This is a genomic window from Pantoea sp. PGP6 (assembly GCF_053474785.1).
Map to the genome: position 1 here is coordinate 1490274 of NZ_JBQBMA010000001.1, position 461373 is coordinate 1951646.

Genomic DNA, 461373 nt, shown 5'->3' on the forward strand with positions numbered 1-461373 from the left:
CGGTACGGCGGCTGGGTGATGATGCTGTGGCACCGGCAGCTCACGCGGCTGACCGCGCGGCGTATCGAGCAGCGCCAGCGGAATCTGACCAAATTCGGTGGCGATAAAAGGACGCTGATCCAGCGCATCACGCTGCCAGTCCGCCAGGCGCTGATGATCTTCCGGCTGCCAGCGATCCTGCTTGTTGCCGATAATAATGTCAGCCGCCGCCAGCTGATCGCGGAAATTTTCATTGGCGACGACCCGCGGATCGGCAAGCTGGCGCGCATCCAGCAGGGTGAGGGTGGCGTTGAGTTGTAGCCAGGCGTGGTAGGTCGGCGAACTTAACAGCTGCAGCAACTGGCGCGGATGGCCCAGCCCGGTCGGCTCAATCAGCAGCCGATCGGGCTTGTTCTGCAACAGCCGGTTCAGCCCGATCTGCATCGGCAGGCCATTGACGCAGCACATGCAGCCGCCGGGGATCTCTTTCAGGATGGCACCGCGATCGGCCAGCAGCGCGCCATCGACCCCAATCTCACCAAATTCATTCACCAGCACCGCCCACTGTTCGTTAGCGGGCTTTGCGGCCAGCAGATGGCATAACAGCGTAGTTTTGCCGCTGCCCAGAAATCCGGTTATCAGATTTACCCGCGTCATCAATCAGGCTCCTGTCAGTATTTGCCGTGGAAGATGTTACTTTATAACAGTCAGCGCCACGGCAACGTTCAGGAAGTGCGGTTAGTCGGCACGGCCCATATAACGGCGTTCAGCGACATGAATGCGGATGCGGTCGCCGTTACTGAGGTACTCAGGTACCTGAACCACCAGGCCGGTACTCATGCCTGCCGGTTTGGTGCGGGCGCTGGCCGAGGCACCTTTGATGCCAGGCGACGTATCGACAATTTCCATGTCGACGGTCTGTGGCAGCTCCAGCGCCAGCACCTGTCCTTCCATCGTCAGCACCTGAATGCCCGGAATGCCGCCTTCAGGAATGAACAGCAGTTCCTCTTCGATCTGCTCTTTTTTGAAGCTGTAAGGGGTGTAATCTTCGTCATCCATAAAGACATACTCGTCACCGTCTATATAAGAAAAGGTGACGCTGCGGCGGCTGAGCGAAATCGCATCAATAATCTCATCGCCCTTGAAGCGTTCTTCGACCTTCATACCGGTGCGTACATCGGTGAAGCGCATCTTATACAGGGTGGCGGCACCGCGTGCGCTTGGGCTCTGGACATCAATATCTTTAACCAGCAGCAGTTTTCCGTTGTGGGTAACGGCCATTCCTTTTTTGATTTCATTCGCTTTTGGCATTGCTGTTCTCGCTATCTCTGAAGTGAAGTGCGCGCCACGTTACTCGCGCCGGTGAAAACTGGCAATATGGCGAGAATGAAATTTTAGCCCGGGCGGCGGCAGACGTGGTAATTGTGGCGGCGGACTGCTATTGTCGCCGCGACTTTCTCTGCTGGAGCGCAGCATGCAATGCCGTAGCCACTGCGGTGCCTGTTGTACGGCGCCCTCCATCTCTTCGCCGATTCCCGGCATGCCCAACGGCAAACCCGCCAACACGCCCTGCGTTCAGCTCGACGACGCCTTACGCTGCAAACTGTTTGGCTCTGACCTGCGTCCCGCGGTCTGTGCCGGCCTGCAGCCGTCGCACAGCATGTGCGGCGATTCGCGCCAGCAGGCGATGATCTATCTGTTGCAGCTGGAAGCGGACACCGCGCCCTGACGCGCTGACGTTGCTGAAATGCTGACTAAGTTTATCCCAGGCTTACAGCAACCGCGTCAGCTGGCAGGCAGCAAAATCTTAAAATGTCGATGAAATGTGCGTAACATCAAAAATCTGCTACGCCGTTTGCGCATTTTCTTGCCTGCTGAAAGGTGCTGTACCACAATCCTTGAAACGTTTCAGCGGTGACCACGCCACCTGTTTTGCGACAGATGGCGTAATAATTTCCCCACTGGCTGAAACGATTCAATCTCAGCAAGCGAGGAGAATTATGTTCCAGCTCGAATTGCAGGCCATCCATACCGGAGCCAGCGCCCAGAACAAAGAAGAGGCCATTCGCCAGGTTGCCGCAGCGCTGACCGCTGCCGGTAATGTGTCCGAAGGCTACGTCAACGGTATGCTGGCGCGTGAGCAGCAAACCTCCACCTTTCTTGGCAACGGCATCGCGATTCCGCACGGCACCACCGATACCCGCGATCTGGTGCTGAAAACCGGCGTCCAGGTGTTCCAGTTTCCACAGGGCATCAGCTGGGGTGACGATCAGACTGCCTATGTGGCGATCGGGATTGCCGCCAAATCGGATGAGCATCTGGCGCTGCTGCGTCAGTTAACCCACGTTCTGAGCGATGACAGCATCGCTGAACAGCTCAAAACCGCCTCTGCTGAAGATCTCCGTGCGTTGCTGATGGGCGAGAAACAGGCCGCCGAATTCAGCTTCGACACCTCATTAATTACCCTGAATGTCGCCGCCAGCGACCTGATCACCTTACAGGCGATGAACGCCGGTCGGCTGCAGTCAGCGGGCGTGGTTGATGCCAGCTACGTCGCTGACGTGGTCTCTAACGCGCCGCTGAGTCTCGGGCAGGGGATCTGGCTGAGCGACAGCAGCCTCGGCAACCTGCGCAGCGGCGTCGCCGTTAGCCGGGCGGCCCATCCGTTTGACCATCAGGGCGAATCCGCTGCGCTGTTAATCAGCGTCGCCGCCGTCGATGAACGTCCGCTGGAGGTGCTGGGTTACCTCAGCGCCCTGTTGCAGCAAGGCAAAGCAGACCGTCTGCTGAAAGCCGATGCCGCAGGCGTCTATGCGCTGCTCACCAGTGAAGTTGACGAGCAGGCCGAGGTGCTGACCGCCGAGTTCACCATCCGTAACGAACACGGTCTGCATGCCCGTCCGGGCACCGCGCTGGTCAGCGTGATCAAGCAGTTCAACAGCGACATTACCGTCACCAACCTCGATGGCAGCGGCAAACCCGCTAACGGCCGCAGCCTGATGAAAGTGGTGGCGCTCGGCGTGAAGAAAGGCCATCGCCTGCGCTTTACCGCCAGCGGTGAAGATGCACAACAGGCGCTGAATGCCATAGAAGAAGCAATCACCAGCGGACTTGGCGAGGGGGCAGCATGAGCAGACGTGTCGCTACTATCACGCTGAATCCGGCGTATGACCTGGTGGGCTATACCCCTGAAATTGAACGCGGCGAAGTCAATCTGGTGAAAACCACCGGTCTGCACGCGGCGGGCAAAGGTATTAACGTTGCGAAAGTGCTGAAGGATCTGGGCATCGACGTCACCGTCGGCGGCTTCCTCGGCAAAGAGAACCAGGATGGCTTTCAACAGCTGTTCAGCGAGCTGGGCATTGCTAACCGTTTTCAGGTGGTGCCGGGCCGTACCCGAATCAACGTCAAACTGACTGAGCAGACCGGCGATGTCACTGACCTGAACTTCTCTGGTTTTCAGGTCAACGGTCAGGACTGGGATCGCTTTACCAGCGACTCACTCACCTGGCTGGGCCAGTTCGATATGGTCTGCGTCAGCGGCAGCCTGCCGGAAGGCGTCGATCCTGACGCCTTTACCCGCTGGATGACCGAGCTGCGTACCCATTGTCCGTGCATTATTTTTGACAGCAGCCGCGACGCGCTGGTGGCCGGGCTGAAAGCCGCGCCCTGGCTGGTTAAACCCAACCGTCGTGAACTGGAAATCTGGGCCGGTCGCAAACTGCCGACCCTGCAGGATGTGATTGATGCTGCGCACCAGCTGCGTGAGCAGGGCATCGCCCACGTGGTGATCTCGCTGGGTGCTGAAGGTGCGCTGTGGGTCAACGCCTCAGGTGAATGGATTGCCAAACCGCCGGTGTGCGAAGTGGTCAGCACCGTGGGTGCCGGCGACTCGATGGTCGGCGGGCTGATTTATGGCCTGTTAATGCGTGAATCCAGTGAACACACGCTGCGTCTTGCCACGGCAGTGGCGGCAATGGCCGTCAGCCAGAGCAACGTTGGCGTTTCCGATCGTACCCAGTTGGCCGCAATGATGGCGCGCGTCGACTTACAACCCGTTAACTGACAGCAGGAGAGCGATAATGAAAACGCTGCTGATAAAAGATCCTTCATTGGGACTGGCTTCCGCTTATATGGCGCAACAGCGCCTGGCTGCCGCCGCTGCGGCGGCTGGCCTGACGCTGACTGATCATCCCGCCGAGGCCGAGCAGGTCATCGTGCTGGGGAAAAACGTACCGGACGACGCGGCGCTGAATGGCAAACCGCTGTGGCAGGGCGATGTTCAGCTGGCGATCCGTGAGCCAGAAACCTTCCTCAACCGCGCCAAAGCCGAGGCTAAACCGTGGCAGGCCGCCGTGCCGGTTGCGGCACCAGCAGGTGCGCCTGCGGCAGCTCAGGCTGGCGCGCAGAAACGTGTGGTTGCGGTTACCGCCTGTCCGACCGGCGTGGCGCATACCTTTATGGCCGCAGAGGCGATTCAGGCTGAAGCGACCCGTCGCGGCTGGTGGGTAAAAGTTGAAACCCGCGGTTCTGTCGGTGCCGGTAACGCCATCACCCCTGAAGAAGTGGCAGCTGCCGATCTGGTGATCGTGGCGGCTGATATCGAAGTCGACCTGGCGAAATTCGCCGGTAAGCCGATGTACCGCACCTCAACCGGCCTGGCGCTGAAGAAAACCGCTCAGGAGCTGGATAAAGCGGTTGCTGAAGCGAAACCGTATAAAGCAGCGGGTGGACAGAGCAGCGACAACCAGAATGAGAAGAAAGAGGGCGCAGGCGCTTATCGTCACCTGCTGACCGGTGTTTCTTACATGCTGCCGATGGTGGTAGCGGGCGGTCTGAGTATCGCGCTCTCCTTTGCCTTTGGTATCACCGCATTTAAAGAGCAGGGCACGCTGGCTGCCGCGCTGATGCAAATCGGGGGTGGCAGCGCCTTTGCGCTGATGGTGCCGGTACTGGCGGGCTTTATCGCCTTCTCGATTGCTGACCGTCCGGGTCTGACCCCAGGCCTGATTGGCGGCATGATCGCCACCAGCATTAACGCCGGTTTCCTCGGCGGGATCATCGCTGGTTTCATCGCCGGTTACGCTGCGAAGCTGATCAGCGGCAAAGTGAAACTGCCGCAGAGTATGGAAGCGCTGAAGCCGATACTGATCATTCCGCTGTTTGCCAGTTTGATCACCGGCCTGCTGATGATTTATGTAGTGGGTAAACCGGTTGCCGGCATCATGAACGGCCTGACGCACTGGCTGGCGAACATGGGTACCGCTAATGCGGTGCTGCTGGGCGCGATTCTGGGCGGCATGATGTGTACCGATATGGGCGGCCCGGTCAATAAGGTGGCTTACGCATTCGGTGTCGGTTTGCTGAGTTCACAGACTTATGCGCCGATGGCGGCGATTATGGCGGCCGGTATGGTGCCACCGCTGGCGATGGGTCTGGCGACGCTGGTTGCCCGTCGTAAATTCAACAAAGGTCAGCAGGAAGGGGGCAAAGCGGCGCTGGTACTGGGCCTGTGCTTCATCTCTGAAGGTGCGATTCCGTTCGCGGCCCGTGACCCGATGCGCGTTCTGCCTTGCTGCATCATCGGCGGCGCGACCACCGGCGCTATCTCAATGGCGGTGGGGGCCAAACTGATGGCACCACACGGTGGACTGTTTGTCCTGCTGATCCCGGGTGCGATTACGCCGGTGGTCGGTTATCTGGTGGCGATTGTGGTCGGTACGGCGATTGCCGGTCTGAGCTATGCGGTACTGAAACGTCCGGAAGAGCAGCTGGCGAAAGCCTGATTTGCTGACGTTAAATAAACAGGGAGCCATCTGGCTCCCTGTTTGCTTTTTCAGACGGTGAATAATGTTAAAGCGATGGATGAATACGCCTGGAGTAAAGCGTTGCGCCGCCGGGATAAAACGCCGGGAGCGTTTTTTGAACAACGTAAAGCGTTGGCCCGGAAACTTGCCTGGTTCAGGCAGTATAGCGTCGCATAGCAATAAGCAAAAAAGGGGCGCCTGCGCGACTGATGTTCGGCAGTTAAGGTTAAATTTGCAAAGGCTGTCGCGGTCAAACGTGGCAGCTTTTTTTCTACGCGAGCGTGCCGGAGTGCGGGCCTGAGCGCCTCTGCTGCTGCCGGGCAGTCCTCGCGCCGCTGCGCGGTACCTTCGGCTTTGACGTCGTGCCGACGAACCGTTCGGGGATCGGCCTTCCCTGGCCGGCCCCAAACTCTCCACGCTTCCCGGCGTGGAGTTCTGGCCCGGCGTCACGCCTCAGCGCTGCGGATAGCCCTTTCAGCAGCAGGGCGCTCAGGCCTCTACTCTCGTGCCCTTTTAAGCAGGCTGGGTTCGGGCAGGGGCAGACAATCCGCAGCGCTGAACAGAATGAGTCTGCCAGGAGAGCCCGCAGGACGCGGGTGAAAGGCGGGGCGGCACAGGATGTGCCATCCCCGGCGGTCCGTCAGGCAGAGGAATGAAGTGAATGGACCGCGCAGAGGCGCGAGGACCGCCAGCCCCTGCCTGCACCAGACTGCGTTATCACCGGTCCCTTAACCGATCGGCATTAAGCCAGCAGGCTCCCTTTTTTATCCCTGCTGTTCTGACTTCAGCCAGGCAATCTCATCTTTCCAGATATCCGGGTTGATGGTTTCGAGAATCAACGGAATCCCGTCAAAACGCGCATCCTTCATCATCCAGCTAAATACGGTTTTGCCGATGTTGCCTTCACCAAGGCTGTGATGGCGGTCGACACGGCTGCCAAAGGTGCTTTTCGCATCGTTGAGGTGCATGCCGCGCAGATAGCGAAAGCCGACAATGCGCTCAAATTCAGCAAAGGTGGCGACGCAGTCCGCTTCGGTACGCAGATCATAGCCGCCGGCAAAGGCGTGGCAGGTATCCAGACAGACGCCGACGCGGCTCTTATCCTCAACCTGGTCGATAATTTCCGCCAGATGCTCAAAGCGGAAACCGAGGTTGCTACCCTGACCAGCGGTATTTTCAATCACCGCTGTGACGTTACGGCTCTGGTCGAGGGCGATATTGATCGATTCGGCGATGCGTTTCAGGCAGGCCTGCTCATCGATCTGATGCAGGTGGCTGCCCGGATGGAAGTTCAGCAGCGTCAGGCCGAGCTGATCGGCGCGTTGCAGCTCATCAATAAAGGCGGCACGGGATTTTTCCAGCGCCTCGGCCACCGGGTGGCCGAGGTTGATCAGAAAACTGTCGTGCGGCAGGATCTGCTGCGAGCTGAAGTGATATTTCTCGCAGGCGGCGCGAAAGGCATCAATCACCTCAGTGGAAAGCGGGGCGGCTTTCCACTGCCGTTGATTTTTAGTAAACAAGGCGAAGGCGGTGGCGTCTATTTCATGGGCGCGAATGACTGCCTGATCCACACCACCTGCCGCACTGACGTGTGCGCCGATATATTTCATGCCGTTCTCCTGAAGGGGCTATGCACTGACGAGCAGGCATGATACCCGATGCGGTTAGCCCATGAAATGTTGCACCAGCAGATTGATGGCACCGCCACCGACGATCAGCCAGACAGCGATCATGGCACCCAGCAGCAGCGGTTTCACGCCCGCTTCACGTAACGCGCTGAAACGGGTAGTTAATCCCAGCGCAGCCATCGCCATCGCCAGCAGCAAGCCAGCCAGTTGATTCAGCATCGCTACCAGGCCAGCGGGGAGCAGGTGCAGCGAGTTAAACAGCGCGACGGCAATGAACAGCAGCGCGAACCACGGGAAGGTCACCGGACGCGATGCGGTCGCCGCCGGGCTCTGGCGGCGCAGCACGCCACTGAGACACAGCAGGAACGGGGCCAGCATCATCACCCGCAGCATTTTGGCAATCACCGCGCTGTTCTCGGCATCCGGGCCGATACTGTGTCCGGCCGCGACCACCTGAGCCACTTCATGAATGGTCGATCCGGTAAATACGCCGAACTGAGCCTGATCAACACCAGGCAGCAGGGTATGCACCAGCGGCCACAGCAGCGGATAGCTAAAAATCGCCAGGGTACCAAACAGCACTACCGTCGCGATGGCGACCGCGACTTTTGACGGTGCCGCTTTGACCACCGGTTCGGTCGCCAGTACCGCCGCCGCGCCACAGATGCTGCTACCGGCACCAATCAGCCAGACGGTATCGCGATCCAGCTTCAGCAGGCGCATCCCCAGCAGGCAGCTAATAAAGAAGGTGCTGCTCAGGGTCAGCGCATCAATCAGGATACCGCTGACGCCGACGTCAGCAATCTGTTGCAGCGTAATGCGGAAGCCGAACAGAATTACCCCCAGCCGCAGCAGTTTCTGCTTGGCCAGCACCACCCCGGTGTCACAGCGTGCGGCCAGCGGCGCGTAGACGCTGTTGCCGATGATGATGCCCAGCACAATTGCCAGCGTCAGCGATCCCAGCCCCCACGAGGCAATCGCCGGCTGGCCAGCCAGCCAGCTGGCCGCAGCGGCAATCAGCGCGGTCAGTAGCAAACCAGGCAGCCAGCGCGGAATCGGATTGTGGGTTTTAGTCATGCTCAGATCAGCCATAGTGGTCCCTCCCTCTGATTGAGACCCGATCATGGCGCTGACTGGCTTAAAAGTGAAATTGATAATATATTTATAATTGACCAGAATAAACGATAAGGCGGCAATCATGCTATTTTCGCGTCTGCGCCGATGGGCGACGCTGATCAAACGGGACGTGGTGGTGCTGTGGTTTGCCTTTCACGATCCGCGTACCCCGTGGTGGAACAAACTGGCGATGCTGGGACTGGTTGCCTATGGCATCAGCCCGATCGATCTTATTCCGGATGTGATCCCGTTTGTCGGATTACTGGATGATGCGGTGATTATTCCCTCCGGGGTAATGATTCTGCTGCGCCTGCTGCCGAGTGAGGTGCGTATCAGCAGTAGCCAGCGGGCGCAAACCCAGCGTTCGCGCGGCAAAAAGATTGCTGGCGGGATTGCGCTGATTGCGCTGATCTGGCTGGCGGTGGTGATCTATCTCATCAGGCAATAAATGACTTAAGGAGTGCCGATGCACATTACGCTGCGGCAGATAGAAGTGTTCACGGAAGTGTTAAAAAGCGGCTCGACCACCCAGGCATCGCAACTGCTGGCGCTATCGCAGTCGGCGGTCAGCGCCGCGCTGGCCGATCTGGAAAACCAGCTCGGGGTACAGCTGTTTGATCGGGTAGGCAAGCGGCTGGTGCTGAATGAGCATGGGCGATTGCTCTATCCGCGTGCGGTGGGTCTGCTGGAGCAGGCGGGTGAAATTGAGCAGCTGTTCAAAGAGGACAACGGGGCGATTCGCATCTTTGCCAGCAGCACCATCGGCAACTATCTGCTGCCCGGCATGATGGCGGCCTACCGGCGTGATTTTCCCGGTTTGCCGCTGGAGCTGAGCGTTGGCAACAGTCAGGATGTGATCAATGCGGTATCCGATTTCCGGGTTGATGTCGGGCTGATTGAAGGGCCCTGCCACATGACCGAACTGGTGAGCGAACCGTGGCTGGAGGATGAGCTGGTGGTGTTTGCCGCACCGGATGCGGCGATTCTGCAACAGCCGGTGACGCTGGAAACGCTGGCGGCAGCGCCGTGGATCCTGCGTGAACGCGGATCCGGCACCCGTGAAATTGTGGATTATCTGCTGCTGTCGCATCTGCCGACCTTTCAGCTGGGCATGGAGCTGGGCAACTCCGAGGCGATCAAACATGCGGTGCGCCACGGAATGGGCATCAGCTGCCTGTCACGACGGGTGATTAGCGATCTGCTGGACGCCGGCACGCTGGTCGAACTGGCGCTGCCGCTGCCGCGTCTGACCCGCACTCTGTACCGCATTCACCACCGGCAAAAACATATCTCGAAGGCACTGACGCGTTTTTTATCCTATTGTCGCGAGTGATTACTAATAATTCTGGCGCGATCATGAACGTAACTTATAACAGCGCGGCATTCGCTATACAGCGCAGGCTTAGCTGCTACAATCGCGCCTCATTTTTACCCAGCGTAGCGTTTACACATGCATAATGACTCAAATACAACACAACAACCTGCGTTACGACGTGCGTTAAAAGCGCGTCATCTGACGATGATCGCCATTGGCGGTTCAATCGGTACCGGCCTGTTTGTCGCATCCGGCGCGACCATTGCTCAGGCAGGTCCTGGCGGCGCGCTGCTCTCCTATATCCTGATCGGACTGATGGTCTATTTTCTGATGACCAGCCTCGGTGAACTGGCGGCATTTATGCCGGTATCAGGTTCGTTCGCCACCTACGGCGCAAAGTACGTTGAAGAGGGCTTTGGTTTCGCGCTCGGCTGGAACTACTGGTACAACTGGGCGGTGACCATTGCGGTTGACCTGGTCGCCTCGCAACTGGTGATGAATTACTGGTTCCCCGACACGCCTGGCTGGATCTGGAGTGCGCTGTTCCTCTGCCTGATGTTCCTGATGAACTACATCTCGGTGAAGGGCTTTGGCGAGGCGGAATACTGGTTCTCGCTGATCAAAGTAGCGACCGTGATCATCTTTATCGTGGTGGGCGTGCTGATGATCACCGGCATCATGCGCGGTGCAGAGCACGCAGGCTGGCAGAACTGGCAGGTCGGTGACGCACCGTTTGCCGGCGGCTTTGCGGCGATGATTGGCGTGGCAATGATTGTCGGATTCTCCTTCCAGGGCACCGAGCTGATCGGTATCGCGGCGGGCGAATCTGAAGATCCGGCCAAAAACATCCCGCGGGCGGTGCGGCAGATTTTCTGGCGTATCCTGCTGTTCTATGTGTTCGCCATCCTGATTATCAGCCTGATCCTGCCGTATACCGATCCGCAGCTGCTGCACAATGATATCAACGATATCAGCGTCAGCCCGTTCACTCTGGTGTTCCGTAATGCCGGTCTGCTGTCGGCGGCGGCGGTGATGAATGCGGTGATCCTGACGGCGGTGCTGTCAGCCGGTAACTCCGGCATGTATGCCTCCACCCGCATGCTCTACAACCTGGCGAGCGAAGGCAAAGCGCCGCGGATTTTTGCCCGGCTGTCAAAAGGCGGCGTGCCGCGCAATGCACTGTGGGCCACCACCGTGGTGGCGGGGCTGTGCTTCCTGACCTCAAAATTTGGCAACCAGGAAGTGTATCTCTGGCTGCTGAACACCTCGGGCATGACCGGCTTTATCGCCTGGCTCGGTATCGCCATCAGCCATTACCGCTTCCGTCGCGGCTATGTGGCGCAAGGGCATGACGTGAACGCGCTGCCTTACCGTTCCGGCTTCTTCCCGCTGGGTCCGATCTTCGCCTTTGTGCTCTGCCTGATCATTACCCTCGGTCAGAACTACCAGGCGTTCCTCAATGACCGCATCGACTGGTACGGCGTGGCGGCGACCTACATCGGTATTCCGCTGTTCCTGATTATCTGGTTCGGTTACAAGCTGACGCGCGGCAGCCGTTTTGTGAAGTACAGCGAAATGGAATTCCCGATCCATAAAGATTAATGCTGCGCTGAAGCGTGGTGCCTTCCGTCGTTTTGGATGACCGCAGTAAAACGTAAAGCGACGGGAGCATACGCCTGTAGCAAAGCAGCGCGGGCCAGGGACAAAAACGCAACGCGTTGGCCCGGCTACCGGCGCACCTCAGGGATGAGGTGCGTAATCGCGCGCGCTGAGCCTGCCACGGATGGCGCTTTGGCGTCTTTGCGAAAGGCGTATTTTCCCTGAGTCAGTATCCTGCCTGTTAGCGCGCTTTTTTCTGCTTTTTTCACGCCTCGCTTATGCTCACGAATTGATAATTATTATCACCTGCACTATTGTGGCTGCGTTTTCTGACCGGATAGTCACAACAGGGTTAAACATGACGACAGAATCTTCGCTGCTGACAGGCACTGAATCGCCTGAACACAGCGTGCAAAACTATCATCAGGTACTGCGGCGTCGCATGATGTGGATTGGCGTGCTGCTGCTGGCGATTCTCGCCTCTCTGATCCTCGACTTCACCCTCGGTCCGGCGGGCCTGTCACTGCAAACGCTGTGGAACACCCTGCTTAGCCCGGAGAGCGTCGATGCCGGAACCCGGGTTATCGTCTGGGACATTCGTCTGCCGTATGCGCTGATGGCGATCGTGGTCGGCCTGTCACTCGGCCTGGCAGGGGCAGAAATGCAGACCATCCTGAATAACCCGCTTGCCAGCCCGTTTACCCTTGGCGTCTCGTCTGCGGCAGCCTTTGGTGCCGCGCTGGCAATCATTCTCGGCATCGGTATTCCCGGCGTCCCGGATCAGTGGCTGATTTCCGCCAACGCCTTCGTGTTTGCGCTGTTTGCCGCCCTGATGCTGGATGCGGTGACCCGCTGGACGCAGGTGTCGTCAGCCGGTGTGGTGCTGTTCGGTATCGCGCTGGTATTCACCTTTAATGCGCTGGTCTCGATGATGCAGTTTATCGCCAGCGAAGATACGCTGCAGGGTCTGGTGTTCTGGACCATGGGCAGCCTGGCGCGTGCCTCGTGGGAGAAACTGGGCGTGCTGACCGTGGCGCTGGCCATCCTGCTGCCGTTTTCGCTGCTGAGCAGCTGGAAGCTGACGGCGCTGCGCTTAGGCGAAGACCGCGCGGTGAGCTTTGGCATTGACGTGCGCCGCCTGCGGCTGGCGACCTTATTGCGCATCAGTATTCTCTCTGCGCTGGCGGTGGCCTTTGTCGGCCCGATCGGCTTTATTGGCCTGGTGGCACCGCATATCGCCCGTATGATGTTCGGTGAGGATCACCGCTTTTATCTGCCGGCCAGTGCGCTGGTGGGGGCGCTGGTGTTGTCGCTGGCGTCAGTCGCCTCGAAGAACCTGATCCCCGGCGTGATCATTCCGGTCGGCATTGTCACTTCGCTGATTGGCGTGCCGTTCTTCCTGAGTATTATTTTGCGTCATCGGGGGACAGTCTGATGCAACAGGGTCTGACCTTACGCGGTTTTAGCGCCGGTTATCCTAAACACAAGGTGATTGAAAACCTGAATATCGCGCCGCTGCCGCGCGGTGAGATTACCGTGCTGCTCGGGCCAAACGGCTGCGGCAAATCGACCCTGCTGCGGGCGCTGGCCGGCCTGAATAAAGGCCGTGGCGAAATGTGGCTCAACGGCGAAAACCTGATGACCCAGCCGTTTGCACAGCGGGCAAAGCATGTGGTCTATCTGCCGCAGTCGCTGCCGGCCGGGGTGCATCTGCACGTGCTGGAGTCGATTATTGTGGCGCAACGCGCCTCCGGTGGCCTGCACAGCGCTAACAGCGAAGCGGAAGTGATGCATCTGCTGCAACAGCTGGGGATTGCCCATCTGGCGATGCGCTACCTCGATCAGCTGTCGGGCGGGCAGAAGCAGCTGGTCGGGCTGGCGCAGTCACTGATCCGTCGCCCCTCGCTACTGCTGCTGGATGAACCGCTTAGCGCGCTCGATCTGAATTACCAGTTCCACGTGATGGATCTGGTGCGGCGCGAAACCGCACTGCGCAACATGGTCACGGTAGTGGTAGTGCACGACATCAATATCGCGTTGCGCCACGCTCAGCATGCATTAATGCTGAAACAGGGCAGCCTGGTCGCCGAAGGTCAGCCGGATCGGGTGATTACACCGGCCACGCTGGCTCAGGTGTATGGCGTTGAAGGACGGATTGAGCACTGTAGTCGCGGAATGCCGCAGGTGATGATCGACGGACTGGTGCACGACGCGCTGGTGTAATCAGGTGCGAGAGGGCGGTCAGCAGCAAGGGAGAAGCACCTCATCCTCCCGGCGCGGGAAGATGAGGTGAAGATTAGCGAGCCAGCAGATGCTGCGCGTGGAAGCGCAGGTGATCTTCAACAAAACTGGCGATAAAGAAGTAGCTGTGATCGTAACCCGGCTGAATACGCAGGGTCAGCGGGAAGCCCGTCTCCTGCGCCACCGACTCCAGCCGCTCCGGCTGCAGCTGATCGGCTAAGAACTGATCGCTGTCGCCCTGATCGATCAGCATCGGCAGCCGATGCGAGACCTGCGCCATCAGCTGACAGCTGTCATATTCACGCCAGGCGGCGCGATCGTCGCCCAGATAAGCCTGAAACGCTTTCTGTCCCCACGGCACATCCATCGGATTCACAATCGGCGCAAAGGCGGATGCCGAGGCAAAGCGGCCGCCCAGACGCAGCGCCAGCATCAGCGCGCCATGTCCACCCATCGAATGACCCATAATCGACTGACGCTCGCTGACCTTGAAGTTATCAGCGATCAGCGTCGGCAGCTCACTGCTCAGATAATCGAACATGCGAAAATGGCTGGCCCACGGTTGCTGTGTGGCGTTGAGATAAAAGCCCGCGCCCTGACCGAGATCGTAGCCCTCATCATTTGCCACCCGATCGCCGCGTGGGCTGGTATCCGGCATGATCAGCACCAGCCCCAGTTCGGCGGCAACCCGCTGCGCCCCGGCTTTGGTGGTGAAGTTCTCATCATTGCAGGTCAGCCCTGCCAGAAACCAGACCACCGGCGGTGGCGCATCGCCGTGCGGGGTCGGCAGATAGATGCTGAACGTCATCGGGCAGTTCAGCACCGCCGACTGATGACGCCAGCGCTGCTGCCAGCCGCCAAAAATGCGATGTTCTTCCAGAAGCTCCAGAGTGGATGCCATAACGCCTCCTGATTACTTGTTAAAGTGCACTACCGAGCGGATCGATTTTCCTTCGTGCATCAAATCAAAGGCGTCGTTAATCTGTTCCAGCGGCATGGTGTGGGTGATGAAATCGTTCAGCGCAAACTTGCCGTCGAGATAATCCTGCACGATGCCGGGCAGCTGTGAACGGCCTTTAACGCCGCCAAACGCCGAACCGCGCCAGACGCGACCGGTCACCAGCTGGAAAGGACGGGTCGAGATCTCTTCGCCCGCGCCGGCCACGCCGATAATCACGGATTCGCCCCAGCCCTTGTGGCAACACTCCAGCGCGGAGCGCATCACGTTGACGTTACCGATACATTCAAACGAATAATCGACGCCGCCATCGGTCAGCTCGACGATCACTTCCTGAATCGGCTTATCGTAATCTTTCGGGTTAATCAGATCGGTGGCACCCAGCTTGCGCGCCAGATCGAACTTACTGGTGTTGATGTCGATGGCAATGATGCGACCGGCTTTCGCCATTTTGGCACCGATGACCGCAGACAGGCCAATGCCGCCGAGACCGAAGATCGCCACGGTATCGCCTTCCTTCACTTTGGCGGTATTCATCACCGCGCCCATGCCGGTGGTAACGCCACAGCCCAGCAGGCAGACTTCTTCCAGCGGCGCTTCTTTGCTGATTTTCGCCAGTGAAATTTCCGGGATCACCGTGTATTCAGAGAACGTGGAGGTGCCCATATAGTGGAAAATCGGCTTACCGTCTTTATAGAAGCGGGTGGTGCCGTCGGGCATCAGACCTTTGCCCTGGGTAGTACGAATCGCCTGGCAGAGGTTGGTTTTGCCAGACAGGCAATATTTACATTTGCCACACTCCGGCGTGTAGAGCGGAATCACATGGTCGCCGACTTCGACGCTGGTGACGCCTTCGCCGACGGCTTCAACGATGCCACCACCTTCATGGCCGAGGATCGCCGGGAAAACGCCCTCAGGATCGGTGCCGGACAGGGTATAGGCATCGGTATGGCAAACGCCGGTCGCCACGATACGTACCAGCACTTCACCTTTCTGCGGCGGCATTAAATCCACTTCTTCAATTTTCAGCGGTTCGCCAGCAGCCCAGGCAACAGCGGCACGGGTTTTGATCATATTCATGCAATCCCTCTTCCAGTCAGATTGTGACGCGCAGGGGCGTCCGGTTGGTGGTGATGATTCAGAGCCTGGCCCGCCAGGCTATTTTATTTGCCAGTCTGAACCCGGGCAGTGCTCACAATCCTCACGTACTCCGTGTACGCTCCGGTTGTTCCGCGCTGTCCGTGTTCAGACTGCCTGCAACAATTACGCCTGGCTCACCAGGCTATTTTATTTGCCAGTCTGAACCTGGGCAGTGCTCACAATCCTCACGTACTCCGTGTAGGCTCCGGTTGTTCCGCGCTGTCCGTGTTCAGGCTGCCTGCAACAATTACGCCTGGCTCACCAGGCTCTTAAACATAGCGCGGAACGCTTATTCCGCCGCCGCTAAGGGGTGGATCAGTTCGTCGTTGAGCGGACGATCGTCAAATTGTTCAATGATCAGGTACTTCAGAGCTTCAACGTTCGGGGTGAACGCGTCGCGTCGCCACATCAGCCAGGTTGCCGTATCGCGGTAGCCCGGCGGCAGCGTGTGCGCCTGCACCCGTGAGCGGTCCGGCATCTGCTTCAGCACCGAGGCCGGGATCATCGCTACCCCCGCGCCGCCCGCCACGCAGGCCAGCATGGCGTGATAGGACTGAATCTCCATCACATTATCGGGCGCGGTCTGGCTGTCGCGATACCAGGTTTCCAGCTTCACCCGATAGGAGCAGCTGTTGCGAAAGGCAAACAGCGTGTCACCCTGCACGTCGCGTGCGCTGTTAATCGGCGCGTGATCGAGACCGGTAATCAACACCATCTCCTCGCGAAAGGCGATACAACCGTTGAGATCGTCATGCGAAACCGGACCGTCAACCAGCGCTGCCGCTAAGGTGCCTTCACGCACCCGATCGATAATCTCGCCAGAAGTGCCGGTGATCAGCGACAGCGCCACTTTCGGAAACCGCTGGTGATAGGCTGCCAGCAGGCCGGGCAGCCGCGTGGCGGCAGTGCTCTCCATGGAGCCGAGCGCGAAGTTACCGGCCGGTTCGCCGGTGCGGGTCATGCTCATCGCTTCGTCGCTCAGCGCCAGGATACGTTGCGCATAATTGAGGAAATTATGACCCATTGGCGACAGGCGAATGCGTTGCTTCTCACGAATAAACAGATCAACGCCTAACTCTTCTTCCAGTTGACGCAGCCGCGTGGTCAGATTAGAGGGCACGCGATGCAGCTGTTCTGCCGCGCGCGCCAGCGAACCGCTTTCGGCGACGGAACAGAACATACGTAGCTGAACTAAATCCATATCTTCTCTTCCCGTAAACAACTTGGTTAATATTATTCACTTTCCGTGAGTTTAAACATCCTGCATGCTGTAAGCAAGTCAGAAAAGATCCCAGGCCATCACGACAGGAGTTCAGCAATGGCGGTACGCGTCGCGCTTAGCGCATTTTTAACCTTATTTGTGGCGATGGGCATCGGGCGATTCGCCTTTACGCCACAGGTACCGCTGATGATTCAGGAGCACCAGCTGACGCTGACCAGTGCCAGCCTGGTGGCGGCGTTAAACTACCTCGGTTACCTGTGTGGTTCCTTCGATGCGATGCGCGCACACCGCCGGGTAGAACTGCGGTTACTGGCTGGCGTCTGGGGAGCGGTGATCCTGACGCTGCTCTCGGCCTGCGTCAGCGGTCCCTGGCTGCATGGGGCGATTCGCTTCCTGATTGGCTGGGCCAGCGGCTGGGCGATGGTGCTGGTGGCCGCCTGGAGCAATGAGCAGCTGCACCGGCATGGCCGGGCCGGCTTATCGGCGGCGGTGTTTGCCGGTCCCGGCTGCGGTATTTTTGTCAGCGGGCTACTGGCAGTGGTACTACACAGCTTCCAGGTATCAGCGTCGCTGGCATGGGCCGCTTACGGCGTGCTGGCGCTGCTGCTGATTGCGCTGATTAGCCGTAATCTGCCGCGTCGGGGCGAATTGCATCGTCCGGATCAGGCACCTGAACCGCTGGTGCTGAACCGCAATCTGAAACGGCTGGTGCTGAGCTACAGCCTGGCGGGCTTCGGCTACATTTTGCCTGCCACCTTTCTGTCGCAGATGGCGGCGGCACGCTTTCCTGATGGGGCATTCGCGCAGTTCGTCTGGCCGATATTCGGCGGAGCGGCGATGGTCGGGATTGTGATTGGCATTATGACGCGGCGCTGGGGCAGCAGCCATGCACGGCTGGCGCTGGTGCTGTGGGCGCAGGCGCTGGGCGTACTGGCGGCAGCGCTGTTGCCGGGCTTCAGTGGCTTGTTGATCGGCGCGCTGCTGGTCGGTGGTGGCTTTCTCAGCGTGGTGCAGCTGTCGCTGCTCTATGCGCGTGAACTGGCGCCGCAGCATTTGCGTTACATGGCCGGTTTACTGACCACCGGTTATGCGGTCGGGCAGCTGGTCGGCCCGCTGCTGTCGTTTCTGTCCACTGCGCTGCTGCACCGGCTGGAACCGGCGTTGTGGGTAGCCGGAGCCAGTCTGGTATGGGCCGGCCTGCTGGTCTGGCGACGTGCAGCCTGATGCGGGTTGATCACCAATCTGATTGATTGCTGGATTCCCCGCAAAGAAAGTTTCACAATACGCGCTCAGTAACAGGGCCCGCTGGTATTAACCGGCGGGCGCAACACCAGCCGGAGAAGAGTACGATGAGCACCTTAAGTCAGGAAGCTGCCCTGGTCCATGAAGCGCTGTTAGCGCGTGGCCTGGAAACGCCGTTACGTGCACCGACGCGCGACCTCGATGACGAAACGCGTAAGAGCCTGATTGCAGGCCACATGACCGAAATTATGCAGCTGCTGAATCTCGATCTGCAGGATGACAGCCTGATCGAAACCCCGCACCGCATTGCCAAAATGTACGTTGATGAGGTGTTCTCCGGTCTCGACTACGCCAACTTCCCAAAAATCACCGTCATTGAAAACAAAATGAAGGTTGATGAGATGGTGACCGTGCGTGATATCACCCTGACCAGCACCTGTGAACATCACTTCGTGATCATCGACGGCAAAGCGACCGTCGCTTACATCCCGAAAGATACGGTGATTGGTCTGTCGAAGATTAACCGCATCGTGCAGTTCTTTGCCCAGCGCCCGCAGGTGCAGGAGCGTCTGACGCAGCAGGTACTGGTCGCGCTGCAAACGCTGCTGGGTACCAACAACGTCGCGGTATCGATTGACGCGGTGCACTACTGCGTAAAAGCGCGCGGCGTCAAAGATGCCACCAGCGCCACCACGACCACCTCGCTGGGTGGTCTGTTCAAGTCCAGTCAAAACACCCGCCAGGAATTTCTGCGCGCGGTACGCCATAGTTGAGTCAACGGCGGGCGCACTCAGCGGCCCGCATCGTCAATTCAGGGTGCCGCATGCAACGCTATCTTGCGCTGGATTTCATACGTGGATGTGCCATTCTCGGCATCCTGCTGCTTAATATTGTCGGTTTCGGTCTGCCGTCAGCCGCCTACCTGAATCCTGCCTGGCAGGGCAGCGTCACGCTGTCCGACGCCTGGACATGGGCGGTTTCTGACGCGCTGGCACAACTCAAATTCCTGACCCTGTTTGCGCTGCTGTTTGGTGCGGGCCTGCAAATGCAGCTGCCGCGCGGCAGTCGCTGGCTGACGGCACGCCTGACGCTGCTGGTGTTTATCGGTTTCCTGCACGGCGTGTTGCTGTGGGAAGGCGATATCCTGCTGGATTACGGCATCATCGGCCTGGTGGTGTGGCGAGTGTTGCGGGATGTGCCTTCGACCCGCAGCCTGATGAACACCGGTATTCTGCTCTATCTGGTGGGCTGTGGCGTATTGCTGGTGTTCGGATCGATTTCCGATCATCAGGCGACCCGATCCTGGCTGCCGGGCGCGGCCGATCTGCAATATGAACAATACTGGAAACTGACCGGCGGCTGGGAAGCGGTGAGTAACCGGCTCGACCATCTCTCGTCAGGTCTGATGGCGCTGGCAGCGCAGTACGGCTGGCAGCTGGCCGGCCTGATGATGATTGGCGGCGCACTGCTACGCAGCGGCTGGCTGACGGGCGAATTTTCAGCGCAGCATTACCGTCAGGCGGCAGCGCTGCTGCTGACAATGGGGCTATCGATTGCGGTGGCCGGGGTCGCGGCGCAATGGCTGTTACATTGGGAGTTTCGCTGGACCGGCTTTTATCTGCAAACCCCGCGCGATTTGGCCAGCCCGCTGATCAGCCTGGGCTATGCCGCGCTTTGTCTCGGTTACTGGTCGCGGATTAGTCGCTGGCGTATTAGCTATGCGATTCAGTGCGTTGGCCGCATGGCGTTAACCAATTACCTGCTACAGACCCTGATCTGTACCACGCTGTTCTATCGCTTTGGGCTGTTCATGCACTTCACTCGCCTGCAGCTGGTGATGATGGTACCCGCGGTATGGCTGATTAACATTCTGTTTTCACTCATCTGGTTACATTACTTCGCCCAGGGTCCGCTGGAGTGGCTATGGCGGCGCCTGACGCTGCTGGCCGCCGGTAAACCAGCGGTTACTGACAACGCCAGATAATGACCGCCATCACAAAGGTTGCAGAATTGTATGTAACCGTTTTCATTGATGTGACGCAATTCACGCTGCCTGCCTCCCGCCCCTGACAAAATAGCGCCGGTGTTCAACCCGGCGTGATGCCTTATTCTTCCTCTGTGGAACTGCTGCATGATAACGATTCGTGATGTTGCCCGTCAGGCTGGCGTGTCGGTGGCGACCGTCTCGCGCGTACTCAATAACAGTAGCGCCGTCACCTCTGATACCCGTGACGCCGTGTTACAGGCCGTTGATGCACTGGGATATCGTCCAAACGCCAATGCCCAGGCGCTGGCCACCCAGGTCAGCGATACCATCGGCGTGGTGGTGATGGATGTCTCCGATCCCTTCTTCGGCGCGCTGGTCAAAGCGGTCGATACCGTGGCGCAGCGCGTGCACAAGCATGTGTTAATCAGCAACTCCTGGCATCAGGAAGAAAAAGAGCGCCACGCGATTGAGGTGCTGATCCGCCAGCGTTGCAGTGCGCTGGTGGTGCACGCGAAAACGCTTTCAGACCAGGAGCTGGCTGAGTTTATGCAACATGTACCGGGCATGGTGGTAATCAACCGTATAGTACCGGGTTTTGAACATCGCAGCGTCAGCCTCGACAACGTTACCGGCGCGCTGATGGCTTCAAGAACCCTGTTACAACAGGGACATAGCCGGATCGGCTACCTCTGTTCCAGCCACCCGATTGAAGATGTCGCCCAGCGCCGCGAAGGCTGGCTGCAGGCGATGGCGGAGCAGGGCATGCGGCCTCAGGAGAGCTGGATCGCCAGCGCCGAGCCAGATATGCAGGGCGGTGAAGCCGCCATGGTCGAACTGCTGGGACGTAACCTCAATCTGAGCGCGGTGTTTGCCTATAACGACGGCATGGCAGCGGGCGCACTCACTGCGTTGAAAGACAACGGCATTCAGGTTCCACAGCATTTTTCTGTCATTGGCTTTGATGACATCCCGATTTCACGTTACACCGATCCACAACTGACCACAGTTCGCTATCCCATTGTTTCTATGGCAAAACTGGCGACAGAGCTGGCGTTGCAGGGCGCGGCAGGGCTGCTGGATGACACCGCAACGCACATCTTTATGCCGACGCTGGTGCGCCGTCATTCAGTGGCGCAACGGCAAAATGTGGAGTCCGTCACTAATTCAGGCGATTCAGCCATGTAACCGTTTTCAATCTGTGATTACATTCACAGTTAATTAACATTGCCCTCACTATGATGGCAACGTCTTACCGGACTGAAACATTATGTAACGCCCGCTTAACCGCATCAGGCACCGTCTCAGTCGCTGGATGAAATGGTTCACAACATATTTATATTCACGGAAGCGTTTGCGTACAGGGAAGTCAGATTCTGGACGGCGGTCCAGCGGCTTAGCGTAACGTTGTGTCTATTCCGCGTCGCCGATCAGTTTTACCGATTGTTCTCCCGCCTCTGAAGCGCGGCAGAGCTAAAAAGACCCTGCATAAAAAAACCGGAGATACCATGAATAAGAAGGTTTTCACGCTCACAGCACTGGTTGCCAGCATGATGTTTGGTGCAACCGCTCACGCAGCTGACACCCGTATCGGCGTGACCATTTATAAATATGATGACAACTTCATGTCGATGGTACGCAAAGACATCGAGAAAGAAGCGAAAACCATCGGTGGCGTTCAGCTGCTGATGAATGACTCGCAGAATGACCAGTCTAAACAGAACGACCAGATCGACGTGCTGATGGCGAAAGGCGTGAAAGCGCTGGCGATTAACCTGGTTGACCCGGCTGCAGCAGCGGTAGTGGTAGACAAAGCGCGCGCAAATGATGTGCCGGTCGTGTTCTTCAACAAAGAGCCGAACGCCAAAGTACTGGCCGGTTATGACAAAGCCTATTATGTCGGTACCGATTCTAAAGAGTCCGGCATCATCCAGGGTCAGCTGATTGAGAAGCACTGGAAAGCGACCCCGGCCTGGGATCTGAACAAAGATGGTCAGATTCAGTTCGTGCTGCTGAAAGGCGAGCCGGGCCACCCGGACGCTGAAGCGCGTACCAAATATGTTATCGATACCCTGAACAAAGATGGCCTGAAAACTCAGCAGTTAGCGATGGACACAGCGATGTGGGATACCGCGCAGGCGAAAGACAAGATGGATGCCTGGCTGTCAGGCCCGAACGCCAAAAAAATCGAAGTGGTCATTGCCAACAACGATGCGATGGCGATGGGTGCGGTTGAAGCGCTGAAAGCGCACAACATGAGCTCCATCCCGGTGTTCGGCGTCGATGCACTGCCAGAAGCGCTGGCGCTGGTGAAATCGGGCGCACTGGCCGGTACCGTGCTGAACGATGCGGAAAACCAGGCGAAAGCGACGCTGGATATGGCGAAAAACCTGGCTGACGGCAAAGCCGCCACCGAAGGTACTAACTTCAAGATGGTCGACAAAATCGTCCGAGTACCTTACGTACCGGTTGATAAAGAAAACCTCTCACAGTTCCAGAAATAATATCGATTACGGGCGCGGCGAGTGTCGCGCCTTTTTTACGTCACCACCGTTTTTTAGCCAGGTAAATTATGGCCAGTGATAATACGACCGCGCAGCGAGAATATCTGCTGGAAATGACCAATGTCAGTAAATCATTTCCCGGCGTTAAAGCGTTAGATAATGTGAATTTAAAAGTGCGGCCTCACTCTGTTCATGCATTAATGGGCGAGAACGGCGCCGGTAAATCCACTTTATTAAAATGTCTGTTTGGTATTTATAAGAAAGATACCGGCAGTATTTTGTTTCAGGGTAAAGAGATCGATTATAAAAGCTCCAAAGAGGCGCTGGAAAATGGCGTGTCGATGGTGCATCAGGAATTAAACCTGGTATTGCAGCGTACCGTGATGGACAACATGTGGCTGGGGCGTTATCCCCGTAAAGGCTTCTTTGTCGATCAGGATAAAATGTATAACGACACCAAGGCGATCTTTGACGAGCTGGATATCGATATCGATCCCCGCGACAAAGTGGCGCATCTTTCCGTGTCGCAAATGCAGATGATTGAAATTGCCAAAGCGTTCTCTTATGACGCGAAAATTGTGATTATGGATGAGCCAACCTCCTCGTTAACCGAGAAAGAGGTTAATCATCTGTTCACTATTATTCGTAAACTGAAAGATCGCGGCTGCGGCATTGTGTATATCTCGCACAAGATGGAAGAGATTTTCCAGCTGTGTGACGAAATTACCATTCTGCGTGACGGACAGTGGATCACTACTCAGCCGCTGGACGGGCTGGATATGGACAAGATCATCTCGATGATGGTCGGCCGTTCACTGAACCAGCGTTTTCCGGACCGCACCAACGTGCCGGGTGAAACCATTCTTGAGGTGCGTAACCTGACGTCATTGCGTCAGCCATCGATTCGCGACATCTCGTTTGATCTGCGTAAAGGGGAGATTCTCGGCATTGCCGGGCTGGTGGGTGCCAAACGTACCGATATCGTCGAAACGCTGTTTGGCATTCGCGAAAAATCGGGCGGCACCATTAAACTGCACGGTAAACCGATTAATAATCACAGCGCCAACGAAGCCATTAACCACGGTTTTGCGCTGGTAACGGAAGAACGTCGTTCGACCGGGATTTATGCTTTTCTGGATATTGGTTTTAACTCGCTTATTTCCAATATTAAAAAATATAAAAACAGTATGGGGCTGCTGGATAATAAACGCATGAAGAGTGATACCCAATGGGTTATCGATTCAATGCGGGTAAAAACGCCAGGCCATCATACGCAGATTGGTTCGCTTTCGGGTGGTAACCAGCAAAAAGTGATTATTGGTCGCTGGTTATTGACCCAGCCTGAAATCCTGATGCTTGATGAACCGACACGCGGGATTGACGTCGGGGCAAAATTCGAAATTTACCAGCTGATTGCTGAGCTGGCGAAAAGAGAAAAGGGCATCATTATTATCTCTTCCGAAATGCCGGAGCTGTTAGGCATTACCGACCGTATTCTGGTGATGAGTAATGGTCTGGTAGCCGGCATTGTTGATACCAAAACCACCACGCAGAACGAAATATTGCGTTTAGCGTCATTACACCTTTAATGAAGCAAGGGCTGTTAACATGAAAGCGACTACAAAAAAGAATGCGCTAACCTGGTTAAAAGAGGGCGGCATTTATGTCGTTCTGCTGGTATTGCTGGCTATTATTATTTTTCAGGACCCCTCATTTTTAAGTTTAATGAACCTGAGTAACATTCTGACCCAATCTTCGGTGCGCATTATTATTGCACTGGGTGTGGCGGGGCTGATTGTTACCCAGGGTACTGACCTGTCGGCCGGTCGTCAGGTCGGTCTGGCAGCGGTGGTCGCGGCCACGCTGCTGCAAGCGATGGACAACGCTAACAAGGTGTTCCCGACGCTGGATACGGTGCCAATTCCACTGGTGATCCTCACCGTCTGCATCATCGGCGGCGTGATTGGTCTGGTGAACGGCGTGATCATTGCTTACCTCAAGGTGACGCCATTTATCACCACTCTGGGCACCATGATCATCGTCTACGGCATCAACTCGCTCTATTACGATTTCGTTGGCGCATCACCGATTGCCGGTTTTGATACCGGTTTCTCGAAATTCGCTCAGGGCTTTTTACGCTTCGGTGACTTCAAGCTCTCTTTCATCACCTTCTACGCGGTGATTGCGATTGTGTTTGTCTGGGTGCTGTGGAACAAAACCCGCTTCGGTAAAAACATTTTTGCTATCGGTGGTAACCCGGAAGCGGCGAAAGTGTCCGGCGTTAACGTGCCACTGAACCTGATCATGATCTATGCGCTGTCTGGTGTGTTCTACGCCTTCGGCGGGATGCTGGAAGCGGGTCGTATCGGCTCGGCAACCAACAACCTCGGCTTTATGTATGAGCTGGATGCGATTGCTGCCTGTGTGGTCGGCGGCGTCTCCTTCGCCGGCGGTGTCGGTAGCGTGGCGGGCGTGGTGACCGGTGTACTGATCTTCACCGTAATCAACTACGGCCTGACCTATATCGGCGTCAACCCTTACTGGCAGTACATCATCAAAGGCGGCATCATCATCTTCGCCGTGGCGCTCGACTCGCTGAAATACTCGCGCAAAAAATAATGCGCAGGCGATGACGTCAGAAAAAACAAAGCGACCTTCGGGTCGCTTTTTTTATGGGAAAAAGTGCTGGCGTTGTTGCGTCTTTGCGGCAGGCGTATGCTGCCTGAAGCCTGCTCAGCGGTGAGACCGGGACTGCTCAGGGAACCAGGGCAAATCTGAAATTGGTTCAGGTCTGTCAGCCGTCTGAAGCGACTTTCTGAGCGCCTGAAACTGCTCCCTGAGCCAGACACGTGACTACCAGACCACAGCATTGGAGTAACAAGTGTCAGCACAGCATAAACAAGCCCGCAGTGCGTGAGCTATTTACGCAGCTTCTGCTCCAGCTCCAGCAGCTGTTCCGGCGTGACCGCCGGATAACTTTGTGCATCCTCCGGCACTTCACGTACCGCCGGAATCGGCACCAGCGGCCCAAGGAAGCGTGGCTCTCGCTTCAGCAGGAACAGGTCAGCCAGCGCGCCCAGCCGCGCACCGACCTCACGGAAACGCACGCTGAGCATGTTTTTCGGCGAAGGCACGGCATAGCACTGCGCCTGAATGCCGAGCTGCAGGGCAATAAACAGCGCCCGCTCACAGTGGAAGCGTTGGGTGATGATAATGAAGTCGTTGGTATCGAACACTTTGCGGGTGCGAACAATCGAATCCAGCGTCCGGAAACCGGCATAGTCCAGCACAATATCCGCCGGATCGACGCCTGCCTTGATTAAATCGCGACGCATGGTCATCGGTTCGTTGTAGCTTTGCAGCGCATTGTCACCGCTCAGCAGCAGGTAGTTCACTTTGCCGCTGTTATAGGCGTTGAGCGCGCCCTGCATCCGATAGAGGTAATACTGATTGATCACCCCGGTACGATAATATTTAGCGGTGCCCAGCACCACACCCACCTGGCGGTGCGGCAGCGAAGAGACATTCTCGTAGATAAAGGGCGCAGTTTTCCAACTGATCCAGCGATCAAGGCCAAGCGCCGTCGCCACCATCAGCAGGATGATGAAAAGCAGTCCAATGAAAACGCGTTTCAGCATGCGCCTGGAGACTCGATGTCAGAAATTTGAGATGGCACAAGGCTACTTGAGCCGCCGCAGCGAAGCAAGTTAGTGCCGGTTGGCTGGTCTCTTTTTGAGCATTGCCGGACCAGAATCGGTCCGGCAGCGCACAATTAGATCGAGGTACGACGATAATGACGGTATTGCGGCAGCCAGAAGTTGTTGGCAATCGCCTGCGACAGCACATCTTCGGAGGTGACGACGGCGACACCCGCCAGCTGCGCCGCTTTGCCGACTTCCATGGCGATGATTTTCGACACGCCCTGGATATCTTTGATTTCCGGCAGTACCGGACCTTCACCATCATTCACCAGCGGCGAGCAGTCGGCCAGCGCCCGGCTGGCGGTCATCAGCATGGTGTCGGTGACGCGGCTGGCGCCTGACGCGATAACACCCAGACCAATTCCCGGGAAGATGTAGGAGTTGTTGCACTGGGCGATCGGGTAGGTTTTACCGTTCCAGCTGACCGGCGAGAACGGACTGCCGGTAGCCACCAGCGCTGCACCGTCGGTCCAGGCAATGATATCGGCTGGCGTGGCTTCAACGCGTGACGTCGGGTTCGACAGCGGCATCACAATCGGGCGTTTGCAGTGTTTGTGCATCTCGCGGATGATCTCTTCGGTGAACAGCCCTGGCTGACCCGATACTCCAATCAGAATATCCGGATGGGCGTTGCGCACCACGTCGAGCAGCGAAATCGCGTCACTGGTGACATCCCAGTGCTGAAGGTTTTCGCTCTTCTGTACCAGTCTGCTCTGGAAATCGAGCAGGTTAGGCAGCTTGTCGGTCAGCAGACCAAAGCGATCCACCATCATCACCCGGCTGCGCGCTTCTTCATCGCTCAGGCCTTCCGATTTCATCTGGGCAATAATCTGTTCGGCGATGCCACAGCCGGCGGAACCGGCACCGAGGAATACCACCTTCTGTTCGCACAGGCGGCTACCGGCTGCGCGGCTGGCGGCGATCAGCGTACCCACGGTAACCGCGGCGGTACCCTGAATGTCGTCGTTAAAGCAGCAGACTTCATCGCGGTAGCGGTTTAGCAACGGCATGGCGTTCTTCTGGGCGAAGTCTTCGAACTGCAACAGCACTTTCGGCCAGCGACGTTTAACCGCCTGAATAAAGTCATTAACGAAAGCGTCGTACTCTTCGCCGGTAATACGCGGATGACGCCAGCCCATGTAGAGCGGATCGTTCAGCAGCTGCTGATTATTGGTACCGACATCCAGCACCACCGGCAGGGTATAAGCCGGACTGATACCGCCACAGGCGGTGTAGAGCGACAGCTTACCGATCGGGATGCCCATGCCGCCGATGCCCTGGTCACCCAGACCCAGGATGCGCTCGCCATCGGTGACGACAATGACCTTCACGTTCTGTTTGGTGGCGTTCTGCAGCATATCTTCGATGCGGTCGCGGTTCGGGTAAGAGATAAACACCCCGCGTGCCCGGCGATAGATTTCAGAGAAGTGTTCACAGGCGGCGCCGACGGTTGGGGTGTAAATGATCGGCATCATCTCTTCGAGATGGTTGTCCAGCAGGCGATAAAACAGCGTTTCGTTGGTGTCCTGGATGTTACGCAGGTAGACGTGCTTATCGTTATTGTTTTTGAAGTCCTGGAACTGACGCCAGGCACGCTGCGCCTGTTCTTCAATCGACTCTACCGCTTCCGGCAGCAGACCATTGAGATTAAATTCGTTACGTTCTTCGATGCTAAAGGCACTGCCTTTGTTGAGGAGGGGGAATTCCAGCAAAATCGGGCCAGCGTAAGGGATGTAGAGCGGACGTTTACTTTCGTAGTCGAGTTCCATGCAGTGATGCTCCGGTTGCAGTGTTGTCTGGCGTCACGCCGGAAAGGTAGCGCCAGTTTACTTACCCGTTATAGCTCAGGCTGCAGGAGCAGTGCAGCGGCAGGTCTCCGCTGCGAATCATTCACGTACTTGCTGCCATCCTGCAACCCGAATTATTCAGAGTAATTTGTCATGACGTGAATTCTGGCGCCAGATCCTATGAAATTTCCCGCAGAAGTACAGCATTTGTTCATAAAAGGTCACAAAACTGTGGCCTTTCTGACAGTGGGTTATGCTTTGTGCAATCTCACCGACAGCAGCTCACTGCAACCAAAAGTCTGTAAGGTTGCCTGCGTGGCGGCAAACTGGCTCAGCGTGGCATTTTCTACTTCTGCCAGCACCGCTCTTTTTATCTGACCACTGTGCCCGCCCTGCATATTCAGCAGCACCAGCGCGGCCTGAAGCGGCGGAAAGCTGGGGTTAAACGCGGCATTCTCAGCATAGCGACCGGTCACAATAGTGCCGGACTCGGTTTCCAGCGCTACGCCGCTGTGTGACTGGCTGTACGGCGCGTGGCTGGCATTGGCGGCGGCCACGGCGGCCTGCACCAGCGCATCTCCCTCAGCGCTGTAACCGTGGTCGACCGCATCCATCAGCAGGGTTGTGATGTCGAGATCGCGCGGGCCAAAGGAGTCTGGCAGATAATCGGCCAGGGTACTGATGGCGCGCTGCGGCAGCGAAATACGAATCCCGGTACCGCTGTTGAGTTCATTCATAAACTGACGGCAATGGCCGCACGGGGTGTAGTTAACCGTGATGGTTTCCAGCCGGCGTTCGCCGCGCAGCCAGGCGTGGGTAATCGCGCTCTGCTCAGCGTGCACCGTCTGTTGCAGTGGGGTGCCGACAAATTCCATGTTGGCGCCGAAGTACCAGTTACCACTGGTGCCGCGGGCGATCGCCCCGACGTTAAAGTGCGACACCGTGGCCACCGCACAGGCTGCTGCCAGCGGCAGCAGCGCCAGCGCCAGCGCATCGGCGTCCATCTGAGTCTGTTGCTGCAGCGATGCGATCTGGTCGGCGCGCAGCACTGCCTGAAAGTCAGGCGCGTCCAGCAGCGGAGCCAGCGCGGTTTGCAGAGTTGACGGCAACGCCTCGAAGGCGGAGAGGAAACGTGAATGCATGAGAGCCTCATTAAATTCAGCAGGACGATATGCCAGTCACAGGTTTATATGTGATCCCCGTCGCTCTGACAATGCAACCTGAGTTGCATGTTTCAACTTTGCGAGATCTATCGCAAAGTTTTAGCCAAACCAGTGCAGCAGTAGCGGAAAAATAAACGGTGCCAGCAAAGAAGTAATGATGCCGCAAATCACCAGCGCCAGTGAACTGAACGCCCCTTCCTGATAATCGACTTCAGCCGCCCGGGCGGTTCCGAGGGCATGGGAGGCGTTACCGATGGCCAGACCGCGCGCCGCTTTCGATTTGACGCCCAGCAGGTTCAGCAGCATATGCCCAAACACCGCCCCCAGCACGCCGGCGATCAGTACACAGATGGCGCTGATCGCCGGGATGCCGTGCAGCGATCCGGAGACCGCCATTGCGATGGGCGTGGTGACTGATTTGGGAATAATGGTGGCGGCAATTTCCGGCGTGGCGCCCAGCCACAGGGCGATAGCGGTGCCCGATATCATGGCGGTCAGGCTCCCGATAAAGCAGACCCCAATGATCGACTTCCAGCGGGCGCGAATCTGATGCATCTGCTCGTACAGCGGCAGCGCCAGGGCGACCACCGCCGGTTGCAGCAGCTGGTTAAGAATCTGACTGCCGGCAAAGTAGCGCGAGTAGGGCAACTGCAGCAGCAGCAGGATCGGGATGATAATCGCCATCGCCACCAGCAGTGGATTGAGCAGCGAGATTTTCAGGGTCAGCGCCAGCTTGCGCGCCAGAAAGAACGCCGCCAGGGTCAGCGGCAGAGACCACCAGATATCACTCATCGTTTGGCTCCCGGAGCGGACGACGGCTGTGCAACTGGTGGGCGCTGACGCCGACCACCGCCAGCACCACAAAGGTACTGACGACGCAGGAGATGACGATCGGACCAAACTGGGCGCTGAGAATATCGGTATGGCTCATGACGCCAACGCTAATTGGCACAAACAGCAGCGCCATATAGCGGATGATCAGATGGCAGCCCGGTTTCACCCAGTTGACCGGCAGGATTTGCGACGCCAGCAGGGCAAACAGAATCAGCATCCCGAGAATACTGCCAGGAATAGTGATCGGCAGCAGCGAGGCGATGCCGTTGCCACTGTATAAGCAGAGATAAATGATGATAAAGGCACGAAGGTAGCGCCCGCAGACAGACAGCACGGTGAGCATGACAGGCTCCTGTTTTCACTGTTGTTCATCATACGCATTAACCGCTTAGCGTGCTAGCGATCACATAAAAGCCCGACAGACCGATGCCCGGATCAGCAGGTTTAGCGGGACATCAGCAAAGCAGGGGGAAGCGGCGCGGGGGAAAACGTGACGGCTGAAATCGCAGAGATAAAGCAGAATCTCCCCTTACACCGGCAACCTGGCGTAAGGGGAGTGAAGCGTGAGGGATTATTTAACCGGCATGCCCGGTACCGCACCGCTGTCTACCGACAGTACAAACAGATCTTTACCGCCCGGTCCCGCCGACAGCACCATCCCTTCGGAGATGCCAAAGCGCATTTTACGCGGCGCCAGGTTAGCAACGATGATGGTCATCTTGCCGACCAGCACGGACGGATCGGGATAGGCCGCACGAATGCCGGAGAAGATCTGACGCTTCTCGCCACCCAGGTCGAGTTGCAGACGCAACAGCTTGTCTGAGCCATCGACCAGCTCCGCCTGCTCAATCAGCGCTACCCGCATATCGACTTTGGCGAAATCGTCGATGGTGATGGTGTCACCAACCGGCGCATCCGCCAGCGGACCGCTAACCGCCGGGGCGCTGGCCGCTGCGGCATCCTCTTTCGACGCCTCAATCAGGCCTTCGACCTTCGCCATTTCAATCCGGCTGTAGAGCGCTTTAAACGGCGCAACCTGATGATCCAGCAGCGGCTGTGGAATCGCATCCCAGCTCAGTTCGCAGTTAAGGAAGCCTTCTGCGCGCGCGCTCAGCGACGGTAGCACCGGCTTCAGCCAGGTCATCAGCACGCGGAACAGGTTAATCCCCATTGAGCAGATTGCCTGCAGATCGGCGTCACGGCCTTCCTGCTTCGCGACTACCCACGGTGCCTGCTCATCAACGTAGCGGTTTGCCAGGTCGGCCAGCGCCATAATTTCACGGATTGCGCGGCTGTATTCGCGGCTCGCCCAGGCTTCACCGATCTTCTCTGACGCATCAACAAAGGTCTGATAGAGCGCCGGATCGGCCAGTTCAGCCGCCAGCTTGCCGTCAAAGCGTTTGGTGATAAAGCCGGCGTTACGTGATGCCAGGTTAACCACTTTATTGACGATGTCAGCGTTGACGCGCTGAACGAAATCTTCCAGGTTCAGGTCGATGTCGTCGATGCGCGAAGAGAGTTTTGCCGCGTAATAGTAACGCAGGCTGTCAGCGTCCAGATGCTGCAGCCAGGTGCTGGCTTTAATAAAGGTGCCGCGTGATTTCGACATCTTGGCACCATTGACCGTCACATAACCGTGGACAAACAGGTTGTTCGGTTTGCGGAAGTCGCTGCCTTCCAGCATCGCCGGCCAGAACAGGCTGTGGAAGTAGACGATATCTTTACCGATAAAGTGATACAGCTCGGTGGTGGAATCTTTACGCCAGAATTCGTCGAAGTCGATATCGCCACGCTTGTCGCACAGGTTCTTGAACGAGCCCATGTAGCCAATAGGCGCATCCAGCCAGACGTAAAAATATTTGCCTGGCGCATCCGGGATTTCAAAACCGAAATAGGGCGCGTCACGTGAGATATCCCACTGCTGCAGGCCTGATTCGAACCACTCCTGCATCTTGTTAGCGACCTGATCCTGCAACGCACCGGAACGGGTCCAGGCCTGCAGCATGGCGCTGAACGATGGCAGATCAAAGAAGAAGTGTTCCGAGTCGCGCAGCACTGGCGTCGCACCGGAGACCACCGACTTCGGATCAATCAGTTCGGTCGGGCTGTACGTCGCGCCGCAGACTTCACAGTTATCACCGTACTGATCGGCAGACTTACATTTCGGGCAGGTGCCTTTAACAAAACGGTCCGGCAGGAACATCCCTTTTTCCGGATCGTAGAGCTGAGAAATGGTGCGGTTCTTAATAAAACCGTTCTCTTTCAGGCGACCGTAAATCAGCGCCGACAGCTGGCGGTTCTCATCACCGTGGGTCGAGTGATAGTTGTCATAGCTGACGTTGAAACCGGCAAAATCGGCTTCATGCTCTTGTTTCATTTCAGCAATCATCTGCTCTGGCGCAATGCCCAGCTGCTGTGCTTTCAGCATAATCGGCGTGCCGTGCGCGTCATCAGCGCAGATGAAGTAAACCTGATTGCCACGCATTCGCTGGTAACGCACCCAAATGTCTGCCTGGATATGCTCGAGCATATGGCCGAGATGGATTGATCCGTTCGCGTAAGGCAGCGCGCAGGTTACCAGAATTTTTTTAGCGACTTGAGTCATAGTTTGCGTAGCTTTCTGTTGATTGAAAAAACGGGCTTAGATGGTAACCGAAGGCTCCGCTGGCGTAAACACAAGGGATTCGCCACCGGCAGTCGCCGCGAAACAGTGGCCATCTGATATCATTGAAAATACATCGCTGAAGCACAGCGTAAGAACAGCATAAAAAAGGAGTGGGGGATGACAGTACAATCCCGGGAACCGCATACGCCTGAAGCCCTGCGCGCCATCGTGGTCGGCGTACTGAGAGGCTTTGAGCATCCGACGCTGCAACAGAATCTCACTGCGCTGAAAGCGTTGCATCACGTGGCACAGCTGGACGGTAAGCTGCATATCGAACTGATCATGCCGTTCGCCTGGGCCAGCGCCTTTGAAGAACTGAAAGCGCAGACCAGCGCCGAGCTGCTGCGCCTGACCGGCACGCGCGCGATTGACTGGCGTTTAAGCCATGATATCGCCACCCTGAAGCGGGTGAAAAACCAGCCTGGCGTTAACGGCGTGAAAAATATTATCGCCGTCAGCTCCGGTAAAGGCGGCGTGGGCAAATCCAGTACCGCCGTCAATATGGCGCTGGCGCTGGCCGCAGAGGGCGCGCGCGTCGGCATCCTCGACGCCGATATCTATGGCCCGTCGGTGCCCAACATGCTGGGCACCGAACATGAACGTCCTACCTCGCCCGATGGGACCCATATGGCACCGATTATGGCGCACGGGCTGGCCACTAACTCGATTGGCTATCTGGTGACTGACGATAACGCCATGGTGTGGCGCGGGCCGATGGCCAGTAAAGCGCTGATGCAATTGCTGAACGAGACGATGTGGCCGGAGCTGGATTATCTGGTGCTGGATATGCCGCCGGGCACCGGCGATATCCAGCTGACGCTGGCGCAGAATGTTCCGGTGACCGGCGCGCTGGTGGTCACCACGCCGCAGGATATTGCGCTGATCGACGCCCGTAAAGGCATCGTGATGTTTGAAAAAGTCAGCGTGCCGGTGCTGGGCGTAGTCGAGAACATGAGCCTGCACATCTGCAGCCAGTGCGGCTTCCACGAACCGATTTTCGGCACTGGCGGGGCGCAAAAGCTGGTGGCTGATTACCACACGCAGCTGCTGGCCCAGCTGCCGTTGCACATTAACCTGCGTGAAGATCTGGATGCGGGCCAGCCGACGGTAATCCGCCGGCCGGACAGTGAATTCACCGCGCTCTACCGCCAGCTTGCCGGACGGGTCGCCGCCCAGCTTTACTGGCAGGGCGAGGTCATTCCTGGCGACATCGCCTTCCGCGCACTTTAAGCCCGACCCGACCCGCTGGTGTATTCAGACGCCAGCGGGTAGTGCATCAGCACATAGCCTCCCTGTTCCCCTTCGCCCTGCGCAATCATCTTCCAGCCATGCTTCAGATAAAATGCCTGCGCCGCTTTGTTCATCGTCAGACATTTCAGCGCGCCGGTCGAGGTGAAGCGCGCCTGAACCGCTTCCAGCAAGGCACTGCCTGCACCGCGGCCCTGCCAGTCGGGGTCGACATACAGGCTATGCAGGAAATTATCATTCTCCAGCAGGCCGGCAAATCCGACGCGCTGCCCGTCACAGTCGGCTACCAGTACGGTTTCACCGAGGATAACGCCATCAAAATCTTCCAGCTGCCAGTCGCTGCCATCCAGCCAGCGCCAGTTATGCCGCCGCGCCGCCAGAAACAGCGTACGCAAAAAAGGCCGATCGGCTTCAGTAAACGGACGAATCTCCACAAGTCAGCTCCTTTTATCTCTGGTCTTACAAAGCTAGCAGCGATTGGCCGAAAAGATTTGAAAAGTATAAAGCGGGTTAATTGTCCCGACATTCCCTGTACACTGCCTCGCGGGCCAGAGAGCATCCCGCTTTCCGCGTTTGATAGCTTTCGTTTATTTGATTGATAACGACTGCATATTAGATGTTGGCCCGAAAATTCTGTAACTTACATCACATAATTCAACGGAGGCCATCAGATGTCTATTATCAATACCAAAATCAAGCCGTTCAAAAACGCAGCATTCAAAAACGGCGAGTTCATCGACGTAACCGAGAAAGACGTTGAAGGTAAATGGAGTGTGTTCTTCTTCTACCCGGCTGACTTCACTTTCGTTTGCCCGACCGAACTGGGCGACGTGGCCGATCACTACGAAGAGTTCCAGAAACTGGGCGTAGATATTTACTCCGTTTCAACTGACACCCACTTTACCCACAAAGCCTGGCACGGTTCTTCAGACACCATCGCCAAGATCCAGTACGCAATGATCGGCGACCCGACTGGCGCGCTGACCCGTAACTTCGAAATCATGCGTGAAGCGGAAGGCCTGGCTGACCGTGGTACTTTCATCGTTGACCCGGAAGGTATCATCCAGGCGATCGAAATCACTGCTGAAGGTATCGGCCGTGACGCCTCTGACCTGCTGCGTAAAGTGAAAGCGGCACAGTACGTTGCTTCTCACCCAGGCGAAGTGTGCCCGGCGAAATGGAAAGAAGGTGATGCAACACTGGCTCCATCTCTGGACCTGGTTGGCAAAATCTAATCCCGCTTCGGCCTTTCGATCTTTCTCTCATCGGGTGCCACGGCACCCGATTTTTTGACCAGGATATCACTATGCTCGACACAAATTTGAAGACGCAACTCAAGGCCTACCTTGAGAAATTAACCAAACCTGTTGAGTTGATTGCCACTCTGGACGAGGGTGCCAAATCAACCGAGATCCGTGAGCTGTTGGTCGACATCGCAGGCTTGTCTGATAAAGTCAGCTTCCGCGAAGAGAACGATCGTCAGGTCCGCAAGCCGTCGTTTTTAATCACTAACCCCGGCTCGAACAGCGGTCCGCGTTTTGCCGGTTCGCCACTGGGTCACGAATTTACCTCACTGGTGCTGGCGCTGTTGCAGACCGGTGGGCATCCGTCAAAAGAAGCGCAGAGCCTGCTGGATCAGGTTGCCGCGCTGGATGGCGATTTCCATTTCGAAACCTACTATTCGCTGTCATGCCATAACTGCCCTGACGTGGTACAGGCGCTGAACCTGATGGCGGTGCTGAATCCACGCATCAGCCACACCGCGATTGACGGTGGCCTGTTCCAGAATGAAATTCAGGAACGCAACGTGATGGGCGTGCCGGCGGTTTACCTCAACGGTAAAGAGTTTGGTCAGGGCCGCATGAGCCTGGCGGAAATCGTCAGCAAAGTTGACACTAACGCCGATAAACGTGCCGCAGAAGAGCTGAACAAGCGTGACGCATACGACGTGCTGATTATTGGTAGCGGCCCGGCGGGCGCAGCAGCAGCCATCTATTCTGCCCGTAAAGGCATTCGCACCGGTCTGATGGGCGAGCGTTTTGGCGGTCAGGTGCTGGACACCGTTGATATCGAAAACTATATTTCTGTGCCGAAAACCGAAGGGGCAAAACTGGCGGGCTCACTGCGCGCTCACGTCGATGATTACAATGTCGATGTGATTGAGAGCCAGAGCGCGATCAAGCTGATCCCGGCGGCTGCTGTGGGTGGCCTGCATGCGGTTGAAACTGCCTCCGGCGCGGTACTGAAGTCACGCAGCATCATCCTGGCAACTGGCGCACGCTGGCGTAACATGGGTGTGCCGGGCGAAGAAGAGTACCGCACCAAAGGCGTCACCTACTGCCCACACTGTGATGGCCCGCTGTTTAAAGGCAAGCGCACCGCAGTGATCGGCGGCGGTAACTCCGGCGTTGAAGCGGCGATTGACCTGGCCGGTATCGTTGAACATGTGACGCTGCTGGAGTTTGCCGGTGAAATGCGCGCTGATCAGGTGCTGCAGGATAAACTGCGCAGCCTGAAAAACGTGGATGTCATCCTGAATGCCCAGACCACCGAAGTGAAAGGTGACGGCAGCAAGGTAACCGGTCTGCAGTATATCGACCGTACCAGCCAGACTACTCACGAACTGGCGCTGTCCGGCATTTTCGTTCAGATCGGTCTGCTGCCTAACACTCCATGGCTGGAGGGCGCGGTTGAGCGCAACAAAATGGGCGAAATCATCATTGATGCCAAGTGCGAAACCAGCCTGAAAGGCGTGTTCGCGGCGGGTGACTGCACCACGGTTCCGTACAAGCAGATCATCATCGCCAGCGGCGAGGGTGCGAAAGCCTCACTGAGCGCCTTTGATTACCTGATTCGTACCAAAGCGGCTGAATAAGTTTTGCGATAGCCACGCAACAGCCCCTCGACTGATGTTGAGGGGCTTTTTTTTTAATATCCCGCCAGTGTCATCAGCATCATCCACAGCGGCGTCGTCACCGCAGCAAACAGCGTCGAAAACAGCATGCTGGCGGCAGCCGGGCCGGTAATCACATTAAACTTCTGCGACATCAGGTAGACGTTGACCCCGACCGCCATCGATCCCAGCAGCACCACCACTTTACTCTCCAGCGGCGGCAGGCCGGTCAGCCAGGCAATGGCCCACACCGTCATCGGTTGCAGCACCAACTTGAGCAGGCAGAGGGTATAACTCTCTTTCAGTCCTTCCCGCACCCGGTAATGGGCGAGGCTCATGCCAAGGGTAACCAGCGACAGCGGGGCGGCGATCGATCCCAGCATCCGCAGCGGTTCAGCAGCCAGCAGCGGCAGCGGACGCTGCAAAAAACTCCAGGCGGTACCGCTGAGAATGCCAATAATCAGCGGGTTCTTCAGCACGCCGATCGCGGTGCGCCCCAGCCCCTGCAGCGAAAAGCTGCCCTGTTTCGCCCACTCAACCGAGACCGTCAGCAGGGTCCAGAGGATCAGGCTGTTAAACACCAGTACCAGCGCCACCGAGGGCAGGGACGCGGGCCCCAGCAGTACCGTCGCCACCGGAATGCCGAGCATCACGTTGTTGGAAAAGATGCCGCCCAGCGCGAAGACCGAGCCAGCAACGCCATCCAGCTTAAACAGCCTTTTGGCCACTATCCGGCCGACGATAAACACCAGCAGGCAGCTGCCAAAGAAGGCCAGCAGCAGCCGCGCATCAACCGGCGGGCTTTGATAAAAATGGCTCATCACGCCAAACAGCATGCAGGGCAGCGCGACGTTGAACACGAAGCGGTTCATCCCTTCGCTGATGCTGGCAGGCCATTTACCCAGTCGCGTCAGGCCGTAGCCCAGCAGGATCAGAATAAACAGCGGTGCGGACAGATAGATTTGATGGCTTAAGCTTTCAAACAACAGTGGCATAGAGAGAGTCTGGTCAGACGATGATTAATTACCAGACTAACAAATTGCTAACTAACTGTTAACTTTAACGGTGTCTGAACCGCTCGCCGTCAGGACAGTTATCCCAGCCAGCGGCGGGCCTGTTGATCGCTGATATCCCGGTAATAGACACGATGAATTATTTTGCCGCAGCGCAGACAGCGGGCGGAAATATAGGTGGAAAGATAATGTCTGCCATTTGGTGCGATAGCACCGTGACGTTCGATAGTGATGTCCTGCCATCGATGGCGGTGAGGAATAAGCGCTGACAATCGCATCATACATCCTGAATAGTATGAAGTTCCGCTCCTGGAGTGGTTTAACTCCATGAAATGAGGTGTTTTTTTCGGCGATGCTGTAAGCAGGCTAATTATTATGGCTGGCTACCGTTTAAGGGCGGAAACCGATGCCGCGATCGGCAGCACCTTATCTCTGGCTTAAATAGCTACCTCGAAAGGGGTAGTTTTATGGCCCGCAGCATTAAGCCTGTTTTTGCTGCGGCGAGAATTGATCAGGATCATGTGAAGTGTCACCAGCGCGAGGATGGCTGACGCAGCTCTGGCTTGCTTTCGCGACGCCACCTCCTTATGCTGCAGGCTGTAACACGACTCGGGGTGCCGCTTTCCGTCAGGAAAGGGCTGAGAAAAACCCGCTGACCTGAACTGGATAATGCCAGCGTAGGGAAGTCTGATGCCTGACCGCATTCGCCTTCTTATTCGCCGGTTGGGAGCTATGATGACAGATCAATCTCAACACCTTTCTGCTGCGCAATTCGCGCCCATTCTGCACCGTTTCCGCCGTCAGTCACCGCTGGTGCACTGCATGACTAACGACGTGGTACAAAACTTCACCGCCAATGTGCTGCTGTCGCTCAACGCTTCACCGGCGATGGTGATTGATGCGGAGGAAGCCGCGCAGTTCAGCGGCTTTGCCGATGCCTTACTGATTAACGTCGGGACGCTGACCGCTGAGCGCCAGCAGGCGATGCAGGCGGCGGTCACGGCCGCCAGGCAGGCGGGAACGCCCTGGACACTGGACCCGGTGGCGGTCGGAGCGCTGACGCTGCGCACCACCTTCTGCCAGCGGCTGCTGAGCCAGCAGCCAGCGGTGATCCGCGGTAACGCGTCAGAGATCCTGGCGCTGGCGCAACAGGCCAGCGGCGGACGCGGAGTGGATAGCCTGCATCAGGCGGATGCAGCGCTGGAGGCCGCCCGGCAGCTGGCTCGCGACTATCAGACGCTGGTGATTGTGACCGGCGAAGTAGATTACGCCACCGACGGTCAGCGCACCTTTGCCATTCGCGGCGGCAGCCCGTTAATGACGCGGGTGGTCGGCACCGGCTGTGCGCTGTCGGCGGTGGTGGCTGGCTTCAGCAGTCTGAGCGGCGATCGGCTGCTCAACGTCGCCAGTGCCTGTCAGGTGATGGCGCGGGCCGGTGAACAGGCGGCGGCAAGCTCAGCCGGCCCCGGCAGTTTTGCCACGGCGTTTCTTGATGCGCTCTGGACGCTGGAGGTGGACCATGAAACGCATTAATGCACTGACCATCGCCGGGACCGATCCCAGCGGCGGGGCAGGGATCCAGGCCGATCTGAAAACCTTTTCCGCGCTGGGCGCGTATGGCACCAGCGTGATCACCGCGCTGGTGGCGCAAAATACCCGTGGCGTCCAGTCGGTTTACCGGATCGATGCTGACTTTGTGGCCGCCCAGCTTGATTCGGTGCTGGACGATGTGCGTATCGACAGCGCGAAAATTGGCATGTTGTCAGAAACCGCCATCGTCGGGCAGGTTGCGGCCCGGCTGAGACGTAGCGCAATTCCTTTCGTGGTGCTGGATACGGTGATGGTGGCGAAAAGCGGCGATCCGCTGTTATCCGCCGATGCGATTGCCAGCGTCCGCGAACTGCTGTTACCACAGGTGTCGCTGATTACGCCGAATCTGCCGGAAGCAGCAGCGTTGCTGGGGTGCGCGGTGGCGGAGAGCGAAGCGCAGATGCGGGCGCAGGGCGAGGCGTTGCTGGCGGCGGGATGTCAGGCGGTATTGATCAAGGGCGGTCACCTGACGGCTGATAACAGCCCGGACTGGCTGATCACCCCTTCGGGCCAGCAGCGGTTCAGCACGCCGCGGGTTAATACCCGTCATACTCACGGCACCGGCTGCACGCTGTCAGCGGCGCTGGCGGCTTTGCGTCCGCGTCACGCCGACTGGGCTGATACGATCACCGAAGCGAAAGCCTGGCTGCAGCAGGCGTTGTTACAGGCGGATTCACTGGAGGTCGGTACGGGAATCGGGCCGGTGCACCATTTTCATCAGTGGTGGTAGCGGTGGATGTGCCATCCCGCGCTGAGGCGGCGGGACGGCACCGTTGCCGGGTCAGGGTGCTTCAAACCATGCGCTGTTGCGCTCGGCAATAGGGGTAATTGAGAAAATCATCTCCTGCAAATGACGGCGCATCGCGGCTTCGGCGGCGTCTGCGTCGTGATGTTTCAACGCTGCAAAAATCTCCTCATGCTGCTGAATCAGGCTTTCCGGCGGTGAAACCTCACTCAGGGTCAGAAAACGAACCCGGTCCATCGCCGCTTTAATGTTCTCGACGGTTTCCCACGCCAGCTTGCAATCAATACTTTCGGCAATCAGCCGGTGAAACTCATCATCCAGGCTGAGAAACGCCTGGCTGTCATGCCGCTCAGCCGCCATGCGTTGCAGCTGCAGGTTGTGTTCCAGCATCATCAGCGCCGGGTCGCCAATCTCCAGCGCCGCACGGCGCACCACTGAGACTTCCACCGCTTCACGGATGAAGCGGCCGTCCGCCACCCGTTTGGCGGAAATTTTACGCACAAAGGTGCCGCGTTGCGGCAATACCTGTACCAGTCCGGCTTCGGCCAGCTTGATGAACGCTTCGCGCACCGGCTGGCGTGAGACGTTAAAACGCGCAGAGACCTCTTTTTCCGACAGCAGCGAACCCGGCTGAATCACACAGGTCACGATATCTTTGCGCAAAAACCGGTAAATCTGCTGATTCACCGGTTCGCTGGTTGTAATGGTATAGGCGATCGACATGCAGCAATATCCATATTACGGCTGGCTGGTGCCAGCCCGAAGGGAAAGGGTCAGTCTAATCAGCACGCTGCGTCTGCGCCAGTGCTTTGTCATCATCGCATCAGGCGCGGGTCATGTACTGCTGCACCGTCGCACGCGCACCCTGGGTAGTCAGCTGCTGATAACAGGCGGTCAGCCGGGCGACCAGATCGGCGTTGTCTGCCAGATCGTCGCCGAAGATCTGGCGCAGGCCGAGCAGCGCACGCACGCGCGCTTCACCTTCTTCGCTGCTGGCCACGCATTCTGCCAGCGTCGTCTTCAGCGGATCGCGAACCTCAATCGGCTGACCCTGTTCGTCGGTCCCCCCGACATAGCGCATCCAGCCAGCCACGCCGAGCAGCAGCAGTTCACAGCGGCTGTTATTACTCAGATGCCAGCGCAGACTGTCCAGCAGGCGCTGCGGTAATTTTTGCGATCCGTCAGTGGCGATTTGCCAGGTACGATGTTTGATGGCGCGGTTTTCATAGCGGGCGATCAGCGAATCGGCATAGGCTTCAAGGTCCACGCCCTGAGTGCGCAAAGTGGGTGCCTGCTCATCGACCATCAGTGAACGGGCAGCGGCGCGGAAGTGCGGATCGGCCATGCAATCGCTGATGTGCTGATAGCCGGCAAGGTAGCCAAGGTAGGCGAGAAACGAGTGGCTGCCATTCAGCATGCGCAGTTTCATCTCTTCATACGGCAATACGTCGCTGACCAGTTCTGCTCCCGCCTTTTCCCACGCCGGACGACCGCTGACAAAATTATCTTCGATGACCCACTGAAAGAACGGTTCCGCTTCAACCGCTACCGGGTCACGGGAGCCGAGCCGCCCGGCCAGCGCGTCAAACGCCGCCTCCGTCATCGCCGGCACAATCCGGTCAACCATGGTTGAGGGAAAGGTCACCTGCTGCTGAATATAGTCCGCCAGCGCCGCATCCTGCCGTTGTGCCAGCTGCACAATCACGTTGCGGGTGACGTGGCCGTTCTCCGGCATGTTATCGCACGACATCACGCTGAAGGGCGGCAGGCCGAGCTGCCGACGGCGATTAATGGCGGCCAGAATCAGGCCTGGCAACGAACGCGGCGTCTGCGGATTGTCGAGGTCATGCACGATATCGGGATGATCCGGGTTCAGATTGCCGCTGGCTGGCTGATGGCAATAGCCTTTCTCGGTCACGGTCATCGAAACAATTGCCACCTCGGGCTGACACATGGCGTTGATCACCGCCTCAATGCCGTCGCCTTTGCCGTGCAGCGCCGCAGTAATCACGCCGATCACCCGGGTCTGCAGCGAATCATTCGCCATTTCGGTCAGGGTATAGAGCAACTGCTGTTCACGCAGCGCCTGAATCAGTTCGCCGCTGTTGAGGTTAACTTCGCAGTAACCCCAGTCACTGCCGTGTTCGGCGGCCAGCTTATCGCTGCACAGCGCCTGATGCGCGCGGTGAAAGGCACCAAAGCCGATATGTACCATACGGGTTTTAAGCTGGGCCCGGTCATAGGCAGGGCGCTGGATCTCAGCGGGCAGGCGATCGATCTGTAACATAGTCCGTCCTTATGGCAAACGGGGCGCGAGGCGCCCCGAAATCAGTGATCATGTTGCGTGATGAGGATTACACCGAAACTGGCTTATCCTGGGTCTTCGGGCTGCGGATCACAAACAGCACCAGGAAGGCACCCAGCGCAGCGACAGCGCCGGCCAGCACAAAGGCGCTGTCAAACTTACCGGTATGCTGGACGATAAAGCCGGTCACAATCGGTCCGATGATGCCGGAAAGGCTGCCGACCAGGTGGATAAAGCCGCTGATGCTGCCGACACGACTCTTGTGCACCACATCCTGAATAATCGCCCAGTAGATCGCGCCGGTAATGTAGAGGAAGAAGATCGATACCGACATCATCATCACCGCAGGAACCACCTCTTTTATCGTACCTGCCAGCGCCACACAAATTGCCGCCGCCAGCAGTGAGACCACCAGCACAATTTTACGTGACAACAACAGTTTGCCGGTGATGTTGAAGATTTTATCGGAGATCCAGCCGCCCAGCGCCAGGCCGACGAAACCCACAATCCACGGGATCATGGTGGTAATGCTCATCGACTTAATATCCAGACCATGGGCCTGCACCAGATAGGCCGGGAACCAGCTCAGGAAGAAGAACAGGATGTAGTTGTAGCAGAAGAAGGCAAAGGCGGTCACCAGGATGATTGGCTGACGCAGGTAGTAGCCAAACGGATGGGCAGTTTCTGAAAGATCGGCCTCATCGTTAGGGTTAGCCGCTTTCAGGCGTTCAATTAATAGACGTTCCTCTTCGCTGACCCGTTTGCTTTTCGCCGGGTTGTCCGCGGCAAAGAACAGCCAAAAGGTCATCCACACCAGACCGATGCAGCAGACGATGATGAAGGCCGGACGCCAGCCGTACGCCAGCGCCAGATAACCGATGATCGGACCGGCAACCGCGCCACCCAGTGGCGAACCGGCGCTGAGTAAGCCCATCGCGGTGGCTGCCTGTTTTTTGGGAAACCAGCCGTTGATCGCTTTATTCGCCGAGGCGCAGATCGGACCTTCAGCCATGCCGAACAGCACGCGCAGGATCAGCAGCGACCAGAAACCGGTCGCCAGCGCAGTCATGCCGCAGAAGATAGACCAGGCGCCTACCGCGACGGCCAGCACGATTTTCGGGCCAAACCGGTCAGTGGCGAGACCGCCGACGAAGTTAAACAGCGCGTAACCGAAGAAGAAGCTGCCAAAGATCATGCCGAACTGCTCAGCATTGATCGCCAGATCTTTTTCCACCAGCGGCACCGTCAGTGACAGGGCAACACGATCGAGGTAATTGATCATGTAAACCAGGAACAACAGCAAAACGAGGGTCCAGCGCAGATTCTTGAACATAAAAACTCCGTGATCTGTTTTCTCTTTGTAATAAGCCGGCGGGTACGCACCGGCTGAGGACACCTGGTGTTCAGTGGGCATTAACCCATTTGAAGGATCACTTTGCAGCAGGTGCGCGGATCTTTTTCGAACAGCGTCATGGCGCGTTCAATCTCCTGCAACGGGAAATAGTGGGTGACCAGCTTCTCTGGCTGGATTAACCCTTTTTCCATCCAGTCAATCACCTGCGGAAAGCGGTGGCTGTTGAGACGTGAGGTAAACAGCGACAACTCTTTACTGGTGAGACTTTGCTGGGTAATGCTGCAGGGTTCGCCGGAAAAGCCCAGCAGACCGATGCGCGCCGCCGGAGAGGCGAGGGCGGCCGCTTCTGCCAGAATGGTGGGATGGCAGGCCGCGTCGATAATCAGCGTCGGCTGAATGCCTTCCAGCTGCGCCGCCAGCGGGATCTCGCTGTTGTTAAACAGCCGATCGGCACCGTTCTGCTGCGCCAGCTCCAGCCGTTCCGGCAGACGATCCACCACCATCACCTCTCTGACGTTGTAAACGCCCTTCAGTACCTGGATGGCGGTCAGTCCCATCGGACCGGCCCCGTAAATCAGCGCCACATCCTGCGGTTGCGGCTGCAGGAAAGCGGTGATGTTAGCCGCGATGGTGAACGGCTCGACCAGGCTGGCCAGCCGGTCGGGGATCGCATCCGGCAGATGATAAGCGTTGCTGGCCGGCGCCAGCGCATATTCGCTAAAGCCGCCGTCGCGATGCACGCCAATCACCTGCAGTGAGGTACAGACGTTGGGGCGACCCACCGAGCAGGGGTAGCAGTGACCGCAGCTGACCACCGGATCGACCGCCACGCGCTCGCCCAGCCGGGCCGGATCGACGCCTTCACCCAGCGCATCAATCACGCCGAAAAACTCATGACCAATCACCCGCGGATATTTAGCGAACGGGTTGTGGCCGTGCCAGATATGCACATCAGAACCGCAGATGCTGGCATAGGCCACTTTGACCCGGACTTCACCGGCCGTCGGTTGCGGCAGAGGACGTTCAGCCAGCACCAGCTCGCCCGGTTGTTCAATCACCACACTTTTCATCAGGCTCTCCTTACCAGTTCCACAGCGTACCGTCTTCCAGACGGGCCACCGGCAGATAGGCGGGTTCATAGGGATATTTCGCAGCCAGCTTCTCGTTGAACTCAATGCCCAGACCCGGTTTATCGCCAGGATGCATGTAGCCCTGATCGAAGGTCCAGTTCGCCTCGAACAGCTCCATCATCTGCTCAGAGAAGCCCATGTACTCCTGCACACCGAAGTTCGGTACCCAGAGATCGAAGTGCAGCGCCGCTGCCATGCAGATTGGCGAGAGATCGGAAGGACCGTGTGAACCGGTGCGCACCTGGTAAAGTGAGGCGAAATCTGCGATGCGGCGCATGCCGGTAATGCCGCCCGCATGGGTGATGGTGGTGCGGATATAGTCAATCAGCTGCTCTTCAATCAGCTGTTTACAGTCCCAGATGCTGTTAAATACTTCACCGACCGCAATTGGCGTCACGGTGTGCTGACGGATCAGGCGGAAGCACTCCTGGTTCTCAGCCGGCGTCGGATCTTCCATCCAGAACAGGCGATAATCTTCCACGCTCTTACCGAAACGCGCCGCTTCAATCGGCGTCAGGCGATGGTGCATGTCGTGCAGCAGATGTTCATCGAAGCCAAATTTGTCGCGGATCGCTGCGAACAGTTTTGGCGTGAAATCGAGGTATATCTCGGTGGACCAGAGCTGCTCTTCCGGCCAGTTGCCTTTGGTCGCCGGCTCGTAGGCCAGACCTTTGCCTTTGGCCATGCCGTAGGTGGTTTTCATGCCTGGCACGCCGCACTGGGCGCGAATCGCCTTGAATCCCAGCTCTTTGTGCTTCGCGTAGTCGTCCATCACTTCATCAATCGAATGACCGGTGGTGTGGCAATAGACCATAACGCCGGTGCGCGATGCGCCGCCCAGCAGCTGGTAAACCGGCATGTTGGCGGCTTTGCCTTTGATATCCCACAGCGCCATATCCACCGCCGAAATGGCTGACATGGTGACCGGACCGCGACGCCAGTAAGCGCCTTTATAGAAGTACTGCCAGATATCTTCGATTTGATGCGCATCGCGGCCAATCAGCTGCGGGCAAACGTGATCTTTCAGGTAGGAGGCGACCGGTAATTCGCGGCCATTCAGCGTGGCATCACCAATCCCGGTCAGGCCCTGATCGGTGGTGATTTTGACGGTGACAAAGTTTCTGCCTGCGCAGGTAACAAATACTTCAGCGTTAACAATTTTCATCCTGGTAGCCTTCAGTCAGCATTCAATGATGAAAAAATACGCGCTTTAATACTACCATACAAGTTGGCCGGGCAGAGTTGTGAAGGCAATCACAAAGCATTTACATTTGCCCAAAAAAAGGGGCTTTCGCCCCCTTGTCTGCGTATCAGGCCAGCAGAGGACACTGCGGCGGCAGGCGACAGCTCAGCGCGCCCGCCAGCACTTCAATCACGAACTCGCGCCCGGACAGCGGTTCGCCATCAAGGTTAAAGGTCATTTCATGCGGCGAACGGATGGTCAGCGACTCCAGCTGGGTCGTGACGATACCCGGATTGTCATCATCACCGGTCAGCGAATGCAGCAGGGTAGGCAGCAACTCCTGCGCGGTAACGATGCTGACATCCAGCCGGCCATCATTGATCAGCGCCGACGGACAGAGGCGCTGTCCGCCGCCCGCCTGACGGCCATTGCCGATACCGATCACCAGCGCATCGCCCTGCCACTGAAAGTCAGGTCCGCTGATTTCACAGGTATCGGGCTTCAGGGTATCCATCCGCATCAGACCGTGAATAAAGTAGGAAACGCCACCGAGGGCGGACTTGAGCTTTTCCGGCGTTTCAGTGGTGATACGGGTGCCAAAACCGCCGGTCGCCATATTAATGAAGTAGTGAGTCTGATTAACCCGTGCCAGATCGATGGTGCTGGCTTTGCCCTGGATCGCCAGCCGCAGCGCCGGTTCCATCTCTTCGGGAATGCCGACGCTGGTGGCGAAATCATTGGCGGTGCCGAGCGGCAGAATGCCCAGTACCGGACGATGGTCTGCCTCAGACGCCGCCAGCGCGGTGGCGATTTCATTGATGGTGCCGTCACCGCCGCCGGCGACTACGGTCTCTGCCTGCAGCGCAATCGCCTCTTTGACGTAGCGGTCGCCGTCCCCTTTTTCAAAGGTCACGCGCACTGCGATATCAAAGCCTTCTTCACGCAGCGAGCCGATCGCGGCACGCAGATCGTCATTGCCTGCGCCTTTTCCATTCAGGATCAGCAGCGTAAGCGATTTTTTATCCATTATCTGTTCCTTGAAGATCACCAGAGTGAGAGGGGGTTATAACACAGCTGACAGCTGAAAATTATTGGCGAAAGTGAGAAAAAAGAAAACCCGCACGGGGGAGCCGGGCGGGTGAATGAGGTGGTTCCAGTAATAACCTGCTGATTATTGTTACTCGTTAGCAGCAGGCGGGACTATAAGGCAGTGGCGCGCAGGGGTCTGTGATCCTGTTCTAACTTCGTCAAAATGTTTCAGATGGTAAACGATTTGCATGCGGATCGCGGGTGTCCTGACCGTGATCGAAGTTGCGCAGCAGCAGGCCGAAACGCAAATCAACCTCCTCCGGCACCCGCAGCCAGACGCGGTGGCCGTCGCCCGGCGCAACGTCAATTGCCTCGCCGCGGCCGTTTTGCAGCGCATCGAGCTGGCACAACAGATTCCCGGCGGGCGTCATGATCTCCAGCGTATCGTGCAGCATAAACTTGTTTTTCACCGCCACTTCCGCCCAGGCATCCCGTCGTTCACCGGTGAATTCACCGACAAACTGCTGACGATCGGAGACCGAAAAGCCCTGCTGATAGTTCTGGTAGCTGTCGTGGGTATGGCGACGCAAAAAGCCTTCGGTATAGCCACGATGCGCCAGCCCTTCCAGCGTCTCCAGCAGTGAGGGATCGAAAGGTTTACCGGCGGCGGCATCGTCAATCGCCCGGCGATAGACCTGAGCGGTGCGGGCGCAGTAATAGTAGGACTTGGTGCGGCCTTCAATCTTCAGCGAATGAACGCCCATCTGACTGAGACGCTCGACGTGCGCCACCGCGCGCAGGTCTTTGGAGTTCATGATATAGGTGCCGTGCTCATCCTCGAAGGCGCTCATCACTTCGCCCGGTTTCATCTTTTCTTCCAGCAGAAAGACTTTATCCGTCGGCTGACCTACGCCGAGGGTTGGCGTCACATCCTGCACCGGGATCGGCTGGTGAATACCGACGATGTTACCCACTTCATCCTGCTGGCCTTCAGCCACCTTATACTCCCAGCGGCAGGCGTTGGTGCAGGTACCCTGATTGGGATCGCGCTTATTCATGTAGCCGGAGAGCTGGCAGCGACCGGAATAGGCCATGCAGAGCGCGCCGTGGACAAACACCTCCAGTTCCATCTCCGGCACCTGCTGACGGATTTCGGCAATCTCCTCCAGCGACAGTTCACGAGAGAGAATCACCCGGCTCAGCCCCATCTGCTGCCAGAATTTTACCGTCGCCCAGTTAACCGCATTGGCCTGCACCGACAGATGAATCGGCATCTGTGGAAAGGCCTCCCGCACCAGCATGATCAGACCCGGATCGGACATGATCAGTGCATCGGGCTGCATCGCCACCACCGGGGTTAAATCACGAATAAAGGTTTTCAGCTTGGCGTTATGCGGGGCAATGTTGACCACCACATAAAACTTTTTGCCCAGCGCATGCGCTTCATCGATCCCTTTGGCGAGATTTTCATGGGTGAATTCGTTGTTGCGCACCCGCAGGCTGTAGCGCGGCTGGCCAGCGTAGACCGCATCGGCACCGTAGGCGAAGGCGTAACGCATGTTTTTCAGCGTGCCGGCAGGGGAAAGCAGTTCGGGTTTCATCGGGTTCTCACTGATGTCAGGTCAGTATGCCGCCTCAGGCGACAGCGGCAGGGCCGGTTGATGGCCCTGCTAAAGGTGCGGAATTGTAGGCAGGGAGAAAACGGAAGTAAATTGATCGGGATCAAACTAGATCAAATGACAGACGTCAGCTTCCCAGCGATAACCCATTCCGTAGACGGCGCGGATAAAGGGTTGTTCACTGTCGAGGCTCTCCAGCTTGCGGCGCAGGTTTTTAATGTGGCTGTCGATGGTCCGATCGGTCACTACCCGATAGTCGTCATACAGGTGGTTGAGCAGCTGCTCGCGCGAAAAGACTTTGCCCGGCTCCAGCGACAGGGTTTTCAGCAGGCGAAATTCCGCCGGCGTCAGATCCAGCGGCCGGTCGCGCCAGCTGGCCACGAAACGGCCCTCATCAACCGTCAGCAGAGAGCTGTCCGGCACCGCTTCCGTGGCGCGTTTAACCCGTCGCAGAATAGTTTTCACCCGCGCCACCACTTCGCGCGGGCTGAACGGCTTGCAGATATAGTCATCTGCACCGATCTCCAGCCCGAGCAGCCGATCAATCTCTTCAGTACGGGCGGTAACCATGATGATCGGCAGTTCAGAATGACGGCGGATCTCGCGGCACAGCGTCAGCCCGTCGGTGCCGGGCAGCATTAAATCCAGCAGCATCAGATCGGGCGGCGACTGGCGAACGTAGTCCAGTACCGCATTGCCATCGGCAATATGGTGAGTGCGATAGTTAGAGGCGTGCAGATAATCGATCATTAACTGCGCCAGTTTGGGTTCGTCTTCGACCACCAGAATCAGCGGGTCGTGGTTTTCCTGGCTCATAAGCGCTTACACAGAGGGAACGTAGCGCAAGTGTAGCGCGATTTTCAGTCCACCTAAATCAGAGTGCTCTGCAGCGATGCGCCCGCCGTGTGCGTCAACGATGTTTTTACAGATCGCCAGCCCCAGTCCCGACCCGCCGCTGGCACGGTTACGTGACCCTTCGGTGCGGAAGAAGCGTTCGAAAATCTGGCTCTGATGTTCACCGTCAACGCCAGGCGCGCTGTCTTCCAGATCGATGCGCCAGTAAGGGGCTTCATACCAGAGTTTAACCTCGACCCGGCCACCGCTGTCGGTATAGCGCAGGCTGTTTTCCAGCAGATTGGTGAACAGTTGCATCAGCCGGTCAGGGTCGCCAAAGAACGGCGCTTCATCCGGTAAGTTGAGTTTCAGGCTTAAGCCGTAGGCGCGATAGCGTTCAGCAAAGCTGCCGGCGGTCACCTCCAGCAACTGCACCAGATCGGTTGCCTGCTTGCGGTAGGCGAGGGCGCCCTCATCAGAGAGTGACAGCTGATGCAGATCGTCCACCAGCTTGGTCAGCACCACCACTTCGCTCTGCAGCGAGGCGATCGCTTCCGGCGTCAGTTTACGCACGCCATCCTGCATCGCCTCCAGCTCGCCGCGCAGAATAGCCAGCGGGGTGCGCAGCTCGTGCGAGATGTCCGCCATAAACGCGCGGCGCATGCTTTCATTCTTTTCCAGCGAACTGGCCAGCCGGTTGAAGTCACCGGCCAGCTGGCCGAGTTCATCCTGACTGCCCACCTCAACCCGGGTCGCAAAATTACCGGCCGCCAGGTGATGGGTGCCGTCAACCAGCCGTTTGACCGGTGCCAGCAGGCCGCGTGCCATCAGCCAGGTGACCAGCGCGGCCAGCAGCGTCGACAGCGCGACGATATACCAGCTGGTACGCCGCTGCTGTTGATCAAAGTTGATGTCGGTGCTGCGCGTCAGCCGCTCCGGCGGCGATCCGATCACCCAGCCAACTACTTTGCCGGTGCTGGTAGTGATATTACGCCGCGACCCCTCGGGCGGAACCGGTGAGCGCGGGCCGACCATCACTTTATATTGCTGATCGAGGATCCAGAACTGGGTGCGCCAGCCGTGCGGCGGTAGCTGATTATTGCTGTCGGGATTCTGCTCCAGCGATCGCAGAATATTGAATACCAGCCGATCGTTGTGGCGCAGGAAATCCCAGTTGCCGTGCTGCTGATACTGATCGGCCAGCGCGTCACTCAGCAGGCTTAACCGCTGCTCGTTGCCGCGTTTAATATAGTCAACAAAGCCGTGCTCGAAGCTCAGACGGACGCCCCAGTGCATGGTGATCAATACCAGCATGCAGGTCGAGAAGATCGCCATAAACAGTTTGGCGCCAATGCCAAGGCGCAGGTTAACCCTCATGACTTTCTCCGGCGTCGTAAGTCGACGTTTTTACTTACCTGCTGCGGAACACGCCAGAACACCAGCGCGGGCAGGATAATGATCAGCGACATGCACAGGTAGGCATAAATAAACATCTGGTGTTCCGCACTGCTGTCGCTGGCGGCATCCTGGGCAAACGCACCCAGCAGTAAGCCCGCCAGCGTCACGCCGATACTCATCGACAGCTGCATAATCATCGACAGCAGGCTATTGCCGCTGGAGGCGAGTTCATCGGGCAACTCTTTCAGCGTCAGGGTATTCATTGAGGAGAAGCGAATGGCGTTGACCATCCCCTGCAGAAACAGCACCAGCGGCAGCAGCCAGACCCAGCCCATGATCGCCACCAGCGGGAACAGCAGCACTACCAGCGCCAGTGCAATGGTCGAAACCACCAGCACGTTGCGATAGCCAAACAGGTTAACGATGCGCACCACAATGCGCTTCATCCCCATGTTGCCGAGCACCATCGGGATCATCATCAGCCCGGCGTGAAACGGACTGTAGCCCATGCCGACCTGCAGGAAAATCGGCGTCATAAACGGCAGCATGCCGCTGCCGATGCGGCCGGTAAAGCTGCCGAGCAGGCCAATCGAATAGATGCGGTTATCAAACAGCTTCAGGCTGAACAGCGCATTGTCATTGCTGCGCGCATGCATCAGATAGAACAGCAGCGAGAACATGCCGATCAGGATCATCGCCCCGAGCAGCAACGGTGAACCGCCACTGCTGCGCTGACCATCCAGCGCCAGGGTTAAGGTCGCCATGCCAGCCGCCAGCAGGATAAAGCCGGTGAAGTCGAATCGTCGGGTCTGCATCGCGTAGTCAGGCATCAGCATCAGGGTCGCGACGGCACCGGCAATGCCGACCGGAATATTGATCAGGAAAATCCAGTGCCAGCTGGCGTACTCCACCAGCACGCCGCCCAGCGCCGGACCCAGCAGCGGCCCGATCTGCCCCGGCAGCGTGACAAAGGTCATCGCCGACATGTACTGCTCGCGCGGCACGATTTTCATCACCGTCAGGCGACCGACCGGCACCATCATCGCGCCGCCAATGCCCTGCACCACCCGCGACAGCACCAGCTGGTCGAGGGTGGTAGAGAGCGCGCACAGCAGCGATCCGAGGCTGAACAACACAATCGCGCTAAAGAAGATGTTACGCACGCCGAAGCGATCTGCCAGCCAGCCGCTGACCGGCAGCATGACCGCCACCGTCAGCACGTAATAGACAATCACCGAGTGCATATGCAGCGGACTGACGCCTAAATCGTGCGCCATCGCCGGTATGGCGGTGTTGACAATGGTGGTATCCAGCGTCTGCATAAAGAAGCCGATAGCGACTATCCATAATTGCCAGCGGACGTTTGCGCTCTGTGTACTCATCATTCAGTCCCGAAATCGCGTCGCTTCGTTCTTCACCTCGCGCGACGCTGCGGCGTCGCACACCCCGTTATTGCTGTTGCGCCAGCGCCAGCGGACGCTTTTTACGCCGTAGTTTATCCATCATCAGGTAGACCACCGGCGTGGTGTAGAGCGTCAGCAACTGGCTCATCACCAGACCGCCGGCGATGGTAATGCCGAGCGGCTGTCGCAGTTCCGCGCCGTCACCGCTGGTCAGCACCAGCGGCAGCGCGCCAAACAGCGCCGCCAGCGTGGTCATCAGAATCGGCCGGAAGCGCAGCAGGCAGGCCTGAAAAATCGCCTCGCGCGCGCTGAGCTGGCCGTTGCGTTGTGCCTCAAGGGCAAAATCTACCATCATGATAGCGTTCTTTTTCACGATGCCGATCAGCAGCAGAATTCCGATCAGCGCAATCAGGCTGAACGGCGTATCGAACAATTCCAGCGCCAGCAGTGCGCCAACCCCGGCCGACGGCAGCGTCGACAGAATGGTGAGCGGATGGACATAGCTCTCATACAGCATCCCCAGCACGATATAGACCGCGCCAATGGCCGCCAGCATCAGCCACAGCTGGCTGCTCTGCGACTGCTGGAATACCTGCGCTGTACCGGCAAAACTGCCGCGTACGCTGGAAGGCACCCCGAGCGAGGTCATGGTGCGCTCAATTGCCTCGGATGCCTGCGACAGCGACACGCCTTCCGGCAGGTTAAACGAGATGGTCGAGGCGGCAGAAAGCCCTTCATGATTGACCGACAGCGGGGCGTTGGCGGGCTGCCAGTGCGCAAACCACGACAGTGGAATTGCTTTGCCTTCGCTGTTGATAACAAACATCTGCGACAGGGCGCTGATATCCTGGGTATAGCGTGGATCGACCTCCATCACCACCTTGTACTGGTTAAGCGGCTGATAAATAGTAGAGATCTGGCGCTGACCAAAGGCGTTATTCAGCAAGGCATTCGCTTCAGCGACGTTAATACCGAGTCGCGCCATACTTTCACGATCGTAGGTCAGGGCCATTTCGCTGCCTTTATCCTGCTGATCGGAGTTGACGTCCGCCAGCTGCGGCAGGGCGGCGAACGCCTGACGGATTTTCGGCTCCCAGCTGCGCAGGTCGTCGAGATTGTCCGACAGCAGCGAGTACTGATAACCGGCATTCGATTCACGGCCGCCGACCCGCAGATCCTGCACCGCATTCAGGTAGAGGTTAGCACCCGGCTCTTTTGCCAGTTTAACCCGCAGCCGGGCGATGACCGCCTGCGCGTTCTCTTTGCGCTCTGACAGCGGTTTCAGCGAGATAAACATCGAGCCGCTGTTGGTGCGCATCCCACCGGTAAAGCCGACCACGCTCTCTACCGCCGGATCGGCACCGACGATCTCCATAAAATCCTGCAGCTTACTGCGCATCGCCTGGAACGAAATGCTCTGGTCGGCCGAGATAAAACCGGAGAGCCGGCCGGTGTCCTGCTCCGGCATAAAGGTTTTCGGGATGCTGATAAACAGCCAGACGGTGAGGGCGATGGTGGCGAAAAACAGCAGCAGCACCCAGCGGGCATGGTTCAGCACCACATTGAGCGAGCGGCCATAGCCCTGCTGAATCGCCAGCAGCAGCCGGCCCGATCCATGCCGACGGGGCTGGCTGCCGGGTGCCGACGGTTTCAGCAGATATGCACACATCATCGGCGTCAGGGTTACTGAGATAAACAGCGAGATCACAATCGCCACCGACAGGGTGATGGCAAACTCGGAGAAGAAGCGGCCAATCAGCCCGCCGATCATCAGCAGCGGCAGGAAGACCGCGATCAGTGACAGACTCATCGACAGTACGGTAAAGCCGACTTCACGTACCCCTTTCAGCGCTGCGGGCAACGGCTTCATGCCCGCCTCGACGTGGCGGGCGATGTTCTCCAGCACCACAATCGCATCATCGACCACAAAGCCGGTGGCGATGGTCAGCGCCATCAGCGACAGGTTGTTGAGACTAAAGCCGCACAGGTACATCGCGGCGAAGGTGCCAATCAGTGAAACTGGCACCGCCACCGCCGGGATCAGCGTGGCGCGACCCGAGCGCAGGAAAACAAACACCACCAGAATCACCAGCGCCACGGCGATCACCAGCGATTGCTCCACTTCATGCAGCGAGGCACGAATGGTGGGGGAGCGATCCTGAGCGATCTGCAGGTCGATGGCGGCCGGGATCACCTCATGCAGCAGCGGCATTTCGGCGCGGATACGGTCCACCGTATCGATGACGTTAGCTTCAGGCGTTTTGCGGATCAGCAGCAGCACCGCCGGTTTACCGCGTGACATCCCGGCATTACGCACGTCCTGAACCGAGTCTTCGACTGTCGCCACGTCCGACAGCCTGACCGCCGCGCCGTTGTTGTAATGCACTATCAGCGGCTGATACTCACTGGCGGTCTGTAGCGCATCATTGGTACGCAACTGCCAGCGCTGCTGCGAATCATCCAGTGCACCCTGCGGCCGTCGCTGATTGGCGTTGGAAATGGCGGTGCGCACCGCATCCAGCGACACGCCCTGATTAAACAGCGCCTGTGGATTCAGTGCCACGCGGACCGCAGGCAGCGAGCTGCCGCCTACGGTGACGTCGCCGACGCCCTCAATCTGTGACAGTTTCTGCGCCAGCTGCGTCGAGGCGTAGTCATACAGCTGACCCGGATTGTAGCTGTCCGAGGTCAGCGTCATGATCATAATCGGCGCATCTGAAGGGTTCACTTTGCGATACGTCGGGCGCGACGGCATCCCGGTAGGCAGCAGGCTTTGCGCCGCGTTAATCGCGGCCTGAACATCGCGCGCGGCTCCGTTGATGTCACGATCAAAATCAAACACCAGAATGATGCGGGTGCTGCCGAGTGAATTGGTTGAGGTCATTTCACTGACGCCGGCGATGCGGCCCAGCGAGCGCTCGAGTGGCGTGGCGACCGACGACGCCATGATCTCCGGCGCGGCACCCGGCAGCGAGGCCGAAATCACGATCACCGGAAAATCGACCTGCGGCAGCGGTGCCACCGGCAGCAGGCGAAAACCGAGGATGCCAGCCAGCGCAATTGCCAGCGTCAGCAGGGTTGTGGCGACCGGCCGATGAATAAACAGGGCAAAAAACTTCACTCTGCGGCCTCCGTGCGGCCGAGGCGACGGCGGGTGGCGTGCGCCAGCTGATCAAACAGCAGGTAGATCACCGGCGTGGTGAACAGCGTCAGCACCTGACTGACAATCAGACCGCCGACCATCGCAATCCCCAGCGGGTGACGCAGTTCCGCGCCGACCCCGGTGCTGAGCATCAGCGGTAACGCGCCGAGCAGCGCCGCCAGCGTGGTCATCAGAATCGGCCGGAAACGCAACAGGCAGGCCTGATAGATAGCATCGTAAGGCTGCATCCCCTGTTCACGCTCAGCCGCCAGCGCGAAGTCGATCATCATGATGGCGTTCTTTTTCACGATACCGATCAGCAGAATGATGCCGATGATCGCCACAATATCCAGTTCGTTGCCGCTGAGCATCAGCGCCAGCAGCGCCCCGACGCCCGCGGTTGGCAGCGTCGACAGTATGGTGATTGGATGGATAAAGCTCTCATACAGCACCCCGAGCACGATATACATCGCTACAATCGCCGCCACAATCAGCCAGACGGTGCTGCTCAGCGCCGCTTCAAACGCCAGCGTGCTGCCCTGGAACTGGGTCATCATTTCGGCGGGCATACCGAGCTGCGCTTCTGCCTGCGATACCGCTTTGACCGCATCTTCCAGCGAATAGCCGTCAGCCACGTTGAACGAGAAGGTCGCCGACGGGAACTGATCGAGATGGTTGATACTGAGCGGTGTATGACGCTGTTCAATACGGGCAAAGGTGCTCAGCGGCACATTGCCGCCGTCGCTGCTGGCCAGACGAATGCTCTCCAGGCTTTGCAGGCCAGGCGTGGCGCGGTTGTCCTGCTCCAGCACCACACGATACTGATTAGCCTGGGTATAAATGGTAGAGATCAGGCGCTGACCAAAGGCGTTATACAGCGCGTTATCCACGTCCGCCATACTGATACCCAGCCGGCTGGCGCTGGCACGATCGACATTGATATAGGCTTCCAGTCCCTGATCCTGCCAGTCGCTGCTGACATCCCGCAGTTGCGGCAGGGTATTCAGCTCGGCCAGCAGCGCCGGCACCCAGGTGGTGAGTGAAGCCAGCGAACCCGACTGCAGCGTAAACTGATAGGGCGTGCGGCTCGCCTGGGTATCAATGGTGAGATCCTGTACCGCCTGCAGCCACAGCTGCACGCCCGGAATCTGGCTCACCTGCTGTTGCAGCCGTTGCTGAATCACCGGGATCCGATCTTCACGCTGGTCGAGCGGCTTGAGGTTGATTTGCAGCCGGGCACTGTTCAGCGCGGCATTAGTGCCGTCCACCCCGACAAATGAGGTCATGCTCTGCACCGCTGGATCTTTCATGATGATTGAAGCCACATCGCGGGTACGCTCGGCCATGCTGGCGTAGGAGACGGACTGCGGCGCCTGCAGCGTGCCCTGAATAATGCTGTTGTCCTGCTGCGGGAAAAAGCCTTTCGGGATCATCATCCACAGCAGGACGGTCAGCACCAGGGTACCGAGCGCGACCGATAAGGTCAGCCACCGATGATTAAGCACCCGGCGTAACCCGCGACCGTAGACGGCAATGATGCGCTCAAACATCGCTTCGCTGGCGCGTGAGAAACGGTTCTGCTTACGCAGCGACCCGGCGCTCAGCATCCGGGCGCACATCATCGGCGTCAGGGTCAGCGAGACCACTGCCGAGATCAGAATCGCCACCGCCAGCGTCACCGCAAACTCGCGGAACAGGCGGCCAATGACATCGCCCATAAACAGCAGCGGGATCAGCACTGCAATCAGTGAGAAGGTCAGCGAGATGATGGTAAAACCGATTTCGCCTGCGCCTTTCAGCGCCGCGGTTAACGGTTTTTCCCCTTTTTCGATGTAGCGGGAGATGTTCTCAATCACCACAATCGCGTCATCGACCACAAACCCGGTGGCAATGGTCAGCGCCATTAAGGTCAGGTTGTTGATCGAAAAGCCGAGAAAATACATCGCCGCAAAGGTGCCGATCAGCGACAGCGGCACCGCAACCGCCGGGATCAGCGTGGCGGGCACATTGCGCAGGAACAGGTAGATGATCATCACCACCAGCGCCATCGCCAGTATCAGCTCATACTGGGTATCGCTGACCGAGGCGCGGATATTGGTGGTGCGGTCGGTCAGCAGTTTGACCTCGACCGATTTTGGCAACGCCGCCGTCAGCGCGGGCAGCATGGCGCGGATATTGTCAGCGGTAGCAATGATGTTGGCACCCGGCTGACGCTGCACGTTGAGCACAATCGCGGCGTCGCGGTTGGCCCAGGCACCCAGCCAGCTGTTCTCTGCGCCTTGCTCAATGGTGGCGACGTCACCCAACCGCACTGGCGCACCGTTGTTGTAGCTGATGATCAGCTGACGGTAATCTTCCGCCGATTTCATCTGGTCGTTGGCCGACAGGGTAATCGAGCGCGTCGGCCCATCCAGGCTGCCTTTAGCCGAATTGACGTTGGCGTCGCTGATGGCGGTACGCACCGTCTCGCTGGTCAGGCCAAGCGCCGCCAGCGCCTGGGCATTCATTTTGACCCGCACCGCCGGACGCTGACCGCCGGACAAGGTCACCAGCCCGACGCCGCTGACCTGAGAAATTTTCTGCGCCACCCGGGTTTCCACCATGTCCTGAACCTGGGTCAGCGGCATGCTGCGGGTGGTAACGGCCAGCGTCATGATCGGCGGATCGGCCGGGTTCACTTTGCTGTAGACCGGCGGATTGGGCAGATCGTTGGGCAGCAGGTTGGTGGCGGAGTTAATCGCCGCCTGCACTTCCTGTTCCGCCACGTCGAGCGGCAGGCTGAGCTGGAACTGCAGCGTCACCACCGATGCGCCGCCCGAACTCTGCGACGCCATCTGCTTCAGGCCCGACATCTGGCCGAACTGACGCTCCAGCGGCGCGGTAATGGATGAGGTGACCACGTCCGGACTGGCACCCGGATAGAGGGTAACCACCTGAATGGTCGGATAATCAACTTCCGGCAGCGCCGAAACCGGCAGGAAGCGATAGCCCAGCACGCCTGCCAGCAGAATGGCAATCATCAACAGCGTGGTGGCTACCGGACGCAGAATAAACTGGCGCGACGGTCCACCGCTGTGATCGGGAGGCATTACCTGCATTACTCACGCTCTCCCTTCGACGGCAGCGCCGCACGGCTACTGCGCGGTGCGGTACTTTGCGCCGCGACAATCTCAACTTTCGCGCCTTCGGTCAGGCGATCCAGACCATCGGTCACCACCCGTTCGCCCGCTTCCAGCCCGGCGCTGATCACCACTTTCTGGCTATCCTGCAGGCCGGCAATCACGCTTTTCTTGCTGACTTTATTATCGCTGTTGACCACCCAGACGAAGTGGCCTTCATTGCCCATCTGCAGCGCGGCGGCCGGAATAACAATCGCATCCTGCAGGGTATTGACCTTCAGCCGGACGTTAACGAACTGATTGGGGAACAGCGCACCGTCCTGATTATCGAAGCGCGCTTTGATCTTAATGGTGCCGGTGGTGACATCAATCTGGTTATCGAGGCTCAGCAGTTTACCGCTGGCAATCAGCGCCTGATTGCTGCGATCCCAGGCTTCGACCGGCAGCGGCTCACCGCTTTTCTGCGCCTTCAGAATCTGGCTGATGTTGTTTTCGGCGAGGGTGAACACCACGTCAATCGGCTGGGTCTGGGTGATCACCACAATGCCGGTGGTGTCGCCGCTGGTAACGTAGTTGCCGACGTCCACCTGCTTCAGACCGACCCGGCCGTCGATCGGCGCAGTAATCCGGCTGTAGGTCAGATTAAGCTGGGCGCTGGCGACGCTGCCCTGGTCCGCTTTCAGGGTGCCGAGGGTTTCGCTGACCAGCGAGCGCTGCGTATCCAGCTCCTGCTGTGACACCAGCGAACTTTTCGCCAGCTTTTCGAAACGCGCCAGGTCGCGGCGGGCGTTCGCCAGCGTGGCCTGATCTTTTGCCAGCTGACCCTCGGCCTGAGTTAACGCCACCTGATACGGACGCGGATCGACTTCTGCCAGCAAATCGCCGGCCTTAACCTGCTGGCCTTCGGTAAAGTGTATCGCCACCAGATCGCCGTTAACCCGGCTGCGCACCGTCGCGGTATTGGCGGCGGTGACGGTGCCTAATCCGCTCAGGTACTGCGGGACGCTCTGGCTGGTGGCGCTGGCGGCCTGAACCGGGGCGAGAGGACGACGGGCGCCGTCAGCGCCGCCTTTGCCGCGCGGCGTGCGTGCGCTACTCTGCTGGTCGGTCTGCGGCTCAGCAGCGTGCTGCCACCAGTAATATCCGCCGACGGCCGCGGCAATCACCACCAGCACAATCAGGCTCTTTTTCATAACAGGATGTCGGGTGCTCATTATTTTGCTTGCTCTCCAGCAGTGATGTAGTCCCAGGCGCAGGCATCAAACGGGTAGCCTGCAAACGTCAGATTGTAGTCGCCTCTGACGGGCAAAAGTTGAAGGAAATAAGGATATCTGTCAGGGCCGGGTAAGTATGCCTTTTCTGGCATTAATCACACCACAATCGTCATAAAGAAACCGTTTCGCTTTGCTATGCTCAGTGACAGACCGTTTCGATACACCACTAAGGAGCAGATGATGAGTCAGAATGAAACCCGACAGTTAGGCGACAGCGGCATTTCGGTGCCGGTACTGACGTTTGGCGGCAACGTGTTTGGCTGGACCGTGGATCGGCCTGGTTCGTTTTCGCTGCTGGACGCGCTGGTGGAAAAAGGGCTGTGGTTTATTGATACCGCCGATGTTTATTCACGCTGGGCACCGGGAAATAAAGGCGGTGAATCAGAAACCATTATCGGCGAATGGCTGAAGAAAAGCGGCAAACGCGACAGTATCGTTCTGGCCACCAAGGTCGGGATGGAGCTTTCGCCGGAGAAAACCGGACTGAAACCGCAGTATATCCGCCAGGCGGTGGAAGACTCACTGCGTCGGCTGCAAACCGATTATATCGATCTCTATCAGGCGCACCGTGACGATCAGGACACGCCGCTGGCCGAGACGCTGAGCGCCTTTGATGGCCTGATTAAAGAGGGCAAAGTGCGGGCAATTGGTGCCTCCAACTACAGTGCGGCTCGCCTGCAGCAGGCACTGGAAATCAGCGAAGCGGAAGGGCTGGCGCGATATGAAACCCTGCAGCCAGAATACAATCTCTACGATCGCCAGCCCTACGAATCAGAGCTGGAGCCGGTGGTCAGCCACCACGGGTTAGGGGTGATTAACTACTACTCACTGGCCAGCGGTTTCCTGAGTGGTAAATACCGCCAGCCGGCCGATGCCAGCAAAAGTCAGCGCGGGCAGGGCGTGGTGGAAAAATATCTCAACCCGCGCGGCCTGAAGATCCTGGCAGCGCTGGATGCAATCGCTGAAGCGCATCAGGTTTCACCGACGCAGGTGGCGCTGGCGTGGCAGATTGCCCGTCCCAGCATCACCGCGCCGATTGTCAGTGCCACCTCGCTGGCCCAGCTCGACGATCTGGTCGGGGCAACCCGGCTGACGCTGACGCCGGAACAGATTGAACAGCTGGCCGACGCCAGCCGCTAACAGAACGGGGCCGCTGCGCCCCGTTTCGCCCCCATCCATTCACGCTTCGCCTCCTCTGCTGCAAGAGTAACCACTCTGAGATCCAGCTCACATTTGCGCGAATAAACTGGTTAGTTGACTAATCGTGCGCACGTATTTACAAAAATTGAACTTTTCTCAGCACTATTCTCTGCGGGTCATTCCCCCGTAACTCACATAAGAATAAGCATGATGAAAAATAAACAAGCAGAGCAGCGTTTTCCGCTGCGCCGTGTGGCAACCGGCACCCTGATCCTGGCGATGTTAACCGGTCATGCGATGGCCGCTGACGCGCTGAGCGCTGATTCAGAGTGGATGTTTGGTGACTGGGGTGGTTACCGAACGCAGTTGCAGAACGACGGCATTAAATTTGACGTAAATTACACCATGGAAAGCGCGGCCAACTTAGGCGGCGGGGCCGATACCAACACCACCATGCGTTACAGCGATCAGTGGAGCTTCGGCACCAATTTCGATCTGGAAAAACTGCTGGACTGGCAGGATGCGGAATTCCAGATGACTATCACCAACCGTGACGGACAAAACCTGTCCGAACAGGTGGCGGACAAGCGCACCGGCATGCTCTCTTCAGTGCAGGAAGTGTATGGTCGTGGCCAGACCTGGCGTCTGACCCAGTTCTGGTTGCGCAAAGGGCTGTTTAACGATGTGGTCGACCTGAAAGCTGGCCGGGTGACGGTTGGTGAGGACTTTGATAACTTCGACGGCAACCTGTTCCAGAACCTGGCGCTGGGCAGCGGTCAGGCGGGTAACTGGCGTGGTGACCGCTGGTTTAACTGGCCGGTATCCCAGTGGGGCGGCCGGATCAAACTGAATATCACCCCGGAAGTTTTCTTCCAGGTGGGATTCTATAACCAGAACCGGGCTAACTACGATCGCGGCGACGGCTTCCGTCTGGATACCAGCAATTCTGAAGGCAATCTGGTGCCGGTCGAACTGGGCTGGAAACCGACGCTGGGCGCGCAAAAGCTGCCGGGTAACTACCGCATCGGCTATTACTACTCTTCAGCCAATGGCGATGTCTATGGCAGCTGGCGCAACGGCGCGTATCAGGATCAGGATCACGCCTATGGCGGCTACCTGCTGTTGCAGCAACAGCTAACGGCACAGGATGGCGATGTGAATCGCGGTCTGGGCGTGCGGGTTCAGGCGGTGATGAACGATCACAAAACCTCAAAAACCGACAACTATCAGTCGATCGCCTTTACCTGGAAAGGGCCGTTTGATGCGCGTCCTGATGATGAAATTGGCGTAGGCGCGGCGCGTATTCATGTCAATAGCGACTACACCCGCTCGCTGCGTCAGCAGAATCAGGCCAACGGCGAGAGCAGTTTTGACAGCCCGACCTATCTGCCGATTCAGGACGGCTCGGAGTATAACTACGAGGTCTATTACAACGCCAAAGTGACCAACTGGATGTCGCTGCGCCCGAATCTGCAATATGTGGTGGCGCCTGGCGCGGTCAGCGAAGTGAAAGATGCGTTTATCGGCGGCATCAGCGCCAATATCGCGTTCTGATCCGCAGTCAAAACAGTAACGGCGCCGTTGGGCGCCGTTTTTTTTGCTGCGCGATCACGCTTAGCGGAACATCACTTCTGCCCAGCGGGCTAAGCCTGCGGTCACCGAGGCGAAATCATCGCCGCCGGCAATCGGCGTGTCAGGCAGCGCCTGTTGCAATGCCGCACGCAGCAGCGGCGAGCGGGCACTGCCGCCGGTCAGGTAGACCACGTCAGGTTTGATCTGGCTGGTGGCCAGCGCCAGCTGGACCTGCTCAAGGATTTTCTCCAGCGGCTGATTGATCGCCTCCTGCAGCAGGTTGACGCTGAGATCGGCCTGCAGCGATCCGGCAATAAAGTCGAGCGACGCCGCATGTTCCGCGCGATCTGACAGCGCGATTTTGCTCTCTTCGGCAGCCCGCACCAGACGATAACCCAGCTTCTGCTGCCACACTTTCAGCAGGCGCGCGACCACCTCACTCTGCTCTGCGTCACGGACTAAATCGCGCAGTAACTTACCGCAGGCGGCGCTGTAAAATTCGCTTTGTGCCGGAACATCGTTGATCGCAACCGCATTCCACCACGGCAGGGCGGGCAGGGCGATGCCCTTCTGGGTATTACCGCCGAGACCGAGCAGCGGCATCAGCGTTTTGAATGCCAGCATAATATCGAGATCGTTACCGCCGACGCGGCAGCCACTGTGGCCCAGCAGGCTTTCGCGGCGATCGGCTTTGTCGCGCCACGTCGGTCCCATTAGTAACATCGAACAGTCGGTGGTCCCGCCGCCGATATCAACCACCAGCACCCGGCTCTCCTGTTGGAGGGTGGCTTCAAAATCCAGACCGGCCGCTACCGGCTCAAACTGAAACTCCACGTCGCGGAAGCCGGCCCGCTGCGCGGCACGCAGTAAAATACCCTGCGCCTGCTGGTTGGCCTCTTCACTGCCTAAGCCCTGGAAGTTAATCGGACGACCAATCACCGCCTGATCGATCGGTTGATCAAGCTGACTTTCGCCCTGCTGACGAATGTGCAGCATCATGGCGCAGACCAGGTCTTCAAACAGGGCGATCTGCTGAGGTTTCAGGCCGCTGGCACCGAGAAAGGATTTGGGGGATTTTACGAACCAGACATCTTCCGGATCGACCATGTACTGTTGCAGCGCGGTCAGACCAAACTGCACGCTGTTGGGCTGTACGTCGATATCTTCTTCGCGGTTAAAACGCAGGGCGCGCTGCAGCAGAGCGGTGGTTTCACTGTCGGGCGTCGCCACCTGATGATGACGATAGAGCCATTCACTGACCGACTCACGGGTAGGCGCACAGATCATCGACGGCAGCAGGCGCTGGCCGTTTTCCAGCGTTAACAGACGCGGCGCGCCATTTTCACTGACGGCTATGGAACAGTTAGCCGTGCCGTAATCGAATCCTATGAACATTTTTGCCCCCATGCCGGAAAAAAGGGGGCGACTTTAGCGCAGCTTTAGCAGGGTAGCAAGCGCTCAACGGTGGATTTAACGGATGGCAAAAAAGCGCGCTTCGGCCAGTACGCTCAGCGGCTGACGTTCGGCGACCGCGCTGCCCCAGACGCCATCCACATCCAGGCTGGCGAGGGTAGTCAGCACCGCCGGAACCGAAACCGGACCGGCCAGCAGGGCAATGTTGCGCTGCGACGCCTGGCCCTGGATGATAGTCAGCAACATCTCATCCATCAGGTTGTTATGCACATTGGAGACCAGTTCAGGTGCCAGCACCAGACAGTCGACCCACTCATCGCTGAGCTGATTGAAGGCGTCGAGGTTACGGCCAAAGTGCTGCAGCACGATGCGGCAGCCACTCTGACGCAGCTGCAGCAGTGCGCTGTGCAGCCGATCGCCCTGAGTTAACACGCTGGCAGCCGGGAAGGCGAAGCCACAGCGGCTGTCACTCAGGCCGGCCGCCACAAAACGGCGACACAGTTGCTGGACAAAATCGGCATCGAGCAACGCCTGGGCGCTAAGCGGCAGAACCACCGCAATGCCTTTTTCATTCAGTCCCTGCACATCGTGCTGGAAGAAGGCCTCAAGGATTTTATTATCCAGCTGACGCCGCAGTCCTTCATCCGGCAGATTATTGCGCAGCAGCGTTTCATCAATCAGCAGGCCATCCGGGGTTAACAGCTGCACTTCCAGCAGCCAGAGAAAGGCTGACTGTGGCGTATTCGGCGGGGCGACAGCCCAGGCCGGCAGCTCTATCTGCAGCGAATCGATCATTGCGGCGTCGAGGCCCTGATGATTGCCCGCCAGCGGCAACCGGTGCTGCTCATAAACCACATAGCGGCCACGTCCGCTGCGTTTGGCGTTATAACAGGCAATATCGGCCTGAGACAGCACATCGCTGCTCTGGCAGTTGTCCGGCGAAATCTGGGTGACGCCGACGCTGGCCCCGACCTGATAGAGGCGGCCCAGCCACTGGAAGCGGTAATCATTGACCGTGGTGACAATGCGCTGAATCACTTCGCACGCCTGCTCAACCTGGCAGTCGGGCATCAGCAACGCAAACTCATCGCCGCCCAGCCGTGCCAGGAAATCACTGCTGCGCAGATGATGCAGCATCAGGTCTGACAGTTCCCGCAGCAGCGCATCGCCCGCCGCATGACCGGCGCTATCGTTGACCGCTTTAAATTTATCGAGATCGATAAACACCAGCACGTGGTGATGCTGATGTTCTGCTGCATCATACAGCAGCCGTTTTAGCTGATGCTCGAAGCTGGCGCGGTTCGGCAGGCGGGTCAGGGTATCGTGTAGCGCGCTGTAGCTCAGGCGCTTCATCAGTTGGCGCGATTCGCTGACATCCTGAATGACCATGACCGCACCCTGTTCCAGTCCGGCCTCAGAGCGCAGCGGGGTAATGCTGTAATGGATGTCGATATGCCCGTCATCCGGGGTATGCAGCACCAGATCCTGATCCAGATCCGGGGTGATTTTCTCACGCGGTAGCTGACACAGCAGCAGAGTGTCTATCTCTGGTCCGTTGCGGCCCTGCGTGATCTGCAGCAGCTCGCTGAGGGGTTTGCCAGCCGCCTGTTGCTGCGACCAGCCACTCATCTTTTCGGCCACCGGATTCATAAAGGCGACGCGCATCGCTTCATCGGTGCTGATCACCGCCTCACCGATTGAGTCGAGGGTGATCGCCATCCGCTCTTTCTCCTGGAACAGCGCCTCGTTGAGGTTGCGTAATGGCGTGATGTCCTGGCAAATCCCCAGCATCCGCTCAATCCGTCCCTCTTTACTCAGGATGCGGTTGGCCTGAGTACGCACCCAGCGCTGGCCGTCGTCGTTAACAATCCGGTATTCCATATGGAAGGCGCTGCGCAGTTCAATCGCCTGCTGCACCGTCAGCGCCGCATGTTCCCGATCGCCAGCATGCAGCAGGTGGATCCACAAATCGTAGCTGGGTGACTCGTGCGGTGCCAGGCCAAACAGCGCATACATCCGCTTGTCCCAGAGCATTTCGCCGGTCAGCAGGTTCCATTCCCATACGCCAATGCCGCCCGCCTCATTGGCCAGCGTGATGCGCTCCATCAGCCGGCGGTTGACCTGCTCGCTCTGTTTCAGCTCGGAGATATCGATGATCTGGGCAATCAGGTAGAGCGGCAGATGGGCGGGATCGCGCACCAGCGACACCGTCAGCCGGGTCCAGACAATCTCGCCATCTTTGCGGAAGTAACGTTTTTCCAGCGTGTAGGTATAGATCTCACCGCTGAGCAGCTTACTGAGCTGCTGCAAATCGTTGCTGAGGTCGTCAGGATGGGTAATCTGCTGAAAGGTCAGCCGCCGCAGTTCCTCTTCCGGATAGCCCAGCGTCTGGCAGAGCGAATGGTTCACCTGCAGCCAGCCGCCCTGAGGGGAGACCAGCGCCATGCCAATCGCCGAATATTCCATCGCGTGACGAAAGCGGGTTTCGCTCTCGCTGATGTGATTCTTCTCACGGCGAAACGCATCCATCACCAGCGACATGATGTGGCTGGGGATCAGCACCAGCAGGAACGGCAGCCAGCTGGAGACCGGTCCCAGCGCACTGTTATTGTTCACCACGCTGACCAGGCCCAAGGCCAGCAGCATCGACATAAAGCTGGCGTTCAGGAAAAACAGCACAAACGCCTGCAGCTTAGGCAGGCGGACGGCGCACCAGAACAGAATCACCACAATAAAGGTGAACGGCCACGGCAGATAGCGCAGGGCCAGATAGCTGGCCACCAGCGTCACCGCCAGCGTCAGGAAGAATTCAGTCAGACGCAGTTCGCGAAGCTGGGTACGGCGCACCGGCCACGGCAGCAACAGCAGCATCGGACCCAGCACCAGCATGCCGATAATCTCGGAGATCACCCAGGTATAAAAGAAGGGAAACGAGGCGTGACCACTGACCTGCAGCACCCACAGCGCCATCAGCCCGCCGATCACCGGCGTAACGATCCCCACTGACAGCACCAGTCGCGCCCAGTCATGCAGTGAACTGAGTGGTGCTCGGCGATCGAGTAACGCCCGCAGCAGTATTCCGCCCAGACCCGCCTGCAGCAGGTTAAGCAAGGCAAATTTGATGTTGGAGAGAGCCGGACCGATGATGATTGCATTGGCCCAGGCGGTGCCGAGCACGCAGGCCGCCAGGTAGAGCGGGAGCTGGCGTGACGGGCAGCGGAAAACCACCACCGTCATGGCGGCAGTCGGAAACCATAGGGGCGAAATTTTACCGCTGACCACGATCAGTTCAAGGCAGAACAGCGTCAGGACAAACATCGAGCAGCCGAGTAAAAGCGCAGAGATCCAGCGCTTGTTCGGTCGATTGTGCAGGTAGGGGATCTCTATGGTCATGCAGACGTCCGGCAGGGTGCAGGGGTTCCGCAACGGCGAAATATGCACCAGTCATTCTCTTTCAGCATGCTAGCACATTCAGTCAAGAAAAAAGGGGGGAAATCAAAGTTGCCCGTTATTCGGCGAATTGACGGGCAGAGAAAGTTAGCCTTTGATTACTGGCGGAAAAGGTCAGCGCGGGTGTAAGGCTTTTCCAGACCGGCCAGGCTGGCGGAAAAACGTTCGAGGAACTGCTGGGTGGTGGCTACCCGGCCATGACTTAACAGGACAAATGGCACTAACAGCGCGGCGCCAACCTGCGGCCAGCTGAACCCTTTGAGCGCGGTACGACGCTGCGAAATCAGGAAGGCGGTGCTCAGGGTGAAGCCGAGCAGCAGGCCGGTCGCCACTTCGCTTTTGGAATGGGCGTGGATCACCAGGCGCGAGAAGCCCACCATCAGCGGGATCATATAGCCGACGGCAATGGCAGCACCGCGCCACAGGGCGGACCAGCGGCCCGAAATCAGCCACAGCATCACCGGCCACAAGGTGGCGGACATCGCGCTATGGCCGCTGAAGCCGGTAAAATTAAAGCGTGCGCTGCCAATACCAAAGCCGAGGAACATAATTTTTGACAGGCTGACCAGCAGTCCGGCGAGGCCAAAGGCGACCACCCAATAGAGCACCGTCCGGCGGTTATCACTCTTCCACGGCAAAATCAGCGCAATAAGCACCGCTGTCGGAATCAACAGCATGCTGTCGCCAAAATAGGTCAAAGTCTTCCAGAGCATACAACTCCTGATGGGATCGATCGTACCCGGCAGACACGCGTTGAGCGCGCCGCACAGGCGGTTTTATTTATATTACAGTGTGTGCTTAGTTTATCGGTGAAATGAGTGACGTCCAAAGGAGAAAGTCTGAAAAGTCACCCGCGCCATTTCTCTGGCATCAAAACGCCGAAATCCCTATACTTAGCGCGAACACACCCTCTCCATTTCGGCCCGTCATCTGGACGCGTAATGCGTGACCAGTGGCAGGCTCCAGTTATCAGGTCTTAAAAAAGTATGACTGACAAGTCTCATCAGTGCGTGATTGTAGGCATTGCCGGCGCTTCCGCATCCGGTAAAAGTTTAATTGCCAGCACGCTCTATCGTGAAATCCGTGATCAGGTAGGTGACGAGCATATCGGGGTTATCCCGGAAGATGCTTATTACAAAGATCAAAGTCACCTCACCATGGAAGAGAGGGTTAAAACCAATTATGACCATCCAAGCGCGATGGATCATGATTTGCTGTTACAGCATTTGCAGGCGGTTAAAGCCGGCCAGGATATTGAGTTACCGGTCTACAGTTACGTTGAACATACCCGCACCGCAGAAACCCTGCACCTGAAGCCGAAAAAGGTGATTATCCTTGAAGGCATTCTGCTGTTAACCGATGCGCGTCTGCGTCAGGAACTGAATTTCTCGATTTTCGTTGATACCCCGCTCGACATCTGCCTGATGCGCCGCATGAAGCGTGACGTGAATGAGCGTGGCCGTTCGATGGATTCGGTGATGAGCCAGTACCAGAAAACCGTGCGTCCGATGTTCCTGCAGTTCATCGAGCCATCAAAACAGTACGCCGATATCATTGTGCCGCGCGGCGGGAAAAACCGCATTGCTATTGATATTCTTAAAGCCAAAATCAATCAGTTTTTTGAATAATTCACGTCTGTCTGGATGTGATGCGCACAGGCGGCACGCAGTATGGCGCCTGTTCGCTACACTTACGTCATGGAGTTAGCGCAATGAGATTATGCGACCGCGATATTGAAGCCTGGCTGGATAATGGCAAGCTGGCCATTGAGCCACGCCCGCCCGTCGAGCGGATTAATGGTGCCACGGTCGATGTGCGGCTGGGCAATCAGTTCCGTACGTTCAGCGGCCACACTGCGGCTTATATCGATCTCAGTGGTCCGAAACATGAAGTGAGCGCGGCGCTGGACCGGGTCATGAGCGATGAAATCGTGCTGCCGGACGGCGAAGCCTTTTTCCTGCATCCCGGTGAACTGGCGCTGGCGGTCACGCTGGAGTCGGTCACACTGCCGGACGATCTGGTTGGCTGGCTGGATGGACGCTCTTCGCTGGCGCGACTCGGTCTGATGGTGCATGTCACCGCGCACCGTATCGATCCCGGCTGGCAGGGGCGCATCGTGCTGGAGTTCTATAACTCAGGTAAACTGCCGCTGGCGCTGCGTCCTGGCATGTTAATCGGTGCGCTGAGCTTCGAACCGCTTTCCGGGCCGGCGGCACGTCCCTATAACCGACGTGAAGATGCAAAATACCGTGGTCAGCAGGGCGCTGACGCGAGCCGTATCGACAAAGACTGATTTACTGAGGATGTAATGAAGAGAGTGATAACCACGCTGGCCATCCTGTTAGTGGTGGTCGTAGCGGGAATGACCGCACTGGTGCTGCTGGTAAATCCCAACGACTTTCGTGCCTACATGGTACAACAGGTTGAACAACGCAGTGGTTATCAGCTTCAGGTCAGCGGCGATCTGCGCTGGCACGTCTGGCCGCAGCTCAGCATTCTGGCCGGCCGCATGAGCCTGACCGCGCCCGGTGCCAGCCAGCCGCTGGTGACAGCGGACAATATGCGACTGGATGTCGATCTCTGGCCACTGCTGTCACATCAGCTGAGCGTGACCCAGGTGATGCTGAAAAATGCGGTGGTGCGGGTTACGCCCGACAGCGCCGCGCAACCGGCGAAAAACGCCCCGCAGGGACCGCGTAACGCCGAGCCTTCTGCGCCGTCCACCGGCTGGTCTTTTGATATCGCCCAGCTGCGGGTAGCCGACAGTTTGCTGATCTGGCAACAGCCGGGCGGCGACGAATATAACTTCCGCGACTTCAATCTCAATCTGGAACAGGATGCGCGTAAGCAAGCCACGCTGACCCTGAGTTCCAGCCTGACGCGCAATCAGCGCAACGCCACCGTTAACCTGAAAGGCCAGCTGGATGCGGCGCAGTATCCGCACCGCCTCAGCGGTCAGATAGAGCAGCTCGATTACACCCTCTCCGGTGCGGATATGCCGGCGCAGGGGATCAAAGGTACGCTGAGTGTCCAGGCTGACTGGAACGCCGATAACCAGCAGTTCGCATTGCGCAATCTGCAGCTAACCGCCAACGACAGCACCCTGACCGGTCAGGCCGATGGTCGCCTGGCAATGCCGCAGCGGCTGGCGCTCGACCTCAAAGCCAGTAACCTGAATCTGGATAATTTACTGACCGATACGTCGGTGGCTGACGCGCCGGGCGCACAGCGGGCGACGGTAGCCCGTTCGCCGGTGATTGCGCAGCCGCGCGAGACAAGTAACGCAGATTCACCCCTTAACAGCCTTGACCTGGCGCTCAAAGTGCAGGCCGATAAGGCGCTGTGGCGCGGATTACCACTGACCGGGCTGGCCATTGATGCCACCAATCAACGCGGCCTGATGACGCTTAACACCCTGAAAGGCAGTCTGGGGCAGGGGAGTTTCTCGATTCCGGGCAGCATTGATATCCGTCAGCCAGTGACCCACATCAGCCTGCAGCCCGCGCTGAGTCAGATTGACATTCAGCCGCTGCTTAAAGCCTTTGAACTGCCGGAAAGCCTGCAGGGAACGGTGAGCCTGAACGGCAACCTGGCGGGTGACACGCTGAGCGTGGCCGAGGCGAAGCGCAGCTGGCAGGGCAGGGCGGCGATCAGCGCCAGCCATCTCAAACTGGCACAGCTCAATCTGCAGCAGATGGTGCGCCGCGCGGTGGCGCGGGCCAGTAATCGCGTCAGCAGCGACGACCAGCCGGATCAGGGCATCGATCAGATCAGCGGTCAGCTGGCGCTGAACCGCGGCGAACTCAGCTTCAGCCAGCTGAGCGGCAACGGTCAGCATCTGGCGCTGCAGGGAGAGGGCAAAGTGAACATGGTGCAGCAGCAGCTCGACGTGACGCTGGGGCTGAAGATCAGCGGCTGGAAAGGCGATGAAGAGCTGGTGGCCGCGCTCGCCGATCAACCAATCCCGCTGCGGATGTACGGCAGCTGGAACGATCTGCAATATTCATTGCCGGTGGATGAGGTATTGCGCGACCGGCTGCAGAACGAGGCGAAGTCGCGGTTAGACAAATGGATCGAGCGTCAGCCGGAAAGCGACAATAAACAGAATATGCAGAAGCTGCTGCGCCCGTAACCGGCGCAGCGCCTCAGACCTGATAGTCCATCGCTGGCTGTTGCAGAATTTCGACTTTCTGCACCCGGTGATTTTCTACCTGCAGCGTCCGCAACAGATAGTCGCCCAGCTGCACCTCTTCCCCTTCCTGCGGAATATGTTGCAGCCGGTCCATCAGTAAGCCAGCCAGCGTATGGTAATCCCGCTGTGCTTCCAGCGGTAATTTCACATACAGCGCCAGGTCATCCAGCGGCATATGGCCGTTGGCGATCCAGTGGTTTTCGCCCTGAACCTGAATATCGTAGCGCGCGTCGGTTTCGCCCGCCTCATTCGGCAGATTACCGGCAATGGTCTCCATCACGTCGCTCAGGGTGACCACCCCCTCAACCGATCCAAACTCATCCACCACAAAGGCAAAATGGGTATGCGCCTGGCGAAACTGCTCCAGCGCCTGCAACAGCGTCAGGCGTTCAGGAAACACCAGCGGCTGGCGAATCAGCGCCCGCAAATCGAGGGAGTTGTTATGCAGCGACTGATGCAGCAGATCGATAACGTGAACCACGCCGAGCGGTTCGCTGGAGTGGTCGGTAACCAGAATCCGGGTATGCTGATTACGGTCAAGGCGCGCCATGATCTCAGCCGGATCGTCGCTCAGGTCGATATGCTCAACGTCGTGGCGCGAAGTCATAATGCTGTTAACGTGGCGCTGTCCCAGTCCCAGCACCCGGGCAATCATCACCCGTTCCTGGCGGTTGAACAGCATTGTGGCGTCACTGTCGGCAATCAGTGAGGAGGTTTTGACATCCAGCTCTGCCGGTTCCGCCTCGCCGCGCAGCAGTCGCAGTACCGCTTCGGCAGTGCGCTGACGTAACGGCCGGCCAGCCGAGAGCACCCGACGACGGTTAAACTGCGCCAGTTGATTCAGCGCCTCAATCAGCACCGAGAAGCCGATGGCGGCATAGAGGTAGCCTTTCGGAATCGCAAAGCCAAAGCCTTCCGCCACCAGGCTGAAGCCGATCATCAGTAAAAAGCTTAAGCAGAGGATGACAATGGTCGGGTGACTGTTGACAAAGCGGGTCAGGGGTTTGCTGGCCAGCAGCATCAGCAGGATGGCGATGGTCACCGCAATCATCATCACCGGTAAATCATTCACCATTCCGACTGCCGTAATCACCGCATCGAGCGAGAAAATGGCGTCCAGAACCACGATTTGCGCTATCACTGGCCAGAATTTAGCGCCGCCTTTTTGTTGACCGGCGTCATCATCATGGCCTTCTAGGCGCGAATTTAACTCCGTTGTGGCTTTAAACAGCAGGAAAATCCCGCCTGACAGCAGTAACAGATCGCGCGCGCTAAACGCGTGACCGGCCAGCGTCACCCACGGTTGGGTCAGCGTAACCAGCCAGGAGAGCGAGGCCAGCAGCAGTAAACGGCAGACCAGCGCCAGCAGCAGGCCAATCACCCTGGCACGGTCGCGCAACGTCGCAGGCAGCTTCTCAACCAGAATGGCGATGAACACCAGGTTATCGATGCCCAAAACCAGTTCAAGAACGATTAGCGTGACTAATCCTGCCCACAGCGACGGATCTGCAATAACCTCCAGCATGCGTTATTCACCTGAATGTCTTTAATTGAATTTTGTCTGATGATAGTGGAGTGTGACGCCCGGTACAAATGCCGGAACCGGCGGTGAGCAACCGCTGGCAGCAATTTAGCCGCAATAATTTTGTCTCTGCGTTGAAGATGATCTGATTAAATCCACACTGAGTTAGCAGCACAGATGACGGGTAATATTTTCAAATGCAGGGATATCCCGCTGTATTGCTTATGCGATTTATCCTAATGGCGACATGGCATTAATCTGAATTATGAAGAAAGGATTGCACTGCTGCTGTGGCGTCAATACTAATGGCTGGTAGTCTTTTTCCTAAAATAGTCCAGGGATGGCGGGGCCTACTTGTAAACAAGCCAGTAATAACTAGTATAGCAACGAGTTTGCAAAAGTCTGCGCCCATGTCGTAATTCGCGTGACCCATCGACGTCAAATGTTGTGAATTGTGATCTCGTCCGATAACTGATGCATTAAGCGTCAATACGACGCCCCGTGCAGAGCAATATGAATGATGACAGCGGTATTGGCAGCGACAGCCAAGGGCGGTAGCGTGCCTGAATCGCGTTTATCGTTTATTAAATGAGCGCCGTTAAGGTCGATTAAAGTCAGAGTAATCTGTTGGAATTAATCACAATAATGCTGGTTTTATGGTTAAGATCGTTGGCGTAAAGGCCGCAGGAGCTCCCCTCAGAAACGGCTCAGCCCTGAGAATTTATACCGCTCAATAAATATACAGGTGAGAGACGTGGCGGGTTTAAGGAAATAAAATAAAGAGTTAAATATGCGCGATACAGAATTTACGTTTAAAAGTCTTATCACCAAATTAATGCTGGCTTGCTCAGACTTAATTTGTTTCAACGCAGCGTTCTTTGTGGCGATGATGCTAATTAATATGCAGTCTGATTCGCCACTGGCAGATATTTCTGAAAAAGAAATGAATTTAAAAATTGCCACCCATATCTGCCTGTCAGTAATTTGTATTGGCTGGTTCTGGGTAAGGCTGCGCCACTATACATACCGCAAACCTTTCTGGTTCGAATTAAAAGAAATTTTTCGTACCATTCTTATATTCTCGGTTATTGATCTGTCGATTACCGCATTGTCGCAGTGGCAGATGTCGCGTTTTGTCTGGTTACTGACCTGGGTACTGGCGCTTATTTTCATCCCGACCTGCCGCGCGCTTTCTAAGCGGGTGCTTAACCATTACGGGATGTGGAAAAAGCAAACCATTATTATCGGCAGCAGCAAAAATGCCCACGAAGCCTGGCAGGCTCTGCAGAGCGAAGAGGTGATGGGTTTTGACGTTATCGCCTTCTACGACGTGGATGGCACCTGTCCGCAGAGCATTCTCGACGGCGTACCGGTGTTGCGTGATGAGCAGGAGCTGTGGAGCCTGACCAACAGCGAAACCCAGTTTATCGTGGCGGTAGAGTTCGAGCAGAGCCAGTACCGTGATAAATGGCTGAAATCGCTGGCGATGCACAATTGTCGTTCGGTATCGGTCATCCCGACATTACGCGGCGTGCCGTTGTATGGCACCGATATGGCGTATATCTTCAGTCACGAAGTGATGATTTTACGCGTACAGAACAATCTGGCGAAACGCACCTCGCGTTTCCTGAAGCGCGCCTTTGATATCGTCGGTGCCCTGTCGATTATTCTGATGCTGATGCCGGCGCTGCTGGTGCTGGGTTTCCTGGTCGGCCGTGACGGTGGACCACCGATTTATGGACACGAGCGTGTTGGTATGAATGGCCGTAAATTCAAATGCCTGAAGTTCCGCTCGATGGTGATTAATTCTAAAGAAGTGCTGGAAGAAGTGCTGCGTACCGACCCGGTGGCGCGCGCGGAGTGGGACAAAGATTTCAAACTGAAAAATGATCCGCGCATCACCAAAGTGGGCCATTTTATCCGTAAAACCAGTCTTGATGAGTTGCCGCAGCTGTGGAACGTGGTGCGCGGCGACATGAGCCTGGTCGGTCCCCGTCCGGTTATTGAAGATGAACTCTGTCGTTATGCCGGTGATGTTGATTATTACCTGATGGCAAAGCCAGGCATGACGGGATTGTGGCAGGTCAGCGGTCGTAATGATGTTGACTACGAAACCCGCGTCTATTTCGACTCGTGGTACGTGAAAAACTGGTCACTGTGGAATGACATCGCCATTCTGTTTAAAACAGTCGGTGTGGTGTTGAAGCGAGACGGTGCGTATTGATTGTGAGGCGATAAGAGCGCGTTAACCGCGCGCTCTCGTGGTTCGGTGCCGTTGTCAGGCGTGTCGTTGTTAGCGGCCATCGTCAGGGAGAAAGTAGATTGTCATTACCGTTGCGTAATCCTCTGCTACTGTTATTCCGCCCTGATGGATGGTTACTACTTATAACAATTGGAGCAAAGGATAATGAACGACAGGTTCAGTGCTTAATTAAGTTAGTTTTACTTTTTGTTGGACGCTTACACAGCGGCGTATTCGCCTCTATCAATCAATAACTGATAGCGAAGATCTAAATGATTACAATCAAAATGAAATTGATACCCTTGCTGGTATCTGCCACTTTTCTTAGCGGGTGTACGATCGAACCAGGTCAGCGCCTTTCCACATCGGGAAAAGATGTCATCGAGCAGCAGGACAGCAACTTTGACATCGATAAGTACGTCAACGTCTTTCCGTTAACCCCAACGCTGGTAGAGAAAATGCGTCCTAAGCCTCTGGTGGCTCAGGCGAACCCTTCTCTGCAGAACGAAATTCAGAACTATGAATACCGTATCGGCATCGGCGACGTGCTGACCGTGACCGTCTGGGATCACCCTGAGTTAACCACGCCGGCCGGTCAGTACCGTAGCGCCAGCGACACCGGTAACTGGGTACATTCCGATGGTACGATTTTCTACCCATACATTGGTAAAGTCCGCGTAGCTGGCCGTACCGTAGGTGAAGTGCGTAACGAAATCGCCCGTCGCCTGGCGCAGTACATCGAAAGCCCGCAGGTGGATGTCAGCATCGCCTCGTTCAAATCGCAGAAGACCTACGTGACCGGTTCGGTGACCACTTCAGGTCAGCAGCCGATTACCAACGTACCGTTGACGATTCTGGATGCCATCAACGCCGCAGGCGGTCTGGCAGCGGATGCAGACTGGCGCAACGTGGTGCTGACGCACAACGGTCGCGAACAGCGCGTCTCACTGCAGGCTCTGATGCAGAACGGCGATCTGAGCCAGAACCATCTGCTCTATCCAGGCGATATCCTTTACGTTCCGCGTAATGACGATCTGAAAGTGTTTGTGATGGGCGAAGTGAAGCAGCAGGCGACCCTGAAAATGGATCGCAGCGGCATGACGCTGGCTGAAGCGCTGGGCAATGCGGCCGGGATGGATCAAACCACCTCTGACGCCACCGGCGTGTTCGTTATCCGTCCACTGCGCGGCACCGATCGCAACAAGATTGCCAACATCTATCAGTTGAATACCAAAGATGCGGCATCAATGGTCATGGGTACTGAATTCCAACTGGAACCGTACGACATCGTCTATGTCACCTCCACGCCGCTTACGCGCTGGAACCGTGTGATCTCGCAATTACTGCCAACCATTGCGGGTATCAACGATGTGAGCGAGAGCGCACTGCGTATCCGCAACTGGTCAAACTAAGGTTTCACCATGATTACGTCCGTGTTAGTCGTTTGCGTCGGCAACATCTGCCGCTCTCCAACCGGAGAGCGCTTGTTTAAACGCGCGCTTCCCAATATCCGGGTCAGTTCTGCCGGTCTGGGTGCCCTGGTAGGGCGTCCGGCCGATCAGACCGCCAGCGACGTAGCGGCCGCACATGGCCTGTCGCTGGAAGGACATCAGGCACAACAGCTGACGGCAGAAATGTGCCGCAACGTTGACCTGATTCTGGTGATGGAGAAGCGTCAGATTGAACAGGTGAACCGCATTGACCCGGCCGCGCGTGGCAAAACCATGCTGCTTGGGCACTGGCTCAATCAGAAAGAAATTGCGGATCCGTACAGAAAAAGCCGTGAGGCCTTTGAAGAGGTTTACGGGTTACTGGAAAACGCTACCCAGAAATGGGTCAACGTATTAAGCCGATAGTTGGGATTATCCATGAATATAAAAAACAAGGTTAGAACCGCGCCGGGAGAGGATTCGAATGGATGGGATCTGGCGCATCTTGTGGGACAGCTTATTGATCATCGCTGGATCATTGTTGCCGTTACCGCTTTCTTTATGCTGGCGGGCACGCTCTACACACTGTTTGCGACACCGATTTATAGCGCCGATGCCTTAGTCCAGGTTGAGCAGAAGAATGCCAGCACCGTTCTGAACGAACTGGACAGCATTCTGCCACCGACACCTGCTTCAGATACTGAAATCGAGATTCTTGAATCGCGCATGGTGATCGGCAAAACCGTTGACGATCTGGGTCTGGATACCGTGGTTGAGCAGAACTACTTCCCGGTAATCGGTAAAGGTCTGTCACGCCTGATGGGCAACAAGCCGTCAAACATCGCGATTTCGCGGCTGGAAATCCCACGCACTATCGACAAGCGTAACGTTGAACTGGAAGTAACCGGTCCGGACAGCTACACCGTGTCGAAAGATGGCGATGAGCTGTTCAAAGGTAAAGTGGGTCAGCTGGAGTCGCACGGCGACATCACCATGCTGGTGAGCGAGATTCACGCCGATGAAGGCACCAGCTTCACCGTGACCAAGCTGAACAACCTGCAGGCGATCCGTTCGGTCCTGTCTAACCTGACCGTTGCTGACAAAGGTAAAGACACTGGCGTGCTGGGCCTGGAATATCTGGGTGAAGATCCAGAGCAGATCAGCAAAGTGCTGAACCAGATCGTCAACAACTATCTGTTGCAGAACGTTGAGCGCAAGTCTGAGCAGGCAGAGAAGAGCCTGGAGTTCTTACGCACCCAGTTGCCGCAGGTTCGCGCCAAACTGGATGAAGCGGAAGACAAGCTGAACACCTTCCGTCGTCAGAACGAATCGGTTGACCTGTCACTGGAAGCGAAATCAGCACTCGACTCTTCGGTCAGCGTGCAGAGCCAGCTGAACGAACTGACGTTCCGTGAAGCCGAAGTGTCTCAGCTGTTTACCAAAGATCACCCGACTTACCGCGCGCTGCTGGAAAAACGCAAAACGCTGGAAGGTGAGCAGGCACAGCTGAACAAGAAAATCTCTGGTATGCCACAGACTCAGCAGGAAATCCTGCGTCTGACCCGTGACGTGCAGTCCGGTCAGGAGATCTACATGCAGCTGCTGAACCGTCAGCAAGAGCTGGGCATTAGCAAAGCCAGCACCGTAGGTGATGTTCGCATCATCGATGGCGCCGAAACCGCTAACTCGCCGGTAGCACCGAAGAAACTGCTGATTATCGCCGCCAGCCTGCTGTTAGGTCTGTTCGTGTCGGTCGGCCTGGTACTGCTGAAAGCGCTGCTGCATCACGGCATTGAAAACCCGGATCAGCTGGAAGAGCTGGGCATGAATGTCTACGCCAGCGTTCCTCTGTCAGAGTGGCAGCGTAAGAAAGACACCGAAGCCCTGGCGCGTCGCGGTAACAAGGTGAAAACCGATCCGCACGAAACGCTGCTGGCGCTGGGTAACCCGACTGACCTCTCCATCGAAGCGATTCGTAGCCTGCGTACCAGCCTGCACTTCGCGATGATGGAAGCCAAAAACAACATCCTGATGATCACCGGTGCCAGCCCGGGTATTGGTAAAACCTTTATCTGTGCCAACCTGGCGACTCTGGTGTCGAAAGCGGGTCAGCGCGTGCTGTTTATCGATGGCGACATGCGTCGTGGTTATACCCACGAACTGCTGGGCGCGGAAAACAAATCGGGTCTCTCCAACGTGCTGTCCGGTAAAACTGAGTTCAGCCCGGCGCTGATTCAGCAGGGCGTTTACGGTTTCGACTTCCTGCCTCGTGGCCAGGTTCCGCCGAACCCGTCTGAACTGCTGATGCATCGTCGTATGGGTGAGCTGCTGGATTGGGCGAGCAAGAACTACGACCTGGTGTTAATCGATACGCCACCGATTCTGGCGGTTACCGATGCGTCAATTATCGGTAAGCTGGCCGGCACCTCGCTGATGGTGGCGCGTTTCGAAACCAACACCACCAAAGAAGTGGATGTCAGCTTCAAACGCTTTGCCCAGAACGGTATTGAGATTAAAGGTGTGATCCTCAACGCCGTGGTGCGTAAAGCAGCCAATGCGTATGGCTATGGTTATGACTATTACGATTACGAATACGGTAAACCAACCAAAAGCTAATCACTGAGTTGCAGGGGCGGTCTGACCGCCCCTTTTTATCGCACCTTTGAATGACGACACGCATCAATTTACACAGGTGATTCTGTATATAACCAACAAAAGCGATGAAGGTATAAATCGCATGGCGAGCGTCACTCAACAGAATTCATCACCAGCATGGCATCAGCCTGTCGCACGCCCTGAAGGGCCGGCGCGCCGGGCACGCTGAGACGTCAGCCGGGAAGGCAATCAGCGTCGCCGACTGTTGGCATGAGAACTTGTGGAATTAAGGAATCACACCATGGCTCCATATTGGTATGTATCAGGGTTTTTACTGGTGATTTCGCTGGTTGAACTCCTGCTGAAAAAAGACGAACGAACCAACCATCTTCTGACGTATCTGCTCTGCATCGCGACCGTAACGCTGATTGTGTTCGGCGGCATACGCGGTCTCGGCACCGGGATGGATGACTACCAATACCGCAACTTCTTTGAAGATTTTATCCGGCGTATTCAGGTCAACGGCTTCTTCAATACCGTGGCGTTCTTCCGCTACGAGCCGCTGATTTTTGCTATCGCCACCCTGACCAGCCTGATTTCCCATAACGCCAGCACCTTCCTGTTCGTTTTTTCGATCCTGGCGGTGGGCACCAACGCGATCTTCTTTAAAAAGATGTCGCCGTATCCGGTGATGGCGCTGGCGCTCTACTCGGCGCATATCTTCATTAACAAAGATATGAACCAGATTCGCTTTGGTCTCAGCTCGGCCCTGTTCCTTGGGGTGATCTGGGCGCTCTACCTGAAGCGCTACTGGCTGGCGACCGGCTTCTTTGTGCTGTCATTCCTCAGTCACAACACCGCCGTGATGGTGGTGACGCTGATCCCGTTCCTGTTCATGCGTGAACGCCGCTGGTGGCCGATTGTGATTATCGTGCTGAGTATTCCGGCCTCCAAAGTCGGGGGAATGGGCTTCGTCTCGATCATCGCCGGTCACCTCGGGGCACTCGGGGAGAGGGCAGCCAACTACAACAACGACAACTCGTCCGCGGCCACCACCGGTAGCGTTTTCTCGGTCTCCAACCTGAAAAACGTCGCGCTGGTGTTCATCTTTGTTTATTTCATGCTGAGCAACCAGCTCAAGCGCGATAACTACGATGCCTGGCGGATGAACTACCTGTTGATCATCACCTTTGCCATCGGCGGCGGCATCAGGATCTTCTTCTACAACTACTCCTCCGGCGCACGTCTGTCGAACTACCTGCTGCAGGTGGAGCCGATTATTCTGACGCTGTTGATCTACCAGTCGAAACGGGTCTGGAAGCCGGCGATGTTTGCCATGTTTGTCTTCTTCCAGATGTACTACCTCTACTACAACACCATCTCCCTGAAACAGGCTGTGGTGGGGTACGAGGTGGCACGCGAATTTAAACTGGTTCACTGATGAAACGGGGGCTGACGATGAAACGCTGTCTGCCGCTGTTGCTGATCGCTTCGCCGCTGCTGGTACAGGCGGCGAGCGCGCCGGCCGCGATAGTTATCGCGGCCTATGGCGATTCCACCACCGCCGGTGTGACCTCGTCAGGCGGCCGCAATATCATCAGCAAAGAGAACGAAATCAGCTATCTGCAGCAGATGTTGCAGCAGAAATATGGTCCGGCGGTGCGCATCGAGAATCACGGCTCGCCCGGTGCCCAGCTCACTGAGCTGATCAGGTCGCCGGTCAGCTGGGAGCAGCGCATGGCGCAGTCCGATGCGCGTATCATCCTGATCAATTACGCCATTAACGATGCGCGCATCTACTCGGCGAAAAACCGGCCGGCCGGGGCAGAAAGTCCTGAGGATTTTAATCGTACCCTGACCAGCCTGATTAAAACCGCCCGAGCGCATCATAAGCAGGTGGTGCTGCAACAGCCGAATCCGCTGTGTGGACGGGCCGAGCGCTGGAACGTCTGGCCTTACGTCTGGCAGCTGAACCAGGTGGCGCAGCAGCAGCAGGTGCCGATTGTTCGTCAGTATCAGCTGATTAAGCAGCAGGATGACTGGCGCAGCGAAATGTCTGCCGACTGTATTCACCCGACCAAAACACTTTATAAAAAGAAAGCTGAACAAACTTTTGAGCTGCTAAGCCAGCAATTTGACAGCGTGTTTAAAACCACCAGCTAACTTAATGATTTTATGGACTTCAGGAGCAGGGCGGAATGTACGTACTGATGATGGTGCTTTCACTGGGACTGGCGCTGCTGGTATTGCGCGCATTCTCTTTCCATCGTGGCATTTACAACGAAAGCGGGATTAAAAGCATCTCCGGATTGCGTGCGCTGCTGGCCAGCATCGTGGCTTTTTCGCACTTCGCGCATTATGTCTACGCACGCGATCATGACTGGATATTTGATAAAGACTATTTTTCCCTGATTTCGCAGGGCAACTTTTTTGTCAACAGCGGCAAGTTTGGCGTGGCGCTGTTTTTTATGATCTCCGCCTTTTTGTTTTACCGCTGGCTGGATAACGACGGTCTGACGCCCGGCGAGCTGACCCACAAACTGATGAAATCGCGCCTGCGCCGCATCGTGCCGATGTTCTGGTTTTCGGGACTGGTAGTGATGACGATTGGCTGGTTACAGGGCGACCTGGTGCCGGACCTGACGTCGCTGAAGCAGGCGATGCTGTGGCTGCTGTTTGTCGGCAATTACCACATCGGGTCGTTTATGACCGCCAATGTTAACTCTGGCGTCGAATGGACGCTGCGGCTGGAATGGCTGCTCTATCTGTCGATTCCGCTGAATTACCTGCTTAATCGCGTGACCGGCGGCCGCTACAAAACGCTGCTGATCCTCGGGTCGATTGGGGTGATTTTTGTGATTGCGGTGGCGCTGCGGCTGTGGGGCACCGCCTATACCGATCCCCGTCCGGTGCTCGGGTTCGCGATGGGCTATCTGGCCTGGCAGTACCGCGACCGCTGGGTAGCGGGCCGCAACTCAGCTCGGGCTGCGGGGCTGGCGATTGTGCTCGCCGTGGTGGCGCTGTTCTTTACCAGCAGCGAGTTCTTCTACCTGATCTTTCTCTGCTGCCTGGCGCTGGTGTTTTTTATCGTCAGCAGCGGCAATGCGCTTTTTGGCCTGCTGGAAAATAAGACCCTGATGTCGGTTGGCGAAGTGAGTTATAGCCTCTATCTGATGCACGGCGTGGTGCTCTATTTCATTAAGCAGCTGCCGCTGCCTTCGCTGCAGCACGATTTTGTTCTTTATACCGCGCTTTCCACGCTGTTTTTTGTGGTGTCGTTTTACGTGGCGAAGCTGACTTATCTGTATGTGGAAAAACCGTTCATCGGCAGCAGCAATAAGAAAAAAGTGGCGATCGAAACCTCGCCGACAAATTAGGACATCACCGGTTACCCTGCTACGTCCAAACGTTATATCTTTGAAATTGTAACTGTTTTTAATGAGGTGCTGGCAATGAAGGACATTCGCTTCTCCATCGTAATTCCTGCTTATAATGCGTCAGAATCGATTGTGACGACGCTGGATTGCGTTAAAGCGCAGACGTATCGCAATTTTGAAGTGATCATCGTTGATGATAAGTCCGCCGATGCGGCCGCTCTGGCTGAAGTGGTGCGCGGCGAGCGCTATCAGGACCTGAACATTAACCTGGTGCTCTCCGAGGTTAAACTCAACGGCGCAGGCGCGCGCAACAAAGGTATTGAGCTGGCAACCGGCGATTACGTCAGTTTCCTCGACGCCGATGATGAGTGGCACGCCGATAAGCTGCGTCAGGTGAGCGAAAAAATTGCTCAGCTGGAGGCCCAGGGCAAGCAGAATGTGGTGATTTTCAGCCAGGTGAACATCTATCAGGATGGCGCTTTTCTGAAAGTGATGCCGATGCAGCCACCGGGTAAAAATGAAACCGTGGCAGAGTACCTGTTCGGTTGCTACGGCTTTATCCAGACCAGTACCATCGTGCTGAAGCGCGAAGATGCGGCAAAAATTCAGTTCGATACCCGCTATATCCGCCATCAGGATTACGACTTCTGCATTCGTGCCGATCGCATGGGCTATGAGTTCGTGATGATCGCTGCGCCGCTGGCCAACTACCATCTGGTGACGAAGTTCGGCTCGAAACACAAAGGCGAGTCGGTGAATTACTCGATGTTCTGGCTCGACGCAATGAAGCCGCACCTGACCCCGCGTGACATCCACACCTACAAAGCTTTTAAGCTGCCGCTGCGCTACAAGATGGACGGCAAGGGATTGATGGCGAGCCTGACCTTTGCCCGCTACTTCTTCCTCACCAACCAGGACAATCGCGCTTACTTTATGAACCGGGTCAAAGACAAGGTCCGGGCGCGTTTTGGCGGTGAAAAAGCGCTCTCCTGATGCGCAGCCAGCTTCTCTTTGCTCCTGATGCCAGGAGCAGCTCTCTCTCTATTTTGCTTATTATTCTGGGTTAAAGATGAATAATCACGTTGGAACCGTCGGCATTGTCATGCCTATGTATAACGCACGTCAGACGGTATTACGCGCCGTGCAATCGGTTATCAATCAAAGTTATGCCGACTGGCACCTTTACCTGATCAACGATAAGTCGACCGACGATTCACTCGCCTGGGTGCGGGAACAGTGTCAGGACCCGCGCATTACCATTCTGGACAACGCCGTCAACATGGGCGCCGCCGAAACCCGTAATGTCGGGCTGCGGGCCGCCAGCGAAGAGATCATCGCGTTTCTCGACAGTGACGACGAATGGCACGCTGACAAGCTGGCGCAGCAGGTGGCGGCAATCGCCGCGGGTGACAACTTTGTCATCACCGAATATCACTACAAAACCCGCAACGCTGACCACGATATCACCTACAGCAAGCCCTATCTGCAGCAGGAGAACTTCGTTAAGAAGCAGTATCGCGTCTGCTTCTCGTCGGTCTGTTTCCGTCGTCCGCCAGAGGGCATCTTCTTCCAGCGTAAGGGCCACGAAGACTTCCTTTTCCTGTATGAGCTGTTCACCCGCTATCAGCAGGCACGCGTGATTCAGACCATTCTGGTCAATTATTACGAATTAGGTGATTCCCTTTCCCGCAATAAGAACAAAGCGGCGAAATGGCACCTCGAATTATTAAGAATTATCTATAAAAACAATCCTTTAAAAATCTATTACTATTACGGCTGGTATATGGTGAATGGCGTGCTGTTTACCCTGAAGCATCGTTAAGCCAATCGGCAGGATTGTCTTTATTATTTGAGGTGGATAGCGTTTCATGAAAAAAATCGTCCTGGTGATCAAAGATGCCTACTCGTATGCGGGCACCGAGAACATCTGTAACTTCATGTCAGAATGTCTTGGCGAAACGCACGACGTCACCATTTACTCGCTGGAAGGCAGCGGAAAAACCTTCTATCCGTTTGAGCACGTCAAACAGATCGTCAGCTTTGAAGGGCAGAGCAACCCGATTAAGAGCGCGGTGGCCCGCATTCATGAAGAGGGTTTCGACACCGTTTTCCTGATCAGCATGGGTCGCCTCAGCGTGATGTTCGCCTTCTGGAACCTGCTGGCGATGAAGAAAAAGCGTGGCAAAGCCTACGCCTGCGAACATATCGCCATTAACTCCTTCAGCAAACCGATCAAGTTCCTCAAGTTTCTGCTGCTGCGCTACTACGACCGCGTGATTGTTCTGACCGATAAAGATCATCAGGTGTTCAACCGCTGGCGCATTCCCAGCAAGCAAATCCCGAATCCGGTGGTCTACAAAGGTTATCAACGCCAGACGCGTCATCGTCAGGCGCTGGCCGTGGGACGTCTGGATAACCAGAAGGGCTTCGATTTGCTGCTGGATATCTGGCGCGACTTTGCCCGTTCCCATCCTGACTGGACGCTGGTGATTGCTGGTGACGGCGAACTGCGTCAGCAGTTGCACGATCAGGCTGCGGTGCTGGGCATTACCGACAGCGTGAACTTTGTCGGCAAGGTCAGCAACATTAACGATTACTACCGCGACAGCGACATGGCGCTGATGACCTCACGCTATGAAGGCCTGCCGCTGGTGCTGCTGGAAGCCAAATCCTGGTCTTTGCCGGTGGTGGCGTATGACTGCCCGACCGGACCGCAGGAGATCATCAATCACGGTGAAGATGGCTTCCTGGTGCCGATGAATGACAAAAGCACCTTTCTGGCGCGGATGGAACAACTCGCCAGCGATGACGCCCTGTTCTATGCCATGAGCGAAAAAACAAAACAGACCGCGCTGAAATTCGACGGTAATCAAATCAAGCAAAGCTGGCTGGCGTTGGTGTAATTCGGTGCTGGAAAAGCGCCCTTGCGACGTGCCTCAGGGACACCGCCATGGCCGATTATCCGGCCTTATTGACTACGGGAATTGATGCATGAAAAGAAGAGAAGTTTTACAGACCGCCGCCTCCGCTCTGGTGGGGGCTCTCTCCGTGAGCACCTTTTCCAGCTACGCTGCTAAAAGTAACGGTATCGCCCTGAAGCCGGTCGATGCCACTGATGTACCGAAAGGTGATGTGCCGATCCTGACGCCGGAAAACGTTTACGCCATGCCGCCGCAGTTCTGGCAGGGCTTTGAAGGCAAACTGTGGATCGGTAAAGCTGGCACCGACGCCAGCAAACCGGGCAACCAGATCCCGGTCTACCTGCGCGATGCCAGCGGCAACGTGTCGCAGATCGCCCAGCCGGTGGCGCTGAATAAAGGCAATTTTTCGCAGTTTATTAAAGACAATGCGGCACTGATCGCCGATCCGTCGCACTCGATGGCGGTTGAAGACAACAACGGCCAGATGCTGTTTAACATCACCGACGTCAGCCGTCCTGGCGCGGCTGATTTCAGCCAGCGTCTGGCGCAGCCGGCCGGTTACCAGCTGATTGGTGAAATCCCGTCAGTGGAAGAGTTACGTAAAACCCGTCCGCTGTTCGAAGGGGCCAAAGTGAAGCTGAAAAGCTGGCACGACGGCTTCGAAGTCGGCGGCGGCGAGTTTGTCGGCAGCTTCCAGCCAGCGCAGGATGATGGCGGCGTTAACTTTGCCGGCCAGGGTTTTCACTGGCGTCGGGTGGTTGAGGATTTCAACCGCTTAACCCTGTTTGATTTCGGTGCGATTGCCGACGGCAAAACTGATACCGCGCCGGCGATCATGGCGATGTTTACCTGGTCGCAGCAGGCTAACCAGCAAATCTGCGTCCAGTTCCCGGCCGGGACCTTTTTTGTCTCAGTCTGCGACTTTGGCGATAAATATCTCAACTTCTTCCGCGTGTCAGGCGCGATGGTCAACTTCGGCTATTTCCCGGCCACTACCGTGGTCTCTGACGGTAAGTCAGAGTTCATCTTCTCGATGAATGCGCGCCGGGTTGAGCTTTCCAACCTGATTTTCAACGGTAACAGTGACAAGAACCCGAACAAACAGGGCTTCTTCCACAATACCTGTCCTGGCGGTCAGTACTTCCGTGGCGCCTGCCTGCGTTTCAATTTTGTCGGCGGCACCGCCATCAGCCTGCAGGACACGCTGGATTGTAAAATCGACCAGTGGTACGCCTCGCGCTGCAGCGGCGACGTGATCAAATCCGGCTGGTCAGGGCAGAAGCAGGGCAAGTGGGACCACAGTACCGCGATTGAGTTATCTAACTTCAATGCCCAGCACTGCCGTGGCGGTAAAGTACTGAACCTGCCGCGCTGCGGTCAGTCGATTATTCACAACGGCTGGATTGAGCACTGCGACAACCCGGGCGACATCTCGAACGGTCAGTGGATCGTCGATGCGCTGAGCCTTGAGGATTGTAAGAATCCGCTGATCGCACACAACACCCGACTCAATATGCGTCAGACCAGCCTGCAGTCAGGCAGCTGGATTGACAACTCCAGCCAGGGCGATCGTCTGCTCAGCATCTGGGAGATGGGCTCAACCCGCGTTGAGTCGTACGGCGTCGCGCTGGATGGCAGCCTGAAGTACAACTACATCACCTCGCGCTGGCGGTTAGAGAACAACACCAATCAGGAAACCTGGTTCGATCTCGGCAGCCTCTACTCACCGACGGTGGGTGATTCGTGGGAGATTGAAATTTTTGGTCAGGCGCAGTTCAGCAACGGCAGTGGCGATCAGCCGCTGATGAACCTGATCAGCGACAAAACCACCGGTGGCCGCGCGGTGATCCACGTTCAGCGCAAGAAAGGGCGCTCGGAAGCGAGCTGGTCTGCCGAAGGCAGTTCGCCGGTGGTCGACGTGCGCTATGTGGCTGAGCATGACACCGACGTACGGATCTTTATCAAACTGGCGGGCTGGACCCCGGCGGCCGCGGTGCTGGTGAAAACTACCGGTAAAGACCGTTTTGTCACCGGACGCTGCGCGCGGGTGAATGCCCGGATGCAGCCAGGTAATCCGCCAGCCGGCGATGCCACCAAACGGGCACCGCAGCGTTTCAGCCTGCACAACGGCAAAGCCGGCGTCGGTGCCAACGAGCAGGGCGACCTGCTGATGGCGTCGCGGCCGCTGTCGGCCGATCAGGTTGATACCAGCAAGCCGGAAGGTTTTGTCTCGGTGGTGATCAACGGTAAACAGGTTGCGCTGCCTTACTTCGCCATCAAGTCGTAACAGATTCAGTTATCACCGATGCATGACGGCCGCCATAAAGGAGGCGGCCGGTCTTAACAGGAGCAGGACCCTTTGGGTGCGTTATCCCGTATTGCAGTTATTTAAACAGAGTTCATTTTGCCCGTTGCGGATCTGGGCGGCTTGCAGAATTAAAAAAATTCATTCGGAGTTGTTATGAAAATTTTATTGGTGGGTAACCATACGTGTGGGAATCGTGGGGATGGCGCGATTCTTCGTGGACTGATTGATTCAATGAAGTCTGCTCGCAGTGATTTAGACATTGATGTGATTAGCCGTTATCCAACCAGCTCCGGTTATTTGCTCCAGCAGGATATTCAGCAGGATTCGCTGTTTCTGCACAATAGCAAGTCAGCCAAAGGTTTGGTCGGTTCGTTTAAGCGTAAAGTGGCGAACCGTTTGATGCCCGACATTATGATGGCGCATCTGGGCAAGGGCGGCCTGTATAAGTCGTTCGCCGTGCCGCCACATCTGAAAGCGTTTACCGAAAGCCTGGCGAAGTATGATGCGATTATTCAGGTTGGCGGGTCGTTCTTCGTCGATTTGTACGGTGTGACCCAGTTTGATCACGCGCTGTGTGCGCTGATGGCGAAAAAACCGATCTACCTGATTGGTCACTCCGTCGGCCCGTTCCAGAACCCACGCGTTAATGCGCTGGCCAACTTCGTGTTCGATCGCGTCGACAGCCTGGTGCTGCGTGAGTCAGTCAGCCTTGATCTGATGAAGCGCGATGGCGTCACCAGCTCTAAAGTGGCCGCCGGGGTGGATACCGCCTTCCTGGTACGGGCGCGTGAAGTGGAAAACCCAAGCCATAACCTGCTGCACTGGCAGGGCATTATCAGCGGTCGCAAAACCATCGCCATCACCGTGCGTGAACTGGCACCGTTTGATAAACGTCTGGGCGTCACCCAGAAAGAGTACGAAGCCGCCTTTGGCCGGGTGATCAACGCGATGATCGCCGACGGCTATCAGGTGGTCGCCTTCTCGACCTGTACCGGCATCGACAGCTACGCTAAGGATGACCGTATGGTGGCGCTGACGCTGCGTGACCATGTGGCACAACCTGAGCATTATCATGTCATCATGGACGAGTTTAACGATCTGGAGCTGGGCATCCTGCTGAGTCATTGTCATCTGACTATCGGTACCCGCCTGCACTCCGCGATTATTTCCATGAACTTTGGCACCCCGGCCGTGGCGATTAACTACGAGCACAAGTCGATGGGTGTGATGAACCAGTTAGGTCTGCCGCAGATGGCAACCGATGTGAAAAGCCTGATGGATGGCTCGCTGATCGACAAGGTCCAGACGGTCCTTGCCGATTACGACAACATCAAGCAAAAGGTCGACACGGCCGTTGCGAATGAAAGGGAAATTGGCAACCGGATCACTGCAGAGATTCTCAAAGTATTAGGGTAATGTGATGAAACTGACTTTTTTCACCATGCGTTTCCCGGTTGCCTCTGAGACATTCGTACTAAATCAGGTGACCCATTTTATTGATGCTGGTTACGAGGTGGAGATTATTTCGGTGTTTCCCGGTGATTTAGTCAACCGGCATGCCGCCTTTGATGAGTATGGCCTGGCGGCAAAGACGCACTATCTGCTGCCGGAAGAGAAGGTCTCGATTGTCGATAAGCTGAACCAGCGTCTGCGGCTGGTGCTGCCGAAGGTCACTAAGCCGTCGCTGCTTCGTTCGCTTAACGTGCGCCGCTATGGCGCACAGTCGAGCAAGCTGCTGCTGCCGTCGATCGTCGCCAACGCCACCCAGACCTTTACCGCGGACGTGTTCCTGGTGCACTTCGGCTATGCCGGCGCGCTGGCGAACAAGCTGCGTGAGCTGGGTGTGCTGAAGGGCAAGCAGGCGACCGTGTTTCATGGGGCGGACATTTCCCGTCGTCACATCCTGGAAGAGCACAAGCTCGATTACGTTAATCTGTTCCGCCAGAGTGAGCTGATGTTACCGATCAGCCATTTGTGGCAGAACAAACTGATCGAGATGGGCTGTCCGCCGGAAAAAATTCACGTTACGCGCATGGGGATTGAGCCGGAGAAGTTTAACTTCCAGCCACGCCAGGCGTTTCACTCACCGCTGCGTATCGTCTCGGTGGCTCGTCTGACCGAGAAGAAAGGGCTGGATGTGGCGGTGAAAGCCAGTGCGATCCTGAAACAGCGGGGCGGTCAGTTCCAGTACACCATTATTGGTAACGGCGATCAGGATGAGATGATGCGTGATTTCATCGCCCGCGAGGGGATGGAAGATTGCGTCAGCATGCCGGGCTTCAAGCCGCAGGACGAAATCCGCCGCGCCTTAAGTGAAGCGGATATCTTCCTGCTGCCGTCCAAAACTGCGGCCGATGGCGATATGGAAGGCATCCCGGTGGCGCTGATGGAAGCGATGGCGGTTGGTCTGCCGGTGGTCTCGACTTTCCACAGCGGTATCCCGGAGCTGATTGAGAACAACGTTTCCGGCTGGCTGGTGGAAGAAGACGATCCTGAGGCGCTGGCCGAAACGCTGCTGAAGCTGTCGCAGGGTGAAGTTGACGTCGCCCCGGTGGTCGCGGCGGCGCGCCATAAAGTTGAAACTGAATTCAATCAGCATATCGCCTACGGCGAACTGGCACAGATTCTGGAGCGACTGGCGTGAGTGGATTTAAGTCACAGGCGATCTGGCTGTTCGGCAGCACCTGCTTTTCTGCGGTGCTGCAGGTGGCACAGCTCAGTTTTCTCGCCCGCAAACTGGAAACCCACGAGCTGGGGCTGTTAGCGATTATCAACGCCATTCTGGCGGTGGCCGGCGTGTTGCAGGATATGGGGATGAGCAGCTATCTGGTGCATCGCCAGAACATCACCCGCCGCGAGCAGAGCACCATCTACTGGGTCAACGTCTCGCTGAGTTTGTGTACCGGTCTGATCATGCTGCTGATCGCCTTCCCGGTCGCCTGGTTCTATCATCTGCCTGAACTGGTCGGACTGATTATGCTGACCAGCCTCAACTTCCTGGTGCTGGGACATCTGTCGCAGTATCAGGCGCACTACATCAAAACCAAGCGGATGGTCTCGCTGGCGAAGATTGAGATGGGCACCAAGCTGTTTGCCTTTCTCTGCGTGGTGGCGATGCTGGAGTTCACCTCACTGACGGTGGCCGCGGCGATTCTGGGTCTGTTTATCAACGCCTTTACCCGCATCCTGTGCATGATTGCGCTGGGTGAGAAGTCCTGGCGTCCGACCTGGGAGTTCGATAAAGCGACCTTCTTTGGTGCCATTCGTTACGGCAGCTACCAGCTGGGCTCGCAGACCATTAATCAGCTGCGTACCCAGGCCGATGCGTTAGTGGTCGGTAAGGTAATGGGCGCTGAAATGCTGGGGGTCTACTCGCTGGCGAAAGAGCTGGTGCTGCAACCGCTGAAACTGGTCACGCCGGTGATTAACCGCCTGGCGCTGCCGCGTTTCGCCGAGAAACAGCACGATGCCGAACAGCTGAAGAAACTGTTCCTCAAAGGCACGCTGGGGATCATGCTGTTCAGCAGCGCGATGTACCTGGTGATTGGCATCTTCTCACCGGTGATTGTCCGGGTGCTGTATGGACCGGCGCATGAGCAGGTCTATCACCTGATTCCGCTGATGCTGCTGTTTGGCATGCTGCGGCCGATGGGTGGCCTGACCGGGGCGATTTCGCAGGCTAACGGGCGCACCAACGTCGAGTTCTACTGGAACATCGTGGCAAGCCTGGTGGTACTGGCGGTGCTGGCGACCACCTTTATCTGGCCGAACGTGCTCTACGTGGCGCTGACGCTCTCCATCTCGCAGATTCTGATCTCGGCGCTGGCGCATCCGTTTTTTATCAAGCCGGTGATTGGCATTCGGTTTATGCCGTATGCCCGCCAGTGGGTCGCAGTTTCAGCGGTGTTTGTCGGCGTAATGATGCTGGTCAATCACTTCAATCTGTTCGTGATGCCTGAGTGGTTTGAAGGCTGGCTGTAAGCCAGCAGCAGTGACAGTAACGGGCGACCTCAGGGTCGCCCGTTTTCATTTATCGCTGGTCTCAGCCGGTTGCGCAACGACAGCCGAAACAGCCGACGCCGATCACGTTTACTGGTTGTCTTTATTCAGTTTCTGCTATCGCTGGCAATGGGCAAAATGCCGAATTTCCATGGTGTGACAGAGAGTTAGTGTCCGATTTTCAGATAAAGATTATACTTGCTGTTCTGGCCGATCCTGCATAATCGACCCACATCTTCATTTTATTAAACGGAATAAATATGACCAAGCTTAAAGCAGTAATCCCGGTTGCGGGTCTCGGTATGCATATGCTCCCTGCGACTAAAGCCATTCCGAAAGAGATGCTGCCTGTCGTCGACAAACCGATGATTCAGTACATCATTGACGAGTGTGTAGCTGCAGGCATTAAAGAGATCGTGCTGGTCACCCATGCCTCTAAAAATGCGGTGGAAAACCACTTCGACACCACCTACGAGCTGGAAGCGCTGCTTGAAGCGCGCGTGAAGCGCCAGCTGCTGAGCGAAGTGCAGTCTATCTGCCCGCCAGGCGTGACCATCATGAACGTGCGTCAGGCACAGCCGCTGGGCCTTGGCCACTCTATTCTGTGTGCCCGCCCGATGATTGGCGACAATCCATTTGTGGTAGTGCTGCCAGACGTGCTGCTGGATGATTCCACCGCTGACCACATGCGTTATAACCTTGCGGCGATGGTGGCCCGTTTTGAAGAGACCGGCCACAGCCAGGTGCTGGCGCAGCACATGCCAACCTCCGATCTCTCTGAGTACTCGGTGATCACCACTGAAGAGCCGATTGATCACCCAGGCGACATCAGCAGCATCACTAATTTTGTTGAGAAGCCAGAGCATCCTGCTGAGCTGAACTCTGACCTGGCCGCCGTGGGCCGCTATGTGCTTTCTGCTGATATCTGGGCAGAACTGGAGCGCACTGAGCCAGGCGCGTGGGGCCGTATCCAGCTGACCGATGCGATCGCCAGCCTGAGCAAGCACAAAACGGTAGATGTCTCGCTGCTGACCGGCCACAGCTTCGACTGCGGTCGTAAACTGGGTTACATGCAGGCGTTTGTCTCTTACGGACTGCGCAGCAACGCTCAGGGCCGTGATTTCCGCGAAGCGATTCAGAAGATTCTCGCCAAACAACACTAACAGATTCGCCGCGCACCCCGCGGCAGAGAGAAAGGAGTTCACATGGCTATTTTAGTAACGGGTGGAGCGGGTTACATCGGCTCCCACACGGTGCTGGCGCTGTTGCAGCGCGGTGATGACGTTGTGGTACTGGATAACCTGTGCAATGCCTCGCGGGAAGCCATTAACCGCGTCGAGAAGCTGGCGGGTAAGAAAGCGACCTTCGTTGAAGGTGATATCCGCGATCGCGCCTGTCTGCGTGACCTGTTCGCCTCAAACAGCATTTCTGCCGTGATCCACTTCGCTGCGTTGAAAGCGGTAGGTGAATCAACCCGCATGCCGCTCGAGTATTACGAGAACAACGTCGCGGGTACCGTGGTGCTGCTTGAAGAGATGCGCGAAGCGGGCGTCTGGAACTTTATCTTCAGTTCTTCCGCGACCGTATACGGTGCAGATGCGCCGGTACCGTACGTTGAGACCACGCCGATTGGCGGCACCACCAGTCCTTATGGCACCTCCAAGCTGATGATCGAGCTGGTGATGCGTGACTTCGCCAAAGCCGAACCGAAGTTCAAGGCGATCGCCTTACGTTACTTCAACCCGGTCGGCGCGCATGAGTCGGGTGAAATCGGTGAAGATCCTGCCGGTATCCCGAACAACCTGCTGCCGTACATTGCTCAGGTCGCGATTGGCCGTCTGGAGAAGCTGGGTGTGTTTGGCGGTGATTACGATACGCCAGATGGTACCTGCCTGCGTGACTACATCCACGTGGTCGACCTGGCGGAAGGGCACCTGAAAGCGCTGGACCATCTGAGCAAGGTCGAAGGTTATACCGCTTTCAACCTCGGCGGCGGTAAAGGCTTCTCGGTGCTGGAGATGATCAAAGCGTTTGAGAAGGCGTCAGGCAAAGCGATTCCTTTCGAGATCAAACCGCGTCGCGATGGCGACCTGCCGGCCTTCTGGGCCGACGCCTCGCTGGCCAACCGTGAACTCGACTGGCGCGTGACGCGCGGCATCGACGAGATGATGCGTGATACCTGGAACTGGCAGAGCAAGAACCCGAATGGGTTTAAGTAAGTGAAAAAATAATTAAAAAGCCTGTCCACGGACAGGCTTTTTTGCGTTATGAATCCTCAGAACCTGCAGGCTTTGAACTCTTTTAAGGAAATGATAATATCAAACGTTTATCATAATTTATTGTCTAGGAAAGAGGGTGCTGACAGAAAGTTCCTGGTGCCCATATAGGGTCAGAAAACAACTCTAAAACGTGGTTTGGTGTTTAGTCTACTGGTAGCTGTTGAGCCAGGGGCGGTAGCGTGGAACGCGCACTTAATCGCACATAAATTAATCATTTTTGAAAGTTGAAAACAGAGCGTAATGTATGAAGTTTAGTTTAGGTTATCTCATTGATTTAGTGACAGTTATCACTGAGAAAGAGCTTAAGGTTAGATACAAAAGTAGTTTTTTAGGTTATTTGTGGTCGATAGCGAACCCTCTACTTTTTGCGATGATTTACTACTTCATCTTTAAGCTCATAATGCGAGTGCAAATACCTAATTACACAATATTTATAATTACAGGATTATTCCCATGGCAATGGTTTGCTAGTACGACTTCTAATTCCCTTTTTTCATTCATTGCTAACGCCCAGATAATAAAGAAAACAGTTTTCCCTCGCTCAGTGATTCCTTTTAGCAATGTCATGATGGAGTGCCTGCACTTCTTGTGTACGATTCCGGTAATTATTGTTTTTCTTTTGATTTACGATATGACTCCTCACTGGAACTGGATTTATGGCATACCTCTGATAGGAATAGCACAATTAATATTCTCTTATGGTATCGCTCTATTCCTTTCCACACTTAACCTCTTTTTCCGGGATTTGGAAAGGTTCATTACCCTCGGAATCATGTTGCTTTTTTATTGCACCCCCATCCTCTATGCAGGGGATATGATACCTGAAAATTATCAATGGTTAATTAAATATAACCCTTTGGCTGATATGGTCTTAAGCTGGCGGGAGCTATTTATGAATGGTTATGTTGATTATGACAAAATTCTATCATTATATGGAATGGGCATAATTACACTTCTCATTGGTTCCTGGGTGTTTAATAAACTTAAATTTCGGTTTGCAGAGATCTTATAATGGAAGTAGCAATAGAATTCAATTCGGTAACAAAGCGCTATCCTTTATACCATCACATTGGTTCAGGGATTAAGGAACTGATTTTTAATCCTAAGCGCGCTTTAACTCTCCTGTCTGGCAGGAGTTATCTGGCAATTGAAGATATAAGTTTTACTGTTCGGAAGGGTGAGTCAGTAGCACTGATTGGTCGCAATGGCGCTGGCAAAAGTACTTCTCTGGGATTGGTTGCTGGCGTAATTAAACCCACAACGGGAACGGTTATCACTAGAGGAAGAGTCGCATCCATGCTGGAATTAGGCGGAGGTTTTCATCCAGAACTGACTGGCAGGGAAAATATTCGTCTTAATGCAACTCTTCTTGGTTTACGACGCAAACAGTTAAATGAGCGTATAGACAAAATTATTGAGTTCTCTGAATTAGGCGAGTTCATTGATGAACCTATACGGGTATATTCCAGTGGTATGCTTGCGAAGCTAGGTTTTTCAGTTATAACTCAAGTCGATCCGGACATTCTTATCATTGATGAAGTGTTAGCTGTAGGAGATTACGCCTTTCAAAAGAAATGCATTGAAACTATAAATGAGTTCAAGGCTAAAGGCGTCACAATTTTATTTGTAAGTCATAACCTGAGTGACATCGGAAAAATTTGTGACCGTGTAATCTGGATAGAAAACCACCGATTAAAAGCGAGTGGTAAAGCCGAAAACATACTGGAACAGTATCGTTCTTCAATGTAAGGAAGCATCGAATGAATATATATAAAGAAAAAGTAAAACTGTATACCAGCCACCATAAACCAAGCGCATTTTTATCATCACCAATAATTAAACCTCTTCATGTAGGTAAGGCTAATAGTTACAACGATATTTGCTGTGAAGGTGATGACACAGGTGATAATATTTCTTTTAAAAATCCCTTTTATTGCGAACTGACTGCGCAATATTGGGTGTGGAAAAATGATATTTCATCTCAATATGTTGGCTTCATGCATTACAGACGTCATCTGAATTTCTCCAGCAAGCAGGATTATCCAGAAGATGTTTGGGGTGTGGTGAATGATGAGATCATTTGTGAGGCCTATGAAACAAAATTTGGTTTGAATGAAGAATCTGTCATTCAAGCAATTGCCGATAACGATATTTTACTGCCAAAAAAATGGAGTGTTAAGCAAGCTGGTAGTAAGAACAACTACGAACACTATAAGGTCTCACAGTATCTCCATATTGAAGACTATCAAGCTGCTATAGATAGTCTTTTATATCTTTATCCAGAATATGCAGCTGCAGTAAAAACATTTAATAGTGCTCATGATGGTTATTATACAAATATGTTTGTCATGAAGTCTGAGCTTTTTGCGGAGTATTCAGAATGGTTGTTCAGTATATTTGACGATCTTGAAATTAATTTTTCTATGAAAAACTATAACGCGCAAGAAAAGAGGGTTATAGGTCATATTTCGGAACGTCTTTTCAATATATTTTTAATCCATAAAGAAAAGATTTCTGGCTTAAAGAAAAAAGAATTACAAAGAACATTTGTAAAAACTGAAACCTTTAACGGTACACTTAAGCCTGCATTTGCTGAAAATAATGTTCCGATCGTAATTTGTTTTGATGATAACTATTCACTAAGTGGTGGCGCGCTTATAAACTCTATTGTAAAAAATAGTTATCCAAACGACAATTATGACATTGTAGTGCTGGAAAACGGAGTGTCTGCCAGAAATAAGGCGCGTTTTTATTCTTTAATTAAGGGTAAAAGTAATTTTTCATTGCGATTTTTTGATGTAAATGCCTTTAGCGAAATGAAAAGTGTTTACACTCGGGCACATTTTAGCGCAGCTACTTATGCAAGGTTATTTATACCCTCTATTTTTGCAGACTTCGGGAAAGTATTATTCATCGATGCTGATACGATAGTAGAGAGTGATGTTGCTGAACTGGTTCATATTGAGCTTGGGGAAAATTTAATCGCAGCAGTCAGAGACATTGTAATGGAAGGCTTTGTCAAATTTGGTGCTATTGCACATATTGATGAACCTAAAGACCTGACTGCTAATGAGTATCTTGAAAAAGTTCTGGAGATGAAGGATACGCATAAATATTTTCAGGCTGGAATTATTCTCTTTAATATAACGCAAATGAAAAAAGAGAATACCTATGCCAAACTTATGGACGCCATGAAATCGCGCAGATATTGGTTCCTGGATCAGGATATTATGAATAAGGTTTTCTATGATCGTGTTCATTATCTTCCAGGTGAATGGAACGTATATCATGGAAATGGAAACACAGATGATTTCTTCCCAAATTTGAAATTCGAAACTTATATGGGTTTTCTGCAATCAAGAAAACAGCCAAAAATGATACATTTTGCGGGAGAGAATAAACCGTGGGATGCACCTCATGTGGACTTTTTTGATAATTTCATGTCCTACATAAATGCGACTCCATGGCAAAAAGAAGTTTATGATCGCTTGAATAAAAGCAATATGTCGATGCAGACCGCGATTTCTGATCACGAGGTATTATTTCAGACTAAAATTAAAAGAAAATTGATGCCATATTTTAATAAGTATGCTCCAGTCGGCAGTAAACGCAGACAATTAATTGCTCGTAATTATTACAGAGTTCGTCGTGTAATTTTAGGTTAAAACATGAAAAAGAATATTCTTATTGTTGGTGCAGGTTTTTCAGGTGCTGTTATCGGCCGTGAATTAGCTGAAGATGGCCATAAAGTCCGTATCATTGATTCACGAAATCATATAGCGGGAAACTGTTATAGTGAAAGAGATGCAAACACAGATGTGATGGTACACACTTATGGGCCACATATTTTTCATACTGATAATGAAAAAGTATGGAACTATATAAACTCATACGGTGAGATGATGCCTTATATAAATCGCGTCAAAGCCACTGTAAATGGGAGTGTTTATTCGCTACCGATCAATCTGCATACAATAAATCAATTTTTTGGCAAAACGTGCAATCCAGCTGAAGCTAAAGAATTGATTGATTCAAAAGGCGATAAAAGTATTGTTGATCCTCAAACTTTTGAAGAACAAGCATTACGTTTTGTCGGTAAGGAATTATACGAAGCCTTTTTCAAAGGTTATACAATAAAACAATGGGGAATGGAACCAAAGGAATTACCAGCATCTATTTTGAAACGATTGCCTGTAAGATTTAACTATGATGATAATTATTTTAATCATAAGTTTCAGGGGATGCCGAAAAATGGTTATACAGCAATTGTTGAGTCCATTTTAGAACACAAAAATATCAGCGTAGAACTAAATACCACTTTTGAAAAGAACGATAAAGAAAAATATGATCATGTCTTCTACAGTGGTCCTTTAGACGGATATTTCAATTTCTCTTTAGGTCGCTTAGGTTATAGAACTTTGGATTTCAAAAGATTTGAAGCTGAAGGAGATTATCAAGGCTGTGCAGTTATGAATTACGGTGAGGTTGAAGTTCCCTATACTCGCATCACCGAGCATAAATACTTTGCTCCCTGGGAGAGTCATGACAAATCTGTATGTTATGAAGAATTCAGCCGGGCATGCACTGATAAAGACATACCTTATTATCCTATTCGCCAGATGGGAGAAATGGAACTCCTGAATAAATATCTGGATGAAGCAGAAAAAGAAACTAATATTACTTTTATTGGTCGCTTAGGGACTTATCGCTACCTGGATATGGATGTCACAATTAAAGAGGCTTTAGAGGTGGTAGATAAGTACCGTGAAGCTCTTGTAAATAATAATACAATGCCTGTTTTTTCGGTTAATCCTAGATGAAAATTGCTGCTTTAATTGTCACCTACAATCGTCTTGAAAAGCTTAAAAAGTGTTGGGCTGCAATTGAACCACTCTTTTTTCACGAAATAGTAATTGTGGATAACGCATCAACTGACGGCACGTCTGATTGGTTACTCGATATACAAGATCCACGTTTAAAAATAATTTCTAGCGATATCAATGATGGTGGCGCAGGTGGCTTTTTTAGAGGCTCACAATGGATCGTAGATAACAGCACCCCTGATTGGGTGCTGTTCTTCGACGACGATGCTTATCCAGATTTGACGCTGCTCGAAAAATTCATTTCAAGTGATAAACAAAATGCGCATGCTATCGCGACCAATGTTTTGGATATGAAAGGTTCGCGTTGTAAAATGAATGTTCCCTGGTTGAACATTCCTAATAGCGCTGGAGAATTAATAAATTACCGGAAAAATCCTTTTCTTTTTGAAGCTAACGAATCAGAGATAACAGAAATTTCCACGTTCTCTTTTGTTGGGGTTTTTATTGATTTCAATACTCTTAAGACGACATATAAAAGTATTAACAAAGAGCTTTTCGTTTATTTTGATGATGTCTTTTATTCGTGGGGATTGAAGCTTAAAGGATATAAGATTTTATACAATCCATATTTGATTTTTCATCATGATGTCGTTGAGTCTACAACGGCCATGATGCCATGGAAAATATACTACTTATCGAGGAATTTAATATTATCCCGTTATCTTTTTTCAGAACGAAAGCCGTTTAGTATTTTCTCCATCTCGTTACGATTAGTTAAGTATTATTTGATGGCTTTTAAATCCGAAAGCAAATTAAAATATTTAACCAACTTAACTAAAGGTGTTGTTGATGGAGTAAGTTTTAAATTCAAGGGTTTTAAAAATGGCAGGCGTTAATGAAAAAGCTTTGTTTTTATATTAATTCTGACTGGTACTTTAATCTACATTGGAAAGAACGTGCTTTAGCGGCAAAAGAGAGCGGATACGAAGTTCATGTAGTATGTAACTTTGAAGATTTTAAAATTTTAGATGATTTTGAAACTTTGGGGATTAAAACGCATAACTCCAGAATGTCTGAGCAATCATTAAATCCGTTAGTGGTAATCAGAGATCTGCTTAGCTCTCTTAATATAATCAGAAAAATAAAGCCGGATATTTTGCATTGTATTACTATCAAGCCATGCCTTATCGGTGGTTTTTATGCAAAGCTTTTTCGTAAAAAACTTGTTCTAAGTTTTGTAGGGCTGGGGCGTGTTTTCTCGTCGAACTCAAAAAAATACGAATTTATTAAAAAAATCGTTTCAGCACTCTACCGTTGGATAAGTGCAAAGCCAGATGTTTTTTTTATATTTGAACATGAGTTAGATAGGATAAAAATTACCGAAATTACAGGCATTGATGCGCAAAAAACGACGGTGATTGACGGTGCGGGTATTAACACTGAAGAGTTCAGATATTCTGTTGATCCTTCTAACTCTCTCCCTGTAGTTCTTTTTGCAAGTCGGCTTATCTGGAGCAAGGGATTGTCCGATCTGATAGAAGCCAAAAATAAGCTGGAAGAGAAAGGCATATCTTTTGAACTGCAGGTCGCTGGTATTAGTGTAAAAAATGATCCTGATTCTATACCGGAAAGTGTTATAAAAAAATGGTCTGATGCAAATGCTATAAACTGGCTCGGTCAGCGTGATGATGTGAGAAAACTAATCGAGGGTGCTAACATTGTTGCATTACCTTCTGTATATGCCGAAGGTGTGCCTAGAATTTTAATTGAAGCTGCAGCTATCGGACGCCCTTGTATAGCATATGATACTGGTGGGTGCAGCAGCATCATTATTAATAACGTTACGGGTTTTATTGTCAAAAAAGATTTAAATGACCTTGTTTGTAAACTAGAAATGCTAATAAATAATAAGCAACTGAGGTCAGATTTCGGTATTAACGCTCGAGAAAGAGTAAAGTCGCGTTTTTGCTCAACTTATGTGATTGAAAAAACACTAGGTATATACAATGAACTTGAGTGATAAAGTGGAGAAATTGATGCCTGCAAAATTAGTTGTAGAAGTTCCTGTCTCCTGGACAAAAAACCCAGTCGATGGACATAAACATAAATCCTTTATTGCCAATTTAATCATTGCCCTTACAGAAAGAAAAATACCTTTGTATTTTAGAGAAGTCCCCTTTGGGGCAGATGAAGCGCCACGGAAGCCTGAAAAAGGTTCTTTGGTTTTTTCTTATCATTCCTGGGGTGTTGAAAAAAATGTCGTAAGAATGAAAGAGGCGGCTGTAACACCTTTATTTTCAATGGATTTATCAGGTTACTCTGGATGGTCAGATATTTCGCTAAATTTTAATAAATATAAATTATTGATAGACAATTTAGATGAAAAAAATGTCGAAGCTATTTTGGAAGAATGGAAATTAAAGTTCATTGAAAAAAATGAATCTAAATATCCTCAGTCAGATGAGGCGCTACCTGAAGTTGCAAAAGATTTTGTGTTTTACCCTATGCAAGTTCAAAATGATCCGGTTTCAAATCACAGTGATTACGATGGTATAAAATTACTCGTCGATGCCGCTGAATTAGCCAAAGAGAATGAGGTTTATTTACTTGTTAAGCGTCATCCTTTTTGTCAGTCTTTTGCTATCGAAGAAACTATTACTTTACTAACACAAAACAACCCTTGGGTAATCCGAACAAATAGCAATATTCATAGTTTGATAAGGGAATCAAAATCCGTCATTACAATAAATTCTGGTGTTGGAGTTGAAGCTTTAATAGATGGGGCCTCAGTTTTTTGTGCCGGTAAATGTGAATGGCAGCAATGCTGTAACATGATTTCCGATAAGAATGATCTTAAAAAAGCTTTTGTAGATCATCCGGAAAAAATGAATGAATTTCAAAAGAAAATGCTGGCTTATCTCTTGACAGATTATTGGGTTAATCCCGCGTTACCCGCTGATTTTGATAGGGCTATCGATAACGCCTTCGCTAATTTTGATGCTGATTATGGTGATTCAGACACTGAGGTTAATCCTACAGATGTGCTGATGCCGATCATTCTTGACCTCCAGGGGCGTCTTGAATTCGAGCAGCGTAAATCAAAGCAATCAACTCTTGATGCCTATGCAGCAATTGATATGTTTGAAAATTTAAAGAAAGAAAATGAAATTATAGCTTCGGAACTTCAACGTTATATAGAACGTGTAAGGTCATGTGAAGAAGAGATAGAGCAACTACGTCATAAAATATAGCCCTTTTTTATATTTAATGGTGTCGGTGTCTTATGGTTTTGTCTGTTAGTGCTTGATTCTTATAAGCCCATGTAACTCATTAACCACATCATGTATCATTAAAAAGCTCATTTTTTGAATGATTATTAGTCTCAAATCAGACGGGAGTAAAAAATGTCCAAGCAACAGATCGGCGTTGTAGGTATGGCAGTGATGGGCCGCAACTTGGCTCTTAACATTGAGAGCCGCGGTTACACTGTTTCTATCTTTAACCGTTCACGCGAAAAGACGGATGAAGTCATCGCGGAGAACCAGGGCAAGAAGCTTGCTCCTTTTTACACCGTTGAAGAGTTTGTCGAATCGCTGGAAAAACCACGTCGTATCCTGCTGATGGTTCAGGCAGGTGAAGCGACCGACAAAACTATCGCCTCACTGACGCCACATCTTGATAAAGGCGACATTCTGATCGATGGCGGTAACACCTTCTATAAAGACACCATTCGTCGTAACAAAGAGCTGTCAGACCAGGGCTTTAACTTCATCGGTACCGGCGTATCCGGCGGTGAAGAGGGCGCACTGAAAGGCCCATCTATCATGCCTGGCGGCCAGAAAGAAGCCTATGAGCTGGTTGCTCCAATTCTGGATAAGATTGCGGCGCGTGCAGAAGATGGCGAAGCCTGTGTGGCTTACATCGGTCCGGACGGCGCGGGTCACTATGTGAAAATGGTGCACAACGGCATCGAATACGGTGACATGCAGCTGATTGCAGAAGCTTACGCGTTGCTTAAAGGTGCACTGGGTCTGAACAACGAAGAGCTGGCGGAAACCTTCACCGAGTGGAACAACGGCGAGCTGAGCAGCTACCTGATCGATATCACCAAAGATATCTTCACTAAGAAAGATGAAGAAGGTAACTATCTGGTTGATGTGATTCTGGATGAAGCAGCGAACAAAGGTACCGGTAAATGGACCAGCCAGAGTTCACTGGATCTGGGCGAGCCACTGTCACTGATCACTGAATCAGTGTTTGCTCGCTACCTCTCTTCGCTGAAAACCCAGCGTGTTGCGGCTTCCAAAGTTCTGAGCGGCCCACAGGCTCAAGCCTTCACCGGTGATAAAGCTGAGTTTATCGAAAAAGTGCGTCGCGCACTCTACCTCGGTAAAATCGTCTCTTATGCGCAGGGCTTCTCACAATTGCGTGCGGCTTCAGAAGAGAACAACTGGGATCTGCACTACGGTGAAATCGCCAAGATCTTCCGTGCTGGCTGCATCATCCGTGCCCAGTTCCTGCAGAAAATTACCGATGCCTACGCTGAAGATGCAAGCATCGCTAACCTGCTGCTGGCACCGTACTTCAAAGATATCGCCGATCAGTATCAGCAGGCGCTGCGTGATGTTGTTTCTTACGCGATTCAGAACGGTATCCCAACGCCAACCTTCTCTGCGGCAATTGCTTACTACGACAGCTACCGTTCAGAAGTGCTGCCTGCCAACCTGATTCAGGCGCAGCGTGACTACTTTGGTGCGCATACCTACAAGCGCATTGATAAAGACGGTGTGTTCCACACTGAGTGGTTAGACTAATTTAAAAATAATTAAGGCCTCTTCGGAGGCCTTTTTTTTAAGGTATACTTCTAAAGTAAGATATTTACTCAGGAGCGATGAGGCTAGTAAATCTCCCCATGCTAATTGCTACTAATAGCATTATCTGAACTCTTTTTGAGTTTCTTATATATTGGTAATTCAAATTGGTTGTATACGAAATGTGAGAAAGTGACTAACAGCACGGCAAAAATCAATGTTTGCATTATCAAACCACTCTTCCTGAAAAAGCTAGCATGATCAAGCAGTAACATTAAAGGAGTGTGTAGCAAATATATTGAAAAGCTTATATTACCAAAATAGACCATCATTTTATTGGCTGCCAGATGATTCCAGAAGCTAGAATAATTTATCAATGTAAAAAATATGTAGCAGAAAGAAACTATTACCAGTCCATCATAAGCATGGATAGGATCTTTTGTATAAATAAAGTATCCCGCTATAGCCACAGCTATGGTCTGCAAAAACGTTTTCTTTAAACCTGCATCTTGTTTAGAAGATGTGTAATCAGATAAATTTGAGATTAAAATTCCAAGGGAAATGCCTGCAATGCATTTGAGCATGCCGGAAGAAAAGATATATAGGTGGACATCTGTTGCAGCTTCAAGATTATGGTGCTTTGCATAAACAAGAATATAGCATATGGCGGCTACAGATATCAGTGTGAGGTTGCTTCTAAGTTTTATCAATAATGGGAATGCCAAAATAGATGTGTATAATTCTACAGATATTGACCAGCTTGGATCATTCCAGTTCCATGATGAGGCAAAACCTAGTCCATGTATCAAAAGTATATTGTATATTGCCGTTAAACCTGGATCTTCGAAAGGAAAGCCATTGAATAATTTACTGTAAATTAAAAAGGTTATGACGAAAGTAAGAAAGTGCAAAGGATAGAGTCGTTCAAGGCGATGCAAGGCGTATTTAAAATATTCTCTGTTTGAGCCCAGTAGTTTATCTTTATAGATGTAAGACAATACTATGCCAGATAATATAAAAAAACCGTCTACAGAGATGTAGGAATGCGAAAAGTTGACATTTCCCCATCCCATTCTGCTACCAATCCAGTGTCCTGCTACAACTGTCCAGCATAGTAACCCCCTGCAACCATCCAGCTCCAATAGCCTTTGCTTCATATATCCTCAAATTTACTGCGTAAAAGGTAAAGAAATTGTAAGGCTTTTGTAATTTAATTCGTTGCGCTAAGCAAGCAATAAGAGCTTTTTTTATGAAAAAGCCCTTAGTTGTCAGCAAGTACCAGAGGGAAGTGGGGCTTAAATAATCATTTCATCCCACCAGTAAATCCCCGCTCCGAATCTCACTCTCGCCCGCCAGTCTCACCACCAGCATGCCTGCCGTTGCAAACCGTACCCAGTGTCTCGCATACAGAATGCCACCGTGCTCAGCCATTAATGGCGTGATCTGATCGGTGACCGGATCAACAATTTCTGCCACCACTTCGCCAGCGCGAATCCGCGCGCCCAGTGGCTTGCGGTGCAGGATCAAACCGGAAACCGGCGAATGAATGTATTCACAGGCCGCCAATGGCGTCGGTGGATTCTTCAGGGCAGGCGAAGGCGTAGCTGAACCTTCACTGTAGCGCTCTTTAATCATGCTCTGCTCATCGGCTGCTTCGACCACCTCAGGCGCGCTCAGACCGATACCGTTTTCGCCAATTGCCACCACATCTTCGCCACCGGTGGTCACCGATACCAGTTCATCGCCGCCAATTACCGGGGCCGCCACTTCCACCGACACCGCTGGTTCGCTGTAACCGATATAGCCGCCTTCCTGCAACGCCGAAATAATCGCATCAGCATCTTTCTCTGCCTGCTCCGGAGAGACATCGCGCACACCCCGCAGTTCGAGAGTGACCGGCAGCAAGCCGCGCGGCATCGGGAAATCTTTGCCATAACGTTCGGCCAGCGTCAGCCAGGGCTCACAGCAGGCTTCATCAAACGGTTCGCCGCCTGAAATCTGCGCCAGCAGTTGTACTTCACTGCCTAACCAGCGCGCCAGCGGCTCGATATCAGGCCAGGCGTGCGGCGTGGTGTAAAGGTGCGGCACCGCTTCCCAGTCACAGTGCAGATCAATCATCAGATCCGCCTGGCTGGCCATACGCATCAGGGTAAAACGCTGCGCATCCAGCTCGGTTTTTGGCACCGTATCGCGGTAGTGACGATCGATCGCCTCACGGATCAGCGTTTTATTCTGCGCTTCGCTCTGGGTCAGACTGTCGGCCAGCCCGGTTGCCAGCGTCTCGCCCAGCGAGGGGAAGCGGCGATTAAAATCCTGTCCCGATAAGGTATGAAAACGACCAAGATGAGTGCCGTGCCAGTGCTGGCCCAGTGCCAGCGGATTGGCGACCGGCACCAGTGTGAAAGCGGCTCTCAGCTGGCCGGCTGACTCCAGCGCCTGCAGCCGCTGCTTTAAAAACCACGCCACCGCCATACCCGGCAACTCGTCGCCATGCAGCGCAGCCTGGATATAAACCTGACGCGCGTGGTTTTCAGCAAAATGGAAACTGATGATTTCACGTTGGGTGCCTAAAGAGGCGCTTAACAGAGGATGATGTTGTTGATGCATACCGTGTTAATGTCCTGTAGTCGGCGAAGGACGACAGCGCGCCGTCCCGAAAAGGTTAGAGTATAGTGCCGGATCGCAGTCAATGACGGAAAAGCCGGCTCGCGCCGTTACTGCTGAATAGAGATATCGGTGGCGAAATAGCGCTTCTGGATCTGGTCGAAGGTGCCATTCTTCTTGATCTCGCTAAAGGCATTATCCAGCGCGGTTTTCAGCTCCGCGTCACCTTTGCGCAGGCCAATAGCGGTACCGGGACCGATAATCGGATCCTGAACAATCGGGCCTGCCAGCTCGAAATCTTTCCCCTGCGGATGTTTGAGGAAGCCAATTGCCGCCTGCGCCGCATCGGTAAACACCGCATCCAGACGACCGGCAACTAAATCACTCTCGACCTGTGCCTGATCGCCATACGGCACCACGTTCACGCCATGCGGTTGCCATTTCGCCAGGGCATAACGCTCCTGCACCGTTCCCTGTTCAACACCCACCGTTTTGCCTTTCAGGGATTCCGCCGTCGGCAGCACGCCAGCACCTTTACGGGCAATCAGCTGGGTGTGGGTGTCGTACAGTGGCACGGTGAAATCGATCTGCTTCAGACGTTCTTCCGTAATGCCCATGTCCGACAGGATGGCATCGAACTTACGCGCCTTCAGCGCCGGGATCATGCCGTCAAACTGGCTCTCAACCCAGACGCACTTCGCCTGCATCTGGGCACAAAGCGCATTGCCCAGATCGATATCGAAACCGACCAGTTTACCCTGCGGGGTTTTGGATTCAAACGGAGGATAGGTGGGATCAACGGCGAAGCGTACCTGGTCGATTTTTGCCTGCGCACCAAAGGTACTGCCAGCCATTACAGCCAGCATCAGCGTCTGACGCAGGCGGTTAGAAAAGCGGTTCATTGCCATATTAAGGTCTTCTTTTGTCGTGATGAGGGTTAACGCAGAGTAACGTTGACCCGCATTGATGGCAATTACTGGATTATTTTCACGACGTTAGCACGGCACAGCGCCCGATAATCTTCGGTATTAAGGATCACCGAGCGATCCAGCAGACCGGCGTTAAAAGCGATCTCCGGATAGCGTTCAAACAGCAGCGGATCAACCACCAGGGCTAAAGCGGGGTGAAAGCTAAATGGCGGGATAGCGCCAAACACACAGCCGGTCAGGGCATCGGTTTCTGCCGGACTGGCTAGCGAGGCGCGACGTCCACCCACTGCGGCAGCCACTTTGCTGAGGTCCGCCTGACGATCGGCGGGCAGCACCGCCAGGACATGTTGCTTAACACCATTGCCTTTGACGTGGCAGACCAGCGCTTTGGCACCCTGACCGACCTCGGTACCGCGGATCGCCGCCACCGCTTCGCACTTACCGGTAGCCTGATGTTCCATCAGTCGATAGCGTGCCTGGTGCTGGTCGAGCAGGGCGATCAGTTTTTCATGGGTTGTCATGGTGCTCTCCTGGCGCAGTGCGTTGCTGGATCAGGATTTGCAGCAGATGCGGCTGGCCGATGTGGTAATAGCCCTGTCCTGAGACCGAACGGTTTAAAGGCGCGATTCAGCGTAGTTAAGGTGGTGTTGCCTTTATCCTGCTCAATATCGGACAGCGTCCGTCGGCTAATTCCTGCCAGCAGCGCGTAGCGTTGTTGAGAAAACCCCAACACTTTTTTACGAAGCAGCTTGGGTAGCTCGCCCTGCGTCAGCTCTTCCTGAATAAACTGCTGTCGCAGCGTGAGCATAATGGCTTCTCGTTCCAGGGGCGACAGTGTTTTATTCATCGTTGCCAGCTCTCAATGCGCTGATCGAGATAGTCAAATCCCATCCCTGGCAGAGTTGTTTTTGAGAAGGATGCTGCTCAAAATCGTCGACTCAGCCGGATTTTGAGCAGCTTATTGCACATTTTACTGATGACGGGCGCGCAGGTTATTGATTACCGCGCTGAAGTCTAAGTCCTGGTCCTGCAACAGCACCATCAGGTGATAGATCAGATCGGAGGCTTCATTGGTCAGCTCATGGCGATCGTTAACCGTGGCCGCCAGGGCGGTTTCAACGCCTTCCTCTCCTACTTTCTGCGCGATGCGCTTGGTGCCGCTGGCGTAGAGCCGGGCGGTGTAGGAGCTTTCAGGATCGGCGCTCTTACGTGACGCCAGCAGCTGCTCCAGCTGATAGAGGAAGGTCCACTCCGCAGCGGCCGGGGAGAAGCAGCTGGAGGTGCCGAGATGGCAGGTCGGACCGATGGGATTCGCCAGCACCAGCAGCGTATCGTTATCGCAGTCTGGCGTGATGCTGACTACCTGCAGAAAGTTGCCGGAGGTCTCGCCTTTGGTCCATAACCGGTTTTTGGTACGCGAGAAAAAGGTCACGTTGCCTTCGGCCAGGGTTTTTTCCAGCGCCGGCTGGTTCATATAACCGTGCATCAGCACTTCGCCTGAGACGTTATGCTGCACAATCACCGGCATCATGCCCTGAGTTTTGTCCCAGTCGAGCTGGGCCAGTTGTTGTTCGGTTAACACGCGCGAATCTCCACTCCGTTGTCGATCAGGAAGCTTTTCAGCTCACCAATATTGATAATCTGCTTATGGAACACCGAGGCCGCCAGCGCGCCATCGACGTTGGCATCGGTAAATGCCTCGAGAAAATGCGGCATGGTGCCTGCGCCGCCAGAGGCGATCAGCGGTACATGACAGACTTCACGCACTTTTTTCAGCTGCACCAGGTCATATCCGTTACGCACGCCATCCTGGTTCATCATGTTTAGTACGATTTCGCCAGCACCCAGCTTCTGCACTTCCTGCACCCAATCCAGCGTTTCCCACTGCGTCACCCGGGTACGGGCTTCGTCGCCGGTGTACTGATTGACCTGATACTTGCCGCTGGCTTCATCGAACCAGGTATCAATGCCGACCACAATGCACTGTACGCCGAAGCGGTCAGCCAGCCGGGTAATCAGCGAGGGATCGGCCAGCGCCGGTGAGTTAACCGAAATCTTGTCGGCACCGAACTCCAGAATGCGCGCGGCGTCTTCCGGGGTTTTGATACCGCCAGCCACGCAGAACGGAATATCGATCACTTCAGCGACCCGCGATACCCAGCTTTTATCAACCACCCGGCCATCGGATGAGGCGGTGATATCATAAAACACCAGCTCATCGGCACCTTCGGCGGCATAACGCTGCGCCAGTGGCACGATGTCGCCAATGATCTCGTGATTGCGAAACTGCACGCCTTTCACCACCTGGCCGTCACGTACATCAAGACAGGGAATTATCCGTTTTGCCAGCATGAAATAGCCTCCGAAACTGTGAATTTACCTTCCAGCAGCGCACGTCCGACGATCACGCCCTGGACGCCACTGCCGCGCAGGGCCGCGATATCGTTAAGTTCACCAATGCCGCCCGAGGACTGGAAGGCAATCTGCGGGAAGCGAGCGGTCACTTCCTGGTAAAGTGCAACGTTTGAGCCGCTCAGGGTGCCGTCGCGGGAAATATCAGTGCACAGCACATGTTTCAGGCCGACTGGCTGAAAATCGGCGATCACCTGCTCCAGCGTGACGCCCGCCGCTTCCTGCCAGCCGCTGATCGCCACTTCTTTGCGGTTATCAGCATCAATGCGCACGTCCAGCGCCAGCACAATCGCCTCTGCGCCAAACTCGGCAAACCAGCGTTTTACCTCGTCAGGCTGTTTTACCGCGGTCGAACCGACCACCACACGGCTGGCTCCGGCGTCCAGCAGCGCCTTCACATCGTCACGATGACGAATGCCGCCGCCGACCTGCACAATCACGTCGACGCCGTCGAGCAGGGTTTTCAGCAGCGCAATCTGCCGCTTTGCCGGATCTTTCGCGCCGGTTAAGTCCACCAGATGCAGCACCGTGGCACCTTCCTGCGTATACTGCTGCAAACGCGGCAACGGATCGCTGCCGTAATCGCGCTGCTGGCCATAATCGCCCTGATGCAGACGGACCACTTTGCCGTCGATTAAATCTAACGCGGGGATAATCATCACATCTCCAGGAAGTTTTTCAGCAACTGCGCGCCCGCTTTGCCCGAGCGTTCCGGGTGGAACTGTACGCCGAAGAAGTTATCTTTCTGCACCGCCGCGGTGAAGGCTTCACCGTAGTGACACTGGGCGATAGTGCAGGCGTTAACCGGCATGGCGTAGCTGTGCACGAAGTAGAAGTAGCAGCCTTCATCAATGCCGCGGAACAGGTGATTGCCCGCCTGCGCGGTAATCTGGTTCCAGCCCATGTGCGGCAATGGCAGACCGTGCGTGTCCATCAGCGAGACCGGCTGGTCGATAATACCCAGCGTCGGCACGCCGCCGTTTTCATCACTGCCGCGTCCCAGCAGCTGCATGCCGAGACAGATACCCAGCACCGGCTGGGTACAGGCCTTGACCAGATCGATCAGGTCACGCTCTTCCAGCTGATTCATCGCCGCCTGCGCCGTACCGACGCCCGGCAGAAACAGTTTGTCGGCGCGCAGTACCACATCGGGATCGCGGCTGACTTCCGGGGTATACCCCAGACGTTCAATCGCCCATTTTACCGACGAGAGGTTGGCGCAACCGGTATCCATGATCACCACGTTCATCACAGCACTCCTTTCGAGCTCGGCAGCGTATTACCTTCAACGCGGATTGCCTGGCGCAAGGTGCGGCCAAAGGCTTTAAACAGGCTTTCGACGCGGTGATGATCGTTCTTACCCTTGGTTTTAAGATGCAGGGTGCTCATCATGGCGTAGGAGAGGGAACTGAAGAAGTGCTCAACCATTTCGGTGCTCAGGTCACCAACGCGCTGATAGTTGAATTCCGCTTTAAATTCGATGTGCGGGCGGCCGGAGATATCCAGCGCACAGCGTGCCAGACATTCATCCATCGGCAGCACAAAGCCAAACCGGCCAATGCCGCGCTTGTCGCCTAGCGCTTTGAGCAATGCTTCACCCAGCGCCAGCCCGGTATCTTCCACCGTGTGGTGATCGTCGATATAGAGATCGCCTTTCACTTCGATATGCATGCGGAAACCGCCGTGCACCGCAATCTGGTCCAGCATGTGGTCAAAGAAGCCGACGCCGGTGTTGATTTTGCTGCCGCCTTCGCGATCCAGCCACAGCTCGACCCGCACCTGGGTCTCTTTGGTATTACGCTGCACCAGCGCATGGCGATCGCGCTGGGTCAGACGCTGCTGAATGGTCTGCCAGTTTTCCCCTTCGGCACCGTAACGGATCGGCTGAATGCCCATGTTCTCTGCCAGTTGCACATCGGTCAGGCGATCGCCAATCACGTAGCTGTTGGCGGTATCCAGCGCGCCTTCGGCCAGCCAGGCTTCCACCATTTTGGTTTTCGGCTTGCGGCAGTCACAGTTTTCCTCCGGCAGGTGCGGGCAAATCAGCACCTGATCAAACGCGATACCCTGCGAGGTCAGCACCTGCATCATCAGGTTGTGCGGGCCGTCAAAGTCCGCCTGTGGGAAGCTTGAGCTGCCCAGTCCATCCTGATTGGTGATCATCACCAGACGGTAACCGGCGGCCTGCAACGCCAGCAGTGCCGGGATCACGTCCGGCTCAAAGGCCAGTTTGTCCATGCGATCCACCTGATAATCTTCAGGCGGCTCAGAGATAAGGGTGCCGTCGCGGTCAATAAAAAGGGTCTTCTGGCTCATGCTTGCTCCACAGATAAGGCTTGCAGCGCGGCGATCACACGTCCGCACTCTTCACGCGTGCCGATGGAGATGCGCAGGCATCCCGACAGGCCCGGATTTTTGTTCTGGTCACGCAGGATAATGCCCTGATTCCATAAGGTTTTAAACACTTCTGGTGAATCGGTAAACCGCGCCAGCACGTAGTTGGTTTCACTGGCGAAAACCTGCTCGACGCAGGCCAGCTTCGCCAGTTCCGCCAGTAACCAGCTGCGATTGTCGTTGAGCTGTGCCACATGTTCACGCATCAGGGCGATGCCTTGCTCGCTCAGCGCCTGACCGGCCACATCCGCCACCGGCGTCGCCAGCGGATAGGGGGCAATCACCTTCATCAGCAGGTCGATTACCGGCTGATTCGCCAGAGCAAAGCCACAGCGCAGGCCAGCCAGCGCAAAGGCTTTCGACAGGGTGCGCAGGATCACCAGGTTGGGATAATCTTTCAGCCAGCCGGTCAGCGTCGCCTGCGGACAGAACTCAATATAGGCTTCGTCTGCCACCACCAGCGCTTTGCCAGCGGTCATCGCCAGCAGCTGACGGATATCATCCTGATTGATCAGGTTGCCGGTCGGGTTATTCGGGCTGCAGAGGTAAACCACCTTAACGCCTTCCAGCTGGTCCGCAATGGCAGGCAGGTTAAGCTGCCAGTCGGCCAGCGCAGGCACCGTGCGGTACTCAATGCCGATGGTTTCCGCGCTGACGCTGTACATGCCGTAAGTCGGCGGGCAGAACAGAATCGCGTCCTGGCCCGGCTCACAAAACGCCCGCATGATCAGTTCAATCGCCTCGTCGGCGCCGCGGCTGACCAGCACCTGCTCCGGTTTCAGGCCGGCATAGGCCGCGTAACGCTCAATCACTATTTTGGGCTGGCATTCCGGGTAGCGGTTCAGCGTCTGCTGCGACAGCTCAAACGGCACCGGCAGCGGAAACTCGTTGGCATTGAGCCAGACATCACCATTACCACCCAGCCGGCGTGCCGACTGATAAGGCGTCAGCGCGCGAACGTTGGCGCGCGCCAGTTGCTCGATATTCTGGCTCATGCTTGCTCCTTCAGTGCGGCAACGCGCAGGGTGACAGCGTTTTTGTGGGCATCCAGCTGCTCGGCGGCAGCCAGCGTTTCAATGGTGGCGGCCAGGTTAAGGAAGCCCTGCGGCGTCAGCTCCTGTACCGTCATGCGTTTCTGGAAATCAGCCAGACCCAGGCTGGAACAGGTCGAGGTATAACCGTAGGTCGGCAGCACGTGATTGGTGCCCGACGCATAATCACCCGCCGATTCCGGCGACCAGTCGCCGAGGAATACTGAACCGGCACTGGTAATTGACTCCACCAGCTCGCGCGGCTGGCGGGTCTGCAGGATCAGGTGCTCCGGGCCATACTGATTTGAAATCTCTACACACTGCTGCAGGTCGCGCGCCACGATCAGACGACTGCTCTCCAGCGCCTGACGCGCGGTAGCGGCACGTGGCAACTGCGCCAGTTGCTGCTCAACCGCGTCAGCGACCGCGTCGGCCAGCGTCCGCGAAGGCGTCAGCAGGATAACCTGCGAATCCGGACCGTGCTCGGCCTGGGACAGCAGATCCGAGGCGACGAAGGCGGGCGTGGCACCCGCATCGGCAATCACCAGCACCTCTGATGGACCGGCCGGCATATCAATTGCCGCCCCGTCCAGCCGCTGACTGACCTGGCGCTTCGCTTCCGTCACCCAGGCATTGCCCGGACCAAAAATTTTATCTACCCGCGGTACCGTTTCGGTGCCAAAGGCGAGGGCGGCAATCGCCTGCGCGCCGCCGACCTGAAACACCTCTTCAACGCCACACAATTGGGCAGCATAAAGGATCTCATCAGCAATCGGCGGCGGTGAGCAGAGCACCACGCGCCCGCATCCGGCAATGCGCGCTGGCGTTGCCAGCATCAGCACGGTAGAGAACAGCGGCGCAGAGCCGCCAGGAATGTAGAGCCCGACCGATTGAACCGGGCGGGTAATCTGCTGGCAGCGCACACCCGGCTGGGTTTCAACATCGACCGGCGGCAGGATCTGCGCATTATGGAAGGTTTCGATGTTGGCTACCGCCACCGCCATCGCCTGTTTCAGCGTATCGCTGAGCCGGGCACTGGCGTCGCTGATCTGCTGCGGCGTAACGCGCAGATTATCAACCTGCGCCTTATCGAAGCGGGCGCTGAAGGTGCGCAGGGCCTGATCGCCGTTCGCCTTTACCTGCTCCAGCACGTCACGTACCGTCTGGGTCACATTCTCTGAGGCGGCAATAGCCGGACGTAACAACAGCGCCTGCTGCTGTTCTGCACTGCATTGCTGCCAGTCAATCGGGGTAGAAAAGGCCATGGCTTACTCCATCATCTTCTCAATTGGCAGCACCAGAATCGAACTGGCACCCAGCGCTTTCAGTTTTTCCATCGTTTCCCAGAACAGGGTTTCGCTGCTCACCATGTGCATTGCCACGCGGCTGACATCACCGGCCAGCGGCAGCACGGTCGGGCGCTCGGCACCGGGCAGCAGGCTGATGACCTCTTCCAGCCGCTCGCTTGGCGCGTGCAGCATGATGTACTTCGATTCACGCGCTTTAATCACGCCCTGAATACGGGTCATCATCTTGTCGATCAGTTCCTGTTTGGCGGCAGGCATCTCGCCGTCGCGCTGAATCAGCACCGCTTTTGAGCGGTAAATGACTTCGACTTCGCGCAGACCGTTGGCTTCCAGCGTGGCACCGGTCGAGACCAGATCGCAGATCGCATCTGCCAGACCGGCGCGGGTTGCCACTTCAACGGAACCGTTCAGCATACAGGTTTTGAAACTGACGCCTTTTTTATCGAGGTACTGCTTTAACAGGTGCGGATAAGAGGTGGCGATGCGGGCATTATCGAGGCATTGCGGACCGGTATATTCATCATCAACCGCCATCGCCAGCGACAGACGGCAACCGCCGAAGTCGAGGCGACGCAGCGTGAAGTAGCGCGGGTCTTCACCCTGGGCACGGCGAGACAGTAGCTCTTCTTCCAGCACGTTCTCGCCAATAATCCCCAGATCGACCACGCCATCCATCACCAGGCCAGGAATATCGTCATCACGCACCCGCAGGATATCGATCGGCATGTTTTCCGCAAACGCAATCAGGCGCTGTTGCTGAAGGTTGATTTTAACGCCGCAGCGCGCCAGCAGTTCGCGTGAATCATCACTTAAACGGCCGGATTTTTGCATAGCTATGCGTAAACGGGTGTTATCTAACATGGTTCCTGTCCTCTTTAAGCCTATTCCGGTAGGCGTATATTGTTGCAGTCAGTCTGGTCACGGACAGCGCGCAACAACCGGAACGTACACGCAGTACGTAAGGATGGTGAGCACCGCCCAGGGCCAGAGTGGCAAATAAAATAGCCTGATGGGATAGGCTATTATTCCTGTCCTGGTTGGTGGATATGCTTCAGCCCATAAAAAAACCCCCGGAAGACGATCTTCCGGGGGTTCTCTTGCGTTCGCACCACTGGAAGATCTTAAAAGTCTTCCAGCACACATCGCCTGAAAGACTAGTCAGGATGATGGTGGTGGTGATGGTTGAACTGAACGCGTGTCATAAAAAATTCCGTAGATGAATGAGTATTCATTTGTGAGGTTTAACCTAGCGAAGATGGCCGCGATTGGCAACCCTTTTTTAACCAGGTGGTTCGGAAAGCACTGAAACAGGTTGTTCTGATTTGCAATCCGGGGGCAAACTACGTTGAAGTCAGGGTTGATGTTTTACGCCAGGAGTCAAAATGAAGAAGGTCGCAATTGTGGGGCTGGGTTGGTTGGGCATGCCGCTGGCCACGGCGTTAACCGCACGAGGCTGGCAGGTAACCGGCAGCAAAACCACGCCGGATGGGGTGGATGCGGCACGCCGCTGCGGCATCGAAGCCTTTCAACTGGAGCTGACGCCGGAACTTATCTGTGATGCCGCCGATGTCGAGCCGCTGTTCAACGTCGATGCGCTGGTGGTGACGTTACCCGCCAGCCGCACGGCGGAAGGGGGCGAAGCCTATCTGCAGGCGGTCCAGAACGTGGTGGACAGCGCGCTGGTCTATAACGTTCCGCGCATCATCTTTACCAGCTCGACCTCGGTGTACGGCAGCGGATCGGGCATCAAACGCGAAACCACTCCGCTGACGCCCGAAACCGTGGCCGGCAAAACGCTGGTTAAACTGGAAAACTGGCTGCACGATCTGCCGGGCACCAGCGTCGATATCGTCCGCCTTGCCGGGCTGGTGGGACCGAAGCGCCATCCGGGCCGGTTTCTGGCCGGTAAGCAGGATGTGGCGAATGGGTCACAGGGCGTTAACCTGGTACATCTGGATGACGTGGTTGAGGCGATTACGCTGTTGCTGCAGACGCCAAAAGGGGGACGGGTCTATAACCTGTGCGCCGCAAAACATCCGTCGCGCGATACCTTTTACCCGGCGGTCTCCCGTCAGCTGGGGCTGCAACCGCCACACTTCGCGCCGGAAACCGCTAACGAAAGCGGCAAACTGATTGATGGCTCGCGCATCTGCACCGAGCTGGGCTTTGAATATCGCTACGACGATCCGGTTAAAATGCCGCTGGAGTAAAGCGGAAGCTGCTGTTCCGGGCGCACGTCACCGGAACAGCCATCAAGCCAGACCACGCCTGCCATCTCATAGTTACAACATACTTAAAGCCTGCGAAAGCACGCCAGAGCCTGCCCCGATCCCGCTTTTCAGCTAAGCACGCCGGGCAGGGGCCTGGCGCTACATCAAACCCCTAAACGATCGCGAATGGCGTACCACACCGCGCCCATGGCGGTCAGTGGCACCTTGAAACGTCGTCCGCCGGGAAATGGCAGGTGAGGCAGGCGGGCGAAGGCATCAAAGCGTTCGGCATCACCGCGCAGCACTTCGCTGATCAGCTTGCCGGACAGATGGGTGCTGGTCACGCCGTGGCCGCTGTCGCCCTGCATGAAATAGACATTATTCTCCAGCCGGCCAAACTGCGGCATACGTGACAGCGTTAACAGAAAATTACCGCTCCAGCTGAAATCCAGCTTTACGTTCTGCAACTGAGGAAAGGTGCGGCGTAGCTTTGGCCGGATTAGCGCCTCAATATCGCCCGGCTCGCGCGCGCCGTAAACCACGCCACCGCCATACAGCAGCCGGTTATCGGCGGTCAGACGAAAATAGTCGAGCAGATAATTACAATCTTCCACGCAATGATTATTCGGCAGCAGCGACAGCGCCTGATCGGGTGACAGCGGCTCGGTGGCCACAATCTGCGATCCGCACGGCATGCTTTTACCGCTCAGACGGGGCTCAACTTCACTGGCCAGATAGGCATTACCGGCGAAAATCACAAATTTTGCAGTGACTTCACCGTGCGCGGTTTTTACCCGATTTGGCGAGCCGTAGGCCACTTTCACTGCGGCGGACTGTTCATAGATACGTCCGCCGTGCCGCCGAATCGCTTCCGCTTCACCCAGTGCCAGGTTGAGCGGATGCAGATGGCCGCCGCGCCGATCCAGCAACCCACCGACGTAGCGCTCGGTCGCCACTTCACGACGAATCCCGCGCTCATCCAGCAACTCCAGATCATGATTGCCATACTGCTGCCATAACGCTTTCTGTTTACGCAGGTGCGCCATCTGGCGGGCATTAAGTGCCGCAAAAATGCCGCCGGGCCGGTAGTCGCAGGCAATGGCGTAACGATCTATACGATCGCGGATGATCTCTGCTCCCTCAAACATCATGCTGCCCAGCATCCGTGCGCTCTCTTTACCGTAACGCTGTTCGATCACGTCCACATCGCGGCTGTAGGAATTGACCACCTGACCGCCGTTGCGCCCGCTGGCACCAAAGCCGATGCGCGCTGCTTCCAGCACCACCACCTCGTAACCCGCTTCGGTCAGATGAAGCGCCGCCGACAGGCCGGTGAAGCCGCCGCCAATAATGCAGACATCACACTGAATGCTCTCCTGCAACGTCGGCCACGGCGCGTGCGGATTGGCGGTCGCGGCGTAATAACTCTCCACGTAATTCATAACTACCTCCTTGATGCGCTCAGAAATTGGCAGGCGTATGGGCACTGACAATGCGGCAGGGTTCGTCAGACGTATTGGTAAAACTGTGCGGCAGGCCGGTATCAATCACGTAACTTTCACCGGCGTACAGGTGAAAGCTCTGGCCGTTAATCACTAAGGTGATTTCGCCCGCCAGCAGCGTGCCGGTCTCCTCACCGGGATGACGCAGTTTTTCGCCGGTGCTGGCGCCAGGCTGATAGGTTTCCAGCAGCATGCCCAGCGAGCGCTGCGGATTGCCATTTTCGACCAGCTTCAGCGAGACGCCCTGACTGCCGATTTCCAGCAGATCGTCCGGACGGACAATCACTTTAGGCGTGGCGTCGGCTTTCGGTTCTGAGAAAAATTCCGACAGGGAAAGCCCATATACCTTTAATAGCTTCTGTAAGGTACTGACGGCCGGACTGACTTTATCCTGCTCAATAGTGCTGATGGCGCTGTGGGTCAGGCCCGCCAGTTCAGCCACGCGGCGCTGTGACAAACCCAGCGCCTGACGGATCTGCGACAGCCGGCGTCCGGGTGCCAGCGTGGCATCATTCATGATCTTTTTCCTTATGAAAGCGAACTGCGGCCTGGATAAAACCGTCAAACAGCTGACGCGAGCCGGTTGTGCGATCCGCCTGCCATTCCGGGTGCCACTGCACCGCCAGCGCGAAGGGATGATGGCGCAGGCTGACCGCTTCAATCAGCCCGTCCGGCGCGCGTGCTTCAACCCGCAGCTGCGGGCCCGGTTCGCGTATGCCCTGATGATGCAACGAGTTAACCTGCAGCGGCTGCGTGCTGTCGAGCAGGGAACTGAGCAGCCCATTCGCTTCAATAGTCACCGGATGCGCCGGGGCGTACTGCTGATCCAGCGGCTGGGTCTCATCTTCATGATGGCGCTGGAACTGTTTTTGCTGGCTGAGATCGCGCCACAGCGCACCGCCGTTAGCCACCACCAGTTCCTGCATTCCACGGCAGATCCCCAGCATCGGCATCTTTCGGCTGGTGGCCCAGGTAATCAGCTGGAAGGCGAGACGATCGCGACCCGGATCGGCGTGCGGTTCTTCACCGGCTTCACCGTAATGCCAGGGTTCGATATTGCTCGGACTGCCGGTCAGCAGCAGGCCATCCAGCACCGTCATAGCGTTTTCTAATAGGTGGGGAGCGTTCATCAGGCTGTGGGGCAGGGCAAGCGGAACGCCGCCCGCGAGGATCACCGCGTCGGGGTATTTGTTGTGCACCGTTTGCGTCAGATGGCCACCGATGTGGCTCTGGCACATCACTACGCCAATCAAGGGTTTGTCAAAAATAATGCCCATCTCACGTCCTCGCATCGCTGTTCGAAATATCTACCGAAAGGGCACGTCTGGCGGTTAAGTGTGCAATATTTTGTCAATCTAGCAATCTGCTGTTTGTTCTTCAAACAGATTTGTTACATTTGCACACTTTTTATGTTGGCGCTATGTTAGAGGAGTGGCTGTTATTTTGAGCATTGCGCAAACCGAATAGGGGCGGGTGAGATCATGACTAACCTGGTAGAAGTGGAAGACTTCACGCTTCACAGTGAAGAGAAACGAACCAGCGCGTTCCAGCTTGAGGTGAAAGCCTGGCTGGAGCGCCATCCTGAAACGCAGTATGTCGACATTCTGTTAAACGATTTAAACGGTGTCTTTCGCGGTAAGCGCATTCCCGTCTCAGCGCTGCCAAAGCTGGAAAAGGGCTGTTACTTCCCCGCCTCAGTGTTCGCCATGGATATCCTCGGCAACACGGTGGAAGAAGCCGGACTCGGCCAGTCTTTGGGCGAACCTGACAACCTCTGTCTGCCCGTCGCGGGCACCTTAGTTCCCTCCGCTTCCGATCCTCAGCACATCGCGCAACTGCTGCTCACCATGTGCAACCAAGATGGCACTCCCTTTGACGTTGAACCCCGAAATGTCCTTAACCGGCTGTGGCAACAGTTGCGTAACCGAGGCCTGTTTCCGGTGGTAGCGGTAGAGCTGGAGTTCTATCTGGTGGATAAAAAGCGCGATGCCGAGGGCTTCATCCAGCCGCCGTGCGCGCCGGGCAGCGATGAACGCAATATGCAGAGCCAGGTCTATTCGGTCGATAATCTCGATCATTTCGCCGATGTGCTGCGTGATATTGACGATCTGGCGCGTCAGCAGGGTATTCCGGCCGATGGCGCGCTGGCTGAAGCGTCGCCGGGTCAGTTCGAAATCAACCTGCATCATACTGGCGACGTACTGCGCGCCTGCGATCACGCGGTGCAGCTGAAACGGCTGATCCGTCAGGTGGCTGAAAATCACGCTATGACCGCCACCTTTATGGCCAAGCCGTATGAGGAGTATGCGGGCAGCGGCATGCATGTCCACATCAGTATGCTGGATGCCGCCGATCACAACGCTTTCGCCTGTGATGACGGCAGTGACTCGCCGCTGATGAAGCGCGCGCTGGCCGGAATGATCGACCTGATGCCCGCCTCGATGGCGCTGCTGGCACCAAACGTTAACGCCTATCGCCGCTTTGTGCCGGAGGCTTACGTACCGTTGCAGGCGTCGTGGGGCCATAACAATCGCACCGTGGCGCTGCGGGTGCCGTGCGGCGATATCGATAATCATCGCATCGAATACCGGGTAGCGGGGGCGGATGCCAATCCTTATCTGGTGGTGTCGGCGATACTTGCCGGGATGCTGCACGGTCTGGATACCCAGCTGCCGTTGCCACAGCCGGTGACCGGCAACGGCCATCACGCCGAGGGTCTGGCGCTGCCGATTCGGCAGAGTGACGCTCTGTATGAGTTCAACAACAGCTATCCGCTGCAAAAATTACTCGGCGAACGCTTTGCCAGCGTCTGGTATAGCTGCAAGAATTATGAACTGATGCAGTTCGAACGGCTGATAACCGCCACGGAGATTGACTGGATGCTGAAAAACGCCTGATAACCTTTTTTTTGCATCCGGTGCCCCGGTGGCTTGTATTTCGGCCCTGGGATGAGGCAGAATACGCGGCCTGCAAAATCAGACCATAACCGACGCTTACCGCGCCGGTTATTTTTTTTGCATCCTGTTTTAACAAATAGTTTTTCGCTGACTTAACCGAGGCCGGGCACGCACCCGGATAGATAAACACTGAAAACACGCGTTAGCGTGAGATTGAGGATACAAAGATGGGGATGTTTTCCACACTGCCAGCTCAGGCTGGTGCGCGTTTTCGTGATGACTACGGCGCCGCGTTGATCACCAACCTTACTCCCTGTCGCTTAATGCGCAGTTGTCCTGTGACCCAACCCAGTCAGGTTGTCGCGCAGGAGGGACTGAAGCATGTCGCTTAACACCTCCGCTGCACCACAGCGTGCACAGCTGAAAAAAACGCTAACGTTACTTCCGGTCGTCATGATGGGCTTAGCCTACATGCAGCCTATGACCCTGTTCGATACCTTTGGCATCGTTTCCGGGCTGACCGACGGTCACGTCGCGACGGCTTACGCTTTCGCGCTGATTGCGATTCTGTTTACTGCCGTGAGCTACGGTAAGCTGGTACGCCGCTTCCCCTCTGCGGGCTCCGCTTATACCTACGCTCAGAAGGCGATCAGTCCGCACGTCGGCTTTATGGTCGGCTGGTCATCGCTGCTGGACTACCTGTTCATGCCGATGATCAACATCCTGCTGGCGAAAAACTATTTCGAATCGCTGGTGCCCGGCATCCCTTCGTGGATTTTCGTGGTGCTGCTGGTCGGCTTTATGACGCTCTCCAACCTCAAGGGCATCAAAACTGTCGCCAACTTTAACAGCGTGATCGTGGTGCTGCAGGTGATTGTCATGGTCGGGATTACGGCGATGGTAATTTATGGCGTGGCGAACGGCGTTGGTGCCGGCACGCTGGCCAGCAGCAAACCGTTCTGGTCTGAGAACGCGCACGTGGTGCCGATGATCACCGGAGCGACGATACTCTGTTTCTCGTTCCTCGGCTTTGATGGCATCAGCTCACTGTCAGAAGAGACCAAAGATGCAGAACGTACCATTCCGCGTGCGATTTTCCTGACCGCGCTGATTGGCGGCGTGATCTTCATCATCGCCTCCTACTTCCTGCAGCTTTACTTCCCGGACATCACGCGCTTCCAGGACCCGGACTCCTCTCAGCCTGAAATCATGCTGTTTGTTGCCGGTAAAGCGCTGCAGGTCGGCATCCTGATCTTCTCGGTGGTCACGGTGCTGGCATCCGGTATGGCGGCGCATGCCGGCGTCTCACGTCTGATGTATGTGATGGGCCGTGATGGCGTGTTCCCGGAGCGTTTCTTCGGTTACGTTCATCCGAAATGGCGTACCCCGTCGCTCAACGTGCTGCTGGTGGGTGCGATTGCGCTGATGGCGATTAACTTCGACCTGGTGACCGCAACGGCGCTGATTAACTTCGGTGCGCTGGTGGCCTTCACCTTCGTTAACCTGTCGGTGATTGCCCAGTTCTGGATCCGTGAAAAGCGTAACCGTACGCTGAAAGATCACTTCCAGTATCTGGTTCTGCCGCTGATGGGTGCGTTGACGGTCGGTGCGTTGTGGGTGAACCTGGAAGAGAGTTCAATGGTGCTGGGCCTGATCTGGGCGACCATTGGCATTATCTATCTGGCGTTCGTGACCCGCAGCTTCCGTAATCCGGTGCCGCAGTTCAGCGAAGAGATTTAATCGCGCTAAACCTCGCCGCCTTCCCGCGCTAAAAACGGGAGGGCGGCGAAAGTCTTAACTGGCGAGCACCAGCTCCCAGTGTCCGGCGTTCAATGCCATCCGTCCCGCCTCACTCAACTGACTGTCGGTCACCACCAGATCAAACTTCTCCAGCGGCAGGGCCAGAAAGGTCGCAATCTTGTTGTATTTCGAACTGTCGCTCAGCAGCACCCGCTTACTGCTCACCTCGCTGACCGTCTGCTTCACCGTCACCTTATCCTCATCTGGCGTAAACAGCCCGCGCGGCCCCCAGCAGGAGGCGGAAATAAAGGCGATGTCGATCGCCAGATGACGCAGGCTGCGCGCTGCCGACTCGCCGACGCAGGAACGGTTCTCACGGCAGACCGTACCGCCGGTGTGGATCACCCGGCAGTGACTGGCTTCCATCAGCAGGTTAGCCACCATAAAATCATTGGTCACCACCAGTAAATCGTCCCGATCCACCACTTCCCGCGCCAGCGCCAGCGTTGTGGTGCCGGCATCCAGATAGATGCAGCTATTGCGCGGGATGTGCTGAGCGGCATAGCGACCAATCGCCCGCTTCTCATCGTTGTACAAGGCACTTTTGGTCAGATGTGACGGTTCGGCCGCCAGCCGATCCGCCGAACGTACTCCCCCTGACACCGACAGCACCGCGCCTTGCTCCTCCAGCTTTTGCACATCACGCCGGATAGTCATGTGCGACACGCCCAGCCGCTCGGTCAGTTCAGCAATGCTCACCACGCCACGATCGGCCACCAGCGCCAGAATCTGTTGATGACGTTCAACCGGAATCATATTCGCTCCCTGAGATTTATCATTTTTTCACATTGTAGAGCATCTGCCGGTCGGGAAGAATAGAAAATAACAGCCTGCGCCCGCTGTTAAGCCGGGTGATAATGCCCGCAAAGTGGGGTATGTCAGGGATTATGGTGGATGTTAAGAATTGTTCCTGATCACATCACAGATGTTTTTTTGTGAGTTACCACACGTTTTTGCTGGGGTAAAGCTGGCAGGATTAACAGTAACAAACAAATAATCACTTAATTTAACAGTGGAGGCCGACAGTGCCAGTCGAAAATATCTGTGTTATCGGGTTAGGTTCCATGGGCATGGGCGCCGCGCAATCCTGTATCCGCGCCGGTCTTAACACCTGGGGCGTCGATCTGAATCCCGCCGCGCTGGAGACCCTGCGCCAGGCGGGCGCTCGTGACGCGCAATCCTCCGCCGCCCGGTTTGCTGACCAGCTCGACGCGGTGCTGCTGCTGGTGGTGAATGCGCAGCAGGTGAACGCCATTCTGTTCGGTGACGATGGCCTGGCCGCGAAGCTACGGCCCGGCACGGCGGTGATGGTGTCATCGACCCTCTCAGCGCAGGATGCGCAGCAGATTGAACAGCGGCTGGCACAACATCAGTTGCTGATGCTCGACGCGCCGGTCTCCGGTGGGGCAGCAAAAGCCGCCAGCGGTGAGATGACGGTAATGGCCTCCGGCAGCGAAGAGGCTTTTACGCAGCTGCAACCGGTGCTGGATGCTGTGGCGGCCAAAGTCTATCGGGTGGGCAGCGACATCGGCCTCGGCTCGACGGTCAAAATCATTCATCAGCTGCTGGCCGGGGTACACATCGCAGTCGGGGCAGAAGCGATGGCGCTGGCAGCACGGGCGGGCATTCCGCTGGAGACCATGTATCAGGTGGTTACCCATGCCGCCGGTAACTCGTGGATGTTCGAAAACCGCATGCGGCACGTGGTGGACGGTGACTACAGTCCGAAGTCGGCGGTCGATATCTTCGTCAAAGATCTCAACCTGGTGGCTGATACCGCCAAATCGCTGCACTTCCCGCTGCCGCTGGCCTCGACCGCGCTCAATATGTTTACCGAAGCCAGCAACGCCGGTTATGGCCGTGAAGATGACAGCGCGGTGATTAAAATCTTCAGCGGCATCAGCCTGCCACAGGGTAAGGAGAATACCTGATGCGTCTTGGAGTGATAGCCGACGATTTTACCGGTGCGACCGACATCGCCAGTTTTCTGGCGCAAAACGGCCTGACCACCATTCAGTTCAACGGCGTACCGGCCAGCGATCGGGTCGTCGGGGCGCAGGCGATAGTGATCAGCCTGAAGAGCCGATCCTGCCCGGCAGAGCAGGCGGTAGCGCAGTCGCTGGCGGCGCTGGCGTGGCTGCAACAGCAGGGCTGTGAGCGCTTCTACTTTAAATACTGCTCCACCTTCGACAGCACCGCGCAGGGCAATATCGGCCCGGTGACCGATGCATTGCTGACCGCACTGGGCGAAAGCCTGACGGTGATCTGTCCGGCGCTGCCGGTGAACGGGCGCACGGTGTATCAGGGGCATCTGTTTGTCGGCGATCGGCTGCTGTCGGACTCCGGCATGCGCCACCACCCGGTCACGCCAATGCACGACAGCAACCTGCTGCGTCTGATGGCGGCGCAGGCCACCGGTCAGGCCGGGCTGATCGCTGCCGCGCAGGTCGATCAAGGCGCGGAGGCAGTGCGTCAGGCGCTGGGCCAGCTGGGGGAGCAGGGCATTAACTATGTAGTTATCGACACGCTGAATGAACAACATTTGCTGACCCAGGGCGAGGCGCTACGCGATCTGCGGCTGGTGACCGGCGGTTCCGGGCTGGCAATCGGGCTGGCGCGCCAGTGGGCGATGGCCGGAGCGGATGCAGCGGCGGCGGAGCAGGCAGGACGACCGCAGGGCGATCGTGCGGTGGTGCTTTCCGGCTCCTGCTCGCAGATGACCCAACGCCAGGTCAGTGTCTATCGCCAGCTGGCACCCGCTCAGGAAGTGCAGGTCGAACGCTGTCTGCAGGATGCTGACGGCTACGCCCTGCAGCTGTGTGACTGGGTAGCAGCCAACAGTCATCAGGCACTGGCGCCGCTGCTGTTTGCTACCGCTGACGCGCAGCAGTTGCAGCTGATTCAGCAACAATATGGTGCCCGGCGCAGCAGTGAGGCGGTCGAGCAGCTATTTGCCGCCGTGACCCGTGAGCTGCAGCGGCGCGGCTGGCAGCGCTTTATCGTGGCGGGCGGCGAAACCTCCGGCGTGGTGGCCCAGAGCCTGGGGGTTACGGCGTTTCATATCGGCCCGACCATCTCGCCTGGCGTGCCGTGGGTGCGTGATATTCAGCAGCCGCTGTCGCTGGCGCTGAAGTCCGGTAACTTTGGCGATGAAGACTTTTTCCGCCGCGCGCAAACGGAGTTTTCCCATGTCTGAATCTTTCTCTTTAGCCGAGCAGCAGGCGCGTGACGAAATGGTCCGGCTCGGCGCCTCCTTCTTTCAGCGCGGCTACGCCACCGGCTCGGCCGGCAATCTGTCCGTGCGGCTGGAAGATGGCAATCTGCTGGCAACCCCCACCGGCTCCTGCCTCGGTGAGTTACAGGGTGACCGCCTCGCTAAAGTCACGCCTGACGGTGAGTGGCTCTCTGGCGATAAACCGTCCAAAGAGATCGCGTTTCACCGCGCGCTCTACCTGAACAATCCCGACTGCAAAGCGGTGGTGCATCTGCACAGTCACTACCTGACGGCGCTCTCCTGTTTACAGGGACTGGACCCGGAAAACTGCATCCGTCCGTTCACGCCGTATGTGGTGATGCGGGTCGGAGATGTACCGGTTGTGCCGTACTACAAGCCGGGCGATCAGCGGCTGGCGGAAGATCTGGCGCAGCTGGCACCGCGCTACCGCGCCTTTTTGCTGGCCAACCATGGGCCGGTGGTAGTGGGGAAATCATTGCGTGAAGCGGCAGATAACACCGAGGAGCTGGAAGAGACGGCCCGGCTGATCTTTACCCTTGGCGACCGCGCCATCCGTTATCTCAATGACGCCGAAGTGGCCGAGTTAAGGAGCCGATAATGCCTGAGTTTGCTGCTAACCTGTCGACCCAGTTTACCGAACTGCCGTTTGCTGAACGCTTCGCTGCCGCAGCGGCGGCCGGTTTTGAGGCGGTGGAGTTTCTGTTTCCCTATGACTATCCCGCAGAACAGCTGAAGCAGTGGCTGGATGAGAATCAGCTCCAGCTGGTGCTGTTCAATACCGCGCCTGGCAACGTTGCCGCGGGTGAGTGGGGCGTTTCCGCCATTCCCGGCCGTGAAGCGGAAGCCAGAGCGGATATCGATCGCGCTCTGCAGTATGCGCTGGCGCTCAACTGCCCGCAGGTGCATATCATGGCGGCCACGGTGCCGCCGGGAGCCGATCGCCAGCGCTATGTTGAGACCTTTATCAGCGCGATGCGTTATGCCGCTGAACGCTTTGCACCGCACGGCATCAACCTGCTGATTGAGGCACTGATCCCGACTACTAAGCCGAACTATCTCTATTCCAGTCAGTATCAGACGCTGGAAATGGTGGAGCAGATCGATCGGCCCAATGTGTTTACCCAGCTCGACCTGTTCCACGCGCAGTTAGTGGATGGCAACCTCAGCCATCTGATTCGCCACTACGCCGGGCGCTATCGTCACGTACAGATCGCCTCAGCACCGGATCGCCATGAGCCGGATGAGGGGGAAATTAACTACCCGTGGCTGTTTACCCTGCTGGATGAGGTCGGCTATCAGGGCTGGGTCGGCTGCGAATACTTCCCGCGAACCAGCACCACCGCTGGCCTCGGCTGGTTTGCCCGCTGGCGTACGCGCCGTTAATCACCTGCACGGCCACTCACACCGATTGTCAGACAAACGGTGTGAGTCCTGCTGCAGCTTAATCACACCAGTGTTCAATCAATAAAAATATAACTTACTGAAAATTATAATTAATCAGAGGTCTGCCGATGTCCACTACGCTGCTGTTATCCATCGCGCTGGTCAGCGTGATTCTGCTGTTGCTGTTGGTAATCAAAGCCAAAGTCCATCCCTTTATTGCGTTACTGATTGCCAGCCTGTTTGTCGCCATCACTACCGGTATCCCGGCTGAAAACATTATGAAAGTGATCCTGGGCGGGATGGGCAGCCTGCTCGGCAGCATTGCCGCAATAATTGTACTGGGGGCGATACTCGGCGCGATTATTGAAGCATCTGGCGGCGCTGATCGGCTGGCAAACCGCTTCGCGCAGCTGTGCGGACCACAGCGCATGGTCGCGGCGTTAACCACCGTAGCCTTTATTCTGGGATTGCCGGTGTTTTTTGACGTCGGGTTTATTATCGTGGTCCCGCTGATTTATGGTTTTACCAAAGTGATGCGCGTATCGCCGCTGAAGTTTGGTTTGCCAATGGCAGGCATGATGCTGATGGTGCATGTTACGGTGCCCACTCATCCAGGACCGGCGGCCGCCGCCGGTTTGCTGAATGCCGATCCTGGCTGGTTAATGATGACCGGGATAGCATTGTCGATACCGACAGGCATTGCCGGTTATTTCGTGGCTAAGGCGCTAAATCTTAAAAAATACCATCTTTCTGTTCAGGTACTGGAGCAGCTGCAGCTTACTGAACCCACCGCCCAGACGACATCTGCCAGCGGTAAAGATGCGCCGGGCGCCTTGCTGATTTCGGGCTTAATCTTATTGCCGATTCTGCTGATCATGCTGGGTACGTTATTGCCGCCGCATCTTACCCCCGATAGCCTGCCACTGAAGATTCTGACGTTAGTGGCATCGCCAGCTGTGGCATTGCTGATTACCCTGGCGCTTGCAGGATGGCTGCTGGGTCTGCGTCGTGGCTGGACCAAAGAGAAGCTGGAGACGCTGTCAAATAACGCGATATCCACCGCTGCCGGGGTGATTTTAGTCTCAGGCGCCGGGGGAGCATTCGGCAAGGTACTGGTGGAATCAGGCGTAGGCAAAGCGCTGGCCAGTTCATTGCAGACGATTCATCTGCCGTTGATCCCGGCTGCGTTTATTCTTTCACTGGCGCTGCGCGCTTCACAGGGGTCGGCAACGGTGGCGATTGTCACAACCTGTGGGTTGTTAAGTACTGCCGTGACGGGGCTTGGCGAGCTGCAACTGGTGCTGGTCGCCCTGTCAGCCTGTTTTGGTGCGCTGGGCTTGTCACACGTTAATGATTCCGGCTTCTGGGTGGTCACCCGTTATCTTGGTTTGTCGGTGGCTGATGGGTTACGCAGCTGGACAATACTGACCACAATGATGGGACTGTGTGGTTTTGCGCTGACCTGGCTGGTATGGGTAATGATGTAATGCGGCAACGTGCCGGGACCGCGAACAGTTGCGGTCCCGACCTAAGTCGGCAGCAGAAACTGCCGGGCAGTTTCGGGGCTAAGAAACCAGTTCCTGCGCATAGAGATAGAGCGCTTTTAACTGTCCCAGCTTCTCCGGATCGGCTTCATGCAGACTCGCCAGTGACTCCAGCTCCTGCAAAAACGCCTGCACCCGCTCAGCATTGAGCACCTCGCGCCGATGCTGCAACCAGCGCTGCTGTTCCGCATCATCCAGCGTGCCGGGGAAGTTACGCGCCCGATAACGGAACAGCAGTTTCGCCACGCGCGCGCTGTCGAAAGTTAAATCCAGCGCCGGCAGGTTAGCGGGTGCAGTCTGGCGAATAATGTTCATACCCGCGCGATCGGCATCGCTGAAAAAGCCATCGTACAGCTGGGTGTCAACATCGTCCGACGGGGTAAACGGTTCAGCGTCAGCAAACAGCGTCACCAGCTTCTCACGCACTTCTGGTTGCTGACGCAGCAGCGCCAGATTCGCCAGGCAGTGCTGACGATCGATACCCAGCCGGGCGGCATCCTCCGGACGCAGCGTATTAGCCGGTGCCAGCACCGGACATTTGTTGATATGAACCAGCTTAACCGGCACTGCTGGCAGATCGCCGAGATCGTTTTTCGGCGTATAGAGCCGCTCGCGCAGGGTATCGGCATCCAGCTGCAGCAGCGGTGAGATATCACCGGCCAGATCGACCACAATCAGCGCATTGCGGTTATCCGGGTGCCAGGCCAGCGGAACTACCCAGCTGGTGTTGCCGCGTGCCGCGCCGAACATGCCGGAGACGTGAACCAGCGGCTTCATCTGCGGGATATCAATCAGGTTCATCAGCTTGTTTTTGTTACGGTGGGTAAACAAAAACTCAAACAGCTTAGGCTGCTTCTCTTTCACCAGCCGGGCCATCGCCAGCGTGGCATAGACATCAGACATCGCGTCATGGGCATTTTCATGCGCCACACCGTTGGCTTTGGTCAGATGTTCCAGCCGGAAGCTGGGAAAGCCTTCTTCATTTTCCGGCCAGTTGATCCCTTCCGGGCGCAATGCATAGCAGGCCCGCATCACGTCGAGCAGATCCCAGCGCGAGTTGCCGTTCTGCCAGCTCCAGCCATAGGGATCGTAGAAGTTGCGGTAGAAGATATTGCGCGTCACTTCATCATCAAAGCGCACGTTGTTGTAGCCGACCACGCAGGTTTGTTCGGTGGTAAACAGGGCGTGAATGCGTTCAGCGAACTCCGCTTCTGTCACGCCGCGCGCCATCGCCACCTGTGGCGTGATGCCGGTAATCATCACGGCTTCCGGCTGCGGCAGATAGTCATCCGGCGGACGGCAGTAAAACACCTGTGGCTCACCAATCGGATTAAAATCGCTGTCGGTACGCAGACCGGCGAACTGTGCCGGCCGATCGCGTGAAGGGCTGGTGCCGAAGGTCTCGTAATCGTGGAAGAGGAAGGTGGCCTGGACGCGATCGTTATTCAAATTTCATATCCGCTTAATTTCATTCACTAAACTGATGAACAGCAAGTTGTCACTCTTCCCGTTCGCTTGATGCCTTTCTTCATCTGCGCCTGACTGCTGATGCGCATGTGCCGGTGCAGAGCAAAATCACCCAGGCAGCATCAGGCTTCATACCCTACATGGTAAACCATAATCCGACCGGTCTGAAGTTTCGGATGGTAGCGGGGCAGGCTGTACGGTTCTGACAAAGCGGGAATGAGGCTCAAAACCGCGGCTGGTGGAGCGGCAGCGCCTGAGCGGTTAGCGCAGTTGCTGCACCACCCGGGGATAGGCATAACAACTGCCTGAGAAGTGTCAGGGGACAAAAATGAACCTGTTTTACCGGTCAGCCTATAGCACGATCGTTCCATGTGTCTCGATAGATAAAATTACCTTCGGTATATTTCCAGGTTATCGCTTCATAGCGTAATTCCAGCGTTTCCAGATGCGTGCTGCTCATGCCGTTGGGTGCAAGATAGGGCGATACCGTGGTGACCTTCACGTTTTCCAGGATGATATTAAAATATTCAGTCTCAATTCCTGCATCAATTATCCGGTACATCCTGATTATCGCCTTCTTCATGATTCGGCCTTCGCAGACAGCTCTGTATAGAAGTGGAGTTGTTTGATCAAACTCTTTCACTATCGTAACAGGCTGGTGAATGCGTGTGCCTGTAAGTTTTCCCCAGTTAGGATCGACCGGAATAGTAACGCCGTGGGAGAATGATTTGAGTTCAATAGAGCCTGAACGCAGTGGCATCTGACAACTACCGACGATTGGAGAACCCTTTTCATCGTTAAGCCATAAATGTGCGGGAGCAGACATGTTATTTTATCCTTAAAGGTAATCAGGCTTTCGTTAAATGGAATATTACCATTTAACAATCAGGGGGAAGTAAATTATTACCAGTACTACAAAAACTGGTATAGGCCACAAAGGCCCATCAGGAAATAATTTTAGATAAAATAATGCAAATGCAAGAACGAGAATGACCGGTGCATAGACAAAAAATAAAGATTTAAATATTCTTTTAAAAAACCTCGTCATTAAATTTTTCATAATTTTATTACCGAATCATATTAGTAATAATTCGGGAAACTTCGTCATCAGATGCCCACGCACTAAGAAGCGCATCAGATCTTTCGAATAGAGGTTCAATCAAGAAAAACATCATTTCCAGTTCATTGGCATACAATGCTGAATAATATTCAGGTAAGGCATAACGCAGGCGGTTTGCGCTATCAGCTGCTTTCTGAACAACTCCATACATCCCAGCTATGGCAATGGCAACGCCAGCTCTTCGGCCAGCCAGTACACTCATATCGAGGCTGAGCTTCATGCCAGCAGCTACTGCAGCAGACACGGCCAAAATAAATCCGTATTTTGTAAATTGACTTACTGCAATGTGAATATTTACTGCCATCAGAGATTCTTTTATCTTTCCTAATTGACTACTGGTTTTATGCCTGAATATTTCTTCAAAATATATTTTGAGCATATCAAATATAATATCGCCATGCTCCACTAGCTTATAAATACCTCCGATGAATCTTAGGTCTTCATTTTTTTGTTTCTGACAAACATCCTGATATTCCTCAGTAAAGCACGATGTGTAAAACAGTGCACGCTTTGCGCCTGCGCCTATTATATCAATTTGATCAGATACAGCTTTTCCAACGCCGGTAAATGTGCGGTCAAGTTTTAACGCGAGGATATTATTTGACTTCAAGTAACTGATAACGTTTTTGTTATAGTACATAACCGTTTCCTTATGGTTAGTCTGTGTCCTGCCACCTTTAAACTTTAGGGAAATAATCATTTAGTAATGTGTAGTACAAAGCGCGCTTGCACCTTTTCCAATAAATTCCCTCTGAGCAGAGAGCGCGTTATTCACATCGGTTAAGGCGTGATCAAGTTTCAGCGCCAGTATCCTGTTGGTTTGCAGAAAATCGATAATCTCATCAGCGTAATACATAACCTTATCCCTCAGGTCGATGTTCCTTTTTTAACCGTACAAAAGGTATGGGTAGATGGTTGTTAAGTAAACAGCTTTCACCGCGCGCCGTGATCCATCGAACAGCCAGCCGGTGTCTTAGCCGCCGCAGTTCATACTTTTTTTCAATTTATTCAAACCTTCACAACGGTTTTGCCGTAAAACGTGCGGCTGTTTCCGTTTCGTTTCATATATGAATTTTTCTCCCGTGCAGGTAAGGATGAAGTGTTGAAAAGGCGTCTGTTGATTACCGTTACCGCTACTGTTTTTTGGGCTTCGCTGGCACAGGCTGACGACATGCCATTTCCCGTGACGCCACCGGCGATTGATGCGGCGTCCTGGGTGTTAATGGATGCCACCACCGGCCAGGTCCTGACCGCCGGTAATCCGGATGAGCGCCGCAATCCTGCCAGTCTGACCAAGCTGATGACCGGTTACGTCGTCGATCGCGCTATCGATCAAAAGAAAATCAGCCGCGATGATATGGTCACCGTCGGCAAAGATGCCTGGGCAGCCGGTAATCCGGTATTTAAAGGCTCATCGCTGATGTTCCTTAAGCCGGGCGACAAGCTGAGCGTACGTGATTTAAGCCGGGGAGTAATCATCGATTCCGGTAATGACGCCTGCGTGGCGCTGGCAGATTATGTGGCGGGCAGCGAAGACAATTTCGTCAAAATGATGAATCACTATGTCGATAAGCTGGGCCTGCAAAATACGCACTTCGAAACGGTGCATGGGCTGGACGCGCCGGGCCAGTTCTCCAGCGCGCTGGATATGGCAAAACTGTCGCGGGCGATTATCGACGGCGAGCCTGACTTCTATGCCATGTACAGTGAAAAAACCCTGACCTGGAACGGCATCACCCAGAACAACCGTAACGGCTTACTGTGGGATAACGCCCTGCATGTGGACGGGCTGAAAACCGGGCACACCGAAACCGCGGGCTTTAATATCATCGCCTCTAACGTGGTGGGCAAACATCGTCTGATCGCCGTGGTGATGGGTGGCAAGAGTCCAAAAGGGCGGGAAGAGCAGGCGCGCAAGCTGCTGGTATGGGGTCAGAATACCTTTGATACCGTGCAGCTGTTCCATGCCGGTAAGAAAATTGGCAGCGAGAATGTCTGGTACGGCAATCCGCATCAGGTCGAAGTGGGTACCGCGAATGATGTCTACCTGTCGCTGCCGCGCAGTGAAGTGCAGAACGTCAAGGCGAAATACATTATTAACCGCAGCGAGCTGGAAGCGCCGCTGAAAGCCAATGAAGTGATTGGTGAAATTCAGGTGATGGATAAGGATCAGCAGATTGCCCACTATCCGCTGGTGGCGCTGAGCGCAGTTGAACCTGCTGGCGTCATTACCCGCATTACCGATTATCTCAAGCAGAAGTTCTGATCGGCATTGCTGGCCGCGTAATCGGGGGCAGCCTTCAGGCTGCCCCCTGACTGCTTAACGCAACGCTTCCTTCATCTTCTTCACTTCACTGGCCTCAACCGGCGCGGCGGCATTGCCCCAGCTGTTGCGAATGTAGGTGAGCACCGCCGCAATATTGTCATCACTCAGGGTGCCGGCAAAGGCGGGCATCGCCGGTGCCGTTGGGCGCGCATTGGTATCCACGCCGCGACTGCCCGCCAGCACCACATGCATCAGTGATGTCGCATTCGGCTGATTGATCAGCGGATTATCCGCCAGCTGCGGGAAGATATTCTTCTCACCACGGCCACCCGGACTGTGGCAGGCCGAGCATTTGGCTTCATAGATCGTCGCCCCAAGCTTCATCCTGTCATCATTAGCATCCAGCGGTTTTGGCTTCTCGTCGGCTTTTTTCTCGCCATCCTTGAGATAAACCGCCACTGCGTTGAGATCGTCCTCGCGCCAGTGCTGGGTCGAATGACGCACCGCATCGGCCATCGGGCCGGAAGCGATGGCATAGCGGTTCACGCCGGTCCGCAGGTAGCTGACGATATCCTGCTGGGTCCATTTACCGAGTCCGGTATGATCGCTGGCGTCCAGATTCGGCGCATACCAGTCCTCGACCTCGCTGCCGCCAAGGAAGCGGCCATTTTTGTCGCCGCCCAGCAGATTTTTCGGTGAGTGGCAGGTGCCGCAGTGGCCGAGTCCCTCAACCAGATAGGCCCCGCGATTCCATTCCGCCGATTTGTCCGGATTCGGTTTGAATTCGCCCTTATCAAAGTTAATCCAGTTCCACACCATCAGGCTGGTACGGATATTGAACGGAAAGGGCAGCTGATTGGTTTCTACCGGATGATGGATCGGTTGCAGCGTCTGCATCCAGGCCCACAGGTCCTGCAGATCCTTTTCCGACATTTTGGTGTAGGCGGTAAACGGCATCGCGCCATACAGACGCTTACCGTCATGGCCGACACCGGTATTCATGGCGCGGCGGAAATCATCATAACTCCAGTCGCCAATCCCGGTTTCACGGTCAGGAGTGATATTCGCGCCGAGCAGCGTCCCAAACGGCGTCTGTAACTTAACGCCACCGGCGAAAGGCTGTTTCTCATCGGTGGTGTGACAGGCGGTACAGTCGCCCAGCGTGGCGATATAACTGCCGCGGGCGATCTGATCATATTCCGGTTGCGCCTGACTGCTGAAGCTGCAGGCCAGTAACCACGCGGCGGCGGAGAGAAGCGGTAACGTTTTCATGCGCTAATCATCTCCCCCGGACGTTTCAGGTAGTAGCGACGGATATCGTGCGCCGCTTTAAAGGCCAGAGCGCCCACCGTGCCGGTCGGGTTATAGCCGGGATTCTGCGGGAAGGCGGAAGCGCCCACCACAAACAGATTCGGCACATCCCACACCTGCAGATGTTTATTCACCGAGCTGGTCCGTGGATCGGCACCCATGATGAAGCCGCCTACCACGTGAGAGGACTGATAGGGCACGCTGCTCCAGTGGCCGGTCATCGGTTTAACGATCATCTCGCGCGGGTTCATCACCTTAGCGATCTCAGCCACCTTGTTAGTGCAGTACTGCGCCATCTTCAGGTCGTTCTGCGCGAAGTCGAAGGTGATTCGTAACAGCGGGCGGCCATGCGGATCTTTGTAGTTAGGATCCAGCGACAGATAGTTGGTGCGGGTGGTATAGCTGCTGGCTTCACAGCCGATCGACATGGTGCTGAGATAGTTATCTTTCAGCGTCTGTTTCCATTTCGATCCCCACTTTGGCGTGTCAGGTGGCAACGGACGATAACCAATCGGAGCCGCGCCAATCGGGGTGACGCGGATACTGCCGCCGCCAAAAAAGCCGAGGCCGCTGTGGTCAAAGTTATCGTTATTGAATTCGTCGATTCCCATGCCGACCGCGCCAGCGCCGATAAACGGATTGAAGTTTTTGTTATCGAAAAACAGCGTGACGTTGTTGGCGGTCTGGTAGGCGTAGTTGCGTCCGGTGGTGCCGGTGTTGGTCACCGGATCGTAGGCCTCGCCAATGCCCGACAGCAGCATCAGGCGCACATTCTCGAAGGTAAAGGCGGCGACGATCACCAGATCGGCCGGCTGTTCCCACTCATCACCCGACGAGTCGATGTAGGTGACGCCGGTGGCTTTTTTGCCGGTAGAGTCAGTCAGCACCTGCAACACTTCACTGTTGGTATAGGCGGTGAAGTTAGGCTTGCGCATCAGCGCCGGCAGTACGGTGGTGATGGCGCTGGCTTTGGAGTAGTTGGCACATCCGTAGTTAGTGCAGAAACCGCAGAAGGTGCAGGGACCCATGGTGACGCCATACGGATTGGTATAGGCTTCAGAGACCAGCGAAGAGGGCACCGGGAACGGCTGATAGCCAAGGTTTTTTGCCGCATCGGCAAACAGGGTCGGACCATAAGGCTGACGCAGCGGCGGTGTCGGATAGTCGCCGGAGCGCGCGCCCTCAAAGGGATTCCCGCCCGGCCGTTTTTCACCGTTGAGGTTGCCGGCGCGGCCCGAGGTGCCGGCCACACGTTCAAACTGCATATAGTGCGGCTCCATCTCCTCCCAGCTGGTGCCCCAGTCCTGCAGCACCAGCTCATCAGGTATGGCACTGGCACCGTAACGCTCGGTCAGATGGCTTTTCAGGCGGAATTCTTCCGGCTGGAAGCGAAAGGTGATGCCAGCCCAGTGGTTGCCTGCGCCGCCAGTGCCGTTGCCGGGGTGAAATGATCCCCAGGTCCGCATCGGTAGCGCGGTCTGCGACGGATTATTACGCATGGTGCAGGTGTTCTGGCGGGTGCGCAGCATCAGCTCTTCGCGCATCACATAACGCAGCTCATCGGTTACGGTGCCGATATTAAAGTCGCGAGCGGTATCGCGCCACGGACCCCGTTCAATGCCCACCACGTCGAGGCCTTCATCGGCCAGCTCATTGGCAATAATCGATCCGGCCCAGCCGAGTCCAATCACCACTACATCGGTTTTGGGAAGTTTTTTCATGGTTAATCCTTTGCCTTCCATTGCGCAATACTGATCGGCTCGAAGTGCAGATTTTCGTTATGCCGTTCGATGTAATCGCGATAGTCATAGCGCGCACCCGGAAAACCGAGCATCTTCCACGACACCATCTCACGGTTGCCGCCATACACCGGATCGGCAAAGAAGCCTTCCATGGTGTTATTCAGCACTTCGAGAAAGAAGGACTGCGCATCGAAATCGCTGAAGTGCACCTTACCGGCTTCCATCGCCTGCAGCAGTTCGTCCTGCTGTTGCGGCGTCAGGTCAGTGAAGTTTTTATTTGAGGTCTGCTGAACGTAGCGGTTAAGTGCGGCGATGCCCTGGCGGTAGCGCTGACGCGGCACCAGCGGCGACTGATCGCCCTGCTCGGTGGTGCCTTGCTGAAAGGGGCCCTGCATATAAAGGCGCTCAAAAGTACCGTAGGAGCCGTGCAGTTGACGATCGATAAAGACGGCGCAGCCCGCCTCTTTGCCGCCCACGCTAAGATCATCGGCCGGGATCAGCCGGTCAACTATCGCCTCGATGGTTTTGGCTTCGGCATCGGTAAAAAACAGCCAGCCTTGTTGTGGGTAAGTTTCTGGAGGATTATCGGAGAATGGCGTCCAGCCTGGACTGCCTTTCAGCGAAACGGCATCGGCGACCTGGCTGACAGTCGCTGCTACGCCCAGCGTCGACCATGTCAGAACCTGCCGCCGCGTAACGCCCGGCAGGGTTTTTGCTCTTTTTCGCATCGTGCTTCCTTCTCAAGTGTTACTAACAAAAGCTAAAGGTTAAAAATTGTTGGCAATTTGTTTTTTGAGTTCGGGGCCGTATGTAAAGGCGATGTTGATAATTGTAAGGGAACGTCAAAACTGTTTTGAAATGTAGATGGCGCACTAAGCCTTAGCAACATCAGGGGTTAAGATAGCGCACGAAATGATCCCTCAACCGGAAAACCAATTTGCGATCTGATAAGCCCATATCAAAACTTGAGTTTTGGTTCTACCGCCATTACCGCACCGTTCACGGCGTGCGCATCGCTATCGCCTTTTTGCTCTGTTTTATTTTTGTCCGGGCGACGGATATTCCGGAAGGTACCTGGCCGCTGATTACGCTGGTGGTGGTGATGGGGCCGATCTCAACCTGGGGGAATGTGTTTCCGCGCGCGCTGCAGCGTATCTGCGGCACGGTGGCGGGGTCGATCTCAGGACTGATTGCCCTGAAGCTGGAGCTGATCTCCATGCCGATGATGCTGGCCTGGTGTGGCGTAGCGATGTTTATCAGCGGCTACCTGACGCTGGGTAAACATCCCTATATGGCGCTGCTGATCGGCATCACCCTCAGCGTGGTGGTCGGCGCGCCCACCGGCGATTTCACCATGGCGCTGTGGCGCGGCGGCGATGTGATTCTTGGCTCGCTGATGGCGCTGCTGTTTACCGCCATCTGGGCGCAGCGCGCCTACATTCACTGGCGGATCCAGCTCTCGGACACGCTGGCGGAGATGGCGAAAATCTACCACGCCGGTTTCTCGCCCAACCTGGTGGATAAACCGCGCCTGAACAAGCCGCTGGGCAAATTGCTGACCAGCGTGATCAAAATGCGGGCGCTGCTGGAACCGTCAAGCAAAGAGACGCGCATCCCGAAATCGGTGCTTGAAGCCATTCAGACCATAAACCGTAATATGGTGTACACCATCGAGATGCAGATTGATGCCTGGTGGGCCTCGCGTCAGAGCCATCTGATTCTGCTTAACGCCCCGGCATTACGCCGAACCCAGCAGATGACCGAAAGCACGCTGCGTGCGCTGTCGGTGATGGCGATTGAAGGCGAAACCGACGAGGTGCTGGCTAACAGCCATGAGCTGACCGAAATCAGCGGCGAGCTGCGGCGGCTGATTGCCGAGGCGGGCAGTGAAGGACTGGAGGAGACGCCGATTTACGGTTACGTCTGGTTAAGCCTTGAGCTGGCAAAACAGCTGGAGCGGATGACCGATTTGATGCGAATGGCGCTGCGCAAATAATCACCTCAGACAATGACTTAATGTGAAACCGGGTTTCTTTGCGCTAAGATAAGGGCCAGTCCGAAATTAGCTGTGAAAATTGCGTATAAGGCTGGCTAGCCGCTAAGCTGATCGTTTTGTCTCTCTCCCTGCGTCAGCAGGCTCAAAGAAAGGTGCCATCATGGAAAATGCCAAGCAATCATTTCAGGACGTCCTGGAGTTCGTGCGTATGTTCCGCCGCAAAAACAAACTGCAGCGTGAAATTGTCGATAACGAGAAGAAAATTCGTGACAACCAGAAGCGCGTCCTGCTGTTAGACAACCTGAGCGAGTACATCAAACCCGGCATGAGCGTCGAGGCGATTCAGGAAATTATCGCCAGCATGCGTGTGGATTATGAAGACCGCGTTGATGAATACATCATCAAAAACGCCGATCTGTCGAAAGAGCGTCGTGAGCTATCGAAAAAGATCAAAGCCATGGGCGTCGGCGAACACCCGAAAGCCTGAGGCTGATAACAGAGCGTGAACGCTCCGCTCGGTTAACAGAGACCCGCTCCCCGTCAGGAGGGCGGGTTTTTTTATCGCCGGGATCGACGCTGCAGCATCATTTGCCTGGCGGCAGGAAAGAATTATTTTTCGGTCAGCTGGCGGGCAATCGCCTGAAGCTGCTGCGCCAGCGCGGTGAGATCGCGGTGTGAATCGGCGGGTGGTGCGGTGGTTTCTCTGATCACCAGCGTGGTTTCCAGCGCTTCATCACTGACTGATTCGCCCTGTAACCGCGCCAGCAGCCGCTCAACGCTGAGTACGCCCAGCTGCTGTAAATCCTGCCGCACCGTGGTCAGCGGCGGCTGATACCACGCGCTCTCGGCGGTATCGTCATAGCCAATCACCGAAATCTGCCCCGGAATCGCCACGCCGTGCTGATGCAGCGCCCGCATCGCGCCCAGCGCCATCTGATCGTTCGCTACCAGCAGCGCCTGAGGTAAGGCATTCGGTAACTGTGCCAGTAGCGCCTGATAACCTGATTGCGCACTCCAGTCGCCGCGCAGGGAACAATGCGGCGTCAATTGATGATCGGCCAGCGCCTGATGCCAGGCGGCTTCACGCTGACGCGCCGACACGGACCGCTCCGGACCGTTCAGCAAGCCGATCTGCCGGTGTCCCAGCGCCACCAGGTGCTCTACCGCCGCCCGCGCGCCGTGATGATTCGGATACTGACACTGCGCCACGGCCGCCTGCGGCTCGACGTCCAGAAACAGCACCGGTTTCGCAGCGCACAGCGCCTGGATCTGCTGCGCTTCCTCCGCCTGCAGCGGCAGATTGATCAGCAATCCATCCACCCGCTGCGCCAGCAATTCATTGATGGTCGCCGCCGCGTCATTGCCGCTCTGCATAGCGATCACCAGATGATAGCCCGCTGCCGCTGCGCGCCGCTGAATCGCCGAAGCAATCTGTGCCGGGGCCATCAGCGCCAGATCGCTGGTGGCGAGACCCAGGGTGCGGGTCGCTTTACCCGCCAGCTGTTGCGCGACCCGGTTCGGCACGTAATTGAGCTGCTGCATCGCCGCTTCGACCCGTTGCCGGGTGCGGACCGAGACCTGTTCAGAACGATTAAGCACCCGTGAAACGGTTTGGTAAGAGACGCCAGCCAGTTGAGCGACATCATCAAGGGTCACAGAGCGGGAAGTCATTGATCTCTCCAGTAGATGAAGCGGCGATTGTAGCAAATTTTCCGGCTGCAGCGCTGCTGCTGCGCGCTACACTGCTCAGCAATAAGGAGAAAAATATGCAGCTTACTGACCATGATATTGATGACATCAACCTGATCGCCAACTGGCTGGCGCTTGATCAGCTGACAGATCCGCAGCACCCCGACGCCGATCTGCTGATTCTGGCGGGCCATGCGGTGCTGCCAAATATTGAGGGCGCGGTGGCGCTGGCGAAAACCTCCGGTCTGCCGCTGCTGATCAGTGGCGGCGTCGGCCACGCCACGCCGCTGTTAGCGCAGGCGATGGCGGCAGATCCGCGCTTTCACCCGCTTGATACTCAGGGAAAGAGCGAGGCGCAGATGCTGGCGGCTATCGCGCATCGGCTGGCCGATCTGCCGCAACAGCAGCTGCTGCTGGAAGGGGAATCGCGCAACTGCGGCGAAAATGCGGCATTCAGCCAGCGGTTACTGGATAGCCGTGGCCTACAGCCGCAGCAGGTCATTCTGATTCAGGACCCGTTACTGCAGCGGCGTACTGACGCCACCTTCCGCTGGCAGTGGCGCGATCGGCCGGCGGCTCCCCGCTTTATCAACTGGCCGGTTTTCATTCCGCAACTGAGGCTGGAGGCGGGCCAGCCGCGCATCACCGGCGCCGCGCCGCAGGGTATGTGGTCGCTGGAGCGCTTTATCTCCCTGCTGATGGGAGAGGTGCAGCGGCTGCGAAACGATGAGCAGGGCTACGGACCGCGCGGGAAAGGATTCTTCGCGGAAGTGATACTGCCTGATCAGATTGATGCGGCGTGGCAGCGCCTGATGCGCCTTTCCGGGGTGCAGCAGCGGATTCAGGGCCGCTGAAAAGTGGCGGGCCGGCGTGATGCGGCCCGCTGGCGCTTAACGGTTCTGCAGATAAACCTGCAGATTGACATACACCGCATTCAATAAAGGCGCGCTCAGGCCATAGTGACTGGCGCGCAGCAGCAGATCGCCGATGATCTGGTCGGCTTCAATATCGAATCCCTGGCATAAATCGCGGTACATGGAGGAGGTCATCGGTGTGGCTGGATTGTTCAGCAGCTCGAAGATTTTGGCGGTCACCGCCGGGCGCGGTTGATAACCTGCAGCACTGATTACCGTCAGGATCTCGCTAAAAACAGCCTGTAACAGCGCTTCACCGCCGTGGGATCGCAGCACCTGCTGAGTATCGCCGCGAGCCAGACAGCACACCGCGCCGAGCGTGCTGAGCAGCAGCCATTTCTCCCACAGCTCATCCATGATGTTGTCGCTGAAGCGGGTATCAACCTGACTGTCGCGCAGTGCAGCATCGACCCGCTGCAGGCGCGCATCGTTATTACCGTCGAGCGCGCCGTAATAGAGCTGATGCAGCGGCGTCATCTGGATCACTTCGCCGTTATCGCCCAGCGTAGCGTTGATTTTACACAACCCGCCGATCACCGCTTCGCGGCCAAAGCGCTGTTGCAGCGTTTCAATGTGCCGCATGCCGTTAAGGATCGGCATAATCAGCGTCTGCGGGCCGACGGCGGGTGCAATATCTTGCATAACCTGCTCGAGGGCAAAGCTTTTTACCGTCAGGATAATCAGGTCATAGTGACCGTGCAGAGAAGCCGCCTGCACCAGCTGCGGCTGCAGCGTTTCGGTGCCGCTCGGGGTCTGCAACACCAGTCCCTTTTGCTGCAACTGGCGGTAACGCCGTTCGCGCACCAGAAAGGTCACGTCCTGGCCGGCCTGGGCCAGTCGCGCGCCAAAATATCCACCGGTCGCGCCGGCACCTGCTATCAGAATGCGCATAGAATTTCCCTTTAAGTGAAAACCGTTACCTTAAAACGTCATCGCCGGGCTTGCCAGCCGGTCCGTGCGGTGAGGCACCCTGACTGATAGCCGTCAGCACGCTGGTGAGTAAGCCTGGAAAGCGATGTTCAAGATCTTCATGGCGCAGCGAAATCAGATTTTCCCGCCCCAGCGGCCGTTGCCAGATCACGCCACTGTCACGCAGAACCCGCCAGTGATGGGTCATGGTCGATTTCGCCACCTCACCACGCAACAGGCCGCAAGGCTGTTCACCTTCACGCGCCAGCGCATCAACAATAGCCAGCCGCAGCGGATTGCCCAGCGCAAACAACACATTTTCTAACCGTAACTGTTCAGTATCAGGGTGATTACTCAGCATAACGTTCCTGTCAGGGGAATGATCCGGTTAATTATAGCTCAATCTGTTCGTATGGAGTCGTACCATTAGTCTAAGCTTGCTGACATGGGTGCCTGAAAAGTGTGCACCTCTTTCCGTCAAACTGACTAAGGATACATCATGCCCCGATCCCTTCCGATCGAACGTTACCGCAACATCGGCATCTCCGCGCACATCGATGCCGGTAAAACCACTACCACCGAGCGCATTCTGTTTTATACCGGAATGAGCCACAAGCTGGGGGAAGTGCACGATGGCGCTGCAACAACCGACTGGATGGCGCAGGAGCAGGAGCGCGGCATAACCATCACCTCTGCCGCGGTCAGTTGCTTCTGGCCGGGCATGGATAAGCGCTTTGAGCCGCACCGCATCAATATTATCGACACCCCGGGCCACGTTGATTTCACCATCGAGGTCGAGCGCTCAATGCGGGTGCTGGACGGCGCGGTAATGGTGTATGACGCAGTGGGCGGCGTACAGCCGCAGTCTGAGACGGTGTGGCGGCAGGCAAATAAATATCATGTGCCGCGGCTGGCGTTCGTCAACAAAATGGATCGGCAGGGCGCCGATTTTTTCCGCGTGGTCACCATGATGCAGTCACGGCTGAAAGCCAATCCGGTGCCGATTGTGATTCCCATCGGTCGCGAAGAGCATTTCGTCGGGGTGATCGATCTGATCCGCATGCAGGCCATCTACTGGGATGAAGAGAGCCAGGGGATGACCTTCAGCTATGGTGAAATTCCGTCTGATCAGCTGGCCGAAGCGCAGAGCTGGCGTGAAAAAATGGTCGCGGCGGCGGCGGAAGCCAATGAAACCCTGACCGAAGCCTGGCTGGAGCAGGGCGATCTCAGCGAGCAGCAGGTGATTGCCGGTTTACGCCAGCGCACGCTACTCAACCAGATCCAGCCGATGCTGTGCGGCAGTGCGTTTAAAAATAAAGGGGTACAGCGGATGCTGGATGCGGTGATCGAACTGATGCCGTCACCGGCCGATGTGCCAGCGATCAGCGGCGTGGATGAGGCCGGAAACCACGCCGAACGGCACGCTGATGATGACGAACCGTTCTCGGCGCTGGCGTTTAAGCTGATGAGCGATCCCTTTGTCGGGCAGCTGACCTTTGTACGGGTCTACTCGGGCGTGTTGCGCAAGGGCGACAGCGTCTTTAACGCGGTCAAAGGCAAGAAGGAGCGCATTGGCCGTATCGTGCAGATGCACGCCAACGCCCGCCATGAGATCGACGAGATACGCGCCGGGGATATTGCCGCCTGCGTCGGGCTGAAAGAGGCGACGACCGGCGAAACCCTGTGCGATCCGCACGCCATTATTACTCTGGAGCGGATGGAGTTTCCTGAACCGGTGATTTCGCTGTCGATAGAACCGAAGACCAAAGCGGACCAGGAGAAGATGGGGCTGGCGTTACAGCGGCTGGCGGCAGAAGATCCGTCGTTCCGGCTGCACACCGACGAGGAGTCAGGCCAGTCGATTATCTCCGGTATGGGCGAACTGCATCTGGAGATTATCGTCGATCGTCTGAAACGTGAATTTGGCGTAGAGGCCAATATCGGGCGGCCGCAGGTTACCTACCGTGAGACGCTGCGCAAGGCGGTGCAGGATGTTGAAGGCAAGTTTGTGCGCCAGTCGGGCGGCAAAGGGCAGTACGGCCATGTGGTGCTGAGCCTGCAACCGGGTGCGGCGGGCAGCGGGTTTGTCTTTGAGGATGCCACCAAAGGCGGGGTGGTGCCGCGCGAATATATCCCGTCAGTAGAGAAAGGGGTCCGCGAAGCGCTGAACAGCGGCGTGCTGGCGGGCTATCCGATTGTCGATATCAAAGCGACCCTGACGTTTGGCTCCTATCATGAGGTCGATTCCTCGGAGATGGCGTTCCGCATGGCAGCGATTCTCGGTTTCCGTGCGGCGGCAAAACTGGCCGATCCGGCGATTCTGGAGCCGGTAATGAAAGTGGAAGTGGAGACGCCGGAAGAGTACGCCGGCGGGATTATGGGCGATCTGTCGTCACGGCGCGGCGCGGTGCAGGGCATGGATGAGCATTTTGGCGGCCGGATTATTCGCGCCGAAGTGCCGTTGTCGGAGATGTTCGGCTACTCCACCAGCCTGCGTTCGCTGACCCAGGGGCGCGCCACCTACAGCATGGAGTTCAGCCACTACGCGCAGGCACCGCGCAACGTGGCCGATGAGATCATTGCCGCCCGTAAATAGGGCGATGCGGCAGGGAAGCCGCCTTTCTTTCAGCTCAAAGCCGGGCCACCCCATGCGCCGCCGCCTGCTGTTCAAAGCGGATTATCGTCTGATAATCCTGGCGCTGCAGCGGGCTGAATCCGCTAATCAGGCTGGCCGCACAGACTTCACGCCACGCCGGACTCGTCACCAGTTCGCCCAGCACCGACTGCAGCGTCTGGCGCTGCTGCGCCGAGGTGGAGGCCGAAGTGATGAGTGGCAACCCAGGCGCAGGCGGTGTTTCGTCGATAATGTGCAATCCCTGTAGTTCCTCTGGCGCGTACCGGGCGATCAGGGCCCAGCTGACACAATCAATGGCGGCAATATCCGCCTGATGCTGGCGCACCGCCGCCAGTGACTGACGATGCCCGCCACTCAGCACCAGTCGTGAAAACAGTACGCCCGACAGGGCCGCCACCAGGCGCAGCGCGTTATAGCCGGAGTGTGAATCGAGGCCGTTGGCCACCGCCCGACGCGCGTGAAAATCGCTCAGTGTCGCGCCCTTATCCCGCGCCACCAGCCAGCTACGATAATCGGGTCCGCTGCAGCCTGGCGCGCTGTAGTGAAACGCGCCGACCAGCTGCACCGCAGGCAGTCGCGTCACCAGCGGATAGCCGCAGGTCTGACTCAGCAGCAGCCGATCATCCTGCCAGTGGGTAAGCAGATCGTCGGGCCAGACTGGCTGCGCCGCCGTGCCGTGCTGCGCCAGTAACGTTACTATCGCCTGGCTGAGCGCCTCAGTGGCAGGGCGATCAATATCGTACATCGGTAATGCCAGCAGGTCAGTCATGGCGAGCCTCTTCAGAACGCCCCGGATGGGCATTGACCCCGACCGGCCGCGCCCAGAACTGACGCAGCCAGACCCGGTAGCCCGCCACGCGGAAACCGTGATTGCGCTGGTAATAGCGCTCACGGTCGCGCAGATAAAGGCGACGCAGACCATACCAGGGCACGCCGGGCAGATCGTGATGCACTGAATGGTAGTTCAGATTCAGGAACAGGATCCGCCAGGGCAGCGCCGCCTCATTATTAACCGAACGCGCCAGCGGATCGTCAGCCGCGCGATGTTCATAAAAGGAGCGCACTTTGGTCAGCGCCAGCGCCGGATAGCTGACCGCCAGCAGATACCACAGCGGGGAGAAGCCGCACTGCGCCATGCCGTAAAACAGCAGCGCCAGCAGGCTCCAGTGCAGCAGCCACATGCCGATGGCGGCCCGCTCACCGTGACGAAACGCCTGCCACATCGCCCTGAAAGTGCCGCAGATATCCAGCAACGGAGCCAGCAGCAGACGGCCAAAAAAGGTATTACGCAGGTGGATCAGCTGCTGCTGCCACGGCGACAGCTGCGCCCAGCGTGCGGCGGACAGGTAGTAACTTTCCGGATCGTCATCCGGTTCGGTCAGGGTGTGATTGCGGTGATGGGCGAGATGAGAATCGCGGTAGAGGCCAAACGGAAACCACACCGCCAGCGGCAGGATGCCGAACAGCTGATTGATCCGCGGCCAGCGCGTCGGATGGCCGTGGATCAGCTCATGCTGCAGCGACATATACCAGGCGGTGAAGCCAGTCAGCAGCAGGGTAGCGGGCAGCCGTCCGAGGATCTGCCAGCCGAGCAGCGTACCGAACCAGCCGCCATAGACCGCGACGATCAGCAGCCAGGTGGGCAGTTCAGTGCGCCATAACCAGCTGCGCGAGAGCTGTTGCAGCAGGGCGCGCTGCTGCGGATGAAGGTAAGCGGCACGGCTTTTTTGCATGATCGACCTGGCAGAAGAGGAACAGAGAGCCACAGTGAAATAAACGCTGCGCAAAGACAAAGACGTTATTTTTCTTAGCTATGTCGAAAATCCTGAATATGGCGCTGAAAGATATTGACTATCAGTGGCGACGACGACGGCGTAACCTTTGCCTATCGAAAACCGCCTTAGCATGTGTGGGCCACTTTTGCCCGCCAGGAGAAGTAACAGATGAAAAAGATTGGCTTTTTATCCTTCGGTCACTGGACGCCCTCTTCACAGTCAGCCACCCGTTCGGCGCAGGATGTGTTACTGCAGTCGATTGACCTGGCGGTTGCAGCCGAAGAGCTGGGCGCAGACGGAGCTTACTTTCGCGTGCACCATTTTGCCCGCCAGCTGAGTTCGCCGTTCCCGCTGCTGGCGGCGGTCGGTGCCCGTACCAAAAATATTGAAATCGGTACCGGCGTGATCGACATGCGCTATGAAAACCCGCTCTATATGGTGGAAGATGCCGGTTCAGCCGACCTGATTTCCAACGGCCGTTTGCAGCTCGGCCTGAGCCGTGGCTCGCCTGAGCAGGTGGTGGATGGCTGGCGCTATTTTGGCTTTGAGCCAAAAGCGGGCGAGACCGACGCTGATATGGGGCGTCGTCATACCGAAGAGTTTCTGGAAGTGCTGCGCGGTGAAGGCTTTGCCAAACCGAATCCGCAGCCGATGTTCCCGAATCCGCCGGGCCTGCTGCGCCTTGAACCGCTGTCTGAAGGGCTGCGTGACCGCATCTGGTGGGGCTCCGGCTCCAACGCCACTGCAGAGTGGGCAGCAAAAATGGGCATGAACCTGCAAAGTTCGACCCTGAAAGATGATGAAACCGGCGAACCGTTCCACATCCAGCAGGCGAAGCAGATCCGTGCCTACCGTGAAGCGTGGAAAGCCGCCGGCCATCAGCGAGAGCCACGGGTTTCGGTCAGCCGCAGCATTTTTGCGCTGGTCAATGACATGGACCGCGCCTACTTCGGCCGCAGCGGTAGCGACCAGGATTCGGTGGGATTCCTCGACGAAAAAACCCGCGCCATCTTTGGCCGCAGCTATGCCGCTGAACCGGAGCAGTTAATTAAGCAACTGGCGCAGGATGAAGCGATTGCTGAAGCCGATACGCTGCTGCTGACCGTGCCGAACCAGCTTGGGGTGGCGTATAACGCGCATGTGATTGAGGCGATACTGAAGTATGTCGCGCCGGAACTCGGCTGGCGTTAATACCGTTCCCGACCCAGCGCCTTAGTGATAAGGCGCTGTTCATCTCATTCTGTTGTGATCCCTGCCGCTCTCCGCATCCTCTTTTATCCCTGATCTGATTTCAACACCGCAGGTGCTGGCCCGGCATTTCAGCCTGAATCAGCAGGCGATAGCGCCACTTTTGCCAATCATGATCGCCGTCACGCTGCTGATTATTATTTGGCAGACGCGATCCCTGGCGGCAAGGGTAATGGTATTTTTAACCGCTTCGCCTGAACTGACCGGCGCGGTTCTTTTTAATCGTTAAAACCTTTTTCAGCTAAGCATATTCAAAGGGTCAGGCTATCAAAGATATAGGATGAGACAGGTGTGCCTTTTTCAAAAGCCACTATAGAGTAGCGCTGAGAATACATAAAAGAGGTGTGACCATGAGCAATTCTGTTGATGAAGATGCAAAAGATGCAAAGCCTATTGTCGAAGCCGATCGCGAAGCAGCGGCAGGTAAATGTCCTTTTCATGCAGGAAAGGCCAATCAGACATCAGGCGGCGGCACGTCCAACCGTGACTGGTGGCCTAACCAGCTGCGTGTGGACCTGCTGAACCAGCACTCATCCCGCTCTAACCCATTGGGCGAGTCGTTCGACTACCGTAAAGAATTTGCCAAATTAGACTACGCTGCGCTAAAAGCCGATCTCAAAGCCTTGCTCACTGAGTCACAAGCCTGGTGGCCTGCCGACTGGGGCAGCTACATCGGTCTCTTCATCCGCATGGCCTGGCACAGCGCCGGTACCTATCGCGCAGTAGACGGTCGCGGTGGTTCAGGCCGCGGCCAGCAGCGCTTCGCTCCGTTAAACTCGTGGCCCGATAACGTCAGCCTGGATAAAGCGCGCCGTCTGCTGTGGCCGGTGAAGCAGAAGTACGGTCAGAAAATTTCCTGGGCCGACCTGTATATCCTGGCGGGTAACGTGGCGCTGGAAAATTCCGGCTTCCGCACCTTTGGTTTTGGTGCCGGACGTGAAGATGTCTGGGAACCGGATATGGACGTCAACTGGGGCGATGAAAGCACCTGGCTGGAACACCGTCATCCGGAATCGCTGGCACAGTCACCGCTCGGCGCGACCGAAATGGGGCTGATCTACGTTAACCCTGAAGGCCCGGAACACAGCGGCGATCCGGCGTCAGCCGCTCCGGCCATTCGTGCGACCTTCGGCAATATGGGAATGAACGATGAAGAGATCGTTGCCCTGATCGCTGGTGGCCATACGCTGGGCAAAACCCACGGTGCCGGTTCGGCCGAGCACGTTGGCGTTGATCCGGAAACCGCACCGATTGAAGCACAGGGTCTGGGCTGGGCAAGCAGCCACGGCACCGGCGTGGGTGCCGATGCGATTACCTCGGGTCTGGAAGTGATCTGGTCGCAGACGCCGACCCAGTGGAGCAACTACTTCTTCGAGAACCTGTTCAAATATGAGTGGGTGCAGACCCGCAGCCCGGCCGGTGCCATCCAGTTTGAAGCGATCGACGCGCCAGAGATCATTCCTGATGCGTTTGACCAGACGAAGAAACGTAAGCCGACCATGCTGGTCACCGATCTGACCCTGCGTTTCGATCCGGAATTCGAGAAAATATCGCGTCGTTTTTACAACGATCCGCAGGCCTTCAATGAAGCTTTTGCCCGCGCCTGGTACAAGTTGACGCACCGTGATATGGGGCCAAAAGCGCGTTATATCGGTCCGGAAGTGCCGAAAGAAGATCTGATCTGGCAGGACCCGCTGCCGACACCGGTTTATCATCCGACCGGCGCCGACATCGCGCAGCTGAAAGAGAAGATTGCGGCCGCTGGCCTGAGCGTCAGTGAACTGACCTCGGTTGCCTGGGCGTCAGCCTCAACCTTCCGTGGCGGTGACAAACGCGGCGGTGCCAACGGCGCGCGCCTGGCGCTGCTGCCGCAACGCGAGTGGGACGTTAACGCCAATGCGGCCCGGGTATTGCCGAAGCTGGAAGCGCTGCAGCGGGAATTCAATAAAGTCTCGCTGGCCGATGTCATTGTGCTGGCCGGGGTGGTTGGGGTTGAGCAGGCGGCGAAAGCGGCCGGCGTTGAGATTGAGGTGCCCTTTATCCCGGGCCGGGTCGATGCGCGTCAGGATCAGACCGATATCGAATCGTTTGAGTTGCTGAAACCTCGCGCTGACGGTTTCCGTAACTACGGTCGCGGATACGGTAAAACCACCACCGAGCATCTGCTGATTGATAAAGCACAGCAGCTAACGCTGACGGTGCCGGAATTAACGGTACTGATTGGCGGGATGCGCGCGCTGGGAACCAACTATGACGGCAGCCAGCACGGCGTCTTCAGCCGCAGCGTCGGTGAACTGAACACCGATTTCTTCATCAACCTGCTGGATATGCGCATTGAATGGAAAGCCATTGATGGCTCCAGCGAGCAGTTCGAAGGACGCGATCGCCTGACCGGTGAAGTCCGCTTTACCGCCACCCGCGCTGACCTGGTATTCGGCTCCAATGCGGTGTTACGCGCGTCGGCGGAAGTCTATGCCAGCAGCGATGCCAAAGAGAAGTTCGTCAAGGACTTCGTCGCTGCCTGGACCAAAGTGATGAACCTGGATCGGTTCGAGCTCTGATGGCTTACGATTAACCACTGAAAGGCAAAACCCGCTTAGTGATAAGCGGGTTTTTTTATATCAGCGATGACAGCGATGCCGTTGCAGCCGGCTGATCAGGGCGCGCTCAGGGTGAAGGGCGGCGCAACGCCAGCGGATCGTCATCCAGCACCAGCGTATCGCGCAGTTCCCAGCCTTTGAGTTTGCCGGGATTGAGTAATCCATCCGGGTCCAGACACTGTTTAACCGAGACCACCGCCGGTTTGATCTCTCCCTGTTTGCCTTCTTCAATCTGATAAACATGCGGATTATTGATCCGGACGCCGTTGGCGCGAAAAGCGTTCATGATCTCGTTCAGTCGCGCGTCACTGCTGTAGCGCACCAGTTGCAGGCCGCTGGCGGTCAGATTGCCGTCAGCGTCACGCAGAAACTCAATATGCGACATCACCTCATCACCCAGCAGAGCGGCCATGTCGATAATCTGCTGGCGATAACAGGCCGGGTTAAACGCGGTCTGTAAATAGGTCAGAGTACTGTCAACTTTTAGCGCGTGCAGGGTAGTGTGGTTCCAGCAATATTCCATCAGTGACGCATTCGCATCGCGAGCGGCGCTGGCAGACTGCCGCAGCGCACTCTTTCCGCGATATTTTTCCAGCAGGCCCGCCGCTAACCCGTCACTTTCCTGCCCAATCACGCTGATCACCGCATGCTGATCCGCCTGATAATGGCCGCTGAGATGGGTGAAGTAGCCGGGGATCGGCGCGGCGAATAACGCCAGCTGACGTTTCACCAGTCCTGGTGAGCGGGCGAAGGCATTAGCGTAATCCAGCGCGTCGGTAAAGTCGTCGAACACGTCCAGCCGCTCTATCCAGTCATGTACCGGTGCCAGCGCCAGTTCAACCTCCAGCACGATACCGTTACTGCCGTAAGCGTGATGCAGCAGCAGCGCCTGCGGTGCCGGAACCTGCAGAATGCGCGGTTCCGCTTCCACGGTCATCACTTTCACGCTGAGTACGTTTCCGGCGGCGGCCAGCGGGCCATAGTTGATTGAGCCGATGCCGCCAAAGCCGCCACCGTACAGCCCGCCCAGCGTGGCAAGGCGATAGGTCGAAGGCATGCAGCGCAGTTCCCAGCCGGTCGGACGGGTCAGGGCTTCAATCTCCGCCAGCCGCATCCCGGCCTGCGCGCGGACCACGCCAGGGGTGAGTTCACACAGCTGATTAAAGCCGGTCATATCGACCAGAATGCCGCCCGCCAGCGGCACCAGCTGACCATAGTTACCGGTTGCTCCGCCGCGCAGGATCAGCGGTAGCTGATGGCGGACGCAGGCTTTGACCAGCAGGCTCAGCTCCTCTTCACTGCGCGGTCTGACCACCGCATCGGCCTGTTTATCTTCCAGTTGCCGTTTCAGTAGCGGGCTGAACCAGTGAAAATCACGTGACAGGCGTTTAACTCTGGCGGCCTGCAAAGTCCAGTCGAGATCGGGAAGCGCCTGCTGTATCAGGGCAAGCGCGTGCTGACGGTGTTCGCTGTGCATAATTTTCCTGCCTGAAAATAGGGAGTTAATGAGACTGAACCGCTTCGCTTTCATGCCAGGCGGAGAGGGCGCGACGGGAAATCCACGACATCATGCCAAACAGCGCAATACCGGCGAGGGAGATCAGCAGCAGCGCCGCAAACATCAGCGGAATGTCCAGCTGATAGCCCGCTTGCAGAATCTGGTAGGCCAGCCCGGTATTATTCCCGCCGGTGCCCGCCACGAACTCGGCAACCACCGCTCCGATCAGCGACAGCCCGCTGGAAATTCGTAGCGCACCAAAAAAGTAGGGCAGCGCGGACGGAATGCGCAGACGAATCAGCACCTGCAGACGACTGGCGCGGCTCAGCCTGAAGTAGCTCAGCAGCCCCGGCGAAACGCTGCGCAATCCCTGGGTGGTGTTGGAAATAATCGGGAACACCGCCATCAGCGTTGAACAGACCACCAGCGACAGGGTGGTGTCTTTGACCCAGATAATAATCAGCGGCGCGATGGCGACGATCGGCGTCACCTGCAGAAAGACGATGTAGGGAAACAGGGCGGTTTCGACAAAGCGATTCTGCACCAGCACGAAAGCCACGGCGGCACCGATGATGATCGAGAGTAAAAACGAGATCAGGGTGATTTTCAGGGTGAACAGCAGCGCCATCATCAGCGAGCCGAAGTGGGTCCACAGGCTTTGCAGCATCACCAGCGGTGACGGCACCAGAAACTGCGGGATATTGAAATAGCTCACCCATCCCTGCCACAGCAGCACCACGACCACCGCCACAACGGTGGGATAAAACACTTTACGAAAGCCGGGATTAGCCATCCACGGAGAAGATTTTTGCGTCTGCATGGTATTACTCCATTCCCGATTGGCTGGCTTGCAGCAGGCTATCCTGCAGTTGCTTCGCATAACGTGAAAAGGCCGGACTGACGCGGAAATCTTCGCTGCGCGGGAACGGCTCATTGATGGCGATATCTTCCACCACCCGGCCCGGCCGGGCAGCCATCATGATCACCCGCTGCGACAGAAAAACCGCTTCGTGAATTGAGTGAGTCACGAACACCACCGTCAGGCCCTGTTCACGCCACAGCCGCAGCAGGTCGCTGTCGAGTTTATTGCGGGTGATTTCGTCGAGCGCGCCAAAGGGTTCATCCATCAGCAGCAGTTTCGGGCGCGTCACCAGCCCACGGGCAATCGAGACCCGCATCTGCATGCCACCGGAGAGTTCACGCGGCAGGACCCGGGCAAATTTACCCAGCCCGACCAGTTCCAGCGCCTCGGCAACGCGGGTATTGGCTTCGGCCCGCGGCACGCCCGCCAGATCCAGCGGCAGACGGACGTTGTTTTGCACCGTGCTCCAGGGCATCAGCGTCGCTTCCTGGAACACGAAGGAGAGCGGGACCTGGGCGCTTTCCCGGCTGTCACGACGCCACAACACCAGTTTGCCGTCGCTGGGCTCGGTCAGCCCGGCGACCATTTTCAGCAGGGTGCTTTTGCCACAGCCCGACGGACCGAGCAGGGTGACAAATTCGCCCTGATGAATGGTGAGATTGACCGGCAGCAGGGCGCGGGTGCCGTTGCTGTAAATCTTCTCTGCCGACAGCACTTCGATCGCCGGCTCTGCCTGCGGCGAGGCTGCGCGAACGTCGCGCATCACGGTGAGGTTGGGGACAGTATTCATGGCATAACCTTCGCGTCTTTAATCATATCGAGGGTATAGGTCTGGCCGAACGGCACTTTCTCCGCGTCGATCAGCTTGTTTTTAACCAGCATGTCCCAGCTCTTTTTCAGCCGCGATTCCGTGATGATGCCGATACCGCCGGTTTGTGCGTCGCCGCCCGTCACCAGCTGATATTTCTTCATCTGCGCGATACCAAAAGCGATCTGGTCGGCGGTCATCTGCGGGTTATCTCTGGCGATCAATGCATTGCCGGCGGTCGGGTCCTGCAGATAAGCTTTCCAGCCCTGCATGGAGGCTTTAACGAAGGCGGCTACCGCAGCCGGGCGTTGTTTAACCGTGTCGGCCATGCAGATAATCGAGTTGCCATACGGCGGGTAGCCCCAGTCGCTCAGCATGTAGACGTAAAACGGTTTGCCGCCTTTCTCAATCGAGAACGGTTCAGAGGTGACGTATCCCTGCTGCACCAGATTGCGGTCGGCGAGGAAAGGCTGGACGCTGAAGGTGTAGGGACGGATTTTCACCTTCTCCAGTCCGAGTTCGCTTTTTGCCCACGGCCAGAACGAGTTATAAGCCTCGGTGGCCAGCAGGAAAGTTTTGTCTTTCAGCTGCTGAGGCTGGTCGACTTTGTCATGGCTGATAAATACCGTCGGTGAATGCTGAAACACCGTAGCGACCGTGACGGCGTGCACCCCAGCCTCCCAGGTCTCCAGCGCCTGGCCGTTGTCACCCAGCGTACAGTCTGCGCGTCCGGCCGCCATCAGCTGCATCACGTTCACCTGTGGCCCGCCCATGTTGATGCTGACATCCAGCCCGGCTTTTTTGTACAGCCCGCTAGCCTGAGCCTGATAAAAGCCACCGTGCTCCGCCTGCGCGTACCAGTTAGTCAGGAAGGTAAACTTCTCTTCCGCCATGCCGGAAGCAGAGACCCCGGCCAGCATCAGAGCAAGCAGGGAGAAAGTCGATTTACGCCCAATTTTCATCGTAACTACTCCACTATTCAGAGGCCAAAGAAGACGGAGGAGTAAAGCCGGTTTGCACAAAACCGCTCCAGTGCTGTTTTCCCCAGGTGGGTTCGCTGCGCACCGGCCAGCTCATCTGGTGGATTTCGGTGATCGCCTGCGCCCAGCTTGCGGCCAGCGAATCAAGGATTGCGTGACCCTGTTCTGCGGTGGCACCGGTCGGATCGCCAATCACGCCGCTCGGTCCGAAATCGTAAGAGACCCAGGCGGCCGCCGGGCGACCGGAGGAGAGCGTCGGGCAGGGGAATTCCGGCGGATAACTGGCCACCGCCTGGTCGGGGTGGACGCATTCCGGTGCCAGCGCCAGCATCACCGCGGTTTCGCTGTGACCGGCATGCATCGCCATTTTCTGCTCCCGGGCGCTGAGGAACTGGTTTTCGACGTTCGGCACCCGAAACACGTCGTGCGGGATGATGATCATATCGCCGTGACGCAGACGCATTTCCCGTGCCGCCATTTGCAGCACCTGCGGCTGTCCGCCGTGACCGTTGATCATCAGCAGCTTGCGGAAGCCAGCGCGGTAAAGCGATTCAGCGATCTCCAGCACGGTTTGCAGCAGGGTGTCGCCGGTTAAGGTCAGCGTGCCGGGGAAATTCAGATGTTCATCCGATTTGCCGTAGGTGATCGGCGGAATGGCGTAAGCCGGGATGGTTTTTGGCAGTCTGGCCAGCGCATGGCCCGCCACGCCGGAGGCGATCACGCTGTCGACCGAACAGGGCAGATGCGGACCGTGCTGCTCAATCGCGCCGGTCGGCAGAACAATCACCGTGTTGGCTTTGTCGGGCAGAGCCGCGATGGCCGTCCAGCTCAGAAAAGGCAGAAAACGCGCTGCAGGAATATAACCGTTAATCATGCTGTGCCTCGTAGTCGGAGATTAGGGGGTTAGCGGTAACCAGGCGGTGGCTTCCACTTCAATCAGCACCTCGGCGCTCGGCAGCATTTCACTGACCTGCACCACGGTTGAAACCGGCGGTTGTCCGTCATAAAACAGCTTTCTGACCCGGCTGTAGCAGGGAAAGTGATCGAGATTGCGGAAGTACTGCACCAGCTTGATCACATCGCTCATCTGTCCGCCCGCCTGTTGCACGGTGTGGCGAATGCTTTCCAGCACATACCAGCTCTGTGCGAGGATCGGCCCCTGTCTGGCGTCGGTCGAGAACTCGCCGGTTTCGCCAACTAACTGACGGACTTCAACCGGGATATCCTTAAAGCCGCGCACGATAGTGCCGCTCTGCGGATTAACCGGAATGATGCCGGAGAGAAAGACAAAATCACCGGCCCGACGCCAGGCGGCATAGTGGGCGAGCGGTTTGCCCGCACCCTCTTCAAGACTCATGGGATATCTCCTGCTGCCAGATACGTTGATGGGTCAGCCTGCCGTGATGGATAACCTGGCGGGCTGCGCTGTTTAACGGCCAGCTGGCGCTGTCGCTGCCCGGGAACAGCACCAGCGTAGCGTCGCTGCCCGGTGACAGCGGCGGTGGGGCTGAGTGCGCGCCGGTCAGGGCGGCGGCATCACAAATCAGCCGCGAATGCTGGTCAAAAACGTTGCTCAGCTGCAAAGCGAACTGCGCGCAGCTCAGGGTATCCAGCGGGTCGTAACTGCCAGCCGGACAAAAGGCATCCTGAACGTTGTCACAGCCGATCAGCAGCGGAACGCCGGCCGTCTGCGCCTCTTTCAGCAGGGTAATGCCGCGCTGACGCGGCGTGCGTCCGGTTACCGCATCCTGCAACAGCAGGTTGGTCATCGGCAGGGCAATCAGCGTGACGGCGTGGGCAGCCAGTTGCCGCAGTACCTGCTGCGCCTGCAGTTCACTGCCGGACGCCAGCGCGCAGCCGTGGCTGCAACAGATGTGGCCGCTGAAGCTGTTTTCAGCCAGGTAGTGCGCCAGCCAGCTCAGGCCGTGGGCCACTGGCGAAAGCTCTTCATCAATATGCAAATCCAGATCCAGCTGCCAGCGGGCGGCGCTGCGCATCAGGTGGGTCATCGCCACCGGGTCCCAGTTTGAGGAGTGGATAAAGCCGCCCAGCAGGCAACCGGCGCCGCTCTGCGCCACCGCGCGGGCGATGCGGTCAGCGCTCCCGGCATCGGCGAACAGGCTCAGCGGCACCAGCGCCACCCGTTCCAGCGTGATGCCGGGAGGTACCATGCCAGCCAGTTCCGTCCAGGCCAGCGGAGGGCGATCGTCAAACCAGTCGATATGGCTGCGCAAACGGGTCACGCCGTTGGCGGCCGCCCAGCCGAAAGCCCGGCCGGCACGCTGTTGAAGGTCCGACGCCGTCCAGTGCTGGCGATCCTGATGCAGGGTTTCAATGGCGGCCAGCAGGCCCGGTTTTGACGGACGGCTGCGGGCGAGGGTGAAGGTTTTATCGAGGTGCGCATGCGGTTCAATCAGCCCCGGCAGCGCCAGTGCGCCATCCACCGGCCACAGGTCGCTCTGATCGGGCCGGGCTGGCGTCAGCGCAGCAATTTTGCCAGCCGCAAAGCGCAGATCGGCCAGCAGCGGCTCACCGGCTTCACGCGGCCAGTCCGCCGGCAGTAGCCAGGCGGGGAGGCGAACGCTGGCAAGGCCAGCAAGCGGTGCATCGGACCGGGAAACAGACATGATAAGACTCCGCGCTGAGATTAAAGGTCGAGCACCAGAACCGGCGTTCTGGATCGGGAGCAGCACAAGGTTATCTGCGTATTCTCCGCTTTCTCTTCGGCAGTCAGCACGCAGTCACGATGATCGGGAATACCGTCGATTACCTCAGTGATGCAGGAACCACATATTCCCTGTTCGCACGACAGCATAATATCGACCCGGGCGCTTAATAAGACTTCGGCAATAGTCTGCTGCGGGCTGACTAAATAGCGGGTGCCGGTAGAATTGAGCTGGATATAAAAGGCGCTGTCGCTGGCGCTATTATTTAGCGCTGCATTGCTGAATCGCTCAAAAATCAATTGATCCGGTTGCCAGCCATGCTGCTGCATAAGGTGCTGCAGACGCTGAATAAAGCCGTCCGGGCCGCAGGCTATTATCCGGGTCTGTGGATCGGGCTGCGATAAACACGGCGGCGTAGTCACACGCAGAGAATCGTTTGCGCTGCTGTGATGAAAATAAACCTGGTCTGCTAATCGCGGTGCGGTTAATCGCGGCACAAACGCCGCCTGTTCTGGCGACGAGATAAAATAATGCAGTTCATAGTCAAACCCTTGTCGGGCAAGCTGTTCCGCCATCGGCAACAGTGGGGTAATACCGATTCCACCGGCAAACAGCAGATAGCGTCCCGCTTCGGGTAGCGGGAAATGATTGCGCGGTGCTGAAATTTCCAGCGCATCGCCAGGCCGTAAATGGTGATGAATAAAATGCGATCCGCCGCTGGAGAGGTCTGCCCGTTTCACGCAGATCTCGTAATATTCACCGCCGTGGTTTTCGCTGCAAAGTGAATACTGACGCGGCCCGATTTGCGGAATGAAAACGTCAATGTGCGCGCCAGGTAAATAAGCCGGTAATAAACCACCGTGCCGGGCAATAAGCTGTAATGAAAGATTGCCGACACCATTAATATGGACAGCGCTGATCGTGACTGGAATAAGTCCGGACTCTTTCATCATTATTTACCGTCTGTGCTTAAAGAGAGCAGTGATAAAAAAGCAGGTCATCGTCGCTGCCGCCTGACCGGCGGTGCTATCACCCAGCGCTGCGCAACTGCAGCCAGCTGAGTGATGAAACGATTGTTCCCGTTGCCATGAAATCTACGTTATTGTGATAAAACTGTTGCGTCCAGCGCTTTGATTCGCACATCCCGTTGCATAAAAGAGAGCACTCCCTATGTTTGCATTCTCCCGATTTCTGCTCTATTTCACTGAAGTGGCCCGTCAGGGATCGTTTCGCAAGGCGTCTGAAAGCCTGCACGTGGCGGCGTCGTCGATCGATCGGCAAATCCTGCGGGTTGAGAAAGAGCTGGCGATGCCGCTGTTTGAGCGTCACCCCAGCGGCCTGCGGCTGACCGCAGCGGGCGAACTGCTGCTGCACGCCGCCAGTAACTGGAAAAAGGATTTTTCGCGGGTCTGCGAACAACTGGATGACCTGCGTGGACTGCGACGCGGCCATGTACGCATCGCCACCATCGACGCGATTAACCGGCAGTTTTTCTCGTCAATGCTCAGACAGGTGCATCTCGACTATCCGAACATATCTTTCACCCTGACCACCATGAACAACGTCGATATTCAGCAGGCGCTGATGTCGGGCGATGCCGATTTCGGGGTGATGCTGAACCCGCAATCGTCACGCGAACTGCAGGTGCGAGCCTTTGCCGAGATCGATCTGGGGATTGTGGTCCCGACCGGCCATCCGCTCAGCAGCAAAAGCGGGGTGCGGTTTAACCAGTGCAGTGAGTATCCGTTTATCCTGCCTTCTGCCCCGCTGATGCTGGCTGAACCGGTGCAGGCGCTGATCAACATCCATGGCGAGATGATCAACGAGGTGGCGGTCTCCAATAACATCCACATGATCCGCTCGCTGATCAAAGAGAAAATCGGCATCGGCATTCTCTGCTGGCTCGATATCATGGATGAGGTGGAAAGCGACGAACTGCAGTTTATTCCGCTGACCGATCCGCAACTCAAAACCTTCACCCTGTCACTGTGCGTCGCCCCGGCAAGGCAGCTGTCGCTGGCGGCGTCGATGATGCTCAAACAGCTGGAAATGCTGTTCAGCCAGATTCAGACGCCCGGACGCCAGCGGCCCTGACGCTGCACCAGTATGGTGCTGGTTGCTCCTTAATGAATCAAAGGTTGCAGCGCCGCCTCCGCCGATCGCCGCGCAGCCCTTAAGCCGCGCCGATCGGCTAACCTGGCATCCTTTTTGTATAACTCACTGTGAGTAGAAGCGGTCAGTGCAGGCAACTGCGCGGGACATTGCTCAGCCACCATTTCGCGGTTCATGTTGAACCGGCTGGGGGCTGAGTCGCCTTTGCTCAGCCTCCCTCCGGTGACGATTAGGAGAGGAGCAATGAAGTTACGATCCCGCATTCCCCTGTCTGGCTGCGTGCTGAGCACGCTGATTTCTGGCGCATTCATCCTGCCGGCCGATGCCGCAGAGAAGATTGCCTTACTCACCTCCTGGTACGCGCAGGCTGAGCAGGGCGGCTATTATCAGGCGCTGGCGACCGGCATCTATCAGCGCTACGGGCTGGACGTCAGCATTCAGTCCGGCGGACCGCAGATCAACGGCATGCAGTTGCTGTTATCGAAGCGCGCCGATGTGATCATCGGTTATGACCTGCAGTTACTTGAAGCGGTGCAGCGTGGCTTTCAGGCTAAAGCGATTGCCGCCCCGTTTCAGTATGATCCGCAGGGACTGCTGACCCACGCCTCCGTCACCTCCCTCGACGGCCTGAAAGACAAAACCATTCTGGTCTCCAGTTCCGGGCAAGCCACCTGGTGGCCGTGGCTAAAGGCACAGTATCAGCTCAGCGATGGGCAGGTGCGCCCCTATACCTTCAATATCCAGCCGTTTATCGCCGATCAGAATGTGGCACAGCAGGCTTATGTCAGCTCTGAGGTTTTCCAGGCGCAAAAGGCCGGGGTGAAATCGAATTTCTTCCTGTTTTCCGAGCACGGCTATCCGCCCTACGGCGGCATTCTGATTACCCGTCCGGACCAGATCAGCAGCCGCAGCGAAGCGATGGCGAAATTTGTACGTGCCTCAATGGAGGGCTGGGTCAGCTATCTCACTAATCCGACACCAGGCAACGCGCTGATTAAAAAAGAGAATCCAAAAATGACCGATGATTTGCTGGCCTGGGGCGTCACGCAGATCAAACAGCACCATCTGATTGATGGTGGCGATGCCGCGACAGCCGGCTGGGGCACCATGACGCAGGATCGCTGGCAAAAAACCCGCGATTTTATGGTCAAAGCCAGCCTGCTTAAAGCGGATACCGACTGGAAACAGGCTTACACCACTGAGTTTGTTCAGCAGATGCAGGTTAAACCGTGAGGAACGTTGCGATGTCATCTCAATCATTACTGATTAAAAACGCGCACGCCATTCTGACCGGCCTGCCGGGCGAGCGGGCACGTCATGCCGGACCAGATATTCGCATCCGCGAAGGCGTGATCGAAGCCATTGGGTCGCTGACCGCGTTGCCGGACGAGCGGCTGATTGATGCCCGCGACTGCGTGGTTTATCCCGCCTGGGTCAATACCCATCACCACCTGTTTCAGTCGTTGCTGAAAGGTGAGCCGCAGGGGCTGAACAAAAGCCTGACCGCCTGGTTAAGCGCCACGCCGTATCGTTTTCGCGCCACCTTTGACGAACAGACGTTCCGGCTGGCGGTTCGTATCGGCCTGATCGAGTTACTGCGATCCGGCTGCGCCACGGTCGCCGATCATAACTATCTCTACTGGCCAGATATGCCGTTTGATCCTTCCGACATTTTGTTCAGTGAAGGCGAGGCGCTGGGCATGCGGATTGTGCTGTGCCGGGGTGGTGCGACTCAGGGACGGACGATTGAGCAGGATTTACCGCAAGCGCTGCGCCCGGAGAATTTTGATCACTATATGGCCGACATAGAACGGCTGGTGGGACGCTACCACGATCCGCGGCCGACCTCGCTGCGTCGGGTGGTGATGGCTCCGACCACGCTGCTGCACTCAGCGCCGGGCGCGCAGCTGCGCGAAATGGCCAGGCTGGCGCGTCAGTTGGGTATCCGGTTGCACAGTCACCTGTCGGAAACGGTGGATTATCTGGATGCGGCGCGCGACCGCTTCAACATGACGCCGGTGCAGTTTTGTGCTGAACACGACTGGCTGGGTAATGACGTCTGGTTTGCCCATCTGGTGAAGCTGTTGCCGCAGGAGATCACGCTGCTGGGTGACAGCCGGACCGGTATTGCGCACTGCCCGCAAAGTAACGGACGACTGGGCAGCGGCATTGCCGATCTGCTGGCGCTGGAGCAGGCGGGCGTGCCGGTTTCCCTGGGCGTGGACGGCGCGGCATCGAACGAGGCAGCCGATATGCAGAGTGAAGCGCATGCGGCGTGGCTGTTGCAGCGCGCCAGAAAAGGCATGTTCGCCACGCCACGCTATGACGGTGGAACTTTTGAAGGCGGTGGCGATGCGGCAACCATTGAAGATGTGGTGCGCTGGGGCAGCGCCGGCGGGGCGCAGATCCTCGGTCTGCCGCAGAGCGGCACCGTGCAGGTCGGGATGCTGGCCGATATCGCCGTGTACCGGCTGGACGATCCGCGCTATTTCGGCCTGCATGACATGGCAATTGGGCCGGTGGCCTGCGGCGGTCGGGCTTCGTTAAAGGCGCTGATGATCAATGGCCGGGTGATTGTCGAAAACGATCACATTCCTGGTCTCGATCTGGATGCCATGCGCCATCAGGCAATGTCAGCCGTCCGGACGCTGCAACAGCGTGCCGCCGGTTAACCCTCTTCTGTATAGGAAAAATACCATGACACAATCAACCCGGACACAAGGTTATGCACTGCAGGAACTGGAGAAAGAAGCGGCAATGGGCGCAATGGGTGAAGAGACTTTTGCCCGCGAGGTGCGCTGCATCGACCTGTCAGATTTCGAACAGCGTAAACATGAGATTGCCGATGAACTGTGGCAGGCAGCGGTAGAGATCGGTTTCTTTCAGGTCAGCAATCACGGCATTGCCCTCGACGATATCCGCCAGGCATTCAGCATGACGGAGGATTTTTTCTCGCTGCCGGAAGCGGTCAAAGCCCGCTATCCGCTGGCGCGCAACGCCGGCTGGGAAAATAAGTCGCAGGTCCGTCCCTCGACCAAAACCCCGGACCAGAAAGAGTCCTATCAGATTACCCGTCCGTTAATGGATTCGCTGTGGCCGACAGAGCAGGAGCTGCCCGCCTTTAAGCAAACCATGCTGAGCTTTGAGTCGCAATGCTGGCAGCTGGGGATGAAGTTGCTCTCCTGCTTTGCGCTTAAGCTGGGTTTTCCTGAGCACTTCTTCGAGCAGGCGCACAATCCCGATCGGAATACCTACCAGAGCACGCTGCGAATGTTGCACTACTATGCCACCGAACAGTCGGAGCAGGGGATGTGGCGCGCCGGTGCGCATACCGATTTCGACTGCCTGACGCTGCTGTTCCAGCGCCCCGGCCAGGGCGGCCTGCAGGTCTGTCCCGGCAAAGATCGCGAAAGTCAGCAGTGGACCAGCATTGAACCACGTGAAGAGGTGATCACCTGCAATATTGGCGACATGCTGATGCGCTGGAGTGACGACCAGTTGCCGTCAAACTTCCATCGGGTAAGAAGCCCGCTACCGGGGGAATATCAGGGCGCGCGCTACAGCCTGGCTTTCTTCTGTCAGGCGAATAAAGACGTTGAGATCCTCGGCCCGCAGGCGAAGTATCCGGCGATCAGTGCTGAAGATTATCTGCAACAGCGTATCCAGGCGAACTTTGCCAAAGGCTAAGTGGCAGTAACAGCAAAAAGTCCGCTCAGGTTTCCCTGAGCGGGCTGCTTAAATATGGCTGCTCTGACTGGACTCGCCTTTGCCAGTAACTGGCGAATAAATAGGCTAAACCTGAGTTGCGATGCTGTCAAGACCACCAAAATGACCACCAATAGAAGCTGGTGAGCGGTCTCGTGTATTTTCTGTTCGTTACTATGACCATATCCACAAGGGCAGTCTGCTCTGCGCCAGAAGCGGGCACCAATTGTAGATGCAGAAAAAAGGCAGTGGGAAGTAACAGGAGGGCCAACCAGTTGGCAGCTTTGATTAACAATAGTATTAGCGTGTTGAAAGCTACCTTGAAAATTTTCTCCCCTGTCTCGAATCGTCAGCAGTATTGGCTCAACGGAATGCCCCAGATTAGTCGCCTAATACTAAACTCGCAGAGGTACCTCATGCGTAATTCTGTCGATGGATTATCCCATCAGCTCCCAGTTTTCGTGGGTGCAACTTCATCCTGAATAAACTAACGCCGGAAAAGTACTGGCTGATGGCTGAAAAACCGGATATCTCAAAAAGTGCCTGGAACTAAAGCGGGTGTGCTTACAATAAGACTGACCGCTATATGACAAAATTGTCAGGGTTTTAGATTGGTTAATTTTTTTGAATACAGGTTCAGCTCGTTAATAATGCACTCAGGTTCTTCACGCAGAGGCATATTGTCTATATCTAGAACCCCATCATTTTTTTCAGGACTATCAGTCTGCAGGCCAGCAAACAGCGGAGTGAGATCCTGCTGTGCTTCGCCTCGTTCAGCCACCAGCTCGAACGTTTTATTTTTTGCCTCATCGTTGGTCAGGGCACTGACCAGAACCTGGGCGATTTGCTCCCGGGATATCACACCATCCTCCGGTGTTCCCGCATGGCGACGATCTCCCTGAAGCATAACGATTCTGTGCTCATCATCATTGTTGTAATCAAACCAGCCGGGCCTGACGATGGTATAGGGATGACCACTTGCCCTTACCAGACGCTCGGCACGTCTTTTCCAGTCATGAACCTCAGTGCGTTGATTCCAGGTGCTGAGTCGTTCAGTCACGCCAATCGTGGTCATCAGGGCGATATCAACAGGTGCATCCTTGAATATTCGTAAAATATTGCGCACTCCGCCGTAATCTATGGCCCTGGCACCAATACGGCCCTGACCATCGGAACCGAGAGTGAAGATGATGGCATCAATATCTTTCGGCAATTCGGTGAGTGTTTCCGGCATTGAAACATCGCCGTAAAAAACATCTGTTCCCCGAGGAAGCGATTTCACTTTGCTCTTATTTCTAACCAGCGCTACAGGCTGATGACCCATTTCGATAGTGGTATTCACGACATGAAGACCAATACTTCCTGTCGCACCTGCAATGAGTATTTTCATGATAAACCTTCTGATAATTCAGACTTATTTTCGATACATTTAGAATATCAATTATCATTATTGTCAGTAATGGGGCTAAAATGATTGTGTCTATGAACCCCCTTCATGAGTGTGCGGTGAAGGGAATGCCCCCATAAGGAAATCGCCGATGCTCAAAGAAAACTTCAACGAACTGCAAATCTTTCTTGTGGTAGCGAGAGAGCGAAGTTTTACCAAAGCAGCGGGCAAATTGGGCGTTTCTCAGTCTGCACTCAGCCACGCGATGAAAGCACTAGAGGAAAGGCTCAATATCCGCCTTCTGACCCGCACGACCCGAAGCGTTGCCCCCACAGAAGCCGGTGAGAGAATTATCGCCTGCCTTGAACCCCGTATTGCCGATCTTGAGCAGGAGCTGGAATCGCTTGTTCAACTGAACGGCACTGCCTCCGGCAATATCCGTTTATCTGCCGGGGAGCATGCCGCGCGAAGTCTGGTATGGCCGAAGTTAAAACCTTTCCTCAGGGAATATCCGGAAATTAATCTCGAACTGGTGGTTGATAACGGCTTTGTCGATATTGTTGAGAGGCGTTTTGATGCCGGGATCCGCCTGGGCGAAAGCGTGGATAAGGACATGATTGCGGTAAGAATTGGACCGGACATGAGAATGGCCGTAGTGGGAGCACCATCTTATTTCGCTGCAAATCCTGTACCTGAAACGCCGCACGAGCTACAAAATCATCGGTGTATCAATATGCGCCTGCCGACTGCCGGGGGACTGTACCACTGGGAGTTTGAGAAGGAAGGGAAACCGTTACGGGTCAGGGTTGAGGGGCAGGTAACGTTTAATCTGCAGGCGGAAAGGATTGATGCGGCTTTATCTGGCTTTGGCATCGCCTGTATACCTGAGGACAGGGTGCTGGATTATATAAAGTCAGGAGAGCTTATTCAGGTTCTGCAGGACTGGTGTCCGTCTTTCCCCGGATATTATCTTTACTACCCGAGCCGTAAGCAGCATCCGCCCGCTTTTGCGCTGATGATCGATGCACTTCGCTACTCGGAATAACGGGTCCGCAATTCGCTGCGGACCCGCCCGGGTATTAACGGCCTACTCGAGCCTGATGCTCAGGAGAGTAACGTTCGCCGACGATTTTAATCGTTTCAAGCGCCTGGGTTATTTGATGCGAATCATCCTGCGAAAGAATGATGTCAACAGCCCCCAGGTTTTCCTCCAGCCGGTGCAGCTTAGTGGTGCCGGGGATAGGAACAATCCACGGTTTTTGTGCCAGCAGCCATGCCAGCGCGATTTGCGCAGACGTCACGCCTTTCTCTGCCGCCAGTTCACCCAGCAATGAGACAAGCTTTTCATTGGCTTCAATCGCCTGTTCGGCGAAACGCGGCACGGTGCTGCGGTAATCATCCTTGCCAAAAGTCGTTCCTGGCTTAATCGATCCCGTCAGGAAGCCCTTGCCTAATGGGCTGAAGGGTACAAAACCAATATCCAGTTCCTCCAGCAACGGCAAGATCTCCTGCTCAGGCTCGCGCCACCACATGGAATATTCGCTTTGCAGTGCAGTGACTGGTTGTACAGCATGTGCCCGACGAATGGTTTGCGCACCCGCTTCGGACAGACCGAAATGTTTGACTTTGCCTTCCGCGATCAGCTCTTTCACTGTACCCGCTACATCTTCAATGGGGACATCCGGGTCGACACGATGTTGATACAGCAGATCAATGACATCAGTCTTAAGACGGCGTAATGATCCTTCCACCGCTTCACGGATATGCTCCGGACGGCTGTTTAAAATCTGCTGCTTGTTGTCGTCGCCAAAAGTAAAACCAAACTTAGTGGCGATGACCACGCGGTCACGAAATGGTTTTAAGGCTTCACCGACCACCTCTTCATTAAGAAAGGGGCCATACACTTCGGCGGTATCGAAGAAGGTGACGCCACGTTCAACCGCAGCGCGGATGAGCTCGATAGCCTGTCGGGTATCGGTCGCCGGGCCGTAGCCGTGGCTTAAGCCCATGCAACCGAGCCCAAGTGCGGAGACTTCGAGTCGGGATTTACCCAGATAACGTTTTTGCATTGAATGAATACCTCTTTTATCGCGACTTAAACATCAAGTTTGCGGCCAGTCAGCCATTCCACCATCGCCGGGTCGCGGTGTGAGAAGAAGGCGCTGGTTGCGGTGTCGAGGGCGGCAATCTGAAGCATATCTTCAGGGCTGAGTTCAAAATCGAGAATATTGATGTTCTCTTTCATGCGTTCTTTGCGCACCGATTTCGCCAGTGAAATGATGCCTCGCTGGAAGATCCAACGCAGCACAACCTGGCCCACGCTTTTGCCGTACTTCTGACCAATTGCCGTTAACACGGGATGCTGGAACAGACCATTTTTACCCTCAGCAAACGGTGCCCAGGCTTCCGGCTGAATGCCATGGCTTTGATTCCATGGAACGGCATGCAGCTGCTGGTTGAAGGGGTTTACTTCAATCTGGTTTACCGCAGGGGCCACTTTGTTGAAGGCGATAAGGTCGGCCAGTCGGTCTGGATGGAAGTTGCTGACGCCAATGGCGCGAATTTTGCCTGCCTGTTGCAGTTCTTCCATAGCTCGCCATGCCCCATGGACATCACCGTAAGGCTGGTGAATCAGGTACAGGTCAATGTAATCAAGTTGCAGCCGATTCAGGGAGCGTTCGAACTGTGCTTTAGCACCTTCGTAGTTAGTATCCTGCAGCCATAGCTTGGTCGTTACAAAGAGTTCGTTACGTGCGATACCGGTCTGTTTCAGTGCGTTCCCGACCTGGGTTTCATTCTGGTAAGACGCGGCGGTATCGATCAGACGGTATCCCGTATCGATGGCATCAATAACGGCTCTTTCGCATTCAGCGGCATCAGACATCTGAAACACACCAAAGCCCAGCAGGGGCATTTCAACACCGTTGTTCAGTTTTACAGTTTGCATGACGTTATCCTTTAGCTGTTGTGTAGGAAAAGCATAACGCAAAGTGATTTATTCGATTAGATGGGGTAATTAGCTAGGGTTTATTAGGTGTGCTCATTAATTTAGAGAAGCTGACGGTAGGTTCTGTGCCAGAAACAAAGATTTGATTGTTTTCATTTCCATATGGTGGTTCAGGAAAAACTAAATAAAATGAGCATTTTGTTAGTCTATGATCGATCACATTTATAATTTTTCCTGAATAATACCTAATCTATCAGCTGGCCTTGTGCCATCAGTGGATATCCGATGCTAAAGAAATTTTGTTAGCAAATATGCCAAGGAAACTGAATAGGGAACATAAGGTATGCAATTTATAACAAACGGCCCTGACATCCCCGAGTCACTTCTACAGGCTCATGAAGAAGGTCGTGTGGTATTTTTCTGCGGAGCGGGTATTTCATATCCCGCGCAGCTACCGGGTTTCAAAGGGTTAGTCGAAGAGATTTACCGGCTGAACGGAACTGAACCTTCGGATATTGAGAAGGCTACATTAGAACGTGATCAATATGATGCCACACTCGATCTTCTTGAGCGACGTTTGCCCGGCCAGAGAATGGATGTTCGCCGCGCTCTTTTCAATGCGCTCAAACCAAAGATTCGCCTCAAGGGAGCCACTGATACTCAGGCTGCATTGCTGCGTTTATCACGAAGTCGAAAAGGTGCACTGCGTCTAGTTACTACTAACTTTGATCGCCTCTTTCACGTAGCGGCAAAACGTACGCGTCAGCCATTCCAGTCATATTCATCTCCGATGCTTCCTATTCCAAAGAGCAGTAAGTGGGATGGGGTAGTCTTTTTGCACGGTTTACTACCTGAAAAAACCGATGATACGGCACTAAACCGTCTGGTAGTTACCAGCGGGGATTTTGGACTGGCTTATCTTACCGAACGTTGGGCTGCCCGTTTCGTCAGTGAACTGTTTCGAAACTATGTTGTGTGCTTCGTGGGTTATAGTATTAATGACCCAGTATTGCGATACATGATGGATGCATTAGCAGCAGACCGTATGTTGGGGGAAATGACTCCCCAAGCTTGGGCACTGGGAGATAGTGAGCCAGGCAATGAACATAAAAAAGCCCTTGAGTGGGAAGCCAAGGGGGTGACACCTATTCTTTATAGTGTTCCTGCCGGTAGCCATGACCATTCCGCACTTCATAAAACTCTTCATGCTTGGGCAGATACATACCGGGATGGGATTGAGGGTAAAGAAGCTATTGTTGTCAAACATGCCCTAGCCAGGCCACAAGACACGACGAGGCAGGACAACTTTGTCGGACGGATGTTATGGGTATTGTCGGATAAATCGGGATTACCAGCTAAGCGTTTTGCTGATTTCAATCCAGTTCCCTCTCTGGACTGGTTGTTCGAGCCATTTGGCTCTGAGCGTTTCAAATATGAAGATCTGATCCGCTTTGGTGTACCTCCTCACGAGGTGGTAGATACAAAGCTTTGCTTTAGCATGCTGCGGCGACCTGCGCCTTACATCCTTGCGCCCTATATGTGCCTTGCATCTAATGGTCGTTCTGAGAGTCTGTGGGACGATGTGATGGGTCACATTAGCCGTTGGTTGCTACGTCATCTGAACGACCCAAGACTGGTGATCTGGATTGCGGAACGTGGAGGTCATCTACATGAACGTTGGGAGTGGATGATTGAGAACCAGTTAGAATTTCTTTGTAGACTGGAGCGTGAAAGCAAAACCTCTGAACTTGATGATATTCGAACAAATTCACCTAATGCTATTCCTGTGCCTCTTATGCGTACTTTATGGAATTTGCTGCTCACCAAGAGGGTGAAATCATACGGACTTAATGCTGATCTTTATCAGTGGATTAATCGCCTAAATTGGGAGGGAATGACGACGACAATGAGATTAAATCTTCGCGAATTGCTTGCTCCGAAGATCGCATTGAAGAAACCATTTCGCTGGGGTTATGACGAGGGCAGAATTGATAACCCAGATACTATCAGGCAATTAGTTGACTTTGAGCTTGTATTGACTGCAGATGATGTTAATTCTGCATTGGGTACACTCGACAGTGAAGTCTGGAAATCAGCCCTACCTTCTCTGCTGGACGATTTTCAACAGCTACTACGTGATGCGCTGGACCTGCTGCGCGAACTAGGGGAGGCTGATGAGAATAGTGACCGATCATACTGGGACCTTCCCTCTATTATTCCACACTGGCAGAACCGAGGATTCCACGACTGGACTTGTTTAATTGAACTTCTGCGAGATTCATGGCTTTCGGTCAGAGCTAATAGCAGTGCGCGTGCAACATTAATCGCGCTGAACTGGTTTGATTTGCCTTACCCTACCTTCAAACGCCTCGCTCTTTTTGCTGCAAGCAACGATGATTCCATTCCTTCAGAAAAGTGGGTTGAGTGGTTGTTGTCCGACAACGCGTGGTGGTTATGGTCAAGTGATACTGGAAGGGAGGTTTATAGGTTATTGGTATTACAGGGACGAAGTCTGAAAAGCCATGAACAGGAGCAACTTGAGTCTGTAATTCTGGAAGGGCCTCCACGTAGGATGTATCGTGAAGATATTGAGGAAGAGAGGTGGCAGTACCTTGTCGCTCATTCTATTTGGTTGCATCTGGCAAAACTTAATCTTTCTTGCCTTACCTTGGGAGAAATAGCATCAGCGCGTTTGGCAGAATTATCCAATGCCCATCCTGACTGGCAGTTACATGATAATGAACGCGACGAATTCTCTCACTGGATGAGTGGCACGGGTGATCCTGATTATGAGAACAGTCGACAAGTTGTCATTGCTCCTGGCAAGCGGCAGGAATTAGTGGAATGGCTCACCAAAGAAATCCCAGATGATCGCTTTTTTTACGAAGATACATGGCGTGATGTTTGCCGCACGCGATTGTTCCTCAGTGTGTCAGCGCTTTACGCACTGGCAAAAAAAGATATTTGGCCCGTGAAACGATGGAGTGAAGCTCTCCAAGTTTGGTCTGAAGAAGGGCTGGTATCACGCTCGTGGAGATATTGTGCACCTCTAGTTCAGGCTATACCCGCTCACGTACTTATGGAGATACTTCAAAGCGTCTCGCGTTGGATAGAAATGGTATCTAAGGCAGCAAACCACAACGAATATCTACTGCTATCTATCTCCCAAAAAGTGTTAGCACTTCCGCTTGGAAGAGGGGGCGATGCTCATTTTGTTACTAATGGAATCGAAAATTACAGTCCCGTTATGTCCGCAATTAATCATCCCGTCGGTCATATTGCGCAAGCCTTGATAAATTTGTGGTTCAAACGGAACCCAAATGATAACGACCAGCTTCCTGACGATCTCAAGCTTATTTTCACAAACCTGTGCGACCCAACCATAGAGCAATTTATCCATGCGCGGGTAGTGTTGGGGGCGCAATTAATAGCACTCTTCCGAGTTGATCGTTCTTGGACTGAACAGTTTCTTTTACCATTTTTTGACTGGGGCGATTCTATTGAGGCGAAAGCGCTATGGGAGGGCTTTCTGTGGTCGCCTCGCTTGTACCAGCCATTAATGACAGCCTTCAAATATCAGCTACTGGACAGCGCAAACCACTATGAGGAACTGGGTGAACATCGCCAGCAATACGCAAGCTTTCTCACTTATGCAGCTCTGGGGCCGACAGAGGATTACACCGTAGAGGAATTTCGTAGAGCGTTTGGTGCGCTACCGCATGATGGGCTTGAAAAGTGTGCCCAGGCGCTTTATCAGGCACTGGATGGTGCAGCCGATCAACGAGAAGATTACTGGAAGAACCGTGTTCAACCATTCTGGAGAAACATCTGGCCGAAATCACGTGAGTTGGCTACACCGAAAATTGCAGTATCTCTTACTCAATTGGTCATTGCTGCCAGAGATGAATTTCCTGCAGCTTTACAAGAGATTTTCGCTTGGTTACAACCCATTGAACACCCAAGCTACGTCTTAAACCGTCTGCATGAATCTGGATTATGTAAGCGATTTGCTGCCGAAGTAGTGGAACTGCTTAATGCCATAATTTCAACTACAAACCGGCAATGGTTGTCCAAGAATTTGAGTTTATGTCTGGATGAGATTATCAGTGCAGCACCAGATCTTGAGAAAAATGCTCAATATTTACGGTTGAGAGAGCACTCTAGGAGATTTAGTGTCTCATAGCGGCGTGCTATTTAAGCACAATAATCTTTTTGTAATATGCTTCTATAATAAGCGCTTGAGAAATCCGCTTAAAACTGTCACAGAGCTGTCAGGGATGATGGCGATTTCATTTACCTACTCCGAGGTAGTATGTATTTGTTCATGAAATCAGGTGAGCTTACATAGTCAGAGTCGTGACGATGATGTATTACAGATCGTCTAGAGGTTATTACTGACTAGTATTAAAAGCGAACTTCTGCTCCTCGATCAAAGCAGAGCATCACGTTTCCATTTTATTTTTTTGATAAAACTGATGTTTGTATCGAGCCTTCATTAATGAAGGCTCAATATTGGCTCTTCCTACTGCAGATCTTTTTTCTTCAAAAATTTACTAACCAAATCAGCAATCTGCACATTATTTAAATCAGAGAACGGGAAGTGGGTATTCCCTTTGATTCCCACTTCTGGCAGATGCGTTACCGTCACATCCCCGCCATGCTTATTCACCACGTCACGCCACTCACGAGCCATTGCCAGACGTACGCGCCAGCTGTCCTGCGCAGGCATGGTGACAGGCTTATCCGGTATATTATCGCCGTAAATAATCAGAATCGGGATTTTGGTCAGAGCCATAAACTGCTCCATCGGCACTGGCTCACCCTTCAGCGTGTCGAACGCGCTTGGCATAGGGGCTGGGAGTTCTTTTTCCGGGAAGACAAAGCTGCTGCCAGGCTCAAAGGCGACAATGGCTTTGACCTTGTCATTTTTCATCGCCGTGTACCAGCCTGGTCCGCCACCCTGAGAGTGGGTGAAGAGGATAGCGGGGCCGGATTTATCCACGACGGCGGACATCGCATCAGAGATAACATTGATATCAAACGGCCCGGTGTTCGGGGTCATCTGACGGAAATACTGGTTCAACGCTTCTTTGTCGTGAGAGAACTGAACGCCCTTAAAATACTCTGGCCACACGCCAACGCGGAACTGATTGAACCACATCTGTTCATCCGGTTTAGGCGTAACAGTACCTTCTACCGTCGTACGTCCGGCGCTGCCCCGACGCGGCTGATCGACAAGATAAGTTGAGAACCCGCGACGCAGGAAGATGTTCTGGAACCCTTCGCGACCATCCGGGGTACTTTCCCAGGTACGGGAGAACTGACCTGCGCCGTGCAGCATGACGATAGGGTATTTATGCGGATTCTCCGGGATTTGGTAGAACACAGACGCATGATCGCCATGGTAGGTTTGGCCAGCAGACTCCAGCGGCTTTTTCGCATCAAATGTTCCTGGGGCGGTGATGATGGTGCCACCAGCAGAAAAGCTTCCTTGTTCCTGAATGACCAGCGGCTCGGCATAGACCGACTGAGCCACCAGGCCACCCGCCATTACGCAGATGGCCAGCGTTTTTAAGATTGTCTTCAAGATTACATCCTCTGTTATGTTTGCCGTTCAATCATATCTGAGTTGTTAGCGTTAATTATTTAGCACCCCTGATTGCCCTTATTTGGCAGATTCATTAATGCGGACGATTAACTGCGTATTGTCTCTAACCAACTGGTGACCGTTTCAGTTGTTCTTCGCTCCTGGTCGCATTCAATAACAAGCGGTTTTTCCCGACGCGCAGTTTGGGCAAGACTGGCAAGGATGTCGTCGCTGTCTCCTTTACCGTAGCCACCGTGAGTAATGAAGGGGATGAGTAATTTGCCCGCAAGGTTGTGGCTGCTGAGAAATGCTTGCACTACAGGCGGCACGCTGGTCCCCCAGATCGGAAAGCCTAAATACACTGTCTCGTAGCGTGAGATATCTGCAACGCTATTTTTTAATGCGGGTTTGACTCCTCGCTCACGCTCATTTTTCACCTGTTCAACGGTCTGAAAATAGTCTTCCGGATAAGGTGTGGCCGGTTCAATTTCAAACAGATCGGTGTTCAGGCTACGGTGAATGACGCCCGCAATCACCCGTGTATTTCCGCTGCGGGAAAAGTACGCCACCAGAATACGGCTTGTGCCCTGCACGTTTGCGTTTCCGGTGGCAGCTGTCGCCAGGGAGACGTTCGCCAGTGTGAGCCCGGCAAGCGCGGTGATTAACATTCTGCGGTTAGGATCATGCTCCATACCCAACTCCTAATTGTTTGTGAGCGCCTGTTGCAGCGCCTTTTCAGCTCGCGTAGCCGCATCATTTTCGCCATGTTCACGCAGAACCTGTGCCAGTTGGCGCAGTTGCGCTGCCGTCAGGCCGACCCGCATGCTGGCTCGCGTATGCGATAATAGCTGGGCTTCAACGCCTGGTGTGGCCGCTAATGCGCCAACCGTTGCCAGCTCGCGGCTTTGCCAGTTGAGGTTATCGCGGGCGAAAATGTCGCCGAACAGATGCGTTTGCAGGAATTGATTAATGACCGGGGCAAAATCAAACAGAGGGCCCTGAACGGGAGCGCCTGAGATTTTAGTCTGATTTGCGGTACCGACACGGCGAAGCTCATCCCCGACAGGGATCGGAGCAACCGGTTCTTTACCCTCAACGTCTTCGATGCCACGTTGTTTACGTGCTTCGACGACCTTCATCAGTTCACTAAGCGCATTCAGGCTACGGGGGAAGCCCGTATAGGCATAAAGCTGGACGAGAATCTCTTTGGTTTCGTTTATGGTGAGTCCTGCATCAAGTCCCTGATTCAGGGCTGCATTCAGCTTATCCATCTGACTGCTGGCCATCGATGCCGCAATCAACGGGATGGCCTGCTGGCGAGCCGACAGCGTATCCGAAACGGTTTGTTCGTGGTTCATTTCTGAGGCTCCTTTATTGACGGGCGCAGCATTTGCCGTGAGACCAAAACCAAAGGTCAGCAGTACCGCTGCCGTTAATGCCTTAATGGGCGTGGTATTGTTCATCTGTCACTTTCTCCATCCAGTTAACGCTCTTACCATCCACAACCCCGGTTATCGCCAGATGCGTCATCGCGCTGCCGGGTGCCGCCCCGTGCCAGTGTTTGACGCCCGCAGGGCAAGAGACAACATCGCCCGCGCGGATAATCTGCACCGGCTGGCCTTCTTGTTGTGTGAGCCCAACACCCGAGGTCACAATAAGCCGCTGACCTGCCGGATGCGTATGCCAGGCAGAACGGGCTCCGGGTTCAAAGGTGACATAAGCCCCGGAAACACGGATGTCGTTATCAGGTTTGAAGAGAGGATCAACCCGGACGCGACCGGTAAAATTCTCCGCTGGCCCATACACCGCGTTCTGACTTCCTGCTGGGGCAATATGGACAGCGGGATTTTGCTCCGCTGCCCAGGATGAAAAGGTGAAGAAGGGCAGTAACAGCCCGAGGTAACGTAAATGTCCGATCATGCAAAGCGTCCTTATCAATGAAGAGGGGATTGCCTGCGATGATTTTATCGAGAGGGTGATGACGTCAGGCTGACGCCCCCCTGACAATTCTGTCAGTTAACCCGGGTCCCGGCTCAGCGCCGGATTGAGCATTGCCCGCCGCTTTATCCGCTTGTATTGCAAAGGTGAGGCCAAATGTATTGATGCCACCTTCACTACGCGCAAAGACATCCCCCCTGTGCATAATGGCGACAGCACGCACGATCGACAGGCCCAGCCCATGATGGGTATCACTTCTGGCCCGGGAGGTGTCAACGCGATAGAATCGCTCGAAAAGCCGGTGTAAGTGCTCTGGCGATATCGGATCGCCAGGGTTTGAAACTTCAACACAGGCCTGATGACCTTTTTCGCTTAACCGCACCGTTAACCTGCTGCTGGAGGGTGAATGTCTTGCGCTGTTTTCCAGTAAATTAGCCAGTGAGCGGTGGAACAGCCGCCGGTCGATATGCGCGGTGACATCCCCCTCCACATCCAGAAAAAGCTGTTTTTCCGCAAAAGAGGGTTCCACATACTCCGCTGTTTTCAGGGTTTCTTCCCGCAGGGAAACCTGCGTAAGCTGGGACGCATGTTCACCCGCGTGAGCATGAGACAGGAACAGCATGTCGTTTACGATTGACGTCATACGCTCAAGCTCCTCGAGATTGGAACCCAGTAACTCTTCCAGTTCTTCATGCGAACGCCGGCGTGAGAGACCCAGTTGCGTCTGACCAATCAGATTCGTCAGCGGGGTACGGAGTTCATGCGCAACATCGGCATTGAAGCTCTCGAGCTGCCTCCAGGCGACCTCTTGCCGTTCCAGCACGCCATTAAAAGATGATGCTAACTGCTGTAATTCGTCAGGTAATGCTTCGGTATTCAGGCGCTGACCATGGTCCCCGGGAGCGAGTTGCCGGGCCTGTTTACTGAGCGCCCTAACCGGACGAAGACCGATCCTTGATACGATGTAACCCAGTAAGGCGACAATCGCGACGCCCAGTGCGGTAATGATCAGCAATGTACGCGTGAACGCATCAAGTGTTCCCATGTATGGCGTGGAGTCGATGGCAACCACATAGCGCAGCTCAGGTCTTTCTCCGTTCGCGGGGATGGTTTTGACTAACAGGAACAGCGAGCATGCACCTTCTGATGCACCTGGCACTTTATTAAAGCCCTCCTGTAATGAAGACCACTGAACACCCACTGGTGGTGTTCCCCCGATGCTGAAGCGTGGGTTATCGCTTACTATCCAGTAGCGAACTCGCTCACCTTCAGAATTGGTTAACACGGTGAATTTATTGGCAAGCGTTGACCAGCCCTCAGCCGAGGTTCGTGCGGTGATCCACGGACTCATTAATGATTCCCGGAACAACAGTTCGTTGTGCATCTGCTTTTGCAAAGAGTCATGCAAAGAGCTTCTGAGCAGGATGCCGATAACGGAGACAATCAGCAGCGCGGATAAGGCAAACATCAGCGCCAGATGAACGGAGATGGAACGCTTAGGCATGCTTATCCCCTTCATTTATTCGGTCCGGACTTCGAGGACATATCCCATGCCACGAACGGTATGTAACAGTTTGATATCGAACGGAGCATCAACTTTGGCACGCAGGCGTTTAATGGCGACTTCAACCACATTGGCATCGCTATCAAAATTCATGTCCCATATCTGCTCTGCAATCATCATCTTTGACAGGATCTCCCCCTGATGCCGGGCCAGAAGGCTCAACAGGGAAAACTCTTTTGCGGTCAGCTCCAGCCTCGTTCCGGCGCGAAAAACGCGGCGAGACAGTAAGTCGAGGTGCAGATCGTGAATTTGCAGTTGGGTGATGTCCGCGCCATCCGTAGAGCGGCGACGCACCAGTGCCTGAATGCGCGCCACCAGCTCAATAAGCGAAAAGGGCTTTGGAAGATAATCATCCGCGCCAAGACGAAGCCCTTTGACGCGCTCGTCGACGGATCCTCGTGCAGAGAGCATCAGCACCGGCGTCTGTTTAGCTGCCCGCACACCCTCGAGAACCCGGTAGCCATCCATCCCTGGCAACATCACATCCAGGATTATCGCGTCGTAGTCGAACTCCAGCGCGTAATGAAGACCTTCAGCGCCATCTGCAGAGACGTCTACCGTAAATCCAGACTCGCCCAGCGCACGGCTGAGATAGGTTGACGTTTTTTCTTCATCTTCGACTAACAACAGGCGCATAACGGGACTTCCTCTTAACTTTTCAACGGAGCTTCAACATCTGAATAAACCTGCACGGCATCCGGCAGACGTTGACCCTGGATAGTGATGGCATCCAGTGAGCGGGTGAGCTCGGTCATTTCTGCGGCAGTCAGCGATATGCCGGTAGACGCTGTGTTTTGCAGCATATGGTCTTTATTGGTGGTGCCAGGGATGGGAACTATCCAAGGTTTACGGGCCAGTAGCCATGCCAGTGCAATCTGGCCCGGTGCGGCATTTTTTCTTATTGCCCAGGATTTCAGTAGTGCTACCAGCTGTAAGTTGTGTGGAAGGTTGTCAGGCGAGAAGCGCGTTTCTGTTGCCCGGAAATCACCGGTAGCGAACCGGGTCTTCTCATCAATCCAGCCCGTTAAAAACTGCACGCCGAGTGGACTCCATGGCACAAAGCCAATTCCCAGCTCTTCACATACCGGAAGCACCTGCTTTTCAGGGTCGCGCCAGAGCATGGAGTATTCACTTTGTACGGCGGTAACGGGTAATGCTGCATGGGCGCGTCTCAGTGTGTTGATGCCCATTTCAGACAGACCCCAGTGCAGGACTTTCCCTTGATCTATTAAATCTTTCACCACTCCGGCGACATCTTCGATCGGGATCTGCGGATCAACCCGGTGCTGATACAGTAAGTCGATACGATCGGTACGCAGGCGTTTGAGCATATTGTCGACGACCTGCCTGATATGCTCAGGCCTGCTGTTAAGGCCCGGCAGACGCTTACCCGTCTGTTGGTCAATGTTCCAGCCAAACTTGGTGGCGATAACGATTTTGTCCCTGAACGGGGCGATGCCTTCCCCGAGAATTTTTTCGACTTCAAACGGGCCGTAGGCTTCAGCTGCGTCGAAAAACGTCACCCCTTCATCAAATGCCCGGTGGATAACATTGATCATCTCGGGGCGCCAGGGAACGGAAGTGTCGTATTTACGACTCATGTTCTGCACGCCCAGACCGACGGCAGAAACCTCCAGCTTCCCGAGTTTACGCTTGCCCGGAGCAGCATTGCGTTGGCTGGTTTGTCTGGAGGAATCGACCTGAGAGGATTGGCTCGCCGCCGATACGTGGGGAATCAGCGAGGCGGCGGCAATACCCGCCCCGGCGACTAATAGCTTGCGTCGCTCTGGCATTGTTGGGTCATTCTGGCTTTTCATTGATTACTCCTTTTCTCAGAAAATTGAACATGAATCTCATTAAAGCGAGAACATTCTGCCTTCTGATTGCCAACATAAAGCTGACGGTTACCTGACAGCATTGTCAGAAATGATTACCTGCCACTTGGCGGCTTCCTGACAAAATTGTTATTTGCCTGTCACTATGCTGACAGCTCTCACTCCCTAATCTGAGTCTGCATATTTGATATCGCGAGCCTGCCTGGACAGGTCGCCACTCTTCGGGAGATACCATGAAATTCACACTTATAAGTGCAATGCTGATAACGGCAATGGCCGGAGTGACCTCAGTCAATGCGGCTGATTACAAAAAAAATCCGTTCACCCTCGTCTATGACGGTGCCATCACTGAGAACGTCAAAGGCAAGGTCAACATCCATCCAGTTAAATACGATCTGCATGGCATCCAGATTGCTGCGAATGTCTATACCCCTGCTAACTATGATCCTGCCAAAAAATATCCTACCGTGGTGGTCGCACATCCTAATGGTGGCGTAAAAGAGCAGGTCGCGGGTTTATATGCCCAGCGTCTCGCCGAGCAGGGCTACATCACGATTACCGCCGACGCGGCTTATCAGGGCGCTAGCGGTGGGATGCCTCGCAGCGTGGATAAACCCGCTAATCGCATCGAAGATATCCACGGCATGGCTGACTACATCAGCCAGTATCCGGGGGTTGATACTTCCCGCCTCGGTCTGCTTGGCATTTGCGGTGGTGGCGGTTATTCACTTGTTGCTGCCGAGACGGACAAACGGTTCAAATCGATCGCAACCATCAGCATGTTTAATTCAGGTCTTGTGCGCCGCAATGGTATGCAGGATTCACAGTTGGATACTATCCAGCAGCGTCTTCAGCAGGCTTCTGACGCACGTGCTCAGGAAGCCGCCGGAGGAGAGGTGCTTTACTCCGGCGATGCCAACCTGACTGATGAACAGATTGCTAAATTACCTTTTGCCTTGTATCGCCAGGGCTACGAGTATTACTGGAAAACCCACGCCCATCCGAACTCTACGTTTAAATACACTACAAGCAGCCTGTTAGACTTGATGAGCTTTGACGTAACGGACCATATCAATCTCATCAATAAACCACTGCTGATGATTGCCGGTACAAAAGCGGATACGCTCTATATGACTGAAGGTGCGTTCGCGAAAGCCACCGGTACGAAGGACAAAGAACTCTTCCTGATCGATGGTGCTACCCATATCGAGACGTATTGGGTGCCCAAATACGTTGACAAGGCTTTGCAAAAGTTAGACGTCTTCTTCGATAAGAATATTTAATCCGCATCTGTCGATACCCCGGCGGGTATCGACTTATCCAAAATTTATCGTTCAGATTAACGGAGTCGGGATGAAAGATAATTACGTCTGGTTAATAGCCACTATGAATGAAATTCATAAAATCATTCGGGCAGGGGATAGTTGTTTTTTACCTGAACAGTCAATGCCATCAAGGCGCTGGCTGCCGTAAACACCGCAATTATCCAGCCCATCGTCCATGGTGTGCCATCACTGAACAGAGCGAGAAGAAGTGAAGAGATGATGCCACTACCGTATTGTAACGCGCCCATTAGCGCCGACGCCGAGCCTGCAACATTAGGAACGGCGTCAAGTGCGCAAGCCGTGGATGTCGCAGCGATGATGCCATTCATAGAGAAGAACACGAACACAGCGCCGATAATCACGGTAATTCCACCGACACCCAGGCCGGTCGTGACCGCCAGCACTATTGCCGCAATAGTGGCGATGAATACGGCATTCCTGAGCAACGCTTCCAGTGGATAGTGGTGAACCAGGCGTCTGTTGACCATGCTCACTGCCATTAATCCCACAATGTTTACTGCAAACAGCCAACCGTAATGCTGCGGGTCAACACCGAAGTACGTGATGTATACAAACGGAGAACCGGTGATAAAGGCGTAGGCTGCAACGTAATAAAAAGTCAGGCACAGGGTAAACCGCATGTATCTGGCGTTGGTGAGCAAGGCATAGTAATTGTGAAAGGCTCTGGTTACGGAGGCTTGCGAGCGTTTCTCAACAGGTAATGTCTCCGGTAACCAGAATAAAGACATCAGCATTAATGTTCCGATAATCGCCAGCAGCCAGAAAATGGCATGCCACGAGGTGACTTTAATCATCTGCCCGCCGATCAGGGGCCCGGCAATCGGCGCGATGGCCATGATTATCATCAGGGTCGAAAGCATTTGTGCTGCACGAGTGCGGCTAAACAGGTCACGGATCATTGCTCGTGCCAACATCGGCCCGGTACAGGCACCTAACGCCTGAAAAACACGCCAGAAGATAATTTGCACGATATCTGTTGATAATGCGCAGCCCACCGAGCCGATGATGAATAGGCCTAAACCGATAAACAGCGGCAGACGACGCCCGTAACGATCGCTAATCGGTCCCCAAATCAGTTGCGCAATGCAAAAGCCGATAAGGAACCCTGTGATCGTCAGCTCAGCATCACCCTGCAAATCTTTCGCCATGACGGGCATAGCCGGAAGATAGATGTCGGTTGATAAAGAGGTAACAGCCATCAGGGCGCTGAGAATGAGTAGAAATGATAGACCTGTATTGTTAGCTGTAGCTGACTGTGTACGTGTCTGTTGATTAAGCATGGTGATCCGTTGGACATGAAGAGATAAGGGCATATTAACGGGTTTAAGCTCGCTGTTAATCACCGAGGGGAGGATAGGGACTATGAATAACATTCATTAATATTGGGAATTGCGAAGGCAGTGAAAAAATGATTTGAACAGGTGCTTATCTTAGGCCTTATGGGGAAGAATCGAGGTATCGTTTCAGGCACGATTTGTGATTGCAGACAAGGGCACGAATTATCAGATCATAAAACAGCATGCCTTCCTGTCTAATCTAAGAAAAATTTCGTCATAAAGCCGTAGGTTAGTCTTAGCGTAGGATAAGTTCGGTTTTCCAAGCGGACTGCCTTGCTCACCGCTGATTAACACACCGCGATTTTAGTGATGCCATTATCAGTGGTTAGAACAGTTGCCAATTTCCGCTTTTCGCTCATAACCGCCGGTCAAAAAAGCCAAAAGCAAAAAGCCCGCTCAGGTTTCCCTGAGCGGGCTTCTTAAAAATGGCTCCTCTGACTGGACTCGAACCAGTGACATACGGATTAACAGTCCGCCGTTCTACCGACTGAACTACAGAGGAATTGTTGGAACGGGGCGCATAGTAACGGCCCGTCCGGGCCATGTCAAAGCTCTTTTTCACAAAGTCGCCTGACTGCTGAAATAGTCGCCACTGCCGGTGGTGGTCGCGTCTGAAATGTCCGCTTTTCGCCGGTTTCCCGCCGCTAAGTAAAAAAGCTCGGGCCGGCAAAAGTGAGGTTTTTATGAGGTGTTTTGCCGCAGAGCAGTCCTTGTCAGGCGGCGTAATCAGTGGTTCTGGCGGATTGTTTTCCACCATCGTCACATTTATTTCATTCTGGCTTTGTAAACGGCATAAATGAAATTTAGATTTCATTTCAACCTTATGATGCGTGTATGGAGTTGAGATGAACAAAGTCAGAATCGGCATGATCGGCAGTGGGTATATTGGTCGCTGTCACGCCATTGCATATGCCCAGGCACCCACCGTTTTTGCGCTGAAAGGCGAGATCGTGCGGGAGATGCTGGCGGAAGTAAACCCGGACCTGGCCGCCCGCCAGGCCGCAACCTTTGGTTTCGCCCGTTCGACCGGCGACTGGCGCGAGCTGGTGCGCGATCCGGCTATCGATGTGGTCGACATTTGCGCCCCCAACTTCCTGCATAAAGAGATGGCGCTGGAGGCGATCCGCCACGGTAAGCACGTCTACTCCGAAAAGCCGCTGTCGCTGAGTGTGGCTGATGCCGAAGAGATGGTGGCCGCCGCCACGGCCGCCGGCGTCAAAACCCTGGTCGGCTTTAACTATATGAAAAACCCCACCAGCCAGCTGGCGAGAGAGATTATTGCCAATGGCGAGATTGGTGAGGTGGTGCATTTCTACGGCACCCATAACGAAGATTATCTGGCAAAACCGCAGACGCCGCTCGACTGGCACTGTCAGAAAGCGCTGGCCGGGCTCGGTGCGCTCGGCGATCTGGCGGCGCATATCGTCAACATGGCGCACTATCTGGTGGGGGTTATCGCCGAGGTCAGTGGCGACATGATGACGGTCATCACTTCACGCCCGGACCCGAAAGATCTCAGCCGTCAGCTGCCGGTGGAAAACGAAGATCAGGCCAGTGCGCTGCTGCGTTTCCACAACGGGGCGCATGGCGTAATTGAAACCTCCCGCATCGCCTGTGGTGCCAAGATGGGGCTGACCTATGTCGTCACCGGCACCAAAGGCACGCTGCGCTATACCCAGGAGCGCATGGCGGAACTGGAACTCTATATTCACGATGAACCGGCCGGACGGCAGGGCTTTAAAACGCTGCTGACCGGGCCAGCGCACCCCGATTATGCCAACTTTTGCGTGTCGGCCGGACATGGCATCGGCTTCAACGATCAGAAGACGGTTGAGATCCGCGATTTAATTAACGGCATTGCGGCAGGCGATCGTATGTGGCCCGATTTTGCGGAAGGATTACAGGTGCAGAAGGTGCTGGAGGCGATTGCGCTGTCTGCGCTGGAGCGTCGCTGGATGACGGTGTAGCGCTGGCGGTGGGGGACTAAGCGGGCAGGAAGCGGTGACTTCCTGCCCGGTAGAGATCAGGCGAGGCCGCTTTTTTCCCACCACAGCTTATCCAGCGCGTAGTAGCGGTCGCGCTGGCTTTCCGGCTGATTCAGGTCGCGTTTCCACGGCTTCGCCAGGATGAAGTGCAGATTCTTCACCTCGTCGTCACGCCAGATCGCGCTGTGCTGGAACGGTAAGGTTTTCAGCGCATTATAAACGTAAGAGAGCGGTTTCCAGCGGCCGGCGAACGCCTCGTTTAGCAGGTCCTGCTCTGAGAAGGGATACGCACTCAGGTCATCAATCGCCGCAATCCGCTGTTCCAGTGCCTCGTAAACCGCATTATCCGGCGTCAGCACCAGAAAACCGCCGTTCAGGTAATAGTCCAGGCTGGCAGGCGCGGCTTCACCCCGCGCCTGCCAGGTGTAATGGCACTGCTCGGGCTGCCAGTCCGCCGGATAAGTGGCAATCTGGTTCGGATTGCAGCGACAGGCGTGACACGCCGCCATCAGGTTATCCCCGAGATCGAGCGTGAACAGCTCATCCATATTCTGCAGCACCAGCATATCGGCATCGAGAAACACCACGCGCTGATAATCAGTCAGCTGCCAGGCACGCAGCTTGGTCCACACTTCGCCAAATTGCGCCGAAGCATAATGCTGATCCAGATCGGCGCGCGGGTAGATCGGCTCAACCGGCGCTATCACGCAGCCTTCGGCCTGCAAAGCCTGGCAATCTTCGGCGGAAATCGCTGAGGTGGTCATCACCACCAGCGGCCACTGGCTGTTGCTCTGCTTCAGCGAATGGTGCAGCGCTTTTACGCCCACCAGATAGTCGGGTTGAGTTAACAGCGTTACCCAGGCAAACATATTTTCCCTTATTAATTCAGTCAAAAAGTGGGGCGATGTAGTCATTGCCTAATCGGCCTTGCGGATCGAGCTGGCTGCGCAGGGCACGGAACGCATCCCACTGCGGGTAGATCTCACGCCAGCGATAGCGTTCTTCGTCGTAATATTTGCCCCAGTGCGGGCGTCCGCCCTCATCGGCCAGCAGTTTTTCTACTTCGGTCAAAAAATGCAGACCGTCGGGCGAGAGCGAGCCGTCATCCGCGTAGTACACCACGAAGCCGAAGAAGCAGGTTGGCTGGTCATACGCCGGACTCAGCCAGGCAGAGGAGGCACCGGTACAACGCAGGATGATCGGGTAGTGCATATGCGGACGGTTTGCCGCATACCACTGCTTGATCCGGCTGATGATGGCAGGCGTTTTCGCCAGCGGTACGCCGATTTCGACATTGATCTGCGGCACCGCGATGCCGCGGCAAAACAGCTGGTAGATGTCACCGGTAACATCGGTGAAATCGCGAAAACGGGTCACGGTGCGAAACTGCTTACCGCCTTTGCCCTGGATCTGGGTATCACGATGCATGTGCGCCAGCGTCTGATCGATGGTGTCGTTCAGACTGTCATCAGCCTGACCTTCATGCTCAACCACCTGACGATCCTGCTGTTCATAGCGCAGACGTTCGTCGTCACTCGCCTGGTGAGCGTTCCAGACGTGGACCCGATTATCGTCGACAAACCACCAGGCTTTGCTGAGCGGATATTCATCATTCCAGCGCAGCAGATCCTGCTCCAGCGTATCGGCAGAAACCGCATTTTTGTGGCAGGTGAAGATGCGAAACGGTTCGGTTCGCAGCGTCACGGCAGTCACGATACCCAGCGCGCCAAGTGAAACCTGCGCCGCCGGGAAGTCCGGTTCGCCGCGCGTAAACTCCCGCACGCTGCCATCGGTCAGCACCATGCGAATCGACAGCGCTTCATCAGCAATCGAACTTTGCTGCAGACCCTGACCGTGAGTACCGGTCGCCATGGCACCAGCCAGCGTCTGAATGGCAATCACCCCTGGCGACGATGCCAGCATCCGGTTCATCCCGGTCAGGGTGCGGTAAACCTGATCGAGCGGGGTCGCACCACCAAAGGTCACGCTATGTTCATCGCTGGCAGTCTGACCGCTGAATGCGCTGAGATCCAGCAGCAGATCCTGTTCGCTGACGTGCAGCATACGGCCAGGGGAGAGTTTGCTGCCAATCACCCGGATCTGGCCCTGTGACTGGCGCAGCAGTGCCTGAAGTTCTTCTTCACTGGCGGGACGCTGCACCTGGTGGCGGCTACCGATCTGTGCGTTTTGCGCCCAGTTCCATAGCACGTCATCTTTGGGATTAACGTCGGTGTGGCGAAGCGGATAAAGGTGGGCGTCTCTGCTCACAACAGCATTCCTTTTATGGCGATTTTATGACGGTATTCACTAAGCGTAGACTATGACTAAGCCAAGCCGGAACGACGCCAGATTATTTGCGGATATAACGTAACGTTGCGGTTACCGCCAGCTGACGATTACGGCGAATACTCTCTTCTTCACTGTTATCCGGGCTGAACAACGCATTAAAGGTGTAGCGGTTGGAGACGTGGTGCACGCAGATACTGCTGATCAGGCGGTGCACGTCTATCGTCTGCACCTCTTCGATAAACAGCCCCTGCTGCTGACCACGGGCCAGAATGTCATCCAGCACGTCCAGCGCGCTGCGATTAAGGGTTTTAATCTGGGTTGACTGGCTGATATAGCGGCCACGTAACAGGTTCTCGCTGCACACCAGTCGCATAAAGTCGGGGTGGGCGACATGGTAATCAAAGCTGGCTTCGACCAGGCGGGTCATGGCCAGTTCCGGTTCCATCGCCGCCAGGTTGAGGCCGGTTTCGTGCTGGCGGATCTGCTGATAAACCTGTTCCAGCACATCAATATAGAGCTGCTCTTTGCTGCCGAAGTGATACACCACCATCCGTTTAGTGGTCTGCGCATGTTCGGCAATTTGCTCCAGCCGTGCGCCCTGCATGCCAAACTCGGCAAAGGTTTTCAGTGCGCCCGCGATAATACGTTTCTTCAGCCCTTCAGGGTCATTTTTACGTTTGGTTAATTCCGACATAGTGCTCAACAGGGTGATTTTGACCGGAGAATGGTAGCACAGCGGCAGAAGGATGCGTTTAACCGACAGCGCGGCGCGGCAGGCAGCGCCGAAGATTGTGCGCGGCGATCAACGCCCGCAACCTGACACAGGCCGGGAATTTACAGGTATAATCGCTGAAATTTCGTAACAGGCTCAGAAACCAAAATGACCAAACTCACCTTACAAGAGCAGATGCTGAAAGCGGGATTAGTCAGCAGCAAGAAGATGGACAAAGTGCAGCGTACCGCTAAGAAATCACGGGTTCAGGCGCGTGAAGCCAGAGCGGCGGTCGAAGAAAATAAAAAAGCGCAGCTTGAGCGCGACAGGCAGTTGAATGAGCAGCAGAAACAAGCCGTTTTATCCAAAGAGTATAAAGCGCAGGTCAAGCAGCTGATTGAAATGAATAAGATTGATATTTCAAAAGGCAATATCGGCTTTAACTTCACCGATAACAACCTGATTAAAAAAATCAATGTCGATAAGCTGACCCAGGCGCAGCTGATCAGCGGCCGTCTTGCTATTGCCCGTCTGGCGGCAGAGAACGGCGGCGAGAATCAGTATGCGATTATCCCGGCCAGCGTGGCGGATAAAATTGCGCAGCGCGATGCCAGCAGCATCGTACTGAACAGCGCGCTGAGTCAGGAAGCGCAGGATGAGGACGATCCGTATGCAGACTTCAAAGTGCCGGATGACCTGATGTGGTAAGTCCGCGTTAAAGCGGATGTTGCGCAGTGCCAGCCGGGCCAGAGCTGGCGCTGCTGCGTCTCATCCGGGTCAGAACGGAGTGGCGTGCCGGGCGTGAATCGCTTCGCCACTGACCGGATGAACAAAATGCAGTTCGCTGGCGTGCAGCATCAGTCGCGGCGTCTTTTCACTGCCGGGTAACAGCAGCCCGCCATACAGGTCGCAGCCCAGAATCGGATGACCGCGCAGCTGGCAGTGAATCCGCAGTTGATGAGTGCGCCCGGTTTCCGGGGTCAGCACCACCCGCGTAACCGGCACCGTGCTGCCATCCTGCTGCGCGTAATCAACGCGCTCAACCACCTGATAATGTGAACGTGCCGGCTTGCCGTGGCGATCGCAAATCGTCATCCGCGGAAAGCGCGCCGGATCTTTGGCAATCGCCGCCTCAATCACTCCGTCGTCATCGGCCAGATGGCCACACAACAGCGCGCTATAGATTTTGCGCACGCTGCGCTGGCTGAACTGCTGGCAGAGCGCCGCATTGATCGCCTTGTTGCGGGCAATCACCATCAACCCGGAAGTACCGAAATCCAGTCGATGGACCAGCGTGCAGCCGGGGAAGCTTTTCACCAGCCGGTGATGCACCGAATCAAGATTCAGCGGATTTTTGCCGGACAGGCTCAGTAGCCCGCCGGGCTTATTGATCAGCAGCAGATGCTCATCCTGATAGAGGATCTCAATCGGGTCATGACACGGCGGCGCAACAAAACTATCGACTATCTCAGACATCGGACTACCGGCAGGTGAGGGGAGGCGGATAATAACCAATTTTGCCTGATGTGACGAATGGTGGATGGCGGGCGATCAGAACGCCAGCCGGTTATGCTCGCCGTCTAACCAGCCCGCTGTGGGGCTGCGTGTTGCCTGGCCGCCAGCTAATGCGGAACGGGCTAACCATGACATACTCTGTTGTCTCTCTTTTAAGGTAAAGCGTAATTCAGACTGAATTGAGTGGATAAGCAGGGATTTATGTAACGCAGCAACATGTGAACTGGCTTACATTTTTGACCTTCATCACACTTTATAGTGACCGCCTGATTAAACGACGCATCTCATTATCATGGCATCCATTAAAGACGTAGCAAAAAAAGCAGGAGTGTCTACGGCGACCGTATCGCGTGTGCTGAACCATCATCCCAGCGTGACGCCGGAAACACGCCAGGCAGTACGTGATGCAATGGATTACCTTTGCTATGTCCCCAGCAAAAGTGCGTTTCAGCTGAGTGGTAAATGTTCCGGGCTGATTGGCGTGGTGCTACCAAACCTGGTGAATCCTCACTTTTCTGAGTTACTGGCAACCTTTGAAGAGGAGGCAAGATACATCGGGAAATCGGTAATTATTAAGACCCATCAGAATCAGCCTCAACAGGATAAGCAGATTATTCACAGCCTAATCGGAATGGGGATCGACAGTCTGCTATGGGTGCCGACAGAGGCCGAAAGCGAACTTGCGGAATGGTTGACCGCAACCCGCATTCCGGTGGCAGTGGTAACGCAGGTTTCTCGTTTTTTTAATTCTGTCTCTATCAATCAAAGGAAAGGTGCAGAGGCTATTGCGGAGCATTTTATCCAGACCGGGCATACCACTTTTGGTTTTATTGCTCAGGAGGGCGTCGATAATCGAAAAGTCTCTGCCTGGAGTAAGAAAATCACCAGTCAGGGTTTAACACTCGCTAAAGAGAATCAATTCTGGATAGCGAAAGGCGAAGGTGAAAAAATATCCGGCCATATTCGGATACTGGACGATATTATCGGGATATTAGCTGACCGGAAAAAAGCATGCTCTTCTCTTTGGATCTATAACGATGTTGCTGCCAGTTATGTTATCGATGGCTTAAAGGAAAGAGGGGCGGCTGTCCCGCAGGATATTGCTATCGCCAGTTTTGACAATACCTTGCTGGCGCAGACCAAAAAAATAACCAGCGTGGCTCAACCGATTGGCGAGATTGCCCACCTGGCATTCCAGATGGTGAATAATACCCATAAGCAGGAGAGTATCGAAATGTATGAAATTGTCTCACGGTTAATTATACGTGAGAGCAGTATCGCGCTTAATATCACGGCTGTCTGATTTCTGCTTTTCCCACTTAATCCTTTTTAAACGAGTCGAAAATTTTTATTCAGTCATCCGCACAGGGGCTGGCGATAATGCTCTGTGTTTAATTTTTAGAGCTGTGCATTATTGAGGTGATTTTATGTCCGCAACGGTAATGGAAAAACAAAGCGCTTATGGAAAGCTGCGTCTGAAAGAGAAGATCGGTTACGGGATGGGGGATGCGGGATCCTGTATGATCTGGAGTGTACTGGCGCTCTATCTGACGTGGTTTTATACCGATGTATATGGATTAGCGCCTGGCGTCGTTGGAACACTATTTCTGGTCATCCGTATTTTTGACGCCTTCAGCGATCCGATCATGGGCGCAATCTGCGATCGTACGCAAAGTCGATGGGGTAAGTTCCGCCCGTGGTTGTTATGGATGGCGGTACCCTTTGGCCTGGGCGCCATCGTGATGTTTACCACACCTGACCTGAGCATGAACGGAAAAATTATTTATGCCTGGGTGACCTATCTGGTGATGTCACTGATCTATACCGCGATCAACATTCCCTATTGCTCAGTCGCGGGGGTGATCACCCTGAATCAAAAAGAGCGACTGGGCTGTTTATCATGGCGGTTCTTCCTGAATGGCCTGGCGACGCTGATTGTCTCTTCCTCCATTTTACCGTTAACCGACTGGTTGGGTAACGGTAACCGCGCTTCAGGCTTTCAGTTGACCATGGTGATCATGGGGTGCGCCGCGACGCTGATGTTCCTGTTCTGTTTTGCCAGTATTAAAGAGCGCGTTGTTTCAATTAAGTCTGATGATTCGTTAATGAAAGATTTGAAAGACATTGCTAAAAATGACCAATGGCTGCTGATGATTACGATTACCTTTCTTAATGTCTTCCCGGCTTTTATTCGGGGGGCTGTAACTATTTATTATGCCACCTATGTAATGCAGGCCTCCGTTGGATTTATTACCTTTTTTATGGCGCTTGGTGTCGCCTGTAATATGCTGGGAAGCGTAATAGCTAAGCCACTGACTGACCGGTTTGATAAAATTAAGCTCTTCCGCATGATTAATATTATCCTTGGTGTTCTCTCTTTCGCGCTGTGGTTTGTTGACCCAAAATCGCTGACGCCACTGCTTACGCTATTTGTGATCATTAATATTCTGCATTTAATTCAGTCCGGACCTATCCTGTGGGCAATGATGTCAGACGTCGATGACTACGGTGACTGGAAATTTGGCAAACGGCTCACCGGTATTTCGTTTGCCGGTAATCTGTTTATGCTGAAAATGGGACTGGCGGTCGCTGGAGCAATCGTCGCCTGGATTCTGTCCTATACCGGCTATGTCGCTAACAAACCGCAACAAAATGCGCAGACCCTTGAGGGCATTATTATCATGTTCTCACTACTGCCGATGGTGAGTTATTTCATCAGCGCATTTATGGTGCGCTACTTCAAACTGGATAACCTCTTCCTGGAAAAAATTAAAGTCGATCTCGCAAAACGCGAGCTTGAAAAAGGTTCGGTTCAATCGCAGGAGTTTAAAAATGTCCCTGTCCATTAATGTTAAGCAAGGTCAGCGGCTTGATTTATGGCTAAAGCAAACAAAGCCGGCCGGTCAGCCCCTATTTGCTATCCACATGGAAAATGCGGTGCTTTTCAAAATAGAAACAGCTCCGCCGTATTATCAATACTTTACCTGGACCGCATGGCAGCAGGGTATTGTCTCTCTGGAGTGGTTACCGGAGCACAGTGAAATTTCGTTGTGTTACAGCTGGCACCCTGACACGCTCCCTCAGCAGGGCATCAGCTTTATTGATATCGAAAATAACGACCTTTGCCTGCGAGATGACCGCGCAGTTGCAGAGCACTATCAGCAGGAAGACTTACGCCCGGCATTACATTTTTCTCCACGTACCGGCTGGATGAATGACCCTAATGGTCTGCATCGGAAAGGTGATGAGTGGCATCTGTTTTACCAATACCATCCGCATAGTACTCAATGGGGGCCGATGCACTGGAACCACGCGGTGAGTCAGGACCTTTACCACTGGCGTCACTATCCGGTTTTCCTTCAGCCAGAGCAGAATTTATCCGCGCTTGGGGCAACGGGCGGCGCATTTTCTGGCAGCGCTTTCATCGATGCCGAGGGGCAAACGCGTTTCTGGTATACCGAAAGGCTTCCGGCTTACGATCTCTATCGCGGTTATCGAGAAATCCAGAAAATGGCGGTCCCGCAGCCTGCTTACGACAAGCCTGCTTTGTTAAAAACAGTATTAACAGCGCTGCCAGCAGGCGTCGATTGTGATTTCCGCGATCCGAAAGTCTGGTATGAGGAAGCGGACGCGACCTTTTATATGATCCTGGGCGCGTCGGTGAACGGCGATCCAGCCATGCTGCTGTTTCACTCCGAAGACAGTGACAGCTGGCAATTCCATCATGTGCTCTACACCGCTCCCCCTTATTTTCGGGAAAATGGGGGCCGCTGCGTCGAATGCCCGGACTTTTTCTGCCTTGACGGCATCTGGGTATTGATTATCGGTATTGTGGGTTACACCGAGCCGACAACCGGACGACATAATCTGTTATTTGCACAAACGGGTGATTTTCGGCACGGTTATTTCACTCCCTCAGCGCAACCGCTGCAGATACTGGATTTCGGCACCGATTTCTATGCCCTGCAGACCTGGGGTGAAAGCGACAGTCGCACAGGGTTTGCCTGGTTATACAACTGGGCGACACAAAAGAGTGTTCATTCTGCCTATTCCGGCGAAATGTCTCTGCCGCGTCGTTTTCATCTTAATGCCCGGCAACAACTCTGTATGACACCGGTATTGCCGCCAGCATCGCTGATCATCAGTGAACAACGGCTGGATGCGTGGAGTCATTGGTCAGGCAGTATTGCCTGTAAGTCCTGCATAATTACCTTTACCCCAACCTCGCATTTTTGCCTGACCCTGACCGGTCAAACCGGGCAGCAGATTATTCTGGCGCACGATGGACACACTCTGCGTCTGCTGGAAAAAGATCGGGATGACGGCCGTTATCAGGCTCCGCTGGCCAAGGTGGGCGATGTGACATTATGTTTTGATGCCGGAATAGTGGAAGTTTTCGCTCAGCAGGGGAGTGTGTGTGGAACGCGACGTTATTATTCATGCAGCTCACTGACTGAAATAACGCTCTCTGGCGCACAGGCAAAAATAACCCGCTATCACTCCCCTTACGCACAGCCATAACTCAAATTACTGCCGATTTTTTCTTATTACTGTCACCGAAGGAATTAGTCATGACAAGCCAAAACTATTACGATGTTACCGAATGGAAGGAAGGTAACCCTTATCAGGATATTGGTGAGGTTATAAACAGTATTATTTCTGATATTAAAAAAAGACAAACCGAAACGGATCTCAATCAAGGCGGGAAGCCCGGCGCGGTTATCTATATTCCACCCGGCGATTATCCGCTTCTTACCCAGGTGTTAATTGATATTAGCTATCTGAAGATTATTGGTTCGGGGCATGGTTTCACCTCTTCAAGTATTCGATTTAATACCCCCGAAAGTGAGTGGGCGAACTGGCATGAAGTGTGGCCGGGGGGAAGCCGACTATGCGTTAATCTCTCTCCCGCAGCCGGTGCTGACCCCTCTGCCGGTGCTGCCTTTTATGTCGAACGTAGCGGTGAGCCACGCATAAGTTCGGTCGAGTTTGCTGATTTTTGTATTGATGGCTTACATTTTGTCGATGATGGATCAGGCAATGATGATCCCGAAAATAGTTATCTGAACGGTAAAACGGGTATCTATATCGCGAGCGCGCAAGACTCTTTCCGTATCAGCGGTATGGGTCTGGTCTATTTAGAGCATGGGGTGACAATTTTTAACGCTGATGCGCTGGCGATACACAATAATTTCATCGCTGAATGTGGGAACTGTATTGAGTTGCGCGGTTCGGGACAGGCATCAAAAATTACCGATAATCTGATAGGTGCGGGTTACAGAGGCTATTCCATTTATGCAGAAAATTTTGGCGGCCTGCTGATTACGGCCAATAATATTTTCCCGCGCGGCAAAAGCAGCGTACATTTTTCTGGGGTAGTTCGCTCTTCGATATCCAGCAACAGACTTCATTCATTTTATCCGGGAATGCTGGTTCTGGAAGGCAATAGTTCAGAAAACCTGATCACGGCTAACCATTTTTTCCGTGAGCGTGAACCCTGGGGACCGATGCAGGCTTATAATAATGGATTGGATGATTTGTATGGTCTGCTTTATATCAGCGGTAACAATAACTCCATTATTGCTAATCATATTTCGGAAACGATTAATTCTCAGCATATCATCCCGCAGGGCGCAACACCGGTGATAATCCGGCTGGTGTCGGGTGAGAGGAATTATATTTCTGATAACCATATTGTCGCGACCACTGAAGCTTCACCGGCGGAGAGTGCGGCCACCGGATCCTGTTTCTCAACTCAGGTGAGTGCACTGCTGGCAACAAAAGGGCTGGTCGCTCTGGAGGTTATCGCAGTACAGATCGAAAAAGCCTCTTTGCAAAATACCGTACTGGATTCAGGCAGTGAGAGTCAGGTTTTGCTGGATAAGAAAGTGAATGCGTTCAGGGCTACGCCCGTACCTGGCTTGCTAAGCTGAGAGCGCTTAACGGGCTCACGCAGACAGTTTATGAATGATTTTATGCTGAGCTGACTGGCGGCAACCGATGCGGCACCCGCTTTCTCTACACAGGTGGCGCATGTGAAAGGTGACCACCGCTACGGTTGATAGCGGTGGTCAGGCGAAACATAGGCACCGGCGGGGCAGTAATCATCTGTTGATCAGCAGCAGACGCGCATTTGTATGGCACGAGCCATGCCGGGAATCGACTGTGGGTGGTGATGTGACTCAATGACGCTGGCATGCCGATACCACACAGACAAACCGGGGTCGGTATATCTGAATCACTATCGGGACTGTTAAATTTTGAGTAACCTAATCCGCTGATCACGCTGTTTTATTGCAGGCTATTTTAAAGGAGTAAAAATGCCGCTACCTGAACGTATGAAACCCGCCAGCGTAAGCCGAAAAAAAATCGCACAGCTGGCCAGCCAGGCTCAGCAGATACTCGCCAAAATTGATGCCGGAACAGACCCGCAGGAGAGTGAATTAACGATGATGATCGCTGACTGGAACGCTCAGGTAACCCATCCTTATGGCTATTCAGACTTCAGAGATTTTTCTTCATCGATGGATGCCAGCGACTTTACCCGTATCGCGATTAACCCGATAAAATTTTACGCGGATTTCAGCTGGGATGAGCTGGTGCAAACAATCAATTTTATCTGTAACGCAGAAGGTAAGGATGCTGAACAGCATTTCGCCATTTCACTGTTGGAAAAGAATTTTGACGCTAATCCCTCCGATCTCATCTACTGGCCTGATGAATGGTTCCGCAACCCGGATATGATGGCTATCGACCTGAGTCCGGAACAGATCGGAGGCTATTTGATGGCCCGGTCAGGCCGGCATTTAGCGGATGCTCCTGAAATCGAATTGATCTATCCGCTGCCCGATAGCGAAACAGACTAAGACGCTGTACTCTCTTTTTTGGCGAGTAGTGAAAAGTCCCCCCTTTTGCTGAGTGAAGGTAAATCCGTTTTAGTTTGTAGGTCCGACACCGCGTCAGATCAACAGAATCATGTATTGCCCAACAGCCGCCTGCTTTTGGTCTGTCGCTTTGATCCCGAAAATACCTGAAGCACCTCCTTAGGAGCATGGCTTTTTCCTGACGAACGTTAGCTGCTTCACTTACGGCAGAGCTTACCAGCACAGTCTCCGGCTTCAGACTCAGGAACAACAGCGATGATCTCTTCGTCGAAAAAATGCTTCTGCATGGTGATGCACTCACATGACTGATGAAGACATTATTTACATTGGAATGTTTAAATCAATAGGGAGATGATTAGAGTAAAGAAAAATATTTTATGCCAGGTATTTATATGGAATTTTAGTCATATATCAGATTCATAAAAACAGATGGGGATATTAATGTTGCGATGTAAGTTAAAGAAATAAATATAACAAGCAACGATCTAATTTTAGCTTCTCATGATCTCTTTAAGGAATTCGATAAACTTTCATAAATTCTGATGCTTGCTATTAATATCCTGTGATTATACTCTTCTCCTCATTAAATATCGGCATTCGATAAAAATAAACATGTAAATAATCGTATCATTATATGATTTATTTTTTTTTGGAATATAAAAAGATAATTGGTGTGATGACATTTGGTTATTATGCCATAGGAATTATTCATTATGCCTCTGCAGAATTTTCCCGTATAAGTTTGAGTTATTCTTAAGTGGAGGCCTGTATAGCATGAAGTCTGTTACTGAAATTGAAGTAAAAGAAGTGGCGTTGCTTGAACAGCATTTACTTCACAAGAACGAAAAAAAAGAGGTTTTTTTATCTTCTTGTAATTTTTTGGGCGCCAAAGAATACAGCGCCAATGCCTTATTACACGATCATCATTATTATAGAGATCATACTAATACTCTGACTGATCTTATGAATTTATTAGAGTGTGCCAGGCAGGCTGAAACGTATATAGTACACAAGTATGAACAACAACCGCTCGATACACGATTTATTTTAACTGAGTGGTCATGTAACTTCACAGAGAATTTTATCCCCACCACGTGTTTGTTAAACTGTTCTGTTATTTTGAGAATAGATACAAATAATTCGCAGTTAGTAAAAGAAAGGCTTCTCTCTCAATCATATGATATCAAGATTTATCAGGAGCAGCTACATATAGCAAATGTTCACATGTCAGTTAAATATATGACAGGTAATGCTTATTTTGTTATGCGTGAAGAAAAAATAAAAGTTAACTCCATAAAATCAGTTGTGGATTTAGATAATGAACTACAAGTAAGCCCTGAAAGCGTATTTCGCAGAGAAAAAAAGAACGTCGTCATTTCAACGCCTGTTTTTAGTGAAAATAGAGTAGTTTCAAAACTTGCTGTAAATAGGTGTAACACAGCTTATTTTGATCATATACAGGATCATTACCCAGCAATGGTGTTGATGGAGGCAGGAAAACAAAACTGCCAGCTTTGGATAAATAAATTTCAAACGGGTTCATTTCCGGTTTTAATCGAAATGAAAAGTAAGTTTTTTATTTATGCAGAGCTTGATAAGGAGGTGAAAGTTATTTCATTTAAAAGATCCGTTATTTCAGATAAGAAAATAATATTTGATGTTAATTTGCAACAGGGAGAGTTGGATATTGCTGAAATGCAATATGTTTTCGAGGTATTTAATTAATGCATGGGTGATAATATGGATGCAGTAAAAGATAAGGTTGTCGTGCTTCTGGTCGAAAATTTTGGCTTGAATGAACAAAAGGTTAAGGAGAATGATAATCTTGAAAGCCTTGGTGTTGATTCCATCATAATAATTGAAATCCAGCTTGATTTGGAAAGAGAGTTTGGCATTAAAATTCCTGACGGTGATATTGTTCCTGATTTCACACCAAAAGATATTTCGGATTATATTAAAAATAAGGGGTGAAAATATGTTGGTTAATAACACCCGTATTGCTGTTACCGGTACTGGTTTAGTGTGCCCTGCTGGATTAAATGTTGCTACAAGTTGGGATTTTTTTCTCAGTGGTAAATCAGCAGCCAGGCGAAACGATAAATTAGAAGGGCTTGAAATTGACTATGCTTGCTGCATTCCTGATTTTGATCCCGATAAATTTCTTGGAAGGAGTCTGGCGGCTTTGTTGAATAAATCGAACTTTTGCTGAGTTGAAGGATCAGATCACGCATCCTCCCGACAACACAGACCATTCCGTGGCAAAGCAAAAGTTCAGAATCACCAACTGGTCCACCTACAACAAAGCTCTCATCAACCGTGGCTCCCTCACTTTCTGGCTGGATGATGAGGCGATTCAGGCCTGGTATGAGTCGGCAACGCCTTCATCACGAGGAAGGCCCCAGCGCTATTCTGATCTCGCCATCACCACCGTTCTGGTGATTAAACGCGTATTCCGGCTGACCCTGCGGGCTGCGCAGGGTTTTATTGATTCCATTTTTGCCCTGATGAACGTTCCGTTGCGCTGCCCGGATTACACCAGTGTCAGTAAGCGGGCAAAGTCGGTTAATGTCAGTTTCAAAACGTCCACCCGGGGTGAAATCGCACACCTGGTGATTGATTCCACCGGGCTGAAGGTCTTTGGTGAAGGCGAATGGAAAGTCAGAAAGCACGGCAAAGAGCGCCGTCGTATCTGGCGAAAGTTGCATCTTGCTGTTGACAGCAACACACATGAAGTTGTCTGTGCAGACCTGTCGCTGAATAACGTCACGGACTCAGAAGCCTTCCCGGGCCTTATCCGGCAGACTCACAGAAAAATCAGGGCAGCCGCGGCAGACGGGGCTTACGATACCCGGCTCTGTCACGATGAACTGCGCCGCAAAAAAATCAGCGCGCTTATTCCTCCCCGAAAAGGAGCAGGTTACTGGCCCGGTGAGTACGCAGACCGCAACCGTGCCGTTGCTAATCAGCGGCTGAGCGGAAGCAATGCACGGTGGAAATGGACAACGGAATATAACCGTCGCTCGATAGCGGAAACGGCAATGTACAGAATGAAGCAGTTGTTGGGAGATTCACTGACGCTGCGTGACTACGATGGTCAGGTAGCGGAAGCTATGGCCATGGTGCGTGCGTTGAACAGGATGACAAAGGCTGGGATGCCAGAAAGCGTGCGTATTGCCTGAAAATCCAGCCAGCTACAGGGTCGTTCGCAAGAAATCTTATTTATTCAACAAAGCCGATTTTAACGTCAAAGTCATCTCCTACGGCGGCCGAACCAGGGAGTTTATATTCGACAAGCATATGCCTTCGTTAGAAAAATATTTCGATAAAGAAAAGCCATATATTGATACTAACGCTTTCAGACCGGGCATAATGGAAATCACTAAAGACATCTTTCATTTAGGTTTTGATGACGTCTTATTTGTTGACGATATTAATAGAATGGCTGAAGTCGCCAAATACTACAGAACGGGTTTCATCGGAACGCCGGTAACGACTTTTCAGAAAGCACAAATGCAGAAAACCGGTGTGAAGTATATATCTGCATCAGTTTCTGAGATTACTCCCGATATGCTGATCCGGATCGATAATGAATTAGCATCCAACAATCACTGGTCATGAAATTAAATATTTAAGGTGCGGTTGGTAATGAAGAAAATTACACTTGGGCATTCTGCTTTGAACGTTACAGTCGAAGGTTATGGCTGCATGGGATTGTCCGAATTCTACGGCATGACGACGGAAGTTGATGCAGAGGCAATTCTTAACAGCGTAATTGAAAAAGGGATTAATTTTTTTGATACTGCGGATATTTATGGTTATGGCCATAATGAAAACCTTCTCGGAAAAGTTCTGAAGAAACACGCTGAAGATAAGATTGTTGTGGCGACAAAATGCGGGATAGTACGTGATGTCAACAACCCTCTTTATCGGGAAGTCAATAATAGCAAGAATTATATTTTGAGCTGTTTTGAGAAAAGCTCAGAAAGACTGGGTAGAAAGATAGATCTTTATTATTTGCACCGTGTGATTCAGGAACCAGATATACTTAAAAAGTCCATGAAGACAATGTTTCAGTTAAAGGTTGATGGAAAGATTGGTGCTATCGGTCTGTCAGAAGTTAGTGCCAATACCATCAAGCTTGCACATGAATTGTTGTTGAACTTGTCTGATGGTGAATTTGGTTTGAGTGCAATTCAGACCGAGTACTCATTGATGTCCCGTGATATAGAAAGTAATGGCGTACTGGATGTATGTAATCATAGGGGTATTTCTGTCGTTGCTTATAGTCCGATAAGTCGGGGGTTGCTTGGAGGGAAAATACAGGATCTCAGTAAACTCACAGAAAATGACTCCCGGCGTTACCTGCCGCGTTTTATGGGAAGTAATCTTAGAGAAAACAATGCTATCGTTGACGGTCTGGGGAATTTTTCCAGAAACAACGGAATTACTCCCGCTCAGCTTGCACTTGCGTGGATTATGAGCAATGACGCGAACATCATTCCAATACCGGGAACCCGGACGCCTCAATTTTTGGATGAAAATATTCAGGCCGCTGACATAACACTAACCCCAGAACAGATTTCAACGATCAGTGAAATATTATCATGCCATGAAATTGCAGGGACACGGTATCCTGAAGAGTTCATGAAAGCCTATGGTATGACTAAATAAACGGATAAGTTCATGACTGAATTAAACAAACTTCCAGTTAAAAGGTCGGGCTTACCCGTATTTAAACTTGGTATCATAGGGGCAGCTCTTTTTCTTTCAATCCTCACAGAGGCTCTTCCTGCTGGATTTCTTCATTCACTGGAGCTGACATTCAGTGTAAGCGCTTCCGAAGCGGGTCAGTGGGTAACGTTGTATGCCATCGGTTCGTTGTTGTCAGCCATCCCTTTAACATTGGCAACACAGCACTGGTCAAGGAAAAAACTATTATTAATTACATTGACAGGTTTCGCGGTCTCGAATGCTGTTACTGCTGCAGTTGATTCTTTTATGATTACGCTTGTAGCCCGCTTTTTAGCTGGTATCTTCGCCGGTCTCTTATGGGCACTGGCGGCAGGCTATGCTGGCAGAATGGTGGATCCGGCTTATCAGGGAAGAGCTATAACAATTGTTATGCTGGGCGTTCCACTGGCACTTTCTCTGGGGGTTCCGGCAGGAACTTTTTTGGGGGATATTTATGGCTGGCGTACTGTTTTCTATACAATGACAGTTCTGGCATGTTTACTTTTAATTATGGGTATGTTCACTTTGCCAGCTCAGCCAGGAATAAATCATGCTGAGCGCATTTCTATAGGTAAAGTACTATCTCTACCGGGGATTAAAACAATATTAATAGCGACTTTTATTTTTTCACTCGGTCATAATATGATGTATACGTATATTTCACCGTATTTGATTACGTCGCTTGATAGCAATTTTATCAGTACATTTTTATTGGTTTTTGGCGTGATGGCCGTCATCAGCATTATAATTACTGGTGTGTTCATCGACAGCCATCTTAAACTTCTTACTTTATGCGGATTATCTCTTTTCATCATATCGTCTTTGTTATTATCTATATTTTATGACAACGTCTATTTAATTTTGGTCGGGGCTTTTTTATGGGGATTGGGATTTGGCGGGGGAGCTACACTTTTTCAGACAGCCTCCGCACGTACTGCTGGTAATGCTGCTGATATAGCTCAGTCACTTATGGTTACCATCTGGAATATGGCAATTGCTGGTGGTGGTCTGGCAGGAGGTTTATTACTGGATCAATTTAGTATTCTATCACTTCCCTTAGTGTTAACAGTACTACTAATGTTTTGTTTTTTTATTGTTAAAGTCAGTAAGGCGCTGGGGTTTTCACGTATATCCTGCTAAAAGAGGAATAGATGAAATTGTTAATTGACTTACATATGCATACCCACGCAAGTGCCCATGCCTATAGTTCGGTGTTTGAATACATCATGGAAGCGAATCGTAAGAATATGTTGGCAATAGCTATAACTGATCACGGGCCCGCTCTTGATGACTCTCCTCACAAGTGGCATTTTCTTAATGTAACTGCTATCCCCGACCAAGTGGAAGGGCTCCGTATCTTAAAAGGGATTGAAGCCAACATTTATAAAGACGGTACTATAGACTGTGATGATCTAATGTCTGAAAAGCTCGATTTCGTTATGGCCGGATTTCACGATGCAGTTTATCCGCCAGACTTTGATATAACAAAAAATACAGACTGCCTTATAAAAGTAATAATTAACCCGTTGGTGAGCATTATCGCTCATCCGGGCAATCCCAAGTTCCCAATTGATTACCGGGCTATCGCTATTGAGGCTGCAAGTAATAATGTCGCGTTAGAAATAAATAGTGGCTCTGCTACCGCCCGTAAAGGCAGTTCAGTAAATTGTCTGAAGATTATTGAAGAGGTTTACTCTGCAGGGGGGTATATTGCTGTTGGTTCAGATGCACATTACTGCTCTCAGGTGGGTAATTTTGAACATGCGCTTAAATTGCTTGGAAAACAGGAGTTCCCAGAGGAGAGGATTATAAATTCATCTCTGATGTTGACATTGTATTTTCTTGGGATCAAGAGGGTATTGCACTGGTGATCATTATATCTTTAAATCCAGCGATCTAGTGTTATCTTTTTTTCAATTTCGGTTGCACTGTTGATAAATTCAGTTCGCAGAAAAATATCTATTTCTTTATTCCACGCAAGCCCTAGTGGCCATTCACTCTGATGCCCTGTCAAAGCCTGACAGCAATAATTTGATTTCAGAAAGGAGATTATACTGTGAGGAAGGATAGTGACCCCCATTCCTGAACCGACTAAAGCCAGTACACTATAGATGTTTGTTAAGTACTGAGCCGGTTTTTTATCAATATTGCGTCTTTTGAGATAGTCATTAATGATGTGATTCAACTCTGGGTTGCTGCTCTCACTGAGTAAGATAAGATTATGTGAATCTATCAAATCCTCGATGGATTGTTTTCTATTTTTTATTTCGGTATGAGTAACAACACATAAAAAATCCTTTCCAAGAGGAATGAATGATAAATTATCTCCTTCTGATTTTCGCATAAAACCCAGATCAATTCGGCCTTTCAATAACTCTTGTTCTTGTTGTACTGAGGACATTTCAAGAAGTTGTATATTAATATTAGGATACTGGCAGTTGAATGAGTTAACGATCCCCGGGACTATGTTGAGAAATGATGAAGTGTATCCAATGCGAAGATGTCCTGTTTTGCCTGTGCGGATTTTTTTTGCGACACACAAAAAATGATTTACCTGTGCATCAAGCACCAAAGCATTATCATAAAGCATTTTCCCTTCTTCGCTAAGCTTTGCGCCATGATTATCGCGCTCAAAAAGAGATAAATCTAATTCATGTTCAAGCAGGTTTATCTGCTTTGTTAGTGCAGGCTGAGTAATAAATAATTTATCAGCAGCTTGCCTGTAACTCTGACTTTGAGCCAACATAATGAAAGATTTTAGTAGCTTATTATCCAAATCAGGTTTCTCCTAACTGATATTCGTGGCTTTGCATGCTAACCGCTACTTCAAAGAATAACAAGCTATCAGCAACGGCGCTGTGGCTGAGCAGACTTCCGTATTGTTTTCGTCGGTATTGATTAAAATCCTAAAAATATCATCCCCCAATGACGCAGAGGCGATTTTTACCTGCTTTTTCATTGAACCTTAATTATCCGCTTATTTATCCTGATGCTCTATATCAGGATACAGGCGATTATAAATGTTTCGTTAAAAGCATTCAGTTAATCCGATCACTATCGCATCATTTTTTTACGGGTTGCCAGAAATTGCGCTTTGCGGGTTCAGGCTGCCCGACTACTATTGTATTCACAGAGACTTATCAGACCGGGTCTCGTTTACGTTTCTATAATTTATCTCGAATTATTGGGAGTTTCTTACCATTTATACGAAATATCAGGTGCCAGAGGCGCGAACCGCCTGGATTGCCTAAAAGGTAAAGGCCATGAGAATCGTAAACTTTGAAGGGTTTAACGGATGGTTTTGAGCTGCGGATTTTAGTGTCGTTCAGAGACATAGAGTGGTCACGCCATAATCGAACTGAAATGACCCCCAAATCAACCCACTAATCTTGCCTGGAGCTGAGGGGAAACTGAAAATGCATCGGGAAGACTTGTTGCATTCACTGATTGGATCAAAGCCACACAGGCCTGGCAACGGCCATGAAAAGCAAAAAGCCCGCTCAGGTTTTCCTGAGCGGGCTTCTCGAATTTGGCTCCTCTGACTGGACTCGAACCAGTGACATACGGATTAACAGTCCGCCGTTCTACCGACTGAACTACAGAGGAATCGGTTGATGGCGCGCAGTTTACTGATTTCTGCCGCAGGTGCAATGGCCTTTTTAACCCTTTGCGCGCGATTGCAGAAAGCGTAATCAGTTTGGCACTCAAGCCGTTCAATTTTGCCCGGCGCAGTCACGCTTAGCACTAAAATAGTTGACCACTCAAACTGTTACACCACGTCATCGTCCTTGCGCTTTAGTAAGGGCTGCTAGACTTACTGTCGTAAACAGTAACGATTCAGCCTAAGCCGAAGCTGATCGCTTATTCGGCTACGAAGGCGGCAATCGTTAACTTCTCAGGCAGCCTGGCTGCGCTGCTGGCGGATAGAGGCTTTCGCGCCAACGCCGTGGCGCCTGGCCCCATCTGGACACCGTTAATTCCGGCCACCATGCCACCCGAGCAGGTGGAAAGCTTTGGCGGTGAAGTGCCGTTGCAGCGTATGGGGCAGCCGGCGCAGCTGGCTTCATCCTGGGTGATGCTGGCCAGTGACGAAGCGAGCTATATCTCCGGCGCGACCATTGCGGTTACCGGTGGTGTCGCAGTGATCTGATTAAGGCTAAGGGGGAATGATGAAAGCGTATCCATTGAAGCTGACCACGCCAATCGCCAGCCATATTTTTGGCGGTCAGCGCATCAGGCAGCAACTGAGTAAGGCTGGACTGCCGGACTCACGGGTGGCCGAAACCTGGGAGATCAGCGATGTCGACGGCATGATCGCCTCAGTAACCAACGGCGAGCTGGCGGGCACCAGCCTGCGCGAGTTGATCACCCGTTATCCCGATGAAATCGTCGCACCCGGCTGGCGCGGTCCGCACTTCCCGCTGCTGAGCAAATTTATTGATGGCAGCGGAATGCTGCCGGTGCATCTGCACGCCAATGATGAAGCGGCACAGCGGCTGGAGCAGCAGCCGAATGGCAAAACCGAAGCCTGGCATATTCTGTCGGCGGCGCCGGATGCCACCTGTCTGTTAGGGGTGCGCGCGGGTGTGAATAATGATCGGCTCAAAGCGGCGCTGCTGGCAGAGGATTACGATGCGGTGATGCATCGGGTGGCGGTAAAAACCGGTGATACTTTTTACGTTCCCGGCGGGATGCTGCACAGCTTTGGTCCCGACACGCTGATCTATGAAATCGAACAGACCTCCGACATTCAGCAGCACGCCATGCCGTGGAAAATGGAAGACGGCTCGCGTCTGAGCCAGGCGGAGTGGGAGAAGAATATTGATGCGCTGTTACAGGAGCTGCGGCCGGAACTGCGCTGTGAACCTCAGCCCGGTCTGGCGTTGAATAGCGCGGATCTGACCCGACTGTTTTGCTGTGCCGGGCCCTATTTTGCGCTGGAACGCTGGCAGTTTAGCCAGCCACAACGCCTGAGTTTCAATCGCGCGCGCATTCTCTCTAACCTCGGTGAGCCGCTAACGGTAACGGCTAATGGCGTCACGGTGGAAATCGGGCGGGCGGAGTCAGTGTTGTTACCCGCCGCGTTAGATGAAGTGACCCTGCAGCCTGCGGGCGAGGTATTGATTGGCTACGTGCCGGATCTGGCTGCTGAAGTTGTGCAGCCGCTCCAGCAGGCCGGTTATAGCGATCGGGCAATTGCCGCGCTGGGTGATATTCCGCAGTTAACACAGCAGAGATAATGCTTCCCTGCAGCAGTCAGGGGCAGGGCGAGACCCGCGCGGGAATGATGCGCATTGCAGCGGGTTTTACCCCTTAACGTGCTCTTTTGTAACTTTTTGACGCTGTAAACAGCAACCCTGACGCCAGAACCGCCGCAGCCTGATGCGCTGCGGCCGTTTTTAAACCTGCAAACCAGGCAACGCGCGTATCTACTCCGACGGATCAGAACTGCCAGGAAACGCTGACGTTGATGTTGCGCGGCTCACCGTAAACGTAGCTGTTCATATAGCTGTAGTACTCGCGATCAAACAGATTATCGACGTTAGCCTGCAGCGCAACCTGCCGGTTAATCTGATAACGGGCAAACAGCGAGGCCAGCGGATAGCTGCCCTGGTAAACGCGCACGCTATCGCCGCTGGCGTTGGTGGAATCTTCGAACACCCGGTTCTGCCAGTTAAGGCCGCCGCCGAGCGTCAGATCGGGCAGCATTGGCAACTGGTAGCGGGTGAAGAATTTAAAGGACGTTTGCGGCTGATAGCTGTTGAAGCGGCCACTCTTGTCCCGTGCGACATAGCGGGTTGCGCCAAAGGTCAGCTGCAGATTATCGGTCAACGCTCCGTTCAGTTCGAACTCGGCACCTTTACTTACTGCGCCTTTCGCCGGCGCATAAGCCTGCTCGCTGCCGCTGAGATACACCCCGTCAAGCGCCTGACCCACGTTGTCCTGCTCAATGCGGAAGATCGCGACGGTTGCAGTCAGCCGGCCGTCGTACCACGCCGATTTCAGTCCGGTCTCGTAGCTTTTACCGGTGACCGGCGCCAGATATTTCCCGCGGGTATCGCGATAGGTTTGCGGCAGGAAGATCGCGGTATAGCTGCCATACGCGGACCAGGTATCGTTGATGTCGTACACCAGGCCAGCATAAGGCGTGGTGTTGTTTTTGGTCATATCTCCGCTGCTGCCCTCGGTGCTCCATTGGGTATAACGCGCGCCAATAATCAACGACAGCGGATCGGTCAGCGAGAAGCGTGCTGCACTATAAGCCGATTTCTGACGGATGGTGTCGTTCGCATTGAGATACCAGCCCTGCCATTCAGGTTCGGCAATATTGCCACTCCAGCTGTTGTTGAAGATGCCCATATCTTCAGCGGTGATTTCGCCTGCCCCGGCATTGCTGACCCCATCCTGACTCCAGGTCGCGTTATGCTGGCGGCTGTAGCTGATGCCCGCCATCAACAGGTGCTGACGGCCCAACAGCGCAAACGGACCGCTGGCGAAACCATCGAAGGAATCCACCTTACGCTTTCCGCGGTCCATGCTGCCGAAACCGGTGGTGCCTTCGCCGCTATCCTGATCGGCACTGCCCATTACGTAGAGCAGCTTATCGCTGAAGGTATTCTCGGCGTGGGTCCCGTTAAAGTGAACGTTCCAGCCGTTATCAAAGTTGTGATCGATATCGGCGAAAACTTTGCGGGCATTGGTGTTGTAACGCGCCCAGTTGGCCGCTGAATTCAGGCTGCGATCGTAGTGGGTGGTAGCGTTGTTGCTGTAAAACATCGGCAGACCGCCCCAGGTGGGATTGCCGGTGTTGTTATCTTCATAATCGTAACCCAGCGACAGGGTAGTTCGTTCGCTCAGGTCGGCATCGATAACGCCATAAACAAACTTTTTGGTTTTATGATAGCGGTCCAGCCAGCTGTCCTGATCGGTATAGCCGGTGACGACCCGGCCGCGCAGGCTGCCATCACTGTTTAGCGGGGCTGAGAGATCCGCCACATAACGCTGCTTATTCCAGCTGCCGTAGCTGGCATCCAGCGTACCGGTGAAGGTTTTACTGTCGGCATGTTTACGTACCATATTAATCGAGGCGGCAGGGCTGCCTGCTCCGCTCATCAGCCCGGTAGCGCCACGGACGATTTCGATGCGATCGTAAATCGCCGTATCAGAGGCCGCATCGCCGTAGTTCCACGCATCGTTGACCGAAGTGGGGATGCCGTCGTAGGTGAAATTACTCACCTTAAAGCCGCGCGAATAGTATTCAGAACGTTCACTGTCGATCAGATTAGTCGAGATACCGGTGGCATTGGTCAGAACATCGTTAACCGATTGCAGATCCTGATCTTTCATCCGCTGCTGGGTCACTACGCTGACCGATTGCGGGACGTCTCGCGGCGTTAACAGCAGTTTTGTACCAGCCCGGGTGGTCTGAACAGCATAGTCCTGCTCAGAGCTGCGGTTGTCATCGTCGGGGGCGGCCTTCACCACCAGATCCTGCTGTGACTCCTCAGCCGCCTGTGCCAGCCGGGGAGTGAACAGCGCCGGTACCGCCACTGCCAGCAACGAAACGCGAAAGGTTTTCCTGAAGCCTGATTCCATGCCGTTTAAAGACATAATAGTTTCCGTAAGCAATGATTATTATTTTTAAGCCGTTACGCTTTTTCAGTGAGCTTCGCGCGCCTTTACCCTGGTGAAATCAGCAGGGAATGATGATTTGCGAATGCCAATGATAATCATTTGCTTTATATTTTTTCGGAATGAATCAACACCAAGTGTAAGAAGATGTAAAGGTTTTGATAATCAAACAGATAAAAGCATTTTAATCCGGATAGTAACGGATGTTTACAGGTTTTCAGGGCTGTAAAAAGGGGCGACTGATGCTAAATAGCGGCAACAAAAGCCGAATCGGACATCAATCAAGCGGGAAATGCGGGCCGCAATCTGCCGGTTAAGTTGATTACCGGTTGTTAATGCGTATGATTCTCATTCTTCCGCGCGGCCACACTGGACCGGCGCGATTCATCCCTTGATGGAGTTCAGCATGAAATCGTTGTTTAGTCCGCGCAAAGCCGCTGTTGCCCTGGCTGTTGCCGCGGCCTTTAGCCTGACCGCCTGTCAGGCGCCGGCCAAAAAAGTTGACGCGCCTGCTGCTGAAGCAGCAAAACCGGTTGATACGGCGATAACGCAACGCGCGCTGGGAGAGGGTCTGTACGAGATGGCCTATTCGCCGGCGTCCAAAGCGCTGTTTGTTGCCAGTGCTCAGGCGTTTAAGGATGTGAATGGCGGCATGATCTATCGCCTCGATCCAGCCACGCTGGATACCAAAGGCGAAACCCATACCGACCTGAAAAATTTCGGTACCGCCATCGATCAGCAGGGCAGCGTGTTCTATACCACCAACTCGCTGGATGGCGCGCTCTCCAAAGTGGATGCGCAGAGCGGCAAAGTGCTGCAGCGGCTGGTATTCCCCGGCAAGATCAGCAAAGAGGGTTATCCTGCCGGTGCGCGTGAAGTGCTGTGGCACGGCAACGAGTTATACGTCGGCCGGGTCGCCGATCCTGGCTATATCTCGGTGGTGGATACCAAAACCTTTAAGCTGAAAACCGAGATTAAAAATGCCGGTAAATGGGTCACCGGCATCATCTATTCCCCGCTGACCGAACGTATTTATGCCGCCAACGGTTCCGGCGAAATCCTGGTCATCAATCCGCGCAGTCACAAAATCGAAAAACGCCTGACCGCGGGTGATGGCAAAGAGTACCTTTTCCTTAATATGGCGGAAGATCCGGCTACCGGCCGTCTGTTTGTCACTGACGATTCCAAAGCCAAAACCACGCTGGTGTTCGACGAACGGAGCGGGAAGGTGATCAAACGTATCGAAGGCGATGCGCTGGGCATTAAGTTCAACCCGCAGCGAAATGAACTCTACATCAGTCAGCGTGAATCGAAAAAAGTGCTGCAACTGGACGCCACCACCTACGCGGTGAAAAAGAGCTGGTCGTTTGATAAAAACCCTAACAGCCTGCTGATTGGACCGGATAACGCCACGCTGTACGTCACCCTGAAGGCCGAGTTTAATAAGGACTCGTCTACCAAAGGCACTGACGAAATCGTGCGGATTGCGCTGAAGTAATCACCACCGCGCCTGTCCGGCTATGCCGCGCAGGCGCTGATGAAGCAGCACGGCTGCGACACGCTGCCGCCATAAAAAGACAACAGCAAAAAGCCCGCTCAGGTTTCCCTGAGCGGGCTTTTCTAATTCTGGCTCCTCTGACTGGACTCGAACCAGTGACATACGGATTAACAGTCCGCCGTTCTACCGACTGAACTACAGAGGAATTGCTGGAACGGGGCGAATATTAGCGGCGCGGGTTCAGCTTGTCAAAGCTCTCTTTGATGAATTGCGTTCAGATGCTCGTAAAAGCAGCGGATCGGCGTTTTTTTAGGGTTTTAGGTGACTTTTCAAACTGCCAACAGGATCTCAATTTAAAGGCATTTCTCCACAGATGTTAGATGCGTGTCAAAGTTTTGTTATTTGGCGATGTTAAAACAATCATTTCAGTGCTTTTATGATAAAAATTTCAAAACGTGATTATATGGAATAAATAAACTGCTTATCATCACGGACGCAACCTTTCTGAAAAAGTAAAACGTCATTTTGAAATTAATTGTTTGTGAATCAAGTGATTGTGAAAAGGAGTGGTCGGTCACAAAAATAGCCAGAAGCGGAAGTCTTACCTCAAATTTACCGAAACAGACGCCAGCCCGGCTGGATGAATGTAAAAGATATTTTTCATTCGCAGTGTCAGCCACTGAGCAAGTTAACAAATAAGAAGGGTTCCTATGAACATTAAAAAAACGATTGTCGCCTCACTGTTAGCCTGCATGTTGCCTGCCGCCGTCATGGCAAAAGATCTCTCGGTTGGTGTCTCTATGGCACTGTTTGACGACAACTTTCTGACCATCCTGCGCACCTCAATGCAGAAAGAGATGCAGAAAGATGGCGTTAAAGGTCAGGTAGAAGATGCCAAAGGTGACGTTTCACAGCAGCTGCAACAGGTTCAGACCTTCATCGGTCAGGGCGTTGACGCCATCATCGTCAACCCGGTCGACACCAACGCGGTGAAGCCGATTATGGATCAGGCCAGTAAAGCCGGTATCCCGCTGATCTTCGTTAACCGTCGTCCACAGGCTGAGCTGACCGACAAAATGGCCTACGTCGGTTCCGATTCCGAACTGGCCGGACGTTTACAAATGGAAGCACTCGCCAAAGCGATGAACGGCAAAGGCAACGTCGCCATTCTGATGGGCGACCTGGCGAATGAATCGACCCGTGACCGCACCAAAGGGGTAGAAGAAGTCGCCGCAAAATTCCCCGGCATCAAAATCGTGCAGAAGCAGACCGCAAAATTCATGCGTAACGACGCGGTGGATGTGGTCAGCAACTGGATGACCGCTGGCAACGACATCAACGCCATCGCCTCGAACAACGATGAAATGGCAATCGGTGCCTTACAGGCGCTGGGCAAGAATCCGGACAAAATCCTGATTGCTGGCGTCGACGGCACGCCAGATGCGCTGCAGATGCTGAAGCAGGGCAAGATGATCGCCACCGTGTTCCAGGATGCGCAGGGCCAGGGTGAAGGCGCGGTTCAGGCTGCGGTGAAACTGGCGAAGGGCGAAAAAGTACAGAAAGTTATCAATATCCCTTACCAGTTGATTACCAAAGAAAATATGGACCAGTTTACCCAGCGTAATCTGAAATAATCGTTCCCGACCCAGCTGTACGGAGGTGATGTATGACCGCTTTTGCGCTTGAAGCCGAAGGCATCAGCAAGTTCTTCCCTGGGGTGAAGGCACTCGACAACGTCTCGTTGCGGGTGCGTCCGGGAACGGTACATGCCTTGATGGGCGAAAATGGCGCGGGCAAATCCACTTTAATGAAGTGCCTTATCGGGATGTATCGTCCCGATAAGGGCACCATCCGCATTAAAGGGGAGCCGGTGCAGTTTCAGGACACTATGGATGCCTTGCGTTCCGGTGTCTCGATGATCCACCAGGAACTGAATCTGGTGCCGTACATGACGGTGGCCGAGAATATCTGGCTGGGTCGTGAACCGATGAAGTTTGGCTTTGTCGATCACGCCCGCCTGAATCAGATGACGCAGACGCTGCTGAACCGACTGAACATCCGCCTGAAAGCCGATCGTATGGTCGGCGATCTGAGTATCGCATCGCAGCAGATGGTGGAAATTGCCAAAGCCGTTTCGTGGGATTCCGACATCGTCATTATGGATGAGCCCACCTCCGCGTTAACTGAAACGGAAGTTGCGCATCTGTTCACCATCATCCGTGACCTGCGTGAGCAGGGCAAAGCCATCATTTATATCAGTCACAAGATGGATGAGATTTTCGCCATCACCGACGAAGTGAGTATTTTCCGCGACGGCAGCTGGATTGGCAGCGACCAGACGGCGAAATACACCCGCCAGTCATTAATCACCCAGATGGTCGGGCGTGAACTGACCCAGCTGTTCCCGAAATTCAACAACGATATCGGCGAAGATGTGCTGACGGTTCGTAATCTGAGCTGTAAAGACCGCTTCACCGATATCAACTTCAGCGTTCGCCGTGGCGAGATCCTCGGCGTGGCCGGTCTGGTAGGCGCGGGCCGCAGCGAGGTGATGGAAAGCCTGTTCGGCATGGAAAGCTTCGATAGCGGTGAAATTTTAATTGATGGTGTGCCGGTCAATATCGACTCGCCGTCCACCGCGATTGAGAAGGGGATGGCGTTTCTCACCGAGGATCGCAAAAAGTCCGGGCTGTTTCTGGTGCTATCGGTGATGGAGAACATGAGCATCGTCAACATGCCGGAGTACAGCGGGAAAAGCGGTTTTGTCAGCCATGTGAAGATGGCGCAGGACTGCATGGATCAAATCCGGCGACTCAACATCAAAACCCCGACCATGGATCAGATCATCAACAACCTCAGCGGCGGCAATCAGCAAAAGGTATTGATTGCCCGCTGGCTGCTGGCGCAACCCAAGATCCTGATTCTGGATGAACCGACGCGCGGTATCGACGTCGGGGCAAAAGCGGAGATTTACCGCTTAATCAGTGAACTCGCCAACCGTGGCGTAGCCATCATTATGGTGTCGTCTGAATTGCCGGAAATTCTCGGCATGAGCGACCGGGTAATGGTGATGCACGGCGGGCGTATAACCGGCATCCTCGATAAAGAAGAAGCCGATCAGGAAACCATTCTGTCGTTGGCATCCGAGTGAGGCGCGAGACAACTATGAGCAATATGAAAGCCACTGCCACCCCGGCAGCTCCGCAGCACCCCTCCTTTTTCGCCAGTCTGCGTCACAAATTGCCGAAAGATACCGGCATTTTTGTGGTGATGGTGGGGATAGCGTTAATTTTTGAAATGTTCGGCTGGTACGTGCGTGACCAGTCTTTCCTGCTCAACACCAACCGTCTGATCCTGATTGTGTTGCAGGTGGCGATTATCGGGATTATCGCGGTAGGCGTGACCCAGGTGATCATTACCACCGGTATCGACCTTTCATCCGGGTCGGTTATCGCCCTGACGGCCGTCGTCGCCGCCAGCCTGGCGCAAACCTCGGACAGCCTGTCGCCGATGTATCCGTCGCTGGTGAATATGCCGGCGGTGATCCCGATCGCCGCCGGTATCGGGGTCGGCTTGCTGTGTGGTCTGGTGAATGGCGTGTTGATCACCCGCACCGGTATCCCGCCGTTTATTGCCACTCTCGGCATGATGGTGTCGGCGCGCGGTCTGGCACAGTATTACACTCAGGGTAACCCGATCAGCTTCCTCTCCGATGGCTTTACCTCTATCGGCCAAGGCGCGATGCCGGTGGTGATTTTCCTGGTGGTGGCGCTGCTGTTTCATATCGCCCTGAAGCATACCCGCTACGGTAAATATGTTTACGCCATCGGCGGTAACATGACCTCCGCCAAAGTCTCGGGTATCAAGGTTAATAAGTACCTGATCATCGTCTATACCATTGCCGGTGCGCTCTCTGGCCTGGCCGGTGTGGTGCTGGCGGCCCGTGTCAGCAGCGGACAGTCGAGCATGGGGATGTCCTATGAGCTGGATGCGATTGCCGCAGCCGTAATCGGTGGCAGCAGCCTGATGGGCGGCGTCGGCCGCATCACCGGTACGCTAATCGGTGCAGTGATCCTCGGCCTGATTAAAAGCGGATTCACCTTTGTCGGTGTCGATGCCTATATTCAGGACATCATCAAAGGGATCATCATTGTCGCTGCGGTCTCGATTGATATGCATCGCAACCGTAAAAAACGCTGATTTGCCACCGGTACTGCGCCGCCGGACCCTGGCGCATGCATTGCCCTCTCTGCTGCCTGGCAGAGAGGGCAATGTTCAGTCCGATCCCGCCGAATTCCCGGCGAATTCCCGCCAACGATAAGAAATCCCACTGATAACGCTTACACGCTGAGCCGCCACGCCAGCGCCTGAAGCCAGGCTGTGCGTGCCTTATCCGCTTACCGCTGCACTAAAACGGATCTGCAGGTCATCACTTTTATGCACGCCTGACTCGCAGCGTCTGCACTATCGCGGTGCGTGACTGGCCGTTTCGTCGCCGGACAGCCTATCGCCGCCGCTTATTAACTCTTATGAGGTAATCAGAAACGCTTATTTTCCGGCGCGTTAGGAAAATTCTGGTTGGGCTGATGGCTGCCCGGATGAAACCTGGCCTGCATCTTGCAATTTCCTTAGCAACAACGCGGTTGGCTCAGACCAATTTAGCTATTCGGGGTTAGTGACGGAGGCAAGATGAATTTAAGACGACTGAAGTACTTTGTTAAAATCGTCGATATCGGCAGTCTGACTCAGGCGGCAGAAGTGCTGCACATCGCCCAGCCTGCGCTGAGTCAGCAGGTTGCGACGCTGGAGAACGAACTGGATCAACAACTGTTGATTCGCACCAAGCGCGGCGTCACACCGACCGAAGCCGGTAAGATTCTTTACTCGCATGCACGGACCATCCTGCGCCAGTGTGAGCAGGCACAAACCGCGGTGATCAATGCTGGCCAGGTGTTAAGCGGTCAGGTTTCGATTGGGCTGGCACCGGGTACGGCGGCGTCATCGCTGACCATGCCGCTGTTGCAGACGGTACGCGATCAGTTCCCGGAAGTGCTGGTTTATCTGCATGAAAACAGCGGCAGTTCGCTGAATGAGAAAGTGATGAACGGTCAGCTGGATATGGCGGTGTTGTACGATCGTGCGCCGACCGCCGGAATTAACAGCATGGCGCTGATGAAAGAGGAGCTGTATCTGGTCGGTGCCACCGACTGTCCGGGTGCCAGTGTCGATCTGGCTGATGTGGCACAGATGAGCCTGTTCCTGCCGCGCGACTACAGTGCAGTGCGCAAACGTGTCGATGAGGCGTTTTCACTGCGTCGCCTGAGTGCACGTATCATCGGCGAAATCGAATCGATCTCTACGTTGACGGCGGCAATCTCCAGCGGTATGGGCGTCACGGTGTTGCCGGAATCCGCCGCACGTTCGCTGGTTGGCTCAACCAATGCCTGGATGGCGCGGATCAACAGTCCGTCACTCAGCCTGCCGCTGTCGCTGAATATCTCCGCCCGTTTACCGTTGTCGCCGTCGGCGCAGGCAGTAAAAAATATTCTGCTGTCGCTGCTGAATAAGCCGATGAGCGAAGAGCGTGAGTTGATGTTGGTGAGTTAATGGGGCAGGTTACGCTTGCTGCGGTCTGATATTGAGCGGGTTTCGCTTGCTGCGGACTGACATTGAGCGGGTTTCGCCCGCCAGGCGATGGGGAGTTTCAGGTTGCCTGAGCAGGCGGACGCGTCAAGGGGCGGACGCCCGCCCCTTAACAATCCCGGCGTCCGGCGGCCTGCGCGCCACGCTGCGCGCGGTGCCTTCGTCACTCCCTGCGGCCGACGGACCGGCCGGACGCGCCATCCCTGGCACGATCCGTCCTTTCGCCGACCTCCTGTCGGCTCTCCTGGCCTCCGGTTGTTCCTCAGCGCTGCGGACGCCTCTGCTAAAATCCCCGTCTGTAAATCCTCTTTCTTGTAGATGGACTGATTTTGGCTGGTGCCCAGGGGGTTATTTAGACCTGCTGCGGTCTGACATTGAGTGAGGTTACGCCCGCCGGGCGGTGGGGAGTTTCAGGTTGCCTGAGCAGGCGGACGCGTCAAGGGGCGGACGCCCGCCCCTTAACAATCCCGGCGTCCGGCGGCCTGCGCGCCACGCTGCGCGCGGTGCCTTCGTCACTCCCTGCGGCCGACGGACCGGCCGGACGCGCCATCCGTGGCACGATCCGTCCTTTCGCCGACCTCCTGTCGGCTCTCCTGGCCTCCGGTTGTTCCTCAGCGCTGCGGACGCCTCTGGTAAAATCCTCGTCTGTAATCTCTCTGACTTGTATATGGACTGGTTTTGCCTGGTGGCTGGTGGGTTAGTTAGACCTGCTGCGGTCTGACACTGAGCGGGTTTCGCCCGCCAGGCGATGGGGAGTTTCAGGTTGCCTGAGCAGGCGGACGCGTCAAGGGGCGGACGCCCGCCCCTTAACAATCCCGGCGTCCGGCGGCCTGCGCGCCACGCTGCGCGCGGTGCCTTCGTCATTCCCTGCGGCCGACGGACCGGCCGGACGCGCCATCCGTGGCACGATCCGTCCTTTCGCCGACCTCCTGTCGGCTCTCCTGGCCTCCGGTTGTTCCTCAGCGCTGCGGACGCCTCTGGTAAATCCCCGTCTGTAATCTCTCTGTCTTGTATATGGACTGGTTTTGCCTGGTGTCTGGTGGGTTAGTTAGACCTGCTGCGGTCTGACATTGAGTGAGGTTTCGCCCGCCAGGCGATGGGGAGTTTCAGGTTGCCTGAGCAGGCGGACGCGTCAAGGGGCGGCCGCCCGCCCCTTAACAATCCCGGCGTCCGGCGGCCTGCGCGCCACGCTGTGCGCGGTCCCTTCGTCATTCCCTGCGGCCGACGGACCGGCCGGACGCGCCATCCGTGGCGCGATCCGTCCTTTCGCCGACCTCCTGTCGGCTCTCCTGGCCTCCGGTTGTTCCTCAGCGCTGCGGACGCCTCTGGTAAATCCCCCGCCTGTAATCTCTCTGACTTGTATATGGACTGGTTTTGCCTGGTGTCTGGTGGCAGGGATTACATCTGGTGGCTGTATGGATACTTTCTTTTTCCTGACGGTTAACGCCTCTTAACGTGAAAGAAACATTGACACTTATAGTGTTCACTCATCACAGCAACGAAGCACCCATAAAGAAACATAAAAATCACAGCGAGGGGTTAGGGAGGCCATCTGAAGCGCTGAGCCGATGAGGGATTTCAGGACGAGCGACAGGGAGGTCGCGAAGAGTCGGGGTCGTGCCAGGGATGGCGCGTCCCGACGGTCCGTGAGAAATCCGGAAGAGGCGAAGGGACCGCGAAGCGGCGGTGAAGCAGGCCGGAGCCCGGGGTCAAGGGGGCGCGGCGACTGGCGCCCCCTTGTCGGTCGCCGGCAGCGGCGAAACTGAAACTGCCGCAGCCAGCCGGCGAACGAAACCTGCTCATAGCCCGTTCGCGCAGCGAACCCAGGGCCAGGCGGGCGAAACCCGCTCAGTGCATACCCGCTGCCTGCTGGCGAACGAAACCTGCTCATAGCCCCGTTCTCGCAGCGAACACCCAGCCCGCAGCCAGCCGGCGAACGAAACCTGCTCATAGCCCGTTCGCGCAGCGAACCCAGGGCCAGGCGGGCGAAACCCGCTCAGTGCATACCCGCTGCCTGCTGGCGAACGAAACCTGCTCATAGCCCCGTTCTCACAGCGAACACCCAGCCCGCTGCCAGCCGGCAAACGAAACCCTCTGCAGCCCCGTTCGCGCAGCGAACACGCCCCCCTCAATCCCACCCCTTTATTCCCTATTGTCATATAAGTAACTTTTTTAGTATTTCCTGTTATCAATAATAGTTCTTACCATCAACAAATCAGATTACGTAAAGGGAGGTAAATACCGTGAATTTCCAGCAACTTAAAATCATCCGCGAGGCGGCACGCTGTGAATTTAATTTAACGGAAGTCGCCAATACGCTATTTACGTCCCAGTCGGGTGTGAGCAGGCATATTCGTGACCTTGAAGATGAACTGGGCGTCGAAATTTTTATCCGGCGTGGCAAACGCCTGCTGGGCATGACGGAGCCAGGAAAAGCATTACTGACCATCGCCGAGCGCATTCTCGATGAGGCCGGCAAAGTGCGTCGGCTGGCCGATGTTTTTACCAATGAAACCAGCGGCATACTGACTATCGCTACCACCCACACCCAGGCGCGCTACAGCCTGCCGAAAATCATTAAGGCGTTCCGTCAGCTCTATCCCAACGTCCGGCTGGAACTGAATCAGGGTTCGCCGCAGGAAATTGTCAGCATGCTGCTGGCGGGTGAGGCGGATATCGGCATTGCCAGTGAAATGCTGGTCAATAACAGCAGCCTGGCGGCGTTCCCGTGGTTCAGCTGGCACCACGCTTTACTGGTGCCGAAAGAGCATGAGCTGGTGCAGAATCAGCCGGTATCGCTCAGTACCCTCAGCCGCTATCCGCTGATCACCTATCGTCAGGGGATCACCGGACGGTCACGCGTCGATCGGGCTTTCCAGTCGGCCGGACTGAAACCCGATATTGTGCTCAGCGCACAGGACTCCGACGTGGTGAAAACCTACGTTAAACTCGGTTTAGGCGTCGGGATACTGGCCGATCAGGCATGCGAAACCGAAGAGAACGATGACCTGGTCCGGGTCGAGGCGACGCACCTGTTCGATGCCAGCACCGTCTGGCTCGGCCTCAAGCGCGGGCAACTACAGCGTAACTATGTCTGGCAATTCCTTGAATTGTGCAACGCTAACCTGTCACTGGAAGAGATCAAACGTCAGGCACTCTCCTACGGTAATGAAGATGAACCGGTAATCGACTTCCAGATTTAACCCTGATGCGCATCCGCTGGGGTGCGCATTTCGCCGCACGGCATAAAATTTCTTTTCGCGGCGAAAAATTCCTTTCCGACACTTTCTCCTCTCTGACAACAACATCCTGCGCTGACCCGCCGCGATAAAGTGGAATCAGCCGTTCACAAGGGGATGTTATGTCGCGACTACAACTGAAAGATAGCGATCTACTGCGCCAGCAGGCGTTGTTCGCCGGACGCTGGCAGGGCGCACAGCAGGGCGTCACACTGCCGGTTACCGATCCTGCCACTGGCGAAACCATCGCCACTATTCCAGCGCTGGGAAAAACCGAGACTGAGCAGGCGATTGCGCATGCCGAATCGGTCCGCATTGCCTGGGGAAAGACGCCCAATGCCACGCGTGCGGCGCTGCTGGAAAAATGGCACCAGCTGATTATTGATCATGCCGACGATCTGGCGATTATCATGACCGCCGAGCAGGGCAAACCGCTGGCAGAAGCCAAAGGTGAGGTGCTGTACGGTGCCAGCTTTGTTAAATGGTTCGCTGAAGAGGCGCGCCGCATCTATGGCGACACCATTCCGGCCCCCAGCGATGACCGCCGTATTCTGGTGCTGAAACAGCCGGTCGGCGTGGCAGCCGCCATTACGCCGTGGAATTTCCCGATTGCGATGATCACCCGCAAAGTCGCCCCCGCGCTGGCCGCTGGCTGCCCGATCATAGTCAAACCGTCTGAACTGACGCCGCTCTCAGCGCTGGCGCTGGCGGTACTGGCGGAGCGTGCCGGCTTCCCGTCTGGCGTGCTGCAGGTGCTTACCGGTCTGCCGACCGAAATCGGTGAAGCGCTGACTGCCAGCCGCACGGTGCGCAAAATCTCCTTTACCGGCTCTACCCGGGTCGGACAACTGCTGATGCAGCAAAGCGCTGACAGCATCAAACGCCTGAGCCTTGAGCTGGGCGGCAATGCCCCGTTGATCGTATTTGACGATGCCGATATTGAGATAGCGGTGGCCGGGGTGATGGTCAGCAAGTTCCGCAATGCCGGCCAGACCTGCGTCTGCGCCAACCGGATTCTGGTGCAGCGCGACATCTATCCACGCTTTAGCGCCAGACTGCTGGAGGCGGTCGCCACCCTGAAAGTCGGTGATGGCTTTACGCCAGGCACCACCATTGGCCCGCTGATCAACAACCGGGCAGTAGAGAAAGTGAACGGACACATCGACGATGCTCTGAGTCAGGGTGCCACGCTGCTGACCGGCGGGATCAGCCGCAACAACGGTACCTTTGTTGAACCGACGGTGCTGGGTAACGTGACCAGTAGCATGCGTATCGCCCATGAAGAAACCTTCGGCCCGGTCGCGCCGCTGTTTATTTTTGATGATGAAGAGCAGGCAATTGCGATGGCTAATGACACGCCGTATGGGCTGGGAGCCTACTTCTTCACTGAAAATATCCGCCGGGCGTGGCGGGTGGCGGAAGCGCTGGAGTTCGGCATGGTCGGCTTCAATACCGGGGCAATTTCATTAGAAGTGGCACCGTTTGGCGGGGTGAAATTATCCGGCATTGGCCGGGAAGGTTCGCGATATGGAATTGATGAGTACCTGGAACAAAAAACATTTCATATCGGCAGCCTCTGAATAAGCAGTGAATAAAAACGCGTCAGCCTGCATTTCGGGCTGGCGTTTTTTTTGCTGAATGTTTTCTCACCGGCTGACTTATTTATCTGCGCTCTGATTTATCTGCACTCTGAAAAAGCTGGAAATTTATCAATGATGTGAACTGTGTCGATAAATTGAAGGCGAAATTCTGTCGTCGGGTGCAACGCTGACTCAGCGATACCCGTAATGGTGCAATTTCCGTGCGCGTTGCACCCGCAGAGTGCATAAATTTTGTGAAGTAAATCATCTGTTTAATTGTTCGGCAATTCCGCAAAAATTCCTCCGCCAATACGGCAGAAAATTTTTTTGCGCTGTTTTAAACGCATTTTTATTTTTTGCCCGGCTGGCATACTTTCTGCATTAGCTTATTAACGCGATAACTAAGTGACGTTTAAAACGCTAATAAGCCAGCGAATGACGGGTGTAACAAATAAGGATTCTTCCATGTTAAGTTTCGACCCTGAAAAAGTTTCCCTTCCGGTTGGTCATTATATTGGCGGCCAGCATCTTCAGAGCCAGGGCGCGCCCTTTGCGGTGAAGCGTCCCTCCGACGGCAAGGTATACGCCACGCTGCATGACGCCACGCCGCAGGATGTCGACCATGCCGTGACCGTGGCTCATCAGGCGCTGAAAACCAGCGGCTGGTCCGGCTGTGCGCCGCGTGAGCGCGGTCGGGTATTACGGCGCTGGGCCGATCTGATCGAGCAGGACCCGCTGCTGGCTCAGCTCGAAGCGCTCGGGTCGACCCGGCCAATCAGTGATGTGGTACTGCACGAAATTCCGTTCACCGCCGAAGCGATTCGCTTTTATGCCGAATGCGCCGACAAATACAGCGGCGACCTGTTTCCGACCCGCGACAGCAGTCTCGGTATGCTGGTGGCCGAACCCTATGGCGTGATTGGGGCCATCACCCCGTGGAATTTCCCGCTGTCGATGGCGTCATGGAAATGCGGACCGGCGCTGGCAGCCGGTAATGCCGTGGTGCTCAAACCTTCTGAACTGACCCCGTTTTCCACCGTGCGAATGGCCGAGCTGGCGATTCAGGCTGGCTTACCGGCCGGGATCCTCAACATCGTGCAGGGCAGTGGTGCGGTGACCGGCAGTGCGCTGGTGAAACATCCTCTGGTGCGCAAAGTCTCCTTCACCGGCTCCACCCTGACCGGCGCGCGCATCATGAGCGATGCGGCGCAGTTCGGCATGAAACCGGTCACGCTGGAACTTGGCGGTAAAAGTCCACAGCTGGTGTTTGATGATGCCGGTGACCCGGACATCCTGGCGCAGCGCATTCTGCGGGGTTTCACCGCCAACGGCGGCCAGGCCTGCGTGGCGGGCACCCGCTTAATCGTCCAGCGCGGCATTGCCGATGCACTGACTGAACGGCTGGCGCGGCTGTGCCGTGAAGTGACTCCTGGCGTCACCTGGCACGAAGGCAGTCGCTATGCGCCGCTGATCGATGAACGTCAGGGCAACAAGGTCTGTTCAGTGATTGAAGCCGCCAAAGCGCAGGGTGCCGAGGTGCTGGTGGGCGGTGAACGCTTCGCGGATACCGACGGCGGCTGGTTCTGGCAACCCACCTTGCTAAGCCACGTCAGCCGGGACAATCCGGCAGTGCAGCAGGAAATTTTTGGTCCGGTGCTGACCATCCAGCCGTTCGACGATGAAGAGCAGGGTCTGGCGCTGGCGGCACACGACACTTACGGCCTGTGCGCGGGGGTTCACACCCTCAGCCTGCCACGTGCGATGCGGGCGATGCGCGCCATCGACGCCGGCACCGTCTGGATCAACCGCTATGGCCGCTCCGGCGATTTCATTATTCCAACCGGTGGCTTCCTGGGATCGGGCATCGGGAAAGATTTAGGGCGTCAGGCATTTCAGGCCTGCCAGCGCCAGAAAAGCGTACTCATCGATTTCTAAGCGCAACTGACAATGACGAGGTTGTTACATGGCACTGTTTAAACCGAAATACATCACGTTCGACTGTTACGGCACGCTGATTCTGTTCGACATGGCCGGTGCCGCGCAGCGTCGCTTCAGCGACCGCATCGCCCCGCAGCAGATGCACGCGTTCACTACCGAATTCTCCAGCTATCGGCTGGATGAGGTCCTGGGCGCCTGGAAACCCTATTACGACGTGGTCAGCAACGCCCTGCAGCGCACCTGTAAAAAGTGGGGTGTCAGCTGGGACAAAGCCGACAGCGACTTTATTTATACCGACTGTGCCAGCTGGGGACCGCATCCCGACGTGCCGGCCGGGCTGGCAAAAGTAGCGGAGGCGTTTCCGCTGGTGCTGTTGACTAACTCGATGAACGACCTGATCCCACATCACGTGCCGCGTCTCGGTGCGCCGATCCATATGACCATCACCGCAGAAGAGGCGGGGGCTTACAAGCCGCAGATGAAAGGCTTCGAGTACATGCTGGAGAAGCTCGACTGTCGCCCGGATGAGATCCTCCATGTCTCTTCCAGTTTCCGCTACGACCTGATGACCGCGCACGATCTCGGCATCAAAAACAAAGTGTGGGTCAACCGCGGTCACGAACCGGCCAATCCGTACTACCAGTACACCGAAATTAAAGACATCGGCGGCCTGCCAGGCGTCGTTGGACTCTGAGGATAGCGCCATGAAACTGGAATCGTTCTGGCAAGCCACCGCGCCGGCCTTTAGCGGGGCCGCCAGCGACCCGCTGCCATTACAGGCGGATGTGGTGGTGATTGGCGGTGGTTTTACCGGCGTCTCGGCGGCGCTCAGCATGGCGCGCAGCGGCCTCAGCGTGGTGCTGCTGGAGAGTGGCGAGGTGATGAGTCAGGCCTCGTCGCGTAATGGCGGGCACTGCAATACCGGGGTGGCGCATAACTTTGCCGCGCTGGTGGCGAGTCAGGGGCTGGAACAGGCCAGTCGCTTCTATCGGGCTTTTGATGACGCGGTCAGCTACGTCGAACAGCTGGTGCGGGACGAACGGATCGACTGCGATTTTCGCCTGTGCGGCAAGCTCAAGCTGGCCAGCAAAGCGACCCACCTCGCCGGGCTGCGTGAAGCCGCCGAGCTGATGCGTCGCACGGTGGACCCGGAGATTGAGCTGCTCGACAAAGCGGCCGTCCGGCAGGAGATCGGCAGCGATGATTTTCACGGTGGCCTGCTGCAAAAACGCGGCGGACAGATGCACATGGGCAAGTTTGGCGTCGGACTGGCCAACGCCGCCGCCCGAAGCGGAGCAAAAATTTACCCGCATCATCCGGTGACCCGGCTGGAGCGACTCAGTGGTTATCAGCATCGGGTGCATACCGATCAGGGCGTGATTCTGGCCGACAAAGTACTGATGGCAACAGGCTGCTCCAACGTCGGGCCTTTTCCGTGGTTTCAGCGCCGCATCGTGCCGGTCGGCAGCTTTATCGTGGTGACCGAGACGCTGGATGAAGACTTGCTGCGCCAGGTGTTACCTCACGATCGCACCTACGTCACGTCACTCAACATCGGTAACTATTTTCGCAGCACCGCCGATCGTCGGTTGGTGTTCGGCGGTCGGGCGCGTTTTGCGGTCAGCAACCCGACCTCCGATTCGCGCAGCGGCGAGATCCTGCGTCGGGCCATGACGCAGATGTTTCCTCAGCTCAGCAATACGTCACTGGCCTACTGCTGGGGCGGCATGGTCGATATGACGGCCGATCGTTTGCCGCATGCCGGTGAGCAGGATGGCCTGTTCTATTCGCTGGGTTACAGCGGCCACGGCACCCAGATGTCGGTGTGGATGGGCCGGCTGATGGCCGATCTGCTGGCCGAAAAACAGACTGAAAATCCCTGGCAGCGCGCGTCATGGCCAGCGCTGCCCGGTTATCACGGCAAGCCATGGTTTTTGCCCCTCGCCGGGCTCTATTACAAAGCAAAGGATCGCCTGTCATAAATTCCCGCCGGGTTCAGGCCACCTCCGGCCACCGGAAGAGTCACTTCACGTTCGCTTGATGGTTTATTGAGGGTGTACAGATGAGCAAATTTGATAATAAAGAGCCTGACGCGGTCAATCCGGCACTGACGCGAATGATCACTGAAGGATCGCTGTCACGCCGTAGCCTGATGAAAATTCTCTCAGCCGGCGCAGTGATGAGCAGCGGCCTGATCGGTTTCTCCGGCGCGGCACTGGCCGATGATAAGCCGGTCAAAGGCGGCAAGCTGCGGGCGGCGATGTCGAACGCCTCCGCCACGGACACCCTTGATCCGGCAAAAAGTAACAACAGCGGCGACTACACCCGCCAGTACATGTTTTACAGCGGCCTGACCGAGCTGGATAAGAGCCTGATGGCGCAGCCGGCGCTGGCTGAATCGCTGGAGTCCAGTGACGGCATCAGCTGGCATATCAAACTGCGGCAGGGCGTTACCTTCCACGACGGCAAACCCTTTACCGCCAAAGATGTGGTCTACTCGCTCAGCCGCCATAAAGATCCGGCCGTCGCCTCCAACGCTTTCAAGCTGGCCGATCAGTTCAAAACCATCAGCGCAGTTGGCGATCATGAGGTGCTGCTGGAGCTGAATAGCGCCAACTTCGATGTGCCTTACATGCTGGCGACGCCGCCGTTTTTGATCGTGCAGGATGGCACCAAAGATTTCAGCAAGGGCATCGGTACCGGCCCGTTCATCTGCAAAGCCTTTATGCCGGGCGTGCGCTCGATTGGCAGCAAAAACCCCAACTACTACAAGCCCGGATTACCGCATCTGGATGAGGTTGAGCTGATTGGTGTTACCGACAATGCGGCGCGGGTCAATGCGCTGATGTCGGGCGATCTGCATATTGTCTCCACCCTGTCGGCAGCCGATTGCAAACGCATCAAGGCCACCGCTGACTTCGGCGTGCTGGAGAGTAAATCGGGCATGTACACCAACCTGATTGTGCGCACCGACGTCAAGCCGGGCAGCAACGAAGATTTCGTGCTGGCAATGAAATACCTGCAACCGCGTGAAATGCTGGTCAAAACCGTGCTGCAGGGCTACGGCGACGTCAGCAATGACACGCCGGTTCCGCCGTGGCATCCGCTCTACAACGCCGATCTCAAACCGCGGCCACTCGACGTCGAAAAGGCGAAATTCCACATCAAAAAAGCCGGCATGACCGGTTCGACGGTGGAGATCATTACCACCCCGAATATTGAAGGCGCCAACGAAGGCGGCCAGCTGATTCAGCAGGTGGCGCGAGGGGCGGGTATCAACTTCAAAGTGCGACGCGTGCCGTATGATGGTTACTGGTCTTCGCACTGGACCAAAGATCCGGTGGGATACGGCTCGATAAACCCGCGTCCGACGCTCGACATGCTGTTCTCACAGTTTTATCTCTCTAGCGCACCGAATAACGAATCAGGCTGGAAGAACGCACAGTTCGATCAGCTGGTGATTGCTGCACGTGGCGAGCGCGATCAGGCGAAGCGCAAGCAGATGTATGGCGATATGCAGGCGCTGATTTATGACCATTGCGGCACCATTATCCCGACCTTTATCAGCTCGACTGACGGTTACAACAAAAAGGTGAAAGGTGTGGAGGCCTGGCCGTCGGGCATGATGATGGGTTATCGCTTCCATGAGTTTGCCTGGCTGACCGCCTGATCCTGGCTTAGCGCCTATCCAGTCAGGCGATTTTATTTGTCAGTCTGAAGCTGGGCAGTGCTCACAATCCACACGTACTACGTGTACGTTCCGGTTGTTCCGCGCAGTCCGTGTCCGGACTGCCAGCAACAATTACGCCTGGTGGGCCAGGCTCGTCATAAGGAGTACGCCGATGAACCGATACATGATGCTGCTGATTGCCCGGCGCGTGGGGGCCGGCATCCTGACTTTACTTATCGTCTCGGCGGTGGTGTTTTTTATCACCAGCCTGCTGCCGGGCGATGCGGCGCAAATGATCCTTGGGCAGAACGCCACGCCAGAAACGGTCGCAGCGTTACGTCAGCAACTGGGCTTAGATCAGCCGCTGCTGATGCGCTACTTCAGCTGGCTGGCTGGGATGCTGCAGGGTGACTTCGGCACCTCGTTTGCCAGCCATCTGCCGGTCTCGCAGCTGGTGGCGCAGCGTATTCCGGCCACTTTTGAACTGGCGGCCATCACCACCCTGATCTGCGTGCCGCTGGCGTTGATTATCGGCATCATCGCGGCGATGAACCGTGGTTCACGGCTCGATCGGGTGCTGGTGATCGGCACCATGGCGACGGTCGCAGTGCCGGAGTTTCTGGTGGCGACGGTGGCGGTACTGATTTTTGCCGTCAAGCTGCACTGGGTGTCGGCGATGTCGTTCGGCAGCCCGGACAGCGATCTGCTGAGCTACCTCAAGGCCTACGCACTGCCGGTGCTGACCTTGTGCTGCGTGCTGGTGGCGCAGATGGCGCGTATGACGCGGGCGGCAATCATCAATCAGCTCGACAGTCCCTATCTGGAGATGGCGCTGCTGAAGGGCGTATCGCCACTGCGGGCGGTGCTCCGTCACGCACTGCCCAATGCGGTCGGGCCAATTGCCAACGCCATTTCACTCAGCCTCTCCTATCTGTTTGGCGGCGTAATCATTATCGAAACCATCTTCAGCTATCCCGGCCTCGCCAGTCAGCTGGTAGACGCGGTCAGCAACCGCGATCTGCCGGTGGTGCAGCTCTGCGTCATGCTGTTTGCTGCCTGTTATCTGGTGCTGCTGCTGGCGGCTGATGTTCTGACCATCGCATTTAACCCAAAATGGAGAAGCGCATGAATACACTCCTGCTTCCGGTGCGTTTTTTTCAGTCGCTCTCCTGGTCGGGACGACTGGGACTGCTGATGTCACTGTTCTGGCTGCTGATGGCGGCATTCGGTACTCAGCTGGCACCGCACAACATTGATGATATCGGCGGTGGACCGCTGATGGGCGGCCTGACGCCGGATAACCTGCTGGGCACCGACTACCTCGGGCGCGACATGCTGAGCCGCATTCTGTATGGCGCGAAGTTCTCCATCGGTCTGGCACTCAGCGCCGCGTTGCTGGCCAGCCTGATTGGTACGCTGCTGGCGCTGCTGGCGGCGGTAGCTGGCCGCTGGCTGGAGGAGCTGCTGGGACGGGTCAACGATGCGCTGCTGGTGCTGCCGGGCAAAGTGCTGTCGCTGATGATTGTCGCGGTGTTCGGTTCGTCGCTGCCGATGCTGATCCTGACTGCGGTCTTCACCTACTGGCCGGGCGCATTCCGCATCGCTTTCGCCATGGCCAGCACGCTGCGCAGCATGGATTACGTCCGCGCCTCGCGACTGCGCGGTGAAAGCCGCTGGTACATCGCCATTCATGACATTCTGCCTAACATGGTGCACCCGATGCTGACCGATTTTGGCCTGCGCTTCGTCTACATCGTGCTGCTGTTGAGCGGCCTGAGTTTTCTTGGCCTCGGTGTTCAGCCACCGTATGCCGACTGGGGCACGCTGGTGCGCGAAAATATCCAGGGACTGTTTGATGGCTCGCCCGCGGTACTGATGCCGGCGCTGGCGATTGCCAGCCTGACTATCGGGGCCAACCTGTTTATCGACAGCCTGCAGGCGATGCGTCCGATGACGCTGGCGAAGGAGGGAGCATGAACGTGACGCCACATACTGCAATGCCGGTGATTTCGGTGGATAAGCTGCGTGTTACCGCGCAGACCGATCGCGGCGAAGAGATCGATCTGGTCTCCGACATTCACTTTACCGTTCAGAAAGGCGAAGTGCTGGCGCTGATTGGCGAATCCGGCTCGGGAAAAACCACCATCGCCATGGCGCTGATGGGCTATGCCCGCAGCGGCTGCCGCATCGCCGAAGGCAATATTCACGTGGCGGGCACCGACGTCAACAGCCTGTCGCCGGGCCAGCTACGCGCCTTTCGCGGTAATAAAGTCTCGTATATTGCCCAGAGCGCCGCCGCATCCTTTAACCCCGGCATGAAGATTCTTGACCAGGTCATCGAGCCAGTGGTGATCCACGGCACCATGACCCGTAAAGCGGCCAAGGCCAAGGCGATTGGCCTGTTTCGCGAACTGGCGCTGCCCGACCCGGACACCATTGGCGACCGCTTTCCGCATCAGGTTTCCGGTGGGCAACTGCAACGCCTGATGACGGCGATGGCGCTGATTGGCGATCCGGACGTGGTGATCCTCGACGAACCGACCACCGCGCTGGATGTCACCACCCAGGTGGAGGTGCTTAAAGCGTTCCGCCGCGTGGTGGCTCAGCGTGGTGTCACCGCCATTTACGTCAGCCACGATCTGGCGGTGGTGGCGCAGATGGCCGATCGGATTCTGGTGCTGCTGCGCGGCCAGATGGCGGAGTACGGCACCACCGCCCATCTGATTGGCGCGCCGCAGGCAGAGTACACCCGGTTACTGATGGATGCGGCACGACAGAAAGAGCGGCCCAGCAACTGGTGCCCGGCGGCGGCTGATGTTCAGCCACTGCTGGAGGTGCGCGACCTGAATGCAGGTTACGGTCCGCGCGGCAGTGACGGCCACCCGAAAGTACGCATTCTGGAAGAGATCAACCTCAAGCTGTGGAAGGGGCAGGCAATCGGCATCATTGGCGAATCGGGGTCAGGTAAAACCACGCTGGCACACGCCATCGCCGGGCTGAACGCGCCGAGTCACGGCCATATTCTGTTCAACGGCCACTACATTGCCGGTGATATGCAAAAACGTCCTGACAACGAGCTGCGTCGCATTCAGTATGTGTTTCAGATGGCGGACACCGCACTCAATCCGGCGCACAGCGTCGAACGCATTTTGTCGCGGCCGCTGACCCTGTTTCACGGTCTGAGCGGTGCGGCCCGGCAACAGCGGCTCTGGCAGCTGCTGGATCTGGTCAAATTGCCGCGCAGCGTGTTGTGGCGTCGCCCATGGGCGCTGTCCGGTGGGCAGAAACAGCGGGTGAATCTGGCGCGCGCACTGGCAGCTGAGCCGGATTTGATCCTGTGTGATGAGGTGACCTCGGCACTGGATACCGTGGTGGCCGCAGCGGTGCTGGACTTAATCAGCGAGCTGCGCCGCGAACTGGGTCTCTCAGTGATCTTTATCAGCCATGATATGCATGCGGTACGCGCGGTGTGTGATGAAATCGTGGTGATGAAGAGCGGACGTATCGTCACGCAGCTGGCGCGCAACGATTACGATAAGCCGACCAGTGAGCTTTATTTTGAGCGCCTGAAGCGGGCCGTACCGGAACTGCGTCAGGGCTGGCTGGATGAGCATGAAGAGGTGCTGAAAGCGGAGTAGGCCCCGTTACGTCATTCGCCGCACAGCGGTAGAGACGCAGCGAAGCGCATCTGACAGAGGTCTCTGCCCATGGTGGCAGAGGCGCGGAGCAGGGCCGGCGGCCGGTTTACCGGATCGCGCCCGGCCTGATAACCAATAACAGAGGTAGCAATGCTATGCCTGCACCGATTCGTTATGTACAGGACAGTGCAAACTTTCCCGAGGCCGCCGATGTGGTGGTGATTGGCGCCGGTATCGCCGGGGCTGCCGCCACCTGGGAGCTGGCAAAACAGGGACTGAAGGTGGTGTTAATCGAAAAAGGACTGGTGGGGGCAGAGCAATCGAGCCGCAACTGGGGCTGGTGTCGCCAGCAAAACCGTGATGAGCGTGAATTGCCGCTGATTATCTATGCCCTGCAACGCTGGGGTGAACTCAACGCCGAAACCGGTGAAGAGCTGGGTTTTCGCCGCAGCGGTCTGGTTTACGCCACCCGGATTGAAGCGGATATCGCCGCATGGGAGAAGTGGGGGCAGATGGCGAAAAGCTACGGTGTCCGCAGCGACATCCTGACTGCCGAACAGGCGAAAGCGATGACGCCTGGCAGCACCACCGCCTGGCGTGGTGGTGTCTCATCCCCGACCGACGGCCATGCCGAACCGCGTCTTGCCGCACCTGGCCTGGTGATGGGAGCGCAGAAGCACGGCGCGCTGGTGTTCCAGCAATGTGCGGTGCGTGGGCTGGATATTGCCGCAGGCCGGGTCAGCGGCGTCTGGACCGAGCGCGGCCTGATTAAAACCAGCCGGGTAATCTGTGCCGCGGGTGCCTGGACTTCGATGTTCTGCCGTCGTCACGGTATCGATCTGCCGCTCGGCAACGTAATCGGCACCGCCTTCCGCACCCAGCCGATTGAGCAGGCGATTGCCATGCCGCTCTACACGCCGGGCTTCGCCTGTCGGCCACAGCTGGATGGCAGCTACACCGTGTCAGTCTCCGGGCGGGGACGGCTGGAGCCGGGGGCTCAGGGGCTGCGCTATGCCCGTCAGTTCTATCCGACCTTTAAAAGCCGGCGTAAAAATCTCACCCTCAACCTCGGCATTACCCCGTTCTTCCGTGGTCCGGAAGCGATGGGACGCTGGGAATTTGACCGCATGTCGCCCTTTGAGCGGATGCGAATTCTCGATCCGGCGGCGGATGCGCATATCGTCGAAGAGGGGCTGGCGGCGATGCGTCGGGAATATCCGGCGCTGGCTAATCTGCGACTGGCACAGTCGTGGGGCGGCATGATCGACAGCACCCCGGACGCGATTCCGGTGATTTCGACCGTGGCAAAACTGCCCGGGCTGGTGTTATCAGCCGGCTATAGCGCGCACGGCTTCGGCATCGGGCCGGGTGCCGGACGGCTGGCCGCCGATCTCGCCACTGACGCCACCCCGATCGTCGATCCCAGACCTTATCGCTACAGCCGTCTGGTTGACGGCAGCGGCTTAGAAACCCCCGGCATGATGTAAGGAGACCCGATGAGCATAACGCTACGTGCAATGACGCCAGATGACCTCGATAACTGCTACGCGATGACCCAGGCGCTGAAATGGCCGCATCGCCGCGAAGACTGGCAGCTGGCGTTGCAACTAGGTGAGGGCACGGTGATTGAGGAGCAGGGCAAACTGATTGCCAGCGCCGTGCTGTGGCGCTGGGGCGAACAGGCGGCCACCGTCGGTCTGGTGATCGTTGACAATCAGCAGCAGGGACGGGGGCTCGGCAAACAGCTGATGCTGGCGCAACTGGAAAAACTGCCCGGCTACAACGTGCGTCTGCACGCTACGGAAATGGGCAAAGGACTGTATGAAAAACTCGGTTTTGTCAGCTGCGGTGAGATCCGCCAGCATCAGACCCGCGCACTGTTAAGCGTACCGCAGGTCACCGTGCCTGCCGGACTGGAACTGCGCCGCGCCAGCGCAGCCGACAAATCGTCGCTGGTGGCGCTGGATTATCAGGCGCACGGGATGCACCGTCCGGCGCTGTTTGATCATCTGCTCAGCGACACGCAGACCGTACTGTTACAGGATGCCGATCGGCAGATCCACGGTTTCGCCAGCCTGCGCCGCTTTGGTCACGGCTGGGCGATTGGTCCGGTGATTGCCGATGATTTCCCGCTGGCGCAGACGCTGGTCGCCGCGCTGATGCAGGGCGTGCAGGGGGAGTTTCTGCGCATTGATACCGATGCCAGCCTGCCGCTGGCCGCCTGGCTCAGCACTCTGGGAGTGGAACAGGTTGACGCGCCGACCACCATGGTACGCGGCACGCCGTGGACGCCGCAGGGAATGCAGGCGTTTGGCCTGATGACGCAGGCGATGGCCTGATGCAGCTCGTCTATAAATCTGAGCCGGAACGTGGCCGGCTGTGGCAGCGCTGGCTGGCACAACATGCGCCAGACATTACGCTGCATATCTGGCCCGAAACCGGTGAACCGGATCAGGTTGATGCGCTGATCGCCTGGCAGCCACCCGACGATATAGCCGCCTGTTTCCCCAATCTGAAACTGCTGTTTTCAGTTGGCGCAGGGGCCGATCAGTTTGACCTGACCATCTTGCCACCCGATTTACCGGTCATCCGGATGATTGAACCGGGCCTGACGCAGGGCATGGTTGAATATGTCACCTTCTCGGTGCTGGGCCTGCATCGGGATATGCCGCGCTATTTCCAGCAGCAACGCCTGCAACAGTGGCAGGCGCACAGTGCGCTGCCAGCCGCGCAGCGGCGGGTTGGGGTAATGGGAATGGGCGAACTGGGCCAGGCGGCATTGCGACAGTTGGTGGCGCTGGGTTTTGACTGCGCCGGCTGGAGCCGGACCCCACGCCAGTATAGCGGTGTACGCTGCTGGCACGGCGACGACCAGCTGGCCGAATTTCTGGCACACAGCGATATCCTGGTCTGCCTGCTGCCGCTGACCGCCACGACTCACGGCCTCCTCAATAGCGCGCTGTTTAACCAGCTTCCGCACGGTGCCGCGCTGGTGCAGGCTGGCCGCGGTCCGCAGCTCAATCATGACGATCTGCTGCTGGCACTGGAGAGCGGTCAGCTTCGCGCGGCGGTGATTGATGTCACCGATCCGGAACCGTTACCGCCGTCGCACCCCTTCTGGCGTCATCCGGCGATCTGGCTGACGCCGCACATCGCCAGCCAGACTCAAAACGAAAGTGCCATTGTCGCCCTGCTGGATAACCTGCGGCGCTATCAGCGCGGGGAGCCGCTGCACGGGCTGATTGACCGCTCGCGAGGATATTAAAATGGACGCTTTAGTCGCACTGCGCCGTGATTTGCACGCTCATCCGGAGATCGGTTTTCAGGAGCAACGCACCAGCGATATCGTGGCCGCCTTTCTTGAGCAGCAGGGTATTGAGGTCTATCGCGGCATCGGTAAAACCGGCGTGGTCGGGGTGCTGAAAAAGGGCACCAGCTCCCGCATGATCGGGCTGCGCGCCGATATGGATGCGCTGCCGATGCAGGATCAGGGGGAGGCGGCGTGGAAAAGTCAGGTGGAGCAGGTCAGTCACGCCTGCGGTCACGATGGTCACACCGTGATGCTGCTGGGGGCCGCGGAGGTCCTGGCACGCGATATCGCCTTTGATGGCAGCGTCTGCTTTATTTTCCAGCCAGCCGAAGAAGGACTGGCCGGGGCGAAGGCGATGATCGACGACGGGCTGTTCAGTCGTTTTCCCTGTGACGCCGTCTATGCCATTCATAACTGGCCGCAACTGCCGCTGGGCACGGTGCAAACCCGGCCCGGGCCGATTATGGCGGCGGCCGATCGCTTTGATATCCGGGTGTTCGGCGGTGGCGGTCATGCAGCACAACCGCACCTGACACGCGATACCCTGCTGGCCACCAGTGAACTGGTGGTGCAGCTCAATACCCTGGTGGCGCGTGCGCTCGATCCCTGCGAAACCGGGTTGTTAACCGTCACCCGGATGCAGGGCGGCTTTTCGCACAATATGATCCCGGCCGAAGCCAGCCTTACCGGCACGGTTCGCACCTTCAACCCGGCGGCACAGGCGACGCTGGAAGCGCGGCTACGCCAGATGGCAGAACACATCACCGCCGCGCACGGCCTGCGTGCCGAGGTCAGCTATCACCGCTATTACCCGGCGACCATCAACAGTGCCGCCGAAGCGCAGTTCTGTCTGCAGGCGCTGAGTCAGGCGGGCATCCCGACTGACGTCGCACCGCAGCCGGCGCTCACTTCCGAAGATTTCGCTTTCATGCTGCAGGCGCGTCCCGGCGCGTATCTGTGGCTGGGATCGGCCCCCAGTAAGCCACTGCATCATGCTGCCTATGACTTTAATGATGCGCTGATTCCGCATGGCATTCAGGTATTTGTCGCGCTGATCCGTCAGGCGCTGGCAGAGAAATTTCCCTGCTGAATGCAGCAGGATTTTGACAGGAAATGCCGCTGCCTGCGGAATTACGGCAGCGTAAGAAACCAACGGGTTGCGATACTTGAGCCAACCGAACGTTACGTGGATGAGGGTTTAAAATGCAGAATGTCATGGCAGAGCAGCAAGCATACTCCGATAACAGCCTGTTACTGGATGCACGCGAGCAGAACGTGCCGCGTGGCGTGGTCACCGCACATCCGTTGGTGATCGAACGAGCCAAAGGCAGCGAAGTGTGGGATGTAGAAGGCAATCGCTATCTCGATTTTGTTGGCGGCATTGGCGTGCTGAATGTCGGTCATAATCATCCGGCGGTGGTCAACGCCGTCACCCGTCAGCTGGGCATGGTGTCCCACGCCTGTTTTCAGGTGGTCGCCTATCCGGGCTACATTACGCTGGCCCAGCGGCTGAACAAGCTGGTGGGCGGTGACGACGCGTACAAAAGCGTCTTTTTCACCAGCGGTGCCGAAGCGGTAGAAAATGCGGTGAAGATCGCCCGTGCGCATACCCAGCGCCCCGGCATCATTGCCTTTGATGGCGCCTTTCACGGCCGCACGCTGCTGGGTGTCACTCTGACCGGCATGTCTGCGCCTTATAAACAGAATTTTGGTCCGTTCCCTGGCGATATCTATCGCCTGCCGTTTCCTAATCCGCTGCATGGCATCAGTGAAGTGGACTGCCTGAAAGCGCTGGATCAGCTGTTTGCGGTACAGATCCTGCCGGAGCGGGTGGCGGCAATTATTATCGAGCCGGTGCAGGGCGACGGCGGCTTCCTGCCGGCCGGTCCGGCGTTTATGCAGGCGCTGCGGCGCATCACCGCTCAGCACGGCATTCTGTTGATTTGTGATGAAGTGCAGACCGGTTTTGGCCGTACCGGCAAGATGTTCGCCTTCCAGCATCTCGACATCAAACCCGATCTGGTTACTCTGGCGAAAAGTCTGGGCGGCGGCCTGCCGATTTCCGGCGTGGTCGGTAAAGCAGAGATTATGGATGCGCCGACTCCCGGCGGGCTGGGCGGCACCTATGGCGGCAATGCGCTGGCCTGTGCCGCGGCGCTGGCGGTACTGGACCTGTTCGAGCAGGACAACCTGCTGCAGCGATCCTGCCAGCTTGGCGAACAGCTCAATGCGCGTCTGCGGCAGCTGGCGGATAAATATGCCTGCATCGGTGACGTGCGTGGCGTCGGCTTTATGCAGGCGGTAGAGATTCTGGATTTTGAGACCGGACGGCCCGACGCGGCACTGACGCAGAAGATCCTGGATAGCGCCTGCCAGGAAGGTTTGCTGCTGATTAAGTGTGGGCTGCATCGTAATACTATTCGCTTTCTGGCGCCGCTGGTCACCACCGACTCGCAACTGGAAGAAGCGTTGCATATCTTCGATATTGCCCTGGCCCGTGCCACGGGACGGTTAGGGTAAGTCGAGCTTCCTCATTGATATTGTTAAAGTAATTTGAAAATCTCCCGCTGGTATAACCACTGCTTAGCGCTGGCGCGTTTACCGTAAAGCGTGTTATACCTTCGGGAGGTTCTGCACATTTGATTAAGAGCCTATCCCATTAGGCTATTTCATTTGTCAGTCTGAACCTGGGCAGTGCTCACAATCCTCCCGTACTACCTGGTACGCTCCGGTTGTTCCGCGCTGTTCGTGCCCAGACTGCCTGCAACAATTACGCCTACTGGGATAGGCTCTGACAATGAGGGGTGCTATGAACGGCTTAATGAAACTTGACCGCATCGACATCAATATCCTGGTGCAACTCCAGAAAGATGGCCGTATCAGCAACGTTAACCTCGCCGATGCGGTAGGCCTTTCCCCCAGCCCCTGTCTGCAACGGGTCAAGCGTCTGGAACAGGCGGGCTTTATCACTGGCTATGAAGCGCATATTAACCTGACGCGGATCACCGATTCGGTAACGGTATTTACCGAAGTGACTCTCTCCGGTCATCGTCGCGAAGACTTTATGAAATTCGAAAGTGCGATGCGCGACGTGGATGAACTGATGGAGTGCCATCTGATCACCGGCGGTTACGACTATTTGCTGCGCTTTATTACCCGCAGCATTGAACATTACCAGGAAGTGATTGAGAAGATGCTCGACGCACAGATCGGCATCGATAAGTACTTCAGCTATATCGTTATTAAGTCACCGATCATGAAAAGCAGCGTGCCGTTGCGATCGCTGATCGGTAAACAAAATTCGGTCGAGTTTGGTGTGTAGCGGGCGGTCTGTGATCGCTCATCCCCGCTTTCCCTCATCACCGGGGAAGGCGGGGCGGCTGCACTGTCAGTAACGATCCCGCCGCTGGTCATGACTGCGGCTTAACGGCATATTCTCCGCGTTCCTTATTCAGATTTGCCTTCGCCAACGTGCCTGTTATTTAACCCCGCATTTCCCGTTCTGATTTACCCCGCCAACGCGTCCGCATTTAAGTCCCGCATTTCCCGTTCTGATTTACCCCGCCAACGCGTCCGTCATTTTAGCCCTGTTTTCTGCGTCGACGCGCCACAGTGAAACTGATGGCCGGTCATGCCAGCAGCAGGAATCCGGCGCACAGCATAAAATTTCTTTCGCCGCTGAAATTCAGGCGCTACAACACCTTCTGATGCACGCTACGGTCTTAACCGTTTCGCAAACCCTTTTACACTGTTTTCAACCGATACAAGGAGTTGTCATGAGTTCATTAATCATTGCTGACCAGCACTGGCAACGTGATGCGTTCACCGTGTCCACCGCGCGCCAGCAGCTGGACCTTGACTGGATCCATCGCCAGCTGGCTGAAAAGTCCTACTGGGCGCAGGGTCAGCCGCGGGCCAAAACCGAGCGGGCGATTGCCGGATCATTGCCGTTTGGCCTCTATCACCAGCAGGCGCAGATCGGTTTCGCCCGGCTGATTACTGACTACACCCGTTTTGGCTGGCTGTGTGATGTGATGATCGATGAAAACTGGCGTGGGCACGGGCTGGGCAGCTGGCTGGCCACCTGCGTCCGTGAACATCCCGAACTGCAAACGGTGCACCGCTGGATGCTGTCAACCCGTGATGCCCATCAGGTCTACCAGCGACTTGGCTGGCGTGTGGTGCAAGATCCGCAGACGCTGATGGAATTTCCTCCCTCCTGACTCCGGAGTTACCCTGAGATGCGATACCGCGTTGGCGTGGATATTGGCGGATCCTTTACCGATTTCGCCGTGCTCGATCAGCAAACCAATCAGATTCATACCCTCAAAGTCCTGTCGCGCCCGGATCGGCCGGGCAGCGAAATCGTCAACGGGCTGACGCAGTTTCAGCAGCGTGATGGCATTGAACCGACAGAGATTGGCTATTTTACCCACGGCACCACGGTCGGAATCAACGCGGTGATCCAGCGCCGCGGCGTTCGGCTGGCGCTGTTTGCCACCGAAGGCTTCTGCGATGTGCTGGAGCTGGCGCGGCTGAAAATTCCGCATATCCACAACCTCTTCTCGCGGCGTCCCGCACCGCTGATTAGCCGCGATCGGGTGTTTGCTATCCGCGAACGCAGCGACTGTCACGGCAACGTGCTGCAACCGGTCGATCGTCAAAGCGTGCTGGATGCGATCGCGCAGGCGCGGGCGGCGGGCTGTCAGGGCATTGTGGTTTCGCTGCTGCACAGTTACCGCAACCGGCACAATGAAGCTGCCGTTAAAGCGATTATTGACGAAGTGGCACCCGAGCTGCTGACCTCCTGTTCGGCCGATATCTGGCCGATCATTCGTGAATACGAACGCACCATCACCGCCACCATCAACGCCTATGTCCAGCCGATGGTGATCAACTACCTCGAATCGTTTGAGCAGGCGCTGCAGCGTATCGGGGTGAAGCCCCCGCCGCGCATTACCAAATCGAATGGCGGCGTGATGGGCATTGAGCAGGCGAAACGCGAGTGCGTACAGATGGTACTCTCCGGGACCGCATCCGGAGTGATCGGGGCCAGTTATCTCGCCAGCGCCTGCGGTTTCGACAAAATTCTCAGCCTCGATATCGGGGGCACCAGTGCCGACGTGGCGGTGATTGTGGATGGCAAGGTGGCGCAGGGCAACGGCGAAATCATTGGTGATTTCCCGATCTTTATTCCGTCGGTTGCCGTGACCTCGGTCGGGCAGGGCGGCGGTTCACTGGCATGGATCGACGGCCAGGGCGTGCTGCAGATGGGACCGGACAGCGCCGGTTCGCTGCCGGGACCGGTCTGCTTCCAGCGCGGCGGGACGCAGCCTACCGCCACCGATGCCTTTGCCGCCTGCGGCATGATGGGCCACGGCGCGCTCGGCTATAACGCCGTGAGCGTAGATGTAGCCGCCGCCTGCGCGGCCTGGCAGCCACTGGCCGATGCGCTCAAGGTGACGGTGCATGAAACGGCAGAGACCGCCATCCAGCTGGCGATCTCCAGCATGTACAGCGATACCAGCGGTTTGCTGTCACGGTTTGGCCTCGACCCGCGCGAATTCTGGTTCCTCGCCTTTGGCGGCGCAGGGCCGATGATGGGCTGCTTCCTGGCACGCGAGCTGAACATGAAAGGGGTGATCGTGCCGCCCACGCCTGGTGTCCTTTCGGCGCTCGGTGGGCTGGTGGCCGACATCCGCAATGACTTTATCCGCACTCTTTACAGTGACCTGACGCCAGCGCTGGCCGACACCTTAGCCAGCGAAGCGCAGGCGTTACAGCAACGTGCCTGTGGCTGGCTGGTGCAGGAGCATGGCAGCGAGATGCCGTACCAGCTGCAATTCAGCGCGGATATGCGCTATCGCGGCCAGTCGTTTGAGATTGAAGTGCCGCTGGAGGCGACCTGGCTGACGACGGCTGACGTCACGGCGCTGCATCAGGCGTTTGATCGTCAGCATCAGCAGCTGTTCGGCCACTGTGACGCGGATGCGCCGGTGCAGCTGATCAATCTGCGGCTGGTGATCGCCTCGCCGGTGCCAAAACCAGAAATTAATCGCCTGCCAGCCGCCACCGAACCGGTCGCGGTGCTGAAGCAGGTGACGGCGTGGATTGATGGCGCGTGGCATCAGGTGGATGTGGTGCTGCGGTCGGAACTGCGCGCCGGGCATCGGCTGACCGGCCCGGTGATCGTCGCCCAGGATGATTGCACCACCTGCGTGCCGCCCGGCATGTGGGTCAAAGTCGACCCCTTTGGTAACCTGCTGATCACTGCGAGCGAGGCGTAATATGGCAATTGACGGACGTAACCTGCAAATCCTCGCCAACTACTGCGCGGCCGCCGCCGATGCGATGGCGTTTACCCTGATGCGCACCGCGCACTCGACTTTTGTCAAAGAGACTGAAGATTTCTCCTGCCAGATTGTCAGCCGCACTGGCCTGGCGTTCGCCTCACCGCGCAGCTTTGGCGCACCCTGGTACAGCGGCATCGACTATGCGCCGGTGCTGGCGCTGATTGAGGATTACGCCGAGGGCGACATCTGCATTACCAATGATGCCTACGCCGGTAACGTCGCCACCCATTCGCCCGATATCCATATCTGGAAGCCGGTGTTTCATCAGGGCGAAATTGTCTGCTTCGTGGTCGGCCACATTCATAACACCGATGTCGGAGGGGCAGTACCGGCTTCGCTGTCGCGTTCGCTGACCGATATCGTGCAGGAGGGGATCCGCATTCCGCCGCTGAAAATCGTCAGCAACGGCGAACTGAACGACGATGTTGCCCGCATCATGCGGCTCAACGTGCGGGCACCAGAGCAGAACTGGGGCGATTTCAAAGCGCAGCTGGCGTCGGTTAACGTGGGTGAGCGCAAAATTCACGACATTATTGCCCGTTTTGGCGTTGAGGATTTCCTGCAGGGCATTGAAGGGATTCTCGATTATGCCGAAGCACAGGCGCGCAGCATTATCGCCACCATTCCTGACGGCGACTATTTTTATGCCGACTACGCCGATGAAGATGGCGAAGGCGGCTATCCCTGTCGCATCGCCATTACGCTGCGGGTAGAGGGCGATCGGCTGGAGCTGGACTACACCGGCAGCGATCCCCAGCTGGCCTCCTCGCTGAACATGCCGACCGGCGGTCGTGAGCGGCATCCGCTGGCGCTGGTCGGCGTGACCTATGTGCTCTCTACACTCGATCGTTCGCTGCTGCTCAACGCCGGTACGCTGCGGCCGACCCGGGCGATACTGCCGCCGGGCACGGTGATGAACTGTGAGGCACCGGCGGCGGTGGGCATGCGCTCACTGACCTGCGCGCTGTCGCAGATTGCTACCGTCGGCGTCTTCTCGCTGGCAATGCCGGACCGTCTGCCGGCTAACTCGCCCGGCGGCAACTCGATCATGAATATCCGCACCCAGACTCAAAACCGCAGCGTGGTTGCCTCGCTCGGTCCGGTCGGCGGTGGCGCAGGCGGCACGCCGCGTCATGACGGACCAGACGGCTCGGGTGGCCTCTCCGCCTTCCTGAAAAATACCCCGATTGAGATTAATGAAGCGGAAGTACCGATTCGTTTTCACCGCTATGGACTGGCCCAGGACAGCGCCGGTGCAGGCCAGTATCGCGGCGGATTAGCCACCGAAATGGCATTCGAAGTTTTCTCGCCCAATACCACTATTACCGCACGTAACCGCAACCGGTCGGTATTTGCCTCCGCCGGCGTGGTCGGCGGGCAGAGCGGGGCGCTGTCGCACTTCCGCACTCTGCGTGACGGCAGAGTGATTAACCACGGCAATACCGATGTGATCAGCGCAGAGCCGGGCGACGTGGTGGAAGTGCGCGGGCCGGGCGCAGGCGGTTATGGTTTGCCGTCACAGCGCGACCCGCAAGCGGTGCTACAGGATGTGCGCTGCGGCTTTCTCAGCCTTAACGCGGCCCGGCAACAGTATGGCGTGGCGATAGTGGATGATCAGCTGGATCTGCAGGAGACAGCCCGGTTGCGCGCCGCGATGCCACAGCAAGCGAGCCAGCATTTTGAGCACGGCGCGGCGCGTCAGCGCTTTGAATCGCTCTGGACAGCGCAGCGGTATCACTTGCTTACGGTTTTTCTTGCCGCAGCGCCGGTCAGTTGGCGGCACTTCCTGAAAACCCAGGTATTCCGCGCGGTGGAAGAAATAGGCGAAACGGCGGATATGGCGCAAATATTCAGTGATTTGCGTCAGCGATACCCGGCAATGGCGAACAACTAACGGCAATGCGGCATCGTCTACTACGCTTTAAGTCTGCAAGGACAACCAAGGGAAACGCGACGATGAGCATGAAAACCAGTGATTTTTTTGTCCAGCGCCTGAAAGAATGGGGCGTCACCCGGATTTACGGCTACCCTGGCGACGGTATTAACGGCGTGCTGGGGGCGATTCAGCGCGCCAATGAGAAGGGTGATGGCATCGAATTTATTCAGGTGCGCCACGAGGAAATGGCCGCATTTATGGCGGCCGGTCACGCCAAGTTCACCGGTGAAATGGGTGTTTGCCTGTCAACCGGCGGGCCTGGCGCAACCCATCTGCTGACCGGTCTGTATGACGCCAAAATGGACCATGCGCCGGTGCTGGCGATTGCCGGTCAGGCGGAAGCCACGGCCCGGGGAGCCAGCTATCAGCAGGAGATGAATCTGGATCGCATCTTCTCGGACGTGGCGAATTTCGTCCAGGAAGCAGCCGCGCCGGCTCAGGTTCGTCACCTGATCGATCGCGGCGTGCGTATTGCGAAGGCCCAGAACGGCGTCGCGGTGGTGATCATCCCCAAAGATATCCAGGATGAAGAGTGGCAGGCGCCGCAGCATCTGCACGGCTTCACCCATTCGGGCAGCGGCTATCAGCGGCCAAAAGTGGTTCCGTATGAAGCGGATCTGCAACGGGCTGCCGACATACTGAACGCCGGTAAAAAAGTGGCGATTCTGATTGGTGCCGGCGCGCGCAACGCCGCGGTTGAGGTGGTGCAGGCCGCCAACGTGCTGGGTGCCGGCGTGGCGAAAGCGCTGCTGGGCAAAGATGTGCTGCCGGACGACGCGCCGTTTGTTACCGGATCGATTGGCCTGCTCGGCACCAAACCCTCGTCAGATTTAATGAAAAACTGCGATACCCTGTTGATGATTGGCAGCGGCTTCCCGTGGACCGAATTTTTGCCGGAAGAGGGCAAGGCGCGGGCGGTACAGATCGATATCGATCCGGCGATGCTCGGCCTGCGCTATCCCTGTGAAGTCAACCTGCATGGCGATGCCGCCGAAACCCTGCGTGCGCTGCTGCCGTTGCTGGAGCATAAGCAGGATCGAAGCTGGCAGGAAGATATTGCGGTTCAGGTACGTGACTGGTGGACGCTGATGGAAGAGCGGGCCCTGGCACCGGCGAATCCGGTCAATCCGCAGCGCGTCGTGTGGGAGATGTCACCACAGTTGCCGGACAATGCGATTGTCACCTCTGACTCCGGCTCGTGCGCCAACTGGTTTGCCCGCGATTATCGGGTCAAACAGGGACAGCGCGCCTCGCTCTCCGGCGGGCTGGCCTGTATGGGTGCCGCTGTCCCTTACGCCATCGCGGCTAAGTTTGCTCACCCGGAAAAACCGGTGGTGGCGCTGGTCGGTGATGGCGCAATGCAGATGAATAACATGGCGGAGCTGATCACCATTCAGAAATACTGGCAACAGTGGGCCGACCCGCGTCTGATCGTCTGCGTGTTCAACAATCAGGATCTTAATCAGGTGACCTGGGAACAGCGGGTGATGGAAGGCAATCCGCGCTTTGACGCTTCGCAGCAGCTGCCGGATGTAAAATACGCCGGGTTTGCTGAGTCGCTGGGATTAACTGGCATTTTTGTCGACAACCCTGACGATCTGGCTGCCGCCTGGCAGCGTGCGTTGAGCGCCGACCGCCCGGTGTTGCTGGAGGTGAAAACCGATCCGGAAGTCGCTCCGCTGCCGCCGCACATCACCTTTAAGCAGGCAAAAGCCTTTATGGCGTCGATGGCGAAAGGTGACCGTGGCGCGGCGCAAATCATCAGTGATACCGCCAGTCAGCTGTTGCATAAAAAGCATTAAGGGTTAAGCCGGGCCATGTTGCGCCGCTACCCTTACGCTTTTCTCCCCGGGCGCACTCGCGTCCGGGTATCCCCCCTTCTTCAGCATAACTAACGGGAGTCTTACCATGGCTACTGATACAAGCCCTGTCTGGTTTATTTCGGGATGCTCTACCGGTTTTGGTCGCGAACTGGCGCAGCAGACTATCGCGCGCGGTTTCCGGGTGGTGGTCACGGCACGTGACACCGCGAAAGTCGCCGATCTGGTTGAAGGGCATGACAATGCGCTGGCGGTGGCGCTGGATGTCACTCAGCAATCCAGCATCGATCAGGCGGTGCAGGCAGCGCTGAATGCGTTCGGCACCATTGATGTTCTGGTGAATAATGCCGGTTATGGCTACCAGAGTTCGGTGGAAGAGGGTGAGGAGCAGGAGATCCGCGCTCAGTTCGATGCCAACGTATTCGGTCTGTTTGCCCTGACCCGGGCAGTGCTGCCAGCGATGCGCAAGGCGCGCAGCGGGCACATCATTAACATCACCTCAGTGGCGGGCTTTATCGGCTTTGCCAGCTCCGGTTACTACTCGGCCAGCAAGCATGCGGTGGAAGGCTGGTCCGACTCGCTGGCACAGGAAGCGGGTCCGCTGGGTATTCACGTCACCTGCGTCGAGCCGGGTCCATTCCGCACCGACTGGGCCGGCCGCTCGCTGCATCAGACCCCAAGCACCTTGCCGGAATATGCTGATACCGCTGCCGCCCGGATGAAAGCTACCGCCGAATACAGCGGCACTCAGAAAGGCGATCCTGCCCGTGCCGCTCAGGCGATGATTGCGATTACCGAACATGATAATCCGCCACGTCATCTGGTAATGGGCGCATGGGGCTATGAGGCAGTCACCAGTAAGCTCAAAGAACGTCTGGCGCAGATTGAAGCGTGGAAACAGACGTCGGTGGACACCGATTTTCCTGAGTAGGTGACTGTACTGCGGATGGCGGGAAGTCGTCAGAATGTGGAATTGAATCCGAAGCCGGTAAAACAGAAAGGCCCGGATAACGGGCCTTTCACCGCGAAGCGCGAGCCTAAATTTCCTGCGTTTCGCGCACCTGCAGCTCTTGCAACTTGCGGCGCACCAGGGCAGAGGAGGAGCGTTTTTTCGCCTGAGCTAACTGGGCTTTAATGGCGGGCAGATCGGGTCTGGCCATCCACTCAGCAATCAACAGTGCCTTTAACTCCTGGTTCCCGACCTCAGTCGGATCCAAAGCGGTGGTATCATCGTGTTTATCGTAATACGACATAACAAGCTCTCCCTGTAGTCACTATTTTATAAGCCTGGAAAAATTCCGGGATTAAAGGTTGCGGTGCTTTCTTCGGCAACCCTGTTCGGCGATTGTAGCGTAGTTCATTTTTTAACCCAAGCATGGCATCGTAAATCTCCTCCAGGGGTGTCGGACGATTGCGGTCAACGATCTCTCCTGACGCGGCCTGGAAAACAAAACCGCCAATACAGCAGCTTTCATAGTGTGCAATTAACGCCAGTACTACGTTCTTTAAAACGACAGCACTGCCCAATCCGGCAAGGCTAATGTGGCGAAAATCACCCAGGCACTCCAGACCATCGAACACGTCAAAACAGACCTCAGCCAGGCCGTTAACCGGAAAGGAGATGCCTTGTGGCATCCGGTATCCGATACGGGTAAAGCTATGTTCATCAATCAGGTTGCCAGCGATAACGGTGTAAGACTTATTACCGGCAACAAACACGTAGCTGTGATGAACCCGCCGGTCGTAAATGAATCTTTTTCGCCTGATGTCGTAGTGTTCGAGAAAAACCTCTTCGTCTATGCGCACTTATCATCCTTGCATGCAGCCTGTAAATCCTTAAGCCGCGATTTTTCAGTAGCTGCCCAGACTCGTCAAAAACCCATATGAAAATTAGGGTTATCCATTCCAGAGTGATAGTCGCTGTTGCTGCGCATCGACCTTATTTTGCGACCCTTGCCGCACTTCATCTCAGCAGTGCGCCCCGTTATCGCGCATCCGTGCGCTATCGCCGTGCTGAAAAAATCCGCCCCCGCATCCGTTAGTGGTCTCAGGCCATCATAAGAATTCGATCTTGTATCCCAGTCCGTATCCCGTCTGGCATCCCCGTTTCAGACCGGTCCGTTCACCGCTTTCTGGCACGCTTCCTGCACTTACTCATCAGCGATGTTACTGGCGAGGTAGACCATGTTTGACTCCTTATTAGATGAAGATGCGACCACCCTGGCGGCGATGATCCGCAGCGGTGACGCTTCGGCCAGCGAACTGACTCAGGCCGCGCTGGCGCGTATGGCGCGGCGGGAGCCTGACATTCAGGCGTTTTGTACGCCGACGCCGGATCGGGCGCTGGCACAGGCAAAAGCGCTGGATGCCCGCAGGGCGCGCGGTGAAACGCTGGGTGCGCTGGCAGGCGTGCCGCTGGCGGTAAAAGATTTGATCTGCACCGCCAGCGTACGTACCACCTCGGGTTCGGCTGCATATCAGGATTTTATTCCTGACGACGACGATATTACGGTCGAGCGACTGCTGGCAGCCGATGCCATTCTGCTGGGCAAAACCACCGCGCCGGAGTTTGGTTATAGCGGCGTCGGACACAATCCTCTGTTCCCGTCGCCCCGCAATCCGTGGGATCTGACGAAGACACCTGGCGGCTCCAGTGCCGGATCGGGCGCGGCAGTGGCGGCGCGGCTCTGTCCGATCGCCCTTGGCAGTGATGGCGGCGGCTCGGTGCGCATTCCGGCGGCTCACTGCGGCATTTACGGGTTCAAAGCCTCAATGGGACGCGTCCCGCTGTGGCCCGGCTGTCGCGATGAACGTTATCCGGGCGTCTCGAGCTGGGAATCGCTGGAGCACATTGGCCCGATGACGCGCACGGTACGCGACGCCGCCTTGATGATGTCGCTGATGGCTGGCCCGGATATGCGCGATCGCCACTCGATTCCCTGTAGCGACGTTGACTGGCTGGGCGCGCCCGATCAGCCGGTCGAAAAACTGCGCATCGCCTTTAGCGCCGATTTTGGCTACGTGGCGGTCGATCCTGAGGTCCGCGCCGTGGTCAGTGGCGCCGCGCAGCGTTTTGCGGCAGAAATCGGCGCAGAGCTGGAGCTGGCCGATCTTGGTTTCAGCGATCCCTCGGCGGCATTTGGTGCGCTGGTGGCGATGGAAAGCGATCTTAGTGGGATGCGCAGGATGATGGAGCAGCAGGGCGATCGGATGTCGCCGCACCTGGTCGCCATGCTACAACGCGACTGGCGGGCCGAAACCTTTACCGACGCCATCACCACCCGCAAAGCGGTCAGCAATAGCCTGTGGCGTTTTATGCAGCGCTACGATCTGCTGATCACCCCGACGCTGGCGGTGCCGCCGTTCGCGCTCGGTATGCAGGGGCCGGAAATCATCGATGGCCGTATGGTACGCAGCGATCACTGGCTGTCGTTCTGCTTCCCGTTCAACTTCACCGGCCAGCCAGCGGCCTCGGTGCCGGCCGGTTTCACCGCCAGCGGCCTGCCGGTGGGACTGCAAATTGTCGGACGGCATCTTGATGATGCTTTAGTGCTGGCTGCCAGCGCGGCTTTCGAGCGCATTCAGCCGTGGAACCACCTCCAACCTGGAATTGCCCAATGAAAAACGCCTCTGCACCTGCATTAGAACAGGAATTTGAACATCAGCCGGTGCCGCTAACGCACCGTCATTCTACCCGTTCCGTCTCGGCAGTCTGGTTCGGCTTTCCGATGATCCTGACCAATGCGCTATTCGGCGGCATCATCACCTGGCACCTGGGCTTCTGGCCGGCGCTGATCGCCATTCTGCTCGGTAATCTGGTGCTGTTCGCTTACGTCGGCGCGCTGAGCTGGTACGCCGGTAACAGCGGGATGAACTTTGCCTTACAGGCGCGCCGCACTTTTGGCAGTAAAGGTTACATTCTGGTCTCCGGCTTTCTCTCGACCGTGGTGATTGGCTGGTACGCGTTTCAGACCGGGCTGACCGGCACGGTAATTAATCAGACCTTTGGCTGGAATGCGCTGGCGGTTACCGCCTTTGCCATGGTGCTTTATACCGCCATTACCTTTCTCGGGGTGCGTGCGCTGTCGGTACTGGGGATGATCGCCGCGCCGCTGTTTGTGGTGCTGGGCGGGGTGGCGCTCTGGCTGATTAGCCAGCAGCATGATTTCACAACCGTCACCCACTGGCAGGGCAGCGCCAGTGCGGCGGGCGCGATGAGTATGGGCACCGCCGTCACCATGGTGGTAGCTGGCTTTGCCGACTCCGGCACCATGACCGCCGACTTTACCCGCTGGTCGAAAAATGGCCGTTCCGCGGTGATCGCCGCATTCTCAGCCTTTCCGGTGGCGAATGTGATCTCCTATCTGTTTGGGGTGGTGATCGTCGCGGTCGGCGCGGCGGTCGATCCGCTGACCAATGGCGGCAACTTTCTGCCGATGCTGATGGGACACAGCGCCTTTTTATCGGTAGTGGCCTGCCTGTTCGTGTTCATCAACCTCGGCTCGGTCTGCACCCACTGCCTGTATAACGGCGCAGTGGGTTTCAGCCATCTGTTCAGCAGCAAAATGCGCCTCTGGACGCTGATTCTGGGCGCGATTGGCGGGGCGCTGGCGCTGGCCGGCGTCTGGTCTTACTTCCTTGAATGGCTGAGTCTGCTGGGGATTGTGGTGCCGCCGTTTGGCGCAGTGATGATTGTTGATCTGATTTTTATGGCGAAAATCAGCGAGCAGCGACCGTCACAGCGTTTTCGCGCTACCGCCTTTGCGGCCTGGGCGATCGGCAGCCTGTGCGCGGTCATCGCTCATCTGGCCTTTCCGCAATTTGGTGAGGCGGTGATTGGCCTGGTGACCGCCGCCCTCAGTTACAGCCTGATTAGCCGGGCGCGTGCGCCGCAGCCGGTGATGGAGAATAAAAATGCCTGATTACAGCGTCAACTCTGTGCCTTACGCCTGGCCGTTTGACGGCGGTTTCAGCCCGGCCGATACCGCGCTGGTGGTGATTGATATGCAAACTGACTTTTGCGGCGTTGGCGGCTACGTCGATACTATGGGTTACGATGTGGCGCTGACCCGTGCCCCGATTGCGCCGTTGCAGCAGGTGCTGGCGGCGATGCGCGCCCGACAGTTTCCGATCATCCATACCCGCGAAGGGCATCGGCCGGACCTCAGCGATTTGCCGGCCAATAAGCACTGGCGATCGCGACGGATGAAGGCGGGCATCGGTGATGCCGGGCCGTGCGGTCGTATTCTGGTACGAGGCGAACCCGGCTGGGAGATTATCCCGGAACTGGCGCCGCTACCGGGCGAGGTGGTGATTGATAAACCGGGCAAAGGTTCGTTTTACGCCACCGATCTGGAGTTGATCCTGCGCAGCCGCAACATCCGCAATCTGATCCTCAGCGGCATCACCACTGATGTTTGCGTGCACACCACGCTGCGTGAAGCCAACGATCGCGGATTTGAATGTCTGGTGCTGTCTGACTGCTGCGCCGCCACCGAGCGGCGACATCATGAAGCGGCGCTGAGTATGATCCACATGCAGGGCGGGATTTTTGGCGCGGTTGCCAGTTCGGCTGCCTTGCTGGATAGCCTCGGCGGATAACCCACAGCGGCCCGCAGACGGTCAGCTCTGCCGCGCATCGCGCTGTGGGCTGGCCTCAACCAGACTGGCAAGCTGATCGACCGGAACCGCGTGACTGAACAGATAACCCTGTAGCTGATTACAGCCCGCATCTGCCAGCGCTGACATCTGGCCTGGCGTCTCAACGCCTTCGGCGGTCACCATCAGGCCCATCGCATGTCCCAGCTTAACCACTGACTCAATAATGGCGACCGAATTATCCGCTACGCCCAGCGACTGCGTAAACGAGCGGTCAATTTTGATCTTATCGACCGGGAAGTGGCTGAGATAGTTCAGGCTTGAGTAGCCGGTACCAAAATCATCCAGCGCGATGCGGAAACCCGCCTCGCGTAGCGCGATAATGATGGCGCGCGCCTCTTGCTCATCTTCGATCAACACTCCTTCGGTGATCTCCAGCTCAATCCACATCGGATCGCCGCCGTGCTGCCGGACAATTTCAGTCATCCGTTCAACAAAGCCGGTGGCACGAAACTGCACCGGCGAGACGTTGACCGCCACCATCAGGCCGGGAAAACGCTGCTGGGTGGCGCAGGCTTCCGCCAGCACCCACTCTCCGAGCGGAATAATCAGCCCGGTCTCTTCGGCAATCGCAATAAATTCGCCGGGCACCACCAGGCCACGGGTCGGATGATGCCAGCGCAGCAGCGCCTCGACGCCGACCATCTGCTGACCGCCAATGTCCATCAGCGGCTGATACCAGACTTCCAGCCCCTGCTGGCGTTGCAGCGCGCTGCGCAGGTCAGCGGCGATGGTCTGACGGGTACGCACCGACTCATCCATCGCCCGTTCAAACTGTCGATATTTGCCGCGTCCGCCGCTTTTGGCTTCGTACAGCGCAATGTCCGCTTTGCGCATTAATTCCAGCCGATCAACGCCATCTTTGGGGGCCAGCGCCAGACCGATGCTGGCACCGCTCCAGACCTCACTGCCAAACAGCGTAAACGGCTGGCTGAGCTGGTCGATGATGCGCTGCGCCAGCCCCTGCGCCTGGGAAAGCGTCTCTACTTCTGGCATCACCACGATAAACTCATCGCCGCCGATCCGCCCGACGGTATCGCTGGCGCGCACCATCCTGCTCAGGCGCTGCGCCACGGCAATGATCAGCTCGTCACCGGCATGATGGCCATGGGTATCGTTGATCGCTTTAAAACGATCCAGATCGATCAGCAGCAGCGCCACCCGCTGATCGTGACGCGTGGCCAGCGCCAGAGCCTGAGTCAGACGATCTTCTACCAGCGCACGATTGGGCAGACCGGTCAGCACATCGTGAAACGCCAGATGCTGCGCCTGCGCCTCAGACGCGCCCAGCTTCAGCATCGACTGCGACAGAGTGATCGACGAGGTCCAGAGGCGACGCACCATATACAGGCAGAGCAGGGAGATCGCCAGCACCGCCAGACCGGTTGACGGGCCGATCGTGCGCAACATCTGCGCGCCGGGACGGGCTGGCACCCAGTTGAGGTAGCCGACCGCATCACCGGATTGCGCAATCAGCAGGTAGCGCGCTTCGGTTCCGGGCTGCGGCGTCCCGTTGGAGAAGTGCAGTCCTTTTAGCTGGTTGCGTTCGGCCAGGCTGGCCAGATAGCCATCGTCGAGGAACTTAAGGCTGACCAGCCGGAAGCGCGGCAGGGCATCACTGTCGCGCTGAATATTACCGACCGCCAGCGCGGCTGCACGACCAGCTAAGCGGGCATAATCGACCTTATCCTCACGGCCCCGACTCTGAACCACCGGGCTTTGCAGGATGTCGTTAATCAGTGTGGCTTCCTGCTGTGGCGCGACCGGCTGGCCATCACGCCATACCCTGACAATCTGGTTTTGCGGGTCCAGCACCAGAATCAGCTGATGGCCAAACATCTCAAACAGCCAGTTGCCAATGTTCTCATCCAGCCAGCCCGGCGCGGTATCCTGATCCAGCAGATACTGCTGAAGCGGCCGCCAGCGCGACAGGCTGCGTAGCTGGCGCAGATGTTCGTCCAGGCTCTGGGAGAAAGAGGCTTCAATCATCCGCTGCTGCTGTTGCCGGGCCTCGGCGTTGGTCAGCGAGGTGCCAATGAACAACGCTGTGCCCGCGCCGCCAAAGGTCAGCAGCAGAATCGCCACCAGCGGCACCAGCACTTCACGCAGAAAACTGCGGCGGAAATCGCCAGAAAGTTTAAGGCTGTTTATCATTTTTATTTTTTCTCTGCAGCAGGAGTACAGCTTAAAAACTAGCAGACGGTAACGGGTCTTCCACACAAACCTTCACGCACAGTGAAGCCGGCGATGGTTTTTGCGGTGAAGGTGAGGGAAGCAGGAGCAGCTGTGACAGAAAGGAAAAGATGGCTTGAGGGGATTTAATCCAGTCAGGCTTATGGGTGATGGGTTTTTTGATGTGCCCCACATCACCCAAATTCACCTCTCCTTCACTCCTCCGTCACGGTTCTGTCATCTGATCCGGTCAAGGTAATGCCATCCCGCAGTGACTTTTCGCTGCGTCCCCACTCTGTAACCCGTGAGGATTTCATCGTGATGGAGTTATCCAGACATCCGACCACTGTCTATCAGGCCGTCGCTGCACAACTCGAACAGGCGCTACAGCAACGCTACCGCTGTGGCGACTATCTTCCCTCCGAGCAACAACTGGCCGATCACTATGAAGTTAACCGCCATACCCTGCGCCGGGCGGTGGATGAACTGGTGAACAAAGGGCTGCTGCAACGCCGTCATGGCGTCGGCATTCTGGTGCTGATGCGGCCTTATGACTATCCGCTGCACGCTCAGGCGCGCTTTAGCCAGAACCTGATGGAGCAGGGCAGCCACCCGACCAGCGAGCGGCTGCTGGCGGTGTTGCGTCCGGCCAGCCAGGACGTCGCCAGCGCGCTGGGCGTCAAAGAGGGCGACAACGTCATTCACCTGCGCACTCTGCGACGTGCCAACGGCGTGCCGTTGTGTGTCATCAACCATTTCCTTGCCGATCTCAGCTGGTGGCCGCAGTTGCAGCATTTTAACAGCGGTTCGCTGCACGATTACCTCGACAAGCACACCGGCAAACAGCTGGTGCGTACCCAGACCCGCATCAGCACCCGGCGAGCGCAGGCGAAAGAGTGCAAGCAGCTGGAAATCGCGCTGCATTCGCCGCTGCTCTGCGTGCGGACGCTGAATAAAACCCGTGACGGTGCGATGGCCGAATACTCGGTCAGCCTGACGCGCGGCGACATGATTGAACTGACTCTGGAGCATTAATGGAACAGCAAACGGCCCGCCAGCGCTGGCTTTCAGTGCTGGCACACAGCAGCGCGGCACAGCTTAACTCGCACTGGCAGGCGCTTAACCTCCAGCCAGCGTTCACCCTGATTCGTCCGGCAGAGATCGGCCTGACCCGGCTGCAGGCGCGGATGGGCGCGACCGGTAAACGCTTTGTGATGGGGGATGCGACGGTGACGCGCGCGGTGGTGCAGCTCAGCGACGGCACGCTGGGCTACAGCTACATCCTGGGACGTAACAAAGCCCATGCCGAGCGCTGCGCCTTACTCGATGCCCTGTTACAGCAGCCGGAAACCCGGACGCTGTTGGAAGAGAAAATTATTACCCCGCTGGCGGCATGGCGTGATGAGCAGCGTCAACTGCGCGCGCGTGAAATTGCCAGCAGCAAAGTGGACTTCTTTACGCTGGTACGCCGAGATAACTGATGACTTTACTGGCAAGTTTTAACCATCCGGTGGCGGATGCACAGCGCGCATTTCGTCGCATCCTCAAGGCGATGAGCGAACCTGGCGTGATGGTGTCGCTGCCGCTGCAACAGGGCTGGGGCGCACTGTCGCCTGCCGCCACCGCACTGTTACTGACGCTGGTCGATCAGGAAAGCCCGGTCTGGCTGGATGCGCAGATCGATAACGAACAGCTGCGCAATAATCTGCGCTTCCATACCGGCGCGCCGATTACTGCGCAACAGGATGCGCCTTTCGCGCTCAGTCATGCCAGCTCACATCCCGATCCGGCCCATTTTGCCGCCGGTGATAATCTGGCGCCGGAAAAGAGCACCACCCTGATTATTGAAGTGCCGTCGCTGAATGGCGGCCTGACGCTGCGCCTCTCCGGACCGGGCCTGCGTGAAACCCGCGCCATTGCGCCGCAGCTGCCGGAAAGCGTGCTGGCCTATCTGCGCAGCCGACCACATCCGTTCCCGCAGGGCGTCGATCTGATTTTTACCTGTGGCGAAGCGATGATGGCGGTGCCGCGCACCACGCTTGTGGAGGTGTGCTGATGTATGTTGCGGTAAAAGGGGGCGAAAAGGCGATTGCCCACGCCCATCAACTGCAGGCCGATCTGCGGCGCGGCGATCGGGATGTCGCCGAACTGGGCTGCGATCAGGTGGCACAGCAGCTCGGTCTGGCGGTCGATCGGGTGATGACTGAAGGTGGAATTTACGATCCGGAACTGGCGGCGCTGGCGATCAAGCAGGCCAGCGGCGATCTGGTGGAGGCGATCTTCCTGCTGCGCGCCTATCGTACCACGCTGCCACGACTGGCGGAGAGCCGACCGCTGGCGACCGGATCGATGCGTATCGAGCGGCGTATCTCGGCGGTCTACAAAGATCTGCCGGGCGGCCAGGTACTGGGACCGACCTATGACTACAGCCACCGTCTGCTCGACTTTACGCTGCTGGCCAACGGTGAAACGCCGGCATCGCCACGCGACGATCGGGCACTGGACGCCGCCTGTCCGCACATGTTCAGCATGATGAGCAATGAAGGGCTGGCGGTGCGTGAAGAGGATGACGGCAGCGAACCGACCGATATCACCCGCGAGCCGATGAGCTTTCCTGCCTCACGCGCCGCCCGGTTACAGCAACTGGTGCGCGGTGATGAAGGTTTTCTGCTGGCGCTCGGTTATTCAACCCAGCGCGGTTATGGCCGCACCCACCCGTTTGCCGGTGAGATCCGTACCGGCTATCTCAGCGTCAGCATCTGCCCGGAAGAGCTGGGGTTTGAGCTGGAGATCGGTGAACTGCTGCTGACCGAGTGCGAAATGGTCAACGGCTTCGCCCACAGCGACGACAGCGCGCCGCATTTCACCCGCGGCTACGGTCTGGTGTTTGGTCGCGCCGAACGCAAAGCGATGGCGATGGCGCTGGTTGACCGGGCGCTGCAGAGCCGTGAGCAGCAGGAACGCATCACCAGCCCGGCGCAGGATGAAGAGTTTGTGCTATCGCACGCCGATAACGTCGAAGCCGCGGGCTTCGTCTCCCACCTCAAACTGCCGCACTACGTCGATTTCCAGGCCGAGCTGGAACTGCTGAAACGGCTGCGGCAGGATCATCAGGAGCGCAACCATGGCTGAACTCCACGGTTATAACAACGGCTATCTGGATGAGCAGACCAAACGCACCATCCGCCGCGCGATCCTCAAAGCAGTGGCGATCCCTGGCTATCAGGTGCCGTTTGCCGGACGGGAAATGCCGATGCCTTACGGCTGGGGCACCGGCGGCATTCAGATCACCGCTAGCGTGATTGGCGATCAGGATGTGCTGAAGGTGATCGATCAGGGTGCGGATGACACCACCAATGCGGTGTCGATTCGTCGCTTTTTTCAGCGGGTCAGCGGGGCGGCGACCACCGAACGTACCGCCGATGCCACGCTGATCCAGACCCGGCATCGCATTCCGGAAACGCCGCTGGAAGAGGACCAGATTTTGATCTTCCAGGTGCCGATCCCGGAGCCGCTGCGCTTTATCGAGCCGCGTGAAACCGAAACCCGGACCATGCACGCGCTGGAGGAGTACGGCATCATGCAGGTCAAACTGTATGAAGATATTGCCCGCTACGGTCATATCGCCACCACCTATGCCTATCCGGTCAGGGTCAACGATCGTTATGTCATGGACCCGTCGCCGATCCCCAAATTCGATAACCCGAAAATGCACATGATGCCGGCCCTGCAACTGTTCGGTGCCGGCCGTGAAAAGCGCATTTACGCCTTACCGCCCTATACCAAAGTAGAAAGTCTCGACTTCGACGACCATCCGTTCACCGTTCAGCAGTGGGATGAGCCCTGTGCGCTGTGCGGCTCGCGCCACAGCTATCTCGACGAGGTAGTGATGGACGATCAGGGAACGCGGATGTTTGTCTGCTCCGACACCGACTTTTGCCATCAGCAGCAGGAACAGCAACATGCACAGTGATCAGCCGCTGCTTGCGGTCAGCCAGCTCACCCATCTTTATGCGCCGGGCAAAGGGTTCGAACAGGTCAGTTTTGATCTCTATCCGGGCGAAGTGCTGGGCATTGTCGGCGAGTCCGGCTCCGGCAAAACCACACTGCTGCACAGCCTGTCGGCGCGTCTGACGCCGCAACAGGGCAGCATTCTTTATCAGGGACGCGACCTCTATCAGATGAGCGAAAGCGATCGCCGTCGTCTGCTGCGCACCGAATGGGGCGTGGTGCATCAGCATCCGCTGGACGGATTGCGGCCGCAGGTCAGCGCCGGCGGCAATATCGGCGAACGGCTGATGGCGGTCGGCCAGCGCCACTATGGCGATATCCGTGCCGAAGCCAGCCGCTGGCTGCAGGCGGTAGAGATTGCCGCTAACCGTATCGACGATCTGCCGACCACCTTTTCCGGCGGGATGCAGCAGCGTCTGCAGATTGCCCGCAACCTGGTGACCCAGCCGCGCCTGATGTTTATGGATGAGCCGACCGGCGGGCTGGATGTGTCGGTACAGGCGCGACTGCTGGATTTGCTGCGCACGCTGGTGCGGGAACTTAATCTGGCGGTGGTGATTGTCACCCACGATCTCGGGGTGGCGCGACTGCTGGCGCACCGGCTGCTGGTGATGAAGCAGGGGCGGGTGGTGGAGAGCGGATTAACCGATCGGGTGCTTGACGATCCCCATCATCCTTACACGCAATTGCTGGTCTCTTCGGTGCTCAATTAAATGATGACTCACACCCCCATGTTGCAGGTTGAGAATCTGTGTAAAACCTTTGTGCTGCATAACCAGAACGGCGCTGCGCTGCCGGTATTGCAGAACGCCAGCCTGACGGTCAGTCAGGGCGAATGTGTGGTACTGCAGGGCCACTCCGGCAGCGGTAAATCGACTCTGCTGCGGGCGCTGTACGGCAACTATCAGCCCAACAGCGGCCATATCCGGCTGCAGCATCAGGGCGAATTGATCGATATGGCGCAGGCGACGGCGCGGCAGATCATCGCCATCCGGCGGGATACGGTCGGCTGGGTCAGCCAGTTCCTGCGGGTTATTCCGCGGGTGCCGACGCTGGAGATTGTGATGCAGCCGCTGCTGGAGCGCGGCGTCGAGCGCGCCTTCTGTGAAAAGCGCGCCCGTGAGCTGCTGAGCCGGCTTAACGTGCCGGAGCGTCTCTGGTCGCTGGCCCCGTCGACCTTTTCCGGCGGTGAGCAGCAGCGGGTTAACATCGCGCGCGGCTTTATCGCCGACTATCCGGTGCTGCTGCTGGATGAACCGACTGCCTCACTCGACAGTGTTAACCGTGACGCGGTGGTCGGACTGATTGAACAGGCGCGCGCCCGCGGTGCCGCCATTGTCGGCATTTTCCACGATGAAGCGGTGCGCGACCGGGTGGCCGATCGGCTGCACCTGATGCAACCGATCGCCACAGGAGCACAAGCATGATCATTAATAACGTCCGACTGGTGCTGGAAAACGAGGTGGTCGCCGGATCGCTGGAGTTCCGTGACGACCGCATCAGCAGCTTCAGCGAAACCGCCAGTCAGCAACCGGGCGCGCTGGACGGCGAGGGTGCCTGGCTGCTGCCGGGGCTGGTGGAGCTGCACACCGATAACCTCGACAAGTTTTTCACTCCCCGGCCCAAAGTGGACTGGCCGGCCCATTCGGCGATGAGCAGCCACGATGCGCTGATGGTTTCCAGCGGGATTACCACCGTGCTGGATGCGATTGGCGTCGGAGACGTGCGCGACGGCGGGCACCGGCTGGAGAATCTCAGCAAGATGATCGACGCCATCCGCGACAGCAACCGTAAAGGGCTGAACCGCGCCGAGCATCTGCTGCACCTGCGCTGTGAGTTGCCGCATCCGACCACCGTGCCGCTGTTTGAGGCGCTGATGGGGACGCCGGAACTGGCGCTGGTATCGCTGATGGATCACTCACCGGGGCAGCGTCAGTACGCCTCGCTGGAAAAATATCGCGAATACTATCAGGGCAAATATCAGCTCAACGATCAGGAGATGAACCTGTTCGAGCATGACCAGCTCACGCTGGCGGCTGCCTGGTCTCAGCCTAACCGCCAGGCGATTGCTGCGCTGTGCCGTGAGCATGGCATCGCCATCGCCAGCCACGACGATGCCACCGCGGCGCACGTTGAGGAGTCACATGCGGCGGGCAGCCGTATCGCCGAGTTCCCGACCACGCTGGAGGCGGCCCGCGCCTCGCGTTATCGCAATATGCAGGTGCTGATGGGTGCGCCAAACATCGTGCGCGGCGGCTCTCACTCCGGCAACGTCGCCGCCTGGGAGCTGGCGTCACACGGGTTGCTGAATATCCTGTCGTCAGATTACTACCCGGCCAGCCTGCTGGATGCGGCGTTCCGGCTGGCGGCGGATGAGCGAAACAGCCTTGGCATGGCGCAGGCTATCGCGCTGGTGACCTGTAATCCGGCGCGGGCGCTGGGACTGGAAGATCGCGGCGTGATTGCAGAAGGCTGCCGCGCCGATCTGGTGCTGGCGCATACCGCCCACGGTCACCCGCACGTGCGCCACGTCTGGAGCAAAGGCCGGCAGGTCTATTAATGGCGCGCCTTATCTGGTTAATCGGGCCGTCCGGATCGGGCAAGGATAGCCTGCTGAATGCGCTGCGCGATGCCCCGCCGGCACGGCTGCTGATTGCCCATCGCTACATCACCCGCGCCGCCGATGCCGGCGGTGAAAACCATGTGGCGCTGAGCGAGGCGGAGTTCGCCCGGCGTGCCGCGCTGGGGCTGTTCGCGGTCAGCTGGCAGGCGCACGGGTTTCATTACGGCATCGGTACTGAAGTGGAAAGCTGGCTGCAGCGCGGTCAGAACGTAGTGGTTAACGGCTCGCGGCTGCATTTGGCGCAGGCACAGGCGCGATTCGGGCCGCAGCTGCTGCCGCTCTGTCTGCAGGTGACACCGTCGGTGCTGGCGGTGCGGCTGCGTCAGCGAGGACGGGAAGATGACGCGGCGATCGCCCGGCGGCTGGCGCGTGCTGCCCAGCCTCAGCCGGACGGGTGTCTGCTGCTCAATAATGACGGGGCGCTGGACCGCACGGTACAGCAACTTCGACAGCTGCTGGAGGCGCATCAATGAAACAGACCTTTGCTGGCAGCGCGGAGACAGTCCGGCATCGACTTCAGCGACCGGAGGCGTATCAATGAAGCTCACTTTTCTGGGGACTGGCGGGGTCACCGCCGCGCCACTGTTTGGCTGCGACTGCCGCGCCTGTCAGCGAGCGCAGCAGGACCGGCGTTATCATCGTGCACCGTGCAGTGCGCTGATTGAGGCGGGCAACGAGCGCATCCTGCTCGACGCCGGCCTGCCGCTGCTGGCCACGCGTTTCCGGCCCGGTGAGCTGACCCGCATTCTGCTGACGCACTACCATATGGATCACGTGCAGGGGCTGTTTGCGCTGCGCTGGGGCAAGGGTGCCTCTATTCCGGTGTGGGGGCCGCCCGACACGCGCGGCAGCGATGACCTGTTTAAGCATCCCGGCCTGCTCGATTTCCGGCCCTCATTAACCCCGTTTGTTGCCCAGTCGTTTGGTGAACTGCAGGTCACGCCGCTGCCGTTGCAGCATTCACGGCTGACCCATGGCTACCTGTTCGACTGGCAGGGCAGCCGGCTGGCCTGGCTGTGCGATACCTGTGGCCTGCCGCCTGATACCGAAGATTTTCTGCGCGGTCAGCCGCTCGATCGGCTGGTGATCGACTGTAACGATCCGCCGCAGACCGCGCCGCGCAATCACAACGATCTCAACCTGGCGCTGGCGATCATCGACCGGCTTCAGCCACGTCAGGCCTGGTTAACCCACCTCAGTCACGAGATGGACAACTGGTTAGCCGATCACCCGCTGCCAGAGGCGGTTCAGCCTGCGCGCGATGGTCTGATCCTGTCATCGGGCTCCGGCTGGCCTGTCACAGTTTGATCATCTGACTGTCATGCCGCCTTCATGCCGCCACGCCTTAATAACCGGCAGAACGTAATCAGTGATGACGGAGAACAATATGGCACAGGCACTTCTGAAAACGGTGGTCGATAACGACCTGCCACCGGCCAGTCTCGGCGGACAAAAAGTGTTGTCGGTGCAGAGTCTGAGCAAAGCGTACGGCGACAGCAAGGTGCTGGATAAGGTCAGCTTCGATCTGCACGCCGGGGAACTGGTGGCGGTGATTGGCCGTTCCGGCGCAGGAAAATCGACCCTGCTGCACATGCTCAACGGCACCATTGCCGCCAGCTCCGGCGCGATTATCAGCCTGCATCAGGGCGAAGCGGACCGCAACGTGGTCGCACTCAGCAGCCGCCAGCTGCGGGAATGGCGCAGCCAGTGCGGCATGATCTTTCAGGATTTCTGTCTGGTGCCGCGTCTCGATGTGCTGACCAACGTGCTGCTGGGCCGACTGAGCCAGACCAGTACGCTGAAATCCTTCTTTAAAATTTTTTCTGACCATGACCGCGCCCACGCGATTGAACTGCTGCAGTGGATGAACATGCTGCCGCAGGCGCTGCAACGGGCGGAAAACCTGTCGGGCGGTCAGATGCAGCGCGTGGCGATCTGCCGGGCGCTGATGCAGAACCCCAAAATCCTGCTGGCCGATGAGCCGGTGGCGTCACTCGACCCGAAAAACACCAAACGCATCATGGATGTGCTGCGTCAGGTGAGTGAGCAGGGCATCAGCGTGATGGTGAACCTGCACTCAATCGAACTGGTAAAAAGTTACTGCACCCGGGTGATTGGTATTCAGCGCGGGGTGGTGCTGTTCGATGGCCATCCATCGCAGCTTACCGACAGCCTGCTGCATCAGTTGTACGGCGATGAACTTAATCAGATCCACTAACTTCCACGGCAAGAGAACAACCTCGAATGAAACTGACTTCTTTAGCGCTACTGACGGGTGTAATGGCTTTTGGTGTTAACGCAGCGGATGCGCCGAAACAACTCAACCTCGGCATTCTGGGCGGACAAAACGCCACCCAGCAGATTGGTGATAACCAGTGTGTGAAGACTTTCTTTGATAAAGAGCTGGGCGTGGATACGCAGATGCGTAACGCCTCTGACTACTCCGGGGTGATCCAGGGATTGCTGGGCGGCAAAATTGATATGGTGCTGAGCATGTCACCGGCCTCGTTTGCCTCGGTTTACCTGCAGGACCCGAAAGCGGTCGATGTGGTCGGCATTGTGGTGGATGACAAAGATCAGTCACGCGGCTATCACTCGGTGGTGATCGTTAAAGCTGACAGCCCGTATAAAAAACTGGAAGACCTGAAAGGCAAATCGTTTGGCATGGCCGATCCCGATTCGACCTCCGGTTTCCTGATGCCCAACCAGACCTTTAAGAAACAGTTTGGCGGCACGGTAGACGATAAATACAACAATACCTTCTCCAGCGTGACCTTCTCCGGCGGCCATGAGCAGGACATTCTCGGCGTGCTGAACAACCAGTTCGACGGCGCAGTGACCTGGACCTCACTGGTCGGCGATTACAATAGCGGCTATACCTCCGGCGCATTTGGCCGTCTGATCCGTATGGACCATCCGGATCTGATGAAGCAGATCCGCATTATCTGGCAGTCGCCGCTGATCCCCAACGGTCCGGTGCTGGTCAGCAACAAACTGCCGGCGGATTTTAAAGCCAAAGTGGTGGCGGCGATTAAGAAGCTGGATAAAGAAGATCACGCCTGTTTCGTCAAAGCGGTTGGCGGTGAGCAGCATATCGGTAATGCCACCGTGGCAGATTATCAGAACATCATTGATATGAAGCGCGACCTGATGAAAGGCAGCCGCGGCTAACGCGGCGGCGGCAATCTCATTACCTCCTTCCCTGACTATCCGGGGAAGGGGGACGCGGCAAACCGGCCGGCGTCCCGCTGCTTCAGCTCCGGAGATCCCCCTCTTGACCGAATTCGAACGTTACTACCAACGCATCCGACACCAGCAGAAGCGCGACACGCTGCTCTGGTCACTGCTGCTGGTCGCCCTCTATCTGGCGGCGGGCAACGTGGCGGAGTTCAATCTGCTGACCGTCTGGCAGTCGCTGCCACACTTCTTCGACTATCTGCATGAAATTATGCCGGTGCTGCATCTGCCGCTGCTGTTCGCGGATGGCAAAACCGAAGGGTCGCTGGCTTACTGGGGCTACCGTCTGCCGATCCAGCTGCCGCTGATCTGGGAAACGCTGCAGCTGGCGCTGGCCTCCACTCTGCTGGCAGTGGCGCTGGCGGCAATGCTGGCCTTTTTTGCCGCTGACAATACCCGTACGCCCGCCAGCCTGCGACTGGCTATCCGCGCCTTTGTCGCCTTTCTGCGCACCATGCCGGAGCTGGCGTGGGCGGTGATGTTCGTGATGGCGTTTGGCATCGGCGCAATCCCCGGCTTCCTGGCGCTGGCGCTGCACACGATAGGTAGCCTGACCAAACTGTTTTACGAGGCGATTGAATCGGCGTCTGACAAGCCGGTGCGCGGCCTGGCGGCCTGTGGTGCCACCACCCTGCAGCGGATGCGCTTCGCCTTCTGGCCGCAGGTAAAACCGATCTTTCTCTCCTACAGCTTTATGCGGCTGGAGATCAACTTCCGCTCCTCAACCATCCTCGGGCTGGTGGGCGCGGGCGGCATCGGCCAGGAGCTGATGACCAATATCAAACTCGATCGCTACGACCAGGTGAGCATGACCTTGCTGCTGATCCTGATTGTGGTGTCGCTGCTGGATACGCTCTCCGGCCAGTTGCGCCGTCGCGTCGTAGGAGAAACCACATGATCAGCGTCGTACCGGATATCACGCATCTCAGAGCGCAGCACCGCGCGCTGTTTGCCGCGCAACCGCGCTATCTGCGCCGCCTTGGCCTGCTGGCGCTGGCGCTGCTGCTCTACTATCTGTTCTTCTTCTCGTTTTATGGCATTGAGTGGTCGCGCCTGCTGAACGGCTGTCAGCAACTGGGGCGCTACTTTCTGCGGATGTTTGTCTGGCAGGATTTTGCCAACTGGCCGTTTGGCTACTACTTCTCGCAGGTCGGGATTACGCTGGGCATCGTGTTTGCCGGCACCCTGACCGCCACGCTGCTGGCGCTGCCGCTGTCATTTCTGGCGGCGCGCAACGTGATGCACAGCCGGGCGACCCGACCGGTTGCCTTTGTGATGCGCCGGCTGTTTGACCTGCTGCGCGGCATCGACATGGCGATCTGGGGATTGATTTTTGTCCGGGCGGTCGGCATGGGGCCACTGGCCGGGGTACTGGCGATTATCCTGCAGGATGTCGGGCTGCTGGGCAAACTGTATGCCGAAGGGCACGAATCGGTTGAGCGCTCGCCGAGCCGCGGCCTGGGTGCCGTCGGTGCCAACAGTCTGCAGAAGCACCGTTTCGGCATTTTTACCCAGTCGTTCCCGCAGTTTCTGGCGCTCAGCCTCTATCAGATTGAGTCCAATACCCGCTCAGCGGCGGTGCTGGGCTTCGTCGGCGCCGGTGGCGTCGGCCTGGTGTATGCCGAGAATATGCGGCTGTGGAACTGGGACGTGGTGATGTTCCTGACGCTGATCCTGGTGGTGGTGGTGATGGCGATGGATGCGCTCTCCAGTCGTCTGCGCAAGCGCTATATCAGCGGGACACCGGTGCCGCTGTGGCAGCCTGCTGGGCGCGATTAAGCCGTTCGCTGCGTTGCCAGGCGCGCTGCAGCGCCTGCACCAGCTGCGCCTGCTGCCAGGGCTTCGCCAGCCGTTCGCACAGCGGTAAGGTGACCGGCTGGTGGCGCAGGTCCTGACCACTGATCAACAGGGTCGCCAGCTGCGGCCAGTTCTGCTGCGCCTGGCGGATCACCTCAGCGCCGTTGATCTCGCCCGGCAGCATCAGATCGCTGATCAGCAGATCGATATCGGGCGTCTGACGCAGCAGCGCCAGCGCCTGTTCACCGTCGCCGCACTCCAGCGTCAGGTAGCCTAGCTGGTGCAGATGCTCACACAGCGTCTGGCGCACCGCCGGTTCATCATCCAGCACCAGCACCAGCCGATCGTTGGCCGCGTCGGGTGGCGTCGGCTGGACCGGCGGGAGCGGGGCGGTGGCCGGCATCTCTGGCGCGCGCGGCAACAGCAGCCGCACCGTGGTTCCCTGTCCCGGTGCCGTCTCCAGTTCAATCTGACCGCCGGACTGGCGGACAAAGCCATACACCATCGACAGCCCCAGCCCGCTGCCACTGCCGGTGGCTTTGGTGGTGAAGAACGGCTCAAATACCTGCTCGCGCACCGCGGCCGACATGCCGCAACCGTGGTCAATCACCTCAATTGTGACACGGTCACGTTTCTCCTCCTGCTCCAGTCGCCGCTGGTTCCAGATGCGGATGCGGATTTCTCCGCTCTGCTGCTGCATCGCATCCCGGGCGTTGACCACCAGATTCATCAGCGCGTTTTCCAGCTGGCTGGCATCGATCCAGGCGGGCCAGCCGGGACGCTGCGCATCAATAACCAGTTGCTGACCGGGCAGCAGCGAGTGCTGCAACAGCCCCTGCAGATTATCCACCAACGTCACCACCGAGACCGCGCGTGGAAACAGCGCCTGTTTACGTGAGAAGGCCAGCAAACGCTGGGTCAGCTGGGCAGCGCGATCGGCTGCCTGGCGCGCCCGCTCAATCCGGCTGGCGAGTGGGCCAGGCGTCAGCTGGCCTTCGGTCAGCGCCAGGCTACCGATGATCACCGCCAGCAGATTATTAAAGTCGTGCGCCAGGCCGCCGGTCAGCTGACCGACCGCTTTCATCTTCTGGCTGTGCAGCAACGCCTCTTCCAGCGCTTTGCGGGTGGTGCGTTCCAGCACCGTATTGACCATGCCGCGCCGGGGGATCGGGCTGAAGCGCAGTTCCAGCGTCCGCCCATCGGCCAGCCGGATCTCCTGCGGTTCACCGGGTCCATGCAGATCAACCGCCAGCGGTTGTAGCAGCTGCTGCCACGGCACGCCCCGGTGCAGTTCACGCGGCGGAATGCCCAGCAGCTCGGCATACTGCGCATTCCACACCACCAGCTGACCGTCGTTATCAAACAGCGCAAACCCGTCGCGCATCGCCAGAAAAGTGGATTCCAGCTGGTTGCTCTTCTCTTTCAGCAGGCGTGAAGTGTGGGCCAGCGAGGCGGTATTGCGGGCGAAGACGTTGAAGGCGCGCGCCAGCTCGCCCAGCTCATCCCGCCGTTGCAGCCCCGGCACGCTGACGTTTTGTTCACCCTGCGCCAGCCGGGTCATCGCCCCGGCAATCGCCGTCAGGCTGGAACCGAGATTGCGGTAGATATAGATGCCGGCGTAACCGGTGATCGCCAGCGCCAGCAGCGCAAACAGCGTAATAAAGCCGATTATCGAATCCAGCTCGCGGTGGGTGGCGAGGGTCCGCGCCTCACTCTGCAACGCCACCTGCTGCACCGAGGCACTGATGTCCTCATTGAGCATCGCCACCAGCGCTTTGATGCGATAGGTGGCGTAGGCAATCGCCAGATCGCTCTGTTCCAGCGCATCGGCCAGCGGCAGCAGGCGCTGCTGAGTCGCCAGCAGGCGCTGCACTTTCTCGCCGGTGACGCCCTGCAACGGCACCGCGCGCCACTGCATCATCACCTGCTGTAACTGATCGATCACCGCGACGGGCGAGGGAGTACGAATGGCGATCCCGATCAGCCGCTCGGTCTGCTGGCGCAGCGCGGCGTCTGGCTGAGTCTGCTGTTCACGTCGAACCAGCTGGTCGATATGGCTGAGCAACAGCTGCGCCTGCCACAGGTCGCTCAGCATGGTGTTACGTTGCAGGTGGCGCTGATGGCCGGTCAGCAGTAACTGGTTGATGGTCTGTTCCAGCATCAGGCTGCGGGCGCGAATGCGGGCGATGCGTTCCGGCTGGCGCGCTGCCAGCGGCGCACTGGCCAGCAGCGTCAGTGAATGCTGCAGCGCCTGCTGATTCTGTTTCAGGCGTTGTGATTCGCTCTGGTACTCCAGCGCCCCGACCACCTGCGACAGCCGCACCGCCGCCGTGGCCACGTTGGCGGTATCGCGCGCCAGCGCCAGACTGCCGTTCATGTCGGCCAGCGTCTGCGCCTGGGCCTGTTCCTGAATCGCGCCAGCATGACGAAAGCCAAAGATCGCCACCACGCTCACCATCAGCGTGACCAGCACCACCAGCAGATTGAACAGTAACAGGCGGCCGCGCGCCCCGGCCTGCCACGGATAACTGCGCTGCATCCCACGACCTCATCATCACTGCAACGATGGGCCGAGTATAGGAGCGCACAGGCGGACGAATATGACAAATATGAACGGGCCCTGACATTTTCCGTTTATCTGGCGTTGCTTAACTGGCGGCTCTTCATAATCAGCAGGAGCCGGCCGATGACAGCCACACCGATACTGGAAATGCGGGAGATCACCCGGCGCTTCGGCAGTTTTTATGCCCTGAAAGGGGTTGATCTCACCGTCTATCCCGGCGAAGTTCACGCCCTGATGGGCGAGAACGGCGCCGGTAAAAGTACGCTGATGAAGATTCTGGCCGGTGCTTATACCGCCAGCAGCGGGGAAATTTTAATCGAAGGTAAACCCTATGCGCTGAAGGGGCCCAAAGAGGCGCTGGCCGCCGGGATTACCCTGATCTATCAGGAGATCAATCTGGCGCCCAATCTGACGGTGGCGGAGAACATCTTCCTCGGCAGCGAAATTGCGCCCGGTGGGCTGGTGAAGCGGCGGCAGATGGCGGAGCAGGCGCAGCGGGTTATCGACCGGCTGGGCGCGCAGTTCAGCGCCTGGGATTTGGTCAGCCGGCTGAGCATTGCCGAGCAGCAACAGGTAGAAATTGCCCGTGCGCTGCAACGTAACAGCCGCATTCTGGTGATGGATGAGCCAACCGCGGCGCTATCCAACCGTGAGACCGAACAGCTGTTTGCGCTGATTAAACGGCTGCGCAGCGAAGGGATGGCGATCATCTACATCAGTCATCGAATGGCCGAAGTCTATGAGCTGTCCGACCGGGTCAGCGTGCTGCGCGACGGCCAGTATGTCGGCAGTCTGACCCGCGAACAGCTCAACGCCAGCGAACTGGTGCGGATGATGGTCGGGCGGCCGCTCAGCGATCTGTTCAATAAGGACCGTACTATTCCGCTCGGCGATATCCGGCTGGCGGTGAATCACCTCACCGACGGCGGCAAAATTCATCCCAGCAGTCTGGCGGTGCGGGCCGGTGAAATCGTGGCGCTGGCCGGGCTGGTGGGTGCGGGGCGCAGCGAACTGGCGCAGCTGATATTTGGCGTACACCCACCGAAAGACGGCGAGATCTGGATCGACGGCGAGAAGGTCACGATTCGCTCACCCCGTGAGGCGATTGCGCGCGGGATCGGTTTTCTGACCGAGAACCGCAAAGAGCAGGGGCTGTTTCTGGAGATGGCGGCGCAGGAAAACATCGTGATGGCCACGCTGGAACGTGATGCCAGCTACGGCATGCTAGACCGTCGCAAAGGACAGTCGATTGCCAATGAGGCGATCGCTTCACTCAATATCCGGGTGCCGCATGCCCAGGTTCGGGCTGGCGGACTCTCCGGCGGTAATCAGCAGAAGCTGCTGATATCGCGCTGGGTGGCGATTGGCCCGCGCATTCTGATCCTCGACGAGCCGACGCGTGGCGTCGATGTCGGTGCGAAGAGCGAAATTTATCGCATGATGCAGCAGATGGCGCGGCAGGGTGTGGCGATTTTAATGATCTCCAGCGAACTGCCGGAGGTGGTCGGGATGAGCGACCGCGTTTACGTGATGCACGAAGGCACCATCGTGGGTGAGCTGGAAGGCAGCAACATCAGTCAGGAAAATATTATGACGCTGGCAACCGGTGCGCACAGCGCGTCACCGCTCGAGGTATAAGGATACCATCATGACACAACTGGCCCGGACCAAAGCCCCGACGCTGAAACGCGCGCTGATGGGCGATCTGCTGCAAACCGTCGGTATCCTGCCGATTCTGATCCTGATCGTGGCGGTGTTTGGCTTTGTTACGCCGAACTTCTTTACCGAAGCGAACCTGCTGAACATTACCCGCCAGGCCTCAATCAATATCGTGCTGGCGGCGGGCATGACCTTTGTCATCCTGACCGGCGGCATCGATTTGTCGGTCGGATCAATGCTGGGCACTACCGCAGTGGTGGCGCTGGTGGCGTCGCTCGATCCAATGCTGGCCTCAATGACCATTCCGATGGCGCTGGGAGCCGGACTGGTGATGGGGCTGTTCAACGGTGTGCTGGTGGCGTGGGCAGGGCTGCCGCCGTTTATCGTCACGCTTGGCACCTATACCGCGCTGCGCGGAGCGGCCTATCTGCTGGCGGACGGCACCACGGTAATCAACTCCGATATCAATTTTGAATGGATCGGCAACGGCTATCTCGGCCCGGTGCCGTGGCTGATTGTGATCGCATTCGCTGTCATCGCTATCTGCTGGTTTATCCTGCGCCGCACCACGCTTGGGGTACATATCTACGCGGTGGGCGGCAACATGCAGGCTGCCCGCCTGACCGGCATCAAGGTCGGCATGGTGCTGATTTTTGTCTACGGCATGAGCGGCCTGCTGTCGGGGCTGGGCGGACTGATGAGCGCCTCACGGCTCTACAGCGCCAACGGTAACCTCGGCGTCGGCTATGAGCTGGATGCAATCGCTGCGGTGATCCTCGGCGGCACCAGTTTCGTCGGCGGCATCGGCACCATTACCGGTACGCTGATTGGCGCGCTGATTATCGCCACCCTGAATAACGGCATGACGCTGATGGGCGTCTCCTATTTCTGGCAGCTGGTGATCAAGGGCGCGGTGATCATTATTGCGGTGCTGATCGACAAATATCGCACCCGCCATCACGTGAGTTAAGGCTGGAAAGGGGGATGCGCAGCCGCGCGTCCGCCGCCATAAAAACGCCATTTAGTCGTTGGCACTTTGATAACCGCAGGAGAAGGTCTATGCGTTTTAATCCGATTGTAACCGGACTGCTGGCGGCGACGCTGTTCAGTACCGGCATAGCTCAGGCAAAAGAACTCAAATCTATCGGCGTGACGGTCGGCGATCTGGCTAACCCGTTTTTCGTGCAGATCACCAAAGGTGCGGAGATGAAAGCGCGGGAACTGGCGGGGGATAAGGTCAACGTGACGCTGGTCTCCAGCGGTTACGATCTCGGTCAGCAGGTCGGCCAGATCGATAACTTTATCGCGGCGAAAGTCGATATGATCATCCTCAACGCTGCCGACTCCAAAGGCATCGCCCCGGCGGTGAAACGGGCGCGGGACGCTGGTATCGTGGTGGTGGCGGTTGACGTGGCGGCCGATGGTGCCAACGCCACCATCACCTCCGATAACACCCAGGCCGGGGTGATGGCGTGTAAATATATTTCTGACCGTCTGAAAGCCAAAGGCAACGTGGTGATCATCAACGGGCCGCCGGTTTCGGCGGTACAGAACCGCGTTGAGGGCTGTATGACCGAGCTGAAGCGCCATCCGGATATCAAGCTGCTCTCTTACAACCAGAACGCCAAAGGCAGCCGCGAAGGCGGGCTGGAAGTGATGACCGGTCTGCTGTCGGCGAATCCGAAGATCGATGCGGTATTCGCCATCAACGATCCGACGGCGATTGGTGCCGATCTGGCGGCCAAACAGGCGCAACGTAACGAATTCTTTATTGTCGGCGTCGATGGATCGCCGGACGGTGAAGAGGCGCTGAAACGTAAGAACTCGCTGTTCGTCGCTACACCGGCGCAGGACCCGCAGGTGATGGCGGCCAAAGCGGTGGAGATCGGCTATGACATTCTGCAGGGCAAACCGGCACCCGATAAGCCGGTGCTGATTCCGGTGAAGCTGATCGATCGTAACAACATCGGCAGCTATCAGGGCTGGACGGTGAAATAAGCCACCGGCGGCACCGTCGGGTGCCGCCCACAGGAGGCCACAATGCAGCGATCACAGGTGAATCACTATCTGCAACTGACCCGCGAGTTTCTGATGCGTCAGGATGTGCATCTGCCGCCGTGGGCCGATTTCAGCCTCAGCCAGTGGCGCGCTCAGGATCGTCAGCAGGCGCAGGAGATTCTGGCGCTGCGGCTGGGCTGGGATCTGACCAGCTTTGGCGCGGCTGACTTTCTGCACACCGGTCTGACGCTGTTCACTCTGCGTAACGGTTCACCGGGTGGGCATCCGTGGCACAAACCCTATGCCGAAAAGGTGATGCACGTGCGTGAGGGCCAGCGGACGCCGATGCACTATCATCCGCAGAAAATGGAAGACATTATCAATCGCGGCGGCGGCAATCTGATTATCGAAATACATAACCGCGACGGCGACGGACTGGCACATTCGGCGGTCGCGGTGACGCTCGACGGCATGCGTCAGTCGCACGCTGCCGGCTCGCAACTGCGGCTGTCACCGGGTGAAAGCGTGACGCTGGAAGCGGGCATCTGGCACAGTTTCTGGGGCGAGAACGGCTTCGGGGACGTGCTGGTGGGTGAGGTGTCGATGCCGAATGATGACGAAAATGACAACGTGTTTCTGACGCCGCTGGCACGTTTCAATCCACTGCTGGAGGATGAGGCGCCGCGCTGGCTGCTGTGCAACGATTATGCGCACTGGCTACCGTGAGCAGGGCAGGCGCGGCGCGGTCAGTCAGGCAATCTGGCTGGTGCGCGCCAGCGTATCGGGTTTGACCACATCAGCGGAAAAGACATAGCCGAGGCCGCGAATGGTGCGGATCAGGTTAGGCTGATGTGGATTGGTTTCGATCTTACGCCGCAGCCGCATGATCAGTACGTCGATGGTGCGATCAAATACGTCGAGCGTTTCGCTGTGGGTCAGCTCCAGCAGCTGATCGCGGGTCAGCACCTTGCGGGCATGACGCACCAGCGCACGCAACAGGCTATATTCGCCCTGCGTCAGCGGCACCAGTTCACGTTGCGGATTAAATAACTGGCAGCGGCTCTCGTCGAGTTGCCAGCCGTTAAAGCGCCAGCCTTCCTGTTCCTGTTCGGCCGGCAGCAGGCGTCCTCCCCGGCGCAGGGCCGCCCGCGCGCGTGCCACTACCACCCGTGGATTAAACGGTTTGGCAATATAATCATCCGCGCCCATCTCCAGCCCGACCACCATTTCCGCTTCCGATCCCATTCCGGTCAGCATAATCACCAGCACATCGGGCCGCTGGCGCTGTAACTGCTGTAACACCAGCAGGCCATTGGTATCCGGCAGCATCATATCCAGCATCACCAGCCCAATCTCCGGGTGCTGATGGAGCATCGTCAGGGCCTCTTTGCCCTGATGACAGCTGTAGACATTGAACACATGTTCACTTAGCGCGTCCTGCAACACGTCGCAGACGGCAAGATCATCATCCACCACCAAAATCGCTGGCTTCATTGCGCGGCCCCAATGTTACGAAAGAGTTAATTCTGGAGTGTACACAGGCTAACAACGGTTGCTGTATGAGCCTGCTGAAACGTGACCAGCTTCGCCTGGCAGAGTGCGGAATCGTGCGCTGGCGCAGAGTTTTTCAGGCGGTCAATGTCGCCGCAGGAAAACGATTGCGCACAATCAGTGCATTGCACCATAATCGCGCCTTGTTTTGGTTCGGAATTGTCTTAGCCCTTCTGTAGCGCGCCAGGTAATCGATTGCGTCGGCTTATGGCATGGCAATTGCTTTGGGCTGTGGGTCAATAAACGTTTTTTCACCGAATTCAGGCTAGCGAGTATGCAGCAGCCCGTTTCGCTGTACCGGAAACAGAATAATCAGCATGCAAACCCCTTTGGCAAGTGAGAACGCACATTCGTGACGTCTCCTGTATCGAGAGATGATGATGTTAGAAAAATTATTCAAACTCAAAGCACACAACACTACGGTTCGCACCGAGATTATCGCTGGCATCACCACCTTCCTGGCGATGGCTTACATTCTGTTTGTGAACCCGAGCATTCTGGGTGCCACCGGCATGGATAAAGGCGCGGTATTTGTGGCCACCTGTCTGGCGGCGGCGATTGGCTGCGTTCTGATGGGGCTGATCGCTAACTACCCGATTGCACTGGCACCGGGCATGGGATTGAACGCCTTCTTTACCTACACCGTGGTGCTGCACATGGGCTACACCTGGCAGGTGGCGCTGGGTGCGGTATTCCTGTCGGCGGTAATCTTCTTTGCGCTGTCGATTTTTAAAATCCGCGAATGGATCATTGCCAGCATTCCGCTGCCGCTGCGCGCCGGTATTGGTGCCGGTATCGGGCTGTTCCTGGCGCTGATTGCGCTGGAAGGGGCGGGCATTGTGGTCGATAACCCCGCTACGCTGGTGGGGATTGGCGATCTGACTAAGCCTGGGCCGCTGCTGGCCATGCTGGGGTTTATCGTGATTGTGGTGCTGGAAGCGCGTCGTGTAACCGGCGCAGTGCTGATCGGTATCTTACTGGTGACCTTTATTTCGATGGGTATCGGCCTGTCACCTTTTGCCGGCGTGTTCTCTGCACCGCCGTCGATCGCGCCGACCTTTATGCAACTGGACATTGCCGGTGCCTTTAACGTCGGGCTGGTAAGCGTGATTTTCGCCTTCCTGTTTGTTGATGTGTTCGACAATACCGGGACGCTGCTGGGCGTGACCAAACGTGCCGGTCTGGCGGATGAGCAGGGTAACGTGCCGAAGATGGGCCGGGCGCTGATCGCTGACAGTGCGGCCGCCCTGTTTGGTTCGCTGCTGGGTACTTCGACCACCACCAGCTATGTGGAATCTGCGGCTGGCGTCAGTGCGGGCGGCCGTACCGGTCTGACGGCAATTGTGGTCGCTGTCCTGTTCCTGCTGGCGTTGTTCTTCTCACCGCTGGCCTCCAGCGTACCGGTCTATGCAACTGCGCCTGCCTTATTGTTTGTCGCCGTGCTGATGGCCTCGGGTCTGGCGGAGATTGACTGGAAAGATATCACCACTGCCGCACCGGTAACCGTCACGGCGCTGGCGATGCCTCTGACCTATTCGATCGCCAACGGTATCGCGTTTGGTTTTATTACCTGGACGCTGGTGAAGCTGCTGAGTGGCCGCACCAAAGAGGTCAACGCGGCGCTGGTGATCCTGTCGATTCTGTTTGTGATTAAGTTGGGGTGGCTGAGCGCCTGAATGCGCAGGAGCCGGCTGGCAGTGGTTTAACGCTGTGCAGCGGGCTGACATTCAGCAGGTTACGCCTTGCTGCGGGCTGACGGTGAGTGAGGTTACGCCTCGCTTAGATCTGAAATCGAGCAGGTTACGCCTGCTGCGGGCTGGCGGTGAGTGAGGTTACGCCTCGCTTAGACCTGAAATCGAGCAGGTTACGCCTGCTGCGGGCTGGCATAGAGTAAGGTTTCGCCCGCCGGGCGGTGAGGAGTTTCAGGTTGCCTGAGCTGGCGGTCGCGTCAAGGGGCGGCCGCCCGCCCCTTAACAATCCCGGCGTCCGGCGGCCTGCGCGCCCCGCTGCGCGCGGTGCCTTCGTCACTCCCTGCGGCCGACGGACCGGCCGGACGCGCCTTCCGTGGCGCGATCCGTCCTTTCGCCGACTTCCTGTCGGCTCTCCTGGCCTCCGTTCACTTCTCAGCGCTGCGGACGCCTCTGGTGAAACCCTCGTCTGTAATCTCTTTTTCTTGTTACAGGGCTTAGTGTCGTCTGGTGGCTGGTGGCTGGTGGATTACGCCTGGCGGCGGTGCGCTTTGTAGCAGGGGGCGCGCTGTGCAGAGTGACGTCAGGCTGGTCTGGCATAAAGCAGGGTTTCACATGTCTATGGGCTAACATTGAGCAGGTTTCGCCCGCCGGGCGGTGGGGAGTTTCAGGTTGCCTGAGCAGGCGGACGCGTCAAGGGGCGGACGCCCGCCCCTTAACAATCCCGGCGTCCGGCGGCCTGCGCGCCACGCTGTGCGCGGTCCCTTCGTCATTCCCTGCGGCCGACGGACCGGCCGGACGCGCCATCCGTGGCGCGATCCGTCCTTTCACCGACCTCCTGTCGGCTCTCCTGGCCTCCGCTCATTCCTCAGCGCTGCGGACGCCTCTGGTGAAACCCTGCCGGTGAGTTTTTAGCCTTTACTGGCTGGGTTCAGGCCGCTGAACGCGGGGAGAAATTGATAAGGTTTCGCTTTGCAGCAGGCTGACACTGAGCGGGTTTCGCCCGCCGGGCGATGGGGAGTTTCAGGTTGCCTGAGCAGGCGGGATTGTTAAGGGGCGGACGCCCGCCCCTTAACAATCCCGGCGGCCTGCGCGCCACGCTGTGCGCGGTCCCTTCGTCATTCCCTGCGGCCGACGGACCGGCCGGACGCGCCATCCGTGGCGCGATCCGTCCTTTCGCCGACCTCCTGTCGGCTCTCCTGGCCTCCGTTCATTCCTCAGCGCTGCGGACGCCTCTGGTAAAATCCTCGTCTGTAATTATCTTTTCATTTCGCTGTTGCCGTGCTGTCTGATGGCCCGTTGCAAAGACAAACCTCAATAATTACCGGGATGACGAACCCAACTTGAAAAAGACGAAACAACCGCTGCGATTTACAAAGCCGCGCTGTCTGCCGACCCGATAGAAAAGACAATCCCAAAAACCCACAGCGATAAAATACCTAACATAAAAAAAGAGATAACAGCGGGTGGGTTAAATAACATTTTGTCTGCTGAGCCGAAAGCCAGAGGCAATCCCAAAAACCGACAGCGATAAAGTACCCGTCATAAAAAAAGAAATAACAGCGAGGGGTTGGGAGGCCATCTGAAGCGCTGAGCCGATGAGGGATTTCAGGACGAGCGACAGGGAGGTCGCGAAGAGGCGGGATCGTGCCAGGGATGGCGCGTCCCGACGGTCCGGTAGAAATCCGGAAGAGGCGAAGGGACCGCGAAACGGCGGTGAAGCAGGCCGGAGCCCGGGGTCAAGGGGGCGCGGCGACTGGCGCCCTCTTGTCGGTCGCCTGCTCGGGCGATCTGAAACTGCCCGGCTTACCAGGCGAACGAAAACCTCTCATAGCCCGTTCGCGCAGCGAACCCCCAAACCTCACCGGCCGGCGAACGAAACCTTCTCAGCCCCGTTCGCGCAGCGAGCCTCAAAACCTCATCGGCTAGCGAGCGCCTTCTCACAGCCCATTCGCGCAGCGGACGCCTCTGGTGAAACTCTCGTCTGTAATCTCTCTTTTTTGTATATGGACTGGTTTTGCCTGGTGGCTGGTGGATTACGCCTGGCGGCGGGCACGGGCTGTGTAGAAGTGACGTCTGGCTGGTCTGGCATAAAACATGGTTTCATATGGCTGTGGGGTGACAGGCTTTGTTGAATAAATCGAACTTTTGCTGAGTTGAAGGATCAGATCACGCATCCTCCCGACAACACAGACCATTCCGTGGCAAAGCAAAAGTTCAGAATCACCAACTGGTCCACCTACAACAAAGCTCTCATCAACCGTGGCTCCCTCACTTTCTGGCTGGATGATGAGGCGATTCAGGCCTGGTATGAGTCGGCAACGCCTTCATCACGAGGAAGGCCCCAGCGCTATTCTGATCTCGCCATCACCACCGTTCTGGTGATTAAACGCGTATTCCGGCTGACCCTGCGGGCTGCGCAGGGTTTTATTGATTCCATTTTTGCCCTGATGAACGTTCCGTTGCGCTGCCCGGATTACACCAGTGTCAGTAAGCGGGCAAAGTCGGTTAATGTCAGTTTCAAAACGTCCACCCGGGGTGAAATCGCACACCTGGTGATTGATTCCACCGGGCTGAAGGTCTTTGGTGAAGGCGAATGGAAAGTCAGAAAGCACGGCAAAGAGCGCCGTCGTATCTGGCGAAAGTTGCATCTTGCTGTTGACAGCAACACACATGAAGTTGTCTGTGCAGACCTGTCGCTGAATAACGTCACGGACTCAGAAGCCTTCCCGGGCCTTATCCGGCAGACTCACAGAAAAATCAGGGCAGCCGCGGCAGACGGGGCTTACGATACCCGGCTCTGTCACGATGAACTGCGCCGCAAAAAAATCAGCGCGCTTATTCCTCCCCGAAAAGGAGCAGGTTACTGGCCCGGTGAGTACGCAGACCGCAACCGTGCCGTTGCTAATCAGCGGCTGAGCGGAAGCAATGCACGGTGGAAATGGACAACGGAATATAACCGTCGCTCGATAGCGGAAACGGCAATGTACAGAATGAAGCAGTTGTTGGGAGATTCACTGACGCTGCGTGACTACGATGGTCAGGTAGCGGAAGCTATGGCCATGGTGCGTGCGTTGAACAGGATGACAAAGGCTGGGATGCCAGAAAGCGTGCGTATTGCCTGAAAATCCAGCCAGCTACAGGGTCGTTCGCAAGAAATCTTATTTATTCAACAAAGCCGCATTACAGCGACGAAGTACCAAACAAAGGAAAAAAGAAATAACAGCGAGAAGTTAGGAGGCCGTCAGAACCGCTGAGCCGATGAGGGATTTCAGGACGAGCGACAGGGAGGTCGCGAAGAGGCGGGATCGTGCCAGGGATGGCGCGTCCCGCCGGTCCGTGAGAAATCCGGAAGAGGTGAAGGGACCGCGAAGCGGCGGTGAAGCAGGCCGGAGCCCGGGGTCAAGGGGGCGCGGCGACTGGCGCCCCCTTGTCGGTCGCCGGCAGCGGCGAAGCTGAAACTGCCACAGCCAGCCGGCGAACGAAACCCTCTCAGCCCCGTTCGCGCAGCGAACCGCCAAACCTCACCGGCTGGCGAACGAAACCCTCTCAGCCCCGTTCGCGCAGCGAACCCCAGCCCGTGGCCACCATGTGAACGAAACCCTCTCAGCCCCGTTCGCACAGCGAACACGCAGCTCCTTACCCGATTGTCATCAGACTGGCATTCCCGCCGGCTGCGGCGGTATTCACACTCAGCGAACGCTCAATCAGCAACCGTTCCAGCAGCAGATTGGTCTCACCGCGGGCGAAGCCCTGCACCGAAACAATCGCGCCTTCGCGTGCGGCAATTTGCTCACACAGGGTGCGCAGCTGATCGGCATCACCGTGATAAATCACCGCATCAAATTCTGCCGCTAACGGATCACGCGCCAGGGTAATACGCGCTTTCACCGCGTCTGGCAGGGAAGTCAGCAGGCGACGATGCAACTCATCATCCTGCCACAGCGCCTTGCTGCCCACGCTGGTGACGGCGGCCAGTTGCACTAACGCATCCTGCTCGTTGTCGGCAAGGCAGAGCACCTGATCACGCGGCAACAGCGAGAACGTGTTGCGCTCGCCGGTCGGACCGGGCAGTAACCGTACCACGCCCGCCTGCGCCAGATCGGCATAGTGCTGGCACAACGCCGCCAGTTCAGGCTTCTCTTTAGCCCAACCCGTCAGCGCCTGATGAGGTGCCAGCAACGCCTGACGCAGGGTGCTGTCGGCAGGGCGCTCGGCATCCTGACGATCAAACGTCAGTCGCAGCGCGCCGTCCGGACGATGCGCCAGCAGACGATAGAGATAGAGCGGTCCGCCGGCTTTCGGGCCGGTACCGGATAATCCTTCGCCACCAAACGGCTGCACGCCAACCACCGCGCCAACCATATTCCGGTTGACGTAGAGGTTGCCGACTCTGGCATTCGCCGTCACCTGAGCAATAGTCTCGTCGATGCGGGTATGTACACCCAGCGTCAGGCCATAACCCGAGGCGTTAATCTGTTCAATTAACTGCGGCAGATTATTGCGGGTGAAACGCACCACGTGCAGTACCGGGCCGAACACCTCTTTATCCAGATCTTTAACCTGATCCAGTTCAATCAGGGTCGGTTTGATGAAGGTGCCGCTGCTCCACTCTTTGCTATCGTGTGGATTCTCCTGCACCGCCTGATAGACCGTGAAGCCTTTATTGCGCATCGCCTGAATGTGACGCTCAATATTGGCTTTGGCTTCAGCATCGATCACCGGACCAATATCGGTCGACAGGCGCTCCGGATTACCCATCCGGCATTCCGCCATCGCACCGCGCAACATCTTCAGGGTGTGGTCGGCAACATCTTCCTGAATGCACAGCAGACGCAGGGCAGAACAGCGTTGACCGGCGCTGTCGAAGGCAGACGCGACGATATCAATCACCACCTGCTCAGTCAGCGCGGAGGAGTCGACGATCATCGCATTCATTCCGCCGGTTTCAGCAATCAGCGGCGTCGGGCGACCCTGCGGATCGAGACGACCGGCCAGATTACGTTGCAGCAGCGTCGCAACCGCGGTTGAACCGGTGAACATGACGCCGCGAACCCGATCGTCGCCGGTCAGCTGCGCGCCAACCGTTTCACCCAGACCCGGCAGCAGTTGCAGCACGCCAGCTGGCACGCCCGCATCCAGCAGAATCTGTACCGCCTGCGCCGCAATCAGCGGTGTCTGCTCCGCCGGTTTGGCCAGCACGCTGTTACCCGCAGCCAGCGCCGCAGCAATCTGACCGGTAAAGATCGCCAGCGGGAAGTTCCACGGGCTGATACAGACCACCGGACCCAGTGGGCGATGGGTTTCGTTATCGAAATCATCCCGCACCATACCGGCATAGTAATAGAGGAAATCGACCGCTTCGCGCACTTCAGCGATGGCGTTGTTGTAGGTCTTACCGGCTTCACGCACCAGAATGCCAATCAGCTGCTGCATCTGGCCTTCCATGATCTGTGCCGCGCGTTCCAGAATTGCAGCACGCTCCTGAGGCGGAGTGGCGAACCAGATCGGGCCGCTGTTGACCGCCGCGTCCAGCGCCTGAGAGACTTCCTGCTCAGTCGCTTCGCGTACCTGTCCGACAATATCGTTCGGCGCAGCGGGATTAACAATAGTGCGGCTTTCACCTTCACCCAGCTCACCTTCAATCATCGGCTGAGCCAGCCACGGCTGCGCGGCACTGCTCAGCAGGGCGCTGGACAGTGAGGCCAGACGGTGTTCATTGGCCATATCCAGACCGGCCGAGTTGACGCGGTTAGCCCCATACAAATCGCGCGGCAGAGGAATCTTCGGATGCGGCAGGCCAATCGCCCCTTCGCTGGCACCCAGCTTCTCCACCGCCGTCACCGGATCGGCTACCAGCTCATCAATCGGCAGTGAGGTATCGGCGATACGGTTAACGAAGGAGGTGTTGGCACCGTTCTCCAGCAGGCGACGCACCAGATAAGCCAGCAGCGTTTCGTGCGTACCGACCGGCGCATAAATACGGCAGGGACGGTTAAGTTTGCCGTCCGCCACTTTGCCTACCACCTGCTCATACAGCGGTTCGCCCATGCCGTGCAGGCACTGGAACTCATACTGACCCGGATAGTAGTTGTTGCCAGCCAGCTGATAAATCGCCGCCAGCGTATGGGCATTGTGGGTGGCAAACTGCGGGTAGATCAGGTTCGGCACCGCCAGCAGTTTACGGGCGCAGGCCAGATAAGAGATGTCGGTGTAGACCTTGCGGGTATAGACCGGATAGCCCTCCAGCCCCTCCATCTGGGCGCGTTTGATTTCGCTGTCCCAGTAGGCACCTTTAACCAGACGGATCATCAGGCGACGGCGGCTGCGCTGCGCCAGGTCAATCAGCTCGTCAATCACGAACGGACAGCGCTTCATGTAGGCCTGGATGACAAAGCCGATGCCGTTCCAGCCTTCCAGTTCCGGCTCGAAACAGAGTTTTTCCAGCAGGTCGAGCGACAGCTCCAGCCGGTCAGCTTCTTCCGCATCAATGTTGATGCCGATGTCATAGGAGCGAGCCAGTAGCGTCAGCGATTTCAGAATAGGGTAGAGCTCCTCCATCACCCGCTCATACTGAGCGCGGCTGTAGCGCGGATGCAGCGCCGACAGCTTGATCGAGATGCCCGGACCTTCATAAATGCCGCGGCCATTGGACGCTTTGCCAATGGCGTGGATCGCCTGCTGGTAGGAGACCAGATAGGCTTTGGCATCGCTGGCGGTCAGCGCCGCTTCACCCAGCATGTCGTAAGAGTAACGGAACCCTTTCTCTTCCAGCTTGCGGGCGTTAGCCAGCGCTTCAGCAATGGTTTCGCCGGTGACGAACTGCTCACCCATCAGACGCATCGCCATATCCACGCCTTTACGGATCAGCGGCTCGCCGCTCTTGCCAATAATGCGGTTCAGCGATCGCGACAGATTGGCTTCGTTATGGGTTGAGACCAGACGGCCGGTGAACAGCAGGCCCCAGGTGGCGGCGTTAACGAACAGCGACGGGCTGCGACCGAGATGCGACTGCCAGTTGCCGTTGCTGATCTTATCGCGGATCAGCGCATCGCGGGTCGGCTTGTCAGGGATACGCAATAACGCTTCGGCGAGGCACATCAGCGCCACGCCTTCCTGCGAGGATAAAGAGAACTCCTGCAGCAGGCTTTGCACCATGCCAGCGCGTCCGGTTGCTCCTTTTTGGTGCCGCAGCTTGTCGGCCAGTTGGTAAGCCAGTTGATGGGTTTTCTCCGCCAGCGCCGCAGGCAGACGTGCCTGCTCCAGCAGCATCGGCACCGCGTCGGTCTCCGGGCGACGCCAGGCGGCGGTCACGGTCGAACGGGTCACCGACTGCGGCAAAATCTGCTCTGCGAAGTCAAGGAACGGCTGATGCGTCTCGTCGGTCAGCGCCTCATCAGCCTCCACTGTCGCCAGGCTGGATAACGGGATTTCAGGCAGCGAATCGCCCGACTCAAGCTGGCCGAGGTAGTTAAAGATCGCCTGTTTAATCAGCCAGTGTGGCGTGCGATCGATACGCTGCGCAGCCAGTTTGATGCGCTCACGTGTCGCGTCATCCAGTTTTACCCCCATGGTGGTTGTGCCCATGACTCCAGTGCTCCTTATAGTGGTTCGATACGGCGTGGCTGCACTATCACTTAAGTTGCAACTTTGTGCAACCGTGTTAAATGTGAGCCAGTTAACACCCTTTTAACGCCGTCAATTGTTAATTTTTGCAATGCGGCACGGATATTGCTGCAAGATCCTAGCCAACCTGACGGGCCTGGCAACGCGCGGTTTATGTGAGGTTGCGCCGGGTTGCAACCGACGTTATGTGAGCGAGTGCAACCTCTGAACACTTTTTCGCAATCGGTTAGTGAAATCGCTGTAACGCCTGTGTTAAATCCATTGTGCGCCGAACGCCTTTCCGGCAGGATACCGCGCCGCAGGGAAATGGCTAACGCCCTGACGAGGATAATCGGTCCGTTTTGCCCCGTTCCGGCAAGCAGGCAGCTGGCGATTTCTCTGGGATATCAAATAATAAGTGGAGAGACAGATGAGTCTAAGTACACCGATGCTGGTGACCTTTGTAGTTTATATTCTTGGGATGGTGCTGATTGGTTTTGTGGCATACCGCTCAACCAAAAACTTTGATGACTATATCCTCGGCGGCCGCAGTCTCGGCAGCGTGGTTACGGCGCTGTCTGCCGGTGCGTCAGACATGAGCGGCTGGCTGCTGATGGGATTACCCGGTGCCATTTTCATCTCCGGCATCTCCGAGAGCTGGATTGCCATCGGCCTGACGATTGGTGCCTGGCTGAACTGGAAAATTGTTGCCGGTCGCCTGCGGGTACAGACTGAGCATCACAATAACGCGCTGACGCTGCCAGACTTTTTCACCAGCCGCTTTGAAGATCACAGTAAAATCCTGCGCATCATTTCTGCCATCGTGATCCTGGTGTTCTTCACCATCTATTGTGCTTCTGGCGTGGTGGCTGGCGCACGTTTGTTCGAAAGCACCTTTGGGATGAGTTACCAGACGGCGCTGTGGGCGGGCGCAGCCGCGACCATCCTCTACACCCTGGTTGGCGGTTTCCTCGCGGTGAGCTGGACTGACACGGTGCAGGCCAGCCTGATGATTTTTGCGCTGATTCTGACGCCGGTGTTTGTCATCATCGCGGTCGGCGGCTGGTCTGACTCCATGGCCGTGATTGAAGCGAAAAGCCTCGAAAACCTCGACATGCTGAAAGGTCTGAACTTTGTCGCGGTGATTTCACTGCTTGGCTGGGGACTGGGCTATTTTGGTCAGCCGCATATCCTGGCGCGCTTTATGGCGGCCGACTCCCACCGTTCAATCCGCACCGCACGCCGTATCGGTATGACCTGGATGATCCTCTGCCTGGCCGGTGCGGTCGGCGTGGGCTTCTTCGGTATCGCTTATTTCCAGAACAACCCGACCCTGGCGGCGGGCGTCAATGACAACGCGGAGCGGGTGTTTATCGAACTGGCGCGTATCCTGTTTAACCCGTGGGTGGCCGGTATTCTGCTGTCAGCGATTCTGGCGGCGGTGATGTCGACCCTGAGCTGCCAGCTGCTGGTCTGCTCCAGCGCCCTGACTGAAGATCTGTATAAAGGTTTGCTGCGAAAAAACGCCAGCCAGAAAGAGCTGGTGTGGGTCGGACGTCTGATGGTGCTGCTGGTGGCGTTAATCGCTATCGCGCTGGCGTCTAATCCGGAGAACCGGGTGCTGGGCCTGGTAAGCTACGCCTGGGCGGGCTTTGGGGCAGCGTTTGGTCCGGTGGTGCTGTTCGGGGTGTGCTGGAAGCGCATGAACCGCAACGGCGCGCTGGCGGGCATGATCATCGGCGCGTTAACCGTGCTGGTGTGGAAGCAATATGGCTGGCTCGGCCTGTATGAAATCATCCCGGGCTTCCTGTTCGCCAGTATCGCCATTGTGGTGTTCAGCCTGATGGGACGTGAACCTTCAGCCGAAGCACAGCAGCGTTTTGCCGCCGCGGAAGCGGAGTTCCAGACTAAATAACGCGCGCAGAGCGTAAAAAAGCCCGCCGGTTAATCGTGGCGGGCTTTTTTTTGTTACAAAGATAAACCACTCAAATGCGAAATTATCTCATCCGGCAACTTGTTTTTTTCGTGGCGATAATGATAATCGGTATCGTTTACATTTTACCTGATTTTACTTTTATTGACGCTGCTTAACATTCAAGAGGTTGGCGATGTTTGTTCCGTTTCTCATCATGCTGCGCGAAGGCTTAGAAGCCGCACTGATTGTCAGCCTGATAGCCAGCTACCTAAAGCGCACCCAGCGCACCCAATGGTTTCCTGCCATGTGGGCTGGGGTAGTAATCGCTGCGGCGCTCTGCCTCGGGCTCGGGCTGTTCATCAACGCCACCACCGGCGAGTTTCCGCAGAAACAGCAGGAACTGTTTGAAGGGCTGGTTGCGCTGGTCGCGGTGGTTATCCTCACCTCGATGGTGTTCTGGATGCGCAAAGTGGCGCGCAATATCAAAGTGGAGCTGGAGCAGGCGGTGGACCAGGCGCTGCAACGCTCAGGGCGCGGCGGACTGGCACTGGTGCTGATGGTGTTCCTGGCGGTGGCGCGCGAAGGGCTGGAGTCGGTATTCTTCCTGCTGGCGGCCTTTACCCAGGATGTTGGCTACGCACCGCCGATTGGTGCGGTGCTGGGGCTGGCGACCGCGGTGGTACTGGGCATGCTGCTTTACTGGGGCGGTATTCGCCTTAACATGGCCCATTTTTTCCGCTGGACCAGCATCTTTATCCTGTTTGTCGCGGCGGGGCTGGCGGCCGGGGCGATTCGGGCTTTCCATGAAGCAGGGCTATGGAATCGCTTTCAGGATGTGGCGTTTGATCTCAGCAACACCTTATCGACCCATTCGCTGTTCGGTACGCTGCTGGAAGGGGTACTTGGCTATCAGGAAGCCCCCAGCGTCAGCGAAGTGGTGGTCTGGGGCCTCTATCTGATCCCCGCTCTGATTCTGTTTTTTATGCCCGCGCGTCCTGCCGCGTCGGCCACTGTGCGCTAAGCCATTTATCGGGTGCGCCTGCCGCGCTCAACAACGTGATAGGGAAATAAACATGACAATGCGTTTCCGCCGCAAGGCACTGCTGGTTCCTTTGCTGGCAATCTCCGCCTCCGCTGCCGCCGCGGTGCCTCAGGTGACCGTCAGCGTTAACGACAAGCAGTGTGAACCGATGACCTTAACCGTTAAGGCCGGTAAAACTCAGTTCCTGATCAAGAACAACAGTCAGAAAGCGCTGGAGTGGGAGATCCTGAAAGGGGTGATGGTGGTTGAAGAGCGCGAGAACATCGCACCCGGATTCAGCCAGAAGCTGACCGCCAATCTGCAGCCAGGCGAATATGAGATGACCTGTGGCCTGCTGAGTAATCCGAAAGGCAAGCTGGTGGTTGAGGCCGGTGACGCCGCAGCGAAAAGCGCGCCGTCCGAGCGGATGCAGCTGGTCGGCCCGATCAGCGCCTACAAAGCCTATGTCACTGAGCAGGTGAATCAGCTGGTGAGTGGAACTCAGGCCTTTACCGATGCGGTTAAAGCTGGCGATGTTGAAAAAGCTAAAGCGCTGTTTGCCCCGACGCGTCAGTATTATGAGCGTATTGAGCCGATTGCTGAGCTGTTCTCCGATCTCGACGGCAGCATTGACGCCCGCGAAGATGATTATGAGAAGAAAGCGGAAGATCCAAAATTCACCGGTTTCCACCGGCTGGAAAAAGCGCTGTTTGCCGATCACAGCACCGAAGGGATGGCGGGTTACGCGGATCAGCTGAACAAAGACGTTAAAGATTTGCAGACCCGCATCAGCGAACTGGCTTTCCCGCCAGCCAAAGTGGTCGGTGGTGCGGCTGGGCTGATTGAAGAGGTCGCCTCCAGCAAAATTTCAGGTGAAGAAGATCGCTACAGCCGTACCGACCTGTGGGACTTCCAGGCCAACGTTGATGGTGCCCAGAAAATTGTTGAACTGCTGCGGCCGATGGTCAGTCAGGCTAACCCGCAGTTACTGGCAAAAATCGACGGCAACTTTAAGAAAGTGGATGAGATCCTGAGCAAATATCGCACCAAAACCGGTTTCGAATCGTATGAGAAACTGACCAGCGCCGATCGTAATGCGCTGAAAGGACCGATTACCGCCCTGGCGGAAGATCTTTCATTACTGCGTGGCACCCTGGGTCTGGATTAATCATGAGTCGTCAGGAAGATGACGCGCAGCCCGCGCGTCGTCGTTTATTAAAAGGTCTGGGCCTGCTGGGTGGGGCGGCTGCACTGGGTGGCGGTTGTCCGTTTCACGCGGCGGCCGCCGACAGCTTTTCACCGGGCACGGTAACGCCGCAGGCGCGGCAACAGGCGCAGCCATTTTATGGTCCGCATCAGGCGGGCATCGTGACGCCACAGCAGGCATCAATGATGCTGGTAGCGTTTGATCTGCTGAGCAGTGACAAAGCAGAGCTGGAGCGGCTGTTTCGTCTGCTGACCCAGCGCATCGCTTTTCTGACCGCTGGCGGTCCTGCGCCGCAGGTGACCAATCCGCGTCTGCCGCCGATGGACTCCGGCATTCTGGGTGCCACTATCGCCCCGGATAACCTGACAATTACCGTGTCAGTGGGGGATTCGCTGTTCGATGAACGTTTTGGTCTGGCACCACATAAGCCGAAAAAACTGCAGCGGATGACCCGTTTTCCCAACGATTCACTGGATGCTGCCGAGTGCCATGGTGACCTGCTGTTGCAGCTGTGCGCCAACACCCAGGATACGGTGATTCATGCCCTGCGTGACATCATCAAACATACACCCGATCTGCTGGGCGTACGCTGGCGGCGAGAAGGGTTTATTTCCGATCACGCGGCGCGCAGTCAGGGGGCGGAGACGCCGATCAACCTGCTGGGATTCAAAGATGGCACCGCCAATCCGGATACTCACGATCGTGCCCTGATGAATCAGCTGTTATGGGTGACGGACGATCAGGATGAACCGGTCTGGGCACGTAACGGCAGCTATCAGGCGGTGCGACTGATCCGTTTTCACGTTGAGATGTGGGACCGCACGCCGCTGGGCGAGCAGCAAACCATTTTTGGCCGCGATAAGCTGAGCGGGGCGCCGCTGGGGATGCAGCATGAACGCGACATTCCGGATTATCACAACGATCCGGATGGAGAGGTGATTGCGCTGGATTCGCACATTCGTCTCGCCAACCCGCGAACCCCGGAAACCGCCAGCAGCCTGATGCTGCGTCGCGGCTACAGCTATTCGGCAGGGATTTCCGCTTCAGGGCAGCTGGAGATGGGGCTGCTGTTTGTCTGTTATCAGCACGATCTGGAAAAGGGCTTTATTACCGTCCAGCAGCGTCTGAATGGCGAAGCGCTGGAAGAATATATCCGGCCGTTTGGCGGTGGATACTTTTTTGTTCTGCCCGGCGTCGCCGATGCCAGCCATTATTTAGCCCAGCCGTTACTTGAAGCCTGATTAAATTTCATCCATCCTGCTCTGCCTGGCCACCGGCGGAGCATTTTTTTGTCTGATAACCCGCTCAGACGCTTTTTTTGCTCAGTTTTAGCTGAAATTTTAACGCGATTTTGAGTGTGACAAAATAAAATAAAACATTGAAAATAAAATAATATTCTGTATTTGACTGCTAAAGTGTTAACACCCGATTCGCAATTACTTTGCCATGAAGTAAAATTACTGTTGCAAAGCGCCAATAAAATGGTGCACTTTATTCAGTAAGCGTAATCAGACGTGTTGATGTATCACACTGGAGTTCGCGCATGGGTCGATTCTTTTATGGAAAGTCTGTATCAGTAATTAGATTGCGCTTAACCGCGAGGGCTATTCTGCCTCGTAACATCCTCCTCTCTCCAACGTTCTCTCTTGTCATTTCGCATCCTTTTTTTACCGGTATACAGCAACGCTGTACTGCTGCTGCATGCCTGAATTCATGGCCTGTCACGGCTCTAAAGGAAGCCAACTGAAACCTCTAAAGCGTTCACGTAATCGCAACGGGCTACTGGCCTGACGCGGGAAATGAAACCAACTGTAAGGTGCCACTATGGGAAGACAGAAAGCAGTGATCAAAGCGCGTCGGGAAGCAAGACGAGTGCTTCGCAATGACTCCCGGAGTCATCGTCAGCGTGAAGAAGAATCGGTCACTTCGCTGGTGCAAATGGGTGGGCTGGACTCGATTGGCATGGCGCGCGATGTGCGCGACCGGGGACCGATAGAAGCCCGTAATGAAGCTCAGGCACACTATCTCAACGCCATAGAAACGAAACAGCTGATCTTTGCTACCGGTGAAGCCGGTTGCGGCAAAACCTGGATCAGCGCTGCGAAAGCGGCAGAGGCCCTGATTCATAAGGATATTGACAGGATTATCGTTACGCGCCCGGTATTACAGGCCGATGAGGATCTGGGATTCCTGCCCGGCGATATCTCCGAGAAATTCGCCCCTTATTTCCGACCGGTGTACGACATTCTGGTTAAACGTCTTGGCGCATCCTTTATGCAGTACTGTCTGCGTCCGGAAATCGCCAAGGTCGAGATTGCCCCGTTCGCCTATATGCGCGGCCGGACTTTTGAAAATGCCGTGGTTATTCTGGATGAGGCGCAAAACGTGACCGCCGCCCAGATGAAAATGTTCCTGACCCGCCTGGGCGAAAACGTCACGGTCATTGTGAATGGTGATATTACCCAGTGCGACTTGCCCGCTGGGGTGCCTTCCGGTCTCGCAGACGCGCTGGCGCGTTTCGAAGAGGACGAGATGGTTGGCATCGTACGTTTCGGCAAAGAGGATTGTGTGCGTTCTGCGCTGTGTCAGCGCACCCTGCACGCGTATAGCTAGCGTTTGATTGAGTAGAAGTGTAGCGCCCAAACCCGGCTTCGGCCGGGTTTTCTTATGGTGGGGCGGGGCTTCTTACCGTTGCTGAACAGCGCATAGAATTGCGCATAAAAAAAAGCCTGAACTTTCGTTCAGGCTCTTCTTTGAATGTGGCGGTGAGAGGGGGATGAACTCGCTGCGCTCGCCCTGCGGGCAGCGTCGCAGGCTCCGCTGTTCAACTGGCTGCGCCAGTTGTCGAACCCCGGCGGGGCTTCTCACCCCCCTCTCTGAACTTTGCACAAAACTACGCATAAAAAAAAGCCTGAACTTTCGTTCAGGCTCTTCTTTGAATGTGGCGGTGAGAGGGGGATTCGAACCCCCGATACGTTGCCGTATACACACTTTCCAGGCGTGCTCCTTCAGCCACTCGGACACCTCACCACATTTTTTCCATTGACCGCGCCGGGTCAACGGGGCGCTACTATAGGGAGTCGGCTGAAAAGGGTCAAGCACTATTTTTCTCTTTTGTTCTATTCGCTTAAGCTCTGAACGAATCGATTTAGCGTTACGCACTCCGCCGGTTTTGTCATCAAATTGAAATCCCAGTGACACAAAAATATCACCCGATCGTCGCAAAATTACCGCCTGAAATCATTGGTATTTTTTGCTTACAAGGATCGAATAATGAAAAAGCTTCCTCTGTTTACCCTCTCTCTGCTCGCTTCAGCGATCGCGACTTCGGCCATAGCGGATACCGGCCTCGTTTCCCGAGCGGCGCAGGGCGATCTCAGCCAGCATGGTGGGGCTCGTCGGCTGACCGGTGACCAGACTGAGGCGTTAAAAGCCTCGCTACGCAATAGCACCGCCAAAAACGTCATCCTGCTGATTGGCGATGGCATGGGTGACTCTGAAATCACCGCGGCGCGTAATCTGGCAGAAGGCGCAGGCGGCTTTTTTAAAGGTATCGATGCGCTGCCGCTGACCGGCCAGTACACCCATTATTCGTTAGATAAGAAAACCCACAAACCTAATTACGTCACCGACTCGGCCGCGTCAGCCACGGCCTGGGCAACCGGCACCAAAAGTTATAACGGTGCCATCAGCGTCGATGTTAATGGTCAGGATCAGATGACGCTGCTGGAGCTGGCGAAAGCAGCGGGCAAAGCCACCGGCGATGTCTCGACCGCCGAACTGCAGGATGCGACGCCCGCGGTGCTGTTCTCGCACGTGACCTCACGTAAATGTTACGGACCGGAGAAGACCAGCGAACTCTGTCCGACCAACGCCGCAGAGCAGGGCGGTAAGGGATCGATTAGCGAACAGTTACTGAAAACCCGTCCCGACGTAACCTTAGGAGGCGGGGCAAAATCGTTCGCCGAGGTAGCGAAAGCCGGCGAATATCAGGGTAAAACGCTGAATGAGCAGGCGCAGGCACTGGGCTATCAGCTGGTCAGCGACTGGCAGGGGCTTAACGCCGTCACCGTGGCCGATCAGCAAAAACCGCTGCTGGGTCTGTTCTCTGCAGGCAATATGCCGGTGCGCTGGCAGGGGCCGAAAGCCAGCTATCACGGCAATATTGATAAGCCGGTGGTGACCTGTGAAGTCAATAAGGACCGCCCGCTGTCAACGCCTACGCTGGCGCAGATGACCGCCAAAGCGATCGACCTGCTGCGTAACAATCCGAATGGTTTCTTCCTGCAGGTTGAAGGCGCATCAATTGATAAGCAGGATCACGCGGCCAATCCTTGTGGTCAGATTGGTGAAACGGTGGACCTGGATGAAGCGGTCCAGCAGGCGCTGGCATTTGCCCGTGAAGAAGGCAATACCCTGGTGGTGGTGACGGCGGATCATGCCCATAGCAGTCAGATCGTTGAGAACGGCACTAAAGCACCGGGACTGACCCAGGCGCTGAACACCAAAGACGGTGCGGTGATGACCATCAGTTACGGCAATTCAGAAGAGGATTCGCAGGAACATACCGGATCGCAGTTGCGGATTGCGGCCTATGGCCCGCATGCGGGTAACGTGGTGGGGCTGACCGATCAAACCGATCTGTTCTATACCTTAGGAAATGCAATGGGGCTGAAGCTGCCTGGCCAGTAAAAGCCGATGCGGGGCGGTTTACGCCACCCCGCATCCAACCTTAGCTCTTCACTTTATTAGCGAAGCTTTTGCGCAGCTTCTGCAACTTCGGTGGGATCACCGCCAGGCAGTAACCGTTACGCTGACCGGCACCGTCCCAGTAATCCTGATGATAGGCTTCGGCCGGATACCACTCTTTCAGCGGCTCGATAGTGGTTACTACCGGCACGTCGTGATCGGCCTGGGCACGTTCAATCGCCGCACGGGCTTCTGCTTCCTGTTCGGCATTAGCCGGGAAAATCGCTGAGCGATACTGGGTGCCAATATCGTTGCCCTGACGATTAAGCTGGGTCGGATCGTGGGTCACAAAGCTGATGTCCAGTAAATCGCCATAGCTGACTTTCTCCGGATCAAAGCCGATGCGGATCGCTTCTGCGTGGCCGGTGGCACCGCTGCAGACCTGTTCGTAGGTTGGGTTGGGACGGGCACCGCCGGTATAACCGCTCTCTACCGACTCCACGCCGATCACATCCTTAAATACCGCCTCGGTGCACCAGAAACAGCCACCCGCGATCACTGCATATTCGATTGCCATAATGATTTACTCCTGTCAGGTCGAAAGAGGAGAATGGGGACGAGAGGATCCACTTTCAACTAAATCAGCATCTCTGGTTTAAAATCTTTGCTTTTATCCAGCAGCTTATCGCTCATCACGCTGAAGCGGCCTTCACCGGTGTAGTGCAGCGTAGAGGGATATTCCGGCTGTTCGGCGACGTGCGCTTTAACAATTTCAAAGATAAACAGGTTGTAGTTATCAACCATCGAATCTTCATACAGCTGACATTCGAAACTGGCAAAACATTCGGCGATCATCGGTGCGCGGACCACCTGCGCCGGCTCAGCCGTCAGGCCAAAGGCGTCGAACTTATCCAACTGGTCACCGTGACTGTTACCAATCGCCACCACCTGATCAATCAGCGACGCCGAAGGCACATTCAGCACGCACTGTCCGCTGTTGCGGATCAGTTCGTGACTGTAGTTCATGCCGGCAATCATACAGCCGACCAGTGAAGGGGAGAATTCAAGTACGGTGTGCCAGCCGAGGGTCATGATGTCGTGCTGATCCTCAAACTGCGAGCTGAGCAACAGCACCGGACCCGGCTCGAGATATTTACGCGCTTTGCTGACCGGAAAAGCGTATTTGTGCATGCGTTGACTCATGGCGGAACTCCCTGAACGGAACATAGCCATTAAGTGTAGAGCACCACGCCGGCGCAGCGCTGGCGTCAGCCCGCAGAATCAGCAAAAGCGCGGCCGGGCACCATTCAGCACCCGGCAACGTCCGGTCTTAGCGGCCAACCCGAGCCTGTAGTGCCGCAGGATAGCGGTCGCCTTGTACCTCAACAGCAGCCAGCGCCTGATTAATGCGCTGCAGGTCTTCGGTGCTAAGGTGCAGCTCCGCAGCCTGCAGGTTTTCCTTCAGGCGGTGCAGTTTGGTGGTGCCGGGAATCGGGACAATCCACGGTTTTTGCGCCAGCAGCCAGGCGAGCGCGATCTGTGCCGGGGTGACGGCTTTATCCTGAGCGATAGTGCCGAGCAGATCGATCAGAGCCTGATTGGCGGCCAGCGCCTCGGGAGAAAAGCGCGGAACCTGGCTGCGGAAATCGTCACTGCCAAAGGTACTGTCAGGCTGAATCGCGCCGGTCAGGTAGCCTTTTCCCAGCGGGCTGAACGGCACAAAGCCGATACTCAACGACTCCAGCGTCGGGATCATCTCTGCTTCCGGCTCACGCCACCACATCGAATATTCGCTTTGTAACGCGGTAACCGGCTGGACCGCATGAGCACGTCGCACGGTCTGCACACCGGCTTCGGATAAGCCAAAATGTTTGACCTTGCCTTCAGCGATCAGATCCCGGATGGTGCCAGCGACATCTTCAATCGGCACCTCAGGATCAACCCGGTGCTGATAATAGAGATCGATCACCTCGGTTTTCAATCGGCGTAACGATCCTTCAATTGCCCGGCGAATCTGCTCTGGCCGGCTGTTAAGGATCTGCTGTCTGTTATCCTCGCCAAAGGTGAAGCCAAACTTAGTGGCGATGACCACCCGATCGCGAACCGGAGCCAGCGCCTCGCCGACCACCTCTTCATTCAGCCACGGTCCATAAACCTCAGCGGTATCGAAAAAAGTAACCCCCTGATCGACGGCGGCGCGGATGAGCGCAATCGCCTGCTGTTTATCGGTTGCCGGACCATAACCGTGGCTCAGTCCCATGCAGCCGAGACCAAGGCTGGAAACCTCAAGACCGGACTGACCTAATTTGCGGGTTTGCACTGTTACTCTCCTCTGAAAACGTTGCGGGGAATGCCTGAGAATAGAGCACGGCGGGCGGGCTGATTAGGGGGTTAAAAAGAGATGGGTTTATGAGCGCTGCTCATATATAGCCGGGGAGAGGGCGTTTATCTGATGCGATCAAGGCGAGCTTAAGGTTTCCTTAATGTGGCGCGAGGATACTCCGGGTACAACATGAGGAGAATGCCATGAAATCTGCTACCACTGCGGTAATTGCTGCACCCGCCCGACCTTTCAGTGAATATGCCGCGCTGCTGATCGCCGCAACCACGGTGATCCTGTTTCTGGCGGCATGGTTTAGCGCCTGAGTCGGCAGCCATCAGAATTTAATGACCGCACGACAGCCACTACGGTCGCGGCGGTTCTCTAAAAAGAACTGAAAGCGATGCAGCTGCACAATGCGGCTGACAATGCTTAACCCCAGCCCAATCCCGCCATAACGACTGTCCATCCGGATAAATGCTTTACTCAGTTCACCACTTTTACTTTCGTCAATCCCCGGTCCCTCATCTTCCACCGTCAGGGTCGGCTGTTCGCCCGATGCCAGCCGCAGAGTGATTGCGCTTTTTTTGGGGCTGTAACGATGGGCGTTCTCGACCAGGTTACGCAGCAACATTTTTAGCAGCGTCGCGTCGCCGCGCACAAAGATATCCTGCGGCAGATCGAGCGTCAGGGTCTGCTGGTGCGCATCCAGCATGGTGCTCAGCTCCGCCTCCATCGGCAGAATCACATCTTCAATCAGCGCCACGTTCTGGTAAGTACCAGAGGTAAAAGACTGACCGGCGCGCGCCAGCTGTAGCAGCTGCGACACGCTGTTGGTCATCTGATCGAGCCGCTGCAGTAACGGCTGCACGTTAACGTCGCTGTTGCGTTCAATCAGTTCCAGATGCAGCCGCAGGCCCGCCAGCGGCGTACGCAGTTCATGCGCCACATCGGCGGTAAACAGCCGTTCGCGCTCCAGACTGTTATTCAGCCGCGCCACCAGCTGGTTAATCGCCTGGGTCACCGCATCAATCTCCTGCACCGGACTGTGGCAGGCGATGGGGTCGAGATTCTCTTCGCTGCGGTTTTCCAGCTCACGCTGCAGCTGATACAGCGGCCGGGTAATCCATTTTACCGCCTGATAGCAGAGCAGCAGCGTCAGGCTGATCATCACCAGACTGGGCACCGCCAGGCTGGCAACGGCTTCATGCACCTCGCGTTCGACGTGCCGATCCATGTTGCGCTTTTGCAGCTGCGCTTCGACCAGAAACTGAATCTGCTCTTTGCTCTCATGCCACAGCCAGGCGACGCTGATCACCTGGAAAACCAGCAGAATCAGGCCAATGGTCAGGATCAGGCGAAAGCGCATACTGCGATGGTCAATCCGGGGTTTCATGGTGCCTCGCGAATCACGTCAGCCGTCACCAGCGCGTAGCCAAAACCGCGCACCGTGCGGATGGCGCTTTTGCCAATTTTGTCACGCAGGTTGTGAATATGAACCTCCAGCGTATTAGTAGACGGCTCGGTTTCCCAGTTATAGATATCCTGATAGAGGATTTCGCGGTGAACCGGATTGCCCGCTTTCAGCATCAGACGGGAGAGGATGGCATACTCTTTCGGCGTCAGATCCAGCAGCGTGCCGCCGAGCGTTATCTGGCGATGCGTCATGTCCAGCGCCAGCGCGCCGACCATCAGCTGGCTGTCGCCCTGGTTCACGTGACGGCGAATCAGGGCGCGAATGCGCGCCAGCAGTTCATCCAGCGAGAAGGGCTTGATCAGGTAATCGTCGGCACCGGCGTCCAGCCCGGCGATACGTTCGCTGATGGTATCGCGTGCGGTAAGGATCAGCACCGGCGTCATTTTCTTCTGCCGCCGCAGGCGCAGCAGAAAATGCAGCCCGTCTTCATCCGGCAACCCCAGGTCCAGCACCACCAGGCTATACAGGCCAGTGGAAAAATGCGCTTCGGCATCCCGCACCGTGGTGACGCCATCACAGACGTATCCTTCGCCCTCCAGCGCCAGCATCAGGCCCTGCAATAACAGCGCATCATCTTCTACGATCAGAATTTTCATTGTGGTCGGCTCCGACACATCGTCAAAATGTCATCCGCGGGTAGATATTCGTGGGTCGCGGTGCCGGTTAAACCCAGCATGGTGGAAAACAGATTATCCTGCGAGAAATCGTCTGTCGCCGCCAGTTTAGTCAGACAACCACGATTCACCGCATAACGCTGCTGATAATCATCAGACAGCCAGATCAGCATAGGCACATGTTTCTGGGTATCGGGGGCGATAGCGTAGGGCAGACCGTGCAGGTATTCGCCATTTTCGCCCAGCGATTCGCCATGATCGGACAGATAGACCAGGCTGGTGGTAAAACGATCCTGATGGGCACGCAGCACGCCAATTGCCTTGTCGACGATGTGATCAACATTTAATAGCGTGTTGTCGTAGGTGTTGACCAGCTGCTGCTGTGAACAATCCTGGATCTGATTGGTATCGCAGGTCGGGACGAACTGGCGCAGCTGCGGCGGATAGCGGTGACTGTAGGTCGGACCGTGGCTGCCGATGGTGTGCAGCACGATCACCGCGTTGCCCTTGAGCTGGTTAATGTAGTCATCCAGGCCGTGAAACAGCACATCGTCGTAACACTCACCGTTAATGCACATGCCGGGCAGGTTCAGGCTGGTCATATCCTGGTGCGGCACGCGGTCGCAGGCACCCTTACAGCCGCCATCATTTTCATTCCATAACACGCTGATGCCGGCGCGCTGAATAATATCCAGCAATCCTTCCTGATGGGCGGCCAGCACGTCGTCGTAATGGGCGCGCGGCATATTCGAAAACATGCAGGGGACTGACACTGCCGTCGCCGTGCCGCACGAGACAGTATGCGGGAAATAGATCACATTATCTTTGGCCAGCAGCGGATTGGTCTGGCGCGCATAGCCGCCCAGCGAGAAATTCTGCGCCCGCGACGTTTCGCCGACGATCAGGATAGTCAGATTCTGTTTACCGCCGTTAAGCCGGTCAGGCTGCTGATGCGCATCTTCGCCGATCCGCACCAGCGGCAGGTTCTCCAGCTGCTGATGCTTATACCATGACAGGCTGGCGGCGATGCTGTTGGACGGGCTAAGCGCCTTCACCAGTTCGCGGTTATTGCGGAACAGCGAGGCGTAATCTTTATAAAACAGCAGGGCGACCAACAGGATGATTGCCGCTGAGATCAGGATGCTGAGCAAACGCTGCACCACACCGCGCCAGTTTTGCTTTTTCAGCCGTGGCCAGAATACCAGCAGCGCCATCAGAACGCCGGAGGTCAGCAGGGTAAACAGCAGCTGCGGCGTGATCAGGGCAAACGATTCAGAGGCGGTGGTGTCCATCATATTGGTGATCATCGAGCGATCGACCACGATGTTATAGGTCTGAATAAAAAACTGAGCGGTGGCTGAGATCAGAATAAACAGCGCCATCAGTACCCGATCGAGCCAGAGAAACGAGGCGAGGGTGATCACAATGTTGATCACGCTGAACGCCACCAGCGGCATCGACAGGAAGACCAGCGTAGCGTGCAGGCTGGTCAGCGGCATCAGGGCCAGCACCTGACGGTAATAGGCCAGATTAAGGAAAACCGCGATATAAACCGCAGCAAGGATCAGCAGAGTAAGGCGGCTGATGACCGGCCTGTTCAGTGAAAATGCCATGATCAAAAAAGTCCGAATATCAAAAGTGTGCTGAGATTGCACTTTCAATATTAGGAATACCTTAAGAAGCTTAAGCTTTCTCCGGTTTTACCGGTTCAGTCGCGATGACCTCGCCTGGCTCCAGCCGCTGCTGGTGCGAAATCAGCGCAGCCACTGCAAAGGCAACCCCGGCCGATTGGGCAGCTTGTGCTTAGTTAACCGCAGCGGCTGGCATGAAACATGCATCTTTCTGGCATAACCCCTGTTTCCGTCTACACTTAATCGGTAGATGTTCTCAGTCAGCCAGTATTGTCAGTAATGAGCTTGTAAGTTTGAGGAGAGTGACCTATCAAATCGCCCTGTTTTACCCCTCAATCACCGCGTTATCAGAATTTCCCTCTTGCTGACCCTACTGCGTCAGGACATCCTCGATTTGAACTCAAATTTCCAAATTCAGGAGAAGTGACGTGACCCAAGCGGTAAATACCTCTGACACGTTCCCGACACTGGAGGGCGGCCGTTACGCCTTCTTTTTTGATGTCGATGGCACGCTGGCAGCGATACAGTCCCGTCCCGAAGCGGTGTTTATTCCTGAACAGGTTGTCACGCAGCTGCAACAACTCTCTGCGCTCAGTCAGGGCGCGCTGGCACTGGTTTCCGGCCGGCCGATTGAGCAGCTCGACGCACTGGCTGCGCCGTGGCGCGGTCCTGCCGCCGGTGTTCACGGTGCAGAGCGTCGTGATGCCGACGGGGAGATGCAGCGCATCAGCCTGCCGGTCGAGGTTGAACAGCAACTCAGGACGGAACTGCAAAACGCGATGGCGTTATGGCCTGGCACTCAGCTGGAGATCAAAGGCATGGCCTTTGCGCTTCACTATCGTCAGGCAATGCAGCATGAACAGGATGTATTACGACTGGCTGAACAGTCGGTGAAACGATTTCCGGGGCTGGCGCTTCAGCCGGGCAAATGTGTGGTGGAGATTAAACCCTTAGGTATTGATAAGGGCGCCGCCATTCGCGATTTTATGCAACAAGCGCCTTTTGCCGGACGCATTCCGGTATTTATTGGAGACGACCTGACAGACGAGAAAGGTTTTGCCGTGGTCAACGCCATGCAGGGCATTTCGATTAAGGTCGGCGAAGGTTCCAGTCAGGCACCGTTTCGGCTGAATGATGTCGATGCAGTGTATAGCTGGCTGGAACGAACATTATTACGATTAAAGCAAGACAACGTCGGTAAGGAGTTTAGGTTATGAGTCGTTTAGTGGTTGTATCTAACCGTATCGCCATTCCAAATGGGGCTAAAACCAGCGCAGGCGGCCTGGCCGTCGGCATTCTGGACGCGTTGAAAAGCACTGGCGGATTGTGGTTTGGCTGGAACGGTGAAATCAGCGAGTTCTCCGGTGAAGAAGAGGATGATGTCTCGGTCCAGCAGCATGAGGGCATTGAGTACGCCTCCTTCCCGTTAAGCCAGAACGAATACGATCTCTACTACTGCCAGTTCTCAAATACGGTTATCTGGCCCGCCTTCCATTATCGTCTTGATCTGGTGAAGTTCCAGCGCGAAGCGTGGGAAGGTTACTGCGAAGTGAATGATGCGGTGGCTCAGCGGTTAAAACCGCTGATTAAGCCGGATGATATTCTGTGGATCCACGATTATCACTTCCTGCCATTTGCGGCGGCACTGCGTCGCGCTGGCATTAATAACCGCATTGGTTTCTTCCTGCATATTCCGTTCCCGACGCCTGAAATCTTCAACGCCTTGCCTCCGCATCAGGAACTGCTGGAAATGCTGTGTGAATATGACCTGCTGGGCTTCCAGACCGAGTCGGATCGGGTCGCCTTCCTCGACAGCGTCAGCCAGCTTACGCAGTTGCAGAATAAAGGTGATAAAAAACACCGCGCCTTCGGCAATACCTTTATGACTGAGGTTTACCCTATCGGGATTGAACCTGACAGCATTAAAGAGATGGCGGAAGGTCCGTTGCCACCGAAGATGGCGGCGATGAAGAAAGAACTGGGTGACGCGCGCAATATTATTGCCTGTGAGCGTCTCGACTATTCTAAAGGGCTGCCGGAACGTTTCCTGGCCTACGAGGCGCTGCTGGAGAACTTCCCGCAGCACCGCGGTAAAATCCGCTATTCGCAGATTGCCCCGACCTCACGTAGCGATGTGCAGGCCTATCAGGATATCCGTCACCAGCTGGAAACCGAAGCAGGGCGCATCAACGGTAAATACGGCACGCTGGGCTGGACGCCGCTCTACTACCTTAACCAGCATTTTGATCGCCGGCTGCTGATGAAAATCTTCCGCCTGACCGATGTCGGTCTGGTGACGCCGTTGCGCGACGGGATGAACCTGGTGGCGAAAGAGTACGTGGCGGCGCAGGACCCGGACGATCCGGGTGTACTGGTGCTGTCGCGCTTTGCCGGTGCGGCCAATGAGCTGACCTCGGCGCTGATCGTTAACCCGTATGACCGCGACGAAGTTGCGGCGGCGCTCGATAAAGCGATCACCATGCCGCGTACCGAAAGGATTTCACGCTACAACGACATGATGGCGGTTCTGCGTAAAAACGACATCACCGCCTGGCGCGAGAACTTCCTGAAAGACCTGGAACGCATTGCGCCGCGCAGTGCCGACCACGGCACAGTAAATAAAGTCGCGACCTTTCCAAAACTGGCCTGATTAGGCGCTGACGGGCCACGATATCTGCGGATGTCGTGGCCTTTTTTACAACCAGCGCGCGCTGTATCCTCCTGTTACATTCCGACACGTTCCCTGCCGTTACCGTTACCCCACGCGGGGTTGGCCTGATGCCACAACTGTGGGCAGATCGGCCAAAAAAAATCAAATGCGCGAAAAAACGACTGATAAGAGGCTCAGCCCGCTTTCTTTAACTTCTTAACTCAAGTTTTTCCGCTGGCTGCCGATACTTATCAGGCCTGATTAAAACTTCCCTCGATTCATTCGTCTTGCTTATGTAACCCATTGTTACATCTGGTGTCGTATACTAAACACACGACTGCAACTGTTAACGTTAAGTTGCCAGTCAGTGCCAATACCGCCGTAAAAACCTTAACGCTTTCATTACTCACTCCCTGCGATACTTACCCTAAGTTATTAATTTGAAAGCGATTGATCACCCCGTTGAACAGCATAATATTCTGTTATGTCTGTTTTAAATGGTTCTAAATAGGGTGTTAAATCGATTAACACCAACATTAGATCAGCCTGCTGTCAAACCGTGGAATAGAGCCTGTTTTACCCCCTATTAAACCTTTCTCAGGACCAATTCGACTTAAAATCGCCTTTTTTTGCTTAAAAAACGAGCAACAGACAAAGGATCGTAAAGGGTTGCTGAAGAAATTTGCGTTAAAAGTGTGATCTGAGTCACACTTTATCTAAAATTTCACATTACTGTCGTTGTATGTGGAAATCAGACGATATAGATTTGCGTTGTTTTCGGATTAGTCTTAAAAAATGTAAGAAGACGTCACGGAAGATGGTTACAACTCGAAAATAAAATGGCCTGGATTTTTGACTTTCGGCGGACCTGAAACCCGCACATAAGATGAAGGCGAAGAGCAGTGACATTTGCACGAAAAACTATTTTTTTTTGCCATCTTTAGATTTACCAATCAGCAGCTCGATACGCAGATAATAATCTGTGGTGAAGTTACGTCGCATCTCTCAGGATGGAAAAATGGGTACATCTGAATTACTAAAACATATTTACGATCTCAATTTGTCATATTTACTGCTTGCGCAGCGATTAATTAACCAGGAAAAAGCATCTGCAATGTTTCGCCTCGGTATTGACGAGAAAATGGCGGATGCATTATCTGAATTAACTCTGCCTGAAATGGTAAAAATGGCGGAAACCAATCAATTGGTTTGCCAGTTTCGTTTTACCGACAGCAGCACAATTAATCGCCTGACGCAGGAATCACGCGTGGATGATTTACAACAAATCCACACCGGCATTTTATTATCCAGCCGTTTACTGCGTAACGCGTCTAAAGATGACGCGCCTGCTAAAAAGAGGGCGATGTGATGACTGAGAAAAGTATTGTTCAGGAAGCGCGTGATATTCAGCTCGCGATGGAGCTGATTACCCTTGGCGCGCGCTTACAGATGTTAGAAAGCGAAACCCAGCTGAGCCGTGGCCGTCTGATTAAGCTGTATAAAGAGTTGCGTGGCAGCCCGCCACCTAAAGGCATGCTGCCTTTTTCGACCGACTGGTTTATGACCTGGGAGCAGAACATTCATGCTTCCATGTTCTGTAACGCCTGGAAATTTTTACTGAAAACCGGACTGTGCAGCGGCGTTGAGGCCGTGATCAAAGCCTACCGGTTATATCTCGAACAGTGTCCGCAATCGGACGAGGGCCCGCTGTTGGCGCTAACGCGTGCATGGACCCTGGTGCGATTCGTTGAAAGTGGCATGCTGGAACTGGCCGATTGCAAAAGCTGTAATGGCAGCTTTATTAATCATGCCCATCAGCCGGTAGGCAGCTTTGTCTGCAGCCTGTGCCAGCCGCCATCACGTGCCGTAAAAAGACGTAAACTTTCTGCAGATTCTGCCGATATGTTTCCACAACTGCTGGATGAACAGGTTAAACGCGCCGTTTAAGTTTGTTCGCACTGTGGAAGCCATCCAGCAGCGGTTAATACCGCTGCTTTTTTTTTGCTTCCGTTTTACGAATAACACCTGCGGCTCTCTGGCTTAACTTCCACCAACACGTTACGGACGTAAGGATTTCTTGTGCTAATAATTGTAGGTTATTTGATTGTTTTAGGCTCCGTGTTGGGCGGATATGCGCTGGTGGGCGGTCATCTTGGCGCGCTGTATCAGCCAGCCGAATTATTAATGATCGGCGGGGCCGGTGCCGGCGCATTTTTAGTGGGTAACAACGGTAAGTCGATTAAAAAAACGCTGAAAGCGTTACCTTTGTTATTTCGCGGATCAAAATATAACAAAGCTGTTTACATGGACTTAATGGCGCTGCTTTATCGCCTGATGGCCAAATCACGTCAGCAGGGGATGTTATCGCTGGAACGCGATATTGAAGATCCCAGCCAGAGCGAAATTTTTGCTAATTATCCGCGTATTCTTGCCGATAAGCAGTTAGTGGATTTTATTACCGATTATTTACGTCTGATGGTCAGCGGCAACATGAACGCCTTCGAGATTGAAGCGTTGATGGATGAAGAAATTGAGACCTACGAACACGAGTGTGACGTACCGGCGCAAAGTATAGCGGCGGTGGGTGATGGCCTGCCAGCTTTCGGTATCGTGGCGGCAGTAATGGGGGTGGTGCACGCACTGGCCTCGGCCGATCGCCCGGCGGCGGAACTGGGTGCGCTGGTCGCCCATGCGATGGTCGGTACCTTCCTCGGTATTCTGCTGGCGTATGGCTTTATCTCACCGCTGGCGTCAGTGCTGCGCCAGAAGTGTGCTGAAACCACCAAGATGATGCAGTGCATCAAGGTGACGTTGCTCTCCAGCCTCAATGGCTATGCACCGCAGATTGCAGTGGAATTTGGTCGTAAAACGCTCTACTCGGCTGAACGTCCTTCCTTCAGCGAACTGGAAGAGCACGTACGTAACGCGAAAAACCCGGCTAAACAGACTTCGGACGAGACCTCATGAAGCACGGCAATCGCCCAATTGTGCTGATTAAAAAGCGCAAACATAAAGGACATGAAGGCAGCCACGGCTCGTGGAAAATCGCCTATGCCGACTTTATGACGGCGATGATGGCGTTTTTTATGGTGATGTGGCTGCTCTCAATCGCTAACCCGCAGCAGCTGGTGCAGATCGCTGACTACTTCAAAACGCCGCTTAAAGTGGCGATAACCGGTGGACAGCGCAGCAGCGACAGTGAAAGCCCGATCCCTGGCGGCGGTGACGATCCGACGCAAAAGATTGGTGAAGTAAAGAAAGTGGTCGATATGGATGAGCAGAAACGCAAGCTGGACGAGATTCGTCTTAACCGGCTGCGGGAAAAGCTCGATCAGCTGATTGAAGCCGATCCGCGTCTGAAAGCGCTGCGCCCGCATCTGATCATCAACATGGTGGAAGAGGGGCTGCGTATCCAGATTATCGACAGCCAGAATCGCCCGATGTTTAAGACCGGCAGAGCCGAAGTCGAGCCTTATATGCGCGACATTCTGCGCGCCATTGCGCCGATTCTGAATGACATCCCTAACCGCATCAGCCTGGCGGGTCATACCGATGACTTCCAGTATGCCAGCGGTGAAAAAGGGTACAGCAACTGGGAGTTATCGGCCGATCGTGCCAACGCCTCGCGGCGTGAACTGGTCATTGGCGGGTTAGACAGCGGAAAAATTTTGCGGGTGTTAGGCATGGCCGACACCATGCGCCTGAAAAATCGCGGCGGGAATGATGCGGTTAACCGCCGTATCAGCCTGCTGGTGTTGAACCACGACACCGAAGCGGCAATAGAAAAAGAGAACGCAGAAAGTGATGCCGTCCAGATCAGCGATCCGGCGGCGATTGAACAGATTACCGCACCTGCATCACCAGGCAGCGCGGTGAATACAGCAGCCCCCTCACAGCCGAGGTGATCCCCGTGAGTATGGACATCAGCGATTTTTACCAGACGTTTTTTGATGAAGCCGATGAGCTGTTAGCGGATATGGAACAACACCTGTTGGGTCTCGACCCGCAGGAACCAGACTCTGAACAGCTTAACGCCATCTTCCGCGCCGCCCACTCGATTAAAGGTGGAGCCGGAACCTTTGGTTTTACGGTATTACAGGAAACCACTCACATCCTGGAAAACATTCTGGATGGTGCTCGTCGCGGCGAGATGCAGCTCAGCACCGACATCATCAACCTGTTTTTGGAAACCAAAGATATTATGCAGGAACAGCTCGATGCTTATAAAACCGCGCAAGAGCCGAACGCGGAGAGCTTTAAATATATCTGTGAAGCGCTGCGTCAGCTGGCGTTAGAGGCTAAAGGCCTGCCGGTTGAAGCGCCAGCCAGTGCTGCGCCATCTGCCAGCGCGCCCGCGACCAGCAGCAGTGCGCTGCGGGTACAGCTGATCGACCTGAAAGAGAAAGAAGTCGATCTGATGCTGGAAGAGATGGGCAATCTCGGCACCCTGACCAACGTGCAGAAGGGCAGCAACATGCTGGACGTCTGCATTGATGGCGTCGGTAAAGATGACATCGTTGCGGTGCTCTGCTTCGTGATTGATGAAGCCCAGATTCGCTTCCCGCAGCCTGAAGAGAACGCACCGGTCGCGGCGGTTGTGGCGCCAGAAGTGCCAGCGGCAGCGGTAGCTGCTGAAGTGCAGACGGCCAGCGTTACCGAACTGCCGGTTGCTGCCGTGAAACGCGAAAGCAAGCGCGTGGCGGCCCCGGCCAAGTCAAACGAATCAACCAGCATCCGCGTCGCGGTGGAAAAGGTCGATCAGCTGATCAACCTGGTTGGCGAACTGGTGATCACCCAGTCGATGCTGGCCCAGCGTTCCGGCGAACTCGATCCGGTAGCCCACGGCGACCTGCTCAACAGCATGGGTCAGCTGGAGCGTAACGCCCGCGATCTGCAGGAATCGGTGATGTCGATTCGTATGATGCCAATGGAATATGTCTTCAGCCGCTTCCCGCGTCTGGTGCGTGACCTGGCGAGCAAGCTCGGCAAAGAGGTGGAACTGACCCTGCTGGGCAGCTCAACCGAACTCGATAAGAGCCTGATTGAACGCATCATCGATCCGTTAACTCACCTGGTGCGTAACAGCCTCGACCACGGTATCGAATCGCCGGATAAACGTCTGGCAGCCGGTAAAGTGGCGACCGGTAACCTGACGCTGTCAGCGGAACATCAGGGCGGCAACATCTGCATCGAAGTATCCGATGACGGTGCCGGCCTGAACCGTGAGCGTATCCTGGCGAAAGCGCTGTCATCCGGCCTGCCGGTCAGCGAAAACATGAGCGACGAAGATGTCGGCATGCTGATTTTCGCGCCTGGCTTCTCAACCGCCGAGCAGGTGACCGATGTCTCCGGACGCGGCGTTGGCATGGACGTGGTGAAACGAAACATCCAGGAGATGGGCGGTCACGTCGAAATTTCGTCTAAGCAGGGCAAGGGTACGACCATCCGTATCCTGCTGCCACTGACGCTGGCGATCCTCGACGGCATGTCGGTACGCGTTGCCGATGAAGTGTTTATCCTGCCGCTGAATGCGGTGATGGAATCACTGCAACCGCGCGCCGAAGAGTTGAAACCGCTGGCCGGTGGCGAGTGCGTTCTCGAAGTGCGCGGAGAATATCTGCCGCTGGTCGAGCTGTGGAACGTCTTTGATGTGCAGGGGGCGAAAACCGAGGCCACCCAAGGCATCGTCGTCATTCTGCAAAGCGCGGGCAAGCGTTACGCGCTGCTGGTCGATCAGCTGATTGGTCAACATCAGGTGGTGGTGAAGAATCTGGAAAGTAACTATCGCAAAGTGCCGGGCATCTCAGCCGCCACCATTCTTGGCGATGGTAGCGTAGCGCTGATTGTTGATGTATCAGCACTGCAATCACTTAACCGTGAAAAACGTGTGGCCGGCGCTGCCGCCTGATTGATAACGAAAGGGTAAATAACATGAATGGAATGGCAACCGTGACAAAAATCGCTGGCGAAACTGTGGGTCAGGAGTTTCTGGTCTTCACGCTGGGCGACGAAGAGTACGGCATCGATATTCTCAAAGTTCAGGAAATTCGCGGTTACGATCAGGTAACGCGTATCGCCAATACGCCTGAATTTATTCGCGGCGTCACCAACCTGCGTGGCGTGATCGTGCCGATTATCGACCTGCGGGTGAAGTTTTCGCAGCCCGATGTTGAATACAACGACAACACCGTGGTGATCGTACTGAATCTTGAGAACCGCGTGGTCGGTATCGTGGTGGATGGCGTCTCTGATGTGCTGTCGCTGACTCAGGATCAGATCCGTCCTTCACCGGAGTTCGCGGTCACTATGTCGACCGAGTACCTGACCGGGCTGGGCGCACTCGGCGAGCGGATGCTGATTCTGGTGGACATTGAGAAGCTGCTGAGCAGCGATGAAATGGCGCTGGTGGATAATCTGCGTAGCGCATAATCCCACCGTCACAGGCCGGATATGCCCGGCCTGTGACAGTTTTGCTGCTGAATAATTTCTTTATTTTTCAATTAATAAAAATTCTTTCTGGCCTAATTTCCCGCTATCGCCTGCCGATAATCATCTTGCTGCTTTATCACTTACATTTTTCAGGGTTAATCATGTTAACGAAAATCCGCGTAGTTACCAGTTTGCTGCTGGTATTGCTGATGTTTGGGCTGTTACAGGCCTTTTCCGGCTCCGTTTTTTATTCCGCCCTCAGCCACGACAAGCAAAGTTTTGCCGTTTCGCAGCTGGCGATGCAGAACACCCAGGCGCTCAATGATGCCTATATGAGTCTTAACCAGAGCCGGGTGTTACTGACCCGCATTCAGCTGCGTTTCGCCACCAGTAAACTGGAAGGGAAACCGGCGGACGTAGCCGGCCTGTTTGACGACAGCAAAGGCTTTCAGCAGGCGGCGGCCGGTTTTTACAAAGTGTTCAAAGAGACGCCCGATACGCCGGGACAAAATCTGCAGCTTAACGAGCAGCTGGATCAGCGCTACAGCGCCTACGCCGATGCGCTGAATGCGCTGCAGGTCGCGTTGCAGTCTGACGATCTGGTAGCGGCCGGCAAAGCCCCGGTGGCGCCCAGCCAGAGTGCGTTTCTGAAGCTGTATACCGACTGGCGTACCGATCAGAACCGCCTGACCACCATCGGTGTTGACGAGAACAGTTCTGCCTACAGCCGGATGCTGTGGATACTGGGTACCATCATGGCGGTGGTGGCAGCAGTGATCGTGCTGTGCTGGTTCGGTCTGCGTAAGGTATTAATTACTCCGCTGAACACCAACATTACTCATATTCAGCACATCGCTCAGGGCGACCTGACCCAGCCGATCGCGGTTGAAGGCCGTAATGAGATGACCCAGCTGGCGGCCAGCCTGCACGATATGCAGCAGTCGCTGGTGCGCACCGTGAGCAACGTGCGTGAAGGTTCAGATGCCATTTTCACCGGAGCCAGCGAAATTTCTGCCGGTAACAATGACCTCTCGGCCCGTACTGAACAGCAGGCGGCTTCGCTGGAGCAGACCGCTGCCAGCATGGAACAGCTGACCGCCACGGTGAAACAGAACGCCGAGAACGCGCGTCAGGCGTCGCAGCTGGCGTTAAGCGCCTCAGAAACGGCGCAGAAAGGCGGCAATGTGGTCGATGGCGTGGTGAAAACCATGCGCGACATCGCCGGCAGCTCGAAAAAGATTGCCGATATCACCAGCGTGATTGACGGCATCGCCTTCCAGACCAACATCCTGGCGCTCAACGCCGCGGTGGAAGCCGCTCGCGCCGGTGAACAGGGTCGTGGTTTTGCGGTGGTGGCCGGTGAAGTGCGTAATCTGGCCCAGCGCAGCGCGCAGGCAGCCAAAGAGATTAAAGGGCTGATTGAAGATTCGGTTAACCGGGTGAACACCGGTTCTCAGCTGGTCGGCACCGCCGGTGAAACCATGAGCGATATCGTCAATGCGGTGACCCGCGTAACCGACATCATGGGTGAGATTGCCTCGGCGTCGGATGAGCAGAGTCGCGGTATCGACCAGGTCGGCCAGGCGGTTACCGAAATGGATCGCGTGACTCAGCAGAACGCCTCGCTGGTGGAAGAGTCCGCTGCTGCCGCGGCCTCACTGGAAGATCAGGCCAGTCGCCTCAGCCAGTCGGTTGCGGTGTTTAAGATTAAGCGTGCAGCCGTGGGCCAGGCGTTGACTAAACATCTGCCGATTGCCGCACCAGCGACGGCGCTGGCACCGCGTAAAGCGTTGACCGCACCGGTCAGCGATACCCACTGGGAAACCTTCTGATCGATCGCGCGCCCCGTCTGCATAGCCGGGGCGCGCACCTGCGCTTTTTCTCCCGCCAGCCTGACTAAAGCCAAACCCACCGTCCTGCCGCGATATTATTAATTACAAAAGCCGATTGTCGCTGAAAAGCGGCGAAAAGCGTTAACACATCGCGACTGGCCGCCGATATAGCCGCTGCACCTTAATCAACCTGCAGGGGAACAAGATGTTAAAAAGAATAAAAGTGGTGACCAGTCTGATCGCGGTACTGGTGATCTTTGGCGCGCTCCAGCTGCTGTCCGGCAGCCTGTTCTGGTCAGCGCTGAACACCGACAAAGCGGCGTTTGCCCTGTCGCAAGTCGCCAATCGTAACGTCACGGCGATGACCGACGCCTATATTTCGTTGAACAACAGCCGGACCACGCTGAACCGCGCCATGCTGCGACTGCAAACCAGCATGGCTTCACAGATGAACGGCGGTCAGCTCGACGATCTGATGAACAAAGCTAACGCACAGTTAGCCGAAGCCGATCGTCACTTCCAGGTTTATTACAATCTGCCGGGCACCGCAGGCATGGAGGTGTCGCTGCGTGACCGGCTGGAAGCTGATTACGCCCGCTACGACAGCGGCCTGAAAGAGATGATTAAAAGTCTGCAGGCGCGCGATCTGGAAGGGATGTTCAAACAGAATATTGAACAGAAACAGGTAGCGATGCAGGGCAGCTACGGTGAGTGGCGCGCCCGTCAGACCGCACTGGCTGAGCAGGGAATCGAACAGAACCAGCAGGCCTTTACCCAGATGATGTGGCTGCTGGGCGTAATTGCCGTATCGGTGCTGGTGGTGATCGTCGCCTGCTGGTTTGGCCTGCGTCAGGTGCTGATTCAGCCGCTGCAACAGCTGCTGGCGCAGATCCGCGCGATCGCCTCTGGCGATTTGACGCAGCCGATCGTCGTGGAAGGACGCAATGAAATGAGCCAGCTGGCGGCCGGCATTCAGGAAATGCAGCAGTCGCTGGTGATGACCGTCAGCAACGTGCGTGACGGATCTGACGCCATCTTTACCGGTGCCAGTGAGATCGCCGCCGGCAATAACGATCTCTCCGCCCGTACCGAAGAGCAGGCCGCCTCACTGGAGCAGACCGCCGCCAGCATGGAGCAGCTGACCGCCACGGTGAAACAGAACGCAGACAATGCACGTCAGGCGTCACAGCTGGCGCTGACCGCGTCAGAAACCGCTCAGCAGGGTGGCAAAGTGGTTGATGGCGTGGTCAGCACCATGAAAGAGATCGCCGGCAGTTCGAAGAAGATTGCCGACATCATCAGCGTGATTGACGGCATCGCCTTCCAGACCAACATCCTGGCGCTCAACGCCGCGGTGGAAGCCGCCCGGGCCGGTGAGCAGGGTCGCGGTTTTGCGGTGGTGGCCGGTGAAGTGCGTAACCTGGCGCAGCGCAGTGCTCAGGCAGCTAAAGAGATCAAAGGGTTGATCGAAGATTCGGTGGCGCGCGTCAACAGCGGCTCATTGCAGGTTGAAAGCGCCGGCAGCACCATGAACGATATCGTCGGGGCGGTAACCCGCGTGACCGACATCATGGGCGAGATCGCCTCGGCGTCTGATGAGCAGAGCCGTGGCATTGAGCAGGTCGGCCAGGCGGTTACCGAGATGGATCGCGTCACCCAGCAGAACGCCTCACTGGTTGAACAATCCGCCGCTGCTGCTGCTGCACTGGAGCAGCAGGCCAGCGTGCTGACCCAGGCCGTCTCCGTATTTAAAGTCTCCCGCGCGTAATTTCTCTCCTCTCCTCACGGCGGCTGCGGTAAAGCCGCCGCCGTGCATAAAGTTCCCCTCCGATGCGCCGATAAATAGAAGCGAATCGCCAACCAATGAGGTGTGTATGTTTAGTCGTGTACGTGTTGTGACCGGTCTGCTGTGCGTGCTGGCGCTGTTTGCGCTGCTGCAGCTGTTTTCCGGCGGAATGTTTTTCAAAACCGTTAGTTCAGATAAAGAAAATTTTGCTTATAACCAGCGTTTGAACACGCTGCAGCAGGCGATGGGCACCTCATGGGTTTCGCTGGTTCAGGCGCGTAACACCCTTAACCGCGCCGGTATTCGCTTCCTGCAGGATGCGCAGATGTCGGGATCGGGTGCCACGGTCAAAGAGCTGGTGGCGCTGGCGGGTGAGGAGCTGAAACAGGCCGAACTGGGCTATCAACAGTTCAATGCCAACCTGTCGGAAAAAGGCAAAAATGCCGATAACGTCAAGGCGCTGCAGGCCAACTACCAGGCGTACCACGACGCGCTGGCAGAGCTGATGGTGTTTTTCAACAGCGGCAACTTCAAGGGCTTTGTCGATCAGCCGACCCAGAGTTATCAGGACAAATTCCAGAAAGATTACAACGCCTGGCTGGAGTACAACCTGGTGCTGTCGAAGCAGGGCGTTCAGGCCAATGAACAGGCCTACAGCCGCTCAATCACCATCGTGATCGCGACGCTGGCCGTCACTCTGCTGATGATTATCCTGGTGTGGAACGTAATGCGCAGCGTACTGATCCGTCCTCTGCGTCAGAGCATTGAGCATATCCAGCATATTGCGCGCGGCGATTTGACTCAGCCGATTGATCTTTCAGTGCGTAACGAAATCGGCGAGTTGCTGACCTCATTACAGTACATGCAGCAGGAGCTGGTGCGCACCGTGCGTACCGTGCGCGACGGGTCTGACGCCATTTATACCGGTGCCAGCGAAATCGCCATCGGCAATAACGATCTCTCATCGCGTACCGAACAGCAGGCCGCCTCGCTGGAGCAGACCGCTGCCAGCATGGAGCAGCTGACCGCAACCGTGAAGCAGAACGCCGAAAACGCCCGTCAGGCGTCGCAGCTGGCGCTCAACGCCTCAGAAACGGCCCAGCAGGGTGGCAAAGTGGTGGATGGCGTCGTGACCACCATGAAAGAGATTGCCGGTAGCTCGAAGAAGATTGCTGATATCACCAGCGTGATCGACGGCATCGCCTTCCAGACCAACATCCTGGCGCTCAACGCCGCGGTGGAAGCTGCCCGTGCCGGTGAACAGGGTCGCGGTTTTGCGGTGGTGGCGGGCGAGGTGCGCAGCCTGGCACAGCGCAGCGCGCAGGCCGCTAAAGAGATCAAAGGTCTGATTGAAGATTCGGTCAGCCGCGTCAATACCGGCTCGGTGCTGGTAGAGAGCGCCGGCGACACCATGAGCAACATCGTCAGTGCGGTGACGCGCGTTACCGACATCATGGGCGAAATCGCCTCGGCGTCGGATGAGCAGAGCCGCGGGATCGATCAGGTCGGTCTGGCCGTAACCGAGATGGATCGGGTTACGCAACAGAACGCCTCACTGGTTGAAGAGTCGGCTGCGGCGGCGGCGGCACTGGAAGATCAGGCCAGCCACTTAAAACAAGCGGTCTCAGTGTTCAATATTGGTAAAGAATTTGTCGCCCAGGCCGTTAACAAGACAACGGCGACAAAAAGCCTCCAGCTGGATGCGCCGTTAACCGTTGCCCGTCAGTCTGCCTCTCGCGGCGACGACAACTGGGAAACCTTTTAATCGCCTGGAAGGCCCGACTACCCTGTGGCAGTCGGGCATCGCAGCAGAAAATTAATGTGTTTTAGTTCAGGCCAGGTGCAGAAATGAAAAAATCGACATTCGAGCAAAATGAGACGACAACGCTGCTGTCGCAAATGGTGCAGCGCTTACCGCTCTCGGATACGCATTTCCGTCGCATCAGCCAGCTGATCTATCAGCGTGCCGGTATCGTGCTGGCCGATCACAAGCGCGAGATGGTTTACAACCGTCTGGTTCGTCGTCTGCGTACGCTGAATATCGATGATTTCGGTCGTTACCTGGCGCTGCTGGAACACGATCCTAACAGCGCAGAGTGGCAGGCGTTTATCAATGCCCTGACCACCAACCTGACGGCGTTTTTCCGCGAGGCGCATCACTTTCCAATCCTCGCGGAGCATGCCCGTAAGCGTCAGGGAAATTTCAGCGTCTGGAGTACCGCCGCGTCAACCGGTGAAGAGCCTTACTCGATTGCCATGACGCTGGCCGAAACGCTGGGTACCGGACCGGGTAAGTTCCAGGTCCACGCCAGCGATATCGATACCCAGGTGCTGGAGAAAGCGGTGGCCGGCGTCTATCGCCAGGAGGAATTGCGCACGCTGTCACCGGCGCAGCTGCAACGCTTCTTCCTGCGCGGCACCGGTCCTCACGCCGGGATGGTGCGGGTGCGTTCCGAACTGGCCAGCATGGTCAGCTTTGCCCAGCTCAATCTGCTGGCCAATGACTGGGCGCTGCCGGGCCAGTTCGACGCCATTTTCTGCCGCAATGTGATGATCTATTTCGATAAAGAGACGCAGGAGAAAATTCTGCGTCGGTTTGTTCCGCTGCTCAAGCCCGGCGGCATCCTGTTTGCCGGTCACTCAGAGAACTTCAGTCAGATCAGTAAAGAGTTCTGGCTGCGCGGACAAACCGTCTATGGACTGACGAAGGAAAGATGATGAGCAAAATCACCGTGATGTGCGTAGATGACTCTGCGCTGATGCGGCAACTGATGACGGAAATCATCAATAGCCATCCGGATATGGAGATGGTCGCTACGGCGCCCGATCCGTTAGTCGCCCGCGATCTGATTAAGCAGTTTAATCCGCAGGTGCTGACGCTGGATGTGGAAATGCCGCGCATGGATGGCCTCGACTTCCTCGAAAAACTGATGCGTTTACGGCCGATGCCGGTGGTGATGGTCTCTTCGCTGACCGGCAAAGGCTCGGAAATTACCCTGCGGGCGCTGGAGCTGGGGGCGGTGGACTTCGTCACCAAGCCGCAGCTCGGCATCCGTGAAGGGATGCTGGCGTACAGCCAGATGATTGGCGACAAAATTCGTGCGGCGGCGCGCGCCCGACTGCACAACCGGGCGGCGATGCCGGTGCCGGTCGCGCTGAAGGCGGGTCCGCTGCTGAGCAGCGAGAAGTTGATTGCGATTGGCTCCTCTACCGGCGGCACCGAGGCGATTCGCCATGTGCTGCAGCCGCTGCCTGCCACCAGTCCGGCGCTGCTGATTACCCAGCATATGCCGCCAGGTTTTACCCGCTCCTTCGCCGAGCGTCTGAACAAACTGTGTCAGATCACGGTGAAAGAAGCGGAAGACGGTGAACGTATTCTGCCGGGACACGCTTACATCGCGCCAGGTGCCATGCACATGGAGCTGGGCCGTAGCGGGGCCAACTATGTGGTGAAACTGAATGAAGGGCCACCGGTTAACCGGCATAAGCCTTCAGTGGATGTGCTGTTCAAATCGGTAGCGATCAACGCCGGACGAAATGCGGTCGGTGTGATCCTCACCGGCATGGGCAACGACGGCGCGGCCGGGATGCTGGAAATGCATCGGGCCGGCGCCTGGACGATTGCCCAGAACGAAGCCAGCTGTGTGGTATTTGGCATGCCGCGTGAGGCGATTGCCACAGGCGGCGTGAGCGAAGTGGTGGATTTAAGCAACATCAGCCAGCACATGCTGGCGAAAATTAGCGCCGGACAGGCATTGCGTATTTAACAGGCCCGTCCTGCCGGGCGAGATAACACAGGAGTAGATATGGCTGATAAAAACATGCGCTTTTTGGTAGTAGACGACTTCAATACGATGCGTCGTATTGTACGTAACCTGCTGAAAGAGCTGGGCTTCAATAACGTAGAAGAAGCAGAAGACGGCGTGGACGCGCTGTCAAAGCTGAAAGCAGGTGGTTTTGACTTCGTCATTTCCGACTGGAACATGCCGAACATGGATGGCCTGCAGCTGCTGCAAACCATCCGTGCCGATGCTGCGATGAGCAGCCTGCCGGTATTGATGGTGACCGCGGAAGCGAAAAAAGAAAACATTATTGCTGCCGCTCAGGCCGGCGCCAGTGGATACGTAGTGAAGCCATTTACTGCCGCCACGCTGGAAGAAAAACTGGGCAAAATTTTCGAAAAACTGGGCATGTAAGGAGATGTGATGAGCGACCTTCCGAAACCAACTGAGGATGCCTCGGCACACGACATCATTACCCGCATCGGCTCTCTGACGCGTATGCTGCGCGATAGCCTGCGTGAGCTGGGGCTGGATAAAGCCATTGCCGATGCGGCTGAAGCCATTCCCGATGCCCGCGATCGTCTGGATTATGTGGTGCAGATGACGGCGCAGGCCGCCGACCGTGCGTTGAACTGCGTTGAAGCGGCACAACCGCATCAGGATAAGATGGAAGCCGGGGCAACCCAGCTGAAAGGGCGTTGGGACCAATGGTTTGAAAACCCAATTGAACTGGCCGATGCGCGTGAGTTGGTGACGGATACTCGCGAATACCTTGCTGCCGTGCCGGATCATACGTCCTTTACCAACAAGCAGTTGCTTGAAATCATGATGGCGCAGGATTTCCAGGACCTGACCGGTCAGGTGATCAAACGCATGATGGATGTTATCCAGGAAATTGAGCGCCAGCTGTTAATGGTGCTGCTGGAAAACATGCCGGAAGTCAGTGCCGAGAAGCGTCAGGAAGGCACCAGCCTGCTGAACGGTCCGCAGATCCACACCGATGCACCGGGCGTGGTAGCGAACCAGGATCAGGTTGATGACCTGCTGGATAGCTTAGGGTTTTAATCGCGACCGTCAGCCTGCGGGCTGGCGGGCTGCGTTGCCGTCCCTTTCTCTCACCGGGCCACCAGACGGTGGGCCCGCTCTGCTTTATTAAACTCATCCGCCAAAGAACGCCTGTTTTTCCCGTCTTATCTGCGCTTTAACCCCAGCCAGTTTTGGCATTCTATGCTCAGAATTCCTGCCAACCGAGGTTTGTCGTGGCTGAAGAAAGCGACGAGGACAAAACAGAATCGCCCACCGCGCACCGACTTGAAAAGGCGCGGGAAGATGGGCAGATCCCGCGTTCGCGCGAACTGACCTCATTACTGATGCTGCTGGCCGGTATCATGATTCTGTGGATGGGCGGCACCATGATGGCGCACCGTCTGGCGGGCATGGTGGCCACCGGTCTGCGTTTCGATCACGGCATGGTGACCGACGATAAAATCATCATCAGCCATATCGGCAGCCTGATCGGCCAGGCGTTAATGGCGCTGCTGCCGCTGATGGGCGGACTGGTGCTGGTGGCGATTGCTGCGCCGATGCTGCTGGGCGGTATTGTGATCAGCGGCAAATCGATCAAAGTCGATTTTACCAAGCTCAGCCCGCTGGCCGGTTTCAAGCGAATGTTTGCCGCCCAGGCCTGGACGGAGCTGTTCAAAGGCATCCTCAAGACCGTGCTGGTGGGCTGTGTTGCCTGCTGGTACATCTGGATCCACTGGCCGGAGATGCTGCGGTTGATCAGCGAATCTCCGATCAACGCGCTGGTGCACGGCATGGATATGATTGCCATCTGCTGCACCCTGGTGATGCTGGGGCTGGTGCCGATGGTCGGTTACGACGTTTTCTGGCAGCTCTACAGCTATTACAAAAAACTGCGCATGTCGCGTCAGGAAATCCGCGACGAACACAAACAGCAGGAGGGCGACCCGCACGTTAAAGGGCGTATCCGCCAGCAGATGCGCGCCGCGGCCCGCCGCCGGATGATGGCCGACGTGCCGAAAGCCGACGTGATCGTCACTAACCCGACGCACTATTCAGTGGCGCTGCAGTACAACGAGAAGAAGATGAGCGCACCGAAGGTGATTGCCAAGGGCGCGGGCGAAATCGCCCTGAGAATTCGTGAACTGGGTGCGGAACACCGCATTCCGGTTCTGGAAGCACCGCCGCTGGCGCGTGCGCTATACCGACACACTGAAATTGGACAGCACATTCCGGGCGCGCTCTATGCGGCCGTGGCGGAAGTGCTGGCCTGGGTCTGGCAGTCGCGCCGCTGGAAGCGCGAAGGCGGCCTGATCCCAGCCAAACCGAAAAACCTGCCGGTCCCGGCAGAGATGGACTTTGCAGGAGAGAGCAAAAACGATGGCTAATAACCTGGCCGCAAAACTACGTTTACCGGGCAACTTTAAAGATATGCAGTGGCAGGTGCTGGCGGGTCCGGTACTGATCCTGATGATCCTGTCGATGATGGTGCTGCCGTTACCGCCGTTCATCCTCGATCTGCTGTTCACCTTTAACATTGCGCTGTCGATCATGGTGCTGCTGGTGGCGATGTTCACCCAGCGTACCCTGGAGTTTGCGGCATTCCCGACCATTCTGCTGTTCTCCACCTTGCTGCGTCTGGCGCTGAACGTCGCCTCGACCCGTATTATTCTGATGGAAGGGCATACCGGCGCGGCAGCAGCAGGTCAGGTGGTTGAGGCCTTTGGCCACTTCCTGGTCGGCGGCAACTTCGCTATCGGTATCGTGGTGTTCATCATCCTGGTCATCATCAACTTTATGGTTATCACCAAGGGTGCTGGCCGTATCGCCGAAGTGGGCGCGCGCTTTGTGCTTGACGGGATGCCCGGCAAGCAGATGGCGATCGACGCCGACCTTAACGCCGGTTTAATCGGCGAAGATGAAGCCAAACGTCGCCGTTCAGAAGTGACCCAGGAAGCGGACTTCTACGGCTCAATGGACGGTGCCAGTAAGTTCGTCCGCGGCGATGCCATCGCCGGTATCATGATCATGGTGATCAACGTCATCGGCGGCCTGCTGGTCGGCGTGGTGCAGCACGGTATGGACGTGGGGCACGCGGCGGAAACCTATACCCTGCTGACCATCGGTGATGGTCTGGTGGCGCAGATCCCGGCGCTGGTGATCTCCACCGCCGCGGGCGTAATCGTTACGCGTGTAGCGACCGATCAGGACGTGGGCGAGCAGATGGTAACCCAGCTGTTCAAAGATCCGCGCGTGCTGATGCTGAGTGCCGGCGTCATCGGCCTGCTCGGGCTGGTACCCGGCATGCCAAACTTCGTCTTCCTGCTGTTTACCGCTGCCTTACTCGGCCTGGCCTGGTGGCTGCGCGGTCGGGAAATGCAGCCGAACAAGAAGATGGAAGCGACGCCGGGCAGCCTGACCAAAACCCCGGAAACACCGGCCAGCGCAGAAGCCTCCTGGACCGATGTGCAACTGGAAGATACGCTGGGGATGGAAGTAGGTTACCGCCTGATTCCGATGGTCGATCATCTGCAAAATGGTGAGCTGCTGGGCCGTATCCGCAGTATCCGTAAAAAGGTGGCGCAGGATGTCGGCTTCCTGCCGCCGGTGGTGCATATCCGTGACAACATGGAACTGCCGCCGGCGCGCTACCGTATTCTGATGAAAGGAGTCGAAATCGGCAGCGGTGATGCCTACCCGGGCCGTTGGATGGCGATTAACCCGGGTACCGCAGCGGGCAGTCTGCCGGGTGAAGCAACCGTCGATCCGGCGTTTGGGCTGGCGGCCGTCTGGATTGACAGCGCGCTCAAAGAACAGGCGCAAATCCAGGGCTTTACCGTGGTTGAAGCCAGTACCGTGGTGGCAACGCACCTGAATCACCTGATTGGGCAATACGCCAGCGAGCTGTTTGGCCGTCAGGAAGCGCAGCAATTGCTGGATCGCGTGACCCAGGAGATGCCGAAGCTGACCGAAGATCTGGTGCCGGGCGTGATCAGCCTGACCACGCTGCACAAGGTGCTGCAAAACCTGCTGGTGGAGCGGGTGTCGATTCGCGATATGCGCACCATCATCGAAACTCTGGCCGAGCATGCGCCGGTACAGAGCGATCCGCAGGAGCTGACCAGCGTGGTGCGCGTGGCGCTGGGTCGCGCCATTACTCAGCAGTGGTTCCCCGGCAATGATGAAGTGCAGGTGATCGGACTGGATGCCACGCTGGAACGCTTGCTGCTGCAGGCGTTGCAGGGCGGTGGTGGACTGGAGCCAGGTCTGGCCGATCGGCTGTTAAGCCAGGCGCAGGCGGCGTTGCAGCGTCAGGAAATGCTCGGCGCACCGCCGGTGCTGCTGGTCAATCATCCGCTACGTGCCTTGCTGGCCCGCTTCCTGCGTCGCAATCTGCCGCAGCTGGTGGTGCTGTCTAACCTCGAACTGAGCGACAACCGTCAGATTCGCATGACCGCCACCATCGGAGGCAAATAATGCGCTGGATGATGGCGTTGGGATTAATGCTGCCGCTGCTGGCTCAGGCGGCCGGTGGTGCGTGGCAGGCCAGCGCCAGTGGTCCGCTGCTGGCCAACCGCGGCAGCTGGCAACGCAGCCAGCCGCTGACGGCACCGGCTAACCTTAGCGGCGAGATCAGCGTGGTTAACTGGCGTTATCAACTGAGCAAACCGGCCCCGTCCGGGCTGGAAGTGCGGCTGTGCAGCGCGCAACGCTGTACTACGCTGGAAGGCGCCAGCGGCACCACTCGTGGCCTGGCACATCTCAGCGCCGATGAAACGCTGCATATGGTGTTTGGTTTTGCCGGCAGCGGCGCGCTGCCGCCGGGCTTGCGGGTCGTCAGCAGCGAAGTGATGGTGAATTACCAGTAGCGGCGGGATGAGGCGTATCAGGCATTGACGCCTTTCATCCCTTCGGCCGAATACCTGCCGCCTTTAATCTCCACCTGCTGATGAATCTGGTTCAGTAACGCGACATCAGCCGCCTCCAGTACCACTTCACTGGCCTGCGCATTTTCCGTCAGATAAGCCAGCCGTTTGGTGCCAGGAATCGGCACAATTCTTTGATACTGCGCCAGCAGCCACGCCAGCGCAATCTGACCCACCGTACATTGATACTTCTGGCTTAGCGGCCGCACAACCTCCAGCAACTGCGCGTTATGATCGAGGCTGGCCTGCTGGAAGCGGTCATTATTTTTACGGAAGTCGTCTGCGGCAAAGTCGCTGTTGTTAAGGTATTTGCCGGTCAGAAAACCGCGGCCGAGCGGAGAGTAGGGCACCAGTCCGATGTCGAGTTTTTTCACCATCGGCAGGATCTCCGCTTCAATATCCCGGGTCCATAAAGAATATTCTGTCTGCAACACGGCGACCGGATGAACCGCATGTGCTCGCTGTAGGGTGGCTGCTGACACTTCACACAGACCGACATGTCGAATCTTCCCTTGCTTAACCAGCTGGCTGAGACAGTCCATGCTGTGCTCAATGGGCGTGGACTCGCTGACGCGATGAAGGTAAAACAGATCGATCTGCTCGACGCCCAGCCTTTTCAGCGAAGCGTTGCAGCACTGAATGAGGTAATCGGGCTGATTATTGATGACGCGGGCATAGGCCTGATCGGCAGCACGCTCAATACCGCATTTGGTGGCGACCTTTATCTGCTGCCGGCTGCGCGTATCCAGCCGGGCAAGAAACTCGCCGATTAGCTGCTCATTGTGGCCGCGGCCATACAGGTCTGCGGTGTCGATAAAATTGATATCCAGATCGATGAGAGAATTAAGCAGTTGCAGCGCGCTGCTGTCGTCGGTCTTGCCATAAAATTCACTCAGTCCCATTGCACCATAGCCAATTGCACTGACGTTCAAATCCTGCGTGAGAGTTCGGGTTTTCATCATGCCTCCTGATAAGTTGACCCGATTATTCCACCGCGCTTTCCGTTAATGAATTCGCATTTTGGTTATTCAGTAAAGGTATCAGTCAGCTGGCAACAGCGTTAGGGACAGGTGGGATTGATGGCGTAGCAGGGCAGATTTACGTGGCGTAATAGTTTGAAAATGAAGGGGAAATGGCATCAGCCTGGCCAGGTTTATCGGCCGCAGTGATGCTTTATGGCAGCCAGCGATGACTTATTCCGGTTGCAGCGGGCGACACAATAAGGCCTGGGCGTCCCGCACGGCCTGGCGCGTTTCATCCGCGCGGATTACCGCATACAGATCGATATTTAACTGCTGGGCGGCAGAATCGGTCAGTTCCCGATAACAGAGGCCTTGCTGATTGAAGGTGCATTTTGACTGGGGCAGCAACGCGAAGCCTTTGCCTCGGGCGATGTGTGACAGCATCACCAGCGAATCGTCAGGCTCTTTGACCCGTTTAAACGTGACCCGTAACTGCGAAAAGTAGCGTTCACACTTATCGTAAAACAGCGGATTGGCACTACGCGGGAACCAGAACAGCGGCAGGTCAGCCAGATCGTCCAGCGCAACCTGTGATTGCAGGCTGGCCGGGTGCAGCGCTGGCAGCGCCACCCGCAGCGGTTCGCGACAGATCCACCCATAGTTTGCCGACTGGTCTGCATCCGGCCCTTTCTCGCCGGTGATAATCAGATCCAGCCGGTTTTTTGCCAGGCACTGCAGAAGTTGCGCCGAGCTTAGATCGGGCGTTTCGATCTCATCCTCTATCTTCAGTTGGCTGAGCTGAGCCCTGACTGCCTCGATAAAGTCGAATTTAAGCGTCCGCGTCAGGCCAATGCGTAAACGGCCCGGCGTCATGGCGGCCTCGGTTTTCAGTTCGCTGAGTTGTCTGAGGATAGCGTCAGCCTTCACCATAAGGTTACGTCCGGCATCGGTCAGGCTGACATCGTGGGTGGTTCGGTGAAATAACTGCTGTTCCAGCACCGCTTCGAGACACTGGATCTGCCGGGTTAATGGCGGCTGGGTCATCCGCAGGCGTTCTGCCGCCCGGCGAAAGTTAAGTTCATGGGCCACCGCGAGGAAACATTGCAGTTGCTTAATGCTGGGGAGATGGGTGTTGATAAGGTGCGCGGGCATACTCATTGCGTCATCCTGCCGATCGGCGGCAGCGTCCTGAATCGCCGGGAAAGGACGCTGTCAGGCTGGCGCACGGCGCTGAGGCAACGGTTATCGTCTGCCGCAGCGCCGCAGGCGGTTTACATGCGTTCGACGGTATCGATACCCAGCGTATCCAGACCCTGTTTCAGCGTCTTCGCGGTCAGCGCCGCCAGCTGCAGTCGGCTCAGGCGGGTAGCGTCCGATTCGGCGGTCAGGATCGGGCAGTGCTCGTAGAAACCGGAGAACAGACCCGCCAGATCGTACAGATAGGCGCACATCACGTGTGGCGTGCCGTCACGCGCAACCTGGGTGATCACCTCTTCGAACTGCAACAGGCGGGTTACCAGTTGCGCTTCACGCTCTTCGCTGATCACAATCTCTGCGTCCAGCGCTGCGGCATCAATGCCCGCTTTACGGAATACCGACAGCACACGGGTGTAAGCGTACTGCATGTAAGGCGCGGTATTGCCTTCAAATGCCAGCATGTTATCCCAGTCAAAGATGTAATCGGTGGTGCGGCTTTTTGACAGGTCAGCGTACTTCACGGCACTGATGCCGACGACTTCCGCCAGCGTTTTCACTTCCTCTTCACTCATCTCCGGGTTCTTTTCACGAACCAGGTTATAGGCGCGCTGATAGGCTTCATCAAGCAGATCGGCCAGCTTGATGGTGCCGCCGCTGCGGGTTTTGAAAGGACGACCATCTTTGCCCAGCATCATGCCGAAGGCGTGGTGCTCCAGCGGTACTGACTCCGGAACATAACCGGCTTTGCGCACGATGGTCCAGGCCTGCATCAGATGCTGATGCTGACGTGAATCGATGTAGTAGAGCACCCGATCGGCTTTCAGGGTTTCATAGCGGTATTTGGCACAGGCGATGTCGGTGGTGGTATAGAGATAGCCGCCATCCTTTTTCTGGATGATCACGCCCATCGGTTCGCCTTCTTTGTTCTGGAACTCATCCAGGAACACCACGGTAGCGCCTTCACTTTCTACCGCTAACCCTTTTTGCTTCAGGTCAGCGACAATGCCTGGCAGCATATCGTTGTAGAGGCTTTCACCCATCACATCTTTACGCGTCAGGGTGACATTCATGCGGTCATAAATTTTCTGGTTCTGACTCATGGTGATGTCGACCAGCTTTTTCCACATCTGACGGCAATATTCGTCGCCGCCCTGCAGTTTGACCACGTAGCTGCGTGCGCGTTCGGCAAACGCCGGGTCTTCATCGTAGGTACGCTTGGCTTCGCGGTAGAACGCTTCCAGATCGGCCAGCGCCATTTCAGCGTGATGCTCGTTCTGCTGCTTCTCAAGGAAGGCGATCAGCATACCAAACTGTGTGCCCCAGTCGCCGACGTGGTTGGCGCGAATCACCCGATGGCCGAGAAACTCCAGCGTCCGGACCGCGGCATCGCCAATAATGGTGGAGCGCACGTGGCCGACGTGCATCTCTTTGGCCACGTTGGGTGCAGAGTAATCGACCACGATGTTCTGCGGTTCAACCTGCTGTACACCGAGGCGCGGCAGGCTCAGCGCTTCACGCGCATTGGTCGCCAGCCACTGGTGATCGAGGAAAATGTTAATGAAGCCCGGTCCGGCAATTTCAACTTTACTGGCGATGCCGGTCAGGTCGAGATGCTTGATCACTGCTTCCGCTAATTGTCGCGGTGCTTGCCCCAGCTTTTTCGCCACGGCCATAATACCGTTGGCCTGATAATCACCAAACTGGACCCTGGCGGACTGACGAACCTGCGGTTCGCAATCGGCGGGAGCGCCGGCTAAAACCATTGCCTGACTGACTTTTGCGGAAAGAAGAGACTGAATATTCACCGGGTTACCTTCATGTGCTGAACAACGCCCGAATCACTGGATCCGAGCCGTCATCATCTTGCCTGGCAGCACTGCGCAATGGCGCGACAGCAGTGGAGGGCGCAGACAAAATGGAAAAAAATGAGGGGAAAAGTATACGTGAAATGTCAGTGGGCGTCAGCAGTTGGATGAAGCGGGGAAACAGAGCCGAAGATGTTTCCCTGTGGCGTTAACGACGTCGCAGGTGACGGCGAGGGTTCTTGACGCTTTTATCTTCACGCACCTTCCAATGGCGGGAAATTGCAAATCCCATCAGTGCGATCAGGACAGCGACAACGATGAGCATAGACATAGAGCCATTCCTTTTGGTTGTGTTAGGTCAAATTTATAAGAAACAGGGGGTGGCTGCAATTGTTTCACTGTCAAATAAGAGTTATCTTATTGTATTAAAGAAGGTGATTAAAATCATAGGCTTAGGTCACTTTCATCAATTAACTCATGGACCTAAAGAGGGGATTAATCCGAATTGAAAGCTGTTCTTATACGCTTTTGCCGGAAATAATGGGCTAAATAAGATGAATCTGATCATTTTGTGGCGCTCAGGGCAGAGCAGGCAACAGGTTCTAATGTTAAAAAAGATTAAACAAATCGAGAGGATTTACCGTTGTGACCAGACCTTTTCCCGCTGAATTGGACGATTTAAAGACAGATTTGCAACGTTTTGAAGAATCGTTGCAAAATTTTGCCCAGCGACTGGGTTTATGCCTTAACGATCTTGAAGCCGATCATATTGCAGTGCGTTGTCATCAGGACGCGACCGCAGTGCGCTGGCAGCAAGGGCTGCAGCAGATTGGCACCCAGTTTTCTCAGGCGATGATTAATGGCCGGCCAATTTGCCTGTTTAAACTGCATCAACCGTTGCAGGTGGCGGGCTGGGCGCTGGATGTGGTCGAACTGCCGTGGCCGGGCGAGAAGCGTTACCGTCATGAGGGATGGGAGCATGTCGAGGTGGTGTTGCGCGGCGATCATCAGACGCTGGGCGTGCGTGCCATGGCGTTATTATCGGATGAGGCGCTGACGCAGCCGGGGATTTCGTTCAAGACCAGCTCGCCACAGGGCGAAAATGAGCGTCTGCCCAATCCGACCCTGGCGGTGACGGATGGGCAGACAACGATTAAATTTCATCCATGGCGACTGGAAGAGATTGTCGCCAGCGAGCAGGATTAAGGCCGGGCGGCAACGGCGCGCTGCAGTCGGGCGACCGCTTCATCCAGCAGGGCGCGGGTACAGCCAAAGTTAAGACGGACAAACTGGTCATTGCCAAATTCACGTCCTGCTGACAGTCCCAGCCCATGTTTTTCAAAGTAGAGCGCCGGACTGGCTACCCCGAGACCGCGCGCATCGATCCAGGCGAGGTAGCTCGCCTCCGGTGCGGTCAGGGATAAGCCGGGCAGCTTGTTGACCTGCGACACCAGCCAGTCACGGTTGCTGCGCAGGTAGGCATTCTGCGCGCTGAGCCAGGCACTGCCGTCGCGCCAGGCGGCTTCCGCCGCCGCTAAGGCCAGAATATCGACATCTGGCACAATGCCCCGTCTCATCTTATTAAAGCGGGCGCGCAGTTCAGCGTTGGGGATGATCGCCATCGAGGCACCCAGACCGGCGATGTTAAAGCTCTTGGATGGCGACATCAGCGTAACAGAGCGCTGGGCGGCCTCTTCGCTCAGGCTGGCAAACGGAATATGCTGTACGCCGGGCTCCAGCAGCAAATCACTGTGGATTTCATCGGAACAGACAATCAGGTCATGCTGCCGGGCAAATTCCAGCTGCGCCTGCAGTTCGTCATGGCGGTAGACCGTTCCGCCCGGATTCTGTGGGTTACACAGCATCAGCAGCCGCTCTTTACCGGTCATCTGACCGTCGGCCGCCGCCAGATCCAGCAGCCAGCGTCCCTGTTGCAGGCTCAGCGGCAGATTCAGTTGCCCGCGCTCCGCCAGTTTTGCCGCGCTACGGAAGGGCGGATAGATTGGCGTGGGGGCGATGGTCAGTTGATCCGGCGCGGTGAATGCCCGTACTGCCAGATTTAACCCGCACACCACGCCCGGCAGTACCACAATCCACTCGGGATTAACGTGCCAGTTATAGCGCGAGGCCAGCCACTCCACGGCGCTGTCGATAAAACCAGTGGGCTTATCGCCATAACCAAAAATGCCATGTTCGGCACGGGCTTTTATCGCTTCGATGACACAATCAGGCGATCGAAAATCGGTATCTGCCACCCACAACGGCAGAATGTCCTGGTCCGCATATTTGTTCCATTTAAGGCTATCGCTGTGACGACGGTCTATCCGTTGGTCGAAATTGAATGCCATAGTTAACTTTCCCGGTAAACTCATTCCAGCAGCCAGACTAACTGATGAATCTGCCTTGAACCAGAGTCATGTAAAGGAGAAGAGAATGACCACACTGGAAATTTGCTGCTATGGCGTGGATTGCGCAGTGACCGCGCAGCAGGCCGGCGCCGATCGGGTTGAACTCTGTGCCGCGCCACGTGAAGGGGGCTTAACCCCGTCCGCCGGCATGCTGAATGCTGCCCGGCGTGAAGTTTCAATTCCGGTTCATCCCATCGTCCGGCCGCGCGGCGGCGACTTTTGCTATACCGCACGTGAATTCGAGGCGATGAAATCTGACGTAGCCCTGATTCGCGAACTCGGCTTTCCGGGCCTGGTGATCGGCATGCTCGACGAAGATGCGCACGTCCATCGTGGGCAGATGCGGCAAATCATGGCGCTGTGCGATGGCCTGGCGGTGACCTTCCACCGTGCCTTCGACCTCTGCCATAGTCCGAAACGCACGCTGGAGGAGTTGACCGATCTTGGCGTAGCCCGCATTCTGACTTCAGGGCAGCAGCAGAGCGCGGAGAATGGAATTGCACTGCTGAAGGAACTTAATGAAGTGAGCACGGGTCCTATCATTATGGCAGGTGCCGGTGTTCGTCTGAGTAACCTGCAAAAGTTCCTCGACATGGGAATACGTGAAGTCCATAGCTCGGCAAGCCGATTGATCGCTTCGCCGATGCGCTACCGCAAAGCGGGTGTTTCCATGTGTTCTGAAGCCGAAACCGATGAGTTCAGCCGCTATTGCGTTGATGGCGATGTGGTGGAGGCGATGAAAAGCGTGATGCAGATGAGCACCGTCCGGGTGGCCTGAATCACTTCCGATTTTGCCGCGCAGCACGCCGATCATTGACGTGATGTTTGCAAGTACCAAACCCCAGTATGCTTGCTGGGGTTCTTTTTGCCTGCAGTTCCTCTTTTTTCCTTTATTCACCGGCTTCTATTCACCGGCTTCGCGCGGATGCTCCTTCTGATGCGGGTGGTAGATTTTCTCCACCCCGAGCCGCTTCACGGCCTGACGCCACGCCCGCTGGCCGCAGTAGTCGCACTGCTGGTCAGGCTGCTGCTCACTCTGCACCACGTAACCGCAGTGACCACAGGCGAAACAGCCATCCACCGCTATATGCTGGTTGAAGGTCTCATTCTGTTCAGGCAGCAGCCACAGTCCGCTACGCGGCTTTTGATAGAGCAACAGGCTGACCCGGCCAGACGGTTCCAGCCAGGCGCGCCGGACCTCACCCAAATGCTGAACGCCCATTGAACGCAGTTCCGAGAATGCCCGATCGCGCGAAAATTCAGCGTGGTGCAGATGCTCCAGCGCCAGTCGTCCATCCATCACCAGCAACGTGGCATCGCCCTGGGTCAGCACTTCGAGCCGATGCGAGAAAAAGGTGCTCCAGGAGAGCAGGCGAAAACAGCCAAGCAGCGTAATCAGCAACACGATGGTGGTCAGAATGCCCTTTTCAGGCGTCTGCAAGGGCGCACCAATCGCGGCACCCAACATGATCATTATCGCCAGATCGATAATGCTTAACTGACCGGCAAAGCGACGGCCCATCAGCCGCAGCACCAGCAGTAAAACCAGATAGATGAACAAAAAACGCAGCAGCACCTCACCGGCAAAGGTCCAGGGCGCTTCACCGATTAGCCAGCGGTGCATAAGGTCACGCATTGTTAGTCCTCCAGCGAGGTTGAGGCGGGGAGCCAGTGGTGCGCGTGGCAACAGTGGCAGGCGCTATCGGCGGGCGTATTGCGGTCCGCCAGGTTACCGCAGGAAAAGCAGACCTGATGCTCATCGGTTTCCATCGCCGCAATCAGGGCGTCATCGCCGCGGGGCGCAATCGCCAGACCGGGACGCGGGGTATCGCTCCACACCAGGGTTAATGCACCGGAAGGCTCAATGTATACCCGGCTGAGTTGCCCCAGATGCTGAACGCCACGACCGCGCAGCAGTGAGAACAGTTTTTCGCGCGACAGCACGGTGGCGCGCAGCGTCTCCAGCTTCAGTCGACCTTCATCCAGCACCACCCGTTCGCTACCCGCCAGCAGACGATCGAACCGGCGGGAGCGCATGCTGAGATGGCCGGCAAGATGCTGCAACGCCAGCAGGCTGGCAATGATCACCAATGGCGGCAACAGCCCGCGCTTGTCATCCAGCAACGGGACGCCCATGGTCCCCGCCAGAGTGACCACCGCTGACAGTTCGAACAGCGTATATTGCGAGGCGACGCGACGACCCAGCAGACGCAATGCGATAATAATCAGGACAAAGCAGATCACTGCGCGCCCAATCACCTCCAGCAGAAACGTGGGAGGATTCTGACCAAAAACCAGACGTGCAATATCGGACAACACGATTTCATCCTGCTTCATGACTCACCGTACCCCTATTGACGAATAGCAGAGTGAAAAAGTATATCGTGTGAAATCTATTCTGCCGCACGGTCAACCGGCCTGCAGCCCTTGTGCCGTCTGGCTTAAGCCTCAAAAAGCCCGGTGTCTTCAGCGCTCTGCACCCACAGCAGAGACTGCTTCACAGCGAAATAACCGGCGCGGGCGGCCAACTGAAATTTTTGCCTTAGGCCGCCATTCGCCGCCGCAGCGTTTACACTTAACCCAACGTTGTCTGGAACTTACCTTATGAAATGCGAACCGATTGTTGCTGTAAGCCTGTTACTGGCTGGTCTGAGCACTCCGCTGGTTGCGGCCAGTCAGTGCGGCCCGCACAGTGGTGCTATTGCCAGCAGTAATAACTGGATCCTGCTGGGCGGCAGCGCAAAGGGTGCCGTTAAGCAGGTGATTGCCGGAGAATTTGGCAAAGATGTGAATTCGCAAAAGCGCGTGCTGGGTCAGTTCGATGCCTGCGGCGATCTGCTGGTGGCCGATGTCACTTACGACAAGAATGAACGCAACGTGATCCTCAGTATGGAGCAGCACATCGCCCGGGTGCAGGGTGGCTGGGTGGCGGAGTATGCCTATCTGGTGAAGGTGCTGAAAGAGGGAAAAGAGGTGGTGGTCGATAACCGGCAGGGGACGATCAACTGGCAGAAGGGGAAAAACGGCAACATCACCAGCGCCTCGGATAAATTTACCAGCATGGGCACCAGTGGCTTTACGGACACCACCTATCGTTACGATCCGCAGTTCCGGCTGCAAAAAAGCGTGGCGCGTGGCAGCGATCAGCTGACCAACGGAGAGTATCACTACCGCTGGAATCCGCAGGGGCTGGTGACCCGCACCACCTCAACCCGCAGCACCGATAGCTACACCTACGATAACCAGTGGCGGGAGCTGCGCCTGAACGGCACCGCGACCACGCCGCTGAGTACCATCCGCACCGTCGATGAGTGTCAGTCGTGGGATCAGGTCGGGAATTGTACCCTGAGCTACCTGCACGAAACCGAAGTGTTTACCCGCGGCACCATCGAACGTCATCTCAGCTCCGCCTATAAATATGAGTACTGGGGCCAGCCTGCGGCAGAAGAGTAGCGGGCGATCGCACTATCCATCGCCCGCGAGGCGTTATTCCACCGTCTTACTGAACGCATCCAGCGCCAGCAGCGCGTGGGCAATATCTTCCGGCGACAGGTTCGGGTTCAGGTTCTTCAGCGTATCCCCCTCGCTGTTGGCTAGCGCCCCTATTTTGACCAGATTTTCCCAGCTCTCATTCTCCAGATGCAACTCCTTCAGCGTGGTCGGCATGTTGATGGCGCGATAGAAACGAATGTAGCGCGCAATCTCATCGTCCGGACGCCGCTCCAGCACCATCTGGGTCAGCGTACCGTAAGCGACTTTTTCACCGTGCGTCAGATGATGGATATCGCCATCAATCGCGGTAAAGCCATTGTGGATGGCATGAGCCGCCGCCAGACCGCCATTTTCGAAGCCCAGACCAGAGAGCAGGGTGTTTGCCTCAACCACTGCCTCGACCGCTGGCGTTACCCGTTTTTCGCTTACCGCCACGAAGGCGCTGTAGCCCCAGGTCAGTAGCGTCTCTTCACAGGCGCGGGCAATCGCCAGACCGGCGAGGGTAGGATCACCGTTCACCATCGATTTGGCGTGCGAACGGGCCACCGCCTGCGCCTCGACCCAGGTTGCCAGGCCATCGGCGATACCGGATGCAAACAGCCGCGCCGGCGCGCTGGCGCACACCGCGGTATCCACCAGCACCAGGTCTGGATTTTTACTGTAGAACCGGTAGCTCTCAAACACGCCGCTGTCGGTGTAGATCACCGACAGCGCGCTGCAGGGTGCATCCGTTGAGGCAATAGTTGGCACGATCGCCACCGGCTGCTTCAGCTCATCCGCCACCGCCTTCACCGTATCCAGCGTTTTACCGCCGCCCAGCCCGACCACCACATTACAGCCCTGGTTTTTCGCCAGCTGGCTCAGTCGGGTAATCTCATTACTGGAGGCTTCGCCATTAAACTGCTGCCAGTTAAAATTAACGCCCGCCTTTTGCAGTGCCTGCTGCGTGCGCTCGCCAATCAGTTTCCAGACGATTTCATCCGCCACCAGGAAAGCGTTGTCACCCAGTTCGGCGATGTAAGGCCCCAGCTCATCCAGTACGCCAGCGCCCTGCACATATTTGCGGGGTGAAGAGAAGATAAATTTACTCATAATCACAACTCCTTAATATGAAGATAAACCGCTGTTAGCCTGGCACAAAGTCGGCAAACGGGCGGGGGAATCACCAATGAGATGTCGCCGGAACCCTGTTAAGCTACGGCCAGCCCGCCATCTTCCAGGAGATCCTGATGAGCACCACGCTGTTTTTTTTTCTGTTTGCGATTACTGTTCTGACCCTGACGCCGGGCTTTGATACCGCGCTGGTGTTGCGCTCGGCGGTGGCCCAGGGCGCGAAGCGCGCCAGCGTAACGGCGCTGGGCGTGACGCTCGGTTGTCTGGTGTGGGGCGTCGCGGTGGGATTAGGATTAGGCGCGCTGCTGCTGGCGTCTGAAATGGCCTACAACCTGCTGAAGTGGCTGGGCGCGGCGTGGTTACTCTACCTGGGACTGAAACTGCTGCTGAAACCGCGCCAGCAGCCGATGATTCAGAGCGGGCAACCGCTGCTGCAACAGGGCTATCTTGCCTGCTTCAGCCGCGGTTTGCTGGGCAACCTGCTGAATCCAAAAGTGGGGATCTTTTATGTCAGTTTTCTGCCGCAGTTTATTCCTGCCGGGGCATCGGTGGCGCTGTGGTGTAGCCTGATGGCGCTGACGCACATGCTGCTGGGACTGGTGTGGAATGCGGTGCTGATTGGTGGCAGCCACTATTTCGCCCGCCATCTGCGCCAGCCACGGGTGCTGAAAGTGATGGATCGCCTGACCGGCTGTGTGTTCATTGGCTTCGCGGCGAAACTGGCTTTGTCCCGCCGCTAAGCTTCAGGGAAGGATTTTAAGGTTTGGTGGCAACCAGCACCGCGCGCAGCGGGGCAGGATAACCCTCGACCGTTTTGCTGGCGTCGTCAGGATCGAGGAACTCGGCCAGCGATTCGCTGGTCATCCAGTCGGTACGACGCTGCTCTTCGGTGGTGGTGCGGGCGAAATCAACGATGCGCACATCGACAAAACCGCTCTTCTCCAGCCAGCTTTTCAGCGCCTCGGCCGACGGAATAAAGAACACGTTGCGCATCTGTGCATAGCGTTCACCGGGCACCAGCACCTGATTCACATCACCTTCGATCACCAGCGTTTCCAGCACCAGTTCGCCGCCGCTCACCAGCTGATTTTTCAGCTGCAGCAGATGGTCGAGCGGGGAACGGCGATGATAGAGCACGCCCATTGAAAACACCGTATCGAACGCCTGCAGCGCCGGTAACTGCTCAATGCCCAGCGGCAACAGATGGGCGCGGCGATCGTCATTCAGCAGCTTACGTACTGCCTCAAACTGGCAGAGAAACAGCTGCATCGGATCGATACCAACCACCAGATGGGCACCGGCGCCAATCATCCGCCACATGTGGTAACCGCTGCCGCAGCCCACATCCAGCACCGTCCGGCCCGCCAGCGAGGAGATATGCGGCAATACGCGATCCCATTTCCAGTCGGAGCGCCATTCAGTATTGATTTCGGTGCCGTAGAGTGAGTAAGGCCCTTTGCGCCACGGCATCAGATTGCGCAGCAGTTTCTCAATGCCCTGACGGTGGCGATCGCTGATGTCATCGCGGTCAGCACTGACGCTGTGTAACAGGTCAAGCCGCTGCGGTTCGAGCAACGGCAGATATTCCAGCGATTTATACCAGTCGCGGAAGTGTCCATGCAGGTTTTCCCGTTGCCATTCGCTGATTTGCGCCGGCAAAACTTCCAGCCACTTCGCCAGCGGACCCACGGCAATTTGCTGATAAAAACGGCCAAAGTCGATCATTTCAATGCCACCAGAGAACCAAAGTTAAAGCACTGGAACCAGAGTTCGGCGTGCGAGAAACCGGCCTGTTTCAGGCGGGCTTTGTGCGCTTCTACGCTATCGGTCAGCATCACATTTTCCAGCATGCTGCGCTTCTGGCTGATCTCCAGCTCGCTGTAGCCATTGGCGCGCTTGAAGTCATGGTGCATGTTAAACAGCAGTTCACCGACTTCGGCATCTTCAAAGCTGAATTTCTCTGACAGTACCAGCGCACCGCCAGGCTTCAGCCCGTGCCAGATTTTCTCCAGCAGCGCTAACCGCGCCGGTGGCTCAAGAAATTGCAGCGTGAAGTTGAGCACCACCAGCGAGGCGTTTTCAATCGCAATATCGCGGATATCCGCTTCCAGCACCGTTACCGGCGTGTCAGCGCGAAAGGCATCAATGTGACGACGGCAGCGCTCAACCATGGCCGGGGAGTTATCCACCGCAATGATCTGGCAACCGGGCACCTGAATATTGCGGCGCACCGACAGGGTGGCCGCGCCGAGCGAGCAGCCGAGGTCATAAACCTGGCTGTCGGGCGTCACAAAACGTTCTGCCAGCATGCCAATCATCGAGATGATGTTGGAATAGCCCGGCACCGAGCGCTGAATCATGTCGGGAAAGACTTCAGCTACGCGCTCGTCAAAAGTCCAGTCGCCCAGTTTTGCAATGGGCGCTGAGAAGAGTTGATCGCGGTCAGACATATCGAAAATCCGAAGAGACGACGGAAAGGGCGCTATTCTGGCAGAAAGTAGGGCGGGCTGCACCCCTTAACCCGGCAACACTCAGTGTAGCGTCACCACCAGTTCCCATGGCAGGTAGATCAGGTTAAAAATCACCATGCCGCACAACGAAAACAGCGTCAGCAGCATGCCATATTTGCGGCCCGGCATGGCGCTGTGGCGCAGACCCCAGGCGTGCAGCAGGCGGCTGATAAAAAATAGCAGGGCGGTGAGGTGCACCATCCAGATATCGGCACCATTCATCTCCATCATCACCAGCAACAGCAGCGCCAGCGGGATGGTTTCAATGGCGTTGCCGTGAATGCGTATCGCCATTTTTAAATCATGATAACCCCCATCGCCATACGCCACCCGATAGAAGCGGCGGTAACGCACCACATCCAGCGTAAACTTCATGACCAGCAACGCACCCCACACCACGTATAACGCGCTAACCATTGTGACTCCATCAGCATCAGTAAGGCGGCTATTCTAACCAGCGCGGAGGGCGCTGTCCTGTCCACTGATTAAAACAGTGAATCCTGTTGCGGCCAGTCGGGACCGCTGCCAATCCGCGGATCAATCTGTTGCAACTGCGGCCATAACGCCTGCACCAGTGGAAATACCTGGCCCATATCCGGGGTGTGCAGAAACAGCATCGCGTCGCCCTGTTGCAGCCATTCGGTTAACTTTGGCCGCCAGATCTGAAACAGCGGCACGCTCTCTTCGACGCTGTCGCTGCCGATAAACCGCACCATCGGCTGCGAGCCGGTGCGTACAGCATGCGGCGGCACGCGGGGCTTCTGCGCGCGCGCCGCCAGCGCCGCCGTGTTTTGCGAGGTTGAGGCGTGGACCGGGCGGCTGTCCAGCACCACCCGGTTAATGCCGCGCGCCAGCAGACCGCGATTCAGCGCCCGCTCGGCTTCACCTTTGGCAAAGAACGCCGCGTGACGCACTTCGACTCCGTATTGAAAACGCGCGGGCAGGCTGTCCAGAAAGCGCCAGAGATCGTTAAGCTGCGCTGGCGAAAAGGTGGCGGGCAGTTGCAGCCAGTACTGACCGATACGATCGGCCAGCGGCTCCATCAGGCGCAGAAAGTCGGTCAGCAGATCGTCGCTGTGCTGCAGCGCCGCCTGATGGCTGATGGTATTGGGAAACTTAAAGCAGAAGCGAAAGTCGTCGTGGGTCATCTCACGCCAGCGCAGCACGGTATCGGCTGTCGGCAGCGCGTACAGCGTGGTATTGCCTTCGACACAGTGAAAATAGCGGGCATAATCCGCGAGGCTCTCAATGCCCCAGCGTTTCCAGTGCGAATGCTGCCACTGGGGCAGGCCAATACGAAGTGTCACACCCTCTCTCCTGGCTCTGAGTTAAGATTTGCGATTATCCTCTAAGGTCACGCCCCGGTGCAAACAGGCCCGCTGCGGATGAAATCGCCGCTTTGGCGCGGCTCTACTTATCCTGTTTGCCTTTTTCCATTATAATGACCGCCATTTTTGCGACAGCATCGCATCAGGTTACGCGGCCGGATGCTGTCAGCTGCAGCGGCGAAGTTAAAAGGATAGTGTTATGCGTACAGAATATTGCGGACAGCTCAATCTGTCTCATGTGGGTCAGCAAGTCACTCTTTGCGGCTGGGTAAACCGCCGTCGCGATCTGGGAAGCCTGATTTTTATCGATATGCGCGACCGTGAAGGCATCGTGCAGGTATTTTTTGATCCCGATCGTCAGGACGCGTTTAAGCTGGCTTCTGAACTGCGTAACGAATTCTGTATCCAGATTACCGGTACCGTGCGTGCCCGTGACGATAAGAATAAAAACAGCGAGATGGCGACCGGCGAAGTCGAAGTGTTTGCCCATGCGCTGAACATCATCAACCGTTCTGAGCCGCTGCCGCTGGATGCTAACCAGAACAACAGCGAAGAAGCGCGCCTGAAGTACCGCTATCTGGACCTGCGTCGTCCTGAGATGGTGACCCGCCTGAAAACCCGCGCGAAAATCACCAGCTTCGTGCGCCGTTTTATGGACGATGAAGGCTTCCTCGATATCGAAACCCCGATGCTGACCAAAGCCACGCCGGAAGGCGCGCGCGACTATCTGGTGCCAAGCCGGGTTCATAAAGGCAAGTTCTATGCGCTGCCCCAGTCGCCACAGCTGTTCAAACAGCTGCTGATGATGTCGGGCTTCGATCGCTACTACCAGATTGTTAAATGCTTCCGTGACGAAGATTTGCGCGCCGACCGTCAGCCGGAATTTACCCAGATCGACGTTGAAACCTCCTTCATGACCGCGCCGCAGGTGCGTGAGGTGATGGAGCGTTTAATCCGTAATCTGTGGCAGGCGGTACAGGGTGTGGATCTCGGTGAGTTCCCGCAGATGACCTTTGCCGAAGCGATGCACCGGTACGGCTCCGATAAGCCCGACCTGCGTAACCCGATGGAGCTGGTGGACGTTGGCGACCTGCTGAAAAATGTCGAATTCCAGGTCTTCGCGGGTCCGGCGAACGATGCCAAAGGCCGCGTGGCGGCACTGCGTGTGCCAGCTGGCGCGCAGCTGAGCCGTAAGCAGATTGATGAATACGGCAAATTCGTTGAGATTTATGGCGCCAAAGGTCTGGCGTGGATGAAAGTCAACGTGCGTGCTGATGGACTGGAGGGGGTGCAGAGTCCGGTCGCGAAGTTCCTCAACGCAGAGATCGTCGAAGGCATTCTGAGCCGCACCGGCGCGCAGGATGGCGACATCATCTTCTTTGGTGCCGATCGCGCCAAAGTGGTGGCCGATGCGCTGGGTGCACTGCGTCTCAAAGTGGGCCGCGATCTGAGCATCACCGATGAGAAAGCCTGGGCTCCGCTGTGGGTGATCGACTTCCCGATGTTTGAAGAGGACGAAGAGGGCGGCCTGGCGGCGATGCACCATCCGTTCACCGCGCCGAAAGAGATGAGCGCCGATGAGCTGGCCGCCGATCCGACCCGTGCAGTGGCTAACGCCTATGACATGGTGATAAACGGCTATGAAGTCGGCGGCGGCTCGGTGCGTATCCACAACGGCAAAATGCAACAGACGGTGTTCAGCATTCTGGGTATTGAAGAGCATGAGCAGCGCGAGAAGTTTGGCTTCCTGCTGGATGCGCTGAAGTTCGGTACGCCGCCACACGCGGGCCTGGCATTTGGTCTGGATCGTCTGACCATGCTGCTGACCGGTACCGATAACATTCGTGACGTGATTGCGTTCCCGAAAACCACCGCTGCGGCCTGCCTGATGACCGAAGCCCCAAGCGAAGCGAATCCCGCCTCGCTGCTGGAGCTGGGCATTCAGGTGGTAAAAAAAGAAAAGCCTGAGACTAAATAATGGGCTATAAACATCCGGTTTCAGTGCTGGTGGTCATTGTGGCGCGCGACACTGGCCGGGTGTTAATGCTGCAGCGGCAGGACGATCCGGCCTTCTGGCAGTCGGTAACCGGCAGCCTGGAGGCGGATGAAACGCCGCTGGCCGCTGCCCGGCGTGAAGTGGGCGAGGAGTTGGGCATTGACGTGCTGGCGGAACGGCTGGAGGTGGAAGATTGTCAGCGTCAGATCGACTTTGAAATCTTTCCGCACTATCGCCATCGCTACGCACCCGGTGTCACCCATAATCACGAACACTGGTTCCGGCTGCGGTTGCCAGCAGAGCGGGCAATTGCACTGACCGAGCATCTGGCGTTTCGCTGGCTGGCACCGGCAGAAGCGGCTGCGCTCACCAAGTCCTGGAGTAATCGCCAGGCGATTGAAGAATTTACCTGAATCGCTGCTGCCGCGCATTTTTCCGGCGGCGAATCGATTAAATTTATGAATCTGGTGAGTTTTAACAGGACTACACCAACGTATTGAACAGTCAGGCGTACCCGGTGCCGTGAGGTTGTTCACCGCCAGCGCGACGTAGCCAGCGTACTGTGTACGTGAGTTGCGAGCCGGCCAGCGGGACAAGCCCGGCGGCAGGATAGCCTGCACCATGCTAAGTTCGGAGAAAAAGTAACATGGCAGGACATAGTAAGTGGGCAAATACCAAGCACCGTAAAGCGGCACAGGACGCGAAGCGGGGCAAAATTTTCACCAAGATCATTCGTGAACTGGTGACGGCGGCCAAACTGGGCGGCGGCGATCCGGGCTCGAACCCACGCCTGCGTGCCGCAATGGACAAAGCGCTCTCCAACAACATGACGCGTGAAACCATGGATCGCGCCATCGCGCGCGGCGTCGGCGGTGATGACAACGCCAACATGGAAACCATCATCTATGAAGGCTACGGTCCGGGCGGCTCGGCCATCATGATCGAGTGCCTGAGCGACAACCGCAACCGTACCGTGGGCGAAGTGCGTCACGCCTTCACCAAAACCGGCGGTAACCTCGGTACTGACGGCTCTGTTGCCTACCTGTTCAGCAAAAAAGGGGTGATCTCCTATGCGCCGGGTCAGGATGAAGATGCGGTGATGGAAGCTGCGCTGGAAGCCGGAGCTGAAGATGTGGTCAGCTACGACGATGGCGCGATTGACGTTTTCACCGCCTGGGAAGAGATGGGCGCGGTGCGTGATGCGCTGGAAGCGGTCGGCCTGAAAGCGGATACCGCTGAAGTGTCGATGATCCCGTCTACTAAAGCGGAAATGGATGCGGAAACGGCACCGAAACTGCTGCGTCTGATCGACATGCTGGAAGATTGCGACGATGTGCAGGAGGTTTATCACAACGGTGAGATCTCCGACGAGGTGGCGGAAACGCTGTAATGGCGCTGACCCGCACCCCCTTAACCGGAGAGGCTTAATGTCGATTATTCTGGGTATCGATCCCGGTTCGCGCATCACCGGTTATGGTGTCATTCGTCAGACCGGCCGCCAGCTCACCTATCTGGGCAGCGGCTGTATCCGCACTAATACCACTGAGTTGCCCGCCCGTCTGAAGTTAATTTATGCGGGCGTCTGCGAGATCATCACCCAGTTTTCGCCCGATTACTTCGCCATCGAACAGGTGTTCATGGCGAAGAACGCGGATTCTGCGCTGAAACTGGGCCAGGCACGTGGCGCGGCCATTGTCGCCGCGGTCAATCACGATCTGCCGGTGTTTGAGTACGCCGCGCGTCAGGTTAAACAGACGGTAGTCGGGATTGGCAGCGCCGAAAAAAGCCAGGTGCAGCACATGGTGCGCACCCTGCTGAAGCTGCCCGCCAACCCGCAGGCCGATGCTGCCGATGCGCTGGCAATCGCCATTACACATTGCCACGTGTCGCAGAATGCCGCACGGATGAGCGACAGCAAGCTGGTGCTGACCCGCGGGCGTTTACGTTCAGGTTAGCCGCGCGGTTGCCGGCACACGCACAGGCTGGATATTCATCCAGCCTTTTTTATGTTATAAAATCCGCCACATTGGTTGGTTAAGGAAGCATTCAGGTGATAGGTCGTTTACGGGGCAATATTCTGGAAAAGCAGCCGCCGCTGGTGCTGCTTGAGGCACACGGCGTAGGGTATGAAGTCCATATGCCAATGACCTGTTTTTATGAGCTGCCTGAACTGAATCACGAAGCGGTGATTTTTACCCACTTCGTGGTGCGCGAAGATGCGCAGCTGCTGTTCGGCTTCAACAGCAAGCAGGAACGTGCGCTGTTTCGTGAGTTGATTAAGGTGAATGGCGTCGGCCCGAAACTGGCGTTAGCGATCCTCTCTGGCATGTCGGCGCAGCAGTTCGTTACTGCGGTCGAGAAAGAGGAAATTGCCTCGCTGGTGAAACTGCCGGGCGTAGGCAAGAAGACCGCTGAGCGTCTGGTGGTCGAGATGAAGGACCGCTTCAAGGGGATGCACGGCGATCTGTTTGGCGGCGATTCCGCCTTTACGCTTACCACGCCGAATGCCGAACCGGAAACCAACGATGCCGAAGCCGAAGCGGTTGCAGCGCTGGTGTCGCTGGGTTATAAACCGCAGGAAGCCAGTCGTATGATCAGTAAAGTCGGTCGACCGGATGCGGATTGCGAAACGCTGATCCGCGAAGCGCTACGCGCCGCCATTTGAGGTAAGTCATGATAGAAGCCGACCGCCTGGTCTCTGCTGTAAGCGTTAACGAAGAAGAAAGTCTCGATCGCGCCATTCGCCCGAAAATGCTGACCGAGTATGTCGGCCAGCCGCAGGTGCGTGAGCAGATGGAGATTTTCATCAAGGCAGCGCAGCTGCGCGGCGATGCACTCGATCATCTGCTGATTTTTGGTCCGCCGGGGCTTGGCAAAACCACCCTGGCGAACATCGTCGCCAATGAAATGGGGGTTAATCTGCGCACCACCTCTGGCCCGGTGCTGGAGAAAGCCGGTGACCTGGCGGCGATGCTGACCAACCTTGAACCGCATGACGTCCTGTTTATCGATGAAATTCACCGCCTGTCGCCGGTGGTAGAAGAAGTTCTCTACCCGGCGATGGAAGATTATCAGCTGGATATCATGATTGGTGAAGGTCCGGCTGCCCGTTCAATTAAGCTCGATCTGCCGCCGTTTACCCTGATTGGTGCCACCACCCGCGCCGGTTCACTCACTTCGCCGTTACGCGATCGCTTCGGCATTGTGCAGCGGCTGGAGTTCTATCAGGTGAAAGATCTGCAGCACATTGTTGGCCGCAGTGCCGCCTGTCTGGGGCTGGCGCTGAGCGACGAGGGCGCGTTAGAGATCGCCCGTCGCGCACGCGGTACGCCGCGTATCGCCAACCGTCTGCTGCGCCGGGTGCGGGATTTTGCCGAAGTGCGGGCTAACGGTGAGCTGAGCGGCGAGGTATCCTCCAGCGCACTCGATATGCTGAACGTCGACAGCGAAGGGTTCGATTATATGGACCGCAAGCTGCTGCTGGCGATTATCGATAAGTTCATGGGCGGGCCGGTCGGACTGGATAACCTGGCTGCCGCGATTGGCGAAGAGCGTGAAACGATTGAAGATGTGATCGAGCCGTTTTTGATCCAGCAGGGATTCATTCAGCGCACACCGCGCGGCCGGATGGCCACGCAGCATGCTTATCGTCATTTTGGCATTACCCGCGAGGTCTGATCAGACCGCCGGTTTGCGCACCATGCTGATAATAAACAGGATCGCGGCGCTCAGTACCACCGACGGACCGGCGGGCGTGTCGTAGAAGGCGGAGAAGGTCAGGCCGCCGGTGACGGCCAGCACGCCGATAATCACCGCCACGCCAGCCATTCCCTCGGGTGAACGGACAAAACGTCGGGCGGTGGCGGCCGGGATGATCAGCAGCGAGGTAATAATCAGCGCGCCGACAAACTTCATTGCCACCCCGATAGTCAGCGCGGTCACCAGCATCAGAATCAGGCGGGTTCGCTGAATATTGACGCCATCCACCTGCGCCAGTTCCGGGCTAATGGTCATCGACAGCAGCGAACGCCACTGCCACGCCATCACCAGTAATACCACCACCACGCCGCCGCCCATCATCCACAGATCGTCCGGCGTCACCGCCAGCAAATCACCAAACAGATAGGCCATCAGGTCGACGCGCACGTTCTTCATCAGGCTGACCACCACCAGACCCAGCGACAGCGCGCTGTGCGCCATGATGCCGAGCAGGGTATCGATCGCCAGATGCGGACGTCGTTCCAGCCATACCAGCCCGAGAGCCAGACAGACCGTCACCAGGATCACGGCATAATAAGGATTAACGTTGAACAGCAGGCCAAACGCGACGCCGAGCAGCGAGGCATGGGCCAGCGTATCGCCGAAGTAGGACATTTTGCGCCAGACGACAAACGACCCCAGCGGGCCCGCAGCCAGCGCTAACATCACGCCGCCTATCCAGCCCGGTAATAACAACTCAATCATGATGAACCCTGTCCTTTGCGTAAAACGATTCGTCCCTGCAGGTCGTGACGGTGATTATGATGATGACGATAAATGGCCAGTTGTTGTGCGCCGCGCGGACCGAACATCGCGATAAATTCGGGATGTTGCGATACCGCTTCCGGGGTCCCGGAGCAGCAGATGTGGTGATTAAGGCACAGCACCTCATCGGTTTTGGCCATCACCAGGTGCAGATCGTGGGAGACCATCAACACGCCACAGTTCAGTTCATGACGCAGCTGGTCGATGAGATCGTACAGCGCCACCTGGCCATTGACGTCAACCCCCTGAGTCGGCTCGTCGAGCACCAGTAACTGGGGCTGGTTGAGCAGGGCGCGCGCCAGTAACACCCGCTGGGTTTCACCACCGGAGAGTTTTTGCAGTGGCGCATTGAGCAGGTGACCGGCCTGAACACGTTTCAGGGCTGGCAGGATCTCTGCGCTTTTACTGCCACGCGACAGGCGCATAAAGCGTTCTACCGTGACCGGCAGCGTCGGGTCGATGTGCAGTTTCTGCGGCACATAGCCAATACGCAGGGCCGGATCACGCCTGAGCGTGCCGCTGGTCGGCGCGAGCAGACCCAGCACCACACGCACCAGGGTCGACTTACCCGCACCGTTTGGTCCCAGCAACGTCAGAATGCGCCCCGGCTGCAGCGCCAGACTGACGCCAGACAGCACGTTGCGCTGGTCAAATTTGATCGAAACGTTTTCGAGTGTAACAAGTGAGGTCATAGTATTTACAGGTTGCACAGAATTTCGAATGTTATAATATCACATCCCACACCCAGGTCACGATGGAATGACGCATAATGTTACATATTAAAAAGGGCGCACTTTTCGCCTTAACTGCTTTCTCCGTTACAGCTTCTTTAACCTTTTCTGCGCAGGCAAATGTGGTCGCTTCACTCAAGCCGGTGGGTTTTATCGCGGCAGCGATTGCCGATGGGGTGACGCCGGTTGATGTGCTGTTGCCAGACGGCGCCTCAGAGCACGATTACGCCCTGCGTCCATCCGATGCAAAACGCTTAAAAAACGCGGACTTAGTGGTATGGGTCGGGCCTGAAATGGAAGCCTTTATGGCGAAGTCTGCGGCTGAGCTGCCGGCGAAAAAAAATCTGGCAATCGTCGATATCAATGGGGTGAAACCGCTATTGATTAGCGGTGGTGAAGATGAAGATGAACACACAGCGGAAAAATCCGAACAGCCGGACGCCGATGCCCATCATCATCATCACGGCGAGTTTAATATGCACCTGTGGATGTCGCCGGAGATCGCACGCAAAACCGCGGTTGCAATCCATGAAAAATTATTGGAACTTATGCCGCAAGATAAAGCCAAACTTGACGCCAACCTCCAGCAGTTTGAGGTAACTTTGGCGGACACGGACAAACGCGTTAACGCACAACTCGCACCGGTCAGAAATCAAGGATATTTCGTTTTTCACGACGCTTACACGTACTTTGAAAAACACTACGGTCTCTCGCCCACCGGGCATTTTACCGTCAATCCTGAGATTCAGCCGGGCGCCCAGCGTTTACACCAGATACGAACACAGTTGGTTGAGCAGAAGGCGGTATGCGTCTTTGCTGAGCCACAATTCAGGCCAGCAGTCATCGATGCTGTCGCCCGCGGAACGCAGGTGCGTAAAGGCACGCTCGATCCGCTGGGAACAGACATCAGCTTAGCTAAAGATAGCTATGTGAAATTCCTCTCACAGCTGTCGAGCCAGTATGCAAGCTGCCTGAATGGAGCATGAGGAATAGGTAAAAGTGCAGCAGATAGCCCGCTCTGTCGCCCTCGCATTTAATAATTTGCCGCGCCCCCACCGCGTTATGCTGGGATCGTTAACTGTTATTACTCTGGCCGTCGCCGTCTGGCGGCCTTACGTCTACCACCCCACCGATGATGTGACGCCTATCGTCAAAACTATCGAGCTGGATAAAAATGAACTCCGCACCCTGCTGCCGGAAGCCAGTGAGCCGATTGATCAGAGCACACCGGAACCGGATGAAGAGCTGCCGGCAGATGAGGATGATACTGGCGTGCCTGACACGCCGGGCGTCCACGAATATACCGTCTCTTCTGGTGATACGCTGAGCAGTGCGCTGAATCAGTATGGCATCGACATCAGTGACATCAATTCGCTGGTGGTCAGCGATCGGGATTTACGTAACCTGCAGGTCGGACAGCAGCTGAGCTGGACGCTGGCCGATGATGGCAGCCTGAAAACCCTGAGCTGGGAGATTTCCCGTCGCGAAACCCGCACCTATGAGCGCACCGATAAAGGTGGCTTTAAAATGGCAGCGGAGATGCAGAAGGGCGAATGGCGTAACAGCGTTCTGCAGGGCGAAGTGCGCGGCAGTTTTGCCGCCAGCGCCCAGCGGGCCGGGTTAACCAGTGCGGAAGCCAGCGGCGTGATTAAGGCGCTACAGTGGCAGATGGATTTCCGTAAGCTGCGGGCCGGCGACCAGTTCAGCGTCTTAATGTCGCGTGAAATGCTCGACGGTAAAAGTGCCCAGAGCCAGCTGCTCGGGGTGCGCCTGCGCAGCGGCGGCAAAGACTATTACGCCTTCCGCGCCGAAGACGGTAAGTTCTACGATCGCAACGGCTCCGGCCTGGCGCGCGGCTTTATGCGCTTCCCGACGGTGAAGCAGTATCGCGTCTCCTCTAACTTCAATCCGCGCCGTCTGAACCCGGTAACCGGACGCATTGCGCCGCATAAAGGCGTCGACTTTGCGCTGCCGATCGGCACGCCGGTACTGGCGGTGGGCGACGGTGAAATTGTGGTAGCGAAGAACGGCGGGGCGGCCGGTAACTACGTGGCGATCCGTCACGGACGTCAGTACATGACGCGCTACATGCACATGAAAAAAGTGCTGGTGAAGCCGGGCCAGAAAGTGAAGCGTGGCGACCGCATCGGGCTGTCTGGTAATACCGGACGTTCAACCGGGCCGCATCTGCACTTTGAAATCTGGATCAACAATCAGGCGGTCAACCCGTTAACGGCCAAGCTGCCGCGGATGGAAGGACTGACCGGCAAAGAACGCAGCGAGTATATGGCGCAGGTGAAATCCTGGCTGCCTCAGCTGGGCCTGAAATAAGCGAATTTCGCCAAATCGCGCAGAAACCGACGGCAATCCCGTCGGTTTTTTTATATCTGGCGCACGATGATTGCAAATTTGCCCGTCGTCACTATCATTAGCCGGTCATTGTTTGAGGCGAGTGCATGGAAACCCGAAAAAAAAATAACGCTGAATTTATTCCCGTTTTTGAACGTTCATTTCTCAAACCTAAATACTGGGGAAGCTGGCTGGCAATTGGTGGCCTGGCCGGTATGGCGATGTTACCGCCGAAAGTGCGCGATCCGCTGCTGGGTCGGTTAGGCCGCTTTGCCGGCAAACTGGCGAAAGGTGCCCGTCGACGCGCCCTGATTAACCTTTACTATTGCCTGCCGGAACTGAGTGAATCCCAGCGTGCCACGCTGGTTGATGAGATGTTTGCCACGGCACCGCAGGCGATGGCGATGATGACCGAATTAGTGCTGCGCGATCCGGCGCGAATTCGCCAGCGTGTAGAGTGGCACGGTCGTGAAATAATCGACCAGATGCAGGCGGAGCAGCAGAATGTCATTTTCCTGGTGCCCCACGGCTGGGCGGTGGATATTCCCGCCATGCTGCTGGCGTCGGAAGGACAGAAGATGGCGGCGATGTTTCACAACCAAAGCGATCCGCTGCTGGACTATGCCTGGAACACCGCGCGTCGCCGTTATGGCGGCCGGTTACACGCCCGCAATGACGGCATCAAACCGTTTATCAGCTCAATTCGTCAGGGCTACTGGGGCTACTATCTGCCGGATCAGGATCATGGTGCCGAGCACAGCGAGTTTGTCGACTTCTTCGCTACTTATAAAGCGACGCTGCCGGCGCTGGGTCGTTTGATGAAGCTGTGCCGGGCCCGCGTTGTGCCGCTGTTTCCGGTCTATAACAGCGACACGCATAAGCTGGAAATCTATGTGCGGCCGCCAATGGACGATCTGCTTGACGCGGATGACCATCAGCTGGCGCGCCGGATGAATGAAGAAGTAGAAATTTTCGTGCGCCCGCATCCGGAACAGTACACCTGGATCCTGAAACTGCTGAAAACGCGCAAAGATGGGGATATGGAGCCCTATTCACGTAAAGAGCTCTACCCACGCAAATAGCAACAAGGCCGCGAAAGCGGCCTTTTTTGTGACGTCTGGCGTGGATAGCGGTGAGATCGAGAATGCTCAGGGAACACGGTCAGATCGTACAGAGCAGGCTCAGGGAGTATACGCCCCGCTAAGACGCAAAACCCGCCAGCCATGGCAGGCTCAGCGCGGGCAATGACGTACCTGGTCCCTGAGGTGCGCCCGCAGCGGGCCCACGCTTTGCATTGTTCAAAAACGCTCCCGGCATTGTTGTCCATCGCCCGCTATGCTTCCCGGGCGTCTGCTCCGGTCGCTTAGCGTTTCTCTGCTGGCTGCGTAAGGCAAACCCGTGGTTGCGGCCTTGTTATAACGCTTCCAGCCTGCTGCGCCGTTTGCGTTCCCGCATAAACACTATCACCAGACCAAACCACAGCACGCCGCTGATAAAGTTGATCAGACAGAACCACAGCGTACCACCACTGAAATAGCCGCTTTTCGCCAGTTCAATGCCGATTGCCAGCGTCAGAATGCTGATCATCCCCAGCATCGCCGCCACGCTGCCTTTGCCTTCATCACTGGCGTAGAGCGTCAGGCGGTAGAGTCCGGCATTCACCATGCCCGCACCAAAAGCGTACAGGCTGAGACCGGCGGTAATCAGCAGGTAGCCGTGACTGTTGAGCAAACTGGCCAGCAGCGCCAGGCTCAACCCGATCAGAATCGGCCAGGCAGCAAACTTCACCGGCTGTTCAATCGGCACCCGTCCCGCCAGCTTACTCAGTGTCAGATTACCGGCAATCATCGCCAGGAATACCGGCAGCTGCAGCAGCGCGTACTGCATGCGCGACAGCCCTTCGTCATGCATCAGGATCACCGGCGACAGCGCTACCCAGGTCAGGATCGGGATAAACACCAGCCCGATGGCGAACGATCCAGACATCACCAGCCGATCTTTCATCAGTCGCCGGTAGTTACGCGCCAGATTCGGCAGGGCGATGGAATGACTGCGATCGCCGGCAGTTTCCGGCATCACCCGCCACAGCACGACAAAGGCCAGCAGGCTACAGCCGGCGAACAGCCAGAACATACTGCGCCAGCTGCCAACGGTCAGCCACGCCGCGCCCGCCAGCGGACCGGCCAGCGGGGCCAGCAGCGCAACGTTAGCCATCAGCGCCATCATCCTTACCGCCAGCGCTTCATCAAACGCCTCCTGAATCGCGGCATAGCCGACCGCACCGATAAAGCACAGGCTGATGCCCTGCACAAAGCGCAGGCTGACAAACTCCTCAATCGAGCTGACCCAGTGGGTGAGAATGCAGGCGGCGGCAAAAAACAGGATGCCGGAAAGCATCACCGGCCGGCGGCCAAACTTATCAGAGAGCGGACCGAGCAACCACTGCAGCACTACGCCACCAATCAGGTAGGCGGTCAGCGAGGTCGATACCCACTCCGGGCCGACGTCAAATTCCGTGGTGACGATCAGCATGCCGGGCTGGATCATGTCGTGGGCAATATAGGTTGCGAATTCGAACAGGACTAACGCCAGAGGAAACAACAAAATTCGGCCGGTAAGCTGGCTGATGGGGTGAAAACGGGCCATCTGGCCTCCTTGTCAGAAAAGAAAAACGCGACTGGCAGGCAGTCGCGTCTTTTATTCTACACCGGCAATGTCAACCCGGGGGGCAATTAATCCACGCGCAGCACGCGAGTGGTATTGGTGGTGCCGGTGGCGCCCATTACGTCGCCCTGAGTAACGATAACCAGGTCACCTGATACCAGGAAACCCTTATCGCGCAGCAGGTTAACCGCATCGTGCGCGGCGGCCACGCCGTCATTGTTGCTGTCAAAGAACACCGGCGTCACACCGCGATACAGCGCAGTCAGGTTGAGGGTGCGCTCATGACGCGACATGGCAAAAATCGGCAGCCCCGACGTGATACGTGAGGTCATCAGCGGGGTGCGGCCTGATTCGGTCATGGTGATGATGGCGGTTACACCCTGCAGGTGGTTAGCGGCATACATCGACGACATCGCAATCGCCTCTTCGACGTTGTCGAACTGCACGTCCAGACGGTGTTTAGAGACGTTAACGCTAGGGATCTTCTCCGCGCCGAGGCAAACTTTGGCCATCGCCGAGACGGTTTCTGCCGGATACTGACCGGCGGCGGTTTCTGCCGACAGCATTACCGCATCGGTCCCGTCCAGCACCGCGTTCGCCACGTCCATAACTTCCGCGCGGGTCGGCATCGGGTTGGTAATCATCGATTCCATCATCTGGGTGGCGGTGATAATGGTGCGGTTGAGCTGGCGGGCGCGACGAATTAACGCTTTCTGAATGCCGACCAGTTCCGGATCGCCAATCTCTACGCCGAGATCGCCACGCGCTACCATCACCACATCAGAGGCGAGAATAATGTCATCCATCGCTTCCTGACTGGCAACCGCTTCGGCACGTTCAACTTTCGCTACCAGTTTGGCATCGCAACCCGCTTCACGGGCCAGACGGCGGGCATAGTTCATGTCTTCGCCACAGCGTGGGAAGGAGACCGCCAGATAGTCGACCTTAATTTTCGCCGCGGTGATAATGTCCGCTTTGTCTTTTTCCGTCAGCGCTTCAGCCGACAGGCCGCCGCCCAGCTTGTTAATCCCTTTATTATTCGACAGCGGGCCACCGACGGTAACTTCGGTGAACACTTTCATCTCCTGAACTTCCAGCACTTTCAGCTGCACGCGACCATCATCCAGCAGCAGGATGTCGCCCGGCACCACATCTGCCGGCAGGCCTTTATAGTCGATACCGACGCGCTCTTTATCGCCTTCGCCTTTACCGAGGCTGGCATCCAGCAGAAAGCGGTCGCCGATATTGAGGAAAACTTTGCCTTCTTTAAAGGTAGAAACGCGAATTTTTGGACCCTGCAGGTCGCCGAGGATCGCCACATGGCGGCCCAGTTTTGCCGCGATCTCACGGACTTTATCTGCACGAATCTGGTGATCTTCTGGCGTGCCGTGGGAGAAGTTGAGTCGCACAACGTTTGCGCCGGCCGCGATGATTTTTTCGAGGTTATTATCACGATCGGTAGCCGGGCCGAGGGTTGTTACGATCTTGGTTCTTCTGAGACGTCTTGACATGAAGGACTCCGTTAACAAATAAGCCGGTCCTGGTCGGCGGACACGGCATGGTTAGCTATTCTATATGATCGATGGGCTGTGATACGACTCACATTGTAAATGTGATGTTAATTATTTTGTTGTGTATCTTGTTCCCGAATGGCGTGCTTTTCGTAACGCGACGCTTTCAACGCCTGTTTAACGCGTTTGAGGTTTTCCCGGAAAGGCGTCCCGCGTTCCAGGGTAAAACCGGTCGCCAACACATCGATCACGGTCAACTGCGCCAGGCGCGACACCATCGGTAGATAGACATCAGTGTCTTCCGGCACATCAAGCACTAAAGCCAGCGCGGCTTCTTCGGCAAGGGGCGAATCGGGAGAGGTGATGGCAATAACGGTGGAACCGTTTACACGGGCCAGGCGAGCCAGTTCTACCATATTTTTTGTGCGGCCAGTATGTGAAATGAGAACAAAAACGTCACCGGCTCGACTATTTATACAACTCATGCGCTGGATCACAATATCGTCCGACCAGATGACCGGTAAATCAAAGCGCAGAAATTTGGTGAAGGCATCATGCGCCACCACCGCCGAGGCTCCAAGGCCAAAAAACGCCAGTTTACTGGCACCGGTCAGCAGCGTCACCGCCTGATGCAGGCGTTCGGTATCCAGCTGGTCGCGTACCTGCTGCAAACCAGCCAGCGCCGAATCGAAGATTTTGTGGCTGTAGTTCTCAACGTTGTCGTGCTGCTCCACGCCACGGCTGACCCAGTTGCTGCCTTTTACCAGACTCTGCGCCAGTTGCAGTTTGAAGTCGGGAAAGCCGCGAGCCCCCAGCCGGTGACAGAAGCGGTTGACCGTGGGTTCGCTCACGCCCGCTGCGCGCGCGAGGGTGGCGATGCTGGAATGCATAGCGGCCTGTGGCGCAGCCAGAATCTGCGCGGCGACTTTTTGTTCCGCTTTACTCAGCGCAGCCTGCTGCGCCTCAATCTTTTCCAGCATATTCATAAGTGGATGACCATTATCACTTTTATCAATTTCAATTATTGCTGTCGTCGGCAGCCATTAACAGAGACTATATCGCGTTAGCGCCGGTCGGGCGCAAGGCCGGATAAGTCGGGTGCGGCTTTTTTTGGCATACTTTGACGGCGGCCGGATTTTCGCTGACAACATCAGACACAGAAAAAAAGCTGAAATACGCACGTGTCATCACACGCGCTGAGGCTATCCGGTACAGAGTTAATGCGGTTGACCCGGCGAGTCGGTTTACCTGGCGCGGGGAAAAAAGTACATTGTGCTGAAAGAAAATAACAACCTGGACCCGGTGGCAGAGGATGCATCACCATCGGATTATCCTGCAACGAGGAGAGGAAAATGGCGGTTACACAAACAGCCCAGGCATGCGATCTGGTGATTTTCGGTGCCAAAGGCGATCTTGCACGCCGTAAACTGTTGCCTTCACTGTATCAGTTAGAAAAAGCGGGTCAGATCCACGAAGAGACCCGCATCATTGGCGTAGGCCGTGCCGAGTGGGACAAAGCGGAATACACCAAAGTGGTACGTGAAGCGCTGGAAACCTTCATGAAGGAGAAGATTGACGAAGCGCTGTGGGATAAGCTCAGCGGTCGTCTCGACTTCTGCAACCTCGATGTCAACGACACCACGCACTTCCCGAAACTGGGCAAGATGCTGGATCAGAAAAAACGCACCACCATCAATTATTTTGCTATGCCACCCAGCACCTTCGGTGCCATCTGTCAGGGTTTGGGTACTGCGAAGCTGAATGCCAAACCGGCGCGCGTGGTAATGGAGAAGCCGCTCGGCACCTCTCTGGAAACCTCACAGGAAATTAACGACAGCGTCGGCGAATATTTCGATGAGAGCCAGGTGTTCCGTATTGACCACTATCTGGGCAAAGAGACGGTACTGAATCTGCTGGCGCTGCGCTTTGCCAACTCGATTTTCGTCAATAACTGGGATAACCGCACCATCGACCACGTACAGATCACCGTGGCGGAAGAGGTGGGCATTGAAGGTCGCTGGGGTTACTTCGACAAAGCGGGCCAGATGCGTGACATGATCCAGAACCACCTGCTGCAAATTCTGACCATGATCGCCATGTCACCACCTTCTGATCTCAGCGCTGACAGCATCCGTGATGAGAAAGTGAAGGTTTTGCGTTCACTGCGCCGTATCGATCAGACCAACGTGCGTGAGAAAACCGTACGTGGCCAGTACACCGCCGGCTTCGTGCAGGGCAAAAAAGTGCCGGGCTACCTGGAAGAAGAGGGCGCGAACAAATCGAGCGCCACTGAAACTTTCGTCGCCATCCGCGTGGATATCGACAACTGGCGCTGGGCAGGCGTGCCGTTCTATCTGCGTACCGGTAAGCGCTTACCGACCAAATGTTCTGAAGTGGTGGTCTACTTCAAAAACCCTGAGATGAACCTGTTCAAAGATTCTTACTCAGAACTGCCACAGAACAAGCTGACCATTCGTCTGCAGCCGGACGAAGGGGTGGATATCGAAATCCTGAACAAAGTGCCAGGCCTCGACCACAAGCATAAGCTGCAGACCACCAAACTCGATCTGAGCTACTCCGAAACCTTCAACCAGTCACATCTGGCCGATGCGTATGAACGCCTGCTGCTGGAAAGCATGCGCGGTATTCAGGCGCTGTTTGTCCGTCGTGATGAAGTCGAAGCGGCCTGGACCTATGTCGATTCGATCATTGAAGCGTGGGCGGCGGATGGCGATTCCTCCAAACCGTATCAGGCCGGCACCTGGGGCCCGGTTGCCTCGGTGGCGATGATCACCCGCGATGGTCGTTCGTGGAACGAGTTTGAATAACTGAACGTTTAAGGCCCGCACCGTGCGGGCCTTTTTTTTGTCCGGCGCAATTCTGGAAAAGTGAACTGGCGTTTCAAAAATCATTTGAGGCGATAGACGCTCAGGAACCGGATCATGTATGGTAGTGGCGCAATTACAGGGCAGGAGCCGATGCTCCATGACCGGGCCGCTAATCCCGGTGTTATCAAGCAAGGGGAAGTGATGAAAAACTGGAAAACGAGTGCCGAACAGATTCTGACCACCGGACCGGTCGTGCCGGTGATCGTAGTAAACAAGCTGGAACACGCGGTGCCGATGGCCAAAGCGCTGGTCGCGGGCGGCGTCAGGGTGCTGGAAGTGACGCTGCGAACCCCGGTGGCGATGGATGCACTGCGTGCGATGATCAAAGAGGTGCCGGAGGCGATTGTTGGTGCCGGTACGGTGATCAATCCACAGCAGTTGCAGGAAGTGACCGATGCGGGCGCGCAGTTTATCATCAGCCCCGGCGTCACCGAATCATTACTGAAAGCCGCCGTGGAAGGGCCGGTTCCGTTAATTCCTGGCATCAGCACCGTTTCTGAACTGATGACCGGCATGGATTACGGCCTGCGTGAATTCAAATTCTTCCCGGCGGAAGCCAACGGTGGCGTGAAAGCGCTGCAGGCGATTGGCGGACCTTTCCCGCAGGTACGTTTCTGTCCGACCGGTGGCATTTCTCCGGCCAACTACCGTGACTATCTGGCGCTGAAAAGCGTGCTGTGTATTGGCGGGTCTTGGCTGGTGCCAAACGATGCGCTGGAAACCGGCGACTGGGATCGGATTACCCGACTGGCGCGTGAGGCGGTGGAAGGGGCGAAGTAATAGCAGGCGGTGAGCACGGGCTCACCGCCGTGATTTTATCCCTCGACCGTCACCGCAGCTGCGCTGGCAACGGCGCGCGCAATCGCCTGATCGGTGGTCTCACCGCTGGCCAGCGCCACGCCTAACCGACGCTGACCGCTGATCTCCGGTTTGCCGAACAGGCGCAGTTGCAGACCAGCCCCCAGCGCCGCATCGACATTCACGAATTGCACATTCTGGCTGGTAAGCTGCGGCAGGATCACTGCCGATGCAGCAGGGCCATACTGGCGGATGCCGCCAATCGGTAAGCCAAGGAAAGCGCGCACGTGCAGCGCAAACTCCGACAGATCCTGCGAAATCAGGGTGACCATACCGGTATCATGCGGACGCGGCGACACTTCGCTGAACACCACCTCATCGCCGCAGATGAACAGCTCAACGCCAAACAGACCGTAGCCGCCCAGCGCCTTCACCACCTGAGCCGCAATGGCCTGCGCCCGCTGCAGTGCCAGATCGCTCATCTGCTGCGGCTGCCAGGATTCACGGTAATCGCCGTCTTCCTGACGATGACCAATCGGCGCGCAGAAATGAATGCCATCGACTGCACTGATGGTCAGCAGGGTAATTTCAAAATCAAACGCCACCACCCCTTCGACGATGACCCGACCGGCACCGGCACGACCGCCTTGCTGCGCATATTCCCATGCACGGTCCAGCTGACTGGCATCGCGGATAAAGCTCTGGCCTTTGCCGGATGAACTCATCACCGGTTTTACGATGCAGGGAAAACCGATCTCTGCGGCAGCCTGATCGAAACGCGCTTTACTGTCGGCGAAGCGGTAACGGGAGGTCGGCAGCGACAGCTCTTCGGCTGCCAGACGGCGAATGCCTTCGCGGTTCATGGTCAGCTGCGCGGCGCGTGCGGTTGGCACCACACGCTGGCCTTGCTGTTCCAGCTCAACCAGTTTATCGGTGGCGATGGCTTCGATTTCCGGCACCACGAAGTCAGGCTTCTCCTGGGCGATCAGCGCGGCCAGCGCGTCGCCATCCAGCATGTTGATCACATGGCTGCGATGCGCCACGTGCATCGCCGGGGCATCGGCATAGCGATCGACAGCAATCACTTCCACACCCAGACGCTGACACTCCAGCGCCACTTCTTTACCCAGTTCACCTGAACCTAATAACATCACGCGCGTGGCCGCAGGGCGCAGCGCTGTTCCGAGAGTCGTCATAAATTCACCTAAGCAGTCAAAATACGCGCGCAGTATAAACGAAAACGTTTGCGTTCTCATCTTTCCTGCCCGCTGGCGGCTGTTTTGCCGTACTTTTCCCGCTCTGACGTTTCCTGACATCTTTTTCGTCAGGATGGCTGACTACCATCTAAAACAGGAGTGAAAGATGAATAACTGGTTACAACAGATTCAGTCGGTACTGGCAAAGAAGGGCGGTAATAGTCAGTCCGGGGGCGGCTTAAGCGATATGCTGGCGCCGGGTGCCTTAGGTGGGCTGGCGGGTATGCTGATTTCCAGTAAGTCGTCGCGCAAACTGTTAACCCGGTATGGTGGCAAAGCGCTGATTATTGGCGGTGGTGCCGCCGCCGGCGCGCTGCTGTGGAATAAATACAAACAGCGGGTGCGTGAAACCCACCAGGATGAGCCTGACTTTGGCGTGGCGCAGACGCCGGTCGACTTGCGGGCGGAGCGTCTGGTGACTGCGCTGGTGTTTGCTGCAAAGAGCGACGGTCATATCGACGATCAGGAACGTGCGGCGATTGAGCAGAATATTCAGCAGTCCGGCTATGGCAAAGATGCCGAACAGCTGATTCAGAAAGCGATGAGCCGCCCGCTCGATCCGCAGTGGCTGGCGGCTGGCGTCAAGAATGAAGAAGAGGCGCTGGAACTCTACTTCCTGAGCTGCGCCGCGATTGACGTCGACCATTTTATGGAACGCAGCTACCTGTCGGCGCTCGGCGACGCGCTTAAAATCCCGCAGGATGTCCGTGACGGCATCCAGCAGGATATCGTGGCGGAGAAGGCCCGCTTGCCCGCCAGTTAATCCTCACTGGCCACTTCCGGTGGCCAGCTTGTTGTTTCCGTACCAGCTGATGCTTGGCTTCCTGCGCCTTTGGTGCCACGCTTACAGATCATTACTTTCACGGAGACGGATGTCATGAAAGCACCCATCGCAAAAAAAATACCGCATGAGATGACGCTGCATGGTGAAACGCGCGTCGATAACTACTACTGGCTACGCGACGACAAACGTGAAGATAACGAAGTACTTGATTACCTGCGGGCTGAAAATAACTATGGCCGTAAAATCATGTCGACTCAGCAACCGCTGCAGGAACGGGTGCTGAAGGAGATCATTGACCGTCTGCCGCCGGAAGACCATTCGGTGCCCTATGTGAAGAACGGGTATCGTTATCAGAGTCGCTATCAGAGCGGCAATGAATATCCGGCTTATTATCGCCAGCCCGCTGCCAGCGAGGTGACTGATGAGTGGACGCTGCTGCTTGATGCCAATCAGCGTGCCTCCCACAGTGAGTTCTATACCATGGGCGCACTGCACATCAGCCCGGATAATCAGGTAATGGCGCTGGCCGAAGATTTCCTGTCACGGCGACAATATGGCATCCGCTTCCGCAATCTGCAGAGCGGTAGCTGGTATCCCGAAGTGCTGAGTAACGCCTCATCCAGCTTCGCCTGGGGCAACGACTCCCGCACCGTCTACTATGTCCAGAAACATCCGCAGACGCTGCTCTCTTATCAGGTATGGCGGCATGAGCTGGGTACGCCGCAGTCCGACGACCAGCTGGTGTATGAAGAGCGGGATGATACCTTTCACCTCAGCGTGCATAAAACCACCTCTAAGCAGTTCATCCTGATTGCGCTGTTCAGCACCACCACCAGCGAAATCCAGCTGATTGACGCTAACTTCCCGGACGCGCAGCCGCATGTGTTCCTGCCGCGTCGCCGCGATCATGAATACAGCCTCGATCACTACGATCATCAGTTCTTTATCCGGTCGAACCGTGACGGCAAGAACTTCGGGCTTTATCGCACCCGTTATCTGGCAGAATCCCGCTGGGAGACGCTGATCCCAGCGCGCGATCATGTGGTAATGGAAGATTTCCAGCTGTTCCGCGACTGGCTGGTGGTGGAGGAGCGGCAGCGCGGGCTGACCAGCCTGCGGCAGATCAACTGGGCCAGCGGCGAAAACAGCGGCATCGCCTTTGACGATCCGACCTATGTCACCTGGCTGGCCTACAACCCGACGCCACGCACCAGTAAACTGCGCTACGGCTACTCCTCAATGACCACTCCGACCACGTTGTTTGAGCTGGATATGGATACCGGCGAGCGCCGCATCCTCAAGCAGAGCGCGGTCAAAGGCTTCAATGCGGACGATTATAAAAGTGAGCATCACTGGATTAAAGTCACTGATGGTACGGAAGTGCCGGTCTCGCTGGTCTATAACCGCAAATATTATCAGCCTGGTCAGAACCCGATGCTGGTATATGGCTACGGGGCCTACGGCAGCAGCATCGACGCCGATTTCAGCGTCAGCCGCCTCAGCCTGCTGGATCGCGGCTTTGTCTATGCGCTGGTCCAGGTACGCGGCGGCGGCGAGTTAGGCCAGCAATGGTACGACGCGGGTCGCCTGCTGAATAAGATGAACAGCTTTACCGATTTTATCGACGTGACTAACGCGCTGGTGGCGCGTGGATTCGGTCATCCTGAACGACTCTACGCAATGGGCGGCAGCGCCGGTGGTCTGCTGATGGGCGCGGTGATCAACATGGCACCGCAGCGGTTCCATGGCGTGGTGGCACAGGTACCGTTTGTCGATGTGGTGACGACCATGCTGGATGAGTCGATTCCGCTGACCACCGGTGAATATGACGAGTGGGGCAATCCTGAACAGGCGGAATATTATCACTACATCCGCCAGTACAGCCCCTACGACAACATTGAAGCCAAAGCCTATCCACATCTGCTGGTGACCACCGGTCTGCACGACTCGCAGGTGCAGTACTGGGAACCGGCCAAATGGGTGGCGAAGCTGAGATCGCTGAAAACCGATAACAACCTGCTGCTGCTGTGTACCGACATGGATGCCGGCCACGGCGGCAAGTCCGGCCGCTATAAAGCCTATGAAGGGGTGGCGATGGAGTACACCTTTATTCTCGGACTGGCGCAGGGCACGCTACCCCCGGCCGAAGATTACTGAGACTCACTAAGATATTTACGCAGCGCCTGCCGCAATGGCGGGCGCAAATCGGTCACGTTATCCAGCATCCATTTCAGGTAGCCCGGATCTTTACGGGCGATCACCGCAATCGCCTGGCCGCGGTATTTGCCGAACGGCAGAATATCGTCGCGCTGGGCCGCCGGTTGCGAACGCACAATCATTTCGGAGGCGCTCCAGCCCGAGGTCTCCATGATGCGAATCAACAGCGCGGCAGTGACATAACAGTCATACAGCGCGCGGTGCGCATGCAAATCCGCAGGTGGCGTCACGTCCAGCTTCAGCGAGTGCCGCAGCGCCTGGTTGCCATATTTAATCCCCGGCCACAGCTGACGCGCCAGCTGCATGGTGCAGATCCACTCTCCGTACATCTCCGGCAGCATGCGACGGTCAAAGCTGGCGTTATGCGCCACGTAGAAAGCACTGCCGTGGTAGCGCGAGATCGCCTGTTCGATGGTCGGCTTGTCGGCCACCATCGCTTCGGTAATGCGATGCACCGCCATCGCCTGACGGCTGATAGGGCGGTCGGGCAGGATTAGGTCGCTCATCGGATTGACTATCTGGCCGTTAATCACGTCGACCGAGGCCACTTCTACCACGCCGCCCTGCAGGCCGCAGGTTTCGGTATCAATTACGCGTAATATCATTATTTCATCTTCGGTTCATAAGGCAGACGCGACAGGCTGAGTGAGGCCTGGCGATAGTGCATCAGACGCTGGCGAAACCAGTCGCGCAGGGCTTCTGGCTGTTCCTGTGCGACCATCTCTGCGACCACCGGCATGTTATAGCGCTCTTTAAACGCCACGCCCGCTGCCGCCAGATCGACATTGATTTTGTCTTTCTCTTCACGGGATAGCTGGGCAAGGTTATGGCTCATAGTGTTCTCCTGATGATGTGGGGCAAAAGTAATGTTTTCGCCGGTCTGAATCAAGGGTTAAGGATCGCATCGCTGGCCTCGACACCACAAATAGAGCAGCGTATCCTTTCGCCACGTTTGTCGCGTCAACGGTTGTTAAAAGGATGATCTTATGCAGAAAAAACCGGTTTCCCGCATGATGATTGCGCTGGTGGCGGCCGCAGGCCTTGCCTTCAGTCAGTCTGCGCTGGCACATGCGCATCTTCAGTCATCAAACCCGGCGGCTGACGCGCAGGTGACCCATTCAACGGCTGCGCTGACGCTCAATTTTAGCGAAGATATCGAGGCGGCATTCAGCGGCGTGTCCTTGCTGGATGCGGCCCAACAGCCGGTAGCAACCGGCAAAGCGCACGTTGAGTCAAAGCACGCCAGTCGTCTGATTGTCGATCTGCCTCAGCCGCTTAACGCTGGCAGTTACCAGGTTAACTGGCATGTGCTGTCGGTCGATGGGCATAAAACCTCAGGAAGCTACCGCTTCAGCGTGAAATAATCGTGGTGGACTCCGTCTGGGTGATGCTGCGCGGGTTGCATTTTGCCGCCCTGATGCTGCTGACCGCCAGCGCATGTTATTGCGCGCTGCTGGCACCGGCGCGCTATCGTCCACGGCTGACGATCTGCTTAAATCCGTTATTGCAGTGGAGCGCGTGGCTGGCGCTGCTGAGTGCACTGGCGATGCTGGCCTGCCAGAACGTATTAATGAGCGGCGACAGCGCCAATCTGGCCGATAGCGCGGTCTGGCTGGCGGTACTCGGCACCCGCTTTGGCGCAGTGTGGCAGTGGGAGATGCTGTTCGGCGTCTTTGCTGTCGCAGGGCTATGGCTGAAGGGACGGTTACGAGCGCAGACACTGCTGCTGGCGGGCGTGCTGCAACTGGCCGCTCTGGCCTTAACCGGACACGCGGCGATGCGCGAAGGCGGGCCCGGCGCGCTGCAGCAGATCAGTCAGGCGTTGCATCTGACGGGCGCGGCGTTCTGGGCCGGCGGTTTATTACCGCTGCTGCTGTTGATGCGTGAAGCTCGCCAGATCGATCGCCGTACAGACGCTATCCGCACCATGATGCGTTTTTCCCGTTATGGTCATCTGGCCGTGGCGTTAACCCTGCTGACCGGGATGCTCAACAGCCTGCTGATCCTCGGCTGGCCGCTGGCGTGGCCCGATTCACGTTACGTAGCTTTATTGCTGTGGAAAGTATTGCTGGTGGCATTGATGGTGCTGGTGGCGCTGATTAACCGTTACTGGCTGGTGCCACGCTTCCGTCTGGCGGGCAGTGGGACGCAGCAAAAATTTATCCGCATGACCCAGCTTGAACTGCTGCTGGCATGTGGAGTGGTTGGGCTGGTCAGCGTTTTTGCCACGCTGTCGCCAGCCTGAATATTATTAAGAAATGCGTAAAGGTAAGTTATGTTGCTGAAGAAAGTGATTCCCGCAGTCCTGTTGTTATCCGTATGCGGCCAGGCGCTGGCGGCGCAGATCATTACCGTCAGCCGCTTTGAAATCGGCAAAGACAAGTGGCCGTTTAACCGCGAAGAGGTGATGCTGACCTGTGAGAAAGACGGTTCACTGTTTGCCATTAACCCCAGCACCCTGATGCAGTATCCGTTGAATGATAAAGCGGATCAGCTGTTCAAAACCAAGCAGGTGAAGGCACAACCTATCAGCGTGATTCAGAGCGAAGATAAAGCCAATCCAGGCCATATGATGAGCCTGCAGCCGATCATTGAGCGTACCCAGGCGCTGTGCGGTAAATAAACCCGCCGGGTGCAGTGCTGCGCTGCACCCGAATTCTGCTGTTTTCTGCCGTTGCGATCACAAACTGTTTCAGTTTCCGGCCCTCAGCCTCGCGTTAACTGGCAAAACCTCTGCGCTGTTCTAATCTTAACTTGCAAGGCGAAACCGCCTGCAAGAATGCCAACTTTTAGCGCACGGCTCCCTGAGAGCCATTTCCCTGGACCGAATATAGGAATCGTATTCGGTCTTTTTTTGTCTGGTATTTAGCATCAGTGACTTATCTATAAATCAACGAGTTAATACACCTCCTGTTATCCCCTGTCTCACCCTCCTGGAACCTCTGCCGCCATTTTGCCGCCACTCTTCTGAGCCATAAGTGACAGGGGATTACAGTGGATAGCATCTTCCAAGTGATCAGGAGCGAAGTGTGCATATCGCATCGTAACACGTATATCGGAATGGCCTAAGATGCGTTGTAACACTAGGATGTTACCCCCGGCCATCATAAAGTGGCTGGCGAAGGTGTGGCGTAAAACGTGGCTCATCTGTCCTTCAGGTAGCTCGATACCCGCCAGGTGGATAACACGATAAAACTGGCGATAGCATTCTTCGAAGTATTTGCCTTCCTTGCCTTTTAATTCATTATGTAACTCGTCGTTAATTGGCACTGAGCGATTCTTTTTCCCTTTGGTATTAATGAAGGTCAGCTTATTGGGTGAAAGCTGTGAAGCCTTTAAGTTTGCGGCTTCACTCCAGCGACAGCCCGTCGATAAACAGATTTTAATAATTAATGTCAGGTCAGCGTTGCCATGCACGGCACAGGCGGCAAATAGCTTTTTAATTTGCACTTCTGTCAGCCAGGACATCTCTTTTTCAGGCAGGTCAAACTCGCGGACGTTCTTCAGCGGGTTAGGGTAGGAGATCTCGCCCAGTCGCTCCAGTTCGTTAAACAGCGCACGCAAAAAGGCATGTTCACAGTTAACTGTACCGGGTGAAACCTTTAACGACTTAGCGCTGGTTTTATATCCATTTTCTATTTTCCCTTCGAGTCGACTATTACGATAATGCGCCCAATCTTTTGCTGTGATATTGGCAGCGATAGGATTTCCCATGCCATTGCAGATAATGTTGAGCTTTCCCAGGCGTCCTTTGCGATCGCTGAGTGAGCGACCATGCAGGTTGTACCACAGCTCAATCAACTCGCTCAGGCGGCGATTATCCTCTTTTTCGCTTAACCAAGGTTTGGCTTTGCTTTCGTCTAGGGTGTACTGCTCAAAGGCGATAGCTTCTGCACGGGTTTTAAATTGACGTCTTACACGTTTGCCGCCTCTGCCATGGAGGTAGCACTCGCATAACCATTTGCCCGTATTCAGTTTTCTAATCGACATGTCTTAACCCCTTTACAAAAAATGGGGTTAAAGTACTGTATGTAAATACAGTATTCAATGTTTGTTTAACCTGAAACAAACATTGATAGGGTTATTAATGAGTGGTGAGCGGCGTACATAATTCAATCGATGCAAAAACTTTAATAACATTTTCTTCTTAAATGATAAGTCATGATGCGAAAGAATGAATAAAAACACACAGGTGATGAGATGACATAAAATCATTAATATCAATAGATAATGTAAATCGTAGTGTGCTATTTGATTATTGACATTTCTAAATGTTTCTGTAGGATCGGAAAAATCCTAAATGCAATTAACGCTTCGGCTCATTGGACAAGGAAATTGCAACTGACATGAAAAGTGAAAGCCTTTTTCTTAAATGCGATTCTTGCAGTGCCCTTAATAATAAGAGCCTAACATGCTGTTCTAAGTGTGGCAGCAAGTTGAAAAAGTCCAGGAAGAAAGTATATATCTCACTAGCCGTGGTAGTGGTTGTTTTTCTTTTTATTATTTCTTCCCATGATAACCAATCTAAAATAGAAACTCCTTCGGTTTCTAATTCTTCTCAGAAAGAATTTAATCCTGAAATTCCAAATGCCGAAGCGGGGTTGATATCACTTTCCGAACAGATTAGGGAACAGTATGCTTCGGCAAAAAACGAACTCCAGAAATCTGTTCTGAGGGACCAGAGGAAAAACCAACTTGCTAACTTGGGATTGACCAGAGTTTCTAACTGGGTAGGGACAATATCAAAGCTCGATACAAATAGTGACGGTAAAGGTATGTTAGTTATTAAACTTTCTCCAATGTTAACGCTTGCAACCTGGAATAATGATTTTTCTGATATGCAAGATGATACTTTAATTGAGAAAGGCACAAAGGTTTATAGTTCACTGATAAATATGAGTGTTGGGCAGAAAGTCATGTTTTCAGGAACTTTTTTCCCATCAGAACAGGATGCAGTAAAAGAAAAAAGCATGACAATAAATGGTTCGTTATCAGAGCCAGAGTTTTTGTTCAGATTTGATTCTATAAAACCAATTTAAAAGGATGGTTGATATGGCCTTAATTAGTTGCCCCGAATGTTCAAGCCAGGTTAGTGACACTGCGATTAAATGTCCATCTTGCGCGGTTCAGCTGAGAAAACCTAAGCGGGGATTTTTTGGCAAGCTAATAAAATTCGCCTTTATAGCATTCAATATTTTGATGCTTATTTGGGTTATTGGTGGTTATAACACAGCTACGGAAAATATGGATAAGCTAGCCGGCGCTGAACATGCTGGTGCAGCCGTGGGAACTGGAATCGGGATGGCAATGCTTTTCGGCCTTTGGGTTATCGGTGACATTATCCTCGGCTTGTTTGTAATGTTCACCCGTCCGAAGAGTTGATGTCCATATCAGGGGTGACGATTGCCACCCCTGATTTAACATTTATTAATGAATTAAAGGCACTTGTTCCATCTGTGACGGAAAGCATGGCGCTTTATTTACCTGGCTTGGCGTAACAATCATTCCTGTCACTGATTCATGAGTTTTAAAAGTGCAGCTGCAATTGATGTTCTGGCACTGGTGATAACGCTCTTTGGTCTCTTTGGAGACATAACGGCTGCTTTTGGCATGAGCAGCAGTCTGGCACAGCGGGCAATGCATCATGTTGTTTTCCTTACAGACAGAGCAGGGCGATGAAGGCTAATTTTGAATAAGCAAATTGAGGTTTGCAAATTACAACCGAATTAGCCGCTTTCCGTTTCACCCTCTGTTTCTGTCTGATATTCAACCTCTGACAGCAGCACCTCAAAATCAAGCTGCGTGGTATAACCGCTGCCACTCAGACTATGCGTCACCTTACTGATCAGCCATGGCTGCGCATCGATTACTGACTTAAAACCGCTTACCCGCACCGGCGTTTCCGGGTACAGGTCTGCGCGGCCCATCGCAAGCGTGACGGAAAATTCCGCGACACCGCGCTGCAGTTTTTCCCACTTTGCTTTAGCAGCCCGCATCGCCGCTGCCTTGCTGGCGTAAACAGTGGGCAGCGCAAAAACGTTATCTTCACTCCCCGCCAGATAATCCCCCTCCCTGGCTTCAGGCACCTTGGTCGCAGTCGCCTTTTTCTTTTTGGCCGCCGGGTGCTCCAGTGCGCGCAGGTGCTTTATTTTCGGCTTGCGCTGCAGCTTTACCTTTTTCGGCTTCGGGTCTTTGGTATGCAGCCAGCTTGCAGAAACGCCGGTATAGGCGCCACGGTCGGCAATGCTGAAGCTGTGCCGGTCACCATCCTGCCTCGTAAGGGTGAGCTGAGGGATCGGCCTGCCGCTGAGGGTGACGCCGTTCCCCGGCTTGATGAACAGCAGCCGCCCGGCTTTAATTGCCGCCACTGCGCCATACAGCGAGGCGAGGCGCGTCAGGAATTTGGCGTCAGTTTCCTGCGTCTGATCAATATGCGCTACAGCTATCCCGGCAAACCCCTCGGCCAGCTGCGGCTTAAGGCTATTGCGTCCGGCCACCTGCGAAACGATATCGCCCAGGGTGGTGTCGTGATAGGACACCTCGCGGCGGGAATTGAGCGAACCGCGAAAATCCGCACTTCGCGCCCGGATGGTCATCGTATCCGGCGCGCCGTGGTGCTCAACTTCATCAACGGTAAACTCACCTTTGCCGATAAGCGCCTGACCTTTCCAGCCGAGGAACAGCTTTATCACGGCACCGCGCACCGGCATTGCCAGCTGACCATCGGCGTCATCCAGCTCGATATCAAGCTGATCGGCCTCAAAGCCACGGTTATCGGTCAGCGTCATGGAGATCAGCCGGTCGCGGATGTTGGCCGTCACATCTTTTGAATTTACCGTCAGCTGAAAGTCTGGCGCCATCCGCGCCCCGGCCTGCACCGGCAGGCTGCTGATGCCGGTCATGCTAACAGCCCTCCGGCTGAAAAAATCAGGCTGCCGGCTGCTGTTCTGGCACCCTGTATAGCAGACGTAACCTGCCCAGGCAGATTACCGGCGCCGCTGATCAGCCCGTCGGCCTGTTTTTTCAGATCGCCAAACATCGAGGTCAGCGATTCATCGACCCGCTTAAGGCTCAGCGTAAACTGAATCCTGCTGGCGGTGCCGTCGCTGAAAAACTCACTGTGAGTCGCCGCGTAGTTTTCGACAACGTACATACCGAATATCGTACCGTTGCCGCCAATCAGCGGCCACGCCATTCCCTCGTCAGCCAGCAGCTTCACCGTCAGCAGGGACACGGCGCCGCCCGTAATTTCCGGGCGCAGCTCCCCTGACAGCGTGATTTTTTCATCGCCGGGACCGATAAACTGCGCCGATGGCCGTTGCCCGACGCGGCTGTTAGTCGGCCAGCGATAATCGACGCTGTGCTGCAGCTCGCCGTAAGGCAGGGTACGGCGCATGAATGGCATCATGCCGTAGATCATCATCATCGTTTAATCCTCCCATCCCATTTTGCTGCGCTGCTTCGCCTGCTGGTTTCGCTGCTCGCGGGCCTGATGCTGCGCCATCAGCGCCAGCGCGTCGTCTTTTGTCATGCCGGGGTGCATGTGAATATCGTACTGATAGCTATTCTGGCTATGGTCGGCAAATCCCCCGCCCGCCGCCGGTGCGGTGACGGGCCGGTATGGCGCACCGCCCAGCGCAAGGTTGTACTGCAGCCCGCCGGCCTGCACCCCGGCGCCGCCGGTGGCAATCGGGTCAGGTGACGGCACCTTGTCGGCCAGCCCGTCAGATTTGGTGTCGATAATGCCGAGCTTATCCAGCACCCAGTCAATGCCGCCCATCAGCTGATCGAGCGCGTGACTCGGGATTTTCAGCGCCTCGGCCAGCATGTTGCCGAATCGCTTACCCATGTCTCCGGCGGCGGCCAGTTCGGTCTGCGTTGATTTCACCGGCTCCAGCAGTTTGCTGAACCAGTCCCAAAGCTCTTTTATCTTGCCGCTGAACCAGTCGAAAACCGGTTTTAGCGAACCGAATGAATTACTGATCGGCCCCATCGCGGCCGCAAAACCTTCGGCAACACCGGCAACAAAGGCGCTGATCGGCTCCCAGTACTTACGGATCAGCAGCGCACCAGCTGCAACCACGGCGACGACGGCCAGAACCGGCAGCGTGATTGCACCCAGCGCCGTCGTGATGGCGCCGCCCGCTATGCTGAATGCCGTCCCGAGCAGCCCGGCACCCGCAATGATGGCGTTAACACCCGCAATTACCGGCCACGCAACCAGCCCGATGGCGCCCAGCGCACCGGCGAGTATCAGCCCGCCCATTGCAGCCTTAGCGATACCACCTGCCAGCACAGGGTTGGCCTTAATCCAGTTATCTACCTGCAGCAGCAGCGCTGCTGTATCCTGGGTGAGCGAGCGCAGGCTGCCGTCATTCTGATCAAACAGGTCGGTGCCTATGGCCTCATAAGCAGACTGCAATTCTTTCAGGTCGCCGCCGAGATTATCCTGCATGACCTGAACAAGCTCGGCAGTTTTGCCATCAGAGGCTTTAAACTCGGCGGTCAGCTGGTCGAGCTTGCCGGTTGAGGCAGCAGTCATCAGCAGGGCGGCTGATGAGCTGGCCTCCTCGCCGAAGATGGTTTTCATGTACTCGGCGCGCTGGCCTGTTCCCAGCTTGTGACGATCAAAGCTTGCCTGCATTTCTTTCAGGATGGTGAAGATCGGGCGGGTATTTCCTTTGCCGTCTGCGGTTTTAATCCCCAGCTCTTTGATAGCCTTAAATGATTCGCCGGTAGGAGCCTGCAGCCTGCTCAGCACGGCGCGGCTTCCGGTACCGGCCATTGAACCGGTGATTTTGCCGTCATGCAGAGCGCCGATCATTGCTGCCGCCTGCTCGATACTGACGCCTGCATTTTTCGCCACCGGGGCGACGTAGGTCAGCGCATCACTCAGCCCGTCAAAGTCAGAAGCCGTTTTATTCAGCGTCATCGACAGCACGTCGCCGATGTGTGCCACCTTATCGTTTGAAAGCTGGAAGGCTGATTTCATTCCCATCAGCAGCCCTGCGTTTTCTTCCATCGTGCGTTTGTTTGCCAGCGCCATATTGAGCGTGACCGGCGTAACGGCCTGAACGGCAGCGGCATCGCCGCCGCCTTTGGCGATAACGATTTGCGCGCCTGCCGCATCATCGGCAGAGGCGGCGGTTGTATCACCGAGCTGGCGCGCCTGCGCAGACAGGGCTTTCATTTCCTTTGAGTCTTTCGCCACGCCGAGCACGGCCTGCAGCTCGGAATTTTTCTGTGCAAATTCAAAGCCCGGCATCAGCAGCGAGGTTGCCGCCATGCCGCCGACCGTTGCAGCCCCGATACCGGCCGCGCCCATATTGCGCACCTTACCTGACAGCTCCTGGCCTTTACGGTAGCGCTCGCTTGTCTGGTTCAGCCGCTCCTGCTGTGCATTCAGCCGCTGCAGCTCCATTTTCTGACGGCTCAGGCTGACCGTAGCCTGCGCCGAGGCGGATTTCAGGCGCTGCTGCTCGCTGCTCAGATTTTTAGTGGAAATCCCCGCTGCGTTAAGTGCCTCGCGCTGCTGCTGCACCGAAAGGCGCAGGCTGTTGGTTTTCGTCTGCAGCTCAGACGCCGCCTGCCGCGCCTTTTCCAGTGCACGGGCCTGCTGCGTGGTCGGGCGCTCGGTATTCTTAAACTGCACGGCCAGCGCTGCCGCCTCTGCTTTGGCGTTTTTCAGCTTCTGCTGCGTGACGGCCAGCTGCCCGCTGACCTTACGAAAGCCGTCAATTTTCGCCGCCTGTGCGTCCAGCTCTTTGATGCTGTTCTGCGTTTCGCGGATATCGCCTGACAGCCTGCGGGTTTCTTTCTGGACGGCGGCAAACGGGCGGCTCGCCTGGTCAACCGCTTTCAGCAGCACCTGAATCTTGAGGTTATTGCTCATCGGGGTTAACTCCACTGCGGATCAGGGCCTGATGCCGCCAGCCGATAAGCTCGGCCAGCGGCATGTCGTACATTTCAGAGGGGGGCCAGTGGAAGATAGTGGCAATATCGGCCATCAGGTCATTGACCGTCAGGCCACGCGGCCAGTCTACTCGTCCGACTTCGTAGACAAAAAACCGATCACCTTGCCGCTGAGGGCAATCAGGTCAACCGGATCGAGCGCATTACAGTCGGCTTTCGTCAGCGCCGGAAGGGTAATGCGGGGCAGCACGGTCAGCACCGAGTCAACGTCTGATGCGCACAGGTCAGCCAGGCGCACGCCGCGCAGGCTGCCTGCTGTCGGCTTAATCAGCTCCACGCTTTTGATTTCGGTTTCACCACGCTGCAGCGGGGTTTCAAGCTCAACAACATTCTCTTTCTTTTCCATGATTATTCTCTGTTCACTGTAGTCAGGTAAAGCCAGCGCCGGGCGCTGGCGTCAGGGTTACACCAGGCCGAGGTTTTTGCGGCGCTGCTCCAGGCGATCAACGCCGTTCACCTTTTCAACCATGTTGATGGTGTCGATTTCAATCAGCTCTTTGCCGTTAAACGTCAGCTTGAGATAGCTGTTTTTACTGGTGATTTTGGTTTCGGTATCTTCGCCCTGTTTGGCCTCACCAAAATCAAACGACTGGTGCTTACCGCGCGCCTCGATCTCGACGGCAATTTCCTCGCCGGTGTCGTCGCGCTGGTAAGAGCCGGTAAAACGCAGCGGCACGTCAGACGCGCCCCACTGAGACAGCACCAGTTCATCCATGCCGCCGATGGTCCATTCCATATCCAGCGCGTCATCTTCCAGACCGTTATCAATAAACGCGGCGCCGTTCATGCCGCCCCCGCGATAGGCATCGAGCTTGCGCGACAGCTTCGGCAGGGTGACGGCCGTCACCACGCCCTGATAGCTGTTTGCATCGTTGAAAAGGTTCAGCCCTTTAAGTTTTCGTGGCAGTGCCATTTATCCGGCTCCTCAGCTGTTTACGGATGCGGCGAAGTTCGCCAGATATTTGTCGGTGATGCGCTGGCGCAGCGTCAGGTCTTCCAGCGGCGGCACCGGCGTGTAGTCGTAGTCGATAAAGAGCTTGCCCGCCTTCAGGGTGTCTTTATCGTTCGCGGTGTCGTCATACCAGCAGGACGCGCCCAGCAGGTAACCGGCGTTGACCAGTTCGCGGAATTTGGCGTTGATGCCCGCGATAATGTCGCGCACCAGTACCGGCGTCAGCGGCTTGTCGTTGGCCCACATGTGCGCCTCGGCCATCGTGTCGGCCAGCACCTGCGCGGTGCGGGTGTAGTTCTCAAACTGGAAAAGCGGATCGTCACTGCAGGTGCGGTTACCCCAGAAGCGGAAACCGTCTTTACGGATGAGGGTCGTCACGCACGCCTCGTTAAGCAGGTCGGCATCGGTGCCGGTCTGCTGCAGGTCCCAGAAGACGCCTGCCGAAATGCCGGTCACGCCGTTGACGCCGACGTTTGACAGGGTTTTATGCCAGCCGGTGTCGTTGTCAATTTTGGCGCGCAGGCCCAGCGCACGCGCCGTCGCGTAGGCAGTTTCTGAGGCGTTGGCGTTGGTGTTCCAGGCGATAAAGTCGGGCCAGATCACCATCAGCTCGCGCTGGCTGAAATTGTCGCGATACTTCATGGCCTCGCTGATGGTTTTACAGTTCCATGCTGAGACGTAGGCGAAGGCGCGCAGCTGCTGCGCGATGCCCGCAAGAGCGGTCGCCACTTCCAGCGAGTCGAGGCCCGGCACGCCGAGGATGCGCGGCTTGACGTCGAGCTGCGTCTGCGCGGCCAGCAGCGCTTTCATGCCGGTGTACTGCCCGTTCTCATCGGTTTTGCCGATAACGTTGGAAATCGTTTCGGCCTCTGTTTCACCTTCGGCCACGCGGACAACTACGGTGACGGGTTTAGCCTGGTCGGCGATGGCCTGCAGCGCTGCTGCCAGGGTGCCTTTTTTACCGGCCTTGCCGATAGCCGACAGGACGTTAGTCAGCAGTACCGGGGTATTGAGCGGAAACGCAGCCGCGTCGGCATCCTCAGCGGTACAGACCATGCCGACGATTGCCGTTGAGACGGTGGAAATGGTGCGCGTGCCGACGTTAATTTCGACGACACGGACACCGTGATGATAATCAGACATCTGATGCACTCCGTTTTGAGGGTGTGCTCAGGGTGTCAGGTCAGGCGGGGCGTTGCATGCGGTTGTGGTTTGCTGGCAGACAGGCGGACAGAAGGCAAAATAAAGCCCCGCATCCGGGGCGGCTTTTATGCAGCCTCTACGTCTGCTGGCTCGGCGGGCCAGTCTGCCAGAGGGGTTGATGTGTCAATCTGGCTGAGCCGGACGCGGTATGTTTCCCAGGCGGTAAGACGGTCGCTGTCACCCGCCTGTGCCATGCCCAGTTTAACCGCATCTGCAAGCGTCTGTATTTTTTCGCTCGCATCACGGATACGCGCCTTCAGTATCGCCTTGCTGGCTTCGGCAGTCAGCACCGGCACAAGAGGCGGTCCCTTTACCACCTCGCCATCAATAAACTGGCAATCCTGCCCGACAGACTCAAACTGCGCCTGCGTCAGCTCTGCCAGATCCATGGCGGAATAGTTCTCCGCGTCAGCCTGGCTGAAGGCAATCAACATCCCGTCGATGTGGTCAGTGGCGTTAACCGACACGAAGTAGCGTTTTTCAAACGGCGGCGCCTGATCGGCTCCGCTCTGCTCAGCTGTAAAATTGTTCTGTTCGATCATGCTCATCACCAGATAGCCAGAAGGTTAACATTCAGGGCGGCATCGTTGTTGTTATAGATACCGGCATTGCCCGCGCCTACGCCGGTTGACCATACCGCCGGATCGCCGTTGATACCGGTTATAAATACGGCAGGCGGAGCCGTAAACGCCGCCGGGTAGGTCCAGATGACGTTAGTTTTTGCCGGAATACTCAGGTTCTGACGGCACCACTGCGCGCCGTTTGGCAGCTTAGTCCATGCTCCGTTTCCGTTGGAGCCAGCCTGAAACTGCCCATAAGCGACGGCGCTGTTAGCGGCCGTGCCGCCCGCCACTGCAAAGCCCTGACCTGCATCCCCGCCTTTAAAGGCATAATTGCCCAGCACGAAGCTGAGGCGTGCATTGCTGACAGCGGCGTTTGTTTCACCGTTATTGCGCACATAAAAATCCGTCTGGTCATTGCCGTTCAGGTTGGCCTTTTTGCTCAGCCCGTCATTCAGCAGCGAAACCGGCACGGCGGCGTTGTTATCCGCCGGCGCGCTCAGCACCAGGAACTTTTGCGACGCTGACCCGCCCAGCAAAGCGTGCAGCGCGAGCGCGGCATTCATCTGCCCGCGGTTAACGGCATGGCCGTCAAGCGTGGCGTCTTTAACGGAAAACTGCTGATAGACGTTGCCTGCAAGCAGCGCACGCGCGGCAAGCTGATTTGTCATGGTAGCGGCAAAGTTCGGATCATTATCCAGCGCGGCAGCGAGTTCGTTCAGCGTGTCAAGCGCCTCCGGGGAAGACGCAACCAGCTGCGCGATGGCCGCCTGCACAAATGCCGTTGTAGCTATCAGCGTGGAGCTGTTGCCCGTGGCGGGCGTCGGGGCTTTCGGCGTACCGATAAACACCGGGCTTTCTTTTGGGGCGTACTGCTTATGCGGATCGGCTGCAGCGATGTGCTTTGCCATCAGGTCATCAGCATATGCCTTCACCTCGATCACGGCATCATCAACATACTTGCGCGTTGCCAGCACCACGGACGGGTCGATTTTCAGCGTCACCGCGCTGGTACTGTTCACAATTAGGATCATACGCACGGTCTGCGTGCGGCCGCTGCCCTCCTGCAGCTGTGGCTTATAAGTCTCCGCGCAGTTTGCAACGGCAATCAGCACGCCGTCGGCGTCAAACAGGCCAATCTCACGTATCCAGAATCCGCCCTCGCTTTCCGGGATAATCTGCTCAGCAATAATCTGGCTGTTGTTGGCCGCGTCAACCGCAAGCGCGTTAAGTGGCGCACGGCGCTTTTCACCGATGAGCTTTGTCTGTGCCGCGTCTGGCGTTGGCAGCGTGCCGCCGCCATCACCCACGGCCATTGAGGCGATATCTACTTTCGTGCCGAGCGCGGCGGCGTTCGCCAGCTTAGCCGCGCCCTGATTGGTCAGCAGGGCAAAATATTTTGTCGTCATGCTCTCACTTCCGTCAGGTCAATAAGATGCACCGCCGCACCGGAACAGACCGGCCCGCCGACGCTGATGATTTCAGGGGTATAGGGATAAACAGTCAGCTCATCACCGCTGTAGCAGGCGGCGGCAACCGGGATCGTGCCGCTGGCATCGAGGTTGATTGATAGTCCTATGAGGTGTCGACTGACCGGCTTTGCATCCGCTATCATCCGCTCCAGTTCGTTATACATTTCCTCCGTAATGCCGGTATCCAGTACGCCAACGTCAAGCCGGAACGTGCCTGGCGTCTCGCCGGTTTTCCACCACTCAATGATCCGTATCAGGTAACCGAGCGGCTCAACCACGCGCCGGATAGAGCCGATAGTACCTTTGTGTTTATGCACGTACTCCGAAGCGGCCACGACGGCGCGCTTTGTGCTCTCGGGCCACGCGGTATCCCAGCGGTCAACCGACCACGCCCACGCCAGATAGGGCAGAAGCTCGACCGGGCAATCCCACGGATTCCACAGCCTGCGCAGCGGCACCGGGATAGTTTCGATTTTTGCGCAGGCTTCGGCGGCGGCAACCTCCAGCACCGATGAGCCAGCGGGCAGCAGACGATCACTCATCTGAACCCCCGACCACAATGCTGTAGCCAGTGCAGTACGCGGCCTGGGTTTTATCCAGCACCACGTCAGCAGCGGGCCTGATGAGTTCGACGCGCTGCACCCCTTCAACATGGAGCGCGGCATACAGCGCGGATTTGCGTATATCCCTTCCGAGGCGCGCCTGCGCGCTGATAAACGCGGTGAGCTTCGCCTCTGATGCAGCGCGGATCGGCTCGGCCTCCGGTCCCGGATAGAGGTACAGCTGCGCCTCAATCTCATACTCAATGATTTCTGCCGACTGCACGGTCACGCGGTCAGCCACAGGGCGCACGTCCTCATCATTCAGAGCGCTGTCTACCACGGCCAGCAGGTCAGCGGGGGCGGCGCCATTACCTTCACGCGACAGCACGGTGATGGTTACCACTGCGGGCGACGGGCTGATGGCAGACGCATCGGCCACGCGGCCGTCGGCGCTACGGGCGTGATACTCATAGGCACCGCTTGGCCCGGCCACGCTCAGCCCTTCGAAAGCGGCCGCAATACGGGCGCGGTAATCGTCGTTACTTTCCATCACTGCCGCCGTGGGCGGGATGGTCGTATCATCCGCCGGGGTGATCGTCAGCCGGGAAACGCCATTGTTGGCGCCGAGCTGGTCAAGGTCATCATCCACGGAATACGCCACCATAACGGCCTTCGCCGCCTCGTTGATGCGCTGACGCAGAATGACCTCGCGATAGGCGTTTTCCTGCAGCAGCTTTACGATCGGCTCCGATTCAAGTGTCAGCGTGCGGGCGATGGCGTCCTGCTGGTCGGCAGGGTAAAGGGAAATGAGTGTCGCCTTGCGCTCGGCGAGCAGGGTTTCATAGTCCAGCACTTCCACCACGTCGGGCGCGGGCAGCTGGCTCAGGTCAATGGTTGCCATGTTCTCAGCTCACAGGGACGGTTAAGGTAAAATCCTGCGCGGTATCAGCGCGGGTGCCGATCAGCTCGACCACCATGCCACCGTTGTACGCAGGTTCGTAGCTGATGCCGGTCAGCGTTACGCGTGGCTCCCACTGCAGGATCGCCATGTAGCAGGCCGACATAATCTGCAGGCGCAGCGCCTCGTTCTGCGGCTGGTCAATCAGTGCCGACAGCAATGAGCCATAATTGCGGCGCATCACCCTGGAGCCGAGCGGCGTCAGCAGAATGTCGCGTACTGACTGACGGATGTGATCGAGGTCAGCGACTGCGCCGCCAGTTTCACGGTTCATGCCGGTAAATTTTGCCGTTGTCATTTGGGGCCGTCCGTTCTGCTACCACCGCGCTGTACGCCGCCGTGGTCGTGGTCGTCAACAATGACGCCGTTTGACGCCAATTTCCCTCCACTATGTTCGACGTCGCCGGTCATCTTCCCGCCCTCTGAAAAATCAAATGTTTTGGCTTTTAGATGTGCAGTGCATTCCACCTCCGGCGAATCAAACAGGATTTTAACGGCCGCCTTAATGGTGGCCGTCTGTATGCCGGTCGCGATCAGGGCGCCGGTTTCCGGCTCGTACTCGATCACAGCGCCGTCGGGGAATGACCAGTGCAGCGCATCGGCAGAGGCTGAGGGTGCAGGGCTGGCGTCAGAGAAAATGCCCGGCAGCACAAAGCCGGTATCCAGCTCACCGCCGAGGCACAGAATCAGCACCTGCTCGCCGACGGAAGGTGCATTCCAGGCGCGGGTTTTACCGGCGCGGGCGGTCAGCCAGTGCAGCCAGCCGGTTGTGTTTTGCCCCGTATCCACACGGCAAAGCGCATCGTCAAGATTGACCTCAGAGACGGTGCCGATACGGATCAGATTGCGCAGCAGGCGCAGAATTTCTGCAATTTGTTCGTTCATGCCATAATTTTGAAGAAGCGAAGCATCTTGCACCACTTAAGGCGGTTTGCTCAGTAATCACCAAACATCGAATGGTTTTTTAGTAGTTCAATTCAATACTCAATGGTTTAAAGAGGTAGAAATGATTGGGGTATTCTTTAGCGTTTTTAAAGACATAGTATTAACATTAACAGCTATCACGGGAGCGTATGTCGCGTTAAAAGGGTTGAGTACATGGAAAAGACAAATTAGCGGGCAAGCCAATTACAATCTATCAAAAAATCTCTTAGTTAATTTGTATAAATACAGAGACATAATAAGCTCCATTCGACATCCAGCCATGAGCGGCCGAGAATTAAACCAATCCTCTCAAGAGGAAGTTGCCAACATGAGTGCATCACAAATTAGATTTCATAATACTCATAAAGCATATGAAGCAAGGTGGAAAAGGATTTCAGAGGTAAGACCAGAGATATACGCCAACATCATTGAGGCTGAAGCTTTGTGGGGTGATGAAATCAGTAAGTTATGGGATGAGGTCACCAAAAAAGAAACTGATTTATTAATTGCTTTGCGCGATTATTTAGATTACATAAACCCGGAAATTGATCGCTTTGATAAAGAACACCTAAAGAGTGAACATCGTAACGTGAGAAGAATAGTTTTTGAGGGTGGAGATGATGACACTTTTAAATCGGAATTTGACGCTAGGCTTGATGAAATAACCAAATACATAAAGAAAATAATTAGAAATTAAAAGTATCATTCTTGCTCTTTTATTTTAGAAGTAATTTAACAAACTCATCTTCGATGAGTTCCATTTCTTGATTGTCAAGACCCAGCAGAGGACGGGCCTCATACTGCACTTCTTTGCCTTTGCGTGATGGCCGCTCGCGCAATCCGTAGTGATGTACGCGGGCCATGCGCTGTACGCGGCTGGTGAACTGCACCACCGCCTCATCAGGTGTGGCCTGCGCCTTCATGTATTTCGCGGTGCGCAGCTTCGCAAACATCTCCCGCTTTATCCGGCCTTTCTTTTTGCGCGCCTGCGTTTTGCGCGGCGCAAACGGAGTGCCATCCGGTGCCTGCTGGCGTCTGATGTTCTGCTGCTGACTGGCGCGCAACCGCTTCGCCACCGTTGACGCCAGCGCCCTGCGTGCCGGTGCAGACAGATTACCGATCAATGCACCGAGCCGCTTTTCCAGCTCATCAAACTCGCTCATCGCGGCCACTCACTGACCAGCTCTCCGTGAACATACAGCTGCAGCGGGCGCTCAATGTTTTCCGGCAACGGTGGCTCGGGCAGATGCGTCACATGCAGCGCGCCGTTCTCCTGCTTCACCAGTACGCGCTCGGTCAGCTGCAGGTCAATACTCACGTCGCACAGCGAGTCGCTGATCACATCGGCCTTAAAGGTAAAACCGGTGCGGCGCTTTTCCTCGGTCGCCATAATGTCGGGCTGGTTCTCGCGCAGCCAGGCCAGCACCGGCACCATAATCAGATCGATATCATCGGCGTAATCGGTAATGACGATGTTCAGCTGATACTGATATTCAAACGACAGCGAGCTGGCGAGCGTTGAGGCGATGCGCCCGCCGTCAATAAACATATTCAGGCTGTCAGGGTTACGCTGCAGCAGCGGCACGCTTGCCGTCAGGCCCTCGCGCAGTTGTTTCGGCTTTAACATCGTGTTGCTCCTGGCACTCTTTAATGATTTCGACCTGCAGCCCGCATGACGCGAGCGCCGCCTCTAACTGACGGTTATCCGCCGCCAGATCGCCCGCCGTTTGCAGGCTGTTGCCCGGCACCGGGCAGCTTGTTACGCGTGGACACCCAATCCAGATAATCTCGGGCGGTGGCGAAGGCGGGACGGGCGTGCAGCCGGATAACATCAGCAGGCAGAGCAGCAGCAGACCAGTCGCGGAGTGCTGGATTCGCATCGGTTTCCCTCTGTATTTGCATTTCACGGGTAAGCGCGGCAGTACTGGCGCGGCTCTGCATCATTCTCAGCGCGGCCTCACGTTTCTGCCCTTCGCGGGATTCGTCATTAAGGCGGCTTATGGCCCTGTCGCGGCTTTCGATACCTTCAGACAGCGTGTCGATGATGCGCTGCGCCTGGGCCAAATCCTCATTGGCAACTGACCAGCGCCAGCCGGTGAAGGCGAGCGCCAGCACCACCACGGCGAGCAGAACCGCAAACAGGCGCATCATGACACGCCCCGCAGGCAGTAAGCCGTCTCTATGGCGCGCCGGTTCTCCAGCCCACGATTTTTTACCCCCTTAACAAACACCCAGCGTTTCAGCTCATTGCAGGCATGTCGCCAGTGCTGCACGTTGATGTATCGGGTAAATGTGGATTTGCAGGCAGCGTTAACGCCCACGTTAAAAGCAAACGACACGGCCGCATCGTAAACCGGCTGCGGCATGTCGCTGCGCATGCAGACATCGATCCCGCGCTCAACGCGCATCACGTCATACACCAGGTTAACTGCGGCCTGCCGCTCGCTGACCTGGCTGTGCGGCGTCACGCCTTCGGTGTGGCCGATGCCGTTGGTCCAGACGCCCGCACTGCACTGATAGGGCGAGGTGCGGCACCCCTCGGCATTAGCAATGAGTGCAAGCCCGGCCTCGGAAGTTTTCAGGGTTTTGAACTGCGGCAGCAGCGCGGCGAGCACCAGCACGGCCGCCACACCACAGCGCTTAGCGGTCTGGCTCAAGGCTCACCCCCTGTAAACGCTGCTGCAGCTCATAAGTTTTGCGGCGGTAGTGCCAGTTGATAAAGAACGTCGCCACGTTAATCACGACGGTCACCACGGCCACGCCCGATCCGACCATAAAGGCGATATCCTGCGGCGTGTGACGGCCGAACCACATCAGAATGACGCCGATCAGGTAGTTGATCACGGAGCTGATTTTTTCCATTTTTAGTCCCACAGGTTAACGGTTTCACCTGTTGAAGATTCCGGCAGGTCGGGCAGCTCGACGGGGTAACCGTGCGGCAGCACCGGTCCCGCTTCGGCGAGGCCGGTATTGGCCTCGTAAACCCACTCGGTGACCTGCTGCGTTCGCCCGTAATAGCGAAAACAGATCTCATCAACGGTGTCGCCCTGCTGCGCATAAACCTTCATCAGAGCAGGCTCACAATGCAGCCGTGGCGCTCGCCGATGCGGCTGATACTGAAACGGGCGTCGCGCCAGTACTCGTCGGCCATCGCCTCAACCTCGGTGGCCTTTTTCGTGCCGCTGGCGTCATAGCTGCGGTAACGCTCGGCAATGGTGGCGGCAGTAATAGATCCCACGGCAGCCAGGTAGTGCGTCACCTTTTCGCTTTCGCCGTCCAGGCTTTCGGCCGGCACGTCAGCCAGCGTCTTAAATCCGGCATCCATCTGCGCGGCGCGCCAGTCGTACAGCTCGGCATTAACTTCTGAAATTGCCGTTTTCACCGCGAGGCGCAGGCGCTGTGCGGTAACCGTTCCCTCATACCGCAGCGTTTCGCGAAGCAGCTGCAGGTCGATATCAGGCCAGAAAAACGTGTTCTTTACCGGCGGCTCGGCAGTCTCTGCCGGTCGCGGTGCGGGTATCACTACCGTTGTCATAATTGGCCTCTGAATAGGTGGGCGGTGGAGGACGGCGCAGACACTGAAAGTGCGTTGCCGTCCTGCCGCCCGTGCGCAGGGTCGCGTTCGGTCAGCGGCGGGCCTGTGCCTGCTTTTTCATTTCAGTCGCCAGCCGCTCAATGTCTTTCTTCACGCCGCAGCCCTCATGGAGCTGCAGCGCTCGCACTAAATGGGTCATCGCCTCCTGAGTCCTGCCCGCATCGCGAAGCACGTACCCGGTAATTTTGTGCAGCTTGGCGCGCACCTGATCGGGCATGTCTTCGGATTCCGTCAGCGCAAGGGTTTCCAGCAGCGGACCGGTATCAACCGGCTCCTTTACCGTCCAGGCCCGCATTGCCGCGCTTGCCACTTCCTCGGCCAGCAGATAGGGCGTGCTGTCACGTTTGAAGCGGTCCGGCGGCACCAGACCATGTGCCAGCGCATAGCGTGCAATCTCCAGCGCGCCGGTTACGTCGCCTGCGTCAAGCCGCCAGATCATGACGGTCATCAGCACGGCATCCTGTGCGCCTTTGCCTTTTTCCAGCACACCCGACACCCACGGCAGATACTCCGGCAGCATCTGGCGCTTAAGCTCCGCCTTGCGCTCGTTTGAGCGCACCTTTTTCAGCCGACGCTTGTCTTCATTGAGCTTGATAATCATCTGCTCATAGGCGTTGGCATGGCGGTGCGGGCTGTCAGGCACCTGCGAGGCTTCAATGGCCTGCTGGCGCATGCGGTGACGCTGGGCAGGACTCAACATGCGTTACGCCTCCGTGGTTTCCGGGGTTTCCGCGTCTTTGGCCGCAGCCGGTTCGCTGAAATCACCCATCACGATGTTTTCGATAACGCAGCCCGCCGCGTAATCCTCGACCACGTAATCTTCGTTGGCGGATTCGTAGTTTTCGATGCGGTCACGCTTCGGCACCTCTTCGATGTGGCGGCGCTGAGTGCCTTCCTGCCAGTAGATCGACAGGTTATCGGTGCGGGTGATAAACATGGCGTCGGCCGGGAAGTACGGCACGCGCACGGCTGGCAGACCGCCGATGCGTTTCTGGCTGATGATCACGTCAGCGGCCAGCTGCTCGGTGTTCGCCTGCGTCTGGTTCACTATCGGGAAATATTTGTCGGCCAGCAGCTGACGGCCCACGATAACAACCAGCTCCGGGTCTTCCTGATACCACGGCTCGATCAGGGTATTGGTGGCATCCATCACCAGCGCATCGAGGTTGGCGTAGTCGCCGCCTTTACCGACGCGGATTTTTTCAGAGATCACCGTGCCATCTTTGCCGGTGATGTTGCTCATCACGCGCTTGGGCGCTTCGTTGCGGTACTTCTGCAGCCAGCCCACGGCGACATCCTGCAGCATCGGGTTTTTGGCACGGTTTGAGGTTTTGGCACGCTCCACGCCGTTGAAGCCAATCATCATGCGGTCCAGCGCCTGACGCTGCACGATGGCGTCACGCAGGCGGGTCTGGAAATCGTCATACCGCGCCCACAGGTCGAGGGTGTTGTAGCGGATATGAAAGTCAAAGTTGACCTGTGCGCACTCATAGCCCTGGTCATCCAGCGCGGCGAAGTCTGCCGTTTCGCGCTCGTCGCCACCCGCCGTGTCGGTCGTACTGGCAATGGAGCCGGAAACGCCGACGCCGATTTTTTCGCCCTTCATTTCCGGCACCGGCACGATGTTGATGCGGGTCAGGAATGCGGACGACTCCTGCACGCGGGTCATCAGCTTCTGCGCCACAGACGGCTCTACGCTGAATTTCTTATTCATGTCATCGGTTTCAACGCCGTTCAGCTCGGCGACGCGGGACATATAAGCATTGAATTTAAAGCGGGTGTTCTTGCGCATTGGCGCTCCTGTTCGGTTCAGATTTTGTTGTGGTCAGATCGCGCGTTATCAGCAGTCGGTCTGCACGCTGGCTTTTTCATTGCCGCCGGTTGAGGCCGGGCGACGGGTAAAGCTGCCGTCGGTTTTCGCAAGCACCGCCTGCAGTTCGGCCAGCTCAGTGCGGTACTCACCGGCCTGCTGTTCAACCGCGTCGAGCCGTCCGGTCAGCGTTTTCTCAAGCGCCGACAGGCTTTGCGTCTGCGCGTCACCGTTCTGCTGCACCTGCTCGGCAATCGCGGTGACCGCCGCGCTGACGTCGCTGAAACGCTCGTCGTCGGTTTTCTCTTTACGGGTAAACAGTTCTTTCACGCGGGCCAGCAGCGACGGACCTGCGTCGGCTTCGTCGTAAAACTCGATCAGGGTTTCTTCGGCAGCGGTAAACAGGTTGTCTTTATCCTGTTTGCGGGACGCCAGCGGATTGGCTTTGGCGGTGGCGCTGAAGCTCAGGATCTCCGTACCGAGGCTTGCCGGGTCGTCGGTGATAGCCAGGCCGACCAGATACGCCTCGCCCGTGTCGGCGAACTCCGGGTTAACTTCAATGGAGGTGTAGATTTTCTGGCGCGCCCTGGTCAGCTCGACCAGCTCAGTCGTCGGATCAATCCAGCCAAACAGAGCCAGCTTGCCCTTGAGCGGGCCTTCGCCGATTTCTTCAGCCTCGACGGCGGTCACGTCACCAAAGCGGCGGAAAGTGCTGTCAGCGGCATAGCCCCGAATGTGTTCCATGTTGATGCGTGCGCCGTACATGGCCGGGTCATAGTTTTTCGCCATCTGCGAAATCCAGTCGCGGGAAATCACGCGGCCGTCGGTTGTCGCGCCTTCAACTGCGATGCGAAAACGCTTTGCTTTAGTTGCCATTGTTCAGGCTCCGGTCAGTGGGTTGGTTCAGGTCGGGGCCAGTTTCCCCGCCGTGGCGCAGACCCTCAACGAATGCCAGCCCGCTGAGCGATGAGCAAACACGGACAGCAGGCGGGCCATTTCCGGCACCGGTAGCCTTGACGGCATGAACATGACACCGATGACAACCATCAGCGATCCCCGCCGCCAGGCCGCACTGCTTTACTGGCAGGGATACTCCGTGCGCCAGATTGCGGAAACGCTGGGCCAGAAAACCCCGACCGTGCAGAGCTGGAAACTACGTGACGCGTGGGACGATATCGCACCCATCAGTCGCGTCGAGGCCAGCATGGAAGCGCGGTTGATTCAGCTGATCATGAAAGAGGTAAAAGGGAATGGTGATTACAAAGAGATAGACGCGCTCGGCCGACAGATTGAGCGCCTCGCCCGCGTCGAACGTTATCGCGGCACCGGCAATGAGGCTGATTTAAACCCCAACGTGCGCAACCGCAACAAGGGTGAGCGCCAGCCGGCCATTAAAAACGAGTTCAGTGAGGAGCAGATTGCGAAGCTGACCGGCGTGTTTATGGATAACTGCTTTGAGTACCAGCTCAACTGGCACAAGGCCGGGTTGACTCACCGCATCCGCAACATACTGAAGTCGCGCCAGATTGGCGCCACGTTCTACTTTGCCCGCGAGGCGCTGATCGATGCGCTGACCACCGGGCGAAACCAGATTTTCCTGAGCGCCAGCAAGGCGCAGGCGCACGTATTTAAAAATTACATCATCGACTTTGCCCGCCAGGCTGACGTTGACCTGAAAGGCGATCCGATTGTGCTGCCGAACGGCGCCCGCCTGATTTTTCTCGGCACCAACGTGCGCACCGCGCAGAGCTATACCGGCAACCTGTACCTGGATGAATATTTCTGGATACCGAAATTTCAGGAGCTGCGAAAGGTGGCCAGCGGCATGTCGCTGCACAAGAAATGGCGCACCACCTACTTTTCTACGCCGTCGGCTCTTTCGCACAGCGCCTATCCGTTCTGGTCAGGCGAGCTGTTTAACAAGGGGCGGCGCAACAGAGATGATCGCATCGAGATAGACCTGTCGCATTCACACCTGGCGAAAGGCGCGCTGTGCGGTGACGGGCAGTGGCGGCAGATTGTGACGGTTGAGGATGCGCTGACCGGCGGCTGCAACCTGTTCGATATTGACCAGCTGCAGCTTGAATACAGCCCGGCGGAATATCAGAACCTGCTGATGTGTGAGTTTGTCGACGACGCCGCGAGCGTGTTCCCGTTCGCCGAGCTGCAGAGCTGCATGATCGACAGCCTGGAAGAGTGGGAAGACTTTAACCCGTACCTGCCGCGCCCGTTTGCATACCGGCCGGTCTGGATCGGGTATGACCCGTCGCACACCGGCGACAGCGCAGGCTGTGCGGTAATCGCACCGCCACTCGTTTCGGGCGGTAAGTTCCGCGTGCTGGAGCGTCACCAGTGGCGGGGCATGGACTTTGCCGCGCAGGCGAAATCTATCGAGGATTTAACCAAAAAATACACCGTGGAATATATCGGCGTGGATGCCACCGGCATCGGTCAGGGTGTTTTCCAGCTGGTACGCCAGTTTTACCCGGCCGCGCGCGAAATCAAATACTCACCGGAAGTGAAAACCGCAATGGTGCTGAAGGCGAAAGACACCATCAGCAGCGGGCGGCTTGAGTATGACGCCGGGGCGACGGATATCACGCAGTCGTTTATGGCTATCCGCAAAACCATGACGGCCAGCGGCAACCGCTCAACCTATGAGGCGAGCCGCAGCGAAGAGGCCAGCCATGCCGACGTCGCCTGGGCAATCATGCACGCACTGTTAAACGAACCGCTCACCGCAGCCAGCGGCGGAGCTAACCCCTCTATTCTGGAATTTTATTGATGAGCAAACGCAGAGGCCGCAAGGCTCACACCGCCACCGCGCAGCCGGTACAGGCAACCGCACCGCAGCAGCACGCCGAGGCGTTTACCTTTGGCGATCCGACGCCGGTCATGGATAAGCGCGACATTCTGGATTACGCCGAGTGCATCGGTAACGGGCGCTGGTTTGAGCCGCCGGTCAGCTTTAGCGGGCTGGCTAAGAGCCTGCGCTCGGCTGTGCATCACAGCTCACCGATTTACGTAAAGCGCAACATTCTGGCCTCGACCTTTATCCCGCACCCGATGATGAGTCAGCAGGAGTTCAGCAAGTTTGCGCTGGATTATCTGGTCTTCGGCAACGCCTTCGCCGAGCTGCGTCGCAATAGCCTGGGTAAACCGCTGCGCCTTGAAACCACCCCGGCCAAATTTACCCGCAGGGGAGTGAAGGACGGCGTTTACTGGTTTGTTAACGACTGGAAAGAGCCGCATGAGTTTTCGGCCGGCAGCGTGTTTCACCTGCTGGAGCCGGATATCAATCAGGAGCTTTACGGCCTGCCGGAATACCTCAGCGCGCTTAATTCCGCCTGGCTGAATGAGGCGGCGACTCTGTTCCGCCGCAAGTATTATCAGAACGGCGCGCACGCCGGTTACATCCTGTATATGACCGACGCGGCGCAGAGCAGCAGCGACGTTGACCGGATGCGCCAGGCGATGCGCGACACGAAAGGGCTGGGTAACTTCCGCAACCTGTTTATGTACGCGCCTAACGGTAAGCCGGACGGCATCAAGATCCTGCCGCTAAGTGAAGTCGCGACGAAAGACGATTTCTTTAACATCAAGAAGGCCAGCCGCGACGACCTGTTAAGCGCGCACCGGCTTTGTTGAATAAATCGAACTTTTGCTGAGTTGAAGGATCAGATCACGCATCCTCCCGACAACACAGACCATTCCGTGGCAAAGCAAAAGTTCAGAATCACCAACTGGTCCACCTACAACAAAGCTCTCATCAACCGTGGCTCCCTCACTTTCTGGCTGGATGATGAGGCGATTCAGGCCTGGTATGAGTCGGCAACGCCTTCATCACGAGGAAGGCCCCAGCGCTATTCTGATCTCGCCATCACCACCGTTCTGGTGATTAAACGCGTATTCCGGCTGACCCTGCGGGCTGCGCAGGGTTTTATTGATTCCATTTTTGCCCTGATGAACGTTCCGTTGCGCTGCCCGGATTACACCAGTGTCAGTAAGCGGGCAAAGTCGGTTAATGTCAGTTTCAAAACGTCCACCCGGGGTGAAATCGCACACCTGGTGATTGATTCCACCGGGCTGAAGGTCTTTGGTGAAGGCGAATGGAAAGTCAGAAAGCACGGCAAAGAGCGCCGTCGTATCTGGCGAAAGTTGCATCTTGCTGTTGACAGCAACACACATGAAGTTGTCTGTGCAGACCTGTCGCTGAATAACGTCACGGACTCAGAAGCCTTCCCGGGCCTTATCCGGCAGACTCACAGAAAAATCAGGGCAGCCGCGGCAGACGGGGCTTACGATACCCGGCTCTGTCACGATGAACTGCGCCGCAAAAAAATCAGCGCGCTTATTCCTCCCCGAAAAGGAGCAGGTTACTGGCCCGGTGAGTACGCAGACCGCAACCGTGCCGTTGCTAATCAGCGGCTGAGCGGAAGCAATGCACGGTGGAAATGGACAACGGAATATAACCGTCGCTCGATAGCGGAAACGGCAATGTACAGAATGAAGCAGTTGTTGGGAGATTCACTGACGCTGCGTGACTACGATGGTCAGGTAGCCGAAGCTATGGCCATGGTGCGTGCGTTGAACAGGATGACAAAGGCTGGGATGCCAGAAAGCGTGCGTATTGCCTGAAAATCCAGCCAGCTACAGGGTCGTTCGCAAGAAATCTTATTTATTCAACAAAGCCGCGCGCACCGCGTGCCGCCGCAGATGATGGGGATTATTCCCGACAACAACGGCGGGTTTGGGGATGTGGTGAAGGCGTCGCAGGTGTTTGTGCGTAATGAGCTGACGCCGTTGCAGGAGCGATTTAAAGAATTAAATCATTGGGTTGGAGAAGAAATCATAGGTTTCAAAAGGTACTGCTTTTAGTTTAATAAAAAAGCCATCTTAGGATGGCTTTCTAATTAAAACCCATAATAATGGAATCTCAAAAGATCAATTAGGCTTTGTTGAATAAATCGAACTTTTGCTGAGTTGAAGGATCAGATCACGCATCCTCCCGACAACACAGACCATTCCGTGGCAAAGCAAAAGTTCAGAATCACCAACTGGTCCACCTACAACAAAGCTCTCATCAACCGTGGCTCCCTCACTTTCTGGCTGGATGATGAGGCGATTCAGGCCTGGTATGAGTCGGCAACGCCTTCATCACGAGGAAGGCCCCAGCGCTATTCTGATCTCGCCATCACCACCGTTCTGGTGATTAAACGCGTATTCCGGCTGACCCTGCGGGCTGCGCAGGGTTTTATTGATTCCATTTTTGCCCTGATGAACGTTCCGTTGCGCTGCCCGGATTACACCAGTGTCAGTAAGCGGGCAAAGTCGGTTAATGTCAGTTTCAAAACGTCCACCCGGGGTGAAATCGCACACCTGGTGATTGATTCCACCGGGCTGAAGGTCTTTGGTGAAGGCGAATGGAAAGTCAGAAAGCACGGCAAAGAGCGCCGTCGTATCTGGCGAAAGTTGCATCTTGCTGTTGACAGCAACACACATGAAGTTGTCTGTGCAGACCTGTCGCTGAATAACGTCACGGACTCAGAAGCCTTCCCGGGCCTTATCCGGCAGACTCACAGAAAAATCAGGGCAGCCGCGGCAGACGGGGCTTACGATACCCGGCTCTGTCACGATGAACTGCGCCGCAAAAAAATCAGCGCGCTTATTCCTCCCCGAAAAGGAGCAGGTTACTGGCCCGGTGAGTACGCAGACCGCAACCGTGCCGTTGCTAATCAGCGGCTGAGCGGAAGCAATGCACGGTGGAAATGGACAACGGAATATAACCGTCGCTCGATAGCGGAAACGGCAATGTACAGAATGAAGCAGTTGTTGGGAGATTCACTGACGCTGCGTGACTACGATGGTCAGGTAGCGGAAGCTATGGCCATGGTGCGTGCGTTGAACAGGATGACAAAGGCTGGGATGCCAGAAAGCGTGCGTATTGCCTGAAAATCCAGCCAGCTACAGGGTCGTTCGCAAGAAATCTTATTTATTCAACAAAGCCGATCAATTATGTTTTCAGCATCGTTTACTTCAGCCGATGGAGATAGAAAATTAGATACATGCCGTGGCCCTCTATGAGCAACCGAGCCTCGATTTTTCCCGTAGGTATTCATGCTACTGATCAGAAGTGTATCTATTGAGGCGAGTTCATGACCGGCAAATAAAGCCAACTTCAGAAATGAATCGCGTTTAATTCCATTGTTCTTTGAAACCGCTTTTTCAGCTTCACTTATTATGCTTGATACTACTTTTTTGAAATCAACTTCATCATAAGGCTCATTAATTGCAAGTGGAACCTCAACTTGTTTTGCGATGGCTAAAATGTTCCTCAGATGAGTGGTTGCAAAACCATTTGAAGCAACATCTAATTTAATAGCGCTTAATGTCTCAAGCGCTTTATCTTCGATATACTCCTCAAGCTCTGCATGCACCAGTAATCTATAAGCGGCCATGTGTAATGGATCGTGCTGATAAGTTAAAGGGTTCGCAAGCTCCTTTTTTATCTGGCGAGCCATATACTTACCCTTTAACTTTTTGACTCTTTTTGTCATTTCATTAAATTTTGGGCTGGCTTTTTGCATTACAAAATCCTTTGAGATGCACTATCATATTGCTTGCCAAGGACCAAAGCTAATGACTCTCCCCACATGTTAATTCTTGTATGAGTCGCAGTAGTAGTTTTTGGTGTTTTCTCTACAGAGTCTCTAAATTCCTGTGATAAGCAAAGGTCTTTGAAAGCATCTTCAACCGCAGTTGCGTGTTGTTCAGCTGCAGTAGCGATCTGGCCATCACTGAAGAAGCGGGCAACACAGTCAAATATTGCTCTGTTAATAACACGTTCATATCGCGTGCCTAACCACTTTTTAAAAGAATTTTCTCCGAATATCTTTTGGGTGGTTGAAAGTGCCATGTTTAATGAGTCTAATGAATTAACTATCTCATTACGCAAACCATCCCAATTTTTTTCATAGTGACTAACCGCATTGTCAAGAAACTCTTTGAAGTTCCCTCTATAGTTTTCTAAATTATTATTATAGGCAATAAAACGTAATACAAGTTCTGAGTCCCTCATTCGCTTATCGAGATTCTCTCCAAAAAGCGCATGATATTCATTACTTTCCGAAAGATAAGCTTCAATTTCGTCGAGCAGTTTTCCACCAATTAATGCCTTACGAAGTTCTTGAGGTGACAATGGAAGACTACCACTATTTAGTCGATAGAAAATAGCATAGAGAAAGTTCTCATCCTGCCAGCTTCTTATTACGGTTGAGCGTAAGGTTGAATTGTCTAAATATTCTTTATCTTCACTTGGTAACTCATCGTAACTATAGCCATTAAGCTCAGGCCTTATATCCAAACCCTTTAAACGGAAAGCGCCCGCCAAAAACTCGTTGACTGTAATTAACCGCTGTTTTCCATCAATAACAATGAACCTACCTCTATGTTCTTTTTGCTCTGCCAATACGATGTTCGGTACTGGCATGCCAACTATAATTGATTCAAGTAGCCGGCTTTTCCTTGTGTCATCCCAAGCCCCGCGCCTTTGGAAACTTGGCTGTAAATTTATATTTCCCTTATTAATTTGACTGTTTATGGTTTCAATAGTCCAGTCTGCATTCATGACTACAGATTCTTTAAAGGATATTTTTTTATCTAAATCATCTTCATCTTCTTGCTGATTATCGGGAATTTGCAATTCATAATTATCGTTTTGTGACATTGTCTTAACCTATATTGATTTAGAAGCTAGGTAGATAGCATACCTTATGGATTTACAAGCTCAAATAATATTTATGAGCTGAATGTTTAAAAGCAAGCATAGTTGACCCCGCGCGCAATGCTATCCCCGCCACGCCTGCCCGCTTCATGCATCGCTTTTCATGCATGTGCATGTGTTACCTCTTAACGCGCCAGCACTGGCTTCACACACGTTGAGCGATCCAATTTGGATCATGCGGATTCATGCAAGCATATGCACTTTGATGCAGAGGCAAAAAGCCACCTGAAAGGTGGCTAGTGAACGGTAGGGAAGGGGCAATTAATCATTCTGCTTGGCAGTAAATAGCGGCTTCGAAAATAGCTGTGTCGATTGTCCCTGCCATGTCGCTGATCATCGACAGTGCCATTTTTAATTCATCTTCTTTGCAATGTGCGATCAGCGATACGTCAGCAATGAACTGAATGCGTGCAATCGTTTCACTGAGATTATCTATGTTCATCAAATGATTAACTCCTTCTAGTCAAAATGTACTGTATGTATAAACAGTATCATGATGAACTAAAATCGTAAACAATCGCGCGGCTCAGATTAGTCCGACTGCCGTTTTATTAATCAGACACATGTATGCCTCTTTTTTTTGCAAGCGCATTGAAGCGCTTTAAGGGTGTAGGTGCTTTGCACCGTCTATGGAACAGATAGCCGCTTGTACCGCTCCAGTAAGAAATCTCCCCAACCTTGATCGTGTGACCTTTCATCATGCGCACAGCTTCACCGTCGGACAGTGTTAACCTGGAGATCTCAAAAAAACTCTTTTTCAACGTCTCACGTTCTGCGCAATGACTCAGTTCAGAGTGATATTTGTCCGGCTCAGTTTGCTCCTGCGCTGGCTTTTCTCTTAATCGCTTAAGAATCCTTCTACACTCGGCGCGAGTAGGGGGTTTTGTGAAATCAATAGCAGCTTCAGAATCTCCTGGCTCCGTACAGTTATTGACAGAACTCCGAGAGGACGCGGGCGCGTCCTTAAATTCAAAACCCAAATCAACGGCACGTTTCGGGACAATCTTCCATTGTGTCAGACGGGTTAAAATTGGCGTATTGTCGCCAACTTCAGTTGCGTAAACGCCCTTGATGCGCACGGTTTCCTCACCATATTCATTAAAGTCTTCGCTTGCCTGATACCAGGTGCGCACAGCCAGCTCGTCGCGGCGCACGAACGGGCCTCCCTGCGCGTTAACGTATCCGGCCCAGTCTCCTGCATCAGCTGCGTCATGCGCGGCGGCAAACTCAACGCTCAGGCCGTGCGCGGTTTCGCTGTCAGCCATGCGGCGCAGTTCGCGGTAAACCGTGACCGGCGCGCCGCCCACAAACTGGAATTGCCGGATATGCCAGCGTGCCGCCCATGCGGAAACGGCCGAGGCGGTTTCCTTAAGGTCTTTGCCGCTTTCGTCGTCCGTCTCGCCGTCCAAAGCATAGCCATCGATATTCTTTGAAATGTATTTAGCAACGTAACCCGTCGCGCTGCCTTTCTCCGGGTCGATAGCCTCGGCGTGAAAGCGGGCCTTACGGGCCTTGTCGGTTGTCAGCTCGCTGCCGTCTTCCTGCCAGGCGTAGTCGCGCATAATCTCGCGCACACGCTCAGCCTGTTCCGGGCGAATAAACATGAGCATGTGCCAGTGCGGTGTTGCATCATGATGAGGCTCAGCAACGCGGATCCCGAAGATGCGAATTTCTTCGCGGTGCAGCTTGGCGCGGATTTTCTGCCAGACACTGCAGAGATAACGCTGCGTGTCGGCCGGGCTGGCACCGTTCCATTTGCGGTTACGATGCCCGGTTTTGATTGTGGCGTGATAGCATGACGGGGCTGTCAGTGTGTAGAACTCGCCTATAAAGCCCATTTCATTGCAGATGTTTTCGAAGCCCCTAATGCGGGTCATCAGCTCGCAGCGGCGGATCGCCGGGTTGGCCACACTGCCGTCGTATTTCTCGATCAGGCTGATGCGGTTGCCTTCCTCGTCTTCCAGCTCCATTCCCTTCAGAAATTCACGGGTGCGTCGCTTCTGCTCGCGCCACTCTGAAACGGTCATGCTGCTGGCGTAGGGGGTATGCTTCTTGCAGACGTTAGCCAGGGCAATTTGAAGATGTTCACGCCATGATGCAGCCACGCGACGCAGTCGGCCTTTCCACCATTTTTCCGTCTGCATACGCATGATCGCCGGGGTAACTTCCTCCGGGTCAAACAGTCGTGACGTGACTTTATCCCATAATGGCGGCGTCTGGCTCAGCTCACGGGTGATGGTGGCGGCGGTCATGTAAACGCGGTGCGTATATTTGTAATCTGACTCATCGCTGGCCTGCGCATGTGCCTGTACCAGCTCGGCGAGAATGAAATTAGCCACATCTCCGGCCAGTAGATCAACGTCGGCGCGCGCCATGTCAGGCAGTCGGTTGAAGCGGCGCATTAGATTGAAAAGCTGACCACCTGCTACAGCCGCATTGTCACGCTCAGTTGCGTTACCGCCGAGTAACTTTAATGTGCTCCCCTTCATTACCCCGACACGATATTGAGCGTTAACGGTTTCAACGCGTGGCAATGTGCGCTCAACAAATGTCTTTGCTAAGTACGCATTGGCGCGGGCTGTTCCCTGCGTCTTTTCTAGATCGCTGATGCGGCGTTTAACGTTGAGTTGTATCAGAGCAGGCTGCATAACGAGCAGCTCCTGCGCACGCACTAAAGCCGCAATCATCTGACTGCGGCTGTGCATTTCCTCATAGGTGGGATAGGGGCTGGCGATGGCTTCCCGTGGAGCATTCCACGGGTAAGCAAATTCCTCATGCATCAGGAATTACCCTGCCGGTGTTTACTGCGATGTTCCTCAATTTCTTGGCAGGAAACGCAGCGAGTTACACCCAGATACGCGCGCCGGCGCTTTTCAGAAATTGGGGCATCACAGTCTTCACAAAATGAGGCGCTTATAGCAGGCGCGCGATTGACGATATTGGCGATATTTCGAGCCAGCATTTCATCGGTGCGCTGCTGCACGATGTCCATTGAGTCAGCCATTAGTGCGCCTCCTCAATCTGAGCCTGAATTTTTTCCGCTTCCTGATTAAGTAGCTCGGCAGCTTCGGTATGGGTTAATTCTTCGCGGCGAATTTTCGAGGCTAGGATGTTAAGGCGGGATATCATGAGATCAGCACGACCGCGGCGTTCTTCGCGACGCGCATCATTCAGCATCATATCGAGTTCAATATAGGAACCCAGCTTAGTGGTACCAGATAATTTATTCAGCATGTGATTTTCCTTTATTCAGGCAAAGTGAATCCCGGCGGGTTTACGCCAATTAATTGCTTAGGTTATTTAGTTAGAAAGAGTCATTCGTTTGGGAAACAAACTTACAACAGCTTTCAGGTGGTTCATTGCGCGAATCAGTGCGTTTCGTTCATCAGTAGTGAGATCAGTAAAATCGGCTGAGTGCCGGTCTTTACCGATGTTTGCCAGAAAGAAAATGGCACTCAAAGCACGTTTGTTATCCTGATAATTGCTGTCAGTAACATCGCGCATTTCAGCAATAAAACGGGCTACATCTTTTTCGCAATTACTGCCCATTAGTTGAGCCCGAAGCAGAGCTACTTGATTCAACGCGGCAACACGTTGACCGGCTGTCAGTTCGACCAGCATGGAATCGCCTTCGATAGCCATGATTTGCTCCTCTTGGGTAATGCCTGTGCTTTGACTTCTGAAGCTGACGGCGTTACTGGATTCCAGCGCTTACCGTTTTCTCCCATGATCCAGCCGTGTCCGTATGACATGGATGGGCTTTGGCGTTTAAGCCTTGCTGCCAATGAGATCATGATTACCCCTCAACTCATGCCAAATGATGCACCGATGCCGCTCATAGCATCGACAGTTGAGGACAGTGCCGGGTTAGCCTGAATACGTGCCTGTACTGCCATTGCGGCCAGTGTTAAGCAGCGAATACCGCTATTAACGTTTTGCAGCAGGCCACGTTTATAGTTGGCTGTCATAGGTTCTTTAGAGATTGCGCCAGCTGCCAACTGGCCCACTTCTGCAGTAGCCTTCATGACATACAGGGGAAACTTCTCATTAGCGACTTCATTTACTGGCACGCAGGGGAGGCACTGGATTTGCGCCAGCAGACCATCAACTAACGTTGCATCCTCAGTGACATCGGTAAGAGCTAAAACTTCTAAGACGGTAAGCTGATGCGGCTGGTCTGGATTCAGCTTATTACGCAGGGTTTGCGCACGAATGCCGCATTGTTTCGCAACGTCTTCCATGTTGTGAGCTAATGCGAATTTGCGACATGCATCGTCGTAATGGGTATGGGTAGAAACCTTGAAATCAAACATGCTCAGATCCCTCTTAACTTGCAAAATCAAGTTATGGTTTGATATAGCGGCATTTGATTGCTTGTTGGCGGTTCTTCTCACGCCATGCAGCAACATTGATAAGCGGATTGCCATGTTTCGTCATGGTGGTTTCTACCACTTCGCCGGTCTTACGATTAGTGCGGTTCTGCGTGTAGGTGAAAGATGGAGTAGGGGCAAGTAAGACAACGCCATTAGCAATCCATTTCTCCAGCACAGACAGGCTGATGCGGTTGGCTGCAGCAAAGTCCTGCTTAGACATGGTTGGGGATGTGGCGAGCGTGACGGCTTTGTTTACAGCGTCGTTTACCGCGTCACTGATGGCTGGCATCAAAATCGCTGCGACATTGGCAATAAAATCTTTAGATTGCACTAAGTCAAATGCGTTCTGGCTGTTTGCATTTTCAGTATGCATAACGCAATATCTCCTTTGGTCCGTTTTGTTCTATCGTGTTTCATATGGTGTGAATGCACTTTAGATCGTAAAGACGATTTGGTAAATGATTATTTATCACTTTTTGGTGTTTTTATGATTGCAGAGAAAAGCGGTAGCGCTCAGATTCTCGAAAGATTGATGTCTTCTTATGGTGTTAGCACGCAGAAAGACCTTGCAGCAGCCCTTGAAATTCCAGCAAACAACATTAGTGGCTGGACGCAGCGTGATAGTGTTCCAGGAAACTCAATAATCAAGTGCGCGTTGGACACTGGCGCCGATTTGCAATGGCTAGTAACGGGTGAACTTGCAAAAGCAAAATTTGAAAATGAACCTAATGCTCCAAAAGGCGAGGCTCTTTATAGCGAGATAACTTCAAACGGCGGCAAGCCTGTACTACGTCGGATCATGGATGCTTATGGCTTTACGCTTCAGAAGCAACTCTGCGACCTGCTTGGCATATCATCCGGCACAGTCAGTACATGGGTGCGCAGAAATTATTTTCCTGGAGATGTAGTAGTGACTTGTGCACTCGATACAGGTGCCTCATTAGAGTGGCTCGCTACAGGGAAGGGTAAGCATCACAACAATTGTCTTAAAGATTTAAGTGGTCATGAGATCCCGCATAAGAATTTGGCAGCAGGTGTGTTGATTGATAGCGGGACTTGGTTAGCAGATTTTAGCTTCATTAAACAACCAATTATTGAACCAATATTTATTTCAGGTAACGTCGAGGCATGGATAGTAGACCAGAGTGTTAAAGACATAAGTAATGGCCGCTGGCTAATTGGCATTGATGATAAATATGATATCTATGATATAGCACTATTGCCGGGCCGAAAGTTAAACGTGACAGGTAAGGGCAATAATTTTACATGTGGCGTCGAGGAAATAAAAGCTGCTGGTAAAGTGGTGTTAACACTGACTTATAATTAATGTGAATTGCGATTTTCATTCAGGCTTGTTCTGCTAATGTTTCAATGGATTGATAGCATGAAAAATAAAAACAACTTTTAAATTGGAGGTGCATTAAGATGGATTATTTCTGGATCACACAAAAACCGAAATCTCAGCTTAAAGAATTGGAAGAGGGCTACATTAACTCGCGGCCCTCTGTAAATTACAGTTATTATAGGGAATCAGTCAAGGATATAAGAAAAGGAGATGTGTTATTCTTCTGCTCCAAAGGAATAATTTCATATATTGGAGTTACAGAAAGCTCAGTTATATATAGTGAAGATAAGGAAGGCGAACTATGGAGAGTAAAGTTTAAGCATTTTAAATTGGAAAATCCCGTTTCGATTTTAGAGCACAAAGAGTATTTGGTGGATAATAAAAAAATAAAGTACTCACCAATAACTTCTGAAGGAAAATCCCAAGAGGGTTACTGCTCTAATATCCCAGCTAATGTGGCTAATTTTTTACTCTCAAGAGCAGGCGTTTTTTTATCTAATGGTAAAGCAGTTGCATTGAAAAAAGGTTTGAACAACCGAGTGCATAACCTTGCTGAACTGCTAGTTGAACTTAAACGAAGTGATGTTTTGAATGTTATAAAAAGCTATAACACATTGAATAAATCGCATTATAAATATCAGCAATCATCAACTTATGATCTTAAGTATGGACTTGAACTATTTGCGCCAAAGGTTATATTTGGCTTCGCAGCAGCCAAAGTAATAAACAGGCCATTGTTTTCAGACGAGTTTTCAGGTGGTAATAGCACGCCGTGTTTTGAGATTTTGAAAAAATTGGGTTTTGAAATTATTGATAAAGCAGTTCCTGATGTACAAAAAAATGATGTTGAGATAAGTGAGATAAATAAAGACATTTCAGAAATTGAAGAAAATATAAACATTCCTGTGACCGAGCGCCAACAGCTTGTCGATGCAAGAATAGGGCAGGGTAAGTTTAGGCAGGATGTAATTGTATTACATAAAAAATGTATTGTAACTGGAATTGAGCTTCCTGATTTGTTGAGAGCGAGTCATATTAAACCTTGGAAAGACTCAACGAATCAGGAAAGATTAGATCCTGGAAATGGCTTACTTCTATCCGCCAGTATTGATGTTCTTTTTGATAGAGGCTTTATAAGCTTCAAAGATAATGGTCAAATGCTCGTTTCGGATAAATTACGGGGAACTGACATTTTAGAAAGGTTAGGCATTGATCCTGAAAGGAAATTCTTAATTAATCCAAGCAATGCTAAGTATCTTTATTGGCACAGAAAAACATATTTCTATCAGTGACTGCATTTTAGCAATTACTGTATTTATGATCAGCGCTGGCGATGCCGCCATATCATCGCCACTTACCACTATAACTTTATGATTTAAATTGTTATTAATATTATTCGGTCTTTTTTTGGTTGGTGTTTCGCAATAATTAATTTAGTAAAATCAACCAGTTAATCTCATGCTAATGCCTTCTGTTCTACTCTGCCGGAACCTGTGCCGCCTTAATTCAGCGTGTATTCAACAGCTGCTGATCGGGTTTATGACTGATAGGCGCAGAAGTTCTGCGCGTTAATCAATCACAAGCAGCTTTACCTGAACAACCCCTCAACGCCGCCACTCTCAGCCCGCCAGCAAACTTGTGATCACTGGCGTTTGGCTTATCCTTAAGGCTTAATCAAAGGGAGGTATGTTTATGAAGGCTGCAATTGCTACGCGTGAGCACCAGGTTGATGTTGTAGAGAAAACTCTGCGCCCGCTGAAGAATGGCGAGGCACGGTTGCGGATGGAGTGCTGCGGAGTTTGCCATACCGATCTGCACGTCAAAAACGGTGATTTTGGCGATAAAACGGGCGTGACGCTCGGGCATGAGGGTATTGGTATCGTTGAGGAAGTGGCGCCCGATGTCACCTCGCTTAAGCCGGGCGATCGCGCCAGCGTGGCGTGGTTCTTCAAAGGCTGCGGCCACTGCGAATACTGTAATTCAGGAAATGAAACACTCTGTCGCGATGTGGTGAATGCCGGTTATACCGTTGACGGCGGCATGGCTGAAGAGTGCATTGTGGTAGCGGATTATTCGGTTAAAGTGCCTGAAGGTCTTGACCCTTACGCCGCCAGCAGTGTTACCTGCGCTGGCGTCACCACCTATAAGGCAGTGAAAGTATCAGAGGTTAAACCGGGTCAGTGGATTGCGATCTACGGCCTCGGCGGATTGGGCAACCTCGCATTACAGTACGCGAAGAATGTTTTTAACGCCAAAGTGATCGCCATCGATATCAGCGATGGTCAGCTTGAACTGGCGAAACAGATGGGTGCCGATCTGGTGGTTAACTCCGCCACTGAAGATGCGGCCGCAATCATTCAGGAAAAAACCGGTGGTGCACATGCAGCGGTAGTCACTGCCGTTGCCAAAGCGGCATTTAACTCGGCCGTGGACGCGGTCAGAGCCGGTGGTCGGGTGGTGGCTGTCGGGCTGCCGCCTGAAGAGATGAGCCTGAATATTCCGCGACTGGTACTTGATGGCATTCAGGTGGTCGGCTCGCTGGTCGGAACGCGTAACGATCTGGCAGAAGCTTTCCAGTTTGCTGCTGAAGGAAAAGTGGTGCCTAAAGTCACCAAAAGGAAGATCAGCGAGATCAATACCATCTTTGATGAGATGATTCAGGGAACAATTCGCGGAAGAATGGTGATCGACTTTACCAATCAGTCCGCCTGATCAGCACCAGCAATCCCGAATTTAAGCCCGCGCAGTGCGGGCTTTTTTACGCCTGGAGCGTGATAACGCAGGGCCGGGCAGTCATTCATCAAACCTCATCAGCCTCATCAGCCTCATCAGTATCCTTCAATGATTAATAAGTTCTGCTTTATGTTTCCTGATGTGTCTCTGACTTGCACTTTACCGGTAACATTATAATGTGAAGGGGAAGTAACTAATACACACAACGCAAAGAGGGATATTTATGGCGAAACATCACTGGATAAAAAGCATTGAAATAACAGCAGTTGTGCTGTTCATGCTGGTGCTGGCTTACCTTGCGGTCACTGGCGTTTTATCATCGACCGGGTTCGATCACTCATGGCCGTATCCAACTAAGTAACAGAGCTTTGCACCAGGGAAACTCGTCTTCTGATAAATATAATCAATCAAATGCCCGTTGCGAGGCACACTGTCAGAACACAAAATAATCAGCAAGGTGTTATCAGCAGGGCTTACTCATTAACAAGGGTACCGAATCCGATCGGCAGCACTGCAGCTGCCCGTCAGCCAGAAAAAACCCCGCAGCAGCGAGGTTAATTCATCAGGCCGGTTTACACCAGGCTGACGGAGAGCAGGGTAATCTCTTCGGTTTGCAGCTCCATGTTCTTCTTAATCTCAAACATATACGCCTCCAGCGCCTCTTCAACCTCATTGCCCTCAATGAAAGCATGCGCGGTTACGTGATCCTCACCTTTTGGCTTAATCACATATGAAACGAACCACTTCTTATTCTGCATAATCGTCCTCTGTCTCAAGATTAAAATGTGCCACTTATTCCAGCTGGACTGCACACAGCTGCAGCCCGCTAATCGATGGGCGCCGGATGCAGCAGATCGATCACATCATCGATTTCATTGCTGGCCGCATGGCGATCCAGCGCTACAGCGTAATAGCGCCCTTTACAGTAGTGCCGGGTTACGGCAACCCGATGACCGGTATCACCGTCCGCTTCACCGCCGCTAGCGGTGCGCAGGTGCGGTGGGATCACCAGCTCAGTTTCCAACTCATCAGCCTCGATAATCAGATGACCACCGTCGCTGGAAAGCAGCAGGTGCTGAACGCTCATAGTCTCTCCTTTGTTGATCTGTCATGGGGTATCGGGAAAAGTGTAGCGCAAGGCTGCCAGGGTGCGGCGAGTGCAGACGCGGGCCGGGCTTCAGGCAAAAAAAAAGCCCCGCAGAGGGGGCTCGATGCAGATGCGATTCAATAGCGATTAGCCTGCCTGGTTCGCCAGCTTAGGTTTCAGAACGCGTTTGCCGATCTGAATACCGGGCTTCTCAACATATTTATACAGCAGCGACGCCAGCGCGTAGGTCACCGGAATAGCAGTAACGCAAACGGTCAGGAAACGCACCAGATCGCTTTTGAATTCGATGTCGGTATGGGTGAGCAGCAGGGCGATCAGCGGGATAACAATCAGCAGATGCAGCAGGTAAACCGAAAACGACACGTCGCCCAGCCAGGTGCTCAGACGGTTATTCAGCAGCTTACGCGGCAGCATAATCAGTCGTGCCATCAGGCTGTTTTCCTGATATTGCCACAGGATGGCGGTCATCCCGACGATCATCAGCGCTTCCATAATCACCTGCAGCTTAATCGCTTCCAGTCCTATCGCCACGCTGGCGACCGGGCCCAGTAGCGCATAAGCCACGTAGAGCAGCGATTTACGGCGAATCGCTTCGGCCAGCAACATACCCGAGAGGAACATGTTGAGCTTAATCAGGATCATCGACGGCATCTCGAAGGCTTCATAATAATCCGCCAGCAGATAACGTCCGGCGCAGCACAGCGCCATAATGCCAATCAGCGAAGCTGCATAGCCAAAGCGCAGCGTCACCAGCATGATGAACGGGAACAGCAGGTAGAACTGCATCTCCAGCCCAATACTCCAGTCTGGCAGCACGGTATTGAAGCCATACTCCGGCAACAGGCCAAACAGGAAACTGAAGTGGGTGAGAATATTGGTCAGGGACTGGTCGGTGTAACGCGATGACTCAGTCGCGGTGCCGGAGTAGAAATGGGCAATGGTGTCACGCATTTCGCCAAACCACGGGCCGTAAAACAGGGCGATGATTAACAGCAGATAGTAGAGCGGCGCGATGCGGAAGAAGCGTCGGATCCAGAACTTCTTAATGGTCTCTGTGCTCTGCCACGGCTCTTTCTGCTGACGCTCGACGTAGTTTTTCGCCATCAGATAACCCGATAACAGAATAAACAGATCGACCCCAATGCCAGGGGATGAAATAAGCGTGATATGGCAATGAACCAGTAAGCTGATATGGCCAACTAATACCCAGAGAGAAGCGATGCCGCGTAATCCCTCCAGCTCCGTAGACCAACCTCGTGTTGCAGACATAACTATTCCTCGTTTTTATCCGACCTTCGGCGCTCACTAAGCCTTAAGGCAACAAATATGTAAACGGGCCTTTACAAAAGTAAGAAGATTCCGAGCACAGGTAAGAGGGAAAAAGCAACCGAAACAGGGCGGGTAAGCACAGGAAGTTAAGGGCGTGCCATGGCACACCCTTAATAAATATCACTGATTGAGATGGCCGATCAGGCCAGCTTTAACAGGATCATACCGGCCAGCAGCAGGGTTAATCCGGCCCAGCCTTTTTTGTTCAGACGCTGGCCAAATAATACCCAGCCAGCGGCGACAGTGGCGATAATCCCAAAACCACCCCAGACCGCATAGGCCACCGATAAATCGATACCTTTTACCGCTTGCGCCAGCGCACTAAAGGCCAGCAGCACACTGGCCAGCGAGAGCACGCCGTACAGCGGTTTCTTAAAACCATTGGAGTATTTGAGGAAGATGTTGGCGGCAATCTCCAGCACGATAGCCAGCGCCAGCCATGCGGCGTGAATCAGATCAGCGATGACCATGATTCACCTCCGGCGTTGCGCGGGTGCCGGTTTTAATCAGCACGATGCCGACCACCAGCGTCATCAGGCCACAGAGTTTCAGTACTGACAGGCTTTCGCCAAACAGCTGCACGCTGAACAGGGTAATCAGCATGATGCCAATCCCTTCCCACAGCGCGTACGCCACGCCTAGCGCGATACGTTTAATCGCAAAACTCAGGAATATATAAGAACAGGCAATCATGCCCAGCATCATCAGGTAGCCCGACTGGCTGCCGTTGAGGCTGGACCATTTCATAAACAGGGTGCCGATAATTTCAGTAACAATAGCGAGTGATAATAAGATCCATGCACGCATGGTTTTTCTCCAGCAACGATAACAGTGCCTGCATCACACAACGTGTCAGCAGATTCAAAAGAGATGTCGAAGCGGAAAAGGGACTACAGGGCGCTACGCCAGTGTTGATCGGCGGCGTTCCAGCCAGAGAGGGAAGTGGTAAAAGTGACAGGGATTGAAATGAACATTCTGCTCATAATATTAACGACGCATCCACATTGTTGCTTCTCATCAGTGGACGAATAGTGCCTCCGGTTATAAACACGCCAGATTTATAGCATTTCGCCTGACTGGAAATCAATAGCAGATTATGCTTCGTTTCGGCTTCATTTAGGTCTATCGCAAGGCAACAACAGCGTAATCAGGATGAATGTGTTAATGAGAGGTGAATATAAAAAACAGCCGGGCAACAACGTGCCCGGCTGTGGTTATGTGACAACGTCACCGATTAGTCAGCGCGCTGCGCGACCTTACGCACCGGGGCATCGCCGGCAACGTAATAGCGGGCGGTGCTGCGCGGCAGCGGATCGCGGCCACGGATCAGATCGGCAATCTTCTCGCCAATCATGATGGTGGTGGCGTTGAGGTTGCCGGTGATGATCAGTGGCATGATCGACGCATCGACCACACGTAACCCTTGCAGGCCATGCACCCGGCCTTCACCGTCGACCACCGACATCTCGTCGTTACCCATTTTACAGGTGCCGCACGGGTGATAAGCGGTTTCGCCATGGTTACGCACAAACTCATCCAGCTGTTCGTCGGTCTGGCACTCCAGCCCTGGGCTGATCTCACGGCCGCGATATTTATCCAGCGCGGGCTGATTAATAATCTCGCGCGTAATACGAATCGCATCGCGGAATTCATGCCAGTCCTGCTCGTGTGACATGTAATTAAACAGAATCGCCGGATGACGACGTGGATCGCGTGACTTCAGCCGGACATGGCCGCGGCTCGGTGAGCGCATTGAGCCGACGTGACACTGGAAGCCGTGCGCATCGACCGCGTTTGAACCGTTGTAGTTAATCGCCACCGGCAGAAAGTGGTACTGAATATTCGGCCAGCTGAACTCTTCACGGCTGCGGATAAAGCCGCCTGCTTCGAACTGGTTGCTGGCACCAATCCCGCTGCCGTTGAACATCCACTCGGCACCGATTTTCGGCTGGTTCCACCATTTCAGCGCCGGGTAGAGCGACACCGGTTCTTTACATTCGTACTGCAGATACATCTCCAGATGGTCCTGCAGGTTCTCTCCGACGCCCGGCAGGTCGTGTACCAGCGGAATATCAAACTGCTTCAGCAGTTCCGGTGAGCCGACACCGGAACGTTGCAGGATTTGCGGAGAGGCGATAGCACCGGCGCACAGCAGCACTTCGCGGCGGGCCGTGACTTTATGGATGCTATTGCTGTCACCCTGCAGATACTCCACGCCGACGGCACGCTTACCGTCAAACACGATGCGGTCGGTAGTGGCATGGGTAATGATCTTCAGGTTCGGCCGGCCTTTTGCCTGGTCAAGATAGCCACGGGCGGTGCTGGAACGGCGTCCCTGCGGCGTCACGGTGCGGTCCATCGGACCAAAACCTTCCTGCTGGAAACCGTTGAGGTCGTCAGTGCGCGGATAACCGGCCTGAACACCCGCTTCGATCATCGCTTCAAACAGCACGTTATTGCCGGCTTTCGGCGTCGCTACGCATACCGGGCCGTCACCGCCGTGGAAGTCATTCGGACCGATATCGCGGGTTTCCGCTTTGCGATAGTAGGGCAGGCAGTCAAGATAGCTCCAGTGCTCCAGCCCAGGCGCGGTGGCCCAGTTATCCAGATCCATGGCGTTGCCGCGGATGTAGCACATGCCATTAATCAGTGACGAACCGCCCAGGCCTTTGCCGCGACCACACTCCATGCGGCGATTGTTCATGTAAGGCTCTGGCTCAGTTTCGTAGGCCCAGTTATAGCGTTTTCCCTGCAATGGATAGGCCAGTGCCGCAGGCATCTGGGTCCTGAAATCAAATCGATAATCCGGGCCGCCCGCTTCCAGCAGCAGTACATTGACGTTGCTGTCCTCGGTCAGACGGGTGGCCAAAACGTTCCCTGCGGATCCGGCTCCAATAATGATGTAATCAAATTCCATTCATCGTTCCTCAGGTTTTATTGATTAAAATACCGACTGAAAACGCGACAGCTCAACCTGCACTGACTTCACCTGGGTGTAGCTCTGCAGCGTCATCAGGCCATTTTCGCGTCCAATCCCGGAGTGCTTGTAGCCGCCAACCGGCATTTCCGCTGCCGATTCACCCCAGGTGTTGATCCAGCAAATGCCGGCTTCAATCTGATGAATCACGCGGTGCGCCCGGTTCAGGTCCTGGGTGACCAGACCGGCAGCCAGACCAAAGTCGGTGTCGTTAGCGCGGCGGATCACTTCTTCTTCGCTGTCGTAGCTCAGAATCGACATCACCGGTCCGAAGATCTCTTCACGGACGATCTTCATCTCATCGCGGCAGTCGGTGAACACCGTGGGTGCCACCCAGGCGCCCTGATCGAACTCGCCACCGGTCAGACGTTTTCCGCCGCACAGCAGGCGTGCACCTTCGGCAATGCCTGATTCGATGTAGCGCATCACGTTATCGCGATGACTGAAGCTGACCATCGGGCCAAAGTTGGTCTCTGGCTTACGCAGATCGCCCGCCCGGATGCGGGCCACGCGCTCGCTGATTTTGGCTTCGAACGCCGCCTGCAGTCTGGTCGGGATAAATACCCGGGTACCGTTGGTGCAGACCTGGCCCGAGCTGTAGAAGTTGGCCATCATGGCGATGTCAGCCGCCAGATCGAGATCGGCGTCATCAAAGATGATCAGCGGTGATTTGCCGCCCAGCTCCATGGTGACCTCTTTCAGGGTTGAACCGGCTGCGTTGGCCATCACTTTTTTGCCGCTGACAACACCACCGGTGAACGACACTTTGTCGATGCCGGGATGTTCGGTCAGCAATTGGCCGGTGACCGAACCGATGCCTGGCAGCACGTTGAACACGCCGTCCGGCAGGCCCGCTTCGGTGTAAATCTCCGCCAGTTTCAGGGCGGTAAGCGGCGTGATTTCGCTGGGTTTGAAAATCATCGCGTTACCGGCCGCCAGCGCCGGTCCTGATTTCCACAGCGCAATCTGAATCGGATAGTTCCAGGCACCGATACCGGCCACCACGCCCAGCGGTTCGCGGCGGGTGTAGACGAAAGCGGTATCGCGCAGCGGGATCTGCTGGCCTTCAAGGGCCGGCACCAGCCCGGCGTAGTACTCCAGCACGTCAGCACCGGTAACAATGTCGACGCTGGCGGTTTCGCTCAGCGGTTTACCGGTATCCAGCATCTCCAGCTCAGCCAGTTCATCGTTGCGCTCACGCAGAATATCGACGGCGCGGCGCAGAATGCGTGAACGCTCCATTGCGGTCATCGCGGCCCAGACTTTCTGGCCTTTACGGGCGGCGACAACGGCGCGATCGACATCCTGCTGGCCGGCAGCGTGCACCTCTGCCAGCACTTCGCCGTTGACCGGGTTGATCGTCTGGAACGTCTCGCCAGACGCCGCGGCAACGTAAGCGCCATCAATGTAGAGTTTCTGCTCGGTGAATCGGGACATGGTTTCTCCTTCCGTTATTCGTGCTCGCCAGCCAGTTGCTGACGGATGAATTGGGTCGTCAGTGTGCGGGCCACCACCGGCTTAAACGGCTCACCGCTCAGCGCGGCGCGCAGCCATAAGCCATCAATCAGGGCGGCCAGCCCGTGTGCGGCGAGGCGTGCCTGTTCCAGTGGCAGCTCGCGGCGAAATTCAGCGACCAGCGTCGAGAAAAGACGTCGACTGCTGACCCGCTCAAGGCGATTCAGTTGGGGCTGGTGCATGCTGCTGGCCCAGAAATCGAGCCAGGCTTTCATCGCGGCGCTATGCACCTGAGTTTCATCAAAATTACCGTCGACAATCGCCCGCAGACGTTCTTCTGCTGAGGCATTGGCCAGCGGCTGTAGCCGGCTTGAAACCGCATCACGCAGCTGACGCGTCACATCACGCATCGTCGCTTCCAGCAGGCCGTTCTTGTCTTTGAAGTAGTGACTGATGATGCCGGTCGAGACACCCGCCCGGCGGGCAATCTGGGCGATGGTGGCATCGTTAATCCCCACTTCGTTAATCGTGCTCAGGGTCGCATCAATCAGTTGCCGACGTCGTATCGGCTGCATCCCCACCTTTGGCATAGCTCCAGCTCCACCCTCAAATCGAGGGACTATTAAAACTTTTTTTGATTGCACGTTCAATATAAAAAGAAAAGTTGTTAGGATGCTGTTCTTTAAATGTAGCGAAAGCGAAACGGTATTGAGTGCTAAAACAGACCGGATTGCCGAAGCGACAAATCAGGAAGAGAAATAACAACATCAGGCCGCGCGGCGCGTCAGCCGCAGACGGCGATATTTATCCATTGCGTATTTTCAGGAAAACTAACCAGAGGTAATCGATGAATAATCCACCTGCCGGTGAAAAAGACAGACTCAATCCCGTTGTGTTCTACACCTCTGCCGGATTGATTCTGACGTTTTCACTCGTGACGATTCTCTACAGCGATCTGGCCGCCGGCTGGATCCTCGCGGCGGTCAACTGGGTTTCCGCCACCTTCGGCTGGTACTACATGCTGGCTGCCACGCTCTACATCGTGTTCGTGCTCTACATGGCCTGCTCACGCTTTGGCTCGATCAAGCTGGGACCGGAGCAGTCCAAACCTGAATTCAGCGTACTGAGCTGGTCGGCGATGCTGTTTGCCGCCGGGATTGGCATCGACCTGATGTTCTTCTCGGTCGCCGAGCCGGTGACGCAGTACATGCAGCCGCCGGAAGGGGCGGGGCAGACGCTGGAAGCCGCCCGTCAGGCGATGGTCTGGACGCTGTTCCACTACGGTCTGACCGGCTGGTCGATGTACGCACTGATGGGGATTGCGCTCGGCTACTTCAGCTATCGCTACAATCTGCCTTTGACCATCCGTTCCGCGCTCTACCCGATTTTTGGTAAACGTATTTACGGTCCGATTGGTCATACCGTCGATATCGCTGCGGTGGTCGGCACCATTTTTGGTATCGCCACCACGCTGGGGATAGGGGTGGTGCAGCTCAATTACGGTCTGAAGGTGCTGTTTGATATTCCGGAAGGCCTGACCGCCCAGACCGCGTTGATTGTGCTGTCGGTGGTGATCGCGACCATCTCCGTTACTTCCGGCGTCGATAAGGGGATCCGTATCCTGTCGGAACTGAACGTGGTGCTGGCGCTGGGACTGATCCTGTTTGTGCTGTTCTTCGGCAATACCGAATTCCTGCTGAATGCGCTGGTGCTGAACGTCGGCGATTACATTAACCGTTTCATGGGCATGACGCTGAATACCTTCGCTTTTGATCGTCCGACCCAATGGATGAATAGCTGGACGCTATTCTTCTGGGCGTGGTGGGTTGCCTGGTCACCGTTCGTCGGGCTGTTCCTGGCGCGTATCTCCCGTGGCCGTACTATCCGTGAGTTCGTGCTCGGTACGCTGATCATTCCGTTCACCTTTACGCTGCTGTGGCTGTCGGTGTTTGGTAACGCCGCGCTTTACCAGATTATTCACGGCAATGCCGGTTTCGCCCAGGAAGTGATGGCCCATGCGGAACGCGGTTTCTACAGCCTGCTGGCGCAGTATCCGGCGTTTAAACTCAGTGCCTCGGTCGCCACCATCACCGGTATGCTGTTCTACGTGACGTCAGCCGATTCCGGTTCGCTGGTGCTGGGTAACTTCACTTCGAAGCTGAAGGATATCAACAGCGATGCGCCTAACTGGCTGCGCATCTTCTGGTCGATTGCGATTGGTGTCCTGACGCTGAGTATGCTGATGACCAACGGTATTTCTGCCCTGCAGAACACCACGGTGATCATGGGTCTGCCGTTCAGTTTCGTGATCTTCTTTGTGATGGCGGGACTGTATAAATCGCTGAAGATAGAAGACTATCGCCGCGCCAGCGCCACCCGTGATACCGCACCGTATCTGGCGCACGCTACCGACCGTCTGACCTGGAAAAAACGGCTGTCGCGCCTGATGAACTATCCTGGCTCGCGTTATACCCAACAGATGATGGAGAACACCATCTATCCGGCGATGCAGGAAGTGGCGAAAGAGCTGGAGCTGCGCGGCGGCGGGGTGACGCTGGAAAGCGTGGCACCGGATGAGGCCAATCCCATCGGTTATCTGGATCTGCGCGTCCACCTCGGCGAAGAGCAGGACTTTGTCTATCAGGTCTGGCCACAGCAATACTCTGTTCCGGGCTTTACCTATCGCGCCCGCAGCGGTAAATCGACCTATTACCGGCTGGAAACCTTCCTGCTGGAAGGCAGTCAGGGCAACGATTTAATGGATTACAGCAAAGAGCAGGTGATTATCGATATACTCGATCAGTATGAGCGCCACCTGAACTTTATCCATCTCAATCGTGAAGCGCCGGGCAGCAACATTACCTTCCCGAGCGTGTAACAATCGGCCCGTAAACATGCAGATGTTTACGGGCTTTTTTATTCCCGCTGCGGCTGACGACGATAATCCGGCACCGTAGCGCGATTAATTCGACTATCTTTAGGGCGTTACTGGCCTGATGCCTGCCAGGTGTAGACAGGGAGTCGTATGCGTAAAATATTCAGTACTTTTCTGCCGCTGTATACCACCACACTGCTGATGCTGCTGGGGTCGGGCTTGTTAACCACCTATGTTTCGCTGCGGCTGGCCAGCGAGCAGGTCAATGGCGCGCTGATCGGCGCAATTATCGCCGCGAACTATATCGGGCTGGTGATTGGCGGCAAGGTCGGGCACAACCTGATTGCCCGGGTCGGCCATATCCGCGCCTACGTCGCCTGCGCCGGGATTATCACCGCTTCGGTGATTGGCCACGGCCTGACCGATTTTATTCCGCTGTGGGTTTTTCTGCGCCTGATTATCGGGCTGTGCATGATGTGTCAGTACATGGTGCTGGAGAGCTGGCTCAACGATCAGGCGGAGTCGTCGCAGCGCGGAGTGATTTTTGGCTTCTATATGGTCGCGACGTACCTGGGCCTGAGCGGCGGCCAGGTGGTGCTCAGCCTGCAAAGCGGCTTTGACGTCAGCACACTGCTAATCGTGGCGCTCTGCTTCGCCCTCTGTCTGGTGCCGATCGCGCTCACCACCCGCACCCACGTGCAGCCGATGTCGCCAGCACCGATGGAGCTGAGCTACTTCATTCGCACCATTCCGAAACTGCTCGGCACCACTCTGGTGACCGGAATGGTGATTGGTGCATTTTACGGTCTGGCGCCGGTCTACGGCAGCAGTAAAGGCTTTACCACCAGCCAGACCGGCTACTTTATGAGTCTGACCATCTTTGCCGGGCTGGTATCGCAGTTTCCGCTGAGCTGGCTGTCGGATCGTTACGACCGCCAGCGGTTGTTGTTTATCATGGCGCTGCTGTTTGCCGTGGCCTGCGTGCCGCTGGTGTTGCTGCCGCATCTGACGTTCAACTGGATGATTGGCATCGCCTTTGTTGCCAGCATGATGCAGTTCTCGCTCTATCCGTTGCAGGTGGCGCTGGCAAACGATCAGGTGGCTCCTGAACGGCGGGTGTCGTTAACCGCCTGTCTGCTGATGGCGTTTGGGATTGGGGCCAGTATCGGGCCGCTGGTGGTCGGGGCGCTGATACAGCCGCTGGGCAGCAATATGCTCTACCTGTTCTTTACCCTCTGCGCACTGATGATTGCCGGACTGAGTTACGTTAAAGCGCCGGGGCCGCTGCCGACCACCGAAGTGCCGTTGCCGCACGTGGTAATGCCGGACAGTCTCGCCACGTCACCGCTGGGTGCTGCGTTGATTCCCACGCTGGAAGAAGAGGTGATTCAGGCATCGATGGGCAGCGGCGAGCCGGAGCCTGAACCGGATCCTGACGATTTACAGCCAGACGACGATCGGCAGCAACCGGAACCGACGGACAACCGGTCGCCACACTAACGCGAGCGGTGGGCGCCAGTTCATGCCGCCGCTTAAGCTGCCGCACGAACTGGCGCATGCGCTGCCATAGCAACCTGGCCGGATCTGGCTCTCTCTTGTCTGATTGACGTCTCGACAATCCGGCCAGCTCAGGCGAAGCTGGGGCACACCTTCTCTTCAGGACGACCGCCATGCTGGAACTTCGCCCCAACTGTGAGTACTGCGATACCGATCTACCGCCCGCCTCAACCGAAGCACGCATCTGTTCATTCGAATGCACCTTTTGCGCTGACTGCGCAGAGCAGCATCTTCAGCATCTTTGCCCGAACTGTGGCGGTGAGCTGGTACGGCGACCGATTCGGCCGGCTGAAAAACTGATTAACTACCCGGCGAAACGCCGCGCCTGATCGGCGTAAGACAAAAGGGTTGCGCGGGTGAACGGTGCAAACCTCATCAACAGACGTGGCCGGAACAGGTGCATTGTCATGGCCAGCGCGATCAGCCTGCCGGTATGACACCCAGCGCCAGACGACATCGCGTTGATGACGGCCGATCCCTGCCATGGGCCTGCCCAGCCGGTCAGCCGGCTATTCGATCTATACTTCAGCTACCGCCTCAACACGCTGAAGGCCACACCATGCACTATCACTATCTCAACGGTGAAAACTGGGACCGGATCTGGATTGTCGGGGATCTGCACGGCTGTCGTCGCGAACTCGATGCGCTGTTACTGCAGCACCGGTTCAATCCGCAGCAGGATTTACTGATTTCAACCGGCGATTTAATCGATCGTGGGCCAGATAGTCCCGGCTGCCTGGCGCTGATGGATGAGCCCTGGTTTCGCTGTGTGCGTGGCAACCATGAAGAGATGGCGCTGGCGGCGTTACAGGGTCACGAAATGGATCTCTGGCAGATGAATGGGGGAGACTGGTTCTGGCAACTGCGCGGTGCCGCGCTGATCGGCGCCCGGCATGCGCTGCAACGCTGCCAGGAACTGCCGCTGATTCTGCATCTGCAGCTCGACCAGCGGATTGTAGTAGTGGCGCATGCTGATTATCCGGCGGCTGGCTATAGCTGGGAAAAGTCGCTTAACTGGCAGGATGTGGTGTGGAGCCGCCGCCGACTGCAGGCGATTCAGTCGGGGCAGCGCAGTGCGATCCAGGGCGCAGACGCCTTCTATTTTGGTCATACGCCACTCCAGCAGCCGCTGGAGGTGGAGAACCTGCATTACATTGATACCGGCGCCGTGTTTGGTAATCACCTGACGCTGCGACAACTGCAGTGACTCAGCGGAACAGGCGTCCGTCACGCACCAGTTCGCGCGGATAACTGTTTTTAATCCGGCTGCCGACCTTCTTCGCCAGCCCCAGCGGCTGATGTTGCCAGGTGACAATCATCTCATCACGCGTCGGAGCCGTTTCAGGATAGATATCCCGGCCGCGATACCACTCTTCCGCCTCAGCGGCGCTGAGTTCAAATATCTGTTCCGGCGTTGGCCGGGCCAGCGCGATCACCGCTTCATGCTGCCAGCGATAGCCTTTGGCAAAGGTCTCTGCCAGTTTCAGGCCAATTCGTGAGAAGCGCACTTTGCCTAACAGCGGCGTGACGGCGGCCGGGAACAGCCAGATCTCTTTATCGCGCTGCCACAGCTCCAGTGAATCATCCCACGTCAGTGAAGCTGCCGCCGCCGCCTGCCTGATTTCGCTCTCCAGCTTGCGGCTCAGGTGTGAGAACGGCAGCTTGCCCACCTTATACGTCGGGACTGGCAGCGGCTCAACCGACGCCGTTTTACGCAGCCGCGCAACAAAGAAGCCCTCGCTATCGAACAGCTGCGGGAAGACGTGCAGATAACCCTCTGGCGTTGCGGCCTGGGCAGCCCCGTCAAATAACCGATCGAGTGGCTCCACTTCAACCGCGCCGGGATAGCGCTGCAGCAGCCAGTCAATCACCTGCTGATTCTCGATCTGATTCAGGGTACAGGTCGAATAGACCAGCGTCCCGCCAGGCTTCAGCGCGTGGAAGGCACTGTCAATCAGGTCGCGCTGGGTGGCGGCGATCGCTGCGGTGGTTTCCAGCGTCCAGTTTTTCATGGCGTCGGCATCCTTACGGATCACCCCTTCGCCTGAACAGGGCGCATCCAGCAGTATCGCATCGAACTGCTCCGGCAGTGCCGGGCCAAAAACCCGGGCATCAAAGTGGGTCAGGGCGCTGTTGCTGACGCCACAGCGGCTGATATTGGCATGCAGCACCTTGACCCGGCTGGCGGAAAACTCGTTAGCCAGGATGATCCCCTGGTTATTCATCCGTGCCGCGATCTGGGTGGTTTTAGAGCCCGGCGCAGCGGCCATGTCCATCACCGCTGTCACCTCAGACTGCGCATCAAACAGCGCAGTCACCGGCAGCATCGAGCTGGCTTCCTGAATGTAAAACAGGCCACTCAGGTGCTCAGCTACGCTGCCGAGCGGCAGGCTCTCATCTTCCCGGCTGATCCAGAATCCTTCGTCACACCACGGCACCGGCGTCAGTTGCCAGCCATACTGCGCGGTCTGAGCGAGGAAATCGGCCACGCTGATTTTCAGCGTGTTGACGCGCAGGCTGCGGCGCAGCGGTTGCTGGCTGATGGCGATAAACGCTTCGAAGCTGGCATCATCCGGCAGGGCCTGGCGCATCAGGGCAAGAAAATCAGCGGGGAAAAACAGAGAGGAGTCTGACACAGGTACATTCCAGTTAAGGCAAAGGCGGCAGTGTAACATGCAGAAAGCAAACGGGCAGCCTGGCTGCCCGGATGAGAGAGTTTGTAGCCTGCAGGCTCAGGGAAAATGCGGCTTGCGCAAAGACGCAAAAAGCGTCATCCCTGACAGCTCAGCGCGGGCCATCCGTGGCCCGCGATGCTTTGCTACAGCCACATGTGCCCATCGCTTTATCCCTTTCCACCGTCTGAAGCGGGCAGTCTGGCTGCCCGTTGGCATTCGTTTAGCGCGGAGACGGGATCGCCGTGCCCCAGTTGCGCCACTCTTTCGGCGGTTCATCCTGCAGCAGGAAATGTTTATCCGGATTGGCCTGCGGCGCCAGCGGCACGGTTGGCGGGGTCGCAAACTGAATGCCACCGCGAATAAACTGCTGGAAGGTCCCGGTTTTCACCACGCCGCCAATCAGGCCAAAGTCGAGGTTGTAGCCTGATGCCAGCCAGAACACCGAATTGTTACGCACCAGATGCTGATACTTTTTACTGATGCGCAGCGCAATCTGCACCCGGTCGGCCATATTACCCAGCGAGGTGCCGGTTACGGTACCGACTTCAACCCCACGGAACAGCACCGGCGTACCCAGCGACAGCGAACCGGCTTCGGCGGCATCAACGTAGATATTCAGGCCGTTCAGGTAGCGCGAATCGGTGATGGTGCTCTCCTGCAGTTCAAAAATGCGCGCCGCGCGTCCCTTGCCGGGATCGACGTTGACGTAAGGCTGCAACAGGGTTTCGAGGTGATTCACCCCGGTGGCGGAGATTTCCGGTGACACCACCGAGAAACGGCTGCCGAGACGGGCGAAATCCTCTACGTATTCCGGATAAAGCACCGCTTTCGCCACTACCTGATTGTTATCGCTGCTTAACGACAGCGATTCTACCTGGCCGACGTTAATTCCCAGATAGCGGATCGGCATGCCGGCTGACAGTTTGCTGGCGTCGTAGGTATGCAGCGTGATCTGGCTACCCACGGCGCGGGCGGCGGTTTCCGACGGATAGAGAATGCGCTTATCACCTTTAGCCGACAGCGCGCCGCTCATATTGTCGAAGCTGATAGCGCCTTTCAGCGCGCGGTTGAGCGGGGATGCCTGCACCGTCAGGCCGCTGCCGTTAAGCTGAACCCGCGCGCCGCCTTCGGCCCAGAACACGCTTTCGCTGGTCAGCAATTTGCGGTATTCCGGCTGGATATGCACCGCAATATCAAACGCATCGGCGCGCGGCGTGACTTTGACGATCTCGCCAACCTGATATTTACGGTAGAGCACGATGGAGCCGGCCTGCACATCGGGCAGGCTCTTGGCGGTCAGGGTGAGGGTGGTTGACGGTGCATCGCCAACAATCCCTTCTTCCGCTTTTTCCGCATCGGCAAACAGCGGATAGCTGTTTTTCGGCTGGCCTTTTTTGCCCGGTTCAAGGCGAATGCCGCCATCCACCCACTCACGGGCGCTGGCCCCGAGCACCTGCATACCATCCAGACCGAATTTCACGTCCAGTCGGCTGTTAACGATAAACTTGCTGTCGCCGTGCACCAGTTCGCGGTGTTCCGGATTAACCGCCACCACAAAGTTGACGCCATTTTCATCCAGCGAACGCGACATCACCTGACCAATCTGCATGCCGTGCAGCATCAGCGGCTGGCCCTGATCGATACCATAGCTTTCAGGCGCGCTGAGTTTCACCGTCAGCACGTTGGGTTTCTGCAGCAGAGTTTCATTGGATGCCAGCACGGTGTAGTGCTGCTGCGGCGGACCTTCGCCAGGCACCAGTTCAAGGGTATTGCCGGTCAGCAACGCACTGAGGCTGGTATCGGTCAGGCTGATTTTCGGGCTGCGCATTTCAATGCGGGTACCGCTGCGCATCAGACCGACTACCGACGGATCGATCGTCAGTTCGCCGGTCACCTTGCCGCCATCCTGCAAATTAAGTTTGGTCAGGGTGCCGACTTCCAGTCCCTGATACAACAGCGGCGTGCTGCCCGCTTTGAGGTTTTTACCGTCTGGCAGATCAAGCGTAATCAGCACGCCACGCTGGCTGTGCGCCAGATCGGGATAGAGCCGGTAATTTTGTTCAGCTTTAGCCGGTTCGCCCTCGGCAGGCGAGTCAAACGCCACTGCGCCGTTGACCAGCGCGGCAAGGCTCTCAAGCTGGACTTTGGCTCCGCTCAGGCTGACATCGGCATTCACTCCCGACACGTTCCAGAAGCGGCTGCTGGTTTTCACCAGGTTGGTAAAGCGACGGTCGATCAGCACATCAATCGCCACGCCATCGTTTTTGTTATTGATGCTGTAGTCATAGACCCGACCGACCGGGATTTTGCGATAGTAGACCAGCGATCCGGTGCTCAGCGAACCTAAATCAGGCGCATACAGATGGATCAACAGTTCACCGGTATTGACCCGATATTTGGGTTGGGTATCGAGCGCGGTAAAGGCTTCACTCGGTTTACCTTTGCCTGGCATCATGCCGATGTAGTTACCGCCGACCAGCGCATCCAGTCCCGATACGCCCGCCAGTGAAGCTTTAGGCGTCACCAGCCAGAACTGGGTATCTTCCCGCAGCGCATCACGCATGTCGCTCTTGATGCTGGCCTTAATCTGAATGCTGCGATAGTCATCGCTCAGATTGATGCCCTGCACGGTGCCCACTTCCACGCCCTGATAGCGGATTGGCGTGCGGCCCGGCACGATACCATCCGCCGTCTGGAAATTGATGGTGATGGTGGTGCCGCGCTCCTGATAATTAGTCCACAACAGCCAACAGGCGATCAGCATCGCGATGATCGGCAGCAGCCAGAAGGGCGAAATTTTGCGCTTATTGCGCAGCGTGGCGTTAGTCGGTGTAGTCGGCGTTTCCTGTTGCATGTGCATCCCAGAGCAGGCGGCTGTCCAGCCACTCAACAGACATAATGGTCAGGATCACGGCGGCGCCAAAAAACAGCGCTGCCGGTCCCATGGTAAAAGCCAGCAGCTGATCACGGTTGACCAGCGACATGGTTAACGAAATGACGAACAGATCGAGCATTGACCAGCGACCAACCCAGGTCACCACCCGCAACAGGCGGATGCGGGTTTTCAGTCCCTGTTCGCAGCGGAAATGGATGCTTAACAGCAGCGTCAGCATCACCAGCACTTTGGTAAACGGCACCAGAATACTGGCGATAAACACGATGGCGGCGATGGGAATATTGCCGGAACCCAGCGAGACAATGCCGGAGAAAATAGTGTCTTCGCGCCGCGATCCGTTGAGATAGACGATGGAGATCGGCATCAGATTGGCCGGGATTAACAGCACGATTGAGGCGATCAGCGCTGACCAGGATTTTTGCAGGCTGTGGCGGCGACGGAAGTCGAGCGGGGTGTGGCAGCGCGGACAGCGGCCTCGCGCATCCGGTACGCCGGTGTTGTGGCAGTTCAGGCAGACCTGCAGGTCATCACGCGCCATATTGCCGGTGCTTTGCGGATAGAAATGGTCCCACAGCTGCTCAATATTCAGATGGATCAGCGTCAGCACGCTCAGCACCGTCAGCGCGATATAGGCCACCAGTCCATAGCCGAGTTCCAGCGAGGCGTAGTCCTGCACCTTGATTGAGGCGACGGCAATGCCGATCAGGTAGATATCCAGCATCACCCACTCTTTGAGCTTTTCCAGCATCAACAGCACCGGGCGTAAGTTCATTCCCAGCCGATGGCCGATGCCCAGATAGCAGATGCCGGCGACCAGCGTGACCGGCGCGCCAATGGTGCAAAACGCCACCATTGAGGCGGTCAGTACATCACCCTGTTGGGTCATCTGGACAACGCCTTCCAGCACGCTGGCATTAATGCGCATACCGAGCAGCCGGATATCGACCAGCGGCAGGGAAAAGGCAAACGGCATTAACACCATCATGGTGGCGGCCATCGCCATTAATCGGGTCATCGGCCAGTCACGACCGCTGAGAATTTGTGCGTTGCAGCGCGGGCAATGAGCCGACTGATGCGATTTCACATCCGGTAAGGAAAAAAGGGTATCGCATTGCGGGCAACGCTGATAACGTGCGTGAGGCAATGTCTGGCTGATAGCGTGAATTTTCATAGGGTGATGCAATATTCGCTCATCGTAAGTAACACATATCGGTCGTTAAGACAGCGCCTGTGTGCCTGTCTCGGGCATCACGCTTCGATCCACAGAATGCTAAGGGTATAGTAACTAACGCTATGATTCACCTTGTGGCTCTGGATATTTAGTGCTTATTTTTAACAAGCGGTGAAATAACCCCGCTCAGATGTCATTGGTAACGGTTAAATAATGAACAAAACTGCCTTTTACGCCGATTTGAATCGCGATGTGCGCGCCTTACTGGCGGGAGAAACGGCGTTCCTCGCCGCAATGGGTAACTTTAGCGCGCTGTTGTATGAACGTCTCGAAGGCGTGAACTGGGCAGGTTTTTACCTGCTGACGGAAGCGGATACGCTTGTGCTGGGCCCGTTCCAGGGCAAAATCGCCTGTGTGCGCATTCCGGTCGGTAAAGGGGTGTGCGGTACCGCGCTGGCAGAAGATAAAGTGCAACGCGTTGATGATGTGCATGCTTTCCCCGGTCACATCGCCTGTGACGCGGCCAGTAATGCTGAGATTGTGATTCCTCTGAAAGTGAATGGCACTGTGGTTGGGGTGCTGGACATCGACAGCGTAGAGTACAATCGCTTTGACAGCGACGACGAATCGGGGCTGGTCACACTTACTGATGGGCTTTGTGAAGTGCTTGCGAACAGCGACTTAGAAAAATATCTGCAGCTGGCGCGCAGCTAATCGACTGGATCACATGGCATTTAGCGATGTTGTCATTATAATGTCGCCTGTTCATGCCTGCGCTGGTCGGCAAACCCGTTGTAATCAGGAAATTTCATGGAAAATCAACCTAAGTTGAATAGCAGTAAAGAAGTCATCAGCTTTCTGGCGGAGCGCTTTCCGCACTGCTTTAGCGCTGAAGGTGAAGCGCGTCCGCTCAAGATCGGTATCTTTCAGGATCTGGTCGAGCGTGTTCAGGGCGAAATGAATCTGAGCAAAACGCAGTTGCGTTCTGCCTTACGCCTTTATACCTCAAGCTGGCGTTATCTGTACGGCATTAAAGCCGGTGCGACGCGTGTCGATCTCGACGGTAACGCCTGTGGCGTGCTGGACGAGCAGCACGTCGAGCACGCACGCAAGCAACTGGAAGACGCCAAAGCGCGTGTTCAGGCGCAGCGTGATCAGCAGCGTGCCGCCCGTCGTGAAGCAGGCGAAAGCGAAGAGGGCGCGGCACCGCGTCGTCCACGCAAGCCGGCTGCGCGTAAACCTGCCGAAGGCGATGCCGCGCGTAAACCGCGTCCGCAGACCGCAGCAGAACGCCCGACCGCCTCACAGCACCGCAAACCGGCCCCACGCCCGGAGCAGCAAGCCCGACCCATCACTGATACCTCAACTTTGCAGCCCGGCCAGAGTATTAAAGTTAAAGCAGGCAAAAGTGCGATGGACGCGACCGTTCTTGAAGTATCTAAAGACGGCGTTCGGGTCCAGCTCGCTTCCGGCATGGCAATGATTGTGCGCGCAGAACACTTGCAGTTCTGAAACGGAGGCTGACCCCGGCATGAACACCCTTTTTAAAATTGGACTTATTGCGGGCCTGCTGTTGTCAGGCCCTTCCTTTGGCGCGGAGAACATTACCCGCGCCGACCAGATTCCCCAGCTTCACGAAGACCCGCAGGACCCGACGGTCAGCGAACGTGTCACCTCACGCTTTACCCGTTCCCACTATCGCCAGTTCGACCTGAATCAGGACTTTTCAGCGAAAATTTTTGATCGCTACCTGAACATGCTCGATTACAGCCATAACGTGCTGCTGGCCTCGGATGTGGCGCAGTTTGCCAGCAAAAAAAACCTCGTCGGCGATGAGCTGCGCAGCGGTAAGCTGGACCTGTTTTACGATCTTTACAATCTGGCGCAGAAGCGCCGTTTTGAGCGCTATCAGTATGCGCTGACGGTGCTGGATCGCCCGATGAATTTTACCGGCAATGACACCATCGACATTGACCGGGCTAAAGCCCCGTGGCCGAAAGATCAGTCTGAACTGAACGCGCTGTGGGATGCCAAGGTCAAATATGACCAGCTGAGCCTGAAACTGGCCGGCAAAGATGAGAAAGAGATCCGCGAAGTGCTGACCAAGCGCTACAACTTCGCCATCCGTCGTCTGGCACAGAGCAACAGCGAAGATGTGTTCCAGCTGGCGATGAACGCTTTTGCGCACGAAATCGATCCGCATACCAACTACCTGTCGCCGCGCAACACCGAGCAGTTCAACACCGAAATGAGCCTGTCACTGGAAGGTATCGGCGCGGTGCTGCAGATGGATGACGATTACACCGTGATCAATTCGATGGTAGCAGGCGGTCCGGCAGCGAAAAGTAAAGCCATTACCGTTGGCGATCGCATCGTCGGCGTCGGTCAGCCAGGCAAGCCAATGGAAGATGTGATTGGCTGGCGTCTGGATGACGTTGTGGCAAAAATCAAAGGGCCGAAAGGCAGCAAAGTCCGACTCGAAGTGTTGCCAGCCGGTAAGGGAACCAAAACCCGCACCGTAACGCTGACGCGTGAGAAGATCCGTCTGGAAGATCGGGCGGTCAAAATGAGCGTCAGAAATGTCGGTAAACAGAAAGTCGGCGTACTTGATATTCCGGGCTTCTATGTTGGCCTGACCGATGACGTTAAAGTGCAGCTGCAGAAACTGCAAAAGCAGAACGTGGATAGCGTGGTGATCGATCTGCGTACCAATGGCGGCGGCGCGCTGACTGAAGCGGTGTCACTCTCCGGACTGTTTATTCCGAGCGGCCCGGTGGTGCAGGTACGCGACAACAATGGTCGGGTACGCCAGGACAGCGATAACGATGGCGTGGTCTATTACAAAGGTCCGCTGGTGGTGCTGGTCGATCGCTTCAGTGCGTCCGCCTCTGAGATTTTCGCCGCGGCGATGCAGGATTACGGTCGCGCTGTGATTGTCGGTGAGCCGACCTTTGGTAAAGGCACCGTGCAGCAATATCGTTCTCTGAACCGTATCTACGATCAGATGCTGCGCCCGGAATGGCCAGCGCTGGGGTCGGTACAGTACACCATTCAGAAGTTCTATCGCATCAACGGCGGCAGTACGCAGCGTAAAGGCGTCACGCCAGATCTGCTGATGCCAACCGGCGTAGAAGCGGCTGAAACCGGTGAGAAGTTCGAAGACAATGCGCTGCCGTGGGACAGCATCAATGCGGCGACCTACGTCAAATCCGGCGATGTAAAACCGCTGGTGCCGCAGCTGACCCGTCAGCATGCCGATCGCATCGCACAGGACCGTGAGTTCCAGTACATCATGAAGGACATTGCCCGTTTCAATGCCCTGAAGGATAAGCGCAACATCGTATCGCTCAACCTCGCCCAGCGTGAGAAAGAGAACCACGAAGATGATGCGTCGCGTCTGGAGCGGATCAATGCCCGCTATCAGGCCGAAGGCAAAAAACCGCTGAAGAACCTGGATGAGCTGCCGAAAGATTATAAAGAGCCTGACCCGTATCTTGATGAGACGGTGAAGATTGCTAACGATCTGGCGCAACTCGACAAGTCTCAGCCGGACACCCCTGCGGCTAAATAGATCGCCGACGCGATGAAAAAGCACCGTTCAGCGGTGCTTTTTTTTTGCCAGAAAAGCACCGGCGTTGAGCATTAATAAGCCGCGGTAAACCCGCAGACGGGCCGGGCAGGCCAGCGGGCGTGACAAAATGTAAAGTTATGTCTTTTTAGGCACTTAAACGTTAAGGTCGCTTGAAAAGCCGCACAATGCTCATAGGATATGTATCCGCGCATAAGCGCGTGAACCACTGAGGAAGATTAACAAATATGATGCGTATTGCTCTTTTCCTGATGACCAACCTGGCTGTGATGTTGGTATTCGGGCTGATTCTCAGCCTGACAGGGATCCAGTCAAGCAGTGTTCAGGGCCTGATGATCATGGCGGGTCTGTTTGGCTTTGGCGGTGCGTTTGTTTCACTGCTGATGTCGAAGTGGATGGCACTGCGCTCGGTTGGCGGTGAAGTGATTGAACAGCCACGCAATGAAACTGAGCGCTGGCTGGTGGATACCATTGGACGTCAGGCGCAGCAGGCCGGGATTGCCATGCCGCAGGTTGCGATCTATCACGCGCCCGACATCAACGCCTTTGCGACCGGTGCCCGGCGTGATGCCTCGCTGGTGGCCGTTTCAACCGGCTTACTGCAGAACATGAGCCGTGACGAAGCGGAAGCGGTACTGGCACACGAAGTGTCGCACATCGCAAACGGCGACATGATCACCATGACGCTGATTCAGGGTATCGTGAACACCTTCGTGATCTTTGTTTCACGTATTCTGGCGCAAATCGCGGCGGGCTTTATGTCCGGCAACCGTGATGGTGAAGAGAGCAGCAACGGCAACCCGCTGGTCTATTTTGCGGTGTCGATGGTGCTGGAGCTGGTGTTTGGTATTCTTGCCAGCATCATCACCATGTGGTTCTCGCGTCACCGCGAATTCCATGCCGACGCAGGCTCTGCGAAACTGGTAGGTCGTGAGAAGATGATTGCGGCGTTACAGCGGCTGAAAACCAGCTACGAACCGCAGGAACCGAGCAGCATGATGGCGTTCTGTATTAACGGTAAAGGCAAGTCGTTCAGCGAGCTGTTTATGTCGCACCCGCCGTTAGACAAACGTATTGAAGCGCTGCGCAGCGGTCAGTATCTGAAGTAAGCGAGATAACAGCAGAAAGGCGACCTCCGGGTCGCCTTTTTTATGTCTGCGATCAGGCCGCCGCGCGGCTCTGGGTCATACGTGACAGGCTGACAATCGCGGCCACCGTCGAGAAGCCGCCCGCCAGCAGCAGCGAGGCGTGGGTGCCGCTCTGGTCAAACAGATTGAACATCAGCGCCACCAGCGCCGCACCGACGCTCTGGCCCAGCAGACGGGCGGTGCCCAGCATGCCACTGGCTCCGCCGCTGCGGTGACGCGGTGCAGAGGTGATAATGGTGTGATTATTGGGCGACTGGAACAGACCAAAGCCAGCGCCGCACAGCATCATCCGCCAGATAATATCGCCATCGCCCGGCTGAGCCGGCAACAGCGCCAGCAAAAACAGCCCGGCAGCAAACATCGCCAGACCGATACCGCCCAGCAGCCCGGCATGGACCCGCTCAATTAACCGGCCGGCAATCGGGGCGAATACCATGGTCGCCAGCGGCCAGGGCGTCAGCAGCAGACCGGTGGTGACCTCATCGCGGCCCAGCACGTTCTGCAGGAAGAATGGCAGCGACACCATCGCCAGCATCTGCGCGCAGAACGAGCAGACCGAGGTGCCCATCGACAGGCTGAATATCGGAGTGCGCAGCAGATCCACCGGTAGCAGCGGCACCGCCATATTCAGCTGACGGCGAATAAAGAACAGGCCGACCACCAGCAACGCCAGCAACTCTGCCAGCACCAGCCAGCCATTCTGACCCTGCGCAAAGCCGCTGAGGGCGGAAATCAGCAGGCCGAAAAACAGCGCATTCATGATGGCGCTGGGAATATCGAACTTCTGGGCGGTCGCTTTTTGTGGGTTGTCCGGCAGGGTTCGCAGCGCCAGCCACAGTGCAATCGCCCCCAGCGGGACGTTGATCAGGAACAGCCATTTCCAGCTGGCCACCGACAGAATCGCCGCCGCCACCGTGGGTCCTGCCGCGGTTGATACCGCCACAATCAGCGAGTTGATCGCCATACCCCGGCCCAGATAACGCTGCGGGTAGATAATGCGTATCAGCGCCGTATTTACGCTCATCAGCGCCGCGCCGCCAAAGCCCTGTAATACCCGGGCGAAGGTCAGCATGTTAAGTGAGGTGGAGAGGGCACAAAACAGCGAGGTGGCGATAAACAGTGCCAGACCGGCCTGATAGACGCGGCGATAACCCAGCATATCGCCCAGAAACGACAGCGACAGCAGCGAGACGATAATAGCAATCTGGTAGGCGTTAACGATCCACACTGACTCTGCCGGGCTGGCATTCAGTTCACGCGCAATAGTCGGCAGCGCCACGTTGGCAATTGCGCCATCCAGCACCGCCATGGTGATGCCGAGAGCGATAGTCAGAATGGCCCAGTAGCGCTGGGCGACCGGCAGTCCGTCCTGCGGAGAAGAGAGTGACATGGTGTATTTGCTAAAGAGGGTGAATATCATCATGCTAATGAAATTGCCGCCAAAAAGCAGCGCGGGCGATGACAAAAAGTTGTCTTAAAATATGTCTTAGCCGCAATCGCCTGCGCTGGCTGTCCGCCTGAAACGGCGCATGGCTGCCGCTGCGTTGTCTGCTTAGCCGTCAGCGCGACGGCGCGCCAGCCACTCAGACCGGTCTGCAGGTGTACCGCTCCACGCTATTCCCGGTCACGATTCAGCGGGATAAACCGCACAGCGCGACGTAAAGCATTGCCGCCGCCGTCAGCCTCGCTCTATACTGACAGTCCGTTCCATTTTTTTTGAAACAGGTTTAACAAGGTGCGCGATGTCCTCTGCTGAAAATGACAAACAGCCCGATTCAGTCTCCTCGGTCCTTAAAGTGTTCGGTATTTTGCAGGCACTGGGCGAAGAGCGCGATCACGGTATTACTGAGCTCGCGCAGCGCGTGATGATGTCAAAAAGTACCGTTTACCGCTTTCTGCAAACCATGAAGTCGCTGGGTTACGTTACCCAGGAAGGGGAGAGTGAAAAGTATTCGCTGACCCTGAAACTGTTTGAGCTTGGCGCGAAAGCGTTGCAGAACGTCGATCTGATCCGCAGCGCGGATGTGCAGATGCGGGAGCTGTCGCGTCTGACCAAAGAGACAATCCATCTCGGCGCGCTGGAAGAGGACAGCATTGTCTACATCCATAAAATCGATTCGCTCTATAACCTGCGCATGTATTCCCGCATCGGGCGACGTAACCCGCTGCACACCACCGCCATTGGTAAAGTGCTGCTCGCCTGGCGCGATCGTCAGGAAGTGAAAGAGATCCTGCGGGACGTTGAATTTAAGCGCAGTACTGCCAATACGCTGGTCAGCGCAGAGGCGCTGCTGGAGGCGCTGGATCAGGTCAAAATTCAGGGTTACGGCGAAGATAACGAAGAGCAGGAAGAGGGATTACGCTGCATCGCGGTACCGGTATTTGACCGCTTTGGCGTGGTGATCGCCGGACTGAGCATCTCATTCCCGACCATTCGATTCTCGGAAGACGCCCGCCAGGATTATGTGGCGATGCTGCACCGCGCAGCGCGTACCCTGTCAGCGGAAATGGGCTTTCATCACTACGAATTCTGAAAACAGCGGGCCACTGCGCCCGCTGGATGAGAATTAATTATCGATCACTTCTCCGCTCTTCTTCAGTAACGGACAATCGGTCACCCCGACCACGCCACTGTCAGTATGCAGGTATTGTGCGCTGATAAGGCCACGTGCCGTAAGGTAACTGCACTGCAGACCCAGCCCCGCGGCATTTTTGGTGCTGCCGGTTAACACGCCGTAGCCGGTAAAAAGCATTGCCAGCCAGATCACCGCCAGTAACCCAATCGCCCGAATAAACAGTTTCATTTTGTCTCCTTGTGACAGATAACGCAGCGCTCCACGTATTGCTGCTGGCCATGATTGTACCAGCATGCCTCGCTTTTCCGGCGGGATCGATCAGAGATAACTGAAACGGTAAATTCTGCATTGATGCTAACCCCATTATCTTTTGCCAGGGCTAAGGGTAGAATGAGCGGTTACAGCGTTTGGGACATTCCACTAAGGTTTATGAGGCAGTTATGAATGAGTTAGCCGCAAATTCGGGACCACTGGTCAGCTATGGTCTGCTGGTGATTATTTTGATTGTGGCATTTATTGTCTGGTTCTTTGTAAACCGGGCCAGCGTGCGGGCCGGTGAACAGATTCAGTTACTCGAATCGCTACTGGAAGAGCAGAAAAAACAGACTATTCTGTTACGTCGTCTGGTAGATGCGCAGCCTGGCGCAGAGACCAAAAAGAACGATGAAGATCAGGACAAACGCGATTTTATTCGCCTGATACCGGAACGTTAATCCCCGCATGGAGGCTGGATGGCCTGGAAAAACCCGTGGTACGACAGCAGTAAAACGCATCACACGCCTGAAGGCTTCCGCAATCCTGAACCCGATCTCCGTCAGCCTGGCGATCTGCAACGCTGGCGCCGCGAGCGTAAAGCGCAGGGGCTGCCGTTGCCGCCCCGAGAGGGTTATGCAGCCTTTACCGCGCAGTGGTGGCAACCGGCCGATCTGAGCGGCAGCGATGACCGCGTCTGGTGGCTGGGACATGCTGCTCTGCTCTTGCGGGTTAACCAGCGCTATATTCTGATCGATCCCGCCTTATCGTCGCGCGCGTCGCCGTTACCCTTTGCCGGCCCGCAGCGTAAAACCCCGTCACCACTGAATATCCGCGATTTGCCGCGGCTCGATCTGGTGCTGGTATCGCACAATCATTACGACCATCTTGACAGGCCGACGGTCAGGCAGATTGTGCGGCACTTTCCCGAGGCGACGTTTATTGTCCCGCTTGGTCTGGCCAGCTGGTTCACCCGTCAGGGCGTCGCCCGGGTGGAGCAACTGGACTGGTGGCAGTCGCTCCGGTTCGACGATCTCTGTATCGATGCGGTGCCGGCCCGTCACTGGAGTATGCGAACCCCGCGCGATCGAAACCGTTCACTGTGGTGCGGCTGGGTGGTGCGATCGCCCACCCTGCGTTTCTGGTTTTCGGGCGATAGTGGCTTCAGCGAGAATTTACGCGAGGTGGTGACGCGTCTCGGCCCCTTTAATCTTGCTGCCTTACCGATTGGGGCCTGGGCACCCAAATGGTTCATGGCCAGTCAGCATATGGACCCGGATCAGGCGGTCGAATTATGGCGTGAGGCAGGCAGGCCGCTGACGGTACCGATCCACTGGGGCGTGTTTGAACTGGCGGATGAGTCACTGGACGCGCCGCCAGCCGAACTTGAGCATGCGCTCCAGCGGGCAGGGCAGGATAACCAACGGTTTTCTGCCTGGCGAATAGGGGAAAGTCGGGGACTGGATAATATCGACCAGGAATAATCCTAAAGCGAGCGAAATGATTTAAATCAGACTCTGTTTTATCTGACATCAATTTTTCAGTTCAAAAGCAAAATTTTTAATAAGCAAATTCCTAACCGCTGCTTTTATTTGGAGCAACCCTGACCGGGGGCTCCTGTTTTTGGTGCAAAGTGCTTTTATATTTGTACTTAATAAAGCTTTTTGTACAGGATTGGCGCTGCGTTAATCATCCTCAGCCGATTACCGCTTCGTTTATTCTTTTAGCTTTTGCCATATTTGTGAAATATTAATTTCTTATGGTATCCATTGGTTTAATGGCGGCGGGGTACAGTAACGCCGGTTGCTGCGACCGCGATCGCAGCGGGCGGAATAGCGAAATGCTTTATTTTATCGGGCAGAAAAGGGCAACTTCTGAACCAGACGGAACATTCATTGTGAGCACTCTGGCAATTGTGTGCAAAGCTTCTCCCCGCGTTTAAAAATGGCTTGCCATTATTTTAAGGATATGTGATAACAATTCGTGGGTTAAACGAGGTACAGTTCTGTTTATGCATGGCATCTTCAGTAAAGAAGTTACGAGTAAAGACGTTGACGTTGAATACCGCTTCCTTGCCGAACCTTAATTAGTGCCTCATTCAGTAACGTCTCTGGTTTCTCTGTAAGTCAGCCTTCGGGCTAAATAAACATTCAAAGGAATTTGCAAAATGGCAAAGATTAAAGGTCAGGTTAAGTGGTTCAACGAGTCTAAAGGTTTTGGCTTCATTACTCCTGCTGACGGTAGCAAAGATGTGTTCGTACACTTCTCCGCTATCCAGGGCAATGGTTTCAAAACCCTGGCCGAAGGCCAAAGCGTTGAGTTCGAAATTCAGGACGGCCAGAAAGGCCCGGCTGCAGTAAACGTTACTGCAATCTGATTCGACTCCGACTCGGTGCACTGCACCTCGACACGGAATCTTAAAGCCCTGGCTAATTTGCCGGGGCTTTCTTTATGCTTCCGATGCGCAAACGTTAAGGGTACACTGCGCCGCGTTACCTGCTGCCGGAGCCCCTCATGTCGTTGATCTGCCCCCTTTGCCATACTCCTCTCGTCCTGACTGCACGCAGCTGGTGCTGCGAAAATCGTCATCAGTTTGATCAGGCGAAAGAGGGCTACGTCAATTTGCTGCCCGTTCAGCATAAACGCTCACGGGAGCCGGGTGACAGCGCGGAGATGATGCAGGCACGGCGCGAATTCCTCGAGGCGGGCTATTATCAGCCGCTGCGCGATCGGGTGGTCAGCCTGCTGGACGCGACGCTCTCCCGGCCGGGCAGTCAGATTCTTGATATTGGCTGTGGTGAAGGCTACTACACGGCGGCGCTGGCCGCAGCCAACAGCGAGACGGGACAGGTTTATGGGCTGGACGTCGCCAGAATGGCGATCCGGCTGGCGGCGAAGCGCTACGCTGAGGTGCTGTTCTGCGTCGCCTCCAGCCAGCGTTTACCCTTTGCCAGCCAGTCGCTGGATGCGATAGTGCGGATTTACGCCCCCTGTAATGAAGCGGAGCTGGCGCGGGTACTCAAGCCCGGTGGCATCGTGCTCACCGTGACGCCCGGTCCGCACCATCTGCAGCAGTTTAAAGCGCTGATCTATCGTGAGGTGCAGTTACACGCAGCGGAACAAAAAACCTACCCCGAATTTCACCAGATTGCCCGGCATTCGCTGCGTTACCCGATGGCACTGACCGGGGCCGCGGCCGTCACGCTGTTACAGATGACCCCTTTTGCCTGGCGGGCGCGTGACGAAGTCTGGCAAACCCTGCAGCAGAGCGAACTGTTCAACTGCGACGCCGATTTTACCCTGACGCTGTGGCAGCGCGACTAACGCGCCTCCACCAGGGTGTTATAGATGCGTTCCAGATCGTCAAGCTGCTGCACCGCGATTAACAGCCGGCGCTGTTCAAGCTGAATCACCAGAATGCCATCCTCAGAAAGGTTCATCCCCTGAATCCGCCGGTAATCAATCCAGACGCCGGCATAAAACAGCCCATTGTTTTTCATCAGCAGCTTTGGCCGACGCAACCAGAAGAGCCAGAAGGCGAGAAAGCTCAGCACCATCAGCAGCGAGGTAGTGAGCTGCGGGCCATGATGTGTGACGTTATTCCACAGCAGAATCAGCAGCAGACCGATGAAAATCAGGCTGTCAATTTTATGCCGCCGCTGCAGCGCCACCCGCAGGCGGGTCGGCCCATGACGACGCGGCAGAATTGCCTCATCGTAAATCGCAAACAGCAGCAGGGCGGCAATACAGCCTGCAATTAACATGTCGGTCAATGACATGGTACCTCCTCAAACAGGGTGAGATCAGCCGCCAGGGCTCAGCTCACCTCGCTCAGCGTAAAAAAAGTCGGGAGCCTGCGCTCCCGACCCGGGGTATTACAGTCCGAGCAGACCAATCCAGTAACCGAAGATACCGATGGCGAAGAAGCCAACGATAATCCACAGCGCATTGACCTTACGGCGCAGCAGCCACATACAGGCGAAGGTCAGCAGCAGCGGGACCACACCCGGCATCAGCTGATCGAGAATCGACTGTACCGTGGTGACGGTGGTTTTGCCGGTTGAATCGGTAATGCGTGACACCACCAGCGGGATGTTGACGTGGGTCCACTTGTTGACCAGTGCCCCCATGACAAACAGGCCCAGTATTGAGGCGCCCTCCGTCAGTTTTTGCAGGAAGCCGCCACCCATATCGCTAACGATATCGATCCCTTTACGATAGCCATATGCCACACCGTAGTAACGGGTCAGCAGACGCGCCAGGTTAAACAGCACGAAGAACAGCAGCGGGCCCAGCAGGCTGCCGCTCATGGCGATGCCAGCACCCAGTGCGGCAAACACCGGACGGACCGTGCCCCAGAAAATCGGGTCACCGACACCGGCCAGCGGGCCCATTAAACCGACTTTGATACCGTTAATCGCACCATCATCAATGGCTGCACCGTTGGCACGCTGCTCTTCCATCGCCATGGTGACGCCCAGCACCGGCGCTGCCACGTAAGGGTGGGTGTTGAAGAACTCGAGGTGACGCTTGATCGCCTGTTTGCGTTCGTCATTGTTCTCCGGATAGAGACGGCGGATCACCGGCACCATCGAGAAACAGAAACCAAGCGCCTGCATACGTTCAAAGTTCCACGATCCCTGAAACAGGTTGGAGCGCATAAAGACAGCACGTACGTCGCCCGGCGTTAGTTTCTTTTCGACTTTGGTAATATCAACCATGTTCTCACCTGTTCCTTAATCGAGTTCGTTATCGAGATCGTTAGCGCTGGCAGGACCTGCAGGCGCACCCGCGACCCGGTTGTATTTCGGGCTGAGCTGGATGTAGAGCACCGCCATTACCACACCGATCACGCCAAGCGCGACCAGGTTGAAGTTGGTGAAGGCAGCGGTGACGAAGCCCAGATAGAAGAACGGCATCAGGTAGCCTGCGCGCATCATATTGATGACCATCGCGTAACCGACCACCACGATCATGCCGCCGGCGATGTTGAGGCCGTTGGTGACCACATCGGGAATCGAACTGAGTAAGGCGTGAACCGCACTGGTGCCGACCGAAATCGCCACAATCAGCGCCGGAATGGCGATACGCATCGCCTGCAGCAGCAGGGCAGAGACGTGAATCCAGGAGATCGCGGTAAGGTTGCCTTTCTCGGCCGCCTTATCAGCTGCGTGCTGGAACGCCACGGTAATGGTACGAACGATAATGGTCAGCACCTGACCGGCTGCCGCCAGCGGAATGGCCAGCGCAATACCTGCACCGACGCTTTGACCGCCAGCGATGACCAGAATGGTCGAGATGATTGAGGCGAGCGCCGCATCCGGGGCGACAGCCGCACCGATGTTCATCCAGCCCAGTGCGATCATCTCCAGCGTACCGCCGATGATAATCCCGGTTTTCATATCACCCAGCACCGCACCAATCAGGGTACAGGCGACCAGCGGGCGGTGAAACTGGAACTCATCCAGGATCGACCCCATACCGGCAATACAGGCGACAATAAAGATCAAAATGATTTGTAGCGAGGTTATTTCCATCATACTTCTTGTCCTCAGCAGGATAACGAAAATGAGCCTGGCAAAGCAGGCGCAGACGGCACGCCGTTACGAATTAACCTTCGCAATCAGGTCCATCATTTTCAGTTTCTGGTCGCTGGAAACTTTACGGACTTCCAGTTCAATATTGCGCTCATTTAATTTGCGAAACGCCGCAATATCTTTTTCATCGACCGAGACGGCATTGTTCACCTGAGTTTTGCCCTGGCGGAAAGCCATGCCGCCGATATTGACGGTTTTAATATCGACGCCCTGTTCCACTACCCGCAGCACATCGGTCGGGTTGGTAAACAGCAGCATCACCCGATCCTGACCATATTTCGGGTTATTCCACACCCGCACCATCTTATCGACATCCACCACGTGCGCGGTTACGCCCGGCGGCGCCACCTGCGTCAGCAGCGTTTTACGCACGTGATCGTTAGCCACCTCATCGCTGACCACGATAATGCGCTGAACGTTGGTCTCCTTGGTCCAGCGTGTCGCGACCTGACCATGAATCAGACGGTCATCGATACGGGCCAGACCGATTTTCATGTGGTCGCCGGGTGCCATCGGTTTCGCCGGTTGCGCCGGAGCAGCGACCGGTTTTGCCGCCGCAACCGGCGCGGCCTCTTTGGCTTTCAGCGCCTTCACGCCTTCACGGCCGGTTTCAACCGCCACCGCAATCAGTTCATCAAAACCCGGGTTGTCGTCGCGCGCCATCAGGGTTTCGACCAGCATCGGGATATTGACGCCCGCCACCACATCATAATCTGGCTTATCCACCACGATGCGGCTGGCCGCGTTAAACGGACTGCCTCCCCAGGTATCCACCAGGAACAACACGCCCTGCGCGGTATCGAGTTCCGCCAGCCGCGCCTGGTACTTTTCAATCAGCGTTTCTGCATTTTCGCCGGGCACAAAGTCGATCCATCCGACATTTTCCTGCTCGCCCAACAGCATTTCTGCTGTCTTTAGCAGTTGTTCCGCTGCCCAGCCATGTGTACCAATTACTATCGCAATGGTCACTTGCTACCTCCGTTCGCTTGAGAAGCTCATCTGAGTCAATGAACCGTATGAGTTATCGCTTCGGTTTTGTGAAAATTCTGTTTACCGAATCATCCGGATAGTCTCGGAAAATCATCGGGTAACTGCGATAAGGCCGTAAAGTCGCGATTTATTTTAGTGATCGAAAAAATAAATTATGTGATGGCTGTCAGCTATTCGCAGCCTGATTAACGGAACGTGCAATTTAATGCGCTCCGTCATTTGAATGGCAGATTGTAAAAATAAGAAAATTTTTTGACGCCAAAGCGCGACCTGATACATTAACGATCTGTTTATTACTCAGGAGTAACGGGCCTCAGCCCACCTTTATGGATCGTCACCGACGTCGCTTAACCTGTTCTTTGCGCCTGCTGGCGCGTCATCTTTCGCCTGACGGCGTATTCACTGCTTACCCGATCGTCACTCTGTCACGCTTTAACGCGCTGACACGCATCGGTTCACACTTTTCCTCGTTCAGGAGTCATTAATGGAATTTCTATTCGACCCCTCAATCTGGGCGGGTTTACTGACGCTTGTCGTGCTGGAAATCGTGCTGGGCATCGATAACCTGGTCTTCATCGCCATCCTGGCGGACAAACTGCCGCCGAAGCAGCGTGATAAAGCGCGTCTGATCGGCCTGTCGCTGGCGCTGGTGATGCGTCTGGGCCTGCTGTCGCTGATCTCGTGGATGGTGACGCTCACCACGCCCCTATTCAGCGTAGGTGATTTCAGCTTTGCCGGTCGGGATTTAATTCTGCTGGCGGGTGGTTTGTTCCTGCTGTTTAAGGCGACCATGGAGCTGCATGAAAGGCTGGAGAACCGCCAGCTGGACGGCTCAGGCAACCGCGGTTACGCCAGTTTCTGGGCGGTGGTAACGCAGATTGTGGTGCTGGATGCGGTGTTTTCGCTTGATGCGGTGATTACTGCAGTCGGCATGGTGAACCATCTGCCGGTGATGATGACCGCCGTGGTGATTGCAATGGGTGTGATGTTGCTGGCTTCTAAGCCATTAACCAACTTTGTTAATGCGCATCCAACGGTGGTGGTGCTCTGTCTGAGCTTCCTGTTGATGATTGGTCTGTCACTGGTGGCCGAAGGCTTTGGTTTCCATATTCCGAAAGGTTATCTCTACGCGGCGATCGGCTTCTCGATCCTGATTGAGCTGTTTAACCAGATTGCCCGTCGTAACTTTATCCGGCATCAGTCGCATCGACCGATGCGTGAACGTACCGCCGAAGCGATTCTGCGTCTGATGGGCGGCCGCAATCGCGCCCAGACGGCTAACAGCAGCAGTAATGAAGAGTCCGCGTTAACAGAAGCGATGCCGCAGGAAGCGTTTAAAGATGAAGAGCGCTATATGATCAACGGCGTGCTGACGCTGGCGTCCCGTTCGATTCGCAGCATTATGACGCCGCGCGGTGAAATCTCGTGGGTGGATGCCAACCGTCCGGTCGATGAGATTCGTATTCAGCTGCTGGATACGCCGCACAGCCTGTTCCCGGTCTGTCGCGGTGAGCTGGACGAAATTGTCGGCGTAGTACGGGCGAAAGAGCTGCTGGTGGCGCTGGAACACGGCGTCGATGTGGCGACCTTTGCCGCCAATACCCCGACCATTGTGGTGCCGGAAACGCTGGATCCGATCAATCTGCTCGGCGTGCTGCGTCGTGCCAAAGGCAGTTTTGTTATCGTCACCAATGAATTTGGTGTGGTGCAGGGTTTGATTACGCCACTTGACGTGCTGGAAGCGATCGCCGGTGAGTTCCCGGATGAGGATGAAACGCCGGATATCATCGCCGATGGCGACGGCTGGTTAGTCAAAGGCGGCACCGATTTGCACTCGCTGCAACAGTTGCTCGACTTCCATCAGCTGGTTGACCCGGATGAAGATCACGCCTCGCTGGCGGGCCTGCTGATTGCTCAGAAAGGGCAGTTGCCGCAGCCGGGTGAGGTGATTGATATCACGCCGCTGCACTTTCAGATTATCGAAGCGACCGATTACCGTATCGATCTGGTGCGGGTTACCAAAGATCAGCCGCAGGATGAAGAGGAAGAACGCTAAGATGGGTCAGGCGAATAACCGGCGACCGCAGGTTTGCTGAGTCGCCCACTGACTGTCTGAGGTTGTTGAACGCCGCTGCTCTGATGCAGCGGCTTTTTTTTAGCCTGACGTTACCGCCGAAGCATCATCTGCGATCAGGTGGGTACCGGGTCAACGTCTGGCTTGTGCTTTGCCAGCCAGCCGGGGAAATCACCGATGGGCATCGGGCGGGCATAATAATAGCCCTGCAGATGATCCACGCCGCGCGCCCGCAGATAGGCGGCCTGTTCTGCCGTTTCGACCCCTTCAGCGACCAGACTGATATTCAGGCGCTGCGCCAGTGAAATCACCATGTCGGTGACGGTGGCGTTAATCGCATCGGTACCGATGGCGGCGGTAAAGATTTTGTCGATCTTCAGTACGTCGGGCTTTAAATCCTTCAGGTAGGAGAGCGAGCTGTGGCCGGTACCAAAATCATCAATCGCCAGCCGCACGCCGATCTCATGCAGCTGGGCGATGACCGATTGATCAACTACCGGCAGCGCATCGCGTTCGGTTAACTCGACCACCAGCTTCGGTACCGGATTGGCGGGCCACCAGAGGTTTTGCAGATCCTGCAGGATAGCGCGGTCGCGGAAATGGCTGGCGGCAACGTTAATAGCGATGTGGAAACCCGGACACGCAGGCAGGTGAGGGAGCTGTTTTACCACCTCGTTCAGCACGAAGCGGGTCAGCGGCTTAATCAGATTCTGCCGTTCGGCCAGCGGAATAAACACATCGGGTGCCACCCAGCCCTGACGCGCATTATGCCAGCGCAGCAGCAACTCAATGCCATCGCACTGGCCGCTTCTGGCGTTAATCAGCGGCTGGCAGTAAACCATAAACTCATTGGCGGTGATGCCGTAGCTGATTTGCCAGCTCAGGCTCATGCGGTTGGCGGTCGCCAGCCAGACGATATACCCCATCAGCAGGCTGAGCAGTAGCGCCAGCGGCAGCTGCGACGGCAGCGTGTGCAGTGCCAGCCGGGTCGGTGAGGGACCGTACAGCGTCAGGGTGTAGGGATAACGCAGCGAGGCCTGATAGTAACTCACCTCATCTTCCGACGGCAGCGTGGGTTCAATCAGCGGATTGCCATACTCCAGACTCTCGCCGTTGACGTTGAAGACCGCCCGTTCCACCCACGGCAACTGCGGTTCCAGCAGATAATTACTCATCATTTCGATGTTAATTACCTGCAAAATACCGGAGCGATTATCCGGGCTTCTTGGCGTCCAGAGTAATAATACCGGCGATCCTTTTAACAGGTAATTGTCGGTGGCAAGCGTCATGCGCTGACCGGTAAAGGCCAGTTCGGGATAGGTCTCGCTAAACGGGATCGCACGCGGACCAAAGATACTGGAACAGTAGATCGCGTCATTATCGACCAGCAGAATGGCGCGCACCGTTTGCAGCGCGGAAATTTTCTCAATCAGCGGAAAACGCACGTCGCGGCAGGGCACGCCGACCAGCCCGAGGGTATTATTAGCGGAAACATCCAGCGGTGAAAACATCCGGTCAAACCGCATAATCGCTTTATCGGCGAAATCCATCGCCTGCTGTTCAATACGCGACTTCTCTTCAATATAACGAAATGCCAGCGTCAGAATCAGTACCACGGTGGCGATTGCCAGCGCAATCAGCAAACGCTTGCGTCTGAATTGTCCAACAAATTGCTGGGCCATGAGCATCAGTACCACCTTCCCAAAAAACCAGAAAAAAGCCAAAAATAACGGGGTTGTTATCGGCACGGCCCGATCAACATTGAGGCCGGAATGCAGAAAAGCGGTGCTGGAAAGTTGCGCGACCAGGACAGTCGCGCGGAAATCACTCTACCGGTTTACCCTGCGCTGAGATAGCGCAGGATGCGGATTTTATTACGATTGCACATTAATTAAACAATCAAACGTTTCGATTAATCGCACTGTACTTTAATCGCCAGACCGCCGCGTGAAGTTTCACGGTATTTGGCGTTCATGTCTTTGCCGGTTTCATACATGGTCTCGATCACCTTATCCAGTGAGACGCGCGGTTCACTGGTGCGACGCAGGGCCATACGCGCCGCATTGATCGCTTTGACCGAGGCGATAGCATTTCGCTCAATGCAGGGCACCTGAACCTGTCCGGCGACCGGGTCACAGGTCAGCCCGAGGTTATGCTCCATGCCGATCTCGGCAGCGACGCAAACCTGTTCCGGGCTGCCGCCCAGCAGTTCTGCCAGACCGGCTGCCGCCATCGAACAGGCGACACCCACTTCGCCCTGGCATCCCACTTCTGCGCCCGAAATCGACGCGTTCATTTTATACAGCACGCCGATAGCACCGGATGCGAGGAAGTAGCGCAGGAAAATATCTGGCGTTACCGGCTCAATAAAGTGATCGTAATAGGCCAGTACCGCCGGCACGATGCCACAGGCGCCGTTGGTTGGCGCGGTGACAACCCGTCCGCCGGCCGCGTTTTCCTCATTCACCGCCAGCGCGAACATATTGATCCAGTCGATGACGATCATCGGATCGTTAGAGTGTTTGGATGAGGAGATCAGCAAACGACGCAGCGAGGCGGCGCGGCGCGGCACCCGCAGCGGCCCCGGCAGTACGCCTTCGGTATTCAGGCCGCGATCGATGCAGGCCTGCATGGTCTGCCAGATGTTGGCGAAATAGGCGTGGATCTCATCGCGACTGTGCAGCGCCAGTTCGTTTTTCATCACCAGACCGGATAAGGAGAGTCCGGTTTCGCGGCAGTGCGCCAGCAGATCTTTGGCGGAGTGGAACGGCCACGGCACTGAAACTTCATCCAGCGCCGACTGACCGAAATGCTCTTCATCGACGATAAAGCCGCCACCGACGGAGTAGTAGGTTTTCGACAGAATCAGCAGGTCGCCAGCGAACGCCAGCAGACGCAGACCGTTTTCATGCAGCGAGAGGTTTTCACTGCGGAACACCATGCCGCCCTCACGCGGGAAGTCGACCTCATGCGCCCCTTTGGCCAGCAGTAAACGTTCACGTTGGGCGACATCTTTAATAAAGGCCGGGATGGCATCAATATCGACCGTGTCGGGAGATTCGCCCGCCAGCCCCATAATAATGGCGATGTCGGTATGGTGGCCTTTACCGGTCAGCGACAGTGAGCCGTAGACATCTACCGCAATGCGGGTCACCTCCTGTAGCTTTCCCTGTTCGGATAACAAATCCACAAACTGCTTACCCGCTTTCATCGGGCCGACAGTATGCGAACTTGATGGGCCTATGCCCACTTTGAACATGTCGAAAACACTAATCACAGGTGACACTCCTCACAAATTATTCTCAGTCTGCCGGGGCAGTTTATGGCGCTAATAGTAATAGTCATGCCGGAGAAAAGAGCAGCTTTTCGCATGAAATAAACTTATTAAAACCGATAGAAAAAATTATAGCGCGGCCCGCCGCTCAGCAGGCCGAAAAGCAACAGGTTAATGGCAAAAGTGGGCGTCAGAACGCAATTTGCTCGCTGAGTGAGCGGATAATGCCGGCGGTCATGCCCCAGACCAGGTAATCCTGATAGCGCGACAGCCAGACCGGATGACGCACGCCAGCGCGGTGCACCTCCAGCGCGCTATAGCGGCTGAGCCGTAACGCTTCGGCCAGCGGCATCTCAAAGGCGCTGCGCACTTCGTCCGGGTTAATTCGTAGCGGCAGATCCGGCGGAATGATCGCCAGCACCGGCGTCACCTGAAAGCCGGTGCTGCTGGTGACGGCAGGCAGCACGCCCAACACCTCAACCTGCTGTGGGTCGATGCCCACTTCCTCCTGTGCTTCCCGCAGAGCGGTCACGATCAGCGAGGCATCGGTATCATCCTGCATGCCGCCAGGGAAGGCGACCTGTCCGGCATGCTTACGCAGCGCATGGGAGCGCTGGGTCAGCAACAGACCCGGTTCCGGTCGCGCCACAATCGGTACCAGCACTGCGGCATGCCGTCCGGCGAGACGTTGCGTATTGTGTTGCGGTGGCTGCAGCAGGAACCGGCTGCGGAAGGCGTCAAGCGTGAGCGCCATTCAGACCCCCTGTTCCAGCGCCGGCAGAATGCGGCTGACTTTATCCAGCGTCTCCTGATATTCCGCCTGCACCTCACTGTCGGCGACAATGCCGCCACCCGCCGCGCAGTAAAGCTGCTGACCTTCAGCAATCAGGGTGCGGATGGTGATGCTGGTATCCATGCGGCCACACAGGCTGAGATAGCCAATGCTGCCGCACCAGGCATTCCGGCGCTGCGGTTCCAGCTGATCAATAATTTCCATCGCCCGGATTTTTGGCGCGCCGGTAATTGAGCCGCCAGGGAAACAGGCGCGCAGCAGATCGGTGGCCTGCAGATCCTCAGGAAGCTGCGCCCGCACCGTGCTGACCAGATGGTGAACGGCAGGGAAGGGCTCGACCACAAACAGCTCAGGCACACTGACTGAGCCAGGCACCGCCACGCGGCCAATATCGTTACGCAGCAAATCGACAATCATCAAATTTTCGGCGCGATCTTTTTCTGCATTTTGCAGATCATCTGCCTGTTGCCGATCGGCAATCGGATCGGCACAGCGTGGACGGGTACCTTTGATCGGGCGGGTTTCGATCTGTTTATCATTCAATGATAAAAAGCGCTCCGGCGACAGGCTAAGGATCGCGCTGTGCGGCAGGCGCAGAAAGGCGCTGAACGGCGCGCGGTTGGCCTGGTTGAGGGCACAAAAGGCCTGCCACTCATCACCCTGATAACCGGCCTGAAAACGCTGAGCCAGATTCACCTGATAGCAGTCACCCGCCTGAATATAAGCCTGAACGGCGGCAAAGCGTGCCGCGTAGTCAGCGTAATTGAGGTTGGATTGCCACTGGCTGGTAAGGCTGAACGGCATGGCTTCACGTTCAGGCCACTGCGTCAGCCAGGCGGCGCGGGCTTCAACATCCTGCAATGCCAGCAACGTCAGGGTCTGAAGATGATGATCGGCAATCAATGCCCAGTCGTAAATGCCGACCGCCATATCCGGCGTGGTGAGATCGGCCTGTGCCTGCTGTGGCAACTGCTCAAACCGGCGACCGAGATCGTACCCGAACAGGCCAAGCGCGCCGCCCTGAAACGGCAGATGGTCATGACTGAGCGGCGTCACGCCCAGCGCATCACACTGCTGCTGAACCAGTTGCAGCGGATCCGCGCCAGATTCGCTGCAGCCGCTGGCATCGGTGATGTGGGTAACGTCACCGCGGGTCACCAGCGTGGCGCGCGGATCGGCGGTCAGAATATCAAAACGATTGTCGCTATGGTTGGCATTGGCGGAAGAGAGCAGTATTGCCCACGGCAGGCTGGCAATCGGGGCGAAACGCTGAATCAGCGCATCCGGGGTATAATCAAGACTGAGGGTTTCAACAATCATCAGGCAGACAAATCAGAGAGCAAAGAGGTCGTCAGACTGACATATTTTTTCCTGACTGGCACCTGTTTGTTCGGCGTGTGATAATCGCTGCCCCCAACGCAGGAGTGAAACATGGCTATAGGATTACCGGCTCTCTCTCATGAGCAGCAACAGCAGGCCGTCGAGCGTATTCAGGAACTGATGGCGGGTGGACTGTCGAGTGGCGAAGCTATCGCCCAGGTGGCGCAGGAAATTCGCCAGAATCATAAAGGCGAGCAAATCCGGGCGCTGTTCGACGACGAGGATGAAGAAGAATAGCGCCCGGCAGGCTTAACGTGCTGCGATGATTTTGATTTCGATTTTGTATTGCGGGTTCATCAAACCTGCCTGAACCGTGCAGCGTACTGGCGCGTTATCCGGGGAAACCCAGGCGTCCCAGGCGCGGTTCATTGCGGGCAGGTCCGCTTTGTCCACCAGAAACAGGGTGGCATCAAGAATTTTGCTCTTATCACTGCCGAGTCGCGTCAGCAATCTGTCAATCACCGCCAGTGCATTGGCCGTCTGCGCTTCAGCATCCTCATCCAGATTCTCTGGCACGCTGGTGTAATAGATGGTGTCATTGTGAATCACGGCTTCGGACATACGATGTTCCGGATCGATGCGGGTAATACTCATCTTTTTCTCCCTGGTTTGATGGGCATTAGCCTGGCACATTCCTTATGTCGCTGTCATCTCTTCCCCCTCACAGGCAGCGTTTGACGATAGCCTGACGATCGGCCATCACCTGCGGCCACATATTAAAAGTGGTAAAGAATTTTACCCCGGCACCGCGTCGCTGTGGCGTCACGTCGGCGAATATCGAATCTTCCCACGTCAGGACGGTGATTTGCTCACCGCGCGGTTGCGTATGCGTAGTATTATCCCTGGCGATCACCTCGGTGGTAGACCAGCCACGATAAATACAGTCACTAAGCTGCGGTGCGGTGCGGGCGCTCTGGGCCTGAAATACCGGCTGACCGAGGCGTGCCTGATCAGGAGTAGGTGCCTGGCAGCCACAGACCAGCAGCACGCCGATAAGCGATCCGATGCGGGAATGATTCATAACGTTCCTCCGCCTGAGGCAGACAGTACGATAGAGGCGGTCTGCGCCAATGTGCCGACCGCGCGTCACCTTACGGATGCCACATCCCAACGATAAGGTGATGTAATGATTATAATCCGTGCGCTTATTTCCTCGCAGCTATCCACCGCATTTGATAGCTGCATCACACAGTATCAGGCGGAGCCGGGCGCTAAGCGGCGCGCCAGGCAACAGAAGTGACGCACCCCGCAGCAAAAAATGATATAAATCAGCCGATAAATGACGCCACAGGATGAGGATGAAAGCATGGCGAATACGCAGTATCTGTTTTGGGTAATGGCAGGCGCACTGACGCTGCTGTTTATTGTGGTGTCGGCGTTTGTCGGTCTGTCGCGTGGTGCGAAGCAGGGTTATATCACCTTTGCCGTTCTCTTTGTCATCATGCTGGCGGGGGCCTTTTACATTCATCACTAGCGGCCACGGCAGCGACAGCAGGATTATTACCGCTTAACTCACACTTTCAACCAAAAGCGGGCGGGCGGAAGTGGCGGTTAACTATGCTGAGATGAAATAGCAGCACTGCTATTTATCACCGGAGGTAATTATGTCTGAACGTCCTGATTACGATGAACCGCTGCCTGATGACGCTGAAATCTATCCGGAAGATGAAGAAGAGGATGAAGAGCCTGGACAGGATCCGTTAGAAAAGGATATTTAATCTTTCATGCCAGCCTCACCCTCGGTAGCTAACGGGATTTTTTAATCACCTGCTGTTATCACGCGACGCAGCCAACGCGTCATCCCAACAAAACCGTCATTCAGGCGGTTTTGTTGTTTCTGAGCCGCGTCCGGCTTCCGCCGGGCGGTGTAACCTGACCGGTTTGCCCGGCAAAATGCGCGCGTTGGCGACACAATTTTCCCACCTGTTACCCGTCGCTTCGGAGATCGTCAGGCCAGGCCTGACAGCCTTTTTATGGTTAACTTTTTGATTATCCTCTATTTTGCTTTGTGAATTTAATACTGACATAATTACAGTGTTTTTGCCGTTCTTTGAGAGGGTATGTGGCAGACGATTTTGCAGTTGATGGCGCGCTGGCGCAGGCAATAGCCGGCTTCAAGCCGCGTGAAGCGCAGCGTGAAATGGCGCAGGCGGTTTCCGAAGCCGTAAAAGAGCAGGGTGAGCTGGTGGTAGAAGCCGGTACCGGCACCGGGAAAACCTATGCTTATCTGGCCCCCGCGCTGCGGGCCGGCAAGAAAGTGATCGTCTCGACCGGATCGAAAGCGCTGCAGGATCAGCTTTATGGCCGCGATCTGCCCACCATGATCGGCGCACTAAAATACAAAGGAAAGACCGCCTTACTGAAAGGGCGATCCAACTATCTTTGCCTGGAGCGGCTGGAGCAGCAGTCAATGGCGGGCGGCGATCTGGCCGTACAGGCGCTGACTGACCTGGTGACGCTGCGGAGCTGGTCTTCGCAGACGGTAGATGGCGATATCAGCAGCTGTGCCGGCGTCACTGAAGATAGCCCGGTCTGGCCGCTGGTCACCAGCACCAACGATAACTGCCTCGGCACCGACTGCCCGCGTTATAAAGAGTGCTTCGTAGTGAAAGCGCGTAAGCGGGCCATGGACGCGGATGTGGTGGTGGTGAACCATCACCTGTTTCTGGCTGACCTGGTGGTCAAAGAAGGTGGGTTCGGCGAACTGATCCCGGAAGCGGACGTGATGATCTTCGATGAGGCCCATCAGCTTCCCGATATCGCCAGTCAGTATTTCGGACAACAGCTCTCCAGCCGGCAACTGCTCGACCTCGCCAAAGATATTATCACCGCCTACCGCACCGAAGTGCGCGACGTGCAGCAACTGCAAAAGTCCGCCGATCGCCTGGCGCAGTGTGCTCAGGATTTTCGCCTGTCGCTAGGCGACCCGGGCTACCGCGGTAATCTGCGTGAACTGCTGAGCGATAACAACATCCTGCGGATGTTTACGCTGCTGGATGATGCGCTTGAACTCTGTTACGACGTCATCAAACTCTCCCTGGGCCGTTCAGCGTTGCTGGATGCGGCGTTTGAGCGCGCGGCGCTCTACCGTGGCCGACTGAAGCGGTTACGGGCGATCAATGAGCCGGGCTACAGCTACTGGTATGAATGCACCTCACGCCACTTTATTCTGGCGCTGACGCCGCTGTCAGTGGCGGAACGCTTCCGCGAAGTGATGGATAATCGCAAAGCGGCCTGGATTTTCACCTCTGCCACGCTGGCAGTGGATGAGAAGATGGAGCACTTTGCCGAGCGGCTGGGCGTGAACGCAGCAAAAAGTTTAATTCTGAACAGTCCGTTCGATTATGCGCAGCAGGCACTGTTATGTGTGCCGCGCAACCTGCCTGAACCGAACCGTCCCGGCGGCGCACGTCAGCTTGCCGCCATGATGAAGCCGCTGATTGACGCCAACAAAGGACGCTGTTTCTTCCTCTGTACCTCGCACCTGATGATGCGTGAGCTGGCGGCGGAATTCCGTGCCTCAATGACGTTACCGGTGCTGGTTCAGGGCGAAACCAGCAAAGGTCAGTTGCTGAAACAGTTTATCGATAAAGGCAATGCCTTACTGGTCGCGACCAGTAGTTTCTGGGAAGGGGTCGACGTGCGCGGCGATGCGCTTTCGCTGGTCATCATCGATAAGCTGCCGTTTACTTCACCGGAAGATCCTTTACTCAAGGCGCGGATGGAAGATTGCCGTATCCGCGGTGGCGATCCGTTTACCGATGTGCAGCTGCCGGATGCGGTGATCACTCTGAAGCAGGGCGTCGGGCGTCTGATCCGGGATACCGACGACCGGGGTGTGCTGGTGATTTGCGATCAGCGGCTGGTTTCGCGTCCTTATGGCGCGCTGTTTCTTAACAGCCTGCCGCCAACGCCGCGTACCCGCGATATCGCCCGCGCCATCGCCTTTATACGGCAGCAACCTGACGCCTGATTTTATGCTAAGATGCGCGCCGTTTTCATTCTCCTGAGGTGGTCATGTCAGCCCGAATTTTAGCGCTGGATACGGCGACAGAAGCCTGTTCAGCCGCCTTGCTGAATCAGCAACAGATTGATGCCCGATTTGAGATTGCTCCGCGCGATCATACTCAGCGCATTTTGCCGCTGATCGAAGAGTTACTGCTGGCGCAGCAGCTCGACCTGACCGATCTTGACGCGCTGGCCTTTGGTCGCGGTCCCGGCAGTTTTACCGGCGTGCGTATCGGAATTGGTATTGCCCAGGGCCTGGCACTCGGTGCGGCGCTGCCGATGATCGGTATCTCGACGCTGGCCACGCTGGCAGAGGGCGCCTGGCGCTTGCAGCGCGCCACCCGCGTGTTAACCGCCATTGATGCGCGGATGGGCGAGGTCTACTGGGCCGAATACCAGCGCGACGAACGGGGCGTCTGGCAGGGTGAAGCCAGCGAAAGCGTGCTGTCACCCGCGGCCGCGCTGGCACGGATGCAGGCGCTGTCGGGCGAGTGGATGACTGCCGGCACCGGCTGGCAGGCTTATCCCGAACTGCAGCAGGGCCATTCCCTGATGCTGCACGCCAGTGACGTGAGTTTACCTGCCGCCGAAGATATGTTACCGCTGGCGGTCGTTGCTTTAGGCCAGGGTAATACCCTGCAACCGGAAAATGCCGAGCCAACCTATCTGCGTAATGAGGTGGCATGGAAAAAGTTGCCAGGCCGCTAGATCGCACGCAACTTATTGTTATGCGTCCAGTCTAAATCATTACGTAACGGGAGGACGCCTATGTCAATGTGCGCTAAAGGGCTAACAGGTCTGTTGCTGACCTGTACGCTGGTTTTAACAGGTTGTGTCTCAATTCCGGACAGCCTGCAGGGCAGTTCACCGCAGCCGCAACAGGATTTGTTGCGGGTCATGAACGATCCGGCCATCTATACCGGCCAGGAGTCACGTTTTGGCGGTAAGGTGGTGAATGTCACTAACCTTAACGGTAAAACCCGGCTGGAGATCGCCACGCAACCGCTGGATGAGAGTGCCCGTCCACGGCTGGGAGCGGCTTCGGTGGGTCGCATCTATGCCGATATCCACGGTTTCGTCGATCCGGTGGATGTGAGAGATCAGTTTGTAACGGTGCTGGGCAACATCAAAGGCACTGAGCCCGGTAAAATTGGCGAGGCGAACTACAAATTTGTGGTGATTGATGTGCGCGGCTATCAGCGCTGGCATCTGACCCGACAGGTGATGTCGCCGCCGCAGCCGATCGATCCGTGGATCTGGTATGGACCGACGCGTCATCGTCCCGGCTATTGGGGACCGAATCCCTACTGGGGAATGTACAGCAGCGGTCCGGCACAGGTCGAAACCATTCTGACTGAGTGATAGGGCAGTCACACTTTTCTGGCCCGGTAGCGCTGGTCGCCGCCGGGCTTTTTATTTGTCTGTTTTAACAGCACGAAATTTAGTGATGGACTTCGCAACCTCAACATGCCGAAACAGGCAAACTGGTACAATCAGTTAAAATATTGTTAACAAACCAGATTGGCTGAGGCAGCGATGGAAATACAACATGATTATCGGGGTGGATCCTTGAATAAGGTTTGGCTTAAACGCTACCCGGCTGATGTGCCAGCCGAAATAAGTGCAGATCGTTATACTTCGCTGGTGGATCTGTTTGAGCAGGCCGCCAAACGCTACGCCGATCAACCTGCATTCTGGAACATGGGTCAGAAGATGACCTATCGCCAACTGGAAGAGAAAAGCCGCGCGTTTGCGGCTTATCTGCAACAGCAGCTTGGTTTGAAAGCCGGCGATCGGGTCGCGCTGATGATGCCTAACCTGCTGCAGTATCCGGTGGCGCTGTTCGGCGTACTCCGCGCCGGCATGGTGGTTGTGAATGTGAATCCGCTCTATACGCCGCGCGAACTCAAGCACCAGCTGAATGACAGCGGTGCCAGCGCCATCGTTATTGTCTCCAACTTTGCCCATACGCTGGAAAAAGTAGTGGCGGAGACCGCTGTGCGCCACGTGATTCTGACCCGAATGGGCGATCAGCTGGCACCGGTCAAGGCGACGCTGGTTAATTTCGTGGTCAAATACGTCAAGCGACTGGTACCGAAATACCATTTGCCCGGCGCAATCTCGTTTCGTCAGGTAATGGAGCAGGGTGCCACGCTCACGTATCAGCGTCCGACGGTCAGCAATGACGATCTCGCTTTCCTGCAATATACCGGCGGCACTACCGGCATCGCCAAAGGCGCGATGCTGACTCATCGCAATATGCAGGCCAATCTGGAACAGACCAAAGCTACCTACGGTAAAGTTCTGCGCGACGGCAAAGAGTGTGTGGTCACGGCGCTGCCGCTCTATCACATCTTTGCCTTAACGGTGAATGGCCTGCTGTTCCTGGAGCTGGGCGGTCAGAATCTGTTGATTACCAATCCGCGCGACATCCCTGGCTTTGTTAAAGAGCTGTCGAAGTTTCCGTTTACCGCCATCACCGGCGTCAACACGCTGTTCAACGCGCTGCTGAATGATGAACAGTTCAATAAGCTCGACTTCAGTACGCTGCGGCTGTCAGCCGGGGGCGGGATGGCGGTGCAGAAAGCGGTGGCGGAACGCTGGGAAAAACTGACCGGTCACTATCTGCTGGAAGGCTACGGGCTGACGGAATGCTCGCCGCTGGTGTCGGTCAATCCTTACGATATCAGCTGCCACACCGGCAGCATTGGCTTACCGGTTCCCTCAACCGATGTGTTGATTCTGGATGATAACGGCAATGAGGTTTCACCAGGCGAACCGGGCGAACTGTGTATCAGCGGTCCACAGGTGATGCTCGGCTACTGGCAGCGCCCGGATGCCACGGAGGAAGTGCTGAAAAATGGCTGGCTCCATAGCGGCGATATTGTTACCGTTGATCAGGAAGGCTTTATTCGCATTGTCGATCGTAAGAAGGATATGATTCTGGTATCCGGCTTCAATGTTTATCCCAACGAGATCGAAGATGTGCTGATGCAACATCCGAAAGTACGTGAAGCGGCCGCGATCGGCGTGCCCAGCGATCTTTCCGGCGAGGCGGTGAAAGTCTGCGTGGTGAAAAAAGATGCCTCACTGACTAAAGAAGAGTTGCTCGACCACTGTCGCCGTCAGCTGACCGGATACAAAGTGCCGAAAATTATTGAGTTTCGTGATGAGCTGCCAAAAACCAACGTCGGCAAGATTCTGCGACGCGAATTGCGCGACGAAGTAAAAGCCAGCGCAAGCTAAGCCCTGGCAAGGATTCAGGTTAGACGCCGGCATGTCCGGCGTTTTTATTGTTTTTAACATGGAGCACCGCACGTTGTTGGCTGCGGTGAAAAACTAGACGTGAATTATTCTCTGATTGACCAGGATGAACAACTGGCTGAAGTCTGCCAGAAAGCGCGCCAGCATACGGCAGTGGCACTGGATACTGAATTCGTCCGCACCCGGACTTACTACCCGCAGCTCGGTTTGATCCAGCTGTTCGACGATCACCAGTTAGTGCTGATCGATCCCCTTGCGATCCGTGACTGGTCACCGTTTATCGCGTTGCTGACCGACACCGCAGTGACCAAATTCCTGCACGCCGGCGGCGAAGATCTGGAAGTCTTCCTGCACCGCTTTGGCGTCCTGCCACAGCCGATGATCGATACTCAGATTCTGGCGGCGTTCTCCGGCCAGCCGCTGTCGTGGGGCTTTGCCTCAATGGTGGCGCATTTTACCCAGGTCGAACTGGATAAGAGCGAGTCGCGTACCGACTGGTTAGCGCGTCCGCTGACCGAGCGTCAATGCCAGTATGCCGCGGCGGATGTGCACTATCTGCTGCCGATTGCCCATCAGCTGATGGTGCAGACCGAGGCGGCAGGCAACATGGCGGCTGCACTGAGTGAGTGTGACAATTTGTGCCAGCGTCGCCTCGACAGCTTAGCGCCTGAAGAAGCGTGGCGTGATATCACCAACGCCTGGCAACTGCGTCCGCGTCAGCTGGCAGCCCTGCAACGACTGGCCGCATGGCGTCTGAAGCTGGCGCGTGAAAAGGATATGGCGGTTAACTTTGTGGTGCGCGAAGAGCATCTGTGGAAAGTGGCGCGCTTCATGCCAGGTTCGCTGGGCGAACTGGACCATCTCGGCCTGTCCGGTCATGAGATCCGTTTCCACGGTAAAACGCTGGTGGCGCTGGTGGCAGAAGCCCAGGCGCTGGATGAGAGTGAACTGCCTGCGGCGCTCGGCAATCTGATCGACCATCCGCATTACAAGCAGGTGTTCAAGGCGATGAAAGCGCTGGTGCAGCAGGTGAGTGAGCAGAGCGGATTCAGTCAGGAATTACTGGCGTCACGGCGTCAGATCAACCAGGTTCTGAGCCAGCACTGGGGATTGAAGCCACAGGGACGTCAGCCGGAGTTACTGACCGGATGGCGCGGCGAATTGCTTAAACCCGGCATAGAGAAGATTCTGGCCGAGGTGTGACCGATAAAATTTCCCCTGCAACAGCGCAGGGGAAATTCAGGAAACGGTCAGCGTCATTTAGTCACTTCTTCCGTTTCCGGTAGCGTAACGTTCAGCTCCAGAATGGAGATATCGTCACCTTTCTGATCGAGCTGAACCGTGACCATTTCCGGATCGATTTTCACATATTTGCAAATCACTTCCAGAATGTCGCGCTTAAGTTGCGGAAGATAGTGGGGCTCACTATCGCCCCTTCTGCGTTCTGCCACGATAATCTGCAGCCTTTCCTTGGCTATATTGGCAGTGTTCTTCTTCCGGGATAAAAAGAAATCAAGTAATGCCATGGTTTATCCCCCGAACAGGCGTTTCAGGAAACCCTTCTTCTCTTCTTCAATAAAGCGGAAGGGGCGAACTTCACCGAGCAACCGTTCAACGGTATCGGCATAGGCTTTGCCAGCATCTGATTCACCATCAAGGATCACCGGCTCGCCCTGGTTAGAGGCACGTAACACCGATTGATCTTCCGGGATCACGCCGACCAGAGGAATGCGTAAAATTTCCAGCACATCTTCCATGCTCAGCATATCGCCACGATTAACACGGCCCGGGTTGTATCGGGTCAGCAGCAGATGCTCCTTAACCGGCTCCTGGCTGTTTTCAGCGCGACGGGATTTTGACGAGATGATGCCGAGAATACGGTCTGAGTCACGTACCGATGAGACTTCCGGGTTAGTGGTGATGATCGCTTCATCAGCGAAGTAAAGCGCCATCAGTGCACCGGTTTCAATCCCTGCTGGCGAGTCGCAGACGATGAAATCGAACTCCATCGCCGCTAAATCGTTCAGTACTTTTTCGACGCCTTCACGGGTCAGTGCATCTTTGTCGCGGGTCTGTGACGCTGGCAGAATATAGAGCTGCTCGGTACGTTTATCGCGAATCAACGCCTGATTCAGCGACGCATCGCCCTGAATCACGTTGACGAAGTCGTAGACCACGCGTCGTTCACAACCCATGATCAAATCGAGGTTACGCAGGCCGATATCGAAATCGATAACGACCGTTTTTTTGCCTTTCTGCGCTAAACCGGTGGCGATGGCCGCGCTTGACGTGGTCTTACCAACGCCCCCTTTACCGGATGTAACTACAATAATGCGTGCCATAAATGTTGATTTCCTTAACAAAAGAAAAGGGGCCTAATTAAGTGTCTGGATGGTGAGCGCGCCATCCTGCAGGCAAAGGCGCGCCGCTTTACCAAAATACGCTTCGGGGATCTGATCCATGATCCAGTATTCGCCCGCTATCGAGACCAGCTCTGCTGCCAGATTGGTACAGAAAATCTGACAGTTGCGGTCTCCGCTGGCACCGGCGAGCGCGCGACCGCGCATCATGCCGTAAATATGAATGTTGCCGTCGGCAACCAGTTCGGCGCCGGCACTGACGCTGCTGGTGATGATTAAATCAGCGTCACGGGCATAAATTTGCTGACCCGAACGCACCGGGGTATTCACGATGCGGGTTTTTGCTGCCATCACCGGCTCAGCGGCGACCGGCTGAGGTTCCGGCACGGCGGCCGGGACGTCACTGCGCGTTTTCGCCTCTTTACCTTCCGCCAGAACCGGCAAGCCAGCGCGGGCGATCATGCGTTTCAGCGCGTCATCTTTGCAGCCGCTGACGCCGACAATCCGCAAACCGGTGGCGATAATCGCCTGCTGTAGCTGCTTCCAGTTAATATCGGCACTTAAAGCCGCAACGTTCAGCACCACCGGGGCGTTTTTCAGAAAATCCGGAGCCTGGTCAATCTTGTCCTGAAGTGCCTTACGAATCACCGCGGGATCGTGGTGATGCAGATGGACGACAGATAGGGTGAAACTGCTACCTTTGAATTCGATTGGCGTTTGCGACATCTGTCCCGACTCAGTCCTGTTTTCACTACCGCTGGCTAAGCGATGATAAAATCATCATTAAAGCGCCAACGGTGAATATTCGAAGTTCTGCAAGCATGTTATAGTTACAGCTATATTCAGACAAGCCTCAACGCTGGTTAATTCGAGTAAAAAATATGTTTTGTGTGATCTACAGAAGCCCGTTGCGCGACCAGACTTATCTCTATGTTGAAAAAAAAGACGATTTCTCTCGCGTTCCGCCAGAGTTGCTGAAAGGGTTTGGCAAGCCGCAACTGGCGATGGTGCTAAAGCTGGCGGGCCGTGACAGGCTGGCTAATGCGGATATCAATAAAGTAAAGCAGGGATTGAGTGAGCAGGGCTATTATTTACAACTCCCGCCGCCGATAGAAAGTCTGCTTACCGTTCATCTGCAGACAGATAAAAAAGTTTAATTCAGATTCATCTGTAAATATTAATCCTGTCGCTCTGATGCCGTCAGGATTAATATTTTTCTGGCCCCGCTAAAATTAACTGTACTGCTTATCTATCCAGTCATTTTTAAATCGCCTGCCTGATATTTAACGTCATTTGTACGTTTATTCATCACTTCAGCGTGCTGATTCACGCTTTTTGACAAATTCTCCACCCCGGACCGGTAAAAGCGTCTTATTATCAGGCGATGAGGTTGGCATTTCGATCAACACAGCCGCAAACATCGACCCGCCAGCCACGCTGGCATCACACCTAACCTACGCAGGGGATAAGCATGTATCAGCATCGTAACTGGCAAGGCGCTCTGTTGGATTTTCCGGTCAGCAAAGTGGTTTGCGTTGGCAGCAACTATGCGAAACACATTAAGGAGATGGGCAGCGCCACACCCACCGAACCGGTCATTTTTATCAAGCCGGAAACTTCACTGTGTGATTTGCGTCAGCCGCTGTCGATTCCGGATGCGTTTGGCGAAGTTCATCACGAGGTTGAGCTGGCGGTCCTGATTGGCGCAACCCTTAAGCAGGCGACAGAAGCGCATGTGGCGCAGGCGATTGCCGGCTACGGCGTGGCGCTTGATTTAACGCTGCGTGACCTGCAGGCAGGGCTGAAGAAAGCGGGCCAGCCGTGGGAAAAATCGAAAGGTTTCGATAATTCCTGTCCGATTTCCGGTTTTATCCCGGCCGCTGAATTCAGTGATGACCCGCAGAATACCGAACTTAAGCTGCGGGTGAATGGTGAGGTGCGTCAGCACGGTTCCACCGCGGATATGATCCATAAAATCCTGCCGCTGATTGCCCACATGAGCCAGTATTTCACCCTGCGCGCCGGTGATGTGATCCTGACCGGAACCCCGGAAGGGGTCGGCCCGATGCGCTCTGGCGACACGCTGGAAGTGTCACTGGCCGGACACGGCATCAGCACGCGCGTACTGTAAAACTTGCATCGCCGCACCAGAGGCTTTATAAGGTGCGGTTTACGCTAAACCCGGACAATCATCATGACTGACACCCCTTTCTGGCAACACAAACGCCTGGCGCAAATGAGCGATGAGGAATGGGAATCCTTGTGTGATGGTTGTGGGCAGTGTTGTCTGAATAAGCTGCAGGATGCCGACACCGATGAGATCTACTTCACCAACGTCGCCTGTAATCAGCTGAATATCAAAACCTGCCAGTGCCGCAATTATGAACGTCGCTTCGAACTTGAAGAGGATTGCATCAAGCTGACGCGCGAGAACCTCACCACCTTCGACTGGCTGCCGCGCACCTGCGCCTATCGCCTGTTGGGTGAGGGCAAGCCGCTGCCAGCCTGGCATCCGCTGCGTGCTGGCTCAAAAAAAGAGATGCACGCCCAGCGGATTTCAGTACGTTACATTGCGGTGCGGGAGAGTGAAGTGCGCGACTGGGAAGATCACATTATCGATCGACCTGACCGCAACGGCTAACTGCCGGGATCATCATTAAAAAAGGCTGCCAGTGGCAGCCTTTTTGCTATCTGCGACTAACCAGTTTGTTATCAGCGACTAAACAGATCGCGGCGTTTCGCTTTAAACGGCTGGGCAATCAGTACCAGCAGCGCGACCAGCAGGTAAGCGGCGAACACCACGATCATCCACTGCGGCATGCTGAAGGTCAGGAAGGTCCAGTTGCGCTCTGCACAATCGCCGCTGGCGAGAAACACCGACGGCAGCCATTTATCCAGCGGTAAGCCACTGGGGAAACGTGCCGCAAAGTCACAGGTGGTAAAAGGATTGGGATGCAGCTGAATCATGGTGTGTTCATAGGAGAGGCGCAGACCTTGCCAGGCGCTATACAACCACAACGCCAGCGCCACCAGCCGTAACGGCGTTTTTGGCGCAATGGCACCGATCAGACCCGCACCCATTACGCCGAATAAGGCATTGCGTTCATAGATACACATTACGCAGGGCTTGAGACCCATGACATGCTGGAACCATAACGCCGTAAGTTCCAGCGCCAGCGCTGTCAGGGCCAGTAATAACCAGGCTCCGCGACCACGAGAACATTGATTCAGATATCGTAACATATTGCATTCCCTGTAAACGTTAATGCCTCGCAGTGTAAACCAAAAGCGCCGCCAAACCAGCCTGGCGCAGGGAAAAATCATGTTCAAATATGACCTGAACCTGATCCAGACCGGCTAAAAGGTTTACAGGTGCGGCGGTAAAAGCCATCCCAGACTGAGCAGGCTGTCGGTATACGGCACCAGCAGAAAGTGGATTGCCAGATAGCCGATCAGCGACAGTACCACGGTAAACGGCAGTGCCATCCAAACCATCCGTCCGTATGAGAGACGAATCAGTGGTGCCAGGGCCGAGGTCAGCAGGAACAGGAACGCCGCCTGGCCATTCGGTGTGGCGACTGACGGCAGATTGGTACCGGTGTTGATCGCCACCGCCAGCAACTCAAACTGCCGGGCGTCAATCGCGCCACGATCAAAGGCATGACGCGCCTCATTGATATAAACCGATCCGACGAAGACGTTATCTGAAATGGACGAGAGCAGGCCGTTGAAGACGTAGAACCACTTAAGCTGGGCGTCGGGCTCCGTGCTGAGCACAAAGGTGACCAGCGGTGCAAACAGTTGCTGCTCAATGATCACCGCCACGATAGCAAAAAACACCGTCAGCAATGCGGTAAACGGCAGCGCTTCGGTGAACGCCTGACCAATCGCATGCTCATCGGTGATGCCGCACAGCGCCGTCGCCATAATAATCACCGATAGCCCAATCAGACCGACCTCTGCCAGATGAAACGCCAGCGCGACAATTAACCAGATGCCAATCGCCGCCTGAATCCACAGTTTCAGCTTCTCCTGGCGGGTACGCTGTGCAGCGTTCTGCTGTTCACTCTCTTCCAGCAGTTGACGCACGCTGGCGGGCAGGGTGGCACCATAGCCAAACCAGCGGAATTTTTCGACCAGCACGCTGGTGACGATACCGCAGATCAGTACCGGGACCGTTACCGGCGCCATCCGCAGAAAGAACTGGACGAAGTCCCAGCTGGCGGCATGGGCAATAATCAGGTTTTGCGGTTCTCCCACCATGGTCATCACGCCACCCAGTGCGGTACCGACGCCCGCCTGCATCATCAGGCTGCGCAGAAAGGCCCGGAACTGTTCCAGCGTCTCACGCTGCGCCAGCGGATGATGCTGATATTGCGGATCCGAGGCGACACGGTGATAGATCTCATAAAAGCTGACGGCCACGCTGATCACCACGGCCAGTACCGTCAGTGCGTCAAGGAAGGCGGAAAGAAAGGCGGCGGCCAGACAGAACGTCACGCCGAGCAGCACTTTTGAGCGGATGGACAGCAGCAGGTGGGTAAAGACAAACAGCAGCAGCTGCTTCATAAAGAAGATGCCCGCCACCATAAAGATCAGCAGCAGCAGCACTTCCAGATTATTTGCCAGCTCGGTTTTGACCTGATCGGCGCTGGCCATGCCGATAATTATCGCCTCAACCGCCAGCAGGCCGCCTGGCAACAGCGGATGGCATTTAAGCGCCATGCCGAGGGTAAAAATAAATTCCGCTACCAGCAACCAGCCGGCGGCAAACGGGCTGACAAACGCATAAATCAACGGATTCACGATCAGGAAAACCAGCATTAATGCTTTATACCAGTCGGGCGACTGGCCCAGAAAATTCCGTTTTAACGCCTGCCCATATGTCATATCCATCGGAATAAGTATCCTGTTGTTGTGTATGGATTTCTGCCGCAAAGAATAATCCTTAGCGGGGCCTGGCGCAAATTAGCACGGTTCCACCGTGAGTCAGCCCTGAAAATTGGCTCTGCGTCCGGTTTAAATAGTTGCGCAGGCTATATCCGCTATAGGGCGTCTGGTATGATGAGTGCCCATCACAATTAAGAAAGCAACGAGAACACACTGCTATGGTAATTAAGGCTCAGAGCCCAGCGGGATTTGCTGAAGAGTATATTATTGAAAGCATCTGGAACAGCCGCTTTCCGCCAGGGTCGATTCTTCCTGCTGAACGTGAGCTTTCTGAATTGATTGGGGTAACACGTACCACCCTGCGTGAAGTGCTACAGCGCCTGGCGCGTGATGGCTGGCTGACCATTCAGCACGGTAAACCGACCCGGGTCAATGACTTCTGGGAAACCTCCGGACTGAATATTCTGGAAACCCTGGCGCGTCTCGATCACGACAGCGTGCCGGTGTTGATCGATAACCTGCTGTCGGTTCGCACCAATATATCGTCAATTTTTATCAGTCGTGCCCTGCGTCATCATCCGGAAAAAGCGCGTGAAGTGCTGGAAACCGTCGCCAGTGCCGACGACCAGGCGGATGCCTATACCGAACTCGACTACCGGATATTCCGCGGTCTGGCGTTTGCCTCCGGCAACCCCATCTACGGCTTGATCCTGAATGGGCTGAAAGGGCTCTATACCCGGGTAGGACGTCACTACTTCTCCAACCCGGAAGCGCGTCAGGTGGCGCGTGATTTCTACCTCTCGCTGCTGGCGCTGTGCGATAAAGAACCGAGCCAGGATGAGATCGTGGATGCGGTGCGCAACTACGGCCGTCGCAGCGGTGAAATCTGGCACAGCATGCAAAAAAGCATGCCGGATGACCTCGGCAGTAAACGCTAAAAAAAACCGGACATCACGTCCGGTTTTTTATTCTCAGGTTACAGTGGTGAACCGCGTGGGGGATTGCGATCCAGCAGCTCAACGCTGCCATCTTCATTCTGCTGCTCCAGAATCACATCAAATCCCCACAGACGATGGACATGCTTCAGCACTTCGCGCCGGCTTTTATCCAGCGGGGTGCGACTCTGCGGCACATAGCGCAACGTCAGCGATCGATCGCCACGTAAGTCCACGTTATAAACCTGAATGTTAGGCTCCAGATTGCTCAGGTTGTACTGGGCCGACAGCTGCTGGCGAATCGCCCGGTAGCCCGCTTCATCGTGGATAGCCGCAATCTCAAGGTAATTATTGCGGTCATCATCCAGCACGGTAAACAGCCGGAAGTCACGCATCACTTTCGGCGACAGGAACTGGCTGATGAAGCTCTCATCCTTGAATTCACGCATCGCGAAGTGCAGGGTTTCCAGCCAGTCCGAACCGGCGATATCCGGGAACCAGTAGCGATCCTCTTCGGTCGGTGACTGACAGATACGTTTGATGTCCTGGAACATCGCAAACCCTAAGGCGTAAGGGTTGATGCCGTTGTACCACTGGCTATTGTACGGCGGCTGAAACACCACGTTAGTGTGGCTGTGCAGGAACTCCATCATGAAGCGTTCCGACACTTTGCCTTCGTCATACAGATGGTTAAGGATGGTGTAGTGCCAGAAGGTGGCCCAGCCTTCGTTCATCACCTGCGTCTGCTTTTGCGGATAGAAATACTGGCTCACCTTACGCACGATGCGCAGGATTTCACGCTGCCACGGCTCCAGCAACGGCGCGTTCTTTTCCATAAAGTAGAGCAGGTTCTCCTGCGGTTCAGACGGATAACGCGCTGCTTCAACCTGCACCGTCTCTTTTTCACGCCGTGGCAGAGTACGCCACAGGGTATTTACCTGGCTTTGCAGATACTCTTCGCGGCTCTTCTGTCGCGCTTTCTCCTCCTGCAGCGAGATCTTCTGCGGCCGTTTATAACGGTCAACGCCGTAGTTCATCAGCGCGTGACAGGAGTCGAGCAGTCGTTCGACTTCCTCAACGCCGTAGCGCTCCTCGCAATCACTGATGTAATTTTTGGCAAATAGCAGGTAATCAACAATCGAACCAGCGTCGGTCCAGCTGCGGAACAGGTAGTTATTTTTGAAGAAAGAGTTATGACCGTAACAGGCGTGCGCCATCACCAGCGCCTGCATGGTCATGGTGTTCTCTTCCATCAGATAAGCGATGCAGGGATTGGAGTTGATCACAATCTCGTAGGCCAGACCCTGCTGACCATGCTTGTAGCGCTGTTCGGTTTCAATGAACTTCTTACCGAATGACCAGTGTGAATAATTGATCGGCATACCGACGCTGGAATAAGCGTCCATCATCTGCTCAGAGGTGATCACTTCGATTTGGTGCGGATAGGTATCGAGCCGGTAGAGTTTCGCCACGCGGTCGATCTCGGCTAAGTAGACATCGAGGAGTTCAAATGTCCAGTCTGGTCCGTCATTGAGTCGTTTGCTGTCCTTGATGGGATCGTCAAAGATTGTCGTCATAGCGCACCTCTTTTTTTGCAAACTGGCTGACCCGAAAGGCAACCCGTTCCGGTTATTTAAGGCTTCATCCTGAGAAAGGGAACCCGAAAAAAACTGAGCGAACACAACAATGATAGCCCACTGTCGCTTATCCGAAATGCGAACTCAAATGAATTCTTTGGCAGAAAATCATTCAGAGTGGATTGATGTGGAATTTAATAGCCTTTAACTCGACCATAAATTTAAAATCTGGAATATAATCCTGTTTATAAGCGGTTTGTATGGGGTTGAATGATTCTCCTGCCAAAAGCAGATTTAACTGGCTTCGTTGTCATTTATTTCTGAATTGGCCCGATAAGGCGGATAAATCTCTGTATTTTGCGCGGCGATATGATTTTAGTTACCTGTTAAGTAAAAAAGATGTGAAATAGTTGGTGAAATTTCGGGGTGATATCTGCTGAGTGAATCCGCTGAATGTCGCCTGATGAACAGTGAATTATGCTTTTACATGCCGGGTGGGGGACATATGCACGTTGTGATTCTGGGAAGTGGTGTGGTAGGTGTAGCCAGCGCGTGGTATCTGGCGCGGGCCGGACATCAGGTGACGGTGATTGATCGTCAGCCTGCCGCGGCGCTGGAGACCAGCGCGGGCAATGCCGGGCAGATTTCGCCAGGCTATGCGGCGCCCTGGGCGGCGCCGGGCGTGCCGCTGAAAGCGGTTAAATGGATGTTTCAGCGGCATGCACCGCTGGCGGTGCGGCTGGATGGCAGCAGCTTCCAGCTGGAATGGATGTGGCAGATGTTACGTAACTGCGATATCAACCACTATCAGCAGAATAAAAGCCGGATGGTACGGATTGCGGAATACAGCCGCGATTGCCTGAAAGCGCTGCGCGCCGAAACCGGTATCGCCTATGAAGGCCGGCAGGGCGGCACCCTGCAACTGTTCCGCACCCAACAGCAGTACGACAGCGCCAGCAAAGATATCGCGGTGCTACGCGAAGCGGGCGTGCCCTACGAATTGCTGGAAGCGCATCAGTTGGCGCGGGTTGAACCGGCGCTGGCGGCCACCCAGCATAAACTGACCGGCGGTTTACGCCTGCCGAATGATGAAACTGGCGACTGCCAGCTGTTTACCCAGCGGCTGGCAAAGATGGCAGAACAGGCCGGCGTGGTGTTCCGCTTCAATACCCCCATCGATCACCTGCTGCGCGACGGTAACCGCATCTACGGCGTGAAGTGCGGCGAGGAGATCATCAAAGCGGATCAGTATGTGGTAGCGCTGGGTTCCTACTCCACCGCGCTGCTGCGCAACGTGGTCGACATCCCGGTCTATCCGCTGAAAGGCTATTCGCTCACCATCCCGATTAAAAATCCGGATGCCGCCCCGGTCTCCACCATTCTCGACGAAACCTACAAAGTCGCGGTAACCCGCTTTGACGATCGTATCCGGGTTGGCGGCATGGCGGAAATCGTTGGTTTTAACACCAGACTGACCGAAGCACGGCGGGAAACGCTGGAGATGGTGGTCAGTGATCTCTATCCTGAAGGCGGTCATCTGGCGCAGGCCAGCTTCTGGACCGGATTGCGTCCCATGACGCCTGACGGTACGCCAATTGTCGGTGCGACCCCGGTGGCTAACCTCTGGCTCAACACCGGTCACGGGACACTGGGCTGGACGATGGCCTGCGGTTCAGGTCAGCTGCTGGCCGATCTGATTTCCGGCAAAAAACCGTCGATCGCCGCGGATGACTTATCGGTGTTTCGCTATTTACCCGGTTTCGTGGCGAGTGCTTCGCCACTGCGTAACGCCAACGCTACTCGTTAAGCTCTCAGGGAGAGGAAGGATGTCACGTCCGATTGTCGCTACCATCAATCAGCAGGCATTGCGGCATAACCTGGCGGTGGTTCGCCAGGCCGCGCCTGCGTCCCGCGTCTGGTCGGTGGTTAAGGCTAACGCTTACGGTCATGGTCTTGCCCGCGTCTGGGAAAGTCTGGCCACCACCGACGGTTTTGCCCTGCTTAATCTGGAAGAGGCGATTCTGCTGCGCGAGCAGGGCTGGAAAAAACCGATCCTGCTGCTGGAGGGATTTTTTCAGCCAGAGGATCTGCAGCTGATCGATCGCTATCGCCTGACCACCAGCGTGCACAGTAACTGGCAGATTAAAGCGCTGGCTAACGCGACGCTGTCGGCACCGGTTGATATCTATCTTAAGGTCAACAGCGGGATGAACCGGCTCGGTTTCCGGCCCGAACAGGTGAATGCAGCGTGGCAGAAACTGCGCGCACTTAACAACGTCGCTGAAATGACGCTGATGGCCCATTTCGCGGATGCGGAGAATCCCGACGGCATTATCGTTCCGCTGCAGCGGATTGAGCAAGCGGCCGAGGGGCTGAACTGCCCGCGATCGCTGTCCAACTCTGCCTGTACCCTGTGGCACCCTGAAGCGCATTATGACTGGGTGCGGCCCGGCATTATTCTGTATGGCGCGTCACCGAGCGGCGACTGGCAGGATATTGCCAGCAGCGGTCTGGAACCGGTGATGACGCTGAGCAGTGAGATTATCGGCATTCAGCAGCTGCAGGCGGGTGATGGTGTTGGCTATGGCTACCGTTATCATGCCACCCAGGCGCAGCGGATTGGCGTAGTGGCCTGTGGCTATGCGGATGGCTATCCGCGCCATGCGCCAACCGGAACGCCGGTCAGCGTTGATGGGATCATGACTCAGGTAGTGGGTGCGGTATCAATGGACATGATCACCGTCGATCTGACCCCCTGTCCACAGGCCGGAATCGGCTCGCGGGTGGAATTGTGGGGCGAACAGGTGAAAATCGATCAGGTGGCAAAAGCGGCCGGAACGGTAGGGTACGAACTGATGTGCGCACTGGCTCCCCGCGTTCCGGTTCAGCTAAGTTAAATTCAGGTCAGCGCGGTCACCCGGCCGCGCATCTTCCTGCTGCAGCGCCAGGCGACCAACGCCAGTATGGCACCCAGCAACATCATCAGGCTCAGTGACAGCTTCTCAGCCATCGGCAGCGCCACGATAATCAGGCTGCCTGCCGCACCGCCCGCCATCTGAATAAATCCCTGTAAGGCGGATGCCACCCCAGCCTGTTGCTGATACGGCTCCAGTGCATAGCTGGTGGCCGGACCGACGGTAAACGCCAGTCCCGCGACTGATACCGCCACCGGGAACATATACAGCGCCCAGTGAGTCTGCATCGATGCCGGGAACAGCATCATTCCTGCCAGCAACAGCAGCGCGCCCAGCAACATAGTGACAAACCCCATCGCCAGACAGAAAGGCCGTCCCGCTTTGCGGATGGTTTTATTGACGAACACACTGACGAACATGATCCAGAAGCCGTTAGCGCCAAAAGCAAAGGAGAACTGAATCGGCGATAAGCCACCCTCGGTCATCAAAACCTGCGGAGCCAGCGAGACATAGGTCAGCACCATGCCCAGAGCGCCTGCATTGGCAAAGGCAAAGGCGAGGAAGCGTGGCTGACGCAGAATGGCGGCATACTGCGCAATCGGCAGGCCTTTGACCCGCAGAGTATCGGCCGGACGCGTTTCCGGCAGCCAGATAATCACCAGCAGCATGATCAGCGCGCCGTAGCCGCACAGGAACCAGAAGGGCGCGCGCCAGTCAAAGGCGCTGGCCAGCAGGCCACCCAGCAGCGGTGCCAGGGCTGGGACGATGTTTAACGCGCCATTCAGAAAGCCGTAGGCGCGTGCCGCATCATCACCGCTCAGACGGTCACGTACGCCGCTGAAGGCAACCACCGCACTACAACAGACGCCACAGCCCTGCACCAGACGGGCAATCAGGAACAGCGGAAACGAGGTGGCCGTGGCGGCGATGACGCTGCCTGCGATGTAAAGCGCCAGCCCCAGCAGGGCGATCGGCTTGCGACCGTAGTTATCCACCAGCGGACCGGTCACCAGTTGTCCCAGTCCCATCACCAGCAGAAACAGGGGAATGGTGGTCTGCACCAGATTGACCGGGGTATTCAGCCCTTCCGCAATCTGCGGCAGTGTGGGCAAATAGAGATCGATGCCTAAAGGTGCCAGCAGCACCAGGCTCAATAACAGTAGAGTAAATTTTTGCATAACGACCAGAGGGTAAACGTTCTGTTAAAAAACGAGCCGCAGAGGGTAATGATTCAGGGCGAAAAAAGATAGAGGGGAACGTGCGGAAGTTGCGATGCCTGCTGTAAACAGGCATCGCATAACAGGTTTAGTAAGCACCGTCACGGCGCAGTACCACCCCGGCGGTTTTGAACAGAATGGCGATATCGGTCCACAGCGCCCAGTTTTTGACATACCAGGAGTCAAAGTAGACGCGGGTATCATAATCAATGTCATTACGTCCGCTGACCTGCCACAAGCCGGTCATTCCGGGCTTCGCCATCAGATAGTAATCGACATCGCCAGCATAACGTTCCAGCTCCGCTTCAATCACCGGACGCGGCCCGACCAGACTCATCTCACCACGGATCACGTTCCACAGCTGCGGCAGCTCATCCAGACTGGTTTTACGCAGGAAGCCACCGATCTTTGTAATGCGCGGATCGTTCTTCAGTTTAAAGTCCTTATCCCACTCAATGCGCGCCGCTTCGCTGGTGGCCAGCAGATTCTCCAGCACTTCCTTCGAGTTGGTGACCATTGAACGGAACTTAAGGCATTTAAACTTCTTACCATCCTGGCCGACGCGCTCATGGCCGTAAATCGCGTTGCCGCCGTCGCGTTTCACCATGTAGCAGAGCAGGGCGAAAATCGGACCGAGAAACAGCAGCAGCATCGAAGCGACAATCAGGTCAAAGGCGCGCTTCAGGAACCGCGACGAGTATTTGGCCAGGTTGTTGCTGACCCGCAGGATCATCACTTCATGGCTGAAGATAAACGACATGTCGGTACCGTAGAGTGGCACACCGCGCAGGGTCGGGATCACTGAGACAGAGCGACAGTTCATCTTCGACAGGAACTTCAGCCAGCGGTCGCGCATCGGTTGCTGCTCATATTCCATCGCCACAATAAACTGCACGTTGTCGCGGTCGATAGTTTGCCAGTTGATATCTTTCCAGGTGATCACCGGCACGCCATTAACCGTTTGCTGCGCCGGTACGTCATCTACCGAGATAAATGCCTGCACGTTATAGCCGAGGATCTCCTCGCTCTGCAGCGCGGCGTAGGCTTCGGTGGCGTTACGGCCGGAACCAATAATAATGGTCTCTTTCTGCCACTGACCGGCTTTATTAATGGCGCGCTTAACCAACGCGCGCATTAACGGCAGCAGCAGCAGTGCGTACGTCCAGCTGAACACCCACACCATGCGGGAAAAATCCCACTTAGAGAAAGCAATCAGGGCGAGATCGAGCAGGGAGAAAACGAAAAGCGTCTTAACGATTTCTTTCAGCTCGAACCAAAAGGGTTTGCGATAGGTGTAGTGACGCAGGCGTACCCAGAACCAGCCGGTACACATGACGGACATAATAAACTGCGCGACAAAACGGTATTCAATTTGTTGCGGGGGAATAAAAGTATCCAGCTCTCCCCAAATACCCTGAATAGTGGCGGCCGATAAAAACAACGCCAGATTAAGTGCAATCAAATCAGAAAAACTCAGGGCGAACTTTACGATGATATTTTTACGCGTTCCGCTCCACGAGCGGCTCGGGTTATTCATTATCAATGTACTTGCCATAAAACCTGCTCTCTTTCTTAAGTAAAAGATGGCCTGACCAGAATCAAGTACGCGTTCAGGAGTGGGCTACTGAAAAAATTAAAAAATAATTTTCAGTCTGTTGCAGTCAGTACAGCCAAACGAAGCTGCGAAAAGAGTGACTGACAAAGCGTGATGTCACTCACGAAATATTGCAGCGTTGAGAAAGAGTATGCAGGAGTTATTTGACAGAGTTAATACGGAAAAAATCTGAAAACATCAAAATTGATTAAAGTTTTAAAAGGGTAACTGATTGTTCTGGCAGGATAAAATAAGAGAAGGGGCGGTTATAACCAAACTGTTTAAGACTATTTTTAGGAATTACCGCCAGATTGTCCGACTGGCGGTAATGCAGGCAACTCAGGCTGGCTTCTTTAAAATCCAGCGGTCCTGCTGTTTATCGTAATGCCCGATTTGCAGATTAACCGGTTCGCCGTCGATCCAGGCCGGAACGCTGGTATCACGATCCCAGCCATCCAGTTGCGTAATTAAGCCGGGATTAGTGTCACAGGGGATACTGACGGTGTCGGGGTTCTCACTGTCAAGATCGGCATCCACAATCTCATAACGTCCAATTTTAACCACGTGTCCCATTCATTTCTCCCGTTTATGCTGGCTTGAACTATTAGCTTAGTGCATCAGCAGAAATTAACGTGGCTGAATGATTAGGATTATTCCTTCTCTTCAGCCGGACGCACACCAATCTTCACAATCCGGTTATCTTCTTTCTCGGCGACGGTCCAGGTCAGCTGATTCCATTCCACCTGGTCGCCCACCACCGGCGCGCCACCCAGCATGCTGAGCATCAGTTGTCCCAGCGATTGCTGGTCATTGGTCGCCTCGTCCAGTTCGAGGCCGTAGATTTGCGCCACATCCCGCAGACGGGCTTCTGCATCGAGGATGAAGTCACCAAAGAAGCGCTGATCGAGAGAGACCGGCGGCGACTGACTGAACATCTTGCCGAGCGCCGGCAGATCGCGTTCGCGGCCAATCACGCAGATTACATCGTTCTCTTTCAGGCGCGTCCCGCCGTTGGGGTGCATCAGCACATTGTCGCGGAACAGCGCCGCAATCCGGGTCTCACGCGGCATCTGCAAATCACGCAGCGCGGCACCGACACACCATTTATCGGCGCTGAGCTGATAAACAAACTGCTCCCACGGATTCTCCGGGTGAATATCCAGACCCACCCGGCTGATCGGCGAGGCGGTCGGCGGCACCACCACTTTGGCTTTTTTGGCGGCAAAGCCCAGCGAGGTGCCCTGCAGCATCAGCGACACCAGCACCACGAAGAAGGCAATATTGAAATAGAGCGAGGCGTTTTCTAATCCTGCCATCATCGGGAAGACCGCCAGGATAATCGGCACCGCACCGCGTAAGCCCACCCAGCTGATAAAGAAACGTTCGCGGGTAGTGAAACTGCGGAACGGCAGCAGGCCAATAAACACCGACAGCGGACGTGCCACCAGAATCAGCCACAGCGACAGGATCATCGCCGGCACGGCGATATGCCACAGGTCAGACGGGGTAACCAGCAGACCAAGCACGATGAACATCCCGATCTGACTCAGCCAGGCCATGCCGTCGAAGGTCTGCAAAATACCGTGACGGTTACGGATTGGGCTGTTGCCCAGCAGAAAGCCGCACAGGTAGACCGCGAGGATGCCGCTGCCTTCTAATACCGTGGTCAGGGCGAAAACCAGAATGCCGCCACTCAACGCCAGCAGCGGATAGAGCCCGCCAGCCAGGCTGATGCGGTTGATCAACTGTTGCAGCGCCCAGCCGCCGCCCAAACCTAGCACAATACCCAGCCCGAACTGCTGCACCAGATGCACCAGGAACATCCAGTCGAGCCCGGTCTGACCCTGCTCAATCATCTCAATCAGGGTAATGGTCAGAAACACCGCCATCGGGTCGTTACTGCCGGACTCAATCTCAAGAGTGGAGCTGACGCGCTCATTGAGCCCCTTATCGCCCAGCAGCGAGAACACCGCCGCCGCATCGGTTGAACCGATAATCGCGCCAATCAGAAAACCCTGCATCATATCCAGATTAAACAGCCAGGCCGCCACCACGCCGGTTAAGCCGGCGGTAATCATTACGCCGATGGTCGCCAGCGACAGGGCGGGCCCCAGCGCCACCTTAAACGAGCTGGCTTTGGTTCGCATGCCACCATCCAGCAGGATGATAGCCAGCGCCAGGTTGGAGATCAGGTAAGCGGCGGGATAGTTATCAAAGGCGATACCGCCGATGCCATCAATCCCGGTCAGCATGCCGAGTGCCAGGAAGATAACCAGGATAGGAATGCCGAGGCGCGAGGAGAAAGAGCTGAGCAAAATGCTCGAGGCGACCAGCACGGAACCGATGATAAACAGACTGTAAACTATGGTGTGGTTCAAACCCGGGCTCCTGAGATATGGCGTTGAGTTGCATCAAATCATGACAAATGTCCATGCTATGTCTAAAAGATAATGTTTTATCAAGGAGTTGTCATGGTCAAAATGAAAATTATACGAATTGCTTATTGGCTTATGGAATCAGATTAATGTGAAGAATGAGGGAGTTGGCAGGCAAGGGGGAGAAAAACGACTGTTTTATCAGGTTATTCAGCAGATAAAAAACAAGCCGGTGATAAGCCGGCTTGGATGATCAGGCTTCGGTCGCCTGTTTATGAAACAGAGAACGGAACACCGGATAGATATCTTCCGGTTCGCGAATATGCTCTATCGCGAAGTTGTCGAACATCGCCTGCAGATGCTCATACTCGCGCCACAAGGTCTGGTGGGCGCGACGGGTGATTTCGATATAACTGTAGTAACGCACCACGGGCAGGATATTCTTCGCCAGAATTTCGTGACAAAGCGGTGAATCATCGGCCCAGTTATCGCCATCGGACGCCTGCGCAGCGTAGATATTCCACTGCGCCGGGTCATAGCGATCCTTGACCACCTCATCCATCAGCTTCAGCGCGCTGGAAACGATGGTGCCACCGGTCTCCTGCGAGTAGAAGAACTCCTGTTCATCAACCTCTTTAGCCTGAGTGTGGTGACGGATATAGACCACATCGACATTCTTGTAGGTCCGGCTCAGGAACAGATAGAGCAAAATGTAGAAACGCTTGGCCATATCTTTAGTGGCCTGATCCATTGAACCTGAGACATCCATTAAGCAGAACATCACCGCCTGGCTGGAGGGCTCCGGACGCTTCTCAAAGTTTTTGTAGCGCAGGTCAAAGGTGTCGATAAACGGCACCCGCTCAATGCGTGCGCGCAGTTCAGCGATATCCTTGCGCAGGCGCTCCTCTTCCAGCAGCTGGGCCGGTTCCGATTTCTCAACGATGCTGAGCGTCTCTTCCAGCTCGTGCAGCATCCGCCGTTTCCCTGCGGTCATCGCCGTACGGCGCGCCAGTGAATTTTGCAACGAGCGCACCACACTGATGTTGGCGGGCACCCCGTTAGAGGTGTAGCCGGCGCGGTGCGTTTTGTATTCATTCAGCTGACGATGCTGGTTACGACGCAGGTTGGGCAGCGCCAGATCTTCAAACAGCAGATCGAGATATTCATCCTTGGAAATCTGAAAGACGAATTCATCCTGTCCTTCGCCATCCTGACTGGCGTTGCCCTGACCACTGCCGCCGCCACCGCCGCCCTGCGGTCGCTCAATGCGATCATTCTGCACAAAATGGTCGTTTCCGGGATGCACGCGATGGCGATTGCCGCCGCGTCCCTGGTGGAAAATCGGCTCATTGATGTCATCAATAGGTATCGAAACAGATTCACCGCTGCTGACGTCGGTAACCGAGCGTTTATTGATGGCCTCGGAGATCGACTGCTTGATTTGCGACTTGTAACGGCGCAAGAAGCGCTGGCGGTTAACCGCGCTCTTGTTTTTACCGTTCAGCCGGCGATCGATGAAATAGGCCATAGTGTTCCCCCAAACTACATTGCAAGCAGGTCGGGCTAGCCCGACCTTTAGACGACCGGTATCGAAATACCGGTTTGCTTACTTTAATCAGGACGATTTACGCACACGCAAATACCATTCACACAGCAGGCGCACCTGTTTGCGGGTATAGCCTTTTTCCATCATGCGATCGACGAAATCATCATGTTTCTTCTGCTCATCGGTAGAGGTCTTGGTATTGAAGGAGATCACCGGCAGCAACTCTTCCGTATTCGAGAACATTTTCTTCTCGATCACGGTGCGTAATTTCTCGTAACTGGTCCAGTTCGGATTGCGACCGTTATTGTGTGCCCGGGCGCGCAGCACAAAGTTGACAATCTCGTTACGGAAATCTTTCGGGTTACTGATACCAGCAGGTTTCTCAATCTTCTCCAGCTCCGCATTCAGCGATTCACGATCGAACAGCTGACCGGTATCGGGATCGCGATACTCCTGATCCTGAATCCAGAAGTCGGCGTAGGTCACGTAGCGATCGAAGATGTTCTGACCATACTCGGAATAGGATTCCAGGTAAGCGGTCTGAATCTCTTTGCCAATGAACTCGGCGTATTTCGGGATCAGATAACCTTTCAGGTGCTCCAGGTATTTTTCCGCCTGGTCCTGCGGGAACTGCTCACGTTCAATCTGCTGCTCCAGCACGTAAAACAGGTGCACCGGGTTGGCCGCCACTTCGGCATGGTCAAAGTTGAAGACGCGCGACAGGATCTTAAAGGCAAAACGGGTCGACAGACCGTTCATCCCTTCATCCACGCCAGCGTAGTCATGATACTCCTGCCACGATTTGGCTTTAGGATCGGTATCTTTCAGGCTTTCGCCGTCATAAACCCGCATTTTGGAGTAGATGCTTGAGTTTTCCGGATCTTTCAGCCGCGACAGAATCGAAAAGCGAGCCAGGGTTTCCAGCGTGCCGGGTGCACAAGGCGAGGTGGCCAGCTCACTGTGATTCAGCAGTTTTTCATATATTTTGATCTCTTCTGAGACCCGCAGGCAATAAGGCACTTTGACGATGTAAACACGGTCAAGGAACGCCTCATTGTTTTTGTTATTACGGAAGGTGACCCATTCTGATTCGTTAGAGTGCGCCAGAATGATGCCGTTAAACGGCAGGGCCGAAATACCCTCGGTACCGTTATAGTTACCTTCCTGGGTAGCGGTCAGTAAGGGATGCAGTACCTTAATCGGCGCCTTAAACATCTCGACGAATTCCATGATGCCCTGGTTAGCGCGGCACAATGCGCCGGAGTAGCCGTAGGCATCAGGATCGTTTTGCGCGTGATTTTCCAGTTTACGGATGTCCACTTTACCCACCAGCGCCGAGATATCCTGGTTGTTCTCATCGCCAGGTTCGGTTTTGGCAATCGCCAGTTGTTCAAGAATCGATGGCCAGACCTTAACCACTTTAAAGCGTGAGATATCGCCACCGAAATCGTGCAGACGTTTGGCCGCCCACGGCGACATAATGGTACCGAGGTAGCGACGCGGCACGCCGTACTCTTTTTCAAGGATATGGGCATCTTCCTGCGGGTTGAACAGGCAGAGCGGATGGTCATTGACCGGGCTGCGTTCGCCATCGGCGCTCAGCACGTAGATCGGTACGCGCTGCATCAGCGATTTAAGCCGCTCAGCCAGCGAGGATTTACCGCCGCCGACCGGACCCAGCAGATAGAGGATCTGTTTCTTCTCTTCAAGTCCCTGAGCGGCATGTTTCAGGTAGGAGACGATTTGTTCAATCGCTTCCTCCATGCCGTAAAACTCCTCGAACGCCGGATAGCGTCCCATCACACGGTTGGAGAATATTCTGGAAAGGCGTGGCTCCTGAGCAGTGTCAACCATTACTGGCTCACCAATAGCCATTAACAGTCGCTCTGCAGCGTTGGCGTATGCACTGCGATCCTGCTTACAGATAGCAAGAAATTCCTGCAGTGTGAACTCTTCGTCCTTGGCAGCTTCATAACGCTGACGATAGTGATCGAATATATTCATAGCGATGCCCGTCCTTTCGTTTTTAGCACAGGTAAGGAGCGTAATTAGAGGCTCATGCAGCTCCCGGAAGATATTCTCTATTGAGTACAGCAACCCTTATGCCAACCTGATCGTTTTTATCGGGATACACAACTTTTATGGTTACTCTGCTCGTACAATATGTCTGGTCTTACTTCTAACTGTAGATGGCTTCTAAGAAATTTCCTCCATGGCTGTGGATAGGTGAGGGTGAGATCAACAACATAATCGGTTTGATGTAAGGCCGGTATGCGCCTCTGTTGACTTAACTTAACGTGATTTTAACCTTTAATGCCACTTTCAGCGGCTGGTCGCTTAAAGGAATTCGATATAAGTTAATCCAGTCGCAAAAAAACGTTAGACTTCATGTTTGATTGTTATATTTATGGAATGAATAAATTGTGAACCAATTCAAATTTAAGGCGCTTGTCGCACTTTTACCTTGTTATTTGCTCTCTGGCGGCGTTAACGCCGCACCGCTTTCTGTCGGTGCTTCAGTGATTTATGCCGAGTCCCCTTATCGTGGTGGTCAGGACCGTTATCTGCCGGTTCCGGTGATCAATTACGAAGGTGAAGACTTCTGGTTCCGCAGCCTGCAGGGCGGTTACTACCTGTGGAAAGATCCGCAGAACCAGCTGTCACTGACGGTGCTCGGTTCCCCGCAGGAATACAAACCCAGCGACAACGATCTGGGCGATATGAAAGGGCTGGATAAACGTCGCATGACCCTGATGGCGGGTGCCACCTACCGTCATACTGCCGACTGGGGTATTGTTCGCACCGCCTTACTGGGTGACGTGCTGAACAACAGCAACGGTATGATCTGGGACTTAACCTACCTTTACCGTTTCGAAATGGGTGATTTCAGCCTGACGCCGGGTATTGGTGCGATGTGGAACAGTGCCAATCAAAACCGTTATTACTACGGTGTTTCCGGCCATGAAAGCGCCCGTACCGGCATCAGCCGCTACAATCCGGATGACAGCTGGTCACCTTATGTCGAGCTGAGCGCCAGCTATCAGATTTCGCCGGAGTGGAACGTTGGCGTCGTCGGACGCTATACCCGCTTCGACAGCGAAATCAAAGACAGCCCGATGATTGATAAAAGCGGCCAGGCGACACTCTGGACCGGCGTCAGTTACACCTTCTGATAACGCACTAAACGAGGGCATTTTATGCCCTCTGTTCTTTTATGGGGCCTCATAATGGGGCGGGAGAGCGGAATGCGTAACCTCATCAATTTTGCCGGCCATCACGCTCTGCCGGTGATCGGCCAGGGCAGCTGGTATATGGGCGAAAACCCGGCGCAGCGTGCAACCGAAGTCGCTGCGCTGCAGGCCGGACTGGCATGCGGTCTGCGCCTGATCGACACGGCGGAAATGTACGCTGACGGCGCTGCCGAACAGGTAGTGGGTGAAGCGCTGCAGGGGCGTCGTGACCAGGCGCTGGTGGTGTCTAAAGTCTATCCGTGGAATGCCGGTGAGCAGGATGCTATCGGGGCCTGCGAGCGCAGCCTGCGCCGCCTGAGAACCGATTACCTCGATCTTTACCTGCTGCACTGGCGCGGTAACGTTCCGCTGGAAGAGACGATACGGGCGATGGAACGTCTGCAGCAGCAGGGTAAAATCCGCTACTGGGGCGTCTCTAATTTCGATACCGATGATATGGCTGAGCTGTGGGATGAAGCGGGTGGGGCGCAGTGCGCGACCAATCAGGTACTGTACCATCTTGGCTCACGCGGCATTGAATATGATCTGTTGCCAGCCTGCCAGCAGCGAAACCTGCCGATCATGGCTTATTGTCCGCTGGCACAGGCCGGACGACTACGCGATAGCCTGTTCAGCGATCCACAACTGACCCGGCTTGCACAGCAAAAGGGCATCAGCGTGGCGCAGCTACTGCTGGCGTGGGTAATCCGTCAGCCTGGGGTTATCGCCATTCCCAAAGCCAGTTCTGTCGCCCATGTGCAGGAAAATGCTGCGGCGCTGGAGGTGGTTCTGACAGAGGACGATCTCAGCCTGATCAACCAGCGTTATCCGGCACCGCAGCACAAGTTGCCGCTCGACGTGGTTTAAGCCTTAACCGCCTCGCCGCTGACTTTTTTCTTCAGGCGGAAGGTGGTGGCCAGACGGGCCGGCTTTTCGCCTGCACTGCGCAGTGGCTTGTTGATACGGGCCGTCTCGACGCAAACCATGGTCTTGTAGCCCTCATTCGGCATATCGGCCATGCTGCAGGAGAGCTCAACCCCTGGATTCCACGTAACAACGTCACTGTGATGGTGATGATAGACTTCAATCTGCCGCTGAGCAGCCGGATCGTTGATCACTGAGCAGTCTTCGGCTGCGGTAAAGATGCGGTCAATCCGGCCCGGATAGCGCTGCTTACCGTCACTGCTGCCGATCTCACCCTGATTTACCTTGTCGATATAGCTGTTTCCCAGCCCTGACACTTCAACGCCGCTGATATCGCTGACGGTGAAATAACTGTGCAGCGCGGCGGTTGCTTCAAAGTCACCGTGCGCTTCCAGTTCGATCTCGCAATGCTGGCCGAGCCGGAAGCGGGCAATTAAGGTGAACTCATGCGGCCACAGCTTCAGCGTCTGAGCATTGCTTTCCAGCACCAGCGTCAGCATCACGCCATCTTCATTTTCATCATGCGCTGACAGCGTCCACGGCTGATTGCGGGCAAAGCCGTGCGCCGGTTCGCCTGCCGGGCCAAACCAGGGCCAGCAGATCGGCACGCCGCCGCGAATCGCTTTACCGGCCGCAAACTGGCTCTTGTCACTGAGCCACAGTACCGGTTGCTCACCGCTGGGCTGCCAGGCAATCAGATGGGCGCCCTGCAGTGTCAGAGCCGCACGTACTTTGGGATGACTGACGATAATCGCCGGCAGTTCTCCGACCTGACGCTGCGAGAGGTAAGGGGAGATCTGCGTCACCACCGGCAGAGAAAACAGTTTATCTTGCATGTTCGATTCCTTCCTGAGCGGATCAAAAAAAGGGCGACCGAAGTCGCCCTTATTCTCAATGATGTCTGGCTGCCTTATTTAGCAGAAACCAGCGCAATCAGGTCGAGAACTTTGTTTGAGTAGCCAGTTTCGTTGTCATACCAGGAAACCAGTTTCACAAAGTTGTCGTTCAGCGCGATACCGGCTTTAGCGTCAAACACTGAAGTCAGGATTTCGCCGTTGAAGTCAGTAGAAACCACGTCATCTTCAACATAGCCCAGCACG

The 461373-nt window shown here is 55.7% G+C and carries 415 protein-coding genes, 4 tRNA genes, 1 other RNA gene, 4 pseudogenes, 1 riboswitch and 1 other annotated feature (2 of these 426 running past the window's edge); of the genes and pseudogenes, 224 read left to right on the forward strand and 200 right to left on the reverse strand.

All coding sequences use genetic code 11. The features are described from left to right. A protein-coding gene (locus ACLIBF_RS07085) for a CobW family GTP-binding protein (RefSeq protein WP_069728975.1) crosses the window boundary here: on the reverse strand, positions 1 to 636 show its 5' portion. It extends 339 nt beyond the left edge of the window; only the first 636 of its 975 coding nucleotides appear in the window; it begins with the start codon at positions 634 to 636; its stop codon lies beyond the left edge, outside the window. Positions 637 to 717: 81 nt separating this feature from the next. Then, positions 718 to 1290: an elongation factor P-like protein YeiP gene (yeiP, locus tag ACLIBF_RS07090; protein ID WP_031377226.1), complete on the reverse strand. Its 573-nt coding sequence runs from the start codon at positions 1288 to 1290 to the stop codon at positions 718 to 720. A 163-nt stretch (positions 1291 to 1453) separates the two neighbouring features. On the opposite strand from yeiP, the gene ACLIBF_RS07095 reads away from it, so the two are divergent. The 4 genes from ACLIBF_RS07095 to fruA all read left to right on the forward strand — a co-directional run bounded on the left by ACLIBF_RS07095 (position 1454) and on the right by fruA (position 5765). Continuing rightward, a complete protein-coding gene (locus tag ACLIBF_RS07095) occupies positions 1454 to 1708 on the forward strand; it encodes a zinc/iron-chelating domain-containing protein (RefSeq protein ID WP_031377225.1) in 255 nt (84 codons plus the stop codon). Between the two features lie 271 nt (positions 1709 to 1979). Further along, positions 1980 to 3110: a fused PTS fructose transporter subunit IIA/HPr protein gene (gene fruB, locus ACLIBF_RS07100; protein WP_031377224.1), complete on the forward strand. Its 1131-nt coding sequence runs from the start codon at positions 1980 to 1982 to the stop codon at positions 3108 to 3110. After that, positions 3107 to 4045 carry a 1-phosphofructokinase gene (gene fruK / locus ACLIBF_RS07105; RefSeq protein WP_031377223.1) on the forward strand — a complete coding sequence of 313 codons (939 nt, stop codon included), beginning with the start codon at positions 3107 to 3109 and terminating at the stop codon, positions 4043 to 4045. The genes fruB and fruK overlap by 4 nt, the downstream gene beginning before the upstream one ends. Positions 4046 to 4061: 16 nt before the next feature. Continuing rightward, complete coding sequence (gene fruA, locus ACLIBF_RS07110) at positions 4062 to 5765, forward strand: PTS fructose transporter subunit IIBC (protein WP_031377222.1); 1704 nt, start codon at positions 4062 to 4064, stop codon at positions 5763 to 5765. 785 nt (positions 5766 to 6550) lie between these two features. Here the strand turns inward: fruA and nfo are convergent. Continuing rightward, positions 6551 to 7396 (reverse strand): deoxyribonuclease IV, encoded by an 846-nt coding sequence (gene nfo, locus ACLIBF_RS07115; protein ID WP_031377117.1) that lies wholly within the window; start codon positions 7394 to 7396, stop codon positions 6551 to 6553. Positions 7397 to 7450: 54 nt separating this feature from the next. Then, positions 7451 to 8506 (reverse strand): YeiH family protein, encoded by a 1056-nt coding sequence (locus tag ACLIBF_RS07120; RefSeq protein WP_279810163.1) that lies wholly within the window; start codon positions 8504 to 8506, stop codon positions 7451 to 7453. 106 nt (positions 8507 to 8612) lie between these two features. On the opposite strand from ACLIBF_RS07120, the gene ACLIBF_RS07125 reads away from it, so the two are divergent. The 5 genes from ACLIBF_RS07125 (at position 8613) to ACLIBF_RS07145 (ending at position 13667) form a co-directional block, all read left to right on the forward strand. Then, positions 8613 to 8978, forward strand: a complete 366-nt coding sequence (locus ACLIBF_RS07125) for a YkvA family protein (protein WP_279810162.1) — start codon at positions 8613 to 8615, stop codon at positions 8976 to 8978. Between the two features lie 18 nt (positions 8979 to 8996). Beyond that, positions 8997 to 9863 carry a DNA-binding transcriptional regulator YeiE gene (gene yieE / locus ACLIBF_RS07130; protein WP_031377120.1) on the forward strand — a complete coding sequence of 289 codons (867 nt, stop codon included), beginning with the start codon at positions 8997 to 8999 and terminating at the stop codon, positions 9861 to 9863. A 117-nt stretch (positions 9864 to 9980) separates the two neighbouring features. Further along, positions 9981 to 11447, forward strand: a complete 1467-nt coding sequence (locus tag ACLIBF_RS07135) for an amino acid permease (RefSeq protein ID WP_031377121.1) — start codon at positions 9981 to 9983, stop codon at positions 11445 to 11447. A 355-nt stretch (positions 11448 to 11802) separates the two neighbouring features. Beyond that, positions 11803 to 12879 carry a FecCD family ABC transporter permease gene (locus ACLIBF_RS07140; protein WP_031377122.1) on the forward strand — a complete coding sequence of 359 codons (1077 nt, stop codon included), beginning with the start codon at positions 11803 to 11805 and terminating at the stop codon, positions 12877 to 12879. Beyond that, positions 12879 to 13667 (forward strand): ABC transporter ATP-binding protein, encoded by a 789-nt coding sequence (locus ACLIBF_RS07145; RefSeq protein ID WP_031377123.1) that lies wholly within the window; start codon positions 12879 to 12881, stop codon positions 13665 to 13667. The genes ACLIBF_RS07140 and ACLIBF_RS07145 overlap by 1 nt, the downstream gene beginning before the upstream one ends. Before the next feature lie 73 nt (positions 13668 to 13740). Here ACLIBF_RS07145 and fghA read toward each other — a convergent pair whose 3' ends face one another. The 3 genes from fghA to ptrR all read right to left on the reverse strand — a co-directional run bounded on the left by fghA (position 13741) and on the right by ptrR (position 16984). Further along, positions 13741 to 14586, reverse strand: a complete 846-nt coding sequence (fghA, locus tag ACLIBF_RS07150; protein ID WP_031377124.1) for an S-formylglutathione hydrolase — start codon at positions 14584 to 14586, stop codon at positions 13741 to 13743. Positions 14587 to 14598: 12 nt separating this feature from the next. Then, positions 14599 to 15723 (reverse strand): S-(hydroxymethyl)glutathione dehydrogenase/class III alcohol dehydrogenase, encoded by a 1125-nt coding sequence (locus tag ACLIBF_RS07155; RefSeq protein WP_031377125.1) that lies wholly within the window; start codon positions 15721 to 15723, stop codon positions 14599 to 14601. Positions 15724 to 16072: 349 nt separating this feature from the next. Next, on the reverse strand, positions 16073 to 16984 hold the full coding sequence (gene ptrR / locus ACLIBF_RS07160) for a putrescine utilization regulator PtrR (protein ID WP_031377126.1): 912 nt from the start codon (positions 16982 to 16984) through the stop codon (positions 16073 to 16075). A gap of 117 nt (positions 16985 to 17101) precedes the next feature. On the opposite strand from ptrR, the gene ACLIBF_RS07165 reads away from it, so the two are divergent. The 7 genes from ACLIBF_RS07165 (at position 17102) to mglC (ending at position 25354) form a co-directional block, all read left to right on the forward strand. Then, on the forward strand, positions 17102 to 18229 hold the full coding sequence (locus ACLIBF_RS07165; RefSeq protein ID WP_069728971.1) for a YbfB/YjiJ family MFS transporter: 1128 nt from the start codon (positions 17102 to 17104) through the stop codon (positions 18227 to 18229). A 125-nt stretch (positions 18230 to 18354) separates the two neighbouring features. Then, the gene (folE, locus tag ACLIBF_RS07170; protein ID WP_031377128.1) at positions 18355 to 19020 is read left to right on the forward strand and encodes a GTP cyclohydrolase I FolE; all 666 of its coding nucleotides are present in this window, start codon (positions 18355 to 18357) and stop codon (positions 19018 to 19020) included. Between the two features lie 50 nt (positions 19021 to 19070). Then, on the forward strand, positions 19071 to 20231 hold the full coding sequence (gene yeiB / locus ACLIBF_RS07175) for a DUF418 domain-containing protein YeiB (RefSeq protein WP_031377129.1): 1161 nt from the start codon (positions 19071 to 19073) through the stop codon (positions 20229 to 20231). A 147-nt stretch (positions 20232 to 20378) separates the two neighbouring features. Continuing rightward, entirely contained in the window at positions 20379 to 21419 is a 1041-nt protein-coding gene (gene galS, locus ACLIBF_RS07180) for an HTH-type transcriptional regulator GalS (RefSeq protein ID WP_046288200.1), read from the forward strand. Between the two features lie 320 nt (positions 21420 to 21739). Next, positions 21740 to 22735 (forward strand): galactose/glucose ABC transporter substrate-binding protein MglB, encoded by a 996-nt coding sequence (mglB, locus tag ACLIBF_RS07185; protein ID WP_031377130.1) that lies wholly within the window; start codon positions 21740 to 21742, stop codon positions 22733 to 22735. A gap of 68 nt (positions 22736 to 22803) precedes the next feature. Continuing rightward, positions 22804 to 24324 carry a galactose/methyl galactoside ABC transporter ATP-binding protein MglA gene (mglA, locus tag ACLIBF_RS07190; RefSeq protein ID WP_046288201.1) on the forward strand — a complete coding sequence of 507 codons (1521 nt, stop codon included), beginning with the start codon at positions 22804 to 22806 and terminating at the stop codon, positions 24322 to 24324. A gap of 19 nt (positions 24325 to 24343) precedes the next feature. After that, positions 24344 to 25354: a galactose/methyl galactoside ABC transporter permease MglC gene (gene mglC, locus ACLIBF_RS07195; RefSeq protein ID WP_031377131.1), complete on the forward strand. Its 1011-nt coding sequence runs from the start codon at positions 24344 to 24346 to the stop codon at positions 25352 to 25354. A 299-nt stretch (positions 25355 to 25653) separates the two neighbouring features. Here the strand turns inward: mglC and sanA are convergent, their stop codons facing one another. From sanA to metG, 6 genes are all read right to left on the reverse strand, one after another. Further along, the gene (gene sanA / locus ACLIBF_RS07200; protein ID WP_031377132.1) at positions 25654 to 26373 is read right to left on the reverse strand and encodes an outer membrane permeability protein SanA; all 720 of its coding nucleotides are present in this window, start codon (positions 26371 to 26373) and stop codon (positions 25654 to 25656) included. A 134-nt stretch (positions 26374 to 26507) separates the two neighbouring features. Beyond that, the gene (locus ACLIBF_RS07205; RefSeq protein WP_031377133.1) at positions 26508 to 28205 is read right to left on the reverse strand and encodes an NAD-dependent malic enzyme; all 1698 of its coding nucleotides are present in this window, start codon (positions 28203 to 28205) and stop codon (positions 26508 to 26510) included. 269 nt (positions 28206 to 28474) lie between these two features. After that, a complete protein-coding gene (gene cdd / locus ACLIBF_RS07210; protein ID WP_069728970.1) occupies positions 28475 to 29365 on the reverse strand; it encodes a cytidine deaminase in 891 nt (296 codons plus the stop codon). A gap of 120 nt (positions 29366 to 29485) precedes the next feature. Then, entirely contained in the window at positions 29486 to 30178 is a 693-nt protein-coding gene (locus ACLIBF_RS07215) for a CidB/LrgB family autolysis modulator (RefSeq protein ID WP_031377135.1), read from the reverse strand. After that, on the reverse strand, positions 30171 to 30563 hold the full coding sequence (locus tag ACLIBF_RS07220; RefSeq protein ID WP_031377136.1) for a CidA/LrgA family protein: 393 nt from the start codon (positions 30561 to 30563) through the stop codon (positions 30171 to 30173). Before ACLIBF_RS07220 ends, ACLIBF_RS07215 begins: the two co-directional genes overlap by 8 nt. A 228-nt stretch (positions 30564 to 30791) precedes the next feature. After that, positions 30792 to 32825: a methionine--tRNA ligase gene (metG, locus tag ACLIBF_RS07225; protein ID WP_031377137.1), complete on the reverse strand. Its 2034-nt coding sequence runs from the start codon at positions 32823 to 32825 to the stop codon at positions 30792 to 30794. Between the two features lie 177 nt (positions 32826 to 33002). Here metG and apbC point away from each other — a divergent pair, with 177 nt between their 5' ends. Next, positions 33003 to 34115 carry an iron-sulfur cluster carrier protein ApbC gene (gene apbC, locus ACLIBF_RS07230; RefSeq protein ID WP_046288202.1) on the forward strand — a complete coding sequence of 371 codons (1113 nt, stop codon included), beginning with the start codon at positions 33003 to 33005 and terminating at the stop codon, positions 34113 to 34115. On the opposite strand, the gene ACLIBF_RS07235 is transcribed toward apbC, so the two are convergent. Then, the gene (locus ACLIBF_RS07235; protein ID WP_031377138.1) at positions 34112 to 34567 is read right to left on the reverse strand and encodes a GNAT family N-acetyltransferase; all 456 of its coding nucleotides are present in this window, start codon (positions 34565 to 34567) and stop codon (positions 34112 to 34114) included. The genes apbC and ACLIBF_RS07235 overlap by 4 nt on opposite strands. Positions 34568 to 34804: 237 nt before the next feature. Here ACLIBF_RS07235 and ahpC point away from each other — a divergent pair, with 237 nt between their 5' ends. Then, a complete protein-coding gene (gene ahpC, locus ACLIBF_RS07240) occupies positions 34805 to 35368 on the forward strand; it encodes an alkyl hydroperoxide reductase subunit C (RefSeq protein ID WP_010617942.1) in 564 nt (187 codons plus the stop codon). Between the two features lie 71 nt (positions 35369 to 35439). Beyond that, a complete protein-coding gene (ahpF, locus tag ACLIBF_RS07245) occupies positions 35440 to 37008 on the forward strand; it encodes an alkyl hydroperoxide reductase subunit F (RefSeq protein ID WP_031377139.1) in 1569 nt (522 codons plus the stop codon). Positions 37009 to 37061: 53 nt separating this feature from the next. Here ahpF and ACLIBF_RS07250 read toward each other — a convergent pair whose 3' ends face one another. Together ACLIBF_RS07250 and ACLIBF_RS07255 are read right to left on the reverse strand one after the other, a co-directional pair. Then, positions 37062 to 38021: an AEC family transporter gene (locus ACLIBF_RS07250; protein ID WP_279810160.1), complete on the reverse strand. Its 960-nt coding sequence runs from the start codon at positions 38019 to 38021 to the stop codon at positions 37062 to 37064. Between the two features lie 98 nt (positions 38022 to 38119). Further along, complete coding sequence (locus tag ACLIBF_RS07255) at positions 38120 to 38317, reverse strand: hypothetical protein (RefSeq protein WP_031377141.1); 198 nt, start codon at positions 38315 to 38317, stop codon at positions 38120 to 38122. A 322-nt stretch (positions 38318 to 38639) separates the two neighbouring features. After that, a riboswitch (TPP riboswitch) is annotated at positions 38640 to 38740 on the forward strand. Between the two features lie 34 nt (positions 38741 to 38774). Between ACLIBF_RS07255 and thiM the strand changes: the two genes are divergently transcribed. Next, positions 38775 to 39572 carry a hydroxyethylthiazole kinase gene (gene thiM, locus ACLIBF_RS07260; protein ID WP_082097594.1) on the forward strand — a complete coding sequence of 266 codons (798 nt, stop codon included), beginning with the start codon at positions 38775 to 38777 and terminating at the stop codon, positions 39570 to 39572. Next, a complete protein-coding gene (gene thiD / locus ACLIBF_RS07265; protein WP_279810159.1) occupies positions 39559 to 40359 on the forward strand; it encodes a bifunctional hydroxymethylpyrimidine kinase/phosphomethylpyrimidine kinase in 801 nt (266 codons plus the stop codon). Before thiM ends, thiD begins: the two co-directional genes overlap by 14 nt. Positions 40360 to 40410: 51 nt before the next feature. On the opposite strand, the gene ACLIBF_RS07270 is transcribed toward thiD, so the two are convergent. From ACLIBF_RS07270 to ACLIBF_RS07330, 13 genes are all read right to left on the reverse strand, one after another. Next, positions 40411 to 41097, reverse strand: a complete 687-nt coding sequence (locus tag ACLIBF_RS07270; RefSeq protein WP_031377179.1) for a GntR family transcriptional regulator — start codon at positions 41095 to 41097, stop codon at positions 40411 to 40413. A 100-nt stretch (positions 41098 to 41197) separates the two neighbouring features. Further along, positions 41198 to 42661 carry a mannitol dehydrogenase family protein gene (locus tag ACLIBF_RS07275; RefSeq protein ID WP_279810158.1) on the reverse strand — a complete coding sequence of 488 codons (1464 nt, stop codon included), beginning with the start codon at positions 42659 to 42661 and terminating at the stop codon, positions 41198 to 41200. Between the two features lie 67 nt (positions 42662 to 42728). Continuing rightward, positions 42729 to 44012 (reverse strand): MFS transporter, encoded by a 1284-nt coding sequence (locus tag ACLIBF_RS07280; protein ID WP_031377177.1) that lies wholly within the window; start codon positions 44010 to 44012, stop codon positions 42729 to 42731. A gap of 80 nt (positions 44013 to 44092) precedes the next feature. After that, on the reverse strand, positions 44093 to 45103 hold the full coding sequence (locus ACLIBF_RS07285) for a Zn-dependent oxidoreductase (protein ID WP_031377176.1): 1011 nt from the start codon (positions 45101 to 45103) through the stop codon (positions 44093 to 44095). A 10-nt stretch (positions 45104 to 45113) separates the two neighbouring features. Continuing rightward, on the reverse strand, positions 45114 to 46328 hold the full coding sequence (manD, locus tag ACLIBF_RS07290) for a D-mannonate dehydratase ManD (protein WP_448309499.1): 1215 nt from the start codon (positions 46326 to 46328) through the stop codon (positions 45114 to 45116). A 145-nt stretch (positions 46329 to 46473) separates the two neighbouring features. Then, on the reverse strand, positions 46474 to 47373 hold the full coding sequence (gene yegS, locus ACLIBF_RS07295) for a lipid kinase YegS (protein WP_031377174.1): 900 nt from the start codon (positions 47371 to 47373) through the stop codon (positions 46474 to 46476). A 220-nt stretch (positions 47374 to 47593) separates the two neighbouring features. Further along, positions 47594 to 48976, reverse strand: a complete 1383-nt coding sequence (gene trhP / locus ACLIBF_RS07300) for a prephenate-dependent tRNA uridine(34) hydroxylase TrhP (protein ID WP_448309500.1) — start codon at positions 48974 to 48976, stop codon at positions 47594 to 47596. Between the two features lie 126 nt (positions 48977 to 49102). Beyond that, positions 49103 to 49810 (reverse strand): envelope stress response regulator BaeR, encoded by a 708-nt coding sequence (baeR, locus tag ACLIBF_RS07305; protein WP_031377173.1) that lies wholly within the window; start codon positions 49808 to 49810, stop codon positions 49103 to 49105. A 6-nt stretch (positions 49811 to 49816) separates the two neighbouring features. Then, positions 49817 to 51205: an envelope stress sensor histidine kinase BaeS gene (gene baeS / locus ACLIBF_RS07310; RefSeq protein ID WP_069728967.1), complete on the reverse strand. Its 1389-nt coding sequence runs from the start codon at positions 51203 to 51205 to the stop codon at positions 49817 to 49819. Then, a complete protein-coding gene (mdtD, locus tag ACLIBF_RS07315) occupies positions 51202 to 52608 on the reverse strand; it encodes an MFS transporter (protein WP_031377172.1) in 1407 nt (468 codons plus the stop codon). Before mdtD ends, baeS begins: the two co-directional genes overlap by 4 nt. 67 nt (positions 52609 to 52675) lie before the next feature. Beyond that, the gene (gene mdtC, locus ACLIBF_RS07320; protein ID WP_279810157.1) at positions 52676 to 55750 is read right to left on the reverse strand and encodes a multidrug efflux RND transporter permease subunit MdtC; all 3075 of its coding nucleotides are present in this window, start codon (positions 55748 to 55750) and stop codon (positions 52676 to 52678) included. Next, on the reverse strand, positions 55747 to 58869 hold the full coding sequence (locus ACLIBF_RS07325) for an MdtB/MuxB family multidrug efflux RND transporter permease subunit (RefSeq protein WP_279810156.1): 3123 nt from the start codon (positions 58867 to 58869) through the stop codon (positions 55747 to 55749). The genes mdtC and ACLIBF_RS07325 overlap by 4 nt, the downstream gene beginning before the upstream one ends. Next, a complete protein-coding gene (locus tag ACLIBF_RS07330; RefSeq protein WP_279810155.1) occupies positions 58869 to 60104 on the reverse strand; it encodes an MdtA/MuxA family multidrug efflux RND transporter periplasmic adaptor subunit in 1236 nt (411 codons plus the stop codon). Before ACLIBF_RS07330 ends, ACLIBF_RS07325 begins: the two co-directional genes overlap by 1 nt. 240 nt (positions 60105 to 60344) lie before the next feature. Here ACLIBF_RS07330 and ACLIBF_RS07335 point away from each other — a divergent pair, with 240 nt between their 5' ends. After that, on the forward strand, positions 60345 to 61304 hold the full coding sequence (locus ACLIBF_RS07335) for an aldo/keto reductase (protein WP_089561732.1): 960 nt from the start codon (positions 60345 to 60347) through the stop codon (positions 61302 to 61304). Between the two features lie 210 nt (positions 61305 to 61514). Continuing rightward, complete coding sequence (locus tag ACLIBF_RS07340) at positions 61515 to 62858, forward strand: carbohydrate porin (RefSeq protein ID WP_031375318.1); 1344 nt, start codon at positions 61515 to 61517, stop codon at positions 62856 to 62858. Positions 62859 to 62918: 60 nt separating this feature from the next. Here the strand turns inward: ACLIBF_RS07340 and yegD are convergent, their stop codons facing one another. The 3 genes from yegD to ACLIBF_RS07355 all read right to left on the reverse strand — a co-directional run bounded on the left by yegD (position 62919) and on the right by ACLIBF_RS07355 (position 68452). Continuing rightward, positions 62919 to 64271, reverse strand: a complete 1353-nt coding sequence (gene yegD / locus ACLIBF_RS07345) for a molecular chaperone (RefSeq protein ID WP_031375319.1) — start codon at positions 64269 to 64271, stop codon at positions 62919 to 62921. A 75-nt stretch (positions 64272 to 64346) separates the two neighbouring features. Next, positions 64347 to 67682 carry a diguanylate cyclase gene (locus tag ACLIBF_RS07350; RefSeq protein WP_448309501.1) on the reverse strand — a complete coding sequence of 1112 codons (3336 nt, stop codon included), beginning with the start codon at positions 67680 to 67682 and terminating at the stop codon, positions 64347 to 64349. A 155-nt stretch (positions 67683 to 67837) separates the two neighbouring features. Further along, positions 67838 to 68452 (reverse strand): phosphatase PAP2 family protein, encoded by a 615-nt coding sequence (locus tag ACLIBF_RS07355; RefSeq protein WP_279810152.1) that lies wholly within the window; start codon positions 68450 to 68452, stop codon positions 67838 to 67840. Positions 68453 to 68725: 273 nt separating this feature from the next. On the opposite strand from ACLIBF_RS07355, the gene udk reads away from it, so the two are divergent. The 3 genes from udk to asmA all read left to right on the forward strand — a co-directional run bounded on the left by udk (position 68726) and on the right by asmA (position 71871). Continuing rightward, positions 68726 to 69367 carry a uridine kinase gene (udk, locus tag ACLIBF_RS07360; RefSeq protein WP_031375322.1) on the forward strand — a complete coding sequence of 214 codons (642 nt, stop codon included), beginning with the start codon at positions 68726 to 68728 and terminating at the stop codon, positions 69365 to 69367. Positions 69368 to 69450: 83 nt separating this feature from the next. Continuing rightward, positions 69451 to 70032 (forward strand): dCTP deaminase, encoded by a 582-nt coding sequence (gene dcd, locus ACLIBF_RS07365; protein WP_031375323.1) that lies wholly within the window; start codon positions 69451 to 69453, stop codon positions 70030 to 70032. Positions 70033 to 70047: 15 nt separating this feature from the next. Then, positions 70048 to 71871: an outer membrane assembly protein AsmA gene (gene asmA / locus ACLIBF_RS07370; RefSeq protein WP_279810151.1), complete on the forward strand. Its 1824-nt coding sequence runs from the start codon at positions 70048 to 70050 to the stop codon at positions 71869 to 71871. A 13-nt stretch (positions 71872 to 71884) separates the two neighbouring features. On the opposite strand, the gene ACLIBF_RS07375 is transcribed toward asmA, so the two are convergent. Further along, the gene (locus ACLIBF_RS07375) at positions 71885 to 73456 is read right to left on the reverse strand and encodes a TerC family protein (protein ID WP_069728961.1); all 1572 of its coding nucleotides are present in this window, start codon (positions 73454 to 73456) and stop codon (positions 71885 to 71887) included. A gap of 787 nt (positions 73457 to 74243) precedes the next feature. On the opposite strand from ACLIBF_RS07375, the gene wbaP (ACLIBF_RS07380) reads away from it, so the two are divergent. The 24 genes from wbaP (ACLIBF_RS07380) (at position 74244) to gndA (ending at position 104241) form a co-directional block, all read left to right on the forward strand. Further along, complete coding sequence (gene wbaP / locus ACLIBF_RS07380) at positions 74244 to 75677, forward strand: undecaprenyl-phosphate galactose phosphotransferase WbaP (protein ID WP_031375326.1); 1434 nt, start codon at positions 74244 to 74246, stop codon at positions 75675 to 75677. A gap of 290 nt (positions 75678 to 75967) precedes the next feature. Further along, complete coding sequence (locus tag ACLIBF_RS07385) at positions 75968 to 77107, forward strand: polysaccharide export protein (RefSeq protein ID WP_031375327.1); 1140 nt, start codon at positions 75968 to 75970, stop codon at positions 77105 to 77107. 9 nt (positions 77108 to 77116) lie between these two features. Then, positions 77117 to 77551, forward strand: a complete 435-nt coding sequence (locus tag ACLIBF_RS07390) for an arsenate reductase/protein-tyrosine-phosphatase family protein (protein WP_046288212.1) — start codon at positions 77117 to 77119, stop codon at positions 77549 to 77551. 12 nt (positions 77552 to 77563) lie between these two features. Further along, the gene (wzc, locus tag ACLIBF_RS07395) at positions 77564 to 79741 is read left to right on the forward strand and encodes a tyrosine-protein kinase Wzc (protein ID WP_046288213.1); all 2178 of its coding nucleotides are present in this window, start codon (positions 77564 to 77566) and stop codon (positions 79739 to 79741) included. Positions 79742 to 80021: 280 nt separating this feature from the next. After that, the gene (locus ACLIBF_RS07400) at positions 80022 to 81161 is read left to right on the forward strand and encodes an EpsG family protein (protein WP_031375328.1); all 1140 of its coding nucleotides are present in this window, start codon (positions 80022 to 80024) and stop codon (positions 81159 to 81161) included. A gap of 17 nt (positions 81162 to 81178) precedes the next feature. Continuing rightward, positions 81179 to 81883: an SGNH/GDSL hydrolase family protein gene (locus tag ACLIBF_RS07405; protein WP_031375329.1), complete on the forward strand. Its 705-nt coding sequence runs from the start codon at positions 81179 to 81181 to the stop codon at positions 81881 to 81883. 35 nt (positions 81884 to 81918) lie between these two features. Beyond that, positions 81919 to 83097, forward strand: coding sequence for an acyltransferase family protein (locus ACLIBF_RS07410; RefSeq protein WP_046288214.1), 1179 nt, complete (start codon positions 81919 to 81921; stop codon positions 83095 to 83097). 75 nt (positions 83098 to 83172) lie between these two features. After that, complete coding sequence (locus ACLIBF_RS07415; RefSeq protein ID WP_279810150.1) at positions 83173 to 84090, forward strand: glycosyltransferase family 2 protein; 918 nt, start codon at positions 83173 to 83175, stop codon at positions 84088 to 84090. Between the two features lie 76 nt (positions 84091 to 84166). Further along, positions 84167 to 84919, forward strand: coding sequence for a glycosyltransferase family 2 protein (locus ACLIBF_RS07420; RefSeq protein ID WP_069728960.1), 753 nt, complete (start codon positions 84167 to 84169; stop codon positions 84917 to 84919). A 46-nt stretch (positions 84920 to 84965) separates the two neighbouring features. Further along, the gene (locus ACLIBF_RS07425) at positions 84966 to 86000 is read left to right on the forward strand and encodes a glycosyltransferase (RefSeq protein WP_031375332.1); all 1035 of its coding nucleotides are present in this window, start codon (positions 84966 to 84968) and stop codon (positions 85998 to 86000) included. A gap of 88 nt (positions 86001 to 86088) precedes the next feature. Beyond that, the gene (locus ACLIBF_RS07430; protein ID WP_031375333.1) at positions 86089 to 88305 is read left to right on the forward strand and encodes a phage tailspike protein; all 2217 of its coding nucleotides are present in this window, start codon (positions 86089 to 86091) and stop codon (positions 88303 to 88305) included. A gap of 174 nt (positions 88306 to 88479) precedes the next feature. After that, a complete protein-coding gene (wcaK, locus tag ACLIBF_RS07435; RefSeq protein WP_031375334.1) occupies positions 88480 to 89742 on the forward strand; it encodes a colanic acid biosynthesis pyruvyl transferase WcaK in 1263 nt (420 codons plus the stop codon). 4 nt (positions 89743 to 89746) lie between these two features. Beyond that, positions 89747 to 90970 (forward strand): glycosyltransferase, encoded by a 1224-nt coding sequence (locus ACLIBF_RS07440; protein WP_069729013.1) that lies wholly within the window; start codon positions 89747 to 89749, stop codon positions 90968 to 90970. Continuing rightward, on the forward strand, positions 90967 to 92307 hold the full coding sequence (locus tag ACLIBF_RS07445) for a lipopolysaccharide biosynthesis protein (protein ID WP_031375336.1): 1341 nt from the start codon (positions 90967 to 90969) through the stop codon (positions 92305 to 92307). The genes ACLIBF_RS07440 and ACLIBF_RS07445 overlap by 4 nt, the downstream gene beginning before the upstream one ends. Positions 92308 to 92585: 278 nt before the next feature. Next, positions 92586 to 93488 (forward strand): UTP--glucose-1-phosphate uridylyltransferase GalF, encoded by a 903-nt coding sequence (gene galF / locus ACLIBF_RS07450; protein WP_031375337.1) that lies wholly within the window; start codon positions 92586 to 92588, stop codon positions 93486 to 93488. 42 nt (positions 93489 to 93530) lie between these two features. Continuing rightward, entirely contained in the window at positions 93531 to 94544 is a 1014-nt protein-coding gene (gene galE / locus ACLIBF_RS07455; protein WP_031375338.1) for a UDP-glucose 4-epimerase GalE, read from the forward strand. A gap of 304 nt (positions 94545 to 94848) precedes the next feature. After that, on the forward strand, positions 94849 to 95616 hold the full coding sequence (locus tag ACLIBF_RS07460; protein ID WP_279810149.1) for an ABC transporter permease: 768 nt from the start codon (positions 94849 to 94851) through the stop codon (positions 95614 to 95616). Further along, positions 95616 to 96353, forward strand: a complete 738-nt coding sequence (locus ACLIBF_RS07465; protein WP_279810148.1) for an ABC transporter ATP-binding protein — start codon at positions 95616 to 95618, stop codon at positions 96351 to 96353. The genes ACLIBF_RS07460 and ACLIBF_RS07465 overlap by 1 nt, the downstream gene beginning before the upstream one ends. A gap of 11 nt (positions 96354 to 96364) precedes the next feature. Beyond that, positions 96365 to 98269, forward strand: coding sequence for a DUF4422 domain-containing protein (locus ACLIBF_RS07470; RefSeq protein ID WP_279810147.1), 1905 nt, complete (start codon positions 96365 to 96367; stop codon positions 98267 to 98269). 3 nt (positions 98270 to 98272) lie between these two features. Continuing rightward, positions 98273 to 99424 carry a UDP-galactopyranose mutase gene (gene glf / locus ACLIBF_RS07475; RefSeq protein ID WP_279810146.1) on the forward strand — a complete coding sequence of 384 codons (1152 nt, stop codon included), beginning with the start codon at positions 98273 to 98275 and terminating at the stop codon, positions 99422 to 99424. Continuing rightward, positions 99421 to 100323: a glycosyltransferase gene (locus tag ACLIBF_RS07480; RefSeq protein ID WP_279810145.1), complete on the forward strand. Its 903-nt coding sequence runs from the start codon at positions 99421 to 99423 to the stop codon at positions 100321 to 100323. The genes glf and ACLIBF_RS07480 overlap by 4 nt, the downstream gene beginning before the upstream one ends. Beyond that, a complete protein-coding gene (locus tag ACLIBF_RS07485) occupies positions 100323 to 101447 on the forward strand; it encodes a glycosyltransferase family 4 protein (RefSeq protein ID WP_279810144.1) in 1125 nt (374 codons plus the stop codon). Before ACLIBF_RS07480 ends, ACLIBF_RS07485 begins: the two co-directional genes overlap by 1 nt. Next, the gene (locus ACLIBF_RS07490) at positions 101434 to 102678 is read left to right on the forward strand and encodes a capsular polysaccharide export protein, LipB/KpsS family (protein WP_448309502.1); all 1245 of its coding nucleotides are present in this window, start codon (positions 101434 to 101436) and stop codon (positions 102676 to 102678) included. The genes ACLIBF_RS07485 and ACLIBF_RS07490 overlap by 14 nt, the downstream gene beginning before the upstream one ends. A 153-nt stretch (positions 102679 to 102831) precedes the next feature. After that, positions 102832 to 104241: an NADP-dependent phosphogluconate dehydrogenase gene (gene gndA / locus ACLIBF_RS07495; protein WP_046288219.1), complete on the forward strand. Its 1410-nt coding sequence runs from the start codon at positions 102832 to 102834 to the stop codon at positions 104239 to 104241. Between the two features lie 101 nt (positions 104242 to 104342). Here gndA and ACLIBF_RS07500 read toward each other — a convergent pair whose 3' ends face one another. The 14 genes from ACLIBF_RS07500 to hisL all read right to left on the reverse strand — a co-directional run bounded on the left by ACLIBF_RS07500 (position 104343) and on the right by hisL (position 116117). Then, complete coding sequence (locus ACLIBF_RS07500; protein WP_279810465.1) at positions 104343 to 105395, reverse strand: acyltransferase family protein; 1053 nt, start codon at positions 105393 to 105395, stop codon at positions 104343 to 104345. Positions 105396 to 105546: 151 nt separating this feature from the next. Beyond that, positions 105547 to 106845 (reverse strand): succinylglutamate desuccinylase/aspartoacylase family protein, encoded by a 1299-nt coding sequence (locus tag ACLIBF_RS07505; RefSeq protein ID WP_279810464.1) that lies wholly within the window; start codon positions 106843 to 106845, stop codon positions 105547 to 105549. Between the two features lie 107 nt (positions 106846 to 106952). Further along, complete coding sequence (locus ACLIBF_RS07510) at positions 106953 to 107744, reverse strand: ABC transporter substrate-binding protein (protein ID WP_089561771.1); 792 nt, start codon at positions 107742 to 107744, stop codon at positions 106953 to 106955. Positions 107745 to 107815: 71 nt separating this feature from the next. After that, entirely contained in the window at positions 107816 to 108292 is a 477-nt protein-coding gene (locus tag ACLIBF_RS07515; RefSeq protein ID WP_279810463.1) for a YbaK/prolyl-tRNA synthetase associated domain-containing protein, read from the reverse strand. Further along, positions 108289 to 108618, reverse strand: coding sequence for a helix-turn-helix domain-containing protein (locus ACLIBF_RS07520; protein ID WP_279810462.1), 330 nt, complete (start codon positions 108616 to 108618; stop codon positions 108289 to 108291). The genes ACLIBF_RS07515 and ACLIBF_RS07520 overlap by 4 nt, the downstream gene beginning before the upstream one ends. 123 nt (positions 108619 to 108741) lie before the next feature. Next, positions 108742 to 109353, reverse strand: coding sequence for a bifunctional phosphoribosyl-AMP cyclohydrolase/phosphoribosyl-ATP diphosphatase HisIE (gene hisIE, locus ACLIBF_RS07525; RefSeq protein ID WP_089561749.1), 612 nt, complete (start codon positions 109351 to 109353; stop codon positions 108742 to 108744). Beyond that, a complete protein-coding gene (hisF, locus tag ACLIBF_RS07530) occupies positions 109347 to 110123 on the reverse strand; it encodes an imidazole glycerol phosphate synthase subunit HisF (RefSeq protein WP_031375353.1) in 777 nt (258 codons plus the stop codon). Before hisF ends, hisIE begins: the two co-directional genes overlap by 7 nt. Further along, the gene (gene hisA / locus ACLIBF_RS07535) at positions 110105 to 110842 is read right to left on the reverse strand and encodes a 1-(5-phosphoribosyl)-5-[(5-phosphoribosylamino)methylideneamino]imidazole-4-carboxamide isomerase (protein ID WP_031375354.1); all 738 of its coding nucleotides are present in this window, start codon (positions 110840 to 110842) and stop codon (positions 110105 to 110107) included. The genes hisF and hisA overlap by 19 nt, the downstream gene beginning before the upstream one ends. Beyond that, complete coding sequence (gene hisH / locus ACLIBF_RS07540) at positions 110842 to 111432, reverse strand: imidazole glycerol phosphate synthase subunit HisH (protein WP_279810461.1); 591 nt, start codon at positions 111430 to 111432, stop codon at positions 110842 to 110844. The genes hisA and hisH overlap by 1 nt, the downstream gene beginning before the upstream one ends. Further along, positions 111432 to 112499, reverse strand: a complete 1068-nt coding sequence (gene hisB / locus ACLIBF_RS07545) for a bifunctional histidinol-phosphatase/imidazoleglycerol-phosphate dehydratase HisB (protein WP_031375356.1) — start codon at positions 112497 to 112499, stop codon at positions 111432 to 111434. Before hisB ends, hisH begins: the two co-directional genes overlap by 1 nt. Next, on the reverse strand, positions 112496 to 113572 hold the full coding sequence (gene hisC, locus ACLIBF_RS07550; protein WP_159223587.1) for a histidinol-phosphate transaminase: 1077 nt from the start codon (positions 113570 to 113572) through the stop codon (positions 112496 to 112498). Before hisC ends, hisB begins: the two co-directional genes overlap by 4 nt. Beyond that, complete coding sequence (gene hisD / locus ACLIBF_RS07555) at positions 113569 to 114873, reverse strand: histidinol dehydrogenase (RefSeq protein ID WP_279810460.1); 1305 nt, start codon at positions 114871 to 114873, stop codon at positions 113569 to 113571. Before hisD ends, hisC begins: the two co-directional genes overlap by 4 nt. 3 nt (positions 114874 to 114876) lie before the next feature. Then, positions 114877 to 115776, reverse strand: a complete 900-nt coding sequence (gene hisG / locus ACLIBF_RS07560; RefSeq protein WP_031375359.1) for an ATP phosphoribosyltransferase — start codon at positions 115774 to 115776, stop codon at positions 114877 to 114879. A 197-nt stretch (positions 115777 to 115973) separates the two neighbouring features. Next, positions 115974 to 116094, reverse strand: a sequence feature (His leader region). After that, a complete protein-coding gene (gene hisL / locus ACLIBF_RS07565; RefSeq protein ID WP_100396937.1) occupies positions 116070 to 116117 on the reverse strand; it encodes a his operon leader peptide in 48 nt (15 codons plus the stop codon). (Overlaps the previous feature by 25 nt.) 180 nt (positions 116118 to 116297) lie before the next feature. Between hisL and ACLIBF_RS07570 the strand changes: the two genes are divergently transcribed. Beyond that, positions 116298 to 117125 (forward strand): SDR family oxidoreductase, encoded by an 828-nt coding sequence (locus ACLIBF_RS07570; RefSeq protein WP_279810459.1) that lies wholly within the window; start codon positions 116298 to 116300, stop codon positions 117123 to 117125. Between the two features lie 164 nt (positions 117126 to 117289). Here ACLIBF_RS07570 and ACLIBF_RS07575 read toward each other — a convergent pair whose 3' ends face one another. From ACLIBF_RS07575 to puuD, 3 genes are read right to left on the reverse strand one after another with little or no spacing between them, the layout of a single operon-like run. Beyond that, positions 117290 to 118567 (reverse strand): NAD(P)/FAD-dependent oxidoreductase, encoded by a 1278-nt coding sequence (locus ACLIBF_RS07575; protein ID WP_031375361.1) that lies wholly within the window; start codon positions 118565 to 118567, stop codon positions 117290 to 117292. 19 nt (positions 118568 to 118586) lie between these two features. Continuing rightward, a complete protein-coding gene (gene puuR, locus ACLIBF_RS07580) occupies positions 118587 to 119144 on the reverse strand; it encodes an HTH-type transcriptional regulator PuuR (protein WP_031375362.1) in 558 nt (185 codons plus the stop codon). After that, positions 119137 to 119904, reverse strand: coding sequence for a gamma-glutamyl-gamma-aminobutyrate hydrolase (puuD, locus tag ACLIBF_RS07585; RefSeq protein WP_046288220.1), 768 nt, complete (start codon positions 119902 to 119904; stop codon positions 119137 to 119139). The genes puuR and puuD overlap by 8 nt, the downstream gene beginning before the upstream one ends. A 204-nt stretch (positions 119905 to 120108) precedes the next feature. On the opposite strand from puuD, the gene ACLIBF_RS07590 reads away from it, so the two are divergent. Continuing rightward, positions 120109 to 121524, forward strand: a complete 1416-nt coding sequence (locus ACLIBF_RS07590; protein WP_046288221.1) for a glutamine synthetase family protein — start codon at positions 120109 to 120111, stop codon at positions 121522 to 121524. Between the two features lie 381 nt (positions 121525 to 121905). Beyond that, positions 121906 to 123264 carry an APC family permease gene (locus ACLIBF_RS07595; protein WP_069729544.1) on the forward strand — a complete coding sequence of 453 codons (1359 nt, stop codon included), beginning with the start codon at positions 121906 to 121908 and terminating at the stop codon, positions 123262 to 123264. Between the two features lie 54 nt (positions 123265 to 123318). On the opposite strand, the gene ygbI is transcribed toward ACLIBF_RS07595, so the two are convergent. Next, positions 123319 to 124080 carry a DNA-binding transcriptional repressor YgbI gene (ygbI, locus tag ACLIBF_RS07600; RefSeq protein ID WP_031375364.1) on the reverse strand — a complete coding sequence of 254 codons (762 nt, stop codon included), beginning with the start codon at positions 124078 to 124080 and terminating at the stop codon, positions 123319 to 123321. A gap of 269 nt (positions 124081 to 124349) precedes the next feature. Here ygbI and ltnD point away from each other — a divergent pair, with 269 nt between their 5' ends. From ltnD to ACLIBF_RS07625, 5 genes are all read left to right on the forward strand, one after another. Beyond that, entirely contained in the window at positions 124350 to 125255 is a 906-nt protein-coding gene (ltnD, locus tag ACLIBF_RS07605; protein WP_031375365.1) for an L-threonate dehydrogenase, read from the forward strand. After that, positions 125255 to 126520: a 3-oxo-tetronate kinase gene (gene otnK / locus ACLIBF_RS07610; RefSeq protein WP_279810457.1), complete on the forward strand. Its 1266-nt coding sequence runs from the start codon at positions 125255 to 125257 to the stop codon at positions 126518 to 126520. Before ltnD ends, otnK begins: the two co-directional genes overlap by 1 nt. Next, positions 126513 to 127157, forward strand: a complete 645-nt coding sequence (gene otnC / locus ACLIBF_RS07615; protein WP_069729547.1) for a 3-oxo-tetronate 4-phosphate decarboxylase — start codon at positions 126513 to 126515, stop codon at positions 127155 to 127157. Before otnK ends, otnC begins: the two co-directional genes overlap by 8 nt. Continuing rightward, positions 127157 to 127942, forward strand: a complete 786-nt coding sequence (locus ACLIBF_RS07620; protein ID WP_448309503.1) for an HPr family phosphocarrier protein — start codon at positions 127157 to 127159, stop codon at positions 127940 to 127942. Before otnC ends, ACLIBF_RS07620 begins: the two co-directional genes overlap by 1 nt. A gap of 128 nt (positions 127943 to 128070) precedes the next feature. Further along, on the forward strand, positions 128071 to 129429 hold the full coding sequence (locus ACLIBF_RS07625) for a GntP family transporter (RefSeq protein WP_069729548.1): 1359 nt from the start codon (positions 128071 to 128073) through the stop codon (positions 129427 to 129429). A gap of 78 nt (positions 129430 to 129507) precedes the next feature. On the opposite strand, the gene sbcB is transcribed toward ACLIBF_RS07625, so the two are convergent. The 4 genes from sbcB to ACLIBF_RS07645 form a co-directional block, all read right to left on the reverse strand. Further along, on the reverse strand, positions 129508 to 130935 hold the full coding sequence (gene sbcB, locus ACLIBF_RS07630; protein ID WP_069729549.1) for an exodeoxyribonuclease I: 1428 nt from the start codon (positions 130933 to 130935) through the stop codon (positions 129508 to 129510). A gap of 364 nt (positions 130936 to 131299) precedes the next feature. Continuing rightward, on the reverse strand, positions 131300 to 131779 hold the full coding sequence (locus ACLIBF_RS07635; RefSeq protein ID WP_448309504.1) for an Hcp family type VI secretion system effector: 480 nt from the start codon (positions 131777 to 131779) through the stop codon (positions 131300 to 131302). 241 nt (positions 131780 to 132020) lie between these two features. Further along, a complete protein-coding gene (locus ACLIBF_RS07640; protein WP_031375231.1) occupies positions 132021 to 132713 on the reverse strand; it encodes a hypothetical protein in 693 nt (230 codons plus the stop codon). Between the two features lie 60 nt (positions 132714 to 132773). Beyond that, a complete protein-coding gene (locus ACLIBF_RS07645) occupies positions 132774 to 132929 on the reverse strand; it encodes a hypothetical protein (RefSeq protein WP_279810455.1) in 156 nt (51 codons plus the stop codon). A 246-nt stretch (positions 132930 to 133175) separates the two neighbouring features. Here ACLIBF_RS07645 and dacD point away from each other — a divergent pair, with 246 nt between their 5' ends. After that, entirely contained in the window at positions 133176 to 134339 is a 1164-nt protein-coding gene (dacD, locus tag ACLIBF_RS07650) for a serine-type D-Ala-D-Ala carboxypeptidase DacD (RefSeq protein WP_201306438.1), read from the forward strand. A gap of 54 nt (positions 134340 to 134393) precedes the next feature. Here the strand turns inward: dacD and ACLIBF_RS07655 are convergent, their stop codons facing one another. Genes ACLIBF_RS07655 through ACLIBF_RS07665 form a run of 3 tightly spaced genes read right to left on the reverse strand, consistent with a single transcriptional unit; the run spans position 134394 to position 138120 of the window. Then, on the reverse strand, positions 134394 to 135611 hold the full coding sequence (locus ACLIBF_RS07655) for a cytochrome c (protein WP_069729550.1): 1218 nt from the start codon (positions 135609 to 135611) through the stop codon (positions 134394 to 134396). Continuing rightward, the gene (locus tag ACLIBF_RS07660; RefSeq protein WP_180217280.1) at positions 135608 to 137371 is read right to left on the reverse strand and encodes a GMC family oxidoreductase; all 1764 of its coding nucleotides are present in this window, start codon (positions 137369 to 137371) and stop codon (positions 135608 to 135610) included. The genes ACLIBF_RS07655 and ACLIBF_RS07660 overlap by 4 nt, the downstream gene beginning before the upstream one ends. Positions 137372 to 137373: 2 nt before the next feature. Then, on the reverse strand, positions 137374 to 138120 hold the full coding sequence (locus ACLIBF_RS07665) for a gluconate 2-dehydrogenase subunit 3 family protein (protein WP_031375227.1): 747 nt from the start codon (positions 138118 to 138120) through the stop codon (positions 137374 to 137376). A 209-nt stretch (positions 138121 to 138329) separates the two neighbouring features. Here ACLIBF_RS07665 and ACLIBF_RS07670 point away from each other — a divergent pair, with 209 nt between their 5' ends. Beyond that, positions 138330 to 139388, forward strand: a complete 1059-nt coding sequence (locus ACLIBF_RS07670; RefSeq protein ID WP_069729551.1) for an FUSC family protein — start codon at positions 138330 to 138332, stop codon at positions 139386 to 139388. 160 nt (positions 139389 to 139548) lie between these two features. Then, on the forward strand, positions 139549 to 139875 hold the full coding sequence (gene tmaR / locus ACLIBF_RS07675; protein ID WP_004571340.1) for a PTS system regulator TmaR: 327 nt from the start codon (positions 139549 to 139551) through the stop codon (positions 139873 to 139875). 122 nt (positions 139876 to 139997) lie between these two features. Here the strand turns inward: tmaR and ACLIBF_RS07680 are convergent, their stop codons facing one another. Beyond that, positions 139998 to 141059 carry a LacI family DNA-binding transcriptional regulator gene (locus ACLIBF_RS07680; RefSeq protein WP_279810454.1) on the reverse strand — a complete coding sequence of 354 codons (1062 nt, stop codon included), beginning with the start codon at positions 141057 to 141059 and terminating at the stop codon, positions 139998 to 140000. 95 nt (positions 141060 to 141154) lie between these two features. Here ACLIBF_RS07680 and ACLIBF_RS07685 point away from each other — a divergent pair, with 95 nt between their 5' ends. Further along, a complete protein-coding gene (locus ACLIBF_RS07685; RefSeq protein WP_279810453.1) occupies positions 141155 to 141931 on the forward strand; it encodes a YdcF family protein in 777 nt (258 codons plus the stop codon). Between the two features lie 36 nt (positions 141932 to 141967). On the opposite strand, the gene ACLIBF_RS07690 is transcribed toward ACLIBF_RS07685, so the two are convergent. Both ACLIBF_RS07690 and ACLIBF_RS07695 read right to left on the reverse strand, forming a co-directional pair. Beyond that, a complete protein-coding gene (locus ACLIBF_RS07690; RefSeq protein WP_089561760.1) occupies positions 141968 to 142882 on the reverse strand; it encodes a ketopantoate reductase family protein in 915 nt (304 codons plus the stop codon). Positions 142883 to 142907: 25 nt separating this feature from the next. Beyond that, the gene (locus tag ACLIBF_RS07695) at positions 142908 to 143261 is read right to left on the reverse strand and encodes an ArsR/SmtB family transcription factor (protein ID WP_279810452.1); all 354 of its coding nucleotides are present in this window, start codon (positions 143259 to 143261) and stop codon (positions 142908 to 142910) included. A 138-nt stretch (positions 143262 to 143399) separates the two neighbouring features. Here ACLIBF_RS07695 and fusA point away from each other — a divergent pair, with 138 nt between their 5' ends. Beyond that, entirely contained in the window at positions 143400 to 145496 is a 2097-nt protein-coding gene (fusA, locus tag ACLIBF_RS07700) for an elongation factor G (protein WP_069729554.1), read from the forward strand. Between the two features lie 34 nt (positions 145497 to 145530). Here the strand turns inward: fusA and ACLIBF_RS07705 are convergent, their stop codons facing one another. Both ACLIBF_RS07705 and ACLIBF_RS07710 read right to left on the reverse strand, forming a co-directional pair. Then, positions 145531 to 146304 carry a phosphate/phosphite/phosphonate ABC transporter substrate-binding protein gene (locus ACLIBF_RS07705; RefSeq protein ID WP_031375220.1) on the reverse strand — a complete coding sequence of 258 codons (774 nt, stop codon included), beginning with the start codon at positions 146302 to 146304 and terminating at the stop codon, positions 145531 to 145533. After that, positions 146297 to 147268 (reverse strand): fatty acid desaturase, encoded by a 972-nt coding sequence (locus ACLIBF_RS07710; RefSeq protein ID WP_046288225.1) that lies wholly within the window; start codon positions 147266 to 147268, stop codon positions 146297 to 146299. The genes ACLIBF_RS07705 and ACLIBF_RS07710 overlap by 8 nt, the downstream gene beginning before the upstream one ends. A 210-nt stretch (positions 147269 to 147478) precedes the next feature. Between ACLIBF_RS07710 and ACLIBF_RS07715 the strand changes: the two genes are divergently transcribed. Continuing rightward, positions 147479 to 148501, forward strand: a complete 1023-nt coding sequence (locus ACLIBF_RS07715) for an LLM class flavin-dependent oxidoreductase (RefSeq protein WP_031375219.1) — start codon at positions 147479 to 147481, stop codon at positions 148499 to 148501. Positions 148502 to 148908: 407 nt separating this feature from the next. Beyond that, positions 148909 to 151119 carry a catalase/peroxidase HPI gene (katG, locus tag ACLIBF_RS07720; RefSeq protein WP_069729555.1) on the forward strand — a complete coding sequence of 737 codons (2211 nt, stop codon included), beginning with the start codon at positions 148909 to 148911 and terminating at the stop codon, positions 151117 to 151119. Positions 151120 to 151225: 106 nt separating this feature from the next. Here katG and ACLIBF_RS07725 read toward each other — a convergent pair whose 3' ends face one another. From ACLIBF_RS07725 to ACLIBF_RS07760, 8 genes are read right to left on the reverse strand one after another with little or no spacing between them, the layout of a single operon-like run. Continuing rightward, positions 151226 to 152635: an FAD-binding oxidoreductase gene (locus tag ACLIBF_RS07725; RefSeq protein WP_279810451.1), complete on the reverse strand. Its 1410-nt coding sequence runs from the start codon at positions 152633 to 152635 to the stop codon at positions 151226 to 151228. 25 nt (positions 152636 to 152660) lie between these two features. After that, entirely contained in the window at positions 152661 to 153476 is an 816-nt protein-coding gene (locus ACLIBF_RS07730; protein WP_069729557.1) for an ABC transporter permease, read from the reverse strand. Between the two features lie 4 nt (positions 153477 to 153480). Next, the gene (locus ACLIBF_RS07735; RefSeq protein ID WP_069729558.1) at positions 153481 to 154308 is read right to left on the reverse strand and encodes an ABC transporter ATP-binding protein; all 828 of its coding nucleotides are present in this window, start codon (positions 154306 to 154308) and stop codon (positions 153481 to 153483) included. After that, positions 154305 to 155288 (reverse strand): ABC transporter substrate-binding protein, encoded by a 984-nt coding sequence (locus ACLIBF_RS07740; RefSeq protein ID WP_069729559.1) that lies wholly within the window; start codon positions 155286 to 155288, stop codon positions 154305 to 154307. Before ACLIBF_RS07740 ends, ACLIBF_RS07735 begins: the two co-directional genes overlap by 4 nt. Positions 155289 to 155301: 13 nt before the next feature. Beyond that, positions 155302 to 156180 (reverse strand): creatininase family protein, encoded by an 879-nt coding sequence (locus ACLIBF_RS07745; protein ID WP_046288227.1) that lies wholly within the window; start codon positions 156178 to 156180, stop codon positions 155302 to 155304. Between the two features lie 21 nt (positions 156181 to 156201). Beyond that, positions 156202 to 156663 carry a RidA family protein gene (locus ACLIBF_RS07750; RefSeq protein WP_069729560.1) on the reverse strand — a complete coding sequence of 154 codons (462 nt, stop codon included), beginning with the start codon at positions 156661 to 156663 and terminating at the stop codon, positions 156202 to 156204. Next, complete coding sequence (locus tag ACLIBF_RS07755) at positions 156653 to 157933, reverse strand: cytosine deaminase (protein ID WP_069729561.1); 1281 nt, start codon at positions 157931 to 157933, stop codon at positions 156653 to 156655. The genes ACLIBF_RS07750 and ACLIBF_RS07755 overlap by 11 nt, the downstream gene beginning before the upstream one ends. 20 nt (positions 157934 to 157953) lie before the next feature. Further along, on the reverse strand, positions 157954 to 158922 hold the full coding sequence (locus ACLIBF_RS07760) for a PDR/VanB family oxidoreductase (RefSeq protein ID WP_448310378.1): 969 nt from the start codon (positions 158920 to 158922) through the stop codon (positions 157954 to 157956). 220 nt (positions 158923 to 159142) lie between these two features. Between ACLIBF_RS07760 and ACLIBF_RS07765 the strand changes: the two genes are divergently transcribed. The 4 genes from ACLIBF_RS07765 (at position 159143) to ACLIBF_RS07780 (ending at position 163771) form a co-directional block, all read left to right on the forward strand. Beyond that, positions 159143 to 160066 (forward strand): LysR family transcriptional regulator, encoded by a 924-nt coding sequence (locus tag ACLIBF_RS07765; RefSeq protein WP_031376326.1) that lies wholly within the window; start codon positions 159143 to 159145, stop codon positions 160064 to 160066. Positions 160067 to 160327: 261 nt separating this feature from the next. Beyond that, positions 160328 to 161317: an ABC transporter substrate-binding protein gene (locus tag ACLIBF_RS07770; RefSeq protein WP_046288230.1), complete on the forward strand. Its 990-nt coding sequence runs from the start codon at positions 160328 to 160330 to the stop codon at positions 161315 to 161317. A gap of 11 nt (positions 161318 to 161328) precedes the next feature. Beyond that, positions 161329 to 162756: an amidohydrolase family protein gene (locus ACLIBF_RS07775; protein WP_279810450.1), complete on the forward strand. Its 1428-nt coding sequence runs from the start codon at positions 161329 to 161331 to the stop codon at positions 162754 to 162756. A 25-nt stretch (positions 162757 to 162781) separates the two neighbouring features. Then, positions 162782 to 163771, forward strand: coding sequence for an isopenicillin N synthase family dioxygenase (locus tag ACLIBF_RS07780; protein ID WP_031376323.1), 990 nt, complete (start codon positions 162782 to 162784; stop codon positions 163769 to 163771). On the opposite strand, the gene ACLIBF_RS07785 is transcribed toward ACLIBF_RS07780, so the two are convergent. After that, positions 163768 to 163950, reverse strand: a complete 183-nt coding sequence (locus ACLIBF_RS07785) for a hypothetical protein (protein ID WP_341802488.1) — start codon at positions 163948 to 163950, stop codon at positions 163768 to 163770. The genes ACLIBF_RS07780 and ACLIBF_RS07785 overlap by 4 nt on opposite strands. 437 nt (positions 163951 to 164387) lie before the next feature. Further along, positions 164388 to 165179 carry an SDR family oxidoreductase gene (locus ACLIBF_RS07790; protein ID WP_448309505.1) on the reverse strand — a complete coding sequence of 264 codons (792 nt, stop codon included), beginning with the start codon at positions 165177 to 165179 and terminating at the stop codon, positions 164388 to 164390. Positions 165180 to 165327: 148 nt separating this feature from the next. Here ACLIBF_RS07790 and ACLIBF_RS07795 point away from each other — a divergent pair, with 148 nt between their 5' ends. Further along, positions 165328 to 166221 carry a LysR family transcriptional regulator gene (locus tag ACLIBF_RS07795; RefSeq protein ID WP_089562314.1) on the forward strand — a complete coding sequence of 298 codons (894 nt, stop codon included), beginning with the start codon at positions 165328 to 165330 and terminating at the stop codon, positions 166219 to 166221. A 34-nt stretch (positions 166222 to 166255) separates the two neighbouring features. Here ACLIBF_RS07795 and ACLIBF_RS07800 read toward each other — a convergent pair whose 3' ends face one another. Continuing rightward, positions 166256 to 167245, reverse strand: coding sequence for an aldo/keto reductase (locus ACLIBF_RS07800; RefSeq protein ID WP_115657464.1), 990 nt, complete (start codon positions 167243 to 167245; stop codon positions 166256 to 166258). A gap of 26 nt (positions 167246 to 167271) precedes the next feature. After that, positions 167272 to 168123 carry an aldo/keto reductase gene (locus ACLIBF_RS07805; RefSeq protein WP_279810801.1) on the reverse strand — a complete coding sequence of 284 codons (852 nt, stop codon included), beginning with the start codon at positions 168121 to 168123 and terminating at the stop codon, positions 167272 to 167274. Positions 168124 to 168466: 343 nt separating this feature from the next. Here ACLIBF_RS07805 and dsr1 point away from each other — a divergent pair, with 343 nt between their 5' ends. Beyond that, positions 168467 to 172306 (forward strand): anti-phage defense-associated sirtuin Dsr1, encoded by a 3840-nt coding sequence (gene dsr1, locus ACLIBF_RS07810; protein WP_279810803.1) that lies wholly within the window; start codon positions 168467 to 168469, stop codon positions 172304 to 172306. Positions 172307 to 172645: 339 nt separating this feature from the next. On the opposite strand, the gene ACLIBF_RS07815 is transcribed toward dsr1, so the two are convergent. The 7 genes from ACLIBF_RS07815 to ACLIBF_RS07845 form a co-directional block, all read right to left on the reverse strand. After that, complete coding sequence (locus ACLIBF_RS07815; RefSeq protein WP_279810804.1) at positions 172646 to 173710, reverse strand: alpha/beta hydrolase; 1065 nt, start codon at positions 173708 to 173710, stop codon at positions 172646 to 172648. Positions 173711 to 173817: 107 nt separating this feature from the next. Continuing rightward, the gene (locus tag ACLIBF_RS07820) at positions 173818 to 174402 is read right to left on the reverse strand and encodes a flavodoxin (RefSeq protein ID WP_279810805.1); all 585 of its coding nucleotides are present in this window, start codon (positions 174400 to 174402) and stop codon (positions 173818 to 173820) included. Positions 174403 to 174411: 9 nt separating this feature from the next. After that, positions 174412 to 175173, reverse strand: a complete 762-nt coding sequence (locus tag ACLIBF_RS07825; protein WP_064367691.1) for a carboxymuconolactone decarboxylase family protein — start codon at positions 175171 to 175173, stop codon at positions 174412 to 174414. Next, a complete protein-coding gene (locus ACLIBF_RS07830; RefSeq protein WP_064367692.1) occupies positions 175151 to 175630 on the reverse strand; it encodes a (R)-mandelonitrile lyase in 480 nt (159 codons plus the stop codon). Before ACLIBF_RS07830 ends, ACLIBF_RS07825 begins: the two co-directional genes overlap by 23 nt. 64 nt (positions 175631 to 175694) lie before the next feature. Next, positions 175695 to 177152, reverse strand: coding sequence for a heavy metal sensor histidine kinase (locus tag ACLIBF_RS07835; RefSeq protein ID WP_279810809.1), 1458 nt, complete (start codon positions 177150 to 177152; stop codon positions 175695 to 175697). A gap of 15 nt (positions 177153 to 177167) precedes the next feature. Continuing rightward, positions 177168 to 177848: a heavy metal response regulator transcription factor gene (locus ACLIBF_RS07840; RefSeq protein ID WP_089562322.1), complete on the reverse strand. Its 681-nt coding sequence runs from the start codon at positions 177846 to 177848 to the stop codon at positions 177168 to 177170. 14 nt (positions 177849 to 177862) lie between these two features. After that, entirely contained in the window at positions 177863 to 179029 is a 1167-nt protein-coding gene (locus tag ACLIBF_RS07845; RefSeq protein WP_179420084.1) for an aldo/keto reductase, read from the reverse strand. A gap of 275 nt (positions 179030 to 179304) precedes the next feature. Between ACLIBF_RS07845 and ACLIBF_RS07850 the strand changes: the two genes are divergently transcribed. Then, the gene (locus ACLIBF_RS07850; RefSeq protein ID WP_371601216.1) at positions 179305 to 180330 is read left to right on the forward strand and encodes an alpha/beta hydrolase; all 1026 of its coding nucleotides are present in this window, start codon (positions 179305 to 179307) and stop codon (positions 180328 to 180330) included. 122 nt (positions 180331 to 180452) lie between these two features. Here ACLIBF_RS07850 and ACLIBF_RS07855 read toward each other — a convergent pair whose 3' ends face one another. Next, positions 180453 to 181673: a multidrug effflux MFS transporter gene (locus tag ACLIBF_RS07855; RefSeq protein ID WP_089562324.1), complete on the reverse strand. Its 1221-nt coding sequence runs from the start codon at positions 181671 to 181673 to the stop codon at positions 180453 to 180455. Positions 181674 to 182156: 483 nt separating this feature from the next. Next, positions 182157 to 182232, reverse strand: a tRNA-Asn gene (locus tag ACLIBF_RS07860). 343 nt (positions 182233 to 182575) lie between these two features. On the opposite strand from ACLIBF_RS07860, the gene ACLIBF_RS07865 reads away from it, so the two are divergent. Next, on the forward strand, positions 182576 to 183697 hold the full coding sequence (locus ACLIBF_RS07865; protein ID WP_279810816.1) for a Gfo/Idh/MocA family protein: 1122 nt from the start codon (positions 182576 to 182578) through the stop codon (positions 183695 to 183697). Between the two features lie 56 nt (positions 183698 to 183753). Here ACLIBF_RS07865 and ACLIBF_RS07870 read toward each other — a convergent pair whose 3' ends face one another. The 3 genes from ACLIBF_RS07870 to ACLIBF_RS07880 form a co-directional block, all read right to left on the reverse strand. After that, positions 183754 to 184584 (reverse strand): glycosyltransferase family 8 protein, encoded by an 831-nt coding sequence (locus ACLIBF_RS07870; RefSeq protein WP_279810819.1) that lies wholly within the window; start codon positions 184582 to 184584, stop codon positions 183754 to 183756. Between the two features lie 16 nt (positions 184585 to 184600). Continuing rightward, entirely contained in the window at positions 184601 to 185983 is a 1383-nt protein-coding gene (locus ACLIBF_RS07875; RefSeq protein WP_159224180.1) for a D-arabinono-1,4-lactone oxidase, read from the reverse strand. Positions 185984 to 186065: 82 nt separating this feature from the next. Beyond that, positions 186066 to 186698, reverse strand: a complete 633-nt coding sequence (locus tag ACLIBF_RS07880; protein WP_046288231.1) for a TetR family transcriptional regulator — start codon at positions 186696 to 186698, stop codon at positions 186066 to 186068. Positions 186699 to 186884: 186 nt separating this feature from the next. On the opposite strand from ACLIBF_RS07880, the gene ACLIBF_RS07885 reads away from it, so the two are divergent. After that, the gene (locus ACLIBF_RS07885) at positions 186885 to 187424 is read left to right on the forward strand and encodes a DUF2058 domain-containing protein (protein WP_031376317.1); all 540 of its coding nucleotides are present in this window, start codon (positions 186885 to 186887) and stop codon (positions 187422 to 187424) included. 69 nt (positions 187425 to 187493) lie between these two features. On the opposite strand, the gene ACLIBF_RS07890 is transcribed toward ACLIBF_RS07885, so the two are convergent. Further along, a complete protein-coding gene (locus ACLIBF_RS07890) occupies positions 187494 to 188192 on the reverse strand; it encodes an RluA family pseudouridine synthase (RefSeq protein ID WP_031376316.1) in 699 nt (232 codons plus the stop codon). A gap of 331 nt (positions 188193 to 188523) precedes the next feature. Here ACLIBF_RS07890 and ACLIBF_RS07895 point away from each other — a divergent pair, with 331 nt between their 5' ends. From ACLIBF_RS07895 to ACLIBF_RS07955, 13 genes are all read left to right on the forward strand, one after another. Next, positions 188524 to 189534: a LacI family DNA-binding transcriptional regulator gene (locus tag ACLIBF_RS07895; protein ID WP_279810832.1), complete on the forward strand. Its 1011-nt coding sequence runs from the start codon at positions 188524 to 188526 to the stop codon at positions 189532 to 189534. A 124-nt stretch (positions 189535 to 189658) separates the two neighbouring features. Further along, positions 189659 to 191080, forward strand: coding sequence for an MFS transporter (locus tag ACLIBF_RS07900; RefSeq protein ID WP_279810836.1), 1422 nt, complete (start codon positions 189659 to 189661; stop codon positions 191078 to 191080). Beyond that, positions 191028 to 192752 carry a glycoside hydrolase family 32 protein gene (locus ACLIBF_RS07905; RefSeq protein WP_448309506.1) on the forward strand — a complete coding sequence of 575 codons (1725 nt, stop codon included), beginning with the start codon at positions 191028 to 191030 and terminating at the stop codon, positions 192750 to 192752. Before ACLIBF_RS07900 ends, ACLIBF_RS07905 begins: the two co-directional genes overlap by 53 nt. Positions 192753 to 192802: 50 nt before the next feature. Beyond that, entirely contained in the window at positions 192803 to 194164 is a 1362-nt protein-coding gene (locus tag ACLIBF_RS07910; protein ID WP_448309507.1) for a NosD domain-containing protein, read from the forward strand. A gap of 387 nt (positions 194165 to 194551) precedes the next feature. Next, positions 194552 to 195097, forward strand: coding sequence for a hypothetical protein (locus ACLIBF_RS07915; protein WP_279811386.1), 546 nt, complete (start codon positions 194552 to 194554; stop codon positions 195095 to 195097). A gap of 792 nt (positions 195098 to 195889) precedes the next feature. Continuing rightward, positions 195890 to 196840 carry an AfsA-related hotdog domain-containing protein gene (locus tag ACLIBF_RS07920; RefSeq protein WP_279811384.1) on the forward strand — a complete coding sequence of 317 codons (951 nt, stop codon included), beginning with the start codon at positions 195890 to 195892 and terminating at the stop codon, positions 196838 to 196840. A gap of 3 nt (positions 196841 to 196843) precedes the next feature. Beyond that, entirely contained in the window at positions 196844 to 197086 is a 243-nt protein-coding gene (locus ACLIBF_RS07925) for an acyl carrier protein (RefSeq protein ID WP_279811382.1), read from the forward strand. A gap of 4 nt (positions 197087 to 197090) precedes the next feature. Then, a complete protein-coding gene (locus tag ACLIBF_RS07930) occupies positions 197091 to 197324 on the forward strand; it encodes a hypothetical protein (RefSeq protein WP_448309508.1) in 234 nt (77 codons plus the stop codon). A 46-nt stretch (positions 197325 to 197370) separates the two neighbouring features. Continuing rightward, positions 197371 to 198294 (forward strand): IS5 family transposase, encoded by a 924-nt coding sequence (locus ACLIBF_RS07935; protein ID WP_001118645.1) that lies wholly within the window; start codon positions 197371 to 197373, stop codon positions 198292 to 198294. Then, positions 198287 to 198733: a hypothetical protein gene (locus ACLIBF_RS07940; RefSeq protein ID WP_448309509.1), complete on the forward strand. Its 447-nt coding sequence runs from the start codon at positions 198287 to 198289 to the stop codon at positions 198731 to 198733. Before ACLIBF_RS07935 ends, ACLIBF_RS07940 begins: the two co-directional genes overlap by 8 nt. Positions 198734 to 198760: 27 nt before the next feature. Next, positions 198761 to 199786 (forward strand): aldo/keto reductase, encoded by a 1026-nt coding sequence (locus ACLIBF_RS07945; RefSeq protein ID WP_279811478.1) that lies wholly within the window; start codon positions 198761 to 198763, stop codon positions 199784 to 199786. A 12-nt stretch (positions 199787 to 199798) separates the two neighbouring features. After that, positions 199799 to 200986 (forward strand): MFS transporter, encoded by a 1188-nt coding sequence (locus ACLIBF_RS07950; protein WP_279811480.1) that lies wholly within the window; start codon positions 199799 to 199801, stop codon positions 200984 to 200986. An 11-nt stretch (positions 200987 to 200997) separates the two neighbouring features. Then, on the forward strand, positions 200998 to 201717 hold the full coding sequence (locus tag ACLIBF_RS07955; protein ID WP_448309510.1) for a PHP domain-containing protein: 720 nt from the start codon (positions 200998 to 201000) through the stop codon (positions 201715 to 201717). An 11-nt stretch (positions 201718 to 201728) separates the two neighbouring features. Here ACLIBF_RS07955 and ACLIBF_RS07960 read toward each other — a convergent pair whose 3' ends face one another. The 3 genes and pseudogenes from ACLIBF_RS07960 to ACLIBF_RS07970 all read right to left on the reverse strand — a co-directional run bounded on the left by ACLIBF_RS07960 (position 201729) and on the right by ACLIBF_RS07970 (position 203452). Then, on the reverse strand, positions 201729 to 202622 hold the full coding sequence (locus ACLIBF_RS07960) for a LysR family transcriptional regulator (protein ID WP_448309511.1): 894 nt from the start codon (positions 202620 to 202622) through the stop codon (positions 201729 to 201731). Positions 202623 to 203037: 415 nt separating this feature from the next. Further along, positions 203038 to 203181 (reverse strand): annotated as a pseudogene (locus tag ACLIBF_RS07965) (Arm DNA-binding domain-containing protein); the annotation flags it as partial. 195 nt (positions 203182 to 203376) lie between these two features. After that, positions 203377 to 203452 (reverse strand) — tRNA-Asn (locus tag ACLIBF_RS07970). A gap of 229 nt (positions 203453 to 203681) precedes the next feature. Here ACLIBF_RS07970 and ACLIBF_RS07975 point away from each other — a divergent pair. Then, positions 203682 to 203996, forward strand: coding sequence for an SDR family oxidoreductase (locus ACLIBF_RS07975; RefSeq protein WP_152659080.1), 315 nt, complete (start codon positions 203682 to 203684; stop codon positions 203994 to 203996). A 16-nt stretch (positions 203997 to 204012) separates the two neighbouring features. Continuing rightward, positions 204013 to 205086, forward strand: a complete 1074-nt coding sequence (locus tag ACLIBF_RS07980; protein WP_069729731.1) for a class I mannose-6-phosphate isomerase — start codon at positions 204013 to 204015, stop codon at positions 205084 to 205086. Between the two features lie 202 nt (positions 205087 to 205288). Here the strand turns inward: ACLIBF_RS07980 and fhuE are convergent, their stop codons facing one another. Beyond that, positions 205289 to 207457 (reverse strand): ferric-rhodotorulic acid/ferric-coprogen receptor FhuE, encoded by a 2169-nt coding sequence (gene fhuE / locus ACLIBF_RS07985; RefSeq protein WP_279811236.1) that lies wholly within the window; start codon positions 207455 to 207457, stop codon positions 205289 to 205291. Between the two features lie 427 nt (positions 207458 to 207884). On the opposite strand from fhuE, the gene ACLIBF_RS07990 reads away from it, so the two are divergent. After that, entirely contained in the window at positions 207885 to 208976 is a 1092-nt protein-coding gene (locus ACLIBF_RS07990; protein ID WP_031376310.1) for a YncE family protein, read from the forward strand. A gap of 129 nt (positions 208977 to 209105) precedes the next feature. Here ACLIBF_RS07990 and ACLIBF_RS07995 read toward each other — a convergent pair. Continuing rightward, positions 209106 to 209181: transfer RNA gene (locus ACLIBF_RS07995), tRNA-Asn, on the reverse strand. Between the two features lie 505 nt (positions 209182 to 209686). On the opposite strand from ACLIBF_RS07995, the gene ACLIBF_RS08000 reads away from it, so the two are divergent. The 24 genes from ACLIBF_RS08000 (at position 209687) to ACLIBF_RS08115 (ending at position 243034) form a co-directional block, all read left to right on the forward strand. Beyond that, positions 209687 to 210610 (forward strand): sugar ABC transporter substrate-binding protein, encoded by a 924-nt coding sequence (locus ACLIBF_RS08000; RefSeq protein ID WP_069729732.1) that lies wholly within the window; start codon positions 209687 to 209689, stop codon positions 210608 to 210610. Positions 210611 to 210642: 32 nt separating this feature from the next. Beyond that, the gene (locus ACLIBF_RS08005) at positions 210643 to 212127 is read left to right on the forward strand and encodes a sugar ABC transporter ATP-binding protein (protein WP_031376308.1); all 1485 of its coding nucleotides are present in this window, start codon (positions 210643 to 210645) and stop codon (positions 212125 to 212127) included. Positions 212128 to 212150: 23 nt separating this feature from the next. After that, positions 212151 to 213176: an ABC transporter permease gene (locus ACLIBF_RS08010; protein WP_448310381.1), complete on the forward strand. Its 1026-nt coding sequence runs from the start codon at positions 212151 to 212153 to the stop codon at positions 213174 to 213176. A 489-nt stretch (positions 213177 to 213665) separates the two neighbouring features. Beyond that, positions 213666 to 214583 carry a nitrogen assimilation transcriptional regulator NAC gene (gene nac / locus ACLIBF_RS08015; protein WP_279811243.1) on the forward strand — a complete coding sequence of 306 codons (918 nt, stop codon included), beginning with the start codon at positions 213666 to 213668 and terminating at the stop codon, positions 214581 to 214583. A gap of 2279 nt (positions 214584 to 216862) precedes the next feature. After that, the gene (cbl, locus tag ACLIBF_RS08020; protein WP_031377051.1) at positions 216863 to 217822 is read left to right on the forward strand and encodes an HTH-type transcriptional regulator Cbl; all 960 of its coding nucleotides are present in this window, start codon (positions 216863 to 216865) and stop codon (positions 217820 to 217822) included. A gap of 158 nt (positions 217823 to 217980) precedes the next feature. Beyond that, the gene (locus ACLIBF_RS08025; protein WP_031377052.1) at positions 217981 to 219438 is read left to right on the forward strand and encodes an NAD-dependent succinate-semialdehyde dehydrogenase; all 1458 of its coding nucleotides are present in this window, start codon (positions 217981 to 217983) and stop codon (positions 219436 to 219438) included. 465 nt (positions 219439 to 219903) lie between these two features. Next, entirely contained in the window at positions 219904 to 221373 is a 1470-nt protein-coding gene (locus ACLIBF_RS08030; RefSeq protein ID WP_279810486.1) for an aldehyde dehydrogenase family protein, read from the forward strand. Positions 221374 to 221401: 28 nt separating this feature from the next. Further along, positions 221402 to 222070, forward strand: coding sequence for a haloacid dehalogenase type II (locus ACLIBF_RS08035; RefSeq protein ID WP_448309512.1), 669 nt, complete (start codon positions 221402 to 221404; stop codon positions 222068 to 222070). Between the two features lie 10 nt (positions 222071 to 222080). After that, on the forward strand, positions 222081 to 223358 hold the full coding sequence (locus tag ACLIBF_RS08040) for an NAD(P)/FAD-dependent oxidoreductase (RefSeq protein ID WP_448309513.1): 1278 nt from the start codon (positions 222081 to 222083) through the stop codon (positions 223356 to 223358). Positions 223359 to 223438: 80 nt separating this feature from the next. After that, the gene (locus ACLIBF_RS08045) at positions 223439 to 225046 is read left to right on the forward strand and encodes an ABC transporter substrate-binding protein (protein WP_031377055.1); all 1608 of its coding nucleotides are present in this window, start codon (positions 223439 to 223441) and stop codon (positions 225044 to 225046) included. A gap of 172 nt (positions 225047 to 225218) precedes the next feature. Continuing rightward, the gene (locus ACLIBF_RS08050; protein ID WP_031377056.1) at positions 225219 to 226175 is read left to right on the forward strand and encodes an ABC transporter permease; all 957 of its coding nucleotides are present in this window, start codon (positions 225219 to 225221) and stop codon (positions 226173 to 226175) included. Continuing rightward, complete coding sequence (locus ACLIBF_RS08055) at positions 226172 to 227023, forward strand: ABC transporter permease (RefSeq protein ID WP_031377057.1); 852 nt, start codon at positions 226172 to 226174, stop codon at positions 227021 to 227023. Before ACLIBF_RS08050 ends, ACLIBF_RS08055 begins: the two co-directional genes overlap by 4 nt. After that, positions 227020 to 228684: an ABC transporter ATP-binding protein gene (locus ACLIBF_RS08060; RefSeq protein ID WP_279810484.1), complete on the forward strand. Its 1665-nt coding sequence runs from the start codon at positions 227020 to 227022 to the stop codon at positions 228682 to 228684. Before ACLIBF_RS08055 ends, ACLIBF_RS08060 begins: the two co-directional genes overlap by 4 nt. Before the next feature lie 155 nt (positions 228685 to 228839). Next, the gene (locus tag ACLIBF_RS08065; protein ID WP_046288236.1) at positions 228840 to 230171 is read left to right on the forward strand and encodes an NAD(P)/FAD-dependent oxidoreductase; all 1332 of its coding nucleotides are present in this window, start codon (positions 228840 to 228842) and stop codon (positions 230169 to 230171) included. Between the two features lie 9 nt (positions 230172 to 230180). Next, on the forward strand, positions 230181 to 231023 hold the full coding sequence (locus ACLIBF_RS08070; protein WP_089561999.1) for a GNAT family N-acetyltransferase: 843 nt from the start codon (positions 230181 to 230183) through the stop codon (positions 231021 to 231023). Beyond that, complete coding sequence (locus tag ACLIBF_RS08075) at positions 231023 to 231949, forward strand: 2-hydroxyacid dehydrogenase (protein WP_279810483.1); 927 nt, start codon at positions 231023 to 231025, stop codon at positions 231947 to 231949. Before ACLIBF_RS08070 ends, ACLIBF_RS08075 begins: the two co-directional genes overlap by 1 nt. Position 231950: 1 nt before the next feature. Further along, complete coding sequence (locus ACLIBF_RS08080; protein WP_031377060.1) at positions 231951 to 233084, forward strand: M20 aminoacylase family protein; 1134 nt, start codon at positions 231951 to 231953, stop codon at positions 233082 to 233084. 113 nt (positions 233085 to 233197) lie between these two features. Further along, on the forward strand, positions 233198 to 234514 hold the full coding sequence (gene gabT, locus ACLIBF_RS08085) for a 4-aminobutyrate--2-oxoglutarate transaminase (RefSeq protein ID WP_031377061.1): 1317 nt from the start codon (positions 233198 to 233200) through the stop codon (positions 234512 to 234514). A gap of 289 nt (positions 234515 to 234803) precedes the next feature. Continuing rightward, complete coding sequence (locus tag ACLIBF_RS08090) at positions 234804 to 235316, forward strand: Lrp/AsnC family transcriptional regulator (RefSeq protein ID WP_031377062.1); 513 nt, start codon at positions 234804 to 234806, stop codon at positions 235314 to 235316. Between the two features lie 454 nt (positions 235317 to 235770). Next, entirely contained in the window at positions 235771 to 236217 is a 447-nt protein-coding gene (locus tag ACLIBF_RS08095) for a GNAT family N-acetyltransferase (protein WP_448309514.1), read from the forward strand. Between the two features lie 18 nt (positions 236218 to 236235). Beyond that, a complete protein-coding gene (locus ACLIBF_RS08100) occupies positions 236236 to 238281 on the forward strand; it encodes a hydantoinase/oxoprolinase family protein (protein ID WP_448309515.1) in 2046 nt (681 codons plus the stop codon). Position 238282: 1 nt separating this feature from the next. Continuing rightward, positions 238283 to 240241 (forward strand): hydantoinase B/oxoprolinase family protein, encoded by a 1959-nt coding sequence (locus ACLIBF_RS08105; RefSeq protein ID WP_159223622.1) that lies wholly within the window; start codon positions 238283 to 238285, stop codon positions 240239 to 240241. A gap of 62 nt (positions 240242 to 240303) precedes the next feature. Beyond that, a complete protein-coding gene (locus ACLIBF_RS08110) occupies positions 240304 to 242085 on the forward strand; it encodes a thiamine pyrophosphate-requiring protein (RefSeq protein ID WP_279810481.1) in 1782 nt (593 codons plus the stop codon). A 106-nt stretch (positions 242086 to 242191) separates the two neighbouring features. Beyond that, a complete protein-coding gene (locus ACLIBF_RS08115) occupies positions 242192 to 243034 on the forward strand; it encodes an oxidoreductase (protein ID WP_089562004.1) in 843 nt (280 codons plus the stop codon). A gap of 106 nt (positions 243035 to 243140) precedes the next feature. On the opposite strand, the gene ACLIBF_RS08120 is transcribed toward ACLIBF_RS08115, so the two are convergent. Continuing rightward, positions 243141 to 243356, reverse strand: a complete 216-nt coding sequence (locus ACLIBF_RS08120; RefSeq protein WP_279810480.1) for a hypothetical protein — start codon at positions 243354 to 243356, stop codon at positions 243141 to 243143. Then, positions 243340 to 243909, reverse strand: coding sequence for a hypothetical protein (locus ACLIBF_RS08125; protein WP_448309516.1), 570 nt, complete (start codon positions 243907 to 243909; stop codon positions 243340 to 243342). The genes ACLIBF_RS08120 and ACLIBF_RS08125 overlap by 17 nt, the downstream gene beginning before the upstream one ends. A gap of 378 nt (positions 243910 to 244287) precedes the next feature. On the opposite strand from ACLIBF_RS08125, the gene ACLIBF_RS08130 reads away from it, so the two are divergent. The 3 genes from ACLIBF_RS08130 to biuH are packed head-to-tail and all read left to right on the forward strand — an operon-like array spanning position 244288 to position 247704. Next, on the forward strand, positions 244288 to 245724 hold the full coding sequence (locus tag ACLIBF_RS08130) for an amidase (protein WP_448309517.1): 1437 nt from the start codon (positions 244288 to 244290) through the stop codon (positions 245722 to 245724). After that, the gene (locus ACLIBF_RS08135; RefSeq protein ID WP_046288240.1) at positions 245721 to 247025 is read left to right on the forward strand and encodes a purine-cytosine permease family protein; all 1305 of its coding nucleotides are present in this window, start codon (positions 245721 to 245723) and stop codon (positions 247023 to 247025) included. Before ACLIBF_RS08130 ends, ACLIBF_RS08135 begins: the two co-directional genes overlap by 4 nt. After that, positions 247018 to 247704, forward strand: coding sequence for a biuret amidohydrolase (gene biuH, locus ACLIBF_RS08140; RefSeq protein WP_046288241.1), 687 nt, complete (start codon positions 247018 to 247020; stop codon positions 247702 to 247704). Before ACLIBF_RS08135 ends, biuH begins: the two co-directional genes overlap by 8 nt. 21 nt (positions 247705 to 247725) lie before the next feature. Here the strand turns inward: biuH and ACLIBF_RS08145 are convergent, their stop codons facing one another. Then, positions 247726 to 249915, reverse strand: a complete 2190-nt coding sequence (locus tag ACLIBF_RS08145) for a putative bifunctional diguanylate cyclase/phosphodiesterase (RefSeq protein WP_448309518.1) — start codon at positions 249913 to 249915, stop codon at positions 247726 to 247728. A 339-nt stretch (positions 249916 to 250254) separates the two neighbouring features. On the opposite strand from ACLIBF_RS08145, the gene phnF reads away from it, so the two are divergent. The 14 genes from phnF to phnE (ACLIBF_RS08215) all read left to right on the forward strand — a co-directional run bounded on the left by phnF (position 250255) and on the right by phnE (ACLIBF_RS08215) (position 261583). Then, a complete protein-coding gene (gene phnF / locus ACLIBF_RS08150) occupies positions 250255 to 250968 on the forward strand; it encodes a phosphonate metabolism transcriptional regulator PhnF (RefSeq protein WP_159223972.1) in 714 nt (237 codons plus the stop codon). After that, on the forward strand, positions 250968 to 251414 hold the full coding sequence (phnG, locus tag ACLIBF_RS08155) for a phosphonate C-P lyase system protein PhnG (RefSeq protein ID WP_448309519.1): 447 nt from the start codon (positions 250968 to 250970) through the stop codon (positions 251412 to 251414). The genes phnF and phnG overlap by 1 nt, the downstream gene beginning before the upstream one ends. After that, positions 251414 to 251989, forward strand: coding sequence for a phosphonate C-P lyase system protein PhnH (phnH, locus tag ACLIBF_RS08160; protein WP_031377906.1), 576 nt, complete (start codon positions 251414 to 251416; stop codon positions 251987 to 251989). The genes phnG and phnH overlap by 1 nt, the downstream gene beginning before the upstream one ends. After that, entirely contained in the window at positions 251989 to 253065 is a 1077-nt protein-coding gene (locus ACLIBF_RS08165; RefSeq protein WP_279810472.1) for a carbon-phosphorus lyase complex subunit PhnI, read from the forward strand. The genes phnH and ACLIBF_RS08165 overlap by 1 nt, the downstream gene beginning before the upstream one ends. Further along, positions 253058 to 253906, forward strand: coding sequence for an alpha-D-ribose 1-methylphosphonate 5-phosphate C-P-lyase PhnJ (locus tag ACLIBF_RS08170; protein WP_046288242.1), 849 nt, complete (start codon positions 253058 to 253060; stop codon positions 253904 to 253906). Before ACLIBF_RS08165 ends, ACLIBF_RS08170 begins: the two co-directional genes overlap by 8 nt. Continuing rightward, positions 253896 to 254657 carry a phosphonate C-P lyase system protein PhnK gene (gene phnK / locus ACLIBF_RS08175; protein ID WP_031377908.1) on the forward strand — a complete coding sequence of 254 codons (762 nt, stop codon included), beginning with the start codon at positions 253896 to 253898 and terminating at the stop codon, positions 254655 to 254657. Before ACLIBF_RS08170 ends, phnK begins: the two co-directional genes overlap by 11 nt. Beyond that, positions 254658 to 255371: a phosphonate C-P lyase system protein PhnL gene (gene phnL / locus ACLIBF_RS08180; protein ID WP_031377909.1), complete on the forward strand. Its 714-nt coding sequence runs from the start codon at positions 254658 to 254660 to the stop codon at positions 255369 to 255371. Further along, positions 255368 to 256504 (forward strand): alpha-D-ribose 1-methylphosphonate 5-triphosphate diphosphatase, encoded by a 1137-nt coding sequence (gene phnM / locus ACLIBF_RS08185; protein ID WP_279810470.1) that lies wholly within the window; start codon positions 255368 to 255370, stop codon positions 256502 to 256504. The genes phnL and phnM overlap by 4 nt, the downstream gene beginning before the upstream one ends. Continuing rightward, positions 256504 to 257040, forward strand: coding sequence for a ribose 1,5-bisphosphokinase (gene phnN, locus ACLIBF_RS08190; protein ID WP_046288244.1), 537 nt, complete (start codon positions 256504 to 256506; stop codon positions 257038 to 257040). Before phnM ends, phnN begins: the two co-directional genes overlap by 1 nt. A 64-nt stretch (positions 257041 to 257104) precedes the next feature. Continuing rightward, positions 257105 to 257875 carry a phosphonate metabolism protein PhnP gene (phnP, locus tag ACLIBF_RS08195; RefSeq protein ID WP_279810469.1) on the forward strand — a complete coding sequence of 257 codons (771 nt, stop codon included), beginning with the start codon at positions 257105 to 257107 and terminating at the stop codon, positions 257873 to 257875. Positions 257876 to 257954: 79 nt separating this feature from the next. Beyond that, entirely contained in the window at positions 257955 to 258785 is an 831-nt protein-coding gene (gene phnC, locus ACLIBF_RS08200) for a phosphonate ABC transporter ATP-binding protein (RefSeq protein WP_031377628.1), read from the forward strand. A 26-nt stretch (positions 258786 to 258811) separates the two neighbouring features. Next, a complete protein-coding gene (gene phnD / locus ACLIBF_RS08205; RefSeq protein ID WP_031377627.1) occupies positions 258812 to 259738 on the forward strand; it encodes a phosphonate ABC transporter substrate-binding protein in 927 nt (308 codons plus the stop codon). A 103-nt stretch (positions 259739 to 259841) separates the two neighbouring features. After that, complete coding sequence (phnE, locus tag ACLIBF_RS08210; protein ID WP_159223966.1) at positions 259842 to 260702, forward strand: phosphonate ABC transporter, permease protein PhnE; 861 nt, start codon at positions 259842 to 259844, stop codon at positions 260700 to 260702. Beyond that, entirely contained in the window at positions 260699 to 261583 is an 885-nt protein-coding gene (phnE, locus tag ACLIBF_RS08215) for a phosphonate ABC transporter, permease protein PhnE (RefSeq protein ID WP_046288245.1), read from the forward strand. The genes phnE (ACLIBF_RS08210) and phnE (ACLIBF_RS08215) overlap by 4 nt, the downstream gene beginning before the upstream one ends. Here phnE (ACLIBF_RS08215) and ACLIBF_RS08220 read toward each other — a convergent pair. Further along, on the reverse strand, positions 261537 to 264140 hold the full coding sequence (locus tag ACLIBF_RS08220) for an ATP-binding protein (RefSeq protein ID WP_046288246.1): 2604 nt from the start codon (positions 264138 to 264140) through the stop codon (positions 261537 to 261539). The two genes, phnE (ACLIBF_RS08215) and ACLIBF_RS08220, sit on opposite strands and share 47 nt — an antisense overlap. A gap of 147 nt (positions 264141 to 264287) precedes the next feature. Between ACLIBF_RS08220 and ACLIBF_RS08225 the strand changes: the two genes are divergently transcribed. From ACLIBF_RS08225 to ACLIBF_RS08240, 4 genes are all read left to right on the forward strand, one after another. Next, positions 264288 to 265802, forward strand: coding sequence for a sugar ABC transporter ATP-binding protein (locus ACLIBF_RS08225; protein ID WP_031378036.1), 1515 nt, complete (start codon positions 264288 to 264290; stop codon positions 265800 to 265802). A 10-nt stretch (positions 265803 to 265812) separates the two neighbouring features. Continuing rightward, positions 265813 to 266793, forward strand: coding sequence for an ABC transporter permease subunit (locus ACLIBF_RS08230; protein ID WP_031378037.1), 981 nt, complete (start codon positions 265813 to 265815; stop codon positions 266791 to 266793). An 89-nt stretch (positions 266794 to 266882) separates the two neighbouring features. Beyond that, positions 266883 to 267821, forward strand: a complete 939-nt coding sequence (locus tag ACLIBF_RS08235) for an ABC transporter substrate-binding protein (RefSeq protein WP_448309520.1) — start codon at positions 266883 to 266885, stop codon at positions 267819 to 267821. A 42-nt stretch (positions 267822 to 267863) separates the two neighbouring features. Then, positions 267864 to 268547 carry a D-lyxose/D-mannose isomerase gene (locus ACLIBF_RS08240; RefSeq protein ID WP_279810468.1) on the forward strand — a complete coding sequence of 228 codons (684 nt, stop codon included), beginning with the start codon at positions 267864 to 267866 and terminating at the stop codon, positions 268545 to 268547. Positions 268548 to 268571: 24 nt separating this feature from the next. Here ACLIBF_RS08240 and ACLIBF_RS08245 read toward each other — a convergent pair whose 3' ends face one another. After that, positions 268572 to 269315, reverse strand: coding sequence for a response regulator (locus tag ACLIBF_RS08245; protein WP_031378040.1), 744 nt, complete (start codon positions 269313 to 269315; stop codon positions 268572 to 268574). A 65-nt stretch (positions 269316 to 269380) separates the two neighbouring features. Between ACLIBF_RS08245 and ACLIBF_RS08250 the strand changes: the two genes are divergently transcribed. The 3 genes from ACLIBF_RS08250 (at position 269381) to ACLIBF_RS08260 (ending at position 274185) form a co-directional block, all read left to right on the forward strand. After that, a complete protein-coding gene (locus tag ACLIBF_RS08250; protein WP_158087053.1) occupies positions 269381 to 269551 on the forward strand; it encodes a hypothetical protein in 171 nt (56 codons plus the stop codon). Positions 269552 to 269749: 198 nt separating this feature from the next. Next, positions 269750 to 271048, forward strand: coding sequence for an NCS2 family permease (locus ACLIBF_RS08255; RefSeq protein ID WP_218833860.1), 1299 nt, complete (start codon positions 269750 to 269752; stop codon positions 271046 to 271048). A 2213-nt stretch (positions 271049 to 273261) separates the two neighbouring features. Beyond that, positions 273262 to 274185: an IS5 family transposase gene (locus ACLIBF_RS08260; RefSeq protein ID WP_001118645.1), complete on the forward strand. Its 924-nt coding sequence runs from the start codon at positions 273262 to 273264 to the stop codon at positions 274183 to 274185. 514 nt (positions 274186 to 274699) lie between these two features. Here the strand turns inward: ACLIBF_RS08260 and putA are convergent. Continuing rightward, positions 274700 to 278647 (reverse strand): trifunctional transcriptional regulator/proline dehydrogenase/L-glutamate gamma-semialdehyde dehydrogenase, encoded by a 3948-nt coding sequence (gene putA, locus ACLIBF_RS08265; RefSeq protein ID WP_069728584.1) that lies wholly within the window; start codon positions 278645 to 278647, stop codon positions 274700 to 274702. Positions 278648 to 279095: 448 nt separating this feature from the next. Between putA and putP the strand changes: the two genes are divergently transcribed. From putP to phoH, 5 genes are all read left to right on the forward strand, one after another. Beyond that, on the forward strand, positions 279096 to 280580 hold the full coding sequence (gene putP / locus ACLIBF_RS08270; RefSeq protein WP_031378122.1) for a sodium/proline symporter PutP: 1485 nt from the start codon (positions 279096 to 279098) through the stop codon (positions 280578 to 280580). A 193-nt stretch (positions 280581 to 280773) separates the two neighbouring features. After that, positions 280774 to 281601 carry an iron uptake transporter permease EfeU gene (efeU, locus tag ACLIBF_RS08275; protein WP_031378123.1) on the forward strand — a complete coding sequence of 276 codons (828 nt, stop codon included), beginning with the start codon at positions 280774 to 280776 and terminating at the stop codon, positions 281599 to 281601. A gap of 52 nt (positions 281602 to 281653) precedes the next feature. Further along, positions 281654 to 282769 carry an iron uptake system protein EfeO gene (gene efeO / locus ACLIBF_RS08280; RefSeq protein WP_448309521.1) on the forward strand — a complete coding sequence of 372 codons (1116 nt, stop codon included), beginning with the start codon at positions 281654 to 281656 and terminating at the stop codon, positions 282767 to 282769. Positions 282770 to 282771: 2 nt separating this feature from the next. Further along, positions 282772 to 284049 carry an iron uptake transporter deferrochelatase/peroxidase subunit gene (efeB, locus tag ACLIBF_RS08285; protein WP_069728583.1) on the forward strand — a complete coding sequence of 426 codons (1278 nt, stop codon included), beginning with the start codon at positions 282772 to 282774 and terminating at the stop codon, positions 284047 to 284049. 583 nt (positions 284050 to 284632) lie between these two features. Further along, complete coding sequence (gene phoH / locus ACLIBF_RS08290) at positions 284633 to 285421, forward strand: phosphate starvation-inducible protein PhoH (RefSeq protein WP_031376423.1); 789 nt, start codon at positions 284633 to 284635, stop codon at positions 285419 to 285421. A gap of 147 nt (positions 285422 to 285568) precedes the next feature. On the opposite strand, the gene ACLIBF_RS08295 is transcribed toward phoH, so the two are convergent. Next, positions 285569 to 285697: non-coding RNA, RtT sRNA (locus ACLIBF_RS08295), on the reverse strand. Positions 285698 to 285750: 53 nt separating this feature from the next. Beyond that, positions 285751 to 285838: transfer RNA gene (locus ACLIBF_RS08300), tRNA-Ser, on the reverse strand. A gap of 243 nt (positions 285839 to 286081) precedes the next feature. Here ACLIBF_RS08300 and phoA point away from each other — a divergent pair. Beyond that, positions 286082 to 287500 (forward strand): alkaline phosphatase, encoded by a 1419-nt coding sequence (phoA, locus tag ACLIBF_RS08305; protein WP_159223694.1) that lies wholly within the window; start codon positions 286082 to 286084, stop codon positions 287498 to 287500. 40 nt (positions 287501 to 287540) lie between these two features. Here phoA and msrA read toward each other — a convergent pair whose 3' ends face one another. The 6 genes from msrA to eptA all read right to left on the reverse strand — a co-directional run bounded on the left by msrA (position 287541) and on the right by eptA (position 293521). Beyond that, positions 287541 to 288074 (reverse strand): peptide-methionine (S)-S-oxide reductase MsrA, encoded by a 534-nt coding sequence (gene msrA, locus ACLIBF_RS08310; protein WP_031376424.1) that lies wholly within the window; start codon positions 288072 to 288074, stop codon positions 287541 to 287543. A gap of 59 nt (positions 288075 to 288133) precedes the next feature. Beyond that, entirely contained in the window at positions 288134 to 288700 is a 567-nt protein-coding gene (locus tag ACLIBF_RS08315) for a flavin reductase family protein (RefSeq protein ID WP_448309522.1), read from the reverse strand. 127 nt (positions 288701 to 288827) lie between these two features. Then, on the reverse strand, positions 288828 to 289817 hold the full coding sequence (locus ACLIBF_RS08320; protein WP_279810397.1) for an aldo/keto reductase: 990 nt from the start codon (positions 289815 to 289817) through the stop codon (positions 288828 to 288830). 337 nt (positions 289818 to 290154) lie between these two features. After that, a complete protein-coding gene (gene pmrB / locus ACLIBF_RS08325) occupies positions 290155 to 291213 on the reverse strand; it encodes a two-component system sensor histidine kinase PmrB (RefSeq protein WP_031376427.1) in 1059 nt (352 codons plus the stop codon). Then, positions 291210 to 291890 carry a two-component system response regulator PmrA gene (gene pmrA, locus ACLIBF_RS08330; RefSeq protein ID WP_031376428.1) on the reverse strand — a complete coding sequence of 227 codons (681 nt, stop codon included), beginning with the start codon at positions 291888 to 291890 and terminating at the stop codon, positions 291210 to 291212. Before pmrA ends, pmrB begins: the two co-directional genes overlap by 4 nt. After that, positions 291887 to 293521 (reverse strand): phosphoethanolamine transferase EptA, encoded by a 1635-nt coding sequence (eptA, locus tag ACLIBF_RS08335; RefSeq protein ID WP_279810398.1) that lies wholly within the window; start codon positions 293519 to 293521, stop codon positions 291887 to 291889. Before eptA ends, pmrA begins: the two co-directional genes overlap by 4 nt. Before the next feature lie 446 nt (positions 293522 to 293967). Here eptA and otsB point away from each other — a divergent pair, with 446 nt between their 5' ends. The 18 genes from otsB to flhE all read left to right on the forward strand — a co-directional run bounded on the left by otsB (position 293968) and on the right by flhE (position 314910). Then, positions 293968 to 294756, forward strand: coding sequence for a trehalose-phosphatase (otsB, locus tag ACLIBF_RS08340; RefSeq protein WP_031376430.1), 789 nt, complete (start codon positions 293968 to 293970; stop codon positions 294754 to 294756). Further along, positions 294753 to 296189: an alpha,alpha-trehalose-phosphate synthase gene (gene otsA / locus ACLIBF_RS08345; protein WP_031376431.1), complete on the forward strand. Its 1437-nt coding sequence runs from the start codon at positions 294753 to 294755 to the stop codon at positions 296187 to 296189. Before otsB ends, otsA begins: the two co-directional genes overlap by 4 nt. A gap of 1018 nt (positions 296190 to 297207) precedes the next feature. Further along, positions 297208 to 297558, forward strand: a complete 351-nt coding sequence (gene flhD / locus ACLIBF_RS08350) for a flagellar transcriptional regulator FlhD (RefSeq protein ID WP_031376432.1) — start codon at positions 297208 to 297210, stop codon at positions 297556 to 297558. Next, positions 297558 to 298136 (forward strand): flagellar transcriptional regulator FlhC, encoded by a 579-nt coding sequence (gene flhC, locus ACLIBF_RS08355; RefSeq protein WP_031376433.1) that lies wholly within the window; start codon positions 297558 to 297560, stop codon positions 298134 to 298136. The genes flhD and flhC overlap by 1 nt, the downstream gene beginning before the upstream one ends. A gap of 132 nt (positions 298137 to 298268) precedes the next feature. After that, positions 298269 to 299156: a flagellar motor stator protein MotA gene (gene motA, locus ACLIBF_RS08360; RefSeq protein WP_031376434.1), complete on the forward strand. Its 888-nt coding sequence runs from the start codon at positions 298269 to 298271 to the stop codon at positions 299154 to 299156. Continuing rightward, a complete protein-coding gene (gene motB, locus ACLIBF_RS08365) occupies positions 299153 to 300094 on the forward strand; it encodes a flagellar motor protein MotB (RefSeq protein ID WP_031376435.1) in 942 nt (313 codons plus the stop codon). Before motA ends, motB begins: the two co-directional genes overlap by 4 nt. Before the next feature lie 11 nt (positions 300095 to 300105). After that, a complete protein-coding gene (cheA, locus tag ACLIBF_RS08370; RefSeq protein WP_031376436.1) occupies positions 300106 to 302097 on the forward strand; it encodes a chemotaxis protein CheA in 1992 nt (663 codons plus the stop codon). 23 nt (positions 302098 to 302120) lie between these two features. Beyond that, entirely contained in the window at positions 302121 to 302618 is a 498-nt protein-coding gene (gene cheW / locus ACLIBF_RS08375; RefSeq protein WP_031376437.1) for a chemotaxis protein CheW, read from the forward strand. A gap of 161 nt (positions 302619 to 302779) precedes the next feature. After that, entirely contained in the window at positions 302780 to 304450 is a 1671-nt protein-coding gene (locus ACLIBF_RS08380; RefSeq protein WP_069728595.1) for a methyl-accepting chemotaxis protein, read from the forward strand. A 205-nt stretch (positions 304451 to 304655) separates the two neighbouring features. Further along, positions 304656 to 306218 (forward strand): methyl-accepting chemotaxis protein, encoded by a 1563-nt coding sequence (locus ACLIBF_RS08385; RefSeq protein ID WP_046288262.1) that lies wholly within the window; start codon positions 304656 to 304658, stop codon positions 306216 to 306218. Positions 306219 to 306324: 106 nt separating this feature from the next. Beyond that, positions 306325 to 308001: a methyl-accepting chemotaxis protein gene (locus tag ACLIBF_RS08390; RefSeq protein WP_089562018.1), complete on the forward strand. Its 1677-nt coding sequence runs from the start codon at positions 306325 to 306327 to the stop codon at positions 307999 to 308001. Between the two features lie 83 nt (positions 308002 to 308084). Continuing rightward, on the forward strand, positions 308085 to 308954 hold the full coding sequence (gene cheR / locus ACLIBF_RS08395; protein ID WP_031376439.1) for a protein-glutamate O-methyltransferase CheR: 870 nt from the start codon (positions 308085 to 308087) through the stop codon (positions 308952 to 308954). Beyond that, positions 308954 to 310003, forward strand: coding sequence for a protein-glutamate methylesterase/protein-glutamine glutaminase (locus ACLIBF_RS08400; protein ID WP_031376440.1), 1050 nt, complete (start codon positions 308954 to 308956; stop codon positions 310001 to 310003). Before cheR ends, ACLIBF_RS08400 begins: the two co-directional genes overlap by 1 nt. Positions 310004 to 310042: 39 nt before the next feature. Then, positions 310043 to 310432 carry a chemotaxis response regulator CheY gene (gene cheY / locus ACLIBF_RS08405; protein ID WP_046288263.1) on the forward strand — a complete coding sequence of 130 codons (390 nt, stop codon included), beginning with the start codon at positions 310043 to 310045 and terminating at the stop codon, positions 310430 to 310432. Positions 310433 to 310441: 9 nt separating this feature from the next. Beyond that, entirely contained in the window at positions 310442 to 311083 is a 642-nt protein-coding gene (cheZ, locus tag ACLIBF_RS08410) for a protein phosphatase CheZ (protein WP_031376442.1), read from the forward strand. 194 nt (positions 311084 to 311277) lie between these two features. Next, positions 311278 to 312429 (forward strand): flagellar biosynthesis protein FlhB, encoded by a 1152-nt coding sequence (flhB, locus tag ACLIBF_RS08415; protein WP_031376443.1) that lies wholly within the window; start codon positions 311278 to 311280, stop codon positions 312427 to 312429. Continuing rightward, the gene (gene flhA, locus ACLIBF_RS08420) at positions 312422 to 314518 is read left to right on the forward strand and encodes a flagellar biosynthesis protein FlhA (RefSeq protein ID WP_031376444.1); all 2097 of its coding nucleotides are present in this window, start codon (positions 312422 to 312424) and stop codon (positions 314516 to 314518) included. Before flhB ends, flhA begins: the two co-directional genes overlap by 8 nt. Then, a complete protein-coding gene (gene flhE, locus ACLIBF_RS08425; RefSeq protein WP_279810400.1) occupies positions 314518 to 314910 on the forward strand; it encodes a flagellar protein FlhE in 393 nt (130 codons plus the stop codon). The genes flhA and flhE overlap by 1 nt, the downstream gene beginning before the upstream one ends. A gap of 17 nt (positions 314911 to 314927) precedes the next feature. On the opposite strand, the gene ACLIBF_RS08430 is transcribed toward flhE, so the two are convergent. The 4 genes from ACLIBF_RS08430 to ACLIBF_RS08445 form a co-directional block, all read right to left on the reverse strand. Beyond that, positions 314928 to 315926 carry an aldo/keto reductase gene (locus ACLIBF_RS08430; protein WP_031376652.1) on the reverse strand — a complete coding sequence of 333 codons (999 nt, stop codon included), beginning with the start codon at positions 315924 to 315926 and terminating at the stop codon, positions 314928 to 314930. Positions 315927 to 316160: 234 nt separating this feature from the next. Next, positions 316161 to 317087: a LysR family transcriptional regulator gene (locus tag ACLIBF_RS08435; RefSeq protein WP_448309523.1), complete on the reverse strand. Its 927-nt coding sequence runs from the start codon at positions 317085 to 317087 to the stop codon at positions 316161 to 316163. Positions 317088 to 317200: 113 nt separating this feature from the next. After that, positions 317201 to 318931, reverse strand: coding sequence for an arginine--tRNA ligase (gene argS, locus ACLIBF_RS08440; protein WP_448309524.1), 1731 nt, complete (start codon positions 318929 to 318931; stop codon positions 317201 to 317203). 208 nt (positions 318932 to 319139) lie between these two features. Continuing rightward, positions 319140 to 319262 (reverse strand): hypothetical protein, encoded by a 123-nt coding sequence (locus ACLIBF_RS08445; protein WP_009089698.1) that lies wholly within the window; start codon positions 319260 to 319262, stop codon positions 319140 to 319142. A gap of 314 nt (positions 319263 to 319576) precedes the next feature. Between ACLIBF_RS08445 and ACLIBF_RS08450 the strand changes: the two genes are divergently transcribed. After that, entirely contained in the window at positions 319577 to 320137 is a 561-nt protein-coding gene (locus ACLIBF_RS08450) for a VOC family protein (protein WP_046288266.1), read from the forward strand. Here ACLIBF_RS08450 and ACLIBF_RS08455 read toward each other — a convergent pair. Next, positions 320134 to 321279, reverse strand: a complete 1146-nt coding sequence (locus tag ACLIBF_RS08455) for a MalY/PatB family protein (protein WP_279810402.1) — start codon at positions 321277 to 321279, stop codon at positions 320134 to 320136. The two genes, ACLIBF_RS08450 and ACLIBF_RS08455, sit on opposite strands and share 4 nt — an antisense overlap. Before the next feature lie 85 nt (positions 321280 to 321364). Between ACLIBF_RS08455 and cutC the strand changes: the two genes are divergently transcribed. Beyond that, the gene (gene cutC, locus ACLIBF_RS08460; RefSeq protein ID WP_046288268.1) at positions 321365 to 322117 is read left to right on the forward strand and encodes a copper homeostasis protein CutC; all 753 of its coding nucleotides are present in this window, start codon (positions 321365 to 321367) and stop codon (positions 322115 to 322117) included. A 126-nt stretch (positions 322118 to 322243) separates the two neighbouring features. On the opposite strand, the gene ACLIBF_RS08465 is transcribed toward cutC, so the two are convergent. Together ACLIBF_RS08465 and ACLIBF_RS08470 are read right to left on the reverse strand one after the other, a co-directional pair. Further along, entirely contained in the window at positions 322244 to 322975 is a 732-nt protein-coding gene (locus ACLIBF_RS08465; RefSeq protein WP_052720594.1) for a DUF421 domain-containing protein, read from the reverse strand. 2 nt (positions 322976 to 322977) lie between these two features. Next, complete coding sequence (locus ACLIBF_RS08470; protein ID WP_279809750.1) at positions 322978 to 323676, reverse strand: DUF421 domain-containing protein; 699 nt, start codon at positions 323674 to 323676, stop codon at positions 322978 to 322980. A gap of 267 nt (positions 323677 to 323943) precedes the next feature. Here ACLIBF_RS08470 and ACLIBF_RS08475 point away from each other — a divergent pair, with 267 nt between their 5' ends. After that, complete coding sequence (locus ACLIBF_RS08475; RefSeq protein WP_046288269.1) at positions 323944 to 324792, forward strand: hypothetical protein; 849 nt, start codon at positions 323944 to 323946, stop codon at positions 324790 to 324792. Positions 324793 to 324825: 33 nt separating this feature from the next. Here the strand turns inward: ACLIBF_RS08475 and ACLIBF_RS08480 are convergent, their stop codons facing one another. Continuing rightward, on the reverse strand, positions 324826 to 325923 hold the full coding sequence (locus tag ACLIBF_RS08480; protein ID WP_031376657.1) for a glycerol dehydrogenase: 1098 nt from the start codon (positions 325921 to 325923) through the stop codon (positions 324826 to 324828). Positions 325924 to 326060: 137 nt separating this feature from the next. Here ACLIBF_RS08480 and ACLIBF_RS08485 point away from each other — a divergent pair, with 137 nt between their 5' ends. Continuing rightward, positions 326061 to 326684, forward strand: a complete 624-nt coding sequence (locus ACLIBF_RS08485) for a LysE family translocator (RefSeq protein ID WP_448309525.1) — start codon at positions 326061 to 326063, stop codon at positions 326682 to 326684. Positions 326685 to 326700: 16 nt separating this feature from the next. Here ACLIBF_RS08485 and cmoB read toward each other — a convergent pair whose 3' ends face one another. The 4 genes from cmoB to ACLIBF_RS08505 all read right to left on the reverse strand — a co-directional run bounded on the left by cmoB (position 326701) and on the right by ACLIBF_RS08505 (position 329761). Then, the gene (cmoB, locus tag ACLIBF_RS08490) at positions 326701 to 327669 is read right to left on the reverse strand and encodes a tRNA 5-methoxyuridine(34)/uridine 5-oxyacetic acid(34) synthase CmoB (protein ID WP_031376659.1); all 969 of its coding nucleotides are present in this window, start codon (positions 327667 to 327669) and stop codon (positions 326701 to 326703) included. Further along, positions 327666 to 328394 carry a carboxy-S-adenosyl-L-methionine synthase CmoA gene (cmoA, locus tag ACLIBF_RS08495; protein ID WP_031376660.1) on the reverse strand — a complete coding sequence of 243 codons (729 nt, stop codon included), beginning with the start codon at positions 328392 to 328394 and terminating at the stop codon, positions 327666 to 327668. Before cmoA ends, cmoB begins: the two co-directional genes overlap by 4 nt. A gap of 81 nt (positions 328395 to 328475) precedes the next feature. Next, positions 328476 to 328871 (reverse strand): MAPEG family protein, encoded by a 396-nt coding sequence (locus tag ACLIBF_RS08500; protein WP_031376661.1) that lies wholly within the window; start codon positions 328869 to 328871, stop codon positions 328476 to 328478. A gap of 68 nt (positions 328872 to 328939) precedes the next feature. Then, positions 328940 to 329761 (reverse strand): DUF72 domain-containing protein, encoded by an 822-nt coding sequence (locus tag ACLIBF_RS08505; RefSeq protein ID WP_069728573.1) that lies wholly within the window; start codon positions 329759 to 329761, stop codon positions 328940 to 328942. Between the two features lie 220 nt (positions 329762 to 329981). Between ACLIBF_RS08505 and aspS the strand changes: the two genes are divergently transcribed. From aspS to ruvB, 6 genes are all read left to right on the forward strand, one after another. Continuing rightward, positions 329982 to 331760 (forward strand): aspartate--tRNA ligase, encoded by a 1779-nt coding sequence (gene aspS / locus ACLIBF_RS08510; protein WP_046288271.1) that lies wholly within the window; start codon positions 329982 to 329984, stop codon positions 331758 to 331760. After that, positions 331760 to 332191, forward strand: a complete 432-nt coding sequence (nudB, locus tag ACLIBF_RS08515) for a dihydroneopterin triphosphate diphosphatase (RefSeq protein ID WP_031377448.1) — start codon at positions 331760 to 331762, stop codon at positions 332189 to 332191. Before aspS ends, nudB begins: the two co-directional genes overlap by 1 nt. 233 nt (positions 332192 to 332424) lie before the next feature. Beyond that, on the forward strand, positions 332425 to 333168 hold the full coding sequence (locus tag ACLIBF_RS08520; RefSeq protein WP_031377447.1) for a YebC/PmpR family DNA-binding transcriptional regulator: 744 nt from the start codon (positions 332425 to 332427) through the stop codon (positions 333166 to 333168). A gap of 37 nt (positions 333169 to 333205) precedes the next feature. After that, complete coding sequence (ruvC, locus tag ACLIBF_RS08525; protein WP_031377446.1) at positions 333206 to 333733, forward strand: crossover junction endodeoxyribonuclease RuvC; 528 nt, start codon at positions 333206 to 333208, stop codon at positions 333731 to 333733. 95 nt (positions 333734 to 333828) lie between these two features. Then, positions 333829 to 334443 carry a Holliday junction branch migration protein RuvA gene (gene ruvA / locus ACLIBF_RS08530; RefSeq protein WP_031377445.1) on the forward strand — a complete coding sequence of 205 codons (615 nt, stop codon included), beginning with the start codon at positions 333829 to 333831 and terminating at the stop codon, positions 334441 to 334443. A gap of 8 nt (positions 334444 to 334451) precedes the next feature. Beyond that, a complete protein-coding gene (gene ruvB, locus ACLIBF_RS08535; RefSeq protein WP_031377444.1) occupies positions 334452 to 335456 on the forward strand; it encodes a Holliday junction branch migration DNA helicase RuvB in 1005 nt (334 codons plus the stop codon). Here the strand turns inward: ruvB and znuB are convergent, their stop codons facing one another. Next, on the reverse strand, positions 335457 to 336242 hold the full coding sequence (gene znuB / locus ACLIBF_RS08540) for a zinc ABC transporter permease subunit ZnuB (protein ID WP_046288272.1): 786 nt from the start codon (positions 336240 to 336242) through the stop codon (positions 335457 to 335459). Further along, positions 336239 to 336994 carry a zinc ABC transporter ATP-binding protein ZnuC gene (gene znuC, locus ACLIBF_RS08545; protein ID WP_031377443.1) on the reverse strand — a complete coding sequence of 252 codons (756 nt, stop codon included), beginning with the start codon at positions 336992 to 336994 and terminating at the stop codon, positions 336239 to 336241. The genes znuB and znuC overlap by 4 nt, the downstream gene beginning before the upstream one ends. Positions 336995 to 337071: 77 nt before the next feature. Between znuC and znuA the strand changes: the two genes are divergently transcribed. From znuA to lpxM, 3 genes are all read left to right on the forward strand, one after another. Beyond that, positions 337072 to 338019, forward strand: a complete 948-nt coding sequence (gene znuA / locus ACLIBF_RS08550) for a zinc ABC transporter substrate-binding protein ZnuA (RefSeq protein WP_031377442.1) — start codon at positions 337072 to 337074, stop codon at positions 338017 to 338019. 13 nt (positions 338020 to 338032) lie between these two features. Then, positions 338033 to 339364, forward strand: coding sequence for a murein DD-endopeptidase MepM (mepM, locus tag ACLIBF_RS08555; RefSeq protein ID WP_031377441.1), 1332 nt, complete (start codon positions 338033 to 338035; stop codon positions 339362 to 339364). 125 nt (positions 339365 to 339489) lie between these two features. After that, complete coding sequence (lpxM, locus tag ACLIBF_RS08560) at positions 339490 to 340464, forward strand: lauroyl-Kdo(2)-lipid IV(A) myristoyltransferase (RefSeq protein ID WP_031377440.1); 975 nt, start codon at positions 339490 to 339492, stop codon at positions 340462 to 340464. 331 nt (positions 340465 to 340795) lie between these two features. Here lpxM and ACLIBF_RS08565 read toward each other — a convergent pair whose 3' ends face one another. The 3 genes from ACLIBF_RS08565 to ACLIBF_RS08575 form a co-directional block, all read right to left on the reverse strand. Beyond that, the gene (locus tag ACLIBF_RS08565) at positions 340796 to 342028 is read right to left on the reverse strand and encodes an MFS transporter (RefSeq protein WP_089562028.1); all 1233 of its coding nucleotides are present in this window, start codon (positions 342026 to 342028) and stop codon (positions 340796 to 340798) included. Positions 342029 to 342114: 86 nt separating this feature from the next. After that, on the reverse strand, positions 342115 to 343557 hold the full coding sequence (pyk, locus tag ACLIBF_RS08570) for a pyruvate kinase (protein WP_031377493.1): 1443 nt from the start codon (positions 343555 to 343557) through the stop codon (positions 342115 to 342117). A 107-nt stretch (positions 343558 to 343664) separates the two neighbouring features. Beyond that, positions 343665 to 344543, reverse strand: coding sequence for a MurR/RpiR family transcriptional regulator (locus tag ACLIBF_RS08575; protein ID WP_031377492.1), 879 nt, complete (start codon positions 344541 to 344543; stop codon positions 343665 to 343667). A 366-nt stretch (positions 344544 to 344909) separates the two neighbouring features. Here ACLIBF_RS08575 and zwf point away from each other — a divergent pair, with 366 nt between their 5' ends. Continuing rightward, positions 344910 to 346385, forward strand: a complete 1476-nt coding sequence (gene zwf, locus ACLIBF_RS08580; RefSeq protein WP_031377491.1) for a glucose-6-phosphate dehydrogenase — start codon at positions 344910 to 344912, stop codon at positions 346383 to 346385. A 201-nt stretch (positions 346386 to 346586) separates the two neighbouring features. Continuing rightward, on the forward strand, positions 346587 to 347225 hold the full coding sequence (locus ACLIBF_RS08585) for a bifunctional 4-hydroxy-2-oxoglutarate aldolase/2-dehydro-3-deoxy-phosphogluconate aldolase (protein WP_069728594.1): 639 nt from the start codon (positions 346587 to 346589) through the stop codon (positions 347223 to 347225). Positions 347226 to 347260: 35 nt separating this feature from the next. Here the strand turns inward: ACLIBF_RS08585 and purT are convergent, their stop codons facing one another. Beyond that, positions 347261 to 348439 carry a formate-dependent phosphoribosylglycinamide formyltransferase gene (purT, locus tag ACLIBF_RS08590; protein WP_031377489.1) on the reverse strand — a complete coding sequence of 393 codons (1179 nt, stop codon included), beginning with the start codon at positions 348437 to 348439 and terminating at the stop codon, positions 347261 to 347263. Positions 348440 to 348605: 166 nt separating this feature from the next. Here purT and ACLIBF_RS08595 point away from each other — a divergent pair, with 166 nt between their 5' ends. Beyond that, the gene (locus ACLIBF_RS08595; protein WP_089561412.1) at positions 348606 to 349262 is read left to right on the forward strand and encodes a tellurite resistance TerB family protein; all 657 of its coding nucleotides are present in this window, start codon (positions 348606 to 348608) and stop codon (positions 349260 to 349262) included. Positions 349263 to 349376: 114 nt separating this feature from the next. After that, positions 349377 to 351440: a prolyl oligopeptidase family serine peptidase gene (locus ACLIBF_RS08600; protein WP_159223681.1), complete on the forward strand. Its 2064-nt coding sequence runs from the start codon at positions 349377 to 349379 to the stop codon at positions 351438 to 351440. On the opposite strand, the gene exoX is transcribed toward ACLIBF_RS08600, so the two are convergent. Together exoX and ACLIBF_RS08610 are read right to left on the reverse strand one after the other, a co-directional pair. Then, complete coding sequence (gene exoX / locus ACLIBF_RS08605; RefSeq protein WP_031377486.1) at positions 351434 to 352105, reverse strand: exodeoxyribonuclease X; 672 nt, start codon at positions 352103 to 352105, stop codon at positions 351434 to 351436. The two genes, ACLIBF_RS08600 and exoX, sit on opposite strands and share 7 nt — an antisense overlap. Continuing rightward, on the reverse strand, positions 352105 to 352335 hold the full coding sequence (locus ACLIBF_RS08610) for a DNA polymerase III subunit theta (protein WP_031377485.1): 231 nt from the start codon (positions 352333 to 352335) through the stop codon (positions 352105 to 352107). The genes exoX and ACLIBF_RS08610 overlap by 1 nt, the downstream gene beginning before the upstream one ends. 151 nt (positions 352336 to 352486) lie before the next feature. Here ACLIBF_RS08610 and copC point away from each other — a divergent pair, with 151 nt between their 5' ends. The 3 genes from copC to ACLIBF_RS08625 are packed head-to-tail and all read left to right on the forward strand — an operon-like array spanning position 352487 to position 354123. Beyond that, positions 352487 to 352864, forward strand: a complete 378-nt coding sequence (gene copC, locus ACLIBF_RS08615) for a copper homeostasis periplasmic binding protein CopC (protein WP_069728569.1) — start codon at positions 352487 to 352489, stop codon at positions 352862 to 352864. A 5-nt stretch (positions 352865 to 352869) separates the two neighbouring features. After that, entirely contained in the window at positions 352870 to 353745 is an 876-nt protein-coding gene (copD, locus tag ACLIBF_RS08620; RefSeq protein ID WP_279809755.1) for a copper homeostasis membrane protein CopD, read from the forward strand. 30 nt (positions 353746 to 353775) lie between these two features. Beyond that, entirely contained in the window at positions 353776 to 354123 is a 348-nt protein-coding gene (locus ACLIBF_RS08625; RefSeq protein ID WP_031377483.1) for a YebY family protein, read from the forward strand. Positions 354124 to 354425: 302 nt separating this feature from the next. Here the strand turns inward: ACLIBF_RS08625 and ACLIBF_RS08630 are convergent, their stop codons facing one another. Next, complete coding sequence (locus tag ACLIBF_RS08630) at positions 354426 to 355490, reverse strand: phage integrase (protein WP_448309526.1); 1065 nt, start codon at positions 355488 to 355490, stop codon at positions 354426 to 354428. 356 nt (positions 355491 to 355846) lie between these two features. Here ACLIBF_RS08630 and ACLIBF_RS08635 point away from each other — a divergent pair, with 356 nt between their 5' ends. Together ACLIBF_RS08635 and ACLIBF_RS08640 are read left to right on the forward strand one after the other, a co-directional pair. After that, the gene (locus ACLIBF_RS08635) at positions 355847 to 356539 is read left to right on the forward strand and encodes a hypothetical protein (RefSeq protein ID WP_448309527.1); all 693 of its coding nucleotides are present in this window, start codon (positions 355847 to 355849) and stop codon (positions 356537 to 356539) included. 13 nt (positions 356540 to 356552) lie between these two features. Continuing rightward, entirely contained in the window at positions 356553 to 356882 is a 330-nt protein-coding gene (locus ACLIBF_RS08640; RefSeq protein WP_256148949.1) for a hypothetical protein, read from the forward strand. A 45-nt stretch (positions 356883 to 356927) separates the two neighbouring features. Here the strand turns inward: ACLIBF_RS08640 and ACLIBF_RS08645 are convergent, their stop codons facing one another. The 14 genes from ACLIBF_RS08645 to ACLIBF_RS08710 form a co-directional block, all read right to left on the reverse strand. Beyond that, complete coding sequence (locus ACLIBF_RS08645) at positions 356928 to 357146, reverse strand: ogr/Delta-like zinc finger family protein (RefSeq protein WP_256148951.1); 219 nt, start codon at positions 357144 to 357146, stop codon at positions 356928 to 356930. 80 nt (positions 357147 to 357226) lie between these two features. Then, positions 357227 to 358402, reverse strand: coding sequence for a phage late control D family protein (locus ACLIBF_RS08650; protein WP_448309528.1), 1176 nt, complete (start codon positions 358400 to 358402; stop codon positions 357227 to 357229). After that, positions 358399 to 358926, reverse strand: coding sequence for a phage tail protein (locus ACLIBF_RS08655; RefSeq protein WP_448309529.1), 528 nt, complete (start codon positions 358924 to 358926; stop codon positions 358399 to 358401). Before ACLIBF_RS08655 ends, ACLIBF_RS08650 begins: the two co-directional genes overlap by 4 nt. A 3-nt stretch (positions 358927 to 358929) precedes the next feature. After that, positions 358930 to 361392, reverse strand: a complete 2463-nt coding sequence (locus tag ACLIBF_RS08660) for a phage tail tape measure protein (RefSeq protein ID WP_448309530.1) — start codon at positions 361390 to 361392, stop codon at positions 358930 to 358932. Beyond that, positions 361382 to 361507, reverse strand: a complete 126-nt coding sequence (locus ACLIBF_RS08665) for a GpE family phage tail protein (protein WP_256148958.1) — start codon at positions 361505 to 361507, stop codon at positions 361382 to 361384. Before ACLIBF_RS08665 ends, ACLIBF_RS08660 begins: the two co-directional genes overlap by 11 nt. A 32-nt stretch (positions 361508 to 361539) precedes the next feature. Then, on the reverse strand, positions 361540 to 361818 hold the full coding sequence (locus ACLIBF_RS08670) for a phage tail assembly protein (protein WP_448309531.1): 279 nt from the start codon (positions 361816 to 361818) through the stop codon (positions 361540 to 361542). A gap of 57 nt (positions 361819 to 361875) precedes the next feature. Further along, positions 361876 to 362385 (reverse strand): phage major tail tube protein, encoded by a 510-nt coding sequence (locus ACLIBF_RS08675; protein WP_448309532.1) that lies wholly within the window; start codon positions 362383 to 362385, stop codon positions 361876 to 361878. Positions 362386 to 362397: 12 nt separating this feature from the next. Then, entirely contained in the window at positions 362398 to 363567 is a 1170-nt protein-coding gene (locus ACLIBF_RS08680; RefSeq protein ID WP_448309533.1) for a phage tail sheath protein, read from the reverse strand. 125 nt (positions 363568 to 363692) lie between these two features. Beyond that, positions 363693 to 364169, reverse strand: a complete 477-nt coding sequence (locus ACLIBF_RS08685; protein ID WP_448309534.1) for a tail fiber assembly protein — start codon at positions 364167 to 364169, stop codon at positions 363693 to 363695. 5 nt (positions 364170 to 364174) lie between these two features. Continuing rightward, a complete protein-coding gene (locus ACLIBF_RS08690) occupies positions 364175 to 365596 on the reverse strand; it encodes a phage tail protein (RefSeq protein ID WP_448309535.1) in 1422 nt (473 codons plus the stop codon). Then, positions 365593 to 366201, reverse strand: a complete 609-nt coding sequence (locus tag ACLIBF_RS08695; RefSeq protein WP_448309536.1) for a phage tail protein I — start codon at positions 366199 to 366201, stop codon at positions 365593 to 365595. Before ACLIBF_RS08695 ends, ACLIBF_RS08690 begins: the two co-directional genes overlap by 4 nt. Next, positions 366194 to 367102: a baseplate assembly protein gene (locus ACLIBF_RS08700; protein WP_256148975.1), complete on the reverse strand. Its 909-nt coding sequence runs from the start codon at positions 367100 to 367102 to the stop codon at positions 366194 to 366196. The genes ACLIBF_RS08695 and ACLIBF_RS08700 overlap by 8 nt, the downstream gene beginning before the upstream one ends. Positions 367103 to 367106: 4 nt before the next feature. Then, positions 367107 to 367457: a GPW/gp25 family protein gene (locus ACLIBF_RS08705; RefSeq protein ID WP_448309537.1), complete on the reverse strand. Its 351-nt coding sequence runs from the start codon at positions 367455 to 367457 to the stop codon at positions 367107 to 367109. Continuing rightward, positions 367454 to 368044 (reverse strand): phage baseplate assembly protein V, encoded by a 591-nt coding sequence (locus ACLIBF_RS08710; RefSeq protein ID WP_448309538.1) that lies wholly within the window; start codon positions 368042 to 368044, stop codon positions 367454 to 367456. The genes ACLIBF_RS08705 and ACLIBF_RS08710 overlap by 4 nt, the downstream gene beginning before the upstream one ends. A gap of 121 nt (positions 368045 to 368165) precedes the next feature. Here ACLIBF_RS08710 and ACLIBF_RS08715 point away from each other — a divergent pair, with 121 nt between their 5' ends. Continuing rightward, positions 368166 to 368780 (forward strand): hypothetical protein, encoded by a 615-nt coding sequence (locus tag ACLIBF_RS08715; protein WP_448309539.1) that lies wholly within the window; start codon positions 368166 to 368168, stop codon positions 368778 to 368780. A 19-nt stretch (positions 368781 to 368799) separates the two neighbouring features. Here ACLIBF_RS08715 and ACLIBF_RS08720 read toward each other — a convergent pair whose 3' ends face one another. From ACLIBF_RS08720 to ACLIBF_RS08770, 11 genes and pseudogenes are all read right to left on the reverse strand, one after another. Further along, positions 368800 to 369246, reverse strand: coding sequence for a phage virion morphogenesis protein (locus ACLIBF_RS08720; RefSeq protein ID WP_448309540.1), 447 nt, complete (start codon positions 369244 to 369246; stop codon positions 368800 to 368802). Beyond that, the gene (locus ACLIBF_RS08725; RefSeq protein ID WP_448309541.1) at positions 369243 to 369710 is read right to left on the reverse strand and encodes a phage tail protein; all 468 of its coding nucleotides are present in this window, start codon (positions 369708 to 369710) and stop codon (positions 369243 to 369245) included. The genes ACLIBF_RS08720 and ACLIBF_RS08725 overlap by 4 nt, the downstream gene beginning before the upstream one ends. Continuing rightward, positions 369649 to 369963, reverse strand: coding sequence for an Rz1-like lysis system protein LysC (gene lysC, locus ACLIBF_RS08730; protein ID WP_448309542.1), 315 nt, complete (start codon positions 369961 to 369963; stop codon positions 369649 to 369651). Before lysC ends, ACLIBF_RS08725 begins: the two co-directional genes overlap by 62 nt. Continuing rightward, positions 369887 to 370234: pseudogene (locus ACLIBF_RS08735) on the reverse strand (Rz-like lysis system protein LysB); the annotation flags it as partial. The gene lysC and the pseudogene ACLIBF_RS08735, both read right to left, overlap by 77 nt. After that, positions 370231 to 370740, reverse strand: a complete 510-nt coding sequence (locus ACLIBF_RS08740; protein WP_448309543.1) for a lysozyme — start codon at positions 370738 to 370740, stop codon at positions 370231 to 370233. The gene ACLIBF_RS08740 and the pseudogene ACLIBF_RS08735, both read right to left, overlap by 4 nt. Beyond that, positions 370724 to 370945 (reverse strand): HP1 family phage holin, encoded by a 222-nt coding sequence (locus tag ACLIBF_RS08745; protein WP_256148991.1) that lies wholly within the window; start codon positions 370943 to 370945, stop codon positions 370724 to 370726. The genes ACLIBF_RS08740 and ACLIBF_RS08745 overlap by 17 nt, the downstream gene beginning before the upstream one ends. A 2-nt stretch (positions 370946 to 370947) precedes the next feature. Then, positions 370948 to 371151 carry a tail protein X gene (locus ACLIBF_RS08750; RefSeq protein ID WP_448309544.1) on the reverse strand — a complete coding sequence of 68 codons (204 nt, stop codon included), beginning with the start codon at positions 371149 to 371151 and terminating at the stop codon, positions 370948 to 370950. Beyond that, positions 371151 to 371618, reverse strand: coding sequence for a head completion/stabilization protein (locus ACLIBF_RS08755; protein WP_448309545.1), 468 nt, complete (start codon positions 371616 to 371618; stop codon positions 371151 to 371153). The genes ACLIBF_RS08750 and ACLIBF_RS08755 overlap by 1 nt, the downstream gene beginning before the upstream one ends. A gap of 91 nt (positions 371619 to 371709) precedes the next feature. Next, positions 371710 to 372378: a phage terminase small subunit gene (locus ACLIBF_RS08760; RefSeq protein ID WP_448309546.1), complete on the reverse strand. Its 669-nt coding sequence runs from the start codon at positions 372376 to 372378 to the stop codon at positions 371710 to 371712. A 3-nt stretch (positions 372379 to 372381) separates the two neighbouring features. Beyond that, positions 372382 to 373470, reverse strand: a complete 1089-nt coding sequence (locus ACLIBF_RS08765) for a phage major capsid protein, P2 family (protein WP_448309547.1) — start codon at positions 373468 to 373470, stop codon at positions 372382 to 372384. Between the two features lie 48 nt (positions 373471 to 373518). Beyond that, entirely contained in the window at positions 373519 to 374364 is an 846-nt protein-coding gene (locus ACLIBF_RS08770) for a GPO family capsid scaffolding protein (protein WP_448309548.1), read from the reverse strand. A gap of 145 nt (positions 374365 to 374509) precedes the next feature. On the opposite strand from ACLIBF_RS08770, the gene ACLIBF_RS08775 reads away from it, so the two are divergent. The 5 genes and pseudogenes from ACLIBF_RS08775 (at position 374510) to ACLIBF_RS08795 (ending at position 379440) form a co-directional block, all read left to right on the forward strand. Continuing rightward, entirely contained in the window at positions 374510 to 376273 is a 1764-nt protein-coding gene (locus tag ACLIBF_RS08775) for a terminase ATPase subunit family protein (RefSeq protein WP_448309549.1), read from the forward strand. Continuing rightward, positions 376273 to 377130: pseudogene (locus ACLIBF_RS08780) on the forward strand (phage portal protein); the annotation flags it as partial. The gene ACLIBF_RS08775 and the pseudogene ACLIBF_RS08780, both read left to right, overlap by 1 nt. 72 nt (positions 377131 to 377202) lie before the next feature. Further along, complete coding sequence (locus ACLIBF_RS08785) at positions 377203 to 378126, forward strand: IS5 family transposase (RefSeq protein WP_001118645.1); 924 nt, start codon at positions 377203 to 377205, stop codon at positions 378124 to 378126. A 57-nt stretch (positions 378127 to 378183) separates the two neighbouring features. Continuing rightward, positions 378184 to 378366: pseudogene (locus tag ACLIBF_RS08790) on the forward strand (phage portal protein); the annotation flags it as partial. Between the two features lie 150 nt (positions 378367 to 378516). Further along, complete coding sequence (locus ACLIBF_RS08795; RefSeq protein WP_001118645.1) at positions 378517 to 379440, forward strand: IS5 family transposase; 924 nt, start codon at positions 378517 to 378519, stop codon at positions 379438 to 379440. A gap of 44 nt (positions 379441 to 379484) precedes the next feature. On the opposite strand, the gene ACLIBF_RS08800 is transcribed toward ACLIBF_RS08795, so the two are convergent. The 10 genes from ACLIBF_RS08800 to ACLIBF_RS08845 all read right to left on the reverse strand — a co-directional run bounded on the left by ACLIBF_RS08800 (position 379485) and on the right by ACLIBF_RS08845 (position 386017). After that, the gene (locus tag ACLIBF_RS08800; RefSeq protein WP_448309550.1) at positions 379485 to 380075 is read right to left on the reverse strand and encodes a hypothetical protein; all 591 of its coding nucleotides are present in this window, start codon (positions 380073 to 380075) and stop codon (positions 379485 to 379487) included. Next, entirely contained in the window at positions 380075 to 381214 is a 1140-nt protein-coding gene (locus tag ACLIBF_RS08805) for a DUF262 domain-containing protein (RefSeq protein ID WP_448309551.1), read from the reverse strand. Before ACLIBF_RS08805 ends, ACLIBF_RS08800 begins: the two co-directional genes overlap by 1 nt. 322 nt (positions 381215 to 381536) lie before the next feature. Continuing rightward, the gene (locus ACLIBF_RS08810) at positions 381537 to 381713 is read right to left on the reverse strand and encodes a hypothetical protein (RefSeq protein ID WP_448309552.1); all 177 of its coding nucleotides are present in this window, start codon (positions 381711 to 381713) and stop codon (positions 381537 to 381539) included. 109 nt (positions 381714 to 381822) lie between these two features. After that, entirely contained in the window at positions 381823 to 384051 is a 2229-nt protein-coding gene (locus ACLIBF_RS08815; protein WP_448309553.1) for a replication endonuclease, read from the reverse strand. Next, complete coding sequence (locus ACLIBF_RS08820) at positions 384051 to 384275, reverse strand: TraR/DksA family transcriptional regulator (protein ID WP_448309554.1); 225 nt, start codon at positions 384273 to 384275, stop codon at positions 384051 to 384053. Before ACLIBF_RS08820 ends, ACLIBF_RS08815 begins: the two co-directional genes overlap by 1 nt. Further along, on the reverse strand, positions 384275 to 384505 hold the full coding sequence (locus ACLIBF_RS08825; protein WP_266307578.1) for a DUF2732 family protein: 231 nt from the start codon (positions 384503 to 384505) through the stop codon (positions 384275 to 384277). Before ACLIBF_RS08825 ends, ACLIBF_RS08820 begins: the two co-directional genes overlap by 1 nt. A 66-nt stretch (positions 384506 to 384571) precedes the next feature. Beyond that, positions 384572 to 384913: a DUF5347 family protein gene (locus ACLIBF_RS08830; RefSeq protein WP_266307579.1), complete on the reverse strand. Its 342-nt coding sequence runs from the start codon at positions 384911 to 384913 to the stop codon at positions 384572 to 384574. Then, on the reverse strand, positions 384877 to 385065 hold the full coding sequence (locus ACLIBF_RS08835; protein WP_187507370.1) for a phage filamentation protein Fil family protein: 189 nt from the start codon (positions 385063 to 385065) through the stop codon (positions 384877 to 384879). The genes ACLIBF_RS08830 and ACLIBF_RS08835 overlap by 37 nt, the downstream gene beginning before the upstream one ends. A 9-nt stretch (positions 385066 to 385074) precedes the next feature. Beyond that, positions 385075 to 385584 carry a phage regulatory CII family protein gene (locus tag ACLIBF_RS08840; RefSeq protein ID WP_448309555.1) on the reverse strand — a complete coding sequence of 170 codons (510 nt, stop codon included), beginning with the start codon at positions 385582 to 385584 and terminating at the stop codon, positions 385075 to 385077. Positions 385585 to 385615: 31 nt separating this feature from the next. Beyond that, a complete protein-coding gene (locus tag ACLIBF_RS08845) occupies positions 385616 to 386017 on the reverse strand; it encodes a hypothetical protein (protein ID WP_448309556.1) in 402 nt (133 codons plus the stop codon). Positions 386018 to 386131: 114 nt separating this feature from the next. Between ACLIBF_RS08845 and ACLIBF_RS08850 the strand changes: the two genes are divergently transcribed. From ACLIBF_RS08850 to ACLIBF_RS08865, 4 genes are all read left to right on the forward strand, one after another. Next, positions 386132 to 386971, forward strand: a complete 840-nt coding sequence (locus tag ACLIBF_RS08850) for a phage repressor protein CI (RefSeq protein ID WP_086905964.1) — start codon at positions 386132 to 386134, stop codon at positions 386969 to 386971. A gap of 98 nt (positions 386972 to 387069) precedes the next feature. Then, positions 387070 to 388281 carry an HNH endonuclease gene (locus tag ACLIBF_RS08855; protein ID WP_448309557.1) on the forward strand — a complete coding sequence of 404 codons (1212 nt, stop codon included), beginning with the start codon at positions 387070 to 387072 and terminating at the stop codon, positions 388279 to 388281. 400 nt (positions 388282 to 388681) lie between these two features. Beyond that, positions 388682 to 389701 (forward strand): alcohol dehydrogenase AdhP, encoded by a 1020-nt coding sequence (gene adhP / locus ACLIBF_RS08860; RefSeq protein WP_279809742.1) that lies wholly within the window; start codon positions 388682 to 388684, stop codon positions 389699 to 389701. A gap of 244 nt (positions 389702 to 389945) precedes the next feature. Next, entirely contained in the window at positions 389946 to 390083 is a 138-nt protein-coding gene (locus ACLIBF_RS08865; RefSeq protein WP_279809741.1) for a hypothetical protein, read from the forward strand. A gap of 211 nt (positions 390084 to 390294) precedes the next feature. On the opposite strand, the gene ACLIBF_RS08870 is transcribed toward ACLIBF_RS08865, so the two are convergent. The 8 genes from ACLIBF_RS08870 to betI form a co-directional block, all read right to left on the reverse strand. After that, the gene (locus ACLIBF_RS08870) at positions 390295 to 390480 is read right to left on the reverse strand and encodes a hypothetical protein (RefSeq protein ID WP_069728566.1); all 186 of its coding nucleotides are present in this window, start codon (positions 390478 to 390480) and stop codon (positions 390295 to 390297) included. A gap of 68 nt (positions 390481 to 390548) precedes the next feature. Next, positions 390549 to 390809 (reverse strand): hypothetical protein, encoded by a 261-nt coding sequence (locus ACLIBF_RS08875; RefSeq protein ID WP_031377477.1) that lies wholly within the window; start codon positions 390807 to 390809, stop codon positions 390549 to 390551. A gap of 147 nt (positions 390810 to 390956) precedes the next feature. Next, positions 390957 to 392099, reverse strand: a complete 1143-nt coding sequence (locus tag ACLIBF_RS08880; RefSeq protein WP_069728565.1) for an acyltransferase family protein — start codon at positions 392097 to 392099, stop codon at positions 390957 to 390959. A 200-nt stretch (positions 392100 to 392299) separates the two neighbouring features. Beyond that, positions 392300 to 392629 (reverse strand): multidrug/spermidine efflux SMR transporter subunit MdtI, encoded by a 330-nt coding sequence (gene mdtI, locus ACLIBF_RS08885; protein WP_031377475.1) that lies wholly within the window; start codon positions 392627 to 392629, stop codon positions 392300 to 392302. Then, entirely contained in the window at positions 392616 to 392966 is a 351-nt protein-coding gene (mdtJ, locus tag ACLIBF_RS08890) for a multidrug/spermidine efflux SMR transporter subunit MdtJ (protein WP_031377474.1), read from the reverse strand. The genes mdtI and mdtJ overlap by 14 nt, the downstream gene beginning before the upstream one ends. A 427-nt stretch (positions 392967 to 393393) precedes the next feature. Next, complete coding sequence (betA, locus tag ACLIBF_RS08895) at positions 393394 to 395076, reverse strand: choline dehydrogenase (protein WP_031377473.1); 1683 nt, start codon at positions 395074 to 395076, stop codon at positions 393394 to 393396. 24 nt (positions 395077 to 395100) lie between these two features. Next, complete coding sequence (betB, locus tag ACLIBF_RS08900) at positions 395101 to 396573, reverse strand: betaine-aldehyde dehydrogenase (RefSeq protein WP_279809740.1); 1473 nt, start codon at positions 396571 to 396573, stop codon at positions 395101 to 395103. A gap of 14 nt (positions 396574 to 396587) precedes the next feature. Further along, positions 396588 to 397181, reverse strand: a complete 594-nt coding sequence (betI, locus tag ACLIBF_RS08905; protein ID WP_031377472.1) for a transcriptional regulator BetI — start codon at positions 397179 to 397181, stop codon at positions 396588 to 396590. A gap of 257 nt (positions 397182 to 397438) precedes the next feature. Between betI and ACLIBF_RS08910 the strand changes: the two genes are divergently transcribed. From ACLIBF_RS08910 to ACLIBF_RS08925, 4 genes are all read left to right on the forward strand, one after another. After that, positions 397439 to 399469, forward strand: coding sequence for a choline transporter (locus tag ACLIBF_RS08910; RefSeq protein WP_031377471.1), 2031 nt, complete (start codon positions 397439 to 397441; stop codon positions 399467 to 399469). A gap of 147 nt (positions 399470 to 399616) precedes the next feature. Beyond that, on the forward strand, positions 399617 to 400966 hold the full coding sequence (locus ACLIBF_RS08915) for an MFS transporter (RefSeq protein WP_031377470.1): 1350 nt from the start codon (positions 399617 to 399619) through the stop codon (positions 400964 to 400966). 170 nt (positions 400967 to 401136) lie between these two features. Beyond that, complete coding sequence (locus ACLIBF_RS08920; protein WP_031377469.1) at positions 401137 to 401352, forward strand: DUF1272 domain-containing protein; 216 nt, start codon at positions 401137 to 401139, stop codon at positions 401350 to 401352. 230 nt (positions 401353 to 401582) lie between these two features. Further along, entirely contained in the window at positions 401583 to 402230 is a 648-nt protein-coding gene (locus ACLIBF_RS08925) for a metallophosphoesterase (protein ID WP_031377468.1), read from the forward strand. Position 402231: 1 nt separating this feature from the next. Here ACLIBF_RS08925 and rsmF read toward each other — a convergent pair whose 3' ends face one another. From rsmF to yebS, 3 genes are all read right to left on the reverse strand, one after another. Continuing rightward, the gene (rsmF, locus tag ACLIBF_RS08930) at positions 402232 to 403698 is read right to left on the reverse strand and encodes a 16S rRNA (cytosine(1407)-C(5))-methyltransferase RsmF (RefSeq protein WP_425028333.1); all 1467 of its coding nucleotides are present in this window, start codon (positions 403696 to 403698) and stop codon (positions 402232 to 402234) included. A 220-nt stretch (positions 403699 to 403918) separates the two neighbouring features. Then, positions 403919 to 406552 (reverse strand): PqiB family protein, encoded by a 2634-nt coding sequence (locus tag ACLIBF_RS08935; RefSeq protein WP_279809738.1) that lies wholly within the window; start codon positions 406550 to 406552, stop codon positions 403919 to 403921. Further along, the gene (gene yebS / locus ACLIBF_RS08940; protein ID WP_279809737.1) at positions 406521 to 407765 is read right to left on the reverse strand and encodes a membrane integrity lipid transport subunit YebS; all 1245 of its coding nucleotides are present in this window, start codon (positions 407763 to 407765) and stop codon (positions 406521 to 406523) included. The genes ACLIBF_RS08935 and yebS overlap by 32 nt, the downstream gene beginning before the upstream one ends. Before the next feature lie 213 nt (positions 407766 to 407978). On the opposite strand from yebS, the gene ACLIBF_RS08945 reads away from it, so the two are divergent. From ACLIBF_RS08945 to htpX, 4 genes are all read left to right on the forward strand, one after another. Beyond that, a complete protein-coding gene (locus ACLIBF_RS08945) occupies positions 407979 to 408479 on the forward strand; it encodes a GAF domain-containing protein (RefSeq protein ID WP_279809736.1) in 501 nt (166 codons plus the stop codon). A gap of 96 nt (positions 408480 to 408575) precedes the next feature. Next, positions 408576 to 409277, forward strand: a complete 702-nt coding sequence (gene proQ / locus ACLIBF_RS08950; protein ID WP_046288277.1) for an RNA chaperone ProQ — start codon at positions 408576 to 408578, stop codon at positions 409275 to 409277. A 19-nt stretch (positions 409278 to 409296) separates the two neighbouring features. Beyond that, complete coding sequence (prc, locus tag ACLIBF_RS08955) at positions 409297 to 411336, forward strand: carboxy terminal-processing peptidase (RefSeq protein WP_031374644.1); 2040 nt, start codon at positions 409297 to 409299, stop codon at positions 411334 to 411336. Between the two features lie 245 nt (positions 411337 to 411581). Further along, complete coding sequence (htpX, locus tag ACLIBF_RS08960) at positions 411582 to 412463, forward strand: protease HtpX (RefSeq protein WP_031374643.1); 882 nt, start codon at positions 411582 to 411584, stop codon at positions 412461 to 412463. A gap of 52 nt (positions 412464 to 412515) precedes the next feature. Here htpX and ACLIBF_RS08965 read toward each other — a convergent pair whose 3' ends face one another. After that, positions 412516 to 413892 carry an MFS transporter gene (locus tag ACLIBF_RS08965; protein ID WP_448310382.1) on the reverse strand — a complete coding sequence of 459 codons (1377 nt, stop codon included), beginning with the start codon at positions 413890 to 413892 and terminating at the stop codon, positions 412516 to 412518. Between the two features lie 352 nt (positions 413893 to 414244). Here ACLIBF_RS08965 and kdgR point away from each other — a divergent pair, with 352 nt between their 5' ends. Continuing rightward, positions 414245 to 415036: a DNA-binding transcriptional regulator KdgR gene (kdgR, locus tag ACLIBF_RS08970; RefSeq protein WP_031374641.1), complete on the forward strand. Its 792-nt coding sequence runs from the start codon at positions 414245 to 414247 to the stop codon at positions 415034 to 415036. Between the two features lie 33 nt (positions 415037 to 415069). Here the strand turns inward: kdgR and ACLIBF_RS08975 are convergent, their stop codons facing one another. After that, a complete protein-coding gene (locus tag ACLIBF_RS08975) occupies positions 415070 to 415306 on the reverse strand; it encodes a YobH family protein (protein ID WP_069728558.1) in 237 nt (78 codons plus the stop codon). Between the two features lie 212 nt (positions 415307 to 415518). Between ACLIBF_RS08975 and ACLIBF_RS08980 the strand changes: the two genes are divergently transcribed. The 5 genes from ACLIBF_RS08980 (at position 415519) to rlmA (ending at position 418654) form a co-directional block, all read left to right on the forward strand. Then, a complete protein-coding gene (locus tag ACLIBF_RS08980) occupies positions 415519 to 415791 on the forward strand; it encodes a YebO family protein (RefSeq protein ID WP_031374639.1) in 273 nt (90 codons plus the stop codon). A gap of 18 nt (positions 415792 to 415809) precedes the next feature. Then, the gene (locus ACLIBF_RS08985; RefSeq protein WP_279809734.1) at positions 415810 to 416814 is read left to right on the forward strand and encodes an MBL fold metallo-hydrolase; all 1005 of its coding nucleotides are present in this window, start codon (positions 415810 to 415812) and stop codon (positions 416812 to 416814) included. Positions 416815 to 417341: 527 nt separating this feature from the next. After that, positions 417342 to 417416, forward strand: coding sequence for a DUF2627 domain-containing protein (locus tag ACLIBF_RS08990; protein WP_143811575.1), 75 nt, complete (start codon positions 417342 to 417344; stop codon positions 417414 to 417416). Between the two features lie 81 nt (positions 417417 to 417497). Continuing rightward, entirely contained in the window at positions 417498 to 417707 is a 210-nt protein-coding gene (gene cspE / locus ACLIBF_RS08995; protein WP_003852684.1) for a transcription antiterminator/RNA stability regulator CspE, read from the forward strand. Positions 417708 to 417844: 137 nt separating this feature from the next. Next, the gene (gene rlmA / locus ACLIBF_RS09000) at positions 417845 to 418654 is read left to right on the forward strand and encodes a 23S rRNA (guanine(745)-N(1))-methyltransferase (protein WP_279809733.1); all 810 of its coding nucleotides are present in this window, start codon (positions 417845 to 417847) and stop codon (positions 418652 to 418654) included. On the opposite strand, the gene ACLIBF_RS09005 is transcribed toward rlmA, so the two are convergent. The 4 genes from ACLIBF_RS09005 to manX form a co-directional block, all read right to left on the reverse strand. Beyond that, positions 418651 to 419109, reverse strand: coding sequence for a DUF986 family protein (locus ACLIBF_RS09005; protein ID WP_031374636.1), 459 nt, complete (start codon positions 419107 to 419109; stop codon positions 418651 to 418653). The two genes, rlmA and ACLIBF_RS09005, sit on opposite strands and share 4 nt — an antisense overlap. Positions 419110 to 419205: 96 nt before the next feature. After that, positions 419206 to 420051: a PTS mannose transporter subunit IID gene (locus ACLIBF_RS09010; protein ID WP_031374635.1), complete on the reverse strand. Its 846-nt coding sequence runs from the start codon at positions 420049 to 420051 to the stop codon at positions 419206 to 419208. A 15-nt stretch (positions 420052 to 420066) separates the two neighbouring features. After that, on the reverse strand, positions 420067 to 420867 hold the full coding sequence (locus ACLIBF_RS09015) for a PTS mannose/fructose/sorbose transporter subunit IIC (RefSeq protein ID WP_031374634.1): 801 nt from the start codon (positions 420865 to 420867) through the stop codon (positions 420067 to 420069). A gap of 66 nt (positions 420868 to 420933) precedes the next feature. After that, the gene (gene manX / locus ACLIBF_RS09020; protein ID WP_031374633.1) at positions 420934 to 421896 is read right to left on the reverse strand and encodes a PTS mannose transporter subunit IIAB; all 963 of its coding nucleotides are present in this window, start codon (positions 421894 to 421896) and stop codon (positions 420934 to 420936) included. A gap of 505 nt (positions 421897 to 422401) precedes the next feature. On the opposite strand from manX, the gene ACLIBF_RS09025 reads away from it, so the two are divergent. Next, on the forward strand, positions 422402 to 423973 hold the full coding sequence (locus ACLIBF_RS09025; protein ID WP_031374632.1) for a TerC family protein: 1572 nt from the start codon (positions 422402 to 422404) through the stop codon (positions 423971 to 423973). 134 nt (positions 423974 to 424107) lie between these two features. Here the strand turns inward: ACLIBF_RS09025 and ACLIBF_RS09030 are convergent, their stop codons facing one another. From ACLIBF_RS09030 to pabB, 4 genes are all read right to left on the reverse strand, one after another. After that, a complete protein-coding gene (locus ACLIBF_RS09030; RefSeq protein WP_031374631.1) occupies positions 424108 to 425679 on the reverse strand; it encodes an EAL domain-containing protein in 1572 nt (523 codons plus the stop codon). Between the two features lie 224 nt (positions 425680 to 425903). Beyond that, on the reverse strand, positions 425904 to 427268 hold the full coding sequence (locus ACLIBF_RS09035) for an L-serine ammonia-lyase (protein WP_089561422.1): 1365 nt from the start codon (positions 427266 to 427268) through the stop codon (positions 425904 to 425906). Between the two features lie 187 nt (positions 427269 to 427455). Further along, the gene (locus ACLIBF_RS09040; RefSeq protein ID WP_046288278.1) at positions 427456 to 428019 is read right to left on the reverse strand and encodes a CoA pyrophosphatase; all 564 of its coding nucleotides are present in this window, start codon (positions 428017 to 428019) and stop codon (positions 427456 to 427458) included. Next, entirely contained in the window at positions 428020 to 429378 is a 1359-nt protein-coding gene (gene pabB / locus ACLIBF_RS09045) for an aminodeoxychorismate synthase component 1 (RefSeq protein ID WP_448309558.1), read from the reverse strand. Between the two features lie 111 nt (positions 429379 to 429489). Here pabB and ACLIBF_RS09050 point away from each other — a divergent pair, with 111 nt between their 5' ends. Continuing rightward, positions 429490 to 429675: a YoaH family protein gene (locus ACLIBF_RS09050; protein WP_031374628.1), complete on the forward strand. Its 186-nt coding sequence runs from the start codon at positions 429490 to 429492 to the stop codon at positions 429673 to 429675. Between the two features lie 12 nt (positions 429676 to 429687). Here ACLIBF_RS09050 and ACLIBF_RS09055 read toward each other — a convergent pair whose 3' ends face one another. Together ACLIBF_RS09055 and ACLIBF_RS09060 are read right to left on the reverse strand one after the other, a co-directional pair. Continuing rightward, the gene (locus ACLIBF_RS09055) at positions 429688 to 430032 is read right to left on the reverse strand and encodes a RidA family protein (RefSeq protein ID WP_031374627.1); all 345 of its coding nucleotides are present in this window, start codon (positions 430030 to 430032) and stop codon (positions 429688 to 429690) included. A 67-nt stretch (positions 430033 to 430099) separates the two neighbouring features. After that, positions 430100 to 430459: a hypothetical protein gene (locus tag ACLIBF_RS09060; protein WP_089561425.1), complete on the reverse strand. Its 360-nt coding sequence runs from the start codon at positions 430457 to 430459 to the stop codon at positions 430100 to 430102. Positions 430460 to 430744: 285 nt separating this feature from the next. Here ACLIBF_RS09060 and ACLIBF_RS09065 point away from each other — a divergent pair, with 285 nt between their 5' ends. The 6 genes from ACLIBF_RS09065 to rnd all read left to right on the forward strand — a co-directional run bounded on the left by ACLIBF_RS09065 (position 430745) and on the right by rnd (position 437913). Then, complete coding sequence (locus ACLIBF_RS09065; RefSeq protein ID WP_162836815.1) at positions 430745 to 430912, forward strand: hypothetical protein; 168 nt, start codon at positions 430745 to 430747, stop codon at positions 430910 to 430912. 588 nt (positions 430913 to 431500) lie between these two features. Beyond that, positions 431501 to 433411: an ATP-dependent DNA helicase gene (locus tag ACLIBF_RS09070; protein ID WP_031374625.1), complete on the forward strand. Its 1911-nt coding sequence runs from the start codon at positions 431501 to 431503 to the stop codon at positions 433409 to 433411. A 44-nt stretch (positions 433412 to 433455) separates the two neighbouring features. Next, entirely contained in the window at positions 433456 to 434154 is a 699-nt protein-coding gene (gene tsaB, locus ACLIBF_RS09075) for a tRNA (adenosine(37)-N6)-threonylcarbamoyltransferase complex dimerization subunit type 1 TsaB (RefSeq protein WP_159223467.1), read from the forward strand. Between the two features lie 60 nt (positions 434155 to 434214). After that, on the forward strand, positions 434215 to 434808 hold the full coding sequence (locus ACLIBF_RS09080; RefSeq protein ID WP_031374624.1) for a Slp family lipoprotein: 594 nt from the start codon (positions 434215 to 434217) through the stop codon (positions 434806 to 434808). A 207-nt stretch (positions 434809 to 435015) separates the two neighbouring features. After that, positions 435016 to 436692 carry a long-chain-fatty-acid--CoA ligase FadD gene (fadD, locus tag ACLIBF_RS09085; RefSeq protein ID WP_122983616.1) on the forward strand — a complete coding sequence of 559 codons (1677 nt, stop codon included), beginning with the start codon at positions 435016 to 435018 and terminating at the stop codon, positions 436690 to 436692. A gap of 99 nt (positions 436693 to 436791) precedes the next feature. Continuing rightward, entirely contained in the window at positions 436792 to 437913 is a 1122-nt protein-coding gene (gene rnd, locus ACLIBF_RS09090; RefSeq protein WP_031374623.1) for a ribonuclease D, read from the forward strand. Between the two features lie 53 nt (positions 437914 to 437966). Here the strand turns inward: rnd and minE are convergent, their stop codons facing one another. The 3 genes from minE to minC are packed head-to-tail and all read right to left on the reverse strand — an operon-like array spanning position 437967 to position 439796. After that, positions 437967 to 438236: a cell division topological specificity factor MinE gene (gene minE / locus ACLIBF_RS09095; RefSeq protein ID WP_031374622.1), complete on the reverse strand. Its 270-nt coding sequence runs from the start codon at positions 438234 to 438236 to the stop codon at positions 437967 to 437969. A 3-nt stretch (positions 438237 to 438239) separates the two neighbouring features. Further along, positions 438240 to 439052: a septum site-determining protein MinD gene (gene minD, locus ACLIBF_RS09100; protein WP_031374621.1), complete on the reverse strand. Its 813-nt coding sequence runs from the start codon at positions 439050 to 439052 to the stop codon at positions 438240 to 438242. Positions 439053 to 439085: 33 nt separating this feature from the next. Then, positions 439086 to 439796, reverse strand: coding sequence for a septum site-determining protein MinC (minC, locus tag ACLIBF_RS09105; RefSeq protein WP_031374620.1), 711 nt, complete (start codon positions 439794 to 439796; stop codon positions 439086 to 439088). 155 nt (positions 439797 to 439951) lie between these two features. Between minC and ACLIBF_RS09110 the strand changes: the two genes are divergently transcribed. The 3 genes from ACLIBF_RS09110 (at position 439952) to ACLIBF_RS09120 (ending at position 441711) form a co-directional block, all read left to right on the forward strand. Then, the gene (locus ACLIBF_RS09110) at positions 439952 to 440227 is read left to right on the forward strand and encodes a YcgL domain-containing protein (RefSeq protein ID WP_031374619.1); all 276 of its coding nucleotides are present in this window, start codon (positions 439952 to 439954) and stop codon (positions 440225 to 440227) included. Positions 440228 to 440541: 314 nt separating this feature from the next. After that, positions 440542 to 441201: a fumarylacetoacetate hydrolase family protein gene (locus tag ACLIBF_RS09115; RefSeq protein WP_069728550.1), complete on the forward strand. Its 660-nt coding sequence runs from the start codon at positions 440542 to 440544 to the stop codon at positions 441199 to 441201. Between the two features lie 63 nt (positions 441202 to 441264). Next, a complete protein-coding gene (locus tag ACLIBF_RS09120; RefSeq protein ID WP_031374617.1) occupies positions 441265 to 441711 on the forward strand; it encodes a YcgN family cysteine cluster protein in 447 nt (148 codons plus the stop codon). A gap of 71 nt (positions 441712 to 441782) precedes the next feature. Here the strand turns inward: ACLIBF_RS09120 and dsbB are convergent, their stop codons facing one another. Beyond that, on the reverse strand, positions 441783 to 442313 hold the full coding sequence (gene dsbB / locus ACLIBF_RS09125; RefSeq protein WP_448309559.1) for a disulfide bond formation protein DsbB: 531 nt from the start codon (positions 442311 to 442313) through the stop codon (positions 441783 to 441785). A 123-nt stretch (positions 442314 to 442436) separates the two neighbouring features. Then, complete coding sequence (gene nhaB, locus ACLIBF_RS09130; protein ID WP_089561429.1) at positions 442437 to 443966, reverse strand: sodium/proton antiporter NhaB; 1530 nt, start codon at positions 443964 to 443966, stop codon at positions 442437 to 442439. Between the two features lie 212 nt (positions 443967 to 444178). Between nhaB and fadR the strand changes: the two genes are divergently transcribed. Further along, entirely contained in the window at positions 444179 to 444898 is a 720-nt protein-coding gene (gene fadR / locus ACLIBF_RS09135) for a fatty acid metabolism transcriptional regulator FadR (RefSeq protein WP_031374614.1), read from the forward strand. A gap of 38 nt (positions 444899 to 444936) precedes the next feature. On the opposite strand, the gene ACLIBF_RS09140 is transcribed toward fadR, so the two are convergent. Further along, a complete protein-coding gene (locus ACLIBF_RS09140; protein WP_031374613.1) occupies positions 444937 to 446472 on the reverse strand; it encodes a SpoVR family protein in 1536 nt (511 codons plus the stop codon). Positions 446473 to 446959: 487 nt separating this feature from the next. On the opposite strand from ACLIBF_RS09140, the gene ACLIBF_RS09145 reads away from it, so the two are divergent. Beyond that, positions 446960 to 448279 carry a D-amino acid dehydrogenase gene (locus ACLIBF_RS09145; protein WP_338137927.1) on the forward strand — a complete coding sequence of 440 codons (1320 nt, stop codon included), beginning with the start codon at positions 446960 to 446962 and terminating at the stop codon, positions 448277 to 448279. 19 nt (positions 448280 to 448298) lie between these two features. After that, positions 448299 to 449369, forward strand: a complete 1071-nt coding sequence (dadX, locus tag ACLIBF_RS09150; RefSeq protein WP_031374611.1) for a catabolic alanine racemase DadX — start codon at positions 448299 to 448301, stop codon at positions 449367 to 449369. A gap of 2 nt (positions 449370 to 449371) precedes the next feature. Here the strand turns inward: dadX and ACLIBF_RS09155 are convergent, their stop codons facing one another. From ACLIBF_RS09155 to yeaG, 6 genes are all read right to left on the reverse strand, one after another. Then, positions 449372 to 450565: a multidrug effflux MFS transporter gene (locus tag ACLIBF_RS09155; protein WP_089561431.1), complete on the reverse strand. Its 1194-nt coding sequence runs from the start codon at positions 450563 to 450565 to the stop codon at positions 449372 to 449374. Positions 450566 to 450692: 127 nt separating this feature from the next. Continuing rightward, positions 450693 to 452159: an undecaprenyl-phosphate galactose phosphotransferase WbaP gene (wbaP, locus tag ACLIBF_RS09160; RefSeq protein WP_031374609.1), complete on the reverse strand. Its 1467-nt coding sequence runs from the start codon at positions 452157 to 452159 to the stop codon at positions 450693 to 450695. A gap of 378 nt (positions 452160 to 452537) precedes the next feature. Beyond that, positions 452538 to 452771 carry a DUF1480 family protein gene (locus ACLIBF_RS09165; protein ID WP_069728546.1) on the reverse strand — a complete coding sequence of 78 codons (234 nt, stop codon included), beginning with the start codon at positions 452769 to 452771 and terminating at the stop codon, positions 452538 to 452540. Between the two features lie 77 nt (positions 452772 to 452848). After that, positions 452849 to 454576 carry a potassium/proton antiporter gene (locus ACLIBF_RS09170; RefSeq protein ID WP_031374607.1) on the reverse strand — a complete coding sequence of 576 codons (1728 nt, stop codon included), beginning with the start codon at positions 454574 to 454576 and terminating at the stop codon, positions 452849 to 452851. 250 nt (positions 454577 to 454826) lie between these two features. Continuing rightward, positions 454827 to 456101 carry a YeaH/YhbH family protein gene (locus tag ACLIBF_RS09175; RefSeq protein WP_089561432.1) on the reverse strand — a complete coding sequence of 425 codons (1275 nt, stop codon included), beginning with the start codon at positions 456099 to 456101 and terminating at the stop codon, positions 454827 to 454829. Between the two features lie 87 nt (positions 456102 to 456188). After that, positions 456189 to 458123, reverse strand: coding sequence for a protein kinase YeaG (yeaG, locus tag ACLIBF_RS09180; protein ID WP_031374605.1), 1935 nt, complete (start codon positions 458121 to 458123; stop codon positions 456189 to 456191). A 419-nt stretch (positions 458124 to 458542) separates the two neighbouring features. Between yeaG and ACLIBF_RS09185 the strand changes: the two genes are divergently transcribed. Both ACLIBF_RS09185 and ACLIBF_RS09190 read left to right on the forward strand, forming a co-directional pair. Next, positions 458543 to 459292 carry a MipA/OmpV family protein gene (locus tag ACLIBF_RS09185; protein ID WP_031374604.1) on the forward strand — a complete coding sequence of 250 codons (750 nt, stop codon included), beginning with the start codon at positions 458543 to 458545 and terminating at the stop codon, positions 459290 to 459292. 72 nt (positions 459293 to 459364) lie between these two features. After that, positions 459365 to 460216 (forward strand): aldo/keto reductase, encoded by an 852-nt coding sequence (locus tag ACLIBF_RS09190; RefSeq protein ID WP_448309560.1) that lies wholly within the window; start codon positions 459365 to 459367, stop codon positions 460214 to 460216. Here the strand turns inward: ACLIBF_RS09190 and ACLIBF_RS09195 are convergent. Then, positions 460213 to 461109, reverse strand: coding sequence for a D-hexose-6-phosphate mutarotase (locus tag ACLIBF_RS09195; protein ID WP_069728543.1), 897 nt, complete (start codon positions 461107 to 461109; stop codon positions 460213 to 460215). The genes ACLIBF_RS09190 and ACLIBF_RS09195 overlap by 4 nt on opposite strands. A gap of 74 nt (positions 461110 to 461183) precedes the next feature. Continuing rightward, a protein-coding gene (gene gapA / locus ACLIBF_RS09200; RefSeq protein WP_069728542.1) for a glyceraldehyde-3-phosphate dehydrogenase crosses the window boundary here: on the reverse strand, positions 461184 to 461373 show its final stretch. 809 nt of this gene lie beyond the right edge of the window; the window shows 190 of its 999 coding nt (coding positions 810–999); the start codon falls outside the window, past its right edge; the stop codon is at positions 461184 to 461186.

Excerpts from the sequence above, each read along its gene's own strand:
- ACLIBF_RS07420 (WP_069728960.1), top strand. The coding sequence starts at position 84,167 with ATGAATAATCACGTTGGAACCGTCGGCATTGTCATGCCTATGTATAAC.
- ACLIBF_RS07255 (WP_031377141.1), bottom strand. The coding sequence starts at position 38,317 with ATGCGATTGTCAGCGCTTATTCCTCACCGCCATCGATGGCAGGACATC.
- cheY (WP_046288263.1), top strand. The coding sequence starts at position 310,043 with ATGGCTGATAAAAACATGCGCTTTTTGGTAGTAGACGACTTCAATACG.
- ACLIBF_RS09025 (WP_031374632.1), top strand. The coding sequence starts at position 422,402 with ATGGAATTTCTATTCGACCCCTCAATCTGGGCGGGTTTACTGACGCTT.
- ACLIBF_RS07710 (WP_046288225.1), bottom strand. The coding sequence starts at position 147,268 with ATGCAAAAAAGCCGTGCCGCTTACCTTCATCCGCAGCAGCGCGCCCTG.
- ACLIBF_RS09015 (WP_031374634.1), bottom strand. The coding sequence starts at position 420,867 with ATGGAAATAACCTCGCTACAAATCATTTTGATCTTTATTGTCGCCTGT.
- ACLIBF_RS08920 (WP_031377469.1), top strand. The coding sequence starts at position 401,137 with ATGCTGGAACTTCGCCCCAACTGTGAGTACTGCGATACCGATCTACCG.
- ACLIBF_RS08030 (WP_279810486.1), top strand. The coding sequence starts at position 219,904 with ATGTTAAGTTTCGACCCTGAAAAAGTTTCCCTTCCGGTTGGTCATTAT.
- ACLIBF_RS08245 (WP_031378040.1), bottom strand. The coding sequence starts at position 269,315 with ATGAAGCCAGCGATTTTGGTGGTGGATGATGATCTTGCCGTCTGCGAC.
- ACLIBF_RS09145 (WP_338137927.1), top strand. The coding sequence starts at position 446,960 with ATGCCGGGTGGGGGACATATGCACGTTGTGATTCTGGGAAGTGGTGTG.
- minC (WP_031374620.1), bottom strand. The coding sequence starts at position 439,796 with ATGTCGCAAACGCCAATCGAATTCAAAGGTAGCAGTTTCACCCTATCT.
- ACLIBF_RS08240 (WP_279810468.1), top strand. The coding sequence starts at position 267,864 with ATGCAGCGATCACAGGTGAATCACTATCTGCAACTGACCCGCGAGTTT.
- phnH (WP_031377906.1), top strand. The coding sequence starts at position 251,414 with ATGACTTTACTGGCAAGTTTTAACCATCCGGTGGCGGATGCACAGCGC.
- ACLIBF_RS08095 (WP_448309514.1), top strand. The coding sequence starts at position 235,771 with ATGAGTTCATTAATCATTGCTGACCAGCACTGGCAACGTGATGCGTTC.
- ACLIBF_RS07660 (WP_180217280.1), bottom strand. The coding sequence starts at position 137,371 with ATGAAAAAACTTCCCAAAACCGATGTAGTGGTGATTGGACTCGGCTGG.
- exoX (WP_031377486.1), bottom strand. The coding sequence starts at position 352,105 with ATGATATTACGCGTAATTGATACCGAAACCTGCGGCCTGCAGGGCGGC.
- ACLIBF_RS08755 (WP_448309545.1), bottom strand. The coding sequence starts at position 371,618 with ATGACAACGGTAGTGATACCCGCACCGCGACCGGCAGAGACTGCCGAG.
- ACLIBF_RS07885 (WP_031376317.1), top strand. The coding sequence starts at position 186,885 with ATGACCAAACTCACCTTACAAGAGCAGATGCTGAAAGCGGGATTAGTC.
- ACLIBF_RS07725 (WP_279810451.1), bottom strand. The coding sequence starts at position 152,635 with ATGCACAGCGAACACCGTCAGCACGCGCTTGCCCTGATACAGCAGGCG.
- ACLIBF_RS08220 (WP_046288246.1), bottom strand. The coding sequence starts at position 264,140 with ATGCAGCGCAGTTATCCGTGGCAGGCCGGGGCGCGCGGCCGCCTGTTA.
- ACLIBF_RS08975 (WP_069728558.1), bottom strand. The coding sequence starts at position 415,306 with ATGAAACTGTTTATTCGGGCGATTGGGTTACTGGCGGTGATCTGGCTG.
- ACLIBF_RS08135 (WP_046288240.1), top strand. The coding sequence starts at position 245,721 with ATGAAAAACGCCTCTGCACCTGCATTAGAACAGGAATTTGAACATCAG.
- metG (WP_031377137.1), bottom strand. The coding sequence starts at position 32,825 with ATGACTCAAGTCGCTAAAAAAATTCTGGTAACCTGCGCGCTGCCTTAC.
- ACLIBF_RS07765 (WP_031376326.1), top strand. The coding sequence starts at position 159,143 with ATGTTTGCATTCTCCCGATTTCTGCTCTATTTCACTGAAGTGGCCCGT.
- ACLIBF_RS07825 (WP_064367691.1), bottom strand. The coding sequence starts at position 175,173 with ATGAACAATACCACGCCCATTAAGGCATTAACGGCAGCGGTACTGCTG.
- efeO (WP_448309521.1), top strand. The coding sequence starts at position 281,654 with ATGACAATGCGTTTCCGCCGCAAGGCACTGCTGGTTCCTTTGCTGGCA.
- ACLIBF_RS08250 (WP_158087053.1), top strand. The coding sequence starts at position 269,381 with ATGAGCCTGCTGAAACGTGACCAGCTTCGCCTGGCAGAGTGCGGAATC.
- ACLIBF_RS07730 (WP_069729557.1), bottom strand. The coding sequence starts at position 153,476 with ATGCAGACGCAAAAATCTTCTCCGTGGATGGCTAATCCCGGCTTTCGT.
- nudB (WP_031377448.1), top strand. The coding sequence starts at position 331,760 with ATGGGCTATAAACATCCGGTTTCAGTGCTGGTGGTCATTGTGGCGCGC.
- ACLIBF_RS07485 (WP_279810144.1), top strand. The coding sequence starts at position 100,323 with ATGAAAAAGCTTTGTTTTTATATTAATTCTGACTGGTACTTTAATCTA.
- ACLIBF_RS07490 (WP_448309502.1), top strand. The coding sequence starts at position 101,434 with ATGAACTTGAGTGATAAAGTGGAGAAATTGATGCCTGCAAAATTAGTT.
- phnD (WP_031377627.1), top strand. The coding sequence starts at position 258,812 with ATGAAACTGACTTCTTTAGCGCTACTGACGGGTGTAATGGCTTTTGGT.
- ACLIBF_RS08435 (WP_448309523.1), bottom strand. The coding sequence starts at position 317,087 with ATGAGTATGCCCGCGCACCTTATCAACACCCATCTCCCCAGCATTAAG.
- ACLIBF_RS08690 (WP_448309535.1), bottom strand. The coding sequence starts at position 365,596 with ATGACGACAAAATATTTTGCCCTGCTGACCAATCAGGGCGCGGCTAAG.
- ACLIBF_RS07135 (WP_031377121.1), top strand. The coding sequence starts at position 9,981 with ATGCATAATGACTCAAATACAACACAACAACCTGCGTTACGACGTGCG.
- ACLIBF_RS08025 (WP_031377052.1), top strand. The coding sequence starts at position 217,981 with ATGTCGCGACTACAACTGAAAGATAGCGATCTACTGCGCCAGCAGGCG.
- cdd (WP_069728970.1), bottom strand. The coding sequence starts at position 29,365 with ATGCATTCACGTTTCCTCTCCGCCTTCGAGGCGTTGCCGTCAACTCTG.
- ygbI (WP_031375364.1), bottom strand. The coding sequence starts at position 124,080 with ATGATTCCGGTTGAACGTCATCAACAGATTCTGGCGCTGGTGGCCGAT.
- ACLIBF_RS08430 (WP_031376652.1), bottom strand. The coding sequence starts at position 315,926 with ATGAAAACCCGAACTCTCACGCAGGATTTGAACGTCAGTGCAATTGGC.
- ACLIBF_RS08800 (WP_448309550.1), bottom strand. The coding sequence starts at position 380,075 with ATGCAAAAAGCCAGCCCAAAATTTAATGAAATGACAAAAAGAGTCAAA.
- nfo (WP_031377117.1), bottom strand. The coding sequence starts at position 7,396 with ATGAAATATATCGGCGCACACGTCAGTGCGGCAGGTGGTGTGGATCAG.
- ACLIBF_RS07980 (WP_069729731.1), top strand. The coding sequence starts at position 204,013 with ATGATGAAAGCGTATCCATTGAAGCTGACCACGCCAATCGCCAGCCAT.
- ACLIBF_RS07095 (WP_031377225.1), top strand. The coding sequence starts at position 1,454 with ATGCAATGCCGTAGCCACTGCGGTGCCTGTTGTACGGCGCCCTCCATC.
- ACLIBF_RS07595 (WP_069729544.1), top strand. The coding sequence starts at position 121,906 with ATGTCGCTTAACACCTCCGCTGCACCACAGCGTGCACAGCTGAAAAAA.
- ACLIBF_RS07735 (WP_069729558.1), bottom strand. The coding sequence starts at position 154,308 with ATGAATACTGTCCCCAACCTCACCGTGATGCGCGACGTTCGCGCAGCC.
- ptrR (WP_031377126.1), bottom strand. The coding sequence starts at position 16,984 with ATGGATTTAGTTCAGCTACGTATGTTCTGTTCCGTCGCCGAAAGCGGT.
- ACLIBF_RS08610 (WP_031377485.1), bottom strand. The coding sequence starts at position 352,335 with ATGAGCCATAACCTTGCCCAGCTATCCCGTGAAGAGAAAGACAAAATC.
- purT (WP_031377489.1), bottom strand. The coding sequence starts at position 348,439 with ATGACGACTCTCGGAACAGCGCTGCGCCCTGCGGCCACGCGCGTGATG.
- ACLIBF_RS07280 (WP_031377177.1), bottom strand. The coding sequence starts at position 44,012 with ATGTTCAAGAATCTGCGCTGGACCCTCGTTTTGCTGTTGTTCCTGGTT.
- fghA (WP_031377124.1), bottom strand. The coding sequence starts at position 14,586 with ATGGCATCCACTCTGGAGCTTCTGGAAGAACATCGCATTTTTGGCGGC.
- galE (WP_031375338.1), top strand. The coding sequence starts at position 93,531 with ATGGCTATTTTAGTAACGGGTGGAGCGGGTTACATCGGCTCCCACACG.
- cheZ (WP_031376442.1), top strand. The coding sequence starts at position 310,442 with ATGAGCGACCTTCCGAAACCAACTGAGGATGCCTCGGCACACGACATC.
- ACLIBF_RS07740 (WP_069729559.1), bottom strand. The coding sequence starts at position 155,288 with ATGAAAATTGGGCGTAAATCGACTTTCTCCCTGCTTGCTCTGATGCTG.
- galF (WP_031375337.1), top strand. The coding sequence starts at position 92,586 with ATGACCAAGCTTAAAGCAGTAATCCCGGTTGCGGGTCTCGGTATGCAT.
- ACLIBF_RS08925 (WP_031377468.1), top strand. The coding sequence starts at position 401,583 with ATGCACTATCACTATCTCAACGGTGAAAACTGGGACCGGATCTGGATT.
- ACLIBF_RS07430 (WP_031375333.1), top strand. The coding sequence starts at position 86,089 with ATGAAAAGAAGAGAAGTTTTACAGACCGCCGCCTCCGCTCTGGTGGGG.
- pyk (WP_031377493.1), bottom strand. The coding sequence starts at position 343,557 with ATGTCAAGACGTCTCAGAAGAACCAAGATCGTAACAACCCTCGGCCCG.
- ACLIBF_RS08840 (WP_448309555.1), bottom strand. The coding sequence starts at position 385,584 with ATGTTTGATTTCAAGGTTTCTACCCATACCCATTACGACGATGCATGT.
- ACLIBF_RS09140 (WP_031374613.1), bottom strand. The coding sequence starts at position 446,472 with ATGACGACAATCTTTGACGATCCCATCAAGGACAGCAAACGACTCAAT.
- ACLIBF_RS07705 (WP_031375220.1), bottom strand. The coding sequence starts at position 146,304 with ATGACTGACCTGCTGGCATTACCGATGTACGATATTGATCGCCCTGCC.
- putA (WP_069728584.1), bottom strand. The coding sequence starts at position 278,647 with ATGGGCACAACCACCATGGGGGTAAAACTGGATGACGCGACACGTGAG.
- ACLIBF_RS08385 (WP_046288262.1), top strand. The coding sequence starts at position 304,656 with ATGTTAAAAAGAATAAAAGTGGTGACCAGTCTGATCGCGGTACTGGTG.
- pmrB (WP_031376427.1), bottom strand. The coding sequence starts at position 291,213 with ATGAAACCCCGGATTGACCATCGCAGTATGCGCTTTCGCCTGATCCTG.
- ACLIBF_RS09195 (WP_069728543.1), bottom strand. The coding sequence starts at position 461,109 with ATGCAAGATAAACTGTTTTCTCTGCCGGTGGTGACGCAGATCTCCCCT.
- ACLIBF_RS08965 (WP_448310382.1), bottom strand. The coding sequence starts at position 413,892 with ATGTCACTCTCTTCTCCGCAGGACGGACTGCCGGTCGCCCAGCGCTAC.
- ACLIBF_RS08565 (WP_089562028.1), bottom strand. The coding sequence starts at position 342,028 with ATGGCCCGTTTTCACCCCATCAGCCAGCTTACCGGCCGAATTTTGTTG.
- ahpF (WP_031377139.1), top strand. The coding sequence starts at position 35,440 with ATGCTCGACACAAATTTGAAGACGCAACTCAAGGCCTACCTTGAGAAA.
- ACLIBF_RS08600 (WP_159223681.1), top strand. The coding sequence starts at position 349,377 with ATGAAAGCACCCATCGCAAAAAAAATACCGCATGAGATGACGCTGCAT.
- ACLIBF_RS07680 (WP_279810454.1), bottom strand. The coding sequence starts at position 141,059 with ATGACTTCCCGCTCTGTGACCCTTGATGATGTCGCTCAACTGGCTGGC.
- ACLIBF_RS08750 (WP_448309544.1), bottom strand. The coding sequence starts at position 371,151 with ATGAAGGTTTATGCGCAGCAGGGCGACACCGTTGATGAGATCTGTTTT.
- ACLIBF_RS09080 (WP_031374624.1), top strand. The coding sequence starts at position 434,215 with ATGTCAATGTGCGCTAAAGGGCTAACAGGTCTGTTGCTGACCTGTACG.
- ACLIBF_RS08745 (WP_256148991.1), bottom strand. The coding sequence starts at position 370,945 with ATGGAAAAAATCAGCTCCGTGATCAACTACCTGATCGGCGTCATTCTG.
- ACLIBF_RS08830 (WP_266307579.1), bottom strand. The coding sequence starts at position 384,913 with ATGGCTATCGAAGGCGATTCCATGCTGGTCGAACTGACAGCCGGTCAA.
- ACLIBF_RS08695 (WP_448309536.1), bottom strand. The coding sequence starts at position 366,201 with ATGAGTGATCGTCTGCTGCCCGCTGGCTCATCGGTGCTGGAGGTTGCC.
- cmoB (WP_031376659.1), bottom strand. The coding sequence starts at position 327,669 with ATGATCGACTTTGGCCGTTTTTATCAGCAAATTGCCGTGGGTCCGCTG.
- ACLIBF_RS08120 (WP_279810480.1), bottom strand. The coding sequence starts at position 243,356 with ATGTCGTATTACGATAAACACGATGATACCACCGCTTTGGATCCGACT.
- ahpC (WP_010617942.1), top strand. The coding sequence starts at position 34,805 with ATGTCTATTATCAATACCAAAATCAAGCCGTTCAAAAACGCAGCATTC.
- ACLIBF_RS07745 (WP_046288227.1), bottom strand. The coding sequence starts at position 156,180 with ATGATTAACGGTTATATTCCTGCAGCGCGTTTTCTGCCTTTTCTGAGC.
- ACLIBF_RS08475 (WP_046288269.1), top strand. The coding sequence starts at position 323,944 with ATGAAATGCGAACCGATTGTTGCTGTAAGCCTGTTACTGGCTGGTCTG.
- ACLIBF_RS07575 (WP_031375361.1), bottom strand. The coding sequence starts at position 118,567 with ATGAATTACGTGGAGAGTTATTACGCCGCGACCGCCAATCCGCACGCG.
- ACLIBF_RS08935 (WP_279809738.1), bottom strand. The coding sequence starts at position 406,552 with ATGCAACAGGAAACGCCGACTACACCGACTAACGCCACGCTGCGCAAT.
- ACLIBF_RS08500 (WP_031376661.1), bottom strand. The coding sequence starts at position 328,871 with ATGGTTAGCGCGTTATACGTGGTGTGGGGTGCGTTGCTGGTCATGAAG.
- htpX (WP_031374643.1), top strand. The coding sequence starts at position 411,582 with ATGATGCGTATTGCTCTTTTCCTGATGACCAACCTGGCTGTGATGTTG.
- ACLIBF_RS07325 (WP_279810156.1), bottom strand. The coding sequence starts at position 58,869 with ATGCAGGTAATGCCTCCCGATCACAGCGGTGGACCGTCGCGCCAGTTT.
- ACLIBF_RS07465 (WP_279810148.1), top strand. The coding sequence starts at position 95,616 with ATGGAAGTAGCAATAGAATTCAATTCGGTAACAAAGCGCTATCCTTTA.
- ACLIBF_RS07780 (WP_031376323.1), top strand. The coding sequence starts at position 162,782 with ATGACACAATCAACCCGGACACAAGGTTATGCACTGCAGGAACTGGAG.
- ACLIBF_RS07460 (WP_279810149.1), top strand. The coding sequence starts at position 94,849 with ATGAAGTTTAGTTTAGGTTATCTCATTGATTTAGTGACAGTTATCACT.
- phnE (WP_046288245.1), top strand. The coding sequence starts at position 260,699 with ATGATCAGCGTCGTACCGGATATCACGCATCTCAGAGCGCAGCACCGC.
- ACLIBF_RS08655 (WP_448309529.1), bottom strand. The coding sequence starts at position 358,926 with ATGATGATGATCTACGGCATGATGCCATTCATGCGCCGTACCCTGCCT.
- mglB (WP_031377130.1), top strand. The coding sequence starts at position 21,740 with ATGAATAAGAAGGTTTTCACGCTCACAGCACTGGTTGCCAGCATGATG.
- cspE (WP_003852684.1), top strand. The coding sequence starts at position 417,498 with ATGGCAAAGATTAAAGGTCAGGTTAAGTGGTTCAACGAGTCTAAAGGT.
- manD (WP_448309499.1), bottom strand. The coding sequence starts at position 46,328 with ATGAAAATTGTTAACGCTGAAGTATTTGTTACCTGCGCAGGCAGAAAC.
- ACLIBF_RS07400 (WP_031375328.1), top strand. The coding sequence starts at position 80,022 with ATGGCTCCATATTGGTATGTATCAGGGTTTTTACTGGTGATTTCGCTG.
- ACLIBF_RS08060 (WP_279810484.1), top strand. The coding sequence starts at position 227,020 with ATGAACGTGACGCCACATACTGCAATGCCGGTGATTTCGGTGGATAAG.
- wbaP (WP_031374609.1), bottom strand. The coding sequence starts at position 452,159 with ATGGCAAGTACATTGATAATGAATAACCCGAGCCGCTCGTGGAGCGGA.
- ACLIBF_RS08875 (WP_031377477.1), bottom strand. The coding sequence starts at position 390,809 with ATGAGCGTTCAGCACCTGCTGCTTTCCAGCGACGGTGGTCATCTGATT.
- katG (WP_069729555.1), top strand. The coding sequence starts at position 148,909 with ATGAGCAATTCTGTTGATGAAGATGCAAAAGATGCAAAGCCTATTGTC.
- ACLIBF_RS08055 (WP_031377057.1), top strand. The coding sequence starts at position 226,172 with ATGAATACACTCCTGCTTCCGGTGCGTTTTTTTCAGTCGCTCTCCTGG.
- ACLIBF_RS07155 (WP_031377125.1), bottom strand. The coding sequence starts at position 15,723 with ATGAATATGATCAAAACCCGTGCCGCTGTTGCCTGGGCTGCTGGCGAA.
- ACLIBF_RS08815 (WP_448309553.1), bottom strand. The coding sequence starts at position 384,051 with ATGCATGAGGAATTTGCTTACCCGTGGAATGCTCCACGGGAAGCCATC.
- ACLIBF_RS08855 (WP_448309557.1), top strand. The coding sequence starts at position 387,070 with ATGGATTATTTCTGGATCACACAAAAACCGAAATCTCAGCTTAAAGAA.
- thiM (WP_082097594.1), top strand. The coding sequence starts at position 38,775 with ATGACAGATCAATCTCAACACCTTTCTGCTGCGCAATTCGCGCCCATT.
- cheW (WP_031376437.1), top strand. The coding sequence starts at position 302,121 with ATGAATGGAATGGCAACCGTGACAAAAATCGCTGGCGAAACTGTGGGT.
- ACLIBF_RS07915 (WP_279811386.1), top strand. The coding sequence starts at position 194,552 with ATGCCGCTACCTGAACGTATGAAACCCGCCAGCGTAAGCCGAAAAAAA.
- flhA (WP_031376444.1), top strand. The coding sequence starts at position 312,422 with ATGGCTAATAACCTGGCCGCAAAACTACGTTTACCGGGCAACTTTAAA.
- ACLIBF_RS08870 (WP_069728566.1), bottom strand. The coding sequence starts at position 390,480 with ATGCAGAATAAGAAGTGGTTCGTTTCATATGTGATTAAGCCAAAAGGT.
- ACLIBF_RS08100 (WP_448309515.1), top strand. The coding sequence starts at position 236,236 with ATGCGATACCGCGTTGGCGTGGATATTGGCGGATCCTTTACCGATTTC.
- ACLIBF_RS08665 (WP_256148958.1), bottom strand. The coding sequence starts at position 361,507 with ATGGCCGATATTGCCACTATCTTCCACTGGCCCCCCTCTGAAATGTAC.
- yeiP (WP_031377226.1), bottom strand. The coding sequence starts at position 1,290 with ATGCCAAAAGCGAATGAAATCAAAAAAGGAATGGCCGTTACCCACAAC.
- ACLIBF_RS07635 (WP_448309504.1), bottom strand. The coding sequence starts at position 131,779 with ATGTCTGCTCCCGCACATTTATGGCTTAACGATGAAAAGGGTTCTCCA.
- ACLIBF_RS07925 (WP_279811382.1), top strand. The coding sequence starts at position 196,844 with ATGGGTGATAATATGGATGCAGTAAAAGATAAGGTTGTCGTGCTTCTG.
- hisH (WP_279810461.1), bottom strand. The coding sequence starts at position 111,432 with ATGAACGTGGTGATCATGGATACCGGTTGCGCCAACCTCTCGTCGGTA.
- yebS (WP_279809737.1), bottom strand. The coding sequence starts at position 407,765 with ATGAAAATTCACGCTATCAGCCAGACATTGCCTCACGCACGTTATCAG.
- ACLIBF_RS08660 (WP_448309530.1), bottom strand. The coding sequence starts at position 361,392 with ATGAGCAATAACCTCAAGATTCAGGTGCTGCTGAAAGCGGTTGACCAG.
- msrA (WP_031376424.1), bottom strand. The coding sequence starts at position 288,074 with ATGGCAATCGAATATGCAGTGATCGCGGGTGGCTGTTTCTGGTGCACC.
- ACLIBF_RS08825 (WP_266307578.1), bottom strand. The coding sequence starts at position 384,505 with ATGCTGAATAAATTATCTGGTACCACTAAGCTGGGTTCCTATATTGAA.
- ACLIBF_RS07750 (WP_069729560.1), bottom strand. The coding sequence starts at position 156,663 with ATGAGTCTTGAAGAGGGTGCGGGCAAACCGCTCGCCCACTATGCCGCC.
- ACLIBF_RS07830 (WP_064367692.1), bottom strand. The coding sequence starts at position 175,630 with ATGATCGGACATTTACGTTACCTCGGGCTGTTACTGCCCTTCTTCACC.
- rsmF (WP_425028333.1), bottom strand. The coding sequence starts at position 403,698 with ATGTTACACTGCCGCCTTTGCCTTAACTGGAATGTACCTGTGTCAGAC.
- otsA (WP_031376431.1), top strand. The coding sequence starts at position 294,753 with ATGAGTCGTTTAGTGGTTGTATCTAACCGTATCGCCATTCCAAATGGG.
- ACLIBF_RS08980 (WP_031374639.1), top strand. The coding sequence starts at position 415,519 with ATGAATGAGTTAGCCGCAAATTCGGGACCACTGGTCAGCTATGGTCTG.
- ACLIBF_RS09120 (WP_031374617.1), top strand. The coding sequence starts at position 441,265 with ATGACTGACACCCCTTTCTGGCAACACAAACGCCTGGCGCAAATGAGC.
- ACLIBF_RS08850 (WP_086905964.1), top strand. The coding sequence starts at position 386,132 with ATGATTGCAGAGAAAAGCGGTAGCGCTCAGATTCTCGAAAGATTGATG.
- phnM (WP_279810470.1), top strand. The coding sequence starts at position 255,368 with ATGATCATTAATAACGTCCGACTGGTGCTGGAAAACGAGGTGGTCGCC.
- ACLIBF_RS07760 (WP_448310378.1), bottom strand. The coding sequence starts at position 158,922 with ATGAAAGAGTCCGGACTTATTCCAGTCACGATCAGCGCTGTCCATATT.
- aspS (WP_046288271.1), top strand. The coding sequence starts at position 329,982 with ATGCGTACAGAATATTGCGGACAGCTCAATCTGTCTCATGTGGGTCAG.
- glf (WP_279810146.1), top strand. The coding sequence starts at position 98,273 with ATGAAAAAGAATATTCTTATTGTTGGTGCAGGTTTTTCAGGTGCTGTT.
- ACLIBF_RS07215 (WP_031377135.1), bottom strand. The coding sequence starts at position 30,178 with ATGAGTGATATCTGGTGGTCTCTGCCGCTGACCCTGGCGGCGTTCTTT.
- ACLIBF_RS07205 (WP_031377133.1), bottom strand. The coding sequence starts at position 28,205 with ATGGAACTCGACTACGAAAGTAAACGTCCGCTCTACATCCCTTACGCT.
- phnL (WP_031377909.1), top strand. The coding sequence starts at position 254,658 with ATGATGACTCACACCCCCATGTTGCAGGTTGAGAATCTGTGTAAAACC.
- ACLIBF_RS07790 (WP_448309505.1), bottom strand. The coding sequence starts at position 165,179 with ATGAAAATACTCATTGCAGGTGCGACAGGAAGTATTGGTCTTCATGTC.
- ACLIBF_RS07755 (WP_069729561.1), bottom strand. The coding sequence starts at position 157,933 with ATGTCTGTTTCCCGGTCCGATGCACCGCTTGCTGGCCTTGCCAGCGTT.
- ACLIBF_RS07770 (WP_046288230.1), top strand. The coding sequence starts at position 160,328 with ATGAAGTTACGATCCCGCATTCCCCTGTCTGGCTGCGTGCTGAGCACG.
- phnC (WP_031377628.1), top strand. The coding sequence starts at position 257,955 with ATGGCACAGGCACTTCTGAAAACGGTGGTCGATAACGACCTGCCACCG.
- ACLIBF_RS07350 (WP_448309501.1), bottom strand. The coding sequence starts at position 67,682 with ATGACCATAGAGATCCCCTACCTGCACAATCGACCGAACAAGCGCTGG.
- ACLIBF_RS07570 (WP_279810459.1), top strand. The coding sequence starts at position 116,298 with ATGAAGAAGGTCGCAATTGTGGGGCTGGGTTGGTTGGGCATGCCGCTG.
- ACLIBF_RS08775 (WP_448309549.1), top strand. The coding sequence starts at position 374,510 with ATGAACATGACACCGATGACAACCATCAGCGATCCCCGCCGCCAGGCC.
- phoA (WP_159223694.1), top strand. The coding sequence starts at position 286,082 with ATGAAAAAGCTTCCTCTGTTTACCCTCTCTCTGCTCGCTTCAGCGATC.
- ACLIBF_RS07690 (WP_089561760.1), bottom strand. The coding sequence starts at position 142,882 with ATGCGCATTCTGATAGCAGGTGCCGGCGCGACCGGTGGATATTTTGGC.
- flhC (WP_031376433.1), top strand. The coding sequence starts at position 297,558 with ATGACTGAGAAAAGTATTGTTCAGGAAGCGCGTGATATTCAGCTCGCG.
- ACLIBF_RS08625 (WP_031377483.1), top strand. The coding sequence starts at position 353,776 with ATGTTGCTGAAGAAAGTGATTCCCGCAGTCCTGTTGTTATCCGTATGC.
- ACLIBF_RS07590 (WP_046288221.1), top strand. The coding sequence starts at position 120,109 with ATGACTAACCTGGTAGAAGTGGAAGACTTCACGCTTCACAGTGAAGAG.
- fruA (WP_031377222.1), top strand. The coding sequence starts at position 4,062 with ATGAAAACGCTGCTGATAAAAGATCCTTCATTGGGACTGGCTTCCGCT.
- ACLIBF_RS08115 (WP_089562004.1), top strand. The coding sequence starts at position 242,192 with ATGGCTACTGATACAAGCCCTGTCTGGTTTATTTCGGGATGCTCTACC.
- gabT (WP_031377061.1), top strand. The coding sequence starts at position 233,198 with ATGCAGAATGTCATGGCAGAGCAGCAAGCATACTCCGATAACAGCCTG.
- wzc (WP_046288213.1), top strand. The coding sequence starts at position 77,564 with ATGAATATAAAAAACAAGGTTAGAACCGCGCCGGGAGAGGATTCGAAT.
- ACLIBF_RS07405 (WP_031375329.1), top strand. The coding sequence starts at position 81,179 with ATGAAACGCTGTCTGCCGCTGTTGCTGATCGCTTCGCCGCTGCTGGTA.
- ACLIBF_RS08445 (WP_009089698.1), bottom strand. The coding sequence starts at position 319,262 with ATGTCTATGCTCATCGTTGTCGCTGTCCTGATCGCACTGATGGGATTT.
- biuH (WP_046288241.1), top strand. The coding sequence starts at position 247,018 with ATGCCTGATTACAGCGTCAACTCTGTGCCTTACGCCTGGCCGTTTGAC.
- ACLIBF_RS07900 (WP_279810836.1), top strand. The coding sequence starts at position 189,659 with ATGTCCGCAACGGTAATGGAAAAACAAAGCGCTTATGGAAAGCTGCGT.
- phnF (WP_159223972.1), top strand. The coding sequence starts at position 250,255 with ATGGAGTTATCCAGACATCCGACCACTGTCTATCAGGCCGTCGCTGCA.
- ACLIBF_RS09115 (WP_069728550.1), top strand. The coding sequence starts at position 440,542 with ATGTATCAGCATCGTAACTGGCAAGGCGCTCTGTTGGATTTTCCGGTC.
- ACLIBF_RS08675 (WP_448309532.1), bottom strand. The coding sequence starts at position 362,385 with ATGGCACTGCCACGAAAACTTAAAGGGCTGAACCTTTTCAACGATGCA.
- ACLIBF_RS07355 (WP_279810152.1), bottom strand. The coding sequence starts at position 68,452 with ATGCTCTGGAAGACTTTGACCTATTTTGGCGACAGCATGCTGTTGATT.
- flhD (WP_031376432.1), top strand. The coding sequence starts at position 297,208 with ATGGGTACATCTGAATTACTAAAACATATTTACGATCTCAATTTGTCA.
- ACLIBF_RS07820 (WP_279810805.1), bottom strand. The coding sequence starts at position 174,402 with ATGGAGCATGATCCTAACCGCAGAATGTTAATCACCGCGCTTGCCGGG.
- puuR (WP_031375362.1), bottom strand. The coding sequence starts at position 119,144 with ATGAATGATGCCACGCTGGCACCCGGACGCCGGCTGTCGCAGATCCGT.
- ACLIBF_RS07895 (WP_279810832.1), top strand. The coding sequence starts at position 188,524 with ATGGCATCCATTAAAGACGTAGCAAAAAAAGCAGGAGTGTCTACGGCG.
- tsaB (WP_159223467.1), top strand. The coding sequence starts at position 433,456 with ATGTCAGCCCGAATTTTAGCGCTGGATACGGCGACAGAAGCCTGTTCA.
- ACLIBF_RS08670 (WP_448309531.1), bottom strand. The coding sequence starts at position 361,818 with ATGGAAAAGAAAGAGAATGTTGTTGAGCTTGAAACCCCGCTGCAGCGT.
- udk (WP_031375322.1), top strand. The coding sequence starts at position 68,726 with ATGACTGACAAGTCTCATCAGTGCGTGATTGTAGGCATTGCCGGCGCT.
- ACLIBF_RS08635 (WP_448309527.1), top strand. The coding sequence starts at position 355,847 with ATGAAAAGTGAAAGCCTTTTTCTTAAATGCGATTCTTGCAGTGCCCTT.
- ACLIBF_RS09175 (WP_089561432.1), bottom strand. The coding sequence starts at position 456,101 with ATGGCCTATTTCATCGATCGCCGGCTGAACGGTAAAAACAAGAGCGCG.
- ACLIBF_RS08845 (WP_448309556.1), bottom strand. The coding sequence starts at position 386,017 with ATGCATACTGAAAATGCAAACAGCCAGAACGCATTTGACTTAGTGCAA.
- ACLIBF_RS08725 (WP_448309541.1), bottom strand. The coding sequence starts at position 369,710 with ATGTTAAAGCCGAAACAACTGCGCGAGGGCCTGACGGCAAGCGTGCCG.
- ACLIBF_RS08105 (WP_159223622.1), top strand. The coding sequence starts at position 238,283 with ATGGCAATTGACGGACGTAACCTGCAAATCCTCGCCAACTACTGCGCG.
- ACLIBF_RS08070 (WP_089561999.1), top strand. The coding sequence starts at position 230,181 with ATGAGCATAACGCTACGTGCAATGACGCCAGATGACCTCGATAACTGC.
- ACLIBF_RS07990 (WP_031376310.1), top strand. The coding sequence starts at position 207,885 with ATGAAATCGTTGTTTAGTCCGCGCAAAGCCGCTGTTGCCCTGGCTGTT.
- zwf (WP_031377491.1), top strand. The coding sequence starts at position 344,910 with ATGGCGGTTACACAAACAGCCCAGGCATGCGATCTGGTGATTTTCGGT.
- ACLIBF_RS07950 (WP_279811480.1), top strand. The coding sequence starts at position 199,799 with ATGACTGAATTAAACAAACTTCCAGTTAAAAGGTCGGGCTTACCCGTA.
- yeiB (WP_031377129.1), top strand. The coding sequence starts at position 19,071 with ATGCAACGCTATCTTGCGCTGGATTTCATACGTGGATGTGCCATTCTC.
- ACLIBF_RS08050 (WP_031377056.1), top strand. The coding sequence starts at position 225,219 with ATGAACCGATACATGATGCTGCTGATTGCCCGGCGCGTGGGGGCCGGC.
- ACLIBF_RS08075 (WP_279810483.1), top strand. The coding sequence starts at position 231,023 with ATGCAGCTCGTCTATAAATCTGAGCCGGAACGTGGCCGGCTGTGGCAG.
- phnN (WP_046288244.1), top strand. The coding sequence starts at position 256,504 with ATGGCGCGCCTTATCTGGTTAATCGGGCCGTCCGGATCGGGCAAGGAT.
- ACLIBF_RS08455 (WP_279810402.1), bottom strand. The coding sequence starts at position 321,279 with ATGGCATTCAATTTCGACCAACGGATAGACCGTCGTCACAGCGATAGC.
- ACLIBF_RS08645 (WP_256148951.1), bottom strand. The coding sequence starts at position 357,146 with ATGATGCATTGCCCGCTGTGCCAGACTGCTGCTCATGCCAAAAGCAGC.
- sanA (WP_031377132.1), bottom strand. The coding sequence starts at position 26,373 with ATGCTGAAACGCGTTTTCATTGGACTGCTTTTCATCATCCTGCTGATG.
- nac (WP_279811243.1), top strand. The coding sequence starts at position 213,666 with ATGAATTTAAGACGACTGAAGTACTTTGTTAAAATCGTCGATATCGGC.
- hisC (WP_159223587.1), bottom strand. The coding sequence starts at position 113,572 with ATGAGCCAGAATATCGAGCAACTGGCGCGCGCCAACGTTCGCGCGCTG.
- ACLIBF_RS07385 (WP_031375327.1), top strand. The coding sequence starts at position 75,968 with ATGATTACAATCAAAATGAAATTGATACCCTTGCTGGTATCTGCCACT.
- apbC (WP_046288202.1), top strand. The coding sequence starts at position 33,003 with ATGACAGTACAATCCCGGGAACCGCATACGCCTGAAGCCCTGCGCGCC.
- ACLIBF_RS07470 (WP_279810147.1), top strand. The coding sequence starts at position 96,365 with ATGAATATATATAAAGAAAAAGTAAAACTGTATACCAGCCACCATAAA.
- ACLIBF_RS07330 (WP_279810155.1), bottom strand. The coding sequence starts at position 60,104 with ATGAGCACCCGACATCCTGTTATGAAAAAGAGCCTGATTGTGCTGGTG.
- thiD (WP_279810159.1), top strand. The coding sequence starts at position 39,559 with ATGAAACGCATTAATGCACTGACCATCGCCGGGACCGATCCCAGCGGC.
- ACLIBF_RS08820 (WP_448309554.1), bottom strand. The coding sequence starts at position 384,275 with ATGGCTGACTCAATGGACATCGTGCAGCAGCGCACCGATGAAATGCTG.
- kdgR (WP_031374641.1), top strand. The coding sequence starts at position 414,245 with ATGTCCTCTGCTGAAAATGACAAACAGCCCGATTCAGTCTCCTCGGTC.
- ACLIBF_RS08880 (WP_069728565.1), bottom strand. The coding sequence starts at position 392,099 with ATGTCTGCAACACGAGGTTGGTCTACGGAGCTGGAGGGATTACGCGGC.
- ACLIBF_RS07520 (WP_279810462.1), bottom strand. The coding sequence starts at position 108,618 with ATGAATAAAACACTGTCGCCCCTGGAACGAGAAGCCATTATGCTCACG.
- lysC (WP_448309542.1), bottom strand. The coding sequence starts at position 369,963 with ATGCGAATCCAGCACTCCGCGACTGGTCTGCTGCTGCTCTGCCTGCTG.
- ACLIBF_RS08770 (WP_448309548.1), bottom strand. The coding sequence starts at position 374,364 with ATGGCAACTAAAGCAAAGCGTTTTCGCATCGCAGTTGAAGGCGCGACA.
- baeS (WP_069728967.1), bottom strand. The coding sequence starts at position 51,205 with ATGAGGGTTAACCTGCGCCTTGGCATTGGCGCCAAACTGTTTATGGCG.
- ACLIBF_RS07645 (WP_279810455.1), bottom strand. The coding sequence starts at position 132,929 with ATGTATTACGCTGATGAGATTATCGATTTTCTGCAAACCAACAGGATA.
- puuD (WP_046288220.1), bottom strand. The coding sequence starts at position 119,904 with ATGGGCATTATTTTTGACAAACCCTTGATTGGCGTAGTGATGTGCCAG.
- fruK (WP_031377223.1), top strand. The coding sequence starts at position 3,107 with ATGAGCAGACGTGTCGCTACTATCACGCTGAATCCGGCGTATGACCTG.
- ACLIBF_RS08465 (WP_052720594.1), bottom strand. The coding sequence starts at position 322,975 with ATGCGTGACCTTATGCACCGCTGGCTAATCGGTGAAGCGCCCTGGACC.
- phnP (WP_279810469.1), top strand. The coding sequence starts at position 257,105 with ATGAAGCTCACTTTTCTGGGGACTGGCGGGGTCACCGCCGCGCCACTG.
- ACLIBF_RS08000 (WP_069729732.1), top strand. The coding sequence starts at position 209,687 with ATGAACATTAAAAAAACGATTGTCGCCTCACTGTTAGCCTGCATGTTG.
- ACLIBF_RS07270 (WP_031377179.1), bottom strand. The coding sequence starts at position 41,097 with ATGTCGATCGCCTATACCATTACAACCAGCGAACCGGTGAATCAGCAG.
- ACLIBF_RS08630 (WP_448309526.1), bottom strand. The coding sequence starts at position 355,490 with ATGTCGATTAGAAAACTGAATACGGGCAAATGGTTATGCGAGTGCTAC.
- ACLIBF_RS09060 (WP_089561425.1), bottom strand. The coding sequence starts at position 430,459 with ATGAATCATTCCCGCATCGGATCGCTTATCGGCGTGCTGCTGGTCTGT.
- ACLIBF_RS08985 (WP_279809734.1), top strand. The coding sequence starts at position 415,810 with ATGGCCTGGAAAAACCCGTGGTACGACAGCAGTAAAACGCATCACACG.
- fadR (WP_031374614.1), top strand. The coding sequence starts at position 444,179 with ATGGTAATTAAGGCTCAGAGCCCAGCGGGATTTGCTGAAGAGTATATT.
- ACLIBF_RS07165 (WP_069728971.1), top strand. The coding sequence starts at position 17,102 with ATGGCGGTACGCGTCGCGCTTAGCGCATTTTTAACCTTATTTGTGGCG.
- hisA (WP_031375354.1), bottom strand. The coding sequence starts at position 110,842 with ATGATTATCCCCGCGTTAGATTTAATCGACGGCAAAGTGGTCCGTCTG.
- ACLIBF_RS08005 (WP_031376308.1), top strand. The coding sequence starts at position 210,643 with ATGACCGCTTTTGCGCTTGAAGCCGAAGGCATCAGCAAGTTCTTCCCT.
- gndA (WP_046288219.1), top strand. The coding sequence starts at position 102,832 with ATGTCCAAGCAACAGATCGGCGTTGTAGGTATGGCAGTGATGGGCCGC.
- ACLIBF_RS07775 (WP_279810450.1), top strand. The coding sequence starts at position 161,329 with ATGTCATCTCAATCATTACTGATTAAAAACGCGCACGCCATTCTGACC.
- lpxM (WP_031377440.1), top strand. The coding sequence starts at position 339,490 with ATGGAAACCCGAAAAAAAAATAACGCTGAATTTATTCCCGTTTTTGAA.
- ACLIBF_RS08915 (WP_031377470.1), top strand. The coding sequence starts at position 399,617 with ATGCGTAAAATATTCAGTACTTTTCTGCCGCTGTATACCACCACACTG.
- ACLIBF_RS08650 (WP_448309528.1), bottom strand. The coding sequence starts at position 358,402 with ATGACCGGCATCAGCAGCCTGCCGGTGCAGGCCGGGGCGCGGATGGCG.
- phnK (WP_031377908.1), top strand. The coding sequence starts at position 253,896 with ATGCACAGTGATCAGCCGCTGCTTGCGGTCAGCCAGCTCACCCATCTT.
- ACLIBF_RS08090 (WP_031377062.1), top strand. The coding sequence starts at position 234,804 with ATGAACGGCTTAATGAAACTTGACCGCATCGACATCAATATCCTGGTG.
- ACLIBF_RS08040 (WP_448309513.1), top strand. The coding sequence starts at position 222,081 with ATGAAACTGGAATCGTTCTGGCAAGCCACCGCGCCGGCCTTTAGCGGG.
- ACLIBF_RS08765 (WP_448309547.1), bottom strand. The coding sequence starts at position 373,470 with ATGCGCAAGAACACCCGCTTTAAATTCAATGCTTATATGTCCCGCGTC.
- ACLIBF_RS07685 (WP_279810453.1), top strand. The coding sequence starts at position 141,155 with ATGCAGCTTACTGACCATGATATTGATGACATCAACCTGATCGCCAAC.
- otnK (WP_279810457.1), top strand. The coding sequence starts at position 125,255 with ATGCGTCTTGGAGTGATAGCCGACGATTTTACCGGTGCGACCGACATC.
- wcaK (WP_031375334.1), top strand. The coding sequence starts at position 88,480 with ATGAAAATTTTATTGGTGGGTAACCATACGTGTGGGAATCGTGGGGAT.
- ACLIBF_RS08760 (WP_448309546.1), bottom strand. The coding sequence starts at position 372,378 with ATGTTGAGTCCTGCCCAGCGTCACCGCATGCGCCAGCAGGCCATTGAA.
- flhE (WP_279810400.1), top strand. The coding sequence starts at position 314,518 with ATGCGCTGGATGATGGCGTTGGGATTAATGCTGCCGCTGCTGGCTCAG.
- ACLIBF_RS08470 (WP_279809750.1), bottom strand. The coding sequence starts at position 323,676 with ATGAAGCAGGATGAAATCGTGTTGTCCGATATTGCACGTCTGGTTTTT.
- cmoA (WP_031376660.1), bottom strand. The coding sequence starts at position 328,394 with ATGTCTGACCGCGATCAACTCTTCTCAGCGCCCATTGCAAAACTGGGC.
- ACLIBF_RS09065 (WP_162836815.1), top strand. The coding sequence starts at position 430,745 with ATGGCGAATACGCAGTATCTGTTTTGGGTAATGGCAGGCGCACTGACG.
- ACLIBF_RS07910 (WP_448309507.1), top strand. The coding sequence starts at position 192,803 with ATGACAAGCCAAAACTATTACGATGTTACCGAATGGAAGGAAGGTAAC.
- ruvB (WP_031377444.1), top strand. The coding sequence starts at position 334,452 with ATGATAGAAGCCGACCGCCTGGTCTCTGCTGTAAGCGTTAACGAAGAA.
- wbaP (WP_031375326.1), top strand. The coding sequence starts at position 74,244 with ATGCGCGATACAGAATTTACGTTTAAAAGTCTTATCACCAAATTAATG.
- ACLIBF_RS08390 (WP_089562018.1), top strand. The coding sequence starts at position 306,325 with ATGTTTAGTCGTGTACGTGTTGTGACCGGTCTGCTGTGCGTGCTGGCG.
- cheR (WP_031376439.1), top strand. The coding sequence starts at position 308,085 with ATGAAAAAATCGACATTCGAGCAAAATGAGACGACAACGCTGCTGTCG.
- efeB (WP_069728583.1), top strand. The coding sequence starts at position 282,772 with ATGAGTCGTCAGGAAGATGACGCGCAGCCCGCGCGTCGTCGTTTATTA.
- mdtJ (WP_031377474.1), bottom strand. The coding sequence starts at position 392,966 with ATGCGTGCATGGATCTTATTATCACTCGCTATTGTTACTGAAATTATC.
- phnG (WP_448309519.1), top strand. The coding sequence starts at position 250,968 with ATGGAACAGCAAACGGCCCGCCAGCGCTGGCTTTCAGTGCTGGCACAC.
- ACLIBF_RS07865 (WP_279810816.1), top strand. The coding sequence starts at position 182,576 with ATGAACAAAGTCAGAATCGGCATGATCGGCAGTGGGTATATTGGTCGC.
- ACLIBF_RS08315 (WP_448309522.1), bottom strand. The coding sequence starts at position 288,700 with ATGAGTCAACGCATGCACAAATACGCTTTTCCGGTCAGCAAAGCGCGT.
- ACLIBF_RS08640 (WP_256148949.1), top strand. The coding sequence starts at position 356,553 with ATGGCCTTAATTAGTTGCCCCGAATGTTCAAGCCAGGTTAGTGACACT.
- ACLIBF_RS08710 (WP_448309538.1), bottom strand. The coding sequence starts at position 368,044 with ATGAACGAACAAATTGCAGAAATTCTGCGCCTGCTGCGCAATCTGATC.
- ACLIBF_RS07340 (WP_031375318.1), top strand. The coding sequence starts at position 61,515 with ATGAAAAATAAACAAGCAGAGCAGCGTTTTCCGCTGCGCCGTGTGGCA.
- znuB (WP_046288272.1), bottom strand. The coding sequence starts at position 336,242 with ATGATTGAGTTGTTATTACCGGGCTGGATAGGCGGCGTGATGTTAGCG.
- minD (WP_031374621.1), bottom strand. The coding sequence starts at position 439,052 with ATGGCACGCATTATTGTAGTTACATCCGGTAAAGGGGGCGTTGGTAAG.
- fhuE (WP_279811236.1), bottom strand. The coding sequence starts at position 207,457 with ATGTCTTTAAACGGCATGGAATCAGGCTTCAGGAAAACCTTTCGCGTT.
- mglC (WP_031377131.1), top strand. The coding sequence starts at position 24,344 with ATGAAAGCGACTACAAAAAAGAATGCGCTAACCTGGTTAAAAGAGGGC.
- ACLIBF_RS08035 (WP_448309512.1), top strand. The coding sequence starts at position 221,402 with ATGGCACTGTTTAAACCGAAATACATCACGTTCGACTGTTACGGCACG.
- ACLIBF_RS07880 (WP_046288231.1), bottom strand. The coding sequence starts at position 186,698 with ATGTCGGAATTAACCAAACGTAAAAATGACCCTGAAGGGCTGAAGAAA.
- ACLIBF_RS07480 (WP_279810145.1), top strand. The coding sequence starts at position 99,421 with ATGAAAATTGCTGCTTTAATTGTCACCTACAATCGTCTTGAAAAGCTT.
- ACLIBF_RS08130 (WP_448309517.1), top strand. The coding sequence starts at position 244,288 with ATGTTTGACTCCTTATTAGATGAAGATGCGACCACCCTGGCGGCGATG.
- ACLIBF_RS08705 (WP_448309537.1), bottom strand. The coding sequence starts at position 367,457 with ATGACAACGGCAAAATTTACCGGCATGAACCGTGAAACTGGCGGCGCA.
- ACLIBF_RS07835 (WP_279810809.1), bottom strand. The coding sequence starts at position 177,152 with ATGCCTAAGCGTTCCATCTCCGTTCATCTGGCGCTGATGTTTGCCTTA.
- ACLIBF_RS07955 (WP_448309510.1), top strand. The coding sequence starts at position 200,998 with ATGAAATTGTTAATTGACTTACATATGCATACCCACGCAAGTGCCCAT.
- mdtD (WP_031377172.1), bottom strand. The coding sequence starts at position 52,608 with ATGAGTACACAGAGCGCAAACGTCCGCTGGCAATTATGGATAGTCGCT.
- dcd (WP_031375323.1), top strand. The coding sequence starts at position 69,451 with ATGAGATTATGCGACCGCGATATTGAAGCCTGGCTGGATAATGGCAAG.
- ACLIBF_RS08230 (WP_031378037.1), top strand. The coding sequence starts at position 265,813 with ATGACACAACTGGCCCGGACCAAAGCCCCGACGCTGAAACGCGCGCTG.
- ACLIBF_RS08720 (WP_448309540.1), bottom strand. The coding sequence starts at position 369,246 with ATGAGCGAGTTTGATGAGCTGGAAAAGCGGCTCGGTGCATTGATCGGT.
- ACLIBF_RS07250 (WP_279810160.1), bottom strand. The coding sequence starts at position 38,021 with ATGCCACTGTTGTTTGAAAGCTTAAGCCATCAAATCTATCTGTCCGCA.
- yegS (WP_031377174.1), bottom strand. The coding sequence starts at position 47,373 with ATGGATAAAAAATCGCTTACGCTGCTGATCCTGAATGGAAAAGGCGCA.
- ACLIBF_RS08945 (WP_279809736.1), top strand. The coding sequence starts at position 407,979 with ATGAACAAAACTGCCTTTTACGCCGATTTGAATCGCGATGTGCGCGCC.
- ACLIBF_RS09005 (WP_031374636.1), bottom strand. The coding sequence starts at position 419,109 with ATGTCATTGACCGACATGTTAATTGCAGGCTGTATTGCCGCCCTGCTG.
- ACLIBF_RS07625 (WP_069729548.1), top strand. The coding sequence starts at position 128,071 with ATGTCCACTACGCTGCTGTTATCCATCGCGCTGGTCAGCGTGATTCTG.
- hisB (WP_031375356.1), bottom strand. The coding sequence starts at position 112,499 with ATGAGCCAGAAGACCCTTTTTATTGACCGCGACGGCACCCTTATCTCT.
- tmaR (WP_004571340.1), top strand. The coding sequence starts at position 139,549 with ATGGAAAATGCCAAGCAATCATTTCAGGACGTCCTGGAGTTCGTGCGT.
- ACLIBF_RS08380 (WP_069728595.1), top strand. The coding sequence starts at position 302,780 with ATGTTAACGAAAATCCGCGTAGTTACCAGTTTGCTGCTGGTATTGCTG.
- galS (WP_046288200.1), top strand. The coding sequence starts at position 20,379 with ATGATAACGATTCGTGATGTTGCCCGTCAGGCTGGCGTGTCGGTGGCG.
- ACLIBF_RS08685 (WP_448309534.1), bottom strand. The coding sequence starts at position 364,169 with ATGATCGAACAGAACAATTTTACAGCTGAGCAGAGCGGAGCCGATCAG.
- yegD (WP_031375319.1), bottom strand. The coding sequence starts at position 64,271 with ATGTTCATAGGATTCGATTACGGCACGGCTAACTGTTCCATAGCCGTC.
- ACLIBF_RS08680 (WP_448309533.1), bottom strand. The coding sequence starts at position 363,567 with ATGTCTGATTATCATCACGGTGTCCGTGTCGTCGAAATTAACGTCGGC.
- ACLIBF_RS07800 (WP_115657464.1), bottom strand. The coding sequence starts at position 167,245 with ATGCAAAAACGTTATCTGGGTAAATCCCGACTCGAAGTCTCCGCACTT.
- ACLIBF_RS08700 (WP_256148975.1), bottom strand. The coding sequence starts at position 367,102 with ATGGCAACCATTGACCTGAGCCAGCTGCCCGCGCCCGACGTGGTGGAA.
- motB (WP_031376435.1), top strand. The coding sequence starts at position 299,153 with ATGAAGCACGGCAATCGCCCAATTGTGCTGATTAAAAAGCGCAAACAT.
- ACLIBF_RS07845 (WP_179420084.1), bottom strand. The coding sequence starts at position 179,029 with ATGAAAAGCCAGAATGACCCAACAATGCCAGAGCGACGCAAGCTATTA.
- adhP (WP_279809742.1), top strand. The coding sequence starts at position 388,682 with ATGAAGGCTGCAATTGCTACGCGTGAGCACCAGGTTGATGTTGTAGAG.
- ACLIBF_RS08810 (WP_448309552.1), bottom strand. The coding sequence starts at position 381,713 with ATGAACATAGATAATCTCAGTGAAACGATTGCACGCATTCAGTTCATT.
- ACLIBF_RS08080 (WP_031377060.1), top strand. The coding sequence starts at position 231,951 with ATGGACGCTTTAGTCGCACTGCGCCGTGATTTGCACGCTCATCCGGAG.
- putP (WP_031378122.1), top strand. The coding sequence starts at position 279,096 with ATGAGTCTAAGTACACCGATGCTGGTGACCTTTGTAGTTTATATTCTT.
- baeR (WP_031377173.1), bottom strand. The coding sequence starts at position 49,810 with ATGAGCCAGGAAAACCACGACCCGCTGATTCTGGTGGTCGAAGACGAA.
- fusA (WP_069729554.1), top strand. The coding sequence starts at position 143,400 with ATGCCCCGATCCCTTCCGATCGAACGTTACCGCAACATCGGCATCTCC.
- ACLIBF_RS09055 (WP_031374627.1), bottom strand. The coding sequence starts at position 430,032 with ATGAGTATTACCCGCATCGATCCGGAACATCGTATGTCCGAAGCCGTG.
- ACLIBF_RS07510 (WP_089561771.1), bottom strand. The coding sequence starts at position 107,744 with ATGAACCGCTTTTCTAACCGCCTGCGTCAGACGCTGATGCTGGCTGTA.
- asmA (WP_279810151.1), top strand. The coding sequence starts at position 70,048 with ATGAAGAGAGTGATAACCACGCTGGCCATCCTGTTAGTGGTGGTCGTA.
- ACLIBF_RS07220 (WP_031377136.1), bottom strand. The coding sequence starts at position 30,563 with ATGCTCACCGTGCTGTCTGTCTGCGGGCGCTACCTTCGTGCCTTTATC.
- ACLIBF_RS09155 (WP_089561431.1), bottom strand. The coding sequence starts at position 450,565 with ATGCAAAAATTTACTCTACTGTTATTGAGCCTGGTGCTGCTGGCACCT.
- cheA (WP_031376436.1), top strand. The coding sequence starts at position 300,106 with ATGGACATCAGCGATTTTTACCAGACGTTTTTTGATGAAGCCGATGAG.
- ACLIBF_RS09050 (WP_031374628.1), top strand. The coding sequence starts at position 429,490 with ATGGCTATAGGATTACCGGCTCTCTCTCATGAGCAGCAACAGCAGGCC.
- ACLIBF_RS07930 (WP_448309508.1), top strand. The coding sequence starts at position 197,091 with ATGTTGGTTAATAACACCCGTATTGCTGTTACCGGTACTGGTTTAGTG.
- ACLIBF_RS07515 (WP_279810463.1), bottom strand. The coding sequence starts at position 108,292 with ATGACAACCCATGAAAAACTGATCGCCCTGCTCGACCAGCACCAGGCA.
- ACLIBF_RS08170 (WP_046288242.1), top strand. The coding sequence starts at position 253,058 with ATGGCTGAACTCCACGGTTATAACAACGGCTATCTGGATGAGCAGACC.
- hisF (WP_031375353.1), bottom strand. The coding sequence starts at position 110,123 with ATGCTGGCAAAACGGATAATTCCCTGTCTTGATGTACGTGACGGCCAG.
- ACLIBF_RS07440 (WP_069729013.1), top strand. The coding sequence starts at position 89,747 with ATGAAACTGACTTTTTTCACCATGCGTTTCCCGGTTGCCTCTGAGACA.
- ACLIBF_RS07425 (WP_031375332.1), top strand. The coding sequence starts at position 84,966 with ATGAAAAAAATCGTCCTGGTGATCAAAGATGCCTACTCGTATGCGGGC.
- fruB (WP_031377224.1), top strand. The coding sequence starts at position 1,980 with ATGTTCCAGCTCGAATTGCAGGCCATCCATACCGGAGCCAGCGCCCAG.
- ACLIBF_RS08485 (WP_448309525.1), top strand. The coding sequence starts at position 326,061 with ATGAGCACCACGCTGTTTTTTTTTCTGTTTGCGATTACTGTTCTGACC.
- ACLIBF_RS08110 (WP_279810481.1), top strand. The coding sequence starts at position 240,304 with ATGAGCATGAAAACCAGTGATTTTTTTGTCCAGCGCCTGAAAGAATGG.
- ACLIBF_RS08520 (WP_031377447.1), top strand. The coding sequence starts at position 332,425 with ATGGCAGGACATAGTAAGTGGGCAAATACCAAGCACCGTAAAGCGGCA.
- ACLIBF_RS07855 (WP_089562324.1), bottom strand. The coding sequence starts at position 181,673 with ATGCTTAATCAACAGACACGTACACAGTCAGCTACAGCTAACAATACA.
- ACLIBF_RS08010 (WP_448310381.1), top strand. The coding sequence starts at position 212,151 with ATGAAAGCCACTGCCACCCCGGCAGCTCCGCAGCACCCCTCCTTTTTC.
- prc (WP_031374644.1), top strand. The coding sequence starts at position 409,297 with ATGAACACCCTTTTTAAAATTGGACTTATTGCGGGCCTGCTGTTGTCA.
- ACLIBF_RS09190 (WP_448309560.1), top strand. The coding sequence starts at position 459,365 with ATGCGTAACCTCATCAATTTTGCCGGCCATCACGCTCTGCCGGTGATC.
- ACLIBF_RS07695 (WP_279810452.1), bottom strand. The coding sequence starts at position 143,261 with ATGCTGAGTAATCACCCTGATACTGAACAGTTACGGTTAGAAAATGTG.
- ACLIBF_RS07655 (WP_069729550.1), bottom strand. The coding sequence starts at position 135,611 with ATGAAAACGTTACCGCTTCTCTCCGCCGCCGCGTGGTTACTGGCCTGC.
- otnC (WP_069729547.1), top strand. The coding sequence starts at position 126,513 with ATGTCTGAATCTTTCTCTTTAGCCGAGCAGCAGGCGCGTGACGAAATG.
- znuA (WP_031377442.1), top strand. The coding sequence starts at position 337,072 with ATGTTACATATTAAAAAGGGCGCACTTTTCGCCTTAACTGCTTTCTCC.
- ACLIBF_RS07920 (WP_279811384.1), top strand. The coding sequence starts at position 195,890 with ATGAAGTCTGTTACTGAAATTGAAGTAAAAGAAGTGGCGTTGCTTGAA.
- dsbB (WP_448309559.1), bottom strand. The coding sequence starts at position 442,313 with ATGTTACGATATCTGAATCAATGTTCTCGTGGTCGCGGAGCCTGGTTA.
- betI (WP_031377472.1), bottom strand. The coding sequence starts at position 397,181 with ATGCCAAAGGTGGGGATGCAGCCGATACGACGTCGGCAACTGATTGAT.
- copC (WP_069728569.1), top strand. The coding sequence starts at position 352,487 with ATGCAGAAAAAACCGGTTTCCCGCATGATGATTGCGCTGGTGGCGGCC.
- ACLIBF_RS07890 (WP_031376316.1), bottom strand. The coding sequence starts at position 188,192 with ATGTCTGAGATAGTCGATAGTTTTGTTGCGCCGCCGTGTCATGACCCG.
- ACLIBF_RS07275 (WP_279810158.1), bottom strand. The coding sequence starts at position 42,661 with ATGTTACAGATCGATCGCCTGCCCGCTGAGATCCAGCGCCCTGCCTAT.
- ACLIBF_RS07140 (WP_031377122.1), top strand. The coding sequence starts at position 11,803 with ATGACGACAGAATCTTCGCTGCTGACAGGCACTGAATCGCCTGAACAC.
- ACLIBF_RS08595 (WP_089561412.1), top strand. The coding sequence starts at position 348,606 with ATGAATAACTGGTTACAACAGATTCAGTCGGTACTGGCAAAGAAGGGC.
- dsr1 (WP_279810803.1), top strand. The coding sequence starts at position 168,467 with ATGCAATTTATAACAAACGGCCCTGACATCCCCGAGTCACTTCTACAG.
- trhP (WP_448309500.1), bottom strand. The coding sequence starts at position 48,976 with ATGAAACCCGAACTGCTTTCCCCTGCCGGCACGCTGAAAAACATGCGT.
- ACLIBF_RS08480 (WP_031376657.1), bottom strand. The coding sequence starts at position 325,923 with ATGAGTAAATTTATCTTCTCTTCACCCCGCAAATATGTGCAGGGCGCT.
- eptA (WP_279810398.1), bottom strand. The coding sequence starts at position 293,521 with ATGGCATTTTCACTGAACAGGCCGGTCATCAGCCGCCTTACTCTGCTG.
- ACLIBF_RS07145 (WP_031377123.1), top strand. The coding sequence starts at position 12,879 with ATGCAACAGGGTCTGACCTTACGCGGTTTTAGCGCCGGTTATCCTAAA.
- ACLIBF_RS07125 (WP_279810162.1), top strand. The coding sequence starts at position 8,613 with ATGCTATTTTCGCGTCTGCGCCGATGGGCGACGCTGATCAAACGGGAC.
- ACLIBF_RS07410 (WP_046288214.1), top strand. The coding sequence starts at position 81,919 with ATGTACGTACTGATGATGGTGCTTTCACTGGGACTGGCGCTGCTGGTA.
- ACLIBF_RS08865 (WP_279809741.1), top strand. The coding sequence starts at position 389,946 with ATGGCGAAACATCACTGGATAAAAAGCATTGAAATAACAGCAGTTGTG.
- hisD (WP_279810460.1), bottom strand. The coding sequence starts at position 114,873 with ATGGCCTTTTCTACCCCGATTGACTGGCAGCAATGCAGTGCAGAACAG.
- ACLIBF_RS07415 (WP_279810150.1), top strand. The coding sequence starts at position 83,173 with ATGAAGGACATTCGCTTCTCCATCGTAATTCCTGCTTATAATGCGTCA.
- folE (WP_031377128.1), top strand. The coding sequence starts at position 18,355 with ATGAGCACCTTAAGTCAGGAAGCTGCCCTGGTCCATGAAGCGCTGTTA.
- phoH (WP_031376423.1), top strand. The coding sequence starts at position 284,633 with ATGGGAAGACAGAAAGCAGTGATCAAAGCGCGTCGGGAAGCAAGACGA.
- ACLIBF_RS08045 (WP_031377055.1), top strand. The coding sequence starts at position 223,439 with ATGAGCAAATTTGATAATAAAGAGCCTGACGCGGTCAATCCGGCACTG.
- ACLIBF_RS08225 (WP_031378036.1), top strand. The coding sequence starts at position 264,288 with ATGACAGCCACACCGATACTGGAAATGCGGGAGATCACCCGGCGCTTC.
- ACLIBF_RS09040 (WP_046288278.1), bottom strand. The coding sequence starts at position 428,019 with ATGGCGCTCACGCTTGACGCCTTCCGCAGCCGGTTCCTGCTGCAGCCA.
- ACLIBF_RS07505 (WP_279810464.1), bottom strand. The coding sequence starts at position 106,845 with ATGCATCAACAACATCATCCTCTGTTAAGCGCCTCTTTAGGCACCCAA.
- ACLIBF_RS07665 (WP_031375227.1), bottom strand. The coding sequence starts at position 138,120 with ATGCGAAAAAGAGCAAAAACCCTGCCGGGCGTTACGCGGCGGCAGGTT.
- ACLIBF_RS08805 (WP_448309551.1), bottom strand. The coding sequence starts at position 381,214 with ATGTCACAAAACGATAATTATGAATTGCAAATTCCCGATAATCAGCAA.
- ACLIBF_RS09110 (WP_031374619.1), top strand. The coding sequence starts at position 439,952 with ATGTTTTGTGTGATCTACAGAAGCCCGTTGCGCGACCAGACTTATCTC.
- ACLIBF_RS07120 (WP_279810163.1), bottom strand. The coding sequence starts at position 8,506 with ATGGCTGATCTGAGCATGACTAAAACCCACAATCCGATTCCGCGCTGG.
- pmrA (WP_031376428.1), bottom strand. The coding sequence starts at position 291,890 with ATGAAAATTCTGATCGTAGAAGATGATGCGCTGTTATTGCAGGGCCTG.
- ACLIBF_RS08715 (WP_448309539.1), top strand. The coding sequence starts at position 368,166 with ATGATTGGGGTATTCTTTAGCGTTTTTAAAGACATAGTATTAACATTA.
- dadX (WP_031374611.1), top strand. The coding sequence starts at position 448,299 with ATGTCACGTCCGATTGTCGCTACCATCAATCAGCAGGCATTGCGGCAT.
- ACLIBF_RS07945 (WP_279811478.1), top strand. The coding sequence starts at position 198,761 with ATGAAGAAAATTACACTTGGGCATTCTGCTTTGAACGTTACAGTCGAA.
- ACLIBF_RS07640 (WP_031375231.1), bottom strand. The coding sequence starts at position 132,713 with ATGTACTATAACAAAAACGTTATCAGTTACTTGAAGTCAAATAATATC.
- ACLIBF_RS08400 (WP_031376440.1), top strand. The coding sequence starts at position 308,954 with ATGAGCAAAATCACCGTGATGTGCGTAGATGACTCTGCGCTGATGCGG.
- ACLIBF_RS08065 (WP_046288236.1), top strand. The coding sequence starts at position 228,840 with ATGCCTGCACCGATTCGTTATGTACAGGACAGTGCAAACTTTCCCGAG.
- betA (WP_031377473.1), bottom strand. The coding sequence starts at position 395,076 with ATGGAATTTGATTACATCATTATTGGAGCCGGATCCGCAGGGAACGTT.
- ACLIBF_RS07850 (WP_371601216.1), top strand. The coding sequence starts at position 179,305 with ATGCTGATAACGGCAATGGCCGGAGTGACCTCAGTCAATGCGGCTGAT.
- mdtI (WP_031377475.1), bottom strand. The coding sequence starts at position 392,629 with ATGGTCATCGCTGATCTGATTCACGCCGCATGGCTGGCGCTGGCTATC.
- ACLIBF_RS07840 (WP_089562322.1), bottom strand. The coding sequence starts at position 177,848 with ATGCGCCTGTTGTTAGTCGAAGATGAAGAAAAAACGTCAACCTATCTC.
- ACLIBF_RS08835 (WP_187507370.1), bottom strand. The coding sequence starts at position 385,065 with ATGATCTCATTGGCAGCAAGGCTTAAACGCCAAAGCCCATCCATGTCA.
- rlmA (WP_279809733.1), top strand. The coding sequence starts at position 417,845 with ATGTCGTTGATCTGCCCCCTTTGCCATACTCCTCTCGTCCTGACTGCA.
- cutC (WP_046288268.1), top strand. The coding sequence starts at position 321,365 with ATGACCACACTGGAAATTTGCTGCTATGGCGTGGATTGCGCAGTGACC.
- ACLIBF_RS07285 (WP_031377176.1), bottom strand. The coding sequence starts at position 45,103 with ATGAAAAGTGTGGTGATTGAACAACCGGGCGAGCTGGTGCTGGCTGAA.
- ACLIBF_RS07715 (WP_031375219.1), top strand. The coding sequence starts at position 147,479 with ATGAAAAAGATTGGCTTTTTATCCTTCGGTCACTGGACGCCCTCTTCA.
- ACLIBF_RS07620 (WP_448309503.1), top strand. The coding sequence starts at position 127,157 with ATGCCTGAGTTTGCTGCTAACCTGTCGACCCAGTTTACCGAACTGCCG.
- ACLIBF_RS07500 (WP_279810465.1), bottom strand. The coding sequence starts at position 105,395 with ATGAAGCAAAGGCTATTGGAGCTGGATGGTTGCAGGGGGTTACTATGC.
- nhaB (WP_089561429.1), bottom strand. The coding sequence starts at position 443,966 with ATGGATATGACATATGGGCAGGCGTTAAAACGGAATTTTCTGGGCCAG.
- ACLIBF_RS09030 (WP_031374631.1), bottom strand. The coding sequence starts at position 425,679 with ATGCTCATGGCCCAGCAATTTGTTGGACAATTCAGACGCAAGCGTTTG.
- proQ (WP_046288277.1), top strand. The coding sequence starts at position 408,576 with ATGGAAAATCAACCTAAGTTGAATAGCAGTAAAGAAGTCATCAGCTTT.
- znuC (WP_031377443.1), bottom strand. The coding sequence starts at position 336,994 with ATGACCTCACTTGTTACACTCGAAAACGTTTCGATCAAATTTGACCAG.
- ACLIBF_RS09010 (WP_031374635.1), bottom strand. The coding sequence starts at position 420,051 with ATGGTTGATATTACCAAAGTCGAAAAGAAACTAACGCCGGGCGACGTA.
- ACLIBF_RS08910 (WP_031377471.1), top strand. The coding sequence starts at position 397,439 with ATGAATAATCCACCTGCCGGTGAAAAAGACAGACTCAATCCCGTTGTG.
- hisG (WP_031375359.1), bottom strand. The coding sequence starts at position 115,776 with ATGTTAGATAACACCCGTTTACGCATAGCTATGCAAAAATCCGGCCGT.
- minE (WP_031374622.1), bottom strand. The coding sequence starts at position 438,236 with ATGGCATTACTTGATTTCTTTTTATCCCGGAAGAAGAACACTGCCAAT.
- ACLIBF_RS07375 (WP_069728961.1), bottom strand. The coding sequence starts at position 73,456 with ATGCTGGAGGTTATTGCAGATCCGTCGCTGTGGGCAGGATTAGTCACG.
- betB (WP_279809740.1), bottom strand. The coding sequence starts at position 396,573 with ATGTCCCGATTCACCGAGCAGAAACTCTACATTGATGGCGCTTACGTT.
- yeaG (WP_031374605.1), bottom strand. The coding sequence starts at position 458,123 with ATGAATATATTCGATCACTATCGTCAGCGTTATGAAGCTGCCAAGGAC.
- ACLIBF_RS08575 (WP_031377492.1), bottom strand. The coding sequence starts at position 344,543 with ATGAATATGCTGGAAAAGATTGAGGCGCAGCAGGCTGCGCTGAGTAAA.
- ruvC (WP_031377446.1), top strand. The coding sequence starts at position 333,206 with ATGTCGATTATTCTGGGTATCGATCCCGGTTCGCGCATCACCGGTTAT.
- efeU (WP_031378123.1), top strand. The coding sequence starts at position 280,774 with ATGTTTGTTCCGTTTCTCATCATGCTGCGCGAAGGCTTAGAAGCCGCA.
- mglA (WP_046288201.1), top strand. The coding sequence starts at position 22,804 with ATGGCCAGTGATAATACGACCGCGCAGCGAGAATATCTGCTGGAAATG.
- ACLIBF_RS08235 (WP_448309520.1), top strand. The coding sequence starts at position 266,883 with ATGCGTTTTAATCCGATTGTAACCGGACTGCTGGCGGCGACGCTGTTC.
- ACLIBF_RS07390 (WP_046288212.1), top strand. The coding sequence starts at position 77,117 with ATGATTACGTCCGTGTTAGTCGTTTGCGTCGGCAACATCTGCCGCTCT.
- ACLIBF_RS07870 (WP_279810819.1), bottom strand. The coding sequence starts at position 184,584 with ATGTTTGCCTGGGTAACGCTGTTAACTCAACCCGACTATCTGGTGGGC.
- ACLIBF_RS07805 (WP_279810801.1), bottom strand. The coding sequence starts at position 168,123 with ATGCAAACTGTAAAACTGAACAACGGTGTTGAAATGCCCCTGCTGGGC.
- ACLIBF_RS08585 (WP_069728594.1), top strand. The coding sequence starts at position 346,587 with ATGAAAAACTGGAAAACGAGTGCCGAACAGATTCTGACCACCGGACCG.
- yieE (WP_031377120.1), top strand. The coding sequence starts at position 8,997 with ATGCACATTACGCTGCGGCAGATAGAAGTGTTCACGGAAGTGTTAAAA.
- ACLIBF_RS07795 (WP_089562314.1), top strand. The coding sequence starts at position 165,328 with ATGCTCAAAGAAAACTTCAACGAACTGCAAATCTTTCTTGTGGTAGCG.
- ACLIBF_RS07335 (WP_089561732.1), top strand. The coding sequence starts at position 60,345 with ATGAGTCAGAATGAAACCCGACAGTTAGGCGACAGCGGCATTTCGGTG.
- ACLIBF_RS09165 (WP_069728546.1), bottom strand. The coding sequence starts at position 452,771 with ATGGGACACGTGGTTAAAATTGGACGTTATGAGATTGTGGATGCCGAT.
- ACLIBF_RS08165 (WP_279810472.1), top strand. The coding sequence starts at position 251,989 with ATGTATGTTGCGGTAAAAGGGGGCGAAAAGGCGATTGCCCACGCCCAT.
- ACLIBF_RS08255 (WP_218833860.1), top strand. The coding sequence starts at position 269,750 with ATGATGTTAGAAAAATTATTCAAACTCAAAGCACACAACACTACGGTT.
- pabB (WP_448309558.1), bottom strand. The coding sequence starts at position 429,378 with ATGATTGTTGAAACCCTCAGTCTTGATTATACCCCGGATGCGCTGATT.
- ACLIBF_RS08145 (WP_448309518.1), bottom strand. The coding sequence starts at position 249,915 with ATGATAAACAGCCTTAAACTTTCTGGCGATTTCCGCCGCAGTTTTCTG.